Raw genomic sequence first — 455,348 nt, forward strand, 5'->3', positions numbered from 1 at the left:
CCCGCGGTCGGGAACTTCGCCCCGGCCGGCTGCAGCCGCGTGACGACGTCGCGCAGCTGGTCGGCCTTCGCCGGGTCGGTGAACGCGCTGGTGAGCTGCAGTTCGCCGGTCACCGAGGCGCCGGACTGGCCGACGAGCTTCTTGAGCGCGTCGCGGTCGGCCGGGCGCGCGTCCTGCGTGGTGACGATGACGACGCTGCGCTTGTCCAGCGCGCCCGCGACGACCTTCGGGCCCATGGTCCCGGCGAACGCGTCCGCGTCGGACAGCCGCGCGTTGAGCGCGTTGCGCTGCGCCTCCAGGTCGGCCACCTGCGTGCCGAGGTCTTTCTTCTGGTCCGCGAGCCCGGACAGCAGCGAACCGTTGAGCGCGGTCGAGCCCAGCACCACGCCGACGGCCAGCGCCAGGAAGCACGCGGTGATGGAAACGATGTGGTACCGCAGGGAAATCACGTGAAGAGACCCTTCACCCAGGCGACGAACGTGGACCAGGTGTGCTGGATCCACTCGAGATAGACGGAGCCGACGTCGGAGACCAGCAGCGCGGCCACGACGACGACGATGGCGGCGAGGACGAGCAGCGCGACCGCGCCGAGCGACACCCGGCTGCGGTGCAGCGTCGCGACGGCCTTGCCGTCGACCAGCTTGGTGCCGAGCTTGAGCCGCGTGAGGAACGTGGACGGGTTCGACCCGGACCGGCCGTGGTCGAGGAATTCCCGCAGCGTGGCCTGGAATCCGACGGTGACCACGAGGCTCGCGCCGTGCGCGTCGGCCAGCAGCAGGGCCAGGTCCTCGGAGTTGCCGGACGCGGGGAAGGTGACCGCGCCGATGCCGAGGTCCTGGATCCGCTCGACGCCCGGCGCGTGCCCGTCCGGCTGCGCGGGGACGACGACCTCGCCGCCGCTGCGCAGCGTCGCGGTGCCGATCCCGGTCGGGTCGCCGACCACGACGTCGGGCTGATAACCCTGCGCGCGCAACGTGTCCGCGCCCGCGTCGACGCCGATCAGCACCGGCCGGTGCTCGCCGACGTACTTCTTGAGCTTCTTGAGGTCCTCGGCGTGCCCGGTGCCGCCCGCGACGACCAGCACGTGCCGGTCGCGCACCGGGACCTTCAGCTCCGGCACGCCCACGCCGTCGAGGATCAGCGTCCGCTCGCGGCGGAGGAACTCGATCGTGTTGGCGGAGAAGGCTTCCAGCTGGGTCGACATCCCGGCCTTGGCCTCGATCATCTGGTCGGCGACGCTTTCCGCGGTCTGCTCGACCCCGGTCGCCAGCTGCCGTTCGCCGAGGTACACCGCGCCCTCGTGCACGCGCAGCTTCGTGCCGTCCTTGACCGAGCGCAGCAGATCGCCGCCGACCGAATCGATCAGCGGGATGCCCGCCGCCACCAGGATTTCCGGGCCGAGGTTGGGGAACCGGCCGGAAATCGACGGGGACGCGTTGACCACCGCGGCGACCTCGGCGGCGACCAGCGCGTCGGCGGTGGCCCGGTCGAGGTCGAGCTGGTCGAGCACGACGATGTCGCCGGCGCTGACCCGGCGCAGCAGTTCGCGCGTGCGCCGGTCGACCCGCGCGACACCGATGACGCCGGGGAGGGCTTCGTGGTTCCGCGCGAGAAGACCAGTGAGCTTCATGTGGCTGATGGTGACAAATTTGTGCCTGCGTGGAGAGCCGACGCGCCGAAGCGGACATGACTCGTTGTGGTGAGCCATGTCGCGCCGGATGCGGAGCCGGGGTTACTGAGCCGATCGTTGCCCATCCGACCACAGCCACGGCCTCATGGCTTCGCGGGACCGGTTACGTCGCCTGGTCGGGGGTCGGCCTACTTTTGGCCGGATGAGCAACCGGGCGGTCCGCCCGCCCCGAAATCGAGGTTGGACCAGGGACTCGCGGGATCGTTCAGCAGCCGGTGGCGGACCCGCGCGGCCGACGCGTACTCCGGCCCGAATTCCTCGCCGTCGAGCGCGAGCAGCCTGCCCAGCACGTATCCGGTGGACAGTTCCGCCCACGATTCGTGGTAGCGGCGGGCGACCGCGCCGGCCTCCAGCACCATCAGCTCGGCGGTGAGCGCGTCGCAGTACCCGACCGCCAGGCCCCAGCGCGCGAGTTCGACCGCGCGCCCGATGTCCCAGCCGATGATGCTGTCCACGACCCCGTCCGGCTCGAGCAGGCCGTCGGCCCGGAACCGCTGCTCGTACCGGACGATCCGGCGCACCGCGTCGACGAGCGGCTCGATCTGCTCCTCGGCGTCGTTGTCCGCGCACCACTGCCGGACCAGCTCGACCCAGCCGTACACGTCCAGCGCCAGCCCGCTGCGGGCGCGCAGCACGAGCACCAGGTTCCCGGTGGTGAGCTGGTAGGAATCGCCGAGCAGCCGGTCCATCGCGGCCCGCCAGCTCGCCGCGTCCGCGACGCCCCACCAGTCGCGCAGGCCGCGGACCTCGGCGACGTAATCGTGGTAGCGCGCGTCGAGCACGTTCCACGGCTCGGCCGACAGCACCGCCTGGTGCGCGCCGCACGCCAGCGCGTGCGCGACCGGACCGTCCAGCAGCCCGTAGCGGGCCGTGTAAAGCCGCTCGACCTGCTGCTCCACCGCGGTGACCCGATGCGGATTCGCGTCGACCCACGGCAGCACGGCCGCCGCGCTCACCCGCCATTCGCCGAGCGTGCCGCGGTTGAACACGACCTGCTCCCCCGCTCCGAGACCGTGCGTGGCCCAGTCGAGATCGCCGCTCAGGAACACCACGTCCGCGCCGAAATCCGGCAGCGCGCCGCGGGTGAACACCTGCAGCGCGGGTTCGCCGTCGTGCGCGCAGCAGACTTTCGCGGGCGACCACGTCCGGTCCCGGGCGAGCCGCTCCGCCTCGGGCCGGTGGATCGGCACGAACAGCTCCTCGTCGCCGAGGAGCGCGAGAAAGCGGTCGAGATCGTCCTCCCGCCGCGCGCGGGCGAGTTCGGCTTCGACGTCGGCCAGCGTGGCCCAGGTCATGGAATCCGCCTCAGCCCTTCTTCGCGCGCTTGCGCTTCGCACCGGCGTTCTTCGCTTTGTCTTTTTCCGCGAGGGCGAGCAGTTCCTCGGCGTGCGCGCGGCCGGTCTCGGTGCCGTCCATGCCCGCGAGCATCCGGGCCAGCTCGCGCACCCGGTCGCCCTGCTCGAGCGTTTTCACCCCGCTGCGCGTGACGCCGCCGCTGGTTCCCTTGTCCACCACCAGATGCTGGTCGGCGAACGCGGCGACCTGCGGCAGGTGCGTGACCACCAGGACCTGGTGCGTGCGCGCGAGCCGGGCCAGCCGCCGTCCGATCTCCACCGCGGCCCGGCCGCCGACCCCGGCGTCGACCTCGTCGAACACCAGCGTCTGCACGGTGTCCGCGTGCGCCAGCACGACCTCGATCGCCAGCATCACGCGGGAAAGCTCACCGCCCGAAGCGGCCTTGTGCACCGGCAGCGGAGGCGCGCCGTTGTGCGCTCGCAGCAGCAGCTCCACCTCGTCGACGCCGTCCGGGCCCGCGTGCACCGCGTGCCCGTCGATCGCGAGCGCCTGCCTGTCGCCGTGGTCTGCCGGACGCTGTTCGACGGTGATCTCCAGCTCCGCCTGGCCCATCGCGAGACCGGACAGCTCCTTGGTGATCGCCGTGGCCAGTTCGGCGGCCGCCTTGCCACGCGCGGCGGAAACCTCAGTGGCGTGCGAGACCAGCTCCACGGCCAGCTCATCACGCCGCAAGGCCAAGGCCGCTAGTGCTTCTTCGGAGGTGTCCATCGACTCGAGCCGGCGCCGCGCGTCCTCGGCCCACGCCAGCACCCCGTCGACGTCCGCGGCGTACTTGCGGGTGAGCCGTTTGAGATCGGCCTGGCGCGCGAGCACCTTCTCCAGCAGCGCCGGGTCGGCGTCCAGATTCTCGACGTAGCTGCCCAGCTCCGCGCCGACGTCGCTCAGCAGCGTGGAGGCTTCCTCCAGCCGCGGCACGAGGTCGCGCAGCGCGGCGTCCTCGGCCGACACCAGCCGCCGCACCGCCTCGCCGACCAGGCCGAGCGCGCCCGGCGCGTCCGGATCGCCGTCCTGCGCGCCGGACACCGCCGCGTGCGCCTCGGTGGCCATCGCGCGGAGTTCGTCGACCGCGGCGAGCCGTTTGATCTGCTCGGTGAGTTCGACGTCCTCCCCCGGCTCGGGCGCGACCGCGTCGATCTCGTTCAGACCGTGTTTCAGCAGGTCCGCCTGCTGCGCCATCTCCCGGGAGCGGTTGGACCGTTCGCTCAGCTCGGTGAGCACGGCCAGCCATTCCTCGCGGACCCGGCGGTACTCCGCCAGCGGCGCGCCCACCGCCTCGCCGGCGAACCGGTCGATCACCGCGCGCTGCTCGGCCGGGCGCAGCAGCCGCAGCTGGTCGTTCTGCCCGTGCACGGCGATCACCTGCTCGGACAGCTCGGCCAGCACCCCGACCGGCACCGACCGGCCGCCCAGATGCGCCCGCGAGCGCCCGTCGGCCGCGACCGTGCGCAGCGCGATCACGCTGCCGTCCTCGTCGACGTCGGCCCCCGCGTCGGTGACGATGCGGCCTGCCGCGTCGTCCTTGCCCACGGTGAACCGGCCCTCGACGAAGGCCTTCAGCATTCCGTTCCGGACCTTCGACGCCTCGGCCCGCCCGCCCGAGAGCAGATGCAGCCCGGTGACGACCATGGTTTTGCCCGCACCCGTCTCACCGGTGACCACGGTGAAGCCCGCGTGCAGTTCCAGCAGGGCTTCCTCGATGACTCCGAGGCCCTGGATGCGCATCTCGGCCAGCACGACGCATACGGTAGCGGCCCGCACCGACCTTCTGTGCGTTCGAGGTCCGCTAACTCTTCTTTTCGCTGGTCGAACACTTGTGCGGGCGCGTCGCGCTAGCGGTCTCCCGAGCGCCGGTCGCGCCAGCTGCGCACCGGCAGGCCGAACTTGTACACCAGCCGGTCGGTGAACACGCCGTCCCACAGCCGGACCAGCCGCACCGGCCGCTTCCCGCACACCACGCGCACCAGCGCGCCCGGCGGCAGGTCGAACGACCGCAGCCCGTCGCAGGTCAGCACGGCTTTCGGGCCGGTCGGGTCGATGCCGACGCTGATCACCGATTCGGGCGACACGACCAGCGGCCGGGAGAACATCGCGTGCGCGTTGCTCGGCACCACGAGCAGCGCCTCGACGTCCGGCCACAGCACCGGCCCGCCCGCGGAGAACGCGTACGCGGTGGAGCCGGTCGGCGTCGCGCACAGCACGCCGTCGCAGCCGAAGGACGACACCGGGCGGCCGTCGACCTCGATCAGCGCGTCGAGCACCCGCTCGCGGCTGAACTTCTCGACGCTGGCCTCGTTGAGCGCCCAGGTCCGGTAGATCTCGGCGCCGTCGGCGGTGACCGTGACGTCGACCGTCATCCGGTCCTCGACGTGGTACTCGCGGTCGACCACGCGCTGCACCGCGTCGGCGAGCGCGTCCGAATCGGCCTCGGCGAGGAAGCCGACGCGGCCGAGGTTCACGCCGAGCACCGGCACCTCGGCCGGACGGGCGAGTTCCGCCGCGCGCAGCAGGGTCCCGTCGCCGCCGAGCACGAACACGAGTTCGGCCCCCTCGGCCGGATTGTGCTCGGGCGCGACGACGGTGCACGGCTTGGCCATGCAGCCGTCCGGGTCGATCAGCTGAAGAACGTCCTCGTCGAGCACGCGAAGCCGGATCCCGGCCTTCGCGAATCGCTGGGACACCTCGCGGGCGGCCTCCCGGGTGGTGTCCCGGTCGGGGTGCACCACGAGGAGCACTTCACGTTCGGCGGTCACTGGGGTCCTTCCTGGACTGCGGTGCGAACGAGCCGCTCGGCGTCCTCGCTGCCCGCGTCTTCCTGCTCCGTTTTGCGGAGCCACACGAAGTATTCGACGTTCCCGGACGGTCCCGGCAACGGGCTCGCGACGACCCCGCGCAGCGACAAGCCGAGCTTCGCGGCTTCGGCGAGCACACCCAGCACGGATTCGACGCGCAGTTCCGGATCGCGGACCACGCCGCCGCTGCCGAGCCGGTCCTTGCCGACCTCGAACTGCGGTTTGACCATCGGCAGCAAGTCCGCGCCGTCGCGCGCGCACGCGGCGAGCGCGGGCAGCACGAGCTTCAGCGAGATGAAGGAAAGGTCGCCGACGACGAGATCGACCTGGCCGCCGAGCATGTCCGGGGTCAGATTGCGGACGTTCGTGCGGTCGAGAACCACGACGCGGTCGTCGGTCTGCAGCTTCCAGTCGAGCAGCCCGCGCCCGACGTCCGCGGCGACGACCTTCGCCGCGCCGTTGCGCAGCAACACATCGGTGAAGCCGCCAGTGGACGCGCCCGCGTCGAGACAGCGGCGGCCTTCGACGGTCAGCCCTTCGGGGCCGAAACGCTCAAGCGCGCCAAGGAGTTTGTGCGCGCCGCGCGACGCCCAGCCCGGGTCGTCCTCGTCCTTCACGACGATCGGCGCGTCGTTTTCCACGCCGGTGGCGGGTTTCGTGGCGACCATGCCGCGCACGGTGACCTTGCCGCCGGTGATGAGCGCGGAGGCTTGTTCGCGGGAGCGCGCGAGCCCGCGCCGCACGAGTTCCGCGTCGAGCCTGGCCCGTTTGGCCACGCCGGTCAGACCTTGTCGATGCTGGACAGGGCCACGGTCAGCTCGGTGTGCACGGCCTCGAACCGGTCCACGTGCTCGGCGGGCGGCAGCGTGTCGAGGTCGTCGAGCCCGGCGACGGCCTCGTCGATGCCCGCCCGCGGGTCAGTCTGCTGCGGGCCGGGTCCGGGGATCGGCGGGGGTCCGGGAACCGGCCGCGGAACGTTCGGGTGCACGGCCCCAAACTACCAGTCAGGCGAGCCCGAGCCCGGCCGCTGCCGCCGCGGCCGCGTCGCCGTCCGCGCGCACCTGCGCGATCCCGGTCCGCCACGCCGAATCGCACAGCGCGCGCAGCAGGTCGAGCTTGTCGCCTTCGCCGCGAACCGTCAGCACGTCGCCTTCGCTGATCTCCCAGCCGGGCCGCTTGCCGACGCGCAGTTCGTCCACCGGCTGCTTGAGCGCGGTGAGATCGGCGCCGAGATGCGTCGGCCGTTCCGCTGGGATCGCGGTGAGCAACGTCGCCGGAGTCGCGATGCCGGTGAGGACGCACAGCGAATCCAGCCCCGCCGCGACCGCGCCCGCGATGTCGGTGTCGAGCCGGTCCCCGACCACCAGCGGACGCTGGGACTCCGCCGACCGCGCGGCCGTCTCGAACAACAACGGCTGCGGCTTCCCCGCGACGACCGGCTCGGCGCCGGTGGCGATCCGCAGCGCTCCGACCATGGACCCGTTGCCCGGCATCAGCCCGCGCTCGGTGGGCAGCGTGGAGTCGGTGTTCGTGGCGACCCACAGCCCGCCGGCCCGGATCACGATGCTCGCCTCGGCGAGGTCCGCCCATCCGGTCTCCGGCGAATGTCCTTGCACCACCCCGGAAACGTCGTCGCCCGCAGTCCGCACCGGCTCCAGCCCTGCCGCGACGAGCTGATCGCCGAGCGACGCCGTGCCGACGACGAGCACCTTCGCCCCGGACGGCAGCCGGTCCCGCAGGAGCGCGGCCGCCGCCTGGGCGCTCGTGTGGACCTCTTCGGTGTCCGCGGAGATCCCGAGGTCCCGCAGGTGCTGCGCGACCGCCGAGGGGGCCTTCGACGCGTTGTTGGTCACGAACCGGACCGCCGTGCCCTGCTCGCGCACGGCGGCCACCGTCTCCGCGGCCCCATCGATCACGTTCGGACCGTGGTAGACGGTGCCGTCGAGATCGAACAGCAGCGCGTCGTAGGCCACGTCAGTCATCCGACTCGGTCGTCTCGTTCGACTCGTTCGCCAGATCGGCGGCCCGCTCGGCAGCGTCGGTCTCGTCCTCGGCGTCGGCCTCAGCCGCGTTGAGGAACCACTGCACGGCCTCTTCCTTGCGCCCAGCCGCTTCGAGGTTGTCGGCGTAGGCGTAGAACAGGCGCGCGCTCCACGGGTCGCGCTTGCCCGCTTCGAGGTCCGGCCCCTGCAGCGACACGACCGCCGCGTCCAGCTGCCCGAGATCGCGCCGCGCCCCCGCCGCGACGATCGCCAGCTCGACCTGGGTCCCCTTGGTGAGCCGTTCCTTGTCGGTCTCCTTGGCGAGGTCCAGCGCGCGCTCCGGACGGCCGAGCGCGCGCTCGGCGTCCGCGATGATCGCGATGTGCTCGTCGCTGCGCGTCATCCGCCGGACCGCGCGCAGCTCCGACAGGGCTTCCTGCCAGTTGCCCGCGTGGTAGGCGACCAGCCCGAGCCCCTCGCGCACGATCGGCACCCGCGACGCCTTGGTCTTCGCGTACCGAGCGTGCTCGAGCGCGGCCTCCGGATCGCTGTCGACCAGCCCGCCGGCGGCGACCAGGTGCTTGCCGACGGTCTCCGCGAGCCCCTTCGGCAGCGTCCGCAGCTCGCGGCGGACTTCCTCGTCGAGGTCGGAGAACTCGATGTCCTCGGGCAGCTCCGGCGCTTCGAGCAGCTCGCGGGCGAGTGCCGCGTCCTGCTCCTCCACGGTGACCGGCCGCTTGGCACGCGGACGGTCGTCCCTGCGGTCCCTGCGTTCGCCCCGGTGCTCGCGACGCTCCGGCCGCTCGCCCCGGTCTTCACGGCTGCCGCGCTCCCGGCCCTCAGCCGCCTCACCACGAACGTCCTGCCCGGCCCGGTCCCCCGCACCCGACTCGACGCCAGCTGTCACGTCCTCGGCAACCGCGGACTCCTCGACCGAAGCCTCGTTGTCGCGCCCCCGGTAACCGTCGTCCTGACGGTCGTTCCGGAATCCGCCGTCGCGCTGGTCCTTCCGGTACCCGCCGGAACGCTCGTCCCGCTTGTCGTCGCGCCGGTTGTCCCGATAGCCGGACCGGTTGTCCCGATCCCCGCGGTACCCGTCCTCGTCACGCCGCTCGTTGCGGAACCCGCCCGAACGGTCGTCCCGACGCTCCCCGCGATCGTTGCGGAACCCGCCCCGATCCCCGCGATTGCCGCCGGACCGCTCGTCCCGGAATCCCCCGGACCCTCGGTTCCCGCCACGGAATCCGCCGTCACGCGAACCACGGTCGTCCCGGTACCCGCCGCGCGATTCCCGGTCACCGCCAGGCTTCCCGCCCCGATCGCCGCCGCGCGATTCCCGGTTGCCACCGGACTTCCCGCCACGGTCATCCCGGTAGCCACCACGCGATTCCCGGTCACCACCAGGACGTCCGCCACGGTCGTCGCGGTAACCGCCGCGCGAATCCCGGTCACCACCGGACTTCCCACCGCGGTCATCCCGGTAACCAGGCCTGCCTCCGCGATCGTCGCGGTAACCAGGCTTCCCGCCACGGTCGTCCCGGTAGCCCGGCTTCCCACCGCGATCATCGCGATAGCCCGGCTTCCCGCCACGGTCATCGCGGTAACCAGGCTTGCCCCCACGGTCGTCCCGGTAACCGGGCTTGCCTCCGCGGTCGTCCCGGTCGCCGTAACCGCCGCGCCGATCGTTGTCGCGGAATCCGCCGGATCCGCGCCGATCGTCGCGGAAACCGCCGCCCTGGGAGTCCTTGCCGCGGTATCCGGACGAGCCACGCCGGTCGTCGCCGCCCGAGTAGCCGCCGCGACGGTCGTCGCCACCGCGCCGGTCGTCGTTCCACCGCCCGCCGGACCGCTCCCCGTAGGAAGACTTGCCCTGCGGCCGGCCGCCGCGATCGCCGTACGACTTGCCCGCTCCGCCGGAGCCGTAAGAGGGACGGTCACCGTAGGACGAGCGCCCCTCCGGGCGCCCGGAACGGTCCCCGTACGAAGACTTGCCGCCCGGACCGCCGGACCGCTCGCCGTAAGAAGATTTGCCCTGCGGACGGCCGGAACGGTCGCCGTAGGAGGATTTGCCCTGCGGGCGGTCGAACTCGCGCTTGCCGCGGGGGCGGAAGTCGCGGTCGTCGTCGCGCTTGCCGGCGTAGCCGCGCTGCTCGCGCGGTCCGTCGCCGTGGCCGGGGCGGCCGGCGAACCCGCCGGAGCCGCGTGCACCGCGATCGTCTCGGCGGGGCCGGCCCTGGTGGCCGCTGTCCCGCCCGCCGCGGTCCTGCCGCGCGCCGCGCCGGTCTCCCCGGGGCGCGTCGGACCGGCCGCCGCGGGAGTCCTGGTCGCGGCGAGCCGACCGACCGGACCCCTCATCCGCTGAGTCACGTCGACCGAACTCGGACACCTGGCCTCCTGCCATAGACAACTCTGGAATTCTGAAGACGGCCCCGTGCGAGGGGCCGATTGACTATCGTACGGGGCCGTTCGGCGCAAGCCGCGCGCGGGCGGCCCGGACGCGAACATGAGTCTGGGCCCCGGGAGAACCAGCGGGTTCTCAGACCGGGGCCCAGACTTTCCATGTTGAGTTCGGCGGTGTCCTACTCTCCCACAACCCTTCGGTTGCAGTACCATCGGCGCAGTCAGGCTTAGCTTCCGGGTTCGGAATGGGACCGGGCGTTTCCCTGACGCTAAAACCACCGAAACACTCCGAAACAACACACACCCCCCACCTTGGTGGGAGCCGGTGTGGTGTTTCAGAACCGTAGAGTGGATGCGTAACATCTTCGTGGGCAAGTCCTCGGCCTATTAGTACCAGTCAACTCGACAACACATTACTGTGCTTCCATTTCTGGCCTATCAACCCAATCGTCTCTTGGGGGCCTTAACCCACAAAGGGGTGGGATACCTCATCTTGGAACAGGCTTCCCGCTTAGATGCCTTCAGCGGTTATCCCTTCCGAACATAGCCAACCAGCCATGCCACTGGCGTGACAACTGGCACACCAGAGGTCCGTCCGTCCCGGTCCTCTCGTACTAGGGACAGCCTTCCTCAAGTATCCTGCGCGCGCGGCGGATAGGGACCGAACTGTCTCACGACGTTCTAAACCCAGCTCGCGTGCCGCTTTAATGGGCGAACAGCCCAACCCTTGGGACCTACTCCGGCCCCAGGATGCGACGAGCCGACATCGAGGTGCCAAACCATGCCGTCGATATGGACTCTTGGGCAAGATCAGCCTGTTATCCCCGGGGTACCTTTTATCCGTTGAGCGACACCCCTTCCACCAGGAGGTGCCGGATCACTAGTCCCGACTTTCGTCCCTGCTCGACATGTCTGTCTCACAGTCAAGCTCCCTTGTGCACTTGCACTCGACACCTGATTGCCAACCAGGCTGAGGGAACCTTTGGGCGCCTCCGTTACCCTTTAGGAGGCAACCGCCCCAGTTAAACTACCCATCAGGCACTGTCCCTGAACCAGATCATGGTCCGAGGTTCAGATTCCCAATCCGACCAGAGTGGTATTTCAACAACGACTCCACCCGAACTAGCGTCCGAGCTTCACAGTCTCCCACCTATCCTACACAAGCCGAACCGAAAACCAATACCAAACTATAGTAAAGGTCCCGGGGTCTTTCCGTCCTGCCGCGCGTAACGAGCATCTTTACTCGTAATGCAATTTCGCCGGGCCTGTGGTCGAGACAGCCGGAAAGTCGTTACGCCATTCGTGCAGGTCGGAACTTACCCGACAAGGAATTTCGCTACCTTAGGATGGTTATAGTTACCACCGCCGTTTACTGGCGCTTAAATTCTCAGCTTCACCCACAAAGTGAGTTAACCGGTCCTCTTAACGTTCCAGCACCGGGCAGGCGTCAGTCCATATACATCGTCTTGCGACTTCGCATGGACCTGTGTTTTTAGTAAACAGTCGCTTTCCGCTGGTCTCTGCGGCCAACCACCGCTCCACTTGCGTGAAGCTTCACGGTGCTTGGCCCCCCTTCTCCCGAAGTTACGGGGGCATTTTGCCGAGTTCCTTAACCACAGTTCACCCGATCGCCTTGGTATTCTCTACCTGACCACCTGTGTTGGTTTGGGGTACGGGCCGTGCATGCACTCACTAGAGGCTTTTCTCGACAGCATAGGATCACCCGCTTCGCCTCAAACGGCTACGCATCACGTCTCAGCCTCATGGAACACGGATTTGCCTATGTTCCGGCCTACGCGCTTGCACCAGGACAACCATCGCCTGGCGGAGCTACCTTCCTGCGTCACCCCATCGCTTGACTACTACGGAATCAGGTCCCACGCTCCACACACCCGATCCGCCCGAAGGCTTCACGAGTGGCTTCGGGTGGTTAGTGTCAACCGCCTCGCCATGGGCGCACATGCTCGGGTACGGGAATATCAACCCGTTGTCCATCGACTACGCCTGTCGGCCTCGCCTTAGGTCCCGACTTACCCTGGGCGGATTAGCCTGGCCCAGGAACCCTTGGTCATCCGGCGGCAGAGTTTCTCACTCTGCATTCGCTACTCATGCCTGCATTCTCACTCCCGCACCCTCCACGACTCGCTTCCGCGGCCGCTTCCCTGGATGCAGGACGCTCCCCTACCCATCCATGCGACTGGATGACCCCCGAAGGAATCACCGATCTATTGCATGAATGACACAGCTTCGGCGGTGTGCTTAAGCCCCGCTACATTGTCGGCGCAGGACCACTTGACCAGTGAGCTATTACGCACTCTTTCAAGGGTGGCTGCTTCTAAGCCAACCTCCTGGTTGTCTGGGCAATCCCACATCCTTTCCCACTGAGCACACACTTAGGGGCCTTAGCTGGTGTTCTGGGCTGTTTCCCTCTCGACGACGAAGCTTATCCCCCGCCGTCTCACTGCCGCGCTCTCACTAACCGGTATTCGGAGTTTGGTTGATTTCGGTAACCCGGTAAGGCCCCTAGACCATCCAGTAGCTCTACCCCCGGCAAGAAACACGCGACGCTGCACCTAAATGCATTTCGGGGAGAACCAGCTATCACGGAGTTTGATTGGCCTTTCACCCCTACCCACAGCTCATCCCCTCAGTTTTCAACCTAAGTGGGTTCGGGCCTCCACGACGTCTTACCGTCGCTTCACCCTGGCCATGGGTAGATCACTCCGCTTCGGGTCTAGACCACGCGACTCAATCGCCCTCTTCAGACTCGCTTTCGCTACGGCTACCCCACCCGGGTTAACCTCGCCACGCAGCACTAACTCGCAGGCTCATTCTTCAAAAGGCACGCCATCACCCCACAGGGCTCTGACGGCTTGTAGGCACACGGTTTCAGGTACTCTTTCACTCCCCTCCCGGGGTACTTTTCATCTTTCCCTCACGGTACTCGTCCGCTATCGGTCTCCAGGAAGTATTTAGGCTTACCGGGTGGTCCCGGCAGATTCACAGCAAATTCCACGAGCTCGCTGCTACTCGGGAACACCGTCACACAACACAAACACAGTTTTCGCGTACGGGGCTCTCACCCGCTCCGGCCCGCCGTCCCAAGCGGTTCCGCTAACCATGCCGCATCACGCCCAGAGTGTCAGCTCTGAGAAGACAGGTCCCACAACCCCGACCACACAACCCCTGACAGGTATCACATGCAATCGGTTTAGCCTCTTCCGCTTTCGCTCGCCACTACTCACGGAATCACTTTTGTTTTCTCTTCCTGCGGGTACTGAGATGTTTCACTTCCCCGCGTTCCCTCCGCACCGGCTATATATTCACCGGCGGGTAACACCACATCACTGGTGCTGGGTTTCCCCATTCGGAAATCCTCGGATCACAGCTCGGTTGACAGCTCCCCGAGGCATATCGCAGCCTCCCACGTCCTTCATCGGCTCCTGAAGCCAAGACATCCACCATGTGCCCTTAACAACTTGACCACAAAGATGCTCGCATCCACTCTACAGTTCTCAAACACCACACCAGAAACAACGTGTGTTGCCTCAGGACCCAACAGCGTGCCAGGAACATGAACCCCGCCCGGCCCCGCACGCCGACGTTCCACGATCGCAAGCGATCAGTACTAACCGGCGGCAGCGCCACCACGAGTTCACGTAAACCAGTAGTTCCACAATTCCTTGAGCAACCCGAACAGGCCTGCATTCGAGGCCTAAGCACGGGCCACTCCCAGCACGATGACTGGGATGTGTTGTGCTCCTTAGAAAGGAGGTGATCCAGCCGCACCTTCCGGTACGGCTACCTTGTTACGACTTCGTCCCAATCGCCAGTCCCACCTTCGACCACTCCCTCCCTTGCGGGTTGGGCCATGGGCTTCGGGTGTTACCGACTTTCATGACGTGACGGGCGGTGTGTACAAGGCCCGGGAACGTATTCACCGCAGCGTTGCTGATCTGCGATTACTAGCGACTCCGACTTCACGCAGTCGAGTTGCAGACTGCGATCCGAACTGAGACCGGCTTTAAGGGATTCGCTCCACCTCGCGGTATCGCAGCCCTCTGTACCAGCCATTGTAGCATGTGTGAAGCCCTGGACATAAGGGGCATGATGACTTGACGTCATCCCCACCTTCCTCCGAGTTGACCCCGGCAGTCTCCCACGAGTCCCCGCCATGACGCGCTGGCAACGTAGGATAAGGGTTGCGCTCGTTGCGGGACTTAACCCAACATCTCACGACACGAGCTGACGACAGCCATGCACCACCTGTACACCAACCACAAGGGAAGCCCCATCTCTGGGGATGTCTGGCGCATGTCAAGCCCAGGTAAGGTTCTTCGCGTTGCATCGAATTAATCCACATGCTCCGCCGCTTGTGCGGGCCCCCGTCAATTCCTTTGAGTTTTAGCCTTGCGGCCGTACTCCCCAGGCGGGGCGCTTAATGCGTTAGCTACGGCACGGACAACGTGGAATGTCGCCCACACCTAGCGCCCAACGTTTACAGCGTGGACTACCAGGGTATCTAATCCTGTTCGCTCCCCACGCTTTCGCTCCTCAGCGTCAGTATCGGCCCAGAGACCCGCCTTCGCCACCGGTGTTCCTCCTGATATCTGCGCATTTCACCGCTACACCAGGAATTCCAGTCTCCCCTGCCGAACTCAAGTCTGCCCGTATCGACCGCACGCTCCACGTTAAGCGTGGAGATTTCACGGCCGACGCGACAAACCGCCTACGAGCTCTTTACGCCCAATAATTCCGGACAACGCTCGCACCCTACGTATTACCGCGGCTGCTGGCACGTAGTTAGCCGGTGCTTCTTATCCAGGTACCGTCACTCTCGCTTCGTCCCTGGCGAAAGAGGTTTACAACCCGAAGGCCGTCATCCCTCACGCGGCGTCGCTGCATCAGGCTTGCGCCCATTGTGCAATATTCCCCACTGCTGCCTCCCGTAGGAGTCTGGGCCGTGTCTCAGTCCCAGTGTGGCCGGTCACCCTCTCAGGCCGGCTACCCGTCGTCGCCTTGGTAGGCCATTACCCCACCAACAAGCTGATAGGCCGCGGGTTCATCCTGCACCGCCAGAACTTTCAACACCCCTGGATGCCCAAGAGTGTGATATCCGGTATTAGACCCCGTTTCCAAGGCTTATCCCAGAGTGCAGGGCAGATTACCCACGTGTTACTCACCCGTTCGCCACTCATCCCCGGCCGAAACCGGTTCAGCGTTCGACTTGCATGTGTTAAGCACGCCGCCAGCGTTCGTCCTGAGCCAGGATCAAACTCTCCAACAATGAACAGTTCGATCGAGACTACATTCTCAATCATTCTCAAAGGAAACCCCGACGAGGGGGTTTCAATATAAGCTCTACTGGCTTAGTTCACTAGCACACTGTTGAGTTCTCAAGCAACACACCCCGCATCAACCTCCACCCCCGCAAGGGCGAGCCTGACCGAAGCGGTCATTCCTAGCAGTTTTTGGTGGGACACCCACTCAATCACCCTAGAGGCGAGAGCTTGGTTCGTGTCCCGGCGGCCACCCGGTTTCCCTGGCGACTTGAAGAACTTTACACGCCCTCCGAGCGCCCGAAACAGGGGGGTCCCTTAACTGCGTTCCCGCAGGTCAGAGCCCCTGTTTCGGGCCTCGGGCGGAGATCAGTCCCCGACGCGGACGCCGGCGACCGTGCGCTTGCCCTTGCGGACCACGAGCCAGCGGCCGTGGAGCGCGTCGGAGGCCGAGGGCTTCCACTCCTCGTCGGCGATCTTCACGTTGTTCACGTACGCGCCGCCCTCCTTCACCGTCCGCCGGGCCGCGCCCTTGCTGTCCACCAGTCCCCCGGCGAGCAGCAGGTCGACGATCGTCGCGTCGCCGGCGGGCTCGACCTTGCCGTTCGGGACCTCGGCCATCGCCGCGTCGAGCGTCGGCGCGTCCAGTTCGGTCAGCTCGCCGCGGCCGAACAACGCCTGGCTCGCCGCGATGACCTGACGGGTCTGGGCCTCGCCGTGCACCAGATTCGTGAACTCCTCGGCCAGCCGCTTCTGCGCGGCGCGCAGGTGCGGACGCTCTTCGGTGTCCTTGGCCAGCGCGTCGATCTCCTCCCGGTCGAGGAAGGTGAACAGGCGCAGGTAACGGATCACGTCGGCGTCTCCGACGTTCACGAAGTACTGGTACCAGGCGTAGGGCGAGGTCAGCTCCGGGTCGAGCCACACGTTGCCGCCGCCGGTGGACTTGCCGAACTTGCGTCCCTCGGCGTCGGTGACCAGCGGCGCGGTCAGCGCGTGCGCGGTCCCGCTGTCGACGCGGCGGATCAGGTCCACGCCGCCGACGAGGTTGCCCCACTGGTCCGAGCCGCCGACCTGCAGCTTGCAGCCGTGCTTGCGGTACAGCTCCAGGTAGTCCTGCGACTGCAGCAGCAGGTAGCTGAACTCGGTGTAGGACATGCCGTCGCCCTCGAGCCGGCGCTTGACCGTCTCCCGGTTCAGCATCACGTTCACCGAGAAGTGCTTGCCGACGTCGCGGAGGAACTCCAGCGTGTTCTGCTTCCCGGTCCAGTCGAGGTTGTTCTCCACGATCGCGCCGGTCGGCGAATCGTCGAAGTCCACGAACCGCTCCAGCTGCCCGCGGATCCGCCCGGCCCAGTCGGCGACGACGTCCAGGGTGTTCAGCGAGCGCTCCCCGTTGTCGCGGGGGTCGCCGATCATCCCGGTGGCGCCGCCGGCCAGCACGATCGGCCGGTGCCCGGCGCGCTGGAACCGCTTGAGCATCAGCAGCGGGACGAGGTTGCCGGCGTGCAGGCTGGGCGCGGTCGGGTCGAAGCCGCAATAGAGCGTGAGCGGGCCGTGGTCGAGTTCTCGGCGCAGAGCGTCGATGTCGGTGGATTGCGCGATCAGGCCGCGCCAGGACAACTCGTCAAGGATGTGCTCACTCACACCTGTAGATGATCCCCCACCAGGTCAAACGACTATCCCGCGGGTCGCACCTGGCGGCGTTTCCCGCCGCGGCGGTAGGTGGAGACGGCTGGTGAGCCGTCCACCCAGAACCGCCACGGCGTCTCCATCGCCATCGCGACGCCGACGCGCGGGCCGGTGCGCACGTTCTCCGCGGGCACGCGCTCGCCGACCAGCAGCCGCACCGGCGACTCCGGGTCGGTGAGGTCGACGCCGTTCTGTTCCTTGGCGAGGCCCAGCACCGAGGTGAGGATGGCCGGGCCCTTGGCGAGTTCGCCGTTGCCGCGCGCGTTCGGCCGCCGCTTCCGCACGATGTCGGCGCCTTCGACCACCTCGCCGGCGCGCAGCAGCACCGCGCCCGGCTGCCCGTCCTCGGTGCCGACGACGTTCGCGCAGAAGTGCATGCCGTAGACGAAGTACACGTAGAGGTGCCCGGCCGGACCCCACATCACGGCGTTGCGCGGGGTTTTCCCGCGATAGCAATGCGACGCGGGATCGTCGAGCCCGCGATAGGCCTCGACCTCGACGAGCCGCACCCCGACCCGGCCTTCGGGCGCGTCGGCCTCGAGGACGGCACCGAGCAGCAGCCGAGCCAGGTCGACCGGGTCCAGTGCCAGTTCTTCGCGCCGGAACAACCGGTCCACACGCACTCCCCTCGTCAGGCCGCCAGCCTAACCAGCGGCCTGACGAACGATCACTTCAGCCACTGCCGATGCGCCGCGACCCGCTCGATCAGGCGCTCCCGCTGCTCGGCGACCCGGTCCGGCGCGGTACCGCCGCGCGCGTCTCGCGAACGCACCGAGCCCTCGACAGTCAGCACCTCGCGCACCGCGGGCGTGAGCGCCGGGTTGATGGCCTGGAACTCCTCGTCGGTCAACTCGTCGAGCCCGACGCCGCGCGCCTCCGCGACCCGCACGCTCTCCCCCGCCGCCTCGTGCGCGACGCGGAACGGCACGCCCTGGCGCACCAGCCATTCGGCGATGTCGGTGGCCAGCGTGAACCCGGCGGGAGCCAGTTCGGCGAGGCGCTCGGTGTGGAAGGTGAGCGTGCCGAGCATCCCCGCGATCGCCGGGAAGAGCAGTTCCAGCTGTTCGACGGAGTCGAAGACCGGTTCCTTGTCCTCCTGCAGGTCGCGGTTGTACGCGAGCGGCTGCGCCTTGAGCGTGGCGAGCAGTCCGGTGAGGTTGCCGATCAGCCTGCCCGCCTTGCCCCGGGTCAGCTCCGCGACGTCCGGGTTCTTCTTCTGCGGCATGATCGAGCTGCCGGTTGCCCACGCGTCGTCCAGCGTGACGTAACCGAATTCGGCGGTGTTCCAGATGATCACCTCTTCGGCGATCCGAGACAGGTTCACCGCGAGCATCGCGACGGCGAACGCGAACTCGGCCACGAAATCGCGCGAGGCGGTGCCGTCGATCGAGTTCTCCACGCTGGTGTCGAAGCCCAGCTCGGTGGCCACGGCCTCCGGGTCGAGGCCGAGCGACGAACCGGCGAGCGCGCCCGAACCGTACGGCGACTCGGCGGTGCGCGCGTCCCAGTCGCGCAGGCGGGAGACGTCGCGCAGCAGCGACTGGCCGTGCGCCATCAGGTGATGCGCGAGCAGAACTGGCTGCGCGTGCTGGAGGTGGGTGCGGCCGGGCAGGATCGCGTCGGGGTGCCGGGAGGCCTGCGACACGAGCGCGTCGATCACGTCGAGCGTGCCCGCGACGACCCGGCGCGCGGCGTCGCGCAGCCACATCCGGAACAGCGTCGCCACCTGGTCGTTGCGGGAACGGCCGGCACGCAGCTTGCCGCCCAGCTCGGTGCCGGCGCGTTCGAGCAGACCGCGTTCGAGCGCGGTGTGCACGTCCTCGTCGGCGATTGTCGGCGTGAACGCGCCCGACGCGACGTCTTGCGCCAGTGTGTCGAGCGCGTCCAGCATTCCGGCCAGCTCCGCTTCGGTGAGCAGACCCGCCTTGCTCAGCACTCGGGCGTGCGCGCGCGAGCCGGCGATGTCGTAGGGCGCAAGGCGCCAGTCGAAGTGGGTCGAAGCGCTCAGCGCCGCCATCGCCTCGGCCGGTCCGCTGGCGAACCGGCCGCCCCACAGCTGCACCGGCTGGTCTTTCCCGCTCACGTTCTGCCTCTCTCGCGTCCGGCGTCTCAGGACGCCTGGGTAGTCAGGTGCTGGGTGCTCCCCAGCGGAGTCTGCCCGGTCCCCGGACGGTACCGCCGTCCGACCGGGCGAAGCCGCCTCCTGGGGAGGCCGGCCACGGTCGCGCTGCCCGCGTGCAGCACCAGCCGCACTTCGCCGGTCACGCGCTCCTGCGCCTGCCGGACGAACGCGTCGAGCGGCTCGCGCAGCGGCGAGAACCACGACCCGTCGTGGACCAGCTCGGCCCACCGGCGGTCGATGCCGTGCTTGAACCTCGCCAGGTCACGGCCGAGGGTCACTGCTTCCAGCTCCTGGTGCGCGGCGACGAGCACCACCGCGCCCGGAGCGTCACAGGTGTCGAACCGGCCGATCCCGTGTGGCCCGGCGCGATGTCCGAGCCGCTGCGCTGCCTCGGCGATGCTGACCGTCTCACCGTCGACCGCGACCGGCACGCCCTGGTCGAAGGTGACGACCACCTCGTCCGGCGCACCGAGGTTCGCCGCGGCGTCCTCGGTCCAGCGGTATCCGGAGGTCGCGGCCCGGGCCCACAAAGTCCGGCTGGTCGACAACTCCTGCCCTCGGACCTCAAGCTCAATGATCTCCAGCTCCGGTGCCAGCGCCGAGAGCACGCTGGACAAGGCGTCGCCGCCACCGTGCGCGATAGCCGACGCGTTCCGGTCCCTTGCGGTCGCGACGAGCTGACTTGCCAACAGCGGGCGAGCCAAGGCCGCGACCAGCGGATACCGATCGACGATCAGCGCATTCGCTTGCAGCGCAGGCAAACAGTAGCCATTCGCGAAGTCCTCGCGGACATCCACGACCACTGTCTCAGCGGCTCCGTCGGCCGTCGCCTGCCGCCGGAGCGCGCACAAATCCGCGTCGCCGGAACCGAAGTCCACGGCGACCGCGACCACTTCGCCTTGTCCCTTAAGGAGATTCAACGCGGCTGAGGAGCCGTGCCCGCCCGGATAGGCGAGCACGACCCGCCGGGTCACGGCTCCTCCCCTTCCGCCGAACCCCGCGCGAGCGCGGTGAACCGCTCGGCAAGGTCGCGTCCGGTGAGCGGTTCGCGCGCGATGACAGCGACCGTGTCGTCGCCCGCGATGGACCCGACGACCTCCTCCAGCGCGGCCCGGTCGATCGCGCTCGCCAGGAACTGCGCGGCGCCCGGCGGCGTGCGCAGCACGGTGAGGTTGCCCGACGAATCCGCCGACACCAGCAATTCGGCGAGCAGCCGGGACAGCCGCGAAGTGCCGCCCTGTACGCCGCGGACCGGGCTGCCGTCCTCGGGGATGACGTAGACCGGCGCGCCCGAGTCGGCGCCGCGCAGCTTGACCGCGCCGAGTTCGTCGAGGTCGCGCGACAGCGTCGCCTGCGTGACGTCGATCCCCTCGGCGGCCAGCAGCCGCGCCAGCTCCGTCTGGCTGCGGATGGCCATCGTGGACACCAGCTCGGTGATCCGCGCCTGGCGCCCGACCCGGCTGCTGGTCATCGGCCGTTCTGCCCGAACAGCCAGACCAGCAGGGCTTTCTGCGCGTGCAGCCGGTTTTCCGCCTCGTCCCAGACCGCGCTGGCCGGTCCGTCGAGCACCTCGTCGGTGATCTCCCAGCCGCGGTGCGCGGGCAGGCAGTGCAGCACGATCGCCTCGTCGGCGGCGCGCTTCAGCAACTCCGCGTTGATCTGCAGCGCACGGAACGGGCCGACCCGGTCGAGGCCGTCGTTCTCCTGGCCCATCGACGTCCAGGTGTCGGTGACCAGCACGTCCGACCCTTCGACGGCTTCGTGCGCGTCGGTGAACACGGTCGCGCTGCCGCCGGTCTCCTCGCCGTGCTTCTTGGCGTCCAGCATCACCTGCTGGTCAGGCTGGAAACCCTCCGGCGACACGACGCGCACGTTCATCCCGGCCGTGGTCCCGCCGAGCAGCAGCGAGTGCGCCATGTTGTTGGCGCCGTCGCCGAGGTAGGTGAGCGTGAGCCCGGCGAGCTTGCCCTTGCGCTCGCGGATGGTCATCAGGTCCGTGAGCACCTGGCACGGGTGGAACTCGTCGGTGAGCGCGTTGACGATCGGGATCGACGCGACCGACGCCATGGAGTCGATGCGCTTCTGCGCGAAGGTGCGCCACACGACCGCGTCGACGTAGCGGGACAGCACGCGCGAGGTGTCCTCGATGGTCTCCTCGCGGCCGAGCTGCATCGAGCGGCCGTCGACGATCACCGGATGCCCGCCGAGCTGGCTGATGCCGACCTCGAACGAGAACCGGGTGCGGGTGGAGTTCTTCTCGAAAATGGCGGCCACCGTCTTGCCCGCCAGCGCCTTCGTGCCGAGCGGATCGGCTTTCAGCTGGTCGGCGAGATCGAGCAGAGCGGCCTGTTCGGCCGGGGTGACGTCGTCGTCGCGGAGGAAGTGGCGGGGCATCAGGCGGGATCCTTCGTGGTGGTGGAATCGAGCGCGCCCGGGAGGGCGGCGAGGAAGCCGTGCGCCTGCTGCCCGTCGAGCACGAGCGGCGGGGCGAGCCGGACGGTGTCCGGGGCGACCGGGTTGACGAGGTAGCCCGCGTCCTGCGCGGCCTTCGCGACGGCTGCGGAAACCGGTTCCCGCAGTCCGATGCCGAGCAGCAGCCCGGAACCGCGGACCCCGGAGACGAGCGGGTGGCCGAGCGCCTCGACGCCGGCGGCGATGTCCTTGCCGAGCGCCGAAACGTGGTCGAGCAGGTCGTCCCGGACGATCGTGCGCAGCACGGCCAGCCCGGCCGCGCAGCACACCGGGTTGCCGCCGAAGGTGGTGCCGTGCTGGCCCGGCTTCAGCAGATCGCCCGCCGCGCCGACGCCGATCACCGCGCCGAGCGGAAGCCCGCCGCCGAGCCCCTTCGCGAGCGTGATCACGTCCGGCACGACCCCGGCCTGCTGGAAGCCGAACCAGGTGCCGAGCCTGCCGATCCCGGTCTGCACCTCGTCGAGCACGAGCAGCGCCCCCGCTGCCTTGGTGATCTCGCGCGCGGCCTGCAGGTAGCCGTCCGGAGCCGGGATCACCCCGGCTTCGCCGAGCACGGGCTCCAAGAACACAGCGGCGGTTTCACCGTCAACGGCTGCCCGCAACGCTTCGACATCGCCGTACGGAACGTGCGTGACGCCGGGAACCAGCGGCTCGAACGCCTCACGCTTCGAGGGCTGCCCGGTGAGCGACAGCGCGCCCATGGTGCGGCCGTGGAACGCGCCTTCCGCAGCGACGACCTTGCTGCGGCCGGTGAGCCGGGTGATCTTCAGCGCGGCCTCGTTCGCCTCCGCGCCGGAGTTGACGAACAGGACCTTGCCCTGTCCGCTGAGGCCCGCGACGTCGAGAAGGGTTTCGGCGAGTTCGACCGCGACCGGGTTCACGTACAGGTTCGACGTGTGCCCCAGCTTCGAGATCTGCTCGGTGACCGCGCGGACGACCTCGGGATGCGCGTGGCCGAGCGCGTTCACCGCGATGCCGCCGACCAGGTCGACGTACTCGGCGCCGTCCGCGTCCCACACTCGCGCGCCTTCGCCGCGCACGAGGGTCAGGCCGGGGGTTCCGTAGTTGTCCATGACGGCCGACTGCCAGTGCTGCTGACCGTCCGCATTGGACTTGAGAGTGCTCACGCGTGCTCCGTTCCGGAGGGCGCTGCCTCGGGCAGCACCATGGTCCCGATGCCGCGCGAGGTGAAGACCTCGAGCAGCACCGAATGGGCAAGCCTGCCGTCGATGACGTGGGCGCCGCGCACGCCGCCGCGCACCGCGCGCACGCACGCCTCCATCTTCGGGATCATGCCGCTGGCCAGGCCGGGCAGCATGCGTTCGAGACGGTCGACGGGGATCCGGTCGATCAGCGACGACCGGTCCGGCCAGTTGGCGTAAAGGCCTTCGACGTCGGTGAGCACGACGAGTTTTTCGGCGCCGAGCGCCGCGGCGAGCGCGCCGGCGGCGGTGTCGGCGTTGACGTTGTGCACCACGCCGTCGACGTCGGGGGCGACGGTGGAGACGACCGGGATGCGGCCGGCGTTCACGATGTCGAGCACCGCGTCCGGGTTCACCTCGGCGACCTCGCCGACGAGGCCGATGTCCACCTGTTCACCGTCCACAACGGCCTGTTTGCGCTCGGCGGTGAACAGCCGCGCGTCCTCGCCGGAAATGCCGACCGCGTACGGACCGTGCGCGTTGATCAGCCCGACCAGCTCGCGGCTGACCTGCCCGACCAGCACCATCCGCACGATGTCCATGGTCTCCGGCGTGGTGACGCGCAGCCCGCCCTTGAACTCCCCCGGCACGCCGAGCCGGGACAGCATCGCGCTGATCTGCGGGCCGCCGCCGTGCACGACCACCGGGTGCAGACCGGCCAGCCGCAGGAACACCATGTCCTCGGCGAACGCGGCCTTCAGCTGCTCGTCGATCATGGCATTGCCGCCGTACTTGACCACGACGGTCGCACCGTTGAACCGCTGCAGCCACGGCAGCGCTTCGATCAGCACGCCGGCCTTCTCGGCGGCGCTGGCAAGCCGTTCGTCGGCGGAGACGAGCCGCCTTTCGAGATCGGTCATGACGAGTACGCGCTGTTCTCTTCGACGTAAGCGTGCGACAGGTCCGTGGTGTAGATCGTGGCCTCGGCGGAGCCGACGCCGAGATCCACGACCACGTCGATGGCCCGCCCGGACAGGTCCGCCGCCGACCGGTCCTCGGCCGTCGTGCCGCCCGCGAACAACGTGGCGCCGTTGATGGCGATCGACACCGTCTCCGGATCGATCCGCGCCGGTGCGCGGCCGAGCGCCATCGCGATCCGGCCCCAGTTGGGATCGGACCCGAACAACGCGGTCTTGACCAGGTTGTCCTCGGCGATCGTGCGAGCCACGACAATCGCGTCGTCCTCGGACGCGGCGCCCTTCACTGTGACGTCGACATCCTTGGTGGCACCTTCGGAATCGGCTCGCAGCTGCAGCACCAGGTCATGGCTGACCTTGGTGAGCAGCTCGGTCAGCTCGGCTTCGGTCGGCTCCACCCCGCTCGCACCCGAAGCGAGAACGAGCACCGTGTCGTTGGTCGACGTGCCGCCGTCCACATCGAGCCGATCGAACGTGACGTGCGTGGCGGCGCGCAGGGCCCGGTCGAGCGTTTCCTTGCCCACCACGGCATCCGTGGTCAGCACGGACAGCATCGTCGCCAGATTCGGCGCGAGCATCCCCGCCCCCTTGGCGAACCCGCCGACGCTCCACCCGGATTCATGCTGGGCGAACGCCTGCTTCGGCTTGCTGTCGGTGGTCATGACGCCGGTCGCCGCGTTGAGCGCCGCTTCCGGGCTGGTGTCGAGCGCCTTGACCGCACTGTCCACACCGGACAGAACCGCCGGCATCGGCAGCCGCTCACCGATCAGCCCGGTGGAACACACCGCGACCTCGATCGCCCCGGTGCCCAGCACCTCGGCGACCTTTTCGGCCGTGGCGTGCGTGTCCTGAAACCCGCCCGGCCCGGTCGCGGCATTCGCCCCGCCGGAGTTGAGCACGACGGCCTTCAGCTTCTGCTGCTTCAGCACTTCCTGCGACCACAGCACCGGCGCGGCCTTGATCACGTTCCGGGTGAACACCCCCGCCGCGACGTCGAGCGGGCCGTCGTTGACGACCAGCGTGAGGTCCAGCGCGCCGGATGCTTTGATCCCGGCGGCCACGCCCGCGGCGCGGAAACCCTTCGGTCCGGTGACGGTCACGGTGCCACTCCCACGGTGGAAAGTCCGGTGGCCTCGGGGAAACCGAGCGCCAGGTTCATCGATTGGACGGCACCGCCCGCGGTGCCCTTGGTGAGGTTGTCGATCGACGTGACGACGACCAGCCGTCCCGCGCCGGCATCAATCCCGAGCTGGAGCTGGACGTTGTTCGAACCGACCGTGGCGGCGGTCGTCGGCCAGACCCCTTCGGGCAGGATCTGAACGAACGGCTCAGCGCCATAAGCCTTCTCGTACACCGCGCGCACCGCGGCCTCGTCGACGTCGCCCACGATCGGAGCGCTCGCCGTCGTGAGAATGCCGCGCGGCATCGGCGCGAGCACCGGCGTGAACGACACGGTCACCCGCTTGCCCGCCGCAGCCGAAAGGTTCTGCACGAACTCTGGCGTGTGCCGATGCGCACCGGCGACGCCGTACGCGCTCGCGTTGCCCATGACCTCGGACCCAAGCAGATTCGGCTTCAGGCTCTTGCCCGCGCCAGACGTCCCCGTCACCGACACCACGGTGACTGCGGGCTCCACCAGCCCCGCCGCCAACGCAGGAGCCAACGCCAGGGAGCCGCCCGTCGGGAAACAGCCGGGAACCGCGATCCTCTTGGTGCCCACGAGCTTCTCGCGCGCACCCGGCAGCTCGGGCATCCCGTACGGCCACTGCCCAGCGTGCTCGCCGGAGTACCAGCGTCGCCAGTCCTCCGCGTCGGCGAGCCGATGGTCGGCCCCGAGGTCGACCACCAGCACGTCCGGCCCGAGCTGCGCCGCGATCTCGGCCGAGTGGCCGTGCGGCAGCGCCAGGAACACGACGTCATGGCCCGCGAGCGTCTCCGCGCTGGTCTCGAGCAGCACGCGCCCGGCAAGAGGCACGAGGTGCGGCTGGTGCGTGCCCAGCGTCGTCCCCGCACTGCTCGCCGCCGTGAGCGCGCCGATCTCGACCTCGGGATGGGTCAGAAGCAGGCGCAGCAGTTCGCCGCCGGCGTACCCGCTGGCACCGGCCACCGCGATCTTCACCGTCATACGAATGATTATGCACGAGCGTGCAAGCTCAAACAAAGAGGGTTTGCTCACCCTGTCCGCCCCCTCCCCGGGACTTCCGTGGTTCTCGACCGTCTTTCTGCCGTTTTTCGCTGCCGTGGCGTGCGCGGGCGGCCGGATCGGCGGTCTCACGACACAGTTCGGCCATGGCGGTTGGCCCCTGTTTCGCGGCGGCCGAGCTTCCGCCTGCCGCAAAGCTGGCTCAGCACCCTGCTCGACGCGGGCACGAACAGCGGCAAAGACGCGCCGACCGGCGAACCCGGCATGATCGCCGGGGCCTCCGGCAACCGGAGCCGCTGGGGCGTTCGACCGCCGGATCGTCAGCCCAGCATCCAAGCCACCCGCGCGGCAACCAGGTCATCCGTATGGCACCCGTGCCGCCCGATCCGCCACCGAGGCCGTCCGTCCATGGACGAGCCCGGCATCCAGCCGCGCACCTAGGCCGCCGCCGCGCAATCCGACACCGACGCCCTCCGCCCGCGCCCAGGCCGTTCCGCCACCCGTGCCGTCCGTCCGGTGAGCAGGCTTTCCGCCCGGTGAGCAGGCTTTACGTCCGCCGCCGAGGCAGCGCCGTCCAACGCCCAGCAAGCCATCCGTCCGGCAAGCAAGCCCTCCGTCCGCCGCCGAGGCAGGCCCGTCCAATGCCCGACCGTCCCGCCCGGCGAGCAAGCCCTCCGCCCACCACCCAGGCAGCCCCGTCCGACGCTCAGCCACCCGTCCAGCGAGCAAGCCCTTCGCCCACCACCCAGGCAGCCCCGTCCGACGCCCAGCCACCCGTCCAGCAAGCAAGCCCTCTGCCCACCACCTAGGCAGCCCCGTCCGGCACCCGGCCACCCGTCCTACGAGCCAAGCCCTCCGCCCACCACCCAGGCGGCCCCGTCCGCTACCGGACCACCCGTCCGACGCCCGTGCCGCCCAACCCGTCACCGAGACCATCCGCCCAGGCGCGCGCCCAGACCGTCCCTCCGGCGAGCAGGCAACGCCACGCCGGGCCCGCGTCGGGATGCGAACCCGGCGGGCACTCGTCAGTCCGCTCCCTCCTCCGCCTCGCGCAGACTCGGCGGTGTCGGCAGATGATTTCCCGGATGTTCCGGATCGCAGCCGACCCGCGGCAGGCGTGCCCGGATCCCGCCCGGCGTCCGGGCGAAATGCCGGGCCAGCTCGGTCACCGAATCGCCGGCGAGCCAGCGGGCCTCGAGGTCCGCGTCCATCTCGTCGGTCCACGGCCTGCCCTGCTGCGCCGGGCGTCCGCGCGATCTTCGCCGCGCGCCGCCGCCCGCGAACGTGCGCAGGCTGGTGTCGAGCAACTCCGCGACGGTCGCCACGGACGTCACCTCGAGTTCGAGCCTGCCCTCGACGACGGGTTCGCCGTCCGTTCGCTCTCCGCCGACCGTGACGGTGACTCGCTCCGGTTCGCCGTCCTCGGTGCGGGTGATGACGGCGACCTGGTACTGGATATCTCCTGACCGGACCTCGGTCCGGTGCTCCTGAATGATCGTCATGGCCGCGAACGTATCCGCGACCCCCGACAATTTTCGATCACTTAACGCGATCGGGTGACTGCGGTCCGAAATTGTCAGACCCCCGCCGTAGCGTCCCCGGCGACCACGAAAACGACCGAGGGGGATCGGTGAACCAGCGGCAACGACAGCAAAGAACAGTGCCCCGGCCTGGCGGACCAGACCGGGGCACCAGGAGGAACAGCTCAGAAACGCAGCAGCCCGGCAAGCAGGCTCTGCTTCTCCTCCGCCGCGGCCTTCGCCTGGGCGTCAGCCTTCTGCTGCGCGCCGGAGGCGACTGGCGACGGAACCGGCTGCGGCACCGAAGCGCACTGGGCGTCGGAGCGGTCGGCTCGCACCCGCTTCGGCAAAGCGCCGGTGGCGAGGTAGTCAGCGACCTTGTCGTCCACGCACGCCACGCCGGAGAGCGAGCCGGCGTGCGTCGTCCCGCCGGGCGCGCTCACGAGGCTCGAACGCGGGTAGCGCTTGCGCACTTCGAGGCTGCCCGAGTACGGCGTGGCCGCGTCGAGTTCTTCGCTGATCAGCAGCGCGCCGCTCACCTTCGAGCCGTCGATGTCCACCGGCTTGCCAGGTTTCGCAGGCCAGTTGAGACAGGTCGCGTTGTACCAGGTGTTGCTCCAGGTCTCGAAAGGCGCACGGGTGTGGGTAGCCCATGCGTCGCGGCGCCAGCGGTTCCAGTCCTGCGGCCACTGCGTGTCGGTGCACTGCACCGCGCTGTAAACCGCGTAGCCGTTGTCGTCGCCGGGTGCGTTCGACTTGTCGTACAACGCCTTCAGCGTCTGCCAGTCGCCGCGGTGCACCCATCCGTCGAACGCCTTGGCGATGTCTTCCCAGCCGAACACGTAGTAGCCGGCCTGAAGAAAGACGTCAGTCCACTCGTCGCCGCCGATCACGCCGCCCGCCGGGTTCCGGTCGAGCTTCCGCTGCTGCGCGTACCAGAGCTGCTCGACCGCCGAGCCGGTCTTGCCGAGGTGGTAGACGTTGTCGTACTTCGCGAGCCAGTCGAAGTAGATCTTGATGTTGCGGTCGAAGGCGACGTCCTGGTCGAGATTGGCCTCGTACCAGACCTTGCGCGGGTCGACGTTCCCGTCGAGCACCATCCGGCGCATCCGTTCCGGGTACAGCGTGCTGTAAACCTGCCCGAGGTAAGTGCCGTAAGAGAAGCCGTAGTAGTTGATCTGCTTCTGGCCCAGCGCCTTGCGCAGGCTTTCCAGGTCCTGTGCGACATCAGTGGTCTTGATGTGCTGCAGCAGCGGGCCGTTCTTCGCGCAGGCCTCGGCGTAGCCCTTCGTGCGGGCACGCCAGGTGCTCTCCAGCTGCGGCGTGGCCGGCACGTAAGCCGGGCGGGCGTAGGAGAAGTAGTTCCCGTCGCACGTCAGCGCCGGCTTGCTGGAGCCGACGCCGCGCGGGTCGAAGCCGATCCAGTCGTAGCTGTCGCCGGCGTGTTTGGGCACGTTGCGGCCGAGCACCGACAGGCCGAGCCCGGAGCCTCCCGGGCCGCCCGGGTTCACCAGCATCACGCCCTGGTACTTCGCGGTCTTGTGCTTCACCCGCGAGACGGCGATCTGCGCTGTGGCGCCGGAGGGCTGCGCGTAGTCCATCGGAACCACCAGGAACCCGCATTCGGCACCCGCCTTGGCGAGACTGGGCGCGGAACACGGTCCCCACTTGATCGGCGGCGGCGCGTAGCCCGGCCCATCGGGCTGCGCCGCGGTGGCGGCGGGTGCGGCAGCCAGCGTTCCGGCCGCGACAGCGGCGGCGGCCAGCGCGGTGACGATTTTCCTCACAGTGGTCCTTTGCGTCCGACGGCAACCCGGGCTCGTCGAAGCTACCGGCTGCGCGGCACAATCTCGTTTCCCGACACGAGCCGCGCTGTCCCCCGATCGTCGGGATCCGAGACGACGGAGGTGGCCCTCGGTGCATGCGGGCGAAGCGTTGATCACGGCGGTGCGAACCGGGCTCGCGGAGCTGGCCGACCCGGTCAAAGCACCGGACATGCAGGCGTACATGAAGTCCGCGATGCCGTTTCGCGGAGTGCCGAAACCACCGCGCGGCAAGCTCCTCAAAGCTGTTCTGGCCGAGCATGTTCTGCCCGATCGAGTGACGTTCACCGAGACCGTGCTCGCCTTGTGGCGGGAGGCGGAGTACCGCGAGGAGCGGTACGCGGCGATCGATCTGTCCGGGCATCGTGCCTATCGGCGGTGGCAGGACCCGGAACTGCTGCCGATGTACGACGAGCTGATCGTCACCGGGGCGTGGTGGGACTACGTCGACGAGGTCGCGATCCGCCGGGTCGGGCCGATCCTGCGCGAACACCGGGCGGACGTCACGCCTGTCCTGCGTCGCTGGATGACAGACGCTGATCGCTGGCGCCGGCGAACGGCGGTGATCTGTCAGGTCAGCGCGAAGGACGAGGTGGACCAGGAACTGCTCGCCGACGCGATCGAGGCGAACCTCGACGACCGGGATTTCTTTCTGCGCAAGGGAATCGGCTGGGCGTTGCGGGATCACGCCCGCGCCGAGCCGGAGTGGGTCCGGGCGTTCGTCCAGGCGCACCCGGGGTTGTCCCCGCTGTCCGCACGGGAGGCGACGAAGCACCTCAAGTGAAGCGAACTGTTGCGGCACAAGGAAAGGAGGGAGCCATGACACCAGCGCTCCCCCGCCCCGGCTGACCGGCCGGTGGCCGGAGCGCGGGGCGGGGACAGACGCCGGATCAGGCGCGGAGCGTCGCTCCGAAGCGCTCGCCGGCAGCGGCGACCGCGGCGTCGCGGGCCTTGGTGGCCTCGTCGACGGTGAGGGTGCGGTCCGCGGCGCGGAAGCGGAGCTTGTACGCCAGGGAACGCTTGCCTTCGCCGAGCTGCTCGCCGCTGTAGACGTCGAAGAGGGTGATCTCCTCGAGCAGTTCGCCCGCTCCTTCGCGGAGCACGTCGGCGAGGTCGGCGGACGGGACGTCCGTGCCGGCGACCAGGGCGACGTCCAGCAGCACCGGCGGGTAGGCCGAGATGCTGGGAGCCGGACGGGAGTCGGGCAGCGGGATCGCGTCCAGGTCGAGTTCCATCGCGACCGTGCGCGGCGGCAGGCCGAGGGCCTCGACGACCTTCGGGTGCAGTTCGCCCGCGTGGCCGACCGGCCAGTCGCCCACGCGCAGCTGGGCGCAGCGGCCCGGGTGCCAGGGCAGCAGGTCGGCGGCCTGCACGGTGAGCTGCACGCCGGCGGCCTCGGCCACCAGGCGCGCGGCCTGCACGGCGTCGGCCCAGCCTGCCTGGTCGCCCTTGCCCCACCAGCCGGCGCGCGGGCGCTGGCCGCTGAGGACGACGGCGACGTGCATCGGCTGCGCGGGCACGGCCTCCTCCAGCACGGCGAGGTCCTCGTCGCTCGGGCGGTGCTCGACGCCGAGGTCCGGGGCCTTGAGCTGGTTCGGCTTCGGCAGCACGACCTGGCCGATCTGGAACAGCGACACGTCCTTCAGGCCGCGGGAAACGTTGCGCTGCAACGTCTCCAGCAGGCCGGGCAGGAGGGTGGTCGCCATCCGGTCGTGGTCGGCTTCGAGCGGGTTCCGGACGCGCACCGTCTTGCGGCGGATGTCGTCCTCGGGCAGGCCGAAGGCGTCCCACACCGCGTCGCCGATGAACGGGAACGGGCGCACCTCGACGTAGCCCGCCTCGGCGAGCGCGCCGGACACCGCGCGGCGGCGGCGCTGGGCGTCGGTGAGACCGCGGCCCGCGGGCGCGGCGGGCAGGACCGACGGGATGCTGTCGTAGCCCTCGAGCCGGAGGACCTCCTCGACGAGGTCGGCTGGCTGCACGAGGTCGCCGCGCCAGCTCGGCGGGGTCGCGGTCACCAGGCCGACGCCCTGGTCGCTCGTGCTGAGCTGGACCTTGCAGCCGATCTGGCCGAGCCGCCGCACCGTGACGCCGCGCTCGTAGCGCACGCCGGCGACCTGGTCGGGCAGGTTGATCGGCATGGTCACCGGAGCGTGCGGGGCGACGCCGCCGACGTCGGTGCGGCCCGGGCGGATCGCGCCCTCGCCGTACTGGCGCAGCAGCCGGGCGGCGAGTTCCACCGCGGCCGCGCACAGCGCCGGGTCGGTGTAGCGCTCGAAGCGCTTCGCCGCCTCGGAGAACAGCTTGTGCCGGCGCGCGGTGCGGCTGATCGACGCCGGATTCCAGTGCGCCGCCTCGAGAAGCACGTCGGTGCTCTCCGGCGTGATCTCCGTGCTGGCGCCGCCCATCGTGCCGGCGAGGGAGATGACGCCGCTGTCGTCGGCGATCACGATGTCGTCCGCGTCGAGGGTGCGCTCCACGTCGTCGAGCGTGGTGAGCTTCTCCCCCGCCTTCGCGCGGCGCACCACCAGGTCGCCCTGGATGGAGCCGGTCGCGAACGCGTGCAGCGGGTGGCCCAGCTCGAGCATCACGTAGTTGGTGACGTCGACCGCGAGCGAGATCGACCGGATGCCGGCCAGCATCAGCCTGCGGCGGATCCGCCACGGCGTCGGCGCGGTCGCGTCGAGACCGGTGACGCGGCGCAGCACGAACCGCGGGCAGCCTTCCGGGTCCTCGACCCGCACCGGCCACGCCTCGCCCTCGGCCTCCGGGAAGTTGTCGAGCATCGCCGGGTCGCCGAACGGCACGTCGAGCGCGTTCGACAGCTCGCGCGCCAGGCCGCGGACCGACAGCGCGTAGCCGCGGTCCGGGGTCGGCGTGACCTCGATGACCGTGTCGTCGAGGCCGAGCAGTTCCGTCGCGTCGTCGCCCGGGCTCGCCGTGCCCGGCGGGAGGACGAGGATGCCGCTGTGGTCGTCGCCGAGGCCGAGTTCGAGCGCCGAGCAGATCATGCCGTCGCTGATCTTGCCGTACGTCTTGCGCGCGGAGATCTCGAAACCGCCCGGCAGGACCACGCCCGGCAGCGCGACCACGACGAGGTCGCCCTCGGCGAAGTTGCTCGCGCCGCAGATGATGCCGCGCGTCTTGATGCCGTGCGGGCCCTCGTTCTCGAGCGGGCCGTCGTCCTCGTCGTCGTCCTCTTCGGACAGTTCCGCGTCGTCGGGCTCCGGGTCGGGTTCCTCGCCGACCTCGACGCGGCAGAACCGCACCGGCTTCTTGAAGCCGGTCAGCTCCTCGATCTCCGCGACGCGGCCGACCACGAGCGGGCCGGTCACCGGGCCGAGCTTGCTCAGCTCGTCGACCTCGATCCCGATCCGCACGAAGGCGTCGGCCAGGTCCTGCGGCGTGACCTCGGCATCCACCTCGAGATGCTCGGTCAGCCAGCTCACCGGGACTCGCACTACGCCTCCGTTCCGAAGGGAAGGGTGAACCGGACGTCGCCTTCGACCATGTCGCGCATGTCCGGGATGCCGTTGCGGAACTGCAGCGTCCGCTCGATGCCCATGCCGAACGCGAAGCCGGAGTAGACCTCCGGGTCGACGCCGCAGGCGCGCAGCACGTTCGGGTTGACCATGCCGCAGCCGCCCCATTCGACCCAGCCGGGGCCGCCCTTCTTCTCCTCGAACCAGACGTCGACCTCCGCCGACGGCTCGGTGAACGGGAAGAAGTGCGGGCGCAGCCGCGTCGTGGAGCGCTCGCCGAACATCGCGCGGGCGAACGCGTCGAGCGTGCCCTTGAGGTGCGCCATGGTGAGGCCCTTGTCGACGGCGAGGCCCTCGACCTGGGTGAACACCGGCGTGTGCGTGGAGTCGAGTTCGTCGGTGCGGTAGGTGCGGCCCGGGCACACGACGTACACCGGCAGGTCGCGGTGCAGCAGGCTGCGAGCCTGCACCGGCGACGTGTGCGTGCGCAGCACGAGGCCGGAGCCTTCCTCGCCGACGTAGAACGTGTCCTGCAGCTGGCGCGCCGGGTGGTCCTTGCCGAAGTTCAGCGCGTCGAAGTTGAACCACTCGGCTTCGAGTTCGGGCCCTTCGGCGACCTCATAGCCCATGGCGACGAAGACGTCGGCGATGCGCTCGGACAGCGTGCTGATCGGGTGCCGGGCTCCGCGTGGGACCTGGTCCCACGGCAGCGTGACGTCGACGGCCTCCTCGCGGAGCACTCGCTCGTCGCGCTCGGCCTGCAACGCGGCGCGGCGCGCGTCGAACGCGGACTGCACCGCCTGGCGGGCCTCGTTGACGCGCTTGCCCGCGTCGGCCTTCTCCTGCTTGGGCAGCGCGGCGATCTCCCGGCGCGCGAGCAGCACCGGCGACTGGTCCCCGAGATGGGCCGGTTTGACGGCGGCGAGCGCGTCCAGGTCGGCCGCGCCGGCGAAGGCGTCCTCGGCCGCCTTGATCGCCGCGCGCAGGGTCTCCGGTGCGAGCACGTCGACCGGCTGTTCTGTGGCTCCGGACATGACTCCTCGGCGTCCGCTGGGACTGGTGTTGTCGGCGGCACGCGGGCATGCCGCCGCACGTGCACATCGGGCAGCTCAGTCTAGGGGATCGGGCTCCAGGCCCAGCCGCTCACCCTCCGCTTCCGGAGCGGGTGCGCCGGATCCGCCCCGTGATCACGACCGACCGTCGCCGCGGACTCGAACGGTGGTCAGCGGATCAGGTGAGCGACGCCCCTCGACCGGCTTGCCTCGGACGCCTGCCCGGGGCGGGCGGCCCGGCGCGGCGGAGGAGCCGGGCGGATCCGGATCAGCCGCGCAGAGCTGCCACACCGAGTCCGCGCGACTGCCGGGCGCGACCAGCCGACGCAACCGACCGGCCGGAGTCAAGATCGGCAACAGCCCGCCGAGCAAAGAAACCCCGCGAGGAAACCCCGCGAGCAGCCGGAGTCAAAATCGGCAGCAGTGCGCCGCGCAAGGAAACCCGCGAGCAGCCGGAATCAAGATCGGCAGCAGCCCACCGGGCAAGGAAACCGCGAGCGGACGGAAGCGAAATCGGCAGCAGCTCGCCGAGCAAAAACCCGCGAGCGGCCGGAGCCAAAATCGGCAGCACCGCACCGCGCAAAGAAACCCGCGAGCAGCCGGAATCAGGATCGGCAGCAGCCCACCGCACAAGAAAACCTGCGGGCAGCCGGAGTCAGAGGCCGAAATCAGCAGTCACCTGACGGAACAGATCGTCTTCCGTCATGCCCGTATCCACCTCGACCGTCCGCAGCCCAAGGCGCTCCGTTTCGTCCCGCAGGCGGTCGGTGAACATCCGGTCCCGCTCGGCCAAGTTGCGGGCAGCCCGTTCCGGGTCGCTGGTCCGGCACACGAAACTCGGTGTGCTCCGGCCCTCGATGGCGGCAGCGCGGAACTCCGCGGTCGGAAGCAGCCAGACAGCTTGTCCCGAGGCAGCCACCGGCTTCACCAGGTGCGGCAGCAACCTGAGGCCCTCGACCACGACGTGCGGTTCCGGCGGCAGGCGAAGGAGATCCTCGACGATCAACCCGAAGCCCTCGCCCCGGAACCAATGGAACGTCTCGAGCATGACGTCCGGCGAGCGACGCACCCAGCGTTCGTCCATGTCCATCGCCAGGAAGGCGTGCAAGTACGGGGCGGAAGCCGGAGTTGTGCGGGCGGCGTGTGCGCGCATGGTGTCGTCGGTCGCGTAGTGGTGCCAGCCGTACTGAGCGGCGAGGCGGCGGGAGATCGTTGACTTGCCTGCGCCGGGTGCGCCGCCGATCCAGTAGACGTGCCGGAGATCCCGCACGGTCAGCGGTGTGCGGCCATCGCTGCGGTGTAGACGCAGACTGCGGCGGCGGTGGCCAGGTTGAGGCTTTCGGCCTTGCCGTACAACGGGATCCGGACTGCTTCGTCGGCCGCGGAGAGGACATCCGAGGGCAGGCCGTGGGCCTCGTTGCCGAAGATCCACGCCACGGGGTCTCCGAAGTGGACAGTCTCCAGCGAGGTCGACGCGTAACCGTGTGCGGCGAGCGTTCGGAGGCCGGCTGAGCGGAGCGCTCCGAGGACCGACGGGATGTCGCGGGCGCGGGCCAGCGGGATGTGGAACGTCGAACCGGCGGCGGCGCGGACGCTTTTGCCGTTGTGCGGGTCGACGGTGTCGCCGGCCAGGACTACCGCGTCGGCTCCGGCGGCGTCGGCTACGCGGATCACGGTGCCCGCGTTGCCGGGTTCGGCGACGTCCACCAGGACGACGACCAGCCGGGCGGAGGGCAGGACCGTCTCCAGTGGACGGTCGACCAGCGAGCAGACCGCGATGATTCCTTGCGGCGTCACGGTTTCCGAGAGGCCCGCGGCGGCGCGGTCGGTGATCGGCGACACGCGGGGGGCCGAGGCGACCAGCTCGGGGTGTGCGGCGGCGGCGCGTTCGGTCACGAACAGTTCGTGAACCGTGCCATGGGCGAGGGCCGAGGTGACCGCGTTGGCGCCTTCGGCCAGGAAGCGGCCCGTTTTCTCGCGTTCGGCGCGGCGGGTCAGCTTGCGCGCGGCAACGACCCGGGGGGTCCGTTCGGTGAACGGATCCGCCCCGGGCCGGAAAATGCTGCCGGTCAGGCCGACTTCGCTTCGCCGGTCGTGACGTTCGCCTTGGCCAGCTCGGCGAGCGCGGTGAAGGCGGCCGCGTCGTTGACCGCGAGGTCCGCGAGGATCTTGCGGTCCACCTCGACACCGGCGGCCTTCAGGCCCTGGATGAACCGGTTGTAGGTGACGCCGTTGGCGCGAGCGGCCGCGTTGATGCGGGTGATCCACAGCTGGCGGAAGTCACCCTTGCGCGCGCGGCGGTCGCGGTAGGCGTAGTTGAGCGAGTGGAGCGTCTGCTCCTTGGCCTTGCGGTACAGCCGCGAACGCTGGCCGCGGTAACCGCTGGCCAGTTCGAGAGTCGCGCGACGCTTCTTCTGGGCGTTGACCGCCCGCTTGACGCGTGCCACTGGTCCATCCTGTCGAATTCGGGGGTGCGGGGACCCCGGGGTGGTCGGGAAAGGGTGCGGGCCTCAGCGGCCGAGCAGGCGCTTCACTCGGCTGACGTCGTTCTGGGCGACCTCGGTGGTGCCCTCGAGACGACGGGTGAGGCGGTTGGACTTCTTCTCCATCAGGTGGCGGCGGCCGGCCTTCTGGCGACGCAGCTTGCCCGAACCGGTGATGCGGACCCGCTTCGACGTGCCCTTGTGCGTCTTCATCTTCGGCATGGTTGTTCGTCCTCTTCCGTGCGGCGGCACACCGGAAAACCCGGTGTGCCGCTGACTGTGCTGGTCGGCGCCGGGGCGCGCTACGCCTCGGGAGCCGGTTCGGCCTTGACGGCCTTCGGCTTCACGTTCTTGTGCGGGGCCAGCACCATGATCATGTTGCGTCCGTCCTGCTTCGGCGACGATTCCACGAAGCCGAGCTCGGTGACGTCGTCGGCGAGCTTCTGCAGGAGCCGGAAACCGAGTTCCGGCCGGGACTGCTCGCGACCGCGGAACATGATCGTGACCTTGACCTTGTTGCCCGCCGCCAGGAACCGCGACACGTGACCCTTCTTGGTCTCGTAGTCGTGCTGGTCGATCTTCGGCCGCAGCTTCTGTTCCTTGATGACGGTGAGCTGCTGGTTGCGGCGGGACTCGCGGGCCTTCTGCGCGCTCTCGTACTTGAACTTGCCGAAGTCCATGAGCTTGGCCACGGGCGGGCGGGCCTGCGGGGCCACCTCGACGAGGTCGAGATCCGCCTCCTGCGCAAGCCGCAGCGCATCCTCGATCCGGACGATGCCGACCTGCTCGCCGTTAGGGCCGACGAGCCGGACTTCCGGCACCCGGATGCGTTCGTTGATGCGTGTCTCGGAGCTGATGGGGCCTCCTTGGTCCGAGTGATGTTTTCTCGCTTCGACCTGGTGCCCACATGACTCAGGCCCCGTCTCCGGCTGCTGCCGGTGCACGGGGCCCGCTCTGTCTCCGATCGCGCCCGGCGGAAAGCTGAACGCTTCGCCTCCGCGGTACGCTGCCGGAACGGCAGGCACCACATCGGCGAGACCGGACCCGGACACCTGAGGCGGTGACGCGGGTGGGAGCGGGGCTCCACTTGCCGCCCCCGATCGCTCGGGAGCTGGTCGTACGTGGAAGGGTACCAGACGTGCCTGAACAACCTTCGCCACCGCCCCCGTATTCCCCCGACGACCGCGGGCTCGAGGAGATCCCGAGCGTCGAGGTCATCAGCCGCGCCGCGGTGATGCTGCTGTCCGCGGGAGCCGAACGCCTCGGCCTCGCCGACGCCGACCCGGAGAACTCGCCGCACCGCGACCTCGACGAGGCGCGCCGCCTGATCACCGCGCTCGCCGGCCTCGTGACCTCCTCCGCGGAGTACCTCGGCCTGCACGCCGGACCGCTGCGCGACGGGCTGCAGTCCTTGCAGAAGGCGTTCCGCGAGGCGTCCGCCGTGCCGGACCCGCCGGGCCAGGGGCCAGGGGCCAGGCGAGAAGTACACCGGGCCGGTTTACTGAGCCCTCCCGAGAGACCCTCCGAAGACCCGCCTCGCGGCAACGCCGGGCGGGTCTTCGCCGTTTCCGGAGGCGGACGCCACCAGAACCGGCCGCGGTTCGGACTCCCCCTCTCGCGAAGGCTCGTGAGAGAGGGCCGCCTTGACGGAATCAGGGTCCGTGAAGGTGGCCCTCACGGACCGGAGCTGGCTGTGAGGGTCGCCTTGAGGGAATCAGAGTCCGTGAAGGTTCCCCTCACGGACCTCGCAGCAGTCACGCGCAACGACCGCCGAGGTAAAGCGCACAGCCGCCCTGACGGAGCGGACCCGCAGTTCCAACCGCTGCACCCAACAAGCGAGGCACCCAGCCCCTCCCCCGCACCCCGATACGAAGCCTCCCTGCGGTTCGGGGGTGCTTGTCAAGGCATCTTTCCCGCCTTGACAAGCACCCCCGAACCGTCAGCACAATCAGGCTTCGGGGTGCCCCACGCACTCACCACAGCAATGTCGCCGCCAGGCGACGAGCCGAACCACAGCCCCTCACAGTATTGCCCCGCCCACCGCCGACATCTAACATGTTAGATGTGACCACACTCCCCAAGGTCTCCCGGCCGCTGCTGCGCGACGAGGCGTACGAGCGCATCCGGCACGCGATCATCGACGGCAGCTTCCCGCCGGGCACTCCCCTGCGCGACGCCGACCTCGCCGAGCAGCTCGGCCTCTCGCGCGCCCCGGTGCGGCAGGCGCTGCTGCGGCTGGCCGAGGACCGGCTGGTCGTGTCCAAGCCGCAGAGCTACACGAGGGTCGCCGAGTTCGTGGCCGACGACGTCCGCGACGCGGTCCGGCTCGTCCGCGCGCTGCACGAACTGGCGGTGCGCGAAGCACTCCCCCGGCTCGGCAAGCAGCAGATCGCGGAAATGCGCGAAGCCAACGACCGGTTTCGCGCGGCGGTCGCCGAGGGGGACGTCGGCAAGGCGATCGAGGCGGACGACGAATTGCACGACATTCCGGTGCGCGCGTGCGGCAACCGGGCGGTCGCGGCGACGCTCGACCGGTACACGCCGTTGCTGCGGCGTCTCGAGTACGCGCGGTTCAGCTCGCTGCCCGCACACCGTTCGGTCACCCGGCACGAGGAACTCATCGCCGCGCTCGAAGCCGGTGACGAGGCGGCTGCCGCACAGCTCACTTCAACGATTTGGACCGACCTCGAAGCCCTCCTGGAGGACGCGTGAGCCTGGCTGATTTCCCCCGTTTCCCGTTGCTCGTCGGGCCTTCGCCGGTGCACCGGCTGGACCGGCTGACCGAACACCTCGGCGGCGCGGCCGTCTGGGCCAAGCGCGAGGACCTCAACTCCGGGCTCGCGTACGGCGGCAACAAGACACGCAAGCTCGAATACCTCGTCGCCGACGCGCTCGCCAAGGGCGCGGACACGCTCGTCTCGATCGGCGGGGTGCAGTCCAACCACACGCGGCAGGTGGCGGCCGTCGCGGCGCGGGCCGGGATGAAAGCCGTGCTGGTGCAGGAAAGCTGGGTCGACTGGGCCGATCCGCTGCACGACAAGGTCGGCAACATCCAGCTCTCGCGGATCCTCGGCGCGGACGTCCGGCTCGTCGACGCCGGGTTCGGCATCGGCTTCAAGGAAAGCTGGGAGCAGGCGCTCGCGGAGGTCGAGGCGAACGGTGGCACGCCGTACGCGATCCCGGCCGGGGCGTCGGACCATCGGCTCGGCGGGCTCGGGTTCGCGAACTGGGTGCTGGAGCTTGAGGAACAGGAACGCGAACTCGGCGTTTTCTTCGACACTGTCGTGGTTTGCTCGGTCACCGGGAGCACGCAGGCCGGGATGATCGCTGGGGCGGCGGTGAGCGGGAAGCCGCGGCGGATCCTGGGGATCGACGCGTCGGCGAAGCCGGACGAGACGCGCGAGCAGATCGGCCGGATCGCGAAGAGCACGGCGGAGCTGGTCGGGGCTAAGTCGGTTGAAGACGTAGAACTCGACGAGCGGTATCACGCTGGGGTGTACGGGATTCCGGACGAGCAGACGCTGGAGGCGATCCGTACTGCGGCGCGGTTCGAGGGGATGATCACCGACCCGGTGTACGAGGGGAAGTCGATGGCCGGGCTGATCGATCTCGTACGCACCGGCGAGATCGCGAAGGACTCCAACGTGCTGTACGCGCATCTCGGCGGGCAGCCCGCGATCAACGCGTACACGAGCGTGCTCGGCTGAACCGGGTGCCCGGCCGAGGCCGGGCACCCGTGCGGCTCAGTCCAGGACGGCGAGCACGTCGATCTCGACCAGGAGACCGGCGGGCAGCCCGACGTACACCGTGGTGCGGGCCGCGTGCGGGGCCTCGCCGATCAGCTCGTTGTAGACCTCGTTGAACGCGGCGAAGTGGCTGGTGTCGGTGAGGTACACGCGCACCATCACCGCGTCCGCGAAGCTCGAGCCCGCCTCGTCGAGCAGCGCGGTGAGGTTCTTGAACACCTGCCGGGTCTGGCTCACCACGTCGTCGCCGACGATCTCGTTCGTGGCCGGGTCGAACGCGACCGCGCCGGCGACCTGCAGGATGTTCCCCTTGCGGACGGCCTGCGAGAAGTTCGCCGGCGGCTTCGGCGCGTTCTCGCTGGTGATCGCCGTCTTGCCCATCATTGCCCCTTTCCGTTCCCCGTCCATCCACTGTGGACGGAAGCTTCCTCCGCGGCGGCCAGCAGCTCGGGCACGAGCGCCAGCAGCCCTTCGTAGTCCAGCAGCACCTTCGGCACCGACATCGACGCCGCGGCGAGCACTTCGCCGCCCGCGCCGCGCACCGGTGCGGAAATGCAGTGGATGAAGTCCTCGTGCTCGGCATTGTCCACCGCGTACCCGCGCTCAGCGACCTGGTCCAGCTCGGCCAGGTACTGCTCGGGCGTGGTGATCGTGTTGGCGGTGAGCACGACGTAGTCGATCGCGCGGGCGATCTCCTCGCGTTTGGCCCGCGGCATCGCGGCGACGAGCACCTTGCCGACCGCGGTGCAGTGCAGCGGCGCGCGTTTGCCGACCCGCGAGTACATCCGGACCGCGTGGTGTCCCTCGAACTTGTCGATGTACACCACTTCACCGTCCTCATAGGACGCAAGGTGCACGGTGTGCCCGGTGCGCAGGTTCAGCGCGGCGAGCGCTTCGTGCGCACTGCGCCGGACGTCGCGGTCTTCCAGCGCCTGGTTGGCCAGGTCGAAGAGCGCACTGCCGAGCCGGTAGTGCCGGGCCCCTTCGCGCCGCACGAAGTGGTGCGATTCGAGCGTGCGCAGCAACCGCAGCACGGTCGTCTTGTGCACGCCGATCTCTTCGGCCAGCTCGTCGAGCGTCTTGCCGCCGCGGGCGAGGCCGCCCAGCAGGGTCAGCGCGCGGTCCAGGCTTTGACTCACGTGGCCACCACTCCCTCTCCGGTGAGCCGGACGGAACCCCAGCTGTCGGCGTCCGCCCGCACCAGCTTCGTCACGACGGCTTCGGCCAGCGGAGTGCCGACGTCGTCCTGCGTCAGCAGCGTCGCCGCGGCTTGCAGGTGCCCGCGGCGGAGCCTGGTCATCGGGTCGGCATCGCGCAGCGTCGCCGCGATGAATCCGGCGGCGAAGGCGTCGCCCGCGCCGACCGGCTCGACGACGTCCACGCGCAGCGCGGGCGAGAACAGCGGTTCGGCCGAGCCTTCGACGAGCGTCGCGCCGCGTTCCCCGTGCTTGACCACCAGCGTGCGCGGGCCGGGCAGAAGAGCGCGCAGCCGCGCCGGATCGCCGGTGCCCCACACGCGTTCCGCCTCGTCGTCGCCGGTCAGCACCAGGTCGGCCTTCCCGGCCAGTTCGGCGAGGACGGACTGGTCGCGTCCGGTCCACAGCGCGGGCCGGTGGTTGACGTCGAACGACACAATCAGGTCGCCGCGCGGACGGTCGAGAAGCGCGCGGACGAGCGCGAGGCAGCTGTCCGAAAGCGCGGGCGTGATCCCGGACAGGTGCAGTACGCGGACGCCGGTGAAGTCCAGCTGGGACACCAGTTCCGGCCCCATGCCGGACGCGGCGGAGCCCGAGCGGTAGTAGCGTACCGGGCTGCCGCCCGCGCCGCTCTCCTTCACGTACAGGCCGGTCGGGCGGGTCGGGTCGACCACGACGCCGCGCACGTCCACCCCCGCCGAAGCGATCTCGCGGACGAGCGCGCGGCCGAACGGGTCGTCGCCGACCGCGCTCACCCATCCGCTCGGGACGCCGAGCGCGGGCAGGTGGCACGCGACGTTCGACTCCGCGCCGCCGACGGTGCGCAGCCAGGTGCGCACCTCGTCCGGCGGACCGGGTTCGGCGGGCACGAACAACGCCATCGACTCGCCGATGCAGAGCACTTCGGGCGATCCGGTCGGACTGCTGGTCACTGACGTCCCTTCCCCGTTGACCTGTGGCGACCCGGATGCTACACCTATGCAACGCATTTTGCGCAACGTCCGTTGCAAGATACGCAACCGAGGTCCCGAATGAACAGCAACGCCGCTCTCACCGCCGCCGTCCAAGCCGGGCGCGGCGAACGGATCGACTGGCGCTTCCGCGCACTCCCGCCCGCGCTCGCCGGGCTCACCCTCGACGAAGCCGCGGCCCGCCGCGCGAAGCTCTTCGACGACGGCTTCTTCGGTCCGTTCGTGGTCATCGACGCGGACGCGCTGGAACACAACCTCGCCACCATGGCCCGCTGGTGCGCCGACCGCGGGATCGCGCTCGCGCCGCACGGCAAGACGACCATGGCTCCGGAGCTGTTCGCCCGGCAGCTCGCGCACGGCTCGTGGGGCATCACCGCGGCGAACGCCGGGCACGTGCGGATCTACCGTGCGTTCGGCGTGTCGCGGATCCTGCTGGCGAACCAGCTCGTGGACCCGTCCGCGCTGCGCTGGCTGGCCGGCGAACTGGCGGCGGATCCGGAGTTCGAGTTCGTTTGCTGGGTCGACTCGGTGCGCAGCGTCGAGCTGATGACCGAAGCGCTCGCCAGCGCCGAACGACCGGTGGATGTCTTGGTGGAGCTAGGCGGCGAAGGCGGCCGCACCGGCGTGCGCGACGCGGCGACGGCGCTGGCCGTGGCTGAGGCGGCGGCGAAGAGCCCAGTGCTGCGCCTTCTGCGGCACCGGCGGCTACGAGGGTGCGCTTTCGCACCACACCGACGAAGCGGCGCTGACGAAGATCAGTTCCTATGTGGACAGTCTGCGCGACGCGACGGTCACCTTCGCGGAGAAGGGCCTGCTCGCCGAGGGTCCGGTGTACGTCACCGCGGGCGGCAGCGCGTATTTCGACCGCGTGGTGGACGAGCTGACGAAGCCGTGGCCGGACGGTCTCGAAGTGCTTCCGATCCTGCGCAGCGGCGCGTATCTCACGCACGACGACGGCTTCTACCGCGAGATCTCGCCGCTCGGCGAACACCCGCGCATCGCCGGTGTCGACAGCTTCCGGCCCGCGCTGCACGCCTGGGCGCAGGTCACGTCGAAGCCGACGCCGGAGCTGGCGCTGCTCACCGCGGGCAAGCGCGATCTGCCTTACGACGAAGGCATGCCGGAGCCGCAGCTGCTGCGTAAGAACGGCGTCGTCACCGAGCTGTCCGGGCACGCCGTGCCGAAGCTCAACGACCAGCACGCGTTCCTCGAACTGCCCGAAGGATCGCCGGTCGAGGTCGGCGACTGGGTCCGGCTGGGTCTGTCGCATCCGTGCACGACGTTCGACAAGTGGTCGCTGCTGCCCGTCGTGGACAGCGACGGCGAGACGGTGGTCGACTTCGTGCGGACGTGGTTCTGATGGACCTCGTGATCCGTGGCGCCCGTGTCGCCGACGGAACCGGGGCCCCGCTGGAGATCCGCGACGTCGGGATCACTGGCGACCGCATCGCCGACGTCGCCGCGCCAGGAGCATTGATCGCGCCGCGCGTGCTCGATGCGACCGGCCAGGTCCTCTCCCCCGGCTTCATCGACATGCACTCGCATTCCGACCTGCAGGTGCTCGCCAACCCGGACCACCTGGCGAAGGTCAGCCAGGGTGTCACCACCGAGGTGCTGGGCCAGGACGGCCTGTCCTACGCGCCCGTCAACGACGAGGTGCTCGCGAGCCTGCGCCAGCAGCTGGCCGGATGGAACGACGACCCGGCCGGCTTCGACTGGAACTGGCGTTCGGTCGGCGAGTACCTCGACCGGCTCGACCAGGGCATCGCGGTGAACGCCGCGTACCTGGTCCCGCAGGGCACGGTGCGGATGCTGGTGGTGGGCTGGGAAGACCGGCCGGCCACCGACGCCGAGATGGCCCGGATGAAGGAACTCATCGCGACCGGGCTGGCGGAAGGCGCGTTCGGCCTGTCGTCCGGGCTCACCTACACGCCTGGGATGTACGCGACCACCGAGGAGCTGGTCGAGCTGTGCCGGGTGGTCGGCGAGCGCGGCGGCTACTACAGCCCGCACCACCGCAGCTACGGCGCGGGCGCGCTGGAGGCGTTCGCGGAGATGGTCGACGTCTCCCGCCGCTCCGGCTGCCCGCTGCACCTCGCGCACGCGACGATGAACTTCTCGGTCAACAAGGGCAAAGCGCCGGATCTGCTGCGGCTGCTGGACAACGCGCTCGACGACGGTTGCGACATCTCCCTCGACACTTACCCGTATCTCCCCGGCGCGACCTACCTGTCCGCGCTGCTGCCGAGCTGGTCCACCGAAGGCGGGCTGGAACCAACGCTCGCCCGACTGTCCGATCCGGACACTCGCGAACGGATCCGGGCCGAGATAGAAGAGTCCGGTTCGGACGGTGCGCACGGCGTCCCGATCGACTGGGACGCCATCGAAATCAACGGGGTCCGCCGCGAGGAAAACGCCGCGCTGGTGGGCCACAGCGTCCTCGCGTCCGCGCGCGCCGCCGGGAAGCCACCGGCAGAGCTGTACTTCGACACGCTGATCGACGAAAAGCTCGGCACGTCCTGCCTCATGCATGTCGGGCACGAGGAGAACGTGCAGGCCATCATGCGGCACCGCACGCACACCGGCGGCTCGGACGGCCTGCTGGTCGGCGCGCGGCCGCATCCCCGCGCGTGGGGCACCTTCCCGCGGTATCTCGCGCGCTACGTCCGCGAACTGGGCGTTCTCGAACTGGCCGACTGCGTCGCGCACCTCACCGGGCGCGCGGCACGGCGGCTGGGGCTGTCCGACCGGGGCCTCGTCCGGCCCGGGCACGCGGCCGATCTGGTGCTGTTCGACCCGGACACGGTCGCCGACACCGCGACGTTCGACAATCCGCGGCAGCCCGCCGCGGGCCTCTCCCACGTCTTCGTCAACGGCGTCGCCGCGCTCGAAGACGGAACCCCCACCGGCGCGCTCGCCGGGCATTCCCTTCGCCATCCCGGGAGTCGACGATGATTCACTGGCTGCAGACCAGCACGGCCGGTCTGCTCACCCTCGCCGCGGTGTCCATCGCGGTGCTGCTTTTCCTCATCATCAAGGTGAAAGTCGAACCGTTCATCGCCTTGATCGTGGTGGGGCTGCTCACCGCATTGGCGGCGGGCGTTCCGGTCGGCACCCTGGTCGGCACCGCGCAGAAGACGTCGGATTCGCTGCTGGAGAAGGGTTTCGGCAGCATTCTCGGGCACATCGCGGCGATCATCGGGCTGGGCACGCTGCTCGGCTCGATCCTGGAGAAATCCGGCGGCGCGCGTGTGCTCACCGCCGCGCTGCTGCGCACCTTCGGCGAGAAACGCGCGCCGCTCGCGATGGGCCTGTCCGGTCTCATCTTCGGCATCCCGGTGTTCTTCGACATCGGCATCTTCGTGCTCGCGCCGCTGGTTTACGCGGCGGCGAAGCAGGGCGGCCGGTCGATCGTGCTGTACGCGATGCCGTTGCTGGCCGGGCTTTCCATCACGCACGCCTTCATCCCGCCGCACCCGGGGCCGGTCGCCGCGGCCGGGCTGCTGCACGTCGATCTCGGCTGGCTGATCCTGATGGGCGCCGTCTGCGGCATCCCGGCCTGGTTCATCGGCGGCATCCTGTACTCGACCTGGATCGGCAAGCGGGTGGACGTGCCGCTGGCCGAGGACTTCGCCAAGCTCGCCGGCGAGGACGGCGAGCAGGAGGGCCCGGCGCCGTCGCTCAAGCTGGTCGGCGGGATCATCGCGGTGCCGCTGGTGCTGATCCTGGTCGGCACGTTCGGCAGCATCCTGCTCCCCAAGGGCTCCGCAGGCGCGGGCGTCGCCGCGTTCCTCGGCACCCCGGCTATCGCGTTGACCATCGCGACCCTGCTCGCGTCGTGGCTGCTCGGCCGACGGCGCGGGATGAGCGGCGCTGATCTCGCTCAGCTGTCGGCCAACGCGTTGCGTCCGGTCGCGATGATTCTCCTTGTCGTGGGCGCGGGTTCGTTCTTCGGCGCGGTGCTGTCCGCCACCGGGATCGGCAAGGCGGTGGCCGGTTCTCTCGGCGACGCCGGGCTTCCGGTGCTGCTGGCGGCGTACATCATCAGCTGCGGCATGCGCATCGCGCAGGGTTCCGCGACCGTCGCGATCGTGACCACGAGCGGCATCGTCGCGCCCACGGTGATGGAACTGCATTACTCGCAAGCGCAATTGGCGCTCCTGGTCGTCGCGATCTCGGCCGGGTCGATCATCGCCTCGCACGTGAACGACGGCGGATTCTGGATCGTGTCCCGGTATTTCGGGCTCACCGTGACGCAAACCCTGAAAACCTGGACGGCTTTGGAAACAGTCCTTTCCTTGAGCGGTTTCGGTGTGGCAGCATTGGTGATGGCATTGGTCTGAACCACATCGGCAGATGTTCCGGGGGTATTCGATGACCGCGATTTCCCGCCGCACGTTCGTCGGCGCAGTCGGAGCGGCCGGGGCCGCCGCCGTGGTGGGCGCACAGCTCGCCACGGCGGCGTCCCGGCCCCGCGCGGCCGCCACGGTGTACGTCGGCAGCTACACCAGCAGTTCACCGGCGGGCCACGGGCTCGACGTCACCCAGCGCGCGGCCGGAAGCCCCGCGCTCACGCCGGTGCGCACCGTCCCGAAGCTCACCGACGTCTCCTGGTTCGATCGCACCCGCGACGGCCGGATCCTGTACGTCACCAACGAAAACGAGGGCGCGGAGACCGGCACGGTGTCCGCATTGGACATCTCCGACCCGACTCGGCCGAAGCTGATCGGGTCGGTGTCCTCGAAGGGCGGTTCGCCCACGCACCTTTCGGTGCACCCGAGCCAGAAGTACGTGCTGGCCGCCAATTACGACTCCGGCAGCGTCGTCGTGCTGCCGATCAAGTCCGGCGGCAAGCTCGGCGCGGCCACTGATCTTCAGCAGCACCAAGGCAAAGAGCCGCACGCGCACCAGGTGGTGACCGATCCGTCCGGCAAGTGGGTGCTCGCGGTCGACCTCGGCACCGACTCGGTGTACGTCTACTCGTTCGACACCGGCAAGGGAAAGCTGAAGCTGCACAAGCAGATCACCCTTCCCGCCGGTGCCGGGCCGCGCCACCTCGCGTTCCACCCGAACGGCAAATTCGCTTACGTCGCCCAGGAACTGCGGGCGGAGATCACCGTCGCCAGCTGGGATTCCGCGACCGGCGCGTTCACGCCGATCGCCGTCGTCCCCGCCGTTCCGCCCGGCAGCACCGGCGACCTGTTCCCCGGCGAGATCGCCGTTTCCCGCGACGGGAAGTTCGTCTACGCCACCGTGCGCGGGCCCAACACCGTCGCCACCTTCACCGTCGCCGACGGCGGAGCCGGGCTCGCCCTGGTCTCCTCGGCACCGTCGGGCGGCAACTGGCCGCGGCACCTCGCGCTGGACCCGGACGAGAAGTGGTTCTACGTCTCCAACCAGCGCTCCGGCACCGTCACCTGGCTGCCGCGCGATCCGGCCACCGGCCTGCCCGGCAAGCCCGCGGGCTCGCTCGCGGTCGCCAGCGTCAATTCCGTCTTCTTCGTCTGAGAAAACCGGGGCTGGCACGCCGCACAGCCCCGTCTTTCCGGTCTTCGACCGGTCCCCTCGACAGGAGTCATCGATGAAGCTGCGTTCTGTCCTGCCCGCTGTCGCCGCGCTGGCGTTGCTCGCCTCGTGTGCGCCCACCCAATCCGGCCCGGCCGCCTCCGGCGGGAACAAAACCGACGGCACGCTCAGAGTCTGGCTGTTCGACGAAGCGAACCGCGCGCCGAAGGAGGCCGCGGTCAAGGAAGCCATCACCGAGTTCGAGGCCAGCCACGCCGGCGTGAAGGTCGACGTGCAATGGGTCCCGGTCGAGGGCCGCGCGGACAAGTTCTCCGGCGCGTTCAACGACCCGTCCAACGCCCCGGACGTCGCCGAGTTCGGCAACACCGACGTCGCCAGCTACGCCCAAACCGGCGCACTCTCCGATCTCAGCAAGGACATCGCGAACTGGTCCGACGGCAAGGACCTGCTCCCGTCCGTTTTGGACACCGCGAAGGCGAACGGCAAGACCTACGGAATCCCCTGGTACACCGGCATCCGCGCGTTGTACTACCGCACTGACGTCTTCGCCGAACTCGGCCTCAAGCCGCCGACGACACTGAGCGAACTGGCCGACGACGCGCGCCGGATCCGCGCCGCCAAGCCGGAGATGTACGGCATCGCCACCGGCGGCAAGTACACCTACGCGATGCTGCCGTTCATCTGGGCCAACGGCGGCGAGCTGGCCAAACAGGACAACGGCAAGTGGAAGTCCACTGTGGACTCGCCGCAGGCCAAGGCGGGCGTCACCGCGTACGCGAACCTGATCAAGGACGACAGCTGCCCGCCGTCGGCCTGCGCCAACCTCACCGGCACGCAGAGCGTCACCGCGTTCGCCGGCGGCAAGGCGGGCATGGTGATCGGCGGCGACTTCAACCGCAAGGCAGTCGAACAGGGTTCGGTCAAGGGCAAGTACGCGATCATGCCGCTGCCGGGCACCACGCCGAACTCCACCGCCCCCGCGTTCGCCGGCGGCAACCTGCTCGGCGTGTTCGGCGCCAGCCAGCGCCACGGTCTCGCGGTGCAGTTCGCCGAACTGCTGGCCGGGATCAAGTACCAGGAGAAGATGTACGCGGCGATGGGCAACCTGCCCACCCTCGCGTCGGTGCAGAAGAAGCTCGCCGCCAGCGACCCGACGCTGAAGGCCTTTGTGGACACTCTCGCCGCGGGCACCAAGTTCGTGCCGAGCACTCCGGCGTGGTCCAAGATCGACAGCCAGAACGTCCTGCCCACCGCCGTGCAGCAGATCGCCACCGGCGGCAAGGACGCGAACGCCGCGCTGGCCGACGCCGCCGCGGCGATGAACAAGAACTTCGGCTGACCGGTGGCCGCGGTACGTTCCGCGACCGTCCGCCGGGACGGCCGCGCAGCCCTTCTGTACCTGCTGCCCGCCGGGATTCTCCTTGGCGCGCTGCTGGTGTACCCGATTTACCAGCTGGTCGTGATCTCGCTCTACGACTACGGCCAGCCGCAGGCGGCGGGGGCGGCCCCGCTGGTGTTCCTCGGCCTCGACAACTACGCGAACCTGCTCGCCGAGGCCCAGTTCTGGACGGTGCTCGGCAAGACGGTCGCGTTCGCCGCGGCCTGTGTGGTCGGCAGCCTGGTCGTCGGCACGGCGCTGGCCGTGCTGGCGAGCCGGGTCCGCGCGTTCCCGCGCACGCTGCTGTTCCTGGCGGCGCTCGGCGCGTGGGCGACCCCGGCGATCGCCGGCTCCTACGTCTGGCTGTTCCTCTTCGACACCGACTTCGGCCTGGTCAACGAGGTGCTCTCGGGCATCGGGTTCAGCGGGATGGCGCACCATTCCTGGACGTTCGGCACCGTCGGCACGTTCGGGCTGGTCGCCGCCGAGGTGATCTGGTGCTCGTTCCCGTTCGTGCTGGTCACCATGTACGCCGGGATCAGCGCGGTGCCGAAGGAGACGCTGGAGGCGGCGGCGCTCGACGGGGCCTCGGTCTGGCGCACCACGTGGTCGGTGATCCTGCCCGCGGTGCGGCCGCTGCTGACCATCGCGACCGTGCAGTCGATCATCTGGGACTTCAAGGTGTTCACCCAGATCTACGTGATGACCAACGGCGGCGGCGTCGCGGGCCGGAACCTCATCCTGAACGTCTACGCCTACCAGCAGGCGTTCGCCGGGCAGGAGTACGGGCTCGGCTCGGCGATCGGGGTCGTGATGACCTTGCTGCTGCTGTCGATCACCGGGCTTTACGTCCGGTCCCAGCGCCGGAGTGCCGCATGGCTGTGAAAGTGCGCCGCCCCGCGCGGCTCGTCGCCGAAATCGTGACCGTGGTGATCGCCGCGGTCGTCGCGTTCCCGCTGTACTGGATGGTGCTCTCGGCGTTCAAGCCGGCCGGCGAGATCCAGTCGGCGCATCCGAAGCCGTGGACATTCGCGCCCTCGCTGGACAGCTTCAAGCGAGTGCTCACCGTCTCCGGGTTCAGCCGGTACTTCCTCAACAGCCTCGTCGTCGCGGTCGTGGTGGTGCTGCTGTCGCTGGTGCTGTCGTTCCTTTCCGCGGTGGCGCTGACGCGCTTCCGGTTCCGCGGCCGGGGCATGCTGCTGGTGATGGTGCTGGTGGCGCAGATGGTGCCGGTGGAGGCGCTGACCATTCCGCTGTTCTTCCTGATGCGCCAGGTCGGCGACGCGGTGCCGGCGTTCGGGCTCAACGAACTCGGCTCGCTCATGCTGGTGCACCTGGCGTTCAGCCTGCCGTTCGCGATCTGGATGCTGCGCGGGTTCGTCGCCGCGGTGCCGGCCGAACTCGAGGAAGCGGCCACTTTGGACGGTGCGTCGCGGATGCGGTTCACCTGGCAGATCCTGTTCCCGCTCGTCGCGCCGGGGCTCGTGGCGGTGAGCGTGCTCGCGTTCATCCACGCGTGGAACGACTTCCTGTTCGCCAAGACGTTCATCATCTCCAAGACCGAAAACCAGACTCTGCCCCAGGCGATCCTGGTGTTCTTCAAGCCGGAGGACACCGACTGGGGCGCCGTGATGGCCTCGTCCACCCTGATGACGATCCCCGTGCTGGTGTTTTTCGTGCTGGTGCAGCGGAGGCTCGTCGGCGGAACGGCCGGAGCCGTGAAGGGATGACCATGCCTGGATTCGACACCCTCCTCCCCCGCCCGGTGTCCGCGGAAGCCACGCCCGGCACCTGTCCGTGGCCCGCTCCGGTCGTCGTGCAGACGGCACCGGACCTGCCCGCCGAGGGCTACCGGCTCACGATCGCGCCGGACGGCGTGACGCTCGACGCGGCCGACGCCGCGGGCGAGTTCTACGGCCGCCAAACCCTGCGCCAGCTGGCCGGCCCGGACGCGTTCCGCGCCGTATCGATCCACAATGGACCGGTCGAACTGCCGTGCGGGACGGTCACCGACCATCCGCGGTTCGCCTGGCGCGGCTGCCTTTACGACGTTTCCCGGCACTTCCGGACGAAGGCCGAGGTGCTGCGGTTCGTCGACCTGCTGGCCGCGCACAAGCTGAACGTGCTGAACCTGCACCTCACCGACGACCAGGGCTGGCGGATCGAGACGCCGGAGTTCCCCCGGCTCACGTCCGTCGGCGGCTGGCGGAAATCGTCGATGGTCGGCAGGCACGACGGCCCGGAACGCGACGGCCGTCCGCACGGCGGTTACTACACTGTGGACGATCTGCGCGAGATCGTCGCTTACGCCGCTTCGCGTTCGGTCACCGTAGTGCCCGAAGTGGACATTCCCGGGCACGCCCGCGCCGCGATCACGGCGTACCCGGAACTCGGCCCGGCGTCCGACACCCCTTGGGAGGTCTGGACTTCCTGGGGCGTCAGCACCTCGCTGCTCGACCCGTCGGAGTCCACTCTGGACTTCTTCCGCGCGGTGTTCGACCACGTGCTGGACATCTTCCCGTCGCCGGTGATCGCGCTCGGCGGCGACGAGGTGCCCGGCATCACCGAGGCGCACCACCGGTTCGTCCGGGCGATCGCGGACCACCTCGCCGCCCGCGGCCGCACGCCGATGGGCTGGGACGAGGTCCTCGACGGCGGCGACCTGCCGGAGATGGTCATCGGCGTGTGGCAGGACCGCGAACGGGCGTCGCTGGCGCTGAGGGCCGGGCACGAGGTGGTTCTCTGCCCCGAGGACGGCGTGTACCTCGACCACCGGCAGAGCGACCATCCGGACGAACCGATCCCGGTCGGATTTCTGCAGGACCTCGAACACTTCTACGGTTTCGAGCCCGAATCCGGACCGGGCGTGCGCGGCGTCCAGGCGCAGCTGTGGTGCGAACACCTGGACACCGTGCGGCGGACGGACTACGCGGCCTTCCCGCGGCTGTCGGCGTTCGCCGAGGTCGCGTGGAGCAGCGGACCGCGCGACTACGCGGAATTCCTGCCCCGGCTGCGGGAACACCACCTGCCGCGGCTGGACGCGCTCGGCGTCGAGTACCGGCCGCTGGAAGGTCCGCACCCGTGGCAGACCCGGCCGGACGCGCCGGGACGGCCGCTCTGATCCGCCGTCCGTGAGGGGAACCCAGTTCCCCTCACGGACCTCGCCAGGTCGTTAGACCCCAGCCGGACCCAGGAGCGTCCCGCCGGTCGCGTCGATGACCTGCCCGGTCACCCACCGCGAGTCCGCCGAGGCCAGAAACGCGACCACATCGGCGATGTCGGCCGGTTCGGCCACCCGCCGCAGCGCGGACGCACCCGCCATGCCAGCGCGCATCCGCTCGTCGGCGAACAGGTGCGCGGTGCGGTCGGTCGGCGTCGGACCGGGCGCGACGCTGTTCACCGTGATGCCCCGCTGGCCGAGTTCCTGCGCCAGGCTGCGGCTGAACACGTCGAGCGCGCCCTTCGTCATGCTGTACGCCAGCTCGAACGGCAACGCGATGCGCGTGTCCGCGGACGAGATGTTGACGATCCGGCCGCCGTCCCGCAGCACCGGCAACAGGCGCTGCACCAAGAAAAACGGTGCCTTCACGTTCACCGCGAACACCCGGTCGAACTCCTCCGGCGTCGCGGTGGTGATCGAACCGGCGCCGGTCGCCGCGTTGTTGACCAGGATGTCGAGCGCGACTTCGCCGGTGCGTTCGCGCAGCTCAGCCGTGAGACGGTCGGCCAGCGTCGATGCGTCCTCGTCCAGCGTCGCCTGCACTGCGAACGCCTTGCCGCCCTTTGCCTCGATCGACGCGACAGTGTCCTTGGCCGCGGCTTCGTCGCTGCCGTAGTGCACGGCGACCAGTGCGCCGTCGTGGGCCAGCCGCGTCGCGATGGCCCGGCCGATGCCCTTGCTGCCGCCGGTGACCAGTGCGATCTTCATGTCTTGCTCCCCTTGCGTGGTGTGAACTTCGATGTCCACACCTTCGAGGGATGCGCTTACCGTCCGCGCACGAAGCGCTGACGGGGTCAGCCAGGCTTCAGCCGGTACCACACCTCCGGCCGCCCGACCTGCCCGTATCGTGGTTCGCGCTGCGCCAACCCGTTGTCCGCCAAGTACTCCAGGTACCGCCGCGCGGTCACCCGGGACGCTCCGATCGCGCTCGCGGCACCGCCGGCGGACAGTCCTTCGCCAGCCCCGGCGAGCGCGTCGGTGATCGCGTCCAGCGTCTCCGCGCTCATGCCCTTCGGCAACGGCGCGGCCTCGGTGGTGCGCAGTGTGCCGAGCGCGCGGTCGATCTCCGCCTGCCCGGTGACCTCGCCGGACGCCTCGCGGAACGACGCGTAGCGCTCCAGTTTGTCCCGCAGCGAGGCGAACGTGAACGGCTTCAGCAGGTACTGCACGACCCCGACCGAGACCGCCGCCTTGACCAGCGCGAGGTCGCGTGCGGACGTCACCGCGATGACGTCGATCGGCAGCCCGGCCGCGCGCAGCGAACGGCACACCGCGAGGCCGTGCGTGTCCGGCAGGTAGAAGTCCAGCAGGACCAGGTCGACCGGTTCGCGTTCGCAGAACCGCAGCGCCTCGCCGCCGGAATGCACCACCCCGGCGACCTCGAACCCGGGCAGCCGCTCGACGTACAGCCGGTGCGCCTCGGCCGCCACCGGCTCGTCCTCCACCACCAGCACCCGGATCACGCCGGCACCTCCTGCCTCGGCAACCGCACGGTGAACACCGCGCCGCCGTCCCGTCCGACGTCGATAGTGCCGCCGTAGCGCCGGACCGCCTGCACCACCAGCGCCAGCCCGAGCCCGTGCTCGTCCCCGGCCTTGGTCGACCAGCCCCGCCGGAACATCTCCCCCACCGCTTCCTCCGGCACGCCCGGCCCGTTGTCCGCGACGCGCAGCAGCAGACCGTCCTCTTCGGACCGCGCGGTGACCACCACCGCCGGACGCGCACCGGATTCCCGCACCACGGCGTCGATTCCGTTGTCGATCAGGTTGCCGAGGATCGTCACCAGATCCCGTCCGGCGACGCCGGGGCCGAGGTCGTCGATCATCGTGTCCGGCGTGATGGTGAACTCCACGCCGCGTTCGCTCGCCTCCGCGGCCTTGCCGAGCAGCAGCGCGGCCAGCACCGGTTCGGCGACCGCGGTCATCACCCGGTCGGTGAGTTCCTGCGCCAGCGCGAGTTCGGCGGTCGCGAACTCCACGGCGTCCTCGGGACGGCCCAATTCGACCAGCGAGACGACCGTGTGCAGCCGGTTGGCGGCTTCGTGCGCCTGTGACCGCAACGCTTCGGCAAGGCTGCGCGCCGTAGTCAGCTCGCCGGTGAGCGTCTGAAGTTCGGTGTGGTCGCGCAGAATCACGACAGTGCCCTGCGCGCGGCCGCCGGAGCTGACGAGCGTGGTGCTCACGACCAGCACCCGCGAGTCGGTCAGATGCAGTTCCTCGGTGCGGTTCTCCGGCGCGGTGAACGCGGCCGCCAGCTCGGGCGACAACCCCAGTTCGGCGAGCGGCTTCCCGACTGGGTCGCCGCTCAGCCCGAGCAGCGTGCGGGCGCCGTCGTTGCACAGCCCGACCCGGCCGTCCCGGTCGACCAGCAGCACACCCTCGCGGACGGAATGCAGCACCGCCTCGTGATACTCGAACAGATTGCTCAGCTCCGCGGGCGCGATCCCGCGCGTCTGCCGCCTCAGCCGGGCGCTCACCAGCCAGCCCCCGCAGGCGCCCACTAGCAATACTGCCGCCGCCACGCCGAGCAGCGGCCAGACGCGCTCCTGCAGTTCGGCCGAGATCGCCGCGATCGTGATGCCCACCGCGACGAGCGCGACCACCCGATGGTTCGCGTCGAACACCGGCACCACCACGCGCACCGACGGGCCGAGCGAGCCGGTGTAGGTCTCGGACACCACTCCGCCCCGCTGCGCCGCTTCGATGTGCCCGAGGAACCGCTGCCCGATCAGCGCCGGATTCGGGTGCGTGTAACGGATTCCTTGCGGCGACATGATCGTCACGAAGTCCACGCGCGTGTCCGCGAGCACGCGCAGCGCGTACGGCTGCAGCGTCGCGGTCGGGTCGGCTGTCGCGGCAGCCCGCGCGACGTCCGGCGCGTCCGCGATCGAATGGGCCACCGCGAGCGACTGCTCCCCGGCCCGGTCGGTCGTCGTGCGGCGGGCGTCGAGGTAGGCGATAGTGATGCCGCCGGAGACGAGCACGAGCAGGATCGCCAGCTGCAGCACCAGCAGCTGGCGGGCCAGGCTCCAGCGGCTCGTCCGGATCCGAGGTGTCGGGGGCACCCGCTCATACCAGCACACGCACGGGTCCGGCAACACTCCGGCATCGCCGCCGGGAAGTCCACACCGGACGGTCTCGCTGCGAACTCAATGAACACAACAGTGACGCCAGTCATACTGTCCCCGCATAGTGACCCGCGTTCCCCCCACCGAGCTGGAGGCAACGGTGCCTACACCGACCCCCGAGGCAGTCGCGCCCAAGCGCGACCGCACGCGTTACCTGTACCTGGCTGTGATCGCCGCCGTCGTGCTCGGCGTCGCGGTCGGGCTGCTCTGGCCGTCCGTCGGCAAGAGCCTCGCCCCGCTGGGCACCGGCTTCGTCAACCTGATCAAGATGATGATCTCGCCGATCATCTTCTGCACCATCGTGCTGGGCATCGGCTCGGTCGCGAAGGCGGCGAAGGTCGGCAAGGTCGGCATCACGGCGCTGGTCTACTTCATCGTGATGTCGACGTTCGCGCTCGCGATCGGGCTCGTCGTCGGCAACCTGTTGCACCCGGGCAGCGGCCTGCACCTCAACCCGGCCGACGTGTCCAAGGTGCACCAGCAGGCCAAGGGCGAGGGCGGCGTCGACTTCCTGCTCGGGATCATCCCGAAGACCTTCGTGTCCGCGTTCACCGAGGGCCAGGTGCTGCAGACGCTGCTCGTGGCGCTGCTGGCCGGGTTCGCGCTGCAGAAGCTCGGCAAGCGCGGCGAACCGATCCTGCGCGGCATCGAGCACATCCAGCGGCTGGTGTTCCGCATCCTGTCGATGATCATGTGGGCCGCCCCGGTGGGCGCGTTCGGCGCGATCGCCGCGGTGGTGGGCGCGACCGGCTGGGGCGCGCTGCGCAGCCTGCTGGTGATCATGCTCGGCTTCTACCTGACGTGCCTGGTGTTCGTGTTCGGCGTGCTCGGCGCGGTGCTGTGGCTCGGCGCGCGGGTCAACATCTTCAGCCTGCTGCGGTATCTCGGCCGCGAATTCCTGCTGATCCTGTCGACGTCCTCTTCGGAATCCGCGCTGCCGCGGCTGATCGCGAAGATGGAGCACCTCGGGGTCAGCAAGCCGGTCGTCGGCATCACGGTGCCCACCGGGTACTCGTTCAACCTCGACGGCACCGCGATCTACCTGACGATGGCGACGCTGTTCATCGCCACCGCGCAGGACCAGCCGCTCGCGCTCGGCGAGCAGATCACCTTGCTGCTGTTCATGATCATCGCGTCCAAGGGCGCGGCGGGCGTCAGCGGCGCCGGCATCGCGACGCTGGCCAGCGGCCTGCAGTCGCACCGGCCGGAACTCGTCGACGGCGTCGGCTTCATCCTCGGCATCGACCGGTTCATGTCCGAGGCCCGGGCGCTGACGAACTTCGCGGGCAACGCGGTCGCGACTGTCCTCATCGGATCGTGGATGAAGGAATTCGACCGCGACCGCTCGCGGCAGGTGTTCACCGGCCAGGCGCCGTTCGACGAAGCGACCTTGCTCGACGAAAAACCGGCCGAACCCGCCGCTCCGGCTCCGGCCAACGCCTGAGGCCCAGTCCGCGCCCGGGCCCCTTCCCTCCGGGTGCGGACTGTTTCGGCGCCGCAGCCGTGCGCGTCCCCCGTGCGCACGGCTGCGGCGCCTTTTATGCTCAGCAAGCAGTGCGGCCGTCGTACCCCTGCCGGGAAACCGCGATCGCCTCGCGGTGCCGCTCCGCCCAGTCGACCAGCCCGGACAACGAGTCGTACAGCTCGCGCGCCATCTCGGTGGCCTCGTACTCGACCCGCGGCGGCACCGTCGGGTAGACCGTGCGCGTCAGCAGGCCGTCGCGCTCCAGATTCCGCAGGGTGAGCGTGAGCATGCGGCGGCTGATCCCCGGCACCGAGCGTTCGAGTTCGGTGAACCGCACCGGCCCGCGCGTCGCCTCCAGCAGGATGCCGATCACCCACTTCCCGCTGATCCGGTTCACGACCTCCATCACCGTGCACACCGCGAATTTCGCCGGGTCGAAGTCCGTGGCCTCGTCGGTCACAGCGATGTTCCCCTGGGACATGAAAGTGCCTCCTTCCGCACGTCCCCATGGTCACACATGATGGGCACTGTAACAAGAGATGCCCTGGCTACGACCAGCGGAAACTCTCCCCTGTGCTGGTTCTGGAGGACTTTGTCATGCCCGAAACCGCTCGGCATCGCGGCGCCGCGCTCGCCGTGCTGTCCGCCGCCTCGCTGATGGTGGTGCTCGACAGCTCGATCGTCGCGGTCGCCCTGCCGGTGATCCAAACCGACCTCGGGTTCAGCGCGCCCGGGCTGGCCTGGGTGGTCAACGCCTACCTCGTCGCGTTCGGCGGCCTGCTCCTGCTGTCCGGCCGCCTGGGCGACCTGGCCGGCCGGCGGCGGGTGTTCCTGATCGGCGTCGTCGTATTCACCGCCGCGTCGCTGGCCGCCGGCTTGTCGCCGAACGCCACCACGCTGGTGATCGCGCGCTTCGTCCAAGGCGTCGGCGGCGCTCTGACCTCGGCGGTCGTCCTGGGAATGATCGTGACGCTCTACCCCGAACCACGCGCCCGCGTGCGCGCGATCGGCGTGTACAGCTTCACCCAAGCCGCGGGCGCGTCCATCGGCATGGTCGCCGGCGGCGCACTCACCCAGGGTCTCGACTGGCACTGGACGTTCTACATCAACCTGCCCATCGGCGTCGCCGCACTCGTCCTGACCCCGTTGGTCGTCGCCTCCGACCGCGGCCTCGGCCTGCGCACCGGCATCGACGTCCTGGGCGCGCTCCTCGTCACCGCGGGCTTGATGCTGCTGGTGCTGGGCATCGTGCAAGCCGGCGACTCCGGCTGGACCTTCCTGACCATCGGCACTCTCGCGGCGGCCGTCGTGCTGCTCTTCCTGTTCCTGCTGCGCCAAGCCCGGACGCGAACCCCGTTGCTGCCCCTGCGCTTGCTCCGCGTCCGCGCGATCAGCGGCGCGAACCTGACCATGGTCGTGATGGTCGCCGGGTTCCTGGGATTCCAGTTCGTCACCGCCCTCTATCTCCAGCAGGTCCTCGGTTTCGACGCGCTGACAACGGGTTTCGCCTTCGTCCCGACGCCGATCATGATCGGCGCGTTCTCCCTCGGCCTGGCCGACTGGCTGAACACCCGCTTCTCCCCGCGCGCGGTGCTGGTGGCCGGTTTGCTGACGACGTCGGTCGCTTTCCTGTACCTGACCCAAGTCCAGACCGACGGCGGCTACGCCCTGCACGTGCTCCCGTCGCTGATCCTGATGGGCGCCGGAGCCGGTACCGCGATCCCGGCGCTGATGGGCCTGGCCATGTCCGGCGCGACCCCCGCCGACTCCGGCGTGACGTCCGGTTTGATCACCACCACCCAGCAGGTCGGCGGTGCCCTGGGAACCGCTATCCTCGCCGCCGCAGCCGCGACCCGCACCGCCGCGCTGCTGGGCGACGGCGCTCCCGAGAAGGAAGCACTGGCCTCCGGCTTCCGAGTCGCGTACGGCTTCAGCGCCGGACTAACCGCCCTAGCCGCAATCCTCGCCGCGGTAATTCTGGGCCGACGTTCCTCCCCCGCGGCCGCCACTCCTGAACCGGTCGCTTCCTAAGCCAGATACCCGGCAAGCCCGTGGTGGCCCCGCCGCATCATCCACGCGTGATTGGCGCGGAAGAACGGCCGGGCCACCACGTCCAGCCTGCGCAGCAACGGTTTCCGCGCCCGGACGTGCTGCGTGATCTCCAACGTCGTGCCACCGGCGTCGGCGCGGATCGCCCCGGCGAGCACCCCGTCGAGGTCCCCGCTCAGCCGGACGCGCACCCGCAGCCCCTCCGCGTCCTGCTGCTCCCGATGCATCGCGACGACAATCCGATACGGCAACCGCGACCGGCAGACGATCCGCGCGGTGTCGTCGTCAACCTGACGCACCGACTGGACGTCCGGCCACCACCGCGGATACGCCTCGAGGTCGACAATCGCGTCAAACACCCGCTCCGGCAAGGCAGTCGGCAGCCACCAGACACTCCGGAACGAATACTCGACGCTCTCACGCACCCCCGTTCCCTCCTCTCCAGTGCCGATCAGCGGGAAGCGAGCTTGTCGATCTTGACTGTGGTTTTTAGGCTGGCCACGCCCCAGGTACGCCGCCGCCAGAACCCCTTCCGGAGGCTTGCCGTGCCGGTACCCGCCCGAACCGCCCTCGCGACCGCCATCCTGGCCGCGACACTCGCCAGCTGCAGCTCCCCGCCCACGCCGGCCGCTTTCACCGCGACTCTCACCTCTCCGACCAACGTCGTCCTGCACTGGCCCCGAGACCCCGCAGCGGCCGGCTACCTCCTCGAATACACCAACACCACCGACGGCCCGTGGACGGCGCTCCAGTACCTCCCGCCCGGCCAGACTTCTTATACCCACCCGGACCTGATCCCGGAAACCCCGTTCTACTACCGAATCCGCTCCTTCTCCGGCCCGGTCTCCGCGGTGGCGGGCAATCCCTCCCCCGCTCCGCCTCCCGAGGAAGCTCCCCGAACGTCAGTGCACAACCCCGACGCCGCCCCGACCCACCTCACGGCGACGCCGTCCGCGGACCAGAACCTCCACTTCAGCTGGACCGACCGCTCAACCGACGAAGCTGGCTTCCTGCTGGAGATCCGCCGCCCGGGCACGCCGGATTTCACCCCGGTCGAGTTCGCGGACCCGAACGCGACCCAGTGCGCGCTCTCCCTCCTGCCCGGAGAACAGGGCTCGGCCTTCCGGCTCCGCGCCCTGTCCTACGGCCCGCTTTCTCCGATCGTCGAACGCACGACGGGGAAGGACTGACCCGTTCCCTGCTCAACCGCAGCAGGCCCCCGAGGCCAGGTCTAGCCGGACCGGCGGCAGCCAGATCAGCCCGGACCGCACGGCTCAGCCCTGGCCGGACCGCGCGGGCGTATCCGCTCGGCATCGAGTCAAGCGAACTGCGCCAAGCGCTGCCGTTTTCACCGGCCGGAGGAGGCCGCGCAGCCTCGGCCAAGACCGCGGGGCGGGGACCCAGGCCAGCCCGATCCGAACCCGCTCACGCGCCACCGGGCCGGGCATCGCCGCAGCCGAGCCCACGCACACGCGTCACCCGGCCGGGTGCACACCCTCCCTGGGGCTGGGCCCAAGCGCGCCAACACGGCCGGACGCACTCCTCACCACAGCCCGGCCCACGCACATCAACACGGCCGGGCCCACACACCCCTCACCACAGCCACGCCCACGCACGCCAACGCGGCCGGGCCCGCGCGCGCATCAACGTGGCCGCGCCACGCCTCGCCGCATCCGGGCACACGCGCATGCGCCAAGGTCGCCGGGCCGGGCGCGCGCATCACCCTCGCCGAGCCAGGCGCACCCATCACCCTGGCCTGGCCGGGCCGCACCGGCCTGGCCGGGCCACACCGGCCTGGCGGGGTGCACCGGGCTGGGCGGGCCGCGTTGCGGCGGCCGAGCCAGCCCAGGCGCGCACATCACCGTGGCCGAACCAGCCCAGGCACGCGCGTTGCGGCGGCCGAACCAGCCCAGGCACGCGGGCAGCGGTGGCCGGGCGCCACCTGCCGAGAACCCCGCCGGGCTGCCGCTGGGTGCTGGGTCCGATCGGGGTCGTGAGCGCTAAACCCGGCGCGCACCGGCATAAACACTCACGACGCCCAAACTGCGCGATCAGGCCGGGTTGAGCACCTCCGCGAGAAACTCGCCCGTGTAGCTTCCCTTGGTGGCCGCCACCTGTTCCGGCGTTCCCTCGGCGATCACGGTGCCGCCGCCGGAGCCGCCCTCCGGGCCCATGTCCACGATCCAGTCGGACGTCTTGATCACGTCGAGGTTGTGCTCGATCACGATCACCGTGTTGCCCTTGTCCACCAGGCCGTTGATCACGCCGATCAGCTTGCTGATGTCCTCGAAGTGCAGGCCGGTGGTCGGCTCGTCGAGGATGTAGACGGTCTTGCCGGTGGAGCGCTTCTGCAGTTCGCTCGCCAGCTTCACCCGCTGGGCCTCGCCGCCGGACAGGGTCGGGGCGGGCTGGCCGAGGCGGACGTAGCCGAGGCCGACGTCGACGAGGGTCTGCAGGTGCCGGTGGATCGCCTTGATCGGCTCGAAGAACTCGGCCGCCTCCTCGATCGGCATGTCCAGCACGTCGGACACCGTCTTGCCCTTGTAGTGCACCTCGAGCGTCTCCCGGTTGTACCGGGCTCCCTTGCACACCTCGCACGGGACGTAGACGTCCGGCAGGAAGTTCATCTCGATCTTGATCGTGCCGTCGCCCGCGCACGCCTCGCAGCGGCCGCCCTTGACGTTGAACGAGAAGCGGCCCTGCTGGTACCCGCGGACCTTCGCCTCGGTGGTGGCGGCGAACAGCTTGCGCACGTGGTCCCACACGCCGGTGTAGGTGGCCGGGTTGGAGCGCGGCGTGCGGCCGATCGGCGACTGGTCGACGCGCACCAGCTTGTCGACGTTGCCGAGGCCGTTGACCCGGGTGTGGCGGCCCGGGACCTGGCGCGCGCCGTTGAGCTTGTTGGCCAGCACCTGCGCGAGGATGTCGTTGACCAGCGTCGATTTGCCCGAGCCGGACACGCCGGTGATCGACACGAGGCAGCCGAGCGGGAACGACACGTCGATGCCGCGCAGGTTGTGCTCGCGCGCGCCCACCACGGTGAGCTGCCGTTTCTTGTCGACCGGCCGCCGGATCGCCGGCACCTCGATCTGCCGCCGCCCGGACAGGTACGCGCCGGTGATCGATTCCTTGTTCTTCAGGATCTTCTTGTACGGGCCGCTGTGCACGATGTGCCCGCCGTGCTCGCCCGCGCCCGGGCCGATGTCGACCACCCAGTCGCTGGCCCGGATGGTGTCCTCGTCGTGCTCGACCACGATCAGCGTGTTGCCGAGGTTGCGCAGCCGGGTGAGCGTCTCGATCAGCCGGTGGTTGTCGCGCTGGTGCAGGCCGATCGACGGCTCGTCCAGCACGTACAGCACGCCCACCAGCCCGGATCCGATCTGCGTCGCCAGCCGGATGCGCTGCGCCTCGCCGCCGGACAGGGTGCCGGACGCGCGGTCGAGCGACAGGTAGGTGAGCCCGACGTCGAGCAGGAAGCGCAGCCGCGCCTGGATCTCCTTGAGCACCGCGCCCGCGATCATCGCCTCGCGCGGGCCGAGCACCAGCTGGTCGAGGAACTCCGACGCCTCCGCGATGGACAGCGCGCAGACCTCGGCGATCGACCGGTCGCCCTGCGTCGCGTGCTCGAGGGTGACCGCGAGGATCTCCGGCTTGAGCCGGGTGCCCTGGCAGGCCGGGCACGGCACCTCGCGCATGTAGCCCTCGTACCGCTCGCGCATGTACTCCGAGTCGGTCTGTTCGAGCCGCCGCTCCAGGAACGGGATGACGCCCTCGAAGGCCGCGTAGTACGAGCGCTGCCTGCCGTACCGGTTGCGGTAGCGGACGTGCACCTGCTCGTCGACGCCGTGCAGCACCGCCTTCTGCACCCGCGCGGGCAGCCGCCGCCACGGCGTGTCCATGCGGAACCCGACCGCCTCCGACAGCGATTCCAGCAGCCGCAGGAAGTAGTCGGCGCTCTGCCCGCCCGCCCACGGGGCGATGGCCCCCTCGGCGAGCGACAGCTCGTCGTCCGGCACCACCAGCTCCGGGTCGACCTCCTTGCGGATGCCGATGCCGGTGCACTCGGGGCACGCGCCGTAGGGCGAGTTGAACGAGAACGACCGGGGCTCGAGGTCCTCGATCGCCAGCGGGTGGCCGTTGGGGCAGGCCAGGTTCTCGGAGAAGCCGCGCACGCGGTGCGGGTCGTTCTCGTCCAGGTCGACGAAGTCGAGTTCGACCAGGCCGTCGGCCAGCCGCAGCGCCGTCTCCACCGAGTCGGTGAGCCGCTGCCGGGCGCTGGTCTTGACCGTGAGCCGGTCGATGACCACGCCGATCTGGTGCTTTTCCTGCTTCTTCAGCTTCGGCGGGTCGGTGAGCGGGTGCACCGTGCCGTCGACGACCACGCGCGCGTAGCCCTGCTGCTGCAGGTTCTGGAACAGGTCGAGGTACTCGCCCTTGCGCCCGCGCACGACCGGCGCGAGCACCTGGAACTTGGTGCCCTCGGGCATCTCCAGCACCTGGTCGACGATCTGCTGCGGCGTCTGCTTGCTGATCGCCTCGCCGCACTTCGGGCAGTGCGCCTTGCCCGCGCGGGCGTAGAGCAGCCGCAGGTAGTCGTAGACCTCGGTGATGGTGCCGACGGTCGACCGCGGGTTGCGCGAGGTCGACTTCTGGTCGATCGACACCGCGGGCGAGAGGCCCTCGATGAAGTCGACGTCCGGCTTGTCCATCTGCCCGAGGAACTGCCGGGCGTAAGCCGACAGCGACTCCACGTACCGCCGCTGCCCCTCGGCGAAGATCGTGTCGAAGGCAAGGCTCGACTTGCCCGACCCCGACAGGCCGGTGAACACGATCATGCTGTCGCGGGGCAGATCGAGATCCACGCCGCGGAGGTTGTGCTCGCGCGCTCCGCGAACAACGAGGCGATCAGCCACGCCTTCGTCCCTTCCATCGTTCTGCTCGGTGGCCCGCCGGAGATCCGGTTCCAGCGGACGCGCCCAGAGTAAGGACGACCACCGACAAAAACCGGACCGCACGTGTTCTGCCTGGGCTTTTCCGCTCTCCGGGGGCCGGGGGAAGCGGCCCGCGGCGGGGTCCGCGGACGCTGTCGGCGGCCCCGCGCGGCAGAGCGGATGCGCGGGCTGGCCCGGTTCCACGATACAGGTCGGCGACGGCTGCCCGGCCCGGGTGCACGGGCCGGGAAACCGACCGGCGAGCAGCGATTTCCGGGGAGCCGCCGCCGGGCGGCGGGCGGCCCGCTACGTTCGGGGCGTGGGGAGCGAAGACACCAGCGCCGTCCGGATCTACGCCGCGGGGAAAGGCGGCGACCGGTCCGGCCCGGGAGGCTGGGCCGCCGTACTGGCCTACGGCGACCACCGGAAGTCGATGACGGGCGGCGCTGCGGACACGACTGCGGACCGGATGGCACTGACCGCGGCGGTCGAAGCGCTCGAAAGGCTGAAAAGACCGGTCCGGGTGCACCTCTACACCGACAGCGAGTATCTCCGCACCGCGCTCGACGCGGACGGCCAGCCGTCCGACGACCTCCTCCCCCGCCTGCGCGCCAGCGCTGCCCGCCACCACATCACGTGGCGGGCGGTCGAGGAACCGTCCGTCCGCGCCCGCCTCGACGAACTCGCGACGGCGGCCCGGCCCGCCGCCCGGCCGCCCGCTCCGCCGGAAGACGACGAGTGCAGGCACGGCATGACGAAGGCCTACTGCGCCGACTGCCGGCAACTCGACGCGGGCGTGCTGCCCACCGGCTACCGCACCAAGGGCGGCAACGCCTATCACAACGACGCCGACTGCTACTGGCTGCGCCGGGGCCAGCAACGGCAGGAGCGGATGGGCCGCGAGACGCACGAGATCGTCCGGATCGCCTGGGCGTCGGTGATCCCGGGCGAACTCGAACCGTGCGAATCGTGCTGCACGCCGGAATGGCTGAGCCGGCACCGGCGCGGCTGAAGGCTCACCCGCATTGCATGACGCACCGAACCCGGTCGAACCGGCCGGCGGCGAGGTCGTCCTCGCGGATCAGCCAGTACAGAATGCCGACGTCGCCCCACATCATGCCCGCGTCGCTGTCGCTGTCGATCTGGGCGAGCAAAGCCCAGCGCAACGCTTCGTCGGCGCAGTCCGAGCCTGACGCGTCATCGGGCAGGACCGCGGCCGCGACCTCGTCCTCCGGCGGACCTTGGATCGGCCAGGAGCAGCCGCCGATCTGGTGGTACGGCGTGGTCGCCGTCTCCCTGAGCAGATCCCAGAACTCCTCCGACCAGTTGTTCGGATCGGAAAGCGGGAGCCCGTCGCGGGCGAGCGTGCGACGCAGCACCTCCTGCTGGGAGTTCGGGAAAGTGCCCGTGACTTCCGCGGACACCTCCAGCCGCGGATAGACCTGGACGCCCTCGGGCGCGGTCCGTTCCGCCGTCTCGACGCCGTCGGGCACGACCACGACCCCGCCGAGCGCCGTCAGGTCGACCGGAGCCTCGGCCTCGAACCAGTCGTCGCAATAGAAGAACAGCAACGAACCCGACTCGGGCAGCTCGATCCCGCCGGGCACCCGGGGCAGCGCCGCGCAGTCGATCGAGGCGACGAAGTTCATCGGCAGCTCGCCCCGCCACACCGGCCATTCCACGTCCGCGGGCAGTGCTGGGTTCCCGCCGAGACAGCCGACGCGCGGGCCGGTCCCGCCCGCCGCGAGCCGTACTGCTGGGCGGAACACCGTTTCCCACGCCTCGGCCACATCCGGCGGCAGGTTCTCGCGCGCCAGCTTGGCGAGCGGGTCGATCCAAGAGGTCATGCGGAGATCTTGACAGCAGGCACCGACAAAAACGGCCGCATGGCCGCCGCGCGGGTGATCCGGCTACCGTGGGGACTCGTGAACATCGCCGACACTTACACCGGACACGTCGAACCGGGCGGCGACGCCGCGCGCCGGACGCTGGACGGACTCACCATCACCAAGCTCTCCGTTGGCCCGATGGACAACAACGCGTACCTGCTCGTGTGCCGCGAGGAGAACGAAGCGCTGCTGATCGACGCGGCGAACGACCCGGAACGCATCTCCGACCTGATCGGCCACGGCCCCGACCGGCCCGCGCTGCGCACCGTCGTGACGACGCACCAGCACGCCGACCACTGGCAGGCGCTGGGCGCGGTCGCCGGAGCGAACGGCGCGAACACCGCGGCGCACCCGCTGGACGCGGAACCGCTGCCGGTCCCCCCGGACTTCCTGGTCGAACACGGCGACACCCTCAAGGTCGGCGCGGTGACGCTGGAAGTGATCCACCTGCGCGGCCACACGCCGGGGTCGATCGCGCTGCTGTACCGGGATCCGAAGGGACACGGGCACCTGTTCACCGGGGATTCGCTGTTCCCGGGCGGGGTCGGGAAGACGTCGTCGCCGGAGGACTTCACGTCGCTGCTGGATGATGTGTCGTCGCGGATTTTCGATGAACTGCCGGATGACACGTGGTTCTACCCGGGACACGGGGACGATTCGACGCTGGGCGAGCAGCGGCCGCACCTCGCGGAGTGGCGCGAACGCGGCTGGTGAGCTGACGTTTCGGAACGGGGCTGCCTGCCTTGGCGGCCCCGTTTCCGCGATTGGCATGCGGTGCCAGCCGACGCTCGCCCGCGCGGTTCGGTTTCGGCCTGGCGCGCGGGCAGGCCGGGGAACCCCCAAGCCCGCCAAGGGAATTCGGCCGCCGCGTGAATCCATTCCCGACCCGCATCGTGCGATGCCGAACGCGACTTGGACACGAGCCGCAAGCAGTCGTGCAATGGGGAGATGATCAATCACCCGCCGCGCGTCATCGCTGTCGAGGAGCATGTCGCCACCGAGCAGTTCCTCGACACCGCACACGGTCTCGACGTCTTCGAGGGCGACCGGACTGAAGTCGGCCTCATGCGCATGGTCGAAGGACCGCTGCGGTCGGCGCTCACCGACCTCGACGCGAGGATCGCTGCCATGGACGCCGCGGGTCAGGAGATGGCTGTCCTGAGCATCAACCCGCCCGGCGTCCAGCCCTACCCCGCAGCCGACGCCGTCCGCTCGCCCGTGCGGTGAACGACTCCCTCGCCAGCCTGGTGCGGCAACGCCCGGACCGGTTCGGTGCCCTCGGCACTGTCGCACCGCAGGATCCGGCCGCCGCCGCGGACGAGATCGGGCGGGTCATGGGGCCGCTCGGGCTGCACGGCATCATGATCAACTCCCACACCGAAGGCCGGTACCTCGACGAGCCGCAGTTCGCCCCGTTGCTCGAAGCGGCCGAAGCCGCGAAGGCGCCCATCTACCTGCACCCGCGGTTCCCGAGCGTCCTGGCGCCGTACGACGCGTACGGAATGCAGGCCGCGGTCTGGGGATACCAAGCCGAAGCCGGCCTGCATGCCATGCGGCTGATTCTGAGCGGAGTGTTCGACCGCTACCCAGGCCTCACGATCGTGCTCGGCCACCTCGGCGAAGGCATCCCGTACTGGCTCAAGCGCATCGACAACCGCCATGCCTTCGCCGCTCGCATCCAGGGTGCCGCGGGAGCGATGCCGAAGCTCCGGCTCACGCCGAGCGAGTACTTTCGCCGCAACTTCGTCATCACCACCAGCGGCATCGACGACCCGGCCGTCCTCGCGCTCGCCCTGGACGCGGTCGGCGAGGACAACATCCTCTTCGCCATCGACGCTCCTTACGAGGACACCGCCGACGCCATGGCCTTCCTCCGATCCGCGCCGCTGTCCGACGCGCAGCGGGCCAAGATCAGCCACCTCAACGCGGAGCGCGTCTTCACCCTTCGGTGACCGCGGGCGCGGCGCTGCCGATGTACTCGCCCAGATTCGAGACCAGGTCGGCGATGTCGGCCATGCTGTCGAACCGGCGCTGGTGCAGTGCGGCGATCTTCTTGCCCAGGTCCGGGTCCGGGTCGTCGGTGATGTCGAACGACATGAACTTGTCGACCAGCGGCAGCCCGATCCGGTCGGTGGCGAGGTGCGCGGGGTGGACCAGGTACTCCCAGTAGCCGTCGAGGTCGTCGATCACGAAGGTGGCGCCCCATTCGTACTCGCCGCCGTAGTCGCGGCCGACGACGAACGACTTCACCGACGGGACGGCCCGCCCCTGGTTGCGCAGGCTCTCCAGCGCTGCCTCGACCTGGGCGGGGTCGGTGCCGGGTTTGATGGTGAAACGGTTGCCGTGATAGATCATCGGGCTTTCCTTCCGGGCGAGTGGCCAGAGCGTTCGTTCGCTGACGGGGTCGAGATTGCCAGCGGTGCCTGGCCATTCGCGTCGGTGAAAGTCGCCTATCCGGACCGGCTGGCGCGGGAAGCTGCGTTCCCGGCCGAGGCAGGAAGATGGTGGCTGTTCTCGCCGATGAGCCCTTTGTCCAGCAATTGCTGACGCTGACCGCCGTGCTCTTGGGTGCCGCGGCCTCGTCCCACCGCGCGGTGGGACAACGAACGGCTCAGCGCTACCGCATCGCTGCCACCCGGCGGGGTGCCCTGCCGGTTGCTCTCGAAGAGGGCCTGGCCGCCCTCGCCGACGCCGAGAACGAGCGCGCGATCAAGTGGGAGACAGTGCTGCTCCTCGGTTCTAAGCAATGAGCGACGATGACTTCATCGGGCTCTACCAGGTCATCGACACCAAACGGGACGAGTCCTCCCTGCATGCCCGCGCCGATCTGGACGTGCGCAGCGATCGCCTCCCGCAACCTGATGGCGACCCGCTCTGGCTCCCCGTCGTTTTGTCCCGTACCAGCCAGGAAGATGCGGAAAATCCCAAGCCCGCCAAGGGAATTCGGCCGCAACCACGCGCGGCGCGTTGCCCAGCCGGTCTCCGGCGAGTACTCAGACGGAGGTCAACTTTCGCGGCGCGGAACTCAGGGAGCGGCATGACATCACGGCGGACGTTGCTCAGCGGAGCGGCGGGCAGTGCGGCGTTGCTGATCACCGGTTGCGCGGCGAAGCAAGCCAAAGCGGCCGTGCCGCCCGGTCAGCCTGGCACGGCTCGGGTGATGATCATCCGGCACGCCGAGAAACCGTCCGGTTCCGCTGGCCCGCAAGGGATCGACGTCAACGGCAGCCCCGATTCCCACTCCCTGACCGTCCGTGGCTGGACCCGGGCCGGGGCTCTGGTGGAACTGTTCGCCCCGGCGTCAGGCACTGTCCGTGCGGGGCTCGCCCGGCCGACCGCGGTCTACGCGGCAGGAGGCAGCGGCGGCGAGGGCACCCGGCCCCGCGAGACTGTCGCTCCGCTGGCGGAACGGCTCGGCGAAACCGTCCTCACCACCTACGCCAAGGGCAGTGAAAGCGCGCTCGCCGAGGAGGTCGCGCGGCGCACCGAACCGACGTTGATCAGCTGGCAGCACGAGGAGATTCCCGCGATCGTGGCCGCGTTCGGGGCAGTCGCGCCGCGGAAGTGGCCGGACAGTCGGTTCGACGTCGTCTGGGTGCTGACCCCGGCCGGGTCCGGCTGGACACTCGCTCAAGTGCCCCAGTTGCTCCTGGCCGGGGACAGCGCCGATCCGATCAGTTGACCCGTTCGTAAGGCAGCTTCTCCCCCGCTTCCACCGCGAACGGCAGGTGATTGCCCTCCGGCGGCAACGGGCACGTGGCGAAGTCCGTGAACGCGCACGGCAGGTTCACTGCCCGGTTGAAGTCCAGCGTCACCGTCCCGTCCGCGGCCGCTTCGCCGACCGAGAGGGAACGGTTCGCGGCATAGGTCGTCACGCCGCTGGTCTTGTCGGTGAAGAGGATGTTGTAGCCGCTGCCGGACTTTCCATTAAACGCCGTCAACGCATGCTCGACACCGTCGCGCTCGAAGATCACCCGGCCGGGTGCCGTGTAGACATGCGACAGTCCTTCCACCACCGCGCCGACAGTCGTGGGGCGGGGTTCGTCGAACGGTTCGAAGCGGCCAGTGAGGACCCACGCCGAGTCCGGTTCGTACGCGGGTACGCCGTGGAAGTCGTGCAGCACTGGGGCTTTCGGGTCGTGCACGCGGATCAGGTAGCCCGACCGGCGGGCGATCTCGATCTCCACGTCGCCGGCCGTCACCCGGGTGCCCGCACCGCTGTTCACCAGCTCGAAGCGGTGGACATCGGTCAGCAAAGCGCCTTCGTGCCGCAACTCCCCGCCATCGGGGTCGACGTAGGCGGCTTCGGCGTCCTGCCACCATCGGCCGGGCAGGCCGGGGTAGGTCCGCGGCGAGTCCTCCAGCCAGTCGAGCGACACCAGCGCCAGCCAGCCGTACGGGTCGGCCAGCGTCTTCTCCCGTTCCGCCTTCCAGTCCTGCCACGCCTGCGCGAATTCCACCGCCATGTCGGATCCCTTCCGCTCGTGTCGACGGGCACAACGCCGGGCCCGGCATGGCATTCCGGCTCCCACCACGTGAGAACGGTAAGGTCGCCCGGGTGGCGGAGCAGACGGAACAAGCCGTGGAGATCTACACCGACGGCGCGTGCAGCGGCAATCCCGGACCGGGCGGATGGGGCGCGCTGCTGCGCTACGGCAAGCACGAGCGCGAGATGTACGGCGCGGACGACACCGTCACCACCAACAACCGCATGGAGCTGATGGCTCCGATCCGCGCGCTGGAAAGCCTCACCCGCGCGTCGGTGGTGCGGATCTACACCGACAGCACGTACGTCCGCAACGGCATCCTGCAGTGGATGCCGCGCTGGAAGAAGAACGGCTGGCAGACGCAGGCGAAGCAGCCGGTCAAGAACGCCGACCTGTGGCAGCGCCTCGACACCGCCTGCGAGCGGCACGAGGTCGAGTGGCTGTGGGTCAAGGGGCACGCCGGGCTTCCGGAGAACGAGCGCGCGGACAAGCTCGCGGTGAAGGGTTCGCAGGAGGCCGCGGCGGCCGGGGTGCGCCGGGCCCGCGGCTGACCCGACATTCTGAACTGGGGGCTTCCCCGTACGCCAGTCCCTCACCGACAAGAAAATTATTCTTGACAACTCAGATGATCGGCAAGCAGGCTGGGCAGCACCCAAAGCCGAGAGGACCAAAGCCCATGCCGAAGTTCACGACCGTCGCCGAGTACGTTGCCGCTCAGCCGGAAGCGCTCCGCGAGGTCTACGCCGCCCTGCTGCCCGTGCTTGACGGCGCGATGCCGGAACCGGCCGCGCTGTACCACGGCGCGCCCACCTGGAAGGCAGGCAAGAACCCGGTCTGCCTCGCGAAGGCGTACAGCTCGTACGTGACGCTGGCGTTCTGGCGCGGTCAACTGATCGACGGCGGCGGCCTCGAACCGAGCGCCCGCGAGATGGCCCACGTGAAGCTGCGCAGCGCCGATGACGTCGACGCCAAGCAGATCGCCGCCTGGGTACAGCAGGCTCTCGCCTTGGAGACAGAATCAGCGGCGTGACCAAACCCTGCCCCTGCGGGCTCCCCGAGCCCTACTCCGCCTGCTGCGGCCGGTTCCACCGCGGCGACCAGCACGCCCCGACCGCCGAGCGGCTGATGCGGTCGCGGTACTGCGCGTTCGCCGTCGGCGAGGCCGGCTACCTGCTCGACACCTGGCATCCGGACACCCGCCCGAAGCGGCTTCGGCTCGACCCGGCACAGGAGTGGACCCGGCTGGAGATCCTCGGCAGCACCGGCGGCTCGCTGCTGCAGAACGACGGCACCGTCGAGTTCCGCGCGCACTACCGCTACCAGGGCCACGACGAGGCACAGCACGAGAACAGCCGGTTCGTCCGCGAGGACGGCCGCTGGTACTACGTCGACGCGCTCTGAACCCCGGCGGAAAATCGGGCGAAAAGCACCCGGCGAGGTCTGTTCCCGGGCGCTCCGGACGGCTACCATCACCGGCAATCGTTAAGGAACTTTACTAACAATCGCCGCCGCCAGGAGCCCGAGGAGGACCGCTCGTGACCCCACGCCGGCCAAGAATGCCCGGACGGCTGTTAGCAGTCGCCGCACTGACCGCGGCACTGATCCCCGGTGTCGCCGGGGCCGCTTCGGCCGGGCCCGAGCCCGGTCAGGCCGCGATTCCCGGTTATCTGATCCAGTCCTCGGCCAAGGTGCCCGACGACGCCTCGGTGTCGAAGCCCGGCTTCGACGCGAAGGGCTGGTACCCGGTCGGCTCGCAGTCGACGGTCTACGCGGGCCTGCTCGCCAACGGCCGCTACTCCGATCCGTTCTACTCCACGAACATGAAGAACGTGCCGGCCGCGGACTTCAAGGTGCCGTGGTGGTACCGCGCCGACATCAAGGTCGCCGATCCGTCGCAGCGCACCTACCTCGACGTCAGCGGCGTCCTGTCCAAGGCCGACGTCTGGGTCAACGGCACCCGCGTCGCGACCAAGGACGAGGTCAACGGCCCCTACACCCGGCATGACCTCGACGTGACCAAGCAGGTCCACGAGGGCGTCAACAGCGTCGCGTTCAAGGTCTACCCGAACGACCCGAACAACGACCTGTCGATGGGCTGGATCGACTGGGCGCAGACCCCGCCGGACCAGAACATGGGTCTCGCGCGCGAGGTCGTCGTCCGGCACAGCGGGCCGGTCGCGCTCCGCGGCGCGCACGTGGTCACGAAGCTGAACGTGCCCGCGCTCGACCACGCCGACCTCACGGCCAAGGCCGACGTCCGCAACGACTCCGATGCGGCGGTCCGCGCCACGGTGTCCGGCACGGTCGCGGGACGGCCGGTGAGCCAGGAAGTTTCGCTGGCCGCGCACGAGAAGAAGACGGTCTCGTTCCCGGTCGTCGGCGTCGACAAGCCGCAGGTGTGGTGGCCGGCCGGGATGGGCGGGCAGCCGATGCAGCAGCTCGACCTCACCGCGACCGTCGGCGGGACCACGTCCGACGCTAGCCATTCCAGCTTCGGCATCCGCGACGTCAAGGCTCCGCTGAACTCCAGCGGCGGGCGGCAGTACGTCGTCAACGGCAAGCCGCTGATGATCAAGGGCGGCGGCTGGTCCCCCGACCTGCTGCTGCGCTGGGACGCGGGCCGGGCGGCGGACAAGCTCGCCTACGTCAAGAACCTCGGGCTCAACACGGTGCGGCTCGAGGGCCACATCGAACCCGACGCGTTTTTCGACCTCGCGGACCGGATGGGCGTGCTGACCATGCCCGGCTGGGAATGCTGCGACAAGTGGGAAGGCCAGGTCAACGGCGACGAGAAGGGCGAGCCGTGGACCGAGGCGGACTACCCGGTCGCCAAGGCGTCGATGACCGCCGAGGCCGAGCGGCTGCGCGACCACCCGAGCGTGCTGTCCTTCCACATCGGCAGCGACTTCGCGCCCGACGCGCGGATCGAAAAAGGCTACCTCGACGCGTTGTCGGCGGCGGACTGGCCCGCGGCGGTGATCTCCGCGGCGTCGGCCAAGGCTTCGCCGAAGCTCGGCCCGTCCGGCATGAAGATGAACGGCCCGTACGACTACGTCCCGCCGAACTACTGGTACGACAAGGCGCACAAGGACGCGGGCGGCGCGTGGAACTTCAACTCCGAGACCAGCGCCGGGCCGGACATCCCGACGATGGACACGCTCAAGCGGATGATGACGCCCGCCGAGCTGGAAACGCTCTGGAAGAACCCGGCCGCGCCGCAGTACCACCGTTCCGAGTCGGAGACCTTCGCCAACCTGAAGATCTTCGGCGACGCGCTGGCCGGCCGCTACGGCAAGCCGACCGGCCTGGACGACTTCGTCCGCAAGGCACAGCTGGCGCAGTACGAGAACGTCCGCGCGGAGTTCGAATCGCACTCCCGCAACTTCACCGATTCGAAGGATCCTTCGACCGGGCTGATCTACTGGATGCTCAACAGCGGCTGGACGTCGCTGCACTGGCAGCTGTTCGACGCCTACCTCGACCAGAACGGCTCCTACTTCGGGGCCAAGAAGGCGAACGAACCGCTGCACATCCAGTACTCGTACGACACCAAATCGGCTGAGGTGGTCAACTCCACCACGAAGAAGGCGTCCGGCCTGACCGCCACCGTCGAGCTGTTCAACACCGACGGCACGAAGAAGTTCTCGAAGACCAAGAAGGACCTGTCGGTCAACGGCGGCGGCGCGCACGCGAAGGCGCTCGACATCGGTTCGGTCAGCGGGCTTTCGTCCACCTACCTGGCGAAGCTGGTGCTCACCGATTCGGCGGGCAAGGAGGTCAGCCGGAACGTGTACTGGCTGTCCACCAAGGACGACAAGCTGAACTGGAGCAAGTCGGACTGGTACTACACGCCGACCTCGTCGTATGCCGACCTGTCCGGGCTGTCGAAGCTGGGCGCGGCGAAGGTGGCCACCACGGCCACGTCGGTGCCAGGCCCGGACGGCACCACCGTCACCACGGTGAAGCTCACCAACACCTCGTCGGGCAAGACTCCGGCGTTCATGGTGGACACGCACATGGTGGACAGCACGGGCACGCCGGTGCTGCCGGTGTCCTGGTCGGACAACCAGGTCAGCCTGTGGCCGGGTGAATCGGTGACGCTCACCGCCACCTACCGCACGGCCGACCTGCACGGTTCGGCGCCGTCGGTGCGGGTCGCGGGCTGGAACACCGGCACGCAGACCGTCCGCGGCTGAGTGCCTCGTGAGTGGCAACCCCGGTTCTAACCGGGGTTGCCACTCACGACCACAACCTCCGCTGCTCCGCATCCGGATCCGACACCGTCACGCTGACGTCGTCGAACACCCGCGTCACCCGATCCCCCGGCTCGTAAGCCGCCCACCCCGGGTCCCCCGCCACCACGAACCGGACCCACGTCTCGAACATCTCCTTCGCCATCGCCCGCAGCCGCTCCGGATCCGGCCGGGCGATCGCGAACAGGAAGCGCCAGTTGGGGTTGCGGACGTCGTCGAACACGAACGGCAGGTCCACCCCGTGCGCCGCGCCGAGGCCCTTCCCGCGCGGCGCGATCCGCCAGTCCAGCCGGTACATCCACGCCGTTCCGCCCGCCGCGTGCTGGGATTCGGCGAGCCGGATCGACGGCAGCCACCAGTCCCCCGCCGTGCGGACGCGGTTCACCAGCTGATCCTCCGGCCAGTCCGGCAGCAGCTCCCGGTACGCCTCGGTCATCCGGGCGATGACGTCCGGTTCGAGCATCGTCGAGCCGGTGCCGAGCAGTTTCGCGCCGCCGGTTTGCAGCCAGGAGAACAGGTCCTGCTCGTCGGCCGTGGTTCCGGTGAGGATCCGGACCTCCCGCGCCGCGCCGTCCGCGACCGCTTCGCCGGGCCGTCGCGGCAGGAGATCCCCGTCGACCACCACGCGGTACGGCACGAGCGTGCCGAGCTGAGCCGTCACCCGTTGCTGCGCGGCCAAAATCTCCGTCACCGGCAAAGCGGCCAGGTCCGCGCCTCCCAGCTCCTCCAGCACTGCCTCGCCGACGTCCTCCGCCTCAGCCGGCGTGTGCACGACGGAGCCGACGCCGGTGCCGCTCTGCACGATCGCCTGGCTGAACAGTCCGCGCGCCGCCGGAACCGCCAGCAGCGTCCCGACAGTGCGGCCGCCGTTCGACTGCCCGGCGAGCGTGACGCGCCGCGGGTCGCCGCCGAACGCGGCCACGTTGTCACGGACCCATTCCAGCGCCAGCACCTGGTCGTGCAGCGAGAGATTCCCGTCCGAAACCCCGGGCAGCCGGAGCAGGCCGAGCACCCCGAGCCGATACCCGACGGTCACCACGACCACGCCGCTGCGGGCGTACGCGGACGCGTCGAACTGCTGCGGCGCACCCATCACTCCGCCGCCGCCGTGGATCCACACCAGCACCGGGTACGAGCCGGGCGCTTCGGGCGCGTAGACGTTGACGTACAGGCAGTCCTCGTCGCCGATGAAGCGTTTCCCGGTCACGTCGGGCTGCGGGGCTTTGGCGGCGAACTCCGTCGCGTCGCGCACCCCGGCCCAGGACGCCACCGGCACCGGCGGCCGGAACCGCAGCTCCCCCACCGGCGGTTCCGCGAACGGCACCCCCAGGAAAAGCCCGGCCCCGTCCCGCACCTCGCCGCGGACGGCACCGGCCCGCGTCTCCACCGTCGTCACGATCGCAGCCTAACGCCGGTCCCCGCGCGTGCTCCGGGGCCGCAGGGTGATGATTACGCGGTGGAAATCGCCGCGGAATTGGTGACGCTGGTCCTGACGGTCCTCCTGGTGACCGTCGTCGCGCGCCGGATGGACTGGTCGGCGCCGCTGTGCCTGGTCGCGGTCGGCGTCGGGGTGTCGTTCATCCCCGGGGTGCCGCAGTACGAACTCGATCCGGAGATCGTCCTCATCGGACTGCTGCCGCCGCTGCTGTACTCGGCGTCGATCCAGACGTCGCTGGTCGCGTTCCGCAAGCTGCGCGGGCCGATCGCGCTGCTGTCGGTCGGGCTGGTGGTGTTCACCGCGTTCGGCGTCGGGCTCGTCGCCTGGCTGGTCGTGCCCGGACTGCCGCTGGCCGCCGGGATCGCGCTGGGCGCGGTCGTCGCTCCGCCGGACGCGGTGGCGGCGAGCGTGGTCGCGCGGCGCGTCGGGATGCCGCGCAAGCTCGTCCGGCTGCTGGAAGGCGAAAGCCTCTTCAACGACGCGGCCGCGCTCGTCGCGCTGCGCACCGCGATCGCGGCGATAGCCGGTGCGGTCAGCCTCTGGCAGGTCGGTCTCGACTTCCTGCTCGCGGCCGTCGGCGGGATCGTCGTGGGCTTCCTCGTCGGGCTGATCGTGACGTACGTGCGCGCGAAGCTGGAGGACACGCTCACCGACACCGCGCTGTCGTTCGCGGTGCCCTTCGCGGCCTACCTGCTCGCGGAGGCGGTGCATGGCTCCGGCGTGCTGGCGGTGGTGGTCACCGGGCTGATCCAGGGACACCAGACACCGCGGATCCAGTCCGGGCCGTCGCGGCTGGCGAGCAGGCTGAACTGGGAGACCGTCCAGTTCCTGCTGGAGAACATGGTCTTCCTGCTGATCGGCCTGCAGGTGCGGGGAATCCTGCACGAGGTCGGCAAGAGCGGGCTGTCGTTCTGGCAGCTCGTCGGGATCTGCGCCGCGGTGCTCGCCGCGACCATCCTCACCCGGATGCTCTGGATGGCCGGCATCGGCGTGGTGAAACGCGTCCTGAACACCTTGGGCCTGGAACGCGGGAAGGTCTGGCCGTGGCGCTATTCCGCCGTGATCGCGTGGGCCGGGATGCGCGGCGTGGTCACCCTCGCGGCGGCGTTCGTGCTGCCCGCGGACACCCCGCAGCGCGCGGTGCTCGTGCTCGCCGCGTTCGTGGTGGTGGCCGGGACGCTCGTGGTGCAGGGCATGACGCTGCCGCCGCTGATCCGGCGGCTGCGGCTGCCTCGTCCGGACCCGGCGGAGGACGCGTTGCAGGAAGCCGCCGTGCTGCACGACATGACCCGGGTCGCGCTCGCGAAACTCGAAGAACTGCGGCGTCCGGAAGACCCGCCCGAGGTGATCGAACGGCTGCGCGACCGGTTGCAGGGCCGGTCCGACGCCGCGTGGGAACAGCTCGGACGGCAAAGCGCGCTCGCCGAAACCCCGAGCGACGCCTACCGTCGGCTGCGCGTCCAGCTGCTCGAAGCCGAACGCGAGCAGTTCCTGAAGGCGCGCGACGGAGGCACCGCCGACGACGCCGTGCTGCGCCGCGTCCTGGCCCGGCTCGACATCGAAGAATCCATGCTCGACCGCGACGAGGAGGAACCACCGGTGGCCGAACGCGAACTCAGCACCCCCGCCGCCACGGCCGGGTCCTGCAAGCACCTCAGCCACGAATGGCCGGACAAGGAACCCAGTTCCCCGGATTCCTGCGCCGAATGCGTCGAGGCCGGGATGACCTGGGTGCACCTGCGGATGTGCCTCAAGTGCGGCCACGTCGCCTGCTGCGATTCGTCGCCGGGCAAGCACGCGTCGCAGCACTTCCACGAAACCCTGCACCCGGTGATGCGCAGCTTCGAGCCGGGCGAGACCTGGCGATGGTGCTTCGTGGACAAGCAACTCGGTTGAGCCGACCGGTTAGGGTCGGGGCATGAGCACGCCCGAACAGGAAGTCGAGTACCGCCAGCACCGCTTCAGCCCGCCCTCGGGCGCCACCGAGATTTTCCTGGTGCGCCACGGGGAATCGATGCCGCAACGGCTCAGCGAGCCGTTCGATCTCGTCGACGGCCAGGCCGACCCGGACCTCGCGCCGGAAGGCCGCGACCACGCCGCGCGCGTGGGCGAACGACTGGCCTCAGAACGCATCGACGCGCTGTACGTGACCACGTTGCGGCGCACCGCACAGACTGCGGCACCGCTGGCGGAGAAGCTCGGCCTCACCCCAGTCGTCGAACCGGATCTGCGCGAGATCCACCTCGGCGAATGGGAAAACGGGCTGTTCCGCAAGCACACCGCCGAAGGGCATCCGCTGGCGCAGAAGCTGTGGGAAGAGCAGCGCTGGGACGTCCTTCCGGGCGCGGAATCCGACGAAGCATTCGGCCGCCGCATCCGGGCCGCGCTCACGCGCGTCGCCGCGGCGCATCCGGACCAGCGAGTCGCGGTGTTCACCCACGGCGGCGTGATCGGCGAGGTGTTCGCCCAGGCGAGCCGCGCGCTGGAACGGTTCGCGTTTCTCGGCGCGGACAACGGATCGATCTCGCACCTCGTGGTGCACGGCGACAACTGGCTGATCCGCGGGTTCAACGACCGCTCTCACCTGAGCGCCCCGCTCGGCTGAGCCCGCTCGTCGCGGCGGAGGAACCCCGCCGCGACGAGCTGCACCGTCACCAGCACCGCCACCGCTTCGGCGGCGAGCAGCCCGATCAGCACCAGCACCTGCGTAGTCCCGGCCTGCAGCGGGCTCGCCCCGCCCAGCAGCACGCCGACGTACGCGCCCGGCAACGTCACCAGGCCGACCGTCCGGGTCTGATCGAGCACCGGAATCAACGCGTGCCCCGCCGACGGGCGGCAGATCTCCAGCGCGGCGTGCCTCGGCAGAAAACCCAGCGCCAGCGCGGCTTCGTACTCGCCGCGCCGTTGCTTGAGTTCATCGAGCGCGCGACGGGCTGCCTGCGACGTCGCGGTCATCGACCCGCCGATCACGATCCCCGCGATCGGCACCACCGAGATCGGCTTCGCCGGCACGACTCCGGACCCCAGCACGAGCGCCAGCACCGGAACGACACCGGACGCCAGCGCCACCGCGACCCACCCGATCCGCCTCGGCGCGCCGATCCGGCTGGCGGACGTCGCGGCGGCGATGGCGAACATGACGAGGACGAACAGCCCGGTCAGCCAGTCCGAGCGCAGGATGACCGTGATGACCAGCGAAACGAGCGCGAGCTGCGCGACCGCCCGCACCGCCGCGATCAGCACCGCCCGGCCCTGCCCGAGCTGCCCGAACCGGACGACGGCCGCGCCCGCGAGCGTCAGCACCACGAGCACGGCGATCAGCGCGGGCCCGAACCCGATCGCACCGTTCACGACGGCGATCCTGCCGCACGCTCCCGCAGAGGTCCGTGAAGGACTCCTTGAGGGAATCTGAGTCCTTCAAGGAGTCCTTCACGGACCGTCGCAAGCTGCGGGTCAGGCGCTGCAGCTGAGCTGCCGACCCTCCCCCGCCACCGACTTCTCGGCGACCACGTGCCCGTCCACCCGGATCCGGCACAGCAGCGCCCCCGCGCTCTGCGCGACCAGGCTGCTGAACACCGGCTGTTCGGCGGGAACCTTCCGCTGCACCGTCACCGACCAGGGCAGATGCACCTCGGCCTGCTGTTCGAGATCGCCGCCGTTCGCGACGTAGGTGAGGTTGTGCGCGAGGTCCCCGCCGGTCAGTTCGTAGACCACGGTGCGGGTCACCTCGTGGGCGGTCGCCGGCTCGACGGTCACCGACGGCACCGCGGCGGCCGGCGCAGGCCGGTCGTCCGGCGTGGCCTTCGGCATGACGTACCACGCGACGGTGACCGCCACGGCGATGACGCCGATCACGACCACCGCGCTCCCGAGCGGCCGCAGCCTGCCCGAATCCCCCGAACCGCCGTGGGCCGGGTCGCGCCAGGAACACCCATGGAGAGGTCTTCTCTTCTCGAGCGCACTTCCCGCGAGTGCGACGTCTGGTTCTTCGCCAGACCGTTACACGGCGTTAGCCAACCCGGAGAAACCTGTCCCATTTCACCCTGATGGGGGTAACGACTGGTCGCACAGGAGTACGGTCACCACGCACGATGCCGATAACGCTCGTGCACACCCCTCGCGACGCAGGGTGATCAGTCGACCAGCCCGGCCTCGGACAGCATCCGCAGCACGCGCTGTCCGGCGGGCGGGCAGGAGGCGGCGTCCGCGGCGCGCAGCCACGCGGCTTCGGCGATCTCGGCCGAGGGCTCCGGTTCGCCGGTGTGGTCGGCGGTGTAGCAGGTCATCCGGACGCGGCGGCCGTCGGCGAACCCGTCGGCCTGCTCGTCGAGCAGCGCGAAGAAGCGGAAGCTCAGCGGGTCGAGCGCGACGCCCAGTTCCTCGCGGATCTCCCGGCACAGCCCCTCGACGTCGCCCTCGCCGGGTTCGCGCTTGCCGCCGGGGAGATAGAACTTTTCCTTGCCGCTGGTGCGGACGGACAGCAGCCGCCGGTCCCGCACGTGGACCCAGGCCAGGGTGTCGATCGGGGTCATGGGCGCATTCTGTCGTACCCGCGAGGCATGATCTCGGGGTGTACCGCGAATGCCCGCCGCCGGTCCCGCTGCGCCGCCTCGTGCGGTGCGGCTGGGAGTCGGTGGAGCGCGGCCCGAAACGGATCGTCCCGGACGGCTGCGTAGACCTCGTCGCCGGCCACGGCGAAGTCTTCGTGGCGGGCCCGGACACGGTGGCGTGGACCTCGATGTTCCCGCCCGGCGCCCGGCTGCGCGGGCTGCGCTTCCAGCCGGGCGCGGCGGCCGCGATGCTCGGCGTCGGCGCGGACGAACTGCGCGACAGCCGGATCCCGCTGGCCGACCTCTGGAACCGCCGCGGCGCCGCGCTCGCCGACGAAATCCTGAGCGGCCGCGACCTCACCGACGCGATGGCGGACGTGGCGGCGGAACGCGCGGCCACGGCAGACCCCGTGGTGGAACGGATGCTGACGCAGCTAGCCGGTCCCGCACAGCCTCCGGCGGAAACCGGCCGGAGCGAACGGCAGGCGCGGCGTCTCTTCACCCTCGCGGTCGGCTACGGACCGGCCACCTACCGGCGCGTCCTCCGCCTCCAACGGGCCATCGCCCTGGCCCCCACCACCACGACCCTCGCCGACCTGGCCGTCGCCGCGGGCTACGCGGACCAGCCGCACCTCACCCGCGAATGCCGTGCGCTCACCGGCCTCACCCCGGGCGCCTACTTCGCCACGACACTTACCCGCGCGGGAAAGGCGCGGTAGTGGCCGAGCAGGCCTCGTGCGTGTTTACGCCGGTTCTAACCGGCATAGCCGCTCACGAGGGCTACTCCGCCGCGAGATCCTGTTGCCGCGCAAGGAAATGCGCCGTCTCCACGGTAGCCGGGTACAGCGCGCGGTAGTGCGCGTAGAACTCGTCGTACCGGTCCGCCCTGGCCGGATCCGGCTGGAGCACCTCGGCGACCGGGTTCCACGCCTCGATGTCCGGCTCCAGCCCGATCGCCACCGCCGCCAGGTACGCGTCCCCGAAACACGCGCCGACAGTTTCCGTCGGCAGATGCTGCGGCGTCCGGGTCACGTCGCTCACGATGCCCGTCCACACCCGCCCCTGGGTGCCTCCGCCGACAGCCACCAAGCGGCGCGCCGGTTCGCCCATCGCGGCGAGGTTGTGCCGGACGCCGTAAGCCGTTCCCTCCAGCGCCGCACGGTACAGGTCCGCCCGGCCGTGCGAGGTGGTCAGCCCGGCGATCATCCCGCGTGCCAACGGATCCGGCACCGGCGTCCGCTCGCCCGCGAAGTACGGCAGCATGAGCAACCCGCGGCTCCCGGCCGGGACGCGACCGGCCGCGGCGACCAGTTCGGCGAAATCGCCGTCGAAGAGTTCGCGCAGCCAGTCGGTGATCGCGCCGGACGTCGCCATTCCGGCGGCGAGCGAGTAGCTGCCCGGGAAAACCCCGCGCGTCGCCCACAATCCGGGCACCGGGCGAGCCTCAGCGACAGCCTGGACGAGGAACATCGTGGTGCCGTACATGATCATCGTGTCGCCGGGCTCGCGCACGCCCGCGCTGGTCGCTTCGGCCCACGCGTCGATCGTGCCGCAGGTGACCGGCAATCCGGCCGGCAGCCCGGTCTCGGCGGCGGCCTCGGCGGTGACCGTGCCGACCACCTCGGTCGGCCAGGCGAGCCGCGGCAACTCGACCCCGGGCGCGACGAGCGCGGCCCAGTCCTCGGCCCAGCCGCCCGCACGCAGGTCGTACATCGGGTCGCACTGGCTGGCCGAATGGTGGTCGAGCACGTATTCGCCGGTGAGCCGCCGCACCAGATACGAACTCGCCATCAGGAACTGCCGGGCCCGCGCGGCGACGTCCGGCTCGTGCCGGTGCAGCCACCGCCATTTCGGGCCGACCGCCTGGCTCGACAGCGCGCTGCCGCAACGCTCCACAATGGACTCTTCGCCGAGTTCGGCGGTCAGCTCGGCGATTTCCGCGCCGGCCCGGGTGTCGACGCCGTACAGGATCGCCGGGCGCAGCGGGCGGCCGTCGGCGTCGGCGGGCAGCAGCACCGGGCCGATGCCGCTCACCGCGAGCCCGGCGGGTTTCTGGCCGCCCGCCAGCAATTCGCGCGCCAGGTCCGCGAACGCGGCCCACCACACCGTTTCGGCGTCGTGCTCGAACCAGCCGGGCCGCGGACGGGAGGTGCCGTGCGGGCGGGCGGCGCGCGCCAGTACAGTGCCGTCCGCACCCACGAGGACGCCTTTCGCACTGGACGTGCCGATGTCGATGCCGAGCAACGGGCCCGGTTGCAACGCAGCACCCCCGGTAAGCGGACGGTAAACGATTACCGGGACGGTATTCTGCGGTCACCGGGGTGTCAAGGAAACCAGGACGAGGAGGCGCGGTGGCCACGATCAGCGACGTCGCCGCCAGGGCTGGCGTCTCGACCGCCACCGTGTCGCGGACGCTGAACGGGAAGTCCACAGTGGACCCCGAACTCGCCGCGCGGGTGCTCGAGGCGGCCGAGGAACTCGGATACCACCCGAACGGGCTCGCGCGGAATCTGCGCCGCCAGGAGACCGCGGTGCTCGCGCTGATCATCTCCGACGTCGAGAACCCGTTCTTCACCTCGATCGCGCGCGGGGTCGAGGATCTCGCGCAGGTGTCGGGGTATTCGGTCGTGCTCTGCAATTCCGACGAGAACGAGGACAAGGAACGCCGGTACCTCGACGTCGCGCTCCAGGAACGCGTCGCGGGCGTGCTGCTCTCCCCGACCGGCGCGGCCACGAACGTCACGCGGCTGCGCAGGCTCGGCACCCCGGTGGTCGCGGTCGACCGGCCGCTGCCGGGCACCGACGGCGACCAGGTCCTCGTCGACACCCGCCGCGCCGCCCGGCAGGCGGCCCGGCACCTCGTCGCGAACGGCTACCGGCGGGTGGCGTGCCTGACCGGGCCGCCGGGCGTGCGCACCGCCGACGACCGGCTCTCCGGCTACTTCGACGCGGTCGGCGAGGAGAACGCGGTGTACCGCCGCGCCGAATACCGGGCCGAGGGCGCCCGGCACGCCGCCGGGGACCTGCTGGACGCGCCGGAGCCGCCGGACGCGCTGCTGGTCGCCAACAGCACGATGGCCATCGGGGTCCTCGAAGCGCTCGCGGCCCGGAACCTGCGCGCCGGCCGCGACGTCGGCATCGTCTCCTTCGACGACGCCCCGTGGACGACCTTGATCGACCCGCCGCTGACCGTCGTGGCCCAGCCCGCGTACGAGATCGGCCGGGTCGCCGCGCAGCTGCTGCTGGCCCGCATCGCCGACAGCACCCGCGCGCCGGTCACCACGACCCTCGACGCGCAGCTGATCGAACGGCGAAGCTCGCACCGCTGACGCACTCCCGGCGCCGGAAAGAACCCGGCGGGCAGCGAGTTCACGAGGCCCGGGCGGACGTCCGCGAACCGCGGCCGGTCACGGCGGGTCCGCGCCGGAATCATGCCGGGCGAAATCCGGCACCGGCGAGCGGCGAATCACGCGCGGCGAAATCAGCGACAAGCGAAGGCAGCGACCGCGGAATCCGGCCAACAGCCGCGCACCGCGAAGGGAAACGACGTGCCTGGCGGCCCGCCGGATTTCCGGCGGACCGCCAGGCACGCCCCACCCCCTGTCCCCCAGCTTCCGCCGCGGACGGCGGAGCAACGGGCCACACCCGAGGGCGGGAAACCGATTACTCGTTCGCAACGTAAATCGGCGGTCCGGGAGTGTCAAGCACTCGAAAGCCTGGACAAGCCACCCGGTGCGGGGCAGACTGTCCCGACATCGCCTACACATCGTGTTTACTTCTGTGCGATGCGTGGCGATCTTTGGTGAATTCACCCACAAAAAGGCGAGAAACCGCACGAACCCGCACACACGCGCTACGCTGAGCGTATGTCGATAGCGCTGGAGAACGTTCTCGCCAGAGCCGGCCTCAAGGCCGACGCTAACGAGTTCCTCACGCTCGTGGAGGACGCGGCCCGCAGGCTGTCGCCGCCCAACCCCGACCCCTCGCACTACTTCTCCCCCGATCAGCAGGCAGCGCTCGCCGACGCGGGCCTCGACCTCAGCCCGCGCGGCGAGGGCGAGCCGGACTTCCGCGCGCGCACCGTCGCCGCGCACGCGGTGCTGGCCGATTCCGCGCTGTCGGTCGGCCAGGCCGCCGAAATGCTGAACGTCGACGACAGCCGGATCCGGCACCGCCTCAAGGAAGGCAGGCTCACCGGCTGGAAAGACCAGGGCTGGCGGCTGCCCGCGTGGCAGTTCAACGGCGCGGGCGTGCTGCCCGGCCTCGAAACGGTGCTGCGCGCGGTGCCCGAGGACCAGCCCGCGCTGGTCGTCGCGGCGTTCATGAACACCCCGCAGTCCGACCTGGTGATCAGCGACCGGCCCGCCACGCCGCGGCAGTGGCTGCTCGCCGGCGGCGACCCCGAGCAGGTGGCCCGGCTCGTCGCCACGCTCGGCTCGCCGTTCTGATCCGCTGACCCTCCCCGCCCGCGCACCGATCCGCCCTCCGTGCGCCGGCCCGCCCCCTGCCCCGACACAGGACGGACAACCTCCCCCGCATGGCCCGGCTCCCCTCGCCTCCGGCGCGGTCGGCTCTGGTCAAGGGGCTGGACCGCAGCCACGACGTGGTTTCGGTGCAGCCCGAGACCCGGCTGGTCCGCATCTTCACCGCACACGGCAACCACCCGCAGCAGTGGAACACGTTCCGCTACACCGGCCCGCTCCCGCACGGCCGGTTCGACCAGCAGCCGCCCGGCCGCGGCGGCCGTCCGGTCACCGACCCCGGCAACGGCGTGCTGTACTTCGGCCTGACCGTGCGCACGAGCGTCGCCGAGGTGTTCCAGACGACCTCCACTGTGGACCGCACGACGCGCGGCCCCCGGCTGGTCGTGGTGCGCCCGACGCGGGTGCTGCGGCTGCTCGACCTCACCGGCCTGTGGCCGACCAGGGTCGGCGCGTCGCAGGAGATTTCCAGCGGCCCGAAGAAGATCACCCAGGCGTGGGCGCGGGCGATCCGCGGCGCGATGCCCGACCTCGACGGGCTCTGGTACCGCTCGTCGATGGACGCGGGCAAGCCCTCGGTGTGCCTGTGGGACCCGCCCGCGGGCGCGGCGCTGCCGATCGCCCCGGACGTCCTGCTTCCGCTGGACCATCCGGGGCTCGACGTGCCGCTCGGCCGGGTGTGCGAGGAGCTGAACTACACGCTGCTCAGCTGAGGTGCCGCGCCCACCAGGCCAGCACCGCCTCGAACCGCTGCACGCGGTGGCGCGGCTTCCCCGAGCGGGTCAGCTCGTGCCCCTCGCCGGGGAACAGCAGGAACTCGGTTTCGACGCCGGCCTGGCGCAGCGCGACGAACTGCCGCTGCGCCTGCTCCAGCGGGCATCGCCAGTCCTGCTCCGAATGCACGACGGCGAACGGGATCCGGATGTCGGCGGCGTAGCTGAGCGGGCTGCGACGGCGCTGTTCCTCCGGGTCCGCGCCGACGTAGCCCTCGGTGAAGTAGTAGCCGATGTCCGAGCTGCCCGCGAAGGAGTCCCACGCGTTCACCGCGCGCTCGCTCCACGCCGCGCGGAACCGGTCCGGATGCTTGGCAGCGACCCAGCTCGTCATGAACCCGCCGTAGGAACCGCCCATGATGCCGGTCCGCGACGCGTCGAGATCCGGCCGCTCCAGCGCCTTGTCGAGCAGCGCGAGCACGTCGTCGACGTCGACCGTGCCGAGGTTGTGCACCACCGAAGTACCGTGCGATTGCCCGTATCCGGCCGAGCCGCGCGGGTTGCCGAGCACGACCGCGAACCCGGCTGACGCGTAGACCTGCGCCTCGTCGAACACTGTCCATTCCTGCTGGGCGAACGGCCCGCCGTGCACCACGCGCAGCACCGGATGCGGTCCGTCGCCTTCGGGCAGGACGAGCCAGCCGTGCACCGGGTATCCGTCCGGCGCGGTCGTTTCCAGCTCCACGACCTCGCAGAGACCCTTGTCCCGCAACGGTTTCGAGTAATCGGTGAGCACCTGCGGGCCGTCCGCGCCAAGCACCACTAGCTCGCCCGCAGTGTCCGGACCGGCCACTACCGCGACGACAGTATCGCCGTCCGCCGCGAATCCGTGGACTGCCGAATGACCGGCGTGCAGCACCCGCAAGTCGGCCAGCTTCGCGCCGTCGGCGTCCGCCGGAACCGCGCGCAACTCCACCGCGCCGCGGTTGCGCACGGCGACCAGCACCTCGTTGCCGAGCGGAATCGCCGGGCCGGAGCCGTATTCGACGTCGACGGTCTCCACATCGGTCAGCCGCCGCGGGTTTCCGCCCGGCACGACCGCGTAGAGGCCGAAGTTGGACGCGACCACGACACCGTCCTCATGGGACGAGCCGAAGAAGTAGAGCGTGCCGTCCGGCGCGTACACCGGCTGATCGGCATACCCGGCGCAGGCGGCGAGCACCTCGGGTTCGCCGCCGTCGACCGGGAACGCGACGAGGTCGTGCTCGCGCGTTTCCGTGCGGTCGAAGTCGTGCGGCACGACGACGACCACGCGCTCGCCGTCCAGTGTCCACACTGGCTGGCTGACGCTGTAATCGCGCGGCGTCACCGCTTCCGGCTCGCCCTCTTCGAACGTGTCGAGCACGAACAACCGCTTCGGACGGTCGCGCAGGAAGCCGATGTTGTCGATGCGGTAGTCGAGCCGGGTGATCAGCCGCGGCGCCTCGGCGGCGGGCTCCGGCGTGCGCTCGTCGGCGTCCTCGGTGCCGTAGCGACCGGGCTCGGCCTCCCGCGCGGTGAACGCGAGCCAGCGCGAATCCGGGGCCCACACCGGCGCGTCCGCGCCGAGGTGCAGCGACGTGAGCTTCCGGGATTCGCCGCCGCCGACAGGCATCACGTGCACCTGCGGGCTGCCCTCGGCGCCCTTGCCTTCGCCCGCGCGCAGGAACGCGACCCAGCGGCCGTCCGGCGAAATCGCCGGGGCGGAATCGCGCGGACCGTGCGTCCACGGCTTGTCGCCGCCGGAGAGCGAGATCCGCCGGATCGCGCTGCGGTACTGGTCGGTTTCCAGGTCGGGACTGCTCACCGCGGCGAGCAGGAGGTCACCGCGCAGCGCGGGACGGCCGGGGACGGCGAGGACTTCGATGTCGGCAGGAAGCATGCCGACGACCGTACCCGATCCTTAGCAAGGCAAACGACCTATTTGGCCTCGACCGCCCGCTGTTCGTCGCGCTTGGCCTTCGCCAGGCTCAGCACCGTGGTGACGGTGAGGACCACGACGATCACGCCGAGGGACATCCAGTTGTTGATGTCCAGCCAGTCCGGGGCGAGGTGGTACTCGTGCAGCGCGTGCACCACCAGCTTCGCGCCGATGAAGGCGAGGATCACCGCGAGGCCGTAGCTGAGGTAGACGAGCTTCGTGACGAGCCCGCCGAGCAGGAAGTACAGCTGCCGCAAGCCCATCAGCGCGAAGGCGTTGGCGGTGAAGACCAGGAACGCTTCCTGGGTGATGCCGAAGATCGCCGGGATGGAGTCCACCGCGAACAGCAGGTCGGCCGAGCCGATCGCGACGATCACCAGCAGCATCGGGGTGATCTTCCGCTTGCCGCCTTCCTTCACCAGGTACTTGTGGCCGTGGTAATCGTCGGTGACCGGGAACAGCTTGCGCACCCAGCGGGTGAGCGCGTTCTCGTGGTACTCCTCTTCCTCGCCGTTGCCGCGCAGCATGCTGATCGCGGTCCAGATGAGCACGCCGCCGAAGGCGAAGAACACCCACACGAACTGGTTGATCAGCGCCGCGCCGACCGCGATGAACACGCTCCGCATGGCGAGCGCGAGCAGGATGCCGACGAGCAGCACGCGGTGCTGGTGGATCGCGGGCACCTTGAACGAGGTCATGATGATCATGAAGATGAAGAGGTTGTCCACGCTCAGCGAGTACTCGGTGATGTACCCGGTGAAGAACTGGACCCCGGGGTCGTGCCCGGCGAAGAACCAGATGCCCGCGCCGAACAGGACGGCGCAGCTGATGTAGAAGATCACCCAGCGCGCGGCCTCGCCGGTGGTCACCTCGTGCGGCTTGTGGTCGACGATCACCAGGTCGATGGCGATCAGCGCGAGCAGCCCGCCGACTGTCGCGAACCACAGCCACAGGGGGACGGTCATATCGGAAACCTCCGGATAGTGCGCAGCAGCAACTAACCGGAGGTCTCTCCCGCCGGTGCGAACCGGCCGACGGTGCCGGGGACCTCGGCGAATGCTCGCCGGATCACCGTGCTGACGACACCGCCGCGAAGGAATACTCCCCTCACAGCGCGTTCAGTGTGCCGGTTACAGCCCGCAAACGCCAGCCGAGGTTGCCCAAGTCACCGTGTTGATGGCGCCGGCTCCGCCGGCGCGCGCGGGATCGCCTTCAGCCGGCGCGATCCCGCGGTGGTGGTTCCGGTGCCATCAAACACAGTTCGGGTGACGTCCTTCTCCAAAAACACCCACAACCAACTCACCCACGAACCCAGCCAGCCACCCACCCCACCCCCTCCAGCGAGTGAACCCATGTCTAATCCGTGTGAGCCCGCGTGCACTCTCTCAGCAAAATCGTCATAACGTCGCTTCGTGCCCCGAATCCCGCTTCCCCGCACCCGCGGCTCCCGGCTCGTCGCCGTCGCCGCCGTGGTGCTGGTCGCCGCGGCCGCGGTGACCGTCTGGGCGACCCGCGACCGCGGTCCCGCGCCGGTCCGGACCCAGGACGCGTTCGTCGCGATGCCCGCCGGTCCCGGTTCACCCGATCAGGTCCGGATCGACACCACGACCTACTACCCCGAACACACGCCCGCGCCCGCCGTGCTGCTCGCGCACGGCTTCGGCGGCGACAAGTCCAGTGTGGACCCGCAGGCGCGCGAGCTGGCCCAGCGCGGGTTCGTGGTGCTCGCCTGGTCCGCGCGCGGCTTCGGGCACAGCACCGGCAAGATCGGGCTGAACGATCCGGACCGCGAGGTCGCCGACGCGCGCAGGCTGGTCGACCGGCTGGCGGCGAGCCAGGACGTGGCGAAAGGCTCCGGCGGAGCGCCTGAGATCGGGGTGACCGGGGCGTCCTACGGCGGTTCGCTGTCGCTGCTGCTCGCCGGGACCGATCAACGGGTGCGCGCGCTCGCGCCGGTGATCACCTACAACGACCTCGGCCAGGCTCTCGTGCCGAACGCCGCGGCGGCCGCTGATCCGTCGGCGAAGACTCCGGCGGCCGGCGCGTTCTCCCCGGACGGCGTCTTCAAGAAGAGCTGGGCGGGCATCTTCTTCTCCGCTGGTTCGGGCGCGGCCGCGGCCAGCACGCCGTCCGCCGAAGCACCCGAAGCGGGGCAGAAGACCAACGACAACGGCAGCACGGCGGGAAACAGCGGCGGCACCGCACCGCAAGCCGCCCCGTCAGCCGGGGCACGGGCTGAGCGGCCGTCCGCGGATCCGTGCGGCCGGTTCACCGCGGAGGTCTGCCAGGCGTACGCGGAACTGGCGACCACCGGCAAGGCCAGCCCGGCGACGGTCGCGCTGCTGCACCGCGTCTCCCCCGCGTCGGTCACCGGCAAGATCACCGCGCCGACGCTGCTCGTCCAGGGCGAGAGCGACACGCTGTTCGGGCTCGACCAGTCCGACGCCACCGCGCGGCAGATCACCGCGGCGGGCGGTTCGGTGCGCACGATCTGGTACACCGGCGGGCACGACGGCGGCATCCCCGGACCGCAGCTGCGCGCGAAGATCGGCGACTTCCTGTGGTCGTCGCTGACCGGACAAGGGGACCCCGGCCACGGCTTCAGCTACGACGTCCAGGGCACGTTGCGCGCCAACGGAACCCCGTCGGTGCGGACGGTCAACGCCGCCGCGTACCCGGGCCTCAACGGTGCCGGAACCGAGCGGAAGCAAGTGGCGCTCAGCGGTCCGGCGCAGCCGGTGATCCGGCCCGCCGGGGCGAATCCGGCCGCGGTGAGCGGGATTCCGGGGCTCAACGCGCTCGCGTCGGGCACCTCGCGGCTGGCTCCGCTGTTCAGCAGCGATCCGCCTGGGCAGGCCGCGCAGTTCGCCACCGCGCCGTTCGGCAGCCAGGTGCTCCTGTCCGGTTCGAGCACGGTGCGGCTTCAGGTCGCGACGGATCCGGCGCATCCGCAGCCGGAAGCCGTGCTGTTCGCGAAGCTCTACGACGTCGGCCAGGACGGCACTCGCGTGCTGCCCGCGAACGCGGTCGCGCCGTTCCGGGTCACCGGGCTGCCCGCCGACGGGACGCCGGTCGACGTCACGGTGACGCTGCCGGGCGTCGTGCGGCCGATCGACGCCGGGCATTCGCTGCGGCTTGTCGTCGGCACGACGGATCAGGCGTACTCGGTGCCGGCGCAGCCGGGAGTGTTCCGGGTCGGGCTCGCGCCCGGCGCGGCGCTCGCGGTTCCGGTGGTGCCGGGCGCTTCGGTCGGCGCTCCGCTTCCGGTCGGGCAGCTGATCGGCATCGGCGCGACGTTGCTGGTCGCGATCGCGGTGGTCGTGGTCGCGGTGATCCGGCGGCGCCGGGCGCACGACGTCGACCCGGAACTCGCGGACACGCCGCTGGTGATCAAGGGGCTGCGCAAGCAGTACGCGGGCGGCTTCACTGCGGTGCAGGACCTGTCGTTCCGCGTCGAACCGGGCCAGGTGCTCGGCCTGCTCGGCCCGAACGGCGCGGGCAAGACGACGACGCTGCGGATGCTGATGGGCCTGATCACGCCGACCGCGGGCGAGATCCGCGTGTTCGGCCACCGGATCACGCCGGGCGCGCCGGTGCTGTCGCGGATCGGGTCGTTCGTCGAGGGCTCCGGGTTCCTGCCGCATCTGTCCGGCAAGGCGAACCTGGAGCTGTACTGGGCCGCGACCGGGCGGCCGGTCGAGAAGGCGCACTTCACCGAGGCGCTGGAGATCGCCGGGCTCGGCGACGCGGTGCACCGGCGGGTGAAGACCTACAGCCAGGGCATGCGGCAGCGGCTCGCGATCGCGCAGGCGATGCTCGGGCTGCCGGAGCTGATGGTGCTCGACGAACCGACCAACGGGCTCGACCCGCCGCAGATCCACCAGATGCGGGAGGTCCTGCAGCGCTACGCCGCCACCGGGCGCACCGTCGTCGTCTCGAGCCACTTGCTGGCCGAGGTCGAGCAGACGTGTTCGCACGTGGTGGTCATGCACCGCGGGAGGCTCGTGGCCTCGGGCGAGGTCGGCGAGCTGGCGGCCTCGAGCGGCGAGGCCACGTTCCGGGTCGGCGATGCGGCGGCGGCCGCGGCGGCGCTCAAGAGCGTCGGCGGGGTGTCGGACATCGAGACCGAGGGCGATCTGGTGCACGCGAACCTCGACGGGCTGCCGCGCGCCGACGCGGTCGCGGCGCTCGTGCGCGCCGGGGTCGCGGTCGAGCAGGCCGGGCCGCGCCGCCGGCTCGAAGACGCGTTCCTGCAGCTGGTGGGAGAGGATTCATGAGCGAGGGCAACGGTTCCGGCGGGGTGCACACCGATCCGGCGGCACTGCAGGAGCTGAGCGAGCTGGCCACCGCGGAACCGGCCGAGGTCGGCCCGGACGGCGCGGTGGCCGGCTACCGCGCCGACCGGACGCTGCGGTTGAGCGTGGAGCTGAAACGGCAGCTGCGCCGCCGGCGGACCCAGCTGGTGCTGGCGTTCGTCGCGGTGCTGCCGTTCATCCTCGTGGTGGCGTTTCAGATCGGGCAGGCGAATCCGAACCGCCGCTCCGGCGGGTTCGTGGACCTCGCGACGGCGAGCGCGCCGAACTTCGTGGTGCTCGCGTTCTTCGTGTCCGGCACGTTCCTGCTGCCGATGATCGTCGCGCTGTTCTTCGGCGACACGATCGCGAGCGAATCGTCGTGGTCGAGCCTGAAGTACCTGCTGGCGATCCCGGTGCCGCGGCATCGGCTGCTGCGGCAGAAGGCCGTGGTGTCCGGGCTGCTGTCGACCGCCGCGCTGGTGCTGCTGCCGGTGGTTTCGCTGCTGGTCGGCGTCATCTGGTACGGCGCGGGCGACGCGATCAGCCCCACCGGCGACGCGATCAGCTTCGGCGACAGCCTGCTGGCGCTGCTGATGTCCACTGTGTACATCGTCGTGCAGCTGGCCTGGGTCGCCGGGCTCGCGCTGCTGCTGAGCGTGTCGACCGAAGCGCCGCTGGGCGCGGTCGGCGGGACGGTGCTGGTGGCGATCCTGTCGCAGATCCTCGACCAGATCACCGCCTTGGAGGGCTTGCGGAACTATCTGCCGACGCATTATTCGTTCGCCTGGATCGACCTGATCTCCACCGACATCGACTGGACGAACCTGGCCAGCGGGGTGCTGTCGTCGGTCCTTTACACGACGGTGTTCCTGCTGCTGGCGGGCCGCCGGTTCGCGCGGAAGGACGTCACCAGCTGAGCCGGATGTCCGGTACGGTTCGGCGCGTGACGATCCACCTGGAACTCGATGCCGGCGTCGCACTCGTGACCCTCGACCACGGGCGCGGCAACACCCTCGACACCGCCACCTGCAAAGAGCTGGTGATCAGACTCGAAGAAGCGGACGCGGCCGGGGCACGCGCCGTCGTGCTCACCGGATCCGGCGACATGTTCTCCGCCGGAGTGGACCTGGTGGCACTCGACGAGGGCGGCGCGCGCTACGTCAGCGACTTCCTGCCGGCGCTGTCGGACGCGTTCCTGGCCGTCTTCGGCTTCCCGCGCCCGGTGGTGGCGGCGGTGAACGGCCACGCCATCGCGGGCGGCATGGTCCTGGCGGCGGCGTGCGACCACCGGATCGCCGCGGAAGGCCCTGGCCGCATCGGCGTGACAGAGCTGCTGGTGGGCGTGCCGTTCCCGTTGTCGGCGCTGGAAATCCTGCGCTGCACCTACGGAACGACCCCACTGCCGTCCCTGATCTACAGCGGCGCGACGGTCACCATGGCCGACGCGCTCCCCCGCGGCCTGGTCGACGAGGTCGTACCCGCCGAGGACGTGCTCGGCCGGGCCCGCGAGCTGGCCACCCGCCTCGGCGAACTGCCCGCGGAGGCGTTCGCGCACACGAAGCAGCAGCTGCGGCAGCCGTATCACCAGCGCATCGCGGAGAACCGGGTGTCGGACGACGCGCAGGTGGAACGGCTGTGGCGCTCGGAACCGGCGCTGGCGGCGGTGAAGGCGTACGTGGAGAAGGTGCTGAAACACTGACCTTTCCCGGCCCGTCCGCCCAGGTCAGGCCCGGTCTGGCCGGGGCGCAGTCCGGGGCGGGAGACTTTCTTGCTCCGGCTTTGCCCTAACACCCATTGCTTCGGCCGCATATTTCTGTGAAAGTCGAGTTGAGGGTCCGGGAACCGGGGGTGCCTCGTTTCTTCGCAGCGCACCCCCGGGGCCGGGGGTCAGTTCTCCCCCAGCTTGACCAGTTCGAGGTCGGTCTGCGGGAAATCGTCGCCGATGCAGAGCAGCGGTTCTCCGGCCAGCTTGGCGGTGGCGTAGCTGTAGCAGTCGCCGAGATTCAGCTTCGCCGGATGGCGTCCCTTCCCGAACTGGCTGAAGGCGTCGGTGGCGATCTCGCTGTGCTCCTCGGTGAAGGGGACGACCGCGATGTGGTTGTCCTGCATGAATCTGGCCAGCGCGAGCCGCCCCCGGGAACCCAGCCGCACCGTCAGGACGACGCCCACCTCCACCAAGGTCGGCGCGCCGATTCTCGGCGCGGTCGCCTCGGCGAGGCGTTCTTCGAGCCGATCGTGGCCCGGCTCGCGCAGGAGGATCGCCACGATCGCGGAGCTGTCGATGATCACACGCCCTCCGGCCCGAATCCGAGAATGTCTTCCCACTCGTCCTTGGAGAGCGGCTTTCCCAGCTCCTCGGGCGGGATGAGCGGCCAGATCTCCTCCTCGAGCACCCGGCGCATCTGCTTCAGCCTCTCCTCGGCATCCTCGTGTTTGCGCAGCTGGTCCCGGCGCAGCTGAAGAGCCTCGCGGACCGCACCGGTTTTCGTGGTGCCGGTCAGCTCGGCCACCTCGGCGGCCAGGCGTTCCGTTTCCGGGTCCTTGATGTTCATCGCCATGGTGTAATGGTACCCGCGATGGTGTAATTACTTAATCCCAGCCGCGTCCATCCCCCGCAGTTCCTTCTTCAGGTCGGAGACCTCGTCGCGCAGCCGGGCGGCCAGTTCGAACTGCAGGTCGCGGGCCGCTTGCATCATCTGGTCGGTCATCTGCTGGATGAGGTCGGCCAGTTCGGCGCGCGGCATCGCCGAGACGTTCTTGTCGGTGAGCATGCCCGAGCTGCGGACGCGGTCGCCCTGTTCCGGCTTCTTGCCGCGCGAGGCGTTGCGGCCCGAGCCGCCGACCGCGACCGATTCGTCGGAGTCTTCGGCCTCGTTGTAGACGCGGTCGAGGATGTCGGCGATCTTCTTGCGCAGCGGCTGCGGGTCGAGGCCGCGCTCCTCGTTGTAGGCGACCTGCTTGGCGCGACGGCGGTCGGTCTCGTCGATCGCGTACTGCATCGAGTCGGTGATCTTGTCCGCGTACATGTGGACCTCGCCGGACACGTTCCGCGCCGCGCGGCCGATGGTCTGGATCAGCGACGTGCCGCTGCGCAGGAAGCCTTCCTTGTCCGCGTCGAGGATCGCGACCAGCGACACCTCGGGCAGGTCGAGGCCCTCGCGCAGCAGGTTGATGCCGACCAGGACGTCGTAGTCGCCCGCGCGCAGCTGGCGCAGCAGCTCGACCCGGCGCAGGGTGTCGACCTCCGAGTGCAGGTACCGGACCCGGATGCCCAGCTCCAGCAGGTAGTCCGTGAGGTCCTCGGCCATTTTCTTGGTGAGCGTGGTGACCAGGACGCGCTCGTCCTTGTCCGCGCGCTCGCGGATCTCGTGCACCAGGTCGTCGATCTGGCCCTCGGTGGGCTTCACGACCACCTTCGGGTCGACCAGGCCGGTGGGCCGGATGACCTGCTCGACGAACTCGCCGCCGGTCTGGCCCATCTCGTACGGGCCCGGCGTCGCCGACAGGTACACCGTCTGCCCGATCCGGTCGGAAAACTCCTCCCAGGTGAGCGGCCGGTTGTCGACCGCGCTCGGCAGCCGGAACCCGTAGTCGACGAGGTTGCGCTTGCGGCTCATGTCGCCCTCGTACATGCCGCCGATCTGCGGCACCGTCTGGTGCGATTCGTCGATGACCAGCAGGAAGTCTTCCGGGAAGTAGTCGATGAGCGTGGCCGGGGCGGAGCCCGCGCCGCGGCCGTCGATGTGCCGCGAGTAGTTCTCGATGCCGGAGCAGAAGCCGACCTGGCGCATCATCTCGATGTCGTAGGCGGTGCGCATGCGCAGCCGCTGGGCCTCCAGCAGCTTGCCCTGCTTCTCCAGCTCGGCCAGCCGCTCCTCCAGCTCGGCCTCGATGCCGCGGATCGCCTTCTCCATCCGCTCCGGGCCCGCGACGTAGTGCGTGGCCGGGAAGATCCGGACCTCCTCGACCTCGCGCACGATGTCGCCGGTGAGCGGGTGCAGGTAGTACAGCTTGTCGATCTCGTCGCCGAAGAACTCGACGCGGATCGCCAGCTCCTCGTACGCCGGGATGATCTCCACCGTGTCGCCGCGCACCCGGAAGGTGCCGCGCGCGAAGGCGATGTCGTTGCGCGAGTACTGCACGTCGACCAGCGCGCGCAGCAGCACGTCGCGCTCCACCGTGCCGCCGACCTCCAGCTTCGTGGACCGGTCGAGGTACGACTGCGGCGTGCCGAGGCCGTAGATGCAGGAGACGGACGCGACCACGATGACGTCCCGCCGCGACAGCAGGTTCATCGTCGCGGAGTGCCGCAGCCGCTCGACGTCGTCGTTGATCGACGAGTCCTTCTCGATGTACGTGTCCGTCTGCGCGATGTACGCCTCGGGCTGGTAGTAGTCGTAGTAGCTGACGAAGTATTCGACCGCGTTGTGCGGGAACAGCTCGCGCAGCTCGTTGGCCAGCTGCGCGGCCAGCGTCTTGTTCGGGGCCATGACCAGCGTGGGCCGCTGGACGCGCTCGATCAGCCACGCGGTGGTGGCCGACTTGCCGGTGCCGGTGGCGCCCAGCAGCACGACGTCTTTCTCGCCCGCCTTGATCCGGCGTTCGAGTTCGTCGATGGCCGCCGGCTGGTCGCCGGCGGGCTGGTACTCGCTGACCACCTCGAACCGGCCGCCGGCGCGAGGCACCTCGGAGACGGGGCGGAAGTCGGACTGGGCGAGGACGGGGTGTTCGGTTGCGAAAGCCACGAGGACCAGGGTAGGCCGGGGCACCGACAATTTCCGCGACGGCCGGGCTGAGCTGGGGATCCAGCGGTCCGGCGGGGCTCGGGAAGCAGCCAGGCGAGTGCGCGCCGATCAGCGCCGGCCGAGCCGGTAAGCCGCGGATCGCGGTGAGCAGGCCGGGCCGGTCGAGCCGTGCGGCGGAACCTGGTGGGATGCGCGAGCTTCAGCAGCTGCAGCAGTCACAGCCGTCGCAGCAGTTGCAGCAATCACAGCCGTCGCAGCAGTTGCAGCAATCACAGTCGCAACCGCAGTCACAGCCGCCGCTGTTCGGCTTGCCGCTCCACGGGCCCGGGTACGGGTCGCGGCAGCAGAACTGGCAGGAGCAGCACATGTAGGTCGCGATCGCGCAGCCCGCGAAGAAGTTCCGGCGTTTCGGCGGGACGGCGAACTTCGGGACCCAGCAGCCGCCGCCCTTGCCGTCGAGCGAGCCGGGGTCGTCCGGCGGTTCGGGGCCGTCCGGGCCACCAGGTCCGCCGGGACCCGCAGGGCCGCCAGGTCCGCCCGGGCCGGGCATCCCGGCAGGCCCGTGGCCAGGCACCGGAACGCCGTAGCCTGGCTGCCCACCGGACCCAGGCACCGGAACACCGGCCCCAGGCCCGTACGGCGTCTGCTGCGGAGTCGGCCCCGGCCCGATCCACCCGGGCGGCGGCTGCTGCCCGTGCAACTGGTGATGCCCGAACGCCCGCCGCACCGCCTGCCGCAGCTCGTGCACCAGCAGCGCGTGCACCAAAGCCGAATCGGAGAACTCTGCCTCGCGCAGCGCCAGCTCGACCCCGAGCACCGCGTCCGAGCACAGCCGGTGCGCCTCCTCCAGCACGGTTCCCGTTGCCAGCAACGGATTCCACGCCCCGGACGCGGCATCCGAAGCCAGGTCCTCGACCGCGTCCAGCAAATGGGCCACCCGGCCGAACAATCGTCCGGCCTCGGCGAGCGGTGCGCGGTTGCCGGGGCGACCGGCGAGCACCGCGGTCTGCGCGAAGGCCGCCGACGACGCCAGTTCGGCTGGTTCGGTCGCCAGCAACGGCGAGTCCCCGACACGAATAGCGCGCTCCAGCTCGCCCTGCCGTCCGACTGCTTCGGTCAGCACCGCAGTGTCGAAACCGACTCCAGCACCGGTCCGCCCGCCCTGCGCGGCCCACCGGCGGGCGACCAGCCGCGCGGCACCAGCCACTGGGCGCCGGGCGAAGGCACCGTCACGGTCGGCGACGTGGTCGTCGACCTTGGCCGAGGCCAGCACCAGCGAAACCGCCGCCGCGAGCCGGGCGCCTTCGCCGACCGCGACGGACGCCGGGCGCATCGAGCGCAGCGGGCACGGGCCCGCGGCGCGCCGGGGCCCGGCCGGCGTTTGGGCTTCGACCAGCGCCGAGACGATCAGCGCGTCGTAGTTCGTGACGACCCTGGCGAACTGTCCGTGCTGGTCGCGCAGGGCGAGGCACAGGCCGCACAGGTGCGCCATCCAGTCCGCGTGCAGCCGCCCGGCCAGCCGATGCCGGCAGGGTCTGATGATCCCGAACAACCGCTCGTCCCCCCAGAGAACCGAAATGAACTCGCGAACTTTACCGCCCCGGCCGGGCCCCTAACCGGGGTTCGGGTGATTCTCGCGGCGGGCGCGGGCAGGGCAGGATGGGCGGATGACCGATCTGCACCCGCCGAAGGTCGAGACGTTCGACCCGGCCGCCCGCGTGAACATCGACAACAAGGGCATCCGCCGCGACGTCGAGGAGTTCCGCGAGGAGCCGTTCGGCCTGTACCTGGCGCGGCCGGCGCCGGGGCGCGCGCAGTTCCACTACCTCGAGTCCTGGCTGCTGCCGGACCTGGGGCTGCGGATCACCGACTTCTGGTTCTCCCCCGGCCACGAACGCGACCAGGACTTCTACCTCGACGTCGTGCGGGTGCGCCGCGACGGGCCGCGCTGGGTGGCCACCGACCTCTACCTCGACCTGGTGCTCAAGGACAAGATCTCGGTCCGGGTGATCGACACCGACGAACTGCTCGCCGCCGTCTCCGGGAAGCTGCTTTCCCAGGAGGAAGGCGAGTACGCGCTCGAAGTCGCCTACGCCGCCGTCGAGGGGCTCGCCGCGCACGGCTACGACCTCGCCGCCTGGCTGTCCACAAAGGACATGACGCTCGGCTGGCGCAGGCATCCCTAACCGGGAACGGGGGAATTCCCCACCCCGTCCCGGTGGTCTGCCGGATTCCCCGGAGCGGCTCGCCCGGCCACGATCAGCGGCATGGAACGAACCGCAAACCAGGTGACGCTCGACCTCGTGTGCTCGCTGTACCGCGAGCACACCGAAGCGTTGCGCGCCGCGAAGGACGCCCAGCGAGCGCACCGCCGCGCGAATCCGACGATGAAGACGCAGCTGGACGACGTCGAGGCGGAGATCACCTACCTGCTCCTGCGGCATCTGCGCCCGGAGAAAGTCGTGGAGATCGGTTCGCTGCACGGCTGGTCCACGAGCTGGATCCTCCGCGCGCTCGCGGACAACGGCACCGGCCGGCTGACCACCATCGATCTCATCGAGAACGCCACCAAGACCGTCCCGCACGCGCTGGCCAAGGGCCGCTGGGAGTTCCGCAAGGGCGACGCGCGCACCCTCGCCGCCGATCTGCTGTCCGATGTGGACTATCTGTTCATCGACGCCGACCACGGCGCGCGCTTCGCGAGGTGGTATCTCTCCGACGTCTTCCCGAAAATCGACGCCGCGGTGAGCGTGCACGACGTCTTCCACCGCGCCACCCCGCTGCCGTTCACCGAAGGCACCGAAGTGGTGCGCTGGCTGGGGAAAACCGAGACCCCGTACTTCACCGCGGCGCGTGCCCGGGCGAAACACGCGTACGCTCGGCTCAACGAGCTAAGGCGCGAACTCGGCGTCGACGCCACCGTGCACACCGGCCGCGACAACCCGATGATCTACTTCCGCATCCACCGATCGGTGGATGCGCGGCTGACAGCCGGTGGACCGGAAGTCACGCCGTTCCGCTGATCCGATCGGCCGCTCCAGCCGGGATTCTCGAAGGCAGCAACCGCTGCGATTCGAGAGGGGACGGCGGCCAATGCCGGTCATCGAGGTGCGGAACCTCCACAAACGCTATCGCCGGAAAACGGCGGTGGAAGACGTTTCGTTCGACGTGGAGCGGGGCGAGATTTTCGGGATCCTCGGCCCCAACGGCGCGGGGAAAACCACGACGGTGGAATGCGTCGAGGGCCTGCGCTCCCCCGACGGCGGCACCGTTTCGGTGCTCGGGCTGGACCCGCGGCGCGACGTGCGCGAGCTGCGCCAGCGCCTCGGCGTCCAGCTTCAGGAAAGCCAGCTGCCGGACCGGCTGCGCGTCGGCGAGGTGCTCGGCCTGTTCGCCGCGATGTACCGCACGCCGGCCGATCCGGAGCGGCTGATGACGCTGCTCGGGCTCACCGAACAGCGAAACACCTTCTACCGCAAGCTTTCCGGCGGCCAGCAGCAGCGCGTGTCGATCGCGCTCGCGCTGGTCGGCAGTCCCGAGGTGGTGGTGCTCGACGAACTGACGACCGGTCTCGACCCGCAGGCCCGCCGCGACACCTGGGATCTCGTCGAAGCGGTCCGCGCCGAGGGCGTGACGGTCGTGCTGGTCACGCACTTCATGGAAGAGGCGGAACGGCTGTGCGACCGGATCGCGGTGATCGACGCCGGGCGCGTCGTCGCGATCGACACTCCGGCGGGGCTGGTCGGACGGGTCGGCGGCGAGCAGCGCATCCGGTTCCGCCCGTCCGCGCCGGTCGACCCCGGTGCGCTCGGCGGGCTGCCGGACGTGCTGAAGGTCGAGCGGAACGGCGCGCATCTGGTGGTGACCGGGGGCGCCGGCGCGCTGCAGGCGGTGACGTCGTTCCTCGCCCGCGCCAACGTCGTGGCGGGCGAACTGCGCGTGGAGCAGGCCAGCCTCGACGACGCCTTCGTCGCGCTGACCGGCCGGAAACTGGACTGAGGGGGAACCGGAAGTGTTGTCGAAGCTGACCGTCGCGGAGGCGAAGATCTTCCTCCGCGACCCCGGGGCCCCCGCCGTGGTGCTCGGGATCCCGCTGGCGTTGCTGGTGGTGTTCGGGCTGATGCCGGGCTCGCGCACGGAGAACGGCGGCCAGTCGTCGCTGGCCACCCTGATCGCGCCGATGGCGGTGGCGATCCTGCTCGCGATCCTCGCGTTGAACCTGTTCCCCGGCGCGATGGCCGCGCACCGGGAGAAGGGGTGCTGAAGCGGCTGGCGGCGAGCCCGATGCCGCCGTCGCGGCTGCTGGCCGCGCAGCTGCTGGTGAACCTCGTCATCGCCGTCGTCGCGATCGTGCTCGTCGTGGGGGTGGGCACGATCGCGCTCGGCATGGCATTGCCGAAGAACCTGGGCGGGTTCGTCGCGGTCATGCTGCTGGGTGCGGTGTCGCTGTTCTCGGTGGGCACGCTGATCGCGGCGTTCGCGCCGAGCGGCCGCGCGGCGAACGGGCTCGGCGCGGCCGTGTTCTTCCCGATGCTCGCGCTCGGCGGCGTCTGGGTGCCGAAGGAACAGCTGCCGCCGGTGCTGCAGCACGTCGCCGATGTCCTGCCGCTCGGAGCCACGCTCGGCAGCCTGCGCGAGACCGCCGCCGGACACGCGCCGCAGGTGCTTCCGCTCGTCGCGCTCGCGGTGGTCGCCATCGTCTGCTCCGCGCTCGCCGCCCGATTCTTCCGCTGGGAGTGACCACGATGACCACGACACAGGAAGAAACCGCGACGGCCCGCTCGGTCGCGCCGTTCGCCCGCACGCCCGTCCTCGCCATCGCCGCACTGTTCGCGGTGCCGCTGGTGCTCACCGCGAACAACTACGGCTACTTCGGCGACGAGCTGTACTTCCTCGCCGCCGGACGGCATCTGGCCTGGGGTTACGTCGACCAACCGCCGCTGCTGCCGCTGCTCGCCCGCGCGATGGACACCATCGCGCCCGATTCGCTGTTCGTCCTGCGGCTCCCGGCGATGCTGGCGATGCTCGCCGGGGTCGTGTTCGCCGCTCTCATCGCCCGCGAACTGGGCGGCCGGACCCGCGCTCAGGTGATCACCGCCGCGACCTTCGCCGCCTGCACGAATTTCCTGGCCGGCGGCCACTACCTGGCGACCTCGACGCTGGACCCGTTCCTCTGGACAGTCCTGATCTGGCTGCTCGTCCGCTGGATCCGCACCCGCAGCGATCGCCTGCTGCTGTGGGCCGGAGTCGTCACCGCGCTCGCGTTGTACGTGAAATTCCTGATCGGCGGCTTCTGGATCGTCGCCGGGATCGCGCTGCTCATCTGCGGTCCGCGCGAGCTGCTGCGCCGTCCGATGCTGTGGGCCGGCGCCGCGATCGCCGTGCTGGCGCTGGTCCCCACGCTGGTGTGGCAGGCCCAGCACGGCTGGCCGCAGCTCAGCATGGGCGCGGCGATCTCGACGGAGGTCGGCGACACCTGGGGCGGCCGGCTGGGCTGGCTCCCGCAGGTGGTGCTGCTCGTCGGCGTGCCGGTGGGCGCCGTGCTGATGGGCTACGGCCTGTGGCGGCTGCTGCGCTCGCCGCGGCTGCGTTCCTATCGCTTCCTCGCCTGGACCACGCTGGCGCTCGCCGTGGTGTTCATCGCGGTGAACGGCCGTTCGTACTACATCGCGGGCATGTTCGCGCCGTGCTGGGCGGCCGCGGCGGTGGAACTGGAGACCGGGCAGGCGTCGCGGTGGTGGCGCTGGATCCCGACGTGGCCGGTCTACGTGCTTTCCGTGCTGCTGATGCTGCCCGCCGCGCTGCCGGTGTGGCCGCATTCCTGGCTCGAGAAGAACCCGTCGCTGCCGACGCCGACCTTCTCGATGGCCGAAGTCGGCTGGCCGGAGGCGTCGAGATCGGTCGCCGACGCGTTCCACCGCGTGCCCGACCCGGCACACACCGCGGTCATGGGCGAGACGTACTGGACCGCGAGCGCGCTCGACCGGTACGGCCGCGACCTGGGCCTGCCCGAGCCGACCAGCCCGAACCGGGGCTACGCGACGCTGGTCGTTCCGCCCGATTCGGCGCGCGACGTCTTGTTCGTCGGAGCCGATCCCCGGCCGCTGCTCGGGCGCTTCGCCGATCTCCGGCCTGCCGGGACGGTCACGACCGGGAACGCGAAGCCGAGTGTGCTCGACGGCACTCCGATGTGGCTGGCCAGCGGGCGGCTGCGGCCGTGGACGGAAATCTGGCCCGAGCTGGCGAACACCGGGGCCTGACCCCGCAGTAGGACGGCCGCTGGCCTCGCCCGTAGGGTGCGGGCGAGGCCAGCCCCCGATCCGCCGACAGGGAGCAGGATGGATGCCGTGACCACGGCCGCCGCACCGAGCACGCCCGACCGCACGCTCGCCGGGTTCGCCCGGCGGCCGGTCTTCTTGCTCGCCGCGGGGACCGCCGCCGTACTCCTCGCCACCGCCGGCCGCTACGGCTACTTCGGCGACGAGCTGTACTTCCTCGCCGCGGGAAAACACCTCGCGTGGGGATACGCGGACCAGCCGCCGGTGCTGCCGTGGCTCGCCTGGCTGGCGAACTCGATCGCGCCCGGCTCGCTCGTCGTGTTCCGGATCCCGGCGATCCTGGCGACCGCGGCGGGCGTCGTGTTCACCGCGCTCATCGCCCGCGAGATGGGCGGCGAACGCAAGGCACAGACCCGGGCCGCCGCCGCGTACGCGATCTGCGGGCAGTTCGTCGGCAGCGGCCACTACCTCGCGACGTCCACTGTGGACCCTCTGCTGTGGACGATCGTGCTGTGGCTGCTGGTGCGCTGGATCCGCACCCGCGACGACAACCTGCTGCTGTGGCTCGGCGTCGCGACCGCGGTCGGGCTGAACGTCAAGTTCCTGATCGGCGGGTTCTGGGCGGTCACCGCGATCACCGCGCTGCTCTTCGGACCGCGCGACCTGCTGCGCCGCCCGAAACTGTGGGCAGGCGCCGCGATCGCCGCTGTCGCGTGCGTACCGACCTTGCTCTGGCAGAACGCGAACGGCTGGCCGCAGCTCGGCATGGGCGACGCGGTGTCGCGCGAAGTCGAGGAAGCGGGCGGCCGGGCCATGTTCGTGCCCGCGCTGCTCGCCGGAGCCGGTCTGGTCATCGGCGCGCTGGGCGTGCTGTACGGCCTGGCTGTGCTGCTTGGGAGCGCTCGGCTGCGCGCGTACCGGTTCCTCGGCTGGACCGCGCTCGGCGTGTTCGCGATCTTCCTGATCGGCAACGGCCGGTTTTATTACGCCGCAGGCACTTTCGGCCTGCTGTGGGCAGCCGCCGCGGTACATCTGCAGGACCGGCGGCCCGCGCTGTGGTGGCGCTGGGTGCCGACGTGGCCGGTGTTCGTGCTGTCCGCGCTCTACAGCCTCCCCTACGCGCTGCCGGTGTGGCCGGAGCAGTGGCTGGTCACGCATCCCACCGCGCCGCGCCCGGCGTACGCGATGGAAGAGTCCGGCTGGCCGGATCTGGCCGCGTCCGTCGCCACGCAGTACCGCGCGCTGCCGCCGGAGGAACGGAAGCACACCGCGCTCGTCACCGGCGGGTACTGGCAGGCCGGTGCGCTCGGCCGGTACGGGCCGGACCAGGGCTTGCCCGAGGCGTACAGCGCCAGCCGCGGATTCTGGTACTTCGGACGGCCCGACGACAGTGCGGACACCGTGCTGTTTATCGGCCGCGAACCGGCGAAGCTGGCGGCGCACTTCCGTTCCGCACGCATCGTCGGCGAGGTCGACAACCGGCTGGGCGTCCCGAACTCCAGCCGGCACATGCCGATCTGGCTGCTCGACGGCCGCCTCGGCAGCTGGGCCGAGATCTGGCCGCAGCTCAAGGATCTGAAGGCGTGAGACTCGAGGACGTCCGGGACGTCAAACTCGACTGGCGGGGTTCGCTGATGCCGCCGGCCACCTCCCGCGCGAGCGATCCGCCGGTCCGGTGGCACCAGTGGTTCACCTGGATCGAAACCGCGGTCGCGTGGGTCCTGCTGATCGTCCCGACGCTGCTGAGCGCGCTCAGCGACCAGACGAACGACCACCGGATCACCACGGTGCTGATCGCCGCCGGAGCCGCGGTGTGGCTGGCGCTCACCACCGTCGCGCTCAGCCCGAAGCTGCGCGATCACCCGGTCGCCGCCGCGGCGACGTTCGCCGGGGTCGTCACGTTCGGCTCGATCCTCCAATCGCGCGACGCGTACTTCATCATCTTCATGGTCTACGGATTCTTCGCGGCGATGCGGATGAAGCCGATGCTGGTCGCGTTCCTCGGCGTCGGCATCACGTCCTTGCTGATCAACACCATGACGCTCGGCGGGCCCATCCACGCGCTGTCGGTGTCTCCCGGGATCTGGGGCACCGTGGTGATCGTGCAGACCGCGGCGATCGGCGGCGGTGGCGCGCTTTTCGCCGCGGTGGGCAGGCAAAACCAGGAACGCAAGCAGATGCTCGACCAGCTGGCAGCGGCCGAGGCGGAAAACCGCGGCCTCCAGCGGCAGCTGCTTGCGCAGGCGCGCGAGGCGGGCGTGCTCGACGAGCGGCAGCGGCTGAGCCAGGAAATCCACGACACGCTCGCGCAGGGCTTCACCGGGATCATCACCCAGCTCGAAGCCGCCGCGCAGGCCCGCGACGACACGGCGGAGTGGGAACGCCACCTCGCCGCCGCGACCCAGCTGGCGCGGGAGAACCTCACCGCCGCCCGGCGTTCGGTCGCCGCGCTGCACCCGGAGCCGCTCGAAGCCGCAACGCTGCCCGAGGCGCTCGCCGAAGTCGCCCGGCTGTGGAGCGAACGCACCGGCGTGGCCGCGGAGTTCTCGGCCACCGGAACCGCCGTCCCGCTGCATCCGGAACTGGAGGCCACGCTGCTGCGGATCACCCAGGAAGCATTGTCCAATGTGGCCAAACACGCGCAGGCGGGCCGCGTCGGGATCACCCTGTCGTACATGGGCGACGAGGTGACGCTGGACGCGCGCGACGACGGCGTCGGCTTCGATCCGGCCGACCCGCCGCCCCCGCCGTCACCGGAAGGCGGGCACGGCCTGCCCGGCATGCGGCGGCGCGCGGAACGGCTCGCCGGCACCCTGCACGTCGAGGCCGAACCCGGCGGCGGCACCGCGATCTCGGTCCGCCTGCCCGCCGTCCCGGCTGCGACACTGGACCCGACCGAGGGGCCTCATGACCATCACCCTGCTCATCGCCGACGACCACCCGATCGTCCGGGACGGGCTGCGCGGCATCTTCACCGGCGAGCGCGGCTTCGAGGTGCTGGGCGAGGCCGCGCACGGGGCCGAGGCGGTCACGCTCGCGGAAGCGCTGAAACCGGACGTGGTGCTGATGGACCTGCGCATGCCCGGCACCGACGGCGTCGCCGCGATCACCGAACTCGCCCGCCTCGGCAACCCGGCTCGCGTGCTCGTGCTGACCACCTACGACACGGATTCCGACGTGCTGCCCGCGATCGAGGCGGGCGCGACCGGCTACCTGCTGAAGGATTCGCCGCGCGAGGAACTGTTCCGTGCCGTGCGCGCGGCCGCCCGCGGCGAGGCAGTCCTCTCCCCGCCGTCGCCAGCCGGATCATGGGCCAGATGCGCGCACCGGCGCAGGAACCGCTGTCGCAGCGGGAAATCGAGGTGCTGGGCCTGGTCGCGCGAGGGTCCACGAACAAGGAAGCGGCGAAGAAGCTGTTCATCAGCGAGGCGACGGTGAAGACGCATCTGCTGCACGCGTACGCGAAGCTCGGCGTGAAGGACCGCGCGGCCGCGGTGGCGGTGGCCTTCGAGCGCGGTTTGCTGGGTTCCTAGCCCCACAGCTCTCCGCTTCTCGACGCCACCCGGGCCACCACCGCGGCCACGAACTCCTTCCCTGGCAACGGATCCAGCTTCCGTCCGTCCCGGAGTCGAGGTGCCACCATGTCCGCGGCAGCCTCTCGCGAACCGATCACCGCCTGGTACGGCACCAGCCGACGGTCTCGAATCCGGGAGCCCAGGCTGCCGCGATCCGCCGGAACGACCTCGGCGCGCAGCCCGGCGTCCATGGCCTGCTCCGCGACCGCCGACGCGGCCTCGAGTTCCGCGTCGCCGACCGGCAGCACGGCGACCTGTACCGGGGCCAGCCATGGCGGGAACGCGCCGCCGTGCTCCTCGATCAGCTGGGCCAGCACGCGTTCCAGGCTGCCGAGCACCGCGCGGTGCACCAGCACCGGCCGATGCGCGCGGCCGTCCGGGCCGACGTATTCGAGCCCGAACCGCTCCGGCTGGTGGAGGTCGACCTGCACGGTGGACAGGGTCGACTCGCGGCCGGCGCTGTCGGCGATCTGGACGTCGATCTTCGGGCCGTAGAACGCGGCTTCGCCCGGCCCGCGTTCGTAATCGACCCCGTCCAGCGCATCGACGAGCACCTCAGCCGCACGCTCCCACGCTTCGGCCGCTCCGGCGTATTTGCCGCGGTTGTCCGGCAGGGAAAGGCGGTAGCGAGCGGGTTTCAGCCCGAGATCCCGGTACACGCGGCGGATCAGCGCGAGCGCACTCCGCACCTCCGCGCCGACTTGGCCGGGCTCGCAGAAAATGTGCGCGTCGTTCAACTGGATCGCCCGCACCCGGCTGAGCCCGCCGAGGACGCCGGACAGTTCGGCGCGGTACATCCCGCCGAGTTCGGCCAGCCGCACCGGCAGTTCGCGATGGCTGCGGGCCCGCGAACGGTAGATCAGCGCGTGGTGCGGGCACAGGCTCGGCCGCAGCACGACCTGCTCGCCGCCGAGGTCCATCGGCGGGAACATGTCGTCGCGGTAATGCGCCCAGTGCCCGGAAAGCTCGTACAGCTCCCGCTTCCCCAGCACCGGCGACGACACGTGCTGGTAGCCGGCGCGGCGTTCGACCTCGCGGACGTACTCCTCCAGCACGTGCCGCACGGCGGCGCCGTCGGGCAGCAGATACGGCAGACCGGCCCCGATCAGCGGGTCGCTGCCGAACAGGCCGAGTTCCCGGCCGAGTTTGCGGTGGTCAGGCATGGCGGTCTCCTCACGGAAGGCGAGGCGAGCGCACGGCAAGGCCCGGGGCGCTCGCCCCGGGCTCGAATGGCAGTGTTCAGCGCGCCGGGACGGGATCCGGCGTCGTCGTGGACTGGGCGCACTTCATGCCCCCGAAGGTAACCCCGCGTCCGGCGGGACCGCACCTGGTTTTCCGGCTCAGGGCTTCCAGCCGCTCTGCTCGGCCCATTTCTCCGCGCGCACGAACGCCGCGTTGACCCAGCTCTGCTTCTCCTCCGCGTACTGCTCGACCGTGCCGTCCGCGGAATGCTTGCGCGCCAGTGCTTCCTTCACCTCGGTGTAGCTGTCACGCTCGTCGGGATGCGCGCGGATCCAGTCGCGGAACAACAGCGCGAGCCGCCACGCCGGCGTTTCGGTGGACCGGACGTGCAGGTTCACCGGCCGCTTCGGGTCGGCGCTCTGGTGGAACCGCTTGAGCCACTTCCCGCCGCCGTCCTGCGGATCGTCCCACCATTCGCCTTCGCGGCGCGGGAAACCGGCGTCGGCGAGGGCCTCGGCGAGCGCATCCGCATCGTCCAAAGAGGACGCTGTGAGCTGGAGGTCGAGGACGTCCTTGGCGGGCAGCCCCGGCACCGCGGTGGACCCGATGTGGTCCGCGCGCACCAGCCGCGCCCCGGCGATCTGCCGCAGCCGCGCCAGCCGGCGTTCGGCCTGCAGCGGCCAGCTCGGGTCGTACGGCGAGATCACCGGCGAGGCGGGCGGACGCGGTTTGCGCAGCCGGAGGTTCGCCTCGAACGGCACCAGCCGGTCCGCCCACAACGCGTCCACCTCGGCGAGCACCACGTCCGGCGTGCCGCCGTTGTCGAGCCAGACGTCCGCGACGGCGCGGCGCTGTTCCTCCGCGGCCTGCGCGCGGATCCGCGCCCTGGCGTCGGCCTCGGGCATGCCGCGCACCTCGACCAGCCGGCGCACCCGCACCTCCACCGGCGCGTCGACCACCAGCACCAGGTGATACGCGGGGGCCAGGTCGTTCTCGACCAGCAGCGGCACGTCGTGCACCACCACCGCGTCGTCGGCGGCCGCGGCCATCAGCTCGCCGGTGCGCTGCCCGACCAGCGGATGCACGATCGAGTTCAGCCGCTTGCGCGACTCGTCGTCGGCGAACGCGCGCGCGGCGAGCGCGGGCCGGTCCAGCGAGCCGTCCTCGGCGAGGATTTCTTCGCCGAACGCCTCGGTCAGCGCGGCCAGCCCGGGCGTGCCCGGCTCCACGACCTCGCGGGCGATGCGGTCCGAATCGATGACGACCGCCCCGTGTTCGGCCAGCCGGTTCGCCACCGTCGACTTCCCAGCACCGATCCCGCCCGTCAGGCCCACTCGCAGCATGGTCACACCCTAACCAGCGCTGCCGTCACCCGCTCAGGCGACACCGAAGCCCCCTGCACGTGCACTCGCACGCGTACCCGCACACCCTCCGCGTAAACGCAAGCACATTTTCGGGCGTAGCCGAACTGATGTGGGTGACACGCCGGGCGCTTGCGCTGTTTTCGCGGGTCGAGTGCGTACCGTGCGCGGCGGAAGGGTCGCCCACACGGAGGAACAATGGCGCAGAAGCACGTCGGGAAGCACCGGCTCGGCACCCCGGGCCTGGTGCACTGCGTCTCCTACCGCCAGGTCTCGGACGCGCTCGAGGAGTACCGGCGCACGTGGTTCAGCGCGCTGCTCGTGCCCGCGAAACACAGCCTGGCCGGCCTCCGCCGCCGCGCTCGCGCGGCCGCACTCGAACGCGCTTGGGTGCCCGCGGTTTCGCTGGAACGCGCCTGACCCTTCCCCCGCGACGCGCGTGGTGACAGCCCGCCGTCCGTCAAGGACTCCTTGAGGGAATCTAAGTCCGTGAAGGAGTCCTTCACGGACGGCGGATGGTCGTGAGGGTGGCCCTCACGGACCTGATCAGACCGCGTGCGTTTCGATCGCGATCTCGTGGCTCAGCGTGCGGTGCACCGGGCATTTGTCCGCGATCTCGAGCAGCCGCGCGCGCTGGTCGTCGTCGAGGTCGCCTTCCAGGGAGATTTCCCGGGTGATCCGGCTGATCAGCCCGACCTCGGTTTCGCAGCGTTCGCAGTCGCGCGCGTGGATGCGGTCGTGCCGGAGCCGGACGGTGGTGCGGGTGAGCGGGATTCCCTTGCGGTCGGCGTACATCCGCAGGGTCATCGAGGTGCAGGTGCCGAGCGCGGAAAGCAGGAGGTCGTACGGCGTGGGTCCGGCGTCCGCTCCGCCGACGCTCTCCGGTTCGTCGGCGAGGAATTCGTGGCCCGCGGTCGTGACGCGCTGGGTGTAGCGGCCGCTCCCGGCATCGGTGACGACGACAGTGCCGGGTTCCGGCTGGGTCATGACGGCGGTTTCCTTCTGTTCGGCAAGGCCTGCTCAGTACGGGCGGTCGCTTGTGGACGGTCCGGGCGCACGGGAACGACGTTCCCAAGAAGCCGTGAATATCGTATCTTCTGCTTGCGAGCCGCGGACGGTTCCCGCGGAGCACGGGCACGAGGGGGTGGGAGATGGCCACCCGGCATCTTTCGACACGGCCGGCGGAACAGCACAATCGCGGCCGGTTCCTCGACGCGGCCCTGACCGTCCTCACCGAGCGCGGCGTCGCCGGGCTCACCGTGCGCGCGGTGGCGGAACAGGCCGGCGCGTCCACGATCACGGTGTACACGCGCTTCGGCGGCCGCACCGGTCTGCTGGACGCCTTGTACGAACGGGCTTTCGACCTGCTGGGCGAAGAACTGCGCTCGGTCCCGCCGTCCGAGGGCGACGGGGTCGCCGACCTGCTGGAGGTCGCGCTCGCGTACCGCCGGTTCGCGCTGGAGAGCCCGGCTCGCTACGGCTTGATGTTCGAGCGTTCGGTGCACGACTACGACCCGGACCCGGCGTTGCGGTCGGGGGTGCTGCGCACGAGTTTCGCCGAGTTCGTCGCGAAAATCGAACTCGTCTGCCCGCCGGACGTCGTCGCGCAGGAATGCGGTTATCTGCTCTGGACGTCGATGCACGGGCTGGTGAGCGTCGAGCTGACGATCCGCTCGCAAAGCCCGCTCGACGACTGGTTCCTCAGCTCGAACGAGTCCGCGCACGAAACGATGTACCGCCGCGGCGTGCGGGCGACGATCGACGGGCTCGGCCTGCGCTGAACCCCTGACACAAAGAATTCGGCCCCGGTCCGTGCGGACCGGGGCCGAATTCGTCAGAGACTCAGCGAGTCAGACGCTCACGCGCCGCCCGACAGCTTCTCGCGCAGAGCCGCGAGCTGCTCGTCGCTGGCGAGCGTGCCGCCGCTCTTCGCCTCGACCGGAGCGGACGAGGTGTAGCTCTGGTCGCCGCCCTCGATGCCGGTGGCAGCGTCGGCAGCGGCTTCGGCGTCGGCCTCGGCGGCCTTCTTGACCTGGGCCATGTGCTGCTCGTAGCGGGTGTGGGCCTCGGCGTACTGCCGCTCCCACTCCTCGCGCTGCTTGTCGAAGCCTTCCTGCCACTCCTGCGTGTCCGGGTCGAAGCCCTCGGGGTAGATGTAGTTCCCCTCGGTGTCGTACTCGGCGGCCATGCCGTACTGAGTGGGGTCGAACTCGGTCTCCGGCGTGACGCCCTCGTTCGCCTGCTTCAGCGACAGCGAGATGCGGCGGCGCTCGAGGTCGATGTCGATGACCTTGACCATGACGTCGCCGTTGACCTGGACGACCTGCTCCGGGATCTCCACGTGGCGCTCGGCCAGCTCGGAGATGTGCACCAGGCCCTCGATGCCCTCCTCGACGCGGACGAACGCGCCGAACGGGACGAGCTTGGTGACCTTGCCCGGCACGATCTGGCCGATCGCGTGGGTGCGGGCGAACTGGCGCCACGGGTCTTCCTGGGTCGCCTTCAGCGACAGCGAGACGCGCTCGCGGTCCATGTCGACGTCCAGGACCTCGACCGTGACCTCCTGGCCGACCTCGACGACCTCGGACGGGTGGTCGATGTGCTTCCAGGACAGCTCGGAGACGTGCACCAGGCCGTCGACGCCGCCGAGGTCCACGAAGGCGCCGAAGTTGACGATCGAGGACACGACGCCCTTGCGGACCTGGCCCTTGGCGAGCGCGTTGAGGAACTCGCTGCGCACCTCGGACTGGGTCTGCTCGAGGTAGGCACGGCGGGACAGGACCACGTTGTTGCGGTTCTTGTCCAGCTCGATGATCTTCGCCTCGAGCTCGCGGCCGACGTACGGCTGCAGGTCGCGCACGCGGCGCATCTCGACCAGCGACGCCGGCAGGAAGCCGCGCAGGCCGATGTCCAGGATCAGGCCGCCCTTGACGACCTCGATGACGGTGCCCTTGACGGGCTCGTCCTTCTCCTTGAGCTCCTCGATCGTGCCCCAGGCGCGCTCGTACTGCGCGCGCTTCTTGGACAGGATCAGACGGCCTTCCTTGTCCTCCTTCTGGAGAACGAGGGCTTCGACCTCATCGCCGACGGCGACAACCTCGGCCGGGTCGACATCGTGCTTGATGGACAGCTCGCGCGAGGGGATGACGCCCTCGGTCTTGTACCCGATGTCGAGCAGGACCTCGTCGCGGTCGACCTTGACGATGGTGCCCTCGACGATGTCCCCATCGTTGAAGTACTTGATCGTCTTGTCGATAGCCGCGAGGAAGTCTTCCTCCGACCCGATGTCGTTGATGGCGACCTGCGGGGCCCCGGTCGGGGCGGTCGGGGCGGTGGCGGTGTCGGTGGTCATTAGGCGGGTTGCTCCGGTGGATGGGTGTCGTAGGCGGATGTGCAGTTGGCTACCGGCAAAGCACGCGCGGGGCCCGCAGCCATGGCATGCGACGACCCTGCTCAAACGTCCGGCGACCAAACGTTCCACCAGTGAACGACCGCGGCATGACCCGCTGACGATGCGCGGCCCCGGTGGGTAGTCACCCAGGCAGCGCGAACCCCACTGCGCTAACACGTATCGTACGCGGGCCCCCGCGGGGGACACAATCAGGGTCGCCCTCGGCTCCCGGTACGTTCTGCACAACGTTTCCGCCGGTCCGCGCATTCCCCCGCGCCTGGCCGGCGCCACCGGGAGAGGAGACCGGCATGCCCGAGCCCGCCGCGGCCCCGGCGGCCCCGTCCGGCGGCCGCCACGCGAGCGCCGAGGAACGGCTCGGCACCGTCGGCGTCGCCCATCGCGAGGTGGGCGGAAACGAAGCGGAAGCGGCGAATCTGGCCTGGTGGGACGCGGATGCCGACGACTACCAGGCCACTCACGGCGGATTCCTCGGCGACGCCGATTTCGTCTGGTGCCCGGAGGGCGTGCGCGAGGAGGACGCGCGGCTGCTCGGCGACGTGCGCGGGCGGCGCGTGCTCGAAGTCGGCTGCGGGCAGGCCGCGTGCTCGCGCTGGCTCGCGGCCGCCGGGGCCGAACCGGTCGCCACCGATCTGTCCGGCGGCATGCTCCGGCACGCTCGTGAAGGGAACGCCCGCACCGGCGTGACGGTCCCCCTCGTGCAGGCGAACGCCGAGCGGCTCCCCTTCGCCGACGCCAGCTTCGACATCGCGTGCTCCGCGTTCGGCGCGCTCCCCTTCGTGCCGTCGCTGGAGACGGTGTTCGGCGAAGTGCGCCGGGTGCTTCGCCCCGGCGCGCCGTGGGTTTTCTCGGTGACCCACCCGATGCGGTGGATCTTCCCGGACGATCCCGGGCCGCAGGGGCTCACCGCGACCCAGCCGTACTTCGACCGCACGCCGTACGTCGAGGTGGACGACGACGGCACGGCCACCTACGTCGAATACCACCGCACGCTCGGCGACTACGTGCGCGCGCTCGCCGCCGCGGGCTTCGCGCTGGACGACCTCGTCGAGCCGGAATGGCCGCCGGGCCACTCGCGCACCTGGGGCCAGTGGAGCCCGCTGCGCGGCAGGCTGTTCCCGGGCACCGCGATCTTCCGCACGCGCCGCGACTGACCGGCTACGCTGCGGCGGTGACCCCCGCAGGCCGATTCGCCGGACTCGACCCGCTCCTGCCGCCGCCCGTTCCGCTCGGGGGCGGCGACCGCCTGCACGCCGTGACCGCTTCCGGCGCGCGGGTTTCGGCGACGCTCCAACGGTACCGGCACGGTCCGGGCGACGCTCCCCTGCTGTGGTCGGCGGCCGAGGTGTGGCAGCTGTTCCCGGATCCGGAGACCGCGGGCACCGAAGGATTCGACGCGCTGCTCGGCGCGCTTCGGTCCGAAGTGGACACTGAAGCGCCGGGACCCGATTCGGCGTGCGTCGTCAACTGGCCGAGCCGCGACGCCGAAGCCATCCGGGCCTTTCTCGACCACGGGCTGGTTCCGCTGTCCGCACTGGCCGTCCGCCCCGCCGTCGGGCCGGAGGAGACCGAGTCCGAGGCGTCGATCCGGCTCGCCGGACCGGACGACTACCCGGCGGCGCTCGCGTTGTGCACCGCGACGTTCGATTACACCGGCCTTGTCGCGCACCGGAAACGAGAGCAGACCGCGGAACTGCTCGGCCCGGCGCTGCGGCGCGCGCTCGGCGAAAAGGCGACCTGGGTCGCCGAGGCCGGCGGCGAAGTAGTGGCGCTCGCGCAATGCGACTGGGTCGAGTCCGTGCCCGGGAACGAGGCGGCGGAACTGCTGCCGACCGGACGCTGGGGCTACGTGAACAACGTCGTCACCGGCCGGGCCAGCCGCGGCAAGGGGATCGGCCGCGCGCTGATGGCCCGCGCGCACCGCGAACTGCTGAACCAGGGCGCGACCGGCACCTACCTCTACTACAACCCGACCAATCCCCTGTCGTCGGTGTTCTGGCACCGGCAGGGCTACCGGCCGCTGTGGACGTCCTGGGAAGCACACCCAGCGTGGGCCCTGCGGTGAGCTGACCGCTCTTTGGTGTGACGTCCGGCGAGCCGCCTTGCCCGCCCCCGAGGTCAGGACTAACTTTTGAACTGACTAGTCAGTTCAAAATCCGTGGAGTGTGTCCTGTGCAGGTCCGTGCCGACCGGGTGTCCCTGAAGGGTCCCCACGGCCCCTTGTTGCCGCCTACCTCGCTCACCGTCGAGGAGGGCTGCCTCACCGTGGTGCACGGCGAGCCGGGCGTCGGCATCACCGCGCTGGCGCTCGCGCTGGCCGGGCGGCTGAAGCCGACCACCGGCACCGTGACCGCCGATCCGGAAGGCGACCTGCGCCGGCTCGTGGCCGTGGTGGACTCGCCGGGGGTCAGCGAGCCGGACGAGGCGTTGTCCTTGCGCATCGTCACCGCCGAGGAGCTGGCGCTCGCGCACCGTCCGTCCGGCAAGGATGCGGTCGCGGCCTGGCTCTCGCAACACGACGCGGGGCCGTACGCCGACAGCCGGTTCGAGAGCCTCGAACCCGCGCTGCGCACCCGGCTGCTTACCGCGCTGGCCGCCGAACGCGAAGGCGTGCGCGTGCTCGTCCTCGACGCTCCCGACCGGCACACCAGCGACGTCGATTCCTGGGCGGCGGTCGCGAAGGAGCACGCCGCCCGCGGGTTCGCGGTAGCGGTGCTGGCCGCGACGACGCCGGTGTCGGCGCTCCCCTATCCGCCCGCCAAGGTCGGCGAAGCCGAGCAACCGGATCCAGTCCGGCTGTACGCGCCGCCGGACCCCGCTGAGACCTCTGCGGCCGAGCAGACCAAGCAGCTCCCGGAAACCGCCGAACTGACCGCCGAAACCGAGAACTCCGAGGGAGACCGGGCATGACCACCCCCACAAGCGGGCCGGCGGACTGAACGCGTTCCGGATCGCGGGCAACGAGCTGCGCAGGCTGTCCACCGGGACGCTGCCCAAGCTCGCCATGTTCGCGCTCGTCATGGTGCCGCTGCTGTACGCGTCGTTCTACCTCTACGCGAACTACGACCCCTACGGCCGCCTCGACAAGCTGCCCGCCGCGGTGTTCACCGAGGACGCGGGTGCGAAGGATTCCGGCGGGGCCGAGCGCAACGTCGGCCGCGAGGTCACCGACGAACTGGTGAAGTCCGGCACCTTCCAGTGGCACCAAGTATCCGAAAAGGACGCCCGGGACGGCGTGCGGGACGACAAGTACTCCTTCGCCATCGGCATCCCGCACGACTTCTCGAAGGCGCTGCTCTCGTCCGGCAACTTCGAGCCGGAGCAGGCGACCATCACGCTCACCACCAACGACGCCAACAACTATCTGTCCGGCACGATCGCGAAACAGGTGGCCGACCAGGTCCGCAAGACGATCGCGGAGAAGGTCGGCAGCGAGGCCGCGGACAAGTTCCTCGTCGGCTTCTCCACCATCTACGGCAAGATCTCCGAGGCGACCGACGGCGCGAAGCAGCTCGCCGACGGCGCGGCGAAACTCCAGACGGGGCAACACCAACTGGCCGACGGGGCGAACCAGCTCGCGACCGGGTCGGCCAGTCTCGCCACCGGGCTGGGCACGCTCAAATCGAGCACCGCGCAGCTGCCGAGCCAAACGCAGAAGCTCGCCGACGGCGCGGGCCAGGTGGCCGACGGCAACCAGAAGGTGGCGAGCGCGGGCTCGCTGGCCGCGTCCGCCTCGTCCGACGTGATGGGCCGGATCGACGGCTACCGCACCCAACTGGCCGCGAAGCTGCAGGAATCCGGGATGCCGGAGAACCTCAAGAACTCGATCCTGGCCGACTACGACAAGCTGCGCACGGACGCGAACCAGGCGAACGGGAAGATCCAGTCCGCCAACGGAGACCTGCAGAAGCTCTCCAGCGGCGCCCGGCAGGTGTCCGACGGGGCGCACCAGCTCGCGTCGGCCTCGCCGCAGCTGGCCAACGGGATCGCGCAGGCGTCCGACGGCGCGAACCAGCTGCGCGACGGAGCGGCGAAGCTCAACGACGGCGAGAAGACCGCCGTCACCGGCACCGACCAGCTCGCCGACGGTTCGGTGAAGCTGCGCGACGGCCTCGCCGCCGGGCTGAAGCAGATCCCGAACCCGGACGACCCGACCCGCACCGCCACCGCGAACACGATCGCCGACCCGGTCGCGGTCACGTCGAACGGCGTGGCGTCGGCGGGCACCTACGGCGCCGGGCTCGCCCCGTTCTTCATCTCGCTGGCCACCTGGATCGGCGCGTTCGTGCTGTTCCTGCTGATCCGCCCGCTGTCGACGCGCGCGCTCACCGCCGGCGCGTCGCCGCTGCGGGTCGCGCTCGGCGGCTGGCTGTCCTCGGCCGTGCTGGGCCTGGGGCAGGTGATCGTGCTGTTCGCCGCGGTGACCTGGCTGGTCGGCATCCACGTGGCGCATCCGCTGGGCGCGATCGGCTTCGCCTGCCTGGTGTCGCTGGCCTTCACGTCGATCGTGCACGCGCTGAACGCGCTCTTCGGCGCGGTCGGCAAGTTCCTCGGGCTCGTGCTGCTGGTGCTGCAGCTGGTGAGCGCGGGCGGCACGTTCCCGTGGCAGACCATTCCGGACGCGCTGTATCCGCTGCACATAGTGCTGCCCATGGGTTACGCCATCGACGGGTTCCGGCACCTGCTCTATTCCGGCGCCTCGATGCAGATCCTCGGTGACGTAGGGGTGCTGGTGGCGTACCTCGTCGGCGGGATCCTGCTGTCCACTCTCGCGGCGCGCAAACACCGGACGTGGTCGGTCTCCGCGCTCAAGCCCGAGCTGAGCCTGTGAGAGAGGCGACCAAACGGAAGCTCTTCGAGGCCACCCTGCGGCTGTCGGCCAGCAGGGGCCTCGTGGGGCTGACGGTGGACGACATCGCGGCCGAGGCCGGGGTCGCGAAGGGCACCGTCTACTACAACTTCGGGTCCAAGGACGGCCTGGTCGACGCGCTGCTGCGGTTCGGCGTGGACCTGCTCGCCGGGCGGCTGCGGGCGGCCGGGACGGACGACGATCCGCTGGCGGTGATCGAGGCCCAGGTGGACACAACGCTGGAGTTCATCGCGGAATATCCGGGGTTCTCGCAGATCGTGGTGAGCGAGCTGTGGCATACGCCGGGGCGGTGGCACGACACGCTGGCGCTGCTGCGGGAAGAGCTGATCGCGGTGGTGAAGACCCAGCTGGAGCGGCTGGATTCGGCCGGGCGGCTGCCTGCCGGGCTGGACATCGCGACCGCGGCGGCGGGGTTGTTCGGGACGATGCTGGTGGTGGCGCTGGACTGGCAGGTGTTTCACCCTGCGCGGTCCCGGGCTGACGTGCTCGCTTCGGTGATGATGCTGATCCACGGGCTGAAGCGGTGAGCGGGGGCCCGGCGGACGGCCGGGCCCCGGGCGGGTTCAGTGGCAGTTGGCGCAGCAGCCGCAGCCTTTGCCGGTGCATGCGGAGCAGCATCCGTGCCGCAGGACAGTCTGGAACAGCCGCTTGATCATCGGTCGGTCCTTCCGGGTTGGTCGAACACCTGCAGTGGGTCACGCTAAGTGGGGTCGTGGTGACTGGGGTACCGCTGACTGGGCAGGTGGGCGGGTGAATCCCTCCTGCTGGGACCGAGGGGTGGCGTGGGGCACCCCGAAGCCCGAGTGTGCTGACGGTCAGTGGGTGCTTGTCAAGGCGGGAAAGATGCCTTGACAAGCACCCACTGACCGCAGGGAGGCTTCGTATCGGGGTGCGGGGGTGGGGCTGGGTGCCTCGCTCGTTGGGTGCGTTGGCTGCGGTTCTTGGTGGGGGCTAGCGGTGCCGGGCGGTCCGTGAAGGACTCCTTGAGGGAATCTGAGTCCGTGAAGGGGGCCCTCACGGACGGTCGGCGGGGGGTCACTGTCCACAGGGGACGTTCAGCCATTGCTCGCGCGGGATGCCCTTGCGGGTGTCGTCCAGGCGGGTCAGCAGGGTTTCCAGTTGTGCTGGGTCGGCGGTGTATTCCAGGATCGCGCGGTAGAAGGCGCCGGTCATGGTCGCGGGCATCAGGTCGGAGGCGTCGAAGCAGACGGGTTTTCCGGAGGTCAGCGTGTCGGCGACCTTGCGTTTCACCGGGTCGCGGTAGACGTCCTTCGCGACGGCGGCTCCTGCGGAGAAGGCGCTCGCGTTGGGGTTGCCTGCCCAGATTTGCTGGGCTTCTGGCGAGACCAGGAAGTCCAGGAATTGGCGGGCTTGCGGGGTGTCGGCGAACATCGCGGCCAGGTCCGCCGATACCTCTGACGCGCCGGATCCCGGGAACGGGAAGAAGTCGTAGTCGGTGCCGGGCTGCGGGTGCGGGCCGGTCGGGGTGTGCAGGTGCATGGTTTGGTAGCTGCCCATCGTGAACGAGCCCTGGTGTTCCATCCGGCAGCCGGGCGGGTCGGTGAAGAGGGGGCGGGCGGAGTCGCGGAAATCGGTGAGCAGTGCCGAGGGCGCGCCGCCTTGGATGCCGCCGGGGCGGACGACCAGGGTGCCCCAGTCGCGGAATGCCTGGCGGACCGGGTCCGACGTCCACGGGAGGGCGCCGCCTGCCCATTGCCGGTAGATCTCGGGGCCCGCGGAGTGCAGCAGGATGTCCTCGATCCAGTCGGTGCCGGGGAAGCCGGACGTCGGCGGGGAGGCCAGTCCGAGGCACCACGGGGTGCCGGGGGCGGCGGCTAGGGTGACTAGCTGTTGCCAGGTGGCGGGTTTCGGGCCGGGGACGCTGGACGGGCGGTACCAGATCGCGCTTTTGAGGTCCGCTTTTACTGCTACCGAATAGAGTTTGCCGGTGCCTAGGCGTTGCAGGTTGACCCATTGCCTGCCGTAGAAGGATTCGGCTTTCTTTTCCAGGAAGTCCAGTGGCTTGATCTCGTGGCGGCGGGCGTAGTCGGCGAGCAGGCCGGGGCTGGACAGCACCGCGATGTCGGGGGCGGCGCCCTGCTGGACGTCGGCGGCCAGTACTTGCTCCACCGCGCGCGTGCCCTGGTAGCGCACTGTGATGCCGGTCTTGTCCTCGAACCGGCGCTTCACCAGGTTGAAAGCGGCTTCCTCGCCTTCGGTCCAGACTCCGATCACGCTCACCGTGTTGCTGTTCGCCGCGACCCCGCATGCCGACGAAGCCGTCACCAGCGCGGTCGCCGCCAGCAGGAGCAGCTTCTTCCACAGTGGACGGTTCATGAGCGGTACCGGTATTCGTCGATCCGCCGGTAGAGCCCGGCGACCACGAGCCCGCCGGCGAGGATCAGGGCGGCGGGGACCAGCACGGGCAAACCGCCGGATTCGGTGGCCGAATCTCCGGCGGACTTCACCGCGCGGGCGGCCGAGGTGATGGCGTCCTGTGCGGGGGCGACGGTCGAGACGGTTGGGGTCTGGAGGCGGAAATCGTCCACGGTGGGGCCGCAGCCGGCCGGGCCGCAGCGTTGCTGCAGCAGGGTGGCCAGGCGGGCGTGGCCGTTCGCGTCGGCGGCTCCGATGCTTGCTTCCCGCACCGCAACGGCCTGGTCTACGTTCTCGCGCACCACGTCGAGCCGTCCGGCTAGGGCGAAGGCCACCAGCAGACCGGCGACGACGCCGACTCCGAGCACGGTCGCGCCGAGCAGCGGCAGGTTCAGCCGGCGCCGGAATCGCTGGCGCAGGAACACTTGCGTCGCGACCAGCAGGGTGAGCAGCACGATCGGCGGCAGCAGCCAGAGCACGAGCAGGCCGGTGCTCATCCTGGCGCCGGAGATCTGGCTGTCGAGGGCGGCGCGTTCGTCCTGCTGGAGTTTGCCCAGCAGCTCCAGCACATTGTCCGGTCCGTGCAGCAGCCGCGACGCGTACCAGAGATCGGCCAGCCCGACCAGTTCCCCGCCCTGCTGCCGGAAATGCGCGTCGGCCTGGCCCATCGCGCCCGAGTACGACGCCACCAGTCCTTCGACGGTCTGCAGGGTTCCGGTGCCGAGGCCGCCTGCCTGGTTGAACTCCGCGACCCGGGCGAGGCTCTGGCTCGCCGACGCCATCCGGTTCTCGTACTCCTGCCCCGGTCCGGCCAGTTTCGCCTCGCCCGAAGCGAAACTGGCGATGGCCGCGGCGTCGGCGGACACCAGTGCGTCCCGCGCCGCCGCGACCTCCAGGATCGCGCGGCTGGTCGCGGACGAGATCTGGTCGGCAGTCCGGACCACGCCGCTCACCGCGAGATACGACGTGACCAGCGCGAGCACCGTTCCGGCGAGCAGCACCGCGCGGATCCGCACGAGCAGCTGCCGCGTCCGCAGCGTCACGCGGCGCCCCCGTCCAGGCGCTTCCCGCATCCCTCGCAGAACAGCGCGTCGGGCGGATTCGGTTCCTCGCAGCCGGAGCAGCGCACCGGCTTGGCGTCCGGCGGCGGCGCGGGACGGGCATCGCGGGGTTCGTCGCCGACGTTCGAGACGGTGGAGACCAGCAGGTTGAGGAGTTCGCTGCGGGTGACCTCGGGACGCAGCTGCACTTCGTCGCCGTCCGTGTCGACGACCCGCGCGAGCCGTCGCAGCACCTCCTTGTTGCCCGTCCGCGACGCGATTTCGACTGCCTGGCCCCATTCCCGCGCCGCCCGTGCGTGATCGCCCGCCGCGTACGCCTCGTCGGCGCGCACCAGCGCCTCGCTCAGCTCCGCGTGCATGGTGTAGCGCCGCACCTTCGGGTCGACGAGCGTCGGCGCGACCGGGTCGCGGGTCCAGTGCGCCAGCACCGGGACCGCCGAATCCGCCGCGCCGTCGATCTCAACCCACGCGAGCATCCGGTCGGAGCCGTACGCCAGCGGGTCGTCCGCCGAGGCCTGCACCGCGAGCTGGAACTCCCTGGTCTCGCCCGCGCTCCACGAACCGAGCGAGAGGACCACCGTCCGGTCGCCGTCGGGAACGCAGCGCGAGGTGAGGTCGTATTCATTCGGCCAGACCTGCTTCACGAACCGCAGCGTGGTCTGCTCGGTGACGGCGATCCGCAGCCGTGCCGCCGGGATCACCTTGGTGAGCGTCGCGGCCATCAGCGTGCGGAAGTCCTCCACCAGGTCCTCGTCGCGGACCACCGAGTCGACCGAACCGCGCAGCACCCGGCCGATCTCGACCAGCTCCGCCCGCTCCCAGCCGTCGCCGATTCCCCTTGCGTCGCAGACGAACTGGCCTTCACAGGCATCGAGTTCGCGGCGCAACGACTCCGCGGACTGCGACTGATTGTTCCCGTCGGTCAACAGGATCGCGTGCCGCACCGCCTCGGGTACGGCGGCGAAGAGGTGCCGCGCGCACTCCAACCAGGTGCCCATCGCGGTGCCGCCGACCGCGACGAACCGCTCCACCGCCGCGACCGCCGCCGCCCGGGTTTCGTCCGACGCGATCGCGAGACCGAAGTCAGCCGGATACGCCAGGTCGGCCCGTTCGGTGCCGCGGACCACCGCGAATCCGACGCCGTCCGGCAACGCCCCGATCGCCGCGACCGCCGCCCGGCGCGCGGCGGCGATCTTCGTCGGCGGATAGCGCATCGACGTGGAGCAATCGACCAGGAGCACTTCCGCGCCCGGCGCGCGGGACTCGGCCAGGCCGTCGTCGCGCGCCGAAACGGTGACCACCGCCTGCATCTCGGTGTCGCCCTCGCCGAGGTAACGGTTCTGATGGACCTCGACGTCCCAACCCGTGCTCATCCCTCGCCCCTTCGCCGCCTACACCCAGGTCGTCGGCCTCGTCTCGTTCGCGCGGTCGATCAGCGCGGCGTGGTGCTCCGCCGTACCGGCCCGGCGCGCGATCCGCCGGTACGACTCCTCCACCAGCCGCCGCAGCCCGTGCTCGTCGAGCCGCTCGCCGAGGACCGGTCCGGGCGGCATCCCGCGCATCCCGGCCAGGAAGCACCGCAGCGCGCTCTCGCGGACCTCAGCGGTCAGCCGGTCCGCGGTGTCCTCGTCCAGCTCCAGCGCGGACAGCCGGTCGATCGCCTCGGTCAGGTCCTCGATGCCCGGCAGCGCGTCCCCGACCGGCAGGATCCCCGCCCGCACGCGGATCCCGGCGATCCGCGCCGCCTCGTCGTGCCGCGAGTACTCCGGAACCTGGTCCAGCAGTTCCACCGCCGCCGTGCGCCGGTCCAGCTGCAGATGCCCGCGCGCCAGGCCGAAAACTGCGTTGACCTGCAGATGGTCCCGCACCCACAGCGCGTCGTAATAGCGCTCCGCCTGCCTCGGCCCGCCGCAGTGTTCCGCGCACAGGCCGAGCGCGAGCTTCGGCGTCTCCTCCCCGGGATGTCGCGGTGCACGCGTTCGAACCAGGTCTGCGCGCACTCCACGGAACCGGTGGCGAGCGCGACCAGCCCGCGGTGCCAGGCGATCCGCCAGTCGTGTTTGGCTCGGCCGCCGAGCAGTTTCTCGGCGGCGTCCACGTGTTCGCCCGCCCGCGCCGTTCCCGTCGAGTCCACTTCGGACAGTTCGAGCCAGGCCCGGCATCGGCGCAGCTCGACCTCGACGGTCGAGTCCGCGCGTTCGAGTTTCTTCAGCAGCCGTGCGGGATCCGGCGCGCGGACGGTGCGCAGGAAGGTGACCGCAGGGTCCTGCGGATCCTCGTGCGGCACCGGCAGCCCGAGCGCGATGTCGAGCGGTTTGGGCAACGTGCCGAGGGGTCCGGAGCTGGCCCGGGAGCGGCGCACCCATTCGCCGACCGGCCGCGGCTGGCCGAGCCCGGCGTCCAGCAGCACGGCCGCTTCGGTGAACAGCGTCGAGATCGACGGCCGCGAATGACGGTCGCGCAGCGAAAGAATCTCGTGCAGCACGCCGTCGAGTTGCACCAGCATCTCGCCGGTGGTGGCGAACCGGTGCTCGTACGGCCCGGTCGCGCGGTCGAGCACCTGGGTGAACGATTCGACGCCGAGCGCGATCCGCTTGTCGGCCGGATGCGGCCAGCCGTCGCTGCAGCGGAACAGATCGCGCAGCGTCGCGCCGACGGTGTGGATGTCCGAGCGCACGGTGAGCCCGTGTTCGTCCAGTTCGGTCGCGCCGATCTGGAACCGGGGATTGCCGACGACCGGGCTGGTCTGGTCGCCGATCTTGCGGATCGCGCCGAAATCGATCAGCTTGACCCGCTTCTCGCCGTGGATCACGTTCTGCGGGCTCAGATCGCAGTACAGCAGCCCTTGCTCGTGCAGGTAGCCGAGCGCGGTGAGGATCTCCCGGCCGTAGGCGACGACGTGTTCGACGAGCAGCCTGCCCGCCGGCCCGTCGAGCATCGCGCGGCCGCGCCGCATCACCTCGGCGAGCGGGAGGCCGTCGACGAACTCCATGACGATGTAACGCGCGTCCGGCCCGCCGTGCGGATCAGGATGCGTTGCCACGTCGTGGATCCGCACGATGTTGGGGTGGTCGAGCGAGGTCAGCACCTGGCTTTCGGTCTCGGCGATCCGCACCGCGGCCTCGTCGCCGGTGTTGAGCAGGCCCTTCAGCGCCACGTACTGCTTCAGCCGCTGATCAGTGCCGAGGTAGACGTACCCGAGCCCGCCGCGGGCGATGCAGCCGTGCACCCGGTAGCGGCCGTCCACGAGGTCGTCGGGAAACAGCTTGGGAGAGAACGAAAACGGCGTGCCGCACTGCGGGCAGAAGCCTTCGGTGCGCGCGGGGCGTCCGCCGCTCGACCGGCCGACCGGCGCGCCGCAGCCGCGTTTGCCGCAGTATCGTTCGTCCTCGGCGACGTGCGGATCGGCGAGCACGCGCCCGGCGATGTCCGGCAGGACGACCACCGGCAGCGGCACGTAGTCGTCGCCGGTGCCGTGCCCGGCGGTCTGCTGCTCCCGTGTGACGACAGTGTCGGCGATCCGGCTCGCGCCCGGGGCGGGGATCACGAGGGTCGCGTCGGCTTTCGGCGGTGGCTTCTTCGGCTCGGATCCCGGCGCCCAGCCACATTTCGCGCAGAACCCGGCACGGCTGATCGTGCCCGAACAGTTCGGGCGAGCGCAGGCGGTCATCGGCTCCCCTTGCGCACCGCGGCACCGAACTCCTCGACCGCCGCCGCGGCTTCCGCCGGATCGCACGCGCCCTCATACAGCAGCTGCCAGGCCTTGGCATACAACGAATCCAGCAGCGGATCCTCCACCCGACCAGCGGATCTTGCCCGCTCCCCGTAACCGTCCAGCCGAAACCGCAACTCGGTGCGGCGGTCGTGCACGGCGTCGAGCCGGGCGCGGGCGGCTTTCGCCGCGGCCAGATCGGCGGCCAGGACACCGGCGACCTCCTCGACATGCCGCTCCGCCCACGCGACCTCGCCCAGGTCAGCGGCTTCCTGCAACCGGCTCACCGCGCCACGGCGGCGACGCACCCGCGGCGGCGGGATGTCGCTCACCGCGAACCGCGGGGCCAGTTCGGCGATGTGCTCCTCCAGCGCGGCGAGTTCGTCGATTTGCTTGTCCAGCATGGAGATCCGGCGGGCCAGCCCGTCCGGCCGCGCCCCGTTGCGGCGCGAGCGCAGTTCGGTCAGCCCTGGCGACGACTCGCGACGGAACCCGAGCGCGAGCCGGATCCCGAGCCGCGCGGCCCGGTCGGCGAGCGGGGCGATCACCTCGCCGATCAGCTGCTCCGGCTCGGCCGCGTCGTCGATCGCGTTCACCAGCACGGTGCGGCCCGAATGCTGGGTGCCGTCCTCCAGCGTGAGGTCGAGCCGCTCCGCGAGCCGCTGCCGCACTTCCGCGGCGGTTTTCCCGGCCGCGTCCACCGCGAGGTCGACGCTTCCCGACGGCGGCAAGGTGTCTTTGGCCAGGGTGTCGCGCAGTTCCTTCGCGGCGGCCGAACGCTCCCGGTCGGCGAGCACCACCGCGAGATCGAGCGCGGCGGCTTTCGCGGACCCGGCCTCGCCGGTCACGACGACCCACACCCCGCGCCCCTCGCCGAACCAGCCGGCGACCTCGCGCGCGAACTGCGGATCGTAAGCGACCCGGTCCAGCTCGCGGCCGAAAGTCCGGTCGACGGCCGGACTCCCCTGTCCCCACCGCTCCGTGCCGAGATACCCGAGAATGGTCTCGACCGGAATCATCCACGCGACCCGGTCGCCCTCGGCCTTGTACTGGGACACCACCATGCCGACCACCCGGTCGGTCTCGACGTCGAGCACCGCGGTGCCGCTGAACCCGCCGCTGATCGGCTGGTTTTCGTTCTTCCGGGCCAGCTGCACCCATTCGCAGCCGGGCCCGCCCTCGCCGGCCACCTCGCCGAACGTCCACAGCCCCTCGTCCGCGCCCTCCGGAAACCCGTAGGCGCACACGGCCTGACCGTACGACAACGGCATCCGGTACAGCGGCGCACCCAGCGACCCGGGCACGCGTTCGGCCAGCCGCAGCACCGCGATGTCGCCGCGCTCGTCCCGCCCCGGCGGCACCCACGCCTCCGGCACGACGCGGCCGGTGGCGACCGGGGTGCCCGGCAGCCCGACGAAATCGACGAGCACGTCCGTGTCCGGCCCGCCGGCCCGCTCGACCACGTGCGCGCAGGTGAGCACATGGTCCTCGTCGAGCATCGTGCCCGCCCCGCAGATCCCGCCGGAACGATCGCGCAGGCGAACCCGCCAGCGTCGACGCACGGCCCGGTACCCCACGCGGGGGACCCTACGCCGCACGCGCGGCGGCCCGGGCGGCCTTCGCGGAAAGTGGCCCACGCTGGAGCAGCAAGCTCACCCGTTCAGCGGCGTCGCGAGACTTCTGGCGGGTGACACGGGTTTCCCGGGTTCGCTCCGTGCTGGCGGCGCGACAACGACGGCCCCGATGGCGGCCGCGACGCGGCCGATGGCGGTGGGTCGGCGACCGACCTTGTGCGCGGGGCTGATGGGACTGTGGCTGGGGCTGTTGAGGTGCTTGGGCTTGCGGCGCTTGTATGCGCACCGAGAACCCCGTGTCGAGCTTCCGCACCCCGGCGTGAAGCGGAGCGGTCGCCGAACCATCGGTGCGCTGCAAGCCCCGCCTTCGGGAGCGAGGCGGACTTCGCTTTCCGCGCTCGGATGCGCGACAGGGCAGCCATCCGCAGCCTTCCCGCGCCCGGGTGCGAACCGAACCACCCAAGCGCTTCGGCTCTCCCCTCCGGTACGAACTGGCGAGCACGGACCACTCCACTGATCCGTGCTCGTCCGCCCGAATTCGCCTCAAATCCCGTTGCCGGCCACGAAAACCGCAGCCGGTCGCTGTTGCCCGGGCCCGGCTCACCTCAGTGGGCAGCCTCGTTCCACGACCGCCCGTATCCGACCGAAACCTCCAGCGGCACGGCCAGTTCCGCCGCCGAGCCCATGCCCTCGCGGACCAGCTTCTCGACGTCGTCGCGTTCGCCGTCGGCGATTTCCAGCACCAGTTCGTCGTGCACCTGCAGCAGCACGCGGCTTCGCGAACCGGCCTCGGCGAGTGCGCGGTGCACGTTCAGCATCGCCACCTTGATGATGTCCGCCGCGCTGCCCTGGATCGGCGCGTTCAGGGCCATCCGCTCGGCCATTTCGCGGCGCTGGCGGTTGTCGCTGTTCAGGTCCGGCAGGTAGCGGCGGCGGCCGAAGATCGTCTCCGTGTAGCCGCGCTTCGCCGCCTCGCCGACGACCGACTGCAGATAGTCGCGCACCCCGCCGAATCGCGAGAAGTACGCCTCCATCTGCTCTTTCGCGTCCTCCGTCGAGATCTTCAGCTGCTGCGACAGGCCGTACGCCGACAGGCCGTACGCCAGCCCGTACGACATCGCCTTGACCCGGTACCGCTGCTCCGGCGTGATTTCCGCGGCGGGCACGGAAAACGCGCGCGACGCCACGAACGTGTGCAGGTCCTCGCCGCTGTTGAAGGCCTCGATGAGCCCCTCGTCCTTCGACAGGTGCGCCATGATCCGCATTTCGATCTGGCTGTAGTCCGCGGTCATCAGCTCCGCGTACCCGTCGCCGACCACGAACGCGTCCCGGATGCGCCTGCCTTCCTCGGTGCGCACCGGGATGTTCTGCAGGTTCGGCTCGACCGACGACAGCCGTCCGGTGGCCGCGATCGTCTGCTGCAGCGTGGTGTGGATGCGCCCGTCGTCGGCGACCGACTTGATCAGGCCCTCGACCGTGGTGCGCAGCCGCGTCGCGTCGCGGTGTTCCAGCATGTGCTGCAGGAACGGGTGCTCGGTCTTCTCGAACAGCGACTGCAGCGCGTCGGCGTCGGTGGTGTAGCCGGTCTTGGTGCGCTTGGTCTTCGGCATGCCCAGCTCGTCGAACAGCACCACCTGCAGCTGCTTCGGCGAACCGAGGTTGATCTGCTTGCCGATGACCTCGTACGCCGACTCCGCGGCCTGCGTGACGCGGCTGAGGTAGTGCGCCTCCAGCTCGGTGAGCTGGTCGACGTCGACCGCGATGCCCGCCGCCTCCAGTTCGGTGATCACTTCCAGCAGCGGCAGTTCCAGCTCGGCCAGCAGCTTCGCGCCGCCCAGCTCCTCCAGCTCGGTGGCGAGCGCGCCGGCCAGCTCGAAGATCGCCCGCGCCTTCACCAGTTCGGCGGAGATCTCCTTTTGCTCCAGCTCGTCCGCGCCGCCGTCGAGCAGCGACAGCTGACCGTCGCCGTCGCCGGCTTCCGAGCGCAGCTCGCGGTGCAGGTAGCGCAGGGCAAGGTCGTCCAGCCCGAACGTGCGCTGCCCCGGCCGCGCGAGGTACGCGGCGAGCGCGGTGTCCATGCTGAGCCCGCCGAACGTCCAGCCGCGGGCGCGCACTGCGTGCAGCGGCACCTTCAGGTCGTGGCCGATCTTGCGGATCTTCGGGTCCGCCAGCCACGCCGACAGCGCCCGGTCGTCCGCCTCGTCCATCGCGGTGACGTCCACGTATGCGCCCTCGCCGTCGGCCGCCGCGAAGGCGACCGCCTTGAGGTCGGAGCGGACCGACGCGCCGGTCGTCCGGAACGACAGCGCGACCGGTTCGGCCTCGCCGGCGTGCGCCTCGAGCCACGCGCCGAGCGTGCCCGGTGCGAGCGCGGAACCGGACACCTCGAAGCCCTCGTCGGCCTCCGGTTCGGCGCTGCTCAGGGTGTCGAAAAGCCGGTCGCGCAGGACGCGGAACTCCAGCTCGTCGAAGAGCCGGTGCACCGCCTCGCGGTCCCACGGGCGCAGCTCCAGCTGGTCCGGCACGGACTCCAGCGGCACGTCCCGGACCAGCTCGGTGAGCTGCCGGTTGAGCTGGACCGAGGACAGGTGCGCGCGCAACGCGTCGCCGACCTTGCCCTTGACCTCGTCGACCCGGTCGATCAGATCGGCCAGCGTGCCGAACTGCCGGATCCACTTCGCCGCGGTCTTCTCCCCCACGCCGGGGATGCCGGGCAGGTTGTCCGACGGGTCGCCGCGCAGCGCCGCGAAGTCCGGGTACTGGGCCGGGGTGAGGCCGTATTTCTCCTCGACCGCGTCCGGGGTGAACCGCACCAGGTCGGAGACTCCCCGCTTCGGGTAGAGCACGGTCACCCGATCGGTGACGAGCTGCAACGCGTCGCGATCGCCGGTGCAGATGAGGACGTCGTAGCCGTCGCCAGCCTGCGTGGTGAGCGTGGCGATGACGTCGTCGGCCTCGTAGTTCTCCTTCGTCAGCGTCGGGATGCCGAGCACGTCGAGCACCTCTTTGACCAGGTCGACCTGGCCGCGGAACTCGTCCGGCGTGGCGCTGCGGTTCGCTTTGTAGTCGGCGAACGTCTCCGACCGGAAGGTCTTGCGCGACAGGTCGAAGGCCACCGCGAGGTGCGTCGGCTTCTCGTCGCGCAACAGGTTGATGAGCATCGAGGTGAAGCCGAAGACCGCGTTGGTGACCTGCCCGGTCTTCGTGCGGAAATTCTCCGCGGGCAAGGCGAAGAAGGCACGGTAGGCCATCGAATGGCCGTCGATCAGCAGCAGCCGGGGGCGATCGTGCGCGGCGGCGGCACCTGTGGCGTTGGCAACGGTTCGGTTCTCGGTCGGGCTCACGGGGGCGAGTCTAGGGTGAGGGTCCGACACTCTTGCGTGTCGCATAGGTTGAGGAGCAGAGAGTGACCGAGCAGACGGCGGAAATCACGCCGGGCCAGTTCGGGGGCGTCGACCCCGCGGCCGCAGGCCAGCAGCTGAACGACAAGATCGGGCTGAAGCTAGTCGAGCTGACTCCCGAGCGGGTCGTCGGCACGATCCCCGTCGAAGGCAACCTCCAGCCCTACGGGCTCCTGCACGGCGGAGCGAACGCCACCGTCGCCGAAGCCCTAGGCTCGGTGCTGGCCGCGCTCAACGCGGGCCCCGAGCGCGCGGCGATGGGCCTGGAACTGTCCTGCACCCACCACCGCGCAGTCCGCTCCGGCACCGTCACCGGCGTCGCGACCCCCTGCACGTCGGCCGCGGAACCATCACCGCCGAGATCGTGCTCACCGACGACGAAGGCCGCCGCACCTGCACCGCCCGCCTAACCTGCGTGGTCAGGGACCGCCCACCAGGCGCCTGACTTTTCGGCGGAGAGTCCGTGAGGGGAACCCTCACGGACCCTGATTCCCGCAGGGTTCCCCTCACGGACGCCCGAAATACGTGAGGGGCCCCTTCACGGACCTGGGCCGCCGCCGTTGCGCCCCAATGCCACATTGGGTGCGTCGCATGCACCCAATGTGGCATTCGTTGCGTCAGATGCACCCAACGCCACATTGGGGCGCTAGCCCCGGCCACCTACGCAACAGGCAGCCAAAGCACCCACCCGGCCAGGCACCCACACCACCCCCGCACCCCGATACGAAGCCAAAAACGCGGCGCGGGGGTGTTTGTCAAGGCATCTTTCCCGCCTTGACAAACACCCCCGCGCCGTAGTCACAATCAGACTTCGGGGTGCCCGCACCAGCCAACAGCAATGTCGCCGCCAGGCGACGAGCCGAACAGACCTCACCCCACCCCGAGATAAGCCTCCTTGATACTGGTATCAGCCAGCAACTCCTGCCCAGTACCAGTCTTGGTAATCTGCCCAGTCTCCAGCACATAAGCCCGATGCGCCCGAGACAACGCCTGCTGCGCATTCTGCTCAACCAGCAGCACCGTAGTCCCCTGCCGATTAATCTCCGTAATAATCCGGAAAATCTGCTGAATAAACTGCGGCGCCAACCCCATCGAAGGCTCGTCCAGCAACAACAACCGAGGCTTGGCCATCAACGCCCGCCCGATAGCAAGCATCTGCTGCTCACCCCCGGACATAGTCCCGCCAACCTGAGTCTTCCGCTCCGCCAACCGCGGAAACAACTCAAACACCCGATCGAAATCCGGCTGCAGATTCTTCCGGTCCTTGCGCGCATAAGCGCCCATGTCCAGATTCTCCAGCACCGTCATGCCCGGGAAAATCCCCCGCCCCTCCGGAGCCTGGGAAATCCCGCGCACCACCCGCAAATCCCCGCGCAGCCGGGAAATGTCCTCGCCGGCGAACCGGATCGCACCGCCGGAAATCGGGCGGATGCCGGAGATCGCCCGCATCGTGGTCGATTTCCCGGCGCCGTTCGCCCCGATCAGGGTGACGATTTCGCCCTCGTCGACCGTGATCGACAGCCCGGACACGGCCTGGATCCGCCCGTAGTGGACGGAAACGTCGGAAAGCTCAAGCAGCGTCATCGTCGGGAACCCCCAGATAAGCGGCGATCACGGCGGGGTTCTCCCGGATCTCGGAAGGCAGCCCGTCGGCGATCTTCTTGCCGAATTCCAGCACCACGATCCGGTCGGTGACGCCCATGACGAGCTTCATGTCGTGTTCGATCAGCAGGACGGTGTAGCCGTCGTCGCGGATCGTCCGGATCAGCCCCATGAGTTCTTCCTTTTCCGCCGGGTTGAACCCGGCGGCAGGCTCGTCGAGGCACAGCAGCTTGGGCTCGGTGGCGAGCGCCCGCGCGATCTCCAGCCGCCGCTGATAGCCGTACGGCAGGTTCTTCGCCCGGTCCGCGGCCCGGTCGGCGATGCCGACGAATTCCAGCAGCGCCATGGCCTTCTCGATCGCCTGCTTCTCCTCGCGGTGGTGGCGGGGAGACCGCAGGAGAGCGCCGAGCAGGCTGGTCTTGTGCCGCGCGTCGGTGCCGACGACCACGTTCTCCAGCGCGGTCATCTCGGAAAACAGCCGGATGTTCTGGAACGTCCTGGCGATGCCGAGCTGGGTGATCCCGTGCCGCGACGCCTTCCCGAGCGGTTTGTCCTCGAGCAGCACCTGCCCCGAGGACGGCCGGTAGACGCCGGTCATCGCGTTGAAGCAGGTGGTCTTGCCCGCGCCGTTCGGCCCGATCAGGCCGAGGATCTCGCCGCGCCGGATGTCGAACGACACCGAGTCCAGCGCCACCAGCCCGCCGAAGCGGACGGTGACGTCGTCGACCTTGAGCAGGGTCTGCCCGACCTCGGCCTGGATCTCCCGGTCCGGCGCGACGACCTCGGCGACCTCGGCCTCGTGCTCGGCCAGTTGCTCGGCGGTCATGTTCGCGACCTCGGCCACGAGGCCGCCTTCGGCCGGGACCTCGGGCCCGTTTCCGTTGCCAGGGACCGTCATGCCCTCTCCCCTGGGTGTCGGTGGCCAGCGAACCGTCGCTGCTGACCTGTTCGCCCTTGCCGAGCAGCCGCTGGTAGGCCTGCCTGCCGTACGCGAGCAGCCGCTGCCGCGCGCCGAGCAGGCCCTGCGGGCGAAAGATCATCAGGATGATCAGCGCGAGGCCGAAGATCAGGTACTTGTACTCCGCGATCGCCTGGAAGCGCAGCGGAACGTAGGCCACCACGATCGCGCCCAGCAGCACGCCGACCTTGTTGCCCGCGCCGCCGAGAATGACCGCGGCCAGGAACAGCATCGACGTGACCACGTCGAACTTCTGGTTGTTCACGAAGCCCAATTGCCCCGCGTACAGCGCGCCGGAGAGGCCGCCGACCGCGGCGCCGCCGACGAACGCCCAGATCTTGAACTTGAACGTCGGCACGCCCATGATCTCGGCCGCGTCCTCGTCGTCGCGGATCGCGACCCACGCGCGGCCGACGCGGCTGCGCTCCAGGTTCCCGACCACGAACAGGATCACGATGATGATCGTGACGCAGAGCCAGTACCAGGGAGTGCCGTTGGTGTTGGTGAACAACGGGGTGCCGTCGGCGTTCGTGCCCGGCGGATGCCCGACGCCCTGGAAGCCGCGGTTGCCGCGCAACGGGTCGATGTTGTCCGCGAGCAGGCGGACGATCTCGCCGAAGCCGAGCGTGACGATCGCCAGGTAGTCGCCGCGCAAGCGCAGCGTCGGCGTCCCGAGAATCACGCCGAAGATCATCGTGACGACCATGGCGATCGGCAGCACGACGAGGAACGGCAGCTTCGACAGGGACGAGTCCGGGCTCGTGAACAGCGCCATCACGTAGGCGCCGATCGCGAAGAACCCGACGTAGCCGAGGTCGAGCAGACCGGCTTGGCCGACCACGATGTTGAGCCCGATGGCGACCAGCGCGTAGCGGGCCACCTCGAACATCGCGATCGGGAAGTCGTACCCGGGCTGCGTGGTGATCAGCGGCGGGTTCAGCACCGGCAGCAGATAGACCAGCGCCACCAGCGGGATGAGCACGCCCCACTGCTGGACTCGCGAAAGGTTGTTCCACCAGTCCGACACCGGACGGCGGCGCGCCTTCGCCGGAGCGGCGGGCGGCGTCGAAGTCGTCGTCATACCCGTGCCTTTCCGAGCGATTCGCCGAGAATGCCGGTCGGGCGGACCATCAGGATCAGCACCAGCAGGACGAACGCGACGACGTCGCGCCATTGGCCGCCGAACAGCGACTGCCCGTAGTTCTCCACGACGCCGAGCAGCAGGCCGCCGAGCAGCGCGCCGCGCAGGTTGCCGATGCCGCCGAGCACCGCGGCGGTGAACGCCTTGATGCCGAGGATGAAGCCGCCCTGGTACCAGGCGCCCTGCGGGATTTTCATCATGTAGAACAGCGCCGCCGCGCCGGCCAGCAGACCGCCGATGAGGAACGTCAGCGTGATGACGCGTTCCTTGTTGACGCCCATCAGCGTCGCGGTGTCCGGGTCCTGCGCCACCGCGCGGATGCCGCGGCCGAACTTGGTGCGGTTGACGAACATGTCCACGCCGATCATCAGCAGGATCGCGGCGACCACGGTGATGATGGTGACGATCGTGACGCTGCCGCCGAAGATCGTGAAGACCTCGTCGTTGCGCAGCAAGCGGATGCTGTTCTCCGGGTTGCCGCCGCGCCAGATGAAGATGATCTGCTGCAGCACGAACGAGGCGCCGATCGCGGTGATCAGGAAGACCAGCCTCGGCGCCTTGCGTTTGCGCAGCGGCCGGTAGGCCACGCGTTCGAGCACCACCGCGGTGCCGCCGGAGACCGCCATCGCCGCGATCAACGCGAGCAGCAGGAAGCCGATCAGCTCGAAAATCGGCAGGTCCGGGGTCGCGCCGGGCCGGAAACCCAGGCCGTAGAAGGTGAACCACACCCCGTAGGCGCCGTAGATGAACACCTCGGAGTGGGCGAAGTTGATGAGTTTGAGCACGCCGTAGACGAGGGTGTAGCCCAGCGCCACGAGCGCGTAGATGCTGCCGTAGGACAAACCGTCGATCGTGTTGTCCCAGAACTGGTTCAGGAACGAATCCACGTCGAAGTGGATCCAGCCTCCGCCGTCGGCAAGGACGAGGGAGCCGAGGTGGGTCATCGACACACTAGTTCTCCATGTGGGTCCGGGGTGCGGGCCCGGCGGGATCTGGCCGCCCGGCCCGCACCCCGGTATCTGGAACCGGCTGAGCGGGGAGCTACTTGATCTCGGTGTTGCGGACGATCTTTCCGTTGTCCACCTTGTAGGTCCACACCGCGGCGACGGGAAGCTCGCCCTTGTCGTCCCACTTGAAGTGCTTCGTGATGCCCTGGCCGTCGTAGGTCTTCACGTAGTCCAGAAGGCCCGCACGGTCCTTCTTGCCCGCGTCGATGCCCTTCAGCAGGATCGTCGCGATGTCGTAGGCCTCCGGCGAGTAGGTGCCGGGCTCGCTGCCGGTGGCCGCCTTGTACGCGTCGGTGAACTTGGTGAACTGGTCCGCCGGGACGCACGGGCAGGTGAAGTACGCGCTGGACGCGGCGTCGCCCGCGCCCTTCACGAACTGGTCGTCCTTCACGCCGTCCGGGCCGACGAACTTCGCCTTGACCTGAGCGTCGTTCAGCTGCTGCGCGAGCGGAGCGGCTTCCCGGTAGTAGCCGGCGTAGAAGACCGCGTCCGGCTTCTCGCCCTTGATCTTGTTGACCACGGCGGAGAAGTCGGTCTGCTTGCTCTTGACCTGGTCGGTGCAGGACGCCTTGGAGCCGAGCGCCTTGGTGGTCGCCTCGAACAGGCCGTTGCCGTACTGCGAGTCGTCCTTGATCACGCAGACCTTGTTGGCCTTGAGGTCGCCGGTGATGAACTTCGCGGCGGCCGGGCCCTGCGTGTTGTCGTTGCCCAGCCCGCGGAAGAAGGTCTTCCAGCCGTTCGTGGACAGGCTCGGGTCGGTCGCCGACGGCGTGATCGAGACCAGGCCGGCGCTGTTGAAGATGTTGCCCGCGGCCTTCGACTCGCCGGAGAACGGCAGGCCGATGACGCCGAGGATGGCCGGGGTGTTGACGACCTGGGTCACGATGCCCGGCGCCTTGTCCGGGGTGCCCTCGGTGTCGAACTGCTCCAGCTTGACCTGGCAGCCGGGGTTGGCCTTGTTGTGCTGGTCGACCGCGAGCTTCGCGCCCTTGAGGATGTTCTGGCCCAGGGCCGCGTTGTCGCCGTTGATCGTGCCGGCGTAGGCGATCGAGGTCGGCGCGCACTGCGCCTTGCCGTCTCCTGCCGGATCCGCCGCGTTCGCCGCCGCCGACGGGGCCGCGGCCTGCGGCGCGCCGCTGTCGCCACCCGAGTCACCGCCGGTCCGCGCCGAGCAGGCGCCAAGGGAGATGACTCCCGCCGCGGCCAGCACGATGACCTTAGTGAGTCGTGCTCTCTGCACTCGTTCCTCCAAATGCCACCCGACACGCTCCCGTGGAACGGCGGGTCCCTGCGTGGGACTTCGACTGGGCGCTGAACGTAGCCGCCGGGTGAGGTGTTGCACAGAGTCACAGCGAGTCTTGTATCCACATCGTGACGGTCGTCACGAGAATTAACGGACGATTTACACTCGATCGTCTTATTGCAACGACCGAGTGAATGACTCTTCGTGTCCGAGCACCCCTCGAACGGACCTTGACTCCCCGTCCGATCAATGAAGGCAGTCTAAGAACTTCCCCTCCGTCATCGTGACCGACACCACGATTCCCAGCCTCCAAGGTAGCAACCTTGCCCTTTCGCGCAGGGCAGATCAACCCGCACGGGTGGGTCGAGGATCGGTTCGACGAAGCTGTTTCCGCTGTTCAGCGGTCACATTCCGGGGCGAGACAGCACGCCGGGGCGGACCAGGCGAACCGCGTGGCGTCCCGCTGGCCGGGAGCGCACTCCGGGACCAGGCGGTCACTCTCCGCTGCGCTTTCCGGGCCAGAAAACGAAAAAGCGGGCGCGACCCCCTGGTCACGCCCGCTTCGCCGGGTGCTGTGCCGTGCTTCAGCCGATGCTTTCCACCACGGCCTCGGCGACGGCCTTCATCGTGGTGCGCCGGTCCATCGCGGTGCGCTGGATCCAGCGGAACGCGTCCGGTTCGGTGAGCCCCTGGCGGCTCATCAGCAGGCCCTTCGCCCGGTCGATGACCTTGCGGGTCTCGAGCCGGTCGGTGAGCCCGGCGACCTCGGCCTCGAGCGCCTGCAGCTCGGAAAACCGGCTGACGGCCAGCTCGATCGCGGGCACGAGGTCGCGTTTGGCGAACGGTTTGACCAGGTAGGCCATGGTGCCCGCGTCACGGGCCCGTTCGACGAGGTCGCGCTGGCTGAACGCGGTGAGAATGACGACCGGCGCGATCCGGTCGCCGGTGATCCGCGCGGCCGCCTCGATGCCGTCGAGCTTGGGCATCTTGACGTCGAGGATCACGAGGTCCGGCTTGAGATCGGTGGCCAGCGCGATGGCCTCCTCGCCGTCGCCGGCCTCGCCGACCACCTCGTAGCCCTCTTCGCGCAGCATTTCCACCAGGTCGAGCCGGATGAGCGCCTCGTCTTCCGCGACGAGCACCCGTCGCTGCGGCACGCCGGCGGCGGCGCCGTTCGACTCGGCAGCCTGTTCGGTCACCGGTGTCCTCCTGAAGGCTCGGCGGGACGTCTTCGACACGCGGTCACCCGCGAGAGCCCAGCGTACCGGGACCGATCCAGATCCCACGATGGCGTTCACCACGAAGTGGCGGGAGACACCCAGCCCCGGCCCCAAGTCGATCACCGGACCCGGTCGGGGGCGGGAAGGGCGGGTCCCGTAGAGTTTCCGGCACTGCGCCCCCGTAGCCCAACTGGCAGAGGCAACGGATTCAAAACCCGTCCAGTGTGAGTTCGAATCTCACCGGGGGCACCGTCGAAACCCACCGAATCCGGCTCCGGTTCGATCGCCACGAGTTGTCGAGAAGGCCGAGATCCTCTGTCTTTGGCCGCTTGAATGCGGCGTCGCGCAGTGCGTCGGACTCGGCAACCGGCTGGCTCTCCAAGATGGTGTGGCCCGGATGGCCCGCGGCGAAGTTGTCAGGCCTGCCGCGGTTGTTGCTCGGTTGGCAGAGGTACTAGGCACGCTGCCGACGACCAGTGGTCGCGGCCGGGCAGCTCGCGCGCTCCGGACTGGTCCGCAGTCGCCCCTCAATCGTCGGAGTCGGCGCCGAGGTCGTTGAGAAGGTCCTCGAGCTGGCGGTCCGTCAGGTTGATGTCGCTCTCGAAAAGCAAGGCTTCCGCGTGTACGGACGCGAGATCGTCGATGTCGGCGGCCCGCGCTTGCTGCTGTGTGGACTGGACCGTCGGCTGCCGCAGCAGAATCGCCGTGGTGGCCGGGGTCAACCCGAGCAGGACGGCGGCAGTGACCGCAACACCTGCCATGACATTCTCGCGGGCATCCATGACTCGGCTCCTCGGCGAAGGGGAACGCGGACCGACCGGACCTCACTGTTCCCGCAACCGGGCCACGGCGCTACCGGCAGGCACCGAGCGGGTCCAGTTCCCGCCGATCTGGTGAACGAAGCGGCTCCACGCTGCCTTGGCGAGTCCGATGTCGATGCGCGCATCGATCGCGGCGCGGCTCAGACTTGGCAGCACGCGACCCCGCCCTCCGGTCGAGGCGGTGGGCCTCGGGCTCAGCCCACGCGACTGAACTTCAGAACAGCCCCAACGCTGACAACAAGACGATCCACTTCGCACGCATCCAAATCACCCCTAACGTCGCTTAGCCGGTACGCCATGTTTGCCAGAGAGAAGCGGAATCGGCAAGCCTGTTCCAGTGCTACCCGTCCAGATAATGAATTTCTTCATATCGCAGGAGTGACTCAGTCATGCCGAGCCCGGGAAATCCGCTATTTCCAGCGGCGCAGCTGCTCGTCGGGATGAGAGCAGGATTCCGCGTGGCAATCGACGTCGCGCGTCCGTCGGCGGAGTTGGTGTCGACAGTCAGAAACCGTTCGACGTGGCCGCGGACTGAGGGTTGCCGTAGCGCGCCAACGGGTCCAGGACCACCAGGGTGCGCTGTCTCGCCGAAGCCCGACCACCGCACGGCGGGACAGGAGAGATTTCACCCCTCGATTCGGCGGGTCCGTCCGGCCACCGCGCTGTGGACTCCAGGGATTTCGGACAGCTCCGCGGCCAACTCGAACAGGTCGCCCCGTCCGTCGAGGCGCAGTGCGACCGCGGTGGCCTTCCGGCCGTCGTCGTTCGCTGTCTCCGGCTCGACCACGATCTCCCGCACTGTCCAGCCTCGGCTGGTGCAGGCTGCGAGAGCGGCCCGCAGGACACCTTGGCCGTCGTCGTAGCTCAGCTGCAGGATTGGCGGTTCGCGTCGATGTCTCGCGGCGAATATCGCGAGACGGGACAGTCCCCGGGTCGCCAGGAAGAAACCGGCGGTCCCCGCGGTGGCGAGTACGGGGAGCCCTGCTCCGCACGCCATTCCGATCGCCGCGGTGACCCAGACCGTCGCCGCCGTGGTCAGTCCCTGCACCGCGTTGCTCCGGATGAAAATCAAGCCGCCGCCGAGGAATCCCACGCCCGAAACGACCTGCGCGGCGACTCGCGACGGGTCGAGCGAGACGTGCGGGTTGGCCAGGAAGTCGTCGAAGCCGTACTTGGACACCAGCATGAACACCGCTGCCCCGACTCCGACCAGCGCGTGCGTCCGCAGCCCCGCGGACTTCATGCTCAATTCCCGTTCCAGTCCGATCAAGGTGCTCAGCACGAGCGCGACCAGCACCGGGGCCAGCAGCGACCACTGCTGACCGGTAGACCACAACGGCCCCATGAACCCTCCCGCGGAAGCTGGGCGCGCGGTCCGAAGGCAGCACAATCGCATGACCGCATGAATTTGACCAAGCTAATTCGGGGGACGGCCGCCGCGCTACTGCAATCAGTCACAGCCTGGGAATGAATTGTTCAATGACGGCTTCGAAACGACAACGCATGACACCGGAATATCCGCCGCACTCGCCTGGTCCGCGCCGGGACCGCATGCCCCGGGGCCGACGACATTCGCGGAACCGACCACGCTGCCGATGACCAAGGCCGCGCCCAGGCCGAGCAGCCACGACACCCATCGCAGGCCCCTCGGCGCAGATCGTTCCGGCACGAGAGCGGGTACCTGCGGCTCGGGTAGGTCTTGCGGCTGATCGGGCGCGGCATGCCGAGGTGCGCTGCTTCGCGGATTCCGCCGACTGTGCGGCGCAGGCCTGCGGTCGGCGTGGCGAGGCGAGCCGTCCGGTGGCTCCGATCGAGGGGAAGGGATGGACACGGAATGCTCCTCAAACGACGACGCATGCTTGCCAGCTTGAGTTCACAACATGTCGGGCGTTCGCGCCGCGTCGAGTCGCCGATTCACGAGCATCGAGGAAAAGTGATGGGAAACAGTATGATTTCATCACGAATCCGGGGTTGGAAGGATCCGCTGCCGCGGGGCGAGGGGGTTATCCTGCGTTCGCCTTGGCCGCGCCCGGGTGGCATTCGACGTGCCCGAGGTTGACCTTCTGGTTCCCGGTGCCGACCGAAACCGCGTCGAACGAGACGCCGCCGTCCGGCAGTTTCTGCGCCACCTTCGTGCGCAGGGTCAGTCCCCTGCCGAAGTCGTACCCGCTCCCCTCGAACCGCTTCATGTCGACCGGCTGGTCGATCTTCGCGCCGAATGGCAGATCTGCCTCGAACCTGCCCTTCGCCAAAGACCCGCTGGCGGTCGCCCCGGCCTGGCAGCTCTCGTTGAGCCCCGTGACGGACAGAGTGGCCGTAACGACAGGGAGGTCGGAAATGACATCAAGCCGATCCATCAGCTGAGGGAAGTCGGAATTGATGACGTGTGCGTCGACCAGATTGACCACCTGGCGGAGAGTCAGCTTCAGGGTGACCTTGACGCCCGCGCCGGAGATCTGCGCTGCCGACCTGCCCGCTGCGGGGTCCGCGGTCGTGGTCGCCTTGAGCTTTTCGAGACTGCCGTCCGCCGGGCCGAGCGTGAACTCGCTGGTGCCCAGCACCGCGCTCTCCGCGGCGCTGGCGTCGGGATCAGTTGCCGGGGCCACCGGCGACGCCGCCGACCCGATAGGCGCCTGGAGATGGAAGGCGACCAGCCCCTCCAGTCCGGCGAGGTAAGCGTACGAGGTGGGGCCTTGGTCGGCAGCGCCCGCCGGGCCGACCGTTCCGAATAAGCTCGCGAACCCTACTGCCCCTGCCGTCGTGGACAACGCGACGATCCGTTTGATTCCCATGCGAAACCAGCCCTAACGTCGTTGTCGAAGCAAATCCACCTCGCAGATTCTGAAAGGATGTTTCCAGCCGAGACTCTGAAACGTCAAGAACATTCTTCGAATTTACTCTTTAAGCAATGCAATTATTCCTGGTGGTTACGGGAATAATTCACGTCTGCCGAATGATGCGGCGATGCGGCTGCGCCCTAAGAGGGTCCGTCGCTCGCCGCGACCGTCAACGGGTCGGTGCGCTCCATGCCGTCGCAGCTCGCGCTCATGGCGTAGGTACCAGGCTTGGCATCGGCGCTGATCGCGCCTTCGCCGTAGGCGACATTCTTGATCGGACCACGGTACTCGGCGAGTTTGATCGCCCCGGTGACCGGTGAAACGACTGTCCCGCCGCCCGGCCCGCACGGGAACGCGACCACGATAAAGCGGTGCCCCGGCTCGACGGGGACGGGAAACGCGGACCTCGCGGTCGCTGACTGCGCCGATGCGGCCGGAGCGAGCCCGATCGCGCAAGCGGCCGCTGCCAGCGCCATGGTCCACTTAGTCCACTTTGCCGCCATCGCAATCTCCTCGCGTTTCTCGAAGGGGCTAGCCGCCTTCGTACCGGCAACGACTCGTCAACGCTCGGAATCGCTGGGTTCAGGTGCTTAAAATACCCCGAAAAGGGGGCAATTCTCGGGCAGGTGGGCCACCGAATGCCCCGGTCTTCCTGCCTCGTTGTTCGGGCCGAGCTGATCACACGGTGCCGAGTACCCGGTCGAGGTAGGTGTTGGCGAAGGTTCCGGCCGGGTCGCATTCCTTGCGGATGCGGAGGAAGTCGTCGAAGTGCGGGTAGCGGCCGCGTAGCACGGTGGCGTCGAGGTCGTGCATTTTGCCCCAGTGGGGTCGTCCGCCGACCTGGCCGGCGAGGTTCTCGAACGCGGTGAAGTATTCGCGGTAGGGCATGCCGAGGAACTGGTGGATCGCGATGTAGGCGGAGTCGCGGCCGTTGGCGGTGGACAGCCAGATGTCGTCGGCCGCGGCGACGCGCACCTCGACCGGGAACGCGACCGGGTCTTTCAGCCGCGGCACCAGTCCGCGCAGTTCGGCCAGCACGTCGAGCACGGATTCGCGCGGGACCGCGTACTCCGATTCCACGAACCGGACCCCGCGGTGGGTGACGAAAACGCGGTGCGACAGGTCGCTGTACTCGCGCGGGGAGGACACCTGCGAGGCGAACGAGCCGAGCGGCCGCACCAGTTTCGGCGCCGCGCGGCCGAGCCGGCAGAGCCCGCCGAAGGCGACGTTCTCGGTGAGTTCGTAGTCGACGAACCGGCGCAGCCGCGACAGCGGTTTCCGCTCGGCGTGCAGCGGGAGCCGGTTGTTGCGTTTCACCAAGGCCTTGCTGCCGTAGGGGAACCAGTAGAACTCGAAGTGGTCGTTGTTCGCGGCGTTGTCGTCGAAGCCGTCGAGGACCTGCTCCAGCGGCTCCGGGCGTTCCTGCGCGGAGAGCGCGAAGGACGGTTCGCACTGCAGCGTCACGGTGGTGATCACGCCCAGCGCGCCCAGGCCGACGCGCGCGGCGTGGAACAGCTCCGGACGATCGTCGGCCGAGCAGCGGGCCACCGAACCGTCCGCGAGCACCAGTTCCAGCGCGACGACCTGCGTGGAGATCCCGCCGAAACGCGCACCGGTGCCGTGCGTGCCGGTGGAAATCGCGCCGGCGACGGTCTGCGCGTCGATGTCGCCGAGGTTCGTCATCGCGAGCCCGAGCGCGTCCAGCGCCGCGTTCAGGGCGCGCAGCGTGGTGCCGGAACGGACGGTGACCTGCCCGGTTTCCAGGTCGGCGCGTTCGATGCCGGTCCACCCGGTCAGGTCGATCGCGTCGGAATCCGCGGCGGCGATCGCGGTGAACGAATGCCCGCTGCCCCACGCGCGCACCCGCCGCCCCGCCCCCGCGACCCCGGCCACGACCTCGGCGATCTCGGCCGCACTGCGCGGCCGGTGCACCCGCTGCGGGCTGGCCTTGGCCGTACCGGCCCAGTTGCTCCACGTCATTGCGGCACCTGTTCTTCGCTGGATACATAGAATGATATTCGCGTTTCAATCGATGGTGTCGCAGTGTAGGCGGCGAGTTCGCTTCTCGGACCTCGTTCTCGGGCGGACCCGGCGTGTTGGTGAAGAATTGCACACCCTGCCAGTTGACGATTTCACGCCCGATCGACCAGAAGACTCATTCAATTCTTCACTGTTGACGCATGCGCGGGCGAGAGAAAGTCGTCGCATAAGTGGTTCGCTCAGGATCGAGCGACGGGTGGGCTTCCGCCTCCAGCCAAGTCCTGAGCAGCGCCACGACGCCTGGAGACATCCGGACCGTCGCCGCGAACGTCCTGCCCAGCGTCGTGCAGATCGACGACGCCAAGAAGATCGCTGACCGGATAGTCAACGGCTGATCGCGGCTTCGTCGAAATCGGCGGCTGGCTGGGCAATCGCCCCATCAGATTCTCGTGAGTCGTCGTGGGCGAGGCCTTCGCCTTCGACATCGACGTTGGGCAGGATCCGGTCCAGCCATTTCGGCAGCCACCAGGCGCCGCGGCCGAGGAGGGACATGACGGCGGGGACGATGGTCATGCGGATGACGAAGGCGTCGACCAACACGCCGAAGGCGAGTGCGAATCCGATGGACTGGATCAGGGTCGATTCGGCGAGCACGAACCCGGCGAACACGGAGATCATGATGAGCGCGGCGGCGACGACGACGCGTGCGCCGTGGCGGAATCCGGTGACCATGGCTTCCTGGGGTTGGGCGCCGTGGACGTGTTCTTCGCGCATGCGGGTCACGAGGAATACTTGGTAGTCCATCGCGAGTCCGAACAGGACGCCGATGAGCAGGATCGGGAGCATGCTCATGATGGGGCCGGTGGAGGCGACGCCGAGCAGGTCGGTGAGCCAGCCCCATTGGAAGACCGCGACGACCGCGCCGAAGGTCGCGACCACCGAGCCGAGGAACCCGAGCGTCGCCTTCAGCGGCACCACGACCGACCGGAAGACCAGCATCAGCAACAGGAACGCCAGCCCGACGATGAGCGCGAGGTAGGGCAGCATCGCATCCGAGAGTTTCTGCGACACGTCGATGTTGGCCGCGGTCTGACCGGTCACCGCGAGACTCCCGCCGGTAGCGGCCTGCAAGGGTGCGGATTGCGCGCGGATCGCCGCCACCAGGTCCTCGGTCTGGGTGCTGCTCGGGCCGCTCTTCGGGATCACGGTGAGCACCGCGGTGTCCCCGGCCGGGTTGACCCGCGGCGGCGTCACGGCCGCGACGTCCGGCAGCTTCCCGATGTCCGCGGCGGCCTGCTTCAACGCGGCCGGGTTGTGGTTCGGGCCGGTGTCGACCACGACCAGCAGCGGTCCGTTCGCGCCCTCGCCGAAGCCCGTGCTGACCAGGTCGTAGGCCTTGCGCTGGGTGGTGTCCGGCGCCGCGGTCGAGTCGTTGGGCAGGCCGAGCTGCATGCTCAACGCCGGGATCGCGACCACCGCGAGCCCGACGAGCGCGGTCAGCAGCACCGGGACCCGGTGCCGCGCCACGAACCGCGCCCAGCGCTCGCCGTGCGTCGGACCCTCGCTGCGGCGGCGGATGCGGATGGTGTTGCGGCCGACGCGGGCGCCGGCGAAGCCGAGCACGGCGGGCAGCAGGGTCAGCGCGATCAGCACGGCGATCACGACGGTCGCCGCGGCGGCGACGCCCATCTGGCCCAGGAACGGAATGCCGACGACGGTCAGCCCGGCCAGCGCGATGATCACCGTCAGCCCGGCGAACACCACGGCTGAACCTGCGGTCCCGACAGCGCGCCCGGCCGCCTCTTCCGGGTCGCGGCCTTCGGATAGTTCGTGGCGGTAGCGGGAGACGATGAACAGCGCGTAGTCGATCCCGACCGCGAGCCCGATCATCAACGCCAGCACCGGGGTGTTGGAGTTCAGCTCCAGCGAACCCGAGGCGAGCATGATGCCCGCCATCCCGACCCCGACCCCGACCAGCGCGGTCAGCAACGGGATCCCGGCGGCCAGCAGCGACCCGAAGGTGATGATCAGCACGACCGCCGCGACCGCCACCCCCAGCCCCTCGGTGGCCCCGGTCGCGGGGATGCCCTGCACCGCGTCCCCGCCGTACTCCACCCGGTAGCCCAGCTGCTTCGCGTGATCGCCGGTGGCCAGCAACGCGTCCCGGTCGGAATCACTGAGTTCGAAACCCTTGACCTGGTAGCTCACCTGCGCGAGCGCGACCTTCCCGTCCGGGGACACCGACTTCGCCTGGAACGGGTCGACCACCGCGGCCACCTTCGGCGCGGACTTCAGCTTCCCGACCACCGACTCGACCGCCGCCTGGCCCGCCGGATCAGTGATCTTCCGCCCGTCCGGGGCGGCGATCGCCACCCGCGCGGAGCCGCCGTTTGAACCTGGCTGCGGAAAAGCCTCGGTCATCCGGTCCCACGCTGTTTGCGACTCGATACCCGGAACGGGCATCGCATCCGACAGCGAACCAGACAGAGTGAGGGCGCTGACGCCCAACGCCATCAGAACCGCCGTCCACACTGCCGCGACGATCGCCCGGCGACGGAATGACAGCCTGCCGAGCCGGTACAGGAAAGGTGCCACGAGTCGTCTCCGTTCGCGCCCGAAGCGGGATCTCCGCACCAGGTCCACGGAACTTCACGCTAACCTCACCGCACCTCGGGTTCCCAGCCGATCCGTCAAGTGATGACCATCCGCACGGGGGACCCATGACTATCCTCATGGCAGCGGCGTGAACCATTGCACAGCAACGGGATCCGCCGAAGTTTGAGCGGGAACGTGCTGAACAAGGTCGCGGCAACGACGAGGGCCGGTGAGTCAGCCTCGCGGCGCACGCTTGGGAAGCTTCCCGGTCGATCCCTTGCGCCGTGCACGCCGACGTCGTCCCCGACCACACCGGTCGGGTCTACGTCTCCGCCATGTTCGAAGGCCCGCTCAGCCCAGAACCCACCGAAGCGCCTCGCCGTGCGTTGTGTCGGCTGCCGTTCACGAGGTCGTTGAAGCGGTCCACCGTCCAGATGGTGCGCAGTCCGAGGCGGCCCATCATCATCGGCCTCGGGAACTTCGGTTTCGCTGCCCACAACGTCTGCAGGTCCGGATGCCGCTCGCCGTCGATGAGGGCGTCGGCGATGAGCGTGCCTACGTACGGGGCTTGGGCCAAGCCGTGGCCGTTGCAGGCGATTGAGTAGTAGATGTTCTCGCCGATCTGGCCCGCAACAGGAAGCCAAGAAGACGTGATGGCGATCCAGCCGCCCCAGGCTCGCTCGATCGTTAGGTCCGACAGTGACGGGAAGCGCGATGCGAAGGCGCGCGCCAGTTCCTCGACCAGGTCTGGGTCTGGGGACTTTTCCGGTAGCGGGTAGCTGGTTCCGCGTTCTAGGCGGCGCACACCGAACACGATGGTGTTGCGCGGGGTGAGCCGGTAGTTTTCCATGATCGCGTGCTGGGTGACGAGGCCAATGCGGCTGGTCCAGCCGAGTGCGGCGAGCCGGTCGGGGGCGATGGGTTCGGTCTCGACCTCGGCTACGTAGATCGGGACCGACAGGTGCCGGGGCGTGATGGTCCACTCCCCTGCGAAGGCGTTCGTGGCCAGCACGATCTTGTTCGCGCGGACGCGGCCGCGGGAGGTGGTGACGACCTGCCCGACGTCGGTGACCTTCGTTTGCTCGAAGACGCGGGCGGGCGTATTGAGCAGGATTCGGCGCATGCCCAGGGCGAATTTGCCTGGGTTCATCATTCCGCCGATCACCTCGCGCAGGCCGCCGACGAAACCGCGTGGGATTCCTAGTTCTTCGCTGGTGCCGACTTCTACGCGGCCGCCGGCGCGGGTGACGATCTTCGCCACTCGTCGTACTCGGCCCATCTGGCCGCGTGAGACTGCGGCGAAGGCGTTGCCGGTGGGCTCGTAATCGCAGTCGATGTCGTGTTTGGCGATGAAGTCCTCGACGTGGTGGGCGGCATGTTCGGCGAGCCGCATCATGCCGGGCATTTTCTTGCGTGACAACAGGTTCAGCAGCTGCAGGTCGCCGCCGGGGGCGCCGGCCAGCTGGCCGGCGTTGCGCGAGCTGGAGCCGTGTCCGCAGAACTCCGCTTCCAGCAGCACCACGTCGTGGCCGCGTTCGGTCAGCCGCAGTGCGGTCGACATGCCGTTGATGCCGCCGCCGATGACGGCGACGTCGCAGGTGATGTCCTCGGCCAGGGCCGGGCGGACGTCGGCGGGCGGATCGACCCAGCCGCTGAAGGTGTGGTACTCGACGTTGTCGGTGTTCATTGCGGTTTCCCTCGTGATGCGGTCGGCTGGTTCAGGCTGAGCTGGCTGGACGCGGGTTCGACGCCGGTCCGGACGTTGTGCTCGTGCAGGGCGCGATAGCTGCGGAAGTAGACGAAGAGCTGGGTTCCCCACGTGCCGAGCGCCAGGATGTAGAACACCGTGCGGTGCTGGTCGTCCGGGAACGGGAAGAAGTCGTACATCAGCGCGATCGCGGTGCCGGCCGCGGTGGCGAGACCGGCGCCGACGGCCAGACCGGTGGCACCGATTTTCCACAGCCGCCACGAGAAGTAGGCGAGGAACACCGTCGTGAGGAGGTTGACGACGACGTAGAACGTCGCGGGGCCGACGTGCAGCTGATCGGCGCGGAACTGCTGCAGGTACAACCCGGCGGCGATGGCGACGGCGAAGACTCCGATGTCGACAGTCAGCGACGGCTTGTACCGGCGCGTCACCCGCATCAGGCCCATCACCAGGATGAGGGTGATGCCGACCGACCGCGAGAACGCGTCGAAGAAATAGGCGACGGTGTAAAGGAAACTGCCGTCGTCTCCGCCGAGCAGCGACCAGACCAGGAAGTTCGTGCCGGACGTGGCGACGATGATCCACTCCAGGCCGAGCAGGTAGTTGGAGTAGCGGCGGAGGAACTTCCAGCCGCAGAAGAAGCCGGCGAACATCATCCACAGGTCGGCCAGCAGGAATAGCAGCTCTTTCATGTCATCGAGTCCTTAGTTCCGCGGCGAAGGCGGTTCGCTCGTGTGATCGCGCTCATACGGTACGACAAACTTAGTCATCTGTTCAATATGTTTGACTAACTTCTCCCCTGGCTCCGGATCGGTTCATCCCGCGGCCATCTGGGCCCTGGTAACCTGGTGCTTACTTGATCAAGCGTCCAACTTGCTGGCGCATCTCGTCCCCAGGGGAGGGCTCGTGGCACGGATCTCCGCGGCGCAGCGGCGCCAGGACTTCGTCAACGCCGCCGTCGAGGTCATCGCGAAGCACGGCATCGACGGGGCCACCACCCGCCGGATCGCCGAACAGGCAGGCGCGAACCTGGCGATGGTGCACTACTGCTACGACTCGAAAGAGGACCTCTTCGCCGACGTCTACAAGTTCGTGGTCGGCAAGTTCCGCGTGCTGAGTTCCAAGGTCGACCCGGAGGCGACCTTGACGGAGGCGGCCCGCAAGATCCTGCGCGACATCATGGAGTACTACGTCGAGTCGCCGAGCTTCGCGATTTCGGCACTGGAACTCATCAACTGGGCCCGGCGCCAGCACGAGGACAGCGGGATCGAGCTGTACGACCGGGCGCTCGAAGGGGCGCGCACGGCCCTGCGGGACGCTGCCGCCGACAGCCCCGTCGACGAGGAGACGGTCGACGAGATCGCCTCGGCGATCGCCTGCCTGTCCGACGGATTCGCGGTCGGCTGGATCACCTACGGCGACCGCGCCTTCGCGGAGAAGCAGATGCGGATCGCGGACTCCCTGTTCGAAAACTGGCTGGCGGCCCGGCTGGGCTCCGCGTCCGTCGCGGGGTGAACCCGAAACACGGCGTCAGCCCGCGTGTCCTTCGAGCACCCGCTTGAAGCCGCCGGTGTGCCGGGCCCGCGACAGCGTCGTCGCGAGGACGACCAGTGCCGGGAAGACCAGCGAGACGAAGAAGGTCGTCGTGAAGGCGTCGGCGCTCGGGATGTGCGAGCCGTCGAGCAGGTAGTCGGAGGTCTTGAGGTCCACCGACGCCGGATCGACCGTGCCGGCCAGCATTCCGGCGACGTCGACCGAGCGGTAGACGAACCCGGAGCCGTTCAGCACGATCGTGACGACCGCCGCCCCGACCGCGATCCCGATCGCCATCATCGTGCCCGGCATGCCCGCGGCCATCCCGGATTTCGCCTCCGGCACGACGAACTGCGGGATCGAGAACGAAGCGCTGTAGCCGGCCCGGCTGCCCAGCCCGATGATCCCGGACGCGACGACGTAGTGCCACGCCTGGTCGTGGGCGAGCGCGAGGAAGAGCAAGCCCGCCCCGCAGGTGACGGCGCCGCCGATCAGGATGATTTCCGGACGGCCGCGGGCGATGAGCTTCTCGGAGTACTTGCCGCTGATGAACATGGTCAGCGCGAACGGCAGCAGGATCAGGCTCGTGGTGAGCGGGTCGAAACTCAGGCCGTACTCCGCGAACGCGTGAGACCAGCCGGTCTTGCCGCCGTCGGCGGACAGCGGCAGGCCGTTCACTGTCTGGGCGTAGTAGGTGGACAGCACCAGGAACGCGGCGTCGATGCACCCGAACAGCCCGGCCGAGGCGCAGGCGGTGGTGACGTACGGAGTGCGCAGGACCTTGATGTCGAAGACCGGGGCCTTGACCCGTCGCTCGGCGAAAATCCATCCGGCCGCCGCAAGGACGCCGACGAGCAGGATCGCGGGGGCGTTCTGGCCGATCACGCCGTCCGGCGGCGCACTGAGGGCCAGCAGGATCAGCGAAACCCAGCCGATGAGCCACAGCGTGTTGCCGACGCCGAGCCGGCCCTTGGACTGCGGCGGCGAGTTCGGGACGACGACGAGCAGCGCGATCGTGGTCAGCGCGAACAGCACGGCGAGGACGTAGTAGAACGGCGCGAGCGAAAGGGCGGGCACGGTGCCGTCGGGGTTGAGGCGGGACGGCAGCGACCAGATCCGCACGGAGAGGCCGCCGCCGACCATGCCCAGCACCACGCCGCTGCCGGTGGCCATGACCAGCACCATGACCGCGGTGGAGATGCTCTTGCCGCGCAGGTAGCGGCGCAGGAAGCTGAGCGGCACGAACTGCGCGGCGCTGCCGAAGCCCAGCAGCGCGGAGCCGACGACCAGCGCCGGGTAGGTGTCGACGACGGCCGCCACGAGCGCGCCGCCGGCCAGGAAGGCGCCGGAGAGCAGCGCGATCGACCGGTCGCTCAGCATGTCGGTCAGCCGCGGGATGAGCACGAACCCCGCGCCGCCGCCGAGGGTCAGCGCGGCCAGGATCCAGACCGCGGCGCTCACCGAGTTGTGCGCGTAGCTCGTGGTGATGACTGGCAGCAACGGCGGCACCATGAACGACACCGCGTTGGTCACGGTGGCCAGCAGGGCGGCGACCGCGAGGAGGGCTGACCGGCTGGTCCGCCGGGTGCCCTCCAAGGCCCGCACCTGGGCGAGCGCTACTTCGATCTGCATGGGTGTTCTCCAAGCGGTTGGTTCACAACGGGAGGTCGGGGCTGTCCACGCCGACGACGCGGTCTCCGCAGAAGACCCGCACCGACTCGGCCGGGCCGTGGCCGCCGATCCCGGCCGGGCCCCAGAAGCTCTGCGCGGAGCCGTCGCCGAGGTCGGCGACTTTCGCGCCGTTGACCCGCACCTCGCCCGCGACGAGGCGGGCGCCCACCTCGATCGCGCGGTCGGTGTCGGAGCCGAAGACGTAAGCGTCCAAACCGGACGGTGCGGCGTTGGCGATCCGCACCGCCTCCTCGGCGGAGTCGACGCCGTGCAACGAGATGAGCGGGCCGAACAGTTCCGCCGTGGCCTGGGCCGGGTCGGCTCCGGCGGCGACGGTCGGGGAAAGGAAGAAGCCGCCGAGGTCCGGCAGCCGCGCGGGCTGATGGATGCTCGCTCCGAGGTCGCGCAATCCCGCGATCCGGTTCGCCAGGGTGCGGAAGTGCGGTTCGTTCGAGATCGGGCCGACCTGGGAGTCCTCGTCCAGGGAATGGCCGACGACCAGTTTGGCGATCCGCTCGGTCAGCGCCTCCAGCAAGGGATCGACCATCGACCGGGGCGCGAGGACCTTTCCCGGTCCTTCGCACCACTGGCCGTTGAGCTTGGTCATTCCTTCCAGGATTCCGTCGGCAGTCACGTCCAGGTCGGCGTCGTCGAGCACGACGACCGGGTTGTTGCCGCCGAGTTCCAGTTGCAGGACCTTGAAATCCTCGGCCGCCGCGCGGGCGATGGCGCGGCCCGCGCCCGGTCCGCCGGTGAAGGAGACGATCTTGATCCGCGGGTCGGCGGTGAGCCGCGCGCCGACGTCGCCGGTGCCGTGCACGAGTTGCAGCGCGCCTCGGGGCAGGCCCGCCTCGACAAAGCACTCGACGACGAGCTGCGCGCTCGACGGCGCGTGCTCGGAGGGTTTCAGGATGACCGGGCACCCCGCCGCGATCGCGCTGGTCACTTTGGCGGCGGGGATGAAACTCGGTCCGTTCCACGGGGTGAGGATCGCGGCCGGGCCCCACGGCACCTTGTAGAGCCGGACATCGCGCCCGTCGGCGGCCAGTGCCGTCACGCGCGGGATGGCCACGAGATCGGCTGCGGCCGCGCGGATCCGGTGCGGGAGGAACGCCGCGACCGTGCGGGTGACGCTGATCGGCGTGCCGCTGGTGAGTGCGTCCGCGCGGGCGATGTCCTCGGCGCGGCTCTCCACGATCGCGGCCGCTCGCTCCAGCATCTCCGCCCGTTCGCGCCGGGCGTCCTCGTCCCACCGGCCGATGTCGTACGCCTGCTCGGCGTGCTGAAGGGCGCGTTCGAGGTCGTCCGGCGTGGTGGTGGCGAGCTGGTGGACGGGCTCGCGGGTGTTGGGGTCGACGTTCCACGCGTCGCCGACGGTCGCGCATTCGCTCCATTCGTCGGCGATGTAGTTCACTGGGATTCCGTTGTGCTGCATAGCGTTCGCCTCGATTCGGGGGTGGTCAGGACTGCAGGTCGAGGACGACGCGGGTGACCGCGCCGGACTTCATCGCCTCGAAGCCCTTGGCGATCTCGGCGAACGGGATGACCTGGCTGACCATCTCGTCGAGCAGCAGCCGGCCCTGCTGGTAGAGACGGGCGAACTGCGCGATGTCCTCGCGGGCCTGGCCCGAGCCCATGTAGGAGCCGATGAGCCGCTTCTCCTGGAAGAAGAAATCCAAGGCAGGCACGCTGATTTCGGTGCCAGCGGGTGCGATGCCGACCAGACAGGCCGTGCCCGCGGGACGCACGAGCGCGAGGGCGGTCGCGGCGGTGCGGGCCGAGCCGACTGCCTCGAAGGCGTAGTCGACACCGTCGCCGAGCTGGCGGTGCAGTTCCGCCACCGGGTCGCCGGTGCCGCTGTTGATGACGTGGGTGGCGCCGTAACCGCGGGCGGCTTCGAGCCGCTCGTCGTCTAGGTCGATGGCGACGATCGCGGACGCGCCGGCCAGCCGGGCGCCCTGGATGATGGCCGAGCCGACGCCGCCGCAGCCGATGACCGCGGCGGTGCTGCCAGGCCGCAGCTGCGCCCCGCGAAACACCGCGCCGACGCCGGTGACGACGCAGCACGACAGCAGGCAGGCCACGTGCAGCGGGACGTCGTCCGGCAGCCGCACGAGCGCGTTCTCCCGCATCAGGACGTGCTGAGAGAACGCTCCGATGTCGCCCAGCCGTCCGATCGGCCTGCCGTCGGCGAACTGGTACGCCGGACGCGGGCGGCGGCGGATCTCCTCGATCCGCAGGCACTGCGTCGACCGGCCCGCGGCGCAGGGAGCGCACAGGCCGCACGAGGGGGTCAGCGCTCCGGTCACCCGGTCCCCCGGGCGCAGTTCGGTGACGGCCGAGCCGACGGCCTCCACGACCCCCGCCACCTCATGGCCGAGCACCACGGGGGTTTCGATGGGCACCGAGCCCGTCAGGTAGTGCAGATCGCTGTGGCACAGACCGACATTCGCGACCGAGACGCGCACCTCGTGCGGTTCCGGGTCGTCCACGCGGATGTCGGTCAGTTCGAGTGGCCGGTTGACTTCGGTCAGTACTGCGGCGCGGGTTTCGATCATGCGGCCGCCTCCTCTGGGTTCGTGGTTGGGGTTAGGCGCGGGAGGACCAGAAGGCCTCGACGCCCGCGCTGAGAACACCGCTCTGCCAAGCGACGCGGGCCGCCTCGTCTTCGCGGGCGAAGGCGGCTTCGATCTCCTCGGCCGGCGGGCGCAGAAGAGCGAGGTGGAGGGCGGTCGTGTTGCCCTCCGGGGTCCACTCGCGCACGGTGTCGATCGCGCGGTCGAGCAGCGCTCCGGGTTCGGCCAGCTCGTCGAGCAGGCCGATGCGCAGCGCCTCCTCGGCGTCGATCCGAGGGGATCCGAGCACCATGCGCATCGCGTGGTTGCCGACCAGGCGGTGCAGCAGCAGACTCGACGCGTTGGAGATGGTGAGTCCCCGGCCGTTTTCCGGTTGGTAGTACTCGGTCGCCGCCGTGCCGATGCGCGCGTCGCAGCAGAGCGTGATCTCCGAGGCTCCGCCGACAGCAATGCCGTTGACGGCCGCGATCACCGGCACCCGTGTCGCCAGGATCGCGCGGGTGATGTCGTGGAAGCTCTCGAAGGCTTGGCGGACCTCGGCGTCGGTGGTCGGCGTTTGGCGGAGGTCTTCTCCGGCGGAGAACGCGCGTCCGGCGCCGGTGAGCACGATGCCGCGCACGGTCTCGCCGGTGCCGAGTTCGCGGATCAGGGCCGCGAGCCGGAGCCGAGTGTCCACAGTGAACACGTTGAGCTTTTCCGGACGGTTGAAGGTCACGACGGCGACCTCGCGGACGACCTCGGTGTCGAGGAACTGCTCGGCAGACATGGCTAGCTCCTTCGGGACGAGAAGTCGTAGGTGGTGCCTGAGGCGCGTTCCCGCAGTGCGGGCTTGGACACGCGTTCGGACGGGGTGCGGGGGAAGTCGGCGACGAACTCGACGTAGCGCGGCACCTTGAAACGGGCGAGCTGGGCGCCCGCTTGTTCGCGGATGTGCTCGGCGGTCGTCCGGTCGGCGGCGATTCCGTTGCGCAGCTGGAGAAACGCCTTGACCTCCTCGCCGAGCACCTCGTCGGGGACAGCGAGCACCGCGGCGGCGACCACGCGGTCGTCCCGTTCCAGTGCTGCCTCGACCTCGGCGCAGGCCACGTTCTCGCCGCCGCGGCGCACCATGTCCTTGATCCGCCCGACCAGCCGGAGGCCCCCGCCGGGACCGCGGACGACGAGGTCGCCGGTGTGCAACCGGCCGTCGCGCAGCACCGCTTCGGTGGCGTCGGGACGGTTCCAGTACCCGGTCATTATCGGCTTTCCCGCGACGACCAGCTCGCCCGGTTCGCCGTCCGGCACCTCGCTGCCGTCCGGGGCGACGACGCGGACCCGCTTCGTGGGCACCGGGCCGCCCAGGCTGCCGGTGCCCACCGTTTCGGTGTCGGCGAGCGGGCTGAACAAGTCCACCCCGGACTCCGTCATCCCGTAGATCTCCCGCCACGGAGCGCCCCACCGATCCTCCAGCTTCGCGTGCAGGGCAACGGGAATCCCCGAGCAGAACACCATCCGCAGCCGGTTGTCACGGTCCTCGTGCGTCGGCGGCTGTTTGAACAGCAGCGTCGGCATGGACCCGAGGACGTAGAAGAAAGTGACGCCGTGGCGGCGGACGTCGGCCATGAAGGTCGATGCGGAGAACCGGGGCAAGACGACCAGCGGCGCGCCGACGGTCAGCGCCAGCGCGGTATTCCACTGTGGATCCATGTAGGAATACGGTTGTGCGGTAAGGATTACGTCCTCGGCGCCGAGGCCGGTCGCGCCCGCGCAGACCCAGCCAAGCCGCAGCCAGTAGTCGTGGGTGAGCATGCAGGCTTTCGGGAAGCCGGTCGTGCCCGAGGTGTATTGGAGGTTCGCCAGCGTCTCCGCTTCGGCCGGAACCGGCGGTGCCTGCGTGGGAAACGGCTCCGAGCCGTCGTCGGCCACGTCGACCACGCGAACGTCCGGAGCCCGCACCTCGGCCACCAACGCGGCCCGCTCGGCGTCGGTGAAGACGAGCCGGGCACCCGAATCGCGCAGCACGAAGGCGAGATCCGCGCTCCGGTACGAGCAGTTGACCGGGACGACGACCGCGCCCGCCTTCAGCGCGGCCAGCCACACCACCGGCCAGTGGACGACGTTCGGGAGCATGATCGCGACCCGGTCCCCCGGACGGACGCCGTCGACCTCGATCAGCCGGTGCGCCAGCCGCGAGGTCCAAGCGTCGATTTCGCCGAACGTCCAGGATCCGTCGGTGAACCGCAGGAACTCCCGGTCTCCCGCGTCCTCGGCTCGGCGCGCCAGCAACGCGGTCAGCGTCGGGACCGGCGGGTCCTCGCCCATCCGCTCCATGCCGGTGTTCACACAAAACTCCTTTCCAGCCGGCGGCCGGCTTCGGCGACGACCCAGGCGAACGCCGGATCGCTGCTGGCCATCCACTCCGGATGCCACTGGACGCCGAGCACCGGAGCGCCCGGCAGCTCCACCGCCTCGACCACTCCGTCGCTCGTGCGGCCGGTCACCACCAGGCCGGTACCGCAGCGGTCGACCGCTTGGTGATGCCAGGAATTGGTGCGCGCGGACACGCCGAACAGGCTGGCGGCGGTCGAGCCCGGCTCGAAGGCCACGACGTGGTCGGCGGTCCCGTCGGTGGGCGCGGCCTCCGTCGACAGGTGCGCCACCGGACCGGCGGGCAGGTCGGCGATCAGGGTGCCGCCCAAGGCGACGTTGAGCACCTGGAGGCCGCGGCACACCGCCAGCACCGGAATCCGGCGTTCGAGTGCTTCCCGGACCAGGGCGATCTCGTACTCGTCCCGCGCCGCGTCGTGGACCATCGGGTCGGTGCGCGGGTCGACGTCGCGGACGACCGAGGTGTCGCCGCCCCAGCGCGCCGGGTGGACGTCCTGCCCGCCGGTCACCACGACCGCGGACAGCCACTCGCACACCCCCGCCGGGTCGGTGTCGTAGGACAGGTGGACCGGGAGGCCGCCCGCCGCCGCGACCCGCGTCGCGAAGTCCGCCATGAAACTGTCCGCGCACCGGTCGCCGTACCGTTCGTCGGCTCCGGCGAGCAGGGACAGCTGGAAGCGCCGCCCGGTGATGCCGATCAGCGGGTTCACGGCAGCTCGAAGTATCGGGCGGACTCCCACTCGGAAAGCTCGGCGAACGGGTCGCCGCCCATGGTGTGGAAAGCCAGCCATTCCCACCGGCGCGACGCGATCCAGAAGTCGACGAACTCGTTGCCGAGCAGCTCGCGCAGGTTCTCGTCGGCGTCGAGCGCGGCGGCCGCTTTTGTGATGGTGTCCGGGATCCGCTCGATGCCGAGCCCGGGCGGCAGGCACCACGCCATGTCGGAGACCGGCTCCGGCGGCTCCAGTTTCTGTTCCACGCCCGCGATGACTCCGGCCAGGACGCCGGCGAGCGCGAGGTAGAGGTTCGCGTCCGCGCCGGGGAGGCGGTACTCGAGACGGGAGTACTCCGGGTGGCCGACGACCGCGCGCACCGCGGCGGTTTTGTTGCTGATGCCCCAGCTGATCGTGACCGGCGGCCCGCTGAGGTCGACCAGCCTCCGGTACGAGGTGATCTGGGGCAGCACGATCGAGGTGTTGCCGGCGATGGTCGCCAGCAGGCCGCCGACGGCGTGCAGCATGGTTTCGGACGGCCCGTCCTCGGCGTAGAACGCGTTGGCTCCGTCGCGCTGCAGAGAGAGGTTGATGTGCGACGCCTGGCCGTAACCGGCGGTGGGCTTGGCCATGAAGGTGACGCTGCGGCCGAGGTCGTGGGCCACCTCCCGCATCACCTGGCGGGTGCGCGCCCAGTCGTCGGCGACCTTGATCGGGTCGCCCATCGCGATGTTGAGTTCGATCTGGCCGGCGGCGTCCTCGTCGTTCCAGGCCTCCCAGACGATGCCGACCTCGTCGAGGCGCTCGGTCACCGCGTGCAGGTATTCGAACCAGTCCTTGGACTTGGCGTGGTGATAGGCCGTGCCGGCGGTGCCGCCGAGCGGCGACAGGTCGCGGTAGCCGCGGGCGCGTGCCTCGTGGATCGACTCCTCGAAGACCGTCGCCTCGATCTCGACCGCGACGGTGGCGGTGTAGCCGTGCTGGGCGAGCCGGTCGACCATGCGGCGCACCAGGTTGCGCGGGCAGAGCGGGACCGGACGGCCGTCCTTCAGCCAGTAGTCGCCGATCACCGCGTCCAGGCCCGGCTTCCAGCGCACCAAAGTGGACGGGTCCGGCCGCAGGTAGACGTCGTCGATGTGGCCGCGCCACTCGGGAAACGCCGCGCCGAACACCGGCAGGTTGCCCAGATCGAGGCCGAACAACAGGTCCGCGTGCGGAAAACCGGCGTGTTGGCCGGACTCGAACTTGCGGGGCGAGACGACCTTGCCGAGGAAACAGCCCTCGTGGTTGGTGGCCTCGAGGCGCACGGCGCGCGGGGTGTCAGACATCGTAACGAACCTTCCAGGAGGCACCGGCCATGACCGAGAGCTGCGACATGGTTCCCTGCAGGCCAAGGGCACCGGCGTTGAGAACGGCGAAAAGGTCGTCTGCGCCGGAGAAAATGCCCGCGAGCGACTCGGGATCCGACGCGATGAGGTAGCGCGACTCGCCCTCTCCGAGCACGAGCTGCTCCAGCCCGCCTTCGCCCTCGGTGACCACCACCAGCGTCTCGGGCATGCCCGGGAGCGTCCGGGTGCGTTCCCAGAACTGCTTCGCACCTTCGCGCCATGGGGGAACCGGCGGGGTGAGCGCGTGCAGCACTCCGGCGGCGAGGTCGGTGTCGCCGATGGCCTCCGCGGCCGGCGCGAACCGGCCGTTCAGGTCGACCGTCACCACCGCGTCGGGCTCGACCAGCACTCCGGTGGAGACGTCGATTCCCTTGGGGCTGAAGGCAATCGTGGCCGACTGGGGCGTGTCGTGCGACTTCACCGCGACGACCCCGCTGGTCCGGGTGAGATCCTCCAGCGCGTAACCGGCGCGGTGCGCGTCCCGCAGCGTGCGGCCGATCAGCCGGACGATCGGGCTGGCGTCGTCCTCGATCCTGATCTCGACCCGCGCGGCGTCCGCGGCGCGCTTCCCTCTGGTCATTTCCGGTCCTTTCGGAGGCCGTTCGCGGCGAACTTAGTCATTTGACTGAGGCAGTTGACCAGTGATAGTGAGTCACGGGTCACACGGTGTCAACACCCTTCGCCAAATTCGCCAGAAAGGTCCTCGATGACCGAACCCTCGTGCTGGGCCCGCCTCGACCGCGACGCATTCCTTGTCGCACAAGCGATCGCGGCCGCCCTGCCCGCTCCCGTCCGCGAACTCGGCGCCGAAACCGCGCGCGCGATGCTGGCGAGCACGCCGTCCGAAGTCCCGCTCACGCCACTCGATCGGGTCGAAGACCTCGTGGTGCCGACGCGTACCGGACAGCTCCGGGCACGTCGCTACCACGCACCGACGAAACGGGACGGCGTGCTGCTCTACCTCCACGGCGGCGGGTTCGTCCTCGGCACGCTCGACGGCGCGGACGAAGCGTGCCGCGCCATCGCGGCCAGATCAGGCTGGGACGTGGTGTCCCTGGAGTACCGGCTCGCGCCCGAACACCCGTATCCGGCCGCGCTCGAGGACGCCATCGACACGGTCGCCTGGCTCCGGAAGAACGACAGCGGCCGGATCGCCGTCGGTGGCGACTCGGCGGGCGGCAACCTCGCCGCCGCGCTCTGCCTGCACCTGCGCGAGCAAGGTTTGCCCTTGCCGGACACCCAAATCCTGATCTACCCGGCGGTCGACGACCGCTTCTCGACACCGTCCTGGACCGAGTTCGCGGACGCTCCCCTGCTGACCGCCGCCGACGCGCGCTGGTTCTGGGAGCAGTACGTCGGGGACAGTTCCGCCGCCATCGACCAGTACGCGGCACCGATGAAGGCAGCCTCCCTGCGCGACCTGCCGCCAGCACTCGTGCTCACCGCCGAGGTCGATCCGCTGCGCGACGACGCGGAGGCCTACGCCGAACGCCTGCGGGCCGACGGCGTGCCGGTCACGCTCGTGCGCCACACCGGTGTCTTCCATGGGTTTTTCACCGAAGTCGGCGTCTTCCCGCAGACCAGTGCCGCTCTCGACGACGCGGCGCGCCACCTCCGGGCCATTGACTCAGGTCACCTCGGCCCGTAGCTTCTTAGTCACTCGACTCAGACCGTTGACCACCTCGCTCGGCCACTCTCGAGGAGCGGAGACCATGACCGACCGCACGACCCCGCCCGCCCCCGTCGTCGACGTCCTGTGCGTCGGCGCCGGGTTCTCCGGCCTGTACGCCGCCTACCAGGCACGCGAGCGAGGCTGGACGTTCGCCGGTTTCGAGGCCGCTCCCGACGTCGGCGGCACGTGGTTCTTGAACACCTATCCGGGCGCGCGCTGCGACGTCGAAAGCATCTACTACTCGTATTCCTTCAGCGAGGAACTGCAGAAGGAATGGACGTGGAGCGAGCGTTTCGCGCCGCAGGCGGAGATCCTCCGCTACATCAACCACGTCGCCGATCGTTTCGACCTGCGCCGGTGTTTCCAGTTCTCCACCAAAGTGGTGGCGGCGAATTGGCTGCCCGAGGAAAAGCTCTGGGAGGTGGCGCTCGATTCCGGCGCCACCCGGCGGGGCCGCTACCTCCTGGCCGCGTCGGGCGGGCTGTCCACGCCGAAGGACGTCGACGTCCCCGGACTGAAGAACTTCACCGGCCGCACCGTGTCGACGAGCCGCTGGAACGTTTCGCTCGACGATCTCGCGGGCAAGCGGGTCGCGGTGATCGGCACGGGATCGTCTGGCGTGCAATGCATTCCGCTCATCGCCGAAGTGGCCGAGCAGCTGACCGTGTTCCAGCGCACCGCCAACTACGTCTTCCCCGCCCGCAACCGCGCGCTGCCGCCCGAGGTCGTCGACGAGATCAAGAGCCGGTACCCGGAAATCCGGCAGGAGTGCCGTTATTCGCCCGGCGGCATTCCGGACCGCCCGGTGACCGACCGCGCCTTCGACGTTTCCGACGAGGAGCGCCAGCGCCGTTACGAGGCAGCGTACGAGCGCAGCGGATTCCTGGGCGTAGGCGCGGAATTCGCCGACCTGCTCTTCGATCTCGACGCCAACAAAACCGCGGCCGACTTCTTCCGCGGCAAGATCCACGAGATCGTCCACGACCAGCGCACGGCGACGCTCCTGGAACCGCACTTCCCGCTCGGTGCCAAGCGAAGCTGTTTCGGCACTGACTACTACGAAACGTTCAACCGCCCCAACGTTTCCCTGGTCTCGCTCCGCGAAGAGCCCATCACCACGATGACCGCGGACAGCATCGTCACCGAGGCCGGCTCCTACGAGGTCGACGTCATCGTCCTGGCGATCGGGTTCGACGCCTTCACCGGACCGCTCTTCGGGCTCAACGTCACCGCGCCCGGCCACGGCAAGCTGCAGGACGTCTGGCGCGACGGCGTACGCACCTACCTCGGCCTGCTGACCGCCGGATTCCCCAACTTCTTCATGGTCGCCGGCCCGCAGAGCCCGGCGCTGGCCAGCAACGTCGTGATGACCATCGAGCAGGCGGTCGACTGGATCACCGACCTCATCGCGCACGCACGCGCCGAGGGCCGCGAGGTCATCGAAGCGACTTCCGAGGGCCAGGACGACTGGGTGGACATCACCGAGTGGACGGTGAACCAGACGCTCTACGCGAGCACCGATTCGTGGTACCGCGGCTCGAATATCGCGGGAAAGCCGTCGACGTTCATGGGCTACGTCGGCGGTGTCGGCCGTTACCGCCGGATCTGCGAGGAGATCGCCCGCCGCGGCTATCCCGGCGTCTCCCTCGACGGTCACGCCGCCGCCACGGGCCTCGGCCGGATCGACACGGAGGTCGCCGGATGAAGGTCGTCCATCAGCGTTACGTCGCGTACTCCGACGCGCATTACGCCGGAAACCTTGTCGACGGCGCATACAGCCTGAAGCTGTTCGGCGACGCCGGAACCCACCTGGCGATCGTCGGCGACGGCCACGAAAGCCTTTTCGCGGGCTACTCCTCCGTCGAGTTCCTCGCGCCGGTCCGCGGCGGCGACGTGATCGAAGTCGAGGCGCGCCTGGCGGCCAAGGGCACCCGCAGCCGGACAGTCGACTTCGAACTGCGCGTCATCTGCCGCTCCATCGGCGAATCCGGGCGGGCCGAAGTGCTGGCCGAACCCATCGTCGCCACCCGCGCCCGCGGTACGGGCGTCATCCCCGCCGATCTCGTGGAGGAGAACCAATGACCAGCGTGCGCGAGGAGACCTGCGAGGTCGTGGTGATCGGCGCCGGCATGGCCGGGCTGATGGCCGCGACCACGCTGGCCGACCGGGACGTCGTCGTGCTCGAAGCCGCGGGCCGGGCCGGCGGCCGCGTGGATTCGGTGCGCCAGGGCGATTACTGGATCAACCTCGGCACCCAGTTCACCGAGGGCACCGGTCCGCTGATCGACGCCCTGCACCGGCACCAGGTCCCGATGGGTTCGCTCGCCGGGAAGTCGGTGGCGCTGTCGCTCGGCGGGAAACAGGTCGACACGTCCAACCCGTTCGCCCTGATGTTCCGGTCCCGGATGAGCTTCCTGGACCGGCTCGGGCTGGCGGCCGTGGGCACCCGGATCATCGCCAACGTCCCGTTCCTGGAGATGGAAAACCGCTGGGCGAAACGGGTCCAGGCGAAGCTCGACGCCCGGCGCGCGGACTTCGTGCTGCGCGGGGTCACTTCGGACCTTGCCCGGAAAATGGTCCGCTCGTGGTCCGGGCAGTGGATGGGCTGCGAACCGGAGGAGACCGCCGCCGCGCAGTTCGTCTACTCGATGGGCATCCTGCTGACCGACCCCGGGAAGGTCCCGAACCTCTCGCTGCCCGAAGGCGGCAACCAGACGCTGACCGACATCCTGGCCGAGGACCTCGGCGACCGGATCCGGCTGAACTCGCCGGTGACCTCCTTGACGCGGAACGGCGACGGCGTGGTTGTCGAGTACGACAGCGCGGACGGACCGGTGCGCCTGCGCGCCCAGCGTGCCGTCGTCGCGGTGCCCGCCGACATCGCGGGGCGGATCATCCGCGACCTGCCTTCCGCGTACCGCAACGCGTTCGCGGACATCCGCTACGGCCGGTACGTCGTGGTGGGTTTCTTCACCCACGAGGAGGGACCGCAGAGCTGGGACGACTATCTGGCGGTGTCGACGCCGGAGCTGTCGTTCCAGGCGGTGTTCAACCACGCGGCCGCCCTGCGTCGCGGAGACAAGCGCAAACCCGGCGGCGCGCTGGCCTGCTTCGCCGGCGGGGCCGAGGCGGACAGGCTGTTCGAGCTGAGCGACGAGGAGATCGTCGCCCGCTTCACCGCGGACCTCCTGAACCTCTACCCCGAGCTGAAGGGGAAGATCGACGAAGGCATCCTCCGCCGGCACCCACGGGTCGTGCCGTTTTGGGCGCCCGGCGGAAGGGCCTCGCTCGCTACGCTGCGCCAGAACCTCGGACCCGTGTACCTCGCTGGCGACTACCAGCTCGATGTGCCGTCACTGGCCGACGCGGCCAACTCGGGGCAGCAGGCCGGGGAAAAGGTGCTGGCTAGCTTGCCCTCGTGCGGCTCCGCTACCTGATCGGGCGGCTGACCAGCTCGTCGAACTCACGGTCCGGCAGAGTCCGGTTCAACTCCAGCAACTGCTCGGCGTGCAAGCCCACGGCATAGCGGGTCTCCGGCGGATCCGCTTCCACCGCCTGCCGGATCGCCTCCGCGACGACGGACGGGTCAGCACCGTCCGCGAGGCCGGTTTCCGAGTGGCTCGCCATCTTCTCCGCCATTTCCCGGTAAGCGCCCTGGCCGGAATACTGCCGCAGTTGCGAAGCCGTCTGGTCCTCGAATTCGGTCTTGATGATGCCCGGCTGGATGATCACCACCTCGATGCCGAAGGGGCGGACCTCCATCCGCAGCGTGTCGGAGTACGCCTCCAGCGCGTGTTTCGAGGCGTAGTACCAGGAACCGAGCGGCAGGCTGATCTCCCCGCCGATCGAGGAGACGTTGACGATGCGGCCCGATCCTTGCGCGCGCATGGCGGGCAGGACGAGCTGAACCAGCCTGGCCGGCGCGAACACGTTGACCTCGAACTGGTCTCGGGCAGCATCGAGCGGGACGTCTTCGGCGGCGCCGTGCAGGACTGTTCCGGCGTTGTTGACCAGGACGTCGATCCGGCCCTGCTCGTCCAGGACCGTGCGGACGGCGCTGTCTAGGTCGGCTTCGTTTCGGGCGTCCATGGCCAGCGCGTGCCCACCCGCGGCGCGTAGGTTGTCCATTTTGGACAGCCGACGCGCGGCTCCGTAAACGATGTGCCCGGCCTGCAGCAGGTTCAGCGCGGTGGCGCGGCCGATTCCGGCGGAGGCTCCGGTGATCAAGCAGACTTTCGGCACGGTTCAGTCCTCCCAGGCGACGGGCAGCTGGTGCACGCCGTAGATGAGCATGTCGGTGCGCACGGCGATGTCTTCGGCGGGCACGGCCAGGCGCAGCGACGGGAACCTGGCCAAGAGAGCGGGCAAGGCGACCCGCAGCTGGACGCGGGCGAGTTGCTGGCCGAGACACTGGTGGATGCCGTGGCCGAAGGCGACGTGCCCGCTCGCTTTGCGGCGCAGGTCGAGTTTCTCCGGTTCAGGAAAGTGCGCGGGGTCGTGGTTGGCCGCGGGCACCGAGATGGTGACCGATTCCCCCGCGGTCACGTGTTCGCCGTGGAGTTCCAGGTCTTCCAGCGCGGTGCGCACGGTGAACGGGATGATGCTCAGGTACCGCAACAGCTCTTCGACCGCCTGATCGGCCAGCCCCGGATCGGCGCGCAGCAGCGCGAGCTGATCGGGGTGCTCCAGCAGGGCGAAGACGCCCAGCGCGAGCATGTTGGTGGTGGTGTCCAGACCGGCGCCCAGCAGGGTGAAGCCGATGTTGACCAGCTCGGTGTCGGTGAGATCGCTGCCGGTCAGGTCGCTGAGCAGGTCGTCGGTGGGGGCTTTTCGCTTGGCAGCCACCAGTTCGCCGATGACGCCGTGGACCGCGGCGTAGGCTGCGCCGGCTTCTTCGGGGGTGTTGTCCAGACGGAACAGGGTGAGCGCCTGCTGCTGGAACCGGTCCCGGTCGGCGTAGGGAACGCCGAGCAGTTCGCAGATCGTCTGCGCGGGCAGCGGCTGCGCCAGTGCCGGGACCACGTCGGCCGGGCTGCCCTGTTCGGCCATCGCGTTCAGGCATGCGTCCGCGACGGCCTGGATCCGCTCGGTCAGCCGGCGCATCCGGCGGACGGTGAACTGGCCGGCGAGCAGCTTCCGGTAGCGGGTGTGCTCGGGGGCGTCCATGCTGCCGAACATTCCCGGCGGCGCGGGCTGATCGCTGGCAGGAGCGCCGGGGACCGGCAGATGCCGCAGTTCGGCTCGCGCGCTGAAGCGGCGGTCGACCAGCACTTCGCGGGCGAGGGCGTGTCCGGTCACCAGCCATCCGGTGTGCCCGTCCGGGTAGTCCAGCCGGCTGAGCGGATTCTCACCGCGCAGTTCGGCCAACCCCCTCGGCGGGTCGAACGGCCGTCCGGCCTGCCGTTCGGTCGGCAGTGTCCTGGTCATCGCCAGCTCCCTTCCGGTGGATCTCTTGCCGGAAACGGTAGGGCGATGTTTCACTGTTCCGCAAACACAGGATCTATATATCTCCAGGCCAGCACCATATTATCGATGCAATGGCTTGCAGGTGAACGCATCGGAGGCGATCAGATGCCGGCCGGAAGGCTGAGCTACCCCGAACGGCAGCGCGTCGCGGCCGGGCTGGCGGACGGGTTGAGCTACGCCGAGATCGGGCGGCGGCTGGGCAGGCCGAAGTCGACGGTGATCCGCGAGGTCGCCCGCAACGGCGGGGCGCACGACTACCGGGCCGACCGCGCCGAGCAGGCCGCCCGGCGCCGGGCTCGCCGCCGCGCTCCCGCTTCGCTGCCCGCCCCGCCGGTTCGGGCCGCGGCCGATCCGCGGAGCCGGAGCGACTTCGAGGTGCGCTTCGCGAGGATGGCCACCCAGACCGGGATGCCCTCGATGATGGCGCGGGTCCTGATCTGCCTGTTCACCGCCGAATCGGGCAGCCGCACCGCGACCGAGCTTGCCGCGCGGCTGCGCGTCAGCCCGGCCTCGGTCTCCAAAGCGGTGGCCTGGCTGGAAGAACGCGGAATGCTGCGGCGCGAGCGGGACGGCAGGCGCGAGCGTTACCTGATCGACGACGACGTGTGGCAGCGCGCGTGGCTCTCGAGCATGGAAGGCATGGCGCAGTGGGCCGATTTCACCCGCCAAGGCGCCGAGCTGTTCGGTGACGACACGTTGGTCGGCACCCGGCTCCTCGCGACCAGTCAGTGGCTTCAGCACATCCGCCAGGACATGATCGACGCCGCCGAGCATTGGCGACGTGCTTCTCCCGGCCCGTCTTGACCTCCAGCATGGTAGAGGTACGAGGGTGAGCGCATGACGATCTGGATGTGCGGAACGTGCGGGGTCGAGCACCCGGACACCGAAGAGCCGCCGGCCGGGGTCTGCCGGATCTGCGCGGACGAACGGCAATACGTCCGCGCCTCCGGGCAGGTGTGGACCACAATGGACGAACTGGCCGCCGTCCCGCACGAGCTGGTCCACGAGGAGCCGGAGCCGGGAATCCACCGCCTGCATCGCGAACCGGAGTTCGGCATCGGCCAGTGGACCTACGTCGTCCAGACCGAGGCGGGCAACCTGCTGTGGGATCCGCCCAACGCGCTCGACCAGCCGGTGCTCGACAAGATCTCCGAACTCGGCGGAGCCGCCGCGATCGTGGCCAGCCATCCGCACATGTACGGCGCGCAGGTGAGCCTGAGCCACTCGCTCGGGAACGTCCCCGTGCTCGTCCACTCCGCAGACCGGCAGTGGGTACAGCGAGAGGATCCCGTGCTTCGCGAATGGCATGGCACCGAACGGATCCTGCCCGGGATCACCTTGGTCGAAGCGGGCGGGCACTTCCCGGGCGCCGCTGTCGCGCACATCGAGACGGAGAAGGGCGCGCTCCTGGTCGGCGACACCATCGTGCCGGTGGCCGCGCCGGGCTGGGTGACGTTCATGCGCAGCTACCCCAACCAGATCCCGCTCTCGGCCGGGCTCGTCCAGCGGCTTGCGGACCGGCTTGAGCCGTACGAGTTCGACCGGCTCTATGCGTTGACCGGGGCCGCTCTGCAGACGGACGCGAAGGCCGCCGTGCGCCGCTCAGCGCAGCGCTACATCGCTTGGGTGGACGGCACGAACGACCATCTCGGCTGACTCGCGGTCAGCGGCGTACCGGATAACGCAGGTGCAGCACCCGCTCGCCCTGGACCACCTCGACCGGGTCCTCCAGCAGATGCTGCGCGCGAACCGACCCGAAGAACCGCTTGCCGGACCCGAACACGACGGGCACGACGTCCATCCGCACCTCGTCGACCAGGCCCGCGGCGAGCAGCTGGCCGCCGACGTCGCCCGCGGCGACCTCGACCACGCGGTCCCCCGCCAGTTCCTGCGCCTTGGCCATGGCCGCCTCGACGCCGTCGACGAAGTGGAACGGCGCCTCGGGGTCCCAGCCCTCGGGTGCCGGCCGGTGCGTCACGACGACCACGTGGTCGATCCCGCCCGGCGGCTTCCCGTCCCAGCCGTCGGTGAGGTCGAAGACGTGGCGGCCGGCGATCGTCACCCCGATCCCGTCCCAGTAGGGCCGGGTGTAGTCGTAGGACGTCTGCGACACCTTCAGCGCGCCGCTCTCGTCCAGCGGGACGGTGCCGCTGGTCAGCCAGTCGAACAGCGGTCCGGGCTGGTCGTTCTCGTCCGCGACGAAGCCGTCCGCCGACACCGAGCTGTACATGACCACCTTGCCCACGGGGCTCTCCTCTGCTTGCGGGTGGCCTCAACCTAGCCGGTCGCGGGCGGTCGCTCTTGTAAGAAATCAATCGGCCGGCAGCGGCCAGCTGTCCAGCACGTGGCCGGGATGTTCGGTCAGGAACCGCCGCCGGATTTCGAGGTACCGGGTGGGCGTGAACCCGGTGAACGCGCGGAACTCGTGGCTGAAGTGGGCCTGGTCGAAGTAGCCCGCGCCGCTGGCGAGGCCGCCCCAGTCGACCGGTCCGGCGGGGTCGATCGAGAGCACCGTGGCGGCGAAGCGGTGGGTGCGGGCCAGCCGTTTCGGCGTGACGCCGACGAGTTCCTTGAACCGCTGCGCCAGATGCGTGCTGCTGACCCCGGCCGCCACGCTCAGGTCGCCGATCGCCACTGCCCCGCCGCGCGCCGCGATCACGCTGCTCAGGTGGCGGACCAGTCCCAGGCCCGCGGTCTCGGACAGCCGCCGCGTCAGCTCGTCCTCGATGAGCGTCAGCATCGCGTGCGGTCCGTCCGCCTCGGCCAGCCGTTCGCGTAGTTCTTCGACGGCGGAGCGGCCCCAAACCTGCTCGACCGTCACCGGCCGGTCGCGCAGTTCGGCGGCGGGCATCGGCAGGAACGGCGCCGGGCCCCAAGGCTTGAAGTGCACGCCGACGGACCTCGTCTGGGGCGGGTAGCCGAACTCCAGGGCGCGGGTGGGCGTGGTGATCACGCAGCCGTCGGCGTACTCGGCCGTCTCCAGGTCGGTGCCGGCGCGGATGCGGAACGGCGCGCCGAGATTGACGATGAGCAACGCGCCCGGCATCGGCGGCAGCGTCAGCCGGGCGTACGGCGGCGTGCCGTCGAGGTAGTAGAGGTCGTCGATCAGCCCGTCCAGCGGTGGTCGCGGCACTCTGGACACGTACTCCACGCCCACAGCATCGCCGACGCTCCACCTGCCTCGCAAACGCCTAGGGACATACTGGGCCGATGGCGATCATTCGAGCCGCGCGCCCGGAAGACGCGGCGGCGCTGACGGAATTGGCCAAGGCCGCCTACTCGGTCTATGTAGAACGCATGGCGGGCACCGAACCCGCGCCCATGCACGACGACTATCCCGCACTGGTCGCTTTGGGACAGGTGTGGGTAGCCGAGCACGAAGCGGCCGTCGTGGGCATGCTGGTGCTGAAGCTCAAGCCGGACCACGTGCAGCTCAACAACCTCGCTGTTTCCCCGGCCAGACAGGGCACCGGCCTCGGGAAGCAGCTGCTCGACTTCACCGACGCCTATGCGCGGGAGCGTGGCCGCTCCGAGGTCCGGCTCTATACGAACGAAGCGATGACCGAAAACCTCGCGTACTACCCGCGGCACGGTTTCCGGGAAACGCACCGCGGCGTCGAGAACGGCTACCACCGGGTGTATTTCGCCAAAGACCTCAGGGGAGTCCGCTCGTAGCGCGATCAGTGGTCCCAAAACCCTTGCTTCTCCAGCAAAGCCACCGCGCGCTCGCCCGCGTCGGCGAGGTGTTTCTCCACAAGCTTGCGCGCCCGGGCGGCCGCGCGTGCGGACAGTGCGTCCAGGATCTGCCGGTGGTCGTCCCGGGCCTTGTCCGGCCAGTCCTCGTGCGCCTCGTAGAACCCGTGCGACACGGTCTTGGCGAGAATGCCCAGGAGCGACAGCAGCCGCCGTGAGTCCGCGGCGTAGTTGATCCGGCGGTGGAACTCGTAGTTCAGCCGTTCCTGTTCGGCACGGTCCACTGCGGACTCCATCCGGTCCGCGAGATCGTGCAGCGCCTGCAGGCTTTCCGGGGACAGATTCTTCGCCGCGCGCTCCGCGGCCAGCCCGGACACGACGCCGAACACGCGGTAATGGTCGCGGATGTCGTCGCGCGTCATCCGGGCCACGAACGCACCGCGGCGGGCGATGTGCTCCACCACGCCTTCGTGGTCGAGCGTGATCAGGGCTTCGCGGACGGGCAGCTTGCTGATGCCGAGTTCGTCGGCCAGCGCCTCCTGGTCGATCTTCGCCCCTGCGCGCAACTGCCCGGAGAAGACCCGGCGGCGGATCTCCTGCGCGGCCATCGCCTTGAGGTTCGCCGGACCCGTCCGACGCGGTCCCGCGGTCTCGGGCATCGCCACGACCATCTCCCTCCGCCCGACGGTTTCGGATGAAGTATTACACGACCGGGGCACGTTCAGCGGGTCGCTCCCCCTCCGCCGCTCTCGCCTGTCGCTCCCGAAAGTTCCTCCTGAGCTGGAGTTTCACCCCGCCGGAGGTTCGCCCGGCAGTGTGAGTCATTCGGTGATTTCTGATAAAGTATTTTCTCATCGCTGGGTCTGGGTCATAGTGTGGGGCATGGCAGCAGCGGTGACTCCCGAGGACTTCCGGCCGATTCTGGATCTGGTGCGCGACTTCGTCCGGGCGAAGGTCGTTCCGCGCGAGCAGGAGATCATGGACGGCGACGCCATCCCGGACGATCTGCGCAGGCAGGCGGCGGAGATGGGCCTGTTCGGCTACGCGATCCCGCAGGAGTGGGGCGGGCTCGGGCTCGACCTCACGCAGGATGTCGAGCTGGCGATGGAGTTCGGCTACACGTCGCTGGCGTTGCGGTCGATGTTCGGGACCAACAACGGCATCGCCGGGCAGGTGCTGGTCGGGTTCGGCACCGACGAGCAGAAGAGCCAGTGGCTGGAACGCATCGCCACCGGCGAGGTTGTCGCGTCCTTCGCTTTGACTGAGCCGGGTGCCGGGTCCAACCCCGCCGGACTGCGCACGAAAGCGGTGCGCGACGGGGACGACTGGGTGATCGACGGGCAGAAACGCTTCATCACCAACGCTCCCCTGGCGGACCTGTTCGTCGTCTTCGCCCGCACCCGCCCCGCCGACGAGACCGGGCCCGGCATCGCGGTGTTCCTCGTGCCCGCAGACACTCCGGGGCTGGAAGTCGGGCCCAAGGACAAGAAGATGGGTCAGGAAGGCGCCTGGACCGCCGACGTCTCGTTCACCGGCGTCCGGGTGCCGGGGTCCGCGCTGGTCGGCGGGAACGAGGACGACGGGTACCGGGCCGCGATGACCTCCCTGGCGCGCGGCCGGGTCCACATCGCCGCGCTCGCCGTCGGTTCCGCACAGCGCGCACTGGACGAATCCGTCGCCTACGCCGCCTCGGCGACCCAGGGCGGCCAGCCGATCGGCGATTTCCAGCTGGTGCAAGCCATGCTCGCCGACCAGCAGACCGGCGTGATGGCCGGGCGCGCTCTGGTCCGCGAGACCGCAGCGCGCTACGTATCCGGGGAGGACCGGCGCATCGGACCATCGGCGGCGAAGCTGTACTGCACCGAGATGGCAGGCAAGGTCGCCGACCTGGCAGTGCAGATCCACGGCGGCACCGGCTACATGCGCGACGTCCCGGTCGAACGCATCTACCGCGACATCCGTCTGCTGCGGCTTTACGAAGGCACGAGCGAGATCCAGCGGCTGATCATCGGCGGCGGCCTCGTGCGCCAGGCGAAGAAATGACCAACCGGGCGCGGGAAGCGACGACGCTGCTGTTCGTCCCGGGCGACCGGCCGGAACGCTTCAGCAAGGCAATGGCCGCCAAGCCGAGCCTGGTCATCCTCGATCTGGAGGACGCCGTCGCGCCGGAGCGCAAGGAGTACGCGCGGGAACAGGTCGTCGCCTGGCTCGAGGAGAACCCCGAGTGCGCGGTACGGGTGAACGCGGCCGGCACCGCCTGGCACGACGAAGACCTCGCCGTGCTTAGGGGCCGCCGGTGCACGGTGATGCTGCCGAAGGCCGAACCGGCGACGACGCGTGCCGCAGCTGAGCAAGTCGGGGTCCTGATCGCGCTAGTCGAAACCGCGCGGGGCATCCTGGACGCGCGAGAGACCGCAGCCGTACCGAACGTGCAGCGCCTCGCGTTCGGCAGCTTCGACCTGGCCGCAGAACTGGGAGCCGATCCGGCCGACCGGGACGCATTCGTCGCCGCGCGGGGCGCACTCGTCCTCGCCTCCGCCGCCGCCGGACTGCCGGGGCCCATCGACGGCGTCACCGCGGACCTCGACAACGAACTGCACCTCACCGACGAAGTCCACTACGCACGACGACTCGGATTCACCGGCAAGCTGTGCGTGCACCCGAAACAAGTCCCCGTCGCCGCAGCCGCATTGCGCCCGACGCGCGAGGAAATCCGCTGGGCGCAATCGATCCTCGACGCCGGAGCGGACGGCGCGGTCGCGGTGAACGGGCAGATGGTCGACAAGCCGGTCTTGGAGCGCGCCCAGCGCGTCCTCCGGCAGGCACGAGAAGGGAACGGGCGATGACGCTCACCGACGACGAACAGCAGATGGTCGCCCTGGTCGCGGAGTTCGTGGACGAACGCGTCCGGCCCCGGGTCCGCGAATTCGAAGCCGACGACATCTACCCCGCCGAATTCATCGACGAGATGAAGAACCTCGGCTTCTTCGGCCTGCTCGCCCCGGCCGAGTACGGCGGAGTGGACGTCAGCACCGCCTGCTTCGCGCGGGTCACCGAGGAATTGGCACGCGGGTGGATGAGCCTGGCGGGCGCGATCGGCGGCCACTCCGTCATCACCTACCTCATCAAAACCTTCGGCACCCCCGAGCAACGCGAAAAATACCTGCCCGCCATGGCCGAAGGCCGCATCCGCGCAACCATGGCGCTCACCGAACCCGGCGGCGGCAGCGACCTCCAAGCCATGCGCACCCACGCCGTGCCCGGCACCGACGGCTACACGATCACCGGGTCGAAGACCTGGATATCCAACGCCGCGCACTCCGGCCTCATCGGCCTGCTGTGCATCACCGACCGCGACGCCAGCCCCGCCCATCGCGGCATGAGCGTCCTGCTGGTCGAACCCGGCGACGGACTCACCATCTCCAAGAAACTCCCCAAACTCGGCTACCGCGGGGTCGAAGCGTGTGAACTGGTCTTCGACGGTCAGAAAGTGCCTGCGGACGCCGTCCTCGGCGGCACCCCGAACCACGGCTGGTCACACATGATGCGAGGGCTGGAAGTCGGCCGCATCCAGGTCGCCTCCCGTGCGCTGGGCGTCGGTCAGGCCGCGCTCAACGACGCCGTCCGCTACGCCCAGGAACGCGAATCCTTCGGCAAACCCATATGGAAACACCAGTCGGTCGGCAACCTCCTCGCCGACATGGCCACCAAGATGCGCGCGGCCCGGCTGCTCACCCTCGACGCCGCCGAAAAACTCGACGCCGGCGAACGCGCCGACATGGAAGCCGGGATGGCGAAACTCTTCGCCTCCGAAACCGCGATGCAAGTCGCCCTCGACGCCATCCGCGTCCACGGCGGCTACGGCTACTCCAAGGAATACGACGTCGAACGCTACTTCCGCGACGCCCCCTTGATGATCGTCGGCGAAGGCACCAACGAAATCCAGCGCAACGTCATCGCCGCCCAACTCATCGCGCGCAACAAGATCTGAGGAACCCCATGACTCTCCTGGCCGATCGGACCGCCGTCATTACCGGCGGCGCGCAAGGCATCGGACTCGCCATCGCCCAACTGTTCGTCGCCCAAGGCGCGCGAGTGGTGATCGGCGACATCGACGGCGAGGCGGCCGCGAAAGCAGCGGAGAGCCTGGACGGCGTCGGCGTCGCCTGCGACGTCACCAAAGCGTCCGATGTGGACGCTCTGCTCGCCGCAGCCGCGTCTCCGGTGGACGTGTTCGTCAACAACGCAGGCATCACCCGCGATGCCACCATGCGCACCATGACCGAGGACGACTTCGACCAAGTCATCGACGTGCACCTCAAAGGCACCTGGAACGGCACCCGCAAAGCCGCCGCGATCATGCGCGAACGCAAGAGCGGCGCGATCGTCAACCTGTCCTCGCTCTCGGGCAAAGTCGGCATGGTCGGGCAGACCAACTACTCCGCCGCCAAAGCCGGGATCGTCGGCCTCACCAAAGCCGCCGCGAAGGAGATGGCGCACCACGGCGTCCGGGTCAACGCGATCCAGCCCGGACTCATCCGCACCGCCATGACCGAAGCCATGCCGCAGAAAGCCTGGGACCAGAAGATGGCCGAGATCCCGATGCGCCGCGCGGGCGAAGTCGGCGAAATCGCGTCGGTGGCCCTGTTTCTCGCCTCCGACCTGTCCTCCTACATGACCGGCACCGTCCTCGAAGTGACCGGCGGGCGGTTCATGTGACCGCCTGGGAACCCCATGCCGTGACAACCGCCGAGTTGGTGGACCCGGCCCCGGCCGCGGCGCTGGCGGCCCTGTTCGACAACGGGCTGCCCGCACCCCGGCCGGGCGAGGACCTGCCGCCGCTGTGGCACTGGGTCGCACTCCCCCGCTGGCCGGTCTCCTCGGAACTCGGGCCTGACGGGCACCCCGCCCGCGGTACCTTCCTCCCACCGATCGACCTGCCCCGGCGGATGTTCGCCGGAGGAGAAGTCCTGATACACCGTGCTCCGAAGATCGGTGAAACCGTCACCAGGATGTCCATTGTGGACTCCGTGACGGAGAAATCCGGCCGCTCCGGGAAGCTGGTGATCGTCGTGGTGCGCACCGTTCTGTCAGACGGTTCACCGCTGGTAGAAGAACGACAGGACATCATCTACCGCGAAGCAGGCACGCCCGCCTCCGAAGCACCGGTGCAACCCGCCGACCTCGCCGGCGCCCCGTTTCGCCGCACCAAAGACGGCTGGGACTTCGCCACCGACCCCACCCTGCTGATGCGTTTCTCCGCCGCCACCGCGAACCCGCACCGCATCCACTACGACTGGCCCTACGCGACCCGCATCGAGGGCTACCCCAGCCTCGTCGTGCACGGGCCGCTGATGTCGCTCGCCCTGGCCGAGGTGCTGCGCCTGGACTCCCCCGATATGCGAGTCACCCGGCTGGCGCACCGCAACCTGGCCCCGCTGTTCTGCGGCCAGCCCGCCCAGCTGCGCACCGAACCCCGTCCCGGCGGCGCGACCCTGACTCTCGTCGGGGATGCCGGGCCGCGCACCAGCCTCGAAGCCGACTACCACGAGGAAGGCCATTCCCATGCGTGACGCCGTCATCTGCGAACCCGTCCGAACCCCGATCGGCCGCTTCGGCGGATCCCTCAAGAGCGTCCCCGCCGCCGACCTCGGCACCATCGCGCTCAAAGGCCTGCTGGAACGCACCAGCCTCCCCGCCGACGCCATCGACGACGTCATCCTCGGCCACTGCTACCCCACCTCCGAAGCCCCCGCCATCGGCCGCGTCGTCGCCCTCGACGCCGGTTTGCCGGTCACCGTGCCCGGCATGCAGGTCGACCGCCGCTGCGGCTCCGGACTGCAATCGGTGCTGCTCGCCGCGCTCCAGGTGCAGGCGGGGGCGAGCGAACTGATCGTCGCGGGCGGCGCGGAAAGCATGTCCAACACCGTCTTCTACGCCAACGACCTCCGCTGGGGAGCGACCGGGGCAGGCGTTCACCTCCACGACTCCCTCACCCGCGGCCGCCAAACCCCCGGCGGCAAGCACTACCCCGTCCCCGGCGGCATGCTCGAAACTGCCGAAAACCTCCGCCGCCAGTACAACATCAGCCGGGAAGAGCAGGACCGGCTCGCCGCTCGGTCGCATCAGCGGGCCGTCGCCGCACAGCAGTCCGGCGTGTTCGCCGAAGAGATCATCCCGGTGGCCGTCGAGACGCGGAAGGGCACCGTCGTCGTCGACACCGACGAACACCCGCGTCCGGACACCACTGTCGATACCCTCGCGAGGCTGCGACCGGTACTGGGCAAACAAGACCCCGAAGCCACCGTCACCGCGGGCAACGCGAGCGGCCAAAACGACGCCGCCGCCGTCTGCATCGTCACCACCCGCGAACGCGCCGACCAACTCGGCCTCCGCCCCCTCGTCCGACTCGTCTCCCACGGTGTCGCCGGAGTCGAACCGAAGATCATGGGCATCGGCCCGGTGCCCGCCTCCGCGCTCGCACTCGAACGCGCCGGACTCAAGATCTCCGACCTCGACCTCATCGAACTCAACGAAGCCTTCGCCGCGCAAGCACTCGCCTGCACCCGCGAATGGGCCTTCGGTGAAAAGGACTTCGACCGGCTCAACGTCCACGGCTCCGGCATCTCCCTCGGCCACCCCGTCGGAGCCACCGGCACCCGCATCCTCACCACCATGGCCCGCGAAATGCACCGCCGCGAAGCCCGCTACGGACTGGAAACCATGTGCATCGGCGGTGGACAGGGCTTGGCCGCCGTGTTCGAGCGAGTGACCGCGTGACCCGCGTTCTCGGCTCGGCCGACCCTACCGCGAACGGGCTGAGCAAGGTCCGCTTCCCGGTTCCGGTGACCTGATGACCGACTTCTGCCGCCTCGACGAAGCCGTCTCCCGCTATATCCGCGAGGGCAACGCGCTGCACGTCATCCTGGGACACAGCCGATGGAGCGCGCTCGTACGCGAGATCGCGCGGCAGCACTGGCAGCGGCCGTCGCGGTTCACGCTGATCATGGCCAGCCTGTCCTCGCTCGGCGCGGTGCTGTTCCGCTCCGGGTGCCTGAAGAAGGTCGTGACTGTCTACTCGGGAGACTCGTTCCCCGTGTTCACCCCGAACCCGGTGTTCCAGCAGGCCTACGCGGACGGCACGGTAGAGGTCGAGAACTGGTCCTTCCTCAGCTACATCCAGGGCCTGCGCGCCGCCGCCACCGGCGTGCCCGCCGTCGTCACCGGCTCGGTCCGCGACTCGTCCATGGCCGACAATCCCGGCTACTCGGAGGTCGACACCCCCTTCGGCCGCGTCGGACTGGTCGCCCCGCTTACGCCGGACGTGGCGATCGTGCACGCCGCGGTCGCCGACCGGCAGGGCAATCTCGCCATCGCACCGCCGATGTTCGAGGGTTCGATCGGCGCGTTCGCCGCGCGGCGCGGAGTGCTGGCGACGGTGGAGAAAGTCGTCGACGACCTGCGCCCGTGGGCTCCGTTCGTCCGCATCCCGGCACACCGGGTGCTGGCCGTCGTCGAGACTCCCTTCGGCGCGCACCCCGGCGGCGTCTTCCCCGGCACCGAAGGCGCACGGCTGCCGGTCGAGGGCTACGCCGAAGACGTCGAGTTCTGGATCGCCGCCCGCGAAGCCAGCCGTTCAGCGGACTTCGACGACTGGATCCGCGAATGGATCCTCCTCGACCACGACACCTACCTCGCCAAACTCGGCAAAGCCCGGCTCACCACCCTGACCCGCACACTCGGCCAACCGACCCCGCCCACCGGACGCGGCGAACACACCGGGCCGGTGACGCGGCCGGAACGCGCGGCGACCTGGCTCGCCGCACTCGTCCGGTCCCGGATCGCCGAAACCCGCGCCAACGGCGTACTCGCCGGAGCCGGACTGGCCAACCTCGCCGCCTGGGTCGCCGTCGAACAAGCCAAAGCAGACGGACACGACGTCGCACTCGCCGCCGAACTCGGGCTCTGGGACTACACCCCGACCCCCGGCGACCCGTTCATCTTCAGCTTCGCCAACTTCCCCTCCTCCTCGATGCTGCTCGACACCGAACAAGCGCTCGGGACCCTCATGAACGGCCCAGCCACGCGATCGATCGCCTGCGTCGGAGCCGCGGAAATCGACCGCCACGGCAACATCAACACCACCCGCATCGAAGGCGGTCCGTACCTCGTCGGATCGGGCGGCGGCAACGACGTCATCACCGGCGCCGACGAAACCTACGTCGTCGGCACCATGAGCCCCCGACGGTTCATCGAACACTGCAGCTACGTCACCAGCCCCGGCGCACGCGTCCGCGCAGTCGTCACCGACCTCGGCGTCCTGACCCGACGGGACGGCCAACTCGTGCTCACCGCCATCGCACCCGGACCCGAGCCGCTCGCCGAACGCATCGCACACGTCCGCTCCCGCTGCGGCTGGGACCTCGCCGTCGCGGACGACCTGAGCGAACTGCCCGAGGTGACCGCGCACGACGCCCAGCAACTGCGGAAATACGACCGCGAGGGCCTGTTCCTCAGCGACAGCAAGAAAGGAACGGCATGAGCGCGCTGCTGGCCGGACTGCGGGTCGTCGAGCTGTCCGCGTATGTCGCGACACCCCTCTGCGGACTCACCCTCGCCCAACTCGGCGCGGACGTCATCCGGGTCGAACCGCTCGGCGGTGCCGCCGATCGCACCCGCTGGCCCTTATCCGATGACGGGACCAGCCTCTACTGGTCCGGACTGAACAAGGGAAAACGCGCCATCGCGGTCGACCTGGAGTCCGAAGCAGACCGCCGCCGGGTCGCCGACCTGATCGTCGGCGGTGGCCCGTGTGTGGTCGTGACGAACACTTCCCGGCACGCGGATCTCGGATACGACGCGTTGAGCGCGCAACGACCAGACCTCATCCACGTCCTGCTGGACGGCCGAGCCGACGGCGGCGCCGCCGTGGACTACACAGTGCAGGCCGGGACCGGCTTTCCCCTGCTCACCGGCACGGGTTCCGCGCCAGTCAACCATGTGCTGCCGGCCTGGGACGTCTGCGCCGGTCTGTACTTGGCCGTCGGACTGCTGGCCGCCGAACGGCACCGGCAGCTCACCGGCGAGGGCCGGTCCATCCGGGTCGCGTTGGAGGACGTAGCGCTCGCCACCGCCGGGAATCTCGGTTATCTCGCCGAAGCGCAGCTGACCGACCACAAGCGGACCAAATCCGGCAACACCATCTACGGCACTTACGGCGACGACTTCGAAACCGCCGACGGCGTCCGGGTGATGATCGTTCTGCTCACCGAACGACACTGGAACAAAATGCTCGCCGCAACCGGACTCTCCGACGCCTTCGCCGGGCTGAGCAAGACGCTGGGGATCTCGTTCACCACCGAGTCCGACCGGTACCGGCACCGCGACGTGATCACGCCGCTGCTGGCACGGTGGTTCGGGCAGACGCCGTACGCGCAGGTGGCGGAAGTGCTTACCCAGCACCGAATCCTGTGGGAACGCTACCGCAGCTTCGCCGAACTCAGCCCCACGTTGCGCGAGCTGGCGCTGTTCGGGGAGATCGACCAGCCGGGCGCGGGGCGGCATTGGGCGCCGAAGTCCCCCATCCAGGCAGACGGTTCCCGGCTGGACCCGCGGGCGGCTCCGGAGGTAGGGCAGCACAACGACGAGTTGCTCGCTTAGCGCGGCGCTGGAGGGAGCCTAGAGCGCCGCCTGAGCCGGACGGGTGCCGGAAAATTTTTTGACACTCAGTCCCATTTGAAGCGTAGTATCAGCCTCATGGACGACGCGGGGGAAACGCCGCCGATCGAACAGGGACACCGCACGCGGGCCGCGATCCTGCTGCCGCCGCGCCGGCCCGCGACCTCGGCAGGCAAGGTGAGCGGGCGAGTACGCCGCGCGGACGGCGCGGCCGTCGGCGGAGCGGAACTGACGCTGGTCGATGCCGAGGGCAATCAGGTGGACGTCACCCGCAGCAGGGACGACGGCACCTACGCCCTGCGAACCGCCAGCGACGGTCGCTACCTGCTGACCTGCGCAAACCCGCCGGGACAACCATCGGCGGAGTTCATCACCGTACTGGCCGGACGGCTGCGGCATAACGTCGTGCTGACTGGGGATGTCGGGCTTTCGGGCGCCGTTGGTGGAGCGCCGGTACCGGCATCCGCGGCGGCTCCGCGCTTCGGTTTCACCGGGCGGCTCTCGGACAACACCGGCGCGAGCCCGGTGACAGCCGGAGAACGCACGGCGACCGACCTTTCGCTCGCCGGCACCCGCCATCTTCCGGGCCAACCGCGCGTCGTCGGCGAGAAGCCGGTGGCAGCCAAGGCCGGGGAGCACACGGCGGCTCCGTCCGGACGCGTCGGCGTGCCTCCCCTCCCGGACCCGCGGCAGGGCCCGGAATGCCGATGACCTGCGCCCCGCCGCACCTCCCGCCGGACGCTCGCGGCGGGCTGTCGACCTGGGTCCGGAACCTGCTGTCCTTTCCCCAGCAGGTTCCGGACCCTGCCCCCAGCCGACGCGAGCCGGGGGCGGCTGCTGGGGTGGGCACAATGGACGGGGTCGGCGTCCACAGTGGACTGCGGGCGAGCAGGGGTCTTGCGGCTGCGCTGGGCAGGTTGGGGTCGGTCAAGGGCACCCAGGCGCCCAGGCCAATGCCGGGCCAGGACACCGTGGCTGCGCCGAGCAGGCTACTGCCGGTCAAGGGTGCCCGAGTGCCCGGACTGGTGACAGGCCAGGACGCCGCGAGGCTGACACCGATCAACGACACCCACCGGCCCGCACCGACGACAGGCCAGGGCACCGTGGCCGCGCCGAGCAGACTAGTGCCGGTCAAGGGTGCCCGAGTGCCCAGACTGGTGACAGGCCAGGACGCCGCGAGGCTGACACCGATCAGCAACACCCACCGGCCCGAACCGACGACAGGCCAAGACGCCGTGGCCGCGCCGAGCAGGCCAGTGCCGGTTAAGGGCACCCGAGTGCCCGGACTGGTGACGGGCAAGGGCGCAGCGACCGCACCGAACCGGCTAGCGCCGCTCAAGGGCACCCGCGGGCCCGAACCGATGCCGGGCCAAGACGCCGCGACCACGCTAAGCAGGCGGGCACCGCTCAACAACACCCGCGCACCCAGGCGGACTCCGGACCGGAGCACCACCGCGCGCAGGAGCCGGAAGATGGCCAGGCTCGCGAACCCCGTCCGGGCCGCCCTGGTGGGCGGGGCCGGACGGGGCGCTCGCGAGCGGCGGTTATTCCAGCAGCTGGCGGTAGACCGCCTCGGTTTCGCGGGACGGGTCGATGCCGAGTTCGTCTCGCAGGGTCGTCCGGAGTTCCTGGTAGGCCACCAGTGCGTCGCCGCGGCGGCCGCTGCTGTCGAGGGCTCGCATGAGCTGGCGGCAGAACCATTCGTCGGACGCGTAGCGCGCGGCGAGGGAACGCAGTTCGGCGATCAGTTCCCGGTGCCGGCCCAGTTCCATCTCGGACTCGATGGCCAGCTGGAGCGTGTCGCGCCGCTGTTCCTGGAGGTCTACCGCGTATGCCGAGAGGTGCGGGCCGAGCTTGATGTTCGCCAGCGGGGTTTCCGCCCACAGCTCGAGGGCGGACCGCAGATTCGCCGCGGCGTCGGCGAATCTGCCTTCGGCGAACTCGCGCCTGCCTCGCTGCCGCAGTTCGTCGAAGCGCCGCAGGTCGAGCTGGTCGGAGCCGACCCGCAGGAGGTAGCCCGGCGAGCGCGTGATCAAGATCTCGTCGCCGCCCGCGAGCCGTTCGTGCTCGATCAGCCTGCGCAGCTGGCTCACGTAGGTCTGCAGGGTGGTCAGCGCGCTGCGCGGGGCGTCCTCGCCCCAGAGTTCCCTGATCAGCGAGTCGGTCCCGACCACCTGGTTCGCCCTGACCAGCAGCAAGGCCAGCACCTGCAGCACTTTCGGGGCCTTCGGGGTGCACTCGCGCGACCCCTTCCACACCTGCAGCGACCCCAGGAGCGAGAACCTGATCCGGCTGTTTTCCGCAGGTCTCGGCCGTTCCGCGGGAATCTGCCCGACGAGGCGCAGTTCCGCGTTCTGCTCGTGACGCTCGGCGAGATCTTCGCACCGCGTCGAAGGCGCAGTGAATGCCACAACGAACCCCCCAAGATTATAGGTTCTTCAAGCACATGGTTCGACGAGCGCTTCGTCGCGCTCAGAATTGCACGCAAAGGAGACTTCTTATTGCTCCGACCCCAGACCCAGTCATTCTTTCCGAAACGAGAGTTCCGGAAAGCAAAATCGACTTTACCACCGGCCCGGTAGGCCGTCAACCAACTGTCGCGGCACCCGGTGAGCAGTTATTCCCTGCCGGGACAATAGGGGACCGCCGTTAGGCTGAAGCCGCAGTGATCTGCCCCTCGCAACGCACAACCAAAGCGGGGAAGCAGTGCAATACCGGCCGGATAAAACGGGCGGCGCGCGTCGATTCGGCATGCCCTCGGCACGGTATCCGGCAATTTTCCGGTGAACGGCTCGATACTGCCCGGCAAACCCGGCCCCTATTTCATATGCACGAATATGCATTTGTTCGCGGCAGTAGGCTAGGACTCCCGGTCTGACGTCGCCCGGGTTACCGAACGAATGTTCAATGCGGCGGGGAAAGTTCGTCCGCCGACCTTTCGCGTATAGGTCTAGACCTCCGGCGACGCAATTCAGGCCGGAAAAACGAAGCTCGCCATCAGCACGTGCACCGCGGTACCTCCGACAATGCTCAGAACCGCATTGCGGCGCCACAGGTGCAACCCGGCCGTCACCGCCAGCGCGACAATCGGCGCGAATGCGCTCGGCGCGGTCCACGAAACGTCCCGCAGGCAATAAACGAGCAGGATCACCATCACCCCGGCCGGCATGCGGGTGCTCAAATACCGCACGATCCGACTGGAGCGCAACGGGGCCAGCACGGCGAAAGGGAGCGCGCGAAGTGCCCAGGTAACAGCGGCGGAAACGGCGACGGCGGCCAGCAGGTAGCCGAGGTCAGGCATCGGACGCAGTCCTTCCGCGGAAGGCGCACCGGACGAGCAACGCGACAGTGAACAGCAAAAACGCCACCAGCAGCATTTGGCCGGGGAAAACGACCCGGGCCACGCCCGCGCTGAGTGCGGCCAGGATCGGGGTCGGCACGTCTTCCCGGCGTTCGCGGACGGCGTCGATCGCCAGCACCACGAACAGGGCCGTCATCGCGAAATCGAGGCCGACGACGCTGCTCGGGATCAGCGAGCCGAGCAGACCGCCCGCGGTCGCGCCGCCGACCCAGAACAGGTGCAGGAACAGTTGCAGCCACAGGATTCGCGCGCCGTCCCAGTCGCGGGCGGAGTCCGTTGTGGACAGTGCGTAGGACTCGTCGGTGAGGGCGAACGTGCTGTACGCGCGCGCCCCGCGCCCGCGCACCCGGTGCAGCGGGAAGGACAGGGCGTAGAAGACGTGCCGGACGTTGACCAGGAACGCCGACAGCCCGATCGACGCGAGCGGAGCCGCCGCCGCGGCCAGGCCGATGAGCAGGAACTCGAACGAACCCGCGTAGATGAAGGTGGTGAAGATCGTCGCCCACCACCAGTCGAGGCCCGAATGCGTGAGGAACGCGCCGAACGCGAGCCCGAGCGGGACCAGGCCGATGCCTACGGACCCGCAGTCCTTCAGTGCGGCCAGAGCGGGCGGGCGGTCACGAACAGGCAGGTCAACGACGGTTTCCACCCTTGGAACACTACGTCAGCGCTCGGCTAATTTGATGTCCGATCATGGCGGTACGATGCTCGGGTGAGCAACATAGTTCGGCTGGATTCAGTGGACCGGGATATTTTGTTTCACCTGCGTCAGGACGGCAGGCTGACCAACGTCGAACTCGCCAGGCGGGTCGGGCTCACCCCTCCCCCGTGCCTGCGGCGGGTCAAACGCCTCGAGGACGCGGGCGTGATCGCCGGCTATCGCGCGGTGCTCGATCCCGAGGCGGTCGGCCGGGGCCTGGAAGCGCTCATCGACCTCGAGGTGTACGCGACGGACCGGGCGACCATCGAGTCGCTCGAGGACACCATCGCGGCCTACGAGGAGGTGATCGAGTTCCGGCGGCTGTTCGGCCGCCCGGACTACTTCATCCGGGTCGCGGTCGCCGACCACGCCGCGTACGAGTCGTTCCAGACCCGCAAGCTCGCCGGGCTGCCCGGCGTCCTGCGCGTCACGTCCCACCTCACGATGAAGAAAATCAAGAGCGACACCTGACGCCGTTCACAGCTCCAGCACGGCAAGGAGGTTATGGCCGGTCCGGCCGGTCTCGCGGAACCCGAGCTTCTCCAGGACCCGGCGGGACGCGAGGTTCCAGTCCCAGACCGTCGCCCGCAACCGCCGGTAGCCCGCTTCGCGAGCCCACGCGACGACGGCCTGGCCCGCCTCGGTAGCGTAGCCGCGACCGTGCGCCGCGCGCAGCAACTCGTAGGCCAGTTCCGGCTCGTCCCCGGCGAAGATGAGGCCGCAGTATCCGATGACCTCGGCAGTGTCCTTTCGTTCCACCGCAAGAAGTCCTGGATTCTCCGGCGTCCGCGCCGCGAGGTCCGCCACGGTCGGCCTGCCGTCGGGGGAAATCCGCCGGTGCGGCGGCACCCGCGGATCCCGTTCGGTCCACAGCTGGCGATAGACGGCGGCCTCGCTCGCGGTGCGACGCCGGAGGACGAGACGGCTGGTCTCCAATGACATCTCAACCCACCGTGACCACTCGCGCCCAATCCGGCGGGGTGTCCGGCCGGTAGTGGGGATTGTTCTCGTTCGCCCAGCTCTCCCGGGGGAACAGGCCCACGACGGTCCGGCAGGGCGGTCGTGCGCTGGGCCACGGGGTTGGCCCGTCGGTCAGTGCCACGATCACGTCCGGCCGCGGGCTGGTGCGCAGTGCGGTGGCGAACCCGGTGCGCAGATCCGTGCCACCGCCGCCCAGCAGTGGGATTCCCTCGGCGCTGCACAGCTGTCCCGTGACGTAGGCGGCGGCGTCGCACGACAGCACCGACACGAGATCGCGCCGGCCGCCGACCGCGCGGACGATCGCGGCGATTTCGAGGATCGCGCTCCCCAGTTCGGCGTCGCTCACCGAGGCGGAGGTGTCGACGATGACGCAGACGTTCGGCGGACGCCGGCGCAGGCTCGGCAGGACGACGCCGGGCAGGCTGGCGGATCGGCGCGCGGGCCTGCCGTAGGTGTAGTCCTCGCCGGCACCGGACATCGCCGACCGGAGCGCCGCGCCCAGCAGTTCCCGCCACGGCTGCGGCGGGTGGAATGCCTCCTGCGCCCAGCGTTTCCAGCCCGCCGGAACGTCGCCGGGACTGCCGTTGATGCCTTGCGCGACCCGGAATCGGACGGCATCTCGTTCCTGTTCGCTGAGCCCGTGCGCGCCGTCAGGCCCCAGCTCCCAGCCGCGCGCCAGCCCGTCCGCGCCGCTGCCGCAGTCGAGCCAGGCGTAACCGGCGGTGAAGGGCCCGAGCCGGAATTGGCCCAGGTAGTCCTCCATCAGCTCGCCCTCGCGCAACCTGAGCAGCGCCGGTTCGACCGCCCCTTCGGGCCGGGGCAGCCCGTCGCCGAACACGTCGTCGTTGATTTCGCAGTCCGCCGCGATGTTCATCCGCAACCGCTCCCCTGGCCCGGTCAGCTCGTGCTTCACGGCGTACCGGTCGCAGCGCCCGTGATGGTCGCGCAGCAGGTGCGAGACCTCGTGCACCCAGGCTCCGGCCAGCTCCTCCAGCGGAGTGCGGTCCACGAACGCCGGCGAAACGTAGCAGCGCCAGTGGCGGTCCACGCTCATCGTCGGCACTTGCCGCGACTCCACGGGGTGGAGGGCGAACAACGCCGTCGCCAGGTACGGCCGCTGCCGGACAGCGTGCAGCCGCGCGGCGAAAAGCTTCTCCTCGTCCATAATCATGAGCGCACACCCGCACGCCGTGACAGGGCCACCGCCCCGGACAGCCGCTCGATTTCCGCTGGCACCTGCCAATCGTCGCGGCGCAGCGCGGCCAGCGTCGAGGCGGGCACGACCACCAGATCCGGTGCGCCGGTTTCCAAGGCCAGCACCAGCAACGACCACGCCGCGTTCCAGCGAGACTCGTCCGGCCGGTTGCGCACCGCTTCCACGACCCCGTCGAGGACCGTCTGGCGCAGGTCGCCGCGTTCGGGCAGCACCGCCGCGCCGGGATCGGCGAGCAGGGTTTCCGGATCGGGCAGGTCCATCCGGTCCAGGCTGGCCAGCAGTTCCAGGCCCGGGCCGTCGCCGACCGTGCCGCGCACCAGCATGGACAGCACCTCCCGAGAGACGCCCGCCGCGGTGGCGAACGCGATCAGCCGCATCGTCATTTCCCAGCTGCGCGGGGAAGGCCACGGACCGCCGCGCCGGGCTTCGCTCTTCGGCAGTTGATGCACGAGCGCGGGCCGGGTGCCCAGCAGCCCGCAGACCGCGCGGCGGGCGAACGTCACGGCTTCGGGCAGCTGTCCCGGGTCCAGCCGCGGCAGCACCGCCTTCGGCCACGTCCCGCCCAGGCCGCGCACCACGACGTCGTGGTCGTAAGTCCACTGCAGATGGACGAACCGGTTGGCCAGCGGCGGGCTCAGCTCCCAGCCGTCGGCCGCGGACGACCGAGGGTTGGCGGCGGCCACGATCCGGATCCCCGGCGGCAGCCGCAGGGCGCCGACCCGCCGTTCGAGCACGACGCGCAGCAACGCGGCCTGGACGGCGGGCGGCGCGGTGGACAGCTCGTCCAGGAACAGGAGTCCCCGGCCCGCCCGCACCAGGCGCACGGCCCAGTCCGGCGGGGCCATCGGGACGCCTTGTTGCGCGGGATCGTCGCCGACCACCGGAAGGCCGGAGAAATCGGACGGCTCGTGCACGCTGGCGATCACCGTCGTCAGCGGCAGCTCAAGGGTCTCCGCCAGCTGGGTCAGCGCGGCGGTTTTGCCGATGCCGGGTTCGCCCCACAGCAGCACGGGCAGATCGGCGGATACGGCCAGCGTCAACGCTTCCAGCTGACTGTCGGCACGCGGTTCGGTCGTCGTGTCATCCAGCAGGGCGAGCAGATCAGCGGCGACGTCCAAGGGGCGGAAGGGCATGGTTTCAGTCAGTTTTGATCACCTTTCAGGTCGGGAGAGAGCGGCGGCGGGTGTCCGATGTGGACCGAGGCGGTCCGTAGCCGGTCAGTCCGGCTCGGTAGAGGCCGTGCAGTACTTGGCGGCGCGCGGCGGTTTCCAGTTCGTCGCGTAAGGCGCCGCTGCGCAGGAGTACGTCCGGTCCGAGCAGGTCTTCGACGGCGGCGAGGGCACCGGCGGTGTCGCCGTGGTCCAGCCGCGCGCGGACGTCCACGAGGTTTTCCGGATTTCGGTGTGCTTCGTCGATCGCGCGCAGGCACGGCAGTTCGGTGCCGCCCAGCGCGCCCAGGAGTTCTTCGCGGCGGATCTCGTCGGGGTCGTGGTCGAGCGGGACCAGCACGCCGTTCACCACGCCGATCCGATGCGTGGCCCCACGGCATTCGACGAGGCGATTCCTTGCCCCGTCAGGGTTTCTCGGCGCACGGGGCGGATGGCCGGGCCGAAGTGCCGACGCGACAAGCGGATGCAGCTGGTCGACGTCGATCAGCCCGGCGTGGAGCAGCTCCAGGTCAGGCAGGACCCACGTCGCGGCGTCCGGCAGGACCGGCATCGCCCGGGTCCGGTCTTCGGCTGCTCCGCCCACGTTCAGCGTCAGCCGCCGCCGGGAGGTGAGCCGCACGGCGACGAGGCCGGTCGTTCTCCCCTCCGCGCGCAGCAGCAGCGCCGCCTCGGCCATCCACCGGTCCATCGCTCCCGAACGTTCTCTCAACTCGCTCGTTCTGCGGGCGTCCCACAGGTGACGATGCAGGTCAAGGCGGTATCGGCGGTCCGGGCGCGGATGCGGATGAAGCCCCGGCGCGGACGGCGTCCACAACGCGAGGCTGATCCGCTGGCCCGCATCGGCCCACGCGGGCGGCGTGCGGGCGACGAGGTGGATCTCGCCGTACCGGGCCAGGGACACCGTGAGGCCGGGCCGCAGCAGGCCGTCCGGTGCGATGCGCGGGAAATGCCAGCGAAGCAGGTCCGGAGCCAGGTGCCGCAGATCGGCGCGGATCTGTGCGGCGACCGAGGAACCATGCGTGCGGCGCACGGTTCGCAGGTCCAGATCCACGTCGAAGCGCGCGGCGGCGCAGGCACCGGCCCAATCGCCGGCTGAGCGGCGGGCGGTCGCGGATTCGATCATCGGCGGCGGCACGGCGAATTCGCGCACGCGCGCCCAGAAACGCAGGCGGGGATTCTCGTTCGCGGGGAAAGTGCCCATCAGCACTCACCTGCGGCGAACGGAACCTCCGATCTGTTCGAGTAGGTGCTCATCACGATCAGCGTAGCAGGACGGCGGCCCGCGGGAGGCGGATCCGACGTGTCATATTCTGACACCCACGTGTTCCGCAGAGCGGTCAGCGGGCGTCACCAGGCGCGTCCGGGTCGTTACGGTCGGGGCACACGACAGGGAGGGAGTCCTGGTGACGGAACCGAAACGGCAGACCCTCACCGAGCGCCGGGCCGAGGAGCTGCGCATGAGCATCGCGCTCACCGCGCGCGACCTGTTCGTGGCCGAAGGCGATACGTCGGTCACTGTCGAACGGATCTGCGAGATCGTCGGGATCAACCCGCGGACGTTCCACCGGCATTTCCCGGTCAAGGAGGACGTGCTGATGCCGCTGCTGCGGCGCAGCGAGCGCGTCATCGTGCAGGGGCTGGAGGACGCTCCCGACGACGCGGACCCGATCGAGGTGCTCACGGCCGTCCTCACCACCGAGCTGAACCGGCGGCAGGTGCCCGAGTACGACCACCAGATCATGACGCTGATCGTCAACACCCCGCAGTACCGGCTCCGGTTCGTGGAATGGTGCGAGGGTCTCAGCGAAGCCGTGACCCGGTTCCTGGCGCGGTATTACGAACTCGACCCGGACCCGTTCCTGCGCGAACTTCCCGCGCTGCTGGTGATTCAGACCATGCGGCACTCGCTGACGCGATGGGTGCAAAGCGGCGGTTCGGACGATTTCAGCGACATCGAACGGTGGGATTCGCGCGGACTGCGGATGGCGTTGAGCGGGCTGACCCGGCTCAAGCCATAGGCGGCTATGCCAGGAACCTAAGCTGCGACGTGACACCGGGGTGACCGGATGCGCAGGTCCGTGAGGGCCTCCCGGAGGGAATCAGATTCCGTGAGGGTTCCCCTCACAGACGGCGAGGTTCAAGACCAGGAACTTCAGCTGCATCACCTCGCTGACCGTCAGCAAAGGACGCCAGCGCGACCGAAACGCTCGATTAATGCCCACATGACCGTGTCCGCGACGCACCCAAGGCCACATTGGGTGCGTCGCATGCACCCAATGTGGCATTGGGGGCGCTGACCCTCCCCGCCGAGCCACCGCAGTCCCGCCAGCCCCTGAGACCTGGGCAGCCACGCCTCAAACCGCACCCGTAGCTTCGCCTGAGTTCCTGGCGTGGGAATCTGATTCCCGCAAGGCTCCCCGCACTGACCTCAAATAGGGGTTACGAAGACGCGGCGTGGCTGGCGGCGATGTAGCCGTAAACGACGCCTTGGCCGATCGTCGCACCCGCGCCCGGATACGACGTGCCGAAGGCGTTGGCCGCGGTGTTTCCGATCGCGTAAAGGCCTTCGACGACTTCGCCGTCCTCGCGCAGGACGCGGGCGTGTTCGTCGGCGACCAGGCCGCCGCAGGTGCCGAGGTCGCTCAGGACGACCTTGACCGCGTAGTACGGGGCTCGGCGCAGCGGGGCCAGGTTCGGATTCGGGCCGATGGTCGGGTCGCCGTAGTAGCGGTCGTAGGCGCTGTTGCCACGGCCGAAATCGGGGTCCTTTCCGGTATCGGCGTGGTTGTTGAACTGGTGGAACGTCTCCTGGAACGCGGTTGCGGGGACTCCCATCGCGTTCGCGAGCGCACCGAGGTCGTCGGATTTGTGCGCGATTCCGGCGCGGTACCACGACTCCGGGATCGGCTGCCGGGGGAAGCAGCGGCCGGCCAGGATGTAGCTGTCGCGGTAGCGCTGGTCGAACACCAGCCACATCTCCTCGACCGGCGTGCCCGCTCGTTCGCGCGCCAGGATTTCCTGGCCGAACGACATGTAGTCGATCGCCTCGTTGATGAACCGTTTCCCGGTCTGGTCGACGATGAACGAACCGGGCAGCGACCGCTCGGCGAGCATGACCGCCGGGGCGCGGCCGGGCACCGGGGCGAACGCCGGGAACCACCAGGCCTGATCCATCAGCGCGATGCCCGCGCCGAGTTCCTGTCCGGCGAGGATGCCGTCGCCGGTGTTGCCTTCCGCCCCGAGGCTGGCGTGGTCGCCGAGGCGCGGGGACTGGAATTTGTGCCGTGCCTCGACATCGTGGTCGAAGCCGCCCGCGGCGAGGACCACGCCGCGGCGGGCTCGCACGGTGACCTCCTTGTCCCCCTGACGCAGCACGGCGCCGGAGACCCGGTCGTCGTCCTGGAGCAAGCGCACGAGAGTGGTCTCTGTCCACACGGGAATGCCCGCGCGCAGCACGCCCGCGAACATCCCGGCGGCGAGCGCTTGCCCGCCCGCGAGGTAGTCGCGGCCGATCAGCAGGCCGCCGATGCCGAGCGCGGCCCTGGCGAAAATCCGCGGCAGTGCCTTGAACGGCTTGCGCGCCACCAGGTTCATCCACTTGTAGTCCGCGCCGGTGACCGGCATCGGCACCGGGGCCTCCATCACGCCGGGACGGAGCCGGGGACGTTCGTCGCCGAGCACGGAAGCGTTGAACGGGCGGCATTCGCACGTCCGGCCTTCCGGACGGCCGCCGGGCTCCTCGGGGTGGTAGTCGGAGTAGCCCTTCGCCCAGAAGAAGCGCATGGGTGTGGTGCGGCGCAACATGTCCACCGCGGCGGCGCCGTGTTCGAGGTAGGCGCGCCCGCGTTCGGCCGGGGCCGAGTCTCCGACCACCGCGTTCAGGTACGTGCCCGCGTCAGCGACCGCGCGTGGTCCACGCTCGGACAACGCGGCGTTGCCCGGGATCCAGAACGCGCCGCCGGAGCGCGCGGTCGACCCGCCGACGTAGCTGGTCTTTTCGACGACCAAAGTGGACAGTCCGCGTTCATGGGCGGCCAGTGCGGCGGCCATTCCGGTTCCCGAGCCGACGACGAGGAGGTCGACCGTCGTGTCCTTGGCCGGTACGAGCGCGGGCATTTTCTTCTTCATGTCCTTCGGGCTCCACTTCGTTAGCGGCCGAGGAATGCCAGGACGGTGGCTTCCCAGGCGGCCTTCTGTTCGATCATGACCCAGTGCCCGCAGTTCGGGAAGACGTGTACCTCGCCCTGGGGAAGGACGCGCATCGGGAGCAGCGCCATGTCTACCGGGCTGACTCGGTCGTCGCGGCCCCAGGTGACCAGGGTGGGGAGGTCCAACCGGCGCAGTTGCGCCCACGGCGGGGTGGTGTCCGCGCTGCGCGCCATGCGGGCGAGTGCCGCCGCGCCGTACATCCGGCGGGAGTTCTCCAGCGTCGCGGGGTCCGTGGCCTGCTGCCAGCGATCCTCGATCATCTCTTCGGTGACCAGGGCCTGGTCGTAGACCATCGAACGCAGCCAGGCGACCAGCGCCTCGCGGGTCGGGTTCTCGACGAACTCGCTGAGCCGGACGATTCCTTCTCCTGGCTGGGCACTGAAAATCGGCGTGCCGATGCCGCCGACCGTGACCAGCCGGTCGATGCGTTCGGGAGCCGAAAGCGCGTAGTTCGTCGCGACGAAGCCGCCCATCGAGTTGCCGACGACGCGCACGCGGTCGAGCCCGAGACCGTCGAGGAACGCGCCCACGGCGGTCCCGGCGGACTGCATCGGATGGACGGCGCCGAAGTCGTCGCTGACGCCGAAGCCGGGGAACTCCAGCACGAACGTGCGGTAGTGCTGGGCGAAGGCGGGCAGGTTGGCGCCGAAGTTGCGCCAGCCGGTCACGCCGGGTCCGGAACCGTGCAGCAGCACCAAAGGCGGGCCGTCGCCGCTTTCCCGGTAGCGCAGGACTCCGTGTTCGGTGGGCAGTTCGAGCAGTTCGGGCGTCATGGCTCGACCTTGCCAGCGGAACCGGTGCCGGTCCGGTGGCTTTCCCGATCAGCGGACACGTCCATACCGGCCGCGGAAGAAGACCAGCGGCGCGAGGTCCGAGGACTGCAGGTGCCGGACCCGGGAGACTACGATCGTGTGATCGCCCGCCGGATGCTCGGTGTCCAGTTCGGCTTCGATCCACGCCAGGGAATCGGCGACCACTGGCGCGCCTGCGGGCGACGGGGTCCAGTCGATTCCGGCGAACTTGTCGGCGCCGCGCGCTGCCAGACGGCGGCAGATCGCTTCCTGGGCTTCGGAAAGGATGCTGATCGCGTAGCAGCCCGCGGCCCGCACTCGCGGCCAGGAGGTGCTGGTGGCGGCCGCGCAGAATGCGACCAGTGGCGGGTCTAGGGAGACCGAGGTGAAGGAGTTCGCGGCCAGTCCGGTGGGCTCGCCCGTGTCCGGGTCGATTCCGGCGATCGCTACTACCCCGGTGGCGAAGTGGCCGAGCACGGATCGCAGGTGCGTGGGGTCCGCTGTGGACGACGTCATCGAGCCGCCGCCGCGCGTCCGGCTCGGCGTCCGTAGAAGCTGCCGTCTCCCAGCGACGCTCCGCTGACGTAACCGCCGGTGCAGATGCCCGCTGTGCAGCGGCCGGCCGCGAAGAGGCCCGGGATCGGTGTCCCGGACACGTGCAGCACCCGCGAGTCCAGGTCGGTCCGGAGTCCGCCCAGCGGGAAGCCGGCGGTGGCGCCCCGCAGGTCGAAGGCGGCGACCGCGCCGGTGAGCGGGCGCAGCCACTGCGGTTTCTTGCCGAACAGCGGGTCCCGGCCTTGTGCCGCATACCTGTTGTAGACCTCGACCGTGGTCTGCAGCGCCAGTTCCGGCAGGCCCATGTCGGCCTCCAGTTCGGCGACGGTCTCCGCGGCCCACGTCGGCGGGACGCGGAAGACGGGCGTGGCGGTCTCGGTCGCGAGGGCTTCCTCGTGGGCCTGTTCGTCGATCACCAGGAACGCCTGATTGTCCTGGTGAAACAGCGTCGCCTGGCCGATCCGGCCGGGGTAGGTGTCCTCGGTGACGTACCGCTGGCCTTGGCCGTTGACGAGAATGCCGCGCGCCAGCAGCTGCGGATCGCCGAAGAAGGCCACCTCGGTCGCGTCCATGTGCGCGGTGGCCGCGCCGAACGCGGTGGCGGCGAGGATGCCGGCGCCGTCGTGTTCCTCGATCGCGGCTCCCGGACGGCCGATCAGCTGTGGCGCGTGGTCGGCGACCATCCGCTCGGAGTAGGCGAATCCGCCGGTCGCGAGGACCACGCCGAGATCGGCTCGTACGGCGATGTCCTGGCCGTAGCGCCTGGCGAGCACGCCGACGACTCGCTCGCCGTCCACGATCAGACGGCTCAGGCGGACGTCATACGCGACCCGGACACCGAGCGCTTCGGCGGTCTCCGCGAGCGGTTTCATCAGCATGTAACCGCCGCCCCGCTCGCCGGTGCGCTTGTTGCGCATCTGCGGCACGTGCCCGCGTGGGGCGGGGCTGGCGACGGTGTTGAACGGGGCCGCGTTCTCGCCGCCGGAGTAGGCCAGGCCTTCGTCGTGCGGCGGTTCCCAGCCGGGCTCGTCCCAGAGCGCTTCGCGGAAGGGGACGCCGTTGGCCACCAGCCAGTCGTAGTGTTCCAGGCTGCTGCGGCAGTAGTCGGCGATCTTGGCTTCGTCCGCGCCGGGGCCGACGGCCGCGAGCAGGAACTTTTCCATGTTCTCCGCGGTGTCCTCGAACCCGAGGGCCCGCTGGAGCGGAGTGCCGCCGCCGAGGTACACGAACCCGCCCGCCAAGGCCGCCGCGCCGCCCCAGCCGCTGGTGCGTTCCAGGATCAGCACCTGTGCGCCGGACCTCGCCGCTTCGATGGCCGCGGACACGCCAGCGATGCCGTAGCCGGCGACCACCACGTCCGCGGCCTCGTGCCATTCGGCGATCGAGGCCGCCGGAGCCGGGCGCAGGTTGTCGGTCGTCATGGATGAGTCCTTCCTTGTTGCGGGGCCGCCGTCCTTCACGGACATGAATTCCCATGCCAGGGCTGGCGGGAGGCGGGAGCGGGGGCTGGTCGTCCGTGAGGGGAACCTTCACGGAATCTGATTCCCTCAGGGTGCCCCTCACGGACCTTCGAATGTGATCATTCGGGTATCAATCGGGCGATTCGGCAGCTCTGGCGTCCTTTGTGGATAGTCAGCGGCCGTGAGGGGTCCCTTCATCCCTCAAGGAGTCCTTCACGGACCTTGAGGCCAGGAGGTCCCGCATCAGCTGCCAGAGCTTCTCGCGCGCGGGTTCGGTCAGGGACAACGCCGGGATCGTCAGGAAACCGTGGAACAAGCCCTCGAACCGGAGCGCGTTGACCGCCACTCCGGCTTCGCGCAGGCGGCGGGCGTAGTCGTCTCCGGAGGTGCACAGCGGGTCCAGCTCCGCGGTCGCGACTACTGCGGGCGGGAGGTCCGCAAGCGACTCGGCCCGGGTCGGCACCAGGTACGGGCTGTCGGTTCCGTTCGGCGCGTATTGCGCCCAGTACCAGCGCATGGCGGTCTCGGTGTTGTAGTAGCCCTCGCCGTAGTGCCGGTAGGACTCGGTGGCGAAATCGTCGTCGATCACCGGGTACAGCAGGACTTGACCGGCGATGCGCGGGCCGCCGCGGTCGCGCGCCGCGAGGCAGACCGTGGCGGCCAGGTTGCCTCCGGCGCTGTCGCCCGCCACGCCGATTCGGGCTGGGTCTCCCCCGTAATCAGCGGCGTGTTCCGTGGCCCAGACCAGCGCCGCGTACAGGTCTTCCATCGCTGCCGGGCCGGGGTGTTCGGGTGCGAGCCGGTAGTCGACGGCGAGCACCACGGCCTCGACGGAGGCGGCCATGGAGCGGCAGAACTCGTCGTGACTGTCGAGGTCGCAGAACACGAAACCGCCGCCGTGCGCGAAGACGAGCACTGGGAGGGGCGTTTCGTGGTGCGGCACGTAGATCCGCAGCTTCAGGTCGCCGCCGGGGCCGGGGATGACGTGGTCTTCAGCGATCCGCATCGCGGGCTGCCGGGTCAGCGGTGCCCGACGGGAACGGATGATCTCGCGTAGCTTGGCGGGGTCGTACTGGGTCACGTCCGGCAAAGCCAGCTCGGCGAGCATGGCTTTCACCTCGGCGCTCGCGGGATCACCGAGGACGAAACCCCGGTAGCCGTCGGCCGCGATCTCGTCGCAGATCGCGCGGTATTTGCCGAGGCCGCCGATGTAGGGCATGAACACCCGGGGTTTGCCGGGGATGTTCGCGCCCAGGTACCAGGAGTTGGCCGTCGGGAACAAGGTCGCCGCCGCGTTGGCGTTGCATTCGGCCACCCACGCGGTGACGGCGTCTTCGGTCGCTTCGATCGTCGTGACGCCGTTGTCGTCGAGGAAGTCCAAACAGGACGCGATCCAGTCCACGTGTTGTTCTGCGGTCAGCACCATGTTCGCCAGGACGCTCGGGCTGCCGGGGCCGGAAACGAGGAACATGTTGGGGAATCCGGCCACCGTCAGGCCGAGGTAGGTGCGCGGGCCCGCCGACCATTCGTCGCGCAGCGTGCGCCCGTCGCGGCCGCGGATATCGATCCTCGACAACGAGCCCGTCATGGCGTCGAAGCCGGTGGCGAACACCAGCATGTCCAGTTCGTGGAGCGTGTCCTCCGTGCGGACGCCCTGCGGGGTGATCTCGGTGATCGGGGTGCGCCGAAGATTCACGAGCGTGACGTTTTCGCGGTTGTAAGCCTCGAAATAGCCGCTGTCGGTGACGATGCGTTTCGTGCCGATCGGATGGTCGTCCGGGATGAGCTGTTCGGCGAGGTCCGGGTCGTGCACGAGTTCGCGGATCTTGGCTTCGACGTATTCGCGGGCGGTGTCGTTGGCGGCGAGATTCGTCGTCTGGTCCGGGAATGCCTTGGCGAACAGGTATCCGCCGCGTTCCCACCACTGGTCGTAGATCCGGGTCCGTTCGGCGGCGTCGACTTCGAGCGCACCGCGCGGATGCGGGCTGGTGGGCGTGCCGCCGCCGCTGATCCTCGACAATCGCCGCCGTTCGGGATAACTGGCTTTGATTTCGGCGACGTATTCCGGAGTCAGCGGGTGGTTGCGGGCGGGAATCGAATAGTTGGGACTGCGCTGGAAAACCGTCACGTGCGCGGCGGTTTCGGCGATCACCGGAATCGCCTGGATCCCGGACGAGCCGGTCCCGATCACGCCGACCCGCTTGCCCGCGAACTCCACGGGCTCGTGCGGCCAGGCGCCGGTGTGGTACAGCTCGCCCGCGAAGCTGTCCCGGCCGGGAAGGTCCGGCATATTGGTGGCGGACAGGACACCCGTTGCCAGCACGAGGAAACGCGCGTCGACGGTCCGGCCGGTGTCGGTGCGGACCGTCCACCGCCCGTCGTACTCCGCGCCGGTCACCCGGGTCGAGAACTCGTAGGCCGAACGCAGATCGTGGCGATCGGCGACGTGGTCGAGATACCGCAGGATCTCTTCCTGTTCCGCGAACCGCTCGCTCCACGTCCATTCCTGTTGCAGTTCTTCGTCGAACGAGTACGAGTAGTCGATGCTTTCGACGTCGCAGCGGGCACCCAGATACCGGTTGTGGTACCAGGTGCCGCCCACCCCGGCCGCGCTGTCGAAGCCCCGCACGCGCATGCCGCGGCCGCGGAGTTTGTACACCGCGTAAAGACCGGCGACCCCGGCCCCGACGACGACTGCGTCGAAAGAGTTTTCCACGATAGTCCCTCGTTCAGTCGTCCGCGGCGGCTTGTTTCATTTCCTTCATCCAGAGCCATTCGTGGCCCCAGTAGCTGTCCGCGGTGATTTCCTCGGCGGTGTAATAGCTTTCGTCGACGAGCTGGCCGCCGTAGCCGTACTCGATGTCCCAGCCGCCGGGGACGCGCACGTAGAACGAGATCATCTTGTCGTTGGTGTGCCGGCCCAGCGTGGACGAAACCGGGAAATCGCGGGCCATGACCTGGTCGTAGGCGCGGCCGACCGCGTCGAGCGAGTCGACCTCCACCATCACGTGGATCAGGCCGGGGTCGCGGCCCTCCAGGCTCGGCATGATCGCCAGGCTGTGGTGGCGCTGGTTGATCCCGAGGAACCGGATGCGCAGCGGACCGGCTTCGGGCGGCCCCGGCATCCGGAACGCGCCGCGCGACAGGAAGCCCAGCGTCTCGGTGTAGAAGGCGAAGGACTCGTCGAAGCTGGTGGTCGGCATGACCACGTGGCCGAGGCCCTGCGGTCCGGTCACGAACTGGTGGGCGTATTTGGTCACCACCGGGCTGTGTTCGAGCACCGGACCGTGGAAGAACTCGAGCGGCGTGCCGCCCGGGTCCTTGGCGCCGAAGCCGGCTTCGACCTTGCGCCGGTCCGCCAACTCCTGCGACATCGGCGTGCACTCCACCCCGGCGTCTTCGAGCGTCGCCCGGAGCTTGCGCAATGCCGGCGCGTCACGGACCTCCCAGCCGACCGCCGTCACGCGGTCCGCGTCACCGTGCTCGACGGTGATCCGGGACGGGCGTTCGTCCATCCGGAAGTGCAGCGCGTCCTTCTCGTCGCCGAAGCCCGGGGCGAACCCGAGCACGTCGAAGCCGAGTTCGCGCCAGCGCTCCAGATCGGTGGCGATGACCCGGACGTAGCCGAGTGCCTTTATTTCGCTCATTTTCGAGGTCCTTTCTTCAGATCATTACCCGCAGCGGACCCTGCGGGACTTCGACGCCCAACGACGCCAACGCAGCGGCGTGGTAAGTAGTGCTGGTCACATGAATCGCGTGGTGCAAGCCCGCGTGCGCGTCCCGCCAGAACCGCTGCAACGGATTGTCCATCCGCAACGCATTCCCACCCGCCCGATCGAAAACCTCGTCCGCCGCGCGCACCGCTCGCCACGCTGCCCGCGCCTGATCCCGGCGGACCTGAGCACGCGTGGCAAAGTCGATCTCCTCGCCGCGATCGACCATGTCCCACACACGGTCCACATTGGACAGAAGCTGCTGACGGGCGGCGTCGATCTCCGAGGCCGAATCGCTCAGCGCGTGCAGCACGTACGGATCATCCTTGACGAGGGTGCCGGTCGCGCCGACGCGGTTGCGCTGGTAGCCGATCCCGGCGGCCAGCACGCCCTCGCAGATCCCGATGGTGGCCGAGGTGATGCCCAGCGGGAAAATCGTCGACCAGGGCATCTTGTACAGCGTCTCGGTGACGCCGTACTCCTTCGCCGCGCTGCCGTCGATGACCTCGTCCGCGTCCATCACCCGGTAGGCCGGGACGAACGCGTCCTTCACCACGATGTCCTTGCTGCCGGTGCCGCGCAGACCGACGACGTCCCAGGAACCGTCGATGATCTCGTAATCCGAGCGCGGCAGGATCACGTGCATGCTGTGCGGCGGCAGCAGCGGCTGGCCGTCTTGGCCGCCGAGCATGGCACCGAGGAAGATCCAGTCGCAGTGGTCGGTTCCCGACGAAAACTGCCAGCGGCCGTTCAGCACGAAGCCGCCGTCCGCCGGGACCGCCACGCCGGCGGGCATGTACGGCGACGCCTGCCAGGTGTCGGTGTCGTCGCCCAGGATTTCCTCCTGCACCTTCGGATCGGCGAAGGCGAGCTGCCACGGGTGGACCCCGACGATGCCGCCCACCCAGCCCGCCGACCCGTAGATGCTCGCGGTCTTCATGACCGTCTCGGCGAACTCGCGCGGGTGCGCTTCGTAACCGTTGTACTTCTTGCGCTGCAGCAAACGGATGATGCCCGCCTGCTTGAGCCGCTTCGCCATGTCGCCGGGCAGCCTGCCGAGCGATTCGCCTTCGTCGGCGCCGGCGCGGAGGTCGTCGGCGATCGCCTCGATGTTTTCGAGCACTGATTTCGGCATAGGGGCTCCTTTTCGCAGTGGGTCGAGCTTGGGGAACAGCACGTTCAGTACTCGATGGCGATCTCGCCGCTGACCGGTTCCGCCTGGCACGCCAGGACATAGCCCTCGGCCAGATCGTCCTCGGTGAGGATCTCGTTGCGCGCCAGGTTCACTTTGCCTTCCGTCAGCGCGCACACGCACGCGCTGCAGGCGCCTTCCCGGCACGAGTACGGCGCGTCGAGACCCGCGGCCAAGAGCGCGTCGAGCAGTTTCTGCCCGGTTGCCCATGGCACGACGTGGTCGTCGCCGTCGAGGGAGACTCGCACGGTGCAGACCACCGAACCGGGTTCCGCCGCCTCGACGGCGAACGGATCTTGCTGCAGCGAAAGAAATCTCTCCGTGTGCACCCGGCTGCCGGGGATTCCGGCGCGGGCGCAGACGTCCGCCGCCAGTTCCATCAGCGGCTCCGGTCCGCAGAGGTAGACGTCGCGGTCGGCGAACGGGCGCAGCAGCACCGCCAGCTGGTGCCGGGTGGGATAGCCCTGCAGAGATTCCAGCAGGTGGAGCACCGTGAAGCGATCGGGGAACCGGCGTTCCAGCGCGGCCAGTTCGGCGGCGAAGATCACCGACTTCTCGTCCCGGTTCGCGTAGATCAGCACAACCTCGCCGCGGCCGCCGAACAGGATCGACTTCGCGATGGCGATCACTGGTGTGACCCCGCTGCCGCCCGCGAGCAGCACCACGGACCGGTCCAGCGACGCGGGCGAGAACGTCCCGGCGGGCGGGAGGACGTCGAGTTCGTCCCCGGCCGCGACCGTGTCGCACAGCCAGTTGGAGCCGCGCCCGCCCCGCACGCGCTTGACGGTGAACTTCATCGCCCGGTCGCTGTGCGGCGAACTCGACAGCGAGTAGCACCGGGCTCCGGCGTCGGGCACCCGGACGGTCAGGAACTGCCCCGCCCGGTAGTCGAACGCGGCTTCCCCGACCGGCTCCACGACGAACGAGCGCGCGTCGGCCGTCTCCTCGACGACGTCGGTCACCCGGACCCGGCTCCCGCGCGAACCCGGCGCCGTCTCGCGGCCGGTACTCGTTTCGGTGGACATCCAGCCTCCTGGTCGTCGTCGCCCGCCGGGAACGGTAGAACCGCATCCGGCGCCCGGACCGCGGCCGTTTCGCTCACTGGGAGATCCCACCAAGCGGTTGCTCGGGCTTTTTCCCGGACCGGGCTGTGCTTGCATCGCCCGCATGCTGACAACCGACAAGATCACCACCGCCGTCGCGGAGTACGTGCGCAGGCTCGAAGCGGGCGATTCGGCGGAGATCGCCGCGCTGTACGCCGAAGACGCCACCGTCGAGGATCCGGCGGGCAGCGCCGTGCGCAAAGGGCGGGAAGCCATCGCCGCCTTCTACGGCGAACTCGACGGCCTCGCGCTCACCGCCGAACTGCTGACCGTCCGGGCTTCCGGCGACACGGCCGCGTTCCACCTGCGCGTGGTCACCACGACCGACGAGTTCGTCAGCACGATCGAGCCGATCGACGTGATGACGTTCGACGAGCGCGGGCGGATCACCAGCATGCGGGCGATCTGGAGCCCGGCCGACGTCGTGCACCAACGGCGTTCCGGTCAGTGAACGACGCGCGGGTTCGCCGCCCCGGCCCCTGTTAAAACCGGAAGGCACCGCGCCATCCACCCATTCCAGGAGTGCGCAATGACTTCTCTGCAACCGGACCAGGAAATCCGCCTGATCGAAGCGGATTCGGCGCCGGCCCGCTTCGCCCGCGGCTGGCATTGCCTCGGCCTCGTCCGCGACTTCTCCGACGGGAAACCGCACACCGTCCACGCCTTCGGCACGAAACTCGTGGTGTTCCGCGGCGCGAACGGCTCCGTCAACGTCCTCGACTCCTACTGCCGGCACCTCGGCGGCGACCTGTCCCAGGGCGAGGTGAAGGGCGACGAAATCGCCTGCCCGTTCCACGACTGGCGCTGGGGCGGCGACGGCCGATGCAAGAAGATCCCGTACAGCAAGCGCGTTCCGCTGCTCGCGCGGACGCGCGCGTGGAAGACCCTGGAGCAGGACGGGCTGCTGTTCGTCTGGCACGACCCGGAAGGCAAGCAGCCGACCGAGGAGGTCGCCATCCCGCGCATCGAGGGCGCGGAAAGCGACGAATGGACCGACTGGCATTGGTACACGACCGTCGTCAACACCAACTGCCGCGAGATCATCGACAACGTCGTGGACATGGCGCATTTCTTCTACGTGCACGGTTCGCTGCCGACTTACTTCAAGAACGTCTTCGAGGGCCACGTCGCGACCCAGTACATGAACGGCGACGCCCGCGACGACTACCCCGCGCCCGAGGGACAGCCGAAAATGCTCGGCACCACGTCCGTCGCGTCCTACTACGGCCCGTCGTTCATGATCGACGACCTGACCTACCACTACGAGTCCGGCGACAACCACACCGTCCTGCTCAACTGCCACTACCCGATCACGGCGGACTCGTTCGTGCTGCAGTACGGGATCATCGTCAAGAAGTCCGCCTCGCTGCCGGAGGACGCGGCCATGCGGTCGGCGATCGCGCTCGGCGACTACATCAAGGTCGGGTTCGAGCAGGACGTCGAGATCTGGAAGAACAAGGCCCGGATCGACAATCCGCTGCTGTGCGAGGAGGACGGGCCGGTGTACCAGCTCCGCCGCTGGTACGAGCAGTTCTACGTCGACGTCGCCGACATCCGCCCGGAGATGGTCGACCGGTTCGAGTACGAACTCGACCTCACCCGGCCGACGCAGGCGTGGCACGACGAGGTCGCCGCCAACATCGCCCGCCAGGCCAAGACGGCGGAGACCGCGCCGTGAGCGAACCGAGGACCGACAACCGGCTCGCCGACGCACCCATGCAGCCGGTGCGGTGCCACCACTGTGCGGCGCGGCTGCTGGCTCGCAAGAGCACGGTGCATCAGACGAGCCTGCAATGGAACGCCGAGGCCATCGAAGCGTGTGCGGAACTCGGCGCTTCGCCGATGCCCGGACCCGCGCTGGCGGGTTGTTCGCGGCTCAAGGAGTCGCTGGCGGCCGAAGTCGCCGCGGGGACGCTTCGGATCGTGCAACCAGCCTGATCCTCCGCGTGCGCTGTGTCCGGACCGTTCCGGGCACAGCGCATTTTTGTTTCTGCCAGCCGGTTTACAGCCGAGCGCGAGGTGCCTACACTCCAATATGTCAGATTCTGACAGGTAGTCTCAATCTGACATCCGCAGTCTCTGGAGGTGGTGGTGCAATGGCGCACATCGAGGAAGCTCCCGCCGCGATGATCGACCGGGTGGCGTCGCTCCTGGAGTCCTTCGTGGGCGAACGCCCGCTGACCCTGGCCGAACTCGCCCGCCGCTCGCACGTGCCGCGCTCGTCGGCGCACCGGATCCTGCAGCGGCTGGTCGAACTCGGCTGGGTGGAGCGCAAGGAGTTCACCTACACCCTCGGCGTGCGCATGTTCGAACTCGGCTCGCAGTTCACCCGGCGGCGCACGGTTCCCCGCGCGGCGGTGGCGGTGATGGCCGAACTGCACCGGCGCCGCGGACTGACGGTGTACCTCAGCATGCTGGTCGGAGCCGAGATCATGCACCTCGAACGGATCGGCTCGTGGCCGTCCGCGTCCGGGCAATGGGGTGCCGGCGCGCGCCAGCCCGTGCCGCTCACCGCCCCCGGCCGGGCGCTGCTGGCCACCTTGTCCCCGGACCGCTGGCCGGAGCTGCGGTTCGGGCCCGCGCCCACGCCGTACTCCATCCAGTCGCGCAGCCAGCTGGTGCGCGATCTCGACCGGATCCGCGACCGCGGCGGCGTCGCAGTGGATGCGCAGGGCGTCCACCGCGGCGTGACCGTGGTGGCCGCGCCCATCACCACCATGGACGACGACGGGCACTTCGCGCTGTCGGTCTGCGGGCCGACCCGAGCGCTCGATCTGAGTGCCACGATCGCCGAGGTGCGCAACGCTGCCGCGACGGTCTGGAGAATCGCCAACGGCGTCCCCACCCTGCGGCCGCTCCCCCAGCCCTCCGCCGAACTGCAACTGGCCAACGGAGGGCCCGCGTAGGGTCAGGCGGTCTGCCCGCCATCGATCACGAAATCCTGTCCGGTGCAGTAACTGCTGGCGTCGCTGGCCAGGAACGCCACGAGCGCGGCCACTTCGGCGGTCGTGCCGGGACGGCGGATCGGCTGTCCGGCCACCGCGCCGCCGCCCGCCCGGGTCGTTTCGGAGATCATCCGCGTGTCGATCGCGCCCGGGCAGACGCAGTTCACCCGGATGCCGAACGCACCGAGTTCCTTCGCCGCGGATTTGCTCGCGCCGCGCAGGCCCCACTTCGACGCGCTGTACCCGAGTCCGCCCGCGAAGCCCATCACCGCCGCGGTCGAAGCGACGTTGATGATCGAGCCGCCGCGGTCGCGCATCAGCGGCAGCACGGCTTGCATCCCGAGCACCGGCCCGATCAGGTTCACCCCCAAAGTTTGCGCGAGGTGGTCTTCTTCGAAGCTTTCCAGCGGTGCTTTCCGGTAGAACCCGGCATTGTTGACGAGCACGTCGACCCGGCCGAACTCGACGCGGGTGCGTTCCATGGCGGTGGCCCAGTTTTCCTTGCTGCGCACGTCCAAGGCGAGGGCGAGGGTCTTGCTGCCGATCTCCTTGGCGACTGCCGCGACGGCGCTCTCGTCGAGGTCGGCCAGTACGACGCTCGCGCCCAGCCGGGCCGCCGTCCGGGCGTGCTCCGCGCCCTGTCCTTGTGCGGCACCGGTGACGAAGACGATTTTGTCCGACAGGTCCACGAGTTGCTCGGGCACGATCCACTTCCTTCGGTTCGGGGGCGCGTGACGGTACCTTCGCCGGAAGGAAGAACGGGGTGCATGCGTCCGCGCAGCGGACACCTCAGCCTCGGCTCGACGAGAAAAGGCGGACCCTTGAACGATTTCCACGGCAAACCCGGCGTCGCGATCGTGACCGGCGGGACCGGAGGACTGGGCGCCGCGATCTGCCGGACGCTCGCCGAGCGCGGCTCCGAGATCGCCTTCACCTACCGCAGCAATCGCGAAGCCGCGGACCGCCTCGCGGCCGAACTCGGCGGCGCGGTCGCCGACCGACTAGACCTCACCGATCCCGGCCGGAGCAAGGAGTACGTCGACAGCGTGGTCGAGCGGTTCGGCGCGATCCACACCCTGGTCCACGCCGCCGGGCCGCTCGTCCCGCAGCAGCATCTGTCCATAGTGGATCCAACGGACTTCGGCAAGCATCTCGCCGCGGAAGCCGCCGCGTTCTTCAACCTCGTCCATCCGGCGTTGCCCGCGCTGCGCGCCAGCAAGGGGGCGATCGTCGCGGTCACCACGGCGGCGACTCAGCGGTATCCGGTCCGCGACGGCCTTTCCGCCGGCCCCAAGGGCGCGGTCGAGGCGACCGCACGGGCGCTCGCGGCCGAGGAAGGGCGGTTCGGCGTCCGGGTCAACTGCGTCGGGCCCGGGATGCTGACCGACGGGATGGCGGCGGACCTGATGGCGAACGGCGACCTCGACGAACGCGCTCTCGACGCGGCCCGGCGCGCCATCCCGTTGCGCACGTTCGGCAGCGCGCAGGACATCGCGGAGGCGGTGTGTTTCCTGGCGTCGGATCGGGCCGGGTTCATCAGCGGGCAGAAGCTCGACGTGGACGGCGGCTACGGAGTTTGACCCGGGGCCCGGGCACGGCCCAGGCCCCGGTTCGGTCACTTGGCCTTGTTCTTGACTTCCTTGGCTTTCCCCTTGAGCGAGCCCTTGGCGTCCTGTGTCGGCGAATAGGTCCCGTACAGCGCGGGGTCCGGTTTGGGAGCGGTACCGGGGCCGCCGAGCGGCTTCGGATCGGTGACGTACTCGAGGCCTTCCCCGCCGAAGCTCCAGCCTGCCTTGGCCCCGTCCGGGCCGTCCGACAGGTGCCACACCGTGTTGTTGTGGTCCTGGTTCTCCTCGTCGAACAACGCCGTCGGCGCGATGTCGCTCTCCAGGCCGTCCGCCTTCAGTTCCTCGATCGCGGCCAGCCATTGCTTCTGGTGCACCGTGTCGCGCGCCAGGTTGAACTGCAGCATCGCCTTCACGCCAGGATCGTCGGTCATCCGGTACAGCCGCGCGGTCTGCAGCCGCCCCTGCGCCTCGGCCGCCGCGTTCGCCCGGAAATCGGCGAGCAGATTGCCCGAGGCGACGATGTACTTGCCGTTCCACGGCGTGCCGTTCGAATCGGCGGGCAGCGCGCCGCCGCCGGCCACGATCGCCTGCTGCGGGTCCATCCCGCCGAGCACCGCGGCCATCACGGGGTCTTTCACCGCTTCGGCGGTCGCGGTGGCCGGCGCTCCCTCCAGCAGTCGCGCGACCATCGTGGCGAGCATCTCGACATGCCCGATCTCCTCGGTCGCGGTGTCCATGATCAGGTCCTTGTACTTGCCCTCGATGCGGCAGTTCCAGCCCTGGAACAGGTACTGCATCGTCACCGTCATCTCGCCGAACGCGCCGCCGATCAGCTCCTGGAGCTTGTGCGCGTACACCGGGTCCGGCTTCTCGGGCTTCGCCTCGAACTGCAGCAGTTTGGTGTGTCGGAACATCAGCGTCCTTCCGGATCGAGCCGGGCCGGAACACCCGGCGAGTCCGGCAGGAGTGCCCGTTTTCCGCCGTCCTACCCGCCGCCGTCCGGGTTCGTTCTCACGGAGTCCGGCGGGGCAACGGCGCGGTGGCCGGTCCTTCGAGCACGGTGCCGTCGACGTCGAATCGCGAACCGTGGCAAGGGCAATCCCAGCTGCGTTCGGCCGCGTTGAACCGCACGAAACAGCCGAGATGGGTGCAGCGCAGGGAAACCGCGTGCAGCTCGCCTTCGCGGTCGCGGTAGACGCCCTTGCGGCCGCGTCCGTCCGGCAGCACCTTCGCCTGGTCCACGGCGATGTGTTCGGTGCTCTTCGCGTCGGCGTGGGCGAGCCGGTCGCCGACGAAGTCCTTCGCGACCTTCGTGTTCTGCCGCACCAGTTTTTCCGCCGACTTCAGGGAAATCCGTTGCGGGGAAAAGAGATCCCGATGCGGACTGACCGAGCCGGTGATCCCGTCGGCGACCACGGCCGCCGCCGCGGTGCCCATCGCCAGGCCCCATTTGCCGAACCCGGTCTCGACCCACAGCCGCCGCGCGCCCGGGAAGTACGGCCCAGCGATGGGGATGCTGTCGTAAGCCTTCGGATCCTGCGCGGACCACCGATGCGTGACCTCGTCGACGTCGAAGTGGCGGGCCGCGAACTCGCCCAGCTCTGGATAGCCTTGGCCGCCGAGAATCAACCGGTCCTCGTAAGCGGCGAAAGACCACAATGGACTCCCGACGCTGATCGCCAGCTCCCCCGGCGGCTTGCCGGAGCGCAGGGTGGCGGCCACGCAGTACGACCGCTGCACCTCCAACCGGGGGAAGAACAGCCCACGATCGAGGATCGGGTAGTGCGTCGCGACGACCACGGTTCTGGCGTCGAGTGAGCCTTCGTCGGTCGTGACGCGATACGGCGGTGCCGCGCTCACCTGCCGCACGCGGCTGTCCTCCAGGACGCGGCCGCCTTCGGCTTCCAGCGCGTCGGCGAGACCGCGCACATAGTCCGCCGGATGGAGGGCGAGTTGCCCCGGCAGCCGCACCGCTCCATGTACAGGCACCGGGAGGTCGAGCGAGTCCGTCCACTCGACCGGCAGGCCAGCCTGCTGCGCGGCTTCGTGCTCGGCTCGCACGATGGCCACGTCGTCGGCGTCCATCGCGAACGTCGCGGCTGGCCGGCGCTGGAGTCCGCAGTTCATCGGTTCCGCCAGCTCCGCGACCAGTTCCACCCCGGCGAGCGCGGCTTCGGCATAGGCGGTCGCGGTGGCGGTGCCGTGCTCGCGGGCGAGCGTCGAGTACACAGTGGACTGCAACGCGGTGACCTTGGCGGTGTTGTTGCCGCTGGCCCCTTCCGCGACGCGTCCCGCTTCCAGGACGGCTACGTTCATGCCTCGGCGGGCGAGCAACAACGCGGTAGTCAGCCCGGCGATACCGCCGCCGATGACGGCGACCTCGGCGCGTTCCCTGCCGCGCAAGGATGCTCGGCTGGACGCCGCGGCGGTCGCGAGCCACAGGGATTGGTCGGCGGTGGTAGTCATCAGCGGCCCATCGGGGGTACGAGCTGGCGCGGGGTGCGCCGCGCAACGGCAGAAGTCATGACCAGAACCTCCCTGGATCGCACCGGGTCCGGCGCACAGCTAGCCGGGTAACCGATGTCGCGGCGGGCAAACCTCCCCGAGATCCGGTTTCGAGGCGGGCCGGCGCGGGCAACCGCGAGCCATGCGGTTGCGGCGGAGCGAGCTGTCCTCGCCAGGCATCAAGCGGCAACGGCGAGGCCGCGGCTTCCGGTACCTCGCGCCGGACGGCTCCCCCGTGCGCGATCCGGAAACTCTCGAACGCATCCGCGGCCTCGTCGTCCCGCCCGCGTGGCGCCGGGTGTGGATCTGCCCGCATCCGACCGGCCACATCCAGGCCGTCGGCGTCGACGACGCGGGCCGCCGCCAGTACCTGTACCACCCCGAATGGCGGCGGGCCCGGGACGAGGAGAAGCACGACCGGGTGCTCGCGCTGGCCGCCGAACTGCCGGACGTCCGCGCGGCCATCCAGCACGACCTGCGCCGACGACCCCTCGACCGCCGTCGGGTCTCGGCCGCCGCGCTGCGGATGATCGACCGGGGCGTGTTCCGCAGCGGCGGCGAGGAGTACGTCGAAGCCAACGGCTCCCACGGTGCCACCACGCTGCTGCGGGAGCACGTGAAAATCAGCGGCGACGAACTGGACTTCCGCTACCCCGCCAAGAGCGGGCTGGTCCGAGAACTGAGCCTGCGCGACCCCGACCTCGCCGCGGTCCTCAAGACGCTCCGGCGCTGCCGCACCGGCACCTCCCGCATCCTCGTCTACCGCACCAACGACGGCTGGCACGAACTGCGTGCCCCGGAGGTGAACGAGCGGTTCAAGGAACTCGCCGGCGAGGAGTTCACCGTGAAAGACCTGCGCACCTGGCACGCGACGGTGCTCGCCGCGGTCTCCCTCGCTGCCCAGGAGGTGCCGACCTCGCAACGCGGGCGCGCGCGAGCAGCGACGGCTGCGATGAAGGAGGTCGCGGAAGAACTCGGCAACACGCCCGCGGTCGCCCGCCGCTCGTATGTCGACCCGCGCGTGCTGCGGGAGTTCGATCGCCGCACGACGATCCACCGCGCGGTACGCAAGGCGGACGGGCTCGCGGACGAGGAGCTGCGCGAACGGATCGAGCAGGCGGTGATCCGGCTGCTGCGGCGGGCCTCGGCGTGATGATTCGCCTCTTAAATCATACGCACCACTAATGGTATGTTCCGCTCATGACTCTTGCCGGAAAGACCCTGCTGATGTCCGGTGGCAGCCGCGGCATCGGCCTGGCCATCGCGATCCGCGCCGCTCGGGACGGGGCCAACGTGGTCCTGCTCGCGAAGACCGCCGAACCGCATCCGAAGCTCGAAGGCACCGTCTACACCGCCGCGAAGGAGATCGAAACCGCTGGTGGCCAGGCGTTGCCGATCGTTGGCGACGTCCGGTCCGAGGACGACGTCCTCACCGCGGCCGAGGCCGCGGTGAAGCAGTTCGGCGGCATCGACGTCGTCGTGAACAACGCCAGCGCGCTCGACCGGTCCGGCACCGAGGACCTCTCGATGAAGCGCTACGACCTCATGCAGGACATCAACACCCGGGGCACGTTCCTGCTCAGCAAAGCGGCGATCCCGCACCTGCGGAAGGCCGCGAACCCGCACATCCTCACCCTGTCGCCGCCGCTGAACCTCTCCCCCGCGTGGATCGGCGCGCACCTGGGCTACACGCTCTCCAAATACGGCATGAGCCTCTGCACGGTCGGCCTCGCCGAGGAGCTGAAAGCGGACGGGATCGCGGCGAATTCGCTGTGGCCGCGCACCCTGATCGACACCGCGGCGGTACGCAACATCATCGGCGGCGCCAGCCAAGCGCGCACCCCGGCGATCGTCGCCGACGCCGCGCACGCGATCCTCGCCCGGCCGTCACGCGAGTGCACCGGGAACCTCTTCATCGACGACGAGGTGCTCGCCGCCGAGGGCGTCACGGACCTGTCCGGCTATCAGCGCGGCGACGGCGAACTGGCGCTGGACATCTTCGTGGACCCGGCCTGATCCCGCATCCGGTCGAACTCCCCCGGCAGCGTCTCGCCCTCGTTCATCCTGGCCAGCAGCTTGTGCAGGGAATCGCGGGAGCGCTGCGGAAGGTCGCTGAGCACGTGCCGGTCGAGGTCGGCCAGCAGCGTGTTCGCCTTGCGCAGCGTCTCCCGGCCCGCCTTGCTCAGGTCGACGACGTAGCGCCGCCGGTCCTCCGGGTCCCGGGCGCGCGCGGCGAACCCGAGCGTTTCGAGGTCGTCCAGGCTGCTGACCATGGTCGCCGGGTCGATCCGCAGGTACGCGCCGAGCGACAGCTGCGACATCGGCCCGTTGTCGGCCAGTGCCTGCAGGACGCTGTAGTGCCGCACCCGCAGGCCCACCTCGTGCAGCCGGTCCTCGGCGAGCCGGAACGCGACCTGGCCGAGTTTGACCAGGAGACAGCTCGTGTGCTCGCCGATCCCGCCCGGCACCAGCGGACCTGACATCGTTTCCCCTGCCTATCGTTAGCGGGCCGTACGAATGCCGATGATACGGCTACGCCCGCAGCCGCAGGCTGTCGTCCATCGCGGCGAACGCGCGCCGCACGTGGCCGGGAAGTTCGCCCGGCGCGCAGTCGGGCAGCCATTCGTCCAGCGCGCACCGCCAAGCCGCCACGCAGAACTCGACGAGCAGCCGCAGTTCGAGACTGGGCTCGCCGAGCCGGCGCACGACTTCCGCCTCGGTTTCCGAGCAGTGCAACAGGGTGTGGCCGTTCAGCGACGGCGATTCGTCGATCAGCCTGAGCGTGGCGGGGAATCGCTGGTACCAGTTCTCGTCCATGCGGTCGAGGGTCGCGAGCATCGCGTCGCGGAAGACGTCGGCGAGCGGTCCGGACTTCTCGGTCTCGTCCAGGACGTCGAGGTAGGCGCTCCAGAGTTCCTTGACGGCGGCGAGCGCGACGTCCTCTTTGGACCGGAAGTTGCGGAAGAACGTCCGCCGCGACACCTCGACCTCTTCCAGCAGCGCGTCCAGCGGCGTGGCGTCGAACCCGCGTTCGCCGAAGATCGAGATCGCGGTTTCCACCAGCGCCTGGCGGGTGCGCAGCTTCTTGCGCTCGCGCAGCGTGGGTCCGGAAGCAGTCATCGCCCGCAGTTTAGCCAACTCGCGCCCAGCGCGCATATGCTATACAGGAGCAAATGCCACACTGTGGCACATTGCTTCGAAGGAGCCCCGACCTGTGCGTGCCCTAGTTGTCGACCACACCGCACCCGCCCACCTCTCAACGGGCGAGGTCGCCGACCCAGTCCCCGCCCCCGGCGAAGCCCTGATCCGCGTCGCCGCCGCTTCGCTCAACTTCGGCGAGGTCAAGGACGCCGCCGACCCAGCCACCCCCAACGGCACCGTGCCCGGCTGGGACGCAGCGGGCGTCGTGGCCCAAGCAGCGGCCGACGGTTCAGGCCCCGCCGCCGGAACCCCCGTAGTCACGCTCGGCACGGCAGGCTGGGCAGAGCTGCGCGCAGTACCGACCACCTTGATCGGCACCGTCCCAGCCGGCACCGACCTGGGCGCAGTCAGCACAATCCCGGTCGCCGCCCTGAGCGCTTTGCACGTCCTGCGCCGAATGGGCCAACTGCTAGGCCGCCGAGTCCTGATCACCGGCGCCTCCGGCGGCGTAGGCCGCTACGGCGTACAACTCGCCGCACGCGCCGGCGCAGAAGTAGTCGCGATCAGCAGCAATCCCGCACAGGAACCAAACCTGCGCGCACTAGGCGCACACGAGGTCCACACCTCAGCGGACGAGGTCGACCGCCCAGTATTCGGAGCACTGGACAACGTAGGCGGCCCACACCTAGCCGCCGCCTTCGCCGCGCTAGAGGCAGGCGGCACCCTAATCAACGTAGGCCGTTCCGCGGAGACAGACACCGTCCTCCCACCAGACGCCCTACTAGGCACCGAAGGACGCCACGACCGCTCGATCCGCACGTTCTTCCTCCTGGCCGACCCCTTCACCGACTTCTCCGCCGACCTAACCTGGCTCGCCGCCGAAGTATCCGCCGGCCGCCTAGACCCCGGCATCACCTGGCGCGCCCCCTGGACCCACTACGCCGAGGCGGTCCAGTTGCTGGTGGACCGCCGGCTGCACGGCAAAGCAGTCCTAGAAATCAGCTAAGCGCACCGGCCACCCACCCCCTCACCCAGCCACGGCTCACCCAGCCACAACCGCGGGATCGCGTCGGCGTCTGACCGAGCGGGGTGCCCGGCCCCTTGGGCCCAGCACCCCGCTCGGTCAGACGCCGACTAAAGGCGATCCCGCGCGCGACGGCGGAGCCGGCGCCAAAAACACAGTTTGCCGCGCAGACCTCACCAACCCAGCCCCAGCAAACCCAGCCACCTCAAACCCAGCCCCAGCAAACCCAGCCACCTCCAACCCAGCCACTACAACCCCCAGCCCCGCCAAACCCCGCCACTACAAACCCGCCCCCGCCAACCCCAACCACCACAAACCCACCCCCGGCCAAACCCAGCCCCGTCACCCCCACCCCCGTCATCCCCAGCCGCGTCACCCCCAACCCCACCACCCCCCGCTGTTAACCTGGCCTGACCCCACAACGAGACACCACGGAAGCCAGTTGAACCAGACCGGAGCACAGCCGCCAGCCGGAACCCAGGCCATTCGCCGCGCGCTCGGCATCCTGCGGCTCCTCATGGTCGAGGACGGCGAACTGCCGCTGTCCGCGATCGCCCGCAAGCTGGACCTCACGCCGGGCACGACGCACCGGGTCGTGCGCGCGCTGAGCGTCGACGGTCTTGTCGCGCACAATCCCCGCACCGACAGCTACCACCTCGGTCCCGGCGCGATCCTGCTCGGCCAGGCGGCGCAGCGCGTACATGGCCTTCAGCTCGCGCTGCCGGTCATCCAGCGGATCAACGCCGACACCGGCGAATCGGTCAACATCACGATCCGCGAGGGTGCCGAGTCCGTGGTGCTGCTGCGCGCGCAGTCGACGCTCCCGTTGCGGTTCGAGCAGCATCCCGGCGCGCGTTTTCCGTTGTACGCCACAGCTTCCGGCAAGGCCATGCTCGCCAATTCCCTCGACGCGGAGTCGTATCTGGCGAGCCTGCCCGAGCAGCTGCCCGCGCTGACCGCGCACACCCTCGCCACCCGGGACGACCTCGCCCTGGAGCTGGCGGAGACGCGCGATCGCGGGTACAGCATCGACAACGAGGAGAACGTCGCCGGAGTGCGGTGCGTCGGCGCGGGGGTCTTGGACGAGCGCGGCCTGGCCCGGGCGGCAGTGGTCATCCAGGTGCCGACAGTGCGGCTGCCCGAGGACCGGGTGCCCGAGCTGGGCGCCCTCGCGATCGACGCGGCGAAGGAGATCGCGCCCTTCCTCCCGCCGGATCGGCTCACTCGGTACTGACTCCCAGCGCTTGGGCGGTCAGCGACGCGATGTGGGTCGGGCGATGGCCGGACAGCTGACGGATCTGGGTCCGGCAGCTGAAGCCGTCGGCGTGCACCACGGTGCCTTCCGGTGCCGCGCGCAGGGCGGGCAGCAGCTGGTGTTCGGCGACCGCGACGGAGACGTCGTAATGCCCCCGCTGGAAGCCGAAGTTCCCGGCCAGGCCGCAGCAGCCTTCGCGCAGGACGTCCGAGTGCTCGGACAGCTTGCTCAGCAGTTGCGAGTCGGCGTCGTAGCCGAGGTCTGCGTGCTGGTGGCAGTGCACCTGAGTGAGCACGGGGGACTCGGACTTCTTCAGCGCCGGAAGGTCGCTGTCGCCGACGTGTTCCGCGAAGGTCCGGACGCTGCGCTTCAGCAACGCGGTCCGCGGATCGTCGGGAAGCAGTTCAGCGCCATCCTCCCGGAGGGTCGCGGTGCAGCTGGGTTCCAAGCCGATGACCGGAATGCCCTGCTGAAGCCATGGGTCGAGCGCGTCGAGCGAACGGCGCAAAACCCGGCGCGCGGCGGGCAGCTGGCCGGTGCTGTGCCAGGTCAGTCCACAACAGACAGTGCGGTCCGGGATGACCACCTCGTGGCCGAGCGCTTCCAGCACCGCGACCGCGTCCCGGCCGACCTGCGGGTCGAAGAAGTTCATGAAGGTGTCCGGCCACAGCACGACTTTCGACGCCGAGGCCGCCCGTTCCCGGCGGCGGAACCACGAAGTGAAAGTGGGCGAAGCCAGCTGAGGCAGTTCTCGTTCGGCCGCGATTCCGCCGAGGCGGTTCAGAGCCGGGCGAAGCGGACCTGACGCCACCGCGTTGATCGCGCGCGCGAACGGGGCGCCCAGCCGGAGCCATCGGGGCAGCGCGCCCATCGTGTAGTGGGACATCGGGCGGAGGCGGCGTTCGTAGTGGCGGCTGAGGAATTCGGTCCGGTAGGAGGCCATGTCGACGCCGACCGGGCAGTCGGATTTGCAGGCCTTGCAGCCTAGGCAGAGGTCGAGCGCGTCGCGGACCTCGGGTGAGCGCCAGCCGTCCTCGATGACGTCGCCGGCGAGCATTTCGAACAGCAGCCGCGCCCGGCCGCGGGTCGAGTGTTCCTCCTTGCCGGTGGCGCGGTAGCTCGGGCACATCATCCCGCCGGACGCGGACACGCATTTGCCGACGCCCACGCATCGGCGCGACGCTGCCGCCAGGTCGCCGTCGTCGGCGTGCAGGGCGAGCCGGGCGCGCGTCGGCAGGACCGGCGGCGCGATGACCGTGCGCAGGTCGGCGTCGAGCGGCGCGGGATCGACTACCCGGCCTGGGTTCATGGCGTTCGCGGGGTCGAAGGCGGCCTTGAAATCGGCGAACGCCCGCATCAGCCGCGGCGAGAACATCAGCGGCAGCAATTCGGCGCGGGCCTGTCCGTCGCCGTGTTCGCCGGAGAGCGAACCGCCGTGGGACACCACGAGTTCCGCCGCCTCGATCATGAACGACCGATACGCCTCCTTCGCTTCCGGCGCGGCCATCGGGAAGTCGATCCGCACGTGCAGGCAGCCGTCGCCGAAGTGGCCGTAGACGACGCCCTTGCGGCCGTGTTTGTCCAGCAGCAGGTCGAATTCGCGCAGGTACGCGCCGAGCCGGTCCGGCGGGACCGCGGAGTCTTCCCAACCGGACCACGCCTCGGATCCGTCGGCCAGCCGGGTCGCGAGGCCGGCGCCTTCTTCCCGGATGCGCCAGAGTTTCCGTTGCGCCACCGGATCTTGCACTACCAGCGAAGAAGCGCCGACCTGCTCAGCGCGATCAGCGACCCGTTGCGCGGCAGCAAACGCTTGCGCCGCGTCGTCTCCCCCGGTTTCGAGGTACAGCCACGCCGTCCCCTCCGGCAAGGTGCTGCGGTCGCCGGGCTTCCGGGCATCGAGGGCCGCGACCAAACCGGCCTCGATGCCTTCCATGGTCAGCACGGGAAGGTCGAGCAGCGCCGGAACCGCGTCCGCGGCGGCCACGCTGTTCTCGAAGCCCAGCACGGCGAGGGCGCGCGTCGCCGGGATCGGAGCCAGGTCGACCACCGCGCTCAGCATCGTCACGCAGGTTCCTTCGGAGCCGACCAGCGCCTTCGCGACGTCGAAACCGTTCTCCGGCAACAGGTATTCGAGGTTGTACCCGGAGACCCGCCGCGGCAGTTTCGGGTAGCCGAGCCGGATGTCGGCCAGATATTCGTCCCTGACCGCTCGCAGGCGGCGGTACAACTCGCCGACGGAATCGTCCCGGGCGCAGAACTCGTCCAGGTCGGCCGGGGAGGTCGGGCCGACTTCGAGCCGGGTCCCGTCGGAGAGGGCGATTTCCAGCGCGCGGACGTTGTCGACCGTCTTCCCCCACGCCACCGAATGCGAGCCGCAGGCGTTGTTGCCGATCATGCCGCCGATCGTGCAGCGGCTGTGCGTCGACGGGTCCGGGCCGAAGGTGAGCCCGTGCCCGGCGGCCCGTTCGCGCAGCCGGTCGAGCACCAGCCCGGGTTCGACGCGCGCGGTGCGCCCGGCGGCGTCGAGGTCGAGCACGCGGTTGAGGTGCCGGGTGAAATCCAGGATCACCGCCCGGTTCGCGGCCTGCCCGCCGATGCTCGTCGCCGCGCCGCGCGGGAGGACCGGCGCGCCGTGCTCCGCGCACACCTTCAGCGCCGCGACCACGTCTTCCGCACTGCGCGGCCGCACGACGAGCAGCGGGATGTGCCGGTAGTTCGAGGCGTCGGTGGAGTGCGTGGCGAGCGTGGCCGGGTCGCCGGCGACTTCGCCGGACACCGCCCGCTCGAGTGCTTGCTGCAGTGCCGAATGCGAACGGGCTCGGGCCGGCATGGGCGTCTCCTGGGAAATCGGGGGTTCACAGCGCCTCGGTCCTCGGGCTACCGTGAAGGCTCGCCACATAGTGGATATAGCTTCCACATGTTGTCAACTTCGACGTGAGGAGTGGTCTTCTTGACCGACATGCCCCGCAACGAAAGCGTGTTCACCTGGGCCGCGCCCCCGCTGAAGTTCGGTGCCGGCGCGCTCGACGAGCTGGGCGCGGAGGTGGCCGCCCGGCAGGCCAAGTCGTGCCTGATCCTCACCGACCCCGGCGTCCGCGCCACCGGCATCCCGGACCGCGCGCTCGACTCGATCCGCGCTGCCGGGGTGAAGAGCGAGATCTTCGACGGCGTCGGCGTCGAACCGACCGACGCCAGCATCGACGAGGCCGTCGCCTACGCCCGCCAGCAGGAATGGGACTGTTTCGTCGCGATCGGCGGCGGCTCGGCGATCGACACCGCGAAGGCCGTCAACCTGCTCACCACGCACCCCGGCGAACTGCTCGACTTCGTGACCCCGCCGATCGGCGCGGGCAAGGCACCCTGGCTGCCGCTGAAGCCGCTGATCGCCGTGCCGACCACCGCGGGCACCGGCTCCGAATCGACCACGATCTGCGTAGTCGACCTGCTCGGCCTGCACCTCAAGGCCGGGGTGAGCCACCCGTCGCTGCGCCCGTCGCTGGCGGTCGTCGACCCGCGCACCACCATCAGCCTGCCCTCGGCGGTCACCGCCGCCAGCGGCATGGACGTGCTCTCGCACGCGCTGGAGAGCTACACCAGCGTGGCGTTCGACGCGAAGCCCGCGCCGGAAGAGCCGATGAAGCGACCGGCGTTCTGCGGCTCCAACCCGATCAGCGACGTGTGGTGCGAGATGGCATTGACGTTGGTGGGCAAGCATTTGCGCGCCGCTGTCCTCAATGGACGCGACCTGACCGCGCGCACCCAGATGGCGCTCGCGTCCACCTACGCCGGAACCGGTTTCGGCAACGCGGGCACCCACCTGCCGCACGCCAACGCCTATCCCGTCGCCGGTGCGGTGAAGCAGTACCGCGCCGAGGGCTACCCCGAGATGCCGATGGTCCCGCATGGCCAGGCCGTTTCGTCGACCGCCGCCGAGGTGTTCCGCTGGACCTATCCCGCGTCGCCGGAACGGCATCTGCACGCCGCGCACCTGCTGTCCGGCGGGCAGACCTTCACCGCCACGGACGGCGCCGACGCGCTCCCGCACGTGCTCACCGAGCTGATGGCCGACATCCAGATGCCGAAGGGCCTGCACGCGTTCGGCTACGGCGAGGAGGACATCGACACCCTCGTCGACGGCACGCTGAAGCAGACCCGGCAGCTGGCCGTCGTGCCCCGTCCGGTCACCCGGGCCGCGCTCGAAGACATTTTCCGCCGTTCGCTCTGACCACCGGGAGTTATCAATGGCGACAACTCCTGCTCCGCGCAACGGCGAAACCGACGTCCGCCTGGTAGTCGCGTCGAGCGTGTTCGGCACGACCGTCGAGTGGTACGACTTCTTCCTGTACGGCACCGCCGCGGGACTCGTCTTCAACAAACTGTATTTCCCCGGCTCCGATCCCCTGGTCGGCACCGTGCTGGCCTTCGCGACCTTCGCGCTCGGCTTCCTCGCCCGCCCGATCGGCGGGTTCGTCTTCGGCCACCTCGGCGACCGGGTGGGGCGCAAGAAAATCCTCGTCGCGACCATGCTCATCATGGGCACCGCGACCTGCCTCATCGGCCTGCTGCCCGACTACCAGATGATCGGACCGGCCGCCCCGATCATCCTCGTCGTGCTGCGGCTGGCCCAAGGCGTCGCGGTCGGCGGCGAATGGGGCGGCGCCGTGCTGATGGCCACCGAGTACGCCCCGGCCGGGAAACGGGGCCTCTACGGCAGTTTCCCGCAGATCGGGCTGGCCATCGGGCTCACGCTCGGCACCGGCGTGCTGGCCCTGCTCAACGCGATCACCAGCGACGCGGCGTTCCTCTCGTGGGGCTGGCGGATCGGGTTCCTGCTGTCGGCCGTGCTGGTGCTGGCGGGCCTGGTGATCCGGGTCAAGGTCATGGAAACCCCGGCCTTCCGCACCATGGCGGCCGAGGAGGGCACCGCGACCGTGCCCGCCGTGGAACTGGTCCGCGACAAGCTCTCCCGGCGGCATCTGCTGCTGGGCATGGGCAGCCGGTTCACCGAGGGCGTGGCCTTCAACGCGTGGGCGGTCTTCGTGATCTCCTACGGCAGCGGAACGCTGAAACTGGACCGGCAGCCGCTGCTGGTCGGAGTGATGATCGCGGCCGCGGTGATGGTCGTGTTCATCCCGGTCTTCGGCAGAGTGTCCGACCGGTTCGGCCGGCGGCGGACGTTCACGACCGGAGCGGTGACGACGCTGGTGCTGGCGATCCCGGCACTGGCGGCACTGCACAGCGGCAACCCCGTGCTGATCACGCTCTCGCTGGTCGCCGTGCTGGGCATCAGCTACCCGGTGATGTACGGCCCGCAGGCGGCGTTCTACGCGGAGCTGTTCCCGATTTCGCGCCGCTGCACCGGGATTTCGGTCGTCTACCAGCTCTCCGGCGTCGTGGCGTCCGGGCTCACCCCGCTGATCCTCGCCTACCTCGCGGGCCGCACCGGCACGACCGGCATCATGGTCTACCTCGCGGCGACGACCGTGATCAGCGTCGTCTGCACGCTGGCGATCCGGCAGAGCGACCTGTTCGACGACGAGGAGGTGCGGACTTCCCGGCCGGTCAAGGAGGTTCCCCGCGTCAGCTGAACGACGGCGTTCCGGGCGGCTTGCTGTCGCCCGGGACGCGGTCGTTCAGCACGTCCCGGATCCGCTGCCGGTCGGCGGGGCGGAGATAGAGGTAATGCCCGGCTTCCGGCATGACGTCGACCTCCGCGTGCGGAACGAGCCTGCGGAGATTCGCCGCCGCCGCGACCGGATCGTGGACGACGCTGCGTCCGCCGAACAACGCCCGGACCGGCGTCCGGATCGCGCGGAGAGCGTCGTCGCTCGGCCGGGTCTGGAGCGAGATCCGGGCGCGGTAAGACCGGATCCCGGCGACGATCACCTGCGCGGCGGGCTGGTCGAACACGTCCTCGCCCGCCGACCAGGCCACGAAACTCCGCCAGTCGCGGTCACGGTTCAGCACCATCGCTTTCAGCGCGCGCCGTTGCGTGGCCGCGGAGAACTTGGCGCTGACCGTCGTCGGGTCGAGCAGGCAGATCCCGGCGAGCCGGTCCGGGGCGTGGATGGCCTGGTTGACCGCGTGCCAACCGCCGGTGGAGCCGCCGACGAGGAGGACGTCGCTGAGCCCGAGTCCGGCGAGGACTTCATCGAGGCCAAGGGCGCGGTCGCGGATGCCGGCGAACGGGGCGGTCTGCACGCTGCGGCCGGCTTCGCCGAGCGTGTCGACGGCATAGACCGGGCCTTCGAGCCCCGGGATCAGCTGCGCGTAACAGACCGAGGTCGCCATCAGGGCCGGCAGGAGCACCGTCGGCTGTCCACCGTCGCCGAAGCGGTAGACGCGAGCGGTCCCGTGGCGGCAGCCGACGTCGAACACTTCGTCGGGTGGCGGGCATTCCCGCATCGCTTGCTCGTAGAGGGCGAAGTAGCGTTGCCGCGCCTCGGGATTCTTGAACTGACCGGTTTTCTTCATGACCGGGACGCTATTTCACGCGCCCCTCGCCGGTCTTGGACGAAAGTAAGATGGCGGCATGACGGAGTGGTCGCTGGTCGTGCCGCGCCAGGAAATCACGAACGCGCAGGGTCGGCACGTTTTCGGGTTTTCGCGGATTCCGGGTGTGTTGACCTACGCGGGCCACGAATTCCCGCCTGCCGACCCGATGCCGTGGCGGGTAACGCCGCTGGGCGCGATCACCATGATCCTGGAGCTGGAGCCGCTTTCCCCGCAGCTGCCGCCGTCTCCAGTCTTCGGCCTGCGAGACCGTCCGCTGCTCGTGCCGCAAAGCGGGTCGGCACGCGGGCTCACGATCGCGCTGACCCCGGCCGCCGCATACGCGTTGTTCGGGCTGCCGCTGCGTCTGCTGGCGAACGCGAGCGTCTCCGCCGCCGATCTCCTCGGCCGCGACGCCGACCTGCTGATCGAGCAACTTGCGTCCACATCGGACTGGACCACCCGATTCGCCCTGCTCGACGACTTCCTGCTCCCCCGCGTACGGTCCGGCCCGGAGCTGGCCCGTCCGGTGCGGGCCGCGTGGCACCGGCTGACCTCCGGCCCGGCCCGGGTCGACGCGGTCGCCGCCGAGATCGGCTGGACGCGGCAGCATCTGAACGCTCGTTTCCGCGAGGAGATCGGCCTTTCGCCCCGCACCGCCGGACGAATCGCCCGGCTGCACCGCGCGGTGTCCCGGCTGCCGTCCGCGCGGTCGTGGGCGGAGCTGGCGATCGAGTGCGGTTACGCCGACCAATCCCATCTGAACCGTGATTTCCGCGGTTTGACCGGCTGCACGCCGACCGAATACGTGCGCGGGTGAGTGTCAGAGTGCGAGTTCGACCGTGAGCGGTGCCGTGCCGAGGTCGGTGCGCATCGCGGAGCGCACCGCGTCGAGGGCAGCTTGGAACCGGTCGAGCGCACGGAGGTAACCGGCATCGTCGATTCTTCGGCCCGCGATGACCAGATCGCGCAGCTGGCGAGCCTGACGCAGCGCCTGATCCGCCGCCGCGACGACCGCGTCCGGAGCCATCAGGGCGAGCTGCTCGCGGGCCGCGAACAATCCCGCGCCGCGAAATGCCGACCGCGCCGCGGACGACCGGGACTCGTCCGGAGCGTGGTCTCCCGCCAGTGCCGACCGGACACCGGCGTTGGCGTCCTGGACCGCGGTCAGGAAGACCACGTAAGAGTCGCGCCGGGCCCGCTGGTCTTGCCGTGAGGTCTCTCTCCGCCACCGGATCCGGTCGGCGAGCAGGGTGGCCCCGGCTCCGAGAGCGGTGCCCAGCAAGGTGAACAGCGGTGCCAGCCAGATCACAACCGCCGAGTTTAGGGCGTCCCGGCGCGCGAAGTGAGCTGATCGGACATCCCGAACCGCTCCAGCAAGAACGCCAGCCAATGCGCCGCATGGACCACACTGTCCGACCGGCTCGTAGCCGTCCCGTGGCCGACGTCGTCCCACACCCGCAGCAGCGCCGGTGCGCTCGTCGTCGTGGCCTGCACCCGCGCGACGAACTTCCGCACCGGCCCGGGCGGGCACGCGACATCCGCTCCGCCCGCGTGCACGTAAAGCGCCGGGTAGCGCACGGAGCCGGACACGAGCTGGTACGGCGACATCCGGGCGAGCCGGGCGACGTCGTCCGGCTCGCCGAGGTCGCCGTAGTCCGCGCCGATGGCGAACCGTCCGTACGGGTGCCGGTGGCAGCCGAGCACGTCGAGGATCGGGCATTGAGCCACCACTGCTGCCCACAGGTCCGGGCGCTGGGTGTAGGCGATTCCGGCCATCATGCCGCCGTTGCTCCAGCCGGTGACTGCGAGCTGCTCGCGGGTGGCGACGCCAGTGGCGAGGAGGTGTTCGGCGATCGCGTAGAGGTCGTCGAAGCTGTTCTGCTTGTGCTCGACGCGTCCGGCGTCGGCCCAGTCGGAGCCGAGGTCGCCGCCGCCGCGCTGGTGGGAGATCGCCAGCGCTCCCCCGGCCGCGACGAAAGCCGCTACCGGGCCGGGGAATTGCGCGGGCCAGGCGACCCGGCCGCCGCCGTACGCGGTGATGAGGGTCGGGAGCGCGCCGTCCGCTCCGGCTGGCAGGACGAGGTGGTATGGGACGCGCGTACCGTCCGCGGATTCGGCCCAGCGCAGCGAAACTGTCGCGCCCGGCAGGTGCACACGTGGCGCGCGCAGGGTGTCGACCTGCCCGGAACCGAGGCGGTAGCGGTACAACCCGGGTGACGAGGTGGGCGTCGAGAACACGAACACGAACTCGTCCGGGTGGCCGTCGGGAGCCAGCGCCGCGCTCGGAAGCACGTCGAGCGGCAGGGCGCCCCGGCCAGGCAGCGGCACCTCCTCCAGTTCCCGCCCGGCGCAGTCGAAGACCCAGGCGCGCGCCTCGGCGTCCACTGAACCGGTCACCACCAGACGGCCGCCGATCAACCGGACCTGGCTCAGCACCCGCCCGGACTCCGGAACCAGTTCGTGCCAGGTCGCCGGGTCCGAGGGATTCGGCTCGGCGAACGCGATCGCGACGATCCGTCCGCGCGGCGCGTCGTGGTTGGTGACCGCGACGTACCGGTCCCCATCGATGACCCCCGCGACCGACGAATCGATGCCCTGGACGAACGGCCGCCACGTCCGGTCCGGCAGGTCGCACACGTACTGCGGAAGCGGCCACACGGCGGTCGCGACGGCGTGCTTGCCGTCCGCGGCCACCTGGACGGCGGGCGCGTTGTCGACGTCGACCGGTTCGGGTTCGGCGGCGGGTTCCTCGCCCAGTGCATGGAAATACGCGCGGAAGGCGAACGATTCCGCGGACAGGTCGCCCGCGGTGTAGAAGAACCCCGAACTGTCCGGCAGCCACTGCGGCGTGACCAGCGGACCCATCGTCGGATGCGGGATCCGGTCCGGCAGCCGTCCGCCGGTTTCGGTGTCCAGCAACCAGATCTCGCCGAGTTCGGAGCCGTCCGCGCAGACCCCGCAGGCGAGCGCCTTCCCGTCCGGCGACGGCGCGAACCACGAGACCTGCCGGTTGCCGTCGCCGTTGGGGTCGTACAGCACCCGGCCCGGACCGTCCGCGGCGTCGGAGACCACGAGGACGGCACGATCCGGGTAGTCCGGTTCGGGAAGCCGGTCGAGCCGGAACCACCGCCCGCCCGCGAAGCGCGGGGCCGGCTCGACCATCCAGTTCGGCGAGCCGGTGCCGTCCGCGACGCAGTGACTCACCAGCTCGCGAAGCGCGGCGAGGTGCGGCCATTTCTCGACGTACGCGTCGGTCAGCGAGTTCTGCGCTGCTTGCCAGGCTGCCGTTTCGGCGGAGTCGTCCTCCAGCCAGCGGTAGGGATCGGGGAAACTGAGGCCCGCGACGGTGTCGAGGTCGTCGACTGTCCTGGCCGCCGGGTAGTCCAGCCGTTCGCCCGTCATCGTCCCGCCCTTCCCGCATCCTTTGTGGACACTCACGGTAGTGCGCCCGGGGCGGCCGCGACCCGCGACAGTTGCCGCACGTTTCGCCGCGCCGGTGCGGCATCGGTCGCGTGGGGTCACGAGGCGCGCCGGTCCTTCACCACCCGGCCGCCCTGAACCACCAGCACTACCGCCTCCCGGTCGCCGAACAGCTCCGGCGAGGTCAGCGGGTCCCCCGCGAACGCGACCAGATCGGCCTTCTTGCCCACCTCGATCGTGCCCGTCTCGTCCGCGATCCCGAGGATGTCCGCGTTCACCGACGTGGCCGCGACGAGCGCCGCCATCGGTGATTCGGCTTCCGCGCGGAGCACCAGCTCGTCCCCGCGGTGATCCTGACCCGGCCCGACCAGGTCAGAGCCGAGCCCCACCCGGACCCCGGCGGCGCGGGACGCGCGGATCGCGTCGAGCTGGCCCTGCCACGCGCCCTTCGCGCGCTCCGCCATCTCGGGCGGGAGGCCCAAGCGCGAGGCGTCCTTGAGGAGATCTCGCACCACCGTCAGCGTCGGCACGTGCGCGACGCCGCGTTCGGCCATCAAGGCGGCCATCTCGTCGTCGATCGCGGTGCCGTGTTCCACGCAAAGCACCCCGGCCTCGATCGCGGTGCGCAGCCCGGCGTTGTTGTGCGCGTGCACGGTCACGTAAGTACCGCGCGCGGCAGCCTCCTCCACCGCGACGCGGATCTCTTCCACGGTGAACTGGGTGTCGGAAAGCTTGTCGTGATAGGAAACGACACCGCCGGTCACGCACAGCTTCAGAAAGTCCGCTCCGCGCCGGAACGCCTCCCGGACATTGCCGCGCATCTGATCCGGGCTGTCCGACAGGAAAGACAGCTCCCGCAGACCGGGAATGCCGTGCCCGGCCCACAGGTGCGCCGGTTCCCAGCCGCTGGCGAGATGGCCGTGCCCGCCGGTCTGGCACTGGACCGGTCCGCACTGCAGGATCCGCGGCCCCGGGATCTTCCCCTTCGCCACCGCACCCGCCAGCCCGCCGTCGATGCCGCCGGTGTCGCGCACCGTCGTGAACCCCGCGTCGAGGGTCTGCGCGCAGTTGGCGAACATGTCCGCAGCGATCTCGGCGGCGGGCAGCCCGTAGCCAGTGTCGGCCGCGATGTCGCTGGAAATGCCGAGATGCACGTGGGCGTCGATCAGGCCGGGCACGAGCGTCAGCCCCGTGCAGTCGAGCACCTCAGCACCGGGCGGCGGGGTCCCGCCGAGCCCGGCGATCCGGCCGTCCTCGACCAGAATCGCTTGCCCGGCAACGGGATCCGCTCCGGTACCGTCGGCTACCGTCGCGCCTGCCAACCACATTTCGGCTCCTTTCCACGGAACTCTCGACGAGATCAGGACACCGACCGGATCCTCGGCGCCTCGGCGGACGCTGTTTCCGCCCGGTAGCCCTCGGCCAGCCGCCGCATTTTCAGCCCCAGGTGCAGGGTCAGCCGGTCGTCGCCCCGGTTCAGTGCGCAGCCGGTGAGCTGTTCGATCCGCTTCAGCCGGTGGTACAGCGTCGCGCGGTGGATGTTCAGCTGCCTCGCGGTGCTGGCGACGTCCCCGGCGTTGTCGAGGAACCTCTCCAGCGTGGTGATGAACCCGGCGTCCCGATCGAGCGCGTCGAGTACGGGAGTGTGCGACGCGGCGACGAGGTCGTCGGCGGGCATCTGCAGCAGCAGTTCGTACGGACCCAGTTCGCCCCAGCGCGCGACCGGCCCGAGCGACGGCACGAACCGGGCCGCGCGTGCCGCGAGAAACGCCTGCCGGTACGAGACACTGATCTGCTCGATGCCGTCAACGACACTGCCGATCCCGAACACGAGTTGCCCGCTCTCACGGGTCAGCCGGCCGAATCGCGCGGCGAGGCGCGCGCAGGCCTCGTCCAGCTCCCGGCGGGACGGAGCTTCCCGCCTGCCGAACAACAGCCACGCCCGGGACTTGTTGGCGGCCGTCAGCGCACTCCCCGAAGCGTCCTCGACCGCGGCCTCAAGTGCCACCTGCTGCGGCTCGGCGCCCCCGGCGTGTTGCACACCCAGCACCTGAAACCGCGTCGCACTGTCCGGGAACACCTGCTCGGCCCGCAAGTCCTCGACGGCCTGGGCCCGGATGCCGCGATCAGACGAGACGAGTTCTCGCAGGATCGCCTCCTGCCGGGCTTGCGTGCGCTCGTGCACGACGAGCCGCCGGTACAGCACCGCGCCCGCCCGGCTCGCGGCGTCCTTGGCCAGCTCCAGCTGCTTCTCGTCCAGGGCCGAACCGGGGTCGATCAGCCAGAGGTACCCGAGCAGCAGCCCCGCGCAACGCACCGGCGCGCACACCCGCGGCTGCACGCCGTCCACCGGCGTCCGCACCCGGCCCGGCCCGGTCCACTCCGCGATGCCCTGCGCGAGGACCTTGTCCCGGACGTCCGCGTCGACCGACCGGTTCAGCACCGAGGACACGCGGGCGCTGTCCTCGTCCCCGAAGTGGCGGCTCGCGGCGAGCAGCCGGATCGACGGATCGTCGATCGCCACCGAGCGCCGCAGCCGCTCGGCCAGCTCGTCGACGATCTCCTGCAGGCCGTCCGCCATGCCTCCACTCTCCCCCGGCGGCATCCGGATTGCGAGCGACAGATGACGTGGAATCCCGCGCTCAGCACGACAGATGTCGTGCCCGTGCCCGCGAGGTTCCGGACATCTGCCGGAAGCGCGGACGCGGCGCGCCACCCGATACTCGCTTCGAACGGCGAAGGAAGTGATCCCCTTGGACATCCCCGGATTCATGTCCCCGGCGCACGTCGACCGGATGAACCAGCTCCTCGCGGCGTCCGCGGAAGTGCGCGCCGCGGCCGCCGAGCTGGGCGGAACGTACACGATGACCTACCAGCTCGACGGCGCTCCGAGCGGTACCGAATACTGGACGACCGTCTTCGGCCCGCACGGCCTGCACTTCGAGCTGACCGCTCCACCGGAGCCGGACGTCCTCGTCCAAGCCGACTGGACCGCGACCATGCGAGCGCTGCACGCACAGCAGGACGGCGTCGAAGCACCACCGGTCGGCGAGAAAACCACCGGCGACCCGGCAGTGGCGAAGCGGCTCGAACACGTCCTCGCGCTCGGCCGTCAGGTGGCGACGATCAAAAGCCGCCTGCCCGAACTCACCGAGCCGACGGACCCGCCGCCTCGGTGAGCTGCTCCCGCAGGGTGCTCAGCGTCCGGGCCAGCAGCCGCGACACCTGCATCTGCGAAAGCCCGACCCGCTCGGCGATCTGGCTTTGCGTCAGATTCCAGAAAAACCGCATGACGACAATCGCGCGTTCGCGTTCGGGCAGATTGCGCAGAATCGGCTTGAGCGTTTCGCGATCCTCGAGTTTTTCGATTTCGCGATCGTTTTCCCCGAGCGTGTCGGCCAGCGCGAGCGAGCCGGTGTCGTCGTGGGCCGGGTAGTCGATCGAGGCGGCCTGGTAGGCGTTGCCGGCGTGCAGCGCCTCGGCGACCTCGTCCAGGCCGAGGCCGAGGTGCTCGGCGAGTTCGCGGGCGGTGGGCGCGCGGCCGTAGCGCTGGCCCAGTTCGGTGGCGGCCTGGCCGAGGGTCAGGTGGAGTTCCTTGAGCCGGCGCGGCACCCGGACCGACCACGTGTGGTCGCGGAAGTACCGGCGGACCTCGCCCATCACCGTCGGGACGGCGAAGGCGACGAAATCGGACTGCCGGGCCGGGTCGAACCGGTCGACGGCGTTGATGAGGCCGATCCGCGCGACCTGCAGGAGGTCCTCGGACGGCTGCCCGCGCCGGGCGAACCGCCGGGCGATGTGCTCGGCCAGCGGCAGATGCTCCTCGATGAGGCGGCGGCGGAGCCGGGCGTGCTCGCCGGTGTCCTCGGCGACGTGGCTGATCTCCTCGAACAACGCGGCGCAGTGCCGGTAATCGTCGCTGCGCCGGGTGCGGGTCATGGTCGCCGCGGTCATCCGGGTCCTCCTGACGGGCGAAGGGAACCTGACTCGGGTAATGCCATGGTGCACATCGCGTTACCGACGCTAACCATCCTTAGTGGACAGTGCGCCGCGCCGCAAGGCGGGCGCGGCCGGGCGGGCGCCGGGCAGCCGGAGCTTCATGGCGAGGTGGTACCCGCCGGGCGGCCCGGTCAACCGGTCGTCCACCCGAATGGGGGCTCAAGCCGGGCCGCGCGGACGCGACAGAGTGTCGAGTTCGGCGCAACCGCCACCAGAAGGGTGGACCGGCGGGGCGAGCTGCCCGATCCGGTGGTCGTCCTCGCGCAGCGCCGCGACGAACCGGACGAGGTGCTCGGGCGGCGGCGCGACGCTGGCGCCGCCGAGGTACCGGACGACGATGAGGTCCTCGCCGGAATGGGTTTCGACCGCGACCGCCCACCCTCGGATCTCGTCCCACAGGAGCGCGACGTCCCGCCCGGGGTAACCGGGCAGGTATCCGTCGAGCGCGACGTATGCCGACAGCACCGGGTCCTGGTCGATTGTGCAGGATTCCAGGCCGATCCCGAGCGCCCGCGTGATGTCGGCGAGGTAGCCGCGCAATGCGGCGAGGGCAGTGTGCGGGGTGCTGTGCGGCGTCGCGGTCACGGGTGCCTTTCGCGGTCAGTTCTTCAGCCAAGCGGGGCGCGCGCCGGTCGTCAGCGTGCGCCATTCGTCGGCGAACCTGTCGCGCAGCATGCTCGCGGCGGCTTCGTCGCGGCCGTAAAGGAGGCCGAAGGTGAAGGTGTTTTGGTTCTCGCTGAAGCCGTCGATCGCGAAGTGCCGCAACGTCGCGCGGTCTACCACGCTGTCCTGGTGCTGGCCTAGCGTGCGCTGTATTGCCTTGACGTGCTTGCGCCAGGTGCGGAGCTTCTTGCCGGAAACCGGCCGGACGACGTCTGCCGCGTAACGCGCGCGCTTGGCCTTCTTCCGGACATTGTGCAGCGCTTTCTCCAGCTCGTCGCCGCTGAGCCCGGCTGTCGCGGCGGTCGCTCGATCGAGTTTGCGCGCGGCCTTTCGCATCGGTCTCCGCAACGCTTTTCGTTCCGTCGGCTGCGTTGTTTCGATCAGCGCGGCGATCGACTGCACCAGGGTCGCGTATCTGGTGCTGGACAACGCTTCTGCCGCGCGGGCCAGTCCCGCCTGGGAGGTGCGGGTGAAACCGCGGGCCAGGTATTGCCGCAGCGGGCCGAAAACCAGCTCCGGCGGGACGTCGTCCAGACCTGCCTCGATGCGAGCTTGGCTGACTTCGGCGTCGCGCGCGGGGGCGAGTTCGCCGCCCAGCCACTTCAGCTCCGCCGCGACCGCGTCGGCGTTCTTCTTGCCCACCAAGGTTTTGAAGGTCCGGAGGGTGCTCCGCAGCTTCCGCGCCGCGACCCGCAATTGGTGCACCGAATCGTCAGCGCCGTCGTGGAAGGCCATCTCAGCACGGCGCAACCGCTCGAACTGCTCGTACAGATACACGGGCACGGCCTCGGTATCGGAAGGCATTCCGGATCCCCCGTTCAGTCGTTTTCCACCGCGCCGCCGACACCCTCGGCGATCGCGGGCACCACGCGCTGGTTGAAGACGCTGGGCACGATGTGCTCCCGATCGAGGTCGTCGCCCACCGTTCGGGCCAGCGCGTGCGAGGCGGCGAGCAGCATCCGCGGGGTCACCTTCGCCGCACCGGAGTCGAGCAGCCCGCGGAACATCCCGGGGAACACAAGGACATTGTTGATCTGATTCGGCAGATCGCTGCGTCCGGTCGCGACGATCTCCGCGTGCTCGCGCGCCTCCTCCGGATCGACCTCCGGCTCCGGATTGGCCAGTGCGAAGACGATCGCGCGGTCGGCCATCTGAGCGAGATCTTCTCCCTTGAGCAGACCGCCGACGCTCACGCCGATGAAGACGTCCGCGTCGCGCAATGCGTCCCGGAGGCTGCCCCGGACCGCGTCTCCGCGGTTGGTGTTCTCCGCGATCCACTGCTTCTCGCCGGTCAGATCGCGTTCGCCGTGCAGGGTGCCTTCGCTGTCGCAGACCACGATCCGTTCCGCGCTGAAGTCCGCCTTCAGCAACAGCCGCGCGATGGCGGAGCCGGCCGCCCCGGCACCGGAGATCACCACCGACGTGTCCCCTGGCGTGCGGTCAGTCAGCTTGAGCGCGTTGTCCAAGGCGGCCAGCACGGCGATCGCGGTCCCGTGCTGGTCGTCGTGGAAAACGGGCACGTCCAGCTCGTCGTGCAGCTGGCGTTCCACCGTGAAGCAGCGGGGCGCGGCGATGTCTTCCAGGTTGATCGCGCCGAAGGACGTCGCGAGATCCTTCGCGGTGCGCACCAGATCGTCGGGTTCGCGGCTGACCGGGCAGATCGGCCAGGCGTCGACGTCGGCAAACCGCTTGAGCAGGGCCGCTTTGCCCTCCATCACCGGCAGTGCGGCGGCCGGGCCCCGATCGCCGAGGCCGAGCAGCGCGGAGCCGTCGGAGACAATCGCGACCGAATTGCCGCGCACCGTTTCGCGCAGGAGCACCGACGGATCCTCGGCGACCCGCTTGGCCAGTTCCGCGACACCGGGCGTGTAGTGCTCGGCGAGGTCGTCGGCGTCGTCGAGCCGCACCCGGGTGGCGACTTGGATCTTTCCGCGGCTTCCGTTCATGGCTGCCGGATACCCGGCGAAGCGGCGGCGGAATCGTGCCCGGCCTCGCGTTTGCCCCGGTCTGCGCGCGGGTAAAGCGATCCAGTGGTGACGAGTCGGGAACCAGGAGCAGAACCGCCGGACACGACCAGTCTCGGCGTGCTCCGCCAAGCCGCCCGCGAGTGCCGCGGCTGCGGGCTGTACCGCGACGCCACGGCCACCGTTTTCGGCGCGGGCGGCGCCCGGGCGGAGATCTTCGCCGTCGGCGAGCAGCCCGGCGACCAGGAGGACCGGCGCGGCGAACCGTTCGTCGGCCCGGCCGGGCAGCTGCTCGACCGCGCGCTGGGCGACGTGGGCCTGAACCGCGACTGCCTGTACCTGACCAACGCGGTCAAGCACTTCAAGTTCCAGCTCCGCGGCAAACGCCGGATCCACGACAAACCGGCGCGCTCCGAGGTGGTCGCGTGCCGTCCGTGGCTGGTCGCCGAACTCCAGGCGATCCGGCCCCGGCTCGTGCTGCTGCTGGGCGCGACGGCGGCGCAATCGGTGTACGGCAGCGGTTTCCGGCTCACCCGGCACCGCGGCGAGCCGCTGGATCCGCCGGACGAGTTCGCCGGCCTGTTCGCCTCCGCGGTCGCCACCGTGCACCCGTCCGCGGTGCTGCGCGCCCCCGACCGCGACGCCGCGTACGCCGAGTTCGTGGCCGACCTGCGCGGCCTTGGAAGCAGTGACCTGGCACGAGGGGCCCCTTGATCAAGGAGTCCTCGCAGACCTTCAGGCACCGCATCGCTGACGCCCAAAAAGGACCACCCCGCAGGTTGGCCCGCTGCAGAAGTGGGTAGCCGTTGCCCGAGCGAGGTGAGCTATGCGCGCTACAACCGAGATCCCGCTGTGGTGGCTTGCCCTGACCGGGCTGTGGACCCTCACGCTGTCCACCCCGTCGGCACCGGAACTGCTCACCGGCGCCGGGGCCGCCGCGGTCTGCGCGATCGCCGCCCGCGCCGCACGACGGGCGATGCGCGGTTCGTGGCAGCCCAAAGCCAGCTGGCTGGCCTGGTTCGCGCCACTCCCATGGGCCGCGGTCCGCGAATCCGCAGCCGCAGTGTTCACAACGCCCAGCGCCGGAAAGTTCGCCACCATCAAAGTCCCGCCAGCACAGCGTCCGGAACACGAAGCGCGGCTCGCCGTCGCAACGGTGGTCGTCGGCTGCACCCCAGGCACGATGATCGTCGCAAGCCCGCCCGACGGAAACCACCTCGTCGTCCACCAGATCCTCCCCGACTCCCCGAGCCTCGATCGGGTGACGCGATGACGTGGCTGCTCCTCGCCGCCCTGCTCCTGATGGCGGGCGGCCTCGGCACCGCCCTGTGGCTCGCCGCCCGGGGCAGCGCGATCGAACGCCTCGCCGGAATGCAATTCGCCGGCACCGTCACCGTCCTGACGCTCCTGCTGCTCGTCCAGGCGTACGGCCCGTCCAGCGCCCTCATCCTCCCGCTGACGCTGACCGTGCTCGCCTTCGCCGGAACTCTCGTCTTCGCGCGGCTGCTGGGGACCCGATGACCGTCGCCGCGCAGATTCTCGTGTTCGCCGGGGTGTTCGTCGTCCTCGCCTCCGCCGTGGGCCTGTTGCGGGCCAAGGACTTGCTCACCCGGCTGCACCTCCTCGCCCCGGCGACCACACTCGGCGCGCCGCTGATCGGTGCCGGGCTCGTCCTGGTCAACGGCGTCCAGCTCAGTTCGGGCGTGATCGTCGCGACGGTCGTGCTGCTGGCGGTCACCGGCCCGATCCTGCAGTCGGCCACCGCCCGGCTCGAAGCCCGCCGCCGCGGCGAGATCGACGAGGACCTGCCGGCATGACCGCCGCGGTGCTGCTCGTCGCGCTCGCGCTGGTCGCGGTCGCCGGGTTCGCCGTCGTCGCGACGCCCGACCCGAAACGGCAGACGATCCCGCTCACGGTGTTTTCCCTGTGCCTGACCGTGCTTTTCGTCGTGTTCCAGGCCCCGGACGTCGCGCTGTCCGAACTCGCCGTCGGCGCGGCCGTCGTCCCGCTGCTCGTCCTGCTGACGCTGCGGAAGACCGGAAAGCGATGAGGACCCGCGACGTCGTCGGCGCCGCCGGGCTGGCCGGGGTCGCTGCGCTGCTGTTCGCCGCGTTCACCCGGATGCCAGCCGTCGGCAGCGCCGGGCACGTCTACCGGGACCTGGTGGTGCCGCTGGGTTTCCGCGAGGTCACCCCGAACCTGGTGTCGTCGGTCAACTTCGACCTGCGCGCGCTCGACACCCTCGGCGAGGAAACCATCGTCGCCGCCGCGGTGGTCGGCACGCTCGCGCTGCTGCGACCGGCGGACAAGGAGCCGAAACCGGACGAGAGCGGCTACGTCCTGCCCGCGGTGAAGCTCGCCGGGTTCCTGCTGTTGCCGGTCTCGGTGCTGCTGGGCCTGGACATCGTGGCGCACGGGCATCTGACGCCGGGCGGCGGTTTCCAGGGCGGGGTCGTCCTCGCGACCGGCTGGCACCTGCTCTACCTCTCCGGCAGCTACGGCGCGCTGGCCCGGCTGCGGCCGCTCGACTGGTGCGAGTACGCCGAGGCGGCGGCCACCGGCCTGTACGTCGCGACGGGCTTGCTGGGGCTCGCCCTCGGCGGCTCGTTCCTCGCGAACGTGCTGCCGCTCGGCGAATTCGGCTCGCTGCTGTCGTCCGGCACGGTGCCGGTGCTGAGTGTGCTGATCGGCATCGAGGTCGCCGCCGGGCTGGTCGTCCTGCTGTCGCGGTTTTTCGTGCACGGCCTGGAGGAGGACCAGTGACCGGCGTGGTGTCGGCGGCCTGCTACGGGGTGGCGGCTTGGCTGTTGCTGCTCGGCTGCGCCGGGATCATGCGCAGCCGGCACCTCGTGCACACCGTGGTCTCTCTGTCGGTCGCCCAGTCCGGCACGTACGTCCTGCTGCTGGCGATCGGCTACCAGGAGCAGGCCGGCGCGCCGATCGTGGCGCAGGGACAGGCGCAGCCGGTGGTCGATCCGATGGTGCAGGCCATGACGCTTACCGACATCGTCGTATCCGCCACCATCACCGCGCTCCTGCTCGCCCTGACGCTCCAGATTTCGCGCCGCCACGGCACGGTCGACCCCGACGAACTGCGCGCACTGCGCGGCTGACCGATGACTACGCTGCCCGCACTCGCCATCGCCGTGCCGTTGCTGGCCGCCTGCCTGCTGCTCAGCCTCGGCCGGAAACTCCCCCGCGTCGTGGTCGACGTGACTGCGACGGTGACCGCGGCGGCGGTCTGCGCGCTGTGTGTGGTGCTGCTGACCGCCGCGCACCACGAGCGGGTGGTCAGCTGGCTGGGCGGACAACGGCCGGAAGGCACCCGTTCCGTCGGGATCGTGCTGGTCGCGGACGGGCTGAACACGACTTTCGCCGCGCTGGCCGCGTTCCTGACGACGTGCGCGCTGCTCTACAGCTGGCATTACTTCGAAGCCGTCGAAGCCCGCTATCACGCGATGATGCTGCTCTTCCTGACCGGCATGCTCGGCTTCCTCTTCACCGGCGACCTGTTCACTCTGTTCGTGTTCTTCGAGCTGATGAGCGGAGTCGCCTACGCGCTGACCGGATACCGGATCGAGGAAGCGGATTCCGTGCAGGGCGCGCTGAACTTCGGCGTGGTGAACTCCCTCGGCGCGTACTTCACACTGATGGGCATCGGCCTGCTCTACGCCCGCGGCGGTCAGCTGGGCCTCGCGCAACTGGGAGTAGCACTCGACGGACGGCCGGCGGACGCGCTCGTCATCGCCGCGTTCGTGCTGGTATGCACCGGTTTGCTGGTCAAAGCCGCGACCGTGCCGTTCCATTTCTGGCTCGCCGACGCGCATGCGGTCGCCCCGACGCCGGTGTGCGTGCTGTTCTCCGGCGTCATGGTCGAACTCGGCCTCTACGGCGTGCTTCGCGTCCGCACGACCGTGTTCGGCACCGTGCTCGACGACGCCACCGTCAGCCGGATCTTCCTGACCGCGGGGATCGCCAGCGCCGTACTCGGTGCCGTGCTTTGCTTCACCCAACGGCACCTCAAACGGTTGCTGGCCTATTCGACAATCGCCCACATTGGACTGTTCCTTTGTGGACTCGCCGCCACCGGAGGCGAGGCGACCGCGGCGTTCCTGCTCTCGGTGCTCGGGCACGCTGGGGCCAAAGGCGCGCTGTTCCTGCTGACCGGAGTACTGAAGGACCGCTACGGCAGCGTCGACGAGGACGACCTGTTCGGCCGCGCGACACACTCGCGGACCGAAGCCGTGCTGTTCCTCATCGCTGCCGCCGCCCTCGCCGGACTGCCGCCTTTCGGCTTGGCCCTGGGCAAAGACGCCGCCGAACACGCGGGCCCGGAGTGGCTCGTGGTCGTCTTCGCGGCCGTTTCCGCGATCACCGCGGCGGCCGTCCTGCGCGCCGGCTCGCGAGTCTACTTCGGACTCGGCAGGCCGCCCGCCGACGAGTCCGAAGACACGACGTCCGGCTCCGGCGAGGAACCGGAAACCGGCCAGCCGATCGAGCGCACCCCGGTGCCGATGGTCGCCGCCATCGTCGTCCTGCTCGGTTTCGCGCTGGCCGTCGGCATCGTCCCGTGGATCCGCGAGGTCGCGATCGCCGCCGGCGCACAGGCCTTCGACCGGGCTGGCTACCTGCACGACGTCCTGCCGACGCTGCCGCCGTCGCTCCCGGCTGCCGTGGCCGAGCTGACCTGGACCGGGCCTGGCCTGCTGTCCGCAGCGGCGACCGCGGTACTCGCACTCGGCACCACAGCGTTCGCACTGTGGTCACGGCGCCGGGCACCGAAACCGGTGCACGAAGCGCTGACCGTGCTGCACCGCGCGCATTCCGGCCAGGTCGGCGACTACGTGGCCTGGCTGCTCGCGGGCGTCGCCGTCCTCGCCGGCCTGGTCTGGCTCTGACGTCGCCGGGTTTACCGGCCGATCACCCGGGTTACCCGGACAGCGGCCCGTGACGTCGACCGTGAGGAGCTGCCGTGCCCGCCAGCACCGCCGACGGCCCGAAACTGCTGCCCGAAACCGAAGAGCTGGCCACTGGCGCGAACTTCGCCGCGGTGACCACGGTGCTGCCGAGCGGACGGCTGCAGACGCAGACGATCTGGGTGCACGTCGAGAACGGCAAGATCGTGCTCAACACCGAAACGCACCGCGCGAAGTACCGCAACGTCGTCCGCGACGACCGGATCACCGTCCTGATCCGCGACGAGCAGGACCCCTACCGCTACGCGGAGGTCCGCGGGCGCGTGACCGGCGTCGAGACCGGCGAACGCGCCCGGCTGCAGGTCGACGAACTCGCCCGCAAGTACACCGGCGGCGACTATCCGCCGGAGGCGATCAAGTCCGAACGCGTCATCCTGCGGGTGACCCCGGAGCGGCAGACGTTCATCGACCAGAAGAAGGGCGTCGCCGACTGATGCGCGACGCGCTCCGCCGCTACCGCCGGGCGTGCGACTACCTGGCCGCGGCGATGATCTACCTCAAGGACAACTTCCTGCTCACCGAGCCGCTGCGGCCCGAGCACCTGAAGCCGCGCCCGCTCGGCCACTGGGGCACCTGCCCCGGGCTGACCCTCGTCTACGCCGCGCTGAACCGCCTGGTCGCCGAGACAGGGCAGCGCACCCTGCTGGTCACCGGCCCCGGGCACGGCGCGCCGGCGATCCACGCCAACCTCTGGCTCGAAGGCACGCACGCCGAATACGACCCGCGGCTGTCCCTCGACGGCTCCGGCCTCGCCGAACTCGTCCGCCGGTTCTCCTGGCCGGGCGGGTTCCCCAGCCACCTCTCCCCCGAGGTCCCCGGCGTCATCCACGAGGGCGGCGAACTCGGCTACGCGCTCGCCACCGCGTTCGGCGCGGCCTTCGACGATCCCGAGCTGCTGGTCGCGTGCGTCATCGGCGACGGCGAGGCCGAAACCGGCCCGACCGCGGCGGCGTGGCACAGCCCGAAGTTCACCACCGCGGGCGACGGCCGGGTGCTGCCGATCCTGCACCTCAACGGGTACAAGATCGCGTCGCCGACTGTCTATGAAGCGATGTCGGACGACGAACTCACCGCGTACTTCACCGGCTGCGGCTGGACCCCGCTGCTCGTCGACGTCCGCGGCGCCGACGATCCCGACACCCCGCTCGCCGAGGCGCTCGCGGCCGCGCACCGCCAGGACACCGGGCCGCCGCCGATGATCGTCCTGCGCAACACCAAGGGCCTCGGCCTGCCCTCGACGTCCCCCGACGGCACCCCGCTCGAGGGCACCTTCCACGCGCACCAGGTCCCCCTCGACCCGGACCAGCTCAACTCGCTGGAGCAATGGCTGCGCTCGTACCGTCCGGAGGAACTCTTCGACGCCGACGGCGTCCCAGCGCCGGATTTGCTCGCCGTACCACCGGAACCAGCGCTGCGACTCGGCCGCGTCCCGCAAGCGAACGGCGGCCGGCTCCGTCGCGATCTCCCGCTGCCGGACGTCGCCAAGTTCGCCGTGACCGGCGAGGCAAGCCCGACGGAGGTCGCCGGCGGCTGGCTCGCGGACCTGGTGCGCCAGGCCCCCGACACCTTCCGCGTCGTCTGCCCGGACGAACTGCAATCCAACAAGCTCGGCGCGCTGCTGGACGTCACCGACCGGCAGTTCGACCGCTCCGTCCCCGGCCACACCGAACATCTCGGCCCGCGCGGGCGGGTGCTGGAGGTGCTGTCGGAACACCTCTGCCAGGGCTGGCTGCAGGGCTACCTGCTCACCGGACGGCACGGCCTCTTCCCGTGCTACGAGGCTTTCGTGTCCATTGTGGACAGCATGGTGAACCAGTACGCCAAGTTCCTCAAAACGTCCGGCGAGGTCGGCTGGCGGGCCCCGGTGGCGAGCCTGAACTACCTGCTCACCAGCGACGGCTGGCGGCAGGAGCACAACGGCTACAGCCACCAGGGCCCCGGTTTCGTCAACCAGATGCTCACCAAGAAGGCCCGCACCACCCGGATCTTCTTCCCGCCGGACGCCAACACCCTGCTCGAGACCCTGCACCGCTGCCTGTCCTCGACCGACCTGATCAACGTCGTCGTCGCCGGAAAGCAAAGCACCCCGGTGTGGCTCTCCCCCGACGAGGCCCGCGCCCACTGCCGCGCCGGGACCGCCGTCTGGCCCTGGGCAAGCCACGAGGGCCCGCCGGACGTCGTGCTCGCCTGCGCCGGAACCACCCCGACCGTCGAAACCCTAGCCGCCGTGCAGTTGTTAGCCGCCGCGGCTCCAGAACTGCGTGTACGATTGGTAAACGTCGTCGACCTGCTCTCGCTGTCCCCACCCGACCGCCACCCGAACGGCCTCTCCGACGAAGCGTTCCTCGACTGCTTCGGCGAGGACGTCCCCGTGATCTTCGCCTTCCACGGTTACCCGTCCGCGGTACACGAGGTTCTGCACGGACGCCCTGCCCCGCAACGCTTTCACGTGCACGGCTACCGCGAAGAAGGCACGACGACCACCCCGTTCGACCTGCTGGCCAGCAACCGCATGACCCGCCACGACCTGGCCGCCGACGCCGTCCGCCGAGCCCGCGGCTGGTCCTCCCAAGGCGGCGACCTGGCCCGCGACTTCCAGCGGCGCCGAGACGAACTCCTCGCCGCCGCCTACCGCGACGGCGAAGACCCGGCCGAGATCACCGGCTGGCGGTGGCAACGATGAACGTCCTGACCGTCAACCCGGGTTCCGGCAGTCTGCGAATGCACCTGGTGCGGACCGAAGACGAGAAAATCCTGGACTCGACCTCTGTGTCCTCTGTGGACTGCCTGCCTCCGGTCTCCGTAGTCGCACACCGCTTAGTACACGGCGGCCCAGACCTGATCCACCCCGCTCGCGTGACCCCGGCCGTCCGCGCGAAGATCGCCGAAGCCCGTTCACTCGCACCCGAACACGTTCCCAAAACCGAAGCCCTGCTGGACCAGCTAACCGAACTCCTCCCCTCCGCGACGCACGTCGTCTGTCCCGACACTGCTTTCCACCACACCCTCCCGTCCGTCGCGCAGACCTACCCGCTGCCCGCACGCTGGCGCTCGCAATGGGATCTACGCCGCTACGGCTTCCACGGCTGGTCCTTCAGCTGGGCAACCCGCCGCGCCGCCGAACTCCTGCACCGGTCTCCCCGCGAGCTGAACCTGCTCATCGCCCACCTGTCCGGCGGCTGCTCGGTCTGCGCGGTGTCACACGGACGCAGTGTCGATACGTCAATGGGTTTCACGCCGTTGGAAGGCGCGATGATGACCAAACGGTCCGGGTCCGTGGACCCCGGCATGCTGCTGTGGCTGCTGCGCGAAGGAAAACTGACCGTCAGCGAACTGGAAGACGGCCTCTACCACCACTCCGGCCTGCTGGGCCTGTCCGGCACTTCGGACGACACCCGAGACCTGGTACGCGACGGATCAGTCGAAGCCCGCTTCGCCCTGGCCGTCTTCGAACACCGCATCCGCCGAGAACTGGCTGCCGCCGCCACAAGCCTGCCACGGATCGACGCACTGGTCTTCACCGGCGACATCGGCTGGGACCAACCCGAAACCGCCGAAGCCGTCGCGGACGGCCTGGGGGTGCTCGGCATCGCCGGAGGACTTTCCCGGACGCGGGAGCGGGACTCGGTGATCAGCCCGCCTGGGGCGGAGGTTCCGGTGCTGAGTTTGCGCTCGAGGGAGGAACTGGAACTCGCCCGCGCTTCGGTGGACGTGGCCCGCTGACTTTTGGGAGGCGGATAGGTCTCGGAACTGTTCGCGCCGCTGTGATCCGCTGACTTTGACGGATCCGCCCACGTCACACGAATGCGGGGTCGCCTCCCTACCCCGCCACCGACACACCCCCACGAATGCGGGTCGCCCCCGCCGACCCCGCCATCGGCACTCCCACACGAAACGGGAACTCACGTCGCCGCCAAGGCTGTGCACCAACCCCCACGAACGCCGAGCTAGCTCTCGAACCCGCTCACACCACCGGGATCCGCTGCCCCCTCGCGAACCCGCCCACACCGCCGGGTCGGTCCGCTGCCCCTCTCGAACCCGCCCATACCACCGGGATCCGCAGCCCCCTCTCGAACCCGCCCACACCACCGGGTCGGTCCGCTCGCCGCATGAACGCGAATCTCAAAACCCGCCCGCCCCACGACCGAGACGATCCACCGACTTCACAAACGCGAAACCGCTCCCGTCCCCACCACCGACACGACCCCGCCCACGCCATCGCCGAGGCGGTCCACTGACCTCACGAATGCGGATCGATATCGTCGCCGAGCAGCCGGTGGACCGCCTCCACGTTTTCGTACCGCTGCTCGGGCAACTTGCCGAGATGGCCGATCACGTCGTCCCCCGCACCCTTCGCGGCTGCCTGGCGGAGGAGTTCGCCGCGCTCGCACGGGTATTCGACTTCTGTCAAATATTCACGGACGTCCGGCATGGCGCTCCCTTCCTCGTGTTCTTCCTTCACATACCCGCCCAGCCGGAGATCATGCGAGCTACGCTCGGCCGGTGAACGATTCCGCAAACCCCGCCCCCGCCAAAATCGGGAACGTGCTGCACCCGGTCGCCGATGTCGCCGCAGCGGTGCAGTTCTACGCCGCCACCTTCGGCCTGCCGACAAAATTCGTCGACGGAGACCGTTACGCAGCCCTCGACGCAGGCGGAACGACACTCGCCCTAGCCGGACCGGAGGAGGACGTCACCGACGGCGTCCCCGCCGCGTCCTTCAAGGTCCCCGAGGTGGCCGCCGCCCTGACCGCACTGGTGGCAGGCGGCGGAACCGTTGTGCGGCAACCGGAACAGGGCCCGCACGAGGTCCGGGCGGTGGCGCGCGATCCGTGGGGAAATCTCATTGTGGTTTACGGACCGCAGTGAAATTTTCTCAACCGCGGCGGTTTTGCGGTCCCGACACCTGCTAGCTCGCGGCGGTGACGTGGCCGCCAGAAGTCCGTGAAGGACTCCTTGGGGGAATCTGATTCCCTCAAGGAGTCCTTCACGGACCTTCGCATCGCGTACCGGAGGGCGGCATCATTCACTGACGCGCCCGGTCGCGACCATGAGGGGTCCCTTCACGCCTTAGGGTTCGCCTCGCGGCACCCGCAGCCGCGCGACCTACGCCGCTACTGATCGCAACGCCCTCGCACGGCATCCCGCTCCGTCGCAGGCTTAACGCGACCTTCGCCGCGCGTGATTCACGTCCCTCGCAGCACCCCGCCGCCGCAGCCGTCACGCAGCCTCGCCACGCAGGGCCGAGCGATTCCCCTTACCCCGCCGCCACAACCGTCACACCGCCCATGCCGCGCAGGGCCGAGCGACTCCCTTCACCCCACCGCCACAACCGTCACACCACCCCCGCCGCACAAGGCCGAGCGACTCCCTTCACCCCACCGCACAAAGCCAAACAACCCCTCTCACTCCACCGCCACAACCATCACACCGCCCCCACCCCACCACCACACCGCCTCACAACACAACGCCAAGCAACCCCCTCACCCACCGCCGCAACCTCCACGCAACCTGACCGCACAAGGCCAAACAACCCCTCACCAACCCCCTACCGCGACCCCCGCCGCACGTGGTCCGCGATCGCAGCATCGTCCGTCGCGCCGTACATGTCGTCGATCAACTCCGCGAACGACTCCACCACCGCCGCGCGTTTCACCTTTCCGTTTGCCGTTCGCTCGCCTCGTGCAGGGTCCAGCGGGCGCGGCAGGACCCGGAAATCCTTCAACTGCTCCACCCGCGCCAGGTCCGCGTTCACCCGGTCCAGTTCCGCGCGCAAGCGTCCCGCCGACTCCGCGCCAGCGCTCGATTCGATCAGCACTGTGAGATATTTTCGCGCGTCCCCGACCACGATGGCTTCCTCGATCAGCAGGCTCTCCTTCAACCGGACTTCGATCGGCTGCGGATCGACGGTCTTCCCGCCCCGGGTGATGATCACGTCCTTCTTCCGCCCGATGAGCCGGATGTCCCCGTCCGCCGTGCGCTCCATGAGGTCTCCGGTGCGGAACCAGCCGTCCGCGAAGGCTGCCTCGGTTTCCGCCGGGTTCCGCCAGTAGCCGTCGAACAGCAGTGGGGCGCGGAGCAGCATTTCGCGGTCCTCCGCCAGTTTCACCTGGAAGCGCGGGTCCGGGAACTCCCGGCCGATCCGCCCCGGGCGCGGGAACGGCTGCCCGAACTGCCCGATCGGACAGCCGGCGGTCTCGGTGAGCCCGTAGTTCTCGCGGAGGTCGAGCCCCCAGATCTGCCACAGCGCCACGACGCTCTCCGGCATCGCCGCCGAAGCCGTCCACGCGACGCGGATCCGGTCCATGCCGAGAGTCGCCCGCAGCGGAAAGAAAACACCGCGGACCGCGGCGGTGTAAATAATTCTCAACCCCAAGGACGCGCGACGGCCGGACCAGCGTTTCTCAGCCATCCGGCGGCCGACGCGCATCGCGAACCGGTACACGCCGCGCCGGAGGATGTTCCAGGATTCGGCTCGCCCGATCAGTTCGGCGGCGAGTTTTTCGTAGAACCGGGGCGGCCAAAGGATCGCGGTCGGCCGGACCGCGCGCAGTACCTCGCCGTACTCCTCGATGCGGCAGAAGGTCACGACCAGCCGGGTGTGCAGCGGCGTGAAAACGAGCAACACTGCGGGCGCCACGTGGGCCAGCGGGAGAAAACCGACCACATCGTGCCGGGCGGTACGGCTCTCCGGGTACAAACCGATCACACTTTGGACCGCGTGCTGGATGGTGCGGTGTGAATGAATCACACCCTTGGGCACGCCGGTGGAGCCTGAGGTGTAAAAGAGCACCGCGGGGTCGTCGAGCGCGGTGGCCGCGATCAGCTCGGCGAAGCCGTCAGCGAACCCGTCGGCGGAGCCGTCGTCGGAGCCGTCCGCAGAGCCGTTGGCGAAGCCGTCAGCGGAGCCGTCGTCGAAGCCGTCCGCAGAGCCGTTGGCGAAGCCGTCGTCGAACCCATCAGCGAACCCGTCCGCAGAGCCGTCAGCGGAGTGCGTTCCGGCCGAACGCAGGTCGTCCCAGGTCGCGCCGGTGATCCTGGGCGGCAGGTCCGGCGGGGGCGCGTCGATTCCGGCGACGAGCCGCAGAGCGGGAGTGTTCGCGGCGATTTTCGCGACCTTCGCCAGCTCCGCAGCGGTCTCGCCGAGGAACGCGACCGCCTCGCTGTGCACGAGGATCTGCTCGATCTCCGCGGGCGAGTTGGTGGGATACACGCCGATCACGACGCCGCCGACGCTCTGCACCGCCAGCGCGGCAAACACCCATTCCGGACGCGCGCTGCTCATCACCGCGACGCGGTCGCCATGCCGAACGCCTTGCGCCACAAGGCCAAACGCCAGTTCACGCACCCGGTCGAGGTACGTCCGCCAGGTGACCGTACGCATGGTCCCGCCGCGCGAGTACCGCAGCGCGACGGCGTCGGGCTCGCGGGTCGCGCGGTCGAGCAGCAGTCCCGGCAGCGTCCGGTCCGGTTCGAACTCGGTCAGCTCCATGCTACGACCTCTCCTCCCGGGGCGAGCCTGGCTCCGGCGGCGTTCACGCGGCACGCTCGCCGAGATGGCGGAAGTCCCCTCGATACCACGTCACCGGTTTGCCCTCGCCGGTCCGCGCCTCGCGCACCCGGCCGATGAGGATCACGTGGTCGCCGCCGGGCACGGCCTGTTCCAGCTCGCAGCGCAGGACGGCCGCCGCGTCCGGCAGGAGCGGATGGCCCTGTTCGTCGAACTCGAAGGTCCCGTACGCGAATTTGTTCTCGCCTTTCGTCGCGAACCTCGTCGCCAGCTCCGCGTGTGAAGGAGTCACAACGTTCACCACGAACCGCTCGGCCGCGAGGAAAACCGGGAAACACGTCGCGCCCCGGTCGAGGCACACCAGGACGAGCGGCGGGTCGAGCGACAGCGACGCGAAGGAACTCGCGGTGAATCCGTGCAGCGTTCCGTCCGCGCCCCGGGTCGTCACGATCGTGACGCCGGAGGGAAACTGGACAGCGCCGAGCGGAAGACCGCCGGGTCGAGGTCGTGCGATACGTCAGCCATTCCATGCCTCCCGGGCAGCTCGTGCGGCAGGGTCGAGGAAAATCGTGCGCGCGCCGGCGGCCGTGACGCGGAGCTGCTCCTCGTCCGGCCATCCGGCGACCTCCTGGTGCAGGGCCAATTTCAACGCCGCGAACACCGCGGGCGGTTTCGCCGCCGCCGCGCGCGCATCCGCGGACGCAGCCGCCAGCAGTTCCCCCGGCGCCACCACTTCGTCGACGATGCCCAGTGCTTTCGCCTCGAACGCGTCGACCGGTTCTCCGCCAAGCAACAGCCGCCGGGCACCGCGATCGCCCGCGATCTCGCGGACCCGGGCGATCCCCTTCACCGCCGGCAACATCCCGTGGCCGACCTCGGGGAAAACGAACCGGGCTTCCGACGACGCGTACACGGCGTCGGCGAACAACGCCATTTCGATCCCGCCGCCGACGCACCATCCGTTCACCGCGCACACCAGCGGCCTGTGAAATTTTTCCAGTGCGCAGAGCAGCGCGTGAAAGAAGTCATCCGCTCGACCATCGACTCGGCCTCGTAGCCGACCGCTTCTTTCAGATCTCCGCCCGCGCAGAAGAACCGCGAACCCGCCCCGGTCAGCACGACCGCGGGAGCGTCCGGACCGCTGGCGAGGTCTTCGAGGGCGGTGGTCAGCTCGCGGATGAGCGCGTTGCTGAGCGCGTTCGCCGGCGGACGGTTCAGGGTCAAGACCACCACGCCGTCCGCATCGCCGGACACGGGGACAGCGCTGAGCGAGGCAGTGGTCATGTCGCCCTCGCTCAATTCGCCGGTACGCCGGAGGCGGAGGGGAACACCGGCGGACGCTTCTCCCGGAACGCTTGGCGCGCCTCGCGATAGTCGGCGCCGGCGAAGTCGAGGATCTCCAGCGCACCGGACAATTCGTGCTGGGGCATCGCATTCGTGAGCCACATATTGAGCGCACGTTTCGTGAACCGCAGCGCCTGCTGCGAACCCTGCGCGAGCTGACCAGCGACCTCCAGGGCGCGCGGCAGCACCTGTTCGCGGGGCACCGCCAGGCTCACCAGCCCGATCCGCTCCGCCTCCGCGCCGGTCAGTTTCTCCGACGTGAGCACGTAATACTTCGTCTTGGCCATCCCGACCAGCAGCGGCCAGATCAGCGTGGCATGGTCGCCCGCGGTCACGCCGACCTTCGTGTGTCCTTCGATCAGCACCGCGTCCTCGGCGGCGATACTGATGTCGGCGAGCAGCGCGGTCGACAGGCCGTAGCCGACGGCGGGACCGTTGATCGCGGAGATGATCGGCTTTTCGATCCGCAGCAGGGTCGAGACCCGGCGGCGCTCGGACTCCAGCATCGCGAGCGCCGCTTCCGGCGTCGGATCGGGTTCCCGGACGTCCATTCCGGCGCAGAAAGCGTCGCCCGCCCCGGTCACCACGACCGCGCGCGTCTCGTCGTCGCGCTCGACGTCGGCCCAGATCTGGCTCAGCTCTTCGAACATCGGCATCAGCAGCGCGTTGTACCGCTCCGGCCGGTTGATAGTGATTAACAGAACGCCGTCGGCCGGACGTTCGACGAGAACATTCCCGGTGCCGTGCTGGTAAAGCTCGCTCATCGGACTGCCTCCACGGTCTTGCCCTCGGACTGGAACCGGCGCAGCGCTTCCTCGTGCGCGGGACGCGCCGCCCGGATCCCGGCCAGCACGTCCTCGGCCGGGCGCACCACGTTGCGCGGGTGCTTGAAATGCGGGATCACGTACTTGCCGAACAGCTCGATCGAACGCATCAGCTGGTCGTGCGGCAGACTGTCCACTCGCAACACCAGCGCTTCCACGCCCATGTCCGCGTAGCGCTGGACGTGCTCGATGCAATGCTCCGGATCGCCGACCACGAAGCCCTGCGAACGCTCGAACAGGTACTCCTCGTCGTCGAAGTCGACGTCCTTGATCGCACCCATGTAGGCGTAGTCCTGTGAAAGTTTCGCAAGCCGGCCGTAGGCGTCGGTGGAGAGCTTGGACATTTCGAACAGCGGCCGGGCCTGCTCGCGAGCCAGCGCGGTTGTCTCGGCGCAGTGCATGCCGCCGCTGACCAGGACCATCTTGCGCGGCGTGATCGGGTACGGATGGGTGGTGGCGGCGAGCGTCTCGTCGTAGAGCTTCAGCATGTTCGCCACGAGGTCGTATCCGAGGTAGAAGCCGCCCACGATCGCGCCGATACCCATCGAAGCGGCGGTTTCGACGGAACTCGGGCTGCCTGCGGCAACGGAAATCGGCGGGTACGGCGCCTGCAGCGGCTTCGGCACCAGGCTGCGCGGCGGCACCTTGTAGTGCTCGCCCACGAAGGAGAACGGGTCATCGAGGAACGCCCGGCGGATCAGCTCGATTCCTTCCCGCCACTGGGCTTTGTTCTCGGTCGGGTCCACTTCGAACGCCCGCAGCGCGAGCGTCGTGTTGCCGCGGCCGGTACCGAGTTCGACCCGGCCGTTGGACAGGATGTCCTCGGTAGCGATCCGCTCAGCGACGCGCAGCGCGTGATTCATTCGCGTCGGCAGCAGCGTCACGAGGTGAATGAAGCGGATCCGGCTCGTGAGCGCCATCAGGTACGGATAGAGCACCTCCGGGGCGGACACCGTCGCCGTGCCGATGGCGACGTGCTGCTCCGAGCTTCCGAACGCGTCGAAGCCGACCTGTTCGGCGAGCAGCACTTCCTCGATCAGTTCCCGGTAGCGGTGCTCGTGGGTGAGCCCGACCGGGGTGTCCCCCTCCGACATGAGGATGAAGTCCATGATCGCCCCTTCCGGTCAATGTTATTGCTCGATAACATAGGACGGAGCCTGAGCGTGGTCAAGGCTCAGCTAACCCGGAAAAGCGTTACTTGCTACTAACTTCCCCCGGAGGAACGCGTGAGCGAACTGCGGATCGAGCACCTGACCTCGCCGGAAATCGCGGACGCGATCGCGGGCGGCAAGCGGACCGCGATCCTGCCGCTGGGCGCCACCGAACAGCACGGCGCGCACCTGCCGCTGTCGGTCGACAGCGAACACGCCGATCGGCTGGCCGTCCTCGTGGCGGAACGCCTCGGCGACGCGCTCGTACTGCCGACCGTGCGAATCGGCTGTTCCGCCCATCACCTCGGCTTCGCCGGAACCCTGTCCCTCCGGCCCGAGACCCTGGAATCGATCTGCTTCGACTGCTGCGAAAGCCTTGCCGCCCATGGCTTCCGCCGGGTGCTGATCTTCTCCGCGCACATCGGCAACTACCCGCTGCTGAGCGAGATCGAGCCCAAACTCGCCGCGCGAATGCCCGAGGACTTGGACGTAGTCGCCTTCGCCGATTCGACTGCCGTGCTCGACGCCTGGCGCACCGCCGCCGCAGATCTGGAGAGCCACATCGGCGGACACGCCGACCTCGCCGAGAGTTCGATCATGCTCGCCCTCCGGCCGGAAGCAGTGCGAAGCGACCGCGCCGCCGCCGGCCTGGCCGAGCCGATGAACGACGCCCTGCTGGCCCGGGTATTAACCGGCGGCGTCAAGGCGGTCGCGCCGAACGGCGTGCTCGGCAATCCGCGAGGCATGGCCTCCGACCTGGGCTTCGCCTGTCTCAGCGCGGTCGCGGACCGGCTCGCGGAGTACGCGGCGACACGTTACCGGACTCTCACCTAAACTCGGTCCATGACGAGTTCTCCGCGCTCCTCGCGCCGGCAGACGCTGATCAAGGTCGCCGGCGAGCTGTTCCACGAGCGCGCCTTCGACGCGGTCACCACCGAGATGATCGGCGCGAGGGCAGGCGTGACCGGTCCCGCGCTGTACCGGCACTTCCCGAGCAAACAGGCGCTGCTGATCGCCGTGCTCGAAGACCCGCTGAAGGACCTGCTGGCCAACGCGCGCGAGACCGCGGCGGAGGTGACCGACCCGCGCAAGGCGCTCGAGGCGATGATCGACTACCACGTCGAGCGCAGCCTCCAGAATGTGCCGTCCACGCTGGTGTTCCTGAAGAACGAGCACAACGTCCCGGAGGAGGAGCGGCACCGGATGCGCCGCATGATGCGCCTCTACGCCGAGGAGTGGAGCGCGCTGGTGGAGCGGCTGCGACCCGATCTGTCGGACGCGCAGAACCGGGTCCTGACACACGCCGTGTTCTCGATGATCAACTCCATCCCCCAGTTCAACAGCGGGCTGGATCCCGCAAGCGTCGCGACGACGATCCGCACGGCCGCGATCAACGCGCTGCTCGTCCCGCCAGACACGGTCTAGCTCAGCGCCGTGCTCACCTGAACCCCGAGTTCCCGGAACCCCAGCGCCCGAGCCACCCGGCGGGACGCGTCGTGCCGGGCCCGCCACTGCGGCAGCAGCCGGTTCGCCACGGCGTGCGCCACCGCCGCTCCGGCGACGGCTCGCGCCAGCCCGCGCCCACGCTGCTCCGGTGCGGTCAGCACCGACAGCTGGGCTATTTCCCCTGGCCAGCGCCGATAGCCCGCGGCGGCGATGACCTGCCTCCCGCGCCGCAGCACAGCGGCGGGTGAGGTGATCTCGGCGATGCCGGACTCATCGGCCTCCTCGGCGGGGACGGACGTCAGCAGGGCTTCCAGATCCGGATGACCGGGCGAAACCGTCTCGGTCGAATCGAGCCCGGCCGGGTCGCCGTCGAAGTAGGCCAACGTCGCCGGACCGAGTACCTCGACGATCGGCATGACCTGGCGCAACCGGTCCGGGTCGGTCCACTCCGCGGCCGAAATCCGGCCCGCCCCCAGCGCCTGCCAGCGCTTCGACGGCACCGTGACGACCACCGCCTCGCCCAGCGCGACCACACCCACCCAGCCCGGAGGCCCCAGCTTCGAGCCGGGAGACACCAGCACCCGCGCTTGCCCCGCACCGGGAAACGGCCCGTCGACGCCGGCCAAGGCGAGCCAGAGCTGCCGGACCCGGTCGAGCAAGTCGTCGCGCATCCCCCGATCATCCGCGCACCCCTGAACCCGCCGCGACCCCAGTCACATACAAATGTCAGACATTCGGTGTTAGGGTCGCCTTATGAACGATCTTCGAGCGCCGAACCGCGTGGCGAGCCTGGCCGCGCAACTCGTGGACACCCTCCGGGAGCAGATCGCGTCCGGCGAATGGCCGGTCGGGATGCGGATTCCGGCGGAGAACGACCTGGTCAAGCAGCTGGGCGTCGGGCGGACGACGGTGCGGGAGGCGCTCGGCGCGCTGGTGCATCTCGGACTGCTCGAAGCGCGCCGGGGCGACGGGACGTACGTACGAGCGTCGAGCGAGATGCAGTCCGTCCTGATGCGACGGGCCAACTCCTCGCGGCGCGACGACGTGCTCGAACTGCGGGCCGTACTGGAGGAGTACGCCTCGGGACTGGCCGCGGTCCGCCGCACCGACGACGACCTGGTCAGCCTGCGGCGGCTGCTCGACGAATCCGAAGCGCGGGACGACGCCGAGGCTGACGTCCGCTTCCACCAGGCCGTCGTGGAAGCGGGCCGGAATTCCCTGCTCACCGAGGTGTACGACGTCCTCAGCGCCTCCGTCGCCGAGCAGATCGGCGACACGCTCTGGCCTGAGGCGACCGCCGCCGAGCACACCCGGCTGCACCGCAGGCTGGTCGAGGCGATCGCCGCCAAGGACGAGGTCGGGGCCCGTTACTGCGCCGCCGAGATCGTGAAGCTCACGCAGGCCGGAACGGAACGGGAGAAGTGACCGCCGGGACCGAAGCCCCGGTTGTCCGGGGAAGACCAATCACCAAACCCGAGTGGTCGGCCGGGATGCTGCTCGCGATCCTCTTGGTGGCAGCCAATCTGCGCGCGACACTGACCGGCGTCGGCACGCTCTTGCCGGCGATCGAGCACGACACGGGCCTGCCGGCGTCGGCGGGCGGCGTGCTGAATACGTTGCCACTGCTCATGTTCGCGGTGACTTCGCCGCTCGTCGGCCGCATCTCGCACCGGATCGGCTCCACTCGCTTGCTCGTGCTTTCCCTTGCGGTGCTGGCGGCGGGCACGGTGGTCCGGTCGCTGCCGTCGATCGCCTGTCTTTTCGCCGGGACGGTGCTGCTGTCGGCCGCGATCGCCGTGGGGAATGTCTTGCTGCCCACGGTAATCCGCACGCACGTTCCCGCCTCGCGGGTGCACACCGTCAGCGCGCTCTACGTCACGGTCATGGGCGTGGTCGCCGCGGTGTCGTCCGGGATTTCCGTGCCACTGGCCGGAATCTTGCCCGGCGGCTGGCATTCGGCGCTGGCCTGGGCGGTGCTCGTCGCCGTGGCCGCGCTGGCCGGATGGCTGCCCCGGCTGCGCGGCTCGCGGCCAGACCACAGCCCGCAGACGCGCGGCGCACCCGCTCCGACCCCGTGGAAATCCTGGCTGGCTTGGCAGGTTTCCCTGTTCATGGGCCTGCAATCGCTTGCCTTCTACACCGCGGTCGCCTGGCTGCCCAGCATCCTCAGCGGGCAGGGCATGAGCACCGCGGCGGCCGGCTGGATGCTGTTCTACTACCAGCTCGTCGCGCTGGCCACCGGCATGGTGCTGCCGCTGCTCACCCGAGGCCGGGCTGACCAGCGTTTTCCCGCCGCGGCGGCATCGGCGGTCATTGCCGCCGGGTTCGCGATTCTGCTGCTGGCACCGGGCATCGCGATCGTCGGGTGCACACTGCTCGGGCTCGGCACCGGGGTGTGCCTCGTGCTCGCGCTCAGCTTCCAAAGCCAGCGCGCGACCGGCCCCGGCGAAACCACCGCGCTGGCCGGGATGGCGCAGTCCATCGGCTACCTGGTCGCGGCCGCCGGACCGCTGCTGCTCGGCATCCTCCACGACGCCACCGGAAACTGGTCCGGCGCGCTGCTCGCGCTCATCGCGTTGAGCGTGGCGATGGCCTTCGCCGGGTACGGCGCCGGGCGCGACCGGCACGTCCGGGCTGGCGGCTGAGCGATGTCCGACACCGACCTGGTGGCCCGTCAGCTTCTCTTGCTGGCGCGGCTGGTCAAGCGTGCGGAATCGGCACCGGTCGAGCCGATGTGCTTGCGGCTGCTGACGATGCTCGCCGAGGAGGGCCCGTTCCGGGCCGGGGAAATCGCCACGACGCTGGGCGTGCACCCGTCGACGGTCAGCCGCCAGGTCGCCGGGCTGGTCCGGGCCGGGCTGGTCGAGCGCCGCGCCGATCCCGAGGACGGCCGCGCCTGCCCGCTCGTCGTGACTGCCGCGGGCCGCCGGATCCTCGACGCCGAGCGCCAGCGCCAGGCCGCGCAGTTCGGCGCCGCCCTCGCCGGATGGTCTCCGGAGGCCCGGGCCCGGTTCGCCGACCTGCTCGGCTCCTTCGTCAACGATCTCCAACGGGGCTGACTCTTCCCCTCGATGTTATTGATCGATAACATCATCTGAGTAGGTCTACCAGCTCACCGCATCCTCAGAGGTTATTATTCAGTAACTTGGAGGTTCGAGAAATGCTCACTCCACCAGACGCCGCGGACGTGCGCGCGGCCGTGTCCGCACTTGAGGAAGGCCGCATGGTCGTGGTGGTCGACGACGACGATCGGGAGAACGAGGGCGACCTCGTGCTTCCGGCCGACAGCGTCACCGCCGATCAGCTGGCCTTCCTCGTCGCGCACACCACCGGGATCGTGTGCGCGCCGATGACCGCGGAACGCGCCGACATCCTCGGGCTTCCGCCGATGGTCGCGGACAATCAGGATTCACACGGCACGGCGTTCACCGTGTCCGTCGATCACAAGGACGCGGGCACCGGGGTCTCCGCGACGGCACGCGCGCACACCTGCCGCGCGCTCGCCGACCCGGCCACGCCGCCCGAACGTCTTCGCCGACCGGGCCACATCTTTCCGTTGCGCGCGAAGGACGGCGGTGTGCTCGTCCGCGCCGGGCACACCGAAGCGGCCGTCGATCTGCTGCGGCTGGCCGGTCGCGAGCCAGTCGGGGTCATCAGCGAATTGATCGGCCCGGACGGCGAAATGCTCCGCGGCCCGGCCGTGCGGAAATTCGCCGCCGAACACGGTTTGCCCGTTCTCGCCATCGCCGACCTGATCCGTTATCGCCAGACCACCGAGCGACTGGTCGAACCCGTCGCGACCGCCGCGATGCCGACCGCCTTCGGCGACTTCCGCGCCGTCGCTTACCGATCGAAGCTGGACGGTGTCGAACATCTCGCCCTGGCAATGGGCGACGTCGCCGCCGCCGGCCGTTCCGAGCGGGGCGCGCTGGTGCGGGTGCACAGCGAATGCCTCACCGGCGACATCCTCGGTTCGCTGCGCTGCGACTGCGGCACCCAGCTCGAACAAGCGATGCGCGCGGTGGCCGACGAGGGCTGCGGGGTCATCGTCTACCTGCGCGGCCACGAGGGGCGCGGGATCGGGCTCGCCCCGAAGATCCAGGCTTATGCGCTGCAGGAATCCGGCCTCGACACCGTCGACGCCAACGTCGTGCAGGGCCTGCCCGTGGATTCCCGTTCCTACGGTTCCGGCGCCCAGATCCTCGAACACCTCGGCGTCCGGCGGCTGCGGCTCATCACCAACAACCCGGCGAAATGCCTCGGGCTCGCCGAATACGGGCTCGAGGTGAGCGAGCGGATCGCGCTGCGCCCGGTCGAAACTCCGCAGAACCTCCGTTACCTCCGGACGAAACAGGACCGGATGGGACACCGCTTCGGAGAACCGGCCGATCCCGCCCTGGAGCGGAAAAGCTCCTGACCGCCCCCTCCCGGAAATTGCGGCGGGCGGGCGCGCGCCGCGGCGGGACATTTCTCCGCCGCCGACCAGCCACAGTGGACTCCTGTTATGGTTTGCGGAGACCACGTCCCGTTTCCAGGAGGAATCACCGCGATGGCACAGAAAGTCCTCGTCGAGATGATCGACGACCTCGACGGCTCCGAAGCCGGGCAGACCGTCCCCTTCGGACTCGACGGAGTCCAGTACGAAATCGACCTGTCCGACGAAAACGCCGCCGCCCTCCGCGAGCAGCTCGCGGATTTCATCGCCTCCGCCCGCCGGACCGGCGGACGCAAGACGACCGTGCGGAACTCGGCCGCGCCGACCGCCGAGGAACGCGAACGCTCCAAGGCCATCCGCACCTGGGCCATCGACAACAACTGGGCCATCGCCGAACGCGGCCGCATCCCGCGCGAGGTGGTCGCCGCGTACGAGGAAAGCCAGAAGGAGGAGGCGAAACCCCGCCGCAAGCGCACCGCGAAAAAGAGCGCCGGGAAATAGCCGCCCACCGGAAATGATCCCGGCGGTGCTCGCCGAGATCATTTCCGGGAAGCTCCGCCGCCGGGGTTTGGGTGGCGAGTCTCACGGGAGATCGTTTTCCGGACGCTTCGCCCGCCAGGGTTTCGGCGGCGGGTCTCGTGGAGATCGTTTCCGGAAGGTTCGCCCCGCCAGGGTTTCGGTGGCGAGTCTCGCGAAGATCATTTCCGGCAGCTTCGCCGCCCGGGTTTCGGCGGCCGCCAGCCGCCGCTCCCGCCGAGATCATTTCGAGGAAGCTCGCCCGGCGGGTTTTCGGCATCGGTGGCAGTTCCCGTCCGGACCGCTTCCGGAAAGCACGCCTGGCGGGGTTCCGGCACCAGCGGCCGCTCCCGCCCAGACCACTTCCAGGAACCTCGCCCGGCGGGATTTCGGCATCGGCGGTGGGTCTCGCCGAGACCACTCCCGGAAAGCACATCCACCGGGTTCCGGCACCAGCGGCGGCTCCCGCCCAGACTGCTCCTGGAAGGAAGGCCGCCGAGACCGCTCCCCGCCGGGTTCGGCCGTCTGTGCCGGATCTCGGTTCGTGGCGAAGGGGCGAAACGTGGTGCCGGGAAGCCCGGGCCGTTTGCATACCGCGCGGGCGCCAGAACGGAATGTCCCGGCGGTTGCCCTCGCCAGTGGCGGGCATCACCGGCGGCGGTCTCCGGACAATCCGGAACGTGGTCCCGGGCCGGAGCGCTCGGCCCCCGCAGAACCCGGCAGCGGACCAGCTGGGCGGCCGCGGAGATCGCTCCGCGATAACCACGCCCTGCGCACCGCCCGCACCCGCTAGAGTTGCCGAAACTACTTCCATACCGGGGGGCTGCGATGGAGTTTCAGGACGTCGTGCGGCGCAGGCGCATGGTGCGCAAGTTCACCGACGAACCCGTGTCCGAGGAGAGCCTCCAGCGGATCATGCGCAACGCGCTGCGCGGACCGTCCGCCGGGTTTTCGCAAGGGCAGGCGTTCCTGGTGCTGCAGGGCGACGACGTGCGGCGGTTCGCCGACACCCTCGAATCCTGGACGCTGGGCGACGCCACCAAGGCCGCGCCGGTGATCGTGATCCCGTTCTCGGTGAAGGACGTTTACCTCGACCGCTACGCCCAGCCGGACAAGGGGTGGACCGACCGCAGCGAGGACCACTGGCCGGTGCCGTTCTGGTACATCGACACCGGCATGGCCGTCCTGCTGATCCTGCAGACGGTCGTGGACGAGGGCCTCGGCGCGGTGTACTTCGGCATCGGCGCGGAGGATTTCGACAAGGTGCGCACCGAATTCGGCGTGCCCGCCGACCACGAGCCGATCGGCGCGATCGCCATCGGCCACGCCGCCGACGCCAAGATCTCCGCCGGGGCCTCTCCGGCGACCCGCAAGCGGCGGCCGCTGGCCGAGACCGTCCACTTCGGACAGTGGTAGGCCAGGTGCCGGGATCGGCCGCGGCGGCGCAGGTTCGGTGAGCCAGCTGCGGTTGCCGAGCGGGACGGTGCCGTCAAGATCGGCTCGGCGGACTGTCGCTGGGCCATAGGTGCTGTACAGCGCCATCAGCGCGGCGGGGTGGAGACGGTGACTCGGCTGCGATGACGTCGAAGCTCCTCGGCGGACGGGGGTGCCGCCGGTCGGGTGGTGCGGCGAGAGCACTGCCGTCCAGAAGACGGTCGGACGGGCACCCTGAGGCGTTCGGCCGGGGTGCGTGGGCGATCGATGCCCGGCAACGGCGGACTCCGTTTCGCGGCCACAACGTCGCCGTGGTGTGCGCGATGCGACGAGCCGTGCGCCGGTAACGGCCGTGAATCGCTGCCGCGTCCGGCCGGTTCGCTGCTTGCCGGAGCGGTGCCGCGGTAATCGTCGCTGGCGCAGGCGGGGCTGCGAATATCCCGGCGGACTGGGGCAAGCGACGTCATTTTCATGTTTACCGCCGGTTTGCCTCCCCACCACCCCCATTGCACGGAATCCAGCCAACGCGAAAATAATTCGAAGAAACGGAAACGCCTCGAAACCTGGCGTGGCCGACAGAAAACCACGAGTAGCGGCTCAGTTCCGGCCGCCGGACACCCGGCATACCGGATCTCGCGGGGCGGAGCAGCCCGGCACCGGCCGAACAGCGCAACCGGGACCGCCGCCTGCCGCACCGTTCACTCTGATGACACAAAATCGGCGATTCCCCCGAAAGTGCCATCAATCCCGCGAAGCAGCACTTGCGCATTCCGGTTGAAGCACAATGTCACCGAAATCGGGACCAAGGAAACTAGACTGCCGTCCGACCCTGGACCCGAAGGGGCCGCGCGGTCGCGCGAAACCGCCTGCGCACAGCGATCTTCCGCCACTCTTCGGCGCCGCTAATTTCACCCCAGCGGAGCAGTTCGGCTGCGGCCAACCGGGGAATCCTGCTCCCGGAACCGGTGACATCCTGGTAACATCGCCCGGGCGGAGGATCGGTTTGCGGTAAACGCACGACGACGAACAGACTCAGGGGAATCGTTCGCCGGATGCGTCCCGGATCCGTGGAAAGATGCCACTGGATGTTGAAAAACAAATCGCATTCGCGGCATTAGTCCTCTTTGCCGACTTAATGTCTCCTTGCGTGGTCTAGACCTCAATCTTTGCCTGTGCTGCATTTGTCCACCACGACCCGCATCGAACAGGTCACGAAATTGTCAACACCGACGTCCGTAGGTTACGTCGGCGTTACATCCACCGATTATTAGAGATATGGATCTCACCGAGTACCCGACCGCCCGCCCCGGTCCGGCACCCGACACCGAAGAAGCATTTGCTCAGGTGATGGCCGATGTCACCGGGCAGGAAAACGTGTCGGCCGACAGCAACTTCTTCGCCGATCTCGGGGCCAACTCGCTCGTGCTGGCACAGTTCTGCGCACGGGTGCGCAAGCGTGCCGATCTTCCCGCCGTCTCCATCAAGGACATTTACCGGAATCCGACCATCGCCAGTCTCGTCTCCGCATTGGCCGAGACCGCGCCGGCCGCCGCCGAAGCGCCGGAGCCGGCACCGGAGCCCGCCCCCGCGGCGGCGCCGAAGCGGGCGAGCACACTCGAATACTTCGGCTGCGGGATCCTGCAGGTGCTGATCTTCCTGGCCTATTCCGTCCTGGTGGCCCAGGTGCTCGGCGCGGGCACCGACTGGATCATCGCCGGCACCGGCCTCGCCGACTACTACCTGCGCTCGGTCGGCTTCGGGGCGATCGTCCTGGTCGTGCTCTGCACGCTTCCGATCGCGCTGAAATGGATCATCGTCGGCCGGTGGAAACCGGGGAAATCCGGGTCTGGAGCCTCGGGTACGTCCGGTTCTGGGTGGTCAAAACGCTGGTCCAGCGGAACCTGCTCGTCCCGTTGTTCGTCGGCTCCCCGCTCTACTCGATGTACCTGCGCGCGCTCGGCGCGAAGATCGGCAAGGGCGTGACGATCTTTTCGCGGTACGTCCCGGTGTGCACCGATCTGCTCACCGTCGGGGAAGGCACGGTGATCTGCAAGGACACCTATTTCACCACCTACCGCGCACAGGACGGGGTGATCCGGACCGGGCCGGTCGCGATCGGCTCGCACGCCTACGTCGGCGAGATGTCCGTCATCGACATCGAGACCCGGATCGGCGACGACGCCCAGTTCGGGCACGCCTCGTCGCTGCACGCCGGGCAGGCGGTCCCGAACGGGGAAAGCTGGCACGGCGTGCCCGCGGTGCCCGCCGACGTGCGGTACCGGCGGGTCGAACCGCGGGCCTGCGGCAGTTTCCGCCGGGCGTTCTTCGTCGTGCGCCAGGCGCTGACCGTGCTCTTCCTCGGCGCCCCGCTGATGCTCGGGCTGCTCGGCCTCGCGGTGAACTTCCTGCCGAACCTCAGCCCGGCGATGGGGCTCGGCTCGGCGGAAATGGACTTCACCAACCCGGTGTTCTACGGGAAGGCCCTCGTCGTCTCGTTCATCCTGTACTTCGGCCTGCGGCTGACCGGTTTCCTGATCGTCAGCCTGCTGCCGCGGCTGCTCAACCTGGCGCTCAAACCCGGCGAGGTCTACCGCCTCTACACCCTCCGCTACACCGCGCACCGCGTCATCCGGGCGCTTGCCAACGTGCGGTTCTTCAAGACCCTGCTCGGCGACAGCTCGGCGATCGTGCACTACCTGCGCGCGATCGGCTGCCGGGTCTCCAAGGAAGAGCAGACCGGGTCCAACTTCGGGCTCGAGGAGAAGTACGAGAACCCGTTCCTGTTCGAGGCCGGTGCGGGCACGATGGTCGCCGACGGGCTGTCGGTGCTCAACGCCGAGTACACCAACACCTCGTTCCGGCTGTCCCGGGTGCGCGTCGGGGCGCGGAACTTCCTCGGCAACCACGTCGTCTACCCGGCCGGAGCCAGGACCGGGGACAACTGCCTGCTGGCCACGAAGGTCCTGGTCCCGCTCGACGGCCCGGTGCGCGAGGGCGTCGGGCTGCTCGGCTCCCCCAGCTTCGAGATCCCGCGCTCGGTGGAACGCGACAGCCAGTTCGACCATCCGAAGACCCCGGAGGAATTCCGGCGCAAGCTGGCCGCCAAGAACCGGCACAACGCGGTTTCCATGCTGCTGTATGCCGGTTCGCACTGGCTGTTCTTCTACGGATTGCTGCTGCTGACCTGGGCCTCGGACGTCTACTACCCGCACCTCGGCGCCCCGCTGTTCGCGCTCGACACGGTGCTCTTCCTGTCCTACGGCATCCTCTTCTTCATCGCGCTGGAACGGATCACCGTCCTGATCCAGCCGCTGCGCCCGGTGTCCTGCTCGATCTACGACCGGCGGTTCTGGCGGCAGGAACGGTTCTGGAAGGCGGCCGCGACCGCGACGATCATGCGTTCGCTCGACGGGACCCCGTTCAAGACCGCGGTGTGGCGGATGCAGGGCATCAAGGTCGGCAAGCGGTTGTTCGACGACGGCGCCGGGATCATCGAAAAGACGTTGGTGCGCATGGGAGACGACGTCACGCTCAACGTCGGGTCCGTCATCCAGTGCCATTCGCAGGAGGACGGCGGTTTCAAGATGGACCGCATCGACATCGGCAGCCGCTGCACGGTCGGCGTCGGGGCGCTGGTGCATTACGGCGTGACGATGGGCGAGGGTTCGACGCTCGCCCCGGACTCCTTCCTCATGAAGGGCACCGAGGTCCCGGACCACGAGCACTGGGGAGGCAACCCCGCGCACGAAATCCGGGCCGTCCGCCGTCAGCCGGCGGGGAAATCGTGACCGACCACCGACAACCACGGGAAGGACGACCCATGAGAACCGGACTGGGAGCGGGGCGCGAGCACTGGCGCGAGGTACTCACCGCCGGTGGCGCCACCAGCGTCCCGAGATGGACGCTCGACCCCGGCTCCGCCGTCGGCGACCACGAAACGCCGATTCCGCCGGGCGTCGCGGCCGCGCTGCGGCTGCTGGCCGAACAGCTGCGCGTACCGATGAGTTCAGTGCTGCTCGCCGCGCACGCCAAGGTGCTGTCCGCGCTGTCCGGCGAGGCCGACGTGTGCACCGGCTACGTCGCCGAGCCCGGCGGGAAGCCGCTGCCGTGCCGGCTGAGCACCGAATCCGCGACCTGGCGCGACCTCATCGAGCACACCGCGCGGATCGACGCGCAAACGCTCGCCTTCCGGGACTTCCCGGTCGACGAACTCCGCACCGAACTCGGCATCCTCGCGCCGCCGTTCGAAACGGTCTTCGACCCGACCGGCACCGCCGGGGACCTCGCCAGGGACACCGTCCTGCAGGTGGACGTCTCCCCGGGCTGGAGACGCTGCGGCTGCGCTTCCGGACCGGGGTGCTGGATTCCGAAAGCGCCGGACGCATCCTCGGCTACCACCTGAGCGCGCTCACGCTGATCCGCACCGACGTCAGCGCGCCGCACCGCGAGTCGACGCTGCTGTCGGCGGCGGAACTCAAACTGCAGCTGGAAGGGCTCGCCGGGCCGCACGTCGAACTGCCGGACCTGCGCTGCCACGAGCTGTTCCAGCGCAGCGTGGCCCGGCATCCGGACGCGGTCGCCGCCGTGCACGGCGACCGGCAGTGGACGTACCGGGAACTCAACGGGCGGGCCAACCGCCTGGCGAGGGCGCTCATCGCGCGCGGGCTGCGGCGCGAGGACGTCGTCGCGGTGGTGACCGAACGCAATCTGGACTGGATGGCCGCCGTGCTCGCCGTGTTCAAGGCGGGCGGCGTCTACCTGCCCATCGAGCCGCATTTCCCGACCGACCGCATCGCGACCACGCTGCGCCGGGCCGGCTGCGAACTGGTGCTGACCGAAATGGGCAGCACGACCACGTTGCGCAAGGCCGTCGAACTGCAGCCCGGCGTACGGACGTTGTTCGTCGACGCCGCGTACGAGGAGGACCACTCCGAAGACGACCTCGACATCGCCGTCGACGCCGGCCAGCTCGCCTACATCTACTTCACCTCGGGCTCCACGGGCGAGCCGAAGGGCGCGATGTGCGAGCACGCCGGGATGCTCAACCACCTCTACGCCAAGATCAACGACCTCGGCGTCACCGAGGGCTCCGTGGTGGCGCAGGTCGCGCCGCAATGCTTCGACATCTCGCTGTGGCAGCTGGTTTCCGCGCTCCTGGTCGGCGGGACCACGCTGCTGATCGAACAGGACGTGATCCTCGACGCCGACCGGTTCGTGGAAAAACTCGCCGAGGGCCGGGTCACCGTGGCGCAGGTCGTGCCCTCCTACCTCGAGGTCGTGCTGTCCGCGGTCGACAAGAACCCGGTCGCGCTGCCGGACCTGCGCTGCGTTTCGGTGACCGGCGAGGCGCTCAAGACCGAACTGGCCCAGCGCTGGTTCGCCACGATGCCGGACGTCAAGCTGGTCAACGCCTACGGCCTCACCGAAACCTCGGACGACACCAACCACGAGGTGATGGACCGCGCGCCGACGCGGGAGCGGGTGCCGCTCGGGCCGCCGGTGCAGAACGTGCGCGTGTACGTCGTCGACGAGCAGCTCGACCCGGTCCCGCTCGGCGCTCCCGGCGAGATCGTGTTCTCCGGGGTGTGCGTCGGCCGCGGCTACGTCAACGACCCGGAGCGCACCGCGCTCGCGTTCACCACCGACCCGCACCGGCCGGACGCCCGGCTCTACCGCAGCGGCGACCACGGCCGCTGGCTGCCCGAGGGCAAGCTGGAGTTCCTCGGCAGACGCGATTCGCAGGTCAAGATCCGCGGGTTCCGGATCGAGATCGGCGAAATCGAGAACACGCTGCTGCGGGTGCCCGGGGTGCGCGACGGCGCGGTGGTCGTCGCCGATCGCGGCGGGCAGGGCAAACGGCTGGTCGCGTTCTACTCCGGCCGCGAACCCCTCGATCCCGGCCTGATGCGGGAGCAGCTCGCCGCCGCGCTGCCCGAGTACATGCTGCCCTCGGCGTTCCACTGGCGGGAGCGGCTGCCGTTGACCGCCAACGGAAAGATCGACAAGAAGAACCTCGCCGTGCTGGCCGCCGAACTCGACGCGGCGGAGGACGACTACCGCGCACCCGCCACCGGCACCGAGCGGCGGCTCGCCGCGGCCTGGGCGGAGGTGCTCGGCGTCCGGCCCGGCCAGATCGGCAGGCTGGACCACTTCTTCGACCGCGGCGGCACCTCGCTGTCCGCGGTGAAACTGGCGATCGCGCTCAACCGCGCGGTCTCGATCAAGGACGTCGCCCGGCATCCGGTGCTCGCCGACCTGGCCGCGCTGCTCGACAGCCGGTCCGCGTCCTCCTGAGTTTCCCAGAGTTCCTGACCCTCGTGAGCCGCGGAAATCGAAAGGATTCCACGATGTCGTTGTCCAAATTCCTGCCCAAGACCTCTCCGCCGGACCTGGACGTCCGTCCAGGGCTGCCCGCGGTCGTGCGGGCCGACGCCGGAGGCGACCCGGCCGGCTGGGCGAGCACGCACCGGGAGGCGGTGCGAAGACTCGTCGCCGAATACGGCGCGGTGCTCGTCCGCGGTCTCGGGCTCGCCGAGCAGGCCGCGGTCGCGGCCGTGTTCGGGAGGCTGGCCGACCTGCTGATGACCGAGCGGGAGGCGTTCGCGCCCCGCACGGCGTATCCCGGCGGGGTGCACTCCTCGACGGAATGGCCGCCGAACCAGCCGATGTGCATGCACCACGAACTGAGCTACACCCTGGAATTCCCCGGCCTGATGCTGTTCGCCTGCGTCCGCCCGCCGTCCTCGGGCGGGGTCACCGGCGTCAGCGATTCCGCCGCCGTGCTAGCCGCCCTGCCCGGCGACCTGCGCGCGCGGTTCGAACGCGAGGGCTGGCTGCTCACCCGCAGCTTCAACGACGAGATCGGGGCGTCGGTCGCCGAAGCGTTCGGCACCGAGGACCGCTCGGCGATCGAGGACTACTGCCGCGCCAACCGGATCGAGTTCGAGTGGCAGCCCGACGGCGGCCTGCGCACCCAGCAGCGGCGCAGCGCGATCGTCGGGCATCCGGTCACCGGCCGGCGCTGCTGGTTCAACCAGATCGCCTTCCTCAACGAATGGACGATGGCACCCGAGGTGCACGAATACCTGGTCGACATCTACGGGGCCGAAGGGCTTCCGTTCAACACCCGCTTCGGCGACGGCGACCCGATCGGCGAGGACGTCGTGCAACTGCTGAACGAGGTGTACGAGGAGCACACCGTCCGCGAGCCATGGGAGGCGGGCGATCTCCTGCTGGTGGACAACGTCCGCGTCGCACACAGCCGGGATCCCTACGAGGGCCCGCGCGAGGTGCTCGTCGGGCTGGCCGACCCGGTACGACTGTCCGACTGCTCGCTCGCTTCCGAGGGGAAAACCCAGTGACCACGCTCTCTTCCACCGGCGCCGCCGAGTCCGCCGCGCCGGTCGCCGTGCCGCCGTTCGCGGTGATCTCCGGCGCACAGGTCCAGCAGGCGCTGGCCGGGCGCGAACGGGAGGTCGTCGACCTCGTCGAGACCGCCTACCGGGTGCACGGCTCCGGCGATTCGGTCAACCCGCCGTCCTATTTCCTGCGGTTCCCGGACCGTCCGGCCGACCGGATCATCGCCCTTCCCGCCTCCCTCGGCGGGAAGACGAACGTCGCGGGGCTGAAGTGGATCTCCAGCTTCCCCGGCAACGTCGCCGCCGGGATCCCGAGGGCCTCGGCGGTGCTGATCCTGAACGACCTCGCCACCGGTTATCCGTTCGCCTGCCTGGAAAGCTCCATCATCAGCGCGACCAGGACCGCGGCGTCGGCCGCGCTCGCCGCCGACTGGCTCAGCCGGACCAGGCAGCGGCCGCGGCGGGTCGGGTTCTTCGGGGTAGGCCTGATCGCCCGCTACATCCACACCTTCCTCGCCGGCACCGGCTGGGAGTTCGACGAGATCAACGTGCACGACCTGCACCCGGACAGCGCGGCCGGTTTCCGCGGCTACCTGGAAAACTCCGGGTTCAGCGGCGGCATCACCGTGCGCGAGACCGCCGAAAGCCTGATCCGCGAAAGCGATCTGGTGGTCTTCGCGACCATCGCCGGCGAACCGCACGTGCACGATCCCTCGTGGTTCGCGCACAACCCGCTGGTATTGCACGTTTCGTTGCGAGATCTGGCTCCCGAGGTCCTGCTCGCCTCGGCGAACATCGTCGACGACGTCGACCACTGCCTCAAAGCCAACACGTCGCCGCATCTGGTCGAACAGCGCACGGGGAGCCGGGATTTCCTGCTCGGCACGCTGGACGACGTCCTTTCCGGCCGGATCAGCCCGCCCGAGGGCCAGCCGCTGATCTTCTCCCCGTTCGGGCTCGGCGTCCTCGACCTCGCGGTCGGGGCCTTCGTCCACGAGAGAGTGTCCGAAGCCGGCGGACTGCACGTCATCGAGGACTTTTTCCACGAACTGCGCCGGTATGGCTGAGCGCCGTCCGCCACTGAGCTTTGTCTGAAGGGGAGATCACAGTGCCAGTCATCACCGTTCCCGAAGCCTTCAACGAGGAGGACCTGTACGTCGACCTCCGCTGGAGTTTCGGCTATTCGCTGTTCCTCAAATGCGAGGGGTTCAACTTCGCCGGCTCCATCAAGCTGAAGGCCGCCACCGAAATGGTCGACGCCGCCGAGCGCGACGGCCTGCTGCGGCCGGGCTCGATCATCGTCGAGTCCTCTTCGGGCAATCTCGGCGTCGCGCTGAGCATGATCGCGGCCAGCCGGGGGTACAAGTTCCTGTGCGTCACCGATTCGCGCTGCAACCTCGCGACGCGCCGCGCGATCGAGGCCCTCGGCAACGAGGTGCACATCATCACCGAACCCAGTCCCGAGGGCGGTCTCCTCGGGGCGCGCATCGACCACGTGCGCATGCTGTGCGCGTCCGACGACCGCTACGTGTGGCTCAACCAGTACACGAACCCGGACAACTGGGGCGCGCACTTCCACCGGACCGGCCCGGAGATCGCGGCCGCGTTCCCGAGCCTCGACGTGCTGTTCGTCGGAGCCGGCACCACCGGCACCCTGATGGGCTGCGCGCGGTTCTTCCGGCAGTGGCACCGGCCGGTGCGGATCGTCGCGATCGACAGCGTCGGCTCGGTGACCTTCGGCGGCCCCGCCGGCCGCCGGATGCTGCCGGGGCTGGGCACCAGCGTGCGCCCGGCGATCCTCGACGAGTCCTATGTGGACGACGTGGTCCTCGTCGAGGAGCCCGATTCGGTCCGGGCGTGCCACCGGCTGGCCCGCAACGGGTTCCTGTTCGGCGGCTCGACCGGAACGGTCGTCAGCGGGGCCACCAGCTGGCTGTCCGAGCACGACGCGCACCATCTGACCGCCGTGGCCGTCGCCCCGGACCTCGGCGAACGCTATCTCGACACGATCTACCAGACCAACTGGCTGCAGGGCATCTACGGGGAGGACGTGCTTTCGCCCCGGACCCGGCAGTCGGTCTGATCCGCACGGGCGGCGCGCCGGGCATCCCCCGGTGCGCCGTCTCCCGGCGGGATCAGACCTTCTTCTGCCAGTCTTCCCAGCTGAAGCGCCAGTCGGTCCAGCCGTCGCCGGGTTTGAGGTCCGCGCCGGTGTCGGTCACCGTGACGATGTCGCCGCGATGGGAGTTCTCGTAGAACCACTTCGCGTTCTCGACGCTGACGTTGAGGCAGCCGTGCGAGGTGTTGGTCCTCCCCTGCTGGCGCACCGACCACGGCGCGGAGTGCAGGAACTGGCCCGAGTTGGTGAGCCGCAGCGCGTACTTCACCGTGGTGCGGTAGCCGCCGGGGGCGTCGGTCGGCACGCCGTACGTGCTGGAGTCCATTGTGTACGGCGACTGCACGGTCATGATCAGCATGGTGCCCGAAACGCTGCGCGCCGACGGTTTGCCGAGGCTCACCGGAGAGGTCAGGACGAGCTGGCCGTCCTTGTACGTCCGCATCTGCTTTTCGTGGTCGGACACCTTCGAGATGATCGACGGACCGGTCTTGAAGGTGATCTTGCGGTCGGCCTTGCCGAACACCCCGTTGCCGAGCGCGCGGCCGGCGATCTTGATGTCGAGGGTGATCGTGGAGTACGCGGGCCAGTATTCCTTGGTGCGGTAGTGCACCTCGTCGTCGCCGAACCAGCGCCAGGCTCCGGTCGCCGGCTTGTCCGAGGTGACGGTGAGCATCTTCTCGGCCGCCGCCTTGTCCGAGACCGGCGCGGAGAACTTGATCGTGATCGGCATGCCGACGCCGGTGGTCTCGCCGTCGAGCGGGATCACCGACGGATACGCCTGCGCCTTGGCGGTCGCGGTGGTGAAGGTGCTGGTGCGGGTGACCGGTTTGCCGTCCGCGCCGACCGAACGCGCCGTCATCGTGTACTTCGTGCCGTACTCCAGCGGTTTGCTGGTGTTCCAGCGCTGCTTCGCGGGGTCCATCGCGCCGGGGACCGCGGTGCCGTCCGCGGCGGCGAGGGTGACCTCGCTGAGCGTGGATCCGCCGGCGACCGCGGTGACCGGTTCGCCGGGCGCGACGTCAGTGGCGCCGTCCTTGGGCCCGAGGTCGAGGGTCGCGGGCACCGGCGCGGCGCTGCTCTTCTGCTCTGTGCTGGCGGCCGGGCCGGGATCCGATGCGGCCGTGCACCCCGTCGTCAGCAGCAGCCCGGCGAGGATCCCCGCGATGATCTGCGTTTTTCGGCCCAGCACCTGATCAACCCCCGTTCGCGCTTACTACCGGACATAGTAGTCATAGCGGTCAGGCGTGGAGCAGGGCGGGAGTGGCCGCCCAAGCCCCGGCGACCACGAGCGCGGCGGCCGTGCTGAGCGGAAGTGCCGCTGCCGCAGCGAGAACGAGCACGCTGTCCCGCACGCGGAACGCGCTTTTGTGACGGCGGCCACTGTTCGCGAGGTGTCCCAGCCGCAACGCGATGGCCGGGGACCGCACCGGATGCATCCGGTCGAGAGCCGCGCTGACGGTCGCCGGTCCGTGCTTGCGGCCAGCGGCGGCGTCCGCGCTCAATTCCACCGCAGCGGCAACGAATTCCGGCGACTGCCGGGCCAGCGGGACGAACGGCAGCGCCGCCGACACCGCTTGTGCGAACCCGACCAGCCGGTGGTGCCGTCCGCGCAGATGGGACCGTTCGTGGTCGAGCACCGCGGCGAGTTCCGGTGCGGAAAGGTCCTTCGCGAGCCCTTCGGAAAGCACGACCAGATCGGGCTTTCCCGCGATGCTGTAGGCGAGTTTCTCCTCCAGCGGCAGCCACCACACCCCCGCGCGGCTGGCTTGGCACACGATCGACAGTTCCGCGAAATGCCTGTCGTGCAAGCGAAGCTGATGCCGGTACCGCCGTACCGAAGCGACCGCGAACGCCCCGGCCGCGCCCGTCACGAGCAGCACGCCGGACACGCCGATTACTTCGTCCAAATGCAACACTTCATGGTGTCGCAAGGTATCGATGCGCAGCCAGGCGACAAACTGCCGCGCCGCCTCGTGCCCCGGCCCGAACGCCGTCGCCACCGCACCGGCTCCGGCGGCGATCATGCTGCCCAGCAACAGGATCCACGTCCCGAACCGCAGCGGACCGGGCACGCTGGCCCGCAACGTCCGGCGCAGCAGCATCGGCCCGCAGAAACCCACCACGGCCACGGTCGCGACGAGTGCCGCGGAGACGATCACGAGCGCTTCCTGAGGCCGCGCCGCAACGCCGCCCGCTCCCCCTCCGACGCCGACTGCGCGAAATGCAGCAGCACGCCTTCGGGATCTCCGACGTCGGCGAGCAGATTCCGCATCGCGCGCGCCGCGGCTTCCTCCCGCGACCACACCGGCGTGTAGCAGTAGGCGCGGCCGTGCTTTTCGCGTTCGACCCAGCCCTTGCTGTGCAAGTGGTCCAGCACGGTGAGGACGGTGGTGTAGGCCAGCTCCCGGTTCAGCTCCGCCAGGACTTCGCGGACCGTGCGCGCTTCGCCCGCTCGCCACAAGACGTCCATCGCCGCCGATTCCAGCTCGCCCAGTCCCTGCACGACCCGCATCCTAGGGCTCGCTTATCCAGCGTCGTCAGGGGTTGTTTCGGGGGCGTCGGACGGCGGGCGGCGGGCCGGGTCTCGGGCCTGGGCGATGCCGATCGCGGTCAGCAGGATCGCGAGCACGGCGAAGATCGCCAGGAGGGTCCAGCCGCCGGCGGCCGAGGCGGCGGCCAGGTCGGATTTCATGCGGTTCCTTTCGTTCGCGGGCTCGGCGCCCGGGTTTGCCGTCTGTGAAGGGCCCCTTGAGGGAATCTGATTCCCCCAAGGAGTCCTTCACGGACCGCGAGCCCGGCCGCCACCTCAAGCTCCGGGGATCGGGCCGCCAGCCCGGTAGACCGGGCCGTGCGGGCGCTCGCAGTGCTCGGCCCGGTCCTCGTCGGCGTGGTCCACCTGCAGCGTGGTGTGGTCGAGCCGGTGCCGGAAGCGCATGATCTCCTCGATCCCGGCGCGCACCGCGTGGCAGTCGGCGGCGGGCCGCACCAGCACGTGCGCCGACAGCGCGGGCTCGCCCGAGGTGATCTGCCAGATGTGCAGGTCGTGCACCTGCACCACGTCCGGGACGGACGCCACCTGGTCCCCGACCGCCTCCGGGTCGATGCCCGCGGGCGCGGCCTCCAGGAAGATCCGGCCCGATTCGCGGACCAGCCCCCAGCCCGCCTTCGCCATCAGCGCCGCGACCGCCAGCGCGGCGATCGCGTCCGCGCGGGCGAAGCCGGTCCACCACACGATCGCGCCGGCCACCGCGGTCGCGATGAACGCGTAGAGGTCGTTGAGGATGTGCTGGAACGCGCCCTCGACGTTGAGGCTCGACCGGTTCGCCCGGCTGATGCACCAGCTCGCCGCGACGTTCACGGCGATCCCGGCCAGCGCCGTCACGAGCACCAATGCGCCCTGCACCTGCGGCGGCTCGATCAGCCGGGCGATCGCCTCGTAGAGGAACCACGCGGTCAGCAGCAGCAAGGTGATCCCGTTGGCCTGCGCGGACAGGATTTCCGCGCGTTTGAGGCCATACGTGAACCCGCCCTTCGCCGGACGCGCGGCCAGCCGGATCGCGACCAGGGCGAGCACGATCGAGGCGGCGTCGGTCAGCATGTGACCCGCGTCGGTGATCAGCGCCAGCGACCCGGCGATCAGGCCGACGACGAGTTCGACGGCCATGAACCCGACGATCAGCACCAGCGCCCGCACCAGCCACTTGCGGTCCGCACCGGCCGAGACCCCGTGCCCGTGCCCGTGCTGCTCGCCCACTGTGCCTCCTGCCTGCATATATAGTGAAACGTGCATGCATTGTCCCGCACGCCCCGGCCGACGTCCACCCCGGGTCACCCGCCCGGTTCGATCCGCACCCCGAGCCGCCGCAGCCAGCGCAGCGGGTCGGTTTTGCGCTCCCCGCCGACCAGACCTCGAAGTGCAGATGCGGACCGGTCGACTGCCCCCGGTTGCCGACCTCGGCGATCACCTGCCCGGCCGCGACCCGCTGCCCGGCCTTGACCGCATAGCGGTTGAGATGGCCGTACACGGTGACCGCGCCGTCCTCGTGCCGGACCCGGACCCACAGCCCGAACCCGCTGGCCGGACCGGCTTCGAGCACGGTTCCGGCGAGCGGCGTCCGGACCGGGGTGCCGATCGCGTTCGCGACGTCCAGGCCGTAGTGCGTCGTTCCCCAGCGGGCCCCGTAGTTCGAGGTGATCGTGCCCGTCACCGGCGCGTAGGAGCGAGGTTTTTCGGCTTTCTGACGGGCTTTTTCCCGCACTTTGACCGCGGACTTCAGCACCGCCAGTTCTGCCTCCGGCGGGCGCGCCGCTGTCGGGAGAACGTCATGCCCCGCCACGGATGGCTGCTCCGGTGCCCGCTCGGCCGCCGCGGCGAACGCCGCCCCGCTCGCGAACCCGGCCAGGACGAGTCCCGCTCCCAGCCCGCCCCGGCTCCGCACCATCACACCTCCACATCTACTACGCCGGATAGTAGATGAAGCCGGTGTCAGTACGCGGTGAGGCCGCCGTCCACGATCAGTTCGGTTCCGGTGACGAACGAGGATTCGTCGCTGGCCAGGAAAAGCATCGCCCGCGCGACCTCGGCCGGGCTGCCCGCGCGGCGCATCGGCGTGCGCACGATGTCGGGCTGCTGGTCGCCCTGGTCGTCGAGCAGGTCCTGGATCATCGGCGTGGCGATGACGCCCGGGTGCACCGAATTGACCCGGACGCCGCGCGTCGCGTACTCGACCGCCGCGGTTTTGGTCAGCAGCCGCACCGCGCCTTTGGACGCCTGATACGCGGCGGCCGCGCCACTGCCGACCAGCCCCAGCACCGAGGAAGTGTTGACCACCGATGCGTTCCCGGAAGCACGCAACAGCGGCATCGCGGTCTTCATCCCGAGCCAGGTCCCGGTCTGGTTGACCGCGATCACCCGGTCCCAGCCGTCCTTACCGGTTTCCTCGATCCCCGGCCAGTCCACGATTCCCGCGATATTGACCAGCACGTCAAGGCGGCCGAAGCGCTGTTGCGTCCGATCGACGATCTCGCGCCAGTTCTCCGCCGAGGACACGTCCAGCCGATCGGCCAGCACCTCCGTTCCCAATTTCTTGGCGAGCTTCTCCACTGCTGCTTGATCGACGTCGGTGATCACCAGCCTCGCCCCCTCGCGGGCGAACAATTCCGCCGTGGCCCGCCCGATGCCGCCGGTCGCCCCGGTCAGCAACGCGACCTTTCCGTCAAGCCTTCCCGTCATGAGTTTCCTTTCCTTATTCAAGCCGCGGTGTATCCGCCGTCCGCGGCGACGACCGCCCCGGTGATGAACGCCGACCGGGGCGACGCCAAAAACCCGATCACCTCAGCGATTTCCTCGGGCTGCGCGACCCGGCCCAGCGGATGCACGTCGCCGAAAGACCGCAAATACGCCCGGCTGTCCGCGCGGAACGTGTCGAGCAGATCGGTCTCGATCACGCCCGGCGCAACGACATTCGCGCGAATTCCGTGCGGGCCGCCTTCCAGCGCGAGCACTTTGGTCAGCTGCGCCAATGCCCCTTTGGACGCACTGTAAGCCGCCGCTTCGGCCAGCCCGACCGTGCAAGCAAACGAGCCGACCGTGACGATCGCTCCCCCACCGTTATCGCGCATCACCCGGAATGCCTCCCGTGCATGCAAAAACGCGCCGCGGGCGTTAATGGACATCAATTCGTCCCAGTCGGCCGCCGTCGTCTCAGTGACCGGCTTGTTCACCGAACGACCCGCATTGGCGACCAGAATGTCGAACCCGCCGAACTTTTCCAGCGCAGTAGCCGCGGTTCGCACCGCGACGTCCTCTTTAGACACATCGCCGACCAAAGTGGACACTCCGGCGAACCGGCCGGAAAGCTCCTCGACCTCCGGCCGGACATCCGTGGCCAGCACCCGCGCTCCGCGGGCGTGCAACCACGCGACCGTCGCCGCACCGACCCCGCGCGCCGCCCCGGTGACCACGGCGACCTTCCCCGCCACCATCTCATCCGTCATGACGGCCAGTCTCATCGGCGGCGGACGGCGTTGACAGGACGTGTCACACCCACCCAGCGGCCGCCTACCCTGGCAGACATGGGCAGCACCGAACTGGGCGATTTCCTGCGAGCACGCCGCGCGCAACGCTCCCCGGAAGACGCCGACGTGCACTACTCCGGCCGACGCAAGGTCGCGGGCCTGCGTCGCGAAGAGGTTGCCGTACTGGCCGGAGTGAACGTCGACTACTACGCCCGCCTGGAACAAGGCCGCGAAACCCGGCCGTCAGGACAGGTTCTCGACGCGTTGAGCCGCGCACTGGACCTGGACCTCGACGCGCGCGCCCACCTGTACCGCCTAGCCGGGGTCGCGTGGCAGACCGCTCCGGCGCCCCAGACCGTGAGCCCCGACCTGCGGCAGCTCATGGACAGCTACCCGCAGGCCCCGGCTTTCGTGCTCAACCGCGTCCTGGACATCCTGGCCACGAACACCCTCGCCGATGCCCTGTTCTCCCCGTTCGAGACCGCGGACAACCTCGCGCGCATGACGTTCCTCGACCCAGCGGGGCGGCAGTTCTACGCTCGCTGGGACTGGACCGCACAGGCAACCGTGGCAAATCTGCGAGCCGCGGTCGACCCCGCACTGCCGTCACTGGTGGCGGAATTGAGCGAGGGCAGCGAGGAGTTCCGGGCCTTGTGGGAGACGCATCAGGTACGAGGGAAGACGCGCGAGCCTAAGCATCTCGTGCATCCGGCGGTCGGGGCGCTGACGTTGACCTATCAGGCGTTCGACGTGCGGAGCGCGCCTGGGCAGCAGTTGATCGTTTATCAGGCTGAGCCTGGCAGCGTTAGCGCTGATGCGCTGGCGTTGCTGAGCAGTGTGCCGCTGCGGGTGCGCGGGTAAGCGGCTTTTCCCGGCAAGGCGTGCGGCGCGAACGGGCCCGTGTTCCCACAAAGCAGACCCGATCGCCCCGCACGCCGGCCGCCGGGTGCGCGCGGTGCCCGAGCGCAGTTCGCGCGCGTGCACCGGCGGCCGCCGGGCGCGGGCGCGTCGATCGGGGGAAAGCGACGCGCGCGCGGCCGGGGCCTTCGGCGAAGTTACTTCGTGACGATCTTCTGACCGGTCAGGATCAGGTTGGCGTCCGGGATGAACTTCTGGTTCAGCTGCTGCAGGTGCTGCCAGCCGCCTTCGACGTTGAGGTTCTTCGCGATTCCGGAGAGGGTGTCGCCGGCCGCGACGGTGTAGGTGCCGTCCGGGTTCGAGGTCGGGGCCGCGTGCTTCGGGCCGGACTTGACCTTCGCCTGCGCCTTCACCTCGGACTTCGGCTTCGCCGCCACGGCCTCGACCTCGGCCGAGCCGCCGGAGGTGTCGCCGCCGAAGTTCGCGTACTTCGCCGGGCCGGAGCCGCCTCGGCACTGCCACGGGGCCGAGCCCTGCTTCGCGTAGATGCGGTCCGCCACGATCTGCTGCTGCGCGGGCGTGGCCTTGTCGGCCGTCGGGGCGAACTGGCCGCCGCCGTTCGCGAGCCAGGTCTTCGTGACGATCTGGAACAGGCCCGCCGGGCGGCCCGCGCGCTGGCCTGCCGCGGTGTTGTTGTTCACGGCCGTCGGGTTGCCGCTGCTCTCGCACTTGACGATGCCGGCCTGCCCCGGGAAGGCGTTGGCCGTGCCCGCCCCGGCGAGGCCGATGCCGCCGAGGGTGGCGCCCGCGAGAGCCGCGGTCGCGCCGGTGCGCTGGAGAACAGTCTTCGTCTTGCTGGGTTTGCTGTGCCGTCCCACGGTAGGTGGGCTCCTTCGCTGTCACACCACAGCACCGTCCTCGCCAGGCGGCGAGCCGCGACGGTGCGCGGCGGCTCCGGGTCGCTGATCCTCGGGGTAGATCGCAGGTCACCGCAAAAGCTCGAGAAGGTTACGAAACGAAAACGGCAGGTGTACAGAGGCAGTGGGATCGGCCACAGATCGCCGCAGCGCGTAGCAGCAGGGCGACAGTGCGTCATGCTCAAGGCGCACTACTTGGCCAATAATTAACCGCTCAACGGCAACGTTTCTTCCCCGTATATCCATGCAGGACAGCCCTCAATATCGCAAGTTGGCAACTTTCCTACAGTCATCTACGTTAGCGATAAGCGTTCTAGAGCGTTGTTACGGTCAAGAAGAACATCGGTTTCCCAGGCCGCGTTCACGACGCGCTACGACACCCGTCCGACGGAACGCGTCCCGCCGGACCAGACCCCTTCCTCCGGCCGCGACCGCGGGCGGACGGCTCCGGCCAGCCGCGCGGTGGTCTGAACCAGTGCCCAGCCGGTCTGGACCACCGGCTTGGTCTGGACCACCCGGCCGACAGCCCGCCACCGATACCGCAGCGCGCCGCCCGGCCGGTGCGGAAAACAGCGCCCCGGACGGGCCCGGCGGCGAAATCGGCACCGAGCCCGCTTCGTCCGATCATTTCACCGTTTCGCCATATCCCGAACATCTTTCTCCTCGGCCGGAAAATGTCCCACGATGCGGCCTTCGTCCCGCGGATTCACACCGCGGAAACGGGACGTGAATATTCACGTTCCGTTTCCCATTTCCGCGAACACCGTTGCGAATTCAGTCGTTCAGCCCAGTGCGGCGAACTCCGTGAAATCGTCGTCTTCACTCGCCTGGCGCATTGCCTTGCCTAATACCGGATGATTCTTTTCGGTCCGGAGCCGGCCGCGGCGACCGCCTGGCGGACGCGCCGATCCGCCGGAACCGCCTGCGCTACTCTGTGCCCCGCGGTATTTCAGCGACGTCGACCAAGGGAGGGCTGCGCCACGCGCGGCCCTCCCTCGGTCTGCCCGGGACAAACCGTTCCGGCCGCCGCGGGCCGTTTTCCGGCGGTTCGCGAATCCCCCGGGAAAAACGAGGAGGAGTGCATGACGGACTCGACGCCGGACGCGCCGCTCGACGTCGGAGGAACACCTCCGCGAACCGGCGGCGGGCCGGCCCGCCCCAGGGCCGGGAACACAATACCGCCGAACCCGCGCGAACGGCCGTTCCGGTTATTCGGGCAGACGCGCGCCGGGCGGCGGGAACGGCCCGGCCGGAATTCCGTCGTCCATTCCGCACGGACGACCGCGGCCGGGACCGGCCGCGCCACCACCACTGTCAGGGGAGAACAGGCCAGATGACGATCCTCGAGCACCCCGCGCCGCTCACCGGCCCCGCCGTCTACTGCGATCTGCCCGGCCCGCGCTCGGCCGAGTACCTCGCCCGGCAGGACCGCCGTGAGCCGGGCGCCCGCGGCGGCCCGCGGCGGCTGCCGATCGCGATCACCGAGGGCTCCGGCAGCTTCGTGCGCGACGCCGACGGCAACGTGTTCATCGATTTCCTCGCCGGGGCGGGGGTGCTGTCCCTCGGGCACAACCATCCCGAACTGGTCGCGGCGATGACCGCGCAGCTGAGCAAGCTGACCCACGCGCTCGACTTCCCGACGCCGGTCAAGGACGAGTTCTCCGAGGCCCAGCTCGCGATGCTGCCCCCGGCGCTGCGCTCGCGGATGAAGCTGCACTTCTGCGGGCCCGCCGGGGCGAACGCGGTCGAAGCCGCGCTGAAACTGTGCAAGACCGCGACCGGGCGCGCCGGCGTCGTGGCGTTTCAGGGCCGGTTCCACGGCGGCGCGCCCGCCGCGCTGAGCCTGTCCGGGCTGGCCGGCCAGCAGCGGCCGGCCGCCAGCGGCACGCGGTACTTCCCGCATGCCTCCTGCCACCGCTGCCCGGTCGGGCTCGATCCGGACACCTGCGCGGCGAGCTGCTCCGAACTGCTCGAACGTTCGCTGCACGACCCCGACGGCGGCGATCCGCTGCCCGCGGCGGTGGTGCTCGAACTCGTGCAGGGCGAGGGCGGCGTGGTCCCGGCGAGGGCGGAGTTCGTGCACCGGGTGCGCGAGCTGACCCGGGAACTGGAGATCCCGCTGATCGTCGACGAACTGCAGACCGGCTGCGGCCGGACCGGCACCTGGTTCGCCTTCGAGCGCTACGGCATCGAACCCGACGTGATCGTCGCGTCCAAGGCGCTCAGCGGAATCGGTTCGCCGGTCTCGCTGATCATCTACGACGAGCGCCTCGACAACTGGGCTCCCCGCGCGCACACCGGCTCCTTCCGCGGCAACCAGCTCGCCTTCGCCGCGGGCGCGCGGGCGATCGAGGTCGTCAACCGCGACAGCGTGCTGGACAACGTCGTCGAACGCGGGCACCAGCTCGAGGAGCTGCTGTCCCCGCTGGCCGGCCATCCGTGGGTGACCGACGTGCGCGGCACCGGGCTGATGTGGGGCATCGAGCTGACCGATCCACGCACCGGGGCGCCGGCTTCGGAACTCGCGCTGGCCGTGCAGAACCACGCGCTGCGCCGCGGGCTCATCGTCGAACTGGGCGGGCGCGGCGACAGCGTGGTGCGGTTGCTGCCGCCGCTCAACGTCGCCGCGGAAGTCGTGCGCACGGCCGTCGGGATCCTGCTGGCCGCGCTCGACTCCGCGACCCGGGAAGCGCGCTGACGACTGGCCAAAAGAGGCTGTACCACCGCCCGGGGTCTGGCGGTGGCACAGCCCCGGTCAGAAGCTGAACCACTGCGAGGTCAGCAGCACCAGCCCGAGCGAGCATCCCGCGACCACCACCAGCCCGAGCGCGGCCACGACCAGCGGCCGCAGCCCGCTGCGCGCCATCTGCCGGAGGTCGAAGTTCAGGCCGACCCCGGCGAAGCACAGCAGGAACGCCCACTTCGAGAGATTCCCGAGGTCGGCGACTTCCGCCTTGGTGAACACGTGCGCGGTCGCCAGTGCGGAAACCGCGATGAACCCCAGCACGAACTTCGGAAAGGTGCGCCACACGAAGCCGGCGCGACCCTTTACGCCGCTGGCGACCGCCTTGCCGCCGCGAGTGGACCAGTAGGCCGCGTAGCCGAGGACCACGATCCCGATCAACGCGTTCCGCGTGCTCTTCACCGCGACCGCGACGTCCTGCGCGTGCGGGGAGTACGCCGCGCCGGTCGCGGTCGTCTCGGCGGTGTTGTCCACCGCGAGTCCCGCCCACAGGCCGAATTCGGTGTCGGTCAGGTTCAGCGCGTGCCCGATCGCCGGGAAGGTGAACAGCGCGACCGCGCCCAGCGCGAGGATCGCGGCGATGGCGTACCCGGAGTCCTCGTCGTCGGCGTCGATCGAGCCGCGGCCGGCGATGATGGCCGACACCCCGCAGATCGACGTGCCGATCGCCAGCAGCGACGACAGCTTCCCGCCCAGGCCGAAAGCCTTGCCCACCAGCAGGATCACCGTGGTCGCGACGGCCATGTCGACCAGGATCAGGCCGAGGCTGAACCCGCCGAGCTTGGCCAGATCGCCCAGCACGAACCGCGCGCCGAGGAGCACGATGCCGGTCTTCAGCCAGAACTCGTAGGTGCCCACGCCGGGCCGGAACAGCGCCGGGATGCCGATCGTGTTGCGGATGACCAGTCCGAGGACGATCGCCCACAGCACGTACTCGATGTCCGGCAGCGCGGTCCCGGTCGCCTGTCCGAGGCTGCGCACTCCGTTCTGTGCCAACGTTCCCACGATGCCCACCGCGGCGAGCAGCAGCAGTCCCGGCACATACTTCACGACCGCGGGCACCGCGCGGCGGCCTTGGAGCGCGGCCGTCATTTGACCAGGAACGGGATCGTCGGCAGCACGCCGAACGCGGCCAGCGCCACCAGTACGGCCGCGACCAGCACCGCGGCCCAGTCGGCGCTGATCCGCCCAGCGCGCCTCGGCTTCGAATCGGAACTCATGACCGCAGGACTGTAGGCGGCCTTACGCCGTCGTTCCCCGCTGTCCACCAGCTGGGACAGCCTCCTTTGTGGACACTGCCGGAACAACACCGCCCGGCCGCCCACATCCTGAGCAGCGGTGCGGCGCACCCCCGGCGGCGGCTACCTCTGGCACAACCGAATCGAGGGGCCGCATGAGTTCACCGAAAACCCTGCACCTAGCCGTCGAACTCGACGGAGCGCATCCGCACCCCAGCCCGCACGCTCTGGCCGAGGCGGTCGCCGACGCCGAGCGGGCCGGGTTCGCCTTCGCCACCTTCGACGACGCACCCGTCCCGCCGGCCAGCGGATTCCGGGTCGACGCCACGGTCCGCGCGGCCAATTCCGCCACCCAGACGTCCGGCATCGGCTTGGCCCCGACGTCGCACGTGCTGACCGCCGAACCGTTCCACCTGGCCGCCCAGCTGGCCAGCCTCGACCACGCCACCCACGGCCGCGCCGCCTGGATCGTGGGCGCCGCCGCCACGCCCGACGCGCTCGCGACGGTCGGCCGCGCGGCGCCGGCGGACCTCCGCCAAGAGGTGGCCGACGTCGTCGAGGCGATCCGGCGGCTGTGGGATTCGTGGGAGGACGACGCGGTCATCAAAGACCTCGCCACCGGCCGTTACCTGGACCCGGACAAGGTCCACCACGTGGACTTCACCGGGGAAACGTTCTCGGTCAAAGGCCCGTTGATCACGCCGCGCCCGCCGCAGGGCAGCCTCGTCGTACTGGCCAGCGAAGACCTCGCCGACGTCGTCCGGCCGGACATCGTCCTCACCGACCATCTCCAGCACCGTCGCCATGCCGCTCCCCTGGTCTTCGGCGAGCTGGAAGTCCGCTTCGATTCCGCCGCCCCGCCGCCGAACGGCCGCACCCGCTACACCGGCGACCCCGCTGGCCTGGTCCCGTTCCTGGCGCAGCTCGATCTCGACGGCGTACGCCTGCACCCCGCAGCGGAAGACCTGCCGCGGCTGAACCAGGAAGTGCTGCCCGAACTGCGCCGTCGCGGTCTGCTCACCCCGCCGGAACCGGGCGCGACCCTCCGCAGCACGCTGGGCCTCCCGCGTCCCGAGAACCGATTCGCCGTGTCGTCGAAGGGAATCGCATGACCGCGCAGCTGCACCTCGGAGTCTTCTACACCGGTGTCGGGCCGCAATTCCTGTGGGACGACCCGTCGAACGCGGCGCACACCGAGATCGAGACGTACGTGTCGGTGGCCCGCACGATGGAACGCGGGCTCTTCGACGCGTTCTTCCTCGGCGAAGGCCTGCGGGTGCGGGAGAACCGCGGCCGCGTGCACGCCCTCGACGTCGCCGGCCGCCCGGACGCCATCACGCAGCTGAGCGCATTGGCCGGGGCCACCACGAAAATCGGCCTGGTCGCCACGCAGAACACCACCTACAACTACCCGGCCGACCTCGCCCGCCGCCTCGCCTCGCTCGACTACGTCTCCGGCGGGCGGGCCGGCTGGAACATCGTCACCACCGACAACGCCTGGACCGGAGCCAACTTCCGGCACGGCGGCTGGCTGGCCCACGAACGCCGCTACGAACGCGCGACCCAGTTCGTCGAAGCGGCGAAAGCGTTGTGGACCGGACCAGCCGAAGCGGACACCGACCTGGTGCGGCTGCGCGCGGAACCGACGGTCCCGCCGAGCCCGCAGGGCCGCCCCGTTTTGTTCCAGGCCGGCGACTCCCCCGGCGGCCGGGAACTGGCCGCACAACACGCCGACGTCGTCTTCTCCGCGAACACCGCCTACGACAAAGCCGCCGCCTACGCCGCGGACCTGCGAGACCGCCTGGCCCGCCACGGCAGGCCAGCCGACGCGGTCCGCATCCTGCCCGGCGCGTCCGTAATCCTCGGCGACACGCCGTGCGAAGCCGCCGAACGCGCCGAGGAGATCCGCCGCCGGCAGCTCAATCCGCAGCGCGCCATCGCGTTTCTCGAACAGTACTGGGGCCAGGACCTCTCGTCCTTCGACCCGCACGGGCCGCTGCCGGACATCGAACCGGTCGAAGGCGAGCTGGATCCGTCCCGCGGCACCATTTCCATCGAGCACCGCACCGGCAAACTCGAACGCATCCAGCAGTGGCGCGACCTCGCCGAAGCGAAGAACCTGTCGATCCACGAGCTGGTGCTGGAGGTCGAACCGCGGCACCATGCGTTCGTCGGCACGCCGGGCCAGGTCGCCGACGAATGGGCCCGCTACGCGAAGGACCGGGTGGTCGACGGGTTCAACCTCACGCCGCAGCTCGTCCCCGGAACGATCGACGAGGTGGTCGACCGGCTGGTGCCGGAACTGCAGGACCGCGGCGTGTACCGCACCGAGTACTCCGGCACGACCCTGCGCGAACACCTGGAGCTGCCGTGAGATCTCGTCTCGCCACACCGCACGGACGGGGCCGACGCGGGCCCGCCAGGCCAAAAACCGAGCAGCCGGAAGCACCGCCCGACCACACAACCGCAGCACCCACGACACCGGTGCCACCCTCCGCGGCCTCCTGGAAACTGCCGTGAGATCTCGTCTCACCACGCCCCAGGAACCAACCACCCGACCACGCAAGACCGCCGACCACCGGGCCCGCCACACCGGCACCGGCACCGCCCTGGAGCTGCCGTGAGATTCCTCCTCATCACCCTCATCACCCACACCCCCGATCCCGTCACCGGCGAACTCGCCGCCCCCGACGCGCGGCTGCGCGAGGTCGTCGACAACGCCGAACTCGCCGAAGAACTCGGCTTCGACGGTTACGGCGTCGGCGAACGGCACGAGCGGCCGTTCCTGTCGTCGTCCCCGCCGGTGGTGCTCAGCCACATCGCCGCCCGCACGCGGCGGATCCGGCTGTTCACCGCGGTCACCACGCTCAGCCTGCTCGACCCGGTGCGCGCGTTCGAGGACTACTCGATGCTGGACAACCTGTCCGGCGGCAGGCTCGAACTCATCATCGGCAAGGGCAACGGCTCCGCCCAGCGCGAATTGTTCGACGTCACGCCCGAGGACCAGTGGGACCGCAACGCCGAGGGCTACGAACTGTTCCGCAAGCTGTGGCAGGCCGACCGGGTCACCTGGTCCGGCCGGTTCCGCCCGCCGCTGCACGCCGCCGAGGTGTGGCCGCGGCCGTTGCAGCAGCCGATCCGGATCTGGCACGGCAGCGCCACCAGCCGCGAATCCGTCGAACTCGCCGCGAAACACGGGGACCCGCTGTTCTCCGCGAACGTGACCAATCCGATCGGGCCGTACGCCGAGCTGATCCGGCATTACCGGCAGCGGTGGGCTTTCCACGGCCACGATCCCGCGGCCGCGGTGGTCGGCGCCGGCACCGCCGGGTTCCATCTGGCCAGCCGGTCCCAGGACGCGCTGGAGGCGTACCGGCCGATCTTCGCGGCCCGGCTGGCGCTGCAGCGGAAGCTCGGCCAGGAGGTGGTTTTCCCGACGCTGGAGGACTTCGTCGAACGCAGCTCCGCACTGATCGGGAGCCCGGCTCAGGTCACCGAGAAGGTGCTGCGGTACCACGAACAGTTCGGGCATCGGGTGACGCACCTGTCGGCGGATCGCGACGGCCGGACGCCATCGGAACACCGCGCGGCGCTGGAGCTGTTCCAGGCTGAGGTGGCTCCGGCGTTGCGGAGGGCGGTGCCGGGGCCGCCTTGGCCGTCGAACTAGTATCGCTGCCCGGGCTCCAGCAACAACACCGCCAGCGCATCGGCACACCTCAGCGCCCGCGACAAGAACCACGGCAGCCGGTCGTCCGTCAATGTGTCCGAAGTGGACCGAAGCGCCAGCGCCGCGTGCACGTGCCCGGACGATCGCAGCACCGGCACCGCGATCGTCCGGACGCCGAACGCCGATTCCCCGTCGTTCAGCGCGTAACCAGCCTCGCGGACCCGGTCCAGTTCGACGCGCAGATCAGCTGCGTCGGTGATGGTGCGCTCGGTGTAGGCGGTCAGCGGTAATGCGTCCAGGTCGTCCTCGCCCGGCGGTGCCCACGCGAGCAGGACCTTGCCCAGCGCGGTCGAGTGCAGCGGACGGCGCAGCCCGAGCCCGGCGGTGAGGGCGACGCTCGTGCCGGCCAGGATCACCGCGTCGGAGCCGTTGCGGATGGCCAGGTCGGCGGTGGTTCCGGTGGCCTTGGCGACCTCGGCGAGTTCGTCCGCGGCGAGGTGGATTCCGCGCTGGTACAGGGAAAGCTGGCCGAGTTCGGCGACCGCGGGCCCGAGCCGATAGCGCAGGCTGCCCTCGGCCAGCGCCAGGAATCCGGTCGCGGCCAGGGTGCGGGCGATCCGGTGCGCGGTCGACACCGACAGGTTCATCCGCCGCGCCAGCTCCGAGACGCCGAGATCGCCCGGGTTGTCCCGGAAGCACTGCAGCATGCCCAGCGCCCGGGTGACGGCCTGCGCGCCCGCGGGCACGGGTTCGGCGGCGGTACCGGCTTTGCTCACCATGTGGCAAGTCTCGCACAGAATCTACGCAGTAGTACCAGTAGCGGCCGCCAGATCTCTCATGATGTGGAAAATATTGTCGGCCCGACACGGCCCGTGCGACGGTCTCGGCCGTCTCCCCTCCCCACCCGCTGGAGAAACTGTGCCCGCCCTGCCGGAAATCTGGTTCACCCGCTGTCCCGTGCCCACCGCGACCGGGATCGCCGCCGACCGCGGCGAACTGGCCCGTGCGTTCGCCCCGGACGGCATCCGCGTGCGCGCGCTCCAGGATCTGCCCGCTGACCAGCGGGACGCGCATTTCACCCACGAGCTGCCCGGCCTGTTCCGCGAGGGCGGGAACGTCCCGGCGCTGTGGGCTCGTTCGCGCGGCGTCGACACGCGGCTGATCGCGCTGACCTGGATCGAAGAACGCCAGAGCATCCTGGTGCGCGCGGACAGCCCGATCGAGGAGCCCGCACAGCTGCGCGGGCTCCGGCTCGCCGTGCCCCGCCACGAGATCGCGATCGACTTCTGGCGGGCGATGGCGCTGCACGGCCACGCCGGAGCGCTGTCGCTCGCCGGGCTCACCCTCGCCGACGCCGAGCTGGTCGACGTGCCCGGCTCCCCGATCGGCCAGTGGGAAGGCGAACTGGCCGCACTGCGCGACGGCATCGTGGACGCCGTTTACGTCAAGGGCGCGGTCGCCGTCGAAACCGCGCGACGGTTCGGGGCCAAGGTCGCGATCGACCTCGACGCCGCCCCGGACCGCCGCGCACGGGTCAACAACGGCACGCCGCGTCCGGTGACCGTCCACCAGCGGCTGCTCGACGAACATCCGGACGTGGTGACCCGGTTCCTGGCGGTCCTGCTGGAATCCGCCGCGTGGGCGGCTGACCGGCCCGAGGACGTCGCGAGGATCCTCCGTGCCGAAACCGGCGCGGGCGTCGAAGGCGTCACCGGCGCCTACCGTCCCGAAACCGCCGCGAACCTCGGCCTGTCGCTGTCCGACACCCGGCTGGAGTTGCTCGCGCGGCAAGAGCTTTTCCTGCGGCAGCAAGGCTTTCTCGAACGCCCGGTGGACGTGTCCGCCTGGGCCGCTCCCGAACCGCTGCTGGCCGCCCGCGCACTCGCTTCCGTATCCCCGATCTCCCCGGAGCCCGACCATGAGAATCCTCGCCCTGGCCGCCGCCGCGGTCCTCGCCCTCGGCCTCGCCGGCTGCTCGTCCAGTTCGGCCGACGCGGGCACGGTGAAGGTCCGCATCCCCGACGACAGCAACTCCGGCCTGCTCGCCTTGGGCCGCAAAGACGGTTCGCTCGCCGCCGCCCTCGCGAAAGTGCACGCCTCGGTCGAATGGACCGGCACGGCCGGAGCGTTCGCCCCCGCCGCGCAGCAGCTCGACGCGAACGCGCTCGACTTCGCGTCCGGCTCGATCACTTCGGCGACCGCCGCGCTCGCGCAGAACCCCGGTTTCAAGCTGTTTTCCGCTACCCAGCCGGACAAACTCGGCGAGGGCATCCTCGTCAAGAACGGCTCCCCGATCGCCAGCGTGCGGGACCTCGTCGGCAAGAAGGTCGCGGTCTGGCACGGCGGGACGAGCGAATACCTGCTGCTGCAAGCGTTGCGGCAGGCCAACGTGCCGATCGATTCGGTGCAGCGGGTGTATCTGCAGCCCGGCCAGGTCGCGCCGCTGTTCGCGTCCGGCCAGGTCGACGCGTGGTCGACGTGGGCGCAGTTCTCGGTGCCGCGGCTCGCTGACGGCGGCTCCCGCTTCCTCGTGACCGGAGGCCAGGTCGGTTCCGAGAACTACGCGGTCTGGGCCGTGCGCACCGGATTCGCCGACCAGCACCCCGAAGTCGTGCGCGCGCTGTACGACTATCTGCGCGGCGCGGGCCAGCGTCAGCAGCAGGATCCGGGTGCGTTCCTGAACGTCAAAACCACCGCGGGGCCGGAAGCCCTTTCCCCGGCACAGAAAACTGTCGCGGAGTCGATCAACAAGGCTGTGCCGCCGACCGCACCGATCGGCGCGCCGGAACTCGACCGCTTCCACAACGTCGCGCGGTTTTTCGCCGAGCAGCACATCACCAACGGCTTCTTCGACGTCAAACCGTACGTGCTCGACGTCAACACCTTGCCCGGGAGCCCGAAGTGAGCACGGCGACTGAACTCTCCGCCGCGCCGACGGCCGGGCTGGTCGTCCCGGAGGCACCGGCGACCCGCGTCAGAAGGCGCGGACTGCGGCTCGCCCTGCGCGTCGTCGGGCCGCTGGTGCTGCTGCTCGCCTGGATCACCGGGTCGGCGACCGGCGTGCTCAGTCCGACGCTGCTGGCCTCGCCCGGGCAGGTGCTGGCCGCCGTGGGCGAACTGTGGACGAGCGGACAGCTCGGCGACGCGCTGGAAGTCTCGCTCGCGCGTGCCGGAGCCGGGCTGGCCATCGGCGTGCTCGTCGGCCTCTCGCTCGGCGTCCTCACCGGATTTTCCCGGCTGGGCGAGGAACTGCTCGACTCCTCCGTCCAGTTGCTGCGGACCGTCCCGTTCCTGTCGCTGGTGCCGTTGTTCATGGTGTGGTTCGGGATCGGCGAAACCGCGCGCGTCGTGCTGATCGCGGTGGCGACGAGTTTTCCCATGTACGTCTCGACCTCCGGCGGTGTGCGCAACGCCGACCGCGGTCTCCTCGAAGCGATGCGGACGTTCGGGATGGGCAGGCTGGCTCTCGTGCGGGAGGTCGTGCTGCCGGGTGCGTTGCCGTCGCTGCTGTCCGGGCTGCGGTTGTCGATGACGCTCAGCGTGATCGCGCTCATCGCCGCCGAGGAGATCAACTCGACGGCGGGCATCGGCTACCTGATGTCGACCGCGCAGGAGTATTCGCGCACCGACGTGCTGACCGTCTGCATCCTGATCTACGCCGTGATCGGCCTGCTCGCCGACGGCGCGGTCCGGCTGCTGGAACGGCTGGTCATGCCGTGGCGGACGGTCGGACGGGGTGCCCGGTGAACGCGGCGGCGGTGCACCTGCGCGCGCTCGAACGGCGCTTCGGCGACCGCGCGGTGCTGGACAGCCTCGACCTCGACATCCAGCGCGGCGAGTTCTTCGCCCTGCTCGGTGCCAGCGGCAGCGGGAAAACGACCCTGCTGCGGCTGCTGGCCGGGCTCGACCGTGCCGACGGCGGCACCGTGCTGGTGCCCCGGGTCCGCACGGTCGTGTTCCAGGAACCCCGGCTGGTGCCGTCGAAACGCGTGCTGGCCAACGTCACCGTCGGGATGCCGCGCGGCGGCGCGACCGGCCTGGAAGCACTGACCGAAGTCGGTCTCGCCAGCCACGCCAACGCCTGGCCCGCCACGCTCTCCGGCGGCGAGGCCCAGCGGGTCGCCCTGGCCCGCGCCCTCGTCCGTGAACCCGAACTGCTGCTGCTCGACGAACCATTCGCCGCGCTCGACGCGCTGACCCGGCTGCGGATGCAAGACCTCGTCGAACGCCTGTGCCGCGTCCACCGGCCGGCCGTGCTGCTGGTCACCCACGACGTGGACGAGGCCATCCGGCTCGCCGACCGCATCGGCGTCCTGCGCGAAGGACGCCTGATCACCGACGAACGCATCACCCTCGACCGGCCCCGCGACCCGGCCGATCCCGCCTTCGCCGCCCTTCGTTCCCGCCTGCTCGCCGACCTCGGCGTGCACTCGCTAGAGGAGACCTCACCATGACCGTCCGCATCGGAGTCCACCCGCACAATCCGTCCCTCTACCACCTCTCCCGCCTCGGCCTGCTCGAACAACTGCTGCGCCCGCTCGGCGAACGGGTGGAATGGCACCGGATCGGCGGGCTCGACACCGCGGCCGCGCTCGCCGACGGCCGGATCGACTTCGGCGGCACCGGTTCGACCCCGCCGCTTTCCGCCCAAGCCGACGGGCACGACCTCGTCTACGCCGCCGTCTCCGCGCCTCGGCCGGGCCACGGCGCGCTGCTCGTGCACAGCGGCGTCCAGACGGTCGCGGACCTGAAGGGCCAGACCGTCGACCTCGCGATCGGCTCGTGGCAGACCCATTTCGTCAGCAAACTCCTGCGCAGCCACGGACTCGACTACGGCCGCGACATCACCGCGCGCAGGGCCGGACCGTCCTCCGCCGGCGACCTCCGCGAAGGCCGGATCGGCGCGTGGGTCGCGCAAGGCGCCGAACTGTTCGCCGCCCGCCGCACCGACGCGGTGCGCACTCTCGTCGAAGCCGGGGACGTGATCGCCGACCGCTCGGTGTTCTTCACCCGCCGCTACTTCGCCGACACGCGACCCGAAATCGTCGGCACCATCGTGAAAGCACTGCAGCAGGCCGACGGCTGGGCTTCGGCGAACCTGTCCGAAGCAGCCGAGTTCACCGCCGGCGATCAGGGCGGCGAGGTCGCCGACTGGCACGCGGCGCTGGCCGTGCTGCCCTGGCGACTCGAGCCGGTGAGCGACGCTTTCCTCGCCGAGCAGCAGGAAGCCGCCGACATCCTGGCTGCCGCCGGATTCCTGGCCAAACCGATCGAGGTCGCGCGGATCCGGCACGCGGGCCTGGACCAGGCCGTCACCGCGGAACTCGGAGTGAACCGATGACCGAAATCCTCTGGTACCTCATCCCCCGCGAAGGCGCCTATCCGTGGGAGCCCGAAGGCCGCCGCGAAGTCGACCTGACCTATCTGCAGCAACTCGGCTCCGCGGCCGACCGTCTCGGCTTCGACGGCGCGCTGTTCGCCACCGACCTCTACGACGTGTGGCCGCTCGCCAGCGCGCTCGCCGCGGTCACCCGGCCGTCCTTCAAACCGCTGCTCGCCGTGCATCCGGGGCTGATCTCCCCGACCCAGCTGGCGAAAATGGCACTCACTTTCGAGCAGCTCTTCGGCCGGGACCGCTTGCGGTTCAACGTGGTCAACGGTTCCACGCCGGCCTTGCGCCAGGCCGGGCTGCAGTTGGAGCACGACGAACGGTACGCGCTCAGCGCCGAATACTGGTCGCTGGTCAAACGCCTCACCGCCGGGGAAACGTTCGACCACAAAGGACAGTTCTACGAGCTGACCGGTGCCGGGCAAGGGCTCGCCGAGCTGGTGCCGGACGGCGGCGCGCACGTCCCGCTGTGGTTCGGCGGTTCCTCCCCGGCCGGGATCGAAATGGCCGCCGAGCACGTCGACGTCTACCTGACCTGGGGCGAACCTCCGCACCTGCTCAAGGAAAAACTGGAGCGGGTGCGCGAACGCGCCGCCGCGCACGGCCGCGAACTCCGGCTGGGCCTGCGCCTGCACCTGATCGTCCGGGACACCGAGGAAGAGGCGTGGGCCGCCGCCGACCGGCTCCTCGACGTGACCAGCGACCGCACGTACCAGCGCATGCTCGGCGACGCGGCCGGGAACGACGGCGAGGGCTGGCGCCGCCAGTTCCGCCAGCACGGCGGCGTGGTCCCCGCTCGCGCGCGGGAACTCGAACAGCATCCGAACCTGTGGCCCGGCATGGGCCTGTTCCGGCCGGGCCCGGGCACCGCCGTGGTCGGCAGCACCGAGCAGGTGCTGGAGCGGCTGGCCGAGTTCAAGGATCTCGGGGTCGACGTGTTCATCCTGTCCGGCAATCCGTTGCTGGAAGAGGCTTACCGGGTCGGCGAAACGATCCTGCCCGCGTTGCGCGGATGAGCCCGCTCCTGGCCGCTGCCCGGGACCTCGGCCTGCCCCGGCTGCGAGCGCGCTTGCACTCGCAGCCGGAGGTCGGGCTCCAGCTCCCGCGCACGCAAGAAACCGTGCTCGCCGCCCTCGACGGCTTGCCTCTCGAAATCCGCACCGGCCACGCGCTGAGTTCGGTTATCGGGATCGTGCGCGGCGCTTCGCCCGGCCCTACCGTGCTGCTCCGCGCCGATCTCGACGCGTTGCCGTTCCCTGGCGGGCCCCGGCATGCCTGCGGCCACGACCAGCACGCGGCGATGCTGGTCGGCGCGGCACACCTGCTCTCCGCCCGCCGGGACCAGCTGGCAGGCGACGTGCTGCTCATGTTCCAGCCTGGCGAGGAGGGACACGACGGCGCACGCCACATGCTCGACGAAGGTCTCCTCGACGCGACCGGCGCCAAACCGATCGCCGCCTACGCCTTGCATTCCGCCGCTTCGTCGCCGTTGGGCACCTTCGCCAACACCGCCGGTCCCGCGCTGGCCGCGTCCGGCAGCGTCACGATCACCTTGCGCGGCCGGGGAGGGCACGGCGCCTGGCCGCATCGCACCGCCGATCCGGTGCCCGCGGCCGGTGCCCTGATCACCGCGCTGTACGCAGTGGTCAACCGGGAGTTCGACGTCCAGGAACCCGTGGTGCTGACCGTCGGCAGCGTCCACGCCGGAACGCAGGCGACGATCATTCCGGCCGAGGCACAGCTCGACGCGACGCTCCGGGCGCTGTCCGACGCAACCCTCGAACGGCTCGCCGCCGCAGTAGAGCGCGCCGCGCAAGGTGTCGCGCACGCACATGGGGTCCGTGCTGAAACCACCTATCGGCCGGGCTATCCCGCCACGGTGAACCACACTGGCGAAGCGGATTTCGTGCGTGACACCGTGCACGACGTCTTCGGCCCGGACCGGTTCATCCGTACCTCCGCACCGGCGCTGGTCTCGGACGACATCGGCCGGATCCTCGCCGCGGTCCCCGGGGTGATGACCAGCGTCGGCGCGTGCCCGCCCGGCCGGGATCCCTTGACCGCGCCGGGAAATCACGCCCCGGACGCCGAGTTCGACGACGCCGTCCTCCCCGACGGCGCGGCTCTGCTGGCCGAACTGGCGCAGCGGCGGCTCGGATATTCGGTGGACACCGGGTCTCCCGGCGCGCAAGATCAAGAGACGTGACCGACCTCGCCGTCCTGCCGCTCGCCGATGCCCAGCTGTCCGAGGCCCAAGCCGCCGACGCCGCCGAACTCCTGGTGCTGCAACGGTGCTGCTGGGTCCCGCAGGCGATCGTCAACGACACCTTCGACGTGCCCGCGCTGCACGAGGACCTCGACACCGTGCGCGGCTGGATCGCGTCCACCCGCGTGTGGACAGTCCGGGTCGGCGGGCGGCTCGTCGCCGCGGTCCGCGCCCATCTCGAGGAGGACCGCTGGGAGATCGGCCGCCTGATGGTGGCACCCGACCTCGCCGGAAAGGGCGTCGGGCGGTGGCTGCTGAGCTACGCCGAGCAGCAAGCCCCGCCGGAGGCGACCAGCCTGGTGCTCTACACCGGCGCGAGCAGCGAGCGGAACCTGACGATGTACCGCCGGGCCGGTTATCAAGTCGCCGAACCGCCCGCGAACACGCTCGGGAAGCACATTCGCGGGGCGGTTTACCTGGTGAAGAGCGTTTAGGCGTTCGGAAAACCGTGCCGCCGCGCGAGTAACACGACCGCTAGCACCGGCGCCATCAGCACCAGCACCGTCCACGGAAACGACCCGCTGCCCGCGACGTCCAGCAACACCCCGCCGACAACACCGCCACCCGCCATCGCGGCGTTCCACAGGGTCACCAGCATCGCCTGCACCGCGTCAGCAGACTCGCCGCCCGCGTCTCCCGCCGCCGTCTGCAGCAGGGTCGGCACCCCGCCCCAGCCGAGGCCCCACAGCGCGGCGGCCGCGTAGACCAGCGCCGGTTCGGTCGCGAGCACCGCCGCGGCGACCGCGACCAGCAGCGCGCTCACGACCGTCAGCACTCGCAGCCGCCGGTGGATCTGCGCGCCGACGATCCAGATGCTCGCGATGGAGGCGAGGCCGAAGACCAGCAGGACCAGGTCGGTCTCGCCGCCCATGCCGAGCGAGGTGAGGAAGGTGGCGAGGTAGGCGTACAGGACCGTGTGCGCGAGCACGAAGACCAGCGTGACGAACAGCACCGGCACCACACCCGGGACGCGCAGCGCGGGCAGCATCCTCGGCCGCGCTGCCCCGGACTGTCCCGGATAGTCCGGCACGGCCGCGCCGATCCACGCCAGCAGCAGGAGCGTGAGCACAGTCATGGCAAGAAACGCGGTGCGCCAGCCGGTGAGCTGGCCGACGAAGGTCCCCGCGGGCACGCCGAGGCACAGGGCGACCGGAATGCCCGCCATGGCGATCGCGATGGCCCGGCCCTGCAGGGCGGGGGCGACCATCCGCCGGGCGTACCCGGCAAGCAACGCCCACGCGAGACCGGCGGCGACCCCGGCGACGAAGCGCGCGACCATCGTCAAGAGGTACTCCGACGACACCGCCGTCACGGTGTTGGCCACGGCGAATCCGGCCATCGCGGTGAGGAGCAACCGTTTGCGTCGCCAGCCGGCGGTGATTGTGGACAGTGGGATCGCAGTCAGCACGGTGCCCAGCGCGTAAACGGTGACGGTCTGCCCGGTCGCCGATTCGCTGACGCCGAGCGAACCGCTCATCGCGGGCAGCAGCCCGGCGGGCAGCGTCTCGGTGAGGCTGGTGATGAAGACCGCGGTGGCGAGGGACAGCAGCGCGAAAAGCGGCAGCCGCTGGACGGGGCTGGCGACTGAGGTGGGGCTCATGCGCCCACTGTGCGGACCGAGGCTTCGGGAATGCTTACGATCGACTTACGGTGACCTGACGGCGCGACGGGAGCGGCGAATGCGGTTCGGGGTACTCGGCCCGCTCGCGGTCTGGGACGAGACAGGCACGCCGATCACCGTCCCCGAAACCAAAGTCCGCGCGCTCCTCGCCGCCCTGCTGGCGCACGACGGCGGGCCTGTCACCCCGGACCGGCTCATCCAAGACCTGTGGGGCGATCACCCGCCCGGCAAGCCCGCGGGCGCCCTGCAGGCCAAGGTGTCGCAACTGCGGCGAATCGTCGGCCGCGACGGCGTCGAACGGCACCCCGCCGGCTACCGGCTGCGCATCGAGCACTCGGACGCCGCCCAGTTCCGCGACCTCGTCGCCCAGGCCCGCGCGACGCCGGATCCAGCAGCCCGGGCCGCACGGTTCGCCGAAGCCCTGGACCTGTGGCGCGGCAAGCCGTTCGCCGACTTCGCCGATTGCGAGTTCGCCCGCTCCGCCGCGCATCGACTGGCCGAACTGCGCCTAACCGCTCTGGAGGAGCAGGCCGCCGCGCAAGTCGAAGCAGGCGACTACTCCGCTGCGGACAGCTTGACCGAAGTCATCGCGCAGCACCCGCTCCGGGAAGGCTTGCGGGCGGCGCAAATGCGCGCACTGTACTTGAGCGGACGGCAGAGCGAAGCCCTTGCCTCGTACACAGATCTCCGCGTCCGGCTCGCCGAGGAACTGGGCGTCGACCCCAGTCCAGAACTGCGCGCGTTGTACGAATCGCTGCTCCGCCAGGACTCCGAGCCGCGCGGCAATCTCCCCCAGGCGCTGACGCCGCTGATCGGGCGAGAGGAGGCGGTCGCGCAGGTGGCCGGGCTGTCAGCCAGGCTGGTGACGCTGACCGGACCGGGCGGGGTCGGCAAATCGCGGCTGGCGTTGGGGGTCGCCGGTTCTAACCGGGGTGAACACTCACGACCCGTCTGGCTGGTCGAGTTCGCGGGTCTGCGCGGTACCGCCGCCGACCTCGCCGAAACCACCGCCGCCACGCTCGGCATCCGCGACTCGATCGACTCCTCCTCTCCACCCCAACGGCTCGCCAACGCCCTGCGCGACCGGCACCTGCTGCTGGTCCTGGACAACTGCGAGCACGTCGTCGACGCCGCCGCCGAACTCGTCCAAACACTTCTCCGCAGCACCCGGCACCTGCGCATTCTGGCCACCAGCCAGGAACCGCTCGGCGTGCCCGGCGAGACCGTGTTCCCGGTGGAGCCGCTGCCGCCCGAGGACGCCGTCCGGCTCTTCACCGAACGAGCCGCCGCCTCCGCCCCCGGCTTCGCGGGCGACCCCGACACGATCGCCGAAATCTGCCGTCGCCTCGACGGTCTCCCGCTCGCGCTCGAACTCGCCGCCACCCGCGTACGCGGCTTGGGTGTCCGCGAACTGGCGGCGCGCCTCAACGACCGATTCGCCGTCCTGACCCGAGGCTCACGCGGCGCTCCGGCCCGGCAGCAAACCTTGCGCGCGGTGCTCGACTGGAGCTGGGACCTGCTCAGCGACCCGGAGAGAACCGTGCTGAGCAGGCTCGCCGTGCACCGCGACAGTTTCGACCTGGCCGCCGCCGAAGCCGTCTGCGCCGACGACGTGCTCGACCTGGTGCTGCGGCTGGTCGACCGTTCGCTGATAACCGTCACGAACGGCCCGGCCGGGGTCCGGTATCGGCTGCTGGAATCCGTCGCCGCCTACGCCCTCGAACGACTGGCCGACCCCACTGCGACGCGCGACCGGCACCTGCACCACTACCTAGAACTCGCCGAGAACGCCCAACTGCACGGCGCAGCCCAACGAACCTGGCTGACCCGTCTGGACGCCGAAGCAGGCAACCTGCGCGCAGCCTTGGACGAAGCGATCTGCCGCGCGCCCGACGAGGCGGTCCGGCTCGTGACGGCGTTGTCCTGGTGGTGGCTGCTGCGCGGCCGTCTCACCGAAGGGCGGCGGATGCTGTCCGCCGTTTCCCGTGTCGTAGAACCGAATCCGGAACTCACTGTCCTCAATGGATCGTTCGCCCTGCTGACCGGTTCGCCGGCCCCGCCCGATTCCCCGGACGACGCTCGTGCGCTGTGGCTGCGCGCCTACAGCCTGTTCAGCGTCGGCGACACGACAGCCAGCCGCGAGGTGAACGCGCGCGCCCTCGACCTGTCGACCGCCTCGGGCGACGACTGGGGCATCGCCGCCGCACTCGGCCTGCGCGCGATGCTCAGCCTGGTCAGCGGCGACCTGGCCGGACTCGGCCGAGACGGCGCACGCAGCGCCGAACTCTTCCGCCGCCTCGGCGACCGCTGGGGCGAACTGCAGACCATCCCGCCGCTGGCCGCCCTCGCCGAAATCAAGGGCGACTACGCGGAAGCCGCCCGCCGCCAGCACGAGGGACTCGCCATCGCGCGCGAACTGGACCTGCAAGCGGAAGTCTCGGCGAGGCTGTCCGGCCTAGGCCGCCTGGCCCTGCTCGAACGCGACTGGGACCGAGCCCGCGACCTGCACGAACAAGCCCTCCGCACGGCCGCCGCGCACGGCTACGCCTACGGCCGGATCCACGCCGAAATGGGCCTCGCCCTCGGCGCCCGCCGCTCCGGCGATCTCGACGCCGCCGAACGCCACCTGACCCACATCCGCGACGAATACCGCGGCCTGTCCTCCACCGCGGGCGACCATCTGCTGCACGCGGAGTTCGGTTTCGCAGCCGAACTCCGGGGCGATTTGGTGCGGGCGCGGGAACATCATCTGCGGAGTCTGGGCTATGCCCGGGTGCTGGATGAGCCGCGTGCTTACGCGCTGTCGCTGGAAGGCTTGGCGGGCACCGCGGTCCTGGACGGGCATCGGTCTGGTGCCGAACGCGCAGCAGTGCTGCTCGGCGCAGCCGACGCGGCACGGCGCAGCGTCGATGCTCCGCTTCCGGCCGCTGAGCGGGGTGATGTGGACCGGATCACCGAAGCGGCACAAGCAATTCTCGGACCCGACTTCGCGACAGCCTTCCAACTCGGTGCCCAGCTGTCGGTCGAGGAAGCGGTAAAGCTGGTCTTATGAGCGATTCGGTTTCACCGCCGAACTCCAGAGTCATGTGGCACGGACGGCTACGCCCGAGTCCTGGACGGGCACCGGTCCGGCGCCCAACGCGCAGCAGTACTCCTCGGCGCCGCCGACGCGGCACGACGCAGCGTCGACGCACCCCTCCCAGCCGCCGAACGGGGCGACGTCGACCGGATCACCAAAGCGGCACAAGCAATTCTCGGCCCCGACTTCGCGACAGCCTTCCAACGCGGCGCCCAACTGTCGGTCGAGGAAGCGCTCCTAACCTAAGCCAGGCGACGCCGTCACCAGGACAACCACCGCCTAGCTCCCCCGCCCCATCCCCCGCACCCTGGCAGCATGAAAGCCCTCCAGATCACCGAGTTCGGCAAAGCCCCCGTCCTCACCGAACTCCCCGACCCGACCCCGGAACCCCACCAGGCCGTAGTCGACGTCGTGGCAGCAGCCATCAACCCGCTGGACCTCAAAATCGCCGCCGGAACCATGCGCGACTTCTTCCCCGCCCCGCTCCCCTACGTCCCCGGCACCGACTTCTCCGGACGGATCGCCACCCCCGGCCCCGGCTGGCAGATCGGCGATCCCGTCATCGGCCGTCTCGATCCCGGCACCGGTGGGGCCTTCGCCGAGAAGGTCGTGATCGACGCAGCTCAGCTGACCTCCGCACCGTCGCAGATCGAACTCAAAACCGCCGCAGGCATCCCCACCGCCGCCGCGACCGCGTGGCAGGCGCTGGTCGAAGTCGCGAACGTCCAACCAGGACAGACAGTCCTCATCCACGCCGCAGCCGGTGGCGTCGGCAGCTTCGCGGTCCAAATCGCCCGGCGGCTCGGCGCGCGCGTCATCGCGACCGCATCCGGTTCAGGGGTCGCCATCGCGGAAAAGCTCGGCGCCGACTCGGTCATCGACTACCGGCAAACCGCCTTCGACAGCCGCCTCCGCGGCATCGACGTCGTACTCGACACCGTCGGCGGGGACGTGCTGACCAGGTCACGAGCCGTGCTCAAGCCAGGCGGGCTCCTCGTAACCACGCCCTCCCCGGCCGAGGGGGCGGAGTTCGTGTTCCACACCTCGGACGCCGCCCGGCTGGCGAAGGTGGCCGACCTCGAAGTGCTCGTCGACCGCACGCTCCCGCTGGCCGACGGCGCGCAAGCCTTCGCCTACCTCGCCGAAGGCCACGCACGAGGCAAAGTCCTGCTCAGCGTCGCGTAGGTGGTGCCGGCGACGCCTGGCAGCGGCCGGCCGCGCGAAGGCATAGTGGCGGGCATGGACCTGCGTGAACTGGGCGGCTATCTCAAGTCGCGACGCGACCGGATCAGCCCGGCGGAGGTCGGCCTCTCCGCCGGGCCGCGCCGCCGGGTGGCCGGGTTGCGCCGCGACGAGGTCGCCACCCTGGCCCGCGCCTCGGTCGACTACTACGGACAGCTCGAACAGGGCCGCGGCGCCCAGCCGTCCGAGCAGATGCTGGCCGCGCTGGCCCGCGCGCTGCGGCTGACCAGCGACGAACGCGACCACCTCTACCACCTGGCCGGCCGCCCGCTCCCGCCCGCGTCGAGCGGCAACGCGCACGTCCAGCCCGCCCTGCTCAACCTCCTCGAACAGCTGTCCGCGACGCCGGCGCAGGTCATGACCGACCTCAGCGTCCCGCTCGTGCAGAACCGGCTCGCCGAGGCGCTGCTCGGCGCCCCGGTTCCCGGCGACGGCGTCCAGGCCAGCTTCGTCTACCAGTGGTTCACCGACCCCGCGGCGCGCGAGCGGTACCACCCGGACGAACACGAGCACCAGTCCCGCGTCTTCGTCGCCGACCTGCGCGCCGCGATCGCCAAACGCGGCCGCGACGCACTGGCCGACGAACTCCTCACCACCCTCCAGGCCCGCAGCGAGGAATTCAGGCACCTCTGGGAACAGCGAGAAGTCGCGGTCCGGCGCACCGACCGCAAACGGCTCCTCCACCCGACGCTCGGCACGCTCGAACTCGACTGCATGAACCTGCTTAGCGAGGACGGCGGCCAGCGCCTCTTGTGGTTCACCGCCCCGCCGGGCAGCGATCACCTCGACCTGCTGGCCGCCATCGGCACCCAGGACCTCGCCCCGGAACAGTCCGCTATGGACGCACGGCGAGGATGAGCTTCCCCATCGCCTTCCGGTTTTCGATGGCCTCCAGCGCGTCCCGCACCTCCGCCAGCGGGTAGCTCCCGCCCAGCGGCGGCACGATCGCGCCCTCGGCCAGCTTCGGCAGCAGCTCCGCCCACTGCCCCCGTAGATACCCCGGCCGCGGCAGCGCGTACGCGCCCCATCCGACGCCGATGACGTCCAAGTTGTTGAGCAGCAACCGGTTCACCTTCACCTCGGGAATCGACCCGCCGGTGAACCCGATGACCAGCATCCGCCCGTCCGCGGCGAGACAGCGCAGCGAATCGGTGAACCGGTCGCCGCCGACGACGTCCGCGATCACGTCGACGCCGCGCCCGCCGGTCGCCGCTTTCACCGCGTCCTTGAACCCGTCCGCCAGCACGTACTCGTCCGCCCCGGCCGCGACCGCCGCCTCGCCCTTCTCCGGCGTCGAGACCACCCCGAGCACCTTGCCCGCGCCGAACGCCTTCGCGACCTGGATGACTGCCGTCCCGACCCCACCGGCGGCACCGTGCACCAGCACGGTTTCCCCGGCCGCCATCCGGCCGCGCCGGCACAGCGCGAAGTGCGCGGTCAGGTAGTTGAACGGAATCGCCGCCGCCTGCTCGAAGCCCAAGTCGTCCGGAATCGGGAACACCGCGTCCGCCGCGCACGCGACCTGCCCGGCGAACCCGCCCAGAAACGGCAGCGCCGCGACCCGGTCCCCGGCCCGCACCGCCGCGCCTTCCGGAGCCTCCGCCACGACCCCGGCGACCTCGGCGCCCGGAATGAACGGCAGCTCCGGTTTGACCTGGTACAGCCCGCGCGTCTGCAGCACGTCCGGGAACGACACCCCGGCCGCGTGCACGTCGATGAGCACCTGGTCAGCGGCGCGCGCGGGCGAATCGACCTCGACGACGGAGACGGTCGACGGGCCTTCGAGATCCTTGATGTGTACGGCGTCCATGGTTCCGGACCCTAAAGTCCGCGGCCGCCGAAGTGAAGCAGCCACCGGCTATCGCGGGTCCACGGCTAGGTGCTCTTCGACGACCGGATCCGGCGCAGCAGAGTCTCGACGATCCGCCCGCGCAGCTCGCCGGTCCGCACGATCGCCGACAGCGTCGTCTGCGCCCACGGCTTGTTGATGGGGATCAGCGTGACCCCGTTCCCGCTGGTCGTCGACGGCGCGAGCGTGTTCGCGATGGCGATCCCCACCCCGGCGCGCACCATCCGCTGCGCGGTCTCGGCCCCGTCGGTGGTGTACACGATCCGCGCGTCGATGCCGCTGGTCAGCTCCTCGAACGCGCGGCGAAGGATGCTGCCCTCGCGGAAGAAGATCAGCGGCTCGCCGGACAGGTCGTCGAGGTCGAACGTCTCCGCGCGGGCCAGCGGATGGCTGTCGGGCACGCACAGCACCAGCCGGCCGGTCATCAGGTCGACGTAGTGCAGCCGTTCGTCGTCCGGCGGCTCGCCGGGCAGCGGGACGCGGGTGATCAGGCCGAGGTCGAACGTCCCGTCCAGCACGCCGTCGCGCACGACGTAGGTGCCGCCCTCAGTCACCTCGAAGCGGATGTTCGGGTGCCCTTCGTGCATTTCGCGCACCAGCCGCGGCAGCACGCGCATGCTGCCGATCGCGACGGTGCCCATGCTCACCGTGCCGATCTTGAGGCCGTCGATCGCGCTGGCCTCCTGCCGGAGCAGGTCCTCGGCCCGGATCGCGGATTTCACGTGCGGCAGGATCCGCTCCGCCGCGTCCGTCGGCCGCACGCCGTGCGCGCCGCGCATGACGAGGACGACGCCGAGGTCTTCCTCGAGCCGCTGCACCTGATTGGTGATCGTCGGCTGGGACACGCCCAGTTCGTGCGCCGCCTGCCGGAACGATCCGGTGCGCAATGCCGCTTCGAGGTAGCGCAGCTGCTCGAATCTCACGCTCGACCCCTACTCACGCCGGACCGGCGGCGCCGCTGCCGCCGGTCTCCCGGCCATCGTATGGTCGAGCACTCCCCGACGCTCAGCGCACAAGACCGCCGAGACCCGAACACAGCGACCTCGCACGACCAGCCGAGCCACCGCACCATCGCCTCACCGCTGAACCACCCGAACATCGCCCAGGCATTCGGCGCCACCGCGTCCCGCCACGGCCACCGGCCTTCCCACCACCGTGTGCACTCCCCGACGCTCAGCGCGCGAGGGCGTCGAGGCCGGTCGCGTCCACCGCGCGGGCCCCGCCGTCGATCGCGAGCGTCGCGCCGGTCACATAGCCCGCCGCCGGGGTCAGCAGGAACGCGATGGCAGCGGCGACCTCGTAGGGCTGGCCGAGCCGACGCAGCATCGTCTTTCCGCTGAACTGCTCGATCATCGTGCGGGCGTGCGCGCCGGCGAGGAACCGGGGCGAGAGGAACAATCCGGGCGCGACCGCGTTGACCCGGATGCCTTCCGGCCCGTACTCGTCGGCCAGCTGCCGCACCCAGCCTTCGAGCGCGGCCTTCGCCGGGCCGTATCCGGCCGCGTAGCTTCCGGCCCGGCTGCCGTTGATGCTGGAGACGTACACGATCGCGGAATCCGGCCTGGCCAGCAGCGGCACCAGGTGCTGGGCGGCGAGGAACGCGTGCGTCAGGTTGACCCGGAAGTCCTTTTCCCACTCGGCGAGCGTGAAGTCCGGCAACGGTTTTCGCGTCATGTGGCCGATGACGTCGACGAACCCGTGCAACGGCGCGCCCGCGGCGTACTCGGCCAGCGCCCGCGCACCGTCCTCGGTGGACACGTCGGCGGCGAACCGGTCCGCGCCAAGCTCTACGGCCAGTTTCTCCAGTGCGGACTGGTCCACGTCAACCAGGAGCAGCTCCGCGCCGAGCGAGCCGAGGGTGCGGGCGACGTGCTCGCCGATGCCGGCCGCGCCGCCCAGTACGGCGAACCGTTTGCCGTCAAGGCGGAACAGCCGCTCGTGCGGGACATCCGGGGCGGCGACGGCGTCGTGAGGATCGTCGAACACGGTTTCAGGCTCCGTTCACGAAGTCGGCGATGACGCGCCAAGTCTGCTCGGGGTGGCTGATGTTCGGGGCGTGCCGGTACGGGACCGGCGCCACGGTCACCGCCGGGGTGAGGTCGGCCAGGTGTTTCACCCAGCCGCGCTCGACCAGTGGATCGCCCGCGCAGTCGAACAGCAGGACCGGCGTCGTGACGTCGGCGAACGGCGCTGGGTACGGATCGGCGGGCCGGGCGAGGCGCAGCGGCTCCGGCGGCGTCGCGTGCGGGGCGAGCATTCCGGCGTAGTGCCCGGGCATGGCCGCCCACCGCATGCGGGCGTCGATCTGGTCCTCGATGCCCGGGTAGTCGTCGCACAGCAGCCGCACCAGCCGGGCCATGTCCTCGCGGGTACCGTCGTAACTGGCGAGTTCGGCGCTGGCCGCGCTGCGCCACGGGCCGCCGGTGCCGCTGATCGAAGCGACCGAGGCGATCCGGCCGTTCGCACTAGGGTCCAGCAGGGCGCGCAACGCGATCGAGCCGCCGAACGAGTTGCCGATCAGGTGCACCGGGCCGTCGACACCGAGCTGGTCGAGCAGTGCGTAGACGTGGCGCAGCCGGAACCCGAACGGCGACTGGTCCAGCCGGACGGCTTTGGCCGAACCGCCGAAGCCAAGCAGATCCGGCGCGACGACGCGGTGCGTGCGGGTCGCGAGCGAAGCCACCGCGCCCCAGGTGACGTCCGCGGACGCGCCCCAGGCACCGTCGTGGAGAAAGACCACAGTGGACTCGCGGCCTTCTCCCCCGGCGAGATAACGGGTTTCGAGGTCGTTCACGACCGTCGTGTGTTCGGTGATCACAGCGATAACTGTCTCCTTAGGACGGACGGGGTCGGTCACCGGAACTCGTACTGTTCGGGATCGACGGCTTGGGTGGCACTGATGTAGCGATGCGCGGAAAGCGGCCACATGATCGTCGAGCGGCCTTCCGCGTTCTGGTACCAGCTGTGCGTCTTGGACCAGCCCCACACGCGCAATGCGCTCGCTTCGCCGACCTCGTCGCGGTACTTGGCGAAAACGTCCCGCCGCAGGGAAAGCGAGGACTTGCCGGTGGACAGCAACTGCTCCACGGCGCTCAGCAAATACACCGACTGGCATTCGATGAACAGCACGAGATTGCCGTGCAGCAACAGGTTGGTGTTGGGGCCGTACATGCAGAACAGGTTCGGAAAGTCCGGAACGGTCAATCCGAGGTAGGCGCACGCGTCGACGCCCCACGATTCGTGCAGATCGACCCCGCCCGCCCCGGTGACCTTCATCGGCATGAGGAAATCCGAAGCGGTGAAACCGGTGCCGAAGACGATGACGTCGACCGGGACGTAGTGGCCGTCCTCGGTGTGGATCCCGCTGCCGTCCACGCGCGCGATGCGTTCGGTGACGAGTTCGACGTGGTCCTGTTTGAGCGTGGCGATCCAGGTCCCGTCGTCGCGGATGATCCGTTTCGCGCCCGGCGGATAGTCCGGAATGATTTTCGCCGCGAGATCCGGCCGGTCCTCGACCTGGTTCAGCAGATAGCCGGTGAGCAGCTGCCGCAATTGCTCGTTGGCCGCCGAAACCGCCTTTTCGGTGGGCGGATAAGCCGGGTCGACCGTCGCCGCGGCAAGCCGTCCGATCGCGCGCGGCAGGAAGATCGAGAACCGGTAATAGGCGCGGTACAACGGAATATCGCGCAGCAGCGCCCGTTCCGCCTCCGGGATTTCCTGGCGCAGTTCCGGGGTCGGCTGCAGATACGGGGCGCTGCGCTGGAAAACCGTCAGCGATTCCGCTTCCCTGGCGATCGCCGGGGCCACCTGGACGCCGGTCGCGCCGGTCCCGATGATCGCCACGCGTTTCCCGGCGAGATCCACGTCGTGGTCCCACTTCGCGGTGTGGAACACCGGGCCGCCGAAGGTGTCGAGGCCGTCGATGCGCGGGATCATCGGCCGGTTCAGCTGGCCGACCGCGGACACGAGCACGGAGAATTCCTCGGTCTCGGTCGTGGTGACCGCCCAGTGCTGCCGCTCGTCGTCCCAGGCCGCCGAGACGACCTCGGCCCCGAAGCGGATGTGGTCCAGCAGCCCGTTTTCCTCGGCGAACCCGCGCAGGTAGGAGTGGATGACGTCCTGGCGGCAGAAGTACGACGGCCAGTCGTGCGGGAAGAATGAATACGTGTAGATGTGGCTGTGCACGTCGATCCGGCAGTCCGGATAGCTGTTCTCGTACCAGGTCCCGCCGACGTCGGCGTTCTTCTCGAAGATCGTGAAGTCGATTCCGGCCTGCTTCATCCGCAGCCCGGCCATCAGCCCGGACAGCCCGGCCCCGACGATCGCCACCCGCATCGGCCGCGCCGGGTCGAGGTCGGCCTTCGTCCACTTCGGAGCGCGCGGATCAGTGCCCGGCGGCACGAACGCGACGCGCAGCAAATCGGCGTCTTCCCCGGCGGAACGGTCGAGCGCCCAAGCCGCGATCGCTTCGAGAACCGTCTCGGACGGCGAAGCAGGCCAATCGGCGACACCGGCCAGATATGGCTCCAGTGTCGCGAAACAGAACTCCCGCGCCTCCAGGTCGGTCTCCGCGTCGAGGCCGGTGGCGGGCAGCAAGTCCGGGTTCGGCCGCCACTGCGGGCGCAGCACGGCCGGATCGTCGGTCAGGTGCGCGACGAGCATCAGCAGCGCGGGAGTCTCCGCGGCCCGCAGCCGGTCGCGCACCTCGTCCGGGGACAGCTGGGCTTTAGACACGGGCATCCTTCGGGGTCTCGGCGAGGAATTCCGCCAGCAGGGCGGCCACCGGCGCGGGATGGGTGAACGCGGCGAGGTGCCCGCCCGGCGCGAAGCGCAGCTGAGAGTGCGGGATCGACGCGTGCAGGTTCTCGAGCACCGGACGCGGCGTGCTGACGTCGTCCTCGCCGCCGATGACCAGCGTGGGCACCGACGGCGGCACGGAAAAGCCGCCCACCGCGGTCATCGCTTCCAGATAGGCGGCGTGGATCGCGGGGTCGCCGCTCAGGAACTGCTCGCGGGCTCGATCCCGCAACGGGTCCGGGCGGTCGCCGAACCAGCGGGTCATCGTCGCGTCGGCGAGCGCGGCCAGTCCGCCTGGTGCCCGGGCCGCTTCCGCGCGGGCGCGCGCGCCGTCCCGGGCCGCGTCGTCGTAGCCGCCAGTGGTCGCGATGAGCACGGCCGCGTCGACCAGGTCCGGATGCCGGTGCGCCAGCGCCTGCACGACCATCCCGCCCAGCGAAATCCCGACCGCGGCGAACCGGCGCAGACGCAGGCGCCGGGCCAGGAGCGCGAGGTCGTCGGCCAGCGCGGCCAGGGAAATCTCGCCCCCGCCGCTGGCCCCGTGCCCGCGAAGATCCGGGAGCACGCAACGGAAACTCCCGCCCAGCTCGGCGGCGAGCGGCTCGAACCACGAACCGTCGAGCGCGAGCGAATGCACCAGCACCACCGGCCGCGGCCCGTCGCCGGTGACCCGATAGGACAGACCTTCGCTCATGCCCGCTCCTCCTCCGCCTGCCGCCGTTCCTCCGCCGCCACCACTTCCTCCCGCAGCCGAGCGGACAGCGTCGCCAGATACTTCGCGAATTCCGGCGACGCCGTGCGCATCTCCTGCGTACGCGGGCGCGGCAGGTCGATCCGCAGGTCCGCGACGATCCGGCCGGGCCGGGCGGCCATCAGCACGACGCGGTCGCTCAGCAGGATCGCCTCCTCCAGGTCGTGCGTCACGAACACGACGGTGGGCCGTTCGGCCTCCCAGAGCCGCACGAACTCCTGCTGCTGGTTCGCCCGGGTCTGCGCGTCCAGCGCGGCGAAGGGCTCGTCCATCAGCACTACGCGCGGGCTCTGCACGAGGGTGCGCGCGATCGCGACGCGCTGCCGCATGCCCTGCGACAGGTGCAGCACGTCCGAGTCGGCGAACTCCTCCAGCCGGACCCGGCGCAGCCATTCGTCGGCCCGCCGCCTTCGTTCCGCGGCCGGAACGCGCCGCACTTCCATGCCGAGTTCGACATTGCGCCGCACCCGCCGCCACGGCAGCAGGGCGTCGCGGGCGAACATGAACGCGACGTCGTCGGACGTGCCGTCGACCGGTTCGCCGTCGAGCAGGACGCGGCCGGCGCGCGGCCGTTCCAGCCCGCCCGCCATGGACAGCGCCGTGGTCTTGCCGCAGCCGGACGGGCCGACGATGCTCACGAACTCCGACGCCGCGATGTCCAGGTCGAAATCCTCCAGGACGAGCACCGCGCGCTCGCCGTGGATGAAGTTGTGGCTGACGTGGCCGAAACTGATCGGCGCGCCTGCCTTGCCCGGGCGCTCGTCCTTGCGCTGCGCGGATTCCGGCCCCGGACGCACCATGCTGGTCTGCCTCATTGCAACTCCGCTTGGTCGAGAGAACCGTGATGCTCCGCGACCGGGACCTCGGCTGTCAATGCGAACCGCGGCCGCTGAGGGCTATCGCGCCGATAGCCCGCGAACCGTTGCCACGGCGGCGGCCGGTGGCGAGCCTGAGTCCGGACTCGGACCTTCGGAGGAGCGCGATGACACCGGCCCAGCAAGAGGTTTCGCCGTTCGGCGGCGTGCAGTTCGACTTTCACGGCCGGGTCGCGGTCGTCACCGGAGCGACCGGCGGAATCGGCGGCGCGATCGCCGGCCGGTTCGCCGAAGCGGGCGCGAATCTCGTACTGCACGGACGGCGCGCCGACGTGCTCGACGAGGTCGTGGCTCGCATCCGCGCACAGGGCCGCGACGCGGTCGCCGTCACCGGCAACATCCGCGATCCGCGGACTGCCGCCGAAATCGCCGCCTCGGCCGAGGAACGCTTCGGCCGGGTGGACATTTTGGTCAACAACGCGGGCGGCAACTTCGGCGCCCGGCTGGAAGAACTGTCGGTCAACGCGTGGAACGCGATGCTCGAAGCGAACCTCAGCGGGGCGTTCCACCTCGCGAAGGCGTGTCTGCCCGCGTTCCGGCGGCAAGGCGGCGGCGCGGTAGTCAACATCGGCTCGGCGTCGGCCGGCCACGCGCATCCGCTGCGCGGCCCGTACGCGGCGGCGAAGGCCGGTCTCGCGTCGCTCACCCGCACGATGGCGTGGGAATGGGCCGACGCGAACGTCCGGGTGAACTGCCTCGAACCCGGCGCGGTCGTCACCGCCGCGTCCCGCTTCGCCGACGGCGGCGTCGAAGCCAGGGTCTCCCGGTTCGTCGCGATGAACCGGCTCGGCTGCCCCGAGGACATCGCACCGGTGTGCCTGTTCCTGTGCTCGGCGGGCGCGGCCTACCTGACCGGCCAGACCGTGACCGTGAACGGCGGGCCGCACACCGCCACCCCCGCCGACATCGACCTGGTGCGCGCCCCGCACGACCTCCGGGAGGAACAATGAGCCGATCGATCGTCGCGGACTTCTCGGCGATGGAACACGCCGTCTTCGCCGAACGACGCAAGCGCCGCGCACAGGTCCGGCTGCGCGTGTGGACGATCCGGATCGCCGTCGCGGTCGTACTCGTCGGCGGCTGGTACTTCGCCGCGCGCCAGGGCCTGGTGAACCCGCTCTTCGTGTCCTCGCCCGACGAAGTCGCGAAAGGACTCGTGACCCAGCTCGGCGAAGGAGCGTTCTGGACCGACGTGTCCGCGACCTTCAGCGGCGCACTCGTCGGCCTCGCGGCAGGCGGGCTGCTCGGCATCGTCACCGGGGTGGTGTTCTCGCGCTCGGAGGTCCTCGAACGCGCGGCGACGCCGTTCCTGACCCTGGCCAACAGCCTGCCCCGGCCCGCGCTCGCCCCGATCTTCATCCTGTGGTTCGGCCTCGGCTTCGCACCGAAAGCGCTGGTCGCCGGCAGCGTCGTGTACTTCGTCCTGCTCACCTCGACGCTCGCCGCGCTGCGCGGAATCGACCACGACGTGCTGCAGCTGACCCGGTCCCTGTCGATGTCGCCGGTCCAGCGGTTCCTGAAGATCGAGCTGCCGTCCGCCCTGCCGAGCATCGTGGGCGCGCTGCGCCTGGGCGCGGTGTACGCGGTGCTCGGCGCGGTGCTGTCGGAGATGGTCGGCGCGTACTACGGCCTCGGCCAGCGGCTCGTCGTGCTCACCGGCAACTTCAAGGTCGCCGAATCGTTCGCGGTCCTGCTGTTCATGGGGGTCATGTCGATGGTGCTCGACTACGCGATCAAGGGGCTGGAACACCTGGTCGCGAGCAGGTCCCGGTGACCGCGCCGCTGCTGGTCACCGGGGGTTCGGCCGGAATCGGCGCCCGGCTGGTCTCGTCGCTCGCGGCGGACCAGCCGGTCGTCGTGCTCGACCGGGCCGCGCCCGCCGCGCCGGTGCCGGGCGTGCGCTACCTCGCCGCCGACATCACCGACCCCGACGGCCTCGCCGGCCTCCCCGTACCGTTGGCGGGGCTCGTGCACTGCGCCGGAATCTGCCGCACCGGCCCGTTCCTGGACATGCCCGTCCGCGACTGGACCCGGGTCCTGGAGGTGAACCTCCACGGCACTCTCGCCGTCGTGCAGGCCTGCGCTCCGTCGATCACCGACGGCGGGCGGATCGTGCTCTTCTCCTCCGGCACCGCGTTCAAAGGCCCGGCCGAGCTGGCGGCGTACGTGGCAGCCAAAGCGGGAGTGATCGGCTTCGCTCGGTCGATGGCTGCCGAACTCGGCGCGCGCGGCATCACCGTGAACGTCGTCGCCCCCGGGCTGGTCGCCACCGCGTTGTCCGAAGACCTCCTGCCCGCCGAACCGGCGACCATCGCAGCCAGGGCGATCCAACGCGTGTCTACTGTGGACGATTACGTCGAGCCGGTGCGCTTCCTGCTTTCCGAGGGAGCCGCCTTCGTGACCGGCCAGACCATCGTGGTCGACGGCGGGGCACACAAACACTGAAAGCCCGCTCCCTCGGCCGAAACCGAAGGAGCGGGCTTTCCGCGCGCTCACAAGGTCACATTCAATTCCTTCAAACTGAAGAACGCCCGATCGTCCCGATAGGACAGATGCGTCACCTCTGGATCCACCAGCCGCATCCCCGGGAACCGCGCGAAGATCCGCGGCAGCACCACCCTCAGCTCCATCCGCGCCAGGTTCTGCCCGACGCACTGGTGCGGCCCGAAACTGAACGCCAGGTGCTGCGGCCGCTCGACCGGGATCTCGAAGTCCTCCCACGTCGTGCGCGCGTATTTGCTCTCGTCGTGGTTCGCCGACCAGATGGACGCGACCACTCCCTCGCCCTTGCGGAAGGTGTGCGAGCCGATCGTGATGTCCTCGGTCGCCGCGCGGCGCGGGCCCATCCGGGCGACCGAGTGCACGCGCAGCAGCTCCTCGATCGCGACGTCCCACGAGCGTTCCCCGGACCGCAGCAGGGCCAGCTGGTCCGGGCGGCGGAGCAGGGTGTAGATCGACAGCCCGATCATCCCGGCCGTGGTGTCGTGGCCGCCGATGATCAGGATCGTGATCAGCGCCGCGAGCTGGTCGCGGGTGATCCCGCCGGCCTCGTACTGCTCGCGGATGATGTGGCTGAGCAGGTCGTCGGCCGGGTTCGCCTCCTTCAGCGCCGCGTATTCGAGCCCGAGCGCGCGGAACTCCTCGACCGTCCGGTACATCTCCTCCTGCGACAGCGACAGCGTCGTCTGCCGTTCGGTCAGGTCGAAAAACCGCGGCGCGTCCTCGATCGGGATGCCCAGCATCCGGGTGATCACCGTGGTCGGGATGGCCAGCGCGAACTGCGACACCAGATCCGCCGTGCCGGAACCGGCGGCGAGCGCGTCGAGGTGACTGTCCACGATGTCCTCGACCTGCGGCCGGTAGCTCTCGACCGCGCGCGGCGTGAAGTACTTGACCACGCACCGGCGCAGCGTCGTGTGCAGCGGCGGGTCCTGCCGGATCATGCTGTCGGCCACCAGCGGATGGTCCGAGCCGGGCAGGCCGCGCACCGGGAAGCCCGGGGTGTGCGGGTTCGCGCTGAACCGGGTGTCGGACAGGATCGCCTTCACGTCGTCGAACCGCGTCGCGAGCCACGACGTCTTCCCGCCGCCGAGGTCGACCTCGCTGATCGGGCAGCCCGACCGCAGGTCGCCGAAGTACGGCGGATCGTCCAGCGGCCGTTCCGGGGCCGGATCCAGCGACAGCGCGCGCAGGTGCGGGCAGTCGTCACGGGCGGCGGTGCGCTCTTCCACGGGATCTCCTTGCTGCTGAGGGGCAGGCGCGGGTTCCGGCCATCATCGCCTCGCCGCCCCCGCCCGCGGAAGGCGTCGCTCGCTGGCGCACCGATCGGGACCGGCTATCGCGCCCGGGCAGGCGCGATAGCGAACCGCCATCACCGGTCCACGGTTCGCGGCATTCCCGGGACCGGCCGGCACCGGTCAGACTCGCCGCACCACGAGCCGTGCTCCCGACCCGGCCGCCGGGCACCGACGAAGGGAAGACGCTTGACCGAGAATGCGACGCGGACCGCGATCGCCGGGCTGGCCGCCGACGGCGCCCCGGTCGTCCCCGAGCCCGAAGCCAAGGATCTGCTGCGCGAGGCCGGAATCGCCGTGCCGCGCGGCGGGGCCGACGCCGATCCGCTGATCGCCGCGCGAGAGCTGGAAGGCGACCTGGTGCTCAAGGCGGTGTCGCCGACGCTGGTGCACAAGTCCGACGCGGGCGGTGTCCGAGTCGGACTCTCCCGCGGCGATCTGCCCGCCGAGGCCGCCGCGATGACCGCCGCGCTCGCCGCGCACGGCCACCGGATCGACCGGTTCCTGGTCGAGGAGAAGGCCGCGCCGGGCCACGAGGTGATCGTCGGCGCGGTGCGGACGCCCGGCGTCGGCTGGGTGGTGATGCTCGGCCTCGGCGGCATCTTCGTCGAGGTGTTCGCCGACGTCTCCTTCGGCATCGCCCCGCTGACCGCCGCGGACGTCCAGGCGATGCTGTCCGAGCTGAAGGGCGCGACGCTGCTGCGCGGAGCCCGAGGCGGAACCGCCGCCGACCTCGACGCGCTGGTGGACCTGGTCCTGCGGGTCGGCGGAGAGAACGGCTTGCTCGCCTCGCTGCCGCCGGAAGTCGCCGAAGTGGACCTCAACCCGGTCATCGTGACCGCCGACCAGGCCGTCGCTGTCGACGCCCGGCTGGTCCTGTCCACAATGGATGCACCACCCGCCGCCGAAGCCCGCCCCGCCCGCACCGACTTCGGCCGCCTGTTCCGGCCGCGGACGATCGCCGTGCTGGGCGCCAGCGCCACCGGCACCAACCTGGCCAACCGGTACCTCACCGGCCTGCGGCGTTCCGGCTTCGACGGCACCGTGCTGCCGATCCACCCCTCCGCCGCCGAGATCGAGGGCCTGCCCGCCTACGCGTCGATGAGGGAAGCCGGCCAGCCCGTCGACTACGCCTTCGTGGCCCTCCCGGCGAAGATCGTCCCGGACGCACTGGCCGCCGAACCCGGGACTCTCGCGTTCGCCCAGGTCGTCAGCAGCGGTTTCGGCGAGGCCCCCGACGGCGTCGAACTCGAACGCGACCTCGTCGCCCGGATGACCGCGCAGGGCACCCGGCTGCTCGGCCCGAACTGCCTCGGCATGCACAGCTCCGCCGCGCGGGTCAGCTTCATCCCGGAACCGCCGCTGTCGCCGGGCGGGATCGCGGTGGTGTCCCAAAGCGGCGGGCTGAGCGTCGACATCCTCCGCCTCGGCGCGGCGCGCGACCTCGCCTTCCACAGCGTGACCAGCATCGGCAACGCGTCCGATGTGGACGCCGCGGAACTGGTCGAGCATCTGCTGGACGAACCGGACGTCGAGGTCGTCGGCCTGTACCTGGAGTCGCTCGCGGCCGGCCGGAAGGTGCTGGACCTGCTGGCGCGGAAGGGCATCAGCAAGCCGGTCGCGCTGCTCGCCGGCGGCCGGACCGCGGCCGGTTCGCGCGCCGCGACCAGCCACACCGGCGCACTCACCGGGAACCACCGGCTGTGGCCCGCGCTGTGCCGGCAAGCCGGGATCGCGTTGACCGGCTCCCTGGAGGAATTCCTCGACGTGCTGCTGGCTTTCGACACCGTCCGGCTGGACGGACCGCCGCCGCCCGCCCGCGACGCGGTCCTGTTCGGCAACGGCGGCGGCGCGAGCGTGCTGGCGACAGATGCGTTGGCGCGCTACGGATTCTCCGTCCCGCAGCTGCCGGACCGCACCGTCGCGCGGATCGAAGCCCTCGGCCTCCCGCCCGGCAACGGGCTGGCCAACCCGATCGACACCCCGGCGGGCACGCTCGCGGTGGACGGCGGCACGATCGCGGGTCAGCTGCTGTCCCTCGTCCTCGACGAGGCACCGCCCGCGGTCCTCATCACGCACCTCAACGTCGGCATCATCCAGCGCAATCTCGCCGATACTCACGGCGACGTCACCGGCACGATCATCCGCAGTATCGCCGGACTGCCCGCCGGCGCCCAGCAGTTCCTCGTGCTCAAGGGCGACGGCCGCGCGGACATGGCCGACGCGATCGCCGGCTACACCCGCCTCGCGCATCGGCTCGGCCTGCCGGTGTTCGGCACCGTCGAGGAAGCCGGGCGGGTCGCCCGTTCGCTGCTCGACTTCCAGGAACGCCGCCTGAACGACCGGAAAGGCCAGCGATGACCATCGACTACGAACTCCGCCACAAGGAACGGCGCGCGCACGCCCTCGGCATGGGCGGCGAACGCAAGCTCGCCGCCCGGGCCGAACGGGGCGAGCTGAACGCCCGCGAACGCGTCGCCCGGCTCTTCGACGAGGATTCCTTCCGCGAGACGGGCCTCTTCGCCACGTCCAATGTGGACGCCGACCAGCACGTGACCCCCGCCGACGGCAAGGTCACCGGCACCGGCCGGGTCGAGGGCCGCCGCGCCGGGGTCATCGCCTACGACTTCACCGTCAAGGGCGCGTCGTCCGGCGCGGTCAGCAACAAGAAGATGGGCCACCTCAAGGACCTCACCGCCCGCACCGGGATCCCGCTGGTCTACCTCGCCGAATCCACCGGGGTGCGGATGCCCGACGTCATGGGCGGCACCGGGCTCGGCAACGCCAACGACCGCACCCGGTTCCTCCGCCGCCGCACCAATCCGTGGGTCTCGGCCGCCTTCGGGTACTCGTTCGGCTCGGCCGCGTGGCACACGGTCAGCTCGGATTTCGCGGTGCTGCGCAAGGGCGCGGTCATGGCCGTGTCGAGCCCGCAGCTGGTGAGCCGCGCGACCGGCCAGCAGGTCGACGGCCAGGATCTCGGCGGCTGGAAGCTGCATTCGGAGATCACCGGGTTCGCCGACGCGGTCGCCGGCACCGACGAGGAAGCGATCGACCTGCTGCGGCGGTTCCTCAGCTACCTGCCCGCGCACAACGGCGAGGCGCCTCCGACCGCGCCAGTGCCAGCAGGCTCGGCCGGACGCGGCGCGCAGTTGCGCTCGATCGTCCCGCCCGAGCGCACGAAGGTCTACGACGTGCGCAAGGTCATCGAGGTGGTCGCGGACCTCGGCAGCGTGTTCCCGATCAAGGAACGCTACGGGAAGTCGCTGGTCACCTCGCTGTGCCGGATCGACGGCCAATCGGTCGGGATCATCGCGAACAACCCGATGTTCAAGGGCGGCGCGATCGACGCGGCGGCGTGCGCCAAGGCGACGAGCTTCATCGTGCTGTGCGATTCCTACAACATCCCGCTCGTGTTCCTGGTCGACCAGCCCGGCTTCCTCATCGGGCTGGACGGGGAGCGCGGCGGCATCGTCGGCAAGGTCATCAACTGGATGAACGCCCTGTCGCTGGCGACCGTGCCGAAGGTGACGGTGATGCTGCGCAAGAACTACGGCCAGGGCTACGTGAACATGGGCGGCGCCTGGACGACCGACGCGATGGCCGCCTGGTGGACCGCCGAAGTCAGCTTCATGGATCCGCGTTCGGCGGTCGGCGTGGTGCACGGGATCGACCAGGCGACGGACCCGGAACTCTACGAACGCCGGCTGGCCGAAATGGCGAAGGATTCGACCGGGTACGACGTCGCCCGCGTGTACGGCGTGCAGGACGTCCTCGATCCGGCCGACACCCGCGAGTTCATTCTCGGGGCGCTCGAAGACAACGCGCTGACCCGCACCGGCGGCGTCGGCGAGCACCTCCTCAGCACCTGGCCCACGAGCTACTAGGCGGATCGGATGAACCAGCCCTTCCCCCGGCGGATCCTCGTCGCCAACCGCGGCGAAATCGCCCGCCGGATCATCGCCACCGCGCGGCGGCTCGGTGTCGAAACCGTCGCCGTCCACCACGAGGTTGACGCTGGGCTCCCCGGTGTCGCCGAAGCCGATCTCGCCCGGGAAATCACCGGCGACCCACCGGTCGCGGCCTACCTCGACATCGAGCAGATCGTCCGTGTGGCAACGGAAACCGGAGCCGACGCGGTCCATCCCGGTTACGGCTTCCTCGCCGAGAACGCCGGCTTCGCCCGCGCTGTCGAAGCGGCCGGACTGACCTGGGTCGGCCCCTCGCCCGACGCTATCACCGCGATGGGCGACAAGGTCGAAGCACGCAACCGGGTCGCGGCCGCCGGGGTCCCGGTCAGCGGCGGCGCCGGGGCGGCATTGTCCGATGTGGACGAAGCCGTCCGCGAGGCCGAGCGGATCGGCTATCCGGTCATGGTCAAGGCTTCCGGCGGCGGAGGCGGCATCGGCATGACAATCGCACGCGACGCCGACGCGGTGCGCAAGGAATTCGAGCGCACGCGCGCGATCGCGTCCCGCAGCTTCGGTTCCGACCGAGTCTTCCTTGAACGGTTCGTCGAATCGGCACGGCACATCGAGGTCCAGGTGCTCGGACTCGCCGACGGCACGATCCTGACGCTCGGCGAACGCGACTGTTCGGTGCAGCGCCGCAACCAGAAGCTCGTCGAGGAGGCACCCGCGCTCGGCCTCGATCCCGTTGTGCGGCAACGATTGCACGATGCGGCACGCAACGCGGCCCGCGCGGTCGGCTACCGCAACGCGGGCACGGTCGAGTTCTTAGTGGACGCTCGGACGCAGGAGTTCGTCTTCCTGGAGATGAACACCCGGATCCAGGTCGAGCACCCGGTGACCGAGCTGATCCACGGGGTCGACCTGGTCGAGCAGCAGCTGAGCATCGCCGCGACCGGCTCCGTGACGCCCGGGTTCGCGCCGCGCCAGCGCGGGCACGCGATCGAATTCCGGCTCTGCGCCGAGGATCCGGTCCGGTTCTTCCCGAGCCCCGGCCCCATCGAGGAATGGACGGAACCGCGCGGCGAAGGCATCCGCGTCGATTCGGGCTACCGGGCCGGTCTCGCGGTCACGCCGCATTTCGATTCGCTGATCGCCAAGATCTGCGTCTTCGGCGAGACCAGGGAAGCCGCGCTCGAACGCGCCAGGGAAGCACTCGGCGGATTCGCCGTCGGACCGCTGCGCACCAATCTGCCGTTCCTGCGCGAACTGGCGGACCGGCCGGAATTCACCGGCGGCGGATACGACACCGGCATCGTCGCGGCCGTCGCCAGCCGTCCCGCGGCATCGACACGGAGGTAGCACTGTGGCCGAGACAATCAACGCCGACCTGGGCGCCAGCGTCTGGAAAGTCCTGGTCGCCGCGGGCGACGCGGTCGAACCGGACACCACGGTGATGGTGCTCGAATCGATGAAAATGGAAATCCCGGTACTGGCCGAATACGCCGGATCGGTCACCGCCGTGCACGTCGCGGAAGGAGCGACGGTACAGGCGGGCGATCCGCTCGTGGACATCGAAGAACCATAAGGAAATTCCACCATCGCAGGGAAAGGGCGGGCAATGAAGCTCACCGTGGACGCGGGCAAATGCTGTGGCTCCGGACAGTGTGTCCTGGCCGCGCCGGAATTCTTCGACCAGGACGACAACGGCATCGTGGTCCTGCTGGCCGACGAGGCCGAGGGCGACGCGGCCGGAGACGTCGAGGAGGCAGTGTTCTCCTGTCCCACCGCGGCCATCGAGATCGTCGGGCGCTGAGACCCGTGCCCCCGATCCGCCGCGTCGTGATCGCCGGAGCCGGGCAGGGCGGCGTGCACACCGCCGCCTCCCTGCGCCGGCTCGGCTACGACGGCGAGCTGACCCTCGTCAGCGCCGAGCCCTCGCTGCCATATCAACGGCCGCCGCTGTCGAAAGCGTTCCTCCGAGACCCGGACCCGGCGCACCTCTATTTCCACGACGCGGCGCACTATTCCACTCTGGACATCCGGCTCGTCCTCGGCGACCCCGTGACCACTGTGGACCGTCCAAACCAGACACTCTGCCTGCGCTCCGGCGAAACCGTGTGCTACGACCATCTCGTGCTGGCCACCGGCTCGCGACCACGCCGGATCACCGACCTGGCGCACCTGCGCAACGTCTTCCACCTGCACGATCGGGACTCCGCTCTCGCACTGGGCGGGCAACTGCGCCAAGGCCGGTCGATGCTGCTGGCAGGCGGCGGCTTCATCGGCTTGGAGATCGCCACCGCCGCGGCCGACCTCGGCTGCGCGGTCACCGTCGTGGAACAACTGCCCTCGATCCTCGCGCACGCCGTCCCGCCGCAGGTCAGCGATTTCCTGCTGGACCGGCACCGCGCGAACGGCGTCCAGTTCCGGCTCGGCCGGTCCGTGGTCGCGTTCACCGTCGACGGCGACCGCCTCGCTTCGGTGACTACCGACGACGGCTCCGAGATCAAGGCGGACATCGTGGTCGTCGGCATCGGTTCGGTCCCGTGCACCGAACTGGCCGAACGCGCCGGGCTGACGGTGGACGACGGGATCGTCGCCGACCCCCGGCTGCGCACCTCGGACCCGCACATCAGCGCGATCGGCGACTGCGTCCGGTTTCCGCTGGACGGCGGCCCGGTCCGGCTCACCTCCGTCCAGCACGCCATGGACTCGGCACTGCACGTCGCCAGGCAGATCACCGGCCGCGACGGCCCGTACCGCCCGGTGCCCTGGTTCTGGACCGACCAGGCCGGGGTGAAGGTGCAGATGGCCGGCGCGCCCCGCGCCGACCACGACCGCACCGAATTCGCCGCGGGCCCGTCGGACGGGACCTTCGCCGTCCGATCCTTCCTCGGCGACCGGTTCGTCGGCGGCGCGACGGTCGGGATGCCCCGCGAACACCTGGCCATGCGGCGCGCGCTCGCTCCCTGACCTCTTCCCACCCGGCATCGCCAGCGAAAGGAAACCCGCCGTGCCCTTCTCCGAATCGGCCGCCGCCCGGCCCCACGACCGCCGCACCGTCCTCCGCCTGGCCGGGGCCTCCCTGCTCGCCGCCGGAGCGGGCAGCCTGCTCGCCGCCTGCGGCGACGGTTCCTCGTCCGCCACCACCGGCGACGCGCGAGGCGCGGCCAAGCGGCCCACCCCGTTCCGGGTCGCCACCGCGCCCGGCGACAACTACTTCATCGACGCGGTCAACCTCGACCAGAAGCAGTACGGCAAGTACAACCTCCAGGTCCCGAAGTTCCTGCACCCGTCCAGCGGCGTGCAGGGCATGCAACTCCAAACCGCCGGGCAGATCGACGGCCAGATGCAGGACACGCTGCTCACCATGGCGACCTTCGCCAACTCCCGCCCCGGCGAGCGCCCGGTCGTGATCGGCATGCGCATCCCGGAAACGACCTACTCGATCGTCGTCGGCAAGGGTGCGTGGCCGTCCGCCTCGGCGAGTTTCGCGGACAAAATGGCCGCGCTGAAAGGCAAAACGATCGGCGTGACCGCGATCGGGGCCGGTGCGGACAAGCAGCTGCGGCTGGCGCTGCGCCAAGCCGGCCTCTCCGACGGCGACATCACCCCGCTCGCGGTCGGCCAGACGACGCCCGCGATCGCGCAGATGAACGCGGGCAAGATCGACGCGTACGTCGGCATCACCTTCGCCACCGCGCGGCTGATGGCCGAACAGACCGGCGGCCGGGTCCTGATCGACTTCGCCGCCCCCGGCGTGCCGGACCTGCTGAGCAAACAGCAGGTCGACGTCCTCATCGCCCGCGAGGACTACGCGAAGTCCCACGCGGACGCGTGCCAAGCCTGGCTGGCGGCGCAATGGGCGGCCAAGGACTGGATCCTGGCCAACCGGGACCAGGCCGCGGACCTGCTCAACACCGACAGCTTCGACGGGAAGGGACTGGGCGTCTCGAAGCAGTACGTCCAGCACTTCGCCGACGTCGTCGTGCCGAAACTGCAGCCGCAGTGGAAGGTGACGAAGGAGGCGATCGACCTGATGATCAAGGTCGCGGTGCAGACCGGCGCGGTGTCCGCCGGGCAGGTCAGCTACGAGACCTTGGTCGCGGACTTCGCCCGCGCCTGACCCCGGACGCGAAGGGGCGCCTTGAGGGAACTCCCTCAAGGCGCCCCTTTTCGGGTTACAGCGCGGCGAGGATGTCGTTGACCCGGTCCTTGGCGTCCCCGAACAACATCGCCGAATTCTCCCGGAAGAACAGCGGGTTCTGCACGCCCGCGTACCCCGACGCCATGGAACGCTTGAACACCACCACGTTCTCCGCTTCCCACACCGTCAGCACCGGCATGCCCGCGATCGGGCTGCCCGGGTCTTCGGCCGCGGCCGGGTTGACGGTGTCGTTCGCGCCGATCACCAGCACCACGTCGGTGTCGGAGAAGTCGTCGTTGATCTCGTCCAGCTCCAGCACGATGTCGTACGGCACCTTCGCTTCCGCGAGGAGGACGTTCATGTGCCCCGGCAGACGTCCCGCGACGGGGTGGATGCCAAAACGGACCTCGATGCCCTTGTCACGCAGTTTCCGAGTCAGCTCCGCCACCCCGTACTGGGCTTGAGCGACCGCCATCCCGTAGCCCGGCGTGATGATCACCCGCGACGCGGCCGTGAGCAGTTCCGCCGCGCCCTCGGCGTTGATTTCCCGGTGCTCGCCGTAATCCTTGTCCCCGCTCGGTCCGGCCTCGATGCCGAACCCGCCCGCGATGACGGAGATGAACGAGCGGTTCATCGCCTTGCACATGATGTAGGACAGATACGCACCCGAGGACCCGACCAGCGCGCCGGTGATGATCAGCAGGTCGTTCTCCAGCAGGAAGCCCGACGCCGCCGCGGCCCAGCCGGAGTACGAGTTCAGCATCGACACGACCACCGGCATGTCCCCGCCGCCGATCGAGGCGACCAGGTGCCAGCCGAGTGCGAGGGCGAGGACGGTGACCACGATCAGCAGCCACAAAGCGGGGCTGGCGACGAACCACGCGGTGAACGCCACGAACAACACCAAAGCGCCGAGGTTCAGGAAGTTCTTGCCCGGCAGCATCAACGGCGCGGACTTGATCTTCGCCGACAGCTTCAGGTTCGCCACGATCGACCCGGTGAACGTCACCGCCCCGATGAACACGCCGATGAACACCTCAGCGTGGTGAATCCCCAGCGTGCCCAGGGAATCCAGGTGCAACGCTTCGCCGCCGGTGGGGTCGGATTCCACCTGGAGGTAGCCGTTCCAGCCCACCAGAACGGCGGCGAGACCGACGAACGAATGCAGCAGGGCGATCAGCTCGGGCATCCCGGTCATCTCGACCACCGCCGCCCGGCGCAGCCCGATCCCCGCGCCGATCACCATCGCGATGATCATCAACGCAATAGAGGTGCCGGTGATCTCCCCGCTGACGGCTTGGGCGATCGTCGCGATCAGCGCGACGACCATCCCGGCCATGCCGAAATAGTTACCGACCCGCGCGGTTTCGTGCCGGGACAGCCCGGCCAGCGCGAGAATGAACAACAGCCCGGCCACGATGTAAGCGGCCTGGCTCGCAGTGTGCACAGTCATCTGAAGAAGGCCTCTCGGGTCAGCTGCGGGAGAACATGGCGAGCATCCGACGCGTCACCGCGAAGCCGCCGAAGATGTTGATCGTCGCCAGCAACGTCGCTACCGCCGCCAGCACCACCACGACCGTGTTGCCGCTGACCAGATTCAGCAGCGCGCCCACCACGATGATCCCGGAAATCGCGTTCGTCACCGACATCAACGGCGTGTGCAGCGCGTGGTGCACGTGCCCGATCACGTAGTAGCCGATCACGATCGCCAGCGCGAACACCGTCAAATGCGGCAGCAACGCCGCCGGAGCCAGCGCCGCCAGCAACAGAAACACCGCCGCCACGCCCAAAACCAGCCCCAGCCGACGGCCCGAGGACATCGGCTGCTTCTCCGGCTCTTCCTTCTTCTCAACCGCTGCGGGTTTCTGCGGCGCGGCGGAGACTTGCACCGGCGGTGGCGGCCACGTCAGCTCACCGTTCTTCACGACCGTGATCGACCGGACCACCACGTCCTCGAAGTCGACCACCAACTGGCCGTCCTTCTCCGGCGTCATCAGCTTCATCAAGTTCACCAAGTTGGTGCCGTAGAGCTGCGACGCCTGCGCCGGAAGCCGCCCCGCGAGATCGGTGTAGCCGAGGATCGTCACGCCGTTGTCGGTGACGATGCTTTCCCCGGCGACCGAGCCCTCGACGTTGCCGCCGTTCGCCGCGGCCATGTCCACGATCACCGAGCCCGGCTTCATCGACGCGACCATCTCACCGGTGATGATCCGCGGCGCCGGACGCCCCGGAATCAACGCCGTCGTCACGATGATGTCGACCTCGCGACACTGCGCGGCGTACAGCTCCTTCTCGCGCGCTTTGTAGTCGTCGCCCATCTCCTTGGCGTAACCCGTGGCGGAGACCTCGGCGTTCGGGTCCTCGATGGACAGATACTCCCCGCCCAGGCTCTTCACCTGATCGGCGACTTCCGGCCGCGGGTCCGTCGCCCGCACAATCGCCCCCAGGCTGCCCGCCGCCCCGATCGCCGCCAATCCCGCGACCCCCGCGCCGACCACCAGCACCTTGGCCGGGTTGACCTTCCCCGCCGCGGTCACCTGCCCGGTGAAAAACCGCCCGAACGTGTGCGCCGCCTCGACCACCGCCCGATACCCGGCGATGTTCGCCATCGAGCTGAGGACGTCCAGCGACTGCGCCCGGCTGATCCGCGGCACCGCGTCCATCGCCAGCGCCGTGATCGGCCGCTTCGCCAGATCCTCCACCAGCTCCGGCTTCAACGCCGGAGACAGCAGACTCACCACCGTCCCGCCCGACTTCACCGCGTCCAGCTGCTCCGACGACGGCGCGTTGACCCCGAATACGATGTCCGCGTCCGCGATCGGCCCGGACGTCGCTCCCGCCTCCGCGTACGCCTCATCGAAAAAACCGGACGCCAGCCCGGCGCCCGGCTCCACCGCCACGTCGTAACCCAGCCCGCGCAGCTTGCCCACCGTTTCCGGAGTCGCCGCGACCCGCGTCTCCCCCGGCTGGGCCTCCTTGAGCACCCCGATCAGCATGCTGTCTCCTTCCCGCTCGTCCGCGGAAGATCCGCCGGCCGGGCCTGACGGCGTTTTGGGTCGCCACCTGGTCCGACTTCGCCCGCTTCAGGTACAGATGGGCTGGATACTCCCACGCCGCCCCGGCTCAGGCAGCCAACCGGACGCGCATTTCCGACAGCTGGGTGCGACGAGATCACGGTCATAGCGCTGGGCTATCGCCTTGCCTCCAGAGGTGCCGGGGCCCCTGCGCTGCGACGACGTCCCGGCCGCGAAACCGCCGACTACCCGCCCGAACCGCCCCGGTCCCGCCCAGCGGTCCCCGACCTTCGTCGCCCGCCGCCGCGCCGCCCCGGCGATCTCGGGATCGATTGCCTGATCGATCACGACGTCCACAGTGATGTCCGCCACTTGACAACCGGCGCCGCGGCGTCGTCCGGCTCAACGGCGCAACCCGCTGCTCCGCCCGGAGCCCGCCGGCGCGGCGTAGCGGATCAGCATGGTCACCAGCTCGTCCTCGAACACGGACAGATCGAGCGGCTCGGGTCCGGCGATCAGCTTGTGCACGAGCAGTTCCACGGTGTTCACCACGATCCGCGCCGCCATGTCCACATTGGACACGGCGGCCTCCGGGAACCGCTCGAACAGACCGCGCACCTCGGCGATCTGGTCCCGCTCGCGCCGGGCGACCTGCTCCAGCAACTCCGGCGCGCGCGGGGCCTGCTCGACCATCACCCGCAGCAGCTGCGGATCGTCGAGATGGTTCTGTACCGCCACGTGCACGAGTTCCCGGAGCGCGCCTTCCAGCGTGTCCGGCTCCCCGGCGGTTTCCCGGTGCCGGCGAAGGGTTTCCGCGCCCGCGTCGAGATGCTCCGCGACCAGCGCGACGAGAATCGCGTCCTTGTTCGGGTAGTACTGGTACAGCGACCCGATCGACACCCGAGCCCGCTCCGCGATGCGGTTCGTCGTGCCCGCCGCGTAACCCAGCTCAGCGAACACCTCCCGGGCGGCCGCGAGGATCCGCTGGCGGGTCAGCTCGCCGCGCACCTGCCGGGGTTCCTTGCGCGGCCGCAGTGGCTTTCCGGACATCTCGCCCCCTATTGTGAGCTTTTGCTCATAATAGGGGGCGACTCGAGTACGTCAGCGTGCTCGTCCGGATGCTTGGCGAACCAGGTGCGCACGCGGTCCTGGCCTTGCTCGCGCTGCGAAACCCAGGCGTTGACGTCGTCCGCGGTGGGTTTCGGATGCGCCTTGAGCATTTCGAGATAGCCGGTGACGGCAGCGTCGGCAGGCATGTTACGACGGCCTTCCGGCAGCACAGGTTCCCTGCGTGCGGCAGCTTTTTCGGGCCGCCGAGACCACGAGTGCTTGCACTTCGCTAGCACTTATGGTCTCCTGAGAGTGCTTGCAGACCACAATCACTCTGGAGGGCCGTCATGATCCGCCGGGTACTCGCCCAGTGCACCGTCTCCGACCTGGAGCGGGCCGAGAAGTGGTACACCGCCCTGTTCGACCGGGGTCCCGACGCCCGGCCGATGCCGGGCTTGCTCGAATGGCATCTCGGCGACGCTTTCGGGCTGCAGGTGTGGTCCGAACCCGGCCGTGCGGGCCGGTCGACCGTCGTTCTCGAGGAGACGGATCTCGACGCGGCCGCCGCGCACGCGGCGAAGGCCGGGTTCGTCCACGACGGACCGCAGCCCGGCGGCGGCGCGCGCATCCTGCCGCTCGCCGACCCGGACGGGAACCGCGTGGTCTTCACCGGGAAGTGACCGTTGCGCGGCCGCCCTCACCCGGCCTAGTCTCGCGACTAGAGTGAACGCTCTAGTCGCGCTACCGAGGGAGGTCCGATGCCGCGCGTGGAACTGTCCGCCGGGCCGATCGACTACGCGGACACCGGCGGCGAAGGCCCGGCGCTCGTGTTCGGACACGGTTTTCCGATGTCTGGCACGCAATGGCGCAAGGTCGTGCCCCTGCTGGACGGCTACCGCTGCATCCTGCCCACGCTGCCGCTCGGCGCCCATCTCGCGCCGATGCGGCCCGACGCGGACCTGACCCAGTTCGGGGTCGCCCGGCTGCTCGGCGAATTCCTCGCCGCCCTCGACCTTCGCGACGCGACTGTCGTACTCAACGACTGGGGCGGCGGCCAATTCCTCGTCGCCGACGGGATGGCCCCGGCGGACCACGTCGCCCGGGTCGGCCGGCTCGCGCTGGTCGCCTGCGAGGCGTTCGACAACTTTCCGCCGAAACCCGCGCGACCGGCGGTGAAACTGCTCCGGCTGCCCGGCGGACCGTGGCTGCACGCCCAGATCAGCCGGACCTGGTTCTACCGGCACGCCAAAGCCGCGTACGGCGGGATGTGCGAAAACCGGATCCCCGACGACGTGCTCGACGGCTGGTTCACGCCGGCCTTGCGGGACAAGGAAATCCGCCGGGATCTGGTCAAATTCGCCACCGGAAGCCCGCCGCGGCGCGAACTCCTCGCCTGGACCGACCGGCTGCGGACGTTCGACCGGCCGGTGCTGGTCGTGTGGGCGGGCAAGGACCGGATGATGCCTGCCGACCATGGGCGACGGCTCGCCGAACTGTTCCCGGACGGACGGCTGGTCGAGATCCCGGACAGCGGCACGCTGATCCCCGAGGACCAGCCGGAACGGCTCGCCGAGGAGCTGACCGCGTTCCTGGCCGAAACCGGCGCGGCCGCGAAATAACGCGTCAGGCCGAAACGGTCAACGGAAACCGCACGCCGGTCAGTTCTTCGGAGACTGTCCACAAGCGACGGGCAGTCTCCACGTCCCGCGCTTTCGCCGACCGGCCAACGAGTTTCGGCGCGCCGAAGCTTTGCAGGAGATGGCGCGGGCCCGCGTAGCTGTTGCCGGGAATGTCGGCGAGCGCGGCGTAAAGCGTCGGCCGGGCACCGTCGGCCGGGGATTGCCCGATGAGCCGAACGCCGAACTTCGCGACCGAGGACAGCACCGGCGTGGTGATCCTCAGCAGGTTCGTCGTCGCCACGCCAGGATGCGCGGCGGTCGCGAGCACTGGCGAACCGGCCTCGGTCAGCCGGCGCTGGAGTTCGGCGGTGAACAGCAGATTCGCGAGCTTCGACTGCCCGTAGGCCGCCGTCGCCCGGTACGGCCGGCGCTCCCAGTTCAGGTCGTCGAAGTCGATCGAGCCGACCCGGTGCCCGTTGGACGAGACCGTCACCACCCGGCCGCGGATCTGGCGCAGCAGCAGGTTCGTGAGCGCGAAATGGCCGAGATGGTTGGTGCCGAACTGCGCTTCGAAACCGTCCGCGGTGCGCGACAGCGGCGGGATCATGATGCCGGCGTTGTTGATCAGCAGGTCGATCGGTTCGGTGAACTCCGCGGCGAACGCGCGCACCGACGCCAGATCGGCGAGGTCGAGCCGCCGGACTTCGACGTCGCCGGGCAGCTGGTCGGCGACCTCGCGGCCGCTGCGCGTATTCCGCACCGCGAGCACCACCCGCGCGCCCTTCGCCGCCAGCACCGCGGCGGTTTCGCGGCCAAGTCCGCTGTTCGCACCGGTGATCACCGCGGTGCGGCCGGTCTGAGTTTCCGGAAGAAGGTCCATGCCTTCAAAGTAGGCACCGGCAACAATGTTGTCAACGGAAACATGTTGGTAGACTGTCCGGGTGCCCGACCAGCCCGCCGACCGCCCCTATCACCACGGCAGCCTCCGCACCGCCTTGCTCGACGCGGCCGAGCGCGGTCTGCGCGCGCACGGAGCCGACCAGCTGTCGCTGCGCGACCTGGCCAGGGAGATCGGCGTCAGCCACGCCGCGCCGCGCCGCCATTTCCCGGATCGGCAGGCGTTGCTCGACGCCCTCGCCGAAGCCGGATTCGCCCGGCTGGACAACGCACTGCGCACCGCGCTGAAAGCCGCGGACGACTTCCCGGCCCGCGTCCGCGCGGCGGCGACGGCCTACACCCGCTTCGCCACCGAGAACTCGGCGCTGCTCGAGCTCATGTACACCAGCAAACATCGCCCCGGCGCGTCGCGGATCGTCGAAGCCGCCGAAGCACCGTTCCGGCTGATGAACGATCTGATCGTCGAAGGCCAGGAGCAGGGCGCGCTGCAGGACGGGCCGCCGCAGCGGATCGGCGTCGTGCTGTTCGCGACGATGCACGGAATCGCGACCCTCGGCAACGGCGACCTCGTTCCGCCGGAATTGCTCGACGGGCTCGTGGACACCGCCGTCGAACAGTTCCTGCGCGGGGCTCGTCCATAACGAAACTGATAGTCGCGGCGAATGTCGCGCCGCATTGGATACCGTGGTCGGCATGGCTGACCAACGACCGCTCGGCTTGCGAGAACGCAAGAAGCTCGACACGCGCAAAGCGCTGAGCGACGCCGCCGTGGCGCTGATGTACGAGAGGGGTCCAGACAACGTCGTCCGCGAGGACATCGCGGAGCGGGCCGGAGTCTCGCTGCGGACGTTCAGCAACTATTTCGCCACGAAATACGACGCGGTCGCCTACCGGCACGGCCATCGGATCCGGCTCAGCGCCGATCTGCTGCGGAAACGCCCGGCGGACGAACCGCTGTGGACCGCGCTCGCCGAAGCGCTCATCGAACCGCTGCGCATCGACGGGGTGCCCTACGGCCAGCCGCCGTCCGAGCACCTCAGCGCGGTGCAGGCGTGGAGCGCCACCCCGGAGATGCGCACCGCGCTGGCCAGGGTGGACACCAGCGAACTGGTCGCGGCGATCGCCGAACGCACCGGCACCCAGGTCGGCGAACTGTACCCGCAACTCGTGTCGGACGTGGCGATCGCGGCGATGACCACGGTGCTGAACCGGTTTTTGGACGAGAGCCTCGAAAAGACCGTGCCCGCGACGCTGCGCGAGACGTTCGCCGCACTCGCGCGGGGGCTGCCGCCGCGGTGATCAGCGCCGGGACGCCGTGGGCAACGAGTTTTCCCGGCCATGCGGCAAACTCCACCCGCCACACCCCGCGAAACACCCGACAACCGCCACCACGCTGATCAGCGCCGGGACGCCTCGGGCAGCGAATTCTCCCGGCCATGCACCACAAACTCCGCCCGCAACCTCCCCCGATCCTCCTCGGTGAGCAGCCGGTACGGGCTGGTCCGGCTCGGCGCGTACCAAACCCGGCCGCCCTCCCAGCCCTGCGCGCGCAGCGGCGCCTTGTCCACCTTGCCGCTGCCGGTCACCGGCACCTCGTCGAGGATACGGACGAACGTCGGCCGCCATTTCGTACCGAGATCCGGTTGCACACCAAGGAATTCGTCGAACTCAGCCGGATTGAACACGACATCCTCCGCCGGGACGACAGCCGCCATCAGCAGGTCCCCGGTCCTCGGATCGGGGACGCCATAGCAGTGCACCACCGCGAACCCCGGGTACCGGCCCAGGATCCGCTCGACCGGGGCGGTGCCGAAGTTCTCGCCGTCGACGCGGAGCCAGTCCGCGGCGCGGCCGGCGAAGTACAGGTAGCCGTCGCGGTCGCGGTAGCCGAGGTCGCCGGTCCAGAAGTCTTCGCCGCCGAACTTCCAGCGTTCGGCCATCGCGGCGGGGTTGCGGTAGTAGCCCTCGAACGTTTTGCCCCGGCCCACCGCGACGATCTCGCCGGTCGCCTCCTCGGCGTTCAGCAGCAGGCCGTTCTCGTCGAATTCGGCGAGCGGGCATTCCCGGTTGTCCTGGTCGCGGATTTCCGCGTGCATTCCCGGCGCGGGGCGGCCCAGCGCGTTCGGCGGTGCCTCCGGATCCGGCACGATGCGGATTCCGCCTTCGCTGGAACCGTAGCCTTCCCGCACTTCGCAGCCGAATCGACGACGGAATTCGGCGGACTCGCCCGGTGCGGCTTCGGAACCGAAAGCGACCTCCAGCCGGTTGTCCGCGTCGGTGGGCTGTTCCGGCTGCGCGACGACGTAGCTGAGCACGCGGCCGACGTAGTTGAAGTAGGTCACGCCATGCGCGCGGAGGTCCGGGATGAACTGCGACGCGGAGAACTTCCGCACCAGCACGACCGTCGCGCCGACCTTCGCCGCCGCGGCCAGGTTCATCATGATCGCGTGCCCGTGGAACATCGGCAGGCACAGGTAGGTGACCGAAGCGCGGTGCAGGGAGACGCGCTCGGCCAGCGCGTCGGTCAACCGGCCGAGGCGGCCGTTGCTGCAGATCACCGCCTTCGGCGTGCCGGTGGAGCCGGAGCTGAACAGCAGGAGGAGGATCGCCGCTGGGTCCGGCAGGTACGCGGGCACCTGCGCGCCCTCGTGCTCGGCCAGCAGGTCCTGGTACTCGGCGGACTCGACGTCGAGGACCTGGCGGACAGTCGGCAGATCGAGGCTCGCGACCTCCGCCGCGTAGAGCGGCTCGGTGAGCAGCACGTCGACGTCGGTGTGGCTGATGTCCGCCGCCAGCTCCGCGCCCCGCCGGGTGGAGTTGATGCCGACCAGGACGTCGCCGGTCAGCGCGGCGGCGAAAATCCAGAACACGAAGTCCGGCAGATTCTGCAGCAGCACCCCGACGTGCCGCTGCGTCCGGCCAGGCCCCGGGTCGAAGGTGCGCAGCAGCGAAGCCCGTACGGCAGCCTCGCCGACGACTTCGTCCCACGTCCAGCTCCGGCCCTCGAACCGCAACGCCTCGTGCGAGTCCCCGCGCCGGGACCGGACGACCTCCGCGAACGTCTCCATCAGCGGTCCGCCGCGAGCACGATCGCGGAGTGCGGCACCGGAGATCCGCCGGTGACGAGCACGTGCTCCAGCGCCTTCGCCGGCTGGTTGACCGAGCTGCCGCGAATCAGCCGGACGCCCTCGGCGATCCCGTTGACCCCATGGATGTAGCCCTCCCCCAGCTGGCCGCCGTGCGTGTTGACCGGCAGCCGTCCGTCGAGTTCGAGCGCTCCGCTGGCGAGGAAATCCTTCGCTTCGCCACGGCCGCAGAAGCCGTATTCCTCCAGCTGCAGCAACACCATCGGGGTGAATGCGTCATACAGAATCGCGGCGTCCATGCCCTCCGGGCCCACTCCGGCCTGTGCCCACAGCTGTTCGGCGACCAACTGAACCTCGGGCATCTCGTCGATATCGTCCCGGTAATAGCTGCTCATCGAAATCTGTTGCGGCCCAACGCCTTGCGCGGCCCCGGCGATCACCGCGGGCGGATGCGGCAGGTCACGGGCCCGCTCCGCGCTCACAATCACCAAGGCCTGCCCGCCGTCGCTTTCCTGACAGCAATCGAGCAGCCGCAACGGATCGGCGATCATCCGCGACGATTGGTGATCTTCGAGGGTGATCGGGCGTTCGTGGAACCAGGCTTTCGGGTTCACCGCCGCGTGTTTGCGCGACAACACCGAAACGCGGCCGAAATCCTCGCTCGTCGCCCCGTATTTGTGCATGTACCGCCGGGCAAGAAAGGCTTCCTGCTGCGCCGGAGTGAGCAGACCGTACGGATTGATCCAGTTCCGGTACTCCTGATCGGTGTTCGCGGTGTAGGCGAACGGCGGCGGCCCGGCCCCGAACCGGTGCCCGGAACGCTCGTTGAACGCCCGGTACACCACGACCACGTCGGCGACCCCGGAGCTGACTGCCAGCGCCGCCTGCTGTACCGGCGCGCAAGCCCCGCCGCCGCCGTGCGGAATGCGGCTGAAGAACTTCAGCTGTGGAATCCCGAGCGCACGGGCGACCGCGATCTCCGGATTGGTTTCCATGGTGAACAACGCGAATCCGTCGACCTCTTCGACCGGGATCTGCGCGTCGGCGAGGGCGGCCAGGACGCATTCGCAGGCGAGTTGCCATTCGCTGCGACCGGAATTCTTGCTGAACTCCGTCGCGCCAATTCCGGCGATCGCCGCCTGCCTCGCGAAACTCATGCCGCCACCGTCACTCGAGCCGACACATGCACGCCGCGTTCGTGACTTCCGGTCACCTTGATCGTCGCCGCCCCTTCGGTCACTTCGATGACCTCGCTGGCGAACGTGAGCGTGTCACCGGGAAACAGCGGCATCCCGAGCCGCAGCGACACCTTACGGATCCGTGTCGCCGGGCCGCACACGTCGGTGACATAGCGGTCGATGAACCCGTTCGTGGCGTTGATGCTGATGAAGATGTCCGGCATGCCGCGCTCGACCGCCTTGCCCGGATCGTGATGCACGTCCTCGAAATCCTGCGACGCGATCGCGGTGGCTACGATCGTGGTGCGGTCGAACGGGATCGCCAGCTCCGGCAGGCGATCCCCGAGAGCCAGGGTCATCGGGTGTGCTCCTTCGGGTCTCGCGGCCGAAGCTGCGGGAGGATTTCGCCGTGCGCGTGCTCGCTGAAGCCGACCTGCAGCGGGAGCCCGGCTTCGAGCCGGTCGTGGTCGATCCCGGCGAGGTCCGCGACCAGCCGGACGCCCTCCTCCAGATCGGCCAAGCCGACCGCGAGCGGGTAGTCGAACGCGGGATCCTTCGGGTGATGCAGCACCGTCCAGCTGTGCAGCACCGCGCGCCCGCTGGCGACGACGGTGTCCCACGCGAAACTCCGGCACGCCGGACACGCCGGGCCGGGCGGATGCCGGAGGGTGCCGCAGCCGGTGCAGCGCTGGATCTCCAGCCGTCCCTCGCGCACGGCGGCGAAGAAGAACTGGTTGTCCTGGGTGATCGTGAGCCGCGGGACCGCGGTGTGCTCCCCCATCACGCGCTCCGCTCGACCGGCCGGAACCGCAGGATCCGGAAGCGCTCGTCGACCAGCAGGTCGCCCGCTTCGTCCACGTAGTGCTTGCGCAGCGTGACAAAGTGCCCGTAGCCGAGCGCGGTGCGTTTGGCCTCCGAGACGGCTTCGATGGTGAAATGGCAGGTCACGTGCGTGCCGGGGGTGATCTCGCGGACGTACTCCTGCTCGACGTCGGTGGCCACCACCGAGGTGTAGCCTGCCGCGTCGAGCACGCTCATCAGCCGCGAGTACGCGAAATCCTCCACCGCGCCCGCGCGGCGCAGCTCCTGGATCTCGCGGTAGCGCCGGTACCCGGCCATGATCCAGGTCGAACACATCGCCGGCGGCGCGATGACGCCGGGACGGCCGGTCGCCTTCGCCGCGGCGTCGTCGACGTACACCGGATTGCGGTCGCCGACCGCCTCGACCCAGTTGCGGATCATCGCCTCGTTCACCGCGTACCGGGCCACCCGCGGCGGCTCGGCCTGCTGGCCGGTGAACTCGGCGAAGTCCGTCCGGAGACCGGTCATCACCCCTCCTTGAACAAGCGTTTGGCAGGACGCTAGGTCGAGGAGGAAGGGCCGGCAAGCGCCACTCCCGCTGGGCGGACATCCGGGAACTCCCGGCCAGCGGCGCCCGCCGGGGAATCATCAGGGGGTGCCTAGGTCAAGGGATTGCACGGACGAGTTCACGCCGTCCAGTTTCCAGCCGCCGCCCGCGGGACCGCATCGCACGGTGGTGTCGCGGGTGTCCGAGACGTTCGTCCCGGTGTTGAAGGGAATGTTCGGCGTGGTGGCGAGGGTATTCGTGTAGAGGAATTTGCCGTTGGTGTACACGCACTGGTGCAGATTCAGGAACCGGCGGGCGGCCAGGTCGAGGGATTGCACCGCCGTGTTCGCCGCGTCGACCGTCCATCCGCTCACCGCCGGACCGCAGCCTGCCGAGGAATCGGCGGTGTAGGACAGATTCGTTCCGGTGTTGAACGGCGAGTTGGGCGTGGTCGCCAGCAAGTTGGTGTAAAGGAAATTGCCGTTGGTGTACACGCATTGGTGCAGGTTCAGGAACCGGCCGCGGACGCGGTCGAGGGGCTGCACCGCGGTGTTCGCCGCGTCGACCACCCAGCCGCTGGCCGCCGGACCGCATCGCGGCGCGGTGTCGCGCGTGTCCGCGATGTTCGTCCCGGTGTTGAAGGCGGTGTTCGGAGTGGTGGCCAGTTCATTGTCGTACAGGAAAGTTCCGTTGGTGTACACGCATTGGTGGAGGTTGACGTAACGGTCTCCCGCCGCGAGGGCGGGGGTCGCCGCGAGCGCGAACGGGCTGAGGCACAGCACCGCCACGACCGCGGATCTCCATGACTTCAGTGCTTTTGTCACGTGCATGCTCATTCCTCCTGCTGCTTTTGTGGCCGAGCCGCACCGTTCATCAGCGAAGACCTCTCACGGTGGCGCAGAAAACAGCGGCCGTACAGCAGCCAGAGGGACGAATCGACTCGTCCTTCGATCCGCAAACTCGCTAACGCATCGGAAGAGCGAGCCGAAGCCCCGCCAGCAGCCGATTCCGCAACTCGCCCGGATGGACGACGTCGTCGTAGGTCACCGTGCTTGCGAGCCGCCACGGCCCGGCCGCCTCGCTCTCGGCAAGTGCTTGGCTGGTCTCGGCATCGGCTTTGGCGGTCTCGGCTCCGGCGCGCGCGGGCATCGCGCCGAGTGTCGCGCCGGGCAAGGCGAGGCTGAGGGTCTGCCGGTCGAAAGCGTTCTGCCCCATCACCGAACTGCCGAAACCGAATGCCTTCCGCAGCGTCACGTGGAATTTCGGCACGTCGGCACGGTGCTGGGCAAGGAAAAACCGCGCACCGGCGCGCAGAATGCCCGCGCGTTCCTGGTCGCGGCCGCCGAGCATTCCCGGGTTGTCCGCGAGCATGAGCAGCGGCACGCCGAAGCCCGTGACGTGCTCGATGAACCGTGCCGCCTTGTCCGCCGCCGCCGTGTCGATCGCCCCGGCGCACACCATCGGCTGGTTCGCGACGACGCCGATGACGTGTCCGCCAAACCGGCCCAGCCCGGTCAGCATCGACGCGCCAAAGTCGCGGCCCAGCTCGAACCAGGTCTCGCGGTCGAGCAGTTCCTCGACCACCGGCCGTATGTCGTAGGGCACGCGGTCGTGGGGCGGAATCAGGTCAAGGAGCGCGTCCGTCCGGCGTTCTTGCTCGCCTGCCACGGCGGACGGCGGCAGCAGGCTCAGATAGCGGCGCACCTGAGCAACCGCCTCGGGCAGGTCAGCCGCGACCAGGTCGACAAGTCCACTGTGGACCGCATGGACCTCCGCACCGCCCAGTTCCTCTTTGGACACTTCCTCGCCAAGAGCGGCCCGCACCAGCGGCGGACCGGCGGAGAACAGTTGCCCGCTCCCCCGCACCAGTACCACGAGGCTCGCGAGCGCCGCGGTCAACGCACTGTGCCCGGCCGACGGCCCGGCAGCCACCGCCACCACCGGCACTTTCCCGGACAGGTCCGCCAAGGCTTGGAGATCGTTCGGGGCCGGGCGATGCGGGTGCAGACTGTTCGACAGCCGGTGTCCGACTCCTTCCAGGAACATCACCAGCGGCACGCGTTCCTGCCCGGCAAGCCGTGCGAGACGCTCCCGTTTGGACGCTCCGGCGACCCCGATCGACCCGCCCGCGACGGAGAAGTCTTCCGCACCAACGAGGACTGGCTTCCCGTCGATGCTGCCGCTTCCGGCGACGAAACCGTCCGCGGGAAGCTCTCCGGCAAGCAAGCCGATCTCCGCGAACGTGCCGGGGTCGAGCAACGCGGTGATCCGGTCGCGCGCGTCCGGGCGCTTCGTTTCGCGCGCGGCCGAGCGACGAGCGGCCAGGTCGGCGAGCAGCGGCTCCCACTGCTCGCGGTTCACTCCCACCGCACCAACCGACGGACCACCTTCCCGGTCGCGTTGCGCGGCAACGGATCCCGGGTCAAGAACCACGCCGTCGGCACCTTGTACCGGGCAAGCCGGTCGCCCAGGTAAGCGCGCAGGCTGTCAGCGTCCACTTCGGACTCGGCACGAAGCACGACCTTCGCGGCGACGATCTGCCCATAATCCGCATCCGGCAGCCCGGCCACAACGCACTCGGCGACCCCGGGATGTCCGGCGAGCTGTTCCTCCACTTCGGCCGGATAGATATTCTCCGCACCACGCAGAATCAGGTCGCTGCGACGGCTCAACACGGTCAGCGCGCCGTCGCGCAGCTGGCCGAGGTCGCCGGTGCGGAACCAGCCGTCCTCAGTGAACGCGGCCGCGGTCGCCGCCGGATCGTTGAAGTAGCCGAGCATCACCTGCGGGCCGCGGAGGTGGATCTCGCCGTCGGTGCCGTCCGGGACCGGGCGGCCTTCGGTGTCGCGGATTTGCACTTCCATGTTCGGCACGGGGCGGCCCGCAGTGTCCGGATCGGCGAGGAGTTCGGCAGGAGTCGCGAGGGTGGCCGCGGTGGACGATTCGGTGAGGCCGTAGTTTGTGCTCAGCGACGCGGCCGCGCCGGGCAATGCGTCCCGCAGCTGCTCTTTCAGCTCGGCGGTCGACGGCGCGCTGCTGACCGACACCGTCTTGAGCGTGCTGAGGTCGTAGCCGGAGAGGTCGGCTTCGACCAGGCGGGACAGCATCGTCGGGACCGCGCCCCAGTTGGTGATCCGCTCGGCCTGCACGAGGTCCAGCACCCGGTGGATGTCGAATTTCCCCTGGTACAGCACGGCGGTGTCGCCCACCGCGAGCCGGACGACGGCGAGGTTGTGCAGGGCGGCGATGTGGAACAGCGGCGTGGCCAGCAGGAACCGGCGGTCCTTCGCCGGGCGGCCGAACTCGGCGGCGAGCGCGTCGTTGAACAGGTGGAACCAGACTGCGGCGAGCACGTTGCGATGCGAATGCGTCGCACCCTTCGGATGCCCGGAAGTGCCGCTCGTGAACAGGATGACGGCCGGGTCGTCCTCGTCGACCGGCTCCGGCTTCAGCGCGGTGCCTTCGTGGCGTGCGAGCAGTTCCCGGTATTCGGGGCTGCCGATCTCCAGCACCGGGCACCCGGCGACCAGCGGTTTCCGGGCCGCGTCGGTCAGCACGACCTTCGGCGTGGTCAGGTCGAGGCCATGCGCGATCTCCGGTCCGGCCCACATCGAGTTCATCCCGACCGCGATCGCGCCGAGCGACACCGCCGCCCAGAATCCGACTATCCACTCCGGACAGTTCGCCGCGCACAACGCGACCCGGTCCCCGCGTCCGACGCCGTATTCGGTCCGCAGCACCGAAGCGAGCGCGGCGACCTGGTCGTAATGCCGGGCGAAGGTGAGCCGACTGTCCACAGTGACCAGATACTCGCGGTCGCCGAACTCCCGGGACGCCACCAGCAGCTCGGTCAGGCTCCGATGCCGCCGCGCGAACACCTTCGCCGGACGGCCCGCGACCGGTTCCGGCCGGATCTCGAACTCCGCGCCCGGCGCGGTCAGCCGCGCGATGATGTCGTCCCGATCGGTCATCGGTCGCCTCCCGTAGTGCTCATCGGATGGTCAGCTGCCCGCCGTCGACGTTCCAGCACTGCCCGGTGACCCAGCCCGCCTCGGCGCTGGCCAGGAACACCGCGGCGGCCGCGATGTCGGCGGGCTCGCCCACCCGCCGCAACGGCACCTGCGCGCGAACGTACTCGGCCCACGAAGCCGGGTCCACGTCGTCCAGCCTGCTCGTGCCGACGACGCCGGGGCACAGCGCGTTCACCCGGATCCCGTGCTGGCCCAGCTCTTTCGCCGTCGAGGAGGTCAGCGACTGCAACGCGGCTTTCGACGCCGAGTAGGCCGCCGAGCCGGCCCCGGACAGCTTCCCGCCGATCGAGGAGATGTTCACGAACACCCCGCCGTCGCCCTGTTCGACGAGCCGCCTGCCGAACGCCCTGGTCATCAGGAACGGCCCGCGCAGGTTGACCGCGACCACCCGGTCCCAGGTCTCGACGTCGAGGTCCAGCACCGGCAGGCGATCCGGTCCGCGCGCGGCCGCGGCGTTGTTGACGACGATGTCCACGCGGCCGAAAGCGTCGAGGACGGCGGCCAGCAAGCCGTCGACCTGCGCCGGGTCGGCGACGTCGCTCACCACCGGCAGGGCCTGGCCGCCGAGCTGCCGGATCTCCTCGGCCACGGACTCGATGTCCCGCCAGCCCGCGGCCTGCTCGTCCGGCGGGTACTTGTCGCGCGGACGGCCGCTGCCGGTCACCGCGACCGCGCAACCGGCCTTCGCCAGCTCGACCGCGATCGCCCGGCCGATCGAGCGCATCCGGCCCGCGCCGGTCACCACCGCGACTTTGCCCTCGAAACCGCTCAGCGGGTACATCTCAGAGCCGTTCCACGATCGCCGCGGTCGCCTGCGCGCCCCCGGCGCAGATCGCGACCAGGCCAAGCGTTTGGTCACGCCGCTCCAGTTCGTCGACGATCTCCGCGAGCAGCCGGATCCCGGTCGCGCCGACCGGATGGCCGATCGCGATCGCGCCGCCGTTGACGTTGAGCCGGTCCTCGTCGACGCCGAGCGTGCGGGCGAAGGACAGCGGGACCGACGCGAACGCCTCGTTGACCTCGAACAGATCGATGTCCGCAATGGACATTCCGGCCCGGCCGAGCACGCGTTCGGCGGCGCGGATCGGCCCGTCCAGCAGGTACTTCGGTTCGGCGCCGACGATGGTCTGCGCGACCAGCCTTGCCCGCGGCCGCAGCCCGAAGGTCTGGTCGGCGTCCACCAGCAGCGCGGCCGACGCGCCGTCGGAGATCTGGGACGCCGTGCCCGCCGTGTGCAGGCCGCCCTCCTCGATCGGGGCCAGCCCGGCGAGGGCCTCGGTGCTGGTGTCGCGCAGGCCCTGGTCGCGATCGAACGGCTGGCCGCCGTCGAGCGGGACCGGCAGGATCGACCGGCCGAACCGGCCCTCGTCCCAGGCGCGGCGAGCGCGTTGCTGCGAGCGGAGGCCGAACGCGTCCAGGTCCGCGCGGGTCAGCCCGCGCCGGGCCGCGATCCGGTCGGCGGCCTCGTACTGGGCGGGGAGGTCGACCTGCCACGACTCCGGCCGCGGCCGTCCCGCGTCGCCGAGGTTGCTCAGCAGCGGCACCCGGCTCATCGACTCGACCCCGCACGCCACGCCGACGTCCACCAGCCCGGCCGCGATCTGCGCGGCGATCAGGTGCACGGCCTGCTGCGCGGAGCCGCATTGCGCGTCGATGGTGGTGGTCGCGGTTTCCTCCGGGAGCCCGGCGTGCAGCCAGGCGAAGCGACCGGCGTTGCCCGACTGCTCCCCAGCCTGCGTGACGCAGCCGGCGACCACGTCCGTGATCAGCGCCGGGTCGACGCCGGTGCGCTCGACGATCCCGCGTTGCACGTAGCCGAGCAGTTCGACGGCGTGAATTCCGGACAGCGCTCCGCGCCGCTTCCCGAACGGGGTCCGGATCGCGTCCACCAGGACCGGGGTGCCCATCATGCGCCTCCTGAAGTCGTGCGGGCCCAGGCGTCGGTGAGGACCGCCCGGTCGCCGCAGGCCGCCCGCAGCGAGAAGCCGTCTTCCTGCTGCCACAACGAAATCCGCAGGGTTTCGCCTGGGATGACCGGGCCGGCGAAGCGTGCGCCCAGTTCCCGGAGCCGCGCTGGGTGGCCATCGAGGAAGTGGTCCACAATGGCCTTCGCGACCAGGCCGTAGGACGCGAGGCCGTGCAGGATCGGGGCGTCGAATCCTGCTGCGGCGGCGAACTCCGGGTCGGCGTGGAGCGGGTTGAGGTCCCCGTTCAACCGGTAGAGCAGGGCCTGGTCGGGGGTGGTGGCGACGTCGAGGACGTGCGTCGGGTCGCCCTCCGGCTTCGGATTGGCCGCGCTGCCCGGGTCTCCCCCGAAGCCGCCTTCGCCGCGGGCCCAGATGGACATTGTGGACGTCCAGAGTGGACCGTCGGCGTCCGCGACCTCGTGGGTAAGCACGATGACGGCGGCCTTGCCCTTGTCCTGGACGTCCGTGATCCGGGTGGCTCGTTCCGCCGTGCCGGACGTCGGGAGCCGGTCCCGGTGGAGCGTCACGACCTGTCCGGCGTGCAGCAGCCTCGCCAGCTCTACGTCCACTCCCGGCAGCGTTAGTCCTTCTGCTGGGCTGTCCCCGGCGGAAATGCCTTGCCCGGCAACGAGAGCGAAGGTGGGCAGGACTTCGAGGTCCCGCTCGTAGCCGTACTGGAGCGCGGTGCCGGAGCCGAGGGAAAGGTGGTACAGCAGCACGTCCCGAGTGGTCCAGGCGAGCTGTCGGGTGTGCGGCGGGGCGTTGAGCGCCTTGTCGACATCGATGGGCACTGTGGTCTCCTAGGCCGGTGCGCCGATCGGGGGCGCGGCCGGCAGCCGGTCCCCGAGTTCGGCGGCGAGTGCGTCGGCGGTGCCGAGGGTGAAGGCGAGCTGGCGACCCCAGAGGAAGTAGCGGTGGATCGGGTAGTCGACGTCCGCGCCGATGCCGCCGTGCAGATGCTGAGTGGCGTGTACGACCCGCAGGCCGCCGCGCGATGCCCACCACTTGGCGACCACTGCGGCGATCTCCGCTTCGTCCTCGCGGCCCTCGTCCATCAGCCAGGCGGCACGTTGCGTGCAGACGCGGATCGCCTCGGTGTCCAGGTACGCGTCGGCGGCTCGCAGAGCGACAGCTTGATTTGTCGACAGTGGACGTCCGAATTGGACTCGCTCCGAGGTGTACTTCGCGGTGGTCGACAACGCCTGGGAGCACACGCCGACGCTGACCGCCGCCAGCGCGACCCGGAGCCGCCGGAGTGTCCACTGCAGAGCGTCCTCGCCGGACACCAGGATGTCCTGCTCCGTGGTTACCACGCCGTTGAAGACGATTGACGCATGGCTTTCGCGGCTGGTGACCTCAACCGGCGTCACGCTGAGGTTGACGGTGGGGACGAGTACTAAGTGGACCTGCTCGCCTTCCTTTACCGGCACCAGAACCAGGTCAGCCTGAGTCCCGGCGGGCACTGGGACCACCTCACCGGCGAGTTCGAGTTCGTCGCCGCGTCGAGTCGCGGTCACCGAGACCGCATCGTCGAACGCGCCGACCAGCAGCGTCGAACCATCCAGCACACGCGGCAGGATCCGGTTCCGCTGGTCCTCGCTGCCGAACTGCTCGACCGGCAGCACGCCGCCCGCCAAGACGTTCCACAAGGGAACCGGCGCGACCTGGCGACCCAGTTCTTCCAGCAGCACCGCCATTCCGGTCATGCCCAGCCCGGCCCCACCGTCCCTTTCGGACAGGCAGATGCCAAGGAGATCCGCTTCGGCGAGCACTCGCCAGAGGTCGGCGTCGAAGCCGCCCTGCTTCTCGACAGCCACCACCCGGTCGACGGTCGCGCGGTCGGCGAAGATCTTGGCGGCCAGCTCGCGGACCGCTTTCAGGTCGTCGTTGAGGTCGAAATCCATGTCAGCTCCTGGCCTTTTCCGGACGGCGGCGAGCGGACAGCGTCATGCCGAGAGTCTTCGCGGCGACGATCTCGCGCAGCACCTCGTTGGTGCCGCCGCCGAAGGTGTTGTTCTGCGCGCGCCGGGCGAGCGTCTCGACGCGTCCGTTCACCGCCGCGCCGGGCGAATCGGGCCGCAGCAGGCCGCGCGCGCCGAGGACTTCCTGGAGCCGACTGTACGCGGTGACCACTGCTTCGGTGCCGAACACCTTGGCAGCAGCGGAATCCCCGCCGCCAAGCGTGCCCGCGGCGACGTCGGCGACCAGGCGCAGGTTGATCAGATCGGTGGCGCTGAGCAGCGCGTACACCTCGGCCAGGGTGTGCCGGACCCACGGCAGGTCATACACCGTGCCCGGGCCGAAAGGTTCCTCCTGCGCCCACTTCAGGACCGCGTCGTACATCTGGTTCGCGATGCCGCCGCGGGCGGCGAGGGCGACACGTTCGTGGTTGAGCTGGCTGGTGATCAGCCGCCAGCCGTTGTTCAACTCGCCAACCACATTGGACAGTGGAATTCGGACGTCCTCATAGTACGTCGCGGAGGTGCTGATTCCGCCCAGGGTATGGATTTCGGTGGCGGAGAACCCCGGGGTGTCAGTCGGCACGAGCACGACCGAGATACCGCGGTGCGGCGGTGCGTCCGGATCGGTCCGCACGGCCAGCCAGATCCAGTCGGCGAAGATCCCGGCGCTGGTGAAGATCTTGTTGCCGTTGATGACGAGCGAATCGTCGTCGATCCTGGCCCGGGTCTGCAGCGACGCCAGGTCGGTGCCCGCGCCGGGTTCGGTGTAGCCGATGGCGAACATCAGCTCGCCGCGCAGGATCGGCGGCAGGAAGAACTTCTTCTGCTCCTCGGTGCCGTGGTGCATCAACGCGGGGGCGACCGTGTTCAGGGTGACCAGCGACAGCGGGGCACCAGCGCGCAATACCTCGTCGTAGAACACGAAGAGCGCTTCCGGGTCCTCGCCGCGGCCGCCGTACTCCTCCGGCCAGCCGAGGCCGAGCCAGCCGTCCGCGCCCATCCGGCGCAGGATCCGGTCGAACACCGGGCCGCCCTCGGTCTGCTCGACCAGCGCGCGGCGGTCGTCCTCGTCGATGATGCGGGCGAAGTACGCGCGCAGCTCGGCGCGGAGCGTTCGCGAGCGCTCCGACAGCTCCGGATGCATGTCTCTCCTCGTGGTCGGGGGTCAGCGGGGCAGGCCGAGGACCCGCTGGGCGATGACGTTGAGCTGGATTTCCACGGTGCCGCCGCCGAACAGCACCGCGGGCAGGCCGAGATGGTCGAGGACGTGCCCGTCCTCCGCGCTCGCCGCATCGGGGCCGAGCAGGGCGATCAGCTCGCGCGAACCCTCCTGCTGGGCGAGCGCGCTGAACACCTTCTGCACGCTGACCTCGGCCCCGAGGTCCAGCCCGGCGAGCCGGGCGAGCGCGGCGCGGAGACCGAGGGTGGCGAGCGTGAGTTCCCGCGACACGCACCGGCCGAGCGCGGCCAGCGCCTCCGGGTCGCCGGCCAGCGCCGGATCGTCGCGGAGCAGCTGGCGGATCCGGTCCGACGAACCGTGCGCGAGCGTCGAGCCCATGTTGTGCCGCTCGTTGGCCAGCGTGGTCGTGGCGAGCCGCCAGCCGCTGTTCGGCTCGCCGACCAGATCGCGGTCCGGGACGAACACGTCGTCCAGGAAGACCTCGTTGAACTCCGCCCGCCCGGTGGCCTGCCTGATCGGCCGGACGGTGACGCCCTCGGCGGCCAGATCGACGAGGAAGTACGAGATTCCCCGGTGGCGCGGCGCGTCCGGATCGGTCCGGGCGAGGCAGACGCCCCAGTGCGCCTCGTGGGCCAGCGACGTCCAGACCTTCTGTCCGGAGATCCGCCAGCCACCGTCCACTTTGGTCGCGCGGGTGCTGAGCGAGGCGAGGTCCGAGCCCGCGCCCGGTTCGCTGAACAGCTGGCACCAGCGGATGTCGCCGCGCAAGGTCGGCATCACGAACCGCTCGCGCTGCTCCGGGGAGCCGTGCGTGAGCAGGGTCGGCAGGACCCATTCGCCGATCACCGTGGTGGGCTGGGGAATACCGCGCCTATCGAACTCCTCCGCGATGACCGCTTGTTCGAGCGGCCCGGCGTCTAGCCCGTACGGCTTTGGGTAGTGCGGGGCGGCCAGACCGGCGTCGGCGAGCAAGCGCTCGTCCGCCTGGTCGAGGACGGAAGCGACCTGACGGCGCAGTTCGGGACAGTCGTCCGGGCTGGCGAGGGTCAGGCCGCGGGGCACGGCGCGTTCGCCGAGGGTCCGGGCGGTGAAGCGGCCGAGGGAACCGGACAGCGCGACGGCACGCCGCCAGTAGCGGTGCGCGTCGTGTTCCCAGGTGAAGCCGATCGCGCCGAGGAGACGGACGCAGCTGACGCACGCGTCCACGGCGGCAGGCAGCGCGGCATGCCGGGCCTGCGCGGCAGCAAGCGCTTGCTGCGCCGGGGAATGCCGTTCGGCGCGCGCCGCGTCCCAGGCGGCGGCCGTGGCGATCTCGCGCTGCAGGAGAATCCCCGCCGCTCGGTGCTGGACGGCTTGGAAGGAACCGATCGGACGGCCGAACTGGACGCGAGTGCGGACGTGGTCGACGGCGCAGTCCAGGGCCCAGCCGCACAGCCCCGCCGCCTCGGCCGCCGCCGGTACCGCGAGGGCCAGCTCCGCTTTTTCGGCGCTGATCTCGAGGAGATTTTCCCGGGATACCAGGAAGTTCTCCAGTCTGAGCCGCGCTGCGGACCTGGTGAGGTCAACGGCCTCGACGGCGACCAGCTGGCCAGGCTCCGGGCGCAGCACGAACCAAACGTCTTGGGCGCGGACCACCGCGAGTTCCGCCTCCGCGAGGCCGAGCGCCGGAGCGCTGGTGCCGTCGATCCGCCAGCCGTCAGCGGTTTCGGTCGCGTTCAGACCGTCGAGCACAACCGCTCCCGTGGCACCGGCAGCGAACACGGTCAACGCTTCCGCGGGTTCGGCCGCGGCGAGAACGGCACTGGCGGTGACGGTCGGCAGGAACGGACCGGGCACGAGGTGACGGCCGAACTGCTCGGTCACCACGGCGAGTTCGAGCAGCCCAGCGCCCTGTCCACCGGCGGATTCCGGCAGGTGCAGCGAGTGCCAGCCCTGCGTGGTCAGGGCTTTCCAGAACTCCTCTGGTTCGGCGCTCGGCGCGTAGCGGGCGGCCCATCCGGCGGCGGATTCGGCCAGGTCACGGTGTTCCTCGGACAGGGCGATGGGCATCGGTCAGATCCGTTCGACGAGCACGCAGCTGGTGGCGGCCGCGGCGCAGATCGCGATCATCGCGAGACTGGCGTCGCGGCGTTCGAGTTCCTCGACGGCCGTCGCGAGGAGACGGATCCCCGTCGCACCTGCCGGATGACCGAGCGCGATCGCGCCGCCAAGGACGTTGAGCTTGTCCTCCGGAATGTCGTGCGCCCGCGCGAACGACAGCGGGACCGCGGCGAACGCCTCGTTGACCTCGAAAAGATCGATGTCACTGACGGTTAGGCCGGTGCGGTCGAGGAGTTTCTGTGCCGCAGCGACCGGCCCGTCGAGGAGGTACTCCAGGTCGCCGCCGATGACGCACTGCCCGAGCAGCCGCGCCCGCGGACGCAGCCCCAGCTCCTCGGCGCGGCTGCGGGACAGGAACAGCGCCGCACTCGCACCGTCGGAGACCTGCGACGAGGTGCCCGCCGTGTGCAAGCCGTCGGGAACGGTGGGGCGGAGACCGGCGAGCGCTTCCGTCGAGGTCTCGCGGAGGCCTTGGTCGCGGGTCACCGATTCGCCGTCCGGCAGCTCCAGCGGGAGCACCTGACGGTCGAAAAGCCCTGCGTCCCAAGCCTTTCGCGCGTTATGCTGGGAACGGAGGCCGAACGCGTCGAGGTCCGCCCGGCTCAGCCCGCGCTTGCGAGCGATGCGGTCCGCGGCGGTGTACTGGTCGGGAGTGTCCAGGGACCAATCGGCCGGCCTCGGCGTGCCTGCGCCGGTCCCCTGTTTCGGAGTGAGCGGCACGCGAGACATCAACTCGACGCCGCACGCGACGCCCGCGTCGGCCGTTCCGTTCGCGATCTGGCCGGTGAGCAGGAACGACGCCTGCATCGAGGTGCTGCACTGGGCGTCGATCGTGGTGGCTCCGGTCGCGGCCGGAAGCCCGCCGTAGAGCCAGGCGGTGCGGACGACGTGGCCGTACTGCTCGCCCAGCGGCGTGACACACCCGCCGATCACCTGGTCGACCGCGTGCGGGTCAAACCCGGTGCGATCGAGGACGCCGCGCTGGACCCGGCTGAGCAGCTCGACGGCGTGCAGCGCGGAAACCCAGCCGTCGCGCTTGCCGAACGGCGTGCGGACCGCGTCGACGAGGACTGGCGTGGTGTCTTTCAAGCCCGGATCTCCTTCTCGCCGGGTCGTACCGGCCCTTTGCGGGTAATCGAGCAAGCGTTTGGTTGGAGGTTAGCTCCGGGCTGGTGGGCGGGACAAGCGTGCGTACTGGTGAGCGGGAGTGGCCCTCCGGCGGAGTGCTGGGCGGCGGTGGTTCGGCTGCCTCGCGCGGGCTGGTCGCCCGGCACGTTGCCCTCGCGCGGTTGCCTGCCCAGCCCCGCCCCCGCATGGCCCGGCCATCCGATGCACTGCCCCGCGCGGCTGGCCACCCCGGCACCTCGCCTCGCACGGCCTGGCCACCCGGCACCTCGCCCTCGCGCGGCTGTCGGCCCAGCCCCGCCCCGCATGGCCCGGCCATCCGATGCACTGCCCCGCGCGGCCAGCCACCCCGGCACCTCGCACGGCCCGGCCCGCAGCACAGTGCCTCGCACGACTCACCCAGCCACCCTGCGGCACTCCTCCCCGCCCCGGGCCGCCGATGCCACTCACCGGGAGCGACCGCCCGGCGCGGAGCCCGCCAGCGGCACCATGACCGCACCCCCGTCCCGGCATTGGAGGCCCCGTGTCCCACCCCAGCACCGCCCTGTCCGGCCGCACCGCGATCGTCACCGGCGCCGGAGCCGGGCTCGGCCGGGCCGAAGCGCTCGCGCTCGCCGCGGCGGGGGCGAACGTCGTCGTCAACGACGTCAGCGAGGCCGGGGACAAGGTGGCCGCCGAGATCGAAGCCCAAGGCGGCCGGGCACTGGCCGTACCGGGCGACATCGGCGACTGGCAGTACGCCGAAGACCTCGTCACCGCGGCGACCGAGCACTTCGGATCGCTCGACGTCGTCGTCAACAACGCCGGCATCACCCGCGACGCCATGCTCTTCAACCTCGACGAGAAGGCCTGGGACGACGTCATCCGAGTCCATCTGAAGGGCCACGCGGCCCTGTCCCGCGCGGCGGCGCGCCATTGGCGGCAGATCAGCAAAAGCACTGGTCAACCTACCTACGGACGCCTGGTCAACACGTCGTCGGAGGCCTTCCTCCTCGGCGGCGCGGGCCAGCCGAACTACGCCGCGGCCAAAGCCGGGATCGCCGCGCTGACGCTGTCCTGCGCACGGGGTCTGAGCCGCTACGGCGTCCGCGCGAACGCGATCTGCCCCCGCGCCCGGACCGCGATGACGGACGGCATCTTCACCACCGGACGCGCCGCGGGCGGCCTGGACATCCTCGCCCCGGAGCGAGTCGCGGCCTTCGTCGCGTACCTGGCGTCACCGGCGGCGGAGGCGGTGAACGGGCAGGTGTTCGTGGTGTACGGAGACATGGTCGCGCTGCTCGCCCCGCCGACGGTCGAGCACCGGTTCGTGTCCGGCCAAGGCGCGTTCGACCCGGCCGAGCTGGAACGCACGATCACGCCGTACTTCGCCGGCCGAGACCCGCGGAAAACGTTTGCGGCCACCGACATCGTGGCCCTCGACGACACCGAAACGTCGTGACCCCGCCTCACCGCACCGCCGCGGCCATCTCCTCCAGCATCGGCCGGACGTCCCGGCGGCGGTAGCCCAGCAGCTCCGTCTCGCGGGCGTCCGGTTCATACGAGATCGTCGCGCCCCGGCCGGGGACGAGCACGCGGTCGGGCAGGAACGGGTGCTCCTCGTCGCGTTCCGCCAGGGTCCGGCCGGAGCCGGAGACGTCGAAAACCAGCTGGAAGTAGTCCCGGAAGCTGAGGTTTTCGTCGCCCACCAGGTAAGCCGCACCGGATTCCCCGCGCAGCAGCGCGCCTTCGACCGCCTCGGCCAGGCTTCGCACGGACAGGTAGTTCGTGCCACCGGCCGGCGCGAAGTCCGGCACCTTCCCGACCAGCTCGCCGTCAGCCCAGGCCAGCATTTTCGCGAACTGCCGCGTCGACCGGCCGGGGGCCATCCCGACGATCGACGGCGGGTTCAGCGTGCACACCGCGAACCCGTCCCCGGCGAGGGCCCGCGCGCCTTCGTCGGCAAGGCGGCGGGCGTTCACGTACGGGTTCGTTTCCGCGAGATCCGGCCGGACCTGGTGGTAGTAACTGCCGATCTGCACGAAACGGCCGACACCAGCGCGTTTCGCCCGCGCCGCGATCGCGGTCACGCCGTCGATCTGATACGTGCGCCAGAATTCCTCGTCGCCCCAGCCGGAGACGTGCCGGATGTCTTGCCCCGCCGCGAAAACGATCGCCTCGAACGGGGCCAGCGCGGCCTCGTCGAAGCCGTCGTGGGCGTAGTCGCCGAGCAGCACCGGCAGCCCGGCCACCGGCGAATCGGCGTCGGGTTCGTGCCGTCCGGCGACCGTCACGGCGTGCCCGGAGCGGCTCAGGTGCACGGCGGTGTTCGCGCCGATCATGCCGGTGCCGCCGATGACCAAGACCTTCATGCGCATTCCTCTATCCGAAGTGGACTCGTCCGCCGTCGACCACCGGGCCGCGTTCCGACGTGATCCGCAGGCCGCCGTCGGACCAGCCTTCGACCCGCAATTCCTCGCCGGGAAACACCGGCGCGGCGAACCGACCCTCCAGCGACGTCAGGTCCGCCGGGTGCGCGCCGAGTTGACGCGCGGCGACCAGCGCGCCCGCGCCGAGGGTGGCCAGACCGTGCAGAATCGGCCGGGGCTGGCCGATTCCGGCCGCTGCCGCCGGGTCGACGTGAATGTGGTGCCGGTCCCCCAGCAACCGGTAGAGCAGGGCCTGATTGTCCGCAGTGGACAACGGAGCAGTCCACTCCGGACTGTCCAATGCGGGCGGACGGCCGGGACCCCGTTCGCCGCCGAAGCCGCCGATACCGGGGCAGAACAACGACCACGTAGCGACAAAGTAGTCCGATTCGACGGCCACGTCATATACCGCCGCACTGCCTTTGTCCCACACTTCCGGCACCCGCGCCCGCATCGAAATCTCACCCGCGGGCGGCAGCGGCTTCAGGACTTCCAGTCGTTGCGAACCGTGCACCGCGTTGCCGACCTCGAACGCCCCGGCCGAGCCGAGGACGTCCGGAGCCCATTGGGCGAGCGTCAGCGCGAACGGCGGCAGCACCCGAAGCCGGTCCTCGAACACCAGGTCAAGTTCGTCCGGCCGGGCACCGATGGCGAGGGCGTAGAGGATCGGATCCCGGTCGGTGTAGGCGACAGTGCGCTCGCCGAGCACGCGGCCTTTCCAGTCCTCCGGGCTGCTCACTGTGCCCCGTAAACCGGTTCGGGCGTGGGCGCTTCGCTCAACAGCGCGCGCACCGCCGGGCCGACCTCGCCGGCGGTCCAGCGCCGGTCCAGCTCGCGGGACGGGCCGTGGCTCCAGCCGTTTTCCACGCAGATCCGGCCGCCCTCGACCTCGATCACGCGGCCGGTGACGTCCGCGGCGTCCTCGCTGGCGAGCCACGCGACGATCGGCGACACGTTGCCCGGGTGCATCACGTCGAACCCGTCCTCCGGCGCGGCCATCTTGTCCGCGAACGGCCCCTCGGTCATCCGGGTGCGCGCAGCCGGGGCAAGCGCGTTCACCGTGACTCCGTAGCGGCCCAGTTCCGACGCTCCGACCAGCGTCAACGCCGCGATCCCGGCCTTGGCCGCGCTGTAGCTGCCCTGGCCGACGCTGCCCTGCAGACCCGCGCCGGACGTGGTGTTGATGATCCGCGCCGCCCGCGTGCGCCCGGCTTTCGACTCCGCGCGCCAGTAGCCTCCGGCGTGGTGCATCAACGCGAAATGCCCCTTGAGGTGCACCGCGACGACCGCGTCCCACTCCTGTTCGCTGGTGGTCACGATCATCCGGTCGCGCACGAAGCCGGCGTTGTTCACGACGATGTCCAGCCCGCCGAACTCCTCGACCGCCTGCCGCACCAACGCTTCCGTCGCCGCGAAGTCCGCGACGTCCGCGCCGTTGGCCACCGCTTTGCCGCCCAGCGCATGGATCGCTTCGACCACTTCGCCCGCCGGACCGTCCGACGCCCCTTCGCCCGCGCCCGTCGTGCCGAGGTCGTTGACCACGACCCGCGCCCCCTGGCGGGCGAGTTCCAGCGCGTGCTCGCGGCCGAGTCCGCGGCCGGCGCCGGTCACGATCGCGACCCGGCCCTCCAAGATCCCGCTCACATCTTCTCCGTTCGTCAACCAGTCCGGCGAGGCGGTTCCCCGTAAACCAAGCAAGTGTTAGGCTACCAAGCAATCGCTAGGTTAGGAACGCACGTGACGATTTCCACGCAGCTCCACGACAACGGCACCTTCGTGGTCACCATGGACTACCCGCCGGTGAACGCTTTGCCGGTCGCCGGATGGTTCCGCCTCGCCGAAACCGTGCGCGACGCGGGCGAGGACCCGGCGGTGCACGTCGTCCTGCTCCGCGCCGAGGGCCGGGGCTTCAACGCCGGGGTCGACATCAAGGAAATGCAGCGCACCACCGGTTTCGACGCCCTGGTCGGCGCGAACCGCGGCTGTTACCTGGCATTCAAGGCGATCTACGAATGCGCCGTGCCGGTGATCGCCGCGGTGAACGGCTTCTGCCTCGGCGGCGGCGTCGGCCTGGTCGGCAACTGCGACACGATCATCGCCGCCGACGACGCGTACTTCGGTGTGCCCGAGGTAGACCGCGGCGCACTGGGCGCGGCCACCCACCTCGCGCGCCTGGTCCCCCAGCACCTGATGCGCACCCTCTACTTCACCAGCCGCACCATCGCGGCGAACGACCTGGTCCAGCACGGTTCGGTCCTGGAAACCGTCCCCGCAGCCGACCTGCACGACGCCGCGCTCGCGCTGGCCGCCGAGGTAGCCGCGAAGGACCCGCGCGTCATCCGGGCCGCGAAAGCCGCACTGAACGGCATCGACCCGATCGACGTCAACCGCAGCTACCGTTACGAACAGGGCTACACCTTCGAACTCAACCTCATCGGAGCCGCCGACGAACACCGCGACGCCTTCGTCGCCACCGGCCGCCCGCTGAACGACTGACCCCCTCCGGAGACCCCCGTGCCCCTCCGCACCCCGCTCACCGAACTGACCGGCGTCACCCACCCGATCGTGCAAACCGGCATGGGCTGGGTAGCCGGCCCGCGCCTGGTCTCCGCGACCGCCAACGCCGGCGCCCTGGGCATCCTGGCCTCGGCGACGATGACGTACGACGAGCTGGACCACGCCATCAAGGAAGTCAAGCAGCGCACGGACAACCCCTTCGGCGTCAACCTCCGCGCAGACGCAGGCGACGCCCAAGAACGCGCCGACTTGCTCATCCAGCACGGCGTCAAAGTAGCCTCCTTCGCCTTGGCCCCGAAAAAGGACCTCATCGCCCGCCTGAAAGACCACGGCCTGGTAGTAATGCCCACCGTCGGCGCCGCCCGACACGCCGAAAAAGTCGCCTCCTGGGGCGCGGACCTGGTGATGATGCAAGGCGGCGAAGGCGGCGGCCACACCGGCCCGACCGCGACCACCCTGCTGCTCCCGTCGGTACTGGACGCAGTAGACATCCCAGTAGTAGCCGCCGGAGGCTTCTTCGACGGCCGAGGCCTAGCAGCCGCATTGTCTTACGGTGCAGCCGGAATCGGCATGGGCACGCGCTTCCTGTTAACGAGCGACAGCGCAGTACCAGACGAAATCAAACGCACGTACCTAGGCTTCGGCCTAGACGGCACAGTAGTCACCACCAAGGCAGACGGCATGCCCCACCGCCTGCTGCGCACACCTTTCATCGAGGGCCTAACCAAAGAAGGCGTAATCCAACGACTGGCCCGAACCCTACGCCGCACCAAGGACTACAAACGCCTAAGCGGCCAGTCTTGGCCTTCCCTGATCAACGACGGCCTACGCATGAAACGCGGCAGCGACCGCTCCTGGACCCAAACAATGCTGGCAGCCAACACCCCCATGCTACTCAAAGCAGGCCTGGTAGAAGGCGACACCCGAGCAGGCATGCTGGCAGCAGGCCAGGTAGTAGGCGTAATCGAAGACCTACCAAGCTGCGCAGAACTAGTAACCAGAATCGTAAACAGCGCAGAAGACCGCCTCAAAGCCACCGGAACCTTACTCACCTAACCCAGCGAGACACCCAGCCCTCCCCCAACCCCGATACGAAGCCAAAACACGGCGCGGGGGTGCTTGTCAAGGCATCTTTCCCGCCTTGACAAGCACCCCCGCGCCGTAGTCACACTGAAAATTCGGGGTGCCCCACGCAACAACCCAGGCGCAATGTCGCCGCCAGGCGACGAGCCACCCCTACACCCGCTCCAGAACAGTCACATTAGCCTGCCCCCCACCCTCACACATCACCTGCAACCCAAACCGCCCCCCACTCCGCTCCAGCTCATGCAGCAAGGTAGTCATCAACCGAACCCCAGTAGCCCCAATAGGATGCCCCAACGCAATCCCCCCGCCATTCACATTGACCTTCTCCCAAGGCACCCCGATCTCCCGCATCCAAGCCAACACCACCGGCGCAAACGCCTCATTGCACTCAAACACATCAATATCCCCCACCGACATCCCAGCCTTCTCCAACGCCCGCTGAGTAGCCGGAATAGGCGCAGTCAACATCCACACCGGATCCGCCCCATACACACTGATGTGATGCACCCGAGCCCGAGGCGTCAACCCATACTCCGAAATCGCCCGCTCCGAAGCCATCAACAAAGCCCCAGCCCCGTCACTGATCTGCGAAGCCACCGCAGCAGTGAGCGGACTCCCCTCCTCCAACGGCTTCAACCCAGCCATCTTCTCCAAAGAAGTATCCCGCCGAGGCCCCTCATCCACCGAGAACGAACCCACCGGCGAAATCTCCCGAACGAACCGCCCAGCATCAATAGCCGCCAACGCCCGCCGATGACTCTCGAACGCGAACTCCTCCAGAGAAGACCGAGAAAGCGCCCACTTCTCCGCAATCATCCGAGCAGACCGAAACTGGGAAACCTCCTGATCCCCATACCGAGCCTGCCACCCAGGCGACTCCGCGAACGGCGTACTGAACCCGAACTGCTGCCCCACCACCATCGCCGAAGAAATCGGAATAGCCGACATATTCTGCACACCCCCGGCCACAATGAGATCCGCCGTCCCCGACATGACCCCCTGCGCCGCGAAGTGCACCGCCTGCTGACTAGACCCGCACTGCCGATCGATAGTCACCCCAGGCACATGGTCCGGCAACCCAGCCACCAGCCAAGCCGTCCGCGCGACATCCCCAGCCTGCGACCCGATCGTGTCGCAACAACCGAACACGACATCATCGACAGCCCCGGGATCAATCCCAGTCCGCTGAATTAGCGCATTGATCGCATGCGCCCCCAGATCCGCCGAATGCATCCCGGCGAGCGACCCGCCACGACGCCCAACCGGAGTGCGAACCGCGTCGACCACATATGCCTCAGGCACGAAATCCTCCAGCCGGATCAGGGATGCTGACTGCTCACCGAGACGACTTCACCGGTGAGATAAGACGAATAAGCACTAGCGAGAAACACCATCACGTTCGCGACTTCCCAAGGCTCCGCAGCCCGCCCGAACGCCTCGCGCCCCTTCAGTTCGGTCAGCAGCTCAGCAGTCGTGACCTTCTCCAGGAACGGGTGCATCGCCAGACTGGGCGACACCGCATTGACCCGAATCCCCGAAGCAGCCAGATCCATCGCCGCGGACCGCGTCAAGGCCATCACCCCAGCCTTGGCGGCAGCGTAATGCGCCTGCCCTTCCTGCGCCCGCCACCCGATCACCGAGGCATTGTTGACGATCACCCCGCGAGCACCGCGCGCGATCATCCGCCGAGAAGCCGCCCGAATACACCGGAACGTCCCGGTAAGGGTCACATCCAGCACCAAGGACCACTGCTCGTCAGTCATCTCAGTGATCGAAGCCGTGCCCCCGAGACCGGCGTTGTTCACCATGACCTCGACCCCGCCGAACGGCTCAGCAGCGTCCAGCAGCGCCGCGACCTGCTCCTCCTTGGTCACGTCGCACACCACCGACACGACCCGCTCCGCACCGAACTCCGCGCCCAGCTTGGCAGCCGCCTCGCCGAGCCGCCGCTCGTGGGTGTCCCCGATGACGACCGCCCGCGCGCCTTCCTCCAGGCACCGCCGGGCGACCGCCGCCCCGATCCCCGCGCCCGCCGCCGCGGTCACGACGACCACGCGCTCGGCGAGCAACCCGTGCCCCGGCACGTAATCCGGCGCGGGCTGTTCCGGTTTAACGCTCACAGTCGCGGCTCCTTAGGCAAGCCAAGCACCCGCTCGGCAATGATGTTCCGCTGAATCTCGTCCGACCCGCCGTAAATCGTGTCGGCCCGGCTAAACAGGAAAAGCGTCTGCTGCGCGTCGAGATCATAAGACCCGGCAGCGGTCAGCGCAGACCCTCCGCGCACGTCCATCGCCAGCTCCCCCAGCTCCCGATGCCACCGCGCCCACAACAGCTTCGACACCGAAGCCTCCGGCCCTTGCGACCCGGCCTCGTAAGCGCTCAACGTCCGCAACGCATGCGCCCGCAACACCTCAAGCCCCACCGCAGCCTGAGCGAGCCGATCGCGCAGCACCGGATCGTCATAACGCCCGTTCGCCTTGGCGGTAGCGACAATTCCGGAAAGCTCCCGGGCAAACCCGACCTGCTGCCCGATCGTTGAAACCCCGCGCTCGAACCCGAGCGTCGCCATCGCGACCCGCCAGCCGTCGCCGGGGGCTCCGACCACCAGCGACTCAGCAGTCCGCGCCCCGTCGAAGAAGACCTCGTTGAACTCGCTGGTCCCGGTCAACTGCCGGATCGGCCGCACCTCCACCCCGGCCTGATCCATCGGCACCAGCAAATACGACAGCCCGGCATGCCGCCGGGACCCGGCCTCGGTCCGCACCACCGCGAAACACCACTGCGCGTGCTGAGCGAGCGACGTCCAGATCTTCTGCCCGTCGATCACCCACTCGCCGCCCTCCAGCCGGGCGCGCGTCCGCACCCCGGCCAGGTCAGACCCCGCGCCGGGCTCGGAATACCCCTGGCACCACAGTTCGGTGACCCCGACGATCCCCGGGAGGAACCGCCGCCGCTGCTCGTCCGTGCCGTGCGCGATCAACGTGGGCCCGAGCAGTTCCTCGCCGAGGTGGTTGACCCGCGCCGGCGCGTTGGACCGGGCGTACTCCTCGTGGAAGATCACCTGCCGCAACAGGCTCAGCCCGCGGCCGCCGTGCTCGACCGGCCAGCCGAGGCATGTCCACCCGTGCGCGGCCAGGTGCTGGTTCCACGCCTGCCGCTCCTGCGGCGCCTCGTGCTCGCGTCCGGAGCCGCCGAGGCCCTTCAGCGCGGCGAACTCGCCCGCGAGGTGGTCGCCGAGCCACTCGCGCACGTCCGCGCGGAACTGCTCGTCCTCGGGGGTGTAGCGAAGATCCACCCGTCCTCCTGGTTCGCCGGTGCCCGGTCCCGCCACGCTACCAAACCAAGCACTTGTTTGGTAGCATCGCCGCCGAACCGAGAAGGAGTGATGCGCGTTGAGCGGAACCGAAGAAAGCACCGACGAGCAGGTCGTGACGTACGAGGTGCGCGGTCCGGTCGCGGTCGTCACGCTGAACCGGCCGCAGTACCGCAACGCCCAGAACTCGAAGATGACCTACGCGCTGGACGCCGCCTTCACCAGGGCGGTGGACGATCCGGACGTCAAGGCGATCGTGCTGGCGGGCAACGGCAAGCACTTCTGCGCCGGGCACGACATCGGCACCCCCGGCCGCGACATCGACCAGAGCTTCGAGCGCAAAGCGGTCATCTGGTGGGACCACACCGACCGGGCGGGCGTCGATTCGCGGTTCGCCCGCGAATCGGAGGTCTACCTCGGCATGTGCCGCCGGTGGCGGGAGATCCCGAAGCCGGTGATCGCGATGGTGCAGGGCGCGTGCATCGCGGGCGGCCTGATGCTTGCTTGGTCGTGCGACTTCATCGTGGCCTCCGACGACGCGTTCTTCTCCGACCCGGTGGTGCGGATGGGCATCCCCGGCGTCGAGTACTTCGCGCATCCGTGGGTGATGAATCCGCGCGCGGCGAAGGAGTTCCTCTACACCGGGGACCGGTTCGGCGCGGAGCGCGCGCAGGCGCTCGGCATGGTCAACCACGTCGTCCCGCGCGCGGAACTCGAGGAGGCGACGTTCGCCATCGCCGAGCGGATCGCGCAGATGCCGCAGCTGGGCCTCGCGCTCACGAAGAAGGCCGTCAACCAGGCCGAAGACCTGATGGGCATGCGGTCCGGAATGGACTCGGTGTTCGGCCTGCACCACGCCGCGCACGCGCACAACGCCGAACTGGACACCGATTCGCTCGCCGGGCTCGACGCGCGCTCGATGGCGAAGGCCAACAAGAAAGCCGCGGGAGAGTCATGAGCCCGGAATTCACCGCCGCGGAAGAGGAGTTCCGCGCGGAGGCCCGGGCCTGGCTGAAGGAGAACAGCCCGGGCCCGCTGCCGTCGATGGACACCGAGGACGGGGCCCGCGCGCACCGCGAGTGGGAGGCGAAGCTCGCCGAGGGCCGGTGGTCGGTGGTCACCTGGCCCGCCGAATACGGCGGCCGCGACGCGACGCTGACCGAGTGGGTGCTGTTCGAGGAGGAGTACTACCTCAGCGGCGCGCCGACCCGGATCGCGCAGAACGGCATCTCGCTGCTCGCCCCGATCATCTTCGAGCACGGCACCGACGACCAGCGCCAGCGTCACCTGCCGCTGACCGCGAACGGCACCCGGATCTGGGCGCAGGCCTGGTCCGAGCCCGAGGCGGGCAGCGACCTCGCCGGGATCCGCAGCACCGCCGTGCGCGACGACGAACGCGGCGGCTGGGTGCTCAACGGTCAGAAGATCTGGAGTTCCCGAGCCCCGTTCGCGGACTGGGGCTTCGGCCTGTTCCGCTCCGATCCCGAGGCCGAACGGCACCGCGGCCTCACCTACTTCCTGTTCCCGCTCGACTCCACCGGCGTCACGGTCCGGCCGATCGCCCAGCTCGACGGCGACTGCGGGTTCGCCGAGATCTTCTTCGACGACGTCTTCGTACCTGATCAGGACGTGCTCGGCGGGGTCGGCGACGGCTGGCGGGTCGCGATGAGCACGGCGGGCAACGAGCGCGGTCTGTCGCTGCGTTCGCCGGGCCGCTTCCTCGCGGCGGCGAACCGGCTGCTGGACCTCTGGGCCGAACGCGGCACCGAAGCCCCGCACCTGCGCGACCGGGTGGCCGACGCGTGGATCAAGGCCGAGGCCTACCGGCTCTACACCTGGGACACCGTCGACCACGTCCAGCACGGCGGCGACGTCGGCGCGGCGGGCAGCGTCAACAAGCTGTTCTGGACCGGGCTCGACCTCGGCATTCAGGAAACCGCGCTGGACCTGCTCGGCCCGGAGCAGGAGCTGCGCGGACGCTGGAGCGAGGACTACCTGTTCGCCCTCGGCGGCCCGATCTACGCCGGTACCAACGAAATCCAGCGCAACATCGTCGCGGAACGGCTGCTCGGCCTTCCCCGGGGCGAACGCAGGAAGGCACAAGCATGAAGTTCCGGCTGTCCGCCGAACAGCGCGCGTTCGCCGAAGCGCTGGACGCCCTGCTGGGCTCGGCCGACGTCCCCGGCGTCAACCGGTCCTGGGCGGCCAAGCGGCCGGAATCCGGGCTGCTGCTGTGGAAGCAGCTGGCCGAGCTGGGCGTCACCGCGCTGAGCGTGCCGGAGGAACACGGCGGCGTCGGCGGGACCCCGGTCGATCTGATCGTGGCCTTCGAGCGCCTCGGGTACCACGGCGTGCCGGGTCCGGTGATCGAGTCCATCGCCGCCGCTCCCGCGCTGGTCACCGACGGTTCGTTGCTGTCCTCCCTGGCTGCCGGGGACGCGGTGGTGACCTTCGCGAGCGCGCCGGACACTCCGTACGCGCTGGACGCGGATGTCGCGACGGACGTCTTCGTGGTCGGCGATTCCTTGTCCCGCGCGGAAATCGGCCGGTCGCTGGAGTCGGTCGACCCGTCTCGGCACCTCTTCGAGGTGACCGCCGGTGCCGAGGTGCGGCCGCTGGCCCCGGAAACACGGCAGAAAGCGCTCGACCTCGCCAGCCTCGCCTGCGCGGCGGAGTTGCTGGGCTGCGGCGAGCGGATGCTGGCCGACACCGTCGCCTACCTCGGTCAACGACGGCAGTTCGGCCGCGTGATCGGCGAGTACCAGGCGCTCAAGCACGCCGCCGCCGACGTCCGCGTGGCGCTCGACTTCGCCCGTCCGCTGCTCCTGGGCGCGGCCCGCGAACCGAACGCCCGCGCGATCTCGGCCGCGAAGGTGGCGACCTCGGACGCGGCCCAGCTCGCCGCGCGCACCGGACTGCAGCTGCACGGCGCGATCGGCTACACGCTCGAATGCGACCTGAGCCTGTGGCTGCTGCGCGTCCGGGCGCTCGTGGGCTGCTGGGGCACGCCGGCCGTGCACCGCGCGCGGGTGCTGGAGAGCCTGATGAGGGGTCGCTGATGCACTTCGCGCTCACCGACGAGCAGCGAGAACTCGCCGCTGCCGTCCGCGGCCTGGTCACGCGACGGGCCGCGAAGACCGATCTGCGGGCGGCGATCGAGTCGCCGGCCGGATACGACACCGAGCTGTGGTCCGCGTTGTGCGAGCAGATCGGGGTCGCGGCGCTGGCCATTCCCGAGGAGTACGGCGGGGCCGGGTTCAGCCTGTTCGAAACGCATGTCGTGCTGGAGGAGCTGGGCGCGAGCCTGACACCGTCGCCGCTGCTGGGGTCCGGAGTGCTTGCCGCGCAAGCATTGCTGGCCGCGGACGCGCCGGAGCTGCTTCCCGGGATTGCCGCAGGCGAAGTGGTCGCGCTGGCCTGGGCGGACAGTGAAGGACGCTATCGGACCGATGGTTCGGATGTAGTCGCATCGGGCGGAAAGTTGAACGGCACCGCGACCCTGGTGCTGGACGGTGCGCAGGCGTCGCACCTGCTGGTGGTCGCGATGGCCGACGGACGCCCCGCGCTGTTCCAAGCCTCTCCGATCGCCGAGGCGACCCCAGCGGTCGACCAAACGCTCAGGTTCGCCAAGGTCAGATTCCGCGACACCCCGGCAACCCTGCTGGCCGCCGACTTCACCGAAGCCCTCCCCCGGCTGCACGCCATCGCCGCGATCGCTTGCACCGCGTTGCAAGTCGGCGGTGCACAGTCCTGTTTGGACCGTACGGTCGCGCATCTCAAGGAGCGCGAGCAGTTCGGCCGTCCGCTCGGTTCGTTCCAGGCGCTGAAACACCGGGTCGCGGACATGCTGGTGCAGGTCGAAACCGCCCGCTCGATCTCGTGGGCGGCGGGGTTCGCGGCCAGCAACGGCGACAATCTCGTCCAGCAGGCCGCCTACGCGAAATCGTGGTGCAGCGAGGCTTTCACCACTGTCGCTGCCGAAACCATCCAGCTGCACGGCGGAATCGCGATCACCTGGGAACACGACGCCCAGCTGTACTTCAAACGCGCGCACGCGCTGGCGCACCTCTTCGGCGACGCCCGCGAACACCGGGCGCGGCTATGATCCACCACGTCGGAATCACCGTGCACGACCTCGCCGTGTCGACGGAGTTCTACCGCGATCTGCTGGGCGGCAACGTCGAAGGTCCCTTTGAGCGCAGCGGCCCGCGGATCGACGAAGTCACCGGATATCCCGGCGTGATCGTGCGCCAGAGCTTCGTGTCGGCGGACGACGGCGACACGGTGGTCGAACTGCTGCAGTACGAAAACGGGTCGCCGACGCGGCTCGACCCGGACCACGGCCAAGCGGGTGCTGCGCACGTCGCGATCACTGTCACCGACCTGGACGCGACGCTGGAGCGGCTGCGCGGCCGTGGGGTTGTCGCGATCTCGGAGCCGATCGTCACCAGCCATCCGATGGCGGGCTGCCGCGCGGTCTACGTGCTCGATCCGGACCGGGTCCGCGTCGAACTGGTGCAACTGCCTGGCTGAGCAAGACGAATATGGAGGAACGAATGGGCGGCAAGTCCATGACCCTGGACGGCGTCACCGAGTACGTCCAATCCGGGATGACTGTCGGGATCGGCGGCTGGGGGTCGCGGCGCAAGCCGATGGCGATGGTGCGCGAGCTGCTGCGCAGCGACGTCGAAGACCTCACGCTGGTCACCTTCGGCGGGCCCGAGGTCGGGCTGCTGTGCGCGGCGGGCAAGGTGCGCCGGGTGATCTACGGGTTCGTCACGCTCGACACGATCCCGCTCGACCCGCATTTCCGTGCCGCACGTGAGGGCGGCCGGGTCGAGACGACCGAGTACGACGAGGGCATGTTCGTCGCGTCGCTCCGGGCGGGCGCGAACCGGCTGTCCTTCCTGCCGACGCGGTCCGGGCTGGAAAGCGACGTGCTGCTGATGAACCCCGAGCTGAAGACCGTCGCGTCGCCGTATGACGACGACGTCTACATCGCGGTGCCCGCGGTGCGCCCGGACGTCTCGCTGCTGCACCTCAACCGCAGCGACACCCTCGGCAACGGCCAGTTCCTCGGCCCGGACCCGTACTTCGACGACCTGTTCGCGATGGCGTCCGACAAAACGCTGCTGAGCGTCGAGAAGATCGTGGACACCGAGGACCTCACCGCCACCGAGCGGTCGACGTCGCTGCTCATCAGCCGGATGTTCGTGAACGGCGTGATCGAGGCCCCGAACGGCGCGCACTTCACGTCGTGCGACCCGGATTACGGCCGCGACGAGGCGTTCCAGCGGCATTACGCACAGTCCGCGCAGGACGAGGAATCGTGGCAGCGCTTCCGCGAAACCTTCCTGACCGGCGACGAGGCCAGCTACCACGAAGCAGTGCGCGCCTTCCACCGCGCGACCGAGAAGGAGTCCGCATGAGTGCCCCCGCTACCCGCGCCGAGGTCTGCGTCGCCGCGTGCTCCGACGCGTGGCGCGGCTCCGGCGAAGTGCTGGCCCACGCGGTCGGCACGGTCCCGGCGATCAGCGCGCGGCTGGCCCGGCTCACCCACTCCCCTGAGCTGGTGCTGTCCGACGGCGAATGCCACTTCATGGCCGACCCGCCGCCGCTCGGCAAAACCGCCGCGGCCGGCGGCACCGTCGAGGCGTGGGCCCCGTTCGGCCGGATCTTCGACATCCTCAACACCGGGCGGCGGCATTCGATGATGGGCGCGAGCCAGATCGACCGGTTCGGCAACCAGAACATCTCGCTGATCGGCGACTGGCGGAAGCCGAAACGCCAGCTGATCGGCATGCGCGGCGCGCCGGGCAACACGGTCAACCACCGCACCGACTACTGGGTGAGCCGGCATTCGAGCCGGGTCTTCGTGGACCGGGTGGACATCGTGTCCGGCGTCGGCAACGACCGCGCCCGCGCGCACCCCTCGACGGCGCTGCGGTTCCACGACCTCGGCGTGGTGGTGACCGACCTGGCGGTGCTCGACTACGACGCCGACGGACGGCTCAAGGTGCGTTCGCTGCACCCGGGTGTGACCGAGGACGAGGTGCGCTCGAATACCGGCTTCGAGCTGGACTTCAGCGGCGCCGGGGTGACCCGGGAGCCGGACGAGCACGAGCTGGACCTGATCCGCACCGTGCTCGATCCGAAGGGCGCCCGGGACCGGGAGGTCAAGGTGTCCCGGTCCTGAACCGCTCAGCCGGCGAGCAAACCGCCGTACAGCATCGAGAGGTACTGCTCCGCCACGACGTCGTGGCGGAGCTTGCCGCGCGGGTTGTACCAGCGGACCGACGACCAGACGGTGTCCCGGATGAACCGGTACACCAGGCTCGTCTCGAGGTCGGCGCGGAACTCGCCGGTCTCGCGGCCCGCCTGCAGCACGCCGAGCCACAGTTTTTCGATCTTCAGCGATGCTTTCCCGACGAATTCGAAATCGGCGAGACTGCCGACGACGGCCGATTCGTTCTGGTAGAGCGCCACCGCGAACGGCCGCTCGTGAATGGTCTCGAAGGCGGTGTACACCAGCGCGTCGAACTGCTCGCGCGGCGTGCCGTCCTTCCCGGCGATCTCGGTGAACGCGGCCAGCAGGTCGTCCATGAACTCCTTGAGGATCTCGCGGAGCATGTCTTCTTTGGACGCGAAATGGTGGTACAGGCTCCCGGAAAGAATGCCCGCCTCGTCGGCGATGTCGCGGACGGTGGTCTGGGAGTAGCCCCGGGTCGCGAAGAGCTGCGCGGCGATGCCCAGCAGCTCCCCGCGCCGGGTGCCGCCGTTTTTGGCCGGGGCCCGGCCGGTTCGCGGAGTCATCGCATGGATCCCTTCCTGCCCGCTGCTTTCCCCTATGCTACCGAACAAGCACTTGTTCAGTGAGGAGACCCGCGTGTCGACGCCTCGCACGATGCCCGCCCTGCTCGACGAAGCCGCCCGCCGCCACGGCGACGCTCCGGCTGTGGTCGACGGTACGACACGGCTGACCTGGACCGGACTGCGGGAGCGGGTACGCACCGTTTCCCGCGCGCTGGCCGCGGCCGGCGTCCAGTCCGGCGACCGGGTCGCGGTGTGGTCGCCCAACCGGGTGGAATTCATCCTGACCTTCCTGGGCGCGCAGTGCCTCGGCGCGGCGCTGGTGCCGATCAACACCCGGTACCGCGGCGAGGAGGCCCGGGTGGTGCTGGAACGGTCCGGCGCTTCGGTGCTGGTGCTGTGCAACGGATTCCTCGGCAACGACTACCTCGGGATGCTGACCGAGGCCGCCTCCCGCTCGGGCTCCGGCGGCTCCGGCGCGGTGCCGGGGCTTCCGCGGCTGCACACCGTGATCGACCTCGGATCCGACGCCGTTGCGTTGCCGTGGAACGAATTCCTCGCCGGAGCGGACGCGGTCCCTTCGGTTGACGAATCCGTGGTGACGCCGTCCACGGTGGCCGACATCCTGTACACCTCGGGCACCACCGGTGTGCCCAAGGGCGTGATGAGCACGCACGCCCAGACGATCGGCGTCGCGGACGTCTGGGCGAAAGGCGCCTCGCTCAGCCCGGCCGACAAGTACGCGATCGTCAACCCGTTCTTTCACTCGTTCGGCTACAAAGCCGGGGTGGTCGCGGCGATCACCGCGGGCACGACGATCTACCCGGTGCTGACCTTCGACCCGGTCGCGCTGATGGAGCTGGTCCAGGAGGCCGGGATCTCGGTCCTGCCCGGCGCGCCGACCATTTTCACCACGCTGATCAACCACCCCCGGCGCGGCGAGTTCGACCTGTCGTCGCTGCGCTTCGCGATCGCCGGCGCGGCGTCGGTGCCGGAAAACCTGTTCTCGGACATGCTGGAAATTCTCGGCTTCGAGCAGGTCGCGCAGGCGTACGGGCTGACCGAATGCGTGGTAGCCACCCAGTCGCGGCCGAACGAGGACCCTCGGCACGTCGCGCACACCACCGGTCCGGCGGTGCCCGGGCTGGAGATCCGGACGGTCGACAGCGAGGGCAAGGACGTGCCGGTCGGCGCCGACGGCGAAATCCTCATCCGCGGCGAGTTCGTGATGCTCGGCTACTTCGACGACCCGGAAGCGACCGCGGCGGCGATCGACGCCGACGGCTGGCTGCACACCGGCGACGTCGGGCAGCTGGACGAGCACGGGTGCGTCAAGATCACCGGGCGGCTCAAGGACATGTTCATCGTGGGCGGATTCAACGTGTACCCGGCCGAGGTGGAGAACGTGCTGAGCACGCATCCCGATGTCGTGGAGGCCGCGGTGATCGGCGTGGACGACGAGCGGATGGGCTCGGTGGGCCGCGCGTACGTGACGCTGTGGGCGGGGGTCGAGCTGGATTCGGCCGCGCTGCGCGAGTACTGCCGGGAGCGGCTGGCGAACTTCAAGGTGCCGCGCGAGTTCGTGGCTATCGCCGAACTGCCGCGGAATGCCAGCGGGAAGATCGTGAAGCGGGAGCTGGGCTGAGCCTCGTGAGTGGCTATGCCGGTGAGAACCGGCATAGCCACTCACGAGCTTTTAGGCCAGCCGCTCCAGCACCATCGCCATCCCCTGCCCGCCCGCCGCGCACATCGTCTCCAGCCCGAACGTCGCGTCCCTGGCTTGAAGACCGTGCAGCAACGTCGTCGCCATCCGCGCCCCCGTCGAGCCGAACGGATGCCCCAGCGCGATCGCCCCGCCGTGCACGTTGACTCGGTCGATCTCCAGTCCCAGCTGATCGACGCACGGCAACACCTGCGCGGCGAAGGCCTCGTTCATCTCCACCAGGTCAATGTCCTTAACGGACAGTCCGGCCCGGCTCAATGCCTGCTGGCTCGCCTCGACCGGCCCGAGCCCCATGATCTCCGGGCTCAGCGCGGACACCCCGGTGGCCACGATCCGCGCCAGCGGCTGGATCCCCAGCTCCCGCGCGCGGACGTCACTCATCACGACCAGCGCGGCCGCCCCGTCGTTGAGCGGACAGCAATTCGCCGCGGTGACCGTCCCATCTGGACGGAACACCGGCTTCAGCTGAGACACCTTCTCCAGCGTCACACCCGCTCGCGGACCGTCGTCTGTGGACACCACGGTGCCGTCCGGCAGCGTCACCGGCGTGATGTCCTTCTGCCAGAACGCTCCCGCCTTTTCGGCAAGGTTCTGGCTGCGCACCGCGAACGCGTCCTGGTCCGCCCGGGACACTCCACAATGGTCAGCAACGTTCTCGGCGGTCTCGCCCATCGCGATGTAGACGTCCGGCAGCGCACCGTCCTTACGCGGGTCTGTCCACTGCAGACCGCCACCAGCGCGTTTCTCCGTCACCGCCATGGCATCGGCGTACAGCGGATTCTTCGTGTCCGGCATCCCGTCGGCTTTGCCTTGGGAGAACCGGGAAACACACTCCACGCCCGCTGAAACGAACACGTCGCCCTCACCGGCGCGGATCGCGTGCATCGCCATCCGCGTGGTCTGCAGCGAAGACGCGCAGTACCGGTGCACAGTCGTACCCGGCACCGCGTCGAGACCGAGCCGCAGCGCGACCATCCGGCCGAGGTTGTACGCCTGCTCGCCAGCCGGTTGCGCGCAGCCGAGCATCAGGTCGTCGATGCGATCGACCTCCGGGACCGCCGCCAGCGCGGCTTCGACCATCTGCGCGGCGAGGTCGTCCGGCCGCAGGTCTTTGAGCGAGCCCTTGTATGCCCGCCCGATCGGCGAGCGGGCGGCGGAGACGATCACGGCTTCGGGCACAGCTGGGTCCTCCTCAGGCATTGGGGGTGTGCTGGAGGAAAGCGGGCCATTCGCCGCCTCCGTCCACATTGAGCACTGCTCCGCTGACGTGGCTCGCGAGCGGCGAAGCCAGCAGCAAACACGCTTGGCCGACCTCGGCCGGCGACGCGAACTGTCCACGCGGGATAGTCCGGGCGACCGCGTCGCGCTGTGCCGGATCGCCGTAGTGGTCTTCGGAACCCGGCGTCTCGACCAACCCGCAACTGACCGCGTTGACCCGCACCTGCGGCGCCCACTCGACCGCCAGGCTGGTCGTGAGACTCTCCAACGCCGCCTTAGCCGCGCCGTACACCGCAGTGCCCGGACTGGCCCGCCGCGCCGAAATCGACGTGACATTCACCGCCGACGCCCCTGGTGTCTCGCGAAGAATCGGATACGCCGAATGCAGCACGTACGCCGCGGCCAGGAAGTTGAGATCGTTGATCTTGCGATGAAACCGCGGCGAGGCATCCGCGAACTGCGCGAACGGCGCGCCGCCCGCGTTGTTGACCACGACGTCCAGCCGCCCGTGCCGCTCGCCGATCGCCGCCAGCCACTCGCTGACCTGCTCCGGCTCCCGCACATCGACCTGCGTGAACCGCGCCTTCCGCCCGTCCACCTCGCGCAGCTTCTCGGGCTCAGTACGCCCGCAGATCTCGACCTGAGCCCCTGCCTCGAGGAACGTCGCCACGATGCCGTCGCCGACGCCGCGCGCTCCGCCGGTGACAAGAACGACGCGATCGGACAGGTCGAAGCTGACAGGCATGCTGCTCCTTCTCGCCGGGAGCGCTCAGCTTACCAAACAAATGCTAGGTTGAGGGCGAGGAGGTTTTCCATGCCACAGGACGCAATCCGCCGGGTCAGCATCATCACCGGAGGCGCGCTGGGAATCGGCGGGGCGACCAGCCGCCGCCTGGCCGCGCGCGGAGACCTGGTCGTGCTGAACGACATCGATCCCGCCGCCGCTGCTGACACTCAGGCCGCGATCAAGGCGGCTGGCGGGGTGTGCGAAACGGTCATCGGCGACATCGTCGCGGACGAGGTGGCCGATTCCGTCACCGCCGCGGCGTTACGCCTCGGCGACGGCCGGATCGACGTCCTGGTCAACAACGTCGGCGATTTCCGTCCCGCTTCCCGGGATTTCCTGCACAGCACCCCGGAACAGTGGGCGCGGCTGCACGAACTGAACCTGCTGCACGTCTTCAAGCTCACCCACCGGGTGCTGCCGCACATGATCTCGCACTCCGCGGGCGTCATCGTGAACAACTCGACGGTGGAAGCCTTCCGCGGCATCCCCGGGCACGCGGTGTATTCCGCTTACAACGCCGGGGTTTCCGCCTTCACGAAGAGCCTGGCCGTCGAGGTCGGCCGACATGGTGTCCGGGTGAACGCGATCGCGCCGGACCTGGCCGACAGCCAGCAGACGCCCGCCGCGGCGATGCTGCGCGACAACGACCCGTCCGCGATCGAGACATGGGTGCCGCTGGGCCGGTTCGGGCACGTGGACGAGTACGCGAAGGTGATCGAGTTCCTGACGACGGACGCGGCTTCCTACGTCACCGGCCACACGATCCCGGTGGACGGCGGGACACTGGCCGCTTCGGGGTGGTACCTGAGGACTAACAGGAAGGGGTTTACGAACTTTCCCCGGGAGGTGTGAGGGCGAGCCCTATCCTCAGCCCGGTGCGATGACGCGCTGAACGCTGTCGCGGAGCAAGGCCCGGCGTTGCTCGTGCAGTTCCGGAGGCTCCTGGTCGCTGGCGGCGTAGACGTTGCTGACCGGAGACCAGGCCATCGACATCGCGATGACCATGGCCATCAGGTCGAACGGATCTCCGGACCGGACGGCGCCCGCGGCTTGCGCGTCGGCGATCGCGCGCAGTTTGGCCTCGTCGAGGCGATCGCTGTCGCCGACGAGGTGCCCGGTCGGCTGCCGTTCCAGCCGCGCCCAGGTGGCCAGCCGGATGAGGTCGGGGCGACGGAGATATTCGTCGTAGAGGCGGACCGCCCAGCCGGCGAGGTCGGCGGCGTCGATCGGCACGACGGTCATGATCCGCTCCAGCGAGGCGGAGAAAATGGCGTCGAACAGCCCTTCTTTGCTGCCGAAGTAGCCGTAGAGCTGCGCCTTGTTGGTGCGGGCGGCAGCCACGATGCGTTCGACGCGCGCCCCGGCGATCCCGTGCTCGGCGAACTCCTGGGTCGCCACGTCCAGGATGCGCTGCCGGGTGACGGCGCCGCGCGAGGTCAGCGGCTTGTCTGCCATGCCGGGCACGATAACAACAGACCAGTCTGTTTGCCGAATCGGCCCGGTCCCGCTACCGTCGCAATAGACCGAACAGTCTGTTTGTTGAGGAGCGACCATGCGGACCACTCTGGGCTGGCAAGCCGGCCGCGCCGGGACCGCGTTGCGGCGGACGTCGCTGCGCCGCCGGGACCTGCGGGCCGACGACCTCGCCGTTCGCGTGGACTACTGCGGCGTCTGCCATACCGATCTCCACGCCGTCCGCGCCCACACCGGCGAGACACCGTTGGTGCCGGGCCACGAGTTCACCGGCGTGGTGACCGACATCGGGCACGAGGTCACCCGGTTCGCCGTCGGGGACCAGGTCGCGGTCGGCAACATCGTCGACTCGTGCGGCGCGTGCGCGATGTGCGAGGCAGGACAGGAAAACTTCTGCCACGAGTTCCCCACCCTGACCTACGGCGGCACCGACCGCCGCGACGGAACCACCACGCTGGGCGCCTTCTCCCGCGAGTACGTCGTCCGCGACAAGTTCGCCTACCCGGTCTCCGCCGGACTCGACCCCGCGGCCGCCGCTCCCCTGCTGTGTGCCGGGATCACCGTCTGGGAGCCGTTGCGCACCCTCGGAGTCGGGCCCGGCACCCGGGTCGCCGTGGCCGGACTGGGCGGACTCGGGCATCTCGCCGTCAAGCTGGCCGTCGCGCTCGGGGCCGACACCACCGTCATCAGCCGGTCGGCCGACAAAGCCGCCGACGCCCGCCAGCTGGGCGGCCACGACTTGATCGTCTCCACGGACCAGCGCCAGATGACCGCGGCCCGGGACCGGTTCGACGTCGTCATCGACACGATCGCCGTCCCGCACGACGTCTCGCCCTACCTCAAGCTCGTCGCCCTGGACGGAACCCTCAGCCTGGTCGGGCATCTCGGCACGGTCACCGTCGAGGCCACCGATTTGCTGATCGGACGGAAGAACCTCAGCTCCGCGGGCAGCGGCGGCCGTCCCGCGACCGCCGCGATGCTGGAGTTCTGCGCCCAGCACAACGTCGCCGCCGACATCGAGATCCTGCCGTCCGCACGCGTCAACGAAGCCCTAGACCGCCTGGCGCGCAACGATGTCCGCTACCGCTTCGTGCTGGACATGTCCGACCTGCCGCAGCAGGGGCCGCTCAGCCCACGTACCCCGCAGGCTTCCCCCAGTCCGCACTCCGGGTCGTAGTCCGGTCCACCAGCACGCACCGCGTCCCGGTGAAGTTCGTCGGCATGCATTTGTTGCAGTGGATGCACAACGACGGTGTCTCCGGCTCGGCGGCGATCCGGTTCACCAGATCCGGCTCCCGCAGCAGCGCCCGGCCCATCGCGACGTACTGGAAGCCCTCCCGCATCGCCAGGTCCATCGACGCGCGGTCGGTGATCCCGCCGAGCAGCACCATCGGCAGGCTGACCGCGGCCCGGATCTGCCGGGCGTCTTCGAGCAGAAACGCGTCCCGGTAAGGGTATTCGCGGATGAACCGCTTCCCGACCGCCTGCACGCCCAGTTTCAGCGGCTGCGGCATGACCGCCGCGAACTCGCGGACCGGTGCGTCGCCTTTGAAGAGGTACATCGGGTTCAGCAGCGACGATCCGGCGGTCATCTCAAGTGCGTCGCAAGTGCCGTCGGCTTCGAGCCATTGCGTCATCGGGATCGCCTCGTCAAGCCAGAAACCGCCGGGGGCGCCGTCGTCCATGTTCATTTTCACGATCACCGCGATCCGGTCTCCGACCGCGTCGCGCACCGCGCGCATCGTGTCACGCGCGAGCCGGGCGCGGTTTTCCAGCGAACCGCCGTATTCGTCGGTGCGGTGGTTAAGCTTGGGGCTCAGGAAGGAACTGATCAGATAGTTGTGTCCTAAGTGGACTTCGATCGCGTCGAACCCGCATTCGATCGCGCGCCGGGCAGCGTCCGCGTGAGCGCGTTTGACGCGTTCGATACCGGCGTGGTCGATTTCCTGCGCGAAACTGAGCGTCGTCTTGTGGAAGTACCGGCTCGGCGCGAGCGCGGGAAGCCCATTGCCCTTCGGATTCGCGACCGGCCCGCCGTGCCCGATCTGCGCCGAGATCGCCGCACCCTCGGCGTGCACCGCGTCGGTGAGCGCGCGCAGCCCGGGCAGGGCTTCGTCGGCCCAGTAAATCTGATGCCGGTCGGTGCGGCCTTCCTTCGCGACCGCGCAATAGGCGACCGTCGTCATCCCGACGCCGCCCTTCGCGTAGCCGACGTGAAAGTCGACCAAATCCTGGGTGACCCGGCCGAGATGGCTGAGCCCCTCGTAAGTCGCCGCCTTGACGACGCGATTGCGCAACTGCACCGGCCCGAGCCGAGCGGGAGTCAGCGGATCGGGCGGGGTGGTGGTCGTGGTGGTCACGTTGTCACGGTAGGAAACGGAAGGGTCGGCCCGCTCCGGCGATCTCGGTGACTGGGAGGCCTGGACCGGCGAGCTGACAGGAGAGGAACTCTTCGATACGGCAACGCCGCACGACGAAGTGGCGCTTACAGTACACTTTGCAGTTGTGTTGCCATGACCACCCCCTGCCGGGCGCGCGAACATCGCCACCAGACGCAGCACAGGCATGTCTTTTTACGAGTTGGCGCAAGCCATGGGCAGTTTACCAGAAAATTCCAAGCTGGCCACCAACATCACCTTGTCCAATGCACGGCCTAATGCGGCGCGATCAACCACCGGCAACTGAACGGCGTGGTCACCAGTTGGCAGCAGGACTGCTTTGAGCTGCTGCACAGCTTCACGACCCGAGTTGCTTGCACGAATTTCAACTGCCACAACTTTGGAAAGAAGATCTAGCCGAGCATTTTGATACTTCTCAATAACCGATTCGCTTGGGCGACGCACACCGCCTCCGCCTTCAGGGATCGAAGACTCTCTCACTTCCATGAAAACATGAACGGACCTAAATAGATTTTCATACGCCTCAATAACGTCTTTTTTGCAATTTTCGGAAATATTTATCTTGATGCTGGCCTGTAGCTGTTCGAGCACCGCCCCACAGTTGGCTGACACCCTCAAGCCTTCTGCCCGGGAGCGCAACGACTCCGAAAATTGTTGCAACAAACACTGCCGGCCCAGCCCACCGAGTCACGGATCCCCGAGCACGGGTCGTCTTTGCCTTGGAGCCACAGGGCCGCACCGTCGACAAAGCTGACGCCGCGGAGGCCGTCCCCGAGCGAGGCGAACTCATGGGCTCGCCGTTCGTTGGTTGATCGCTCACAAGCGGAGCACTCTACCGCCCGAAGGATCGGAGCCAACAAGGGTTCTAATGTGCGAATTTCGTGTTGAACCCATCCACAGCACGCCGAAAACAGCAAAATGAACAGCCGGAACAAGGCGGCCTGATCGTGAAACCATTACCGCCGGGAAAGTGAACTTGCCGGAAAGTAACGTCCTGTTGCATCTTGGGCCGCCCCTCGACGACCTGCCCAGTCGAACCATTCTAGCTCTTGACGGCGCCCCTTGGCCTCTAACAGGCATAAACACTCATAGGGTCTGCCCCGGCCAGGGAGCCGACTCCTCCAGCTGCGCCGCCAACGACAACAGCAGCCCCTCCCGCCCCAAATCCGCCGCGAACTGCACCCCCACCGGCAGCCCGTCGTCATCCCGCCCCAACGGCAGCGAGATCGCAGGCATCCCCGTCACGTTGAACACGCTCGTCCACGCCGAAAACGCCCCCGCGTGCTCGTAGATCGACGCCGGATCATCCGTATCCAGCAAGCCCAGAGGCGGCGTCGGCAGAGGCAGCGTCGGCGTAAGCAGCACGTCATAAGACGTGAAGACCGTACCCATCTCCCACCCGATCTCCTGCGCCCGCCGCAGGGCGCGGTGGAGTTGGTTGGCGCTGAGGCCGCGGTAGTGGTCCAGCAGCAGCTCGGTGAACGGCTCGACATCGCCCGGCTGGAGGTCGCGGCCCAGTTCGGCCAACCGGTCCTCGACGATCACCACCAGGTCCGCGCCCATCAAAACCCCGCCCGTAGTGCGGACTTCTGGGAAATCGAACGGGGCCACGGTTTCCTCGACGTGGTGGCCGAGTTCCTCGCACAGTTTTGCGGTCTGCTGCACCGCGGCCACGCAGGCGGGATGCGGGTCGACGCCGGTCCGGGCCTCGGTGGCCATGCCGATGCGGAGGCGGCCGGGGGCGCGGCGGGTCGCGTCCAGGAAGGTGCCGGACGGGGTTGGGGCGGCGAAGGCTTCACCTGGGAGTGGTCCGGCGATCGCGTCCAGCAGGGCGGCGCTGTCACGGACAGTCGTGGTGACCGCGTGGGCGACGGACACTGGGGCGGCGAGGGTGCCGGAGTCGGGCGAGCCGGTGGTGCGGCCGCGGCTGGGTTTGAGGCCGACCAGACCGCACATCGCGGACGGGATGCGGATCGAGCCGCCGCCGTCGGTTGCGTGGGCGGCGGGGACCAGGCCCGCGGCTACGGCGGCCGCGGAGCCGCCGCTGGAGCCGCCGGGTGAGCGGGACTGGTCGTGCGGGTTTCGGGTCGGGCCGTGCAGTCGTGGTTCGGTGCTCGCGTTGAGGCCGAATTCGGGCGTGTTGGTGGTGCCCAGGACGACCAGGCCGGCGCGTTTGTAGCGGCGGATCAGTTCGCTGTCCACAGTGGACACAGCGGAGGCGAACAGGCGGCTGCCCTGGGTGGCGGGGAGTCCGGCGATTTCCGTGCCGAGATCCTTGACCAGGAACGGGACTCCGGTGAGCGGGCCGTCCGGCAGGCCGGCGTCGATTTCGGCGAGGGCGGCTTCGAAACGGCGGCCGACGACGGCGTTGAGCTGCGGGTTCGCGTGCTCGATACGGGCGATCGCCGCTTCGGCGGCCTCTCGGGCGGACAGGTCGCCGCGGCGGATGGCGGCGGCGGTATCGAGGACAGAAAGCACAGCGAGGTCTCCTCAGAAAGGGCTCAGCCGAAGAAGGCTTGTCCGCCGTCGAGCGGGACGGTGGCTCCGGTCAGATAGCGCAGATCGGACCCGACCAGCGTGACGACGGCGCGGCCGATATCCTCCTCGCATTCACCGATCCGGCCCATCGGAATCGTCGAGACGAATTCGGCGGCCTCTTCGGGATTGTGTTCGGTCCACCATTTCAAGCCGGGCGACAACGCGTGCGGCGCGATCGCGTTGACCCGGATTCCGTCGCGCGCCCATTCCACGGCGGCGGTGCGCGACAGCGAGCGCAAGGCTTGTTTCGCTGCCGCGTAAGCACCGTAGGTGGTGGGATCCCAGCGCACCATCGCCGAGGTGACCAGGTTGATGATCGACGCGTCACCAGCCGCTTTCAGGTGTGGGTGAGCGGCTTTCATGAAGGCGAAAGCTGCGAACGGGCCGGTCGAGAAACCGCGCGTGAAATCCTCGTCGCTCATTTCCAGCAAGGGACCGAAAGCGCCGGAGTAAGCATTGTTGACCAGGATGTCCAGCCGGCCGAATCGCGCAACAACGTCGCCGACCACACCCGGAATCGACGCGGTATCGGCAACATCGCATTCGAACGGTTCCGCGGTGGCACCCCGCTCGCGCAGGAGGCGGCAGGTCTCGTCCAGTTTGCCGCGCGTCCGCCCGAGGACCGCGACTGACGCGCCCTCCCCCGCCAGCGCCAGCGCGATTCCTTGGCCGACGCCCTGTCCGGCGCCAGTCACCAGGGCCACCCGGCCCGCGAGCGTGCTCATCGGCCTCCTTCGTCAGCAACCGGTCGCGCCACATGCTTGGCCACGAAAATTCCGTCCGCGGAAACACAAACCTGACCGTCGGCGAGAATCTCGCCGGTCGTGTGGATCCGCCGGCCCTCGCTGGATTGCTGCCGCGCACGCACGGTCAGCTCCTCGAACAGCGGGGTCGTCCGGTGGTAGCGGACGCTGAGGGTGCCGGTCATCCCGTCCGGCCCCGGGCCCCAGCTGTTGGCGACGCCGAGCGCGTGATCCAGCAGCAGCGCGGAAATCCCCCGTGCACGCAGCCGGGCGGGCCCTGATACGGCAGGCCGAGCGTCACCGTGCCGGTCACCGATCCGTCCGGCAGCCCGTGCAGGTGCAACGGCGGCGCGAGCGCGTTTTCCGGGCCGGTGACGGGATCGTGCCGAGGCCGCCCGGCCCACATTCCGACGAACCGCTCCTGGCGCTCCGGCGCGTGTTCTTCCAGCTGGGCGGCGATCCGGTTGAGGTCGCGGGCGATGTCGGACATCGGCGCGGCGCTGTCCGCACCAGCGTGCAGGAGTGCGTTGACGACTCGACGCGCGGCCGCGGCGGCAGCGTCGATGCCGTCGTCATTCGGGACCGGCGACAAGGGAACGTTTTCGGCGTAAGTCGTCATCAGTAATGCGCCGCCGGGCGGAGGGTCGCCTCGGCGCCGCCGTCGACGTAGACGACCTGGCCGGTGATGTGCGTCGTCGCGGCGTCGGCGAAGTAGGCCAGCACCCGCGCGACGTCCTCGGCGGCCGCGTAGCCGTGCAGCGGCATCGGGACGGCCTTGTCCATCACGGCTTTCATCTGCGGGTTAGCGAAAAGGTCGTCGGTCATCGGCGTCCGGACGACGCCGGGCGCGACCACGTTCACCGCGATCCCCGCGTCGGCCCAGCCGGCCGAAACGGACGTCCGACGCGCCCATTGCGCGATCGCGGACTTCGACGACGGGTACAGCTGGAGCGCCCGGTTGTCCGCGATCGCCTCGCGGGCGGCGGTCAGCGCGGCCTGCTCGTCGCCGCGCAGGCACGCCTCGACCACCGCCGGGTCGTTCGGCTGGGTACCGGAGATCGAGCCGACCAGCACGACGCGCGGGGCCTCGGATTTCGCCAGCAGTGGCTGCAGGGCTTCGATGAATTCGGTGCTGCCGAAGAAGTTCACCGTGACCATCGCTTCGCCGGGATTCGACGTCCCGGCGCAGGTGATCACCGCGTCGACGTGCCCGGTGCGCTTGCCGACTTCTTCGGCGGCGGCAAGCCGGCCCTGCGGGGTCGAAAGGTCCGCGTCGACGTCACTGCCCGCAAGGTCGACGCCGAGGACCTGGTCGCCGCGCTCGGCGAGAAGGCCGCTGAGCGCCGCACCGATCCCCGAACTCGCTCCGGTTACGACGACGGTGCGCGGCATGACGGCCTCCTGAGGTGGGATTCGGGATCGGCCGCGACGCTACGGTGACTCCGCCCGGCACGACGGGCTGATCCCGGTCACCGGGAGAAACCGGGTCAACGCCCCAGTTCGGCCAGCAGCAACCGGCACGCCAGCACCGTGTCCGCCTCCGCCTCCTCGGCGGTGATGTGCCCGTTGAGCTGCGAAGTCAGCACGCCGTACCAGGTCTGCTCGATCAGCCGGACCAGACGGCGGTCGTGGTCGCTGGGCTCGGCCACCCCGGCGACGCGCAGGATCAGATCGCCGAACTCGACCGTCGCGGCCATGTTCGGCGACTCCCCCGCGACCGTCGCGTTGTTCGACTGCAGCATCGCCTGCGCGAGCCGCGGCCGCTCCAGCAGCCGGCGCGCCGCGTCGACCAGCACGCGCGCGACCGCCTCGGCCGGTTCCTGGCCGGGCTCGACCGGGACGCTGTTGCGGTCCAGCTGTTCGACCTGGCTGTGCAGCAGCGCGGTGAACAGGATCGTCTTCGACGGGAAGTACCGGTACAGCGTGGCGATGGCGACGCCGGCGTCGCGGGCGACGTCGAGCATCTGGATCCGGTCGAGGCCGTGCTCGGCGCCGTGGTCCGCGGCCGCTCGCAGGATGCGCCGGTAGCGCTCCTGCTGCGCGGGCGAACTCGGCGTGGCCGGCGCCCGGTTCTCGGCGACTCTCGGCACCGCGACTCCTCCGCTCGTGATCAGGTCATTCTCGCGCACGATCCTCCCACCGGGCGCCGCCGCTACCGGTGAGTGGGATGACCGCGGCCCGGCGCGCCGCGGATGCGGTTGGCTCGCCGGGTCGCGACGACTTGGAGGACTCATGGCTTTCGACGACCAGTTCGACGTGGTGGTGGTCGGGTCCGGCGCGGGCGCGCTGACCGGGGCGTATCTCGCCGCCCGGGCCGGGCTGCGCACCGCGGTGGTCGAGGGCGCGGACCGGCTCGGCGGGACGTCGGCGTACTCCGGCGCGGCCTGCTGGCTGCCCGGCACGCAGGTCCAGCAGCGGTTCGGCGTCGCGGATTCCACCGCCGCCGCCCGCGAGTACCTGCGCGCGCTGCTCGGCGAGGACCGGACCGGGCGGCAGGAGGCGTTCCTGGCGAAGGCTCCGGAGCTGGTCGCGGCACTGGAGGCGGATCCGGCGCTCGAGTTCGAATGGCGGGCGTTCCCGGACTACTTCGACCGGCCGGGCCGGGTGCCCGGCGGACGCTCCTTCGTACCGGTCGACCTGCCGCTTTCCGAACTGGGCGAACGCGCGGAGCTGGTGCGTCCGCCGGTGGACCGCGACCGCGCCGGCCGCGGGCACCGCGACGCCCCGCTCGACGGCGGCCGCGCGCTGATCGGCCGGCTGCTGCTGGCTTTCGACGCGACCGGCAACGGCACCGTGTTCACCGGAACGCCGGTCGAGGAGCTGGTGGTCGAGGACGGCCGGGTCGTCGGGGTCGGGCCGCGGCGAATCGGGGCCACCTACGGCGTGCTCGTCGGCGCGGGCGGGTTCGAGCGGAACGCTGAGCTGCGGACCCGGTCCGGCGTCCCCGGGTCAGCCACGTGGTCGATGGCTCCCGCGGAGACGAACCGGGGCCAGGTTCTGGAGGCGGCGATCGCGCTCGGCGCGGCCGTCGACCTGATGGACGAGGGCTGGTGGTGCCCGGGAATCGCGATGCCAGACGGCGGCGCGTCGTTCACGCTCGGCTTCCGCGGCGGGATCGTCGTGGACCGCGACGGACGGCGTTACGCGAACGAATCGCTGCCGTACGACCAGATGGGCCGCGAGATGGCCGCCGATCCGGAGCGGCGGGTCCCGTCGCACATCGTGTTCGACAGCCGGGAAAACGGCCGCCTGCCCGCCATCGCCCTGCCGGGCGGACGTCCGGACGACCATCTGGCGGCGGGCACCTGGGTAGAAGCGGACTCGCTGGAGGAACTGGCAAAACTGCTCGGGGCCCCGGAACTGCCCGGCACGGTCGCCCGGTTCAATTCCTTCGCCGAAGCCGGGCACGACGCGGATTTCGGCCGCGGCGAGGACGAGTACGCCCGGCATTTCGCGAATCCGGTGCTGGTCCCGGTGGATCGCCCGCCGTTCCGCGCGGCGCGGCTGGTGCTGTCGGACTTGGGGACGAAGGGCGGCCTGATCACTGACCCGGACGCGCGGGTGCTGCGCGCGGACGGTTCGGCCGTCGAAGGCCTTTACGCAGTCGGCAATTCGGCGGCGTCGATGACCGGCGGCTACTACCCAGGGCCAGGGATTCCGCTGGGCACGGCGATGGCGTTCGCCGCCCGGGCGGTCGACGATCTGGTGGCCCGAGCCGGAAAGTGAGCCGGGATTTTTGAGGAACGATCGTTCTTGACTGATCGTTCCTCAAAACGCTATCGTCGGGACATGGGCAGGCGAAGGGCGTTCGACGAGGACGAGGTGGTGCGCGCCGCCGTGGGGCTGTTCGGCGGCCGCGCTTACGACGGGGTGTCGGTCGACGACCTCGTCACCCATCTCGGCGTGCACCGCAATAGCTTGTACAAGACGTTTGGCAGCAAGCGCGGTCTCTACCTGGCCGCGCTGCGCCGCCACCTCGCCGACGACGTCCAGCCCTTGGCCGAAGCGCTCTCCGCGGCGACGGACGCCGCGACCGTGCTGCGGCTCGTCGCGTCGGCCGACCTCGGCCTGCTGCTGCTCGCGGCGGTCGAACGAGCACCGGCCGACGAGGAGGTGGCCGCCGAGGTCACCGAAGCACTGGCCGCGCTCGACCAGGCGATCGCCGACGCGCTCGGCATCTCCACCGCACTGGCCGCCGCCCTCACGGCCGCCGCACTGGGCCTTCGCCTGCGCAACAACCCCGGCGACCCCGCAGAAGCGCTGGCCCGCCGGCTCGATCCCCTTAACTGACAAGGAAAAGACATGGCACTGGTCACCATCGACGGCGGCAATCTCGTCGTCGTGATCGAAGGTCTCGACAAGCTCTGGGCCTTCAAGAGCAGCCTCACCATCCCGCTGGCCAACGTCCGCGGCGCGACCGCGGACCCCGGCATCGCCGCCGACCCCAAGGGGATCCGCGCGCCCGGCGCCCACGTGCCCGGCGTGATCACGGCGGGCACGTTCCACCTCGACGGCGAAAAGGTCTTCTGGGACGTCAAAGATCCGGCGAAGGCCGTCGTGCTCGAACTGGCCGACGAGCGCTACGCCCGCCTCGTCCTCCAGGTCGACGACCCGCGCGCGACCGTCGCATTGGTCGAGAAGGCCCTGCGCTGATGCTCTCCCACCTCGCGGCAGTCGCGCTGACCCTGGCCACCCCCGTCGCGGCGACGCCCGGTCTCGTGCCCGCCGCCGACCGCGAAGTCGTCTTCACTGTCGAGGGGACGACGACGTACGGCACCCTGCATATTCCCGCGCACTGGGCTGGCCAACGGCTGCGCGCCGCCCTCCTGCTGCCCGGCAGCGGCCCCACCGACCGCGACGGCAACCAGCCGCGCCTGACCCCGAACACCCTGGTACAGGTGGCTGACGCACTCGGCCGCGACCGGGTCGCCACGCTGCGGTTCGACAAGTACGGCACCGGGCGCACCGGGCTCGGCGCGTACCACGACCATCCCGAAACCCTCGACTATCCAGCGTTCGTCCGCCAGGCGAAAGCCGCCTACGAGACGTTGCGCGAGCAGCCGGAGACGGCTCCGCGCGCGATGACCGTCGTCGGGCACAGCGAAGGCGCGATGACCGCGTTGCTGCTCGGCGGCACTGTCCACCCTCGCCCGACCGGCCTGGCACTGCTGCAACCACAGGCCCTCCGCCTGCTGGACCTGGTCGCACTGCAGCTGCACGGACAGATCGCCGAGGCGGTCCGGCAGGGCCAGCTGACTCCGGAGCAGCAGCGGACCATCGACACGGCGATCGACGCCGCCATCACCGCCCTGCGCGAGCACCGGCCGGTCGACCCCACCGGCCTGCCGCCCGCCGTCGCGCAGCTTTTCCAGGGCTTCCAAGGGCAGAACGGCCGGTTCGTGGACAGCGACGACGCCGTCTACCCGCCGGCCACCGCCGCAGCGTTGCGACCGGGGACCAGGGTGCTGCTGACCTGCGGCACGAACGACACCCAAGTCCCTTGCGCCACAACGGATGCCCTCACCGTCGCCCTGCGCCGCGCGCACGTCGGCGGACCGGGCCGGGTGCCGCTGCCGGGAGTGGACCACCTGCTGCACGACGCCGAGCACCCGGACACGCCTGCCCCTGCCGTGCTCGACGCCCTGCATCGGTTCGCGGGGCGCTGAGGGGGTCGTGAGTGGCGATCGCGGTTCTAACCGGGATCGCCACTCACGACGCTTCACTTGGGCGGTGTGAACGCAGCCAGTTGCTCGGACCCAGACCAGTCGTGCCCCCAGTAACTGTCCCGCGTGATCTCCTCCGCCGTATAGAACCGCTCGTCCACCAGCATCCCCTCGCAGCCGTACTCCAGATCCCACCCGCCAGGAGCCCGGACGTAGAACGACACCATCTTGTCGTTCGTGTGCCTGCCCAGCGTCGAGGACACCGAGAAGCCGCGCTTGCCGACCTCGTCCAGTGCGCGGCCGACCGCGTCCAGGGAGTCGACCTCGACCATCAGATGCACCAGGCCCGGCGGTTCGCCGTGCGGGGCCGGGCAGATCGCGAGGCTGTGGTGGCGCTGGTTGACGCCCATGAACCGCACCCGGCGCGGTTTCTGGTCCGGGGCCGCGCCGCCCATCGCGACCGCGCCGCGCGGGAGGAAGCCGAGCACCTCGGTGTAGAACGTCTCGACCTCGGCGAAGTTCGTCGTCGGCAGCACGACGTGGCCCATGCCCTGCGCGCCGGTCACGAACCGCTGGGTCCACTTCGTGCGCACCGGATCGTGGTCGAGGACCGGGCCGAAGAACACCTCGACCGGGGTGCCGGACGGGTCGTCGAAGGTGATCGCCGAATCGACCCGGCGTTCGCGGCATTGCTGTTCCGACAACACTTTCACCGCCGTTCCGGACGCCTCCACCGCGCGTCCGACCGCGGCCAGCGCGAACTGGTCGCGCACCTCCCAGCCGACCGCGAGCACCCGGTCGTCCTCGCCGGGCAGCACGATCAGCCGCGCCTCGCGTTCGTCCATCCGCAGGTACAGGCCATCGGCGACCAGGCCGGACGTTTCGGCGAAGCCGAGCGCCTCGACGGTCAGCTCCCGCCAGCGCTGCAGGTCGCGGCTCTGCACCCGGAGGTATCCGAGCCCTCGGATCTCGGTCATAGCGAAACTCCTTGCGGGGTAAGAGAAGTCAGATCATGGAGAGCATCGGGCCGGGCGGCGGCTCGACGTCGAGGTCGGTCAGCGCGGACGCGTGGAAGACCGAACCGGGCACGTGGATCGCGTGCGCCAGGCCCATGTGGCCGTCGCGCCAGAACCGCTGGATCGGGTTGTCCATCCGCAGGCCGTTGCCGCCGCTGCGGGCGACCACCTCGTCCATCGCCCGCACCGCCCGCCACGCCGCGGCCACCTGAGTACGACGCGACGCGGCACGGTCGGCCAGCGTCACCGCCTCCCCCGCCGCGGCCTTGTCGTAGAACCGGGAAACGTTGTCTAGCATGGCGATTCGCGAGGCTTTGATCTCTTCCGCGGCAGCGCTGATCGCGAACAGCACGTACGGGTCGTCTTTCACTCGCGTACCAGTAATTTGCACGCGCGTGCGCTGGTAAGCCAGATGCGCGGCCAGCGCGCCTTCGGCGATGCCGATCACCGCGGACGTGATGCCGAGCGGGAAAATCGTCGTGAACGGGACGCCGTACGTCGGGTTGGTGCGGCCGGATTCGCGCAGCGCGCTGCCGTCGGTCATCCGACTGAACGGCACCGCGCGGTACTCCGGGATAAACGCGTCCTTGACGACGATGTCCTTGCTTCCGGTGCCGCGCAGGCCGACGACATCCCAGGTGTCCTCGACGATTTCGTAATCCGCGCGGGGAAGGATCACGTGGTAGTTCCGGGGCGGCTGCACGACATTGCCGTCTGAGTCGCCGAGGAAACCGCCGAGGAAAATCCAGTCGCAGTGGTCGGTTCCGGACGAGAACTGCCACCGTCCATTGAAGACATACCCGCCGTCGACCGGTTTCAGTACGCCCATCGGCGCGTACGGCGAAGCGATCCAGGCGTCGTTGTCGGCACCCCAGATTTCTTCCTGCACCCGACGGTCGCAAAGCGCCATTTCCCACGGGTGCACGCCGACGATGCCGGCGACCCAGCCCGTCGAACCGTCGAGCGACGCCAGCCGCATCACCGTTTCCGCGAATTCGCGCGGATGGGCTTCCGCGCCGCCATAATCGGCGGGCTGGAGCATTTTGATCGCGCCGGTTTCCCGGAGCATCTTGGCCGCTTCGTCGGCGAGCCTGCCGAGCCGCTCGTTCTCCGGCCCGAGCGCGGCGATCTCGTCCGCGCGGTCTTCGATCGCGGCAAGAGCGGGATGGGTCATGGCGCTTCCCTTTCTCCGGTCCGGATGCGGTCCCGGCTGCCCCGAGCCTCCCAGCGGAGCACGCGAGCGCGCGGGCACGCTCCCGGTCAACGGGATCAGGGCCGCGCCACCCTGCTCCGCACCACCTTTCCGGTCACGTTGCGCGGCAACGGTTCCGTCCCGATCCGCCAGCGCGACGGGACCTTGAAGTACGCCAGCCGCTCGGCCGCGAACGCCCGCAGCTCCGCCTCGCCGACCTCCGCCGAAACCACCACGACCGCGGCCACTTCCTGGCCGAGGTCGGCGTGCGGCACGCCCAGCACGATGCATTCCCGCACCGCCGGATGCTCCGCCAGCACGTTCTCCACTTCGGCCGGATAAACGTTCTCGCCGCCGTGCAGGATCAAATCCGAACGCCGCGCGGTAAGCCGGAGCTGTCCGTTCTCGAGCACGCCGATATCCCCGGTGTGCAGCCATCGATCGTTGTCAAGAACGGCCGCCGTGGCTTCGGGGTCTTCCCAATAGCCGAGCATCGTGAACGGGCTGCGCACGCAGATCTCCCCTGCGCTACCGTCCGGCAGCACCTTGCCGAACGCATCCCGGATCTCCAGCTCCACCGTCGCGATCGGACGCCCGACGGTTCCCGGCGAAGCGGCCAGATCAGCTGAAGCAGCAACGGAAATCGCCGTGGACGATTCGGTCAAACCGTAGCTGTCGACCAATCCCTGTTGTGCCGCTGGCAGTTCCGCACGCAGTCGTTGCTGGAAAGCGGGAGAAGACGGCGCGGCACCGAGAGTGAAAGCGGTCAGCGAGGAAAGGTCGTAGCGGGCAAGGTTTCCGTGTTCCAGCAGCCGATGCGCCATGGTCGGCACGACGCCCCAGTTCGTCACCCGTTCCGCCTCGACCAGCCGCAGCACGCGCTCCGCGTCGAAACCTCCCTGGTGCACCACCACCGTGCTGCCGTCGGCCAACCTGGGCACCACCAGGTTGTGCAGTCCGGCGATGTGGAACAGCGGCACGCCGAGCAGATACCGCCGTGCGGACGGCTCCGTCGGGTCGCCGAGCACGCGGGCGATTTCGCTGTTGAGCCGGTGAAACTCGATGACCGACGTCAGATTCCGGTGCGTGTGCACCGCGCCTTTCGGCCGCCCCGTGGTGCCGCTGGTGTAGAGGATGACCGCCGGATCGTCCTCGGCAACCGCACACGAAGGCAGCGGTGCATCCGGCGTCCGTGCCAGCCGGGGGATGTCCTCCTCGACAGTCAACACCGGAACGCCATCCAGCAACGCGGCCCGCTTCGCGTCGGCGACTACCAGTGACGGCCGCGTATGCCCGACCGCGTACTCCAGCTCCGGCCGCGACCACCACGCGTTGTAGCCGACCACGATCGCGCCCAGCGACACCGTCGCCCAGAACGCGACCACCCACTCTGGACTGTTCGCTGCCGCGATCGCGACCCGGTCGCCCTTGCGAATCCCGTACTCGTCGCGCAGCGCACAAGCCACCGACGCCACCTGACGGGCATGCGCGGCGAAGGTGATCCGCCGGTCGGCAGTCACCAGGTACTCGCGCTCGCCGTGCCGCGCCGAGGCCGCCAGCACCTCCCCCAACGACCGCGCACGATGGGCGAAGACGGTCATCGGCACGCCCAGCACGTCTTCGGTGCGCAGTTCGCACGGCCCGCCGGGTGCGGTCAATGCCTGCCGAGGATCAGCGGAGAGGCTCATCAAGGTCTCCCTCCTCGCGCACCGGTGCGGGCGTGATTGTGCCTGCTCACCGCCGTATGCGCCGGGGCGATTCCAGTGACCGGGACCGGCTCAGAGGAACGCCGGCTCGCCGTACGCGCCCTGCCGCAGCAGCCCGGGCGACTCGGCCCGGCCGTCGAGGATCCGGTTGGTGCGCCGGGTGACCTTCCATCCTTCTTCGGTGCGGGCGAGCGCCCAATGGTTGGCCGTGGCGCGCCGGACGACGAAGCTGCCGTCCTGATGCACGACCATCAGCGAGTGGCAGACCGCGATCGCCGTGTCGCCGTCGACGGTCACGTGCGGCGGGCCGACGAAATGCGCGCACCCGCCGGAGATCCAGCCCTGATGCGCACTCGACCGCACCATCCGGGCCAGTTGTTCCCGGCCTTCGAGGTAGACCTCGTCGATGTCGTACACGCCGTCTTCGGTCCACAGCGCGGCAACGTCCTCCGCCGCGCCGGCGTCGGCCAGCGGACCGTACGCGGCGATCAGCCTGCTGATCTCGCGTTCGTCCTCCAGCCGCGCGAGCCGCGCCTCCAACTGGGCGATCCGGTCCACTTCAGACCTCGCTTCCTAGCTCGGCGAGCGCTTCGAGCTGCTCGCGGTAGTGGTCAGCGGACTTCGCGGCGACCCGCACGCTGATCGTCGTCGCCCCGGCCTCGACTACCCGGGCCAGCCGATCCCGGCAGGACGCCGCGCTCGGGTCCAGCGGCCGTCCGGGCGACAGCACGACCTGGAAGCCGTCCGGCAGCTCGACCGTGCCGAGCATCCGCCGCAGTTCGTCCAGCGAGAGTCCGAACGGGACCCAGCCGTCGCCCAGTTCCGCCGCCCGCCGGAGCGAGCGCTTGCTTCGGCCGCCGATCCACAGCGGGACTTTCGCCTGGACGGCGTGCGGTTCGACGATCAGCCCGGCGAAGTCGTAGTGCGGCCCGTGGTACTCCGGCAGCCGCTGTGACAACGCGGCCCGCAGCGCCCGCAACGCGTCGTCGGCCCGCTCGCCGCGCTGCTCGAACGGAGCGCCCAGCAGGTCGAACTCCTCCCGCAACGACCCGACGCCGAGGCCGAGCACGAGCCGTCCGCCGCTGACCGTGTCGAGCGTTCCGTAGCGTTTCGCGATCTCCAGCGGATGGTGGTAGCCGAGCACGAGCACCTGCGTGACCAGCCGGATCCGCGTGGTGCGCGCGGCGAGGAAACCGAAGGTGGCGAGCGGATCCCAGTACGTCGAGCCGCGCTGCTCCGCGACCGGGACCGGCACCGCGACGTGCTCGCTGCAGGTCAGATGGTGGAAGCCGAGCCGGTCCGCGGTCTCCGCGATCCGTGCCAGGTCTTCGATGCCCGCGGTGTCCTCCCAGGCGTTCGGATCCCCCGGCAGCCGGGTCACCACGGGGCTCACGAGGCCGATGTCCACACCGCCATGCCTACCGGCCCCCGCACCGGCGCGAGCGCGTTCTCCCGCTGATCGGGAGCTGTGCCGCAGTCGTGACCCGCCGCGAGGTTGACGCTGCCCTGGCCACCCCTTACCGTCAAAACTAGAAATGATTTCAATTCGTCCGCGAGGAGCACAGCATGACGGTTGCCGCGATCGAAACGGGCCCGCTGAGCACGGACGACGCGCCGGCCCGCAGCCTGCCGCCGTCGATGGTCGAGCGGATGACGCTGATCCTGGACGCCTTCGACGCGCCGAGCACCCGGCTCACCCTCGAGCAGGTCGCGCGCACGACCCACCTCCCCCGTTCGACCGCGCACCGCATCCTCGACCAGCTCGTGCGGCTGAAGTGGCTGTCGCACTCGTCGTTCGGGTACGCGCTCGGCAGCCGCGCGCTGAACCTCGGCGGCACCGGCGGCAACCACCTCGAACTGCGCGAAGCGACCGCCGCCGTGCTGCACGAACTGCAGCTGCGCACCGGGATGGTCGTCCACCTCGCGATCCTCGACGGCGGCGACGTGCGGTATCTGGACAAGGTCGGCGGCCGGTTCGCCGCGGTCGTCCCGTCGCGGGTCGGCGGCCGCGCGCCCGCGCAGTGCACCGCGCTCGGCAAGGCGATGCTCGCGTGGCTGCCCGCCGAACAGGTCGAGGACCGGATCATGCCGGTGCCCGGCCGCCAGACCAGCCGGACGATCTGCGATCTGGTGACGCTGCACCGCGAACTCGGCCGGATCCGCGACCGCAACGGCCTCGCCTTCGAACGCGGCGAGTGCTTCTCGGACATCGCCTGCGTCGCCGCCGCCATTCGCGGTCCGGAAGGGCCGGAGGCGGCGATCTCCCTGGTCGGCGACGCGCACACCGCGCTGGAACGCGTCGCGCCGCTCGTGGTGGTCGCCGCGCGGCAGGTCACGCAGGAGCTGTACCCGATGGTCCGGCTGCGCACGGCCGAACCCGCCTGGAACTGACTGTCCACAAAGGAATTAGCGTTATTGTTCCGCCTCGCTGAAGCGGGGCGCTGGAAGGAGATCCGACGATGACCACAGTGGAGCCGGACGAAGTCCGCGTGATCGAGGCCGGCGCGGCGCCCACGCGGTTCGCCCGCGGCTGGCACTGCCTCGGGCTGGCCGAGAGCTTCGCCGACGGGAAGCCGCACCCGGTCACCGCCTTCGGGCAGAAGCTCGTGGTGTTCGCCGGCAGCGACGACACTGGCGGCAAGCTCAACGTGCTCGACGCGTACTGCAGGCACATGGGCGGCGATCTGTCGCAGGGCACGGTCAAGGGCAACGAGGTCGCCTGCCCGTTCCACGACTGGCGCTGGGGCGGGGACGGCCGCTGCAAGCAGATTCCGTACAGCCGCCGGGTTCCGCTGCGGGCCCGCACCGCGGCGTGGACGACGATGGTGCAGGACAAGATGCTGTTCGTCTGGAACGACCCGGAGGGCAATCCGCCGCCGCCCGAGGTCGTCATCCCGCGCATCGAGGGCGCCACGCGCGACGACTGGACCGACTGGAACTGGTACGAGACGCACGTCGACACGAACTGCCGCGAGGTCGTCGACAACGTCGTGGACATGGCGCATTTCTTCTACGTGCACTTCGCTTTCCCGACGTATTTCAAGAACATCTTCGAGGGGCACGTCGCCACCCAGCTGCAGCGCGGGTCCTCGCGCGAGGACGTGCGCCCGCCCGCGAAAGAAGGGCAGCCGAAGGCGCTCGGCAACACCTCCGTCGCCTCCTACTACGGGCCGTCCTTCATGATCGACGAGCTGACCTATCACTACGAGGGCATGGACATCGACGCCGTCCTCATCAATTGCCACTACCCCGTAACCGCGAATTCGTTCAAACTGCAGTACGGGATCATCGTCAAACGCACGGACCAGCTCTCCGCCGCCGAGGCCGAGGAGACCGCCCGCAAAATGGGCGACTTCATCCGGATCGGCTTCGAACAGGACGTGCAGATCTGGAAGAACAAGACCCGGATCGAGAACCCGCTGCTGTGCGAGGAGGACGGACCGGTGTACCAGCTGCGGCGCTGGTACGAACAGTTCTATGTGGACGTCGCGGACGTCACGCCGGAGATGACCGAGCGGTTCGAGTTCGAATTGGACACCGCGAAGCCGAACGCGGCGTGGCGTGCGGAGGTCGAGGAAAACCTCAGCCGCCGGGCCGGCGTCTGATGGCGGTCCGCGTCGACAACCGGCTGTCAGACGAGCCGATGCGGCCAGTCCAATGTGGAACGTGCGAGGCCTGGCTGAACGTGCGCAAGAGCAGCTGGCACCAGACCAGCATCCAATGGGACACGGCGGCTTCCGCGCGGTGCACCGAGCGGCAGGCCTGTGCTGAGGGGCTGTTCCGCGGCTGTCATGCCTTGAGTGCTTCGATCGACCGGGCGGTCGCGGACGGAGGAATTCCGGTGGCAGGCGAATGATCGGCAACTATGGCCCGTGGGCGGTCATCGCAGGCGGCTCGGAAGGGGTCGGCGCGGCTTTCGCGGAGCAGCTCGCCGACTCCGGGATCAATCTCGTCCTGATCGCGCGCAAGCCTGAACCATTGGCCGATACCGCGGCTTCGGTTCGTGCTCGGGGCGTGGAAGTCCTTACCGTGCAGGCTGATCTGCTCGATCCGGAATCGCTCTCGGCCATTCGCGAAGCGACGGACGGGCTTGAGGTCGGTTTGCTCATCTTCAATGCCGGAGCGAACAGTTACGGGCATGAGTTCGTGACCGGTGATCTGTCGCGGGTGCGCGGGGTGATTGATCTGAACATCACCGCGCAGCTCGCGATGACGCACCATTTCGGGGCGCTGATGGCTGCCCGAGGGCGCGGCGGGATCATCCTGGTGGGCTCGCTGGCCGGGTATCTGGGGCAGGCCGAGATCAGCGTTTATTCCGCGGTGAAGGCGTTCAGCCGGGTATTCGCCGAGGGATTGTGGCTGGAGATGCGGGAACGCGGCGTGGACGTGCTCGAACTGGTGCTGGGCGTGACCCGGACCCCGGCGATGGAACGGGCCGGGCTGGCGTTCGACCTGCCGGGCCTGAACGTGGCCGAACCGGAGGACGTCGCGCGAGAAGGCCTGGCACACCTCGCGGACGGCCCAGTCTGGGTCGCTGGCGGAAACCTCGCCACCGCGGAAAAGCGGAGCGGCTTCCCGCGCGCGGCCCTCGCACTCGCCGCCCACGAAGCCACGCGGAACCTGCTCCCGCCGCGCTAGCGTTCCGTGAAGGACTCCTTGAGGGAATCGGACTCAAGGCGGCCCTGCGGGTGCGTGGGGAGCGCGCCTGCCCAGGTCGAGAAGGCCGGACCGACTGCCGACATCCGGGCCGGGCGGGCGGGAGCGCGGCGTGCGGTCTGTGAGGGGCACCTTCAGGGAATCTGATTCCCATGCCGAGGACTTAAGCCCGGCGATCCCGGCCTGCCGACCGTCGACAAAGGACGCCAACCTCGGCGAAACGCCCCATTGATGCCCATCTGACCGTGTCTGCGGACCGCAACCCCTGCCCGCGCCGATCCTGACAGGAGCCGCGCCGACCTGCGAACATGGGCAGGAAGGCGTCGATCGGGCATTCCACAGGGGCGAGCGTCCTGTGTGGACAGTCGGCAGGCTGAGGCCGCCCGGCCTAGGTCCCTGGCATGGGAATCTGATTCCTTCAAGGAGTCCTTCACGGACCACTCAAGAAGCCGCTGACTGCGGTGTGGAAACCGGTCGGGTCTTCTACCCACGGCAGGTGACCAGCGTCGGGCAGGCTGACCCGCGTAACGTTCGGCAGTGCCTGTTCCAGCGAGTCCACTGCCCAGCGCGGGCGGATGTCCGCTGCCCCGTCCACGATCAGCGTCAGCACCTTCAGCGTTTCGCACTGCTCGCGCAGGTCTGGCGAAGGCTCGCGGTTCAAAGCTGCGTTGCACTCGAAATTCACGCCGAACCACGGGTCCGCCATCGCTTCGGCGTGTTGCAGCGCCCGTTCCCGGTCCGCGAAGTCGGCCGACCATTGCAGCACGCAGTACTCCCGGTCTTCCTCCGCAGTACGCTCCCGGTCGCGCAGCCACTCCCAGCGCGCGAGGTGCCCGCCCAGTGACTCCCGGAGATTCCGCTGGTAGTCCGCGTGCCAGGACGAGTCGATGCCGGTGCCGGAGACGTAGACCAGCTTCGTCACGCGTTCCGGATGCGCCAGCGTGTAGCGCAACGCCAGCTGCGCGCCCCACGAATGCCCCAGCAGCGCGACGCGGTCCCAGCCGAAATGCGCACGGACCGCGTCCAGGTCCGCTACGGTCCGCTCGACCGAGTACGGCCCCTGCCGCTGCGACCGGCCGCATCCGCGCTGGTCCCAGCGACAGACCGTCGCGGCTGCCGAGAGCGCAGCCGCGACGTCCGCCATCATGTCCCACAGGCCTGGGCCGCCGTGGCAGAAGACGACCGGTTCGCCGTCGCCCTGCCGTGTCGCCCAAAGCCGGACCCCGTCGTCAGTCCCTACCGCTTGATCCACGCGACGCAGTATGACCCACCGCCACCGGAGCGAGCCCGCCGTTTTCCTCGACCAGCCCGCCCTGCGCCGGTTTGCGGCCGTGTTTCATCAGCAGGATGATCGCCACCCCGAAGACGCCGACGACGCCAGCCCACAGATAGGACTGGGTGAACGCGGAGTCGCCGTAGATCACCGCGTGCGATCCGGGCAGCGTCATCCGGACGTGCTCGGCCATGATCGCGCCGGTCACCGTCACGGCGGCCGACGACGCCAGCATCGCGATCACGCCGGCGATGCAGTTGCCCGCGCCGCCCAGCCGCTCGGGCAGCGCGTCCTGCAGCAGGTTCGCGTTGGAGGAATGCAGGAACCCGACCGCGAACCCGGCGACGAAGCTGGTGATCGCGACCTGCCACTGCACGGTGAACATCCGCGAGCCGAGGAACATCACCGCCAGGAAGCACAGGCTGGACGCGAGCAGCACCTGCCGCGCGCCGATCCGCTTCGACAGGTAGCCGCCGAGCGGGCCGACGACCATACCGACGATGCCGAGCGGGAACGTCCACAATGCCAGCTGCAACGCGGAAAGTCCTACGCCGTAAGTGTTTCCGGGGATGTGCGGGGTCTCGAACATGGTCGGGCTGAGGATGCCGTGCGCGTTCATCATGTACGACACCAGCCCGACCGCCACGACCGTCGGCAGGAACTTCCGCCCGACCAGCACCCGCAGGTCGATCAGCGGTTCGGCGACTTTCAGCTCGCGCAGCACGAACGCGGCCAGCAGCAGCACGCCGAGGCCGAACGCGCCGATCGTGGTCGTCGAGCCCCAGCCCCACACCCCGCCCTTGCCGACGGCGACGAGCAGCACGCCGAGGCTCGCGCCGAGCAGAATGGCCCCGAGAATGTCGAACGACGATTTGACCCGCACCCTGCTTTCCGGCACCAGCCACGCGTGCAGCGGAAGCAGGACGGCGACGTAAATGACCATGAACCAGAACACGCTGCGGAATCCGAAATTGTCGATCAGAGTGCCGGCGAGGAACGGTCCGGCGACCGCGCCCATCCCGATTCCGGTGACCACCGAACCGAGCGCGACCGGTACGTAGGAGCGCGGGACCACGTCGCGGACGAGCGCGTAGGAAATGTTCACGATGCCCACCAGACTGCCCTGCAGCAGCCGTCCGATCAGCAGCACCGCGAACACGTCGGTGGTCGCGCACAGGACGCTGCCGAGCAGGAAGATCCCGCCCATCACCAGGATGATCCGCTTCTTGCCGTAGCGGTCGGCGGCCTTGCCCGCGAGCGGCAGCACGACCGCGCCCGCCAGCGTCACCACCGAAGCCGCCTGCGCCACGTCGAGGGTCCGGAAATGCGCGGCCATCCCGGGCAGCGCCGGGTACACCATGAGGATTTCGAACGTGGCTATTTCGGAGAGCAGAATGATCAGCGCGCAGACCGCGATGATCCGCCCGCGGGGAACAGGTCCGTTAGCCGGATTCAGGTCGAGTGCCATGCCGGTCCCTTTCCAGAAGTGATCAGGGGAATCCCCGCCGGAATACGAGGTCCCGCGCTGATGAGGCCGGAATCGACGTGAGCGTAATCACGGCGCCGGAACGACCTTGGCGCGATCCCGCTCACCGGGAGTCCGCACTAGGCCTCGTACGTAACCCGCACCTGGTCCGTCCGCGGCCGAGCCTGGCACGCCAGAATCAACCCGTCCGCGAGGTCCTGCGCGTCGAGGACTTCGTTGTGCGCCAAGTCCACTTCCCCGCTCACCAGCACACAGGCGCAGGCACTGCACGCACCCTCCCGGCACGAGAACGGCGCGTCCATCCCCGCCGCGAGCAAGACGTCGAGCAACGCGTTGTCCCGCGGCCAGCGCAACGTCCGCGTCTCCCCGTCGAGTTCGACCTCGACCGTGCTCGCCGGACCGGATTCCGCCACCGCCACCGAGGCGAACGGATCGCCAGTCAGCGACGTGAACCGTTCCACGGTAAGTCTTTCCACCCCGAGTCCATTAAGGACTGTCGAGGCCAGCTCCATGAACGGGCCAGGCCCGCACAGGAACACCTCCCGCTCCCGATACGGTGCCAGCAGCGCCCGAAGCCCGGCCTCGGTCGGCAAGCCCTGCACCGATTCCAGCCAGTGCAGCACGGTCAGCCGGTCCGGATATTCCTTCGCCAGCCGGATCAGCTCGTCCCGGAAGATCACCGACTGCTCGTCCCGGTTCGCGTAGCCCAGCGTCACCCGTCCGGACCCGGCCCGCAGACAGGACTTCAGGATCGACATCACCAGCGTGATCCCGCTGCCGCCAGCGAGCAGCAGCAGATCCGCGTCGAGCGACCGCGGCGTGAACGTGCCCGACGGCCGCAGCACCTCAAGCACGGTCCCCTCGACCGCGTTGTCCACCAGCCAGTTCGACCCATACCCGCCGGCGGTGCGCTTCACCGTGATTCTCGGTGGCTCCTCGCAATGCGGCGAACTGCACAGCGAATAGCAGCGCGCGACACTGTCCTCAGTGGACGGAATGCGCACGGTGAGGAATTGTCCGGGCAGGTAATCGAAACTGTCGTCGAGCGGTTCCAGCACCAGTGAATGCGCGTCGGCGGTCTCGCGGATCACCTCGGTCACCCGCACCCGCATCGCACTCATGCCGAGCGCGCGGCATGCTGCGCCGCGAGATAGCCGAAGACGATCGACGGTCCGATTGTCGCACCGGGACCGGCGTATTCGTTGCCCATCACCGCGGCGGTCGTGTTGCCGGTGGCATACAGGCCGTCGATCGCCGAGCCGTCCTCGCGCAGCACCCGGCTGTTCTCGTCGCACACCAAACCGCCCTTGGTGCCGAGATCGCCGACCTCGATGCGGAACGCGTAATACGGCGTCTTTTCGATCGCGTCGAGACACGGATTCGGCAGCGTCGGGTCACCGTAGTACCGGTCGTAAGCGGATTCGCCGCGACCGAAATCGTCGTCCACTCCGGTACGGGCAAATCCGTTGAACCGTGCCACGGTTTCCGCCAGCGCGTCAGCCGGAACGCCGATCTTCTCCGCCAGCCCGGAAAGCGTCTCGGCGCGGTGCGCGATTCCCGCCGCGTAGTACGGCTCCGGAATCGGCGCGCCCGGCAGGATCTGCGCGAACGGATACCGCGCGCGGGCCTTCGCGTCCATGACGAACCACGCGGGCACGTGCCCGCCCTCGAGCTGCGCATGCACGAAGGTGACATACGGCGCGGACTCGTTCGTGAACCGCGTGCCCTCGGCGGACACGATGACCGAGCGCGGGATCGAGCGTTCGGACACCAGCGGCACGACCGCGCCGGACGGATGCCGCACCGACGGCATCCACCACGCGTCGTCCATCAGATCCGTGGCCGCGCCGACGCCGAGCCCGGCCTCGATGCCGTCGCCGACGTTCTCCCGCGCGCCACCGCTGTAATCGTCCCACGCGGCTTCCGGAAGATAGCGTTTCCGCAGATCGGCGCTGTGCTCGAAGCCGCCGGTCGCCAGCAGCACGCCCCGGCGGGCACGGATCCGCCGCTGCGCGCCGTCGTGCTCGGCGACGATCCCGGTCACCCGGCCGTCCTCGACCACCAGCTCGGTCATCGGCGACCGCAGCCACAGCGGGACCCCGGCGTCCTTCACCGCCATCCGCAGCCGCGCGACCAGCGCCCGGCCGCCCGTCGCCATGTGCCGGCGCCGCACCAGGTTGGACGAGACCCGCCAGGCGGCGACCACCGAAGCCCACCGGCCGCGCCAGGTGCGCTTAACCATCGCCAGATCGTGGTAATCCTTCGCGGTGACCCACAGGCCGAGCGGCCCCTTCATCGTGTTCGGCCGCTGATGCCGCTCGTCCTCCCCGAGGCGGCGGGTGTCGAACGGCTTCGCCTCGACCGAGCGGCCCAGCGGACGGCCGCCCTCCAGCTCCGGGTGGTAATCGGCGTAGCCCTTCACCCAGAAGAACCGCAGCCACTTGCTGCGTTCCAGCAGCTCCATCGCCGCCGGTCCGTGGTCGACGTACGCGTCGAGCCGCTTGGCGTCCACCCGGCCCTCGGTGAGCAATTCGAGGTAGCGGCGGATCGAGGCCCGGCTGTCGTCGTGGCCCGCCGCGCGCAGCGTCGGGTTGTTCGGGATCCAGATGCCGCCGCCGGAAATCCCGGTGGACCCGCCGTACATCGCGCCCTTCTCGACGACCAGCACGTCCAGCCCGGCCGCCGCCGCGGTCAGGGCCGCGGTCATCCCGCCGCCGCCGGACCCGACGACGACGAAGTCGTACTCGGCGTCCCAGCTCATCGCTCGCCGTCCTTCCGGAGCAGGAACGCGAGGACGGCGCTTTCCCACGCGTCCTTCTGCTCGATCATCGTCCAGTGCCCGCAGTTGGGGAGGATGTGCAGTTCCGCGTGGGGAATCGTGCGCATCGGGATCAGCGCCATGTCGAGCGGGCTGACCCGGTCGTCGCGGCCCCAGGTGATCAGGGTGCGGGCGCGGATCTTGCGCAGCGTCGCCCACAGCGGGGTGACGTCGACTGCCGCGGCCGCCTGCGCCTGGAGCACACCTTTGCCGTACATTTTCTTGGCACTGGCCAAGGAATCCGGAGCGGTGGCCAGCCGCCAGCGCTCCTCGATCAGCTCGTCGGTGATCAGCCGCCGGTCGAACACCATCGAATTCAGCCACTGCACGAGCCGCTCGCGCGTCGGATCCTCGACGAACTCGGTCAGCAGGTTGATGCCCTCCCCCGGAGCCGGGCTGAAGAGGTTCGTGCCCATGCCGCCGACGGTCACCAGCCTGCGCACGCGCTCCGGTTGCGCGATCGCGGTGCGGGTGGCGACGAACCCGCCCATCGAGTTGCCGACGAGGTCCGCGGAGCTGATGCCGAGCCCGTCGAGCAGATCGAGCACCGCGCGTTCGGCGGCGGGCATCGGCGGCTCCGCGACCGGGTCGCTCACGCCGAAACCGGGGAATTCCAGGATCAGGCACCGGAAATGCGCGGCGAACGACGGCAGGTTCTCCCGAAAGTTCTGCCATCCGGTGACGCCGGGACCGGATCCGTGCAACAGCACGACCGGCGGGCCGTCGCCTGCTTCGTGGTAGCGCAGCACGCCCCGGTCGGTGCGAAGTTCGCGCAGCGTCGCGTCGTGGCTCAGTTCCGGCATGGCTGACCTCTTGCTCGTGGGTGCGGGATAGCGCCGAAGCTAGCCAGCCGCCGGACGCGCGCGGTGCGGCAGTCCCGGTGACCGAGAGGCCCGAACCGCCGCGATACCGGCGGCTTTTACCGTCGAAGCCATGCACACCACCGAAGCCCCGGCCCCGTTGGAGATGCGCCGCGCGCTGAGCCGGTTCGCCAGCGGCGTCACCGTGGTGACCGGCGTCGACGACGGCGAGGCGGTGGGGTTCACCTGCCAGTCCTTCACGTCGGTTTCGCTGGAACCGCCGCTGGTGCTGTTCTGCGCCGACCGCGGCGGCCGAGCGTGGCCGCGCATCCGGTCCGCGGGCCGGTTCTGCGTCAACGTGCTGGCCGAACCGCAAGCCGACCTCTGCGCCCGCTTCGGATCCCGCCGCGGTTTGCGTTTTGAGGGGCTGGATTGGGAGCTTTCCCGGTGGGGCACGCCGGAATTGCCCGGGGTGCTGCTGCGCGTGCACGCCGACGTCGAAACCGTGCACCCGGCCGGCGACCACGACATCGTCCTCGGCCGCGTGCTCGCCCTCGACCCCGGCGCCGACGACCGGCCGATGATCTTCTACCGCGGCGACTTCGGCGTCGAAGGCAGTCCGGACGAGGTCCCCGGCTACCTCTGGGGCTGGAGCGACCGCTGAGCCTCCTCCTCCAACGCCCGCACCATCGCCACCGCCGCCGCCCCCGGCTGCTCCCCCGTCACCGCCCACAGCGAACGTCGCAAGCCGCCGCTTTCATCGCGTACCGGAACCCACCGCACGTCCGCCGGCAGCGAGTCCGCCGCGAAGCCCGGCACCAGCGCGATTCCCAGCCCCGCCGCGACCAGGCCTAACCGCGTCGGCCACGCGCGCACCGCGAACGCGATCTCCGGCCCGGCGATTCCCGGCCAGGCCCCGAAATCCGGGGCGCTGCCCGCGCCGACGATCCAGTCCTGCTCGGCCAGTTCGCCCGGCTCGACCCAGCTGCGCCCGGCAAACGGATGCGCTTCCGCGACCGCGACGCCGTAGCCGATTCCGCCGCGCAATTCGGTGCGGCGCACTCCTGCGAAATCGTATTCCGGCAATCCGTCCCCGGTCACGGCCACCGCGACGTCGAGCCGACCGCGGCGCAGCGACTGCAGCTGGGCCGGCGTCGCGGATTCGGCGATCTGCACCTCCACGCCCGGATGCGCGCGCAGCAGCCGGGAAATCGCCCTCGGCAGCAAAACCGCCGACGCGGCGGGAAATCCGCCGACCGCGATCCGCCCGGCCAGCCGATCGCGCAGCCCGGCCAGCTCCTTCCCGGCCGCGCTCACGCTGTCCAAAACCCGTCCGGCATGCCGGATCAGCACTTCGCCCGCCGCAGTAGGGCGGATTCCGCGCGCATGCCGTTCGAACAACGCGGTTCCGGTAGCGCGCTCGCTGGCCGCGATCTGCCGCGACACCGCCGACTGCGTGTACCCGAGCCGGTGCGCGGCAGCGCTGAACGACCCGGTGCGGGCCACCTCGACCACGACCCGGAGGCCGGTGAGCGTCAGATCAGCCATTCCGCCAACCATATCCGAAACGCGCCCGGCCCCGGACGTCCACAGTAGACGCCACCGCGGCCTCCTCCCCTGTGCCACGACGCGAAATGCCGGGCCCGGCCCAGCGGACCGGGATTTTCGCGCCCCGAAGGACACCGAGAGTGCCCCAACTACCCCGCCGCGGGTGCCGCCGAACGCCTGAATCGCCGTTGCGGCGAACAGGCGAACTCGCGGCGAACTCACCGCGCGGGCGAAACGCAGGCGCGGAATGCGGCGATGTCATTGCCAGGAGTGGCGAAAAGAATCTCCAGCGTGACCGCCGGCCGGCGGTCTACTGTGGAATGCCCGCGCCCACCCGCTGTTCACCGGGTGGCCGTCGCCGCTTAACCGATGACAGTAACTTTCCGGCGGCAGGCCCGCGATGTCCTTTTTGACTGCGACGGCTCGTCACCGGACAGCCGTCCGAGCCGGACTGAGGTTGCGACACATGAAAAGCGCTCGAAGTCCACGCCGGACTCCCCGCTTCCAGCTGATCGGCGGCCCGGGAAACGCGACGAGGTGGCGGCTCCTCGGCACGAACAACGCTTCGCTGGGGCTGGGCACCGTCGACTACCGCAACGGGGAGGAATGCGTCGCGGCGATCCAATGGCTGTGCGCGAACCTCCCGCGCACGCGCATGGAACTGACCCACGACCACGGAATCGACTGGCGGTGGATCCTGCGCGCGGGCAACGGCCCGGTCGCGTCGGCGAGCCACGCCTACGGACGCCGGATCGAAGCACAGCACGGATACGAACGATTCGTCACCGCGATCGGCGAGGCGGCGGAATTCGCGGCGGAGGGCCGGATCACCGACTGGCGCACCAAGTACCGGCTGCCCGGCTAACGCGTTCGTCGGGCATTAACTCCCGCGCCGTCGGGCGGGAACGCGAATTGCCGGGCACTGTTCGCGCAACCCCGCGAGGTTGGTCTCGACCACGGAATCCCGTGGTCGAGACCAGACAGAAAGAGTACAAACTGATGCGTGCTCGTACTGCCCGGTTCGTGGGCGTCTCCGCCGCGGCCGCCGCTGGCGCCGCCCTGCTCTTCCCGGGTACCGCCAGCGCAATCCCCGGCCCGAACCAGCTCCCCGAGGTCGTGGCGGCCGTGGGGTCCGACACGATCGCGGACGTCACCACCGCGGTCTTCGCCGCGGCCAACGGCTCCGCGGCGAACAGCGACCCCGACAACTACGTCAACGTCCCGCCGGTTCTCGCGCCCGGCGCGTCGTTCAGCGTCCCCGGCGACATCTACGACAACGGAACCACCTACAACGGCACCAACCCGCCGCCCAACGGTTCCTCCGCGGGCAAGACCGCGCTGGCCAACGCCGCCGCGGCCGGCAGCGGCTCGGTCGACCTCGCCCGTTCCTCCTCCCCGCGGTCGGCTTCCGACCCGTCGTCCTTCCAGTACTTCGCCTTCGCGAAGGACGGCGTGTCCTGGGCCGCCTCGTCGACCGGAGCCGGCGCGGGCGTCACCCTGACCCTGGCCCAGCTGCGCGGCATCTACAGCGGCACCATCACCAACTGGAACCAGGTCGGCGGCACCAACACCCCCATCTCCGTCTACCTGCCCCAGGCGGGCTCCGGCACGCTGTCGTTCTTCACGAACACGGTGCTCGGCTTCGACCCGACCACGAAGCCGGTCACCATCAAGCGATTCCAGGAGAACGAGGGCACCACGATCCCGGCGGCCGACCAGGCTTCCGCGATCGCGCCCTACTCCGTGGCCCAGTGGGTCGCGCAGGGCAACGGCGTCGTGAGCGACAAGCGCGCCGGCTTCTTCGAGGGCACCCTGACCGGTGCCGGTTCGGACGGCGCCCCGGTTTCGGGCTCCGCGCCGAACTACGCCCCGGCCTTCGCCGACGGCTTCCTCGGCGCCCGCTTCGTGTACTACGTGCTGGACACCCGCTCGCCGTCGCACGACGCGGCGCTCAACGCGGTCGGCTTCGACTCGTCCGGCCCGAGCCCGCTGTGCAACGGCAGCCTCGCCGGCACGCTCAGCCAGTACGGCTTCAAGCCGCTCGCCCCGGTGAACGGCGTCACCTGCACGCTTTCCTGATCCGCTCAGCACACCGGACCGGCCCGGCCAGGGAGCTTCTTCCCCGGCCGGGCCGGTTCCGTTTCCGCCCGCACTACTACCGCTGAAGGAGCGCACGTGAGAAGCACTGCTCAGATCTCCGCGGTGACCGCGACCGTCGCGGCCGGTTGCCTCCTCTTCCCCGGTCTCGCCGACGCGGTGCCCGGCCCGAACGGCGTCCAGGAGGTCGTCACCGCGGTCGGAGCCAGTACCACTTACGAAGTCACTGGCGCGATCTTCGCCGCCGCCAACGCTTCCGCGGCGAACACCGACCCCGACACCTACGTCAACCTCCCGCCGGATCCCGCGCCCGGCGGCCCGTTCGATCCTGGCGACGGCTCAGGCGACGTCGTCCGTTCCGATCTGCCGCGGTCTCCTTCCGACCCGGCGGCCTTCCAGTACTACGGCTTCGCCAAGGACGCGGTGTCCTGGGCCGCCTCGTCGACCGGTGCGGGCGCGGGCGTCACCCTCACCCTGGCCCAGCTGCGCGGCATCTACGACGGCACCGTCACCAACTGGAACCAGGTCGGCGGTGCCAACGCACCCATCACGGTGTACCTTCCCCCGGCTGGCTCGGGTACGTCAGTGATTTTCGCCAAGGCGGTCCTCGGTTTCGACCCGGCCGCCAAGCCGGTCGCCGTCCATCGGTTCCGGGAACACGACGCCACCACCATTCCCGCCGCCGACCGGCCGACCGCGATCGCGCCGTACTCCGTGGCGCAGTGGGCCGAGCAAGGCAATGGCGTTGTCAGCGACAAGCGTGCGGGCTTCCTCGCCGGAACCCTCATCGGCGCCGGTTCGGACGCTTCCCCGGTCGCGGGGACTCCGCAAAACTACGTCCCGGCCTACGGCGAGGGCTTTCTCGGCGCGCACTCCGTCTACTACGTAGTCGACACCCGCTTGCCGTCCCACGACGCGGCCGTCAACGCGATCGGCTTCGACCAGACCGGCCCGAGCCCGCTCTGCGCCGGCAGCTACGCCAGCATCCTGGCCCAGTACAGCTTCAAACCGCTGCCAGCCAGCCCGGCCGGGATCACCTGCACCCTCTCGTAACCGCGTCGAACCGGGGGCTGGCGCACCCAGCCCCCGGTCCCGAGCTTTCAGGCCCAAGCAGGCAACAACCGCCACACTGCCGACGCCGCCAGCACCGCCAACGCCAGCAACGCGGGCGTGGTCAGCACATACGTCGACACCGAACGCCAGCGCCGGTACAACACCGTCGCGCCCACCGCCACCACCGCGAAACCGCCGAAGGCCAGCACCAGCCGGGCCCAGCCGCTCGGATCGCCGGTGCGCCCGTCCTGAGCGTCCGCCCGGCCGTTCTGCGGCGTGGGACGAAACGGTTTTCCGTCAAGGACCGCAGTCACCACCGTCGCGCTCGATGCCGAGCCCGGCCACCATGAATCCGACGTGACGAGCGTCAGCCGGTCGTTCTCGGTACGGCCGTAGTCGCGGTCCTCGTCCAGGTCGCGGGTCGCGGTGTCGGTCACGGTATAGACCGATTTCCCTTGCGTGGTCGCGACGACGAGCTTGTCTCCCCGCGACAGTTCGCCGAGCTGGGAGAACGGCGCGCCATACCCGGAGTACCGGCCGACGATCGCCGAGTTCCCCGGCTGCCCCGGCCCCGACGTGCCCGGCACGTGCCCCGGACCGGACATCGTCTCCCCCGGTTCCACGCCTTCGAGCACGACCTGCTGCGCGTGCAGCTTCGGGATCTCCAGCACCGCCACCGGCGAACCGAACTCCGGCGGTTTCGTCACCGGCGCGGCACCGAGCAGCGTGCGGGCCGCTCCCTGTGCTTGCGCCATCCGGTCCTGCAGCACGGACAGCGCCGCCCGCTGGTCGTTGTTCGCCAGCATCGGCCCGAGCGCGTAGGCGACGATGCCGAAGCACACCACGGTGGTGACCAGCCAGCCGACCACCGCGACCACTGTCCACTTAGGAGTAAAGCGCACCGAGGCGCTGAGCGTCGCGGTCATGCCCGGCACCGCAACGCAACGAGCCGATTGACCCACGACGGCAACGGCTTCCCAGCGGTCAGATACCCGGTCGCCGAGGGCAGCAACACCAACGCGACGACGGCGAGCAACGGAATCAGCGCGCCCAGCACGCCCGCGCCCGGGAACAGCGGGATCTTCACCGACGCGGCCAGGCTGCGCGCTTCCTGAACGCTCGCCTGCGTCGGTGCCTTCATCGCCAGCGCGGCAGCTTCCGCCGCACCCGGGCCGTTCGAGCCGGAGCGGGCAAGCGGACCGCCGAAACCACCGCCCGGCGGAGCACCGCCGGGCGTAGCACCTGGCCCGGCGGTGCCTGCCGAGCCGGGATTCTGCGCTTCCTTCTGCTCGTGACAGGACGCCGCTGCCGTGCCGGTGCCGACCTTCGCCGCGGCCGCCTGCGCTGCGGACAGGAGGTCCGGCGTCAACGGAACCAGGCCAGCGCCCAGGGTGCCCTGACCGCCGTTGGTCGCGGCTTTCAGGAAGGTCGTCAACTGCGCCTGTTTCGCGGTCTGTGGCGCACACGAAGCGTCCACCAGCGGATTCAGCGGCGCGGTGAGCGACTCGACGAACGTGAGCGGATACGCCTCCGGGTCGTCGCTGGCGACGATCCGCACTGAGCCGTCCTTGGCCTGCTCAGTGTGCGCGGCCGCGGCCTGCAGCGACTTCGGGGTCGGCGCGACGTAGCCGCCCTTGCCGTTGGGCAGGGCCACCGGAGCCCAGCCGTTCTCGGTCGCGGTGGCCAGGTCGGTGACGACCCAGTTCAGGCAGCCCTTCCCGCACTCGTTCCCCGTCCCCAGCGTCGCGTTGCTGACCTGCTTGCGCACGTTGACCTGGCCGGTCTTCGCGTCGACGTTGTGCACGCCGCCGTCGCCGAGGTTGAGCGCGTTGAGGTCGGTGACCACGCCGACCGGCCCCTCGCTCCCCTTCAGCGGGTTCTTCTGGAGATCCACGAACTTCCCGTAGGTCCAGGCGGGCAGCCCGTTCAGCCTGCTGCTGAGCACCAAGGGCACAGTGCTCGTCCCGATTTCGCCGGTGACCCCGTAGAAATCGGTGGTGAACTGCCCGGCGCGCGTGTTGGGTGCCAGGAGGGCGTTGGCGGCTCCGCTGATCGCGGCCAGCGCGGGATTTCGCTGCACCAGCGCGGACTGGTCGGTGAAGATGCCGCCCCGGCCCGTGCTGTCCGGAGCCAGGCCGCCCTTGCTCAGCAGGTTGGCGAGATCGTCCCAGCTGAATTTCAGGTTGTCGGCCAGTCGCGAGTTCAACGCGCCGCCGTCGTCCCGGCGATCCGTCGGCGCCCAGCCGACCGCGGCGAGCACTGTCGCGTTGAGCGCCGCCGGGACGTAGCTGCGAGCGCGGACCTGCTGCGCGGCCAGCGTTCCGCCGGAGCCGGTGACCTGCACGTCCGACTCGCCCTTGTCGAAGGAGGTCAGCCCGACGTCCTCGCTCTCGTTCACGATGTTGACCGGCTGCGCGGCCTGGGTCGGCGCGCAGAGCATCTGGTTCCAGCCGACCGCGGTGCGGCCGAACCGCTCCGGCATGCTGCCGGTCAGCGTGCTGGCCCCGACCCCGCCGCAGCCCTTGATCTGGAGCCCGGGAGCGGACGCGCGGAAGACGATCGAACTGTCGTACACCGTCCGCGCGGGAGCGGTCGCCGTCGCCGGGACGAAGATCCGGAGCGTCATGGTGCACGGGTGGTTCTCGTCGCAGGAGAACGAATACTGCTTGTGGTCCGGGTTGTTCGGCCACGTCAGCTTCGGCGGCACCGGCTTGATCGAGGTGAAATCCGGGTCGAACGCGATGATTCCCGGCGTGCGCGCCCCACGCGGCACGTAAGTGTCGAACACGATGTTGTGCGTGGTCGCGCTCCGGCCGACGTCCGTGGGCGGCGGCTTGAATTCCGTGCCCGACAGCTCGTCGTTGAAGGCCCCGCAGTAGGCGGTGACGCGGGCCGCGACGTCCGGATTATGCGCCCCGGTCGCCGGTTTCACGAGGGAGTCCCGCAACGGCACCGGGCACACCGCGTAGTTCGCCGTGGCCCCCGCCGGCAGCCCGGAGATCGTGATGCGCAGCGGATCCCCGTCCTGCGCGTTCATCGGATCGCTGCCGGTCACCTGCACCTGATAGTTCAGCGGGCTCGGCTGCGTCTGCGCGGACGCCGACGGCACCGCGGCGACGCCGAGCACCGCGAGCACCCCGGCGGCGAGCACGAGCGCCACGCGTCTGAAGCGGTTCATGGGTTCAACCTCTCCAGCGTCGCGCGCGGCGTCAACAAACGGGAACGGAACGCGGGCACCGGTTCACGTACGCGCCGTCGGGCCTTCGCTGTCCAGCCAACTTTCCCCGCTCCCGGCTCGTAATACTCGCTCCCGTGACCGTCTCGACCTCCCCGTCCGGCCCCGCGCCGCCGGACCGTCTCGTCCTCGCCGACCTGCCTTCCCGCGCCGACCGGCTCTTCCGCCGCGTCACGAGCGGGGCCGGGCTTTCGGTGCTCGCGCTCCTGATCGTGATCGGCTTCTTCCTCGTCTACCGGTCCGCGCCCACGTTCGAGGCCAGCGGTTTCGGCTTCTTCACCACGATCCAGTTCGACCCGGCTTCCGGGCGCTTCGGCGTGCTCGGCCTGCTGTACGGCACCGTGGTGGTCGCGCTGATCGCGGTCGCGTTCGCGGTGCCGCTTTCGGTGCTGGCCGCGCTGTTCATCAGCGACTACGCCAGCCCGCGGATGCGCGGCTTCCTCACCGGGCTGGTCGACCTGCTCGCCGCGATTCCCAGTCTGCTCTACGGACTGTGGGGATTCAGCTTCCTGCGCCCGTACATCACTCCATTGTCGGAATGGCTGACCGACAATCTCGGCTGGTTCCCGCTGTTCGAAACGAAACCGGGCGCGGTGCTGTTCAACTCGATGTTCGTCGCCGGGCTCGTCGTGTCGCTGATGGTCATCCCGATCACGACCTCGGTCATCCGCGAGGTTTTCACCCAGACTCCGCCCGGGGAAAAGGAAGCGGCGCTCGCGCTGGGAAGCACGCGCTGGGGCATGGTGCGCACCGTCGTGCTGCCGTTCGGCCGGGGTGGGATCATCGGCGGCTCGATGCTCGGGCTCGGCCGGGCACTCGGCGAGACGATCGCGGTTTCCCTTCTGCTGCCACAGGTTCCGGAACTGACGACGCACCTGCTGGAGTTCGGCGGCGCGACCATCTCGGGCTTCATCGCCAATAACGCCGGCCAATCCGGACCCGCGCTCAGCGGTTTGATGGCGGCCGGGCTGGTGCTGTTCCTCTTCACCCTCGCGACGAACTTCACCGCGTCGGTGATCATTTCCCGCAGCCGTTCCGGAGCGGGAGTCGACGCGTGACCGCCACCGAAATCCGCACCGAAGAAGTGCGTCCGGTCCCGGTCCGCCGCCGCACCTCCGCAACCACCCCGCAGGACCGGCTGGTGGCGCTCGGCTGCGCCGCGTCCGCGACGCTGCTGACCTGGTTCGTGATGCACCAATTGCTGGTGTCGCCGGGCTGGCTCGCCGACCTCGTCGTGGCCTACCTGCTGTACCTCGGCATGCTCTACCTCGTCACCCGCGACCGGCTGGGCAGGCTCGCCGCGGTCGACAAGCTGGTGTCCGCGGTCGTGGTGAGCGGCGCGGTCGGCCTGCTGATCCCGTTGCTGTTCCTGCTCGGCTACATCGTGGTCAAGGGTGTGCCGAGCCTGCGGCTGGCCTTCTTCGGGCACGACATGTCCGCCGTCGCGCCGACCGATCCGGCGACCGCGACCGGCGGTCTGCACGCGATCGTCGGCACCCTGGAGCAAACGGCGCTCGCGCTCGTGTTCGTCGTTCCGCTCGGCGTGCTGACCGCGGTGTTCCTCAACGAGACCCGCTCCCGGTTCCGCCGCCCGGTACGGATTTTCGTCGACGCCATGAGCGGCCTGCCGTCCGTGGTCGCCGGACTTTTCGTCTACGCGGCACTGATCTTGCCGCCCGCTCAACTCGGCTTCTCCGGTTTCATGGCGACGCTCGCGTTGACGATGATCATGCTGCCGACCGTCACCCGCACCGTGGACGTGGTGCTGCGCCTAGTCCCCGACGGCCTCCGCGAAGCGTCGCTCGCCCTCGGCGCGAGCCGCGCGCGCACGGTCTGGTCGGTGGTGCTGCCGACCGCGCGCACCGGCGTGAGCACCGCGATCATCCTCGGCATCGCGCGTGTAGTCGGCGAAACCGCGCCGCTGCTGTTCACCTCCTTCGGCACGCTTTCGATGAACTTCAACCCGTTCAGCGAGCCGCAGGAAAGCTTGCCCCGCTTCGTTTACCGCTACATCAAGGAACCGCTCGCCTCGGCGCAGGAACGCGGGTACATCGGCGCGCTGGTGCTGATCCTGCTGATCTTCGCCCTGTTCGCCCTGACCCGGCTGATCGGCCGCAAACGCTGGTCGGCGCGCCGCACGAAACCCAGGAGTGCCCGGTGACCGAAATCCTCGAAGCCCGCGAACCCGTCCGGGTGCTCGGCGGGCCGCCGCCCGGCGCGGCGGCGCTGGAGGCGCGCGGCGTGCACGCCTGGTTCGGCGACCGGCTCGTGCTGGAAGACGTCACTCTCGCGATGCCCGCCAACGAGGTGACCGCGCTGATCGGCCCGTCCGGCTGCGGCAAGTCGACGTTCCTGCGCATCCTCAACCGGATGCACGAACTGGTCGGCACCGCGAGCCTGGCCGGCGAGGTCCTGCTGGACGGCGACGACATCTACGCCGAGGGCACCCGCGCGCAGCACGCGCGGCTGCGGATCGGCATGGTGTTCCAGAAACCCAACCCGTTCCCGGCGATGTCCATTCGCGACAACGTCCTCGCCGGGCTCAAGCTCGCCGGCGTCCGATGCGCGGACAAGGACGGGCTGGTCGAGCAGAGCCTGGAACGCGCCGGCCTGTGGCGGGAGGTCCGGGACCGGCTCAACTCCCCCGGCGGCGCGCTCTCCGGCGGGCAGCAGCAACGGCTGTGCATCGCCCGGTCGCTCGCCGTGCAGCCGAACGTGCTGCTGATGGACGAACCCTGCTCGGCACTCGACCCGACGTCCACCCGGCGGATCGAGCAGACGATCGTGGAGATCTCCGACGAGGTGACCGTCGTGATCGTCACGCACAATATGCAGCAGGCGCAACGGGTTTCGCATCATTGCGCGTTCTTCCTCGCCGGGGAGAACGAGCCGGGCCGGGTGGTCGAACACGGTTCGACGGAGCAGATTTTCGAGAATCCCGAAGACAGCCGCACCCACGACTACGTCCACGGCCGTTTCGGCTGATCCAGGGAGATCTTCGATGCACCACACCAGATGGGCCGGGCTCGCCTGCGCGGGGGCGCTGCTGGCCGGCCAGGTTTTGCTCGCGCCAGCCGCCGAAGCGTTCAGCCAGGTCAACGGCTCCGGATCGACCTACGTCGGGCTCGCGATGAGCGATTGGCAAAATGGCGCCAATTCCCGCGGTATTCCGGTCAATTACAGCGCACTCGGGTCCCCGGCGGGGGTCAATCAATACGGCGATCACACTGTTGACTTCGCCGGTACCGAAGCGGAAGTCAGTTCCCTGGAAGCCGCTGGCGGCGGCGGGGCTACCGCCAAACAGCGTGGCTATCAATACGTTCCGGATGTCGCCGGAGCGGTCGCAGTGATGTACAACGTCACCGACGCCGGCGGACGGCGGGTCGACACCCTGCACCTCACCCGGGACGTCATCGCCCGGATCTTCGCGCGGCAGATCACCCGTTGGAACGACCCGGCCATCAGCGCGACCAACGGCGGTTTTGCCTTGCCAGATCAGCCCATTACGTTGGTGGGACGCAGCGGACAGTCCGGTACCACGGCGTTGTTCTACGACTTCGTGGCCCACGTCGCCCCCGGACCGTACGGGGATTTCGTTTCCCGCAACGTCGACAAGGGCATCGGACCGCTGCCCGCCGGGGTCCGGCCGATCCAGCTGCCGACCCGGGGCCCGGACGCGGATTTCTACCGGCTTTTCGCGGATTCCGACCAGATCGCGCAGACGCTCGCCAACGGCAGCGTCCCGTTCTCCATCGGATACGACGAATTCGGTTACGCGAAGAAATACAACGCGCCGACCGCGTGGGTGGAGAACCAGGCCGGAAAATACACCCTGCCCTACGCGGCCAATATCGCGGCTGCGCTCACCAAGGCCAACCTGCGGCCGGACCTCAGCCAGGAACTGTCCGGGGTCTACGCCAACCCGGATCCGTCGACCTACCCCATCTCGGCTTACTCGTATTTGATGACACCGTGCGGGTCCGGACGGGACACCTGCAAGGGCGGCTATCCGGACGGAGCCAAAACGGAGACGATGACGGCGTTCATCGAGCACATCGCGTGCGACGGCCAGATCAACATGGCGCGGATCGGCTATTCGCCGCTGCCGCCCAACCTGTCGCAGGAGATGATGAACGCCAATGCCCGGCTCACCGGCCGTCCGGCCAAGCAGCTCAGCGCGGGCAACTGCGCCAACCCGACCTTTCACGGCGGCCTGGGGGCGGGAGCGACCGCGCCCGAGGACCCGTTCGTCGGTCTGGGCGGAGTGGACGCGCTGACCCACGGCGGAACCGGCGGCGGGCCCAAGGCCGCGGCGAAAGAGGGCCCGAAGTCGTCCGCCGGTGCACAGGCTTCGACCGGACCCGCGGCGTCCTCGGCTTCCGGGCCGGATGCTTCGGACGCGAATGGCGGATCGCGGGATTGGCGCAATGCCGAACCTGCCGCGTACGAAGGCAGCGGATTCGGCGGGTTCGGCGCGTGGGCCGCGCTGGTCTTGTTCGCCGCGATCTGCGTACCGTTAGTGGTCCGCGGAATCATCCGGCGGCTGCGACGAACGGGATAGCGCTGCCTCGACAAGGCGAGATCACGCGGCCAGGCAGCTGTTTCGGCCGTGTTCCCCGCGGCCGAGGTTAATTCCCCCGCCAAGGTGGAGCCGACCCCCAACCCCACCGAGGCACCGGCTGATCCCCCACCGGCCCGGCATCCGGCGCGGAAAACACCACCGCCAGCCTGCTGCCCCACTCGAGATATCCGGCGAGGGCGGCGCGGAACTCCGGGTCGGCGGGCAGCCCGACATCGTCGGCGGTGGCCAGCAGCAGCGAGACCCACCGGCGCCGCTGCGGTTCGGTGATCGCGCGGCCGGTATGCCGGGAGATCATGTGTTCGTGCCCGCCGTGGTGCGCGGTGTACGCAGCCGGACCGCCGAACACCTCGCCGAGCCAGACCGCCACGTGTGCGGGGTGTTCCGGGCTCATCCCGGCGAACACCTCGGCGAGCAGGTCGTCCTCGGCCACCTTCGCGTAAAACGCCTCGGTCAGCTTCGCCAGCGCCGCTGCTCCGCCCGCCCACTCGTAGAGTGTCGGCACCGCACCGCCCGGCCCGGCCACCTCGGTGCGTTCGTAATGCCGCATCTCCTCGATGTCCTCGACGTAGGGCCGGATCTCGGCGAAGAACGCGGCGAACCGCGGCCCGCGCCGGAAACCGTGGAGGTGGGCGTCGGCCGAGGTCCAGCCGATGCGCAAGATGTAACTGCCGGGCTCATCCACGGCGCGAGCGAGTTCGTAGTCGTGACACTCTTCCGCCGCGGCCAGCGACTCGGCCGCCCGCTGGTAAGCGGCTTCGAAGTCCGCGTGCCCGCCGTCCGGGATGCGGTAGCGGATGTACTCGATGATCACCGGATCAGCCAAGCACTTGCCGGGCCGGCCGCCTAGTACGCACTTGCCGGTGCGTACCCCTGGCAGGCGATGATGGCGGGATGAAAGCGCGCTACTCCTGTGCGGTCGAGCTGGCTGTCGACGTCATGGGCGGGAAGTGGAAGCCGGTGATTCTGGCGCGGCTCAAGGAAAGCCCGCACCGCTACGGCCAGCTGCGCCGGGCCATTCCGTCGATCACCGAGAAGGTGCTCACCGAACAGCTGCGGGAACTGGTCGAGGCCGGGCTGGTGAACCGGACCGAGGTGGCCGGCCGGGTGCCGACGGTGGAGTACCGGCTGACCCCGTCCGGCGACGAGCTGCGCCCGGCGCTGACCGCGCTGTACGAATGGGGCAGCCGCTACGCCGAGCGCAACGGCATCGCAGTCGGCACGTCCTGAGCCTGGCGGTCAGGAAAGCAACTCGGCCAGCACCGCCGCTTCGCTGATGTCACTGCGTTTGGTCGCGGTCAGCAGACTCAGCGGCCCCTCTTCAGCGAGCGCACGCAGCCGCGCCAACGCTTCGGCCCGTTCCGGTTCCTCAAGCTCCGCGCGGTAGCGCCGGGCGAACTCGTCGTAGCGGTCCGGGTCGTGGGCGTACCACTTGCGCAGTTCCGTTGAGGGCGAGACCTGCTTCAGCCACTCATCCAGCTGCGCACGGTCCTTGCTGAGCCCGCGCGGCCACAGCCGGTCGACCAGCACCCGCGTGCCGTCGGTGGATTCGGGCGGATCGTAGACCCGGCGCACCTGGACTCGGCTCATCGGGCAACCGGCTCCTTCCTCGGCGGGGGCTCCCGTCCAGCCTCCGCCAGCGGGCGCCGCCACGCAAACGAAGCGGGTATAACCCCAGGGTATGGAACTGCGTCAGCTGCGGTACTTCGTCGCCGTGTTCACCGAGGGGTCGATCAGCCGGGCGGCCGGGTCGCTTTTGATCTCGCAACCCGCGCTGACCAGGCAGATCCGCGTGCTCGAGCGCGAACTCGGGACGCCGCTGTTCGACCGGGTGCCGACCGGCGTCCAGCCGACGGTCGCGGGCCGGGCGCTGCACGAGCACGCCCGGCAGGTGCTGCGGCTCGCCGACGCCACCCGCGAGGTCACGCGGTCCGCGGCTCCGGTCAAGGAACACGTCGAGATCGCGTTGCCGCCGGGGATTCCGCAGGACTGGGTGCTCAAGGCGCTGGCCGAGATCCGCCGTCAGGTGCCGGCCGCGGCACTGTCGTTTTTGGACGCCAGCAGCACCGAACAGCTGCGGATGCTCAGCGAGGGGCGGATCGACATCGGGCTGGTCCACCAGAACCCGCCGTCGACGCTGCAGGGGAAGTGGCTGTTCGAGCATCCGTTCGGGGTTGCGATCCGGCCGGGGCACACGCTTTTCGGGCGCGCGAAATGCCGCTTGCGGGATCTCGACGACGTCCGGGTCCTCGCGCACTCCCGGGCGCAGGTCCCGGCGGGCCACGACCAGATGCGCGCGGCGGCGCACGGGCTCGGGATATCACCGCACTGGCGGCTCGCCCGGTTCAACGAGAACGCGCTGGCCTGCGCGGAAGCCGTCGAGGCGGACGCGGTGCTGCTCAGCCGCCCCAGCGCGCACCGCATGCTGCCCGGCTGGGCTTGGAGCGAACTGGTCGAACCGAACGTCCCGCTCACGACGTGGGCGGCGTGCCAGCCGCAGACCCGGCGGATCGTCAGCGCGGTCATGGACACGCTGGCCGCGTTTTAGCGTTGCACTGTTACGCAACACCGTCTTACTATCGGGAAGGTGAGCCCGAGACAGCGCGACGCCGCACTCCGCGAAAGCCTTCTGTCGACAGCCGCCCAAGTGCTGGCCGAAGAAGGCGGCCCGGCTCTGTCGACGCGACGGCTGGCCCGTGAGCTGGGTGTTTCGACGACCGCAGTGTACACCTACTTCGGCAGCGTCGAACAGCTGCGCCGAGAGGTGCGCTTGGAAGGCTTCCGCCGCCTCGAAGCGACGCTGGACCCGCCCACCGAGGACCCGGTAGCCGCCCTCGCCAATGCGGCAGCGGCGTTCTTCCGGTTCGGAATGGCCGAACCGCACCTGTACCGGGCGATGTTCGTCGACCGCCCGCTGGACGACGACCGCGCGGGCGAGGCCTGTTTCCTGCGGCTGCACGAGATCTTCGCGGCAGCGGTGAAGTCCGGCCGATTCCCCGGGGTGACGGCGGACCAGACGGAAATGTGCGCGGCCCAGGTATGGAGCACGCAGCATGGCCTGGCGACGATGGTCCTCAGCGGTGCCCTGCCAGAGTCCGCGGGACAAGCGGCACTAGCGGATCTGTTGGTACGCCTGGCAATCGGATACGGCGACGCCCCGGACCGGGCGACCCGATCAGTCTCGGGAGCACTGAAATGAAGCGGCGTTTCCGTGCCGGCAAACCAAATCCGCCGCGCATCGACACCCCAGCCGGAATCGCGCTTTCCGCGATCCCCTCCGCAGTCCTCGCCCCGCTCAACGCCATCGCAGGCACCGCAATCGCCGTCGGCTCCGCAGCCGTTATCGCCGCCACCATCGCAGCGATCCGGATCCGTCGCGGAGATCCGAAAGGCCCGTCGTTCGGCGGACTGGTCGGCGTCGGCATCGCCGGATTCATCGCCTGGCAAACCGGATCCAGCGGCGGACTGTTCCTGCCCGACCTCGTCTGGTACCTCCTGGCCGCACTAGTGCTGACCGGCTCGATCGTCATCCGTCGGCCGCTCGTCGGCGTCGTCTGGACCGCGATCGGGCACAGCAGGACCGAGGGCCGCCGATTCATTCCCGCGACCGCGCTCCTCGCCGCAGGCTTCCTCCTCCGGGCAGCCGTGACCGGACTGCTCAGCCTCGACCCGGCCAACCCCTGGCTGGTCGCGGCGAAAGTCGCGACCGGACTGCCGGGCACCCTGGCCGGGCTGGCGGTCATCGCCTGGGCCCGCCCCCGTCCGGAAGCCCGGCCGCACCGGACCCCCGGACGAGCCCGGCTCAGCCGGTGGCCAGCACCTTCAGCCGGTCGATGCCCGCGCTGAAGTAGTCCTGGTCAAGCGGCGTCGAGGTGTACTGCCAGAAGGTGTAGAACCCCCAGTTGTACGGCAGCGCGCCCGGCGACGACGAGTACGCCGCCACCCACAGCGGGTTGGTCGAGCTGAAATCGCCCTGGTTGCCGGTGCACTGGGTCCACCAGCTGGTCGCCGTGTAGATCACCGGCCAGCGCGAGGTCTTCGCGTGGTACTCGTCGCTGAACGCCTTGATCCACGACACCATCGCGGACTGGCTCAACCCGTAGCAGGCGGAGTTGGGCCCCCATTCGATGTCGAGCGTGCCGGGCAGGGTCTTGCCGTCCTTCGACCAGCCGCCGCCGTGCGCGACGAAGTAGTCGGCCTGCGCCGCGCCGCCGGAGAGGTCCGGGCGGGCGTAGTGGTACGCGCCGCGGATCATGCCGACGTTGTACGAGCCGTTGTACTGCTGGGTGAAGTCCGGATTCTGGTAGCCGGTGCCCTCGGTCGCCTTGACGTAGGCGAACCGCTTGCCCTGGTTCCAATAGGACTGCCAGTCGACCGCGCCCTGGTAACTGCTCACGTCGATGCCCGGCGTGGTCTCCTCGACCGCCGCCGGCGCGACCGCCGCGCCGCCCGGTTCGTGCGCCCGGATGGAGGCGCCCATCTGGTGGTTGTCCGGAGTTTCGGCCGAAGTACCGGCAGGTGCGGCCGAAGCGTTCGGCGCGGTCGCCACGAGCAGGGCGGCAGCCGCGGCGAACACCGCTGCGGTCAAGCGCCGTCGCGCCCTCCCGGCGGGTCCCCAGTGGTGAGTGGTCATGACAGTCCTTTCGCGTGCCCTCGCGACGTGCCACCCGATCAGGTGGCACGAGGACCTGATTCTGTTACTAAATGTGATGCACTGTCACTGCTCCAAGTGAACTAATTTCCACCTGACCGGACAACAAGAAAGACATTCTCAGTAGGCCGTTGCGGTCGTCTCCCGCCAAAACGCCCACCAACGGCCCGCGCGGCGCTTACTCTCCTCCGCCATGTCGACACGTCGAAGAGCCCGGACGATCCTCCAGTTCCTGGCCGCACTCCTCACCCTGACCGCGACGGCCACCGGCACCGCACAAGCCAGCGAACCCACCCTGCTGCACTTCAACCACACCTACGGCGTCTTTGACCGCGAAACCGCCGACGCCATCGAACATTCGCCCTACCTCAAGGACTTCGCCAACTTCCAAGTCCGCACCACCACCGGCGCAGGCGGCGAGAAGTGGACCGGTCGCTACCTGATGGGCCGCGAAACCTACCTGGAACTCTTCGGCACCGGCGACGTCCCCGGCACCGACCTGGGTTCAGCAGGCATGGGACTCTCGGTCGAACACACCGGCCAGCTGTCCACAGTGGTCCAGCACCTGCGCGATGCGGGCTGGGCGAACCCCTTGGAATTCCAGCAAACCCGCGACTTCGGCGACGGCAAGCCCATCCCGTGGTTCGACGGAGTCTTCACCACCGACCAGTACGACACCTTCGGCGCCTGGGGCATGGAATACCGCCCCGAGTACTTCGCCGACCCACGCAGCAACACCGGCCCCGCGCAATACCCCGGCGACATCAGCCGCAACCGCTACCTCCCCGACGACTACCGCACCCACCTGATGCGCGACGTCACCGGCGTCCGCCTAGGCATCACCGCACGCGACCTGGCCAACACCCTGCCCCTGCTACGAGCAGGCGGCCTAACCGTGCATGAACTCCCCACCGGCGCCATCGCCACCGACGGCCAGACCACCATCCGCCTAGAAACCGCCCCCGCCAACGAGGTCGGCCTACGCCAACTCGACCTGGCCCTCAACCACCCCACCGGAACCCGCCACGTAGAACACCTAGGCCACTCCACCCTCACAGTAGGCCCAGGCCCCCACGCCCACTGGACCTTCACCCCACGCACCTAACCTTCCGTGAAGGACTCCTTGAGGGAACTAGATTCCCTCAAGGAGTCCTTCACGGCCCTAGCCCGCCACCGATGCACCCACAATCGAGGCACCCAGCCCCACCCCCGCACCCCGATACGAAGCCTCCCTGCGGTCGGTGGGTGGTTGTCAAGGCATCTTTCCCGCCTTGACAACCACCCACCGACCGTCAGCACAATCGGGCTTCGGGGTGCCCCACGCCAACCAAGGCCCCCAGCGAAACAGAACAATCAATCCCCAGACCGCAACACAGCCAACTCAGTACGAGACCGAATCCCCAACTTCGCATAAATCCGAGTCAAGTGATACTGCACAGTCTTCACCGACAAAAACAACTCCGCCGCAACCTCCCGATTGGACTGCCCCCGAGCCACCATCCGAGCCACCGCCTCCTCCTGCGGCGTCAGCAGATCCACCCCACCCCGAGCAACCTGCACCCCACCAGCCCGCAATTCCCGCTCACACCGAGCCACATAAGTAACCGCCCCCAACGAAGCAAACCCGTCCCGCGCAGCCACCAGCTGAGTATCCGCCCGAGCCCGCCGCCCCAGCCTCCGCAAAGTCTGCCCGTAAGCGAACGCGATCCGAGCCTGGTCATACCGCAACGGCAACGACCCGATCAACTCCACCGCGGCATCAAACGCCGCCACCGCCCCCACATGATCATTCCGCGCCCCCAGCAACCGCCCCCGCGCAGCAGCTAGCCGGGCTCGCGAAGAAACATGCTCCCGCTTCCCTGCCGCCCGTTCATGCGGCATCAGAAACGCATCCGCCTCCTCCGACCGTCCACTAAGGACCAGCGCATGCGCGTATAAATCCTGCCAAGGCCAATGCCCAGGCTCATCCACCGCCAACGGCAACGAAGACCGGGTCAGCGGATGCAACGCCCGCAACACCCCCGCCGAATCAGCCGCCGCCTCCGCGACCTGTGCCCGCGCCAGCAGTCCCGGAAGCCGCATGATCTCGTAATCCTGCGGCCCCGAAGCACAAGCCAGCAACGCCTCCTCCGCCTTCCCCTGATCCCCTCGCAACGCATGCACCGCGGCCGAAGTCCACTGCAGCAACGGCGCGGTGAGCACAATCCCCGTCCGGTCAACCAAAACGAGAGCTTCCCGAACCACTCGCAACGCGTCGTCCCATTCCCCGCTCAGGAACAACGTCCGCGCCAGCCACGCCTGCGCCCACAAAGAAATCCGCGCCGACCCGCCGAGATAACTAGTCGGCACCGCACTTTCCAGATCGACCCGGGCGTCGTCAATCCGATCCGTGAGCAGATTCAGCCACCCCCGCGCCATCACCACCCGCTGCGCCTGCGCACCATGCCGGATCCGCTCGGACAACTGCGTGTAATCCCGCCGAGCCTGCTTAGCCCGCCCCGAAGCCGCCAGCCCCAGCCCGCGAATCGCCGCCGCCTCCACCGCGGCCGGTGTCTCCGGAACCGCCAATTCAAGAGCCCGATCCGCCCACCGCACAAGATCGTCCGCGGAATACCGGCACAGCGCATCAAGCACATACCGCTGGCAAATCAACGCGGCCGTCTCCGGATCCCTCGACGCATTGACGATGTCCCAAGCCCGGCTAAGCCGTCCCCCAGCTTCCGTGGCCCGCCCCCGCACCACCGCGAGATAGCCGAGCACCGCGTCCCGCAACGGAGTCTCGCGCACACTCTCGACTTCCGGCGCGAGCGCAGCCGCCCGAAACACGTCGCCAGCGCCGATCAACGCATCGACCGCCCGGGTGATCCGAGCCTGCCGCAGCTCAGGTTCCGACGTGAGCCGCCCGGCATCGTTGAGCAGCACCGCGGCCGTCCCCCACGCCCCCTCGCCAGCCCGCTCGACAGCCAACGCATCCAGCCGGTCCGCGACGCTCGCGTCCGGCACCGGGCTAGCCGCGACCAGCAATCGCAGGCTCCGTGCCGGATCCTCGACCAGCTCCGCCGCCCGCCGCTGCAGCTTCGACCGCCGCCGCGGCCCCAGCCCGGCGAGCACGGCCGCGCGGACCATCGGATCCGGCGGCCTCACCTCGGCGAGCCCGCGCGGTGCGAGTTCGACCAGCCGCGTCGCGCACGCCTCGTCCAGCACCGGCAGCGGATCGCCGTCGAGATCGGCCAGCGACGCCACCGACCGCACCGCCGCACCGGCCCCGAGCACCGCGGCGGCCGCGACAAACCGTTCCGCCGCAGGGGAAAGCGCCGCGACCCGCTCCCGGACCGAGGCTGCCACCGAAGCCGGCGCGGGCAGATTCGGATCGAACCCGGCCCAGGTGTCCCGGGGCACCTCGGCCAGCAACTGCACGACATAGCGCGGCCTGCCGAGCGTGTGCCGGCACAACCGTTCGGCCATCGTCGGATGCAGCGCGATCCCTTGCGCCGAAGCGAGTTCGGACACTTGCGCGGCGTCGAGCGGCGGCACGCGGACCTCGTCGCCGGACATCCGGGCGAGCAGTTCCAGGACGTCCGCGCGAGCGCGCGAATCGCCTGTCGCGGCGGTGAGCAGCACGGTGGCCCGTGCCGCCGGATGGTGCCGCAGCAGCGAAGACAGCGTCCGCACCGAGTCCACATCGGCCAGCTGCGCGTCGTCGACCACCAGCAACGTCCCCGGCACCAGCTCCGCCGCGATCCGCTCCGCGACCGGCAGCGGGCCGCCCTCAGCCGACAACCCCGGAAGCAGCTGGTGCAGCACGGCGAACGCGCTGCCGCTCTCCCATTCGGCCGCGGTCGCCCGGAGCACCGGCCCGGGGAACGCCTCGGCCGCCCGCCGGGCCAGCGTGGTGCGCCCGCACCCGGACGGCCCGCGCAGCAGCACCGCGCGTCCCGCCTGGGACAGCAGGCTGGCCAGCTCCTCCGCCGGTCCGGTCACGGTCCTCTCCGCTTCGCCGAATGCCGCCGTCAGCCGGGATCGCCCCCGGCGACGGGCAGGACGGTGCCGGTGACGTACGAGGCCTCGTCCGAGGCCAGGAACGCGATCGCCGCGGCCTGCTCGTCCAGGGTGCCGTACCGCTTGAGCAAGGACGACCCGACGGTCTGGTCGATGTGCGCCTGGAACCACTCCCGTTCCTGGTCAGTGGCCGGATCGGGGCCGCCGCGCGGGATCCGCCGCGGCGGGGCTTCGGTGCCGCCCGGCGCGGTCGCGACCACGCGGATCCCGGCGTCAGCGTACTCGAAGGCCAGCGAGGCGGTAAGCGCGTTGATCCCGCCTTTCGCCGCCGAGTATGGGATCCGGTGGATGCCCCGGGTGGCAGCCGACGACACGTTCACGATCACCCCGCCGCCCCGCTGCGCCATCGACGGCAGCGCGGCCCGGCAGGAGAACAGCGTGGTCAGCAGGGACCGGCGGACCTCGGCCTCGATCTCGTCCGGGCCGAACTCGGTGAACGGCTTGAACCGCAGGGCGCCGCCGACGTTGTTGACCAGCACGTCGATCCGCCCGAACCGGGCCAGCGCCGCCTCCGCGACCGCCTGCGCGCCCGCGAAGGTCTCCAGGTCGGCGACCACCGCTGCGGCCTCGGGCAGCTCGTCGGCCAGCCCGCTGACCAGGCCGGACCGGTCGGCTAGCACCAGCGAACCGCCCTCCGCGGCGATCCGCCGGGCCGTCGCCTCGCCGATCCCCTGCGCAGCGCCGGTGACCACCACGACCTTGCCCGAGAACCGTCCCGGCGACAGGAATTTCGGCCCGGCCGAGGCCCCGCCCATCGCCCGCCGGGTGGTGACTTTCGACCGTTCCGCGTGCTCGGCCACCAGCCTGCGCGCGGCCGCCCGGTCCCCGGACTCGAACGCGGCGACCAGGTCCAGGTGGTCCTGCGTACAGCGCGGATGGCACCAGGTCGCGTTACGCAGCGTTTCGGCCATGTGCCCCTTCACGCCGAGCGCCTGATACGCCTGCAGCAGATGCTCGTTGCCGGTGAGGGTGAACAGGTAGTCGTGGAACGCCGCGTTGGTTTCGGTGTAGGCGGCGGCATCCAGGAACCGGTCACCGTCCACATAGGGCACTGTCGACTCGGCCAGCAGCCGGTATCCGGCAAGCTGGCCCGAGGTCAGCCGCCCGATGGTCAGTTCGAGCGCGCCCAGCTCAAGGGCTTGGCGGGCCTCGAAAACCGCGTCCGATTCGTGGACCGACGGATGTTCCTCGCCGATCTCGTACTCGCCCGGCGTTTCCTCCGGCGCAGGCAGCATTTCCTGCCCAGCGATCGTGCGCGCGACCCGCGCTTCTTCGGCCGCCGACAGCGCCGTCCCGGCCCGCAACGGGGCCAATTCGACCGTCGGAAACAGCTCCTGCCCGGCCAGCGCACGGCCCGCGAGGAATTCCAGCTCCGGTTCAGGCTCCGGCAGCACCGGGATCTCCGGCTCCCGAACCGGCATCGCGAGGGCGAACTTCTCGTAGTAGAACCCGGTCGGCTCGAACCCGGCCGACGAGAAGTGCCCCCGCACCGCCTCGACCATCGGCGGCGGACCGCACAGATAGACCGCGACATCCCCGCCGTGCAGGTGCTGGTCCCGGATCAGCGTGGTCACGTAGCCTTTGTTCGGCGCGGCACTCCCCGGATCCGAAACGCAGTAATCCCAGGTCAGCCCGGGAACCTCGCCCGCGAGCTTCTCCAGCGTGTCAGTTTCCACGAGATCGTCGTCGGTGCTCACGCCGTACACCAGATGCGCGGGCCGGCTCACGCCCGAATCCCGCATCGTGCGCACGATCGACAGAATCGGCGCGAGCCCGGTGCCTCCGGCCAGCAACAGCACCGGCCGGTCCGTCTCGCGCAGGAAGAAGCTCCCGTGCGGACCGGTGAACGTCAGCTCGTCGCCGGATTTCGCCCGCCCAGTCAGGTAATCCGACATGACCCCGCCGGGCGTGAGCTTCACCAGAAACGTCAGCTGCTCGTCGTCCGGAGCATTGCTGAACGAGTACGACCGCGTCTCCTCGGTGCCGGGCACCGTGATGTTCACGTACTGCCCGGGCAGAAACGCCAGCCGGTCTCGATCCTGGATCTCGACCGTCAATGACATCGTCGTCGGCGAAAGCCGTTCCAGGGCAACAAGAGTGCCGCGATACTCGGCAGCCTGCGTCTTCGCCACCGCCGACGTGCTCGCGATCTGCAACACCAGATCGGACTTCGGCTTCATACTGCACGGCAGCACATACCCGCGCTCCGCCTCGTCCGCACTCAGCGCGTCTTCGAGATAGGAACCGCCCTCGTACTCCCCCGATTCGCAGAACGCTTTGCACGTCCCGCACGCACCGTCGCGGCAATCGAGCGGAATGTTGATCCGCTGCCGATACGACGCGTCCGCCACGGTCTGATCCGCCGCACAGGTGACGAAGCGGGTGACACCGTCCTCAAAGGACAGAGCGATCCGGTGGTTCATGACCGCCTCCGCTCAGAAGTGGTACACGTCGACGACGTGGTGGATGTAATCGTTCTTGAGCACCACGGTCTTCCGCCGGATCAGCGGCGACTGACCCGAGAAGTCGATCGTGTAGAACGAGGTCCCGTAATACGGGTCGACCGTGTGGTACCGGAAGTACATCGTGTGCCAGTTGAACCGTACGTCCACGAGATCCCCGTGCCGTTCGATCAACTCCACGTTCGAGATGTTGTGGCTGGTCCGCGGTTCCGGGATGGACGTCGCACTCGACCGTTCGGTGCGGATCCGGAACACCCGGTCCTCAAGCCCGCCCTTGTTCGGATAGTAGATCAGCGAAATGTCGCGCTGCGGATCCTCGGTGAGCAGATCGTCGTCGCCCCAGGACGGCATCCAGTACACGACGTCGTCGGCGTAGCATTCCAGCCATTTCTCGAACTCGCGGTCGTCCAGATACCGCGCCTCGCGATAGAGGAACTGCTCGACGTCGTGCTGGGTGATGGTCTTCTCGGCAGCGGCGGTCATCGGGCTTCTCCTCGAACGGCCTGCTCACGGGCGATCGCCGCGCGCAGGGTTTCCTGCCAATACCCGTGCTGGACCGGGTAAAGACCCTCGTCCTCGTTCTTCTGCCCGGCCGAAACAACCCCGTCGAGCCCGAGCGACGAAGCGACCTCGTCCGGCCCGGTGAGCCAATGCCGCGCGCCGCGGCTCATGTCGTTCCACGGCGCGGCGGTGGCGCGGAAAGTGAGCTGACAGGACCGGAATTCCTCCAGATCGTCCGGCGTCGCCATGCCGGAGGCGTTGAAGAAATCCTCGTACTGCCGGATCCGCCAGGCCCGGGACTCGGCGCTTTCGCCCTTCGGCGCGATGCAGTAAATGGTGACCTCGGTCTTGTCCGGCGCGATCGGCCGGAAATGCCGGATCTGCGTCGAGAACTGGTCCATCAGGTACACATTGGGATACACGCACAGATTCCGGGACCCGCGCACCATGAACTCGCCCTTGGCGTCGCCGTACTTCTCCTTCAGCTCCGCCATCCGCGGCCACAGCGGCCGGTCCTGCGGGTTGCCCGCCCAGGTCCACAGGCACAAATGCCCGTGCGGGAACGACCAGTAGCCGCCGCCGGATTTGCCCCACGAGCCGGCGTCGAGGGTCTTGGTGTCATTGGCCGATTCGCCGGTGTTGCGCCGGGCCGTGGTGGCCGCGTAATTCCAGTGCGTAGCGGTGACGTGGTAGCCGTCCGCGCCGTTCTCCGCCTGCACCTTCCAGTTGCCGTCGTAGGTATACGTGGATGCACCGCGCAGCACCTCGAGCCCGTCCGGCGACTGGTCCACGAGCATGTCGATCACCTTCGTGGCGTCGCCGAGATGCTCGGTCAGCGGCAGCACGTCCGGATTGAGACTGCCGAACAGGAACCCGCGGTAAGACTCGAACCGGGCGACTTTCGTCAGGTCGTGCGAGCCGCCGGTGTCGAACGACTCCGGGTAGCCCGCGCCGTCCGGGTCCTTGACCTTCAGCAGCTTGCCGTCGTTGCGGAAGGTCCAGCCGTGGAACGGGCAGGTCAGCGTCGGCCGGTTGTCGCGTTTGCGGCGGCAGATCATCGCGCCGCGGTGCGCGCAGGCGTTGATCAGGCAGTGCAGCTCGCCGGCTTTGTCCCGGGTGAGCACGACGGGCTGGCGGCCGATCGTGGTGGTGAAGTAGTCGCCGGGGTTCGGCAGCTGGCTCTCGTGCGCGAGGTAGATCCAGTTGCCCTCGAAGATGTGCTTCATCTCGAGTTCGAAGATCTCCTCGTCGGTGAAGATCCGGCGGTTCGCGCGGTAGACGCCCGCCTCCGGGTCCTCCACCACCGCGTCCGCGACTAGCGAAGCGGCGTGGTCCAGCATGTCGGTCATGACTCCTCCAACGGGCCTCTGATCTGCACTGATCGGCTCCCAGCAGGGCGTTCCCCGCACTGTGCCACCCCGTGGCCGCGGTCACCCCAGGGCAAGACCCAGTCCTGACCTAGGGTGTGATTGATCGATGCCGTTTATCAATCGAGCGAAATCCGCTCCTTGTCTTCACTCAATGCCGGAACTTACGGTGAGCGGGACGCGGAGCCGGTGAGGAGGCAGCCCGATGGAACTGCGCCACCTGCGGTACTTCGCCGCCGTCGCCGAGACCTGTCACTTCGGCCGCGCCGCCGAACGCCTGCACCTCGCCCAGCCCGCGCTGTCGCACGCGATCCGGCAGCTGGAGGACGAGCTGGGCGTCGCGCTGCTCAGCCGCACGACCCGGCAGGTGCAGGTCACCCCGGCTGGCCGGTTCTTCCTCGCCGAGGCCCAGCGGATCCTGGACGCCGTCGAGGCGGGCGCGCGCGGAGCCCGGCGGATCGCCGACGGACGGCGCGGCCTGGCCCGGATCGGCTTCACCGGCACCGCCGCGCTGTCGCATCTGCCGCAGGTCGCCCGCGCGCTGCAGCACCGGCTGCCCGAGGTCGAACTGGAGGTGCACGCCGATCTGCTCACCGGCGAGCAGTGCGAACGGCTGCGCACCGGCACGCTCGACATCGGCGTGCTGCGTCCGCCGGTCACCGGCGGCGACCTCGACCTGCACGTCATCGAAACCGAACCGCTGGTGCTCGCCGTCCCGGCCGATCACCGGCTGGCGGTCGAACCCGTGGTGTCGATGACCGACCTGCGCGCGGAAGCTTTCGTCACCTATCCAGCCAGCTACTCCGTCGTCAACGAAGCTGTCCTGCGCAGCTGCCGCGACGCCGGATTCACCCCGCAACGCGAGCACGAAGCGGCCGGTACCGCGGTGCTGCTCGCGCTAGTCGCCGGCGGTCTCGGCGTCGGCGTCGTCCCCGCGTCCGCGCGGGCGCTGCCGCTGGCCGGGGTCGTGTTCCGCGACCTCGCCGGCGCCGCCACTGTCCAGCTCGCGCTCGCCTGGCACCGCGACCGGGCCTCTGCACTGGTCCCGGCCGTGCTCGACGCGCTCGGCGAGCTGTTCCCCGTCGAAGTGCCCGTGTCAGGGAGGACACGATGAAGATCATCCGGGTGGAGGCGATCCCGTTCGCCATCCCCTACCGAAAACCGCTGCGTTTCGCCTCCGGCGAGGTGCACACCGCTGAGCACGTGCTGGTCCGCGTGCACACCGACGACGGCATCGTCGGGGTCGCCGAGGCACCGCCGCGGCCGTTCACCTACGGCGAGACCCAAGCCGGAATCGTGGCCGTGCTGGAGACCGTGTTCGCGCCGCAGGTCGTGGGCCTGAGCCTGCTCGAACGCGAGACGGTGCACGCGAGGCTTTCCCGCACCGTCGGCAACCCGGCCGCGAAGTCCGCTTTGGACATGGCGATCTGGGACGCGCTCGGGCAAAGCCTCGACGTCTCGGTCACCGAACTGCTCGGCGGCTACACCGACCGCATGAAGGTTTCGCACATGCTCGGCTTCGACGAGCCGGCCGCGATGGTCGCCGAAGCGGAGCGGATTCGCGACAGCTACGGCATCACCACGTTCAAGGTGAAGGTCGGCCGCCGTCCGGTTTCCCTGGACACCGCGGTGGTTCGCGCCTTGCGGGAACGGTTCGGCGCCGAGGTCGACCTGTACGTGGACGGCAACCGGGGCTGGACCGCCGCCGAATCCGCCCGCGCCATGCGGGAAATGGCCGACCTCGACCTGCTGTTCGCCGAGGAACTGTGCCCCGCCGACGACGTACTCGGCCGCCGCTGGCTGGTGTCGCGTTTGGACATTCCGTTCATCGCCGACGAATCCGCGGTGACCCCGGCCGACGTGACCCGCGAGATCCTCGCCGGATCGGCCACCGCGATCAGCATCAAAACCGCCCGCACCGGCTTCACGCGTTCGCAGCGCACACACCATCTCGCGGACGGTCTCGGACTGGAAGTGGTGATGGGCAACCAGATCGACGGCCAGATCGGTTCACTGTGCACTGTCGCGTTCGGAGCGTCGTACGAGCTGACGTCGCGCCGTCCCGGCGAACTGTCCAACTTCCTCGACATGACCGACGACCTGCTCGCCGAACCGCTGCGCATCGCGGACGGCGAACTGGTCATCCGCCCCGGCGCCGGCCTCGGCGCCGAACTCGACCCCGGCAAGCTCCGGCACTACCGGCAGGACCGCTGAGCCGGAAACCCCCGATGGATCAAGGAGGATTCATGACTGCCACGCATTCCCCCACCGCCGCCGCGTCCGGAGCCAACGCCACCGAACGGTTCAAGAGCGACAAGCTCGCCGGCGTCGCGGGCACCCCGAAGGAGCGGGTCAGCCTGCTCGCCCGCGAGGTGCTGGAGGCCGTGCACGCGACGATCCGCAAGCACAAGGTGACCTACGAGGAGTACAACGCGCTCAAATCGTGGCTGATCAGCGTCGGCGAGGACGGCGAATGGCCGCTGTTCCTGGACGTCTGGGTCGAGCACGTGGTCGAGGACGTCGCCACCGAGCACCGCAAGGGCAACAAGGGCACCATCGAAGGCCCCTACTACGTGCCGGACGCCCCCGAGCAGGGCGCGCGTGGTTCGGTCCCGTCGCGGGAGAACGAGCCGGGCACCCCGCTCGTCTGGACCGGCCAGGTCACCTCGACGACCGGCGCGGCACTGGGCGGCGCGAAGGTCGAACTGTGGCACGCGGACGCGGACGGGCTGTACTCGCAGTTCGCCCCGGGCATCCCGGAGTGGAACCTGCGCGGCACCTTCACCACCGACGACGAGGGCCGCTTCGAAATCCACACCGTGCGCCCCGCGCCGTACCAGATTCCGACCGACGGCGCCTGCGGCAAACTGATCGCGGCGGCGGGCTGGCACGCCTGGCGTCCGGCGCACCTGCACGTCAAGGTGTCCGCGCCGGGGCACGAACTGCTCACCGCGCAGCTGTATTTCCCCGGCGACGAGCACAACGACGACGACATCGCGTCCGCGGTGAAGCCGGAACTGCTGCTCGACCCGCGGCCCGCGGAAAACGGCGAGACCATCGAGTACAACTTCGTCCTCGACCCGGCCCTCTGATTCGGCAGGAGACCCATGCTTTACCACGTACGGATGGACGTCCGCCTGCCCGCGGACCTCGACCCGGCCGTCCGCGACGCCCTGATCGCGCGCGAGAAGGAGTACAGCCAGCAGCTGCAGCGCAGCGGGAAATGGCCGCACATCTGGCGGATCGCGGGCGAGTACGCCAACTACTCGGTACTGGACGTCGCCGACCACGACGAACTGCACCAGATCCTGTCGAACCTGCCGCTGTTCCCGTACATGGACATCCAGGTGACCGCCCTCGCGCGGCATCCGTCCAAAGTGGACTGACTCACTCCCCGCCGACCGCCACCACCCGGTCCGCATGCTCGGCCAGCAGCGGATCGTGGGACGCGACCAGCACCGCCGTCCCACGGTCCGCCGCCCGGCGCAACGCCGTCAGCACCATCTCCGCATGCGCCCGGTCCTGATGCGACGTCGGCTCGTCCGCCAACAGGACCAGCGGCCCCGCCGCCAACGCCCGCGCCACCGCGCCCCGTTGCTGTTCCCCGCGCGAGACCTCGCTCGGCAGCCGGTCCGCGAGCTTCGCCAGGTCCAAGGTTTCCAGCAGCTTCAATTGATCCGGCGGCTCCACCGCGGTCCGCGCGGCGAACGCGAGGTTGTCCGCGACCGTCAGCTCCTCGAACAGCGCGATCGACTGCGGCACGAACGCCAGCGCATGCCACGGCTGGTCCGGCACCGGCACGTCCGGCATCGGCGGATGCGCGGTGACCGTCCCGCTGTCCGGCGCGTCCCAGCCGCCCGCGATCATCAGCAGCGTGCTCTTGCCCGAGCCGGACGGACCGGTCAGCGCGACCAGTTCGCCCGCCACGAGGTCCAGGCTCGTGTGCCGCAGCACCGGCATCCCGCCGTGCGATCGGCTCACGTCGGACAGGCTGAGCAGCGCGCTCACCGGACCCTCCCGTCCACGAGTTCCACCACGTCGTCCGCCGCCTCCGCCAGCACCGGGTCGTGCGTCGCGACCACGACTGTCTGGCCCGCCTCCGCCAGCGCACGGAAAGCCTCCGCCACCAACCGCGCCGAGGAGCGATCCAGTTGCGCCGTCGGTTCGTCGGCCAGCACCGCGTCCGGTTCGCCGACCGCCGCGAAAGCGAGCGCGGTTCGCTGCTGTTCGCCGCCGGAGAGCTGGCGCGGACGGTGCCCGCGGCGGTGCTCCAGGCCGAGCCGGTCGAGCAGGGACAAGGAAAACCCGGATCCGCGCATTTTCGCCGCCAGCTCCAGATGTTCTTGCACCGTCAGGTAATCCAGCAGATTGTCGACCGGATTCTGGAACACGTAACCGATCCTCCGCCGCCGCACGGCCCGGCGCGCCCGCGCGGACAGCGCGGTGACGTCCGTGCCGCCGACCTCGACCCGGCCCTCGTCCGGCCGTTCCAGGCAAGCCAGCAACCGCAGCAGAGTCGACTTGCCAGACCCGGAAGGCCCGACCAGCGCGGTAATCCGGCCACGAGCGGCGGCGATCGACACCTCGTGCAACGCGGTCAGCGAACGACCGGCGGTGCGATAACTGTGCGTCAGCTCAGTTCCCCGAACAGCATCAAGCGGTGTCACGCAGCACCTCCGAAGGCAATGCCCGCGCCGCCGCGCGCTGGGCCGCATAGGTAACGACAAGCGCGACGGCCACCGCGGCGAGCAGCAGCTGCCCGCCCGGCCCCCACGGCACGGGAATCACCGTGCCCGGCGGAGTCGCCGGATCGAGGTCGTAGCCCGGGTACGTCACCGAGACCGCGATCGCCGCGAACCCGACGCCCACAGCGAATCCCGCCGCCAGCAGTCCGCCGACTTCGTACGCGAGCGCCCGCCAATGCGCACCGGAGCTGATGCCCATCCGTCGCAAAAGGACATACGCCCCGCGCCGGGCGCGCGCCCGAGCGTTGAGGTACAGCAAGAGTCCAATTAGGACGACCACGCCGACCAAAGCGGACACTGCGGTCAAAAACGCGAAGGTGTAAGTAACTCCGCCGTACACGCCGTGCGCGCTGACGTCGGTCGCGCGACTGACTGTCCCAGCCGGAACCCCGGCTTTGCCCAGTTCCGGCAGCACCTGCGCCGGATCGCCGCGCGCCCACAGTTCGCGGTGCACGCTGTCCCCGGCGAACTTGGCGAGAATGTCCCGGCGCAGCAGCAATTCCGGGAACCCGGCGCTCTTCCCGGGCAGCTGCGCCACGGTGACGACCCGCAGCGGCAGGTCCTTGCCGCTGATGCTCAGCGTCGCCTGCTCGGGCGCGTCCGGCACTCCGGCGATGACGCCGACCGGGGTGTCGCCGGACAGCTCGTCCAGCAGCTCCGGCAGAGCCGGCCCGCTGAGGTCGTCGTCCCAGAACGCGGCCGAGCCGAACGTCGCCGGGTCGACGCCGAGCACGTTCACCGTTTTGCTGCCCAGGTACGCCGAGTCGTAGCGATCCACCAGCGCGGCTTGCCCGGTCAGGCCGGGCGGAATCGCGGCGGGGCCGCTCAGATGGACCACGACGTCCGAGCCGACCACGAGCTGGCCTTCGTCGTCGAGCGTGCGCTGGACGGAGCCGGTGACCGTGGTGGCGAAGAGGGAAAGCGCCACCGGCACCGCGGTCGCCCCGACCAGCACGGCGGCCGCGGCGGGTGCCGAAGCCAGCCGTCGCCAGGCCAGAAACGCGACCGCCCGTTCTCTGCGCACCGCACGCACCCGGGGCAACGTCAGCCGCACGACCCGGGTCGCCAGCATCGCCAGCCCCAGCACCAGCAGCAACGGCACGACGATCAGCCGCGGCGGGATCCGCGCGACCGAGCCGGCCTGGCCGAGCCCGGTCTGCGTGCCGTCGCCGAGCGTGAAGTAGCAGACCACCGCGGCGACCAGCGGGAGGATTTCCCATGGCAGATGCCGGATCCGCGACGTGCGCGCGTCGAACATCGCCCGCGTGCGAAGGATGACCGAACCGGCGATCCCGGCGAGCGTCACCAGGAACGCGACCGCCGCGCCGCCGATCGAGTACCCGAGCGCCGACGATGTCACCAGCGGACTCGGCCCCAGCGCGCTGACCAGCCCGCGTGCGGCGAACCAGCCGCCGGCGGCGCCGAGCAACGCGATGGAACCCAGCTCCAGCAACGCTTTCCCGGCCAGCGCACCCGGCCCGGCCCCGCGTGCGGACAACACCGCCAGCTCGGCCCGGCGCCGTTCGACCCAGAACGACCCGACCGTCACCGAAATGACCAGCCCGGTCAGCGACCCGGCAACGCCGATCGGCACGACCGTCGCGGCGAGCGAGGATTCGACCTGATCCGCGCGGTCCGCGATGCCGCCCAGCGAGGACGTGAACTGCATCCGGCCGCGCTGCGCGAACAAGTCGGGTTCGTTCTCGGTGCGCTCCCGCACCCGCTCCAGCCCGGCGATGGTGGCGGGCGCTTCAGCGGTGGTCAGCCCGGTCCGGTTGACCGAGGCCTCGAGGGTGCTGCCGACGCTCGAGTCGGCCGGGGTGAGGCCGAACAACGCGTCCCGCGACAGGAACGCAACCGGGAAAACCGGAGCCTCGCTCAGCGGATTCGGCCGGTACAACGACTGCAGATGACACCAGAACGGCTGGTCAGGCACCTCGCGCAGATCCCGGTACACCGCCGCGACCGGCATCGTCGCGACCGGAGCCCCCGGCGGCACTCCCGTCCTCGGACCCCAGCCGCCCTGGACCACCACCTGGTCGCCCGCGTGCAGCCCGCGCGCCCGCGCGAACTGGCTCGACACCCAGATCCCCTGCCCCTTGCCGCCCTCCAGGACCTGCAGGTTCGCCGCGAAATCGTCCTGGTGGACAAGCCACATAGCGGACTGCTCCGGATTCGGCGAACCCGGCCGGACCGGGTCGACCTTCGCGGTGCTGTAAAGCGTCGACCGCACGCCAGACAGCCGCGGCACGTCCTTAGCCGCATCACGGGCGAACGCCAGCCGCGCGTCGTCAAGCGCCTTCCCCGACGGCCCCGCGGCCCCCGGGTCCGGCTGCGACATCGGCAGCCCGCCCATCCATTCGGCACCGACCGCCCACTGACACGCCCGGTTCATCTGGTCGTGCAGCGTCGCGTTGCCAGCTGAAGACAGAAACAACGCCACCGCCGCCGCGGGCAGCGCGACGAGCACCGCCGCCGCGATGGCAGCCACTACGAGCGCCGGTTGCCGCCACCCCGTTCTCGGCGCGCGCGTCCACGGCTTCGCCCCCCACCCTCGCATCCAGCGAGTCTGCCACGATCCCGGAGCCAGTGGGGAGCCCTCATCCGATGCGACAGAGCGCGTTTTCCCGAGTACAGAACGCTTACTTCGCCTGCCAAACCGGCGAGCGCTTCTCCACGAACGCCAACGTCCCCTCCCGCACGTCCTCGCTCGTCATCACCCCGACAGCATTCTCCCGGGTGTTGTCCCACGCACCGTCCTCAGCCGCGATCGCACCGTCCACAATGCCCAGTGCGACACGCTTGCTCGCCTGCACCGCCAACGGTGCGTTAGTCGCGATCTTCTCCGCCAGCGCCACCGCCTCAGCGAGCACATCGGCATCCGCGACCACGTGATTCACCAGTCCCAACGTCGCCGCGCGGGCCGCGTCCAGCGGTTCGCCGGTGAACATCATCTCCATCGCGATCTTCTGCGGAATCTGCCTCGGCAGCCGAAACACCCCGCCCGCCGCCGCGAAGAGGCCGCGTTTCACCTCGGGCAGGCCGAATTTCGCGGATTCGGCCGCCACCACCAGGTCGCTGGCCAGCGCGAGTTCCGTACCGCCGCCGAGAGCGAATCCGTTCACCGCGGCGATCGTCGGCTTCGAAATCGGATGCCGCACGTACCCGGCGAAGCCCCATTCCTCATGGCCCGGCGCGGCGAGCGATTCGCCCCGCGACACGGCTTTCAGATCGGCTCCGGCGCAGAACGCCCGCTCCCCCGCGCCGGTCAGCACGACGACGCGGGTTTCCGGATCCTGCTCGGCCCGTTCCAGTGCGGTGCCGACCAGTTCGCTCAGTTCGGCGTTGACCGCGTTCATCGCGTGCGGCCGGTTGAGCGTGATCACCAGGACGTGTCCGCGCTGTTCGACGAGCGCGGCCGGGGCGTCAGCGGGCATGACCGTCCTCCTCCGCCGGCGCGAAGACCGGCACCTTCTCGTGGTCAGGTTCAGGACCGGAGGGCACGAAGACTGCCCGCACCGGCAACTGCCAGAGGTCCGCGTCCGGGTCGGCGTCGAGCCGGCACCACCACCACGGTCCCTCGGTCAGCTCCACGATGCCGACGACCACGCGTTCCGGCTCGCCGCCGTCGCGCGCCCGCTTGTGCACCACCGACCACGACACCACCGTGCCGGTTCCGGCGGCGGGCGTCCACTCCAGATCGTCACCGGGGTCCGGGACCGTGCGCGGGTCCAGGTACTCGCCGGTGCTACGCCGCCGCAGCAGCCGGAACTCGCCGAGCGCGGTGCCGTCGAAGAACTCGGCGGACTCCTCGTCGCGGGCGACTGGGTTGATCCGCACTGTCATCCCTCCGTCCCCAGCACGAGCGTGCTGTGGTGGTCCAGAATGCCGCCGTTGCCGGAAACCAGCACGGTGTCGTGTTTCGGCACCTGCCGTTCGCCGCCGTGCCCGCGGGCCTGGATGATCGCCTCGGACAGCGGAGTCATGCCCCACAGGTAGTACGACGACAGCTGGCCGCCGCCGGTGTTCACCGCGAGCTTGCCGTCCGGGCCGAGCATGCCCGGCGTCGCGACGAATTCGCCGCCCTCGCCCTTGCCGCAGAACCCGTAGTCCTCCAGGGTCAGCAGCGCGGTGAAGGTGTAGCAGTCGTAGATCTCGGCGACGTCGATGTCCTCGATGGTCACTCCGGCCATCTCCATCGCGGCCGGACCGGACTGCGCCGCACCGCTCACCAGACCGAGATTGTCGTTGCGGCGGAAGGAATTACCTGGGTGCGCCTGGCCCCAGCCGAGCACCTGAACCGCTGGCTGCGCCAGAGAAGCAGCGCGTTCCGCGGACGTCACGATCACCGCGGCGCCGCCGTTCGACACCAGACAGCAGTCCAGCAGGTGGAACGGCTCCGCGATGAACCGCGACGCTTGATGGTCGGCCAGGGTGATCGGATCACGCAGCTGCGCCAACGGGTTCTTCGCCGCCCACGCGCGCTGCGCGACCGCGATCGCGCCGAGTTGCTCGCTCGTGGTGCCGTAGGTCTTCATGTGCCGTCGCGCGGCGAGCGCGTAGAACGAGTTGGGACCGGCGAAACCGCTGGAGCCCAGCAGGCTGCCCCACCCGGTCGGGGTCGTGCGTCGGCCGCCGTAGGCCGCGCCGGTCGCGTTGCCCTGCCGCAGCGGCGCGTCCGCGAACACGCAGGCGACGGTGTCGGCCATGCCCGCTTCGACGGCCATCGCGGCGTACTGCACCATCGCGCCCGCCGTCGAGCCGAACGCCTGCATTTGGGTGAGCAGCCGCAGGTCCCGTAGCCCTAAGTCGACTTGGAGGCTCAGGTCCACCCCGGGTGTCGTTCCGGCGGACACCAGCAGCCCGTCGATGTCGGACAGCCCGATCCCGGCGTCGTCAGCCGCCCGCCGGACCGCTTGCGCGGCGAACTGCCGCGCGCTCGGACCGTACACTTTGCCCAGCTCAGTGAGCCCGAGACCGGCGATTGCCGCCCTCCGGCGCGCCGGGGTCTCCCGCCTGCTCGTCATCTCGTCGCACTCCGTTCCCGACCGGTGGTCGCACCTCCACGCTCGCATCCCGCTGACGCCGCGTAAACGACCGGTCGGGACACCGGCAGATGAGCGCCCGCGACACGTGCGCGGATGTCCCTCCGGGAAACCTGCCGGTGTCGGAATCCGTGATGTACATCGCGGTTTTCCGGACCCAGCATGGGAATCGGGACCCGACGACGGGAAAGGCGGTCCGGCGATGGCGATCAGCGCCGCGGAAACCGAACAGCTGCGGGAGGCGGTGCGCGACCTGCTCGCGGACCGCTGCACCGAATCAGACGTGCGCCGCGTAATGGCGACAGAGTCCGGTTACGACCCGCAACTGTGGAAACAACTGGCCGAACTGGGATTGCCCGGCCTGCTGATCGCGACGGAATACGGCGGCGTGGGACTGGGCGCGGAAGAACTCGAAGCCGTGGCCGAGGAAATCGGGGCGGCGCTGCTGCCGTCGCCCTTCCTGTCCAGCGCCGTGCTGACCTCGACCCTCATCGACGCCGCCGGGTCCGAAGAGGACAAACGCCGTCTGCTGCCCGCGCTCGCCGACGGGTCCTCGATCGGCACCGTCGCCATCAGCAGCACCTGGACGCCCGAAAGCATTGCGGTAGAAGCAAACGGAACCCTCACCGGGACCGTGTCCTATGTGACCTTCGGCCAGCTCGCCGACATCATTCTCGTCGTCGCTCGCACCGGCGACGGCATCGGCATCTTCGAAGTCGCACCCGACGCATCCGGCTTCGCTCGCACCCCGCTGTCGGTATTCGACCCGACTGTGCGGCTGTCCCAATTCACCTTCGCGGACACCCCGGCCCGGCAACTCGGCACCGCGGGCTGGGAAGCCGTGCAGAAAGCCTTGGACCTCAGCGTAATCGCGCTCGCCGGAGAACAAGCGGGCGGTGCCCGGCAGATCTTCGAAACAACCGTCGAATACCTGAAAACCCGTGTCCAGTTCGGCCGCGCGATCGGCAGTTTCCAGGCGATGAAACACCTCGCCGCCGATCGGCTGCTGGACGTCGAATCCGCGACGTCGGCCGCCCGCCACGCCGCGGCCGACGGCGGTCCCGGTGCGATCGCGCTCGCCGGGTTCGCGTGCGCAGAAGCGTACGAAACCGTTGCCCTGTCCGCGATCCAGATGCACGGCGGGATCGGCTTCACCTGGGAACACCCTGCGCACCTGTACCTGCGCCGCGCCCGCTCCGGCGCACAGCTGTTCGGCGGCTCGCGGCTGCACCGGGAGCGCTACCTCGTCTCGAAGGGAGCTTGACCATGATCAGCGCCGACCAGCTCCGCGAAGAAGTCCGCGCGTGGCTCGCCGCGGAATGGACCGGCCTCCCGCCGGCCGAGGACCGCTGGAGCAGCACCCCGGAACGCAGTGCCTGGCTGGAAAAAGTCGTCGCCGCCGGATACGCGGTGCCGACCTGGCCGGTCGAACGGTCCGGCCGCGCCTACCCGGCCGAACTGGCCGACGTCATCGCGGCCGAGTTCGACGCCGCGGGCGCACCCGGTGCCCGGCAGGACAAATACAGCATCCCGGCCAACACCATCCTCGCGTTCGGCACCGAGAAGCTCAAGAACGACCTGCTGCACGACGTCCTCACCGAACGCTCCCGGACCTGCCTGTTCTACAGCGAACCCGGCGCGGGCTCGGACCTCGCGGCCGTCCGCACCACCGCGGTCCGCGACGGCGACCGCTGGATCGTCAACGGCCAGAAAGTCTGGACGTCCGGCGCGAAAACCGCGGACTACGCATTGCTGATCGCCCGCACCGACTGGGATGTCCCGAAGCACAAGGGCCTCAGCTACTTCGTCGTGCCGATGCACCAGCCCGGCGTCGACATCCGTCCGCTCGTGCAGATCACCGGCGAAGCGCACTTCAACGAGGTTTTCCTGACCGACGTCGAAATCCCGGCGGACTACCTGGTCGGCGAGGAGGGCAAGGGATGGCGCGTGCTGCAGACCGCGCTGGCCTACGAACGCTCGATCATGGGCGACGGCGCGCGGGCGTCGCGGCACGGGTCGATCGCCGACGACCTCGTCGGGCTGGCCCGGGAACGCGACCGGATCGCCGACCCGGTCATCCGGGACAGCCTGGCCACCGTCCTGGCGCTGCGTGAACTGAACGCGCTCAACAACGCCCGGGCCAAGGCCGCCGCCGAACAAGGCACGTCGAGTTCGGTGATGTCGCTGGGCAAGCTCGCGATGTCCGGCATCCTGCACGCCGAAGGCCGCCTGCGCACCGCGATCGCCGGTCCGGAAACCCTGCTCGCCGGGGACGAGAACCCGGTCGCCGACGACGTGAACTTCCTGGCGCTCAACGCGTTCTTCACCTCGATCGGCGGCGGCACCGACCAGATCCAGCGCACGATCATCGCCGAACGCGTCCTCGGCCTGCCCAAGGAACCCGAGATCGACCGCGACCTCCCGTTCCGCGCCGTCCGCCGCAGCTGAGCTTCGAGGAGGCTGGTTCCGTTGTCTGACACCTATGACCCGCCGCTGTCCGGCTTCCGCGTGCTCGACCTGTCCGACGGCCCGATGACCGTGACCGGACGGCTGCTGGCCGACCTCGGCGCGCGCGTCACCCGGGTCGTCCTGCCCGGCGTCACCGGCGAACGCACCACCGGCCCGATCGTCGACGGCGTCGCGATCGGCACCGCCATCGACCGGCACGGCTTCGCCCACGCCACCGCCGACCCCGGCTCGCACGGCTGGGAGCAACTGCTGCGGGACGCCGACCTGCTGATCGAGACCACTCCGCCGGGTTCGCCCGCCGAGGAACTGCTCGACGTCCCCGGCCTGCGCACCCGGCATCCGGCGCTGGTCGTCCTGTCCATCAGCGACTTCGGCCGCGCCACCACCCGGCGGCGCTGGCAGGCCACCACGCCGGTGTTCCACGCGCTGACCGGCGAACTGTCCCGCTCCGGCATCCCCGGCCGCGCACCGCTGCTGCCGCCCGGCGAACTGCCGTATCACGTCGCCGCCGCGCAGGCCGCGTTCCAGGCGGTGAGCCTGTACCTGGACCGGCTGCGCACCGGACGCGGCGACCGCATCGACTTCTCCGTCCTCGACGGCGCGATGCAGGCGCTCGACCCCGCGTTCGGCATGGTCGGCAGCGCCGCCGCCGGAGTGCCGCTGAGCGAATTGCCGCGCGGACGCACCGAAGAACGCCACCGGTACCCGATTTTCCCTTGCCAGGACGGATATCTCCGAATCTGCCTGCTGTCGCGGCGGCAGTGGCGCGGAATGTTCGAGTGGATGGGCAGCCCGGCCCAGTTCGCCGACCCGAAGTACGACCAGGTCCGCGAACGCTACGCCTCGCCGGACCTACTGCCCGCGATCGGCCGGTTCTTCGCCGACCGGACCCGGGCTGAGCTGGAACGCGAAGGCCAGCGCCACGGCGTCCCCACCGCCGCGGTGCTCACCCTCGCCGAAGCCCTGCACACCGACCAGCTCACCGCCCGCGGATTCTTCCGCGACACCGAACTCTCCCCCGGACTCGTCGCGCCGGTCCCGGCCGGAATCACCGAAATCGACGGACACCGCGCCGTCGCCGGTCCAGACACCGGTGCATCAGTCAGCGACGCACCGATCCTGGCCGCGCGCGCCCGTCGCGGCGAAGGGCGGCCGTTGGAGGGAATCCGCGTCCTGGACCTCGGCGTGATCGTCGTCGGCGGCGACACCGGACGGCTCTTCGGCGATCTCGGCGCGGACGTCATCAAAATCGAGAACTCCGCCTTCCCCGACGGTTCCCGCGCCGCGCTGCCCGGTCCGATGTCGCACGGATTCGCCGCCGGGCACCGCAACAAACGCGCGATCGGCGTCAACCTGCGCGATCCCGAGGGACAGGCGCTGGTGCGGCGGCTCGTCGCGCAGTCGGACGTCGTGCTGACCAACTTCAAACCCGGCGTCATCGACTCGCTCGGACTGGACCGGGCCGCGTTGTCCGAGGTGAACCCGGGCATCGTCGTCGTGGACAGCTCGGCGTTCGGCCCGACCGGCCCGTGGGCGAAGCGCCTCGGCTACGGCCCGCTCGTGCGCGCCGCGACCGGGCTCACCAGCGAATGGATCTATCCCGGCGAACCGGGCACGTTCAGTGACGCCGTCACGGTCTATCCGGACCACGTGTGCGCCCGGATCGGTGCGCTGGCCGCGTTGGCGCTGCTCGTCCGTCGCGAACGGACCGGCGACGGCGGCGCGGTGAGCGTCGCGCAGTCCGAGGTGATGCTGAGCCACTTCGCGGCCCGGATCGCCGCCGAAGACCTCGCCCGCCGAGGAAACCACCGGACCGAACCCGCGCACGACGCGCCGTGGGGCGTGTTCCCGGCCGCGGGCGACGACGACTGGCTGACCGTCACCGTCCGGAACGACGCGGATTGGGGCGCGTTGTGCGCGGTGCTGGACCGTCCTGACCTGGCCGCCGACCCGACCTTGACCACGCGCACCGGCCGCGCTGCCTCCCGGGCCCGGATCGACGCGGCGGTCACCGAATGGACGCAACGACATTCCCCGTTCGAGGCGATGGATCTGCTGCAGGCAGCCGGAGTTCCCGCCGGAGCCATGCTTCGCGCGGCCGACCTGCCGGAGTGGGAGCAGTACCGCGAGCGGCGCGCGTTCCGGGAGGAGCTGCACCCGTACGCGGACGAGCCGTACGTGCTGGAGAACGTGCAGATCCACGCCGCGCACGTCGCCGATCCGCCGGTCGGACAGGCCCCGTTGCTGGGCGAGCAGACCTTCGAGATCGCGGCGGAACTGCTCGGGCTCGGGGTCGCGGACACCGCCGGTCTCGTCGCTCGCGGGGTGCTGGAGGCCCCGGACGACCAGGCCGGACCCGCCGCCCGAGCCGTATGATCGCCGGGCACCCGACCGCCGCGCTGCTGGACATTGGACGATGGAGATCGACTTCACCCGGCTCAAGTACTTCGTCGCGGTCGCCGACGAACTCCACTTCAAACGCGCGGCCGACCGGCTCCGGATCACCCCGCCGCCGCTGAGCAAGCAGATCAAGCTGCTGGAACGGGAACTCGGCGGCCCGCTGTTCGAACGGCATTACCACGAGGTCCGGCTCACCCCGCTCGGCGACGCGCTGCTCGGCCCGGCGCGGGCGATCCTGCGCCAGGTCGACGGCCTGAAGGACATCGCGGCCGGAGTCCTCGAGGACGGCACGCCGATCCGGGTCGGCGCCACCGCGTACGCGCCGTCGGATCTGCTCGAAGACCTCGAAACCGCGGTCGGCGGGCTGGCCGCGCCGGCGACCTTCGAGGTGGCCGGTTCGGCCGCCGAGGTCACCGCGAAACTGGTGTCCGGGCATCTGGAACTCGGGCTGATCCACCTCGCGGTCGAGGACCAGCGGCTGCGCGCCCGCACCGTCGCCGAGTACCAGGGCGCGATCGCGGTCCGCGCGGACGACCCGCTCGCCTGCCGCGACCTGGTCCGGATCGAGGAACTGCGCGACCGCGAGGTGGTCATCGACTTCGCCCGGCCGAACCCGGTCATCCTCGCCGCGCTGACCCGGAAACTCGCGCGCCGCGGCGTCCGGAACATCGTCCGCGCGGTCAGCGGGCGCGGCGGCGAACTCGAAATGGCCGCGCAGGTGTTCAACCGGCGGCTGGTCGCGCTGGTGTCGTACGCGCCGGCTTCGTTCATCGGCCGGATGTTCTCGCCGCCGGAGTTCAAGCTGGTCCGGATCGACGAGGACGGCTGGGAACCGAGCAGGCTCGCGCTGGCCTGGGCCGCCGACCGCGCCGCCGGACCGCCGCGCCCGGCCGATCTCGCCGAGGACCTGTCGGCGAAACTCGGCCCGATCCGCCGCGGCTGAACCGTCCACTGTGGACCGGCAAGGACCGCTAGGGCCCGACGAACCTGGTCAGCAACCGCCCGAACTCGACCACGTCCTCGTGCGGCCAGTCCCGCAGCCGCGCTTCGAGCCGTTCCCGTTGCGCCGCACGGGTTATCGCCAGTGCCCGGTGCCCGGCTTCGGTGAGTTCCAGCCGCTGCCGGCGGGCGTGCTTCGGATCCGGGCCGCGCATCAGCAGCCCGGCGGTCTCCAGTTCCGCCAGCTGCCTGCTCACCGTCGACGGGTCGAGCCCGTACTCCTGAGCGAGATCCGCCGCGTGCGCGCAGTCCGCGAGATCGATCGAGGACAGCATCGTGTACTGCACGAACCCGAGCCCCTCGTACAGTTCGTTCGAGCGCACCCGGGACCCGCGGGAAAACAGGATCATCGCGCGGTGGATAGCATCCAGGGCGTCGCCGTCGCGGTCTTCTCCCGGCATGTCCCCCGATGCTAGAGATGCATCATACAACTGTCAACGCGGCTCAGCGGCGATTCCCCGGCTCAGCAGCTCGTCGGCGTCCACCCCGGCTTCTTCAAGCAGCGCACGGGTGTGCGCCCCGAACGCGGGCACGTCGCCCATCCGCGCCTCGACGTCCGCGAACGTCACCGGCGGGAGCAACGCGTCCACAGTGGCGTGTTCGGTGCCGATCTTGCGCCAGCGGTCCCGGGCGCGCAGCTGCGGATCGGCCACTACGTCGGCGACCTGTTTCACTTGCGCGGCAGGGATTCCCGCATTCGCGAGCCGTTCATCGAGTTCCACTGTGGACCATCGGGCGGTCTCGGCGGCGACGGCCGCGTCGCATTCCGCGCGGTGCTTCACCCGTTGGACGTTCGTGGTGAAGCGCGGGTCGTCGGCCAGATGCGGTGCTTCGAGGACCGAGGTGACCAGGGTCCGCCAGCCGCTGTCGTTCTGGACGCCGATCAGCATCTGACCGTCTTTCGTCGGGTATGCGTCGTAGGGGGCGATCGAGGCGTGACTCAGTCCCATGCGCGCGGGCTGGCGTCCGGAGTACATCTGGCTGTACATCGCGTAGCCCATCCACTCGACGGTCGCCTCCAGCATCGATACCTCGACTGTCGCGCCTTGACCGGTCCGCGAGCGGCGCAGAAGGGCGGCCAGTACCGCTTGCGCGCAGTACATTCCGGAGGCGATGTCGGAGGTGGGGATGCCGGTCTTGACCGGGGTGTCCGGGGTGCCGGTGATGCCGATCAGACCGGCTTCGGCTTGGACCAGCATGTCGTAGGCCTTGCGTTGTTCCCTGGGGCCGCCGGTTCCGTAGCCGGAGAGGTCTACGGCTACTAGTTCTGGGTGGTTCTTCCGCAGTTGAGCGGCGTCGAAGCCTAGGCGGGCGGCGGCACCTGGGGCTAGGTTTTGGATGAAGACGTCGGATTGGGCGATGAGGCGGGTTACCGCGTCTCGGCCTTCGTCGGTTTTGAGGTCGATGGCTAGGGATTCTTTGCCTCGGTTGAGCCAGACGAAGTGGGCGCCGGTGCCGTGGACTACGTGGTCGTATTCTCGGGCGAAGTCTCCGCCGTCTGCGCGTTCTACCTTGATTACTCGGGCGCCTAGGTCGGCCAGGGTGCGGGTGGCTAAGGGGGCGGCTACGGCTTGTTCTAGGGAGACGACGGTGAATCCGTCCAGGGGGAGCGCAGTCTGGGGTGGGTGCATGGTGCTTATCCTGCCTGTCGGCCGGAATGCTGCGGGTGATTGTGTTGCGTGGGGCACCCCGAAGCCTGAATTGTGCTGACGGTCTGGGGGTGCTTGTCAAGGCGGGAAAGATGCCTTGACAAGCACCCCCAGACCGCAGGGAGGCTTCGTATCGGGGTGCGGGGGTGGTGTGGGTGCCTCGCTGAGTTGAGTGCATCGGCGGCGGTCTAGGGCCGTGAAGGACTCCTTGAGGGAATCAGCGGCTGTGAGGGGTCCCCTCACAGCCGGTCAGCCGCGTGGGGCGAAGGGGATGTTGGCCGGTTTCGATTTTTCCAGCAGGTCTTGGTATCGGCCTTCGCTGATCTTGATCGTTGCGGCGCCGAAGTCCGCGGCCATCAATCGGTCCCGCAGGGTCGTCGACGGCCAGCCGTCCCAGCCGACCAGGGGTGGGTATCGCCAGTCGTGGTAGTGGTTTTCCGGGGGTTCGTCGTGGGCGTCGGCCAGGCGGAAGAAGTGGGTGCCGGGGCCGTCCTTGTGGTAGACGGTTTTCGGGTGGGTGCCGTCGAAGCTCACCTGGGAACGCGGGTAGGTCACCTGCGAAGAATGCTGCGTGGTCGTCACGTATTCGACCTGGTTCGACGACTGGTCGATCCACGAGATCACGTGCTCCCAGTCGTGCCGGTGCCCGCCTAGGCCGCTGCCGTCGACCGCCTGGTCCTTTTCGAAGTAGCTCGCGTAGACGACCGCGCACCAGCCGTGGTTGCAGGTGGCGCGCGAGTAGGTCTGGGAGTTGTCCAGGTCCGACTTGTCGCGGCAGTTGCCGTTGACCGCGCCGGTGGTCTTGAGGCCGGGAGCCAGCGTGCCGTCCGGGCCGATCGCGGGCGTGGCGTAGCAGCCGTCGCCGTCGTAGTCGTAGGCGGGAGAGAACGTCTGCTCGTACCCGCTCGCGTTCTGCGGCAGGTTGTGCGGCGGATCGGCGTACGCCGCGGACACCGGGAACAACAACGCCGTGCACACGGCCACCGTCGCGACGCGGGCGATCGGGAGTTTCCTCATGTCCGGATGGTGACACCGCGAACGCGGAAGGTGAAGGTATGCGGGGGAAGCATCCGGTGGCCGCACGGACCACTTCAGCTCGCGAGCACCTCCGCGCCCCGGTGCACACGCAGCAGGTCAGCCCGCACCAGGTCGGCCAGGAGCCGTTCTTCCTCGTCGACGTCGGCCGGGCGCGGCGGCAGTTCCCCGCTCCCCGCCAGCGCACCCGCCGCCGCTTCCGCGAAGGACGCCATGGCTGGAGACTGCTCGTCCCGCTGCAGCAAGGCACCCGCCGACGCCGCGAGGCCGCGTAGTCCCTGTCCGGCCTCTTCTAGAGCTTCCCGTTGCTCCGACGAAGGCTCCCGGCTGCCCGGCTCGGGGCTCAGCAGGTCCTGATGGGTCCGGGCCGCGGCGCGGAACCGCAACCCGACCTCCCGTCGCCCGCCGCCGCCGCGCAACCGCTCCGCCACCGACGCGAGCAGTCCGCCGGTCTCCTCGACGGCGTCGGAAAACCGTTGCGCCACCGACGGTTTCGGCACGCCCGGCACCGCGGCGAAGCCGAACAGCAGCCCGATCACCACCGCCAGCGCCACCAGCAGCAGGTACTCCACGAGCACCGACACCGCGTCCAGATGCCGCGTCGTCGCGTTCATCCCGACGCTCATCAGCACCATGCAGCCGTTGAACACCATCGGCTGCACCTGCATGAACGGGAACCCGACGAGCAGCGCGACAATCCCCAGCGGCAGCAACGCACCCGGCGGCAACAGCCACAGCGCGATCGCCAGCACCACGGCCCCGGCCACCGCACCGGCGGCGCGCTGCCACGCCTTCGCCAGCGTGTCCCGCCACTCCGGCTGCATGAGCGCGAACGTCGTCATCAGGAACGACACGGTGAGCGGGTCGCCGGGCCGGAACGTCGCGATCACCGCCGCGACCAGCATCCCCAGCGCGCACCGCACCCCGTGCCGCAATTGCGCGGACCGCCACGAGAACACCCCGGTCGCCTCGCGGCGCAGCGCCTCGCGCACGAGATGCTGCGGGAAGTCCACAATGGACTCGTCGCGGGCCAGCACTGCCTCCCGGACCGCGAACAACCCGGCCCAAGCCTCGTCGAGCAGCGCGGCGGTATCCCCCGGCAGCGCGACCTCGGCGTCGACCCGTTCGATCTCCGGCGGTGCCGAAACAGCCTTGGCCCGCACCGCTTCCGCAAGCGCCGCAACCTGTTCGTCCGCGGCGTCGAGCACCCGGGAGACCGCCACGGCCTGGTCCTCGTCGAACGCGCGCAGCCGGTCCCGCAGCACCGCCGCCGTGCCGTGGTAGCGCGCGCCGCCCGCGAGCACGCGCGCCTGCCACGCTCGCGGCCGGTCGGTCACCCACAGCCGCACCGCCCGTTCGGCGCTCGCCCGATCCGGTCCGGCGAGCGCGTCGGCCAGCGCGGTCCGGGTCGGCTTGCCGGGATCGCTCAGCCCCATCAGCAGCCGCAGCACGAACACGACCCCGACGGCCAGCGCCGGCGCACAGACGATCTGCACCGGGCTGGCCGCCCCGCTCAGCTGAAAGCCGTACCCGAACACCGAGGCCATGCCGAGCCCGAGCCCGACCGTCACGTAGCGCGGCCCGAGCGCGGGCACCACCGCCGACGCGAACACCACCAGCACGAGCAGCGCGATCGACGCGACCGGCGACACCTCGCCCAGCAACCGCGGCCCGGCCCCGCCGATCACCACCGCCGGCGCGAACGCCGCGAGCAGCAGCAGATCCGGCCGCAACGGCCCGCCGGTGGCGGCGATGAAGCAGAACAACGCGGTCAGCCCGGCCAGCACCGCCGTCCCGCCGAGCCCGAGCGCCACCCCGAGCCCGGCCGTACCGCCGACGACCACCAGGATCGCCACGAGCATCCCGCCGCCGCGCGCAATCGCGTTCATCCCGCCCCGTTCCGTCACCGCGCATTTCCCGTGCGTAGCCTCGCACGCGGCCCTCGTGAGCGGCGAAAGACCTCGTGCGCGGCAACCCCGGTTAGAACCGGAATTGCCACTCACGACCTCAGACGGCGGCGCGCTCCGGCGGCAGCGTCAGCATGGTGTGCACCTCGTGGCTCGACTCCCCCGGCAGCCCGTCCATCGCGCGGAACGCCGAGTTCCGCGCCGCCAGCTCCTCCTCGGTGCGCGGCGACATCACCACTGCCCCCTGCGTCGCCAGCGCCTGGTTGGCCTCCACGAACTCCCGCGACCGCTTCTCGTAAGCCGCGAACGCGACGTCGTGCGGAGCGTCGGCGAGTTCGTACGCCAGCAGATAAGCGCCGATCAGCGCGAGGCTCGACCCCTGTCCGGACAGGAACGACGTCGCGTGCGCGGCGTCCCCGGCCAGCGCGACCCGCCCCTTCGACCACACCGGCATGTGGATCTGGCTGACCACGTCGAAGAACAGATCGTCCGCCGTGCGCATCGCCGCCACCATCCGCGGCACCTCCCAGCCGCAGTCCTCGAAGCGGCTCGCGACCAGCTCGCGCTGCGCGGCCGGGTCGGCGAACGCGGAGAAGGGCGCGTCAGCGCGGGTGAAGACCAGGAACCCGTGCACCTGGTCGTTGCCGCCCACGGCGTAGAGCGACGCCGACCGGCCCGAGACCGCCCAGGACATGCCCTCGCGCGACAGGCCGAGGTAGTTCGGCATGGTGAATCCGGCGAAGCAGTAGCCGAGGTAACGGTGGAACCGCTCCTCCGGCCCGAAGACCAGCGAGCGGGTCTTCGAGTGCAGCCCGTCCGCGCCGATGACCAGGTCGAACGTCTGCCGCCGGCCGCTGGCGAAGGTCACGTCGACCGCGTCGCCGCGGTCTTCCAACTCGGCAATCGACTCCGAGAAGCGGAACTCGACGTCGTCGCGGACCGCGTCGTACAGCAGGCTGGTGAGGTCGCCGCGGGCCAGTTCGATGTCGTACCCGGCCTCGTCCCCGGTGATCGCGGTCGGTGCGACGCTGTTCAGGACACCGCCGTCCGAGTCGAGGAACGACAGCCGCCGAGTGGCGATGTGCCGCTCGCGCACCTGCTCCTCCAGCCCCATCCGGCGCAGCACCTCGACCGCCGGGCCGCGCATGTCGATCGGATACCCGCCGCCGCGCACCGCCGCCGCCTTCTCCACCACGGTCACCGCGAAGCCGTACTGGTTCAGCCAGTACGCCAGCGCCGGGCCCGCGATGCTCGCCCCCGAGATCAGCACACTCCTGCTCATGGTTCTCCCCTTCCCCCGGCAGGCGAAAGATGCCTACCTTAGGTATCGTTTTCGAGACCGGCCGGAACCGCCTCCCGCGCTCCCGGCGAGCCAACTATATACCTAAGTTAGGTATCTAATCAAGGAGCCCCGATGTCCGCCGCCCCTTCCCTGTTCCGGGACCTGCTTCCGCGGCTGAACGAGCTGAGCGAGTCGCTGCGCCGGGGAAAGCTGTTCGAGCGCGCGGTCGCGGCCACCGGGCTGCCGCTGGAACGGCCGGCGATGAGCGTGCTCGGCATCCTGCACATCGAGGGCGCACCGCTGCGGATCGGCGAGATCGCGAACCGGATGAACGTCGTCGGACCGCACGTGACGCGGCAGGTGCAGGGGCTGGAGGGCCGGGGGCTGGTGCGGCGCGTGGCCGATCCGGACGACCAGCGGGCCCGGCTGATCGAGCTGACCCCGGACGGGAAAGCCGCGGCCGAACGCTACGTCGCGGTCATCGAGGGCTGGTTCGCCGACGCGATGAGCGGCTGGACAGCGGAAGACCGCCAGGTCCTCGACCGGCTGCTGACCCGGCTGGTCGAGGACCTGACGGCCCAGTTGCCCGACGCGGACTGAAGAACTACCGCGACAGCCGCAGGAACTCCTGCTGCTCGCGGTCGTAGCGCTGGGTCAGGCCGTTTCCGTAGCGGTCCCACCAGTTCTGCGTGTGCCCGTTCTGGCGGGTGGTCGTGTCGCCGTAGACCTCGCGGTCGTATTCGATCCGCGCGTCGTGGAACTGCTGCTGGAATTCCTGCGGCGACAGGCTTTGCAGCTGCTGCACCGCGGCCGGGTCGAGCGTGCGCGCGCTCTGCACGATGTCCGCGCCGCCCATGTGGTTCAGGATCGCCCGGACGCCGCCCGCGCCGCGCATGTGCGCGCCGGACATGATCGCGGCCTGCGTGCCCGGATCGCTGAACTCCAGCGCGCCGGCGTGCCGCGCGTTCGCGGTCATCAGCTGCGCGACCACGGCGCGTTCCTCCGCGCTGCCGAGGCCGTATCGCTGACGGGCGGCCATGATCTGGTCGTAGCCGTTGTGCATGCTCTCGCGGAAGCCGTACGCCTCGCGCACTCCGCCCTGTTCGCCGGTCGCGCCCTCGGAGCGCATGATCGAATCGACGACCCGGTCGTCCAGCTGCTGCGGTGCGGCACCCCCAGCAGCCGCACCGCCGCCGCCAGCCCCTGCTCCACCGCCGCCCGTGCCGCCGCCGTAGCCCTCGGCCACCGCGGTGTCGGCGTCGGCGTAGTTGTGCGCAGCGTGCTGCACCTTGCCGTTGACCTGTTCGATCAGCTTCACGAAGTCGCCGAGCGACGACACGAGTTTCGACTGCAGCAAGGCGTTCGCCGCGGCGACCCCGCTGCCGATGCCCGCGAACGACAAGGCGTCGATCACGAGTGTCTCGAGGTCGCGAACGGCCGAAAACGCCGAGGCGCCGAGGCCTTCCACGTTCTTCACGATCGCCGACACCTCGGCCGGCAGCACCCGGTAGCTTCCCGCTGTCATACCAGTGACAATCGCGCACCGGCGGCGTCGCGCCCACGGCCGAATTACCCACTTTCGGCTGGGATCGAATCCGTGCCCGCTGGGTATTTCGGCGGCATGGAGTCCGACGAGGACCGGCACGACCGGACCGACCACGAGATCGAGCTGCTCGCCGAGCGGCTCTGGGCGCTGTCCCGCGAACCCGCCGGCGACCAGGCGCCGGACCTCGGGCCGCTCGCCGCCGCCGGGTTCGAGGTGACCGGCCGCACCGCGCGGTACGGCACCGGACGTCCGTGCGTGGCCCTGCTGCTCCCGCCCGACCAGCTCCCGGAATTCGGGCACAACCTTCTTGCCGCGTCGATCGTCGGAGCCGCGCTCGCCACCGTCCGGACGCTGGAATCCGGTTCCATAGCCGTCACCGACCGCCCCGCCGACGAAATCGACGCGGTGCTCACTTTCCAGCCCGGCGTGCACACCTGGGCCGCCGCACCGCTCGCCGCGCGGACCGAACTCCGGGTGACCGTGCACGGGAATTCGGGCCCAGCGCCCGAGGACAGCACCGACGCGGTCGCCGGGCTGATCCAGGTCTTCACCGCGATCGCCGCCCTGCGGGCCCGGCTGCCCGCAGGTGCGTCCGTGCAAGGAATCGTTACGCACGGCGGAGAATCCACCGACGTCGTGCCCGATTTCGCCGAAGCCCGGTTCGGCCTGCGCGCCCCGGACGCGGAAGCGCTCGGCCGGGTGGTCACCGAGCTGACCGCCGCCGCCGAAGGCGCCGCGATGGCGACCGGGACCAAGGCGAACGTCGAACGGTTCGGCCCGATTCACGCGCGGTTCCAGGACAATCCGGTGCTCTCCGGGCATTTCGCCCGGCATCTCGCCGCGTGCGGAATCCACGCGTCGCCCTCGGGCACGGCAGCGATCCCCGGCCGGGCCGAAGTGGGCGACCTGAGCGTCCGGATGCCGACGATCCACCCGTCGGTCGCGCTCCTCGACCCGGCGCGCGCGGTCGGCAGCCGGGCGTTCGCCGAGGCGACCGGCTCGCCGCGGGCCCGGACCGTGCTGCTCGCGACGGCGTCCGCACTGGCCAGGACCGCGTCGGACCTCCTGGCGCACCCCGCGCTGGTGCGGCAGGCCTGGGACAATTTCGCCGATCGCGCGCGGCGGGGCCGCTAGAGTCCTCCGCATGGGGACGATCACCACCGACCTGCCGCTCCCGGACGGCCGGAATCTCCGGGTCCACGACAGCGGAACCGACGGTTTCCCGGTGGTGTGGCACCACGGGACTCCGCAGTCCGGCCGCCTGCTGTCCCCCGTGGTCGAAGCCGCGGCGGCACGGGGATTTCGCGTCGTTTCCTACGGCCGCCCCGGATACGGCGGGTCCACTCCGGACCCCGGACGGACGATCGGCTCGGCCGCCACGGACGTCCGCCGGCTAGCGGACGCACTGGACCTGCCGCGCTTCGCCGTGATCGGCACGTCCGGCGGCGGTTCGCACGCGCTGGCCTGCGCCGCCGCCTTGCCGGACCGGGTATCGGCGGCGCTGTGCTTCGCGCCGGTCGCGCCCTTCTCCGAGGACTACGACTGGTACGCCGGAATGGCGTACGACAGCTCGCTGCGCGCCGCGCGCGAAGGCCGCGAAACCCGTTTGCGGCACGGAGAAACGCAAGAATTCGACCCGGCGACCTTCACCGACGCGGACTGGACGGCCCTGCGCGGCACGTGGGGACCGCTGGGCGAGGACGCCGGTGCCGCTTCCGATGTAGCCGCCGAAGCCGACGACGACCTCGCCTACGCGACGCCGTGGGGAGTCTCCGCCGCCGACGTGCGGGCCCCGGTCCTGCTCGTGCACGGCGGCGAGGACCGGATCGTCCCGGCCAGCCACAGCGAATGGCTCCTGCGGAATCTCCCGGACGCCGAACTGTGGCTCCGCCCGCGCGACGGGCACATCTCGGTGCTGAACGCGCTGCCGACAGCGCTCGACTGGCTGCGCAACCTCCTCGGCCGCTGACGCCGGTTATCGTGTCAGGCATGAGCAACGTCGAGACCGACCCGGCCGAACTGACCTGCGGCGGCGACCCAGTTTCTCCTGGCAAGGTCGAGATCCTCGACGCCCGCTCCGTCCCGCTGGGCGGACCGCGCGCGATGCCCGTCCGCCGCACCCTCCCCCAGCGTCAGCGCTCCCTCATCGGAGCCTGGTGCTTCGCCGACCACTACGGCCCCGACGACACCTCCGTCAGCGGCGGCATGTCCGTCGGCCCGCACCCGCACACCGGCCTGCAAACGGTGAGCTGGCTGTTCACCGGCGAAATCGAGCACCGCGACAGCCTCGGCTCGCACGCCATGGTCCGCCCCGGCGAGCTGAACCTGATGACCGGCGGCCGCGGCATCTGCCACGAAGAGGTCTCGACCCCGGAAACCACGACGCTGCACGGCGTCCAGCTGTGGGTCGCCCTTCCGGACGAACACCGCCACACCGCCAGGGACTTCCAGCACTACGCCCCGCCGGCCACCGAACTCGACGGCGCCACCGCCCGCGTCTTCCTCGGCACGCTCGCCGGGGAAACCTCGCCGGTGAAGACCTTCACTCCCTTGCTGGGCGCGGAAATCGTCGTCGAGCCGGGGGTGACGCTGAGCCTGGCCGCGGACCCGTCCTTCGAACACGGAGTCCTGCTCGACACCGGAGAAATCACCTTCGCCGGCACCCCGCTGCAGCAGGCCCAACTCGGCTACCTCGGCGTCGGAGCCACCACCCTCGACCTGCACAACCCCGGTACCGCCCCGGCCCGCGTCATCGTGCTCGGCGGCCCGCCGTTCGGCGAGGAAATCCTGATGTGGTGGAACTTCGTCGGCCGCAGCCACGACGAGATCGCCGAATACCGCGAGGCGTGGGAGGCGAACTCCGACCAGTTCGGCGCGATCGAGCCCTACCCCGGCGGCCCGGCGCGGCTGCCCGCTCCCCCGCTGCCCGCAGTGCGGATCAAGCCGCGCCGCAACCCGTCGTGAGACGCCGCTACCGAAGCTCAGCCCCGCTCAACCGGTTCCGTGCCCCGGACGGGTCGAAGTTCACCCGCCGGAGTGGCCCGGCCGCCAGCAGCACCAGCGCCACCGCACTCAGCGCGGCCATCACCAGCGCCGCCACGAACCGGGCCGGAGCCGACGTCGCCGACGCCAGCACCGCGTAGCCGCCCAGCACCACCGCGACCGGCCCGAGCAGGGCGACCGCCGTCGGCACCACCGGGATCCGCCCGCCGTCCGGACGCCGTGCCGAGACGACCGCCGCGCCCGCCGACACCACGGCGGCCACGAGCAGGCAGGCGCCCACGGTGTCCGACAGGCGGTGCCAGCTGAGCGCGACGGTCGCCGCGGCCACCCAGGCGACGCCGGGCGCACCCACGGCGAGCACCCAGGTCCGGAACCGCGCGGGCAGCACCACGGCCAGTGCCAGCAGCACGGCGGTGGCCGCGCTCACGTGCCCGCTCGGGAAGCTGTTGTGGTGCGGCGCCCCCTCCGAACCGACGTCCGGCCGGTCCAGCAGGTAGATCTTGAGCAGCTGCGCGGCGGCCATCGGCAGCAGGTACAGCACCAGCGCGGTCACCCCGAGCGCGAACCGCTTGCGCACCACCGCGAGCAGCACGATGACGATCCCGGCCGCGCCGAAGAACACGACCCCGTCCAGCCCGGCGAGCGGCCGCGCCCAGTCCACAGTGGACCGCGGAAGGTTCTGCGCGAACCGGACGACCCCGTCCTCGGCCCGCTGCCCCGCCTCGGTCCGCACGAACAGCAGGTAGGCGACGACGAACGCGCCCGCGAACCCGATCGCGGCCGCGACCAGCACGGCGGTCCGCGAACGCCGGCGAGGGGCGAGCGCGTGCCGGGGCGCGGACGGGGGCACTTCGGACGTCGGCGTTTCAGGAGTCAGCACTGCCATGTCTTCGAGCCTGGCCGCCGGATTTCGGGATCTCGTCAGAGCTTTGTCATGGTTTCGCTACAAGATCCGCCCGGCTCGCGCGAATCCGGGAGCAGTCCGAATAATGGGCCCCGTGGCAGTGGTGTTGGTGGTCGAGGACGACGCGTCCGTCCGCGAGGGCATGGAGCTGGCGCTGCGCCGTCAGGGACACACGGTGCACACCGCCGCGACCGGCGAGGACGGCGTCGCGCAGCTGCGCGAACGAGCCCCGGACCTCGTGGTGCTCGACCTCATGCTGCCCGGCATCGACGGGTTCGAGACCTGCCGCCGGATCCGCGCGCTCGGCCAGGTGCCGATCATCATGCTCACCGCGCGCAGCGACGATTTCGACATCGTCGCCGGCCTCGAAGCGGGCGCGGACGACTACGTCGTGAAGCCGGTCGAACCGCGCGTGCTCGACGCCCGGATCCGCGCGGTCCTGCGGCGCACCGCCGTCGAGCCCGGGGCCGCCGGCCCGGAACAGCACGGCGACCTGGTGATCGACCGGGCCGGAATGCTGGTGCGCAAACACGGCGAGCAGGTCTCGCTCACGCCGACCGAACTGAAGCTGCTGCTGGAAATCTCGCGCACGCCAGGCCAGGTGTACAGCCGCAGCCAGCTGCTCGCCTCGGTGTGGGGGCACGATTATCTCGGCGATTCCCGCCTGGTCGACGCCTGTGTGCAGCGCCTGCGCGCGAAGATCGAGGACGTCCCGGCGCGGCCGGACCACGTGCAGACCGTCCGCGGATTCGGCTACCGGTTCGGCCGCTCGTGAAACGCCTGCGGTCGTGGGTGTCCGGGCTGCGCCTGCGGCTGGTCCTGGCGTTCGCGGCGATGACGCTGATCGGAGCGGGCGCGGCGGCGGGCGCGAGCTACGTGTCCGCACGCAACACGATCCTGGCCGGCGTGCAGGACCCGGCGATGGTGCAGCTGCGCGACGAGGTCTCGACCTACCTGCCGCAGCTGACCCTCCCGCCCGACCAGCGGCAGCTCGACAACATGGCGAGTTCGCTCAAGGGCATCACGACGGTGGTCTTCGGCTCGCTGCATTCGCGCGTCGGGCTCGATCCGGCGATTCTGCCCGACGCGCTGCGCCGCGCGGTCGCACAGGAGACCAGCATCCAGTTCCAGCGGGTCGTCGAAAGCGGCCGTCCGGTGCTCTACATCGGCATGCCGCTGCTGCGCTACCGGGGGACGAACTGGGAGCACACCGGCATCGAGGTCTACAAGACGGTCCCGCTGGCCGCCCAGCAGGCCGCGATCGAGCAGCTGGCGACGCGCGCGTGGCAGATGACCGCGCTGGCCCTGCCGATCGCGGTCGCGCTGGCGCTGCTGGCCGCGCGCCAGGTGCTGCAGCCGGTGCGCGCGCTGAACTCGGCGGCCCGCAAACTCGGCGACGGACAGCTCGACGTGCGCCTGCCCGCCAAGGGTTCCGACGAACTGGCCCAGCTGGTCACCACGTTCAACCACACCGCGGCGGAGCTGGAGCGCACCGTCGGCTCGCTGCGCGAGATGGAGGCCGACGCGCGCCGGTTCGTCGCCGACGTCTCGCACGAGCTGCGCACCCCGCTGGCCGCGATGAACGTGGTCACCGACGTCCTCGACGAGGACGCTGACCAGCTGCCCTCGGACACCGCCGTCGCCGCTCGGCTGGTGTCGGCGGAAACGCGCCGGCTGACCCGGCTAGTGCAGGACCTGGTCGAGATCTCCCGGTTCGACGCCGGACGGGCCGAACTGCGCGTCGAGGAGGTCGACCTGGCCGAGGCGGTGACGAACGCCCTCGCCGCCCGCGGCTGGACCGACTCCGTGACGGCCGACCTGCCCAGCGTCACCGTGCCCGCCGACCCGCGCAGGCTCGATCTCGTGATCGCGAATCTCGTCGGAAACGCCCTGCACCACGGCGCACCGCCGGTCGAGGTCCAGCTGAGCGCCGACGACGCGACGGTCTTGCTGACCGTCACCGACCACGGTCCGGGAATTCCGGAGGAGATACTGCCCAAGGTGTTCGACCGTTTCGCCAAGGCAGACACCTCGCGAGCCCGCTCCGACGGCAGCGGCCTCGGCTTGTCGATCGCACTGGAAAACGCCCGGCTGCACGGCGGCGACATCGAAGCGGCGAACACCGGCGACGGAGCGCGCTTCACGCTCCGCCTGCCCCGCACCGCGAGGAGGAGCGATGAAACGCGTCCTGGGGATCGCCCTGGTGTCGATCCTTGCCCTCGCTGGCTGCGGCATCCAGCCGACTGGCGTAGTCCCGGCCGGAAACGCGCCCGCCGGATTCCAGCTGGGCACGCCGCGTCCGCAGATCACGCTCTACTTCGTCTACGCGGGCCAGCTCAGCCCGGTGCAGCGGGCGTGGGCGAGAGACGCGACCCCCACGACAGTGCTGACAGAACTGTTCGGCGGCCCGACCGCCCTCGAAGAAAAAGAGGGCTTCTACTCGATGCTTTCGCCCGGCAGGCACGTCACCGTCGACACCTCGGCCCAGCCCGTGACCGTGACCGTCGCCGAATCGATGAAACAGCTGTACCCGATCGGCCTGCAGCAGGTGGTTTGCACTGTGTCCGCCTCGCTGGTGGCGTCCGGGCAGTCCGTCGAGAGGGGAATCACCGTGGTCGCGTCGGACACCAAACTCGAATCCCTCTACTGCAACTAAGGCACAAACCCAGCCACGACCCGGTCGACAACCGCCAGCACGACCTCCGTCGCGCTGTGCCCGTCCGGCACCTGCCGCAACGCCGCTTCCAACGCCCCGAGCACCGCACCGGTCAACGCGGCGGCCTCGACCCGGTCCAGCTGAGGCGCGCACGTCTCGTACAGCTTCTCCGCCCATCGGTCGGCCACCATGGAGTTGCGCAGCAGATAGCCGGCGCGCAAAGCGGGCACCGCCGCGAGCAGCCGGGTGCGCACCTCGGTGAGCGGATGGTCCAGCGGAAAGCTCCACGCGTCCGCCGTCGCCAGCGCGTGGACGGTCTTCTTCACGAGTTCGCCGACCGGCCCGCCCGCTTCCGCCGCCGCGAACACACCGTCCACCACCTCGTCGTAAAGATGCTGGTCAGCGAAGACAACGTCCTCTTTGGTGGCGAAGTAGTTGAAAAACGTCGCCGGAGAAACCTTGGCCCGCGCGGCGATCTCCGCGACCGTCGTGCCGTCGTACCCCTGCTCGTCGAACAGCGTGAGCGCGGCCTCGATCAGCGCCTGGCGGGTCCGCCGCTTCTTCTCTTCCCGCAACCCGGTCATGGCGTGAATCTTAGCGTTACTCTAAACTTAGAGTGTCTCTAAGATTGGAGGTCCCGATGGAACGGACCGGATGCGTGATCGCCGGCGGCGGCCCGGCAGGCATGATGCTGGGCTTGCTGCTGGCCCGGGCCGGCGTCGAGGTCGTCGTGCTGGAAAAGCACCAGGACTTCCTGCGGGATTTCCGCGGCGACACCGTGCACCCGTCCACGCTGCGCCTGCTGGACGAACTGGGCCTCGGCCCCCAGTTCGCCGCGCTGTCGCGTTCGGTCCTGGAGCGGATGAAGATGGACATCGGCGGGGAAACCGTGATCGCCGCCGACTTCAGCAAACTGCGCGGCCCGCACCGGCACATCGCCATGGTGCCGCAGTCGGAATTCCTGGGCCTGCTAGCCAAAGCAGGCGCCGACGAACCCGCTTTCTCCCTCCGCATGGGTGCCTCGGTGGTTTCGCTCCGCCGAGATGCCGGACGCGTAACCGGCGTCCGCTACCGCGACGAAACCGGCACGATCCACGAACTAGCCGCCCCACTGACGGTCGGCTGCGACGGACGCTGGTCGACAGTCCGCCAAGAACTCGGCCTCGCACTCAAGGAATCGGAAGTCCCGATGGACGTCTGGCAAGTGCGAGTGCCGAAAGCCGAACCGGGCGAACAGGGGGTGTTCGCCCGGTTCGGCCCCGGATACGCCTCAGTCACCATGGACCGCGGTGACTACTACCAAACCTCGTACCTCATCCCCCGCGGCCACAACGCGCAGCTGCGTTCCGCCCCCATCGAAGACTTCCGCTCCCGACTAGGCGAGCTATTCGGCTGGACGCCCACGCAACTCTCCGCCATCCGCTCCTGGGACGACGTCAAGCTGCTAGAAGTGACCATGGGCCTGCTCCCACGCTGGCACGCCCCCGGCGCACTGTGCATCGGCGACGCCGCACACCCGATGTCCCCCGTAGGCGGTGTCGGGGTAAACCTGGCAGTGCAGGACGCCGTCGCCACCGCCCGCTTGCTCGCGGAACCCTTGCGGCGCGGGGAAATCCCAGTTTCCCGCTTGGCCGCAGTGCGCCGCCGCCGCTTGCTCCCCACGGCAGCGGTGCAGTTCAACCAACGAGGCGAACACGACATGCTGCTACGCCCCGCTTTAGCCGGAACCCTAAACCGCCTGCCAACCCCCATGCGAGCCCTGCAACGATTCCCGGCCCTTTCCGGCCTCACGGCCTATCTCGGCGGCGTCGGCCTTCGCCCGGAACACGCCCCAGCCTTCTGCACGACGGTCCGCTATGGACAGTCAGGCTGGCTGAACTGCCGCCGGGCGGCGCACGACGGTCCGCCGCGAACAGCCACGCTGGCCGAACTGGCACCGGGCGGCGCACGCGGACCGGCTTCCGGGCCAGTCCGACTCGCCGCCCGCGTCCGGCTCCGTCGGCCCGCTGCCCACGTTGGTCCACTATGGATGGTCTCACTGGACCAACCCGGCAGCGACAGCCAACACCATCGCCCCGCTGTCACCGCCCAGTTAGGCAGCCCCGAACCGGAATCCGGACGCTAGCCAGGATCAACCCCAGCACCGCCCACCTAGGCAGCCTTGGCCCGCCGCAGCCTTCGCCTTTTCCGCCCCCGCAGCCTTCGTCTTTCCGCCCCGCCGCGGCCTGCGCCGTTCCGCTATGCCGGATAAGCCCGAGCCACCCGAGCGTCCTGCAGCGCACGAGCCCACCACTCAAGCTGGTCGAGCAACGCCTTCGCCGCGATCTCCGCCTCCGGATCGACGGGTTCCCCGCCCTCGCCGAACCGCCCGTGCACCCCGTGGAAACTCACGGTCTCCCGGATCGTCACCGCATGCAGCTCAGCGAAAACCGGGCGGAGATGCTCCACCGCCCGCAACCCGCCGGAAATCCCGCCATAGGACACGAACGCGACCGGCTTGGCATGCCATTCGCCGCGAAACCAGTCGAGGACGTTCTTGAGCGCGGCCGGGTAACTGTGGTTGTACTCCGGCGTGATCACGACGAACGCGTCCGCCGCCGCCAGCCGAGCGGAGACCGGCGCGGCCCCTTCGCCGTTCATGGCGAGCGGCAACGAGATCTCGGCGACGTCGACGACATCCACGTCGAACCCGCCGTGTCGGCCCGCCTGCCGGGCGAACCACCGCGCGACCGTGGGCGCGAACCGCCCTTCCCTGGCACTGCCGACGAGCACAGCGAGCCGGACGGGAGCTTCGGACACGTGTTTCTCCTTTTTCCCGGGGCGAGAACAGGTTTCCCGCCTCCGGAACAGAGTCTCGAACTTCAACCTCCCTTTAAGTCAAGTTATGCTGGACCGCATGACGAAGACGGAGCTGCCCGAACTGACCGTCGGCGAACTCTCCCGCCGCAGCGGCGTACCGGCGTCGGCCCTGCGGTTCTACGAGGACGAGAACCTGATCCGCAGCAGGCGCACCGCGGGCAACCAGCGCCGCTACCGCCGCGACACCCTGCGCCGGGTCACGTTCATCCGCATGTCGCAGCGGGTGGGCATGCCGCTGGCGCAGATCCGCGAGGTACTGGCCCTCCTCCCGGACGACCGAACCCCCACCCGCGCCGACTGGTCCCGCATCTCGTCCTGCTGGCGCTCCGACCTGGACCAGCGCATCCGCCAGCTGGAACAGCTCCGAGACCAGCTCAACGACTGCATCGGCTGCGGCTGCATGTCCCTGGCCAAATGCCGCCTGGCCAACCCAGACGACCAACTAGGCCAAGACGGCCCCGGCCCACGACGCCTCCCGGACCACCGCGGCGCGAAGTACGAATGAGGCCTCACCACACCTGAACCCGCACGCCGCTGAGCGCGCACGACCACGCCTGAGCCCGCACGCACTTAAGCCTGCACGCCGCTCAACCTGCCGCACGCCGCTGAGCCCGCTCGCCGCTCAACCCGCCGCACCGCTCAATCCGCCGCACGCCGCCAAGCCCACCGCGCGCTGCTGAGCCCGCACGCCGCTGAGCGCTGGCCGCGACCAAGTTCTCACGACACCCAGACCTCGCCACCGCCGCCGCTCGCAGACAGCTCAGGCCTGCGCGCGTCAGCCTGCCACCCATCACCGCACCTCGGACCCGGACCCTCAGCCCGCCGCTAGGCACCTCCCGCAACCTTCAGCCCACCGCTCGCCACCTCCCACAATCCTCAGCCCACCGCTCGCCACCTCCCACAGCCTTCAGCCCGCCGTCCACCACCTCCCGCAACTCGCAGCCCGCCGTCCATCGCCGCCACGCCTCCTCAGCCTTCCGCCCACCACCCGCAAGCGGTCCAGGCCCCACGGCCCGCCGCCGCAAGCCAAACCACCCGGACTCCCCTCCGGAGCCCATCCACTCAGCCGCCCAAAGCCGCCCAGCAAACCGGGCACTCGCCCGCCGCGTCAGTCACTCCGGCGCAGTCATCCCAGCAGCAACCCCCTCACGTAGGCGGCCTGCCCGGCGTGCTGCAGGTCGTCGGACAGCACGCTGACCAGCCGGACTCCCAAGGTCACCGGCGGATCCCAGTTTTCGTCGACCACGCGGTCCAGCGCCGCCGCGTCCAGGCCGGACACCCAGGACACCGTGTGCTCGTGCACGGCGTCGTAGTAGCCGGTGAGCAAGTCCGGCGATTCCGGCCGCACCTTGGCCACATCGTCGCTGCTGTGCCCGTAACCGATGTCGCCGGCTGGGAACGGCAGGCCGAATTTCGCGCGCCAGTCCTGTGCCGTCCAGAACTGGTCGGTGTCCGCGACGTCCGCGACATGGTCGTCCTGCACCCGCGCCAGATGCCAGACCAGCCAGCCGATCGAGTTCGCGTCCGGGCCGGGACGCGCCGCCAGCTGCTCCGCGGACAGCCCGTCGACTGCCTGGTGCACCACCTCGCGGACCCGGCCGAACCCGTCTACGAGCAGATCGGCCACATTCATCTCGCGCTCCTTCCGTCGTCGTGCGCTTGCCTCGATCATGCCCCGAAGATCCGCCGCTGCCCAGCTTCGTGACTCGGCTGGCGCGAGGGGTCCGCTCGCACCCGCCGAACCGCCCCAATACGGCGAAATCCACTGGCTACCAACGGTGACCGCGACCGTCCACTTCGGACTCCGACGGCATCGTCCGGCGTCGGGTAAAATCCGCGGCGAAACAACCAGCACCGCCGACGACGCGAACGGAGGGCCCCGTGGCGATCACCGCGCCCCGTGCCCTGCCCGGCTTCGACAACATCGCCGGGATCGCGATCCCGCCCTGGGCGGGCATGGTGATCACCGCCGCCTGCGCGGTTTCGGCCGTGGTGGTGCTGCTGGTGATTCTGCGCAACCGGCGCAAGTAGCCCGGGCCAGACATTCGCCGGTGCTGCTGGCGAATCACGCGTCCGCACGGGTGAAACGGCTGGTGATCACGTGATCCTTGGCCGGCCCGGTCACCACCCATTCCTGCTCCCACCGCCGGTCGTCGAGCACGCGGTACGCCCCTCGATACCAATCGGCGGCGCACGGATGGTCGGCCGTCCACTCTCCGGTCGCCAGGTCCAGGTCGTGGAAGAACCCGCCGTGGTCGAAGTGCACCGCCGCGCGGGCGGCCCCGGCCGGCCGGTAGTGCAGCGTACGGACGAACGGCCCGCGATGCGCTCCGAGCTGCAACTCTCCCGACTCGCGGTAAACGAGCACCCCGCCCTGGGCCGTGAACGTCGCACGTCCGCACGCCTCGCCCATCGCCGCCCCGTCGACGTCGACGATCTCGCGCGCGAGCTGCCATTCGCCGGAGAAGTACCCGGTCAGGTCGTTGATCGGAAAAGCCACGGATCCCATTGTGCGCCTCCCGGCCCAACGCGAACGGCACTGGGACGATCGACTCGACACCGTCTGTCACGAGGGTGGCGCGAAGGGTCCCGTCATCCCCATTGTCACCAGTCGGCATGCTGTTCACCCTGTGCAATCGACCCCGCAGCAGACCCCGAAACCGGCCAGAGCGAGGGGGACTCTCGCACCGAACCCGGCGGGGCAGGCTCGACCGGACCGCCTGTCGCCCTAGAATCGGCCGCGTGGCGCACCCCGATCTGGCCGAGCAGGCCACCCGTTCCCCCGCTCTCGAAACCCTGCAGCGCGTCTTCGGCTACGACGCGTTCCGCGGCGACCAGGCGGAGATCGTCGAGCACGTGATCTCCGGCGGCGACGCGCTGGTGCTCATGCCCACCGGCGGCGGGAAATCGCTGTGCTACCAGATCCCGGCGCTGGTGCGGCCGGGCGTCGGCGTGGTGATCTCGCCGCTCATCGCGCTGATGCAAGACCAGGTCGACGCGCTGCGCAACGTCGGCGTGCGCGCCGGATTCCTCAACTCCACCCAGGATTTCGCGCAGCGACAGGAGGTGGAGGACGCGTTCGTCGCGGGCGAACTGGACCTGCTCTACCTCGCGCCCGAACGGCTGTCGGTCGAATCCACGGTGCGGCTGCTCGATCGCGGCAAAATCGCGCTGTTCGCGATCGACGAAGCGCACTGCGTCTCCCAGTGGGGCCACGATTTCCGGCCCGACTACCTGATGCTGTCGTCGCTGCACGAACGCTGGCCGGACGTGCCCCGCATCGCGCTCACCGCCACCGCGACCGAGGCCACGCACAAGGAAATCTCGCAGCGGCTCGGCCTGGACACTGCGAAGCACTTCGTCGCGAGCTTCGACCGGCCCAACATCCAGTACCGGATCGTGCCGAAGAACTCGCCGCAGAAGCAGCTGCTCGACCTCCTGCGCACCGAGCACCAGGGCGACGCAGGAATCGTCTACTGCCTGTCCCGCGCGTCGGTGGAAAAGACGGCGGAATTCCTGGTGCAGAACGGAATTCCGGCGCTGCCGTACCACGCCGGGCTCGACAAGTCGACCCGCGCGGCGAACCAGGCGAGGTTCCTGCGCGAGGACGGGCTCGTGGTGGTCGCGACGATCGCGTTCGGCATGGGCATCGACAAACCGGACGTCCGGTTTGTCGCGCACCTGGACCTGCCGAAATCCGTGGAAGGCTACTACCAGGAAACCGGCCGCGCGGGCCGCGACGGGCAGCCGTCCACCGCCTGGCTCGCGTACGGGCTGCAAGACGTGGTGCAGCAACGCAAAATGATCGACAACTCCGAGGGCGACGAGATGCACCGCCGCCTGCAGGCTCAGCACCTGAACGCGATGCTGGCCCTGTGCGAGACCGTCGAATGCCGGCGTACGCAGATCCTCGCGTACTTCGGGCAGTCCGGTGAGCCGTGCGGAAACTGCGACACCTGCCTGACCCCGCCGGAACGCTGGGACGGCACCATTCCCGCGCAGAAGCTACTGTCCACAGTGGTCCGTCTGCGCAACGAACGGCGGCAGAAGTTCGGCGCGGGCCAGATCATCGACATCCTGCTGGGCAAGACGACCCCGAAGGTCACCCAGTTCCAGCACGACACGCTGAAGGTCTTCGGCATCGGCACCGAACTGCGCGAACCGGAGTGGCGCGCGGTGGTGCGGCAACTGCTGGCGCGCAACCTGCTGGCGGTTGAAGGGGATTACGGGTCGCTGGTGCTCACCGAAGGCTCGACCGCAGTGCTGAACGGCTCGCAAGAGGTGCAACTGCGCCGCGAACCCGAACGTGCGGCGCGTGCCCCGCGAACCTCCCGCCGCACAGCCGCCGCGCCGGTCGACATGCCCGCGGAAGCGGCACCGGTGTTCGAGCGCCTGCGCGCCTGGCGCGCGGCGACGGCCAAGGAACAGGGCGTCCCGGCCTACGTGATCTTCCACGACGCCACGCTGCGCCAAATCGCCACCCTGATGCCGACAACGCTCGACGCACTGGGCACGGTGAGCGGCGTCGGCGAGAGCAAGCTGGCCAAGTACGGGGAGGGAGTGCTGGCGACGCTGGCCGAGGAGTGAGGCTGATACGGCTGGGGTGGCCCCGCGCCGCTGCCCCGGGTCGGAGGTATCCGGCCAGGTCACGCGCGCGGTGGGCAGAGCGGCGGCGAACTGGACCGGTTGGGCCGGGCCGCTGGACTGCCCGCCGCCCAGGCGCTCCGACGCACGAGCCCTCCGCCAGCCACACACCTCAGCCCTGCGGAATCGCCGGGTGCCGACGCTTCCGGCTTCCCAGAACCTGCCCGCCACCAGCACTCGTCAACCCAAGCACCCTCAGCTCGTCAACTGCACGCCACCAGCACTCGTCAACCCAAGCACCCTCAGCTCGTCAACTGCACGCCACCAGCACTCGTCAACCCAAGCACCCTCAGCTCGCCAGCTGCACGCCACCAGCACACATCAACCCCAGCGCCCTCGGCCCGTCAACCGCCCGCTGCCAGCACACGGCAACCCAAGCGCTCGCGCGGCTCATCGGCTGTCCACGACCTCCGTCCGCGAAACATGCGGCCCCCACGTCAGCGTTCCACCAACCACGCACGCGCCCCTGGCACTAGGCCACCGAAAAGCCTCGCGCCTACTCCCCCACCCCGTCCAGGTTCACCCTCACTCAGCCCTCCGCGGCCGAGTCGTGTCCGCGACCTTCCGGACTGCCCCGGCGATCTGCGAGTGGTACCGGCCGTTCGTCTTCTCGTCCACGAACCGTGCGGCCTTGCCCACGGCCTCGTTGACCTTCTCCGGGTTCTTCCGCACGTACGACACCGCACTCGCGGCACCGGCCAGCACGGTGAGTCGCTTCATCAAAGCCATCGCACTAAGCCCTTCCCCTGAGGAAATCTCCGTCACCCTCCCCAACGTCGACCGGCAGCGCAGGGTTCCCGGCAAAACCCACATGACAAACACCGCACCGGCCAGGCATCATCCACGCGTGCGCGATCTTTCCGCCCTGCCCAAGGTGCATCTCCACGTCCACCTCGAAAGCACCGTCCGCCCGGCCACGCTCAAGGAACTCGCTGCCGCCCATGGGGTTTCGCTGCCGGACAAGCCCGCGAACTTCGACGGGTTCCGGGCATTCGCGGATCGCAACAGTCTCACGCGGTCGTGTCTGCGCGAACCGGCTGACTTCGAGCGGATCGCGCGGGAATTCTGTGCGGACGAAGCCGCGCAGGGGACTCGGTACGTCGAGGTCACGTTCACCGCGGCCTCGCACGGGGAACGGCTCGGAGATCTCGAGATGCCGCTCGACGCAGTCCTCAAAGGACTGTCGGAGGGCGGGAAAGAACATGGCCTGCAATGGCGGTTGATCCTCGACCACTCCCGGCGGCGGTCGCTCGAGCGAGCCTTGAAGACGCTGGACCTGGCCCGGCGGCACGAAGAGGTCGTCGGGATCGGGATGGCTGGCGAGGAACGCCACTCCCTTACCCCGTTCGAGGAGGTGTTCGCCCGGGCGCGGGAGGCGGGGCTGCATCTCGTCCACCACGCTGGAGAGGACGCTGGGCCGGAAAGCATCCGCGAGGCGCTCGAAATCGGTGGCTCAGAGCGCATTGGGCACGGAATCCGCATCCTCGAAGACCCGGAGCTGACGGCTCAAGTCGCCAAGAGCGGGGTCGCGCTCGAGGTGTGTCCCTCGTCGAACGTCACGCTCGGGTTGGTTCCGTCGCTCCCGGAACACCCGCTTCCCCGGCTGGTCGAGGCCGGGCTCACGGTCACACTCAACACGGATGTCCCGGACGTCACGGGCACCACGATCACCGACGAATTCACCCGGGCGAGGGAAGTTTTCGGTTTCCCTGACTCGACATTGGCCAAGCTGGCCGGCAACGCGGTGACCGCGTCGTTCGCCCCGGATGAGGCCAAAGCGTTGCTGCACAAGGAGATTGACGACTGGCTCAGGTCGGCAGCAGACGCGTGACCAGCACGCCGAGCTGATGTGCGTTCCGGCATTCGTGCATGTCGACCAAGTCCGCGTAGTCCGGCGCGGCCGAATCGCCGGTCCCCCACAGGGATTGGCGTTCCGGGTTCAGCCAGTGGACGTGCCGTGCGCGGGACCGGATCGCGCGGACGGCGTCGAGGTTCGGGTCGCCGCCGTTCGTGCGGGCGTCGCCGAGGATGAGCACCGACGTGCGCGGGCCGACCGCGTCCAGCCAGTGAGCGGTGAACTGGCCCAGCGCGCGGCCGTAGTCGCTGTGGCCGTCCCAGCGGACTACCGCCGCTTCGCTGAGCATTCGCGCGCCCAGCTGTTCGGGATCCGCGGCACCAGTGTCCACCAGGTGCGTTACCTCGTCGGTGCTGTCCACGAAACCGAACACCCGGATTTTGCTGAACTGGTCCCGCAACGCTTGCACCAGCAGCATCGTGAAGTTCGCGAAACCCGCTACCGAACCGGAAAGATCGCACAGCAGGATGATTTCCGGACGGCCGGGGCGGCGATGCCGGTAGGCTGGACGCAGAGGTACCCCACCAGTAGAAAGTGAACGGCGCAGCGTTCGGCGCAGGTCGATGTGGCCGCGGGTGGTGCGTTTGCGGCGCGCGGCCAAGCGGGTGGCGAGCTTGCGGGACAGCGGCTGGATGGTTCGCCGCAGCTCGGCCAATTGCGTACGGCTGGCGATGAGGAAGTCGACGCGGTCCGCGGCAGGGGCGATCGCGTGCTTGGCAATCCTTTCCCGGCCCCGGAGTTCGGCGGCTCGGCGGCGCGCCTCGGTACGCACCCGGCCGCGGAAACCCTCGACGCGGCGGCGGATCTCGTCGCGGGCGAGGCGGTCGGTGAACTCGTCGGGCGAGCCGGCGGGGCTCGACGCGCGCATGGCCGCGAGCACCTGGGCGATGAGCGTCTGCGGTTGCAGGCGGTCGAGCGTCTGGTGTGCGGAGTAGCCGCCGCCCGGGCCGGTTCCGACGCCGTACTGGCCCAGCAGGTCCACGGCGAGTCCGGCGAGCTGGTCCAGCGCCTGGTCGTCACCTTCGGCGAGGGCGGCGGCGAGCGCCGCGCGCAGTTCTTCCCGGTTCTGCGGCGGATTTTCGCGCGCCAGTTCGGGAGCGCCGACGCCGGCCGGGAAGTACAGGTCGAACGCGGCGTCGAACACCGACCGCTGGCCGCCCCGGCGGACCAGTGCGGCGGCGAGGCCTTCGCGCACCAGCTCACGGTCGTCCAGGCCGAGCACTTCCAGCGCGGCCGCCGCGTCGGCCGTCTCGCCGGGACCGGCCGGGATGCCTTGCGCCCGCAGCGCTCGCACGAACTCCGCGAGCCGCCCGGTCAGGCCCGGCGCGGCGGTCATGACGCGTCCAGCACCTGGTCGAGATTCAGACCGGCCCCGGCCTTCGCGATGTCGTCCTGGTGCTTCAGCACGACGCCGAGGCTTTCGCGCACCACCCGCTCGTCGAGCGTGCCCGCGCCCAGCTCCAGCAGCGTGCGCGCCCAGTCGACGGTCTCCGCCACCGACGGCAGTTTTCGCAGGTCCATCGCCCGCAGCGCGGCGATCACCCGCACCACCGAATCCGCCAGCGCCGACTCGATGCCGGGCACCTTCAGCCGGACGATCTCGCGTTCGAGGTCTTCGTCCGGGAAGTCGATGTGCAGGAACAGGCACCGCCGCCGCAGCGCCTCGGACAGCTCGCGCGTCGCGTTCGAGGTCAACACGACGAACGGCTGCTGCGTCGCAGTGATCGTGCCGAGTTCGGGCACCGTCACCTGGAAATCGCCGAGCACCTCTAGCAGCAGACCCTCGATCTCGACGTCGGCCTTGTCCGTCTCGTCGATCAGCAGCACGGTCGGCTCGGTGCCGGAGATCGCGGTGAGCAGCGGGCGGCGCAGCAGGAATTCCTCGCCGAAGATGTCCGTGCGCGCCTCGTCCCACGTCTCGTCGCGGCCGGCGGTGATCCGCAGCAGCTGCTTCGCGTGGTTCCACTCGTACAGCGCGCGAGCCTCGTCGATGCCCTCGTAGCACTGCAACCGCACCAGCCGCGAGCCAGTGACCTCGGCGACCGCCGTCGCCAGCGCGGTCTTGCCGACCCCGGCCGGCCCCTCGACCAGCAGCGGCTTCCCGAGCCGGTCGGCGAGGAACACCGTGGTCGCGACCGCGGTCGACGCGAGGTACCCGGCCTCGGCCAGCTGCGCCGACACGTCGTCGACGGACGAGAAAAACCCGGTGCCCACGTAGCCTCCTAAGCGATCGCTCACCTGCACTGTACTGGCCAGCCGCCCCGAACGGGGTCCACCGGGGCAGACATCGGGCCTGCAATCGCCGAATATCCGGAAATGCCCGGTATACTTGCACGGATTCACGTAGTCATCCGATGTATAGCCACGATAGTTCCACTGTGGACGAAGCCGCTAACGCGGTGGCCGGTCAGCAAGCCTGCCCGTCCGCACGGGGCGGCGGCCGGTTCGCGGCGGCGGGTGCCGGAGACGGTTCACGGCAGGCTAGGAATGACCTGGTCCACCAGTCGTTTCGCAACCGGGCAAGACCCCTCGTCGCCCGCGGAGCGGTCGAGGTACCAAATGTGCACCGCCGCATCGGTGCCGGGAATCTGGATCTGATAACGGCAGCCGCCGCCGGCTTTCGTGGTGTCTTTCCGGACTTCGTGCCCGTTCTGGGAACTCGACTCGCTGTGCCCGCTCCAGTCCTCCGCGTCGGCCAGGTCCAGGGTCGCGGCCAGGTCGCCGCCGGTCAGCTTGCCCGACGGCGGGGTCCACTCGGTGCGGCAGCCGCCCACTCCCCCGTCACCCCGACCGGGGTGGATGCCGTCAGCTTGTACTCGTCTCGCCGCAGGTCGATCGGAGTGCCCCGAACGGCAGTCGTCAGCAGATCGCAGGCGTTCGTTTTCGCGAACGTCTTCGCCGGACCGGCACCGCCGCATCCCGTCGCCGAAACGACGACCGTCAGCCCGAGCGCGAGCCGTTTAACTATTGCCATCGAGCCCCCGCCACACATCCTCTTCTTCGTCAAAATCGCGGCGGGCCGACGTGCCCGCGCGGACACTGCCCGGATCCGAGACGGCGTGCCGCGACCTCAGCCCCGCATCGGCGAACGCGGATTCGATGTCGCTGCGGACGTTGCCTGTGCCCGCGTTGGCCAGCGCGGGCACGTTCGGGCTCGCGGATATCATCGCGCCGCCCTGGACGCGAAGGGTCAGGTATCCGAAGTTCCCGCTCACCTCGCAAGGCGCTTGTTACGACCTTGTAGCCAGCCATGACGAGTCCGTCCCTCGTTCGCTGCCGCATTGATCGGCCGCTGTGACCGCCGCCATGGTCCGGATAGTACCTAGCCAAATGGGACGTTGCTGGCAAAACGGGGTATTGCGAAGCATACAGGTTGTCACCTACCGTACGCGGGCCGCGACGACACCTCGCGGACTAGCATCGCGACGTGACTTACGCTGCTGCTGATGCCCGTTACGATTCCATGCCCTACCGCCGCTGCGGGCGCAGCGGCCTGAAGCTGCCCGCGATCTCGCTCGGCCTGTGGCACAACTTCGGGAACGACCGCCCGCTCACCGTCCAGCGCGACATCGTCCGGCGCGCGTTCGACCTGGGCATCACGCATTTCGACCTGGCCAACAACTACGGCCCGCCCTACGGCAGCGCCGAGGAGAACTTCGGCAGGCTGCTCGCGAGCGACCTGCGGCCGTACCGAGACGAGCTGGTCATCTCGACCAAGGCGGGCTACGACATGTGGCCCGGGCCGTACGGCGAATGGGGTTCGCGGAAGTACCTCCTGGCCAGCCTCGACCAGTCGCTCGGCCGGATGGGACTGGACTACGTCGACATCTTCTATTCGCACCGGTTCGACCCGGAGACCCCGCTGGAGGAAACCGTCGGCGCGCTCGACCGGGCGGTCCGGTCGGGCAAGGCGTTGTATGTCGGGATCTCGTCTTACAATTCCGCTCGCACCGCCGAAGCCGCGCAGTTGCTGCGGGAATTGGGTACGCCGTTGCTGATTCACCAGCCGTCGTATTCGATGTTCAATCGGTGGACGGAAGCTGACGATTTGCTTGGGACTCTGGAGCAGGTCGGGGCCGGGTGCATCGCGTTTTCGCCGCTTGCGCAGGGGTTGCTGACTGACAAGTACCTTTCCGGGGTTCCCGCGGATTCCCGGGCGGCGCAGGGGAAGTCGCTGAATCCGGACACGATTACCGACGAGAAGCTGGGCAAGATCCGGGCGCTGGGCGAAATCGCCGCGCGGCGGGGGCAGACGTTGGCACAGCTGGCGCTGGCCTGGGCATTGCGGGATCCGCGGATGACGTCGCTGGTGATCGGGGCGAGCAGCGTGCGGCAACTGGAGGATAATGTGGCCGCGCTGGACAATCTCTCGTTCACTGCCGAGGAATTGGCCGAGATTGATCAGTACGCCACCGAAGAGGGCATCAACATCTGGAAGCGTTCTTCCGACGGGTGATCTTATGCCGACGTCCCGGGGCTGCTGTCAGACCTGGGACGTCGGCCGAACTCTCCGTAGAAAGTCTCGCCATCCAGTAAGGCTCGGTACGCCAGCGAGACCCGGCGCGCCTTGGACGGCCGCAATTGCGGCTTCGCGGCGTCAAGCTCCAGGAATTCCAACCGGCTCAATTCCTCCGATTCCAGACGGATGGCGTTGATCTGCGCGCGGCTCACTAAGCCGCCGTCGAAGATGAACTGGAGACTGTCGCGCCAGACACCGTGCGAGGGCATCCAGTCGACCAGAAGAAGACGTCCCACCGGCAGGTCGATCCCGAGTTCCTCGCGAACCTCCCGTCGACACGCGGCCAGCGGCGACTCGTCGTCCTCGACCACTCCTCCGGGAATCTCCAGGAACGGCTTGTAAGTCGGGCAAACGAACAGGACGCGGCCGTGCTCGTCGCGGGCGAGCACTCCCGCGGCCGCGTTCTTGCGCGGAAACCGGGCGGCGACGCCGGGGTTGAACTCGACCTCCGGCTCGCCTTCGCACTCAAGATCGTCCGCGAATACAGCCTGGTCGCCGCAATGACGGTGCTGGCCGCTCCCCACGTCAGCCACGGGCCGCGCGGATAGTATCCGCTGCCCACTCCGCCCAATCCCGCTCCATCGCCGCATACCGCTTGCCCCACTCCAAAGCCATCCGGCCGTACAGCGACGGATCGCTGTCATCCCAGTCGACCGACGCCTCCAGCGCCGCTAATTCGTCCACCAGCCCCTTGGCGAAAGCGCCATGCCGGCCAAGGAACCCGCGCGCTTCCTCCGGCGTGACCTCGCCCAGGAAGTACACCCGCAGCAACATCTCGTTCCGCCGCGCCGCCGGGGGTCGCTCCTCCAGCAGCCACGCGCGCAGTTCCGCGCGGCCGGCGTCGGTGATCGCGTACTCCTTGCGCCCGCGCGGTCCCTCCGCGGACACCTTGATCAAATCCGCGCTCTCTAGCTTCCCCAGCTCCCCGTACAGCTGGCTCTGCGTCGCCGTCCAGACGCTCGACATCGCCGTCTCGAAGCGTTTCAGCAGGTCATAGCCGCTTCCGGGGGCCGTGGCCAGCAGCCCGAGCACTGCGTGTCGCAAAGTCATGCGCTCAGCCTACCTTCCACTATTGACATGTCCAGTCGGCACGTTCTAGCTTTGACATGTCACTACAGGAACGTTGGGGGATCGATGAACTACCTGAAGAGTTTCCTTCCGTGGATCGCCTTCGCGGTCGTGTCCACGCAGGCCGACTGGCGGTGGTCCGGGGTGACCGGGCTGGTGCTCGCGGGCGGGCTGCTTCTCCTCGAACGGCGGCGCGGCAAGGCGTGGGACACGTTGTTCATCGAGGTCTCCGCGGTCGCTTTCTTCGCGCTGCTGGCCGCTTGGTCCTTCACCGATCCGACCTCGCCGCTCCGGGATTACGTCGGGGCGCTCACCGATCTTTGGCTGGCGCTGACCGCTTGGGGCTCGATCGCCGCGAAACGGCCGTTTACGCTGGGGATCGCGAGGACGATGGTTCCGCCGGAAATTGCCGCGACTGCGGTGTTCCGCCGGGTCAACGTCGTTATCACCGCTGTTTGGGCGGCCAGCTTCACCGTCGCCGGCATCGCCGAAGCCATTCTGCTGCACTTCGCGCCGCACGACACTGTCGCATTGGTGGCGATCAAGGTGCTCGGCTTCGCGGTTCCCATCTCGTTCACCATTCGCTATCCGCGCATCGTCCGGGCCCGCGCCCAGAAAGTCGCGTGAATCCATGACTACGACCAGCTTCCATCTCAACGGCCATTACGCCCCGGTCCACGACGAACTCACCGCCTACGACCTGCCGGTCACCGGTGCGCTGCCGCCCGAACTCAACGGCTGGTATTTGCGCAATGGGCCGAATCCGCGTCAGGACAGCGCGCATTGGTTCGTCGGCGACGGCATGGTGCACGGCGTGCGGCTCGAAAACGGCCGTGCCGCTTGGTATCGCAATCGCTGGGTGCGCACGGAGAGTTTCGACATCCCGCATCCGGTGCTCTACAACGCCGACGGCACGCGAAATCTCCGGTCGAGCGTCGCCAACACGCACGTCGTCAACCACGCCGGTCGCACGCTCGCACTCGTGGAATCCTCGCTGCCGTACGAAATCACCACCGATCTCGACACCGTCGGCGTCTACGATTTCGACGGCAAACTCGCCGATTCGATGACCGCGCATCCCAAGATCTGCCCGGAAACCGGCGAACTGCATTTCTTCGGCTACGGCAGCATCACCGCCCCGCACGTCAGCTACTACCGCGCCAACGCCGCCGGCGAGCTCGTGCTGCGGCAGCCGATCGACGTGCCGGGCCTGACGATGATGCACGATTTCGCGCTCACCCGGCGGCACGTGGTGTTCTTCGACCTGCCGGTGGTGTTCGACCACGCGGCCGAAGGCATGCCGTACCGCTGGAGCGACACGTACGGCGCGCGGCTCGGCCTGCTCAGCCGCGACCGGCCCGCGGACGGCGTGCGCTGGTTCGAGATCGACCCGTGCTACGTCTTCCACACCCTCAACGCGCACGACACCGCCGACGGCCGCATCGTCGTGCGCGTCGTGCGGTATGAGCATCTGTACCGGCCGGGCGTCCCGGATCCGAAGGGCGCGCTGTGGAAGTGGACGATCGACCCGGCCGCGGGCACGGTGACCGAGGACCTGATCGACGACCGCGACGGCGAGTTCCCGCGCATCGACGACCGGCTCGCCGGGCTCGACGCCCGCTTCGGTCACCTCACCGGGTGGCACTCCCCCGAGGGCCCGCTCGTGCTCCGCCAGTACGACCTGCGCACGAACGCCGCGCGCGAGCATCTGTTCCCGGAAGGACACATCCCGGGCGAGGCGGTGTTCGTCCCGGCCGACGACCGGCCCGGCGGCGCGGGCTGGCTGCTCACGTATGTCTACGACGGACCGAACGACCGCAGCGACCTGGTGGTGCTCGACGCGCAGGACCTCGAAGCGGATCCGGTCGCGACGGTCCATCTCCCGGGCCGGGTTCCGGCGGGCTTTCACGGCAACTGGCTGCCCGACGCCTGACGCCCTGCGTGCCGTACCCGGGATTCCGCCCGCCGAGCCCGTATCGTCGGGCGAAGAACCTCCGCCTGCCCTCCCTAGCCGGAAGAAAAGAAACTTTCCTGCCAAAGCGGGGCGAATCCGGTTACCGTGGCAGGACGGAAGTCCGAACGGGAAGGAAACTCAGCAGGTGGCAGGGTCGGGTACACCACCGGTCGGCACCCCGGCCGGGATGCGCATGATCAACCAGCGGGCGGTGCTCGACCTGCTGCGCCGCGGCGGGCCCGCGACGCGGCCGCAGGTGGCGAAGGACACCGGGCTGTCGAAGCCCACGGTGAGCCAGGCGCTGCTGGCGCTCGAGGCCGCCGGGCTGGCGCGCGCGACCGGGCACACGTCCACCGGCACCGGGCGCTCGGCGGTGCTCTACGAGGCGGACCCGACCGCGGGATACGTGCTGGGCCTGGACATCGGCCGCGAGCACATCCGGGTCGCGGTCGCCGACCTCGGCCGCACCACGGTCGCCCGGCGCGACGTGCGCAACACGGCCCGCTCCGGCAGCGCGCTGATCTCCGCGCTGGGCAAGCTGGCGACGGAGATCGTGGCCGAGGCCGGTCTGACGAGCGACGACATCGTCGTGCGCGTGCTGGGCTCCCCCGGCGTCGCGGACCCGGTGAAACGCTGTTTCCGGCACGCGCCGAACCTGCCCGGCTGGGGCCGCCCCGGCCTGCTCGACGACCTCGAGCAGGTGCTCGGGCCGGAGCTGCTGGTGGAGAACGACGCGAATCTCACCGCGGTCGGCGAATGGGAAAGCGGCGCGGCGCGCGGGGCGTCGGTGGTCGGCTGCATCACCATCGGCACCGGGGTCGGCATGGGCCTGATGGTCGACGGCCGGGTCTTCCGCGGCGCGACCGGCGCGGCGGGCGAAATCGGCTACCTGCCCTACGGCCGCACGCACGTCGCCGACGAACCCGGCGAACCGCCCGCGCGCGGGCACCTCGAAGAGGCCACCGCCGCGCAGTCGGTGGTCCGCGGCGCCCGCGAACTCGGCCTGGGCACCGCGCGCTCCGCCCGCGAAGTCTTCCGCCTCGCCCGCGAGGGGGACGAACTGGCGCAACGCGCGGTGTCCGCCGAAGCCGACCGGCTCGCGTACACCGTGGCCTCCGTGGCCGCGGTGATCGACCCCGAGCTGATCGTCCTCGGCGGCGGCGTCGGCACGGCGGCGGACCTGCTGCTGGAGCCGATCGACCGGGCGCTGCGCGCGTTCACCCCGCTCACTACCACTGTGGTGCAAGGCGAACTCGGCGACGACGGCGTGCTCACCGGCGCGATCAGCGTGGGCCTGCGCGCCGCCGAGCGGCTGGTGTTCGAGCGCCGCGTAGGCGCCGCCTGACGTTCGGTAAACGTCGCGCCGCGGCCCGCGAATGTCGGCCGGTACCGGTACGTTGCAGGCATGATCGGACTGCCCGACACCATCACCGCCTGCCTCTTCGACCTGGACGGCGTACTGACCGGGACGGCCGTGCTCCACCGCGAGGCGTGGAAACGGACGTTCGACGAATATCTGCGCGGCCGCGACGGCGACGGGTTCCAGGAGTTCACCGACGCCGACTACGCGACCTACGTGGACGGCCGTCCCCGGGCCGACGGCGTGCGGGAATTCCTGCGCTCGCGCGGAATCGACCTGCCCGAAGGCACCCCGGACGACGCCGTCGACGCGCCGACGGTGAACGGCATCGGCAACCGCAAGAACGAACTCGTGCTGAAGATCATCGACGAGCGCGGCGTCAATCCGTATCCGGGTTCGGTGCGCTATCTCGAAGCGGCGCGGGCGGCCGGGCTGCGGATCGCGGTGGTGACGTCGTCGGCGAACGGCGAAAAGGTCCTCGACGCGGCGGATCTGTCGCGTTTCGTGGAAGCACGGGTGGACG

The 455,348-nt window shown here is 69.7% G+C and carries 421 protein-coding genes, 1 tRNA gene, 3 rRNA genes and 10 pseudogenes (2 of these 435 only partly in view); 200 read left to right on the forward strand and 235 right to left on the reverse strand.

The genetic code is table 11. The features are described 5' to 3' along the window. From RPX00_RS41425 to RPX00_RS41540, 24 genes are all read right to left on the reverse strand, one after another. Positions 1-449, reverse strand: partial view of a copper transporter gene (locus RPX00_RS41425; RefSeq protein ID WP_406633929.1) — the beginning only. It extends 499 nt beyond the left edge of the window; 449 of the gene's 948 nt are visible here — the first part of the coding sequence; it begins with the start codon at positions 447-449; the stop codon falls past the left edge of the window. Then, entirely contained in the window at positions 446-1,630 is a 1,185-nt protein-coding gene (gene steA / locus RPX00_RS41430) for a putative cytokinetic ring protein SteA (RefSeq protein ID WP_406633931.1), read from the reverse strand. The genes RPX00_RS41425 and steA overlap by 4 nt, the downstream gene beginning before the upstream one ends. 188 nt (positions 1,631-1,818) lie before the next feature. Continuing rightward, on the reverse strand, positions 1,819-2,985 hold the full coding sequence (locus RPX00_RS41435) for a DUF1266 domain-containing protein (RefSeq protein WP_406633933.1): 1,167 nt from the start codon (positions 2,983-2,985) through the stop codon (positions 1,819-1,821). Positions 2,986-2,995: 10 nt separating this feature from the next. Next, a complete protein-coding gene (gene recN, locus RPX00_RS41440; protein ID WP_406633935.1) occupies positions 2,996-4,780 on the reverse strand; it encodes a DNA repair protein RecN in 1,785 nt (594 codons plus the stop codon). A gap of 95 nt (positions 4,781-4,875) precedes the next feature. Continuing rightward, complete coding sequence (locus tag RPX00_RS41445) at positions 4,876-5,796, reverse strand: NAD kinase (RefSeq protein ID WP_378305400.1); 921 nt, start codon at positions 5,794-5,796, stop codon at positions 4,876-4,878. After that, complete coding sequence (locus RPX00_RS41450; protein WP_406633937.1) at positions 5,793-6,611, reverse strand: TlyA family RNA methyltransferase; 819 nt, start codon at positions 6,609-6,611, stop codon at positions 5,793-5,795. Before RPX00_RS41450 ends, RPX00_RS41445 begins: the two co-directional genes overlap by 4 nt. Positions 6,612-6,616: 5 nt before the next feature. Next, a complete protein-coding gene (locus tag RPX00_RS41455) occupies positions 6,617-6,823 on the reverse strand; it encodes a hypothetical protein (protein WP_009079580.1) in 207 nt (68 codons plus the stop codon). Between the two features lie 16 nt (positions 6,824-6,839). Next, entirely contained in the window at positions 6,840-7,817 is a 978-nt protein-coding gene (locus RPX00_RS41460; RefSeq protein ID WP_406633939.1) for an HAD-IIA family hydrolase, read from the reverse strand. Beyond that, positions 7,810-10,203 carry a hypothetical protein gene (locus tag RPX00_RS41465; RefSeq protein ID WP_406633941.1) on the reverse strand — a complete coding sequence of 798 codons (2,394 nt, stop codon included), beginning with the start codon at positions 10,201-10,203 and terminating at the stop codon, positions 7,810-7,812. The genes RPX00_RS41460 and RPX00_RS41465 overlap by 8 nt, the downstream gene beginning before the upstream one ends. 180 nt (positions 10,204-10,383) lie before the next feature. Continuing rightward, positions 10,384-10,500, reverse strand: a 5S ribosomal RNA gene (gene rrf, locus RPX00_RS41470). An 84-nt stretch (positions 10,501-10,584) separates the two neighbouring features. Then, positions 10,585-13,702, reverse strand: a 23S ribosomal RNA gene (locus tag RPX00_RS41475). A 282-nt stretch (positions 13,703-13,984) separates the two neighbouring features. Next, positions 13,985-15,504: ribosomal RNA gene (locus RPX00_RS41480) — 16S ribosomal RNA — on the reverse strand. Together the 16S, 23S and 5S rRNA genes form the textbook arrangement of a ribosomal RNA operon. A gap of 361 nt (positions 15,505-15,865) precedes the next feature. After that, a complete protein-coding gene (gene tyrS, locus RPX00_RS41485; RefSeq protein WP_406633943.1) occupies positions 15,866-17,140 on the reverse strand; it encodes a tyrosine--tRNA ligase in 1,275 nt (424 codons plus the stop codon). Between the two features lie 32 nt (positions 17,141-17,172). Next, positions 17,173-17,808: a DNA-3-methyladenine glycosylase gene (locus RPX00_RS41490; protein ID WP_378406259.1), complete on the reverse strand. Its 636-nt coding sequence runs from the start codon at positions 17,806-17,808 to the stop codon at positions 17,173-17,175. 44 nt (positions 17,809-17,852) lie between these two features. Continuing rightward, on the reverse strand, positions 17,853-19,268 hold the full coding sequence (argH, locus tag RPX00_RS41495) for an argininosuccinate lyase (protein ID WP_406633945.1): 1,416 nt from the start codon (positions 19,266-19,268) through the stop codon (positions 17,853-17,855). Between the two features lie 26 nt (positions 19,269-19,294). After that, positions 19,295-20,281, reverse strand: coding sequence for an argininosuccinate synthase domain-containing protein (locus RPX00_RS41500; RefSeq protein WP_406633947.1), 987 nt, complete (start codon positions 20,279-20,281; stop codon positions 19,295-19,297). Continuing rightward, a complete protein-coding gene (locus RPX00_RS41505) occupies positions 20,278-20,778 on the reverse strand; it encodes an arginine repressor (RefSeq protein WP_406633948.1) in 501 nt (166 codons plus the stop codon). The genes RPX00_RS41500 and RPX00_RS41505 overlap by 4 nt, the downstream gene beginning before the upstream one ends. Continuing rightward, positions 20,775-21,701: an ornithine carbamoyltransferase gene (gene argF, locus RPX00_RS41510; protein ID WP_406633950.1), complete on the reverse strand. Its 927-nt coding sequence runs from the start codon at positions 21,699-21,701 to the stop codon at positions 20,775-20,777. The genes RPX00_RS41505 and argF overlap by 4 nt, the downstream gene beginning before the upstream one ends. Further along, entirely contained in the window at positions 21,701-22,906 is a 1,206-nt protein-coding gene (locus RPX00_RS41515; protein ID WP_406633952.1) for an acetylornithine transaminase, read from the reverse strand. The genes argF and RPX00_RS41515 overlap by 1 nt, the downstream gene beginning before the upstream one ends. Next, on the reverse strand, positions 22,903-23,841 hold the full coding sequence (gene argB, locus RPX00_RS41520) for an acetylglutamate kinase (protein ID WP_406633954.1): 939 nt from the start codon (positions 23,839-23,841) through the stop codon (positions 22,903-22,905). Before argB ends, RPX00_RS41515 begins: the two co-directional genes overlap by 4 nt. Further along, positions 23,838-24,998: a bifunctional glutamate N-acetyltransferase/amino-acid acetyltransferase ArgJ gene (gene argJ / locus RPX00_RS41525; protein WP_406633956.1), complete on the reverse strand. Its 1,161-nt coding sequence runs from the start codon at positions 24,996-24,998 to the stop codon at positions 23,838-23,840. Before argJ ends, argB begins: the two co-directional genes overlap by 4 nt. Continuing rightward, positions 24,995-26,023 carry an N-acetyl-gamma-glutamyl-phosphate reductase gene (gene argC, locus RPX00_RS41530; protein ID WP_406633958.1) on the reverse strand — a complete coding sequence of 343 codons (1,029 nt, stop codon included), beginning with the start codon at positions 26,021-26,023 and terminating at the stop codon, positions 24,995-24,997. The genes argJ and argC overlap by 4 nt, the downstream gene beginning before the upstream one ends. A gap of 1,043 nt (positions 26,024-27,066) precedes the next feature. Next, a complete protein-coding gene (locus RPX00_RS41535) occupies positions 27,067-27,543 on the reverse strand; it encodes a helix-turn-helix domain containing protein (RefSeq protein WP_406633959.1) in 477 nt (158 codons plus the stop codon). A gap of 203 nt (positions 27,544-27,746) precedes the next feature. Further along, complete coding sequence (locus tag RPX00_RS41540; RefSeq protein WP_406633961.1) at positions 27,747-29,348, reverse strand: alpha/beta hydrolase; 1,602 nt, start codon at positions 29,346-29,348, stop codon at positions 27,747-27,749. A 130-nt stretch (positions 29,349-29,478) separates the two neighbouring features. On the opposite strand from RPX00_RS41540, the gene RPX00_RS41545 reads away from it, so the two are divergent. Continuing rightward, entirely contained in the window at positions 29,479-30,168 is a 690-nt protein-coding gene (locus tag RPX00_RS41545) for a DNA alkylation repair protein (RefSeq protein ID WP_406633963.1), read from the forward strand. Positions 30,169-30,274: 106 nt separating this feature from the next. Here RPX00_RS41545 and pheT read toward each other — a convergent pair whose 3' ends face one another. The 7 genes from pheT to infC form a co-directional block, all read right to left on the reverse strand. Further along, positions 30,275-32,845: a phenylalanine--tRNA ligase subunit beta gene (pheT, locus tag RPX00_RS41550; protein ID WP_406633965.1), complete on the reverse strand. Its 2,571-nt coding sequence runs from the start codon at positions 32,843-32,845 to the stop codon at positions 30,275-30,277. After that, positions 32,845-33,900 (reverse strand): phenylalanine--tRNA ligase subunit alpha, encoded by a 1,056-nt coding sequence (gene pheS, locus RPX00_RS41555; protein WP_406633967.1) that lies wholly within the window; start codon positions 33,898-33,900, stop codon positions 32,845-32,847. Before pheS ends, pheT begins: the two co-directional genes overlap by 1 nt. A 673-nt stretch (positions 33,901-34,573) precedes the next feature. Continuing rightward, positions 34,574-35,188 (reverse strand): AAA family ATPase, encoded by a 615-nt coding sequence (locus RPX00_RS41560; RefSeq protein WP_406633969.1) that lies wholly within the window; start codon positions 35,186-35,188, stop codon positions 34,574-34,576. A gap of 2 nt (positions 35,189-35,190) precedes the next feature. Then, a complete protein-coding gene (locus tag RPX00_RS41565) occupies positions 35,191-35,979 on the reverse strand; it encodes a TrmH family RNA methyltransferase (RefSeq protein ID WP_406643263.1) in 789 nt (262 codons plus the stop codon). A gap of 8 nt (positions 35,980-35,987) precedes the next feature. Further along, a complete protein-coding gene (gene rplT / locus RPX00_RS41570) occupies positions 35,988-36,365 on the reverse strand; it encodes a 50S ribosomal protein L20 (RefSeq protein ID WP_009079612.1) in 378 nt (125 codons plus the stop codon). A 63-nt stretch (positions 36,366-36,428) separates the two neighbouring features. Further along, complete coding sequence (rpmI, locus tag RPX00_RS41575) at positions 36,429-36,623, reverse strand: 50S ribosomal protein L35 (RefSeq protein WP_009079615.1); 195 nt, start codon at positions 36,621-36,623, stop codon at positions 36,429-36,431. 80 nt (positions 36,624-36,703) lie between these two features. After that, complete coding sequence (infC, locus tag RPX00_RS41580) at positions 36,704-37,258, reverse strand: translation initiation factor IF-3 (RefSeq protein ID WP_182895384.1); 555 nt, start codon at positions 37,256-37,258, stop codon at positions 36,704-36,706. 281 nt (positions 37,259-37,539) lie between these two features. Here infC and RPX00_RS41585 point away from each other — a divergent pair. The 3 genes and pseudogenes from RPX00_RS41585 (at position 37,540) to RPX00_RS41595 (ending at position 40,108) form a co-directional block, all read left to right on the forward strand. Next, positions 37,540-37,906 (forward strand): annotated as a pseudogene (locus RPX00_RS41585) (DUF1844 domain-containing protein). Between the two features lie 559 nt (positions 37,907-38,465). After that, positions 38,466-39,113, forward strand: a complete 648-nt coding sequence (locus RPX00_RS41590; RefSeq protein ID WP_406633971.1) for a GntR family transcriptional regulator — start codon at positions 38,466-38,468, stop codon at positions 39,111-39,113. Then, positions 39,110-40,108 carry a 1-aminocyclopropane-1-carboxylate deaminase gene (locus RPX00_RS41595; RefSeq protein ID WP_406633973.1) on the forward strand — a complete coding sequence of 333 codons (999 nt, stop codon included), beginning with the start codon at positions 39,110-39,112 and terminating at the stop codon, positions 40,106-40,108. The genes RPX00_RS41590 and RPX00_RS41595 overlap by 4 nt, the downstream gene beginning before the upstream one ends. 36 nt (positions 40,109-40,144) lie before the next feature. Here the strand turns inward: RPX00_RS41595 and RPX00_RS41600 are convergent, their stop codons facing one another. From RPX00_RS41600 to RPX00_RS41610, 3 genes are read right to left on the reverse strand one after another with little or no spacing between them, the layout of a single operon-like run. After that, on the reverse strand, positions 40,145-40,528 hold the full coding sequence (locus RPX00_RS41600) for a RidA family protein (RefSeq protein WP_020660357.1): 384 nt from the start codon (positions 40,526-40,528) through the stop codon (positions 40,145-40,147). Continuing rightward, complete coding sequence (locus RPX00_RS41605) at positions 40,528-41,286, reverse strand: IclR family transcriptional regulator (protein ID WP_406633975.1); 759 nt, start codon at positions 41,284-41,286, stop codon at positions 40,528-40,530. The genes RPX00_RS41600 and RPX00_RS41605 overlap by 1 nt, the downstream gene beginning before the upstream one ends. Beyond that, positions 41,283-42,224, reverse strand: coding sequence for a sugar kinase (locus tag RPX00_RS41610; protein WP_406643265.1), 942 nt, complete (start codon positions 42,222-42,224; stop codon positions 41,283-41,285). Before RPX00_RS41610 ends, RPX00_RS41605 begins: the two co-directional genes overlap by 4 nt. Before the next feature lie 150 nt (positions 42,225-42,374). Here RPX00_RS41610 and RPX00_RS41615 point away from each other — a divergent pair. The 8 genes and pseudogenes from RPX00_RS41615 (at position 42,375) to RPX00_RS41650 (ending at position 52,339) form a co-directional block, all read left to right on the forward strand. Continuing rightward, positions 42,375-43,674 (forward strand): annotated as a pseudogene (locus tag RPX00_RS41615) (amino acid deaminase). Beyond that, entirely contained in the window at positions 43,674-45,269 is a 1,596-nt protein-coding gene (locus tag RPX00_RS41620; protein WP_406633977.1) for an amidohydrolase family protein, read from the forward strand. The pseudogene RPX00_RS41615 and the gene RPX00_RS41620 overlap by 1 nt, the downstream one beginning before the upstream one ends. Next, positions 45,266-46,657, forward strand: a complete 1,392-nt coding sequence (locus RPX00_RS41625; RefSeq protein ID WP_406633979.1) for a GntP family permease — start codon at positions 45,266-45,268, stop codon at positions 46,655-46,657. The genes RPX00_RS41620 and RPX00_RS41625 overlap by 4 nt, the downstream gene beginning before the upstream one ends. Positions 46,658-46,688: 31 nt before the next feature. Further along, on the forward strand, positions 46,689-47,822 hold the full coding sequence (locus tag RPX00_RS41630) for a lactonase family protein (protein ID WP_406633981.1): 1,134 nt from the start codon (positions 46,689-46,691) through the stop codon (positions 47,820-47,822). Positions 47,823-47,895: 73 nt separating this feature from the next. Continuing rightward, positions 47,896-49,179, forward strand: a complete 1,284-nt coding sequence (locus RPX00_RS41635) for an extracellular solute-binding protein (RefSeq protein WP_406633983.1) — start codon at positions 47,896-47,898, stop codon at positions 49,177-49,179. A 3-nt stretch (positions 49,180-49,182) separates the two neighbouring features. Further along, positions 49,183-50,103: a carbohydrate ABC transporter permease gene (locus RPX00_RS41640; RefSeq protein ID WP_406633986.1), complete on the forward strand. Its 921-nt coding sequence runs from the start codon at positions 49,183-49,185 to the stop codon at positions 50,101-50,103. After that, entirely contained in the window at positions 50,094-50,948 is an 855-nt protein-coding gene (locus tag RPX00_RS41645) for a carbohydrate ABC transporter permease (protein ID WP_406633988.1), read from the forward strand. The genes RPX00_RS41640 and RPX00_RS41645 overlap by 10 nt, the downstream gene beginning before the upstream one ends. 2 nt (positions 50,949-50,950) lie before the next feature. Next, the gene (locus tag RPX00_RS41650) at positions 50,951-52,339 is read left to right on the forward strand and encodes a beta-N-acetylhexosaminidase (protein WP_406633990.1); all 1,389 of its coding nucleotides are present in this window, start codon (positions 50,951-50,953) and stop codon (positions 52,337-52,339) included. Between the two features lie 51 nt (positions 52,340-52,390). Here the strand turns inward: RPX00_RS41650 and RPX00_RS41655 are convergent, their stop codons facing one another. The 3 genes from RPX00_RS41655 to RPX00_RS41665 all read right to left on the reverse strand — a co-directional run bounded on the left by RPX00_RS41655 (position 52,391) and on the right by RPX00_RS41665 (position 55,502). After that, on the reverse strand, positions 52,391-53,146 hold the full coding sequence (locus RPX00_RS41655; RefSeq protein WP_406633992.1) for an SDR family NAD(P)-dependent oxidoreductase: 756 nt from the start codon (positions 53,144-53,146) through the stop codon (positions 52,391-52,393). Positions 53,147-53,232: 86 nt separating this feature from the next. Beyond that, complete coding sequence (locus tag RPX00_RS41660; RefSeq protein WP_378308437.1) at positions 53,233-53,901, reverse strand: response regulator; 669 nt, start codon at positions 53,899-53,901, stop codon at positions 53,233-53,235. Continuing rightward, complete coding sequence (locus tag RPX00_RS41665; RefSeq protein WP_406633995.1) at positions 53,898-55,502, reverse strand: ATP-binding protein; 1,605 nt, start codon at positions 55,500-55,502, stop codon at positions 53,898-53,900. Before RPX00_RS41665 ends, RPX00_RS41660 begins: the two co-directional genes overlap by 4 nt. Before the next feature lie 163 nt (positions 55,503-55,665). Here RPX00_RS41665 and RPX00_RS41670 point away from each other — a divergent pair, with 163 nt between their 5' ends. Continuing rightward, positions 55,666-57,009, forward strand: coding sequence for a cation:dicarboxylate symporter family transporter (locus RPX00_RS41670; RefSeq protein WP_406633997.1), 1,344 nt, complete (start codon positions 55,666-55,668; stop codon positions 57,007-57,009). A 100-nt stretch (positions 57,010-57,109) separates the two neighbouring features. Here RPX00_RS41670 and RPX00_RS41675 read toward each other — a convergent pair whose 3' ends face one another. Next, complete coding sequence (locus RPX00_RS41675) at positions 57,110-57,511, reverse strand: winged helix-turn-helix transcriptional regulator (RefSeq protein ID WP_406633999.1); 402 nt, start codon at positions 57,509-57,511, stop codon at positions 57,110-57,112. 116 nt (positions 57,512-57,627) lie between these two features. On the opposite strand from RPX00_RS41675, the gene RPX00_RS41680 reads away from it, so the two are divergent. Beyond that, complete coding sequence (locus RPX00_RS41680) at positions 57,628-59,061, forward strand: MFS transporter (protein WP_406634001.1); 1,434 nt, start codon at positions 57,628-57,630, stop codon at positions 59,059-59,061. On the opposite strand, the gene RPX00_RS41685 is transcribed toward RPX00_RS41680, so the two are convergent. Next, positions 59,058-59,504, reverse strand: a complete 447-nt coding sequence (locus RPX00_RS41685) for an SRPBCC family protein (protein WP_406634004.1) — start codon at positions 59,502-59,504, stop codon at positions 59,058-59,060. The two genes, RPX00_RS41680 and RPX00_RS41685, sit on opposite strands and share 4 nt — an antisense overlap. A 120-nt stretch (positions 59,505-59,624) precedes the next feature. Between RPX00_RS41685 and RPX00_RS41690 the strand changes: the two genes are divergently transcribed. Continuing rightward, positions 59,625-60,269, forward strand: coding sequence for a fibronectin type III domain-containing protein (locus RPX00_RS41690; protein ID WP_406634006.1), 645 nt, complete (start codon positions 59,625-59,627; stop codon positions 60,267-60,269). Positions 60,270-61,130: 861 nt separating this feature from the next. Here the strand turns inward: RPX00_RS41690 and uvrA are convergent. After that, positions 61,131-63,992 carry an excinuclease ABC subunit UvrA gene (gene uvrA, locus RPX00_RS41695; protein WP_406634008.1) on the reverse strand — a complete coding sequence of 954 codons (2,862 nt, stop codon included), beginning with the start codon at positions 63,990-63,992 and terminating at the stop codon, positions 61,131-61,133. A 337-nt stretch (positions 63,993-64,329) separates the two neighbouring features. Here uvrA and RPX00_RS41700 point away from each other — a divergent pair, with 337 nt between their 5' ends. Next, entirely contained in the window at positions 64,330-65,022 is a 693-nt protein-coding gene (locus tag RPX00_RS41700) for an RNase H family protein (protein ID WP_406634010.1), read from the forward strand. 4 nt (positions 65,023-65,026) lie between these two features. Here the strand turns inward: RPX00_RS41700 and RPX00_RS41705 are convergent, their stop codons facing one another. Further along, complete coding sequence (locus RPX00_RS41705) at positions 65,027-65,857, reverse strand: YwqG family protein (RefSeq protein ID WP_406634012.1); 831 nt, start codon at positions 65,855-65,857, stop codon at positions 65,027-65,029. 39 nt (positions 65,858-65,896) lie between these two features. Here RPX00_RS41705 and RPX00_RS41710 point away from each other — a divergent pair, with 39 nt between their 5' ends. From RPX00_RS41710 to RPX00_RS41720, 3 genes are all read left to right on the forward strand, one after another. Continuing rightward, positions 65,897-66,613 carry an MBL fold metallo-hydrolase gene (locus RPX00_RS41710; protein WP_406643266.1) on the forward strand — a complete coding sequence of 239 codons (717 nt, stop codon included), beginning with the start codon at positions 65,897-65,899 and terminating at the stop codon, positions 66,611-66,613. 234 nt (positions 66,614-66,847) lie between these two features. Next, positions 66,848-67,126, forward strand: coding sequence for a hypothetical protein (locus RPX00_RS41715; RefSeq protein ID WP_406634014.1), 279 nt, complete (start codon positions 66,848-66,850; stop codon positions 67,124-67,126). Further along, positions 67,123-67,851: an amidohydrolase family protein gene (locus RPX00_RS41720; RefSeq protein WP_406634016.1), complete on the forward strand. Its 729-nt coding sequence runs from the start codon at positions 67,123-67,125 to the stop codon at positions 67,849-67,851. Before RPX00_RS41715 ends, RPX00_RS41720 begins: the two co-directional genes overlap by 4 nt. On the opposite strand, the gene RPX00_RS41725 is transcribed toward RPX00_RS41720, so the two are convergent. Then, complete coding sequence (locus RPX00_RS41725; RefSeq protein WP_406634018.1) at positions 67,838-68,254, reverse strand: Dabb family protein; 417 nt, start codon at positions 68,252-68,254, stop codon at positions 67,838-67,840. The two genes, RPX00_RS41720 and RPX00_RS41725, sit on opposite strands and share 14 nt — an antisense overlap. A 146-nt stretch (positions 68,255-68,400) precedes the next feature. Between RPX00_RS41725 and RPX00_RS41730 the strand changes: the two genes are divergently transcribed. Together RPX00_RS41730 and RPX00_RS41735 are read left to right on the forward strand one after the other, a co-directional pair. Beyond that, entirely contained in the window at positions 68,401-68,649 is a 249-nt protein-coding gene (locus tag RPX00_RS41730) for a hypothetical protein (RefSeq protein WP_406634020.1), read from the forward strand. A gap of 287 nt (positions 68,650-68,936) precedes the next feature. Further along, entirely contained in the window at positions 68,937-69,581 is a 645-nt protein-coding gene (locus RPX00_RS41735) for a hypothetical protein (protein WP_406634022.1), read from the forward strand. On the opposite strand, the gene RPX00_RS41740 is transcribed toward RPX00_RS41735, so the two are convergent. Then, entirely contained in the window at positions 69,574-70,365 is a 792-nt protein-coding gene (locus RPX00_RS41740) for a DUF1684 domain-containing protein (protein ID WP_406634024.1), read from the reverse strand. The two genes, RPX00_RS41735 and RPX00_RS41740, sit on opposite strands and share 8 nt — an antisense overlap. A 92-nt stretch (positions 70,366-70,457) precedes the next feature. On the opposite strand from RPX00_RS41740, the gene rnhA reads away from it, so the two are divergent. From rnhA to RPX00_RS41760, 4 genes are all read left to right on the forward strand, one after another. After that, positions 70,458-70,937: a ribonuclease HI gene (gene rnhA, locus RPX00_RS41745; RefSeq protein WP_406634026.1), complete on the forward strand. Its 480-nt coding sequence runs from the start codon at positions 70,458-70,460 to the stop codon at positions 70,935-70,937. A gap of 125 nt (positions 70,938-71,062) precedes the next feature. Then, positions 71,063-71,416 (forward strand): DUF1801 domain-containing protein, encoded by a 354-nt coding sequence (locus tag RPX00_RS41750; protein WP_406634027.1) that lies wholly within the window; start codon positions 71,063-71,065, stop codon positions 71,414-71,416. Then, complete coding sequence (locus RPX00_RS41755) at positions 71,413-71,787, forward strand: YchJ family protein (protein ID WP_406634028.1); 375 nt, start codon at positions 71,413-71,415, stop codon at positions 71,785-71,787. The genes RPX00_RS41750 and RPX00_RS41755 overlap by 4 nt, the downstream gene beginning before the upstream one ends. Before the next feature lie 155 nt (positions 71,788-71,942). Further along, on the forward strand, positions 71,943-74,582 hold the full coding sequence (locus RPX00_RS41760) for a glycosyl hydrolase 2 galactose-binding domain-containing protein (RefSeq protein ID WP_406634029.1): 2,640 nt from the start codon (positions 71,943-71,945) through the stop codon (positions 74,580-74,582). 43 nt (positions 74,583-74,625) lie between these two features. Here RPX00_RS41760 and RPX00_RS41765 read toward each other — a convergent pair whose 3' ends face one another. Then, positions 74,626-76,035: a carboxylesterase/lipase family protein gene (locus RPX00_RS41765; protein WP_406634031.1), complete on the reverse strand. Its 1,410-nt coding sequence runs from the start codon at positions 76,033-76,035 to the stop codon at positions 74,626-74,628. Between the two features lie 60 nt (positions 76,036-76,095). Here RPX00_RS41765 and RPX00_RS41770 point away from each other — a divergent pair, with 60 nt between their 5' ends. Together RPX00_RS41770 and RPX00_RS41775 are read left to right on the forward strand one after the other, a co-directional pair. Next, positions 76,096-77,973 (forward strand): Na+/H+ antiporter, encoded by a 1,878-nt coding sequence (locus RPX00_RS41770; protein ID WP_406634033.1) that lies wholly within the window; start codon positions 76,096-76,098, stop codon positions 77,971-77,973. 22 nt (positions 77,974-77,995) lie between these two features. Further along, on the forward strand, positions 77,996-78,682 hold the full coding sequence (locus RPX00_RS41775) for a histidine phosphatase family protein (RefSeq protein WP_406634035.1): 687 nt from the start codon (positions 77,996-77,998) through the stop codon (positions 78,680-78,682). Here RPX00_RS41775 and RPX00_RS41780 read toward each other — a convergent pair. The 3 genes from RPX00_RS41780 to RPX00_RS41790 form a co-directional block, all read right to left on the reverse strand. Beyond that, positions 78,658-79,428: an ABC transporter permease gene (locus RPX00_RS41780; RefSeq protein ID WP_406634037.1), complete on the reverse strand. Its 771-nt coding sequence runs from the start codon at positions 79,426-79,428 to the stop codon at positions 78,658-78,660. The two genes, RPX00_RS41775 and RPX00_RS41780, sit on opposite strands and share 25 nt — an antisense overlap. A 102-nt stretch (positions 79,429-79,530) precedes the next feature. Then, complete coding sequence (locus RPX00_RS41785) at positions 79,531-79,938, reverse strand: MmpS family transport accessory protein (protein ID WP_406634039.1); 408 nt, start codon at positions 79,936-79,938, stop codon at positions 79,531-79,533. A 272-nt stretch (positions 79,939-80,210) separates the two neighbouring features. Further along, a complete protein-coding gene (locus RPX00_RS41790) occupies positions 80,211-80,609 on the reverse strand; it encodes an NUDIX domain-containing protein (RefSeq protein WP_406634041.1) in 399 nt (132 codons plus the stop codon). A 38-nt stretch (positions 80,610-80,647) separates the two neighbouring features. On the opposite strand from RPX00_RS41790, the gene RPX00_RS41795 reads away from it, so the two are divergent. Beyond that, on the forward strand, positions 80,648-81,346 hold the full coding sequence (locus RPX00_RS41795) for a helix-turn-helix domain-containing protein (RefSeq protein ID WP_406634043.1): 699 nt from the start codon (positions 80,648-80,650) through the stop codon (positions 81,344-81,346). A 61-nt stretch (positions 81,347-81,407) separates the two neighbouring features. Here the strand turns inward: RPX00_RS41795 and RPX00_RS41800 are convergent, their stop codons facing one another. After that, positions 81,408-82,886 (reverse strand): FGGY-family carbohydrate kinase, encoded by a 1,479-nt coding sequence (locus RPX00_RS41800; protein ID WP_406634045.1) that lies wholly within the window; start codon positions 82,884-82,886, stop codon positions 81,408-81,410. A gap of 92 nt (positions 82,887-82,978) precedes the next feature. On the opposite strand from RPX00_RS41800, the gene RPX00_RS41805 reads away from it, so the two are divergent. The 3 genes from RPX00_RS41805 to RPX00_RS41815 all read left to right on the forward strand — a co-directional run bounded on the left by RPX00_RS41805 (position 82,979) and on the right by RPX00_RS41815 (position 85,821). Next, the gene (locus RPX00_RS41805) at positions 82,979-83,956 is read left to right on the forward strand and encodes a LacI family DNA-binding transcriptional regulator (protein WP_406634047.1); all 978 of its coding nucleotides are present in this window, start codon (positions 82,979-82,981) and stop codon (positions 83,954-83,956) included. 537 nt (positions 83,957-84,493) lie between these two features. Then, positions 84,494-85,075 (forward strand): DNA-binding protein, encoded by a 582-nt coding sequence (locus RPX00_RS41810; protein ID WP_406634049.1) that lies wholly within the window; start codon positions 84,494-84,496, stop codon positions 85,073-85,075. A gap of 89 nt (positions 85,076-85,164) precedes the next feature. Next, positions 85,165-85,821 carry an RES family NAD+ phosphorylase gene (locus tag RPX00_RS41815; RefSeq protein ID WP_116206792.1) on the forward strand — a complete coding sequence of 219 codons (657 nt, stop codon included), beginning with the start codon at positions 85,165-85,167 and terminating at the stop codon, positions 85,819-85,821. Here the strand turns inward: RPX00_RS41815 and RPX00_RS41820 are convergent. Further along, on the reverse strand, positions 85,814-87,742 hold the full coding sequence (locus RPX00_RS41820; RefSeq protein WP_406634051.1) for an alpha/beta fold hydrolase: 1,929 nt from the start codon (positions 87,740-87,742) through the stop codon (positions 85,814-85,816). The two genes, RPX00_RS41815 and RPX00_RS41820, sit on opposite strands and share 8 nt — an antisense overlap. 38 nt (positions 87,743-87,780) lie before the next feature. After that, positions 87,781-88,746: a TerC family protein gene (locus tag RPX00_RS41825; RefSeq protein ID WP_406634053.1), complete on the reverse strand. Its 966-nt coding sequence runs from the start codon at positions 88,744-88,746 to the stop codon at positions 87,781-87,783. 447 nt (positions 88,747-89,193) lie between these two features. Here RPX00_RS41825 and RPX00_RS41830 point away from each other — a divergent pair, with 447 nt between their 5' ends. From RPX00_RS41830 to RPX00_RS41840, 3 genes are read left to right on the forward strand one after another with little or no spacing between them, the layout of a single operon-like run. Continuing rightward, positions 89,194-92,058: an alpha/beta fold hydrolase gene (locus RPX00_RS41830; protein WP_406634055.1), complete on the forward strand. Its 2,865-nt coding sequence runs from the start codon at positions 89,194-89,196 to the stop codon at positions 92,056-92,058. Continuing rightward, positions 92,055-92,993, forward strand: coding sequence for an ABC transporter permease (locus tag RPX00_RS41835; RefSeq protein ID WP_406634057.1), 939 nt, complete (start codon positions 92,055-92,057; stop codon positions 92,991-92,993). The genes RPX00_RS41830 and RPX00_RS41835 overlap by 4 nt, the downstream gene beginning before the upstream one ends. Positions 92,994-92,998: 5 nt before the next feature. Then, positions 92,999-93,775 (forward strand): enoyl-CoA hydratase/isomerase family protein, encoded by a 777-nt coding sequence (locus tag RPX00_RS41840; RefSeq protein WP_406634058.1) that lies wholly within the window; start codon positions 92,999-93,001, stop codon positions 93,773-93,775. 188 nt (positions 93,776-93,963) lie between these two features. Here the strand turns inward: RPX00_RS41840 and RPX00_RS41845 are convergent, their stop codons facing one another. The 4 genes from RPX00_RS41845 to RPX00_RS41860 all read right to left on the reverse strand — a co-directional run bounded on the left by RPX00_RS41845 (position 93,964) and on the right by RPX00_RS41860 (position 98,373). Further along, complete coding sequence (locus RPX00_RS41845; protein WP_406634060.1) at positions 93,964-94,365, reverse strand: type II toxin-antitoxin system VapC family toxin; 402 nt, start codon at positions 94,363-94,365, stop codon at positions 93,964-93,966. After that, positions 94,362-94,634 carry a type II toxin-antitoxin system VapB family antitoxin gene (locus RPX00_RS41850; RefSeq protein ID WP_406634062.1) on the reverse strand — a complete coding sequence of 91 codons (273 nt, stop codon included), beginning with the start codon at positions 94,632-94,634 and terminating at the stop codon, positions 94,362-94,364. The genes RPX00_RS41845 and RPX00_RS41850 overlap by 4 nt, the downstream gene beginning before the upstream one ends. 27 nt (positions 94,635-94,661) lie before the next feature. After that, a complete protein-coding gene (gene uvrB / locus RPX00_RS41855) occupies positions 94,662-96,821 on the reverse strand; it encodes an excinuclease ABC subunit UvrB (protein ID WP_406634064.1) in 2,160 nt (719 codons plus the stop codon). 199 nt (positions 96,822-97,020) lie between these two features. Beyond that, the gene (locus tag RPX00_RS41860; protein ID WP_406634066.1) at positions 97,021-98,373 is read right to left on the reverse strand and encodes a DUF5685 family protein; all 1,353 of its coding nucleotides are present in this window, start codon (positions 98,371-98,373) and stop codon (positions 97,021-97,023) included. A 115-nt stretch (positions 98,374-98,488) separates the two neighbouring features. Here RPX00_RS41860 and RPX00_RS41865 point away from each other — a divergent pair, with 115 nt between their 5' ends. The 7 genes from RPX00_RS41865 (at position 98,489) to RPX00_RS41895 (ending at position 104,686) form a co-directional block, all read left to right on the forward strand. Beyond that, positions 98,489-99,007, forward strand: coding sequence for a DUF402 domain-containing protein (locus RPX00_RS41865; protein ID WP_406634068.1), 519 nt, complete (start codon positions 98,489-98,491; stop codon positions 99,005-99,007). An 81-nt stretch (positions 99,008-99,088) separates the two neighbouring features. Then, a complete protein-coding gene (locus RPX00_RS41870) occupies positions 99,089-99,844 on the forward strand; it encodes a class I SAM-dependent methyltransferase (protein WP_406634070.1) in 756 nt (251 codons plus the stop codon). A gap of 70 nt (positions 99,845-99,914) precedes the next feature. Further along, positions 99,915-100,820: an ABC transporter ATP-binding protein gene (locus RPX00_RS41875; RefSeq protein WP_406634072.1), complete on the forward strand. Its 906-nt coding sequence runs from the start codon at positions 99,915-99,917 to the stop codon at positions 100,818-100,820. Between the two features lie 13 nt (positions 100,821-100,833). After that, positions 100,834-101,085: a hypothetical protein gene (locus RPX00_RS41880; RefSeq protein WP_406634074.1), complete on the forward strand. Its 252-nt coding sequence runs from the start codon at positions 100,834-100,836 to the stop codon at positions 101,083-101,085. Further along, on the forward strand, positions 101,079-101,561 hold the full coding sequence (locus tag RPX00_RS41885; RefSeq protein ID WP_406634076.1) for an ABC transporter permease: 483 nt from the start codon (positions 101,079-101,081) through the stop codon (positions 101,559-101,561). Before RPX00_RS41880 ends, RPX00_RS41885 begins: the two co-directional genes overlap by 7 nt. Positions 101,562-101,566: 5 nt before the next feature. Beyond that, positions 101,567-103,081: a glycosyltransferase family 39 protein gene (locus RPX00_RS41890; RefSeq protein WP_406634078.1), complete on the forward strand. Its 1,515-nt coding sequence runs from the start codon at positions 101,567-101,569 to the stop codon at positions 103,079-103,081. Between the two features lie 87 nt (positions 103,082-103,168). Further along, positions 103,169-104,686, forward strand: coding sequence for an ArnT family glycosyltransferase (locus RPX00_RS41895; RefSeq protein ID WP_406643268.1), 1,518 nt, complete (start codon positions 103,169-103,171; stop codon positions 104,684-104,686). On the opposite strand, the gene RPX00_RS41900 is transcribed toward RPX00_RS41895, so the two are convergent. Together RPX00_RS41900 and RPX00_RS41905 are read right to left on the reverse strand one after the other, a co-directional pair. Further along, positions 104,667-104,927, reverse strand: a complete 261-nt coding sequence (locus RPX00_RS41900) for a hypothetical protein (RefSeq protein WP_406634079.1) — start codon at positions 104,925-104,927, stop codon at positions 104,667-104,669. The genes RPX00_RS41895 and RPX00_RS41900 overlap by 20 nt on opposite strands. 123 nt (positions 104,928-105,050) lie before the next feature. Next, the gene (locus RPX00_RS41905; protein WP_406634081.1) at positions 105,051-105,191 is read right to left on the reverse strand and encodes a hypothetical protein; all 141 of its coding nucleotides are present in this window, start codon (positions 105,189-105,191) and stop codon (positions 105,051-105,053) included. An 85-nt stretch (positions 105,192-105,276) separates the two neighbouring features. On the opposite strand from RPX00_RS41905, the pseudogene RPX00_RS41910 reads away from it, so the two are divergent. Both RPX00_RS41910 and RPX00_RS41915 read left to right on the forward strand, forming a co-directional pair. Beyond that, a pseudogene (locus tag RPX00_RS41910) lies at positions 105,277-105,957 on the forward strand (sensor histidine kinase); the annotation flags it as partial. A 49-nt stretch (positions 105,958-106,006) separates the two neighbouring features. Further along, positions 106,007-106,632, forward strand: a pseudogene (locus RPX00_RS41915) (response regulator). Here RPX00_RS41915 and thrS read toward each other — a convergent pair. Both thrS and coaE read right to left on the reverse strand, forming a co-directional pair. Continuing rightward, complete coding sequence (gene thrS, locus RPX00_RS41920; protein ID WP_406634083.1) at positions 106,629-107,876, reverse strand: threonine--tRNA ligase; 1,248 nt, start codon at positions 107,874-107,876, stop codon at positions 106,629-106,631. The pseudogene RPX00_RS41915 and the gene thrS overlap by 4 nt on opposite strands. A gap of 138 nt (positions 107,877-108,014) precedes the next feature. Further along, positions 108,015-109,199, reverse strand: a complete 1,185-nt coding sequence (coaE, locus tag RPX00_RS41925; protein ID WP_406634085.1) for a dephospho-CoA kinase — start codon at positions 109,197-109,199, stop codon at positions 108,015-108,017. 216 nt (positions 109,200-109,415) lie between these two features. Here coaE and RPX00_RS41930 point away from each other — a divergent pair, with 216 nt between their 5' ends. Further along, positions 109,416-109,637, forward strand: a complete 222-nt coding sequence (locus tag RPX00_RS41930; RefSeq protein WP_406634087.1) for a hypothetical protein — start codon at positions 109,416-109,418, stop codon at positions 109,635-109,637. 126 nt (positions 109,638-109,763) lie between these two features. Here RPX00_RS41930 and RPX00_RS41935 read toward each other — a convergent pair whose 3' ends face one another. Then, on the reverse strand, positions 109,764-110,204 hold the full coding sequence (locus tag RPX00_RS41935; RefSeq protein ID WP_406634089.1) for an OsmC family protein: 441 nt from the start codon (positions 110,202-110,204) through the stop codon (positions 109,764-109,766). A 164-nt stretch (positions 110,205-110,368) separates the two neighbouring features. Here RPX00_RS41935 and RPX00_RS41940 point away from each other — a divergent pair, with 164 nt between their 5' ends. Next, complete coding sequence (locus RPX00_RS41940) at positions 110,369-110,998, forward strand: TetR/AcrR family transcriptional regulator (RefSeq protein ID WP_406634092.1); 630 nt, start codon at positions 110,369-110,371, stop codon at positions 110,996-110,998. Between the two features lie 77 nt (positions 110,999-111,075). On the opposite strand, the gene rpsA is transcribed toward RPX00_RS41940, so the two are convergent. Next, complete coding sequence (gene rpsA, locus RPX00_RS41945; protein ID WP_406634094.1) at positions 111,076-112,569, reverse strand: 30S ribosomal protein S1; 1,494 nt, start codon at positions 112,567-112,569, stop codon at positions 111,076-111,078. Between the two features lie 347 nt (positions 112,570-112,916). Here rpsA and RPX00_RS41950 point away from each other — a divergent pair, with 347 nt between their 5' ends. The 5 genes from RPX00_RS41950 (at position 112,917) to RPX00_RS41970 (ending at position 118,023) form a co-directional block, all read left to right on the forward strand. Next, positions 112,917-113,780 carry a class I SAM-dependent methyltransferase gene (locus RPX00_RS41950; protein WP_406634096.1) on the forward strand — a complete coding sequence of 288 codons (864 nt, stop codon included), beginning with the start codon at positions 112,917-112,919 and terminating at the stop codon, positions 113,778-113,780. After that, positions 113,717-114,691: a GNAT family N-acetyltransferase gene (locus RPX00_RS41955; protein ID WP_406634097.1), complete on the forward strand. Its 975-nt coding sequence runs from the start codon at positions 113,717-113,719 to the stop codon at positions 114,689-114,691. Before RPX00_RS41950 ends, RPX00_RS41955 begins: the two co-directional genes overlap by 64 nt. Before the next feature lie 107 nt (positions 114,692-114,798). Then, complete coding sequence (locus RPX00_RS41960) at positions 114,799-115,536, forward strand: ATP-binding cassette domain-containing protein (protein ID WP_406634099.1); 738 nt, start codon at positions 114,799-114,801, stop codon at positions 115,534-115,536. A gap of 25 nt (positions 115,537-115,561) precedes the next feature. After that, the gene (locus RPX00_RS41965; protein ID WP_406643270.1) at positions 115,562-117,457 is read left to right on the forward strand and encodes a YhgE/Pip family protein; all 1,896 of its coding nucleotides are present in this window, start codon (positions 115,562-115,564) and stop codon (positions 117,455-117,457) included. Continuing rightward, complete coding sequence (locus tag RPX00_RS41970; RefSeq protein ID WP_406634102.1) at positions 117,454-118,023, forward strand: TetR/AcrR family transcriptional regulator; 570 nt, start codon at positions 117,454-117,456, stop codon at positions 118,021-118,023. Before RPX00_RS41965 ends, RPX00_RS41970 begins: the two co-directional genes overlap by 4 nt. 508 nt (positions 118,024-118,531) lie before the next feature. On the opposite strand, the gene RPX00_RS41975 is transcribed toward RPX00_RS41970, so the two are convergent. The 6 genes and pseudogenes from RPX00_RS41975 to polA form a co-directional block, all read right to left on the reverse strand. Next, positions 118,532-119,833 (reverse strand): ABC transporter substrate-binding protein, encoded by a 1,302-nt coding sequence (locus RPX00_RS41975; RefSeq protein ID WP_406634104.1) that lies wholly within the window; start codon positions 119,831-119,833, stop codon positions 118,532-118,534. After that, positions 119,830-120,915, reverse strand: coding sequence for a hypothetical protein (locus RPX00_RS41980; RefSeq protein WP_406634106.1), 1,086 nt, complete (start codon positions 120,913-120,915; stop codon positions 119,830-119,832). The genes RPX00_RS41975 and RPX00_RS41980 overlap by 4 nt, the downstream gene beginning before the upstream one ends. Continuing rightward, the gene (locus tag RPX00_RS41985; protein WP_406634107.1) at positions 120,912-122,306 is read right to left on the reverse strand and encodes a VWA domain-containing protein; all 1,395 of its coding nucleotides are present in this window, start codon (positions 122,304-122,306) and stop codon (positions 120,912-120,914) included. Before RPX00_RS41985 ends, RPX00_RS41980 begins: the two co-directional genes overlap by 4 nt. Before the next feature lie 18 nt (positions 122,307-122,324). Beyond that, positions 122,325-124,603: pseudogene (locus RPX00_RS41990) on the reverse strand (tetratricopeptide repeat protein). Beyond that, positions 124,600-126,222, reverse strand: coding sequence for a serine protease (locus RPX00_RS41995; protein ID WP_406634109.1), 1,623 nt, complete (start codon positions 126,220-126,222; stop codon positions 124,600-124,602). Before RPX00_RS41995 ends, RPX00_RS41990 begins: the two are co-directional and overlap by 4 nt. A gap of 602 nt (positions 126,223-126,824) precedes the next feature. Next, positions 126,825-129,563, reverse strand: coding sequence for a DNA polymerase I (gene polA / locus RPX00_RS42000; RefSeq protein WP_406634111.1), 2,739 nt, complete (start codon positions 129,561-129,563; stop codon positions 126,825-126,827). 62 nt (positions 129,564-129,625) lie between these two features. Between polA and RPX00_RS42005 the strand changes: the two are divergent. Further along, positions 129,626-130,065, forward strand: a pseudogene (locus tag RPX00_RS42005) (PaaI family thioesterase). A gap of 425 nt (positions 130,066-130,490) precedes the next feature. On the opposite strand, the gene RPX00_RS42010 reads toward RPX00_RS42005, so the two are convergent. From RPX00_RS42010 to RPX00_RS42035, 6 genes and pseudogenes are all read right to left on the reverse strand, one after another. Beyond that, on the reverse strand, positions 130,491-131,204 hold the full coding sequence (locus tag RPX00_RS42010; protein ID WP_378307351.1) for an ABC transporter ATP-binding protein: 714 nt from the start codon (positions 131,202-131,204) through the stop codon (positions 130,491-130,493). Beyond that, positions 131,191-132,120 carry an ABC transporter ATP-binding protein gene (locus RPX00_RS42015; RefSeq protein WP_406634113.1) on the reverse strand — a complete coding sequence of 310 codons (930 nt, stop codon included), beginning with the start codon at positions 132,118-132,120 and terminating at the stop codon, positions 131,191-131,193. Before RPX00_RS42015 ends, RPX00_RS42010 begins: the two co-directional genes overlap by 14 nt. Before the next feature lie 16 nt (positions 132,121-132,136). Continuing rightward, positions 132,137-133,261 (reverse strand): annotated as a pseudogene (locus tag RPX00_RS42020) (branched-chain amino acid ABC transporter permease); the annotation flags it as partial. Next, entirely contained in the window at positions 133,258-134,265 is a 1,008-nt protein-coding gene (locus RPX00_RS42025; RefSeq protein WP_406643272.1) for a branched-chain amino acid ABC transporter permease, read from the reverse strand. The gene RPX00_RS42025 and the pseudogene RPX00_RS42020, both read right to left, overlap by 4 nt. Before the next feature lie 97 nt (positions 134,266-134,362). Beyond that, on the reverse strand, positions 134,363-135,538 hold the full coding sequence (locus RPX00_RS42030) for a branched-chain amino acid ABC transporter substrate-binding protein (protein WP_406643273.1): 1,176 nt from the start codon (positions 135,536-135,538) through the stop codon (positions 134,363-134,365). Positions 135,539-136,155: 617 nt separating this feature from the next. Further along, positions 136,156-136,770 (reverse strand): ANTAR domain-containing response regulator, encoded by a 615-nt coding sequence (locus RPX00_RS42035; RefSeq protein WP_009079762.1) that lies wholly within the window; start codon positions 136,768-136,770, stop codon positions 136,156-136,158. A gap of 196 nt (positions 136,771-136,966) precedes the next feature. Between RPX00_RS42035 and RPX00_RS42040 the strand changes: the two genes are divergently transcribed. Next, positions 136,967-137,040, forward strand: a tRNA-Leu gene (locus tag RPX00_RS42040). A 278-nt stretch (positions 137,041-137,318) separates the two neighbouring features. Here the strand turns inward: RPX00_RS42040 and RPX00_RS42045 are convergent. The 5 genes from RPX00_RS42045 to RPX00_RS42065 all read right to left on the reverse strand — a co-directional run bounded on the left by RPX00_RS42045 (position 137,319) and on the right by RPX00_RS42065 (position 142,429). Next, positions 137,319-137,573 carry a hypothetical protein gene (locus RPX00_RS42045; protein ID WP_406634115.1) on the reverse strand — a complete coding sequence of 85 codons (255 nt, stop codon included), beginning with the start codon at positions 137,571-137,573 and terminating at the stop codon, positions 137,319-137,321. A 664-nt stretch (positions 137,574-138,237) separates the two neighbouring features. Continuing rightward, entirely contained in the window at positions 138,238-138,957 is a 720-nt protein-coding gene (locus RPX00_RS42050) for an MgtC/SapB family protein (RefSeq protein WP_406634117.1), read from the reverse strand. A gap of 658 nt (positions 138,958-139,615) precedes the next feature. Further along, the gene (locus RPX00_RS42055) at positions 139,616-140,404 is read right to left on the reverse strand and encodes a hypothetical protein (RefSeq protein WP_406634119.1); all 789 of its coding nucleotides are present in this window, start codon (positions 140,402-140,404) and stop codon (positions 139,616-139,618) included. A 185-nt stretch (positions 140,405-140,589) separates the two neighbouring features. Continuing rightward, positions 140,590-140,952 carry a hypothetical protein gene (locus RPX00_RS42060; RefSeq protein ID WP_406634121.1) on the reverse strand — a complete coding sequence of 121 codons (363 nt, stop codon included), beginning with the start codon at positions 140,950-140,952 and terminating at the stop codon, positions 140,590-140,592. Between the two features lie 175 nt (positions 140,953-141,127). Beyond that, positions 141,128-142,429, reverse strand: coding sequence for a D-arabinono-1,4-lactone oxidase (locus RPX00_RS42065; protein ID WP_406634123.1), 1,302 nt, complete (start codon positions 142,427-142,429; stop codon positions 141,128-141,130). 230 nt (positions 142,430-142,659) lie between these two features. On the opposite strand from RPX00_RS42065, the gene RPX00_RS42070 reads away from it, so the two are divergent. Beyond that, positions 142,660-142,824 carry a hypothetical protein gene (locus RPX00_RS42070; RefSeq protein ID WP_406634125.1) on the forward strand — a complete coding sequence of 55 codons (165 nt, stop codon included), beginning with the start codon at positions 142,660-142,662 and terminating at the stop codon, positions 142,822-142,824. Here the strand turns inward: RPX00_RS42070 and RPX00_RS42075 are convergent. The 3 genes from RPX00_RS42075 to RPX00_RS42085 form a co-directional block, all read right to left on the reverse strand. Then, entirely contained in the window at positions 142,814-145,024 is a 2,211-nt protein-coding gene (locus RPX00_RS42075) for an MMPL family transporter (RefSeq protein WP_406634127.1), read from the reverse strand. The genes RPX00_RS42070 and RPX00_RS42075 overlap by 11 nt on opposite strands. A 322-nt stretch (positions 145,025-145,346) precedes the next feature. Beyond that, positions 145,347-146,711, reverse strand: coding sequence for an NAD(P)/FAD-dependent oxidoreductase (locus RPX00_RS42080; protein WP_406634129.1), 1,365 nt, complete (start codon positions 146,709-146,711; stop codon positions 145,347-145,349). Then, a complete protein-coding gene (locus RPX00_RS42085) occupies positions 146,708-147,424 on the reverse strand; it encodes a transporter (protein ID WP_406634131.1) in 717 nt (238 codons plus the stop codon). The genes RPX00_RS42080 and RPX00_RS42085 overlap by 4 nt, the downstream gene beginning before the upstream one ends. 214 nt (positions 147,425-147,638) lie before the next feature. Here RPX00_RS42085 and RPX00_RS42090 point away from each other — a divergent pair, with 214 nt between their 5' ends. Then, positions 147,639-148,247 (forward strand): TetR/AcrR family transcriptional regulator, encoded by a 609-nt coding sequence (locus tag RPX00_RS42090; protein ID WP_406634133.1) that lies wholly within the window; start codon positions 147,639-147,641, stop codon positions 148,245-148,247. 15 nt (positions 148,248-148,262) lie between these two features. Here RPX00_RS42090 and RPX00_RS42095 read toward each other — a convergent pair whose 3' ends face one another. The 8 genes from RPX00_RS42095 to RPX00_RS42130 are packed head-to-tail and all read right to left on the reverse strand — an operon-like array spanning position 148,263 to position 157,560. Next, positions 148,263-149,897, reverse strand: coding sequence for an MFS transporter (locus RPX00_RS42095; protein WP_406634135.1), 1,635 nt, complete (start codon positions 149,895-149,897; stop codon positions 148,263-148,265). A gap of 22 nt (positions 149,898-149,919) precedes the next feature. Next, positions 149,920-151,350 (reverse strand): aldehyde dehydrogenase family protein, encoded by a 1,431-nt coding sequence (locus RPX00_RS42100; protein ID WP_406634137.1) that lies wholly within the window; start codon positions 151,348-151,350, stop codon positions 149,920-149,922. 46 nt (positions 151,351-151,396) lie between these two features. Continuing rightward, positions 151,397-152,494, reverse strand: a complete 1,098-nt coding sequence (locus RPX00_RS42105) for a Zn-dependent alcohol dehydrogenase (protein WP_406634139.1) — start codon at positions 152,492-152,494, stop codon at positions 151,397-151,399. Between the two features lie 31 nt (positions 152,495-152,525). Continuing rightward, on the reverse strand, positions 152,526-153,278 hold the full coding sequence (locus RPX00_RS42110; RefSeq protein WP_406634141.1) for an enoyl-CoA hydratase/isomerase family protein: 753 nt from the start codon (positions 153,276-153,278) through the stop codon (positions 152,526-152,528). Positions 153,279-153,280: 2 nt separating this feature from the next. Beyond that, on the reverse strand, positions 153,281-154,834 hold the full coding sequence (locus RPX00_RS42115) for a class I adenylate-forming enzyme family protein (RefSeq protein ID WP_406634143.1): 1,554 nt from the start codon (positions 154,832-154,834) through the stop codon (positions 153,281-153,283). Continuing rightward, positions 154,831-155,589, reverse strand: a complete 759-nt coding sequence (locus RPX00_RS42120; RefSeq protein WP_406634145.1) for a gamma-glutamyl-gamma-aminobutyrate hydrolase family protein — start codon at positions 155,587-155,589, stop codon at positions 154,831-154,833. The genes RPX00_RS42115 and RPX00_RS42120 overlap by 4 nt, the downstream gene beginning before the upstream one ends. After that, complete coding sequence (locus RPX00_RS42125; protein ID WP_406634147.1) at positions 155,586-156,920, reverse strand: glutamine synthetase family protein; 1,335 nt, start codon at positions 156,918-156,920, stop codon at positions 155,586-155,588. The genes RPX00_RS42120 and RPX00_RS42125 overlap by 4 nt, the downstream gene beginning before the upstream one ends. Further along, complete coding sequence (locus RPX00_RS42130; RefSeq protein WP_406634149.1) at positions 156,913-157,560, reverse strand: hypothetical protein; 648 nt, start codon at positions 157,558-157,560, stop codon at positions 156,913-156,915. The genes RPX00_RS42125 and RPX00_RS42130 overlap by 8 nt, the downstream gene beginning before the upstream one ends. 126 nt (positions 157,561-157,686) lie before the next feature. Here RPX00_RS42130 and RPX00_RS42135 point away from each other — a divergent pair, with 126 nt between their 5' ends. The 4 genes from RPX00_RS42135 to RPX00_RS42150 all read left to right on the forward strand — a co-directional run bounded on the left by RPX00_RS42135 (position 157,687) and on the right by RPX00_RS42150 (position 162,089). After that, the gene (locus tag RPX00_RS42135; RefSeq protein ID WP_406634151.1) at positions 157,687-158,628 is read left to right on the forward strand and encodes an alpha/beta hydrolase; all 942 of its coding nucleotides are present in this window, start codon (positions 157,687-157,689) and stop codon (positions 158,626-158,628) included. A gap of 64 nt (positions 158,629-158,692) precedes the next feature. Then, positions 158,693-160,357: a flavin-containing monooxygenase gene (locus RPX00_RS42140; protein WP_406634153.1), complete on the forward strand. Its 1,665-nt coding sequence runs from the start codon at positions 158,693-158,695 to the stop codon at positions 160,355-160,357. Next, positions 160,354-160,734 carry a hotdog fold domain-containing protein gene (locus tag RPX00_RS42145; protein WP_406634155.1) on the forward strand — a complete coding sequence of 127 codons (381 nt, stop codon included), beginning with the start codon at positions 160,354-160,356 and terminating at the stop codon, positions 160,732-160,734. Before RPX00_RS42140 ends, RPX00_RS42145 begins: the two co-directional genes overlap by 4 nt. Then, a complete protein-coding gene (locus RPX00_RS42150; protein WP_406634157.1) occupies positions 160,731-162,089 on the forward strand; it encodes a flavin monoamine oxidase family protein in 1,359 nt (452 codons plus the stop codon). Before RPX00_RS42145 ends, RPX00_RS42150 begins: the two co-directional genes overlap by 4 nt. Here RPX00_RS42150 and RPX00_RS42155 read toward each other — a convergent pair. Both RPX00_RS42155 and RPX00_RS42160 read right to left on the reverse strand, forming a co-directional pair. Then, positions 162,082-162,894 carry an oxidoreductase gene (locus RPX00_RS42155; RefSeq protein WP_406634159.1) on the reverse strand — a complete coding sequence of 271 codons (813 nt, stop codon included), beginning with the start codon at positions 162,892-162,894 and terminating at the stop codon, positions 162,082-162,084. The genes RPX00_RS42150 and RPX00_RS42155 overlap by 8 nt on opposite strands. A gap of 3 nt (positions 162,895-162,897) precedes the next feature. Beyond that, complete coding sequence (locus RPX00_RS42160; RefSeq protein ID WP_406634161.1) at positions 162,898-164,079, reverse strand: cytochrome P450; 1,182 nt, start codon at positions 164,077-164,079, stop codon at positions 162,898-162,900. Between the two features lie 144 nt (positions 164,080-164,223). Here RPX00_RS42160 and RPX00_RS42165 point away from each other — a divergent pair, with 144 nt between their 5' ends. Both RPX00_RS42165 and RPX00_RS42170 read left to right on the forward strand, forming a co-directional pair. Then, on the forward strand, positions 164,224-164,922 hold the full coding sequence (locus tag RPX00_RS42165) for a helix-turn-helix domain-containing protein (protein WP_406634163.1): 699 nt from the start codon (positions 164,224-164,226) through the stop codon (positions 164,920-164,922). A 33-nt stretch (positions 164,923-164,955) separates the two neighbouring features. Beyond that, complete coding sequence (locus RPX00_RS42170; protein ID WP_406634165.1) at positions 164,956-165,774, forward strand: hydrolase; 819 nt, start codon at positions 164,956-164,958, stop codon at positions 165,772-165,774. A 7-nt stretch (positions 165,775-165,781) separates the two neighbouring features. Here RPX00_RS42170 and RPX00_RS42175 read toward each other — a convergent pair whose 3' ends face one another. After that, positions 165,782-166,363, reverse strand: a complete 582-nt coding sequence (locus RPX00_RS42175; protein WP_406634167.1) for a dihydrofolate reductase family protein — start codon at positions 166,361-166,363, stop codon at positions 165,782-165,784. A gap of 66 nt (positions 166,364-166,429) precedes the next feature. Beyond that, complete coding sequence (locus tag RPX00_RS42180) at positions 166,430-167,251, reverse strand: helix-turn-helix domain-containing protein (protein WP_406643275.1); 822 nt, start codon at positions 167,249-167,251, stop codon at positions 166,430-166,432. 77 nt (positions 167,252-167,328) lie between these two features. On the opposite strand from RPX00_RS42180, the gene RPX00_RS42185 reads away from it, so the two are divergent. Further along, entirely contained in the window at positions 167,329-167,793 is a 465-nt protein-coding gene (locus RPX00_RS42185; protein ID WP_406634169.1) for a GNAT family N-acetyltransferase, read from the forward strand. A 5-nt stretch (positions 167,794-167,798) separates the two neighbouring features. Here the strand turns inward: RPX00_RS42185 and RPX00_RS42190 are convergent, their stop codons facing one another. After that, positions 167,799-168,482 (reverse strand): GntR family transcriptional regulator, encoded by a 684-nt coding sequence (locus tag RPX00_RS42190; protein ID WP_406634171.1) that lies wholly within the window; start codon positions 168,480-168,482, stop codon positions 167,799-167,801. A 211-nt stretch (positions 168,483-168,693) separates the two neighbouring features. Between RPX00_RS42190 and RPX00_RS42195 the strand changes: the two genes are divergently transcribed. The 9 genes from RPX00_RS42195 to RPX00_RS42235 all read left to right on the forward strand — a co-directional run bounded on the left by RPX00_RS42195 (position 168,694) and on the right by RPX00_RS42235 (position 178,200). Continuing rightward, positions 168,694-169,854, forward strand: coding sequence for an acyl-CoA dehydrogenase family protein (locus tag RPX00_RS42195; RefSeq protein WP_406634173.1), 1,161 nt, complete (start codon positions 168,694-168,696; stop codon positions 169,852-169,854). Further along, positions 169,851-170,657, forward strand: a complete 807-nt coding sequence (locus tag RPX00_RS42200) for an HpcH/HpaI aldolase/citrate lyase family protein (protein WP_406634175.1) — start codon at positions 169,851-169,853, stop codon at positions 170,655-170,657. The genes RPX00_RS42195 and RPX00_RS42200 overlap by 4 nt, the downstream gene beginning before the upstream one ends. Further along, complete coding sequence (locus RPX00_RS42205; protein WP_406634177.1) at positions 170,654-171,802, forward strand: acyl-CoA dehydrogenase family protein; 1,149 nt, start codon at positions 170,654-170,656, stop codon at positions 171,800-171,802. The genes RPX00_RS42200 and RPX00_RS42205 overlap by 4 nt, the downstream gene beginning before the upstream one ends. An 8-nt stretch (positions 171,803-171,810) precedes the next feature. Continuing rightward, positions 171,811-172,530 carry a 3-oxoacyl-ACP reductase FabG gene (gene fabG, locus RPX00_RS42210; protein ID WP_406634179.1) on the forward strand — a complete coding sequence of 240 codons (720 nt, stop codon included), beginning with the start codon at positions 171,811-171,813 and terminating at the stop codon, positions 172,528-172,530. Between the two features lie 20 nt (positions 172,531-172,550). After that, positions 172,551-173,384 (forward strand): MaoC family dehydratase N-terminal domain-containing protein, encoded by an 834-nt coding sequence (locus tag RPX00_RS42215; protein ID WP_406634181.1) that lies wholly within the window; start codon positions 172,551-172,553, stop codon positions 173,382-173,384. Then, on the forward strand, positions 173,377-174,591 hold the full coding sequence (locus tag RPX00_RS42220; RefSeq protein WP_406634183.1) for an acetyl-CoA C-acetyltransferase: 1,215 nt from the start codon (positions 173,377-173,379) through the stop codon (positions 174,589-174,591). The genes RPX00_RS42215 and RPX00_RS42220 overlap by 8 nt, the downstream gene beginning before the upstream one ends. Before the next feature lie 73 nt (positions 174,592-174,664). Next, on the forward strand, positions 174,665-176,353 hold the full coding sequence (locus RPX00_RS42225; RefSeq protein ID WP_406634185.1) for a CoA-transferase: 1,689 nt from the start codon (positions 174,665-174,667) through the stop codon (positions 176,351-176,353). Further along, a complete protein-coding gene (locus tag RPX00_RS42230) occupies positions 176,350-177,471 on the forward strand; it encodes a CoA transferase (RefSeq protein ID WP_406634187.1) in 1,122 nt (373 codons plus the stop codon). The genes RPX00_RS42225 and RPX00_RS42230 overlap by 4 nt, the downstream gene beginning before the upstream one ends. 96 nt (positions 177,472-177,567) lie before the next feature. Next, positions 177,568-178,200, forward strand: coding sequence for a carboxypeptidase-like regulatory domain-containing protein (locus tag RPX00_RS42235; RefSeq protein WP_406634189.1), 633 nt, complete (start codon positions 177,568-177,570; stop codon positions 178,198-178,200). Between the two features lie 833 nt (positions 178,201-179,033). Here RPX00_RS42235 and RPX00_RS42240 read toward each other — a convergent pair. The 3 genes from RPX00_RS42240 to RPX00_RS42250 form a co-directional block, all read right to left on the reverse strand. Next, positions 179,034-179,900 carry a BTAD domain-containing putative transcriptional regulator gene (locus RPX00_RS42240; protein ID WP_406634191.1) on the reverse strand — a complete coding sequence of 289 codons (867 nt, stop codon included), beginning with the start codon at positions 179,898-179,900 and terminating at the stop codon, positions 179,034-179,036. Between the two features lie 560 nt (positions 179,901-180,460). Then, entirely contained in the window at positions 180,461-180,790 is a 330-nt protein-coding gene (locus RPX00_RS42245; RefSeq protein ID WP_406634193.1) for a branched-chain amino acid transporter permease, read from the reverse strand. Further along, a complete protein-coding gene (locus RPX00_RS42250; RefSeq protein ID WP_406634195.1) occupies positions 180,783-181,499 on the reverse strand; it encodes an AzlC family ABC transporter permease in 717 nt (238 codons plus the stop codon). Before RPX00_RS42250 ends, RPX00_RS42245 begins: the two co-directional genes overlap by 8 nt. Positions 181,500-181,562: 63 nt before the next feature. Between RPX00_RS42250 and RPX00_RS42255 the strand changes: the two genes are divergently transcribed. Continuing rightward, on the forward strand, positions 181,563-182,021 hold the full coding sequence (locus tag RPX00_RS42255) for an Lrp/AsnC family transcriptional regulator (RefSeq protein WP_406634197.1): 459 nt from the start codon (positions 181,563-181,565) through the stop codon (positions 182,019-182,021). A gap of 6 nt (positions 182,022-182,027) precedes the next feature. On the opposite strand, the gene RPX00_RS42260 is transcribed toward RPX00_RS42255, so the two are convergent. Genes RPX00_RS42260 through RPX00_RS42275 form a run of 4 tightly spaced genes read right to left on the reverse strand, consistent with a single transcriptional unit; the run spans position 182,028 to position 186,117 of the window. After that, entirely contained in the window at positions 182,028-182,492 is a 465-nt protein-coding gene (locus RPX00_RS42260) for a GNAT family N-acetyltransferase (RefSeq protein WP_406634199.1), read from the reverse strand. Position 182,493: 1 nt separating this feature from the next. Then, the gene (locus RPX00_RS42265) at positions 182,494-183,696 is read right to left on the reverse strand and encodes a DUF2201 family putative metallopeptidase (RefSeq protein WP_406634201.1); all 1,203 of its coding nucleotides are present in this window, start codon (positions 183,694-183,696) and stop codon (positions 182,494-182,496) included. A gap of 2 nt (positions 183,697-183,698) precedes the next feature. Next, on the reverse strand, positions 183,699-184,880 hold the full coding sequence (locus RPX00_RS42270) for an AAA family ATPase (RefSeq protein ID WP_406634203.1): 1,182 nt from the start codon (positions 184,878-184,880) through the stop codon (positions 183,699-183,701). 25 nt (positions 184,881-184,905) lie between these two features. Beyond that, the gene (locus RPX00_RS42275) at positions 184,906-186,117 is read right to left on the reverse strand and encodes a hypothetical protein (RefSeq protein WP_406634205.1); all 1,212 of its coding nucleotides are present in this window, start codon (positions 186,115-186,117) and stop codon (positions 184,906-184,908) included. A gap of 202 nt (positions 186,118-186,319) precedes the next feature. On the opposite strand from RPX00_RS42275, the gene RPX00_RS42280 reads away from it, so the two are divergent. Beyond that, complete coding sequence (locus RPX00_RS42280; RefSeq protein WP_406634207.1) at positions 186,320-186,934, forward strand: TetR/AcrR family transcriptional regulator; 615 nt, start codon at positions 186,320-186,322, stop codon at positions 186,932-186,934. A 421-nt stretch (positions 186,935-187,355) separates the two neighbouring features. Here the strand turns inward: RPX00_RS42280 and RPX00_RS42285 are convergent, their stop codons facing one another. The 8 genes from RPX00_RS42285 to RPX00_RS42320 all read right to left on the reverse strand — a co-directional run bounded on the left by RPX00_RS42285 (position 187,356) and on the right by RPX00_RS42320 (position 197,861). Next, the gene (locus RPX00_RS42285) at positions 187,356-189,044 is read right to left on the reverse strand and encodes a 3-ketosteroid-delta-1-dehydrogenase (RefSeq protein ID WP_406634209.1); all 1,689 of its coding nucleotides are present in this window, start codon (positions 189,042-189,044) and stop codon (positions 187,356-187,358) included. 20 nt (positions 189,045-189,064) lie between these two features. Continuing rightward, the gene (locus tag RPX00_RS42290) at positions 189,065-189,898 is read right to left on the reverse strand and encodes an alpha/beta fold hydrolase (protein ID WP_406634211.1); all 834 of its coding nucleotides are present in this window, start codon (positions 189,896-189,898) and stop codon (positions 189,065-189,067) included. Positions 189,899-189,946: 48 nt separating this feature from the next. Continuing rightward, positions 189,947-190,432 carry a flavin reductase family protein gene (locus tag RPX00_RS42295; RefSeq protein ID WP_406634213.1) on the reverse strand — a complete coding sequence of 162 codons (486 nt, stop codon included), beginning with the start codon at positions 190,430-190,432 and terminating at the stop codon, positions 189,947-189,949. Continuing rightward, positions 190,429-191,892: an FAD-dependent oxidoreductase gene (locus RPX00_RS42300; RefSeq protein ID WP_406634215.1), complete on the reverse strand. Its 1,464-nt coding sequence runs from the start codon at positions 191,890-191,892 to the stop codon at positions 190,429-190,431. Before RPX00_RS42300 ends, RPX00_RS42295 begins: the two co-directional genes overlap by 4 nt. Before the next feature lie 211 nt (positions 191,893-192,103). Continuing rightward, positions 192,104-194,647 carry a flavin-containing monooxygenase gene (locus RPX00_RS42305; protein WP_406634217.1) on the reverse strand — a complete coding sequence of 848 codons (2,544 nt, stop codon included), beginning with the start codon at positions 194,645-194,647 and terminating at the stop codon, positions 192,104-192,106. A 13-nt stretch (positions 194,648-194,660) separates the two neighbouring features. Continuing rightward, positions 194,661-195,578, reverse strand: a complete 918-nt coding sequence (locus RPX00_RS42310; RefSeq protein ID WP_406634219.1) for a VOC family protein — start codon at positions 195,576-195,578, stop codon at positions 194,661-194,663. A 16-nt stretch (positions 195,579-195,594) separates the two neighbouring features. Further along, entirely contained in the window at positions 195,595-196,779 is a 1,185-nt protein-coding gene (locus RPX00_RS42315) for an acyl-CoA dehydrogenase family protein (RefSeq protein WP_406634221.1), read from the reverse strand. A 44-nt stretch (positions 196,780-196,823) separates the two neighbouring features. Then, the gene (locus RPX00_RS42320) at positions 196,824-197,861 is read right to left on the reverse strand and encodes a 2Fe-2S iron-sulfur cluster-binding protein (protein WP_406634223.1); all 1,038 of its coding nucleotides are present in this window, start codon (positions 197,859-197,861) and stop codon (positions 196,824-196,826) included. 142 nt (positions 197,862-198,003) lie between these two features. Between RPX00_RS42320 and RPX00_RS42325 the strand changes: the two genes are divergently transcribed. From RPX00_RS42325 to RPX00_RS42340, 4 genes are all read left to right on the forward strand, one after another. Continuing rightward, complete coding sequence (locus RPX00_RS42325; protein ID WP_406634225.1) at positions 198,004-198,390, forward strand: nuclear transport factor 2 family protein; 387 nt, start codon at positions 198,004-198,006, stop codon at positions 198,388-198,390. A 78-nt stretch (positions 198,391-198,468) separates the two neighbouring features. Beyond that, positions 198,469-199,617, forward strand: a complete 1,149-nt coding sequence (locus tag RPX00_RS42330) for a Rieske 2Fe-2S domain-containing protein (RefSeq protein WP_406634227.1) — start codon at positions 198,469-198,471, stop codon at positions 199,615-199,617. Continuing rightward, a complete protein-coding gene (locus RPX00_RS42335) occupies positions 199,614-199,877 on the forward strand; it encodes a ferredoxin (protein WP_406634229.1) in 264 nt (87 codons plus the stop codon). The genes RPX00_RS42330 and RPX00_RS42335 overlap by 4 nt, the downstream gene beginning before the upstream one ends. 158 nt (positions 199,878-200,035) lie before the next feature. Then, positions 200,036-200,845: an IclR family transcriptional regulator gene (locus RPX00_RS42340; protein WP_406634231.1), complete on the forward strand. Its 810-nt coding sequence runs from the start codon at positions 200,036-200,038 to the stop codon at positions 200,843-200,845. Between the two features lie 2 nt (positions 200,846-200,847). Here RPX00_RS42340 and RPX00_RS42345 read toward each other — a convergent pair whose 3' ends face one another. Further along, positions 200,848-201,588 carry an SDR family NAD(P)-dependent oxidoreductase gene (locus tag RPX00_RS42345; protein WP_406634233.1) on the reverse strand — a complete coding sequence of 247 codons (741 nt, stop codon included), beginning with the start codon at positions 201,586-201,588 and terminating at the stop codon, positions 200,848-200,850. A gap of 117 nt (positions 201,589-201,705) precedes the next feature. Here RPX00_RS42345 and RPX00_RS42350 point away from each other — a divergent pair, with 117 nt between their 5' ends. Further along, complete coding sequence (locus tag RPX00_RS42350; protein ID WP_406634235.1) at positions 201,706-202,464, forward strand: SDR family NAD(P)-dependent oxidoreductase; 759 nt, start codon at positions 201,706-201,708, stop codon at positions 202,462-202,464. A gap of 35 nt (positions 202,465-202,499) precedes the next feature. On the opposite strand, the gene RPX00_RS42355 is transcribed toward RPX00_RS42350, so the two are convergent. Together RPX00_RS42355 and RPX00_RS42360 are read right to left on the reverse strand one after the other, a co-directional pair. Then, entirely contained in the window at positions 202,500-203,366 is an 867-nt protein-coding gene (locus RPX00_RS42355) for a manganese catalase family protein (protein ID WP_406634237.1), read from the reverse strand. A gap of 97 nt (positions 203,367-203,463) precedes the next feature. Further along, positions 203,464-204,918: an FAD-dependent oxidoreductase gene (locus tag RPX00_RS42360; protein WP_406634238.1), complete on the reverse strand. Its 1,455-nt coding sequence runs from the start codon at positions 204,916-204,918 to the stop codon at positions 203,464-203,466. A 181-nt stretch (positions 204,919-205,099) separates the two neighbouring features. Here RPX00_RS42360 and RPX00_RS42365 point away from each other — a divergent pair, with 181 nt between their 5' ends. Both RPX00_RS42365 and RPX00_RS42370 read left to right on the forward strand, forming a co-directional pair. Continuing rightward, positions 205,100-206,110: a DNA topoisomerase IB gene (locus RPX00_RS42365; protein ID WP_406634240.1), complete on the forward strand. Its 1,011-nt coding sequence runs from the start codon at positions 205,100-205,102 to the stop codon at positions 206,108-206,110. A gap of 47 nt (positions 206,111-206,157) precedes the next feature. Next, a complete protein-coding gene (locus RPX00_RS42370) occupies positions 206,158-206,973 on the forward strand; it encodes an SDR family oxidoreductase (RefSeq protein WP_406634242.1) in 816 nt (271 codons plus the stop codon). Here the strand turns inward: RPX00_RS42370 and RPX00_RS42375 are convergent. Together RPX00_RS42375 and RPX00_RS42380 are read right to left on the reverse strand one after the other, a co-directional pair. Beyond that, entirely contained in the window at positions 206,922-207,440 is a 519-nt protein-coding gene (locus RPX00_RS42375; protein ID WP_406634244.1) for a MarR family winged helix-turn-helix transcriptional regulator, read from the reverse strand. The genes RPX00_RS42370 and RPX00_RS42375 overlap by 52 nt on opposite strands. A 49-nt stretch (positions 207,441-207,489) precedes the next feature. Beyond that, positions 207,490-208,077, reverse strand: coding sequence for a TetR family transcriptional regulator (locus RPX00_RS42380; protein ID WP_406634246.1), 588 nt, complete (start codon positions 208,075-208,077; stop codon positions 207,490-207,492). Positions 208,078-208,171: 94 nt separating this feature from the next. Between RPX00_RS42380 and RPX00_RS42385 the strand changes: the two genes are divergently transcribed. Beyond that, a complete protein-coding gene (locus tag RPX00_RS42385; protein WP_406634247.1) occupies positions 208,172-209,104 on the forward strand; it encodes a zinc-binding dehydrogenase in 933 nt (310 codons plus the stop codon). Positions 209,105-209,564: 460 nt separating this feature from the next. Continuing rightward, the gene (locus RPX00_RS42390) at positions 209,565-210,356 is read left to right on the forward strand and encodes an IclR family transcriptional regulator (protein ID WP_406634248.1); all 792 of its coding nucleotides are present in this window, start codon (positions 209,565-209,567) and stop codon (positions 210,354-210,356) included. Here the strand turns inward: RPX00_RS42390 and RPX00_RS42395 are convergent. Continuing rightward, the gene (locus tag RPX00_RS42395) at positions 210,343-213,207 is read right to left on the reverse strand and encodes an FAD-binding and (Fe-S)-binding domain-containing protein (protein WP_406634250.1); all 2,865 of its coding nucleotides are present in this window, start codon (positions 213,205-213,207) and stop codon (positions 210,343-210,345) included. The two genes, RPX00_RS42390 and RPX00_RS42395, sit on opposite strands and share 14 nt — an antisense overlap. A 129-nt stretch (positions 213,208-213,336) precedes the next feature. On the opposite strand from RPX00_RS42395, the gene RPX00_RS42400 reads away from it, so the two are divergent. Both RPX00_RS42400 and RPX00_RS42405 read left to right on the forward strand, forming a co-directional pair. Beyond that, positions 213,337-214,602 carry a hydroxyacid-oxoacid transhydrogenase gene (locus RPX00_RS42400; RefSeq protein ID WP_406643277.1) on the forward strand — a complete coding sequence of 422 codons (1,266 nt, stop codon included), beginning with the start codon at positions 213,337-213,339 and terminating at the stop codon, positions 214,600-214,602. A 16-nt stretch (positions 214,603-214,618) separates the two neighbouring features. Then, on the forward strand, positions 214,619-215,965 hold the full coding sequence (locus RPX00_RS42405; RefSeq protein WP_406634252.1) for an MFS transporter: 1,347 nt from the start codon (positions 214,619-214,621) through the stop codon (positions 215,963-215,965). Here RPX00_RS42405 and RPX00_RS42410 read toward each other — a convergent pair. Further along, complete coding sequence (locus RPX00_RS42410) at positions 215,958-216,851, reverse strand: alpha/beta fold hydrolase (RefSeq protein ID WP_406634254.1); 894 nt, start codon at positions 216,849-216,851, stop codon at positions 215,958-215,960. The two genes, RPX00_RS42405 and RPX00_RS42410, sit on opposite strands and share 8 nt — an antisense overlap. Positions 216,852-216,909: 58 nt before the next feature. Between RPX00_RS42410 and RPX00_RS42415 the strand changes: the two genes are divergently transcribed. Then, positions 216,910-217,689 (forward strand): helix-turn-helix domain-containing protein, encoded by a 780-nt coding sequence (locus RPX00_RS42415; RefSeq protein WP_406634255.1) that lies wholly within the window; start codon positions 216,910-216,912, stop codon positions 217,687-217,689. Between the two features lie 3 nt (positions 217,690-217,692). Here the strand turns inward: RPX00_RS42415 and RPX00_RS42420 are convergent, their stop codons facing one another. The 4 genes from RPX00_RS42420 to RPX00_RS42435 all read right to left on the reverse strand — a co-directional run bounded on the left by RPX00_RS42420 (position 217,693) and on the right by RPX00_RS42435 (position 222,873). Next, positions 217,693-218,181, reverse strand: a complete 489-nt coding sequence (locus RPX00_RS42420) for a hypothetical protein (protein WP_406634257.1) — start codon at positions 218,179-218,181, stop codon at positions 217,693-217,695. An 11-nt stretch (positions 218,182-218,192) separates the two neighbouring features. Next, on the reverse strand, positions 218,193-220,274 hold the full coding sequence (locus tag RPX00_RS42425; RefSeq protein ID WP_406634259.1) for a prolyl oligopeptidase family serine peptidase: 2,082 nt from the start codon (positions 220,272-220,274) through the stop codon (positions 218,193-218,195). Positions 220,275-220,390: 116 nt separating this feature from the next. Beyond that, on the reverse strand, positions 220,391-221,620 hold the full coding sequence (locus tag RPX00_RS42430; RefSeq protein WP_406634261.1) for an amidohydrolase family protein: 1,230 nt from the start codon (positions 221,618-221,620) through the stop codon (positions 220,391-220,393). Between the two features lie 32 nt (positions 221,621-221,652). Further along, on the reverse strand, positions 221,653-222,873 hold the full coding sequence (locus RPX00_RS42435; protein ID WP_406634263.1) for a helix-turn-helix domain-containing protein: 1,221 nt from the start codon (positions 222,871-222,873) through the stop codon (positions 221,653-221,655). Between the two features lie 172 nt (positions 222,874-223,045). On the opposite strand from RPX00_RS42435, the gene RPX00_RS42440 reads away from it, so the two are divergent. Continuing rightward, on the forward strand, positions 223,046-223,471 hold the full coding sequence (locus RPX00_RS42440) for a hypothetical protein (protein WP_406634265.1): 426 nt from the start codon (positions 223,046-223,048) through the stop codon (positions 223,469-223,471). On the opposite strand, the gene RPX00_RS42445 is transcribed toward RPX00_RS42440, so the two are convergent. The 5 genes from RPX00_RS42445 to RPX00_RS42465 form a co-directional block, all read right to left on the reverse strand. After that, positions 223,440-224,246, reverse strand: a complete 807-nt coding sequence (locus RPX00_RS42445) for a SigB/SigF/SigG family RNA polymerase sigma factor (protein WP_406634266.1) — start codon at positions 224,244-224,246, stop codon at positions 223,440-223,442. The genes RPX00_RS42440 and RPX00_RS42445 overlap by 32 nt on opposite strands. A gap of 69 nt (positions 224,247-224,315) precedes the next feature. Beyond that, positions 224,316-224,438: a hypothetical protein gene (locus RPX00_RS42450; protein WP_406634268.1), complete on the reverse strand. Its 123-nt coding sequence runs from the start codon at positions 224,436-224,438 to the stop codon at positions 224,316-224,318. Between the two features lie 12 nt (positions 224,439-224,450). Beyond that, entirely contained in the window at positions 224,451-224,876 is a 426-nt protein-coding gene (locus RPX00_RS42455; protein WP_406634270.1) for a DUF6292 family protein, read from the reverse strand. Positions 224,877-224,891: 15 nt separating this feature from the next. After that, complete coding sequence (locus RPX00_RS42460; RefSeq protein WP_406634272.1) at positions 224,892-225,758, reverse strand: CHAD domain-containing protein; 867 nt, start codon at positions 225,756-225,758, stop codon at positions 224,892-224,894. A gap of 14 nt (positions 225,759-225,772) precedes the next feature. Next, the gene (locus RPX00_RS42465; protein ID WP_406634274.1) at positions 225,773-226,900 is read right to left on the reverse strand and encodes an NADP-dependent malic enzyme; all 1,128 of its coding nucleotides are present in this window, start codon (positions 226,898-226,900) and stop codon (positions 225,773-225,775) included. A gap of 84 nt (positions 226,901-226,984) precedes the next feature. On the opposite strand from RPX00_RS42465, the gene RPX00_RS42470 reads away from it, so the two are divergent. From RPX00_RS42470 to RPX00_RS42520, 11 genes are all read left to right on the forward strand, one after another. Beyond that, positions 226,985-227,632: a UdgX family uracil-DNA binding protein gene (locus RPX00_RS42470; protein ID WP_406634276.1), complete on the forward strand. Its 648-nt coding sequence runs from the start codon at positions 226,985-226,987 to the stop codon at positions 227,630-227,632. Between the two features lie 112 nt (positions 227,633-227,744). Further along, on the forward strand, positions 227,745-228,191 hold the full coding sequence (locus tag RPX00_RS42475; RefSeq protein ID WP_406634278.1) for a Na+/H+ antiporter subunit E: 447 nt from the start codon (positions 227,745-227,747) through the stop codon (positions 228,189-228,191). Next, positions 228,188-228,439, forward strand: coding sequence for a monovalent cation/H+ antiporter complex subunit F (locus RPX00_RS42480; protein WP_406634280.1), 252 nt, complete (start codon positions 228,188-228,190; stop codon positions 228,437-228,439). The genes RPX00_RS42475 and RPX00_RS42480 overlap by 4 nt, the downstream gene beginning before the upstream one ends. Further along, positions 228,436-228,735: a cation:proton antiporter gene (locus RPX00_RS42485; protein ID WP_406634282.1), complete on the forward strand. Its 300-nt coding sequence runs from the start codon at positions 228,436-228,438 to the stop codon at positions 228,733-228,735. Before RPX00_RS42480 ends, RPX00_RS42485 begins: the two co-directional genes overlap by 4 nt. Next, positions 228,732-228,968, forward strand: coding sequence for a Na(+)/H(+) antiporter subunit B (locus RPX00_RS42490; RefSeq protein ID WP_406634283.1), 237 nt, complete (start codon positions 228,732-228,734; stop codon positions 228,966-228,968). Before RPX00_RS42485 ends, RPX00_RS42490 begins: the two co-directional genes overlap by 4 nt. Next, the gene (locus RPX00_RS42495) at positions 228,965-229,681 is read left to right on the forward strand and encodes an MnhB domain-containing protein (RefSeq protein WP_406634285.1); all 717 of its coding nucleotides are present in this window, start codon (positions 228,965-228,967) and stop codon (positions 229,679-229,681) included. The genes RPX00_RS42490 and RPX00_RS42495 overlap by 4 nt, the downstream gene beginning before the upstream one ends. Then, on the forward strand, positions 229,678-230,031 hold the full coding sequence (locus RPX00_RS42500) for an NADH-quinone oxidoreductase subunit K (protein ID WP_406634287.1): 354 nt from the start codon (positions 229,678-229,680) through the stop codon (positions 230,029-230,031). Before RPX00_RS42495 ends, RPX00_RS42500 begins: the two co-directional genes overlap by 4 nt. Positions 230,032-230,034: 3 nt before the next feature. Further along, positions 230,035-231,816, forward strand: coding sequence for a complex I subunit 5 family protein (locus tag RPX00_RS42505; RefSeq protein WP_406634289.1), 1,782 nt, complete (start codon positions 230,035-230,037; stop codon positions 231,814-231,816). Positions 231,817-231,890: 74 nt separating this feature from the next. Next, positions 231,891-232,328: a PPOX class F420-dependent oxidoreductase gene (locus RPX00_RS42510; RefSeq protein WP_406634291.1), complete on the forward strand. Its 438-nt coding sequence runs from the start codon at positions 231,891-231,893 to the stop codon at positions 232,326-232,328. Next, complete coding sequence (locus RPX00_RS42515) at positions 232,328-234,577, forward strand: phosphoketolase family protein (RefSeq protein ID WP_406634293.1); 2,250 nt, start codon at positions 232,328-232,330, stop codon at positions 234,575-234,577. Before RPX00_RS42510 ends, RPX00_RS42515 begins: the two co-directional genes overlap by 1 nt. Then, the gene (locus RPX00_RS42520; protein ID WP_406634295.1) at positions 234,574-235,617 is read left to right on the forward strand and encodes an acetate/propionate family kinase; all 1,044 of its coding nucleotides are present in this window, start codon (positions 234,574-234,576) and stop codon (positions 235,615-235,617) included. Before RPX00_RS42515 ends, RPX00_RS42520 begins: the two co-directional genes overlap by 4 nt. 517 nt (positions 235,618-236,134) lie before the next feature. Here the strand turns inward: RPX00_RS42520 and RPX00_RS42525 are convergent. Continuing rightward, entirely contained in the window at positions 236,135-236,326 is a 192-nt protein-coding gene (locus RPX00_RS42525) for a DUF2795 domain-containing protein (protein WP_406634297.1), read from the reverse strand. A gap of 71 nt (positions 236,327-236,397) precedes the next feature. On the opposite strand from RPX00_RS42525, the gene RPX00_RS42530 reads away from it, so the two are divergent. Then, positions 236,398-236,763: a VOC family protein gene (locus RPX00_RS42530; protein WP_406634299.1), complete on the forward strand. Its 366-nt coding sequence runs from the start codon at positions 236,398-236,400 to the stop codon at positions 236,761-236,763. Positions 236,764-237,442: 679 nt separating this feature from the next. On the opposite strand, the gene RPX00_RS42535 is transcribed toward RPX00_RS42530, so the two are convergent. Genes RPX00_RS42535 through RPX00_RS42560 form a run of 6 tightly spaced genes read right to left on the reverse strand, consistent with a single transcriptional unit; the run spans position 237,443 to position 242,681 of the window. After that, positions 237,443-239,386, reverse strand: coding sequence for an AMP-binding protein (locus RPX00_RS42535; protein ID WP_406634301.1), 1,944 nt, complete (start codon positions 239,384-239,386; stop codon positions 237,443-237,445). Between the two features lie 43 nt (positions 239,387-239,429). Further along, a complete protein-coding gene (locus RPX00_RS42540; RefSeq protein WP_406643279.1) occupies positions 239,430-239,918 on the reverse strand; it encodes a flavin reductase family protein in 489 nt (162 codons plus the stop codon). 3 nt (positions 239,919-239,921) lie between these two features. After that, complete coding sequence (locus RPX00_RS42545; RefSeq protein WP_406634303.1) at positions 239,922-240,371, reverse strand: enoyl-CoA hydratase/isomerase family protein; 450 nt, start codon at positions 240,369-240,371, stop codon at positions 239,922-239,924. Then, positions 240,368-240,688, reverse strand: a complete 321-nt coding sequence (locus RPX00_RS42550; RefSeq protein ID WP_406634305.1) for an enoyl-CoA hydratase-related protein — start codon at positions 240,686-240,688, stop codon at positions 240,368-240,370. The genes RPX00_RS42545 and RPX00_RS42550 overlap by 4 nt, the downstream gene beginning before the upstream one ends. Positions 240,689-240,699: 11 nt before the next feature. Beyond that, positions 240,700-241,512 (reverse strand): enoyl-CoA hydratase/isomerase family protein, encoded by an 813-nt coding sequence (locus RPX00_RS42555; RefSeq protein ID WP_406634306.1) that lies wholly within the window; start codon positions 241,510-241,512, stop codon positions 240,700-240,702. Further along, positions 241,509-242,681, reverse strand: coding sequence for an LLM class flavin-dependent oxidoreductase (locus RPX00_RS42560; protein WP_406634308.1), 1,173 nt, complete (start codon positions 242,679-242,681; stop codon positions 241,509-241,511). The genes RPX00_RS42555 and RPX00_RS42560 overlap by 4 nt, the downstream gene beginning before the upstream one ends. Before the next feature lie 117 nt (positions 242,682-242,798). Between RPX00_RS42560 and RPX00_RS42565 the strand changes: the two genes are divergently transcribed. Both RPX00_RS42565 and RPX00_RS42570 read left to right on the forward strand, forming a co-directional pair. Further along, positions 242,799-243,557 (forward strand): creatininase family protein, encoded by a 759-nt coding sequence (locus RPX00_RS42565; protein ID WP_406634310.1) that lies wholly within the window; start codon positions 242,799-242,801, stop codon positions 243,555-243,557. Between the two features lie 9 nt (positions 243,558-243,566). Next, the gene (locus tag RPX00_RS42570) at positions 243,567-244,148 is read left to right on the forward strand and encodes a TetR/AcrR family transcriptional regulator (protein WP_406634312.1); all 582 of its coding nucleotides are present in this window, start codon (positions 243,567-243,569) and stop codon (positions 244,146-244,148) included. On the opposite strand, the gene RPX00_RS42575 is transcribed toward RPX00_RS42570, so the two are convergent. Beyond that, positions 244,145-244,840, reverse strand: a complete 696-nt coding sequence (locus RPX00_RS42575) for a GNAT family N-acetyltransferase (RefSeq protein ID WP_406634314.1) — start codon at positions 244,838-244,840, stop codon at positions 244,145-244,147. The two genes, RPX00_RS42570 and RPX00_RS42575, sit on opposite strands and share 4 nt — an antisense overlap. Positions 244,841-244,922: 82 nt before the next feature. Between RPX00_RS42575 and RPX00_RS42580 the strand changes: the two genes are divergently transcribed. The 13 genes from RPX00_RS42580 to sbnA all read left to right on the forward strand — a co-directional run bounded on the left by RPX00_RS42580 (position 244,923) and on the right by sbnA (position 259,995). Continuing rightward, the gene (locus RPX00_RS42580; RefSeq protein WP_406634316.1) at positions 244,923-245,594 is read left to right on the forward strand and encodes a FadR/GntR family transcriptional regulator; all 672 of its coding nucleotides are present in this window, start codon (positions 244,923-244,925) and stop codon (positions 245,592-245,594) included. After that, complete coding sequence (locus RPX00_RS42585; RefSeq protein ID WP_406634318.1) at positions 245,591-246,814, forward strand: CynX/NimT family MFS transporter; 1,224 nt, start codon at positions 245,591-245,593, stop codon at positions 246,812-246,814. Before RPX00_RS42580 ends, RPX00_RS42585 begins: the two co-directional genes overlap by 4 nt. A 3-nt stretch (positions 246,815-246,817) precedes the next feature. Then, a complete protein-coding gene (locus RPX00_RS42590) occupies positions 246,818-247,228 on the forward strand; it encodes a MarR family winged helix-turn-helix transcriptional regulator (RefSeq protein ID WP_406634320.1) in 411 nt (136 codons plus the stop codon). 101 nt (positions 247,229-247,329) lie between these two features. Further along, positions 247,330-248,586 (forward strand): bifunctional 3,4-dihydroxy-2-butanone-4-phosphate synthase/GTP cyclohydrolase II, encoded by a 1,257-nt coding sequence (locus RPX00_RS42595; RefSeq protein ID WP_406634322.1) that lies wholly within the window; start codon positions 247,330-247,332, stop codon positions 248,584-248,586. Positions 248,587-248,718: 132 nt separating this feature from the next. Further along, positions 248,719-249,105 carry an Lsr2 family protein gene (locus RPX00_RS42600; protein ID WP_406634325.1) on the forward strand — a complete coding sequence of 129 codons (387 nt, stop codon included), beginning with the start codon at positions 248,719-248,721 and terminating at the stop codon, positions 249,103-249,105. An 843-nt stretch (positions 249,106-249,948) separates the two neighbouring features. Further along, positions 249,949-250,536: a nitroreductase family protein gene (locus RPX00_RS42605; protein ID WP_406634327.1), complete on the forward strand. Its 588-nt coding sequence runs from the start codon at positions 249,949-249,951 to the stop codon at positions 250,534-250,536. 1,293 nt (positions 250,537-251,829) lie between these two features. After that, the gene (locus RPX00_RS42610) at positions 251,830-252,537 is read left to right on the forward strand and encodes a phosphopantetheine-binding protein (RefSeq protein WP_406634329.1); all 708 of its coding nucleotides are present in this window, start codon (positions 251,830-251,832) and stop codon (positions 252,535-252,537) included. Continuing rightward, positions 252,429-254,342: a Pls/PosA family non-ribosomal peptide synthetase gene (locus RPX00_RS42615; protein ID WP_406643282.1), complete on the forward strand. Its 1,914-nt coding sequence runs from the start codon at positions 252,429-252,431 to the stop codon at positions 254,340-254,342. The genes RPX00_RS42610 and RPX00_RS42615 overlap by 109 nt, the downstream gene beginning before the upstream one ends. 32 nt (positions 254,343-254,374) lie before the next feature. Further along, positions 254,375-254,956 (forward strand): hypothetical protein, encoded by a 582-nt coding sequence (locus tag RPX00_RS42620; protein ID WP_406634331.1) that lies wholly within the window; start codon positions 254,375-254,377, stop codon positions 254,954-254,956. Then, complete coding sequence (locus tag RPX00_RS42625; RefSeq protein WP_406634333.1) at positions 254,911-256,848, forward strand: non-ribosomal peptide synthetase; 1,938 nt, start codon at positions 254,911-254,913, stop codon at positions 256,846-256,848. The genes RPX00_RS42620 and RPX00_RS42625 overlap by 46 nt, the downstream gene beginning before the upstream one ends. 53 nt (positions 256,849-256,901) lie before the next feature. Then, the gene (locus tag RPX00_RS42630; protein WP_406634336.1) at positions 256,902-257,915 is read left to right on the forward strand and encodes a TauD/TfdA family dioxygenase; all 1,014 of its coding nucleotides are present in this window, start codon (positions 256,902-256,904) and stop codon (positions 257,913-257,915) included. Then, a complete protein-coding gene (gene sbnB, locus RPX00_RS42635) occupies positions 257,912-258,979 on the forward strand; it encodes a 2,3-diaminopropionate biosynthesis protein SbnB (RefSeq protein WP_406634339.1) in 1,068 nt (355 codons plus the stop codon). The genes RPX00_RS42630 and sbnB overlap by 4 nt, the downstream gene beginning before the upstream one ends. A gap of 41 nt (positions 258,980-259,020) precedes the next feature. Continuing rightward, complete coding sequence (gene sbnA, locus RPX00_RS42640; RefSeq protein WP_406634341.1) at positions 259,021-259,995, forward strand: 2,3-diaminopropionate biosynthesis protein SbnA; 975 nt, start codon at positions 259,021-259,023, stop codon at positions 259,993-259,995. A 52-nt stretch (positions 259,996-260,047) separates the two neighbouring features. Here sbnA and RPX00_RS42645 read toward each other — a convergent pair whose 3' ends face one another. The 8 genes and pseudogenes from RPX00_RS42645 to RPX00_RS42680 all read right to left on the reverse strand — a co-directional run bounded on the left by RPX00_RS42645 (position 260,048) and on the right by RPX00_RS42680 (position 266,028). Then, positions 260,048-261,220, reverse strand: coding sequence for an Ig-like domain-containing protein (locus tag RPX00_RS42645; RefSeq protein ID WP_406634343.1), 1,173 nt, complete (start codon positions 261,218-261,220; stop codon positions 260,048-260,050). A 49-nt stretch (positions 261,221-261,269) separates the two neighbouring features. Beyond that, positions 261,270-262,190, reverse strand: a complete 921-nt coding sequence (locus RPX00_RS42650; protein ID WP_406634345.1) for a M56 family metallopeptidase — start codon at positions 262,188-262,190, stop codon at positions 261,270-261,272. After that, positions 262,187-262,534, reverse strand: coding sequence for a BlaI/MecI/CopY family transcriptional regulator (locus RPX00_RS42655; protein WP_406643283.1), 348 nt, complete (start codon positions 262,532-262,534; stop codon positions 262,187-262,189). Before RPX00_RS42655 ends, RPX00_RS42650 begins: the two co-directional genes overlap by 4 nt. 21 nt (positions 262,535-262,555) lie before the next feature. Continuing rightward, complete coding sequence (locus RPX00_RS42660) at positions 262,556-262,723, reverse strand: hypothetical protein (protein ID WP_406634346.1); 168 nt, start codon at positions 262,721-262,723, stop codon at positions 262,556-262,558. A gap of 114 nt (positions 262,724-262,837) precedes the next feature. Next, positions 262,838-263,785 carry a cation diffusion facilitator family transporter gene (locus tag RPX00_RS42665; protein ID WP_406634348.1) on the reverse strand — a complete coding sequence of 316 codons (948 nt, stop codon included), beginning with the start codon at positions 263,783-263,785 and terminating at the stop codon, positions 262,838-262,840. Positions 263,786-263,981: 196 nt separating this feature from the next. After that, positions 263,982-264,473: pseudogene (locus tag RPX00_RS42670) on the reverse strand (M23 family metallopeptidase); the annotation flags it as partial. Positions 264,474-264,517: 44 nt separating this feature from the next. Next, entirely contained in the window at positions 264,518-265,264 is a 747-nt protein-coding gene (locus RPX00_RS42675) for an SDR family NAD(P)-dependent oxidoreductase (protein ID WP_406634350.1), read from the reverse strand. A gap of 17 nt (positions 265,265-265,281) precedes the next feature. Beyond that, complete coding sequence (locus RPX00_RS42680) at positions 265,282-266,028, reverse strand: SDR family NAD(P)-dependent oxidoreductase (RefSeq protein WP_406634352.1); 747 nt, start codon at positions 266,026-266,028, stop codon at positions 265,282-265,284. Positions 266,029-266,106: 78 nt separating this feature from the next. Between RPX00_RS42680 and RPX00_RS42685 the strand changes: the two genes are divergently transcribed. Beyond that, positions 266,107-266,910, forward strand: coding sequence for a helix-turn-helix transcriptional regulator (locus RPX00_RS42685; protein WP_406634354.1), 804 nt, complete (start codon positions 266,107-266,109; stop codon positions 266,908-266,910). A 194-nt stretch (positions 266,911-267,104) separates the two neighbouring features. On the opposite strand, the gene RPX00_RS42690 is transcribed toward RPX00_RS42685, so the two are convergent. Beyond that, positions 267,105-267,785, reverse strand: a complete 681-nt coding sequence (locus RPX00_RS42690) for a transglycosylase family protein (RefSeq protein WP_406634356.1) — start codon at positions 267,783-267,785, stop codon at positions 267,105-267,107. A gap of 1,372 nt (positions 267,786-269,157) precedes the next feature. On the opposite strand from RPX00_RS42690, the gene RPX00_RS42695 reads away from it, so the two are divergent. Further along, positions 269,158-270,522 (forward strand): aspartate aminotransferase family protein, encoded by a 1,365-nt coding sequence (locus RPX00_RS42695; RefSeq protein WP_406634358.1) that lies wholly within the window; start codon positions 269,158-269,160, stop codon positions 270,520-270,522. A 57-nt stretch (positions 270,523-270,579) separates the two neighbouring features. Here RPX00_RS42695 and RPX00_RS42700 read toward each other — a convergent pair whose 3' ends face one another. Together RPX00_RS42700 and RPX00_RS42705 are read right to left on the reverse strand one after the other, a co-directional pair. Beyond that, entirely contained in the window at positions 270,580-271,659 is a 1,080-nt protein-coding gene (locus tag RPX00_RS42700; RefSeq protein ID WP_406634360.1) for a YeiH family protein, read from the reverse strand. Next, positions 271,656-271,787: a hypothetical protein gene (locus RPX00_RS42705; protein ID WP_406634362.1), complete on the reverse strand. Its 132-nt coding sequence runs from the start codon at positions 271,785-271,787 to the stop codon at positions 271,656-271,658. Before RPX00_RS42705 ends, RPX00_RS42700 begins: the two co-directional genes overlap by 4 nt. Positions 271,788-271,960: 173 nt before the next feature. On the opposite strand from RPX00_RS42705, the gene RPX00_RS42710 reads away from it, so the two are divergent. From RPX00_RS42710 to RPX00_RS42720, 3 genes are all read left to right on the forward strand, one after another. Then, complete coding sequence (locus RPX00_RS42710) at positions 271,961-272,917, forward strand: LLM class flavin-dependent oxidoreductase (RefSeq protein ID WP_406634364.1); 957 nt, start codon at positions 271,961-271,963, stop codon at positions 272,915-272,917. After that, positions 272,914-274,179, forward strand: coding sequence for an LLM class flavin-dependent oxidoreductase (locus RPX00_RS42715; protein WP_406634366.1), 1,266 nt, complete (start codon positions 272,914-272,916; stop codon positions 274,177-274,179). Before RPX00_RS42710 ends, RPX00_RS42715 begins: the two co-directional genes overlap by 4 nt. Before the next feature lie 246 nt (positions 274,180-274,425). Beyond that, a complete protein-coding gene (locus RPX00_RS42720) occupies positions 274,426-275,472 on the forward strand; it encodes an LLM class flavin-dependent oxidoreductase (RefSeq protein ID WP_406634368.1) in 1,047 nt (348 codons plus the stop codon). Here RPX00_RS42720 and RPX00_RS42725 read toward each other — a convergent pair. After that, a complete protein-coding gene (locus RPX00_RS42725; RefSeq protein ID WP_406634370.1) occupies positions 275,469-276,251 on the reverse strand; it encodes an IclR family transcriptional regulator in 783 nt (260 codons plus the stop codon). The genes RPX00_RS42720 and RPX00_RS42725 overlap by 4 nt on opposite strands. A gap of 61 nt (positions 276,252-276,312) precedes the next feature. Between RPX00_RS42725 and RPX00_RS42730 the strand changes: the two are divergent. The 8 genes and pseudogenes from RPX00_RS42730 to RPX00_RS42765 form a co-directional block, all read left to right on the forward strand. Further along, positions 276,313-277,122: pseudogene (locus RPX00_RS42730) on the forward strand (ABC transporter substrate-binding protein); the annotation flags it as partial. Positions 277,123-277,390: 268 nt separating this feature from the next. After that, positions 277,391-278,377 (forward strand): NrtA/SsuA/CpmA family ABC transporter substrate-binding protein, encoded by a 987-nt coding sequence (locus RPX00_RS42735; RefSeq protein ID WP_406634372.1) that lies wholly within the window; start codon positions 277,391-277,393, stop codon positions 278,375-278,377. Then, complete coding sequence (locus RPX00_RS42740; RefSeq protein ID WP_406634374.1) at positions 278,374-279,219, forward strand: ABC transporter permease; 846 nt, start codon at positions 278,374-278,376, stop codon at positions 279,217-279,219. Before RPX00_RS42735 ends, RPX00_RS42740 begins: the two co-directional genes overlap by 4 nt. Further along, complete coding sequence (locus tag RPX00_RS42745) at positions 279,216-279,926, forward strand: ABC transporter ATP-binding protein (protein WP_406634376.1); 711 nt, start codon at positions 279,216-279,218, stop codon at positions 279,924-279,926. The genes RPX00_RS42740 and RPX00_RS42745 overlap by 4 nt, the downstream gene beginning before the upstream one ends. Then, on the forward strand, positions 279,923-280,813 hold the full coding sequence (locus RPX00_RS42750; protein WP_406634377.1) for an ABC transporter substrate-binding protein: 891 nt from the start codon (positions 279,923-279,925) through the stop codon (positions 280,811-280,813). Before RPX00_RS42745 ends, RPX00_RS42750 begins: the two co-directional genes overlap by 4 nt. Next, the gene (locus RPX00_RS42755; RefSeq protein ID WP_406634379.1) at positions 280,810-281,877 is read left to right on the forward strand and encodes an LLM class flavin-dependent oxidoreductase; all 1,068 of its coding nucleotides are present in this window, start codon (positions 280,810-280,812) and stop codon (positions 281,875-281,877) included. The genes RPX00_RS42750 and RPX00_RS42755 overlap by 4 nt, the downstream gene beginning before the upstream one ends. Then, complete coding sequence (locus tag RPX00_RS42760) at positions 281,874-283,067, forward strand: M20 family metallopeptidase (RefSeq protein WP_406634380.1); 1,194 nt, start codon at positions 281,874-281,876, stop codon at positions 283,065-283,067. Before RPX00_RS42755 ends, RPX00_RS42760 begins: the two co-directional genes overlap by 4 nt. Beyond that, entirely contained in the window at positions 283,064-283,561 is a 498-nt protein-coding gene (locus tag RPX00_RS42765; RefSeq protein WP_406634382.1) for a GNAT family N-acetyltransferase, read from the forward strand. Before RPX00_RS42760 ends, RPX00_RS42765 begins: the two co-directional genes overlap by 4 nt. Here RPX00_RS42765 and RPX00_RS42770 read toward each other — a convergent pair. Then, the gene (locus RPX00_RS42770) at positions 283,558-284,727 is read right to left on the reverse strand and encodes an MFS transporter (protein WP_406634384.1); all 1,170 of its coding nucleotides are present in this window, start codon (positions 284,725-284,727) and stop codon (positions 283,558-283,560) included. The two genes, RPX00_RS42765 and RPX00_RS42770, sit on opposite strands and share 4 nt — an antisense overlap. Before the next feature lie 79 nt (positions 284,728-284,806). Here RPX00_RS42770 and RPX00_RS42775 point away from each other — a divergent pair, with 79 nt between their 5' ends. The 3 genes from RPX00_RS42775 (at position 284,807) to RPX00_RS42785 (ending at position 289,927) form a co-directional block, all read left to right on the forward strand. Beyond that, positions 284,807-287,800 (forward strand): BTAD domain-containing putative transcriptional regulator, encoded by a 2,994-nt coding sequence (locus RPX00_RS42775; protein WP_406634385.1) that lies wholly within the window; start codon positions 284,807-284,809, stop codon positions 287,798-287,800. Between the two features lie 342 nt (positions 287,801-288,142). Continuing rightward, positions 288,143-289,012 carry an NADP-dependent oxidoreductase gene (locus RPX00_RS42780; protein WP_406634387.1) on the forward strand — a complete coding sequence of 290 codons (870 nt, stop codon included), beginning with the start codon at positions 288,143-288,145 and terminating at the stop codon, positions 289,010-289,012. A 54-nt stretch (positions 289,013-289,066) separates the two neighbouring features. Further along, the gene (locus RPX00_RS42785) at positions 289,067-289,927 is read left to right on the forward strand and encodes a helix-turn-helix domain-containing protein (RefSeq protein ID WP_406634389.1); all 861 of its coding nucleotides are present in this window, start codon (positions 289,067-289,069) and stop codon (positions 289,925-289,927) included. Here the strand turns inward: RPX00_RS42785 and RPX00_RS42790 are convergent. The 7 genes from RPX00_RS42790 to RPX00_RS42820 form a co-directional block, all read right to left on the reverse strand. Next, complete coding sequence (locus RPX00_RS42790) at positions 289,905-290,879, reverse strand: NADPH:quinone oxidoreductase family protein (RefSeq protein WP_406634391.1); 975 nt, start codon at positions 290,877-290,879, stop codon at positions 289,905-289,907. The genes RPX00_RS42785 and RPX00_RS42790 overlap by 23 nt on opposite strands. Before the next feature lie 65 nt (positions 290,880-290,944). Further along, positions 290,945-291,841 (reverse strand): LysR family transcriptional regulator, encoded by an 897-nt coding sequence (locus RPX00_RS42795; RefSeq protein WP_406634392.1) that lies wholly within the window; start codon positions 291,839-291,841, stop codon positions 290,945-290,947. A gap of 250 nt (positions 291,842-292,091) precedes the next feature. Further along, positions 292,092-292,904 carry an SDR family NAD(P)-dependent oxidoreductase gene (locus RPX00_RS42800; RefSeq protein WP_406634394.1) on the reverse strand — a complete coding sequence of 271 codons (813 nt, stop codon included), beginning with the start codon at positions 292,902-292,904 and terminating at the stop codon, positions 292,092-292,094. A 4-nt stretch (positions 292,905-292,908) separates the two neighbouring features. Continuing rightward, positions 292,909-293,736, reverse strand: a complete 828-nt coding sequence (locus tag RPX00_RS42805) for an alpha/beta fold hydrolase (protein ID WP_406634396.1) — start codon at positions 293,734-293,736, stop codon at positions 292,909-292,911. Between the two features lie 35 nt (positions 293,737-293,771). Then, entirely contained in the window at positions 293,772-295,652 is a 1,881-nt protein-coding gene (locus RPX00_RS42810; protein WP_406634397.1) for an NAD(P)-binding protein, read from the reverse strand. Then, positions 295,645-296,409: an alpha/beta fold hydrolase gene (locus RPX00_RS42815; RefSeq protein ID WP_406634399.1), complete on the reverse strand. Its 765-nt coding sequence runs from the start codon at positions 296,407-296,409 to the stop codon at positions 295,645-295,647. Before RPX00_RS42815 ends, RPX00_RS42810 begins: the two co-directional genes overlap by 8 nt. Further along, positions 296,406-297,281 (reverse strand): ABC transporter ATP-binding protein, encoded by an 876-nt coding sequence (locus tag RPX00_RS42820; protein WP_406634401.1) that lies wholly within the window; start codon positions 297,279-297,281, stop codon positions 296,406-296,408. Before RPX00_RS42820 ends, RPX00_RS42815 begins: the two co-directional genes overlap by 4 nt. Before the next feature lie 167 nt (positions 297,282-297,448). Here RPX00_RS42820 and RPX00_RS42825 point away from each other — a divergent pair, with 167 nt between their 5' ends. Genes RPX00_RS42825 through RPX00_RS42835 form a run of 3 tightly spaced genes read left to right on the forward strand, consistent with a single transcriptional unit; the run spans position 297,449 to position 299,786 of the window. Continuing rightward, a complete protein-coding gene (locus tag RPX00_RS42825; protein ID WP_406634403.1) occupies positions 297,449-298,291 on the forward strand; it encodes an SDR family NAD(P)-dependent oxidoreductase in 843 nt (280 codons plus the stop codon). Next, positions 298,288-299,115 carry an ABC transporter permease gene (locus RPX00_RS42830; RefSeq protein WP_406634405.1) on the forward strand — a complete coding sequence of 276 codons (828 nt, stop codon included), beginning with the start codon at positions 298,288-298,290 and terminating at the stop codon, positions 299,113-299,115. The genes RPX00_RS42825 and RPX00_RS42830 overlap by 4 nt, the downstream gene beginning before the upstream one ends. Next, positions 299,112-299,786: an SDR family NAD(P)-dependent oxidoreductase gene (locus tag RPX00_RS42835; protein ID WP_406634407.1), complete on the forward strand. Its 675-nt coding sequence runs from the start codon at positions 299,112-299,114 to the stop codon at positions 299,784-299,786. Before RPX00_RS42830 ends, RPX00_RS42835 begins: the two co-directional genes overlap by 4 nt. Before the next feature lie 47 nt (positions 299,787-299,833). Here RPX00_RS42835 and RPX00_RS42840 read toward each other — a convergent pair whose 3' ends face one another. Next, the gene (locus tag RPX00_RS42840; RefSeq protein ID WP_406634409.1) at positions 299,834-301,072 is read right to left on the reverse strand and encodes a cytochrome P450; all 1,239 of its coding nucleotides are present in this window, start codon (positions 301,070-301,072) and stop codon (positions 299,834-299,836) included. Positions 301,073-301,324: 252 nt separating this feature from the next. On the opposite strand from RPX00_RS42840, the gene RPX00_RS42845 reads away from it, so the two are divergent. Genes RPX00_RS42845 through RPX00_RS42875 form a run of 7 tightly spaced genes read left to right on the forward strand, consistent with a single transcriptional unit; the run spans position 301,325 to position 309,172 of the window. Then, entirely contained in the window at positions 301,325-303,496 is a 2,172-nt protein-coding gene (locus RPX00_RS42845) for an acetate--CoA ligase family protein (RefSeq protein ID WP_406634411.1), read from the forward strand. After that, on the forward strand, positions 303,493-305,022 hold the full coding sequence (locus RPX00_RS42850; protein ID WP_406634413.1) for an acyl-CoA carboxylase subunit beta: 1,530 nt from the start codon (positions 303,493-303,495) through the stop codon (positions 305,020-305,022). Before RPX00_RS42845 ends, RPX00_RS42850 begins: the two co-directional genes overlap by 4 nt. A 9-nt stretch (positions 305,023-305,031) precedes the next feature. Next, positions 305,032-306,405, forward strand: coding sequence for an acetyl/propionyl/methylcrotonyl-CoA carboxylase subunit alpha (locus RPX00_RS42855; protein ID WP_406634415.1), 1,374 nt, complete (start codon positions 305,032-305,034; stop codon positions 306,403-306,405). 4 nt (positions 306,406-306,409) lie between these two features. Further along, on the forward strand, positions 306,410-306,631 hold the full coding sequence (locus RPX00_RS42860; RefSeq protein ID WP_406634417.1) for a biotin/lipoyl-binding carrier protein: 222 nt from the start codon (positions 306,410-306,412) through the stop codon (positions 306,629-306,631). Positions 306,632-306,664: 33 nt separating this feature from the next. After that, entirely contained in the window at positions 306,665-306,859 is a 195-nt protein-coding gene (locus RPX00_RS42865; RefSeq protein WP_406634419.1) for a ferredoxin, read from the forward strand. Positions 306,860-306,864: 5 nt separating this feature from the next. After that, positions 306,865-308,019: an NAD(P)/FAD-dependent oxidoreductase gene (locus RPX00_RS42870; RefSeq protein WP_406634421.1), complete on the forward strand. Its 1,155-nt coding sequence runs from the start codon at positions 306,865-306,867 to the stop codon at positions 308,017-308,019. 40 nt (positions 308,020-308,059) lie between these two features. Further along, positions 308,060-309,172 (forward strand): ABC transporter substrate-binding protein, encoded by a 1,113-nt coding sequence (locus RPX00_RS42875; RefSeq protein WP_406634423.1) that lies wholly within the window; start codon positions 308,060-308,062, stop codon positions 309,170-309,172. A 55-nt stretch (positions 309,173-309,227) separates the two neighbouring features. Here the strand turns inward: RPX00_RS42875 and pntB are convergent, their stop codons facing one another. The 4 genes from pntB to RPX00_RS42895 all read right to left on the reverse strand — a co-directional run bounded on the left by pntB (position 309,228) and on the right by RPX00_RS42895 (position 313,463). Beyond that, positions 309,228-310,646 (reverse strand): Re/Si-specific NAD(P)(+) transhydrogenase subunit beta, encoded by a 1,419-nt coding sequence (pntB, locus tag RPX00_RS42880; protein WP_406634425.1) that lies wholly within the window; start codon positions 310,644-310,646, stop codon positions 309,228-309,230. A gap of 19 nt (positions 310,647-310,665) precedes the next feature. After that, positions 310,666-312,189: a Re/Si-specific NAD(P)(+) transhydrogenase subunit alpha gene (locus tag RPX00_RS42885; RefSeq protein ID WP_406634427.1), complete on the reverse strand. Its 1,524-nt coding sequence runs from the start codon at positions 312,187-312,189 to the stop codon at positions 310,666-310,668. Positions 312,190-312,609: 420 nt separating this feature from the next. After that, on the reverse strand, positions 312,610-313,257 hold the full coding sequence (locus RPX00_RS42890) for a TetR/AcrR family transcriptional regulator (protein WP_406634429.1): 648 nt from the start codon (positions 313,255-313,257) through the stop codon (positions 312,610-312,612). Positions 313,258-313,265: 8 nt separating this feature from the next. Then, on the reverse strand, positions 313,266-313,463 hold the full coding sequence (locus RPX00_RS42895) for a hypothetical protein (RefSeq protein WP_406634431.1): 198 nt from the start codon (positions 313,461-313,463) through the stop codon (positions 313,266-313,268). 141 nt (positions 313,464-313,604) lie between these two features. Here RPX00_RS42895 and RPX00_RS42900 point away from each other — a divergent pair, with 141 nt between their 5' ends. Both RPX00_RS42900 and RPX00_RS42905 read left to right on the forward strand, forming a co-directional pair. Beyond that, positions 313,605-313,937 carry a VOC family protein gene (locus RPX00_RS42900; RefSeq protein ID WP_406634433.1) on the forward strand — a complete coding sequence of 111 codons (333 nt, stop codon included), beginning with the start codon at positions 313,605-313,607 and terminating at the stop codon, positions 313,935-313,937. 78 nt (positions 313,938-314,015) lie between these two features. Beyond that, the gene (locus tag RPX00_RS42905; RefSeq protein ID WP_406634435.1) at positions 314,016-314,876 is read left to right on the forward strand and encodes an alpha/beta fold hydrolase; all 861 of its coding nucleotides are present in this window, start codon (positions 314,016-314,018) and stop codon (positions 314,874-314,876) included. Positions 314,877-314,880: 4 nt separating this feature from the next. Here the strand turns inward: RPX00_RS42905 and RPX00_RS42910 are convergent, their stop codons facing one another. After that, the gene (locus tag RPX00_RS42910; RefSeq protein ID WP_406634437.1) at positions 314,881-315,756 is read right to left on the reverse strand and encodes an oxidoreductase; all 876 of its coding nucleotides are present in this window, start codon (positions 315,754-315,756) and stop codon (positions 314,881-314,883) included. A 61-nt stretch (positions 315,757-315,817) separates the two neighbouring features. On the opposite strand from RPX00_RS42910, the gene RPX00_RS42915 reads away from it, so the two are divergent. Both RPX00_RS42915 and RPX00_RS42920 read left to right on the forward strand, forming a co-directional pair. Further along, complete coding sequence (locus RPX00_RS42915) at positions 315,818-316,414, forward strand: TetR/AcrR family transcriptional regulator (protein WP_406634439.1); 597 nt, start codon at positions 315,818-315,820, stop codon at positions 316,412-316,414. A 52-nt stretch (positions 316,415-316,466) separates the two neighbouring features. Continuing rightward, positions 316,467-317,072 (forward strand): TetR/AcrR family transcriptional regulator, encoded by a 606-nt coding sequence (locus RPX00_RS42920; protein ID WP_406634441.1) that lies wholly within the window; start codon positions 316,467-316,469, stop codon positions 317,070-317,072. 98 nt (positions 317,073-317,170) lie between these two features. Here the strand turns inward: RPX00_RS42920 and RPX00_RS42925 are convergent, their stop codons facing one another. From RPX00_RS42925 to RPX00_RS42995, 15 genes are all read right to left on the reverse strand, one after another. Further along, entirely contained in the window at positions 317,171-318,841 is a 1,671-nt protein-coding gene (locus RPX00_RS42925; RefSeq protein ID WP_406634443.1) for an AMP-binding protein, read from the reverse strand. Continuing rightward, positions 318,841-320,016, reverse strand: a complete 1,176-nt coding sequence (locus tag RPX00_RS42930; RefSeq protein ID WP_406634445.1) for a lipid-transfer protein — start codon at positions 320,014-320,016, stop codon at positions 318,841-318,843. The genes RPX00_RS42925 and RPX00_RS42930 overlap by 1 nt, the downstream gene beginning before the upstream one ends. Then, positions 320,013-320,396, reverse strand: a complete 384-nt coding sequence (locus RPX00_RS42935; RefSeq protein ID WP_406634447.1) for a MaoC/PaaZ C-terminal domain-containing protein — start codon at positions 320,394-320,396, stop codon at positions 320,013-320,015. The genes RPX00_RS42930 and RPX00_RS42935 overlap by 4 nt, the downstream gene beginning before the upstream one ends. Beyond that, complete coding sequence (locus tag RPX00_RS42940; RefSeq protein WP_406634448.1) at positions 320,393-320,818, reverse strand: Zn-ribbon domain-containing OB-fold protein; 426 nt, start codon at positions 320,816-320,818, stop codon at positions 320,393-320,395. The genes RPX00_RS42935 and RPX00_RS42940 overlap by 4 nt, the downstream gene beginning before the upstream one ends. After that, complete coding sequence (locus RPX00_RS42945) at positions 320,818-321,366, reverse strand: MaoC family dehydratase N-terminal domain-containing protein (protein ID WP_406634450.1); 549 nt, start codon at positions 321,364-321,366, stop codon at positions 320,818-320,820. Before RPX00_RS42945 ends, RPX00_RS42940 begins: the two co-directional genes overlap by 1 nt. Positions 321,367-321,486: 120 nt before the next feature. Then, positions 321,487-322,215, reverse strand: a complete 729-nt coding sequence (locus RPX00_RS42950) for a hypothetical protein (protein WP_406634452.1) — start codon at positions 322,213-322,215, stop codon at positions 321,487-321,489. 133 nt (positions 322,216-322,348) lie between these two features. Then, entirely contained in the window at positions 322,349-323,746 is a 1,398-nt protein-coding gene (locus RPX00_RS42955) for an acyl-CoA carboxylase subunit beta (RefSeq protein ID WP_406634454.1), read from the reverse strand. Next, complete coding sequence (locus tag RPX00_RS42960) at positions 323,743-325,356, reverse strand: class I adenylate-forming enzyme family protein (protein ID WP_406634456.1); 1,614 nt, start codon at positions 325,354-325,356, stop codon at positions 323,743-323,745. The genes RPX00_RS42955 and RPX00_RS42960 overlap by 4 nt, the downstream gene beginning before the upstream one ends. Before the next feature lie 19 nt (positions 325,357-325,375). Beyond that, entirely contained in the window at positions 325,376-326,197 is an 822-nt protein-coding gene (locus RPX00_RS42965; RefSeq protein WP_406634458.1) for an SDR family NAD(P)-dependent oxidoreductase, read from the reverse strand. Between the two features lies 1 nt (position 326,198). After that, positions 326,199-327,323: a steroid 3-ketoacyl-CoA thiolase gene (locus RPX00_RS42970; RefSeq protein WP_406634460.1), complete on the reverse strand. Its 1,125-nt coding sequence runs from the start codon at positions 327,321-327,323 to the stop codon at positions 326,199-326,201. After that, positions 327,323-328,174: a MaoC/PaaZ C-terminal domain-containing protein gene (locus tag RPX00_RS42975; RefSeq protein WP_406634462.1), complete on the reverse strand. Its 852-nt coding sequence runs from the start codon at positions 328,172-328,174 to the stop codon at positions 327,323-327,325. The genes RPX00_RS42970 and RPX00_RS42975 overlap by 1 nt, the downstream gene beginning before the upstream one ends. A 9-nt stretch (positions 328,175-328,183) precedes the next feature. Beyond that, a complete protein-coding gene (locus RPX00_RS42980; RefSeq protein ID WP_406634464.1) occupies positions 328,184-329,287 on the reverse strand; it encodes an acyl-CoA dehydrogenase family protein in 1,104 nt (367 codons plus the stop codon). Position 329,288: 1 nt separating this feature from the next. After that, positions 329,289-330,488, reverse strand: coding sequence for an acyl-CoA dehydrogenase family protein (locus tag RPX00_RS42985; protein ID WP_406634466.1), 1,200 nt, complete (start codon positions 330,486-330,488; stop codon positions 329,289-329,291). Positions 330,489-330,509: 21 nt separating this feature from the next. After that, a complete protein-coding gene (locus RPX00_RS42990; RefSeq protein ID WP_406634467.1) occupies positions 330,510-332,573 on the reverse strand; it encodes an acyl-CoA dehydrogenase family protein in 2,064 nt (687 codons plus the stop codon). 3 nt (positions 332,574-332,576) lie between these two features. Next, positions 332,577-333,713: a steroid 3-ketoacyl-CoA thiolase gene (locus tag RPX00_RS42995; protein WP_406634469.1), complete on the reverse strand. Its 1,137-nt coding sequence runs from the start codon at positions 333,711-333,713 to the stop codon at positions 332,577-332,579. 559 nt (positions 333,714-334,272) lie between these two features. On the opposite strand from RPX00_RS42995, the gene RPX00_RS43000 reads away from it, so the two are divergent. After that, positions 334,273-335,190 (forward strand): 3-oxoacyl-ACP reductase, encoded by a 918-nt coding sequence (locus RPX00_RS43000; protein ID WP_406634471.1) that lies wholly within the window; start codon positions 334,273-334,275, stop codon positions 335,188-335,190. 7 nt (positions 335,191-335,197) lie between these two features. Here RPX00_RS43000 and RPX00_RS43005 read toward each other — a convergent pair whose 3' ends face one another. From RPX00_RS43005 to RPX00_RS43015, 3 genes are read right to left on the reverse strand one after another with little or no spacing between them, the layout of a single operon-like run. Further along, a complete protein-coding gene (locus RPX00_RS43005) occupies positions 335,198-336,100 on the reverse strand; it encodes an NAD-dependent epimerase/dehydratase family protein (protein ID WP_406634474.1) in 903 nt (300 codons plus the stop codon). 10 nt (positions 336,101-336,110) lie between these two features. Further along, positions 336,111-336,896 (reverse strand): MaoC/PaaZ C-terminal domain-containing protein, encoded by a 786-nt coding sequence (locus tag RPX00_RS43010; RefSeq protein WP_406634476.1) that lies wholly within the window; start codon positions 336,894-336,896, stop codon positions 336,111-336,113. Continuing rightward, positions 336,893-337,801, reverse strand: a complete 909-nt coding sequence (locus RPX00_RS43015; protein ID WP_406634478.1) for an SDR family oxidoreductase — start codon at positions 337,799-337,801, stop codon at positions 336,893-336,895. Before RPX00_RS43015 ends, RPX00_RS43010 begins: the two co-directional genes overlap by 4 nt. 93 nt (positions 337,802-337,894) lie before the next feature. On the opposite strand from RPX00_RS43015, the gene RPX00_RS43020 reads away from it, so the two are divergent. Both RPX00_RS43020 and RPX00_RS43025 read left to right on the forward strand, forming a co-directional pair. Continuing rightward, positions 337,895-338,653, forward strand: a complete 759-nt coding sequence (locus tag RPX00_RS43020; RefSeq protein ID WP_406634480.1) for an enoyl-CoA hydratase family protein — start codon at positions 337,895-337,897, stop codon at positions 338,651-338,653. Between the two features lie 18 nt (positions 338,654-338,671). Next, positions 338,672-339,730 (forward strand): NAD(P)H-dependent flavin oxidoreductase, encoded by a 1,059-nt coding sequence (locus tag RPX00_RS43025; protein ID WP_406634482.1) that lies wholly within the window; start codon positions 338,672-338,674, stop codon positions 339,728-339,730. Between the two features lie 180 nt (positions 339,731-339,910). On the opposite strand, the gene RPX00_RS43030 is transcribed toward RPX00_RS43025, so the two are convergent. The 3 genes from RPX00_RS43030 to RPX00_RS43040 are packed head-to-tail and all read right to left on the reverse strand — an operon-like array spanning position 339,911 to position 343,055. Next, a complete protein-coding gene (locus RPX00_RS43030; protein WP_406634484.1) occupies positions 339,911-341,062 on the reverse strand; it encodes an acetyl-CoA C-acetyltransferase in 1,152 nt (383 codons plus the stop codon). A gap of 17 nt (positions 341,063-341,079) precedes the next feature. Continuing rightward, complete coding sequence (locus RPX00_RS43035) at positions 341,080-341,880, reverse strand: SDR family oxidoreductase (protein ID WP_406634486.1); 801 nt, start codon at positions 341,878-341,880, stop codon at positions 341,080-341,082. Then, the gene (locus tag RPX00_RS43040) at positions 341,877-343,055 is read right to left on the reverse strand and encodes an acyl-CoA dehydrogenase family protein (RefSeq protein ID WP_406634488.1); all 1,179 of its coding nucleotides are present in this window, start codon (positions 343,053-343,055) and stop codon (positions 341,877-341,879) included. The genes RPX00_RS43035 and RPX00_RS43040 overlap by 4 nt, the downstream gene beginning before the upstream one ends. Positions 343,056-343,152: 97 nt before the next feature. Between RPX00_RS43040 and RPX00_RS43045 the strand changes: the two genes are divergently transcribed. The 7 genes from RPX00_RS43045 to RPX00_RS43075 are packed head-to-tail and all read left to right on the forward strand — an operon-like array spanning position 343,153 to position 349,269. After that, the gene (locus tag RPX00_RS43045; protein WP_406634490.1) at positions 343,153-344,031 is read left to right on the forward strand and encodes an enoyl-CoA hydratase; all 879 of its coding nucleotides are present in this window, start codon (positions 343,153-343,155) and stop codon (positions 344,029-344,031) included. Further along, positions 344,028-345,182, forward strand: coding sequence for an acyl-CoA dehydrogenase family protein (locus RPX00_RS43050; RefSeq protein WP_406634492.1), 1,155 nt, complete (start codon positions 344,028-344,030; stop codon positions 345,180-345,182). The genes RPX00_RS43045 and RPX00_RS43050 overlap by 4 nt, the downstream gene beginning before the upstream one ends. Then, positions 345,179-346,132 (forward strand): acyl-CoA dehydrogenase family protein, encoded by a 954-nt coding sequence (locus RPX00_RS43055; protein ID WP_406634494.1) that lies wholly within the window; start codon positions 345,179-345,181, stop codon positions 346,130-346,132. The genes RPX00_RS43050 and RPX00_RS43055 overlap by 4 nt, the downstream gene beginning before the upstream one ends. Beyond that, positions 346,132-347,178 carry an acyl-CoA dehydrogenase family protein gene (locus RPX00_RS43060; RefSeq protein ID WP_406634496.1) on the forward strand — a complete coding sequence of 349 codons (1,047 nt, stop codon included), beginning with the start codon at positions 346,132-346,134 and terminating at the stop codon, positions 347,176-347,178. The genes RPX00_RS43055 and RPX00_RS43060 overlap by 1 nt, the downstream gene beginning before the upstream one ends. Next, the gene (locus RPX00_RS43065; protein ID WP_406634498.1) at positions 347,175-347,606 is read left to right on the forward strand and encodes a VOC family protein; all 432 of its coding nucleotides are present in this window, start codon (positions 347,175-347,177) and stop codon (positions 347,604-347,606) included. The genes RPX00_RS43060 and RPX00_RS43065 overlap by 4 nt, the downstream gene beginning before the upstream one ends. 23 nt (positions 347,607-347,629) lie before the next feature. Then, on the forward strand, positions 347,630-348,502 hold the full coding sequence (locus RPX00_RS43070) for a CoA transferase subunit A (protein ID WP_406634501.1): 873 nt from the start codon (positions 347,630-347,632) through the stop codon (positions 348,500-348,502). Then, on the forward strand, positions 348,499-349,269 hold the full coding sequence (locus tag RPX00_RS43075; protein WP_406634503.1) for a CoA-transferase subunit beta: 771 nt from the start codon (positions 348,499-348,501) through the stop codon (positions 349,267-349,269). Before RPX00_RS43070 ends, RPX00_RS43075 begins: the two co-directional genes overlap by 4 nt. A 5-nt stretch (positions 349,270-349,274) precedes the next feature. Here RPX00_RS43075 and RPX00_RS43080 read toward each other — a convergent pair whose 3' ends face one another. After that, entirely contained in the window at positions 349,275-349,886 is a 612-nt protein-coding gene (locus RPX00_RS43080; protein WP_406634506.1) for a TetR/AcrR family transcriptional regulator, read from the reverse strand. A 73-nt stretch (positions 349,887-349,959) separates the two neighbouring features. Here RPX00_RS43080 and RPX00_RS43085 point away from each other — a divergent pair, with 73 nt between their 5' ends. After that, on the forward strand, positions 349,960-351,528 hold the full coding sequence (locus tag RPX00_RS43085) for an AMP-binding protein (RefSeq protein WP_406634508.1): 1,569 nt from the start codon (positions 349,960-349,962) through the stop codon (positions 351,526-351,528). Positions 351,529-351,579: 51 nt separating this feature from the next. Here RPX00_RS43085 and RPX00_RS43090 read toward each other — a convergent pair whose 3' ends face one another. Then, positions 351,580-352,785 (reverse strand): acetyl-CoA C-acetyltransferase, encoded by a 1,206-nt coding sequence (locus RPX00_RS43090; RefSeq protein WP_406634510.1) that lies wholly within the window; start codon positions 352,783-352,785, stop codon positions 351,580-351,582. Between the two features lie 13 nt (positions 352,786-352,798). Next, the gene (locus RPX00_RS43095; protein ID WP_406634513.1) at positions 352,799-353,569 is read right to left on the reverse strand and encodes an SDR family oxidoreductase; all 771 of its coding nucleotides are present in this window, start codon (positions 353,567-353,569) and stop codon (positions 352,799-352,801) included. A gap of 69 nt (positions 353,570-353,638) precedes the next feature. Between RPX00_RS43095 and RPX00_RS43100 the strand changes: the two genes are divergently transcribed. Next, on the forward strand, positions 353,639-354,463 hold the full coding sequence (locus RPX00_RS43100) for an SDR family NAD(P)-dependent oxidoreductase (protein ID WP_406634514.1): 825 nt from the start codon (positions 353,639-353,641) through the stop codon (positions 354,461-354,463). A gap of 15 nt (positions 354,464-354,478) precedes the next feature. Here the strand turns inward: RPX00_RS43100 and RPX00_RS43105 are convergent, their stop codons facing one another. Then, on the reverse strand, positions 354,479-355,066 hold the full coding sequence (locus RPX00_RS43105) for a TetR family transcriptional regulator (RefSeq protein WP_406634517.1): 588 nt from the start codon (positions 355,064-355,066) through the stop codon (positions 354,479-354,481). Between the two features lie 97 nt (positions 355,067-355,163). On the opposite strand from RPX00_RS43105, the gene RPX00_RS43110 reads away from it, so the two are divergent. Next, positions 355,164-356,261 carry an NAD(P)-dependent alcohol dehydrogenase gene (locus RPX00_RS43110; protein ID WP_406634519.1) on the forward strand — a complete coding sequence of 366 codons (1,098 nt, stop codon included), beginning with the start codon at positions 355,164-355,166 and terminating at the stop codon, positions 356,259-356,261. Here the strand turns inward: RPX00_RS43110 and RPX00_RS43115 are convergent. The 8 genes from RPX00_RS43115 to RPX00_RS43150 all read right to left on the reverse strand — a co-directional run bounded on the left by RPX00_RS43115 (position 356,212) and on the right by RPX00_RS43150 (position 362,854). After that, positions 356,212-357,444 (reverse strand): NADH:flavin oxidoreductase, encoded by a 1,233-nt coding sequence (locus tag RPX00_RS43115; RefSeq protein WP_406634521.1) that lies wholly within the window; start codon positions 357,442-357,444, stop codon positions 356,212-356,214. The two genes, RPX00_RS43110 and RPX00_RS43115, sit on opposite strands and share 50 nt — an antisense overlap. A gap of 213 nt (positions 357,445-357,657) precedes the next feature. Next, positions 357,658-358,074 carry a hypothetical protein gene (locus tag RPX00_RS43120; RefSeq protein WP_406634523.1) on the reverse strand — a complete coding sequence of 139 codons (417 nt, stop codon included), beginning with the start codon at positions 358,072-358,074 and terminating at the stop codon, positions 357,658-357,660. Between the two features lie 495 nt (positions 358,075-358,569). Beyond that, positions 358,570-359,961, reverse strand: a complete 1,392-nt coding sequence (locus RPX00_RS43125; RefSeq protein WP_406634525.1) for an amidase — start codon at positions 359,959-359,961, stop codon at positions 358,570-358,572. 23 nt (positions 359,962-359,984) lie between these two features. Next, positions 359,985-360,746: an SDR family NAD(P)-dependent oxidoreductase gene (locus tag RPX00_RS43130; protein ID WP_406634527.1), complete on the reverse strand. Its 762-nt coding sequence runs from the start codon at positions 360,744-360,746 to the stop codon at positions 359,985-359,987. Further along, a complete protein-coding gene (locus RPX00_RS43135) occupies positions 360,743-360,949 on the reverse strand; it encodes a hypothetical protein (RefSeq protein WP_406634529.1) in 207 nt (68 codons plus the stop codon). Before RPX00_RS43135 ends, RPX00_RS43130 begins: the two co-directional genes overlap by 4 nt. Further along, positions 360,946-361,383, reverse strand: a complete 438-nt coding sequence (locus tag RPX00_RS43140; RefSeq protein WP_406634531.1) for a hypothetical protein — start codon at positions 361,381-361,383, stop codon at positions 360,946-360,948. The genes RPX00_RS43135 and RPX00_RS43140 overlap by 4 nt, the downstream gene beginning before the upstream one ends. Continuing rightward, complete coding sequence (locus RPX00_RS43145) at positions 361,383-362,156, reverse strand: SDR family oxidoreductase (protein ID WP_406634533.1); 774 nt, start codon at positions 362,154-362,156, stop codon at positions 361,383-361,385. Before RPX00_RS43145 ends, RPX00_RS43140 begins: the two co-directional genes overlap by 1 nt. A gap of 95 nt (positions 362,157-362,251) precedes the next feature. After that, positions 362,252-362,854 (reverse strand): TetR/AcrR family transcriptional regulator, encoded by a 603-nt coding sequence (locus RPX00_RS43150; protein WP_406634535.1) that lies wholly within the window; start codon positions 362,852-362,854, stop codon positions 362,252-362,254. A 142-nt stretch (positions 362,855-362,996) separates the two neighbouring features. On the opposite strand from RPX00_RS43150, the gene RPX00_RS43155 reads away from it, so the two are divergent. From RPX00_RS43155 to RPX00_RS43170, 4 genes are all read left to right on the forward strand, one after another. Further along, positions 362,997-364,490: an FAD-dependent oxidoreductase gene (locus RPX00_RS43155; protein ID WP_406634537.1), complete on the forward strand. Its 1,494-nt coding sequence runs from the start codon at positions 362,997-362,999 to the stop codon at positions 364,488-364,490. A gap of 63 nt (positions 364,491-364,553) precedes the next feature. Next, positions 364,554-365,054: a TetR/AcrR family transcriptional regulator gene (locus RPX00_RS43160; protein ID WP_406634538.1), complete on the forward strand. Its 501-nt coding sequence runs from the start codon at positions 364,554-364,556 to the stop codon at positions 365,052-365,054. A gap of 12 nt (positions 365,055-365,066) precedes the next feature. Beyond that, a complete protein-coding gene (locus RPX00_RS43165; protein ID WP_043835659.1) occupies positions 365,067-365,417 on the forward strand; it encodes a hypothetical protein in 351 nt (116 codons plus the stop codon). Further along, positions 365,417-366,430, forward strand: a complete 1,014-nt coding sequence (locus RPX00_RS43170; protein ID WP_406634541.1) for an alpha/beta hydrolase family protein — start codon at positions 365,417-365,419, stop codon at positions 366,428-366,430. Before RPX00_RS43165 ends, RPX00_RS43170 begins: the two co-directional genes overlap by 1 nt. Before the next feature lie 53 nt (positions 366,431-366,483). Here RPX00_RS43170 and RPX00_RS43175 read toward each other — a convergent pair whose 3' ends face one another. The 5 genes from RPX00_RS43175 to RPX00_RS43195 form a co-directional block, all read right to left on the reverse strand. Then, positions 366,484-367,404, reverse strand: a complete 921-nt coding sequence (locus RPX00_RS43175) for a VOC family protein (protein WP_406634543.1) — start codon at positions 367,402-367,404, stop codon at positions 366,484-366,486. Positions 367,405-367,432: 28 nt separating this feature from the next. Continuing rightward, positions 367,433-368,617, reverse strand: a complete 1,185-nt coding sequence (locus RPX00_RS43180; RefSeq protein WP_406634545.1) for an acyl-CoA dehydrogenase family protein — start codon at positions 368,615-368,617, stop codon at positions 367,433-367,435. 95 nt (positions 368,618-368,712) lie between these two features. Then, entirely contained in the window at positions 368,713-370,323 is a 1,611-nt protein-coding gene (locus RPX00_RS43185) for a class I adenylate-forming enzyme family protein (RefSeq protein ID WP_406634547.1), read from the reverse strand. Between the two features lie 90 nt (positions 370,324-370,413). Then, entirely contained in the window at positions 370,414-370,899 is a 486-nt protein-coding gene (locus RPX00_RS43190) for a nuclear transport factor 2 family protein (RefSeq protein WP_406634549.1), read from the reverse strand. A 1-nt stretch (position 370,900) separates the two neighbouring features. After that, a complete protein-coding gene (locus RPX00_RS43195; protein WP_406634551.1) occupies positions 370,901-371,749 on the reverse strand; it encodes an LLM class F420-dependent oxidoreductase in 849 nt (282 codons plus the stop codon). A gap of 158 nt (positions 371,750-371,907) precedes the next feature. Between RPX00_RS43195 and RPX00_RS43200 the strand changes: the two genes are divergently transcribed. The 3 genes from RPX00_RS43200 to RPX00_RS43210 all read left to right on the forward strand — a co-directional run bounded on the left by RPX00_RS43200 (position 371,908) and on the right by RPX00_RS43210 (position 374,979). After that, entirely contained in the window at positions 371,908-372,732 is an 825-nt protein-coding gene (locus RPX00_RS43200; RefSeq protein WP_406634553.1) for an IclR family transcriptional regulator, read from the forward strand. A 68-nt stretch (positions 372,733-372,800) separates the two neighbouring features. Then, positions 372,801-373,946, forward strand: coding sequence for a Rieske 2Fe-2S domain-containing protein (locus RPX00_RS43205; RefSeq protein ID WP_406634555.1), 1,146 nt, complete (start codon positions 372,801-372,803; stop codon positions 373,944-373,946). A gap of 247 nt (positions 373,947-374,193) precedes the next feature. After that, on the forward strand, positions 374,194-374,979 hold the full coding sequence (locus RPX00_RS43210) for an SDR family NAD(P)-dependent oxidoreductase (protein WP_406634557.1): 786 nt from the start codon (positions 374,194-374,196) through the stop codon (positions 374,977-374,979). A gap of 448 nt (positions 374,980-375,427) precedes the next feature. Here RPX00_RS43210 and RPX00_RS43215 read toward each other — a convergent pair whose 3' ends face one another. From RPX00_RS43215 to RPX00_RS43235, 5 genes are all read right to left on the reverse strand, one after another. After that, positions 375,428-376,249 carry an alpha/beta fold hydrolase gene (locus RPX00_RS43215; protein ID WP_406634559.1) on the reverse strand — a complete coding sequence of 274 codons (822 nt, stop codon included), beginning with the start codon at positions 376,247-376,249 and terminating at the stop codon, positions 375,428-375,430. After that, entirely contained in the window at positions 376,227-377,738 is a 1,512-nt protein-coding gene (locus RPX00_RS43220) for an MFS transporter (RefSeq protein ID WP_406634561.1), read from the reverse strand. The genes RPX00_RS43215 and RPX00_RS43220 overlap by 23 nt, the downstream gene beginning before the upstream one ends. A 137-nt stretch (positions 377,739-377,875) precedes the next feature. After that, positions 377,876-378,877 (reverse strand): 2Fe-2S iron-sulfur cluster-binding protein, encoded by a 1,002-nt coding sequence (locus RPX00_RS43225; protein ID WP_406634563.1) that lies wholly within the window; start codon positions 378,875-378,877, stop codon positions 377,876-377,878. After that, the gene (locus tag RPX00_RS43230) at positions 378,874-380,517 is read right to left on the reverse strand and encodes an FAD-binding protein (protein WP_406634565.1); all 1,644 of its coding nucleotides are present in this window, start codon (positions 380,515-380,517) and stop codon (positions 378,874-378,876) included. Before RPX00_RS43230 ends, RPX00_RS43225 begins: the two co-directional genes overlap by 4 nt. Then, complete coding sequence (locus RPX00_RS43235; protein WP_406634567.1) at positions 380,514-381,377, reverse strand: alpha/beta fold hydrolase; 864 nt, start codon at positions 381,375-381,377, stop codon at positions 380,514-380,516. Before RPX00_RS43235 ends, RPX00_RS43230 begins: the two co-directional genes overlap by 4 nt. Before the next feature lie 130 nt (positions 381,378-381,507). Here RPX00_RS43235 and RPX00_RS43240 point away from each other — a divergent pair, with 130 nt between their 5' ends. Further along, positions 381,508-382,038 (forward strand): flavin reductase family protein, encoded by a 531-nt coding sequence (locus tag RPX00_RS43240; protein ID WP_406634569.1) that lies wholly within the window; start codon positions 381,508-381,510, stop codon positions 382,036-382,038. Here RPX00_RS43240 and RPX00_RS43245 read toward each other — a convergent pair. Then, complete coding sequence (locus tag RPX00_RS43245) at positions 382,011-382,922, reverse strand: LysR family transcriptional regulator (protein ID WP_406634570.1); 912 nt, start codon at positions 382,920-382,922, stop codon at positions 382,011-382,013. The two genes, RPX00_RS43240 and RPX00_RS43245, sit on opposite strands and share 28 nt — an antisense overlap. 466 nt (positions 382,923-383,388) lie before the next feature. Between RPX00_RS43245 and RPX00_RS43250 the strand changes: the two genes are divergently transcribed. From RPX00_RS43250 to RPX00_RS43260, 3 genes are all read left to right on the forward strand, one after another. Continuing rightward, positions 383,389-383,787 carry a DUF1508 domain-containing protein gene (locus RPX00_RS43250; protein WP_406634572.1) on the forward strand — a complete coding sequence of 133 codons (399 nt, stop codon included), beginning with the start codon at positions 383,389-383,391 and terminating at the stop codon, positions 383,785-383,787. A gap of 134 nt (positions 383,788-383,921) precedes the next feature. Beyond that, a complete protein-coding gene (locus RPX00_RS43255) occupies positions 383,922-385,001 on the forward strand; it encodes a substrate-binding domain-containing protein (RefSeq protein WP_406634574.1) in 1,080 nt (359 codons plus the stop codon). Positions 385,002-385,097: 96 nt separating this feature from the next. Further along, positions 385,098-386,072, forward strand: a complete 975-nt coding sequence (locus RPX00_RS43260) for a PstS family phosphate ABC transporter substrate-binding protein (RefSeq protein WP_406634576.1) — start codon at positions 385,098-385,100, stop codon at positions 386,070-386,072. 47 nt (positions 386,073-386,119) lie between these two features. On the opposite strand, the gene RPX00_RS43265 is transcribed toward RPX00_RS43260, so the two are convergent. Both RPX00_RS43265 and RPX00_RS43270 read right to left on the reverse strand, forming a co-directional pair. Then, positions 386,120-386,998, reverse strand: coding sequence for a sortase (locus tag RPX00_RS43265; RefSeq protein ID WP_406634578.1), 879 nt, complete (start codon positions 386,996-386,998; stop codon positions 386,120-386,122). Next, positions 386,995-389,250, reverse strand: a complete 2,256-nt coding sequence (locus RPX00_RS43270) for a hypothetical protein (protein ID WP_406634580.1) — start codon at positions 389,248-389,250, stop codon at positions 386,995-386,997. The genes RPX00_RS43265 and RPX00_RS43270 overlap by 4 nt, the downstream gene beginning before the upstream one ends. Before the next feature lie 134 nt (positions 389,251-389,384). Here RPX00_RS43270 and pstC point away from each other — a divergent pair, with 134 nt between their 5' ends. Genes pstC through RPX00_RS43290 form a run of 4 tightly spaced genes read left to right on the forward strand, consistent with a single transcriptional unit; the run spans position 389,385 to position 393,868 of the window. Beyond that, positions 389,385-390,365 (forward strand): phosphate ABC transporter permease subunit PstC, encoded by a 981-nt coding sequence (gene pstC, locus RPX00_RS43275; protein ID WP_406634582.1) that lies wholly within the window; start codon positions 389,385-389,387, stop codon positions 390,363-390,365. Further along, a complete protein-coding gene (gene pstA, locus RPX00_RS43280; RefSeq protein WP_406634584.1) occupies positions 390,362-391,468 on the forward strand; it encodes a phosphate ABC transporter permease PstA in 1,107 nt (368 codons plus the stop codon). The genes pstC and pstA overlap by 4 nt, the downstream gene beginning before the upstream one ends. A 5-nt stretch (positions 391,469-391,473) precedes the next feature. After that, positions 391,474-392,292, forward strand: a complete 819-nt coding sequence (locus RPX00_RS43285; RefSeq protein ID WP_406643285.1) for a phosphate ABC transporter ATP-binding protein — start codon at positions 391,474-391,476, stop codon at positions 392,290-392,292. Between the two features lie 16 nt (positions 392,293-392,308). Continuing rightward, a complete protein-coding gene (locus tag RPX00_RS43290) occupies positions 392,309-393,868 on the forward strand; it encodes a substrate-binding domain-containing protein (RefSeq protein ID WP_406634586.1) in 1,560 nt (519 codons plus the stop codon). 67 nt (positions 393,869-393,935) lie between these two features. Here the strand turns inward: RPX00_RS43290 and RPX00_RS43295 are convergent, their stop codons facing one another. Beyond that, complete coding sequence (locus tag RPX00_RS43295; RefSeq protein WP_406634588.1) at positions 393,936-394,700, reverse strand: group II truncated hemoglobin; 765 nt, start codon at positions 394,698-394,700, stop codon at positions 393,936-393,938. Between the two features lie 80 nt (positions 394,701-394,780). Between RPX00_RS43295 and RPX00_RS43300 the strand changes: the two genes are divergently transcribed. Next, a complete protein-coding gene (locus RPX00_RS43300) occupies positions 394,781-395,116 on the forward strand; it encodes a winged helix-turn-helix transcriptional regulator (RefSeq protein ID WP_406634590.1) in 336 nt (111 codons plus the stop codon). Between the two features lie 9 nt (positions 395,117-395,125). Here the strand turns inward: RPX00_RS43300 and RPX00_RS43305 are convergent, their stop codons facing one another. Then, a complete protein-coding gene (locus tag RPX00_RS43305) occupies positions 395,126-395,476 on the reverse strand; it encodes a DUF488 domain-containing protein (protein WP_406634592.1) in 351 nt (116 codons plus the stop codon). 91 nt (positions 395,477-395,567) lie between these two features. Between RPX00_RS43305 and RPX00_RS43310 the strand changes: the two genes are divergently transcribed. Genes RPX00_RS43310 through RPX00_RS43320 form a run of 3 tightly spaced genes read left to right on the forward strand, consistent with a single transcriptional unit; the run spans position 395,568 to position 397,732 of the window. Continuing rightward, on the forward strand, positions 395,568-396,434 hold the full coding sequence (locus RPX00_RS43310; RefSeq protein WP_406634594.1) for a LysR family transcriptional regulator: 867 nt from the start codon (positions 395,568-395,570) through the stop codon (positions 396,432-396,434). A gap of 39 nt (positions 396,435-396,473) precedes the next feature. Then, positions 396,474-397,085, forward strand: coding sequence for a TetR/AcrR family transcriptional regulator (locus RPX00_RS43315; RefSeq protein ID WP_406634596.1), 612 nt, complete (start codon positions 396,474-396,476; stop codon positions 397,083-397,085). Further along, a complete protein-coding gene (locus tag RPX00_RS43320; RefSeq protein WP_406634598.1) occupies positions 397,082-397,732 on the forward strand; it encodes a DUF3159 domain-containing protein in 651 nt (216 codons plus the stop codon). Before RPX00_RS43315 ends, RPX00_RS43320 begins: the two co-directional genes overlap by 4 nt. Here RPX00_RS43320 and RPX00_RS43325 read toward each other — a convergent pair. After that, entirely contained in the window at positions 397,689-398,519 is an 831-nt protein-coding gene (locus RPX00_RS43325) for a GH25 family lysozyme (protein WP_406634600.1), read from the reverse strand. The two genes, RPX00_RS43320 and RPX00_RS43325, sit on opposite strands and share 44 nt — an antisense overlap. Positions 398,520-398,730: 211 nt before the next feature. Here RPX00_RS43325 and RPX00_RS43330 point away from each other — a divergent pair, with 211 nt between their 5' ends. Next, the gene (locus tag RPX00_RS43330) at positions 398,731-399,642 is read left to right on the forward strand and encodes a DUF5829 family protein (RefSeq protein WP_406634602.1); all 912 of its coding nucleotides are present in this window, start codon (positions 398,731-398,733) and stop codon (positions 399,640-399,642) included. 248 nt (positions 399,643-399,890) lie between these two features. Here the strand turns inward: RPX00_RS43330 and RPX00_RS43335 are convergent, their stop codons facing one another. From RPX00_RS43335 to benA, 4 genes are read right to left on the reverse strand one after another with little or no spacing between them, the layout of a single operon-like run. Continuing rightward, a complete protein-coding gene (locus RPX00_RS43335; protein WP_406634604.1) occupies positions 399,891-402,518 on the reverse strand; it encodes a LuxR C-terminal-related transcriptional regulator in 2,628 nt (875 codons plus the stop codon). 29 nt (positions 402,519-402,547) lie between these two features. After that, entirely contained in the window at positions 402,548-405,019 is a 2,472-nt protein-coding gene (benC, locus tag RPX00_RS43340) for a benzoate 1,2-dioxygenase electron transfer component BenC (RefSeq protein WP_406634606.1), read from the reverse strand. Positions 405,020-405,031: 12 nt separating this feature from the next. Beyond that, the gene (benB, locus tag RPX00_RS43345; RefSeq protein WP_406634608.1) at positions 405,032-405,541 is read right to left on the reverse strand and encodes a benzoate 1,2-dioxygenase small subunit; all 510 of its coding nucleotides are present in this window, start codon (positions 405,539-405,541) and stop codon (positions 405,032-405,034) included. Beyond that, positions 405,538-406,908 (reverse strand): benzoate 1,2-dioxygenase large subunit, encoded by a 1,371-nt coding sequence (gene benA / locus RPX00_RS43350; protein ID WP_406634610.1) that lies wholly within the window; start codon positions 406,906-406,908, stop codon positions 405,538-405,540. Before benA ends, benB begins: the two co-directional genes overlap by 4 nt. Positions 406,909-407,131: 223 nt before the next feature. Between benA and RPX00_RS43355 the strand changes: the two genes are divergently transcribed. The 4 genes from RPX00_RS43355 to catC are packed head-to-tail and all read left to right on the forward strand — an operon-like array spanning position 407,132 to position 410,312. Further along, positions 407,132-408,040, forward strand: coding sequence for a LysR substrate-binding domain-containing protein (locus RPX00_RS43355; protein ID WP_378299088.1), 909 nt, complete (start codon positions 407,132-407,134; stop codon positions 408,038-408,040). Next, positions 408,037-409,140: a mandelate racemase/muconate lactonizing enzyme family protein gene (locus tag RPX00_RS43360; protein ID WP_406634612.1), complete on the forward strand. Its 1,104-nt coding sequence runs from the start codon at positions 408,037-408,039 to the stop codon at positions 409,138-409,140. The genes RPX00_RS43355 and RPX00_RS43360 overlap by 4 nt, the downstream gene beginning before the upstream one ends. 32 nt (positions 409,141-409,172) lie before the next feature. Beyond that, positions 409,173-410,018, forward strand: coding sequence for a catechol 1,2-dioxygenase (gene catA, locus RPX00_RS43365; RefSeq protein ID WP_406634614.1), 846 nt, complete (start codon positions 409,173-409,175; stop codon positions 410,016-410,018). 15 nt (positions 410,019-410,033) lie between these two features. After that, complete coding sequence (catC, locus tag RPX00_RS43370) at positions 410,034-410,312, forward strand: muconolactone Delta-isomerase (RefSeq protein ID WP_406634616.1); 279 nt, start codon at positions 410,034-410,036, stop codon at positions 410,310-410,312. A 1-nt stretch (position 410,313) separates the two neighbouring features. Here the strand turns inward: catC and RPX00_RS43375 are convergent, their stop codons facing one another. The 6 genes from RPX00_RS43375 to RPX00_RS43400 all read right to left on the reverse strand — a co-directional run bounded on the left by RPX00_RS43375 (position 410,314) and on the right by RPX00_RS43400 (position 416,698). After that, entirely contained in the window at positions 410,314-410,934 is a 621-nt protein-coding gene (locus tag RPX00_RS43375; RefSeq protein ID WP_406634618.1) for an ABC transporter ATP-binding protein, read from the reverse strand. Further along, a complete protein-coding gene (locus RPX00_RS43380; protein WP_406634620.1) occupies positions 410,931-411,593 on the reverse strand; it encodes an ABC transporter ATP-binding protein in 663 nt (220 codons plus the stop codon). The genes RPX00_RS43375 and RPX00_RS43380 overlap by 4 nt, the downstream gene beginning before the upstream one ends. Next, positions 411,580-414,231 carry an ABC transporter permease gene (locus RPX00_RS43385; RefSeq protein WP_406634622.1) on the reverse strand — a complete coding sequence of 884 codons (2,652 nt, stop codon included), beginning with the start codon at positions 414,229-414,231 and terminating at the stop codon, positions 411,580-411,582. Before RPX00_RS43385 ends, RPX00_RS43380 begins: the two co-directional genes overlap by 14 nt. 82 nt (positions 414,232-414,313) lie before the next feature. Beyond that, entirely contained in the window at positions 414,314-415,108 is a 795-nt protein-coding gene (locus RPX00_RS43390; RefSeq protein WP_406634624.1) for a crotonase/enoyl-CoA hydratase family protein, read from the reverse strand. Continuing rightward, positions 415,098-415,517, reverse strand: coding sequence for a Zn-ribbon domain-containing OB-fold protein (locus tag RPX00_RS43395; protein WP_406634626.1), 420 nt, complete (start codon positions 415,515-415,517; stop codon positions 415,098-415,100). Before RPX00_RS43395 ends, RPX00_RS43390 begins: the two co-directional genes overlap by 11 nt. After that, positions 415,514-416,698 carry a thiolase family protein gene (locus RPX00_RS43400; RefSeq protein WP_406634627.1) on the reverse strand — a complete coding sequence of 395 codons (1,185 nt, stop codon included), beginning with the start codon at positions 416,696-416,698 and terminating at the stop codon, positions 415,514-415,516. Before RPX00_RS43400 ends, RPX00_RS43395 begins: the two co-directional genes overlap by 4 nt. A gap of 220 nt (positions 416,699-416,918) precedes the next feature. Here RPX00_RS43400 and RPX00_RS43405 point away from each other — a divergent pair, with 220 nt between their 5' ends. Genes RPX00_RS43405 through RPX00_RS43420 form a run of 4 tightly spaced genes read left to right on the forward strand, consistent with a single transcriptional unit; the run spans position 416,919 to position 422,528 of the window. Beyond that, positions 416,919-417,980 (forward strand): acyl-CoA dehydrogenase family protein, encoded by a 1,062-nt coding sequence (locus RPX00_RS43405; RefSeq protein WP_406634629.1) that lies wholly within the window; start codon positions 416,919-416,921, stop codon positions 417,978-417,980. 2 nt (positions 417,981-417,982) lie between these two features. Beyond that, positions 417,983-419,164: an acyl-CoA dehydrogenase family protein gene (locus RPX00_RS43410; RefSeq protein WP_406634631.1), complete on the forward strand. Its 1,182-nt coding sequence runs from the start codon at positions 417,983-417,985 to the stop codon at positions 419,162-419,164. Positions 419,165-419,185: 21 nt separating this feature from the next. Next, positions 419,186-421,561 (forward strand): CoA transferase, encoded by a 2,376-nt coding sequence (locus RPX00_RS43415; RefSeq protein WP_406634633.1) that lies wholly within the window; start codon positions 419,186-419,188, stop codon positions 421,559-421,561. Positions 421,562-421,601: 40 nt separating this feature from the next. Beyond that, positions 421,602-422,528, forward strand: coding sequence for a LysR family transcriptional regulator (locus RPX00_RS43420; RefSeq protein ID WP_406634635.1), 927 nt, complete (start codon positions 421,602-421,604; stop codon positions 422,526-422,528). 28 nt (positions 422,529-422,556) lie between these two features. On the opposite strand, the gene RPX00_RS43425 is transcribed toward RPX00_RS43420, so the two are convergent. The 5 genes from RPX00_RS43425 to RPX00_RS43445 form a co-directional block, all read right to left on the reverse strand. Then, the gene (locus RPX00_RS43425) at positions 422,557-422,985 is read right to left on the reverse strand and encodes a MarR family winged helix-turn-helix transcriptional regulator (RefSeq protein ID WP_406634637.1); all 429 of its coding nucleotides are present in this window, start codon (positions 422,983-422,985) and stop codon (positions 422,557-422,559) included. A gap of 33 nt (positions 422,986-423,018) precedes the next feature. Beyond that, positions 423,019-424,215 (reverse strand): CaiB/BaiF CoA transferase family protein, encoded by a 1,197-nt coding sequence (locus tag RPX00_RS43430; RefSeq protein WP_406634639.1) that lies wholly within the window; start codon positions 424,213-424,215, stop codon positions 423,019-423,021. 267 nt (positions 424,216-424,482) lie between these two features. Next, positions 424,483-425,250, reverse strand: a complete 768-nt coding sequence (locus RPX00_RS43435; RefSeq protein WP_406634641.1) for an NPP1 family protein — start codon at positions 425,248-425,250, stop codon at positions 424,483-424,485. A gap of 74 nt (positions 425,251-425,324) precedes the next feature. Continuing rightward, positions 425,325-427,157: an FUSC family protein gene (locus RPX00_RS43440; RefSeq protein ID WP_406634643.1), complete on the reverse strand. Its 1,833-nt coding sequence runs from the start codon at positions 427,155-427,157 to the stop codon at positions 425,325-425,327. A gap of 118 nt (positions 427,158-427,275) precedes the next feature. Then, positions 427,276-428,457, reverse strand: coding sequence for an FAD-dependent monooxygenase (locus tag RPX00_RS43445; protein WP_406634645.1), 1,182 nt, complete (start codon positions 428,455-428,457; stop codon positions 427,276-427,278). 132 nt (positions 428,458-428,589) lie between these two features. On the opposite strand from RPX00_RS43445, the gene RPX00_RS43450 reads away from it, so the two are divergent. Beyond that, the gene (locus tag RPX00_RS43450; RefSeq protein ID WP_406634647.1) at positions 428,590-429,057 is read left to right on the forward strand and encodes a MarR family winged helix-turn-helix transcriptional regulator; all 468 of its coding nucleotides are present in this window, start codon (positions 428,590-428,592) and stop codon (positions 429,055-429,057) included. A gap of 4 nt (positions 429,058-429,061) precedes the next feature. Here RPX00_RS43450 and RPX00_RS43455 read toward each other — a convergent pair whose 3' ends face one another. Further along, positions 429,062-429,982 carry a hypothetical protein gene (locus RPX00_RS43455; RefSeq protein WP_406634649.1) on the reverse strand — a complete coding sequence of 307 codons (921 nt, stop codon included), beginning with the start codon at positions 429,980-429,982 and terminating at the stop codon, positions 429,062-429,064. Positions 429,983-430,054: 72 nt separating this feature from the next. On the opposite strand from RPX00_RS43455, the gene RPX00_RS43460 reads away from it, so the two are divergent. From RPX00_RS43460 to RPX00_RS43470, 3 genes are read left to right on the forward strand one after another with little or no spacing between them, the layout of a single operon-like run. Continuing rightward, complete coding sequence (locus RPX00_RS43460; RefSeq protein WP_406634651.1) at positions 430,055-431,137, forward strand: peptidase dimerization domain-containing protein; 1,083 nt, start codon at positions 430,055-430,057, stop codon at positions 431,135-431,137. A gap of 10 nt (positions 431,138-431,147) precedes the next feature. Next, positions 431,148-431,972, forward strand: a complete 825-nt coding sequence (locus tag RPX00_RS43465) for an alpha/beta fold hydrolase (RefSeq protein ID WP_406634653.1) — start codon at positions 431,148-431,150, stop codon at positions 431,970-431,972. 20 nt (positions 431,973-431,992) lie between these two features. Beyond that, a complete protein-coding gene (locus RPX00_RS43470) occupies positions 431,993-432,967 on the forward strand; it encodes a pirin family protein (RefSeq protein ID WP_406634655.1) in 975 nt (324 codons plus the stop codon). A 7-nt stretch (positions 432,968-432,974) separates the two neighbouring features. Here the strand turns inward: RPX00_RS43470 and RPX00_RS43475 are convergent, their stop codons facing one another. Continuing rightward, positions 432,975-433,892 carry a phosphatase PAP2 family protein gene (locus RPX00_RS43475; protein ID WP_406634657.1) on the reverse strand — a complete coding sequence of 306 codons (918 nt, stop codon included), beginning with the start codon at positions 433,890-433,892 and terminating at the stop codon, positions 432,975-432,977. Between the two features lie 112 nt (positions 433,893-434,004). Between RPX00_RS43475 and RPX00_RS43480 the strand changes: the two genes are divergently transcribed. From RPX00_RS43480 to RPX00_RS43490, 3 genes and pseudogenes are all read left to right on the forward strand, one after another. Further along, positions 434,005-434,685: a response regulator gene (locus RPX00_RS43480; protein ID WP_406634659.1), complete on the forward strand. Its 681-nt coding sequence runs from the start codon at positions 434,005-434,007 to the stop codon at positions 434,683-434,685. A gap of 59 nt (positions 434,686-434,744) precedes the next feature. Further along, positions 434,745-436,076 (forward strand): annotated as a pseudogene (locus RPX00_RS43485) (ATP-binding protein); the annotation flags it as partial. A gap of 10 nt (positions 436,077-436,086) precedes the next feature. Next, on the forward strand, positions 436,087-436,566 hold the full coding sequence (locus tag RPX00_RS43490) for a hypothetical protein (RefSeq protein ID WP_406634661.1): 480 nt from the start codon (positions 436,087-436,089) through the stop codon (positions 436,564-436,566). Here RPX00_RS43490 and RPX00_RS43495 read toward each other — a convergent pair. Further along, positions 436,563-437,150 carry a TetR/AcrR family transcriptional regulator gene (locus tag RPX00_RS43495; RefSeq protein WP_406634662.1) on the reverse strand — a complete coding sequence of 196 codons (588 nt, stop codon included), beginning with the start codon at positions 437,148-437,150 and terminating at the stop codon, positions 436,563-436,565. The genes RPX00_RS43490 and RPX00_RS43495 overlap by 4 nt on opposite strands. 56 nt (positions 437,151-437,206) lie before the next feature. Here RPX00_RS43495 and RPX00_RS43500 point away from each other — a divergent pair, with 56 nt between their 5' ends. Then, positions 437,207-438,691 (forward strand): FAD-dependent oxidoreductase, encoded by a 1,485-nt coding sequence (locus RPX00_RS43500; protein ID WP_406634664.1) that lies wholly within the window; start codon positions 437,207-437,209, stop codon positions 438,689-438,691. Positions 438,692-438,804: 113 nt separating this feature from the next. Here the strand turns inward: RPX00_RS43500 and RPX00_RS43505 are convergent, their stop codons facing one another. Continuing rightward, complete coding sequence (locus tag RPX00_RS43505) at positions 438,805-439,365, reverse strand: NADPH-dependent FMN reductase (RefSeq protein WP_406634665.1); 561 nt, start codon at positions 439,363-439,365, stop codon at positions 438,805-438,807. A gap of 97 nt (positions 439,366-439,462) precedes the next feature. Between RPX00_RS43505 and soxR the strand changes: the two genes are divergently transcribed. Then, complete coding sequence (gene soxR, locus RPX00_RS43510; RefSeq protein ID WP_406634667.1) at positions 439,463-439,930, forward strand: redox-sensitive transcriptional activator SoxR; 468 nt, start codon at positions 439,463-439,465, stop codon at positions 439,928-439,930. Positions 439,931-440,551: 621 nt separating this feature from the next. On the opposite strand, the gene RPX00_RS43515 is transcribed toward soxR, so the two are convergent. Next, positions 440,552-441,058 (reverse strand): DUF664 domain-containing protein, encoded by a 507-nt coding sequence (locus RPX00_RS43515; RefSeq protein ID WP_406634669.1) that lies wholly within the window; start codon positions 441,056-441,058, stop codon positions 440,552-440,554. A 248-nt stretch (positions 441,059-441,306) separates the two neighbouring features. On the opposite strand from RPX00_RS43515, the gene RPX00_RS43520 reads away from it, so the two are divergent. Then, positions 441,307-441,456 carry a hypothetical protein gene (locus RPX00_RS43520; protein WP_406634671.1) on the forward strand — a complete coding sequence of 50 codons (150 nt, stop codon included), beginning with the start codon at positions 441,307-441,309 and terminating at the stop codon, positions 441,454-441,456. A 34-nt stretch (positions 441,457-441,490) separates the two neighbouring features. On the opposite strand, the gene RPX00_RS43525 is transcribed toward RPX00_RS43520, so the two are convergent. Further along, positions 441,491-441,925, reverse strand: coding sequence for a DUF6314 family protein (locus tag RPX00_RS43525; protein ID WP_406634673.1), 435 nt, complete (start codon positions 441,923-441,925; stop codon positions 441,491-441,493). Between the two features lie 242 nt (positions 441,926-442,167). Between RPX00_RS43525 and recQ the strand changes: the two genes are divergently transcribed. Continuing rightward, a complete protein-coding gene (recQ, locus tag RPX00_RS43530) occupies positions 442,168-444,012 on the forward strand; it encodes a DNA helicase RecQ (protein WP_406634674.1) in 1,845 nt (614 codons plus the stop codon). 582 nt (positions 444,013-444,594) lie between these two features. On the opposite strand, the gene RPX00_RS43535 is transcribed toward recQ, so the two are convergent. Further along, positions 444,595-444,798 (reverse strand): antitoxin, encoded by a 204-nt coding sequence (locus tag RPX00_RS43535; RefSeq protein ID WP_406634676.1) that lies wholly within the window; start codon positions 444,796-444,798, stop codon positions 444,595-444,597. 118 nt (positions 444,799-444,916) lie between these two features. Between RPX00_RS43535 and add the strand changes: the two genes are divergently transcribed. After that, on the forward strand, positions 444,917-445,900 hold the full coding sequence (gene add, locus RPX00_RS43540) for an adenosine deaminase (RefSeq protein ID WP_406634678.1): 984 nt from the start codon (positions 444,917-444,919) through the stop codon (positions 445,898-445,900). Here the strand turns inward: add and RPX00_RS43545 are convergent. The 4 genes from RPX00_RS43545 to RPX00_RS43560 form a co-directional block, all read right to left on the reverse strand. Then, the gene (locus RPX00_RS43545; protein WP_406634680.1) at positions 445,878-447,260 is read right to left on the reverse strand and encodes a vWA domain-containing protein; all 1,383 of its coding nucleotides are present in this window, start codon (positions 447,258-447,260) and stop codon (positions 445,878-445,880) included. The genes add and RPX00_RS43545 overlap by 23 nt on opposite strands. Then, the gene (locus RPX00_RS43550; protein WP_406634682.1) at positions 447,257-448,138 is read right to left on the reverse strand and encodes an AAA family ATPase; all 882 of its coding nucleotides are present in this window, start codon (positions 448,136-448,138) and stop codon (positions 447,257-447,259) included. Before RPX00_RS43550 ends, RPX00_RS43545 begins: the two co-directional genes overlap by 4 nt. A gap of 257 nt (positions 448,139-448,395) precedes the next feature. After that, entirely contained in the window at positions 448,396-448,698 is a 303-nt protein-coding gene (locus RPX00_RS43555) for a hypothetical protein (RefSeq protein ID WP_406634684.1), read from the reverse strand. Positions 448,699-448,884: 186 nt separating this feature from the next. Then, positions 448,885-449,139: a hypothetical protein gene (locus tag RPX00_RS43560; protein WP_406634686.1), complete on the reverse strand. Its 255-nt coding sequence runs from the start codon at positions 449,137-449,139 to the stop codon at positions 448,885-448,887. A 212-nt stretch (positions 449,140-449,351) separates the two neighbouring features. Between RPX00_RS43560 and mgrA the strand changes: the two genes are divergently transcribed. After that, a complete protein-coding gene (gene mgrA / locus RPX00_RS43565; protein WP_406634688.1) occupies positions 449,352-450,380 on the forward strand; it encodes an L-glyceraldehyde 3-phosphate reductase in 1,029 nt (342 codons plus the stop codon). Between the two features lie 2 nt (positions 450,381-450,382). Here the strand turns inward: mgrA and RPX00_RS43570 are convergent, their stop codons facing one another. Next, the gene (locus RPX00_RS43570; RefSeq protein ID WP_406634690.1) at positions 450,383-450,976 is read right to left on the reverse strand and encodes an NUDIX domain-containing protein; all 594 of its coding nucleotides are present in this window, start codon (positions 450,974-450,976) and stop codon (positions 450,383-450,385) included. Next, on the reverse strand, positions 450,969-451,493 hold the full coding sequence (locus RPX00_RS43575) for a PadR family transcriptional regulator (RefSeq protein WP_406634692.1): 525 nt from the start codon (positions 451,491-451,493) through the stop codon (positions 450,969-450,971). The genes RPX00_RS43570 and RPX00_RS43575 overlap by 8 nt, the downstream gene beginning before the upstream one ends. A gap of 84 nt (positions 451,494-451,577) precedes the next feature. Between RPX00_RS43575 and RPX00_RS43580 the strand changes: the two genes are divergently transcribed. The 4 genes from RPX00_RS43580 to RPX00_RS43595 all read left to right on the forward strand — a co-directional run. Further along, a complete protein-coding gene (locus RPX00_RS43580) occupies positions 451,578-452,138 on the forward strand; it encodes a hypothetical protein (protein WP_406634694.1) in 561 nt (186 codons plus the stop codon). A 4-nt stretch (positions 452,139-452,142) separates the two neighbouring features. Further along, entirely contained in the window at positions 452,143-453,444 is a 1,302-nt protein-coding gene (locus tag RPX00_RS43585) for a carotenoid oxygenase family protein (RefSeq protein ID WP_406634696.1), read from the forward strand. A 208-nt stretch (positions 453,445-453,652) separates the two neighbouring features. After that, positions 453,653-454,810, forward strand: coding sequence for an ROK family protein (locus tag RPX00_RS43590; protein ID WP_406643287.1), 1,158 nt, complete (start codon positions 453,653-453,655; stop codon positions 454,808-454,810). A 60-nt stretch (positions 454,811-454,870) separates the two neighbouring features. Then, positions 454,871-455,348, forward strand: the 5' portion of a protein-coding gene (locus tag RPX00_RS43595) for an HAD family hydrolase (RefSeq protein ID WP_406634698.1). The gene runs 254 nt beyond the window's last position; 478 of the gene's 732 nt are visible here — the first part of the coding sequence; the start codon lies at positions 454,871-454,873; the stop codon falls past the right edge of the window.

Source organism: Amycolatopsis sp. WGS_07, assembly GCF_045278895.1.
Lineage (GTDB): Bacteria > Actinomycetota > Actinomycetes > Mycobacteriales > Pseudonocardiaceae > Amycolatopsis.

Coding starts and splice junctions, on each gene's coding strand:
- RPX00_RS43225 (WP_406634563.1), bottom strand. CDS start 378,877: ATGAGTGCGATGCGGGTGCGGGTGACCGAGGTGATCCGCGAGACCGCC.
- RPX00_RS41630 (WP_406633981.1), top strand. CDS start 46,689: ATGACCGCGATTTCCCGCCGCACGTTCGTCGGCGCAGTCGGAGCGGCC.
- RPX00_RS41725 (WP_406634018.1), bottom strand. CDS start 68,254: ATGATCTATCACGGCAACCGTTTCACCATCAAACCCGGCACCGACCCC.
- RPX00_RS43385 (WP_406634622.1), bottom strand. CDS start 414,231: ATGCGAGGGTGGGGGGCGAAGCCGTGGACGCGCGCGCCGAGAACGGGG.
- pheS (WP_406633967.1), bottom strand. CDS start 33,900: ATGTCCGGAGCCACAGAACAGCCGGTCGACGTGCTCGCACCGGAGACC.
- RPX00_RS42960 (WP_406634456.1), bottom strand. CDS start 325,356: ATGACCGATCGGGACGACATCATCGCGCGGCTGACCGCGCCGGGCGCG.
- RPX00_RS42260 (WP_406634199.1), bottom strand. CDS start 182,492: ATGTCATTGGAGACCAGCCGTCTCGTCCTCCGGCGTCGCACCGCGAGC.
- RPX00_RS42205 (WP_406634177.1), top strand. CDS start 170,654: ATGACGCTCACCGACGACGAACAGCAGATGGTCGCCCTGGTCGCGGAG.
- RPX00_RS42480 (WP_406634280.1), top strand. CDS start 228,188: ATGACGTGGCTGCTCCTCGCCGCCCTGCTCCTGATGGCGGGCGGCCTC.
- RPX00_RS42195 (WP_406634173.1), top strand. CDS start 168,694: ATGGCAGCAGCGGTGACTCCCGAGGACTTCCGGCCGATTCTGGATCTG.
- RPX00_RS42415 (WP_406634255.1), top strand. CDS start 216,910: ATGACGGAGTGGTCGCTGGTCGTGCCGCGCCAGGAAATCACGAACGCG.
- RPX00_RS43100 (WP_406634514.1), top strand. CDS start 353,639: ATGCCACAGGACGCAATCCGCCGGGTCAGCATCATCACCGGAGGCGCG.
- RPX00_RS41655 (WP_406633992.1), bottom strand. CDS start 53,146: ATGAAGATCGCACTGGTCACCGGCGGCAGCAAGGGCATCGGCCGGGCC.
- RPX00_RS43265 (WP_406634578.1), bottom strand. CDS start 386,998: ATGACCGCGACGCTCAGCGCCTCGGTGCGCTTTACTCCTAAGTGGACA.
- RPX00_RS42010 (WP_378307351.1), bottom strand. CDS start 131,204: ATGACGCTGCTTGAGCTTTCCGACGTTTCCGTCCACTACGGGCGGATC.
- RPX00_RS43500 (WP_406634664.1), top strand. CDS start 437,207: ATGGAACGGACCGGATGCGTGATCGCCGGCGGCGGCCCGGCAGGCATG.
- RPX00_RS43290 (WP_406634586.1), top strand. CDS start 392,309: ATGCACCACACCAGATGGGCCGGGCTCGCCTGCGCGGGGGCGCTGCTG.
- RPX00_RS42630 (WP_406634336.1), top strand. CDS start 256,902: ATGTCGTTGTCCAAATTCCTGCCCAAGACCTCTCCGCCGGACCTGGAC.
- RPX00_RS42375 (WP_406634244.1), bottom strand. CDS start 207,440: ATGTCAGGTCCGCTGGTGCCGGGCGGGATCGGCGAGCACACGAGCTGT.
- RPX00_RS41650 (WP_406633990.1), top strand. CDS start 50,951: ATGCCTGGATTCGACACCCTCCTCCCCCGCCCGGTGTCCGCGGAAGCC.
- RPX00_RS42855 (WP_406634415.1), top strand. CDS start 305,032: ATGAACCAGCCCTTCCCCCGGCGGATCCTCGTCGCCAACCGCGGCGAA.
- RPX00_RS43420 (WP_406634635.1), top strand. CDS start 421,602: ATGGAGATCGACTTCACCCGGCTCAAGTACTTCGTCGCGGTCGCCGAC.
- RPX00_RS41835 (WP_406634057.1), top strand. CDS start 92,055: ATGAGCGAGGGCAACGGTTCCGGCGGGGTGCACACCGATCCGGCGGCA.
- RPX00_RS42695 (WP_406634358.1), top strand. CDS start 269,158: ATGACGATCCTCGAGCACCCCGCGCCGCTCACCGGCCCCGCCGTCTAC.
- RPX00_RS42085 (WP_406634131.1), bottom strand. CDS start 147,424: ATGAAAGAGCTGCTATTCCTGCTGGCCGACCTGTGGATGATGTTCGCC.
- RPX00_RS43070 (WP_406634501.1), top strand. CDS start 347,630: ATGGGCGGCAAGTCCATGACCCTGGACGGCGTCACCGAGTACGTCCAA.
- RPX00_RS43220 (WP_406634561.1), bottom strand. CDS start 377,738: ATGGCACTCGACCTGAATCCGGCTAACGGACCTGTTCCCCGCGGGCGG.
- RPX00_RS43145 (WP_406634533.1), bottom strand. CDS start 362,156: ATGCCGCGCACCGTCGTCGTAACCGGAGCGAGTTCGGGGATCGGTGCG.
- RPX00_RS42940 (WP_406634448.1), bottom strand. CDS start 320,818: ATGGGGGAGCACACCGCGGTCCCGCGGCTCACGATCACCCAGGACAAC.
- RPX00_RS42200 (WP_406634175.1), top strand. CDS start 169,851: ATGACCAACCGGGCGCGGGAAGCGACGACGCTGCTGTTCGTCCCGGGC.
- RPX00_RS42980 (WP_406634464.1), bottom strand. CDS start 329,287: ATGGATTTCGACCTCAACGACGACCTGAAAGCGGTCCGCGAGCTGGCC.
- RPX00_RS42230 (WP_406634187.1), top strand. CDS start 176,350: ATGAGCGCGCTGCTGGCCGGACTGCGGGTCGTCGAGCTGTCCGCGTAT.
- RPX00_RS43400 (WP_406634627.1), bottom strand. CDS start 416,698: ATGACGAGCAGGCGGGAGACCCCGGCGCGCCGGAGGGCGGCAATCGCC.
- RPX00_RS43210 (WP_406634557.1), top strand. CDS start 374,194: ATGATCGGCAACTATGGCCCGTGGGCGGTCATCGCAGGCGGCTCGGAA.
- RPX00_RS41740 (WP_406634024.1), bottom strand. CDS start 70,365: ATGGCGGTGGAATTCGCGCAGGCGTGGCAGGACTGGAAGGCGGAACGG.
- RPX00_RS42410 (WP_406634254.1), bottom strand. CDS start 216,851: ATGAAGAAAACCGGTCAGTTCAAGAATCCCGAGGCGCGGCAACGCTAC.
- RPX00_RS42370 (WP_406634242.1), top strand. CDS start 206,158: ATGACTCTTGCCGGAAAGACCCTGCTGATGTCCGGTGGCAGCCGCGGC.
- RPX00_RS43545 (WP_406634680.1), bottom strand. CDS start 447,260: ATGACCGCCGCGCCGGGCCTGACCGGGCGGCTCGCGGAGTTCGTGCGA.
- RPX00_RS42135 (WP_406634151.1), top strand. CDS start 157,687: ATGACCGAACCCTCGTGCTGGGCCCGCCTCGACCGCGACGCATTCCTT.
- RPX00_RS42015 (WP_406634113.1), bottom strand. CDS start 132,120: ATGACGGTCCCTGGCAACGGAAACGGGCCCGAGGTCCCGGCCGAAGGC.
- RPX00_RS43450 (WP_406634647.1), top strand. CDS start 428,590: ATGTCCGCCGCCCCTTCCCTGTTCCGGGACCTGCTTCCGCGGCTGAAC.
- rpmI (WP_009079615.1), bottom strand. CDS start 36,623: ATGCCGAAGATGAAGACGCACAAGGGCACGTCGAAGCGGGTCCGCATC.
- RPX00_RS43055 (WP_406634494.1), top strand. CDS start 345,179: ATGAAGTTCCGGCTGTCCGCCGAACAGCGCGCGTTCGCCGAAGCGCTG.
- RPX00_RS42590 (WP_406634320.1), top strand. CDS start 246,818: ATGTCCGACACCGACCTGGTGGCCCGTCAGCTTCTCTTGCTGGCGCGG.
- RPX00_RS42780 (WP_406634387.1), top strand. CDS start 288,143: ATGAAAGCCCTCCAGATCACCGAGTTCGGCAAAGCCCCCGTCCTCACC.
- RPX00_RS43395 (WP_406634626.1), bottom strand. CDS start 415,517: ATGACAGTGCGGATCAACCCAGTCGCCCGCGACGAGGAGTCCGCCGAG.
- RPX00_RS41620 (WP_406633977.1), top strand. CDS start 43,674: ATGGACCTCGTGATCCGTGGCGCCCGTGTCGCCGACGGAACCGGGGCC.
- RPX00_RS42830 (WP_406634405.1), top strand. CDS start 298,288: ATGAGCCGATCGATCGTCGCGGACTTCTCGGCGATGGAACACGCCGTC.
- benB (WP_406634608.1), bottom strand. CDS start 405,541: ATGACCGCCGCTGCCGAGAAGACCATCACCCAGCACGACGTCGAGCAG.
- RPX00_RS43445 (WP_406634645.1), bottom strand. CDS start 428,457: ATGAGCAGGAGTGTGCTGATCTCGGGGGCGAGCATCGCGGGCCCGGCG.
- RPX00_RS42505 (WP_406634289.1), top strand. CDS start 230,035: ATGACTACGCTGCCCGCACTCGCCATCGCCGTGCCGTTGCTGGCCGCC.
- RPX00_RS42865 (WP_406634419.1), top strand. CDS start 306,665: ATGAAGCTCACCGTGGACGCGGGCAAATGCTGTGGCTCCGGACAGTGT.
- RPX00_RS41930 (WP_406634087.1), top strand. CDS start 109,416: ATGGCGCAGAAGCACGTCGGGAAGCACCGGCTCGGCACCCCGGGCCTG.
- RPX00_RS43130 (WP_406634527.1), bottom strand. CDS start 360,746: ATGAGCACGCTCGCGGGCCGGGTGGCCCTGGTGACTGGCGCCGGACAG.
- RPX00_RS42770 (WP_406634384.1), bottom strand. CDS start 284,727: ATGAGCCCCACCTCAGTCGCCAGCCCCGTCCAGCGGCTGCCGCTTTTC.
- RPX00_RS43435 (WP_406634641.1), bottom strand. CDS start 425,250: ATGAGGAAACTCCCGATCGCCCGCGTCGCGACGGTGGCCGTGTGCACG.
- RPX00_RS41675 (WP_406633999.1), bottom strand. CDS start 57,511: ATGTCCCAGGGGAACATCGCTGTGACCGACGAGGCCACGGACTTCGAC.
- RPX00_RS42490 (WP_406634283.1), top strand. CDS start 228,732: ATGACCGCCGCGGTGCTGCTCGTCGCGCTCGCGCTGGTCGCGGTCGCC.
- RPX00_RS42105 (WP_406634139.1), bottom strand. CDS start 152,494: ATGATCGAAACCCGCGCCGCAGTACTGACCGAAGTCAACCGGCCACTC.
- RPX00_RS42600 (WP_406634325.1), top strand. CDS start 248,719: ATGGCACAGAAAGTCCTCGTCGAGATGATCGACGACCTCGACGGCTCC.
- RPX00_RS42330 (WP_406634227.1), top strand. CDS start 198,469: ATGACTTCTCTGCAACCGGACCAGGAAATCCGCCTGATCGAAGCGGAT.
- RPX00_RS43175 (WP_406634543.1), bottom strand. CDS start 367,404: ATGACCGAGATCCGAGGGCTCGGATACCTCCGGGTGCAGAGCCGCGAC.
- RPX00_RS42950 (WP_406634452.1), bottom strand. CDS start 322,215: ATGCACGTGACAAAAGCACTGAAGTCATGGAGATCCGCGGTCGTGGCG.
- RPX00_RS42190 (WP_406634171.1), bottom strand. CDS start 168,482: ATGGTCGTGGCGATGCCCGAGACCGCGGGACCGCGTCGGACGGGTCCG.
- RPX00_RS42235 (WP_406634189.1), top strand. CDS start 177,568: ATGGACGACGCGGGGGAAACGCCGCCGATCGAACAGGGACACCGCACG.
- RPX00_RS42360 (WP_406634238.1), bottom strand. CDS start 204,918: ATGACTACCACCGCCGACCAATCCCTGTGGCTCGCGACCGCCGCGGCG.
- RPX00_RS42460 (WP_406634272.1), bottom strand. CDS start 225,758: ATGCCTTCCGATACCGAGGCCGTGCCCGTGTATCTGTACGAGCAGTTC.
- RPX00_RS42515 (WP_406634293.1), top strand. CDS start 232,328: ATGCGCGACGCGCTCCGCCGCTACCGCCGGGCGTGCGACTACCTGGCC.
- RPX00_RS43235 (WP_406634567.1), bottom strand. CDS start 381,377: ATGCCGGAACTGAGCCACGACGCGACGCTGCGCGAACTTCGCACCGAC.
- RPX00_RS43240 (WP_406634569.1), top strand. CDS start 381,508: ATGCACACCACCGAAGCCCCGGCCCCGTTGGAGATGCGCCGCGCGCTG.
- RPX00_RS41710 (WP_406643266.1), top strand. CDS start 65,897: ATGGCCGCCGCGCGGGTGATCCGGCTACCGTGGGGACTCGTGAACATC.
- RPX00_RS41460 (WP_406633939.1), bottom strand. CDS start 7,817: ATGACTGACGTGGCCTACGACGCGCTGCTGTTCGATCTCGACGGCACC.
- RPX00_RS41535 (WP_406633959.1), bottom strand. CDS start 27,543: ATGACGATCATTCAGGAGCACCGGACCGAGGTCCGGTCAGGAGATATC.
- RPX00_RS42485 (WP_406634282.1), top strand. CDS start 228,436: ATGACCGTCGCCGCGCAGATTCTCGTGTTCGCCGGGGTGTTCGTCGTC.
- RPX00_RS42685 (WP_406634354.1), top strand. CDS start 266,107: ATGGGCAGCACCGAACTGGGCGATTTCCTGCGAGCACGCCGCGCGCAA.
- RPX00_RS41850 (WP_406634062.1), bottom strand. CDS start 94,634: ATGGCGATGAACATCAAGGACCCGGAAACGGAACGCCTGGCCGCCGAG.
- RPX00_RS42790 (WP_406634391.1), bottom strand. CDS start 290,879: ATGGACGCCGTACACATCAAGGATCTCGAAGGCCCGTCGACCGTCTCC.
- RPX00_RS41750 (WP_406634027.1), top strand. CDS start 71,063: ATGCCGAAGTTCACGACCGTCGCCGAGTACGTTGCCGCTCAGCCGGAA.
- RPX00_RS43270 (WP_406634580.1), bottom strand. CDS start 389,250: ATGAACCGCTTCAGACGCGTGGCGCTCGTGCTCGCCGCCGGGGTGCTC.
- RPX00_RS42140 (WP_406634153.1), top strand. CDS start 158,693: ATGACCGACCGCACGACCCCGCCCGCCCCCGTCGTCGACGTCCTGTGC.
- RPX00_RS42785 (WP_406634389.1), top strand. CDS start 289,067: ATGGACCTGCGTGAACTGGGCGGCTATCTCAAGTCGCGACGCGACCGG.
- argF (WP_406633950.1), bottom strand. CDS start 21,701: ATGCCCCGCCACTTCCTCCGCGACGACGACGTCACCCCGGCCGAACAG.
- RPX00_RS42550 (WP_406634305.1), bottom strand. CDS start 240,688: ATGACCACTGCCTCGCTCAGCGCTGTCCCCGTGTCCGGCGATGCGGAC.
- RPX00_RS43005 (WP_406634474.1), bottom strand. CDS start 336,100: ATGAAGGTCTTGGTCATCGGCGGCACCGGCATGATCGGCGCGAACACC.
- argB (WP_406633954.1), bottom strand. CDS start 23,841: ATGACCGATCTCGAAAGGCGGCTCGTCTCCGCCGACGAACGGCTTGCC.
- RPX00_RS42900 (WP_406634433.1), top strand. CDS start 313,605: ATGATCCGCCGGGTACTCGCCCAGTGCACCGTCTCCGACCTGGAGCGG.
- RPX00_RS42395 (WP_406634250.1), bottom strand. CDS start 213,207: ATGCCGGCCCGAGCCCGTTCGCATTCGGCACTGCAGCAAGCACTCGAG.
- RPX00_RS42220 (WP_406634183.1), top strand. CDS start 173,377: ATGCGTGACGCCGTCATCTGCGAACCCGTCCGAACCCCGATCGGCCGC.
- RPX00_RS42060 (WP_406634121.1), bottom strand. CDS start 140,952: ATGGCGGCAAAGTGGACTAAGTGGACCATGGCGCTGGCAGCGGCCGCT.
- RPX00_RS43465 (WP_406634653.1), top strand. CDS start 431,148: ATGGGGACGATCACCACCGACCTGCCGCTCCCGGACGGCCGGAATCTC.
- RPX00_RS43075 (WP_406634503.1), top strand. CDS start 348,499: ATGAGTGCCCCCGCTACCCGCGCCGAGGTCTGCGTCGCCGCGTGCTCC.
- RPX00_RS43440 (WP_406634643.1), bottom strand. CDS start 427,157: ATGAACGCGATTGCGCGCGGCGGCGGGATGCTCGTGGCGATCCTGGTG.
- RPX00_RS42910 (WP_406634437.1), bottom strand. CDS start 315,756: ATGGACCTTCTTCCGGAAACTCAGACCGGCCGCACCGCGGTGATCACC.
- RPX00_RS43430 (WP_406634639.1), bottom strand. CDS start 424,215: ATGCACCCACCCCAGACTGCGCTCCCCCTGGACGGATTCACCGTCGTC.
- RPX00_RS43495 (WP_406634662.1), bottom strand. CDS start 437,150: ATGACCGGGTTGCGGGAAGAGAAGAAGCGGCGGACCCGCCAGGCGCTG.
- RPX00_RS42715 (WP_406634366.1), top strand. CDS start 272,914: ATGACCGCGCAGCTGCACCTCGGAGTCTTCTACACCGGTGTCGGGCCG.
- RPX00_RS42560 (WP_406634308.1), bottom strand. CDS start 242,681: ATGGACTTCATCCTCATGTCGGAGGGGGACACCCCGGTCGGGCTCACC.
- RPX00_RS41975 (WP_406634104.1), bottom strand. CDS start 119,833: ATGAACCGTCCACTGTGGAAGAAGCTGCTCCTGCTGGCGGCGACCGCG.
- RPX00_RS43490 (WP_406634661.1), top strand. CDS start 436,087: ATGAAACGCGTCCTGGGGATCGCCCTGGTGTCGATCCTTGCCCTCGCT.
- RPX00_RS41815 (WP_116206792.1), top strand. CDS start 85,165: ATGGCCCGGCTCCCCTCGCCTCCGGCGCGGTCGGCTCTGGTCAAGGGG.
- RPX00_RS42355 (WP_406634237.1), bottom strand. CDS start 203,366: ATGTTCCGACACACCAAACTGCTGCAGTTCGAGGCGAAGCCCGAGAAG.
- RPX00_RS42675 (WP_406634350.1), bottom strand. CDS start 265,264: ATGACGGGAAGGCTTGACGGAAAGGTCGCGTTGCTGACCGGGGCGACC.
- pntB (WP_406634425.1), bottom strand. CDS start 310,646: ATGACTGTGCACACTGCGAGCCAGGCCGCTTACATCGTGGCCGGGCTG.
- RPX00_RS41875 (WP_406634072.1), top strand. CDS start 99,915: ATGCCGGTCATCGAGGTGCGGAACCTCCACAAACGCTATCGCCGGAAA.
- RPX00_RS42245 (WP_406634193.1), bottom strand. CDS start 180,790: ATGCCTGACCTCGGCTACCTGCTGGCCGCCGTCGCCGTTTCCGCCGCT.
- RPX00_RS42575 (WP_406634314.1), bottom strand. CDS start 244,840: ATGCGCGACGACTTGCTCGACCGGGTCCGGCAGCTCTGGCTCGCCTTG.
- catC (WP_406634616.1), top strand. CDS start 410,034: ATGCTTTACCACGTACGGATGGACGTCCGCCTGCCCGCGGACCTCGAC.
- RPX00_RS43205 (WP_406634555.1), top strand. CDS start 372,801: ATGACCACAGTGGAGCCGGACGAAGTCCGCGTGATCGAGGCCGGCGCG.
- RPX00_RS42660 (WP_406634346.1), bottom strand. CDS start 262,723: ATGAAATCCGACCTGGCCGCCGCCTCGGCCGCCGGCGGCTGGACCCTC.
- RPX00_RS43475 (WP_406634657.1), bottom strand. CDS start 433,892: ATGGCAGTGCTGACTCCTGAAACGCCGACGTCCGAAGTGCCCCCGTCC.
- RPX00_RS42985 (WP_406634466.1), bottom strand. CDS start 330,488: ATGCATCCGGAGCTGTCGGAGCGCTCGCGAACGCTCCGCGCCGAGCTG.
- RPX00_RS42570 (WP_406634312.1), top strand. CDS start 243,567: ATGACGAGTTCTCCGCGCTCCTCGCGCCGGCAGACGCTGATCAAGGTC.
- RPX00_RS41870 (WP_406634070.1), top strand. CDS start 99,089: ATGGAACGAACCGCAAACCAGGTGACGCTCGACCTCGTGTGCTCGCTG.
- RPX00_RS42595 (WP_406634322.1), top strand. CDS start 247,330: ATGCTCACTCCACCAGACGCCGCGGACGTGCGCGCGGCCGTGTCCGCA.
- RPX00_RS43425 (WP_406634637.1), bottom strand. CDS start 422,985: ATGCCGGGAGAAGACCGCGACGGCGACGCCCTGGATGCTATCCACCGC.
- RPX00_RS42775 (WP_406634385.1), top strand. CDS start 284,807: ATGCGGTTCGGGGTACTCGGCCCGCTCGCGGTCTGGGACGAGACAGGC.
- RPX00_RS43325 (WP_406634600.1), bottom strand. CDS start 398,519: ATGACCACTCACCACTGGGGACCCGCCGGGAGGGCGCGACGGCGCTTG.
- RPX00_RS43305 (WP_406634592.1), bottom strand. CDS start 395,476: ATGAGCCGAGTCCAGGTGCGCCGGGTCTACGATCCGCCCGAATCCACC.
- RPX00_RS43050 (WP_406634492.1), top strand. CDS start 344,028: ATGAGCCCGGAATTCACCGCCGCGGAAGAGGAGTTCCGCGCGGAGGCC.
- RPX00_RS42110 (WP_406634141.1), bottom strand. CDS start 153,278: ATGTCTGCCGAGCAGTTCCTCGACACCGAGGTCGTCCGCGAGGTCGCC.
- RPX00_RS42475 (WP_406634278.1), top strand. CDS start 227,745: ATGCGCGCTACAACCGAGATCCCGCTGTGGTGGCTTGCCCTGACCGGG.
- RPX00_RS42340 (WP_406634231.1), top strand. CDS start 200,036: ATGGCGCACATCGAGGAAGCTCCCGCCGCGATGATCGACCGGGTGGCG.
- RPX00_RS43515 (WP_406634669.1), bottom strand. CDS start 441,058: ATGAATGTGGCCGATCTGCTCGTAGACGGGTTCGGCCGGGTCCGCGAG.
- RPX00_RS41435 (WP_406633933.1), bottom strand. CDS start 2,985: ATGACCTGGGCCACGCTGGCCGACGTCGAAGCCGAACTCGCCCGCGCG.
- RPX00_RS43170 (WP_406634541.1), top strand. CDS start 365,417: ATGCTCTCCCACCTCGCGGCAGTCGCGCTGACCCTGGCCACCCCCGTC.
- RPX00_RS42055 (WP_406634119.1), bottom strand. CDS start 140,404: ATGGGAATCAAACGGATCGTCGCGTTGTCCACGACGGCAGGGGCAGTA.
- RPX00_RS43165 (WP_043835659.1), top strand. CDS start 365,067: ATGGCACTGGTCACCATCGACGGCGGCAATCTCGTCGTCGTGATCGAA.
- RPX00_RS42270 (WP_406634203.1), bottom strand. CDS start 184,880: ATGCCCTTCCGCCCCTTGGACGTCGCCGCTGATCTGCTCGCCCTGCTG.
- RPX00_RS41985 (WP_406634107.1), bottom strand. CDS start 122,306: ATGAGCACGGGTTGGGACGTCGAGGTCCATCAGAACCGTTACCTCGGC.
- RPX00_RS42130 (WP_406634149.1), bottom strand. CDS start 157,560: ATGACCAGAGGGAAGCGCGCCGCGGACGCCGCGCGGGTCGAGATCAGG.
- soxR (WP_406634667.1), top strand. CDS start 439,463: ATGACGAAGACGGAGCTGCCCGAACTGACCGTCGGCGAACTCTCCCGC.
- RPX00_RS42045 (WP_406634115.1), bottom strand. CDS start 137,573: ATGGATGCCCGCGAGAATGTCATGGCAGGTGTTGCGGTCACTGCCGCC.
- RPX00_RS43575 (WP_406634692.1), bottom strand. CDS start 451,493: ATGACTTTGCGACACGCAGTGCTCGGGCTGCTGGCCACGGCCCCCGGA.
- RPX00_RS42815 (WP_406634399.1), bottom strand. CDS start 296,409: ATGAGCGAAGGTCTGTCCTATCGGGTCACCGGCGACGGGCCGCGGCCG.
- RPX00_RS42970 (WP_406634460.1), bottom strand. CDS start 327,323: ATGGGCACCCCGGTCCTGGTGGACGCGATCCGGACCCCGTTCGGGAAG.
- benC (WP_406634606.1), bottom strand. CDS start 405,019: ATGAACCACCGGATCGCTCTGTCCTTTGAGGACGGTGTCACCCGCTTC.
- RPX00_RS42990 (WP_406634467.1), bottom strand. CDS start 332,573: ATGCCCATCGCCCTGTCCGAGGAACACCGTGACCTGGCCGAATCCGCC.
- RPX00_RS42710 (WP_406634364.1), top strand. CDS start 271,961: ATGAGTTCACCGAAAACCCTGCACCTAGCCGTCGAACTCGACGGAGCG.
- RPX00_RS42185 (WP_406634169.1), top strand. CDS start 167,329: ATGGCGATCATTCGAGCCGCGCGCCCGGAAGACGCGGCGGCGCTGACG.
- RPX00_RS43330 (WP_406634602.1), top strand. CDS start 398,731: ATGTCGACACGTCGAAGAGCCCGGACGATCCTCCAGTTCCTGGCCGCA.
- RPX00_RS42890 (WP_406634429.1), bottom strand. CDS start 313,257: ATGTCCGGAAAGCCACTGCGGCCGCGCAAGGAACCCCGGCAGGTGCGC.
- RPX00_RS42265 (WP_406634201.1), bottom strand. CDS start 183,696: ATGGACGAGGAGAAGCTTTTCGCCGCGCGGCTGCACGCTGTCCGGCAG.
- RPX00_RS42555 (WP_406634306.1), bottom strand. CDS start 241,512: ATGAGCGAGCTTTACCAGCACGGCACCGGGAATGTTCTCGTCGAACGT.
- RPX00_RS42285 (WP_406634209.1), bottom strand. CDS start 189,044: ATGAAGAAGAAAATGCCCGCGCTCGTACCGGCCAAGGACACGACGGTC.
- RPX00_RS42295 (WP_406634213.1), bottom strand. CDS start 190,432: ATGACGTCGTCCACAGCGGACCCCACGCACCTGCGATCCGTGCTCGGC.
- RPX00_RS41760 (WP_406634029.1), top strand. CDS start 71,943: ATGCCCGGACGGCTGTTAGCAGTCGCCGCACTGACCGCGGCACTGATC.
- argC (WP_406633958.1), bottom strand. CDS start 26,023: ATGACGGTGAAGATCGCGGTGGCCGGTGCCAGCGGGTACGCCGGCGGC.
- RPX00_RS42760 (WP_406634380.1), top strand. CDS start 281,874: ATGAGCCCGCTCCTGGCCGCTGCCCGGGACCTCGGCCTGCCCCGGCTG.
- RPX00_RS42825 (WP_406634403.1), top strand. CDS start 297,449: ATGACACCGGCCCAGCAAGAGGTTTCGCCGTTCGGCGGCGTGCAGTTC.
- RPX00_RS41730 (WP_406634020.1), top strand. CDS start 68,401: ATGGTGGCTGTTCTCGCCGATGAGCCCTTTGTCCAGCAATTGCTGACG.
- RPX00_RS42750 (WP_406634377.1), top strand. CDS start 279,923: ATGACCGTCCGCATCGGAGTCCACCCGCACAATCCGTCCCTCTACCAC.
- RPX00_RS42755 (WP_406634379.1), top strand. CDS start 280,810: ATGACCGAAATCCTCTGGTACCTCATCCCCCGCGAAGGCGCCTATCCG.
- RPX00_RS42125 (WP_406634147.1), bottom strand. CDS start 156,920: ATGTCTGACACCCCGCGCGCCGTGCGCCTCGAGGCCACCAACCACGAG.
- RPX00_RS42725 (WP_406634370.1), bottom strand. CDS start 276,251: ATGGTGAGCAAAGCCGGTACCGCCGCCGAACCCGTGCCCGCGGGCGCG.
- RPX00_RS41790 (WP_406634041.1), bottom strand. CDS start 80,609: ATGACCCCGATCGACACCCTGGCCTGGGTCCACGTGCGGGACCGGCGG.
- RPX00_RS41935 (WP_406634089.1), bottom strand. CDS start 110,204: ATGACCCAGCCGGAACCCGGCACTGTCGTCGTCACCGATGCCGGGAGC.
- RPX00_RS41715 (WP_406634014.1), top strand. CDS start 66,848: ATGATCAATCACCCGCCGCGCGTCATCGCTGTCGAGGAGCATGTCGCC.
- RPX00_RS43200 (WP_406634553.1), top strand. CDS start 371,908: ATGACGGTTGCCGCGATCGAAACGGGCCCGCTGAGCACGGACGACGCG.
- RPX00_RS42705 (WP_406634362.1), bottom strand. CDS start 271,787: ATGAGTTCCGATTCGAAGCCGAGGCGCGCTGGGCGGATCAGCGCCGAC.
- RPX00_RS41940 (WP_406634092.1), top strand. CDS start 110,369: ATGGCCACCCGGCATCTTTCGACACGGCCGGCGGAACAGCACAATCGC.
- RPX00_RS42405 (WP_406634252.1), top strand. CDS start 214,619: ATGGCGACAACTCCTGCTCCGCGCAACGGCGAAACCGACGTCCGCCTG.
- RPX00_RS42380 (WP_406634246.1), bottom strand. CDS start 208,077: ATGACTGCTTCCGGACCCACGCTGCGCGAGCGCAAGAAGCTGCGCACC.
- coaE (WP_406634085.1), bottom strand. CDS start 109,199: ATGCTGCGAGTGGGCCTGACGGGCGGGATCGGTGCTGGGAAGTCGACG.
- RPX00_RS42290 (WP_406634211.1), bottom strand. CDS start 189,898: ATGACGCCCGAACTGCTCGAACTGCCCACCGAACACGGAGTCCTGCGC.
- RPX00_RS41950 (WP_406634096.1), top strand. CDS start 112,917: ATGCCCGAGCCCGCCGCGGCCCCGGCGGCCCCGTCCGGCGGCCGCCAC.
- RPX00_RS41635 (WP_406633983.1), top strand. CDS start 47,896: ATGAAGCTGCGTTCTGTCCTGCCCGCTGTCGCCGCGCTGGCGTTGCTC.
- RPX00_RS42605 (WP_406634327.1), top strand. CDS start 249,949: ATGGAGTTTCAGGACGTCGTGCGGCGCAGGCGCATGGTGCGCAAGTTC.
- RPX00_RS43140 (WP_406634531.1), bottom strand. CDS start 361,383: ATGACGACTTACGCCGAAAACGTTCCCTTGTCGCCGGTCCCGAATGAC.
- RPX00_RS42320 (WP_406634223.1), bottom strand. CDS start 197,861: ATGTCCACCGAAACGAGTACCGGCCGCGAGACGGCGCCGGGTTCGCGC.
- RPX00_RS42425 (WP_406634259.1), bottom strand. CDS start 220,274: ATGACGGGCGAACGGCTGGACTACCCGGCGGCCAGGACAGTCGACGAC.
- RPX00_RS42580 (WP_406634316.1), top strand. CDS start 244,923: ATGAACGATCTTCGAGCGCCGAACCGCGTGGCGAGCCTGGCCGCGCAA.
- RPX00_RS43455 (WP_406634649.1), bottom strand. CDS start 429,982: ATGACAGCGGGAAGCTACCGGGTGCTGCCGGCCGAGGTGTCGGCGATC.
- RPX00_RS43080 (WP_406634506.1), bottom strand. CDS start 349,886: ATGACTCCGCGAACCGGCCGGGCCCCGGCCAAAAACGGCGGCACCCGG.
- RPX00_RS43320 (WP_406634598.1), top strand. CDS start 397,082: ATGAAGCGGCGTTTCCGTGCCGGCAAACCAAATCCGCCGCGCATCGAC.
- RPX00_RS42620 (WP_406634331.1), top strand. CDS start 254,375: ATGAGAACCGGACTGGGAGCGGGGCGCGAGCACTGGCGCGAGGTACTC.
- RPX00_RS42400 (WP_406643277.1), top strand. CDS start 213,337: ATGCCCCGCAACGAAAGCGTGTTCACCTGGGCCGCGCCCCCGCTGAAG.
- RPX00_RS42170 (WP_406634165.1), top strand. CDS start 164,956: ATGACGATCTGGATGTGCGGAACGTGCGGGGTCGAGCACCCGGACACC.
- RPX00_RS42365 (WP_406634240.1), top strand. CDS start 205,100: ATGCGGTTGCGGCGGAGCGAGCTGTCCTCGCCAGGCATCAAGCGGCAA.
- RPX00_RS43470 (WP_406634655.1), top strand. CDS start 431,993: ATGAGCAACGTCGAGACCGACCCGGCCGAACTGACCTGCGGCGGCGAC.
- RPX00_RS41735 (WP_406634022.1), top strand. CDS start 68,937: ATGACATCACGGCGGACGTTGCTCAGCGGAGCGGCGGGCAGTGCGGCG.
- benA (WP_406634610.1), bottom strand. CDS start 406,908: ATGACCGACATGCTGGACCACGCCGCTTCGCTAGTCGCGGACGCGGTG.
- RPX00_RS42325 (WP_406634225.1), top strand. CDS start 198,004: ATGCTGACAACCGACAAGATCACCACCGCCGTCGCGGAGTACGTGCGC.
- RPX00_RS43405 (WP_406634629.1), top strand. CDS start 416,919: ATGGCGATCAGCGCCGCGGAAACCGAACAGCTGCGGGAGGCGGTGCGC.
- RPX00_RS42025 (WP_406643272.1), bottom strand. CDS start 134,265: ATGACCCACCTCGGCTCCCTCGTCCTTGCCGACGGCGGAGGCTGGATC.
- RPX00_RS43155 (WP_406634537.1), top strand. CDS start 362,997: ATGGCTTTCGACGACCAGTTCGACGTGGTGGTGGTCGGGTCCGGCGCG.
- RPX00_RS42310 (WP_406634219.1), bottom strand. CDS start 195,578: ATGAGCGAAATAAAGGCACTCGGCTACGTCCGGGTCATCGCCACCGAT.
- RPX00_RS42965 (WP_406634458.1), bottom strand. CDS start 326,197: ATGTACCCGCTGAGCGGTTTCGAGGGCAAAGTCGCGGTGGTGACCGGC.
- RPX00_RS42160 (WP_406634161.1), bottom strand. CDS start 164,079: ATGACCAGGACACTGCCGACCGAACGGCAGGCCGGACGGCCGTTCGAC.
- RPX00_RS42945 (WP_406634450.1), bottom strand. CDS start 321,366: ATGACCGGTCTCCGGACGGACTTCGCCGAGTTCACCGGCCAGCAGGCC.
- RPX00_RS42225 (WP_406634185.1), top strand. CDS start 174,665: ATGACCGACTTCTGCCGCCTCGACGAAGCCGTCTCCCGCTATATCCGC.
- RPX00_RS41775 (WP_406634035.1), top strand. CDS start 77,996: ATGAGCACGCCCGAACAGGAAGTCGAGTACCGCCAGCACCGCTTCAGC.
- RPX00_RS43255 (WP_406634574.1), top strand. CDS start 383,922: ATGCGTGCTCGTACTGCCCGGTTCGTGGGCGTCTCCGCCGCGGCCGCC.
- rpsA (WP_406634094.1), bottom strand. CDS start 112,569: ATGACCACCGACACCGCCACCGCCCCGACCGCCCCGACCGGGGCCCCG.
- catA (WP_406634614.1), top strand. CDS start 409,173: ATGACTGCCACGCATTCCCCCACCGCCGCCGCGTCCGGAGCCAACGCC.
- RPX00_RS42885 (WP_406634427.1), bottom strand. CDS start 312,189: ATGCTGATCGGGGTGCTCAAGGAGGCCCAGCCGGGGGAGACGCGGGTC.
- RPX00_RS43180 (WP_406634545.1), bottom strand. CDS start 368,617: ATGACCCATCCCGCTCTTGCCGCGATCGAAGACCGCGCGGACGAGATC.
- RPX00_RS43065 (WP_406634498.1), top strand. CDS start 347,175: ATGATCCACCACGTCGGAATCACCGTGCACGACCTCGCCGTGTCGACG.
- RPX00_RS43360 (WP_406634612.1), top strand. CDS start 408,037: ATGAAGATCATCCGGGTGGAGGCGATCCCGTTCGCCATCCCCTACCGA.
- RPX00_RS43060 (WP_406634496.1), top strand. CDS start 346,132: ATGCACTTCGCGCTCACCGACGAGCAGCGAGAACTCGCCGCTGCCGTC.
- RPX00_RS43310 (WP_406634594.1), top strand. CDS start 395,568: ATGGAACTGCGTCAGCTGCGGTACTTCGTCGCCGTGTTCACCGAGGGG.
- RPX00_RS42920 (WP_406634441.1), top strand. CDS start 316,467: ATGGCTGACCAACGACCGCTCGGCTTGCGAGAACGCAAGAAGCTCGAC.
- RPX00_RS42165 (WP_406634163.1), top strand. CDS start 164,224: ATGCCGGCCGGAAGGCTGAGCTACCCCGAACGGCAGCGCGTCGCGGCC.
- RPX00_RS41810 (WP_406634049.1), top strand. CDS start 84,494: ATGTCGATAGCGCTGGAGAACGTTCTCGCCAGAGCCGGCCTCAAGGCC.
- RPX00_RS42935 (WP_406634447.1), bottom strand. CDS start 320,396: ATGACCCTGGCTCTCGGGGATCGCCTGCCGGAGCTGGCGATCCCGTTC.
- RPX00_RS43410 (WP_406634631.1), top strand. CDS start 417,983: ATGATCAGCGCCGACCAGCTCCGCGAAGAAGTCCGCGCGTGGCTCGCC.
- RPX00_RS41820 (WP_406634051.1), bottom strand. CDS start 87,742: ATGCTTCCTGCCGACATCGAAGTCCTCGCCGTCCCCGGCCGTCCCGCG.
- RPX00_RS42080 (WP_406634129.1), bottom strand. CDS start 146,711: ATGAACACCGACAACGTCGAGTACCACACCTTCAGCGGCTGGGTCGAT.
- RPX00_RS42065 (WP_406634123.1), bottom strand. CDS start 142,429: ATGACGTGGAGCAACTGGGCCGGTACGGCCAAGGCCAGCCCGCAGCGG.
- RPX00_RS41865 (WP_406634068.1), top strand. CDS start 98,489: ATGACCGATCTGCACCCGCCGAAGGTCGAGACGTTCGACCCGGCCGCC.
- RPX00_RS41840 (WP_406634058.1), top strand. CDS start 92,999: ATGTCCGGTACGGTTCGGCGCGTGACGATCCACCTGGAACTCGATGCC.
- RPX00_RS43185 (WP_406634547.1), bottom strand. CDS start 370,323: ATGAGCCTCTCCGCTGATCCTCGGCAGGCATTGACCGCACCCGGCGGG.
- RPX00_RS43095 (WP_406634513.1), bottom strand. CDS start 353,569: ATGCCTGTCAGCTTCGACCTGTCCGATCGCGTCGTTCTTGTCACCGGC.
- fabG (WP_406634179.1), top strand. CDS start 171,811: ATGACTCTCCTGGCCGATCGGACCGCCGTCATTACCGGCGGCGCGCAA.
- RPX00_RS41825 (WP_406634053.1), bottom strand. CDS start 88,746: ATGACCGTCCCCCTGTGGCTGTGGTTCGCGACAGTCGGCGGGCTGCTC.
- RPX00_RS43110 (WP_406634519.1), top strand. CDS start 355,164: ATGCGGACCACTCTGGGCTGGCAAGCCGGCCGCGCCGGGACCGCGTTG.
- RPX00_RS42930 (WP_406634445.1), bottom strand. CDS start 320,016: ATGAGTTTCGCGAGGCAGGCGGCGATCGCCGGAATTGGCGCGACGGAG.
- RPX00_RS42850 (WP_406634413.1), top strand. CDS start 303,493: ATGACCATCGACTACGAACTCCGCCACAAGGAACGGCGCGCGCACGCC.
- RPX00_RS41645 (WP_406633988.1), top strand. CDS start 50,094: ATGGCTGTGAAAGTGCGCCGCCCCGCGCGGCTCGTCGCCGAAATCGTG.
- RPX00_RS42435 (WP_406634263.1), bottom strand. CDS start 222,873: ATGGCGGACGGCCTGCAGGAGATCGTCGACGAGCTGGCCGAGCGGCTG.
- RPX00_RS42925 (WP_406634443.1), bottom strand. CDS start 318,841: ATGGAGACGTTCGCGGAGGTCGTCCGGTCCCGGCGCGGGGACTCGCAC.
- RPX00_RS42315 (WP_406634221.1), bottom strand. CDS start 196,779: ATGCCGAAATCAGTGCTCGAAAACATCGAGGCGATCGCCGACGACCTC.
- RPX00_RS43300 (WP_406634590.1), top strand. CDS start 394,781: ATGAAAGCGCGCTACTCCTGTGCGGTCGAGCTGGCTGTCGACGTCATG.
- RPX00_RS42145 (WP_406634155.1), top strand. CDS start 160,354: ATGAAGGTCGTCCATCAGCGTTACGTCGCGTACTCCGACGCGCATTAC.
- RPX00_RS42520 (WP_406634295.1), top strand. CDS start 234,574: ATGAACGTCCTGACCGTCAACCCGGGTTCCGGCAGTCTGCGAATGCAC.
- RPX00_RS42905 (WP_406634435.1), top strand. CDS start 314,016: ATGCCGCGCGTGGAACTGTCCGCCGGGCCGATCGACTACGCGGACACC.
- RPX00_RS43160 (WP_406634538.1), top strand. CDS start 364,554: ATGGGCAGGCGAAGGGCGTTCGACGAGGACGAGGTGGTGCGCGCCGCC.
- RPX00_RS42275 (WP_406634205.1), bottom strand. CDS start 186,117: ATGGGCACTTTCCCCGCGAACGAGAATCCCCGCCTGCGTTTCTGGGCG.
- RPX00_RS43105 (WP_406634517.1), bottom strand. CDS start 355,066: ATGGCAGACAAGCCGCTGACCTCGCGCGGCGCCGTCACCCGGCAGCGC.
- RPX00_RS42735 (WP_406634372.1), top strand. CDS start 277,391: ATGAGAATCCTCGCCCTGGCCGCCGCCGCGGTCCTCGCCCTCGGCCTC.
- RPX00_RS42430 (WP_406634261.1), bottom strand. CDS start 221,620: ATGTGGTTGGCAGGCGCGACGGTAGCCGACGGTACCGGAGCGGATCCC.
- RPX00_RS42525 (WP_406634297.1), bottom strand. CDS start 236,326: ATGCCGGACGTCCGTGAATATTTGACAGAAGTCGAATACCCGTGCGAG.
- RPX00_RS43135 (WP_406634529.1), bottom strand. CDS start 360,949: ATGACCGGCACCCTCAGCGTCCGCTACCACCGGACGACCCCGCTGTTC.
- RPX00_RS43590 (WP_406643287.1), top strand. CDS start 453,653: ATGCGCATGATCAACCAGCGGGCGGTGCTCGACCTGCTGCGCCGCGGC.
- RPX00_RS42445 (WP_406634266.1), bottom strand. CDS start 224,246: ATGACCGCGGCGACCATGACCCGCACCCGGCGCAGCGACGATTACCGG.
- RPX00_RS41680 (WP_406634001.1), top strand. CDS start 57,628: ATGCCCGAAACCGCTCGGCATCGCGGCGCCGCGCTCGCCGTGCTGTCC.
- RPX00_RS42610 (WP_406634329.1), top strand. CDS start 251,830: ATGGATCTCACCGAGTACCCGACCGCCCGCCCCGGTCCGGCACCCGAC.
- RPX00_RS42150 (WP_406634157.1), top strand. CDS start 160,731: ATGACCAGCGTGCGCGAGGAGACCTGCGAGGTCGTGGTGATCGGCGCC.
- RPX00_RS43230 (WP_406634565.1), bottom strand. CDS start 380,517: ATGAGCTGGGACGCCGAGTACGACTTCGTCGTCGTCGGGTCCGGCGGC.
- RPX00_RS43585 (WP_406634696.1), top strand. CDS start 452,143: ATGACTACGACCAGCTTCCATCTCAACGGCCATTACGCCCCGGTCCAC.
- RPX00_RS43355 (WP_378299088.1), top strand. CDS start 407,132: ATGGAACTGCGCCACCTGCGGTACTTCGCCGCCGTCGCCGAGACCTGT.
- RPX00_RS42700 (WP_406634360.1), bottom strand. CDS start 271,659: ATGACGGCCGCGCTCCAAGGCCGCCGCGCGGTGCCCGCGGTCGTGAAG.
- RPX00_RS42050 (WP_406634117.1), bottom strand. CDS start 138,957: ATGGGGCCGTTGTGGTCTACCGGTCAGCAGTGGTCGCTGCTGGCCCCG.
- RPX00_RS43245 (WP_406634570.1), bottom strand. CDS start 382,922: ATGGCTGATCTGACGCTCACCGGCCTCCGGGTCGTGGTCGAGGTGGCC.
- RPX00_RS41610 (WP_406643265.1), bottom strand. CDS start 42,224: ATGGCGTTGTTCGTGCCCGCCGAACCCGGTCCGCCGGACGAGGTGCGC.
- RPX00_RS43250 (WP_406634572.1), top strand. CDS start 383,389: ATGAAAAGCGCTCGAAGTCCACGCCGGACTCCCCGCTTCCAGCTGATC.
- RPX00_RS41705 (WP_406634012.1), bottom strand. CDS start 65,857: ATGACCTCTTGGATCGACCCGCTCGCCAAGCTGGCGCGCGAGAACCTG.
- steA (WP_406633931.1), bottom strand. CDS start 1,630: ATGAAGCTCACTGGTCTTCTCGCGCGGAACCACGAAGCCCTCCCCGGC.
- RPX00_RS41600 (WP_020660357.1), bottom strand. CDS start 40,528: ATGGGCAAGACGGCGATCACCAGCGAGAACGCGCCGAAGCCGCCGGCG.
- RPX00_RS41625 (WP_406633979.1), top strand. CDS start 45,266: ATGATTCACTGGCTGCAGACCAGCACGGCCGGTCTGCTCACCCTCGCC.
- RPX00_RS41890 (WP_406634078.1), top strand. CDS start 101,567: ATGACCACGACACAGGAAGAAACCGCGACGGCCCGCTCGGTCGCGCCG.
- RPX00_RS42680 (WP_406634352.1), bottom strand. CDS start 266,028: ATGACGGATGAGATGGTGGCGGGGAAGGTCGCCGTGGTCACCGGGGCG.
- RPX00_RS42535 (WP_406634301.1), bottom strand. CDS start 239,386: ATGGAGCTGACCGAGTTCGAACCGGACCGGACGCTGCCGGGACTGCTG.
- RPX00_RS43390 (WP_406634624.1), bottom strand. CDS start 415,108: ATGCCCGCTGACGCCCCGGCCGCGCTCGTCGAACAGCGCGGACACGTC.
- RPX00_RS42095 (WP_406634135.1), bottom strand. CDS start 149,897: ATGCAGATCGAAGTAGCGCTCGCCCAGGTGCGGGCCTTGGAGGGCACC.
- RPX00_RS41505 (WP_406633948.1), bottom strand. CDS start 20,778: ATGACCAGCAGCCGGGTCGGGCGCCAGGCGCGGATCACCGAGCTGGTG.
- RPX00_RS43580 (WP_406634694.1), top strand. CDS start 451,578: ATGAACTACCTGAAGAGTTTCCTTCCGTGGATCGCCTTCGCGGTCGTG.
- RPX00_RS42895 (WP_406634431.1), bottom strand. CDS start 313,463: ATGCCTGCCGACGCTGCCGTCACCGGCTATCTCGAAATGCTCAAGGCG.
- RPX00_RS42465 (WP_406634274.1), bottom strand. CDS start 226,900: ATGAACGGAAGCCGCGGAAAGATCCAAGTCGCCACCCGGGTGCGGCTC.
- RPX00_RS42300 (WP_406634215.1), bottom strand. CDS start 191,892: ATGACGACCGACAACCTGCGCCCGGCTCCGGCGGCCTCGATCGCCGAA.
- RPX00_RS43535 (WP_406634676.1), bottom strand. CDS start 444,798: ATGGCTTTGATGAAGCGACTCACCGTGCTGGCCGGTGCCGCGAGTGCG.
- RPX00_RS42820 (WP_406634401.1), bottom strand. CDS start 297,281: ATGAGGCAGACCAGCATGGTGCGTCCGGGGCCGGAATCCGCGCAGCGC.
- RPX00_RS42495 (WP_406634285.1), top strand. CDS start 228,965: ATGAGGACCCGCGACGTCGTCGGCGCCGCCGGGCTGGCCGGGGTCGCT.